Genomic DNA, 461373 nt, shown 5'->3' with positions numbered 1-461373 from the left:
GGGGTGGCGGGCGGCGCAACCACATCGATTCCACGGACGGGTCGATGCCGCTGGGTCGGTAAGGCGGTGGATCTCCCGGGTCTTGCGCCGGGAGGTCGAAGGACAGCGACCCATCGTCGGTGGGGCCGTCACGGTGAGACATAACCAGCACGGTAGCGCTCGATCGGACGCCGTGGCGGGAATTACGGCACGCCGCAACGTAGTTGGAACTCAGTCGAGTCGTCGACGGAACGTTTCGCCCCATCGCCTCCGGCGAGATAGATGGGTGACGACGCTCAGGTCGACCGAGTCCGGGGTGAAATCCATGACCATGGGGCCGAGTTCGCGACAGCTCTCGAACACGCCATTGGCCAAGTCGAAAACCCAGCGCCACAGTCACTTTCGGTTGACCTGACGAGCAGATCCCGCCGCCCCGGTTGTTGCGGGGCGCACAGAATGTCACGCTCCGGCAAGCACCTCCAGCACCCCTTCGCCGTACTTGGCCAGCTTGTTCTCGCCGACCCCGGCGACCGTGCCGAGTTCGGACAGACTCGCCGGCTTACGTCCGGCGATCTCCCGCAGGGTGGCGTCGTGGAAGACGACGTAGGCGGGCACGCCCTGCTCCTTCGCGGTGGCCGCACGCCATTCGCGCAGCTTCTCGAACAAGCCGACATCCGCCGGCACCAGATCGACCGCCGCCTTCGACGATTTGGCGGAACGGGCCGCCCGCGCCGGGGTGGCACGCTCCGGCTCCCGCCGCATCATGACCTTGCGGCCCTCGAACAGCACCCCGTCGCTGGCCTCGGTGAGGGTGAGCACACCGTAGTCGCCGTGCACCGCCAACAACCCCTGGGCCAGCAATTGCCGCACCACCCCGCGCCATTCGGTGTCACGCAGATCGGTGCCCACCCCGAAGACCTTCAGTTCGTGGTGGTCGTGCTGGAGCACCTTGGGGTTCTTCTTGCCGATCAGGATGTCGACGATATGACCCGCGCCGAAGCTCTGGCCACGTTCACGTTTCAACCGCAGCACCGTCGAGAGCACCTTCTGCGCGGCGACGGTACCGTCCCAGGACTCTGGTGGCGTCAGGCAGCTATCGCAGTTGCCGCAGGCCTGACCGGGCTGCCCGAAGTAGGCCAGCAGTTGCGTCCGGCGGCACTCTACGGTCTCGCACAGCGCCAGCATCGCGTCGAGATGCAACTGCAGCTGTCTGCGATGGGCCGCGTCTCCCTCGGAAGAGTCGATCATTTTGCGTTGCTGCACAACATCGTTGAGCCCGTACACCATCCACGCGGTAGACGGCAGACCGTCGCGGCCCGCGCGACCGGTCTCCTGGTAGTAGCCCTCTACGGACTTCGGCAGATCGAGGTGCGCGACGAATCGCACATCCGGCTTGTCGATACCCATGCCGAACGCGATGGTGGCGACCACGACGAGACCGTCCTCGCGCAGGAATCGCGACTGGTTCGTGGCACGGGTGCGTGCGTCCAGTCCCGCGTGATAGGGCACCGCGGTGACGCCGTTCTCGGTGAGGAAGGCCGCGGTCTTCTCCACCGAGTTGCGCGACAGGCAGTAGACGATGCCCGCGTCCCCTGCGTGCTCGCTGGTGATGAACTCCAGCAGCTGACGATCGGGCCGGTTCTTCGGCTCGATCCGGTACTGGATATTGGGCCGGTCGAAGCTGGCCACGAAGCGCTTGGCGGCGCCGAGATCGAGGCGCTGGATGATCTCGTCGCGGGTCTTGTCGGTCGCGGTCGCGGTGAGCGCGATGCGCGGCACGTCCGGCCAGCGCTCGTGCAGCATCGACAGGCCCAGATAGTCGGGTCGGAAATCATGACCCCACTGCGAAACGCAATGCGCCTCATCGATGGCGAACAGCGCCACCTTGCCGCGGTCGAGCAGGCTCGCGGTCGATTCCAGCCGCAGGCGTTCCGGCGCGAGGTACAGCAGGTCCAGCTCACCGGCGACGAACTGCGCCTCCACCATGCGTCGCTCGTCCGGGAACTGGGTGGAGTTGAGGAACCCGGCCCGCACACCCAGCGCGCTGAGCCCGTCCACCTGGTCCTGCATCAACGCGATCAGCGGCGACACCACCACCCCGACGCCGGGACGGACCAATGCGGGCACCTGATAGCACAGTGACTTGCCGCCACCGGTCGGCATCAGCACCAGCGCGTCACCGCCGCCGACCACGTGCTCCACGATCTCGCGCTGATCACCGCGGAAGCTGTCGTAGCCGAACACCCGACGTAGGATCTGTTGCGCCGCACCGGATTCGGTGTCGGTGTCGCCGTCGGTCAGCAGCCCGTAGCGACTGCTTGCAGGTCGCTCGAAAGAGCCAGCCGCGAGAGTATCGGGGGATTCCACCCGGCCATCCTACGAGCGCCGCTGTATATGCAAACCCTTACACCGTCGCGGACCGGAGGTACCGCGGCCGGCACTCCACATGTGGATAAGAAATCCGGTCACCACCGAAACCCGGCCCCGAACGCCGGGACCCAGCGGCAACGTGTGCGCTGGGTCCCGGACGTTCGCCAAAACAAAGGCTATTCGCGGACGTAGAAACGGAGTGTGGCGTAGGCGGTGATCGCCGCAGACACCACACCGATCGGCGCGATGGTCAGCGCGACCATCGCGATGTCGTCACTGGAGATGTGCGGAAAGACATTGCTGTCGAATAGCTGACCGAGGGCCTTGTCGACCACCATGGGCCGCGCGATGAGCAGACCGAGGAGCGCCAACGCCGAGCCGATGATCGCCGCGACGACCGCCTCGAGCAGGAACGGCAGCTGCGTGTACCAGCGGGTGGCACCGACCAGCCGCATGATCCCCACCTCCTCGCGGCGGGTGAACGCGGCGATCTGCACCATGTTCGCGATCAGCATCAGCGCCGCCAGCGCCATCACCAGCGCCAGACCGAATGCTGCGTTGCGCAGCCCGTCGAAGATACCGACCAGCCGGTCGACGATCTCCTTGTCGTTGAGCACGCTCTGCACGCCGGGCCGAGTGTGGAACGCCGCGAAGATCCGCTCGTACTGATTGGCGTCGGTCATCTTCACGCGCAGCGACGCGGGCAGCCTGGTGTCCTTGATCATGTCGATCATCTGGGGCTGATCCTTGAAGGTCACCTCGGTGGCTTCCTTCATCGCCTCGTTGCTGTTGACGAACTGCACCGACACCACGCCCGAGGTTTTCTTCAGGTCGGACATCAGCGACTGACACGGCTCCTTGGAGCAATCGAGGTCGGTCGCCGACACGTCGTCGTCGAGATACAGCCGGATCTCGACCCGATCCATGAAGTAGTTCTGGGTCTTGTCGGCGATCCGCACCGCGAGCAGCCCGCCACCGAGCATGGTGAGCGACACCGCGGTGGTCAGGATCATCGCGATGGTCATCGTGACGTTGCGGCGCAGACCGGTGAGGACCTCGCTGAGCAGGAAACCTATCCGCATTACCAGCCCACCCCGTACACACCCATCGCGTCGTCGCGCACCAGGCGGCCGCGATCGAGCTCGACCACTCGCCTGCGCATCGCGTCGACGATGTGGTTGTCGTGGGTGGCCATCACCACCGTCGTACCGGTGCGGTTGATCCGCTCCAGCAGCAGCATGATGTCGCCGCTGGTGTCGGGATCGAGGTTGCCGGTCGGTTCGTCGGCAAGCAGCACCAGCGGATGGTTCACGAACGCCCTGGCGATCGCCACACGCTGCTGTTCACCACCGGACAGCTCACTGGGTAGTCGATCGGCCTTGCCGCCGAGCCCGACCATGTCGAGCACCTCGGGCACCGTCCGGTCGATGAACTGGTGCCGCTTGCCGATCACCTCCAGCGCGAACGCGACATTCTCCTGAACGGTCTTCTGCTGCAGCAGCCGGAAGTCCTGGAACACGCACCCCATGCGCTGGCGCAACTTCGGCACCCGTCGCCCTGGCAGTCGGTCGACCCGAAAGCCGGCGACCTGGATCTCCCCCGAGGTGGGCGCCTCCTCTTTGAGCAGCAGACGCATGACGGTCGACTTCCCGGAACCGGACGGTCCGATGATGAAGACGAACTCGCCCTTGTCCACATCAACGGTGAAGTTGTCCAGCGCGGGTCGCGTCGAGGTCTTGTACGACTTGGTGACGTTCCGCATGGTGATCACGGGAAGCCAGTGTAACCAGCAACCGCCGTGCACCCTGGGCTACCGCACAGTCAACGACCGGGGATCGCCGTATTCACCGCTGCCGGAACGGTGTTCAGTGTCGGATCCCATCCAGAGTCCACAGGGTGATCCGGCTTGACGAACAAGTACAGGACAAACGTGGCGACCCAGGTTGCCATCAGGATCGCCGTGGATCTACTCGGTCTCACTGATTCCCTCCCGGCGCAACGCCGCGGCTACCCGCACTCGCAGTTCACGTCCGACTTCGAATTGTTTGCCTGGCAAAGTTCGGGCAACCATTCGGATGTTCATTTGATCGACTGTCAAGTCTTCGACACCCATCACACTCGGCTCGTCGAGCAGCAGCGGCTTCAATCGTGGGTCCTCGTACGCCTTTGTACCGACCTCGTGCAGGATCTCGTTGATCCGAGTGATGTCCGCGCTGGCTGCGACCGGCACATCGATGGCCGCGCGCGCCCAATCCTTCGACAGATTCGTGACCTTCACGATCTGGCCGTTGGGCACAGTGATCACCTCACCATCCGCATTGCGCAGCGTGGTGATCCGCAGCGTGACATCCTCGACCGTACCCTCGGCCATCTCCGCGGATCCAGTCACCGCGATGCGAACTACGTCACCAAATCCGTACTGCCGCTCTGTGATTAGGAAAAATCCGGCCAAAATATCCTGCACGATCCGCTGCGCGCCGAAGCCGAACGCGGCGCCCAGCACCGCGGCGGGCGCGACGAGTCCGGTCACCGCGAAGCCGAGACGGCGCAGCACCTCGATACCAACCAGGACGTAGACAATTGTCAGCACTACCCACGTGACCACCTGCGCCAGCGCATGCCGGTGCTTGGCCGCCTCGGTGCGCACCAGCGCATCGCTGCTCTGGAAACCGGCGTCGATCTTGCGGGTGATCCGATCCCTGATGAAGGTGGCGAGCCGGCTGAACAACACCGCACCCACGATCAGCAGCACGATCTCGAGACCGGCCGAGCGCAACCAGGTGGTCAAATCGGTGGACGAGGCCAATGCCTGGGGCACGTCCAATTAGCTCGCCTGCTCTCGCATCCGCCAACGAATTCCGGACTCGATGAAACCATCGATGTCACCGTCGAGCACGGCGGACGGGTTATTCACTTCATAGTTGGTCCGAAGATCCTTGACCATCTGGTACGGATGCAGCACGTACGAGCGCATCTGATTACCCCAGGAGGCGCCCTCGTTGGTCTTCAGCGCGTCCATCTGGGCGCGCTCCTCTTGGCGCTTGCGTTCCAGCAGCTTCGCCTGTAGCACGCGCATCGCCGAAATCTTGTTCTGCAGTTGGGATTTCTCGTTCTGGCAGGTGACGACAATGCCGGTGGGGATGTGCGTCAGGCGCACCGCGGAGTCGGTGGTGTTGACGCTCTGGCCGCCGGGGCCGGACGAGCGGTACACGTCCACCCGGATCTCGGTGTCGGGGATCTCGATGTGGTCGGTGGTCTCGACCACCGGCAGCACCTCGACCTCGGCGAAGGAGGTCTGGCGGCGGCCCTGATTGTCGAACGGGCTGATTCGCACCAGCCGGTGCGTGCCCATCTCGACCGAGAGGGTGCCGTAGGCGTAGGGCGACTTCACCGCGAAGGTGGAGCTCTTGATGCCCGCCTCTTCGGCGTAGGAGGTGTCGTAGACCTCGACGGAGTATTTGTGCCGGTCGGCCCAGCGGATGTACATGCGCATCAGCATCTCGGCCCAGTCCGCAGCGTCCACGCCGCCCGCGCCGGATCGGATGTTGACCAGTGCGTCACGCTTGTCGTACTCACCCGACAGCAGCGTGCGGACCTCCATGGCCTCCACGTCACCGTGCAGCGCGGCCCGCTCGGCATCGGCGTCGGCCAGCGCGGCCACCTGGGCCTCGCCTTCCTCGCCCTCGGCCAGTTCGTACAGCACCGGCAGGTCATCGAGCCGCTGCCGCAGTTCCTCGACCCGGCGCAGTTCGCTCTGCGCGTGCGACAGTTCGCTGGTCACCTGCTGCGCGTGGTCCTGGTCGTTCCACAGGTCCGGATCGGCCGCCTGGTGTTCCAACTCATCGATACGACGGCGCAACTCCTCGATGTCGAGGACCGACTCGACCGTTTTGAGGGTGGCGTCAAGTTCGGCGAGATCAGCGGAGACGTCAGGGTGCACGATGGTCAAGCCTACTGGTCGCGGCCGAGGCGGTGAAACTACACAAGCGCGTCGCGGCGCCGAAACGGCCGAACGAGCGTTGAGCAGCAGGAACGAACAGGAGATACGCCGCGACCGATTCAGCTGGACACGGCCCGCAAGCCGCCGGGACGACGACCCGCCAGCGCATCGAGGGCGTGCGCGGTCGACTCGTCGGCGGGCAGGTAGACGATCAGTTGCTGGTTGTCGTCGGCGGACAGGTCGAGGGTCTCGTAGGCCAAACGCAGATTGCCCGCGTCGGGGTGCGCCATCCGGGTGATACCGGTGGCTGCGGCGAGGCTCGGGACCGTCTCGATGCGTCGCGTGAACTCCTCGCCCGCGATCACGATCAGCTCGTCGACGAGGGCGGCGATATGCGGATCGACTCGGAAAGGGCCCTGTTTGAGAGCGGCGACCTGTTGGTCGGCGACGTGGTCCCAATCCGGATAGACCGTGCGGGCGCGGGGATCGGCGAAGACGTACAGCACGAAATTCGCCGTCTGCCCCGCCCTCGACCCCAACCCGGTGCGCCCGGCCGGGATGACCGACCTCACCCAGCGGTTGGCGGCGGCCGACGCGTTCGTCATCGTCACCCCGGATTACAACCGCAGCTTCCCCGCCTCGCTGAAAGCGGCCATCGACTGGCACTTCACCCAGTGGGACAGCAAGACGATCGGTTTCGTAGGCTACAGCGGCGCAAGCGGCGGCCTGCTCGCGATCGAAGGACTGCGCCAAGTCTTCAACGAACTCAACGCCCACACCGTCCGCAACTACGTCTCCTTCCCCCGCTACTACCTGCTCTTCGACGCCGAAGGAAAGCTCCTCGAGCCCGAAGAGCCTGCCGCCGCTGCGCAAGCCATGCTCGACCAATTGCACTGGTGGACAAGCGCCCTCACCACCGCCCGCAAAGTCTCGGCCGCAGCCTGACCAGCGGGACCGTCAGAACCCGCCCGACCGCCTACCACACGTACCACTCCCCGCGCTCACCGAAAGACGGCTCGGCGCGGCCACGAGTGGCACATCATGGTGAGGTCGTCTGGAAGTTTGCCGCAGCCATGTGCCATTCACAGGGCTCCTCGACCGTCTCCCTGGCTGCGAGTGGCACACCGTTGTGGGGCGGCTCGATGTCCGGCGTCGCCGTGTGCCACTCGGGGGGGCCGGTCGTGGGTAGCTGGCGGCGGGACAGTGGATAGGGTTTGGGTGTGGCTGCACACTCCTCCGATCTCGAACTTGCGCTGCGGTTGGCCGATGACGCCGACGCGATCACCAGGGCGCGCTTCGGTGCGCTGGACCTGAAGGTCGATTCGAAGCCGGATCTCACGCCGGTCTCAGATGCCGATCTGGCGGTGGAGAAGGCGATCAGGCAGGTGCTCGGGCATGAGCGGCCCGCCGACTCAGTGCTCGGTGAGGAGTTCGGCGGGGCCGCGGAGTTCACGGGGCGGCAGTGGGTGATCGATCCCATCGACGGCACCAAGAACTTCGTGCGCCGGGTACCGATCTGGGCCACGCTGATCGCGCTGCTCGAGGACGGCGTACCCGTCGTCGGTGTGGTGAGCGCCCCCGCGCTGGCCCGCCGGTGGTGGGCGGCGGCCGGTTCCGGCGCATGGTCCAGTTTCCATCCCGGTGCACCGAAACCGATTTCGGTATCCGCGGTAGACGAGCTGAGTTCGGCGAGTCTCGCGTTTTCCAGCCTGTCGGGTTGGCGTGAACGCGGCCTGCGCGACGACTTCCTCGCCCTGACCGACGACGTCTGGCGCGTCCGCGGCTACGGCGACTTCCTCACCTACTGCCTGCTGGCCGAAGGCGCGGTCGACATTGCCACCGAACCCGAAGTCTCCCTGTGGGATCTGGCTGCTCTCGACATCCTCGTCCGCGAAGCCGGCGGCCGCTTCACTGCTCTTTCCGGTAAGCCGGGCCCACACGGTGGCGATGCCATCGCCACCAATGGCCTGCTCCACGACGAGGTCCTCGCCCGCTTCACCGTCTGACGACCTGACACCCGTCGGGTCAGGAAGCCGCGGTCAGCGATTTCTCCATGAGGACGACATACGCCGTGGCGTGGAACTGCGGCGGCAGCCGCGTCTCCCGGACTTCGGTGAATCCCTGTGTGGCGTAATACTTCCGCCGCGGTCAAAACATCGGGGTTGTCACGCCACACGAACCATTCGGCGCCCGCCGCTTCCTCGGCCACCACGGCAGCGGGGTATTCACCGGGCAGCCACTGACCGATGTCGGTGTCGACCATCCACTGGGCGAGGCGGTCGCGTAGTCGGGCGATATCAGCGGCATCGTTGGTGGTGGCCGCGATCATGTTGACCGGCGCGACCGGCGTTGCCGACCCGGTCCTCGCCGATACGGTCGAGCAGGACTTCATGGCCAGGCGTCCGAAGCGATGGAAGAAATGGCCCGACATCCCGCTAGGAATCCACGTTGCGAGCAAACGAGAGCGTGGCAACTGATCCGTCGCCATGCCCGATCCCCATTCGACATCTGAAACAACGCCGCAACTGAATCGGCCACCACGAATGGCGAGCCCCGGCACAACGAACGAAGCGCTCCCAGGCCGAACGCACCTCGCCCGCGCGTGCACAGTCGCGCGGCACGGACTTCGCCACCTATCGCCGAACAACCGGAGCACGATGCGTCCAGATCTACCTGGCGAACCGCAGGTCGGTGGCGCGGGTCTTCGCCATGTTCACGCGAAACGAACAGCGGGGGTTTCGCAGCGCGCGGCAGCGCCTAACCGCCGTCACCCACAGCAGCAGGTTTCTTTGCGCATGACCGAGATCGCACCTGCGGATGTCGTTGTCCGAGAACAGGATTACGGCGACCGCCTGGCCGTCGCCGGATTCGGGCCTGCTACGTGCCACCCGAAACCAGCCGCCGCGCAGTCGGCTTGTGCGCGGGCCTCGCGGCCTTCCTGAGCTGCACCGTGCATCAGATCGTCGGCGCACTCGGCGCCAACGCCATCATTCACCCTCATTGCCGGTTTCGCCATCTCGGCGCTGGCCTACGCGATCCCGATGCGCCATCTCGGCGCCGGCTCGACTACTCGACGAACGCTTTGATGCGGTTCAGCGTCTCCCGCATGCCTTCGCGATTGGTCTTCCCGCGGGCCCGGTCGGCCACCAGCCAGTACAGCCGCAGCGGCAGGACGTCGGCCAGCCGGAACGACTCGGTGACATCGGTGCCGCCCTCGACGGTCTCGAACCGATAGCCCCAGGTATTGACCGACATCCCGCCGGGACCCAGTACCGTGAAGGCGAATTCGCGGCCACTCGCAGGGCGGGCAGGGCGCGATCTTCACCGCTGCGCACGGCCCCGATTGGGCGCCGGAACCGCAGTTGCTCGGTTCGGTCGCGCTGCAGGCGAGCCAGCTGGCCACCGCCGCCGGAACTCGCGCACCGGGCAGCCACCAGAGCTATTCGCTCGTGACGTAGGCCGCCGGAATAGATGGCGGACCACCCCTGTTCCATTGGTTGCCATATCCACCAAATGGATGTCAGACTTGGATCGAGGAGGTGTTGTGCAGTTCGGAATCTTCACGGTCGGTGATGTGACAACCGATCCGACAACCGGTGGGACGCCGACCGAGCATGAGCGCATCAAGGCGATGGTGACCATCGCACGGAAGGCCGAAGATGTCGGCCTCGACGTGTTCGCCACCGGCGAGCACCACAACCCGCCGTTCGTCCCATCATCTCCGACCACCATGCTCGGCTACATTGCCGCCCAGACCGAGCGTTTGCAGCTGTCCACCTCGACGACGCTGATCACCACCAACGATCCGGTGAAGATCGCCGAGGACTTCGCCATGCTGCAGCACCTGGCCGACGGCCGGGTCGATCTGATGCTCGGACGCGGCAACACCGGACCCGTGTACCCCTGGTTCGGCAAGGACATTCGCGACGGCATCCCGTTGGCCATCGAGAACTACCATCTGCTGCACCGGCTGTGGCGCGAGGACGTGGTCGACTGGGAGGGCAAGTTCCGTACGCCGCTGCAGTCGTTCACGTCCACACCCCGTCCACTCGACGGTGTGCCGCCATTCGTATGGCACGGGTCGATCCGCAGCCCCGAGATCGCCGAGCAGGCCGCCTATTACGGTGACGGCTTCTTCGCCAACAACATCTTCTGGCCGAAGGAGCACTTCCAGCGGCTGATCGAGCTGTACCGGCGGCGCTACGAGCACTACGGACACGGCACCGCGGATCAGGCGATCGTCGGTCTCGGCGGACAGGTGTTCATGCGGAAGAACTCGCAGGATGCGGTGCGCGAGTTCCGTCCGTACTTCGACAACGCCCCCGTCTACGGCCACGGCCCCTCGCTCGAGGATTTCACCGAGCAGACGCCGCTGACCGTCGGCAGCCCGCAGGAGGTCATCGACAAGACCCTGGCCTTCCGCGAATCCTTCGGCGACTATCAGCGACAGCTGTTCCTGATGGACCACGCGGGCCTACCGTTGCAGACGGTGCTGGAGCAACTGGATCTACTCGGCGAAGAAGTGGTCCCTGTGCTGCGCAGAGAATTCGATACGCTGCGCCCCGAACATGTGCCCTCGGCACCGACACATGACACTCTCGTCGCCGCCCGCGACACGGCATTGGAGGTCGCAGAGTGACCCGCATTGCCGTCATCTCCGCCGGGCTTTCACAACCGTCGTCGACTCGACTGCTGACCGACAGGCTCGCCGCGGCGACCGACCGGGCGCTGACCGCGTCCGGCCGGGTCGCGCGGTTCGATGTCATCGAACTGCGCGACCATGCTCACGATAATTGAAATATCAATCACATGAGGAGACGCACATGTCCACCAGCACCGCCAACGCCCTGACCGCAGGCACCTGGGTCATCGACCCCGCCCACTCCACGCTCGGTTTCACCGTTCGCCACCTGATGGTGAGCAAGATCCGCGGCCGGTTCGCCGACTTCTCCGGCAAGCTGGTCATCAACGAAGACGGCACCGCACAGGCCGACGCCGAGATCCGCGTCGACTCGGTGACCACCGACAACGAGCAGCGCGACGCCCACCTGCGCACCGCCGACTTCTTCCACGGCGAGGAATTCCCGGTGGCGACCTTCAAGTCGACCGGGTTCCGGGTCAACGGTGAGGACTTCGTCGTAGACGGCGATTTCACCGTCCGCGGTGTCACCAAGCCGGTCTCCATCGATGTCGAGTTCCTCGGCGTCAACCCCGGCATGGGCCAGGGCCCGGTCGCCGGCTTCGAGGCCAAGACCGTCATCAACCGTCGCGACTTCGGCATCACCATCGACATGCCGCTGCCTGACGGCGGTGCCGTGATCGGCGACAAGATCACCCTCAACCTGGAGATCGAGGTCAGCCTGCAGGGCTGACATCCCGCCCGGAAAACCGCACTGCCGTAACGGCTTTCGATCGGCGCCGAGCCCCACCTCCGTGGCGTTCGGCGCCGAATGCCATGCGGCTGACAACACTCGGCGCGGCACTGCTCGACAGCGATTTCGACAGCGGTGTACGCCCGACGGCAGCCGACGCAACCATTGCCCGAGTTGCTTGAACTCGCATCACACCCTCGACCCACACCGAGGGCAGCGGATAGGACTGACAAGTACCTCGCGTGCGGCGCGTCGAAGGCCAATCGCATCGCCGGTGACGACAACGCAGTGGCACTCATGCGGATCGCGTCAGGTCCGCTTGCCGATCCACGCATCGGACAGCGGGCCCAGCTCACGCTGTGACATTTGTCGGCGCCTATCAGCATTCGAGCGGTAGGCGCCGACAATGCGGCATGCTCGAAGGACACTGTCCGATTCTTGCCACCATCCGCCGGACCGGTAAAACTGAAACGACTGGACGTGGCAACCATCGGTAGGCGGGTATCACTCGCACGTGGGCCGGGCAGAACGACTCGAGGCGAGAGATAGGCGGCGTGAGACGATGCGGTACCGAAAGCCGCCACGATGATGGACGACGACACCGTCCCGTTCACCAAGATCGACGGCCGCGAAGCCGAGCAGACGCGGAGACCCCGGCACCGACGCGCGGAGGAACCTCCGAAACGCCAGCGCCACGCGGCCGAGCCCCCTCCGAGCGAACGGTCGTCGGCCGAACCCACTCGACGGGCGCGTTCGGCAGCCGCGCCCACTCCACCAGCGCCTTCGGAGGCCGGGCCCACCCGACGAGAACGGTCAGCGGCCGAACCCACTCGCCGACGACGTTCGGCCGCCGAACCCCCGCGACGAGGTCGTCGCGCGGCGAATATCGCGACCCGAGTGATCGCCTGCGCCGCCGCCATCGCGGTTCTCTCCGGTACCGGATTCGCCTGGTCGGCCAAGTCCACCTTCGACCAGGGTTTCACCCGCACCAACGCCATCAGCGCCGACGCGCCCCACTCGCTGGGCGGCGACGTGAACATCCTGCTGATCGGCCTGGACACCCGCAAGGACCAGAACGGCAACGACCTACCGAAGGCAATCCTCGACCAATTGCACGCGGGTGATAGCGAAAGTGGCGGTTACAACGCGAATTCGCTTATCCTGCTGCACATTCCGGCAGACATGCAGAAGATCGTCGCGTTCTCCATCCCGCGTGACGACTATGTGGCGGTCTCCGGCATCCCCGGCTACGACCACGCCAAGATCAAGGAGTCCTACGGCCTGAAGAAGGCCGCCACCGAGACCAAGCTGATCAGCAATGGCGAAAAAGACCCGGTCACCCTGGAACGTCAGGGCCGCGAAGCGGGCCGCGCGTCCATCGTGCAGACCGTCCGCAACCTGGTCGGGGTGCCGATCGACCTCTTCGCCGAAATTTCGCTGGCCGGTTTCTATGACCTGGCGACCGCGCTCGGCGGCGTCGATGTCTGCCTCAATCACGCCGTCGACGACAGCTACTACTCGGGCGCCGTCTTCCCCGCTGGACCGCAGCATCTCAACGGCTCCGACGCTCTGGCCTTCGTCCGCCAGCGGCACGGCCTAGACAACGGCGATCTCGATCGCACCCACCGCCAGCAGGCATTCCTCACCTCGGTCGCCAAGTCGTTGAAGGACGCCGGCACACTGACCAACCTCAGCAAACTGTCGGACTTGATGGACGTCGCGCATCGCGACGTAGTGCTGTCCGACAACTGGAATCTGCTCGACTTCGCCCGCAACCTCGGCTCCGTGGGCTCGATGTCGGTGGAGTTTCGCACGCTGCCGGTGCTGAGCTACGACACCGTCGACGGACAGGCCGTCAATATCGTCGATCCGGTGGCGATCAAGAAGGAGGTGCGCAACACCTTCGGCTTCCAGGCATCCCAGCCCACCACCGCTCGGACTCCGACCAGCACGGTCGACGTCCACAACGCCGGCGGTCAGAGCGGTGAGGCCGCCAAGCTTTCCGCCGCGCTCGCCACCCGCGGCTATACGCCGGGCACCGTCGGCAACGGCACCTACGCCGACGGCTCCGCCTCCACGGTCGCCTATGGGCCCGGCGCCGACGCCGACGCCAACCAACTGGCCGAAACCCTCGGCCTCACCGCCACCGCGTCCACCGCGACCCAACCCGGCCACATCACGGTCGTGATCGGCAGCGATTTCACCATGCCCGCGGAGCTGTCCCCGACCTCCGCATCGACCCCGACCACCACCGCCCCACCGGCCGACTCCCCCGACTCCGGTCAGCCGGTCGCGACCACGATCGGCAGCACGATCCCCTGTGTGAACTAAGTCATTCACAGAGGTCGGTCCTCATCGGTGAGGAGTAGTCTGCGCAGCCGGTAAACTACGACCCGGTCCAAATAGATGGTGCGCCGCAGGGGAACGCACGGCGAAGCATAGGAGATCCATGTCGAGTCGCCGCTTGCGATCGAGTGTTGCCACGTGTGTTGTGCTGGTGACGGTTTCGGTCGTCGCCGCCTGTTCTTCTTCTGCCTCTCCCGCTGCGCCGAAGCCAGCGGCAGGGCCTGCCGAACCGGCGCCCGCCGCGATTTCCATCAACCCCGGGGCGGGTGCGAACGACGTCGATCCGCTCGGTCTGGTCGAGGTGAGCGCTGGCGACGGCATGCTGACCTCGGTGACCATGACGAACGAGCAGGGCAAGTCGGTCGAGGGCATCCTGACCCCGGACAAGACGGCCTGGAAGCCCGCCGCGCCGCTCGGCTTCGGACACACCTACACGGTGACCGCCGAGGGCCTCACGATCACCGGTCGCACCGGCCCGTCGACCGCGACGTTCTCCACGCTGACCCCGCACAATCAGACCAAGGCGTATCTGACCACCACCGCGGGCAACCCGCTGACCGACGGCGGCACGTTCGGCGTCGGCACCGTCATCGTCGCCCACTTCGACGAAGACATCCCCGACCACGCCGCCGCCGAGAAGCGCCTCGTGGTGACCACCACCCCACCGGTCGAAGGCTCGTGGTACTGGGTCGACAGTCGCAATGCGCACTGGCGTCCGCAGCATTACTACGCGCCGGGCACCAAGGTGAGCGTCGCGGCCAATATTTTCGGCGCCGAGTTCGGCAAGGGCCTGTTCGGCCAGGAGGACAGCAAGACCACCTTCACCATCGGCGCCTCCCATGTGTCGATCGCCGATGACAACACCAAACAGGTGCAGGTCTTCGAGAACGGCAACCTGATCCGCACCATGCCCACCTCGATGGGCATGGATGGCAGCGAGGTTGTCGCGGGCAAGACGATCACCTTCTGGACCCAGCCCGGCATATACACGGTGATGGACAAGGCCAACCCGGTGATCATGGACTCTTCGACCTTCGGCCTGCCGGTCAACTCCCGGCTCGGCTACAAGGAGTCCATCAACTGGGCGACAAAGATCAGCACCGACGGCATCTATCTGCACGAGCTGGCCTCCACCGTGTGGGCCCAGGGCAACACCGACACCTCGCACGGTTGCCTCAACCTCAGCCCCGCGAACGCGCAATGGTTCTTCAACTTCGCCGTGCCCGGCGATGTCGTCGAGGTGCGCAACACCCGCGGCGCCCCACTCGCCGTCTGGCAGAACGGCGACTGGGGGCTGCCGTGGGACCAGTGGCAGGCAGGCAGCGCGCTGCGGTAGTGGATCTAGCGCGCTGCGCTAGTCGCTAGTTACCTCGTTGCGGGCGTGCACATCACCTTCGATGATGCGTTCGCCCGTCTGCGGGTGGAACAGGTGCACGATGCCACCGTCCTGCACGCGCATCGTGATGGTCTCCGCGAGCCGGGCCGGAGCTCGGTTCGCGGAGCGGGCCACGAAGGTGATCGGGTCGCCGTCGAGCGCGGTCACCGACGCCTCCGAAATGCGTCCGTACACGTAGGATTCGCTGCCGAGCTCCTCGACAAGCTCGACGGTGACCGCGAAACCCATTCCGTCGCGGTCGATCTGGAGCTGCTCAGGACGCAACCCGACGGTGACGGTGTCCAGGCCCGCCGCCGCGATCTGGTCGATCGAGTCCCGGGGCAGTTCGAGCGTCGTCCCGGCGAGGTCGATACCGCCGGACACGACGCGCGCGTTGAACAGGTTCATGGCGGGTGAACCGATGAAGCCCGCGACAAAAGCATTCGCCGGGCGATCGTAGAGCTCGGTCGGCGGGCTGAACTGCTGCAAGAGACCGTCGCGCAGCACCGCTACCCGATCCCCCATGGTCATGGCCTCGACCTGATCGTGCGTGACGTAGACCGTGGTTGTGCCCAATCTGCGTTGCAGCGCGGCGATCTGGGTTCGGGTCTGCACCCGCAGCTTCGCGTCGAGATTGGACAGCGGCTCGTCCATGCAGAACACCCGCGGCTCTCGAACGATGGCGCGCCCCATGGCAACTCGCTGTCGCTGCCCGCCCGACAGCTTGGCGGGCTTGCGATCCAGGTAGTCCGTCAGATCCAGCAGCTTGGCGGCCGCGGCCACCCGCCGCTTGCGCTCCTCGAGCGGGATCTTGCGCATTTTCAGTGCGAAGCCCATGTTTTCGGCGACGGTCTTGTTCGGGTACAGCGCATAGTTCTGGAAGACCATCGCGATGTCACGGTCCTTGGAGGCGACCCCGACCATGTCCTCGCCGTCGATCGTGATCGAACCGGCATCGATGTCTTCCAGCCCGGCGAGCATGCGCAGGGCCGTTGACTTTCCGGACCCCGACGGCCCGACCAGGACGACGAACTCGCCGTCCTGGATGTCGAGGTCGAGCGAGTCGACGGCGAGAGTGTTGGCGCCCGAGTAGATGCAGGACGCGGATCGGTAGCTGACGTCGGCCATTGTGATTGTTCCTTACTTGATAGCGCCGAAGGACAGGCCGCGCACGAGCTTGTTCTGCGCGAGCCAGCCGGCCAGGATGACGGGCAGCGCGGTGAGCACCGCGGCCGCGGAGAGCCGGGCCCAGTACAGGCCCTCACCGGTGATGAATCCGACCAGGAACACCGGAATCGTCTGTGCCTGAACGGCTGTCAGGTTCACCGCGAAGAAGAATTCGTTCCAGGAGAAGATGACGCAGATCAGTGCGGTTGCGGCGATACCGGGTGAGACCAGCGGCAGGATCACCTCCCGCATCGAGGTCCACAGGCTGGCGCCGTCCATGCTGGCGGCCTCCAGGAGTTCGCCGGGTACTTCGAGGAAGAACGAGCGCATCATCCATACCGCGATCGGCAGGTTCATCGCGGTGTACAGGATGACCAGCGCCCAGATGTTGTCGAGCAAACCGATATCGCCGACAATCACATACAGCGGCACGATCGCAGCGACCACCGGCAGCATCTTGGTGCTGATGAAGAAGAACAGCGCGTCCTGCGTCTTGCGCACCGGTCGCAACGACAGTGCGAACGCGGCTGGAACACCAAGGGCCAGCACGAGGATCGTCGACATGATGGTGGCGAAGGCCGAATTCAGCAGCGCCGTCCCGATGCCGCTGTCCAGCACCGCGCGGAACTGCTCCAGCGTCGGGGTGAACAGCAGCTTCGGCGGATCGGTGTAGGCGTCGCCCTCCTGCTTGAAGGCGGTCAGCAGCATCCACAGCACGGGGAAGAAGACGCCGATCGCGATCACCCACGCCAGCACACCCCAGGCGGTGTTGCCCCAATTCCGTTGTTTACGAAGGGTTGTCACCTCTCGCGTGCTCATCACGCGGCCTCCTGTTTCCCGGAAAAGCTCTTGAAGATCAGACGCAGCGCCAACGTCGCGACGACCATCGTCGCGATCACGGTGACCACGCCCATGGCCGCGGCCTGGCCGACGTCGAAACCGAGGAACGCGCGTTGGTAGATGTAGTAGGGCAGATTCGAGCTGGCGATGCCCGGTCCGCCGGAGGTCATCATGTACACCGCGTCGAAGGTGTTGACCAGGTAGATCGCGCCGAGTACCGCGCCGAGTTCGATGAACCGCCGCAGGTGCGGCAGCGTGATTTCGCGGAACAGCGCGAATGCGCCGGCGCCGTCGACGCGGGCGGCTTCCATCACGTCGCGCGGCATCGATTGCAGCCCGGCCAGAATCAGCAGCATCATGAACGGCGTCCACTGCCAAACGAGGTCCGCCATCACGGCGGGCAGCGGATATCTACTCACCCAGTCGATGCGGTGCACCCCGAACGGCTGGAGCACGAAGTTGATCAGGCCGAAGACCGGGTCGAGCAGCGTGGTCTTCCAAATCAACGCCGCGGCAACGGGAGTCACCAGGAACGGAGTGATCAGCAGGGTGCGCACAATGCCGCGGCCGAAGAAGGCCCGGTCGAGCAGTAGCGCGAGCAGTAGACCGAGGACCACCGAGATGATCACGGTGCCAACGATCATGATCACGGTATTGAGCGCGACCTGGCGGAACTGACTGTCACGGGCCACATCCACGTAATTCTGTAGCCCATTGAAGTGCCTGGAACCGGGACGGACCAGGTTCCAGGACTGGGTCGAGTAGTACAGCGTGAACAGGAACGGTATCTGGGTGACCACGATCATGAAGATCAGCGCGGGCAGCAGTGGCCCGCGTCGGCGCCAGCCCTCCGCACGTGAGATGTGGTCGCTCTTGGCAGTGATCGTCTCGGACCGCGGCGCCGTTGGTGCCGGAGATGTTGGGGCAGTGGTTGTTCCGGACACGGTCATCGTCCTTCTTGATAGGTCTTGCCGACCACCTGGGCGTACTGCTGCGCCTGCGCGAGCGCGTCGTGGACGCTGACCCGGCCCGCGATGGCGGCGCTGATCTGCTGACTCACCCGGGTTCCGAGATCCTGGAATTCGGGAATCGTCAGGAATTGAACACCGGTGTAGGGCACCGGCTTTACGGTCGGCTTCTCGGGATCGGCCGAGGCCATCGCGGAGAGCGTGGCGGGTCCGTAGGCGGCCGATGCACTGCGGTACTCCGGTATGTCATATGTCGAGAGCCGACTGCCCGGCGGCACATGCGACCAGCCGAGGCGTTCGCCGACCATCCGGATGTACTGCTTACTCGTCATCCAGGACACGAATTTCCATGCCGCGTCGGGCTTGGCGCTCGTCGTCGGGATGCCGAGTGACCAGGTGTAGAGCCAGCCGGAGTGTTCGGTCGCCTGCACTGGGGCGGGCGCATAGCCGACCTTGCCGACAACCTTGCTCGACGCGGGATCCTCGAGCACCGACACCGCCGAGGTCGCGTCGTACCACATCGCGGTATGGCCCTGCGAGAACTGCGTGGCGCATTCACCGAAACCGCTTGTCGCCGCGCCGGGTTCGCCGTGTTGCCGCACCAGATTCACGTAGAAGTCCACAGCGCGTTCGACTTCCGGGCTGTCGAGCTGCGCGTTCCAATGCTCGTCGTACCAGCGACCGCCGAAGGTATTGATCACGGTGTCCAGCGAGGCGAGCACCTCACCCCAGCCGGGCTTGCCGCGCAGGCAGATTCCCGATCGATCCCCGCCGTCGAGCTTCGCGGCGAAATCGGCGACCTGCTCCCAGGTCGGATGCTCAGGCATGGCCAGCCCAGCCTGCTCGAACAAGTCCTTGCGGTACATCAGGAACGACGACTCGCCGTAGAACGGGACCGAGTACATATCGCCCTTGTAGGACAACGACTTCTGTAGCGACGGAATGATGTCGGCCTGGTCGTAGCCCGCCGTCTCCCGCATGCGCGGGGAAAGGTCGACCAGCCAGCCGTTTTCGGCCCACTGCGGGGTCTCGTAGTTGCTGATCATCACGACATCGAACTCGCCGCCACCGGTCGCGACCGACGCGGTGATCTTCGCGCGGGCCTCGTTCTCCGACAGGGACGTGAATTTCAGTTTGATGCCGGGGTTTTCGCGTTCGAACTCCGAAGACAATCCGATCGCGTCCTGCATCTGTGAGTTCGACACGATCGCGATGGTCACCGTGTCGCCGCCGCCCGCGGTGAACGACCCGGCACCCGCGCAGCCTGCCGCGGCGATCATGGTCGCGGCGATCAGCGCCGCGATGGCCGCCCTTCGACGTCTCCTCATCGGGTTGCCTCCTCTTTCTGTTCCAATAGCCATTGCGCACAACCGATGTCGGTGACCAGCACCTTGGCCAGTCCGCCGTTGAGTGCACCGAAGACGGCTTCGTGTTTGGGTTCGCCGCCGGAGATCAGGATCGTCGACGGGCACGAGCGGACGGCGTCCAGCGAGACCCCGACGGTGCGTTCGGGCAGGGTGCCACCGACATCGGTACCGTCGAGCTTGAAGAATCGCCCGCCGATCTCACCGACCGCACCGAGGTCGTGCAGTTCGTCGAGGAGGGCGGAATCCAGATAGCTGCCCGCGAAAAGTGTCGTCGCGGTCGACACCGTGCCTACGCCGAAGACCATCACGTCGGCCGCCGCGCCGATGGCGAGGGCCTTGCCGAGCACCGAATCCTCGGTCAGCGCGGTAACCGTCGCGGGGTCGGCATACAGCGGTGCGTGTAGACGGATCGGTTCGGCCTGCAGTTGGGTGGCGCATCGGCCGAGGGTGTATTCGACGCCGGTCTGATAGTCGATCGAGGCCATCGAGCCGTCCAACTGGACCACCGCGGCACAGCGCATCATCTTCGCACGCAGTTCTCCGGCGATCGCGACAATCTCGGGGCCCCAGGTGAAACCGAGGGTGTCGGTGTCGCGCAGCCTGCGCCCCAGTACCGCAGCGGCGGCGCGGCCGAGCGCCTGGTAACCCGAGGCCGAACCGGCGGCCATCTCGCCGAGGACGACCGCCTCGGTGAGGCCGAAGCGTCGCTCGAGGTCTCGTTCCACGCTGGTGTGCAGGGTGTCGCGCAGGGCGTCGGGGACATTGATCTCAATGCGCACCAGGCCATGAGCGCGGGCGCGGGCGATCAAGCGCCCCGCGGTCGGCCGCGAAACCCCCAGTTTGACAGCGATTTCCGCTTGAGTGGCGCCCTCCAGGTGATACAGCTCCGCCGCTCGCAATGCGAGCCGGATGTCCTCGGAGGCAATTGGCCGGGCCGATTCGGGTGTCAACGCTGATCCTCGGGTGCTGAGCTGATCTCCAGTACTGAGCAGATGCTCACTACTTGAGCTGCTGCTCATTCACGGTAACATTGGAGTGTGACGTGCACAACACTGTCTTCGTGATCGGATCGGCATCGAGCGCGCCGCGGACTGGGCGACACCATCGGTGATGATCTTGTCCCGCCGTGGGGTAGCCGTTTTCACATGGCGCGTGCCGCCGGCGCGCAGCAGAGATGGGTACGTCGACGCTGGTTGTCGATGCAGAAAAGGAATGATGATCCACGCTATGACGAAGCTCAACGCGCGAACCGTGACCGATCTGGACGTGCCGGCTCCGGGCTACGACCGCACCGGCATACGCACCGGAATAGTCCACTTCGGCGTCGGCGGATTCCATCGGGCGCACCAGGCGATGTACCTGGACCGGCTGCTCGTGCTCGGCGCGGCACGGGAGTGGGGGATCTGCGGCGTCGGCGTCATGCCCGCGGACCGCCGGATGCGCGACGTGCTGACGAAACAGGACTGCCTGTACACGCTGTGCGTCACCGAACCCGACGGCGCCTGGACCGTCCGGGTGATCGGATCCATCGTCGAATACCTGTACGCCCCAGACGATCCCGAGGCCGTGATCGAGAAGCTCGCGGGCGCGGGCACCCGCATCGTCTCGCTCACCATCACCGAGGGCGGCTACAACATCTCCGCCACCACCCGCGAATTCGACGCGACCGAGCCCGCCGTCGTCGCCGACCTCGCCCCCGGCGTCGTCCCCACGACAACATTCGGTCTCGTCACCGAGGCACTCGCCCGACGCAAGGCACGCGGCCTCGCGCCGTTCACGATCATGTCCTGCGACAATATCGAGGGCAACGGGCACGTTGCCCGCACCGCCTTCACCGCCTTCGCCCGATTGCGCGATCCGGAACTGGCGGAATGGATCTCGCGAGAAGGCGCCTTCCCGAACTCGATGGTCGACCGGATCACGCCGGTGACCACCGCGGAGATGACGGCAGAGCTGGGACGCAGGTACGGCATCGAGGACGGCTGGCCGGTGGTGACCGAGCCGTTCACGCAGTGGGTGCTGGAGGATGCGTTCAGCCTCGGCCGACCCGATTTCGACCGGGTCGGCGTCCAACTCGTCGACGACGTCGCGCCCTACGAATTGATGAAACTGCGCCTGCTGAACGCCAGTCACCAGGCGCTGTGCTACCTGGGCTATCTGTCCGGCTACCGCATGGTGCACGAGGTCGCCCAAGATCCGGTGTTCGAACGATTCCTGTTGCGCTACATGAACAATGAGGCGATGCCGACGCTGCGCCCGGTCCCCGGCATCGACCTCGGCCAGTACCGACGCACGCTCATCGAGCGGTTCTCCAATGCCGCCGTCGGGGACACCGTCGCCCGGCTGTGCGCGGAATCCTCCGACCGGATTCCCAAGTGGCTGCTGCCGGTCGTCCGCAGCCAACTGGCCAGCGGTGGCGACATAGCCTGCGCCGCAACAGTAGTGGCCGCTTGGGCTCGCTACTGCGAGGGTGTCGATGAACAGGGCGAGCCGATCGAGGTGGTGGACCCGCTGCGCGATCGCCTGATGGCACTGGCCGGCCGCCAGCACGACGATCCCACTGCCTTCCTATCCGATCGGTCGGTGTTCGGGGACCTCATCGACGAACCACGCTTCGTCGCGGCCTACCGTAGGGCGTTAGATTCGTTGCACACACGCGGCGCGCGTGCGACGGTGGTCGATCTGGTCGACGGTCCGTAGCAAAGCCGCGCTCACTCACATCACCCTCGACTGTCCGAAGGGTTGTCCGTCGCCGCAACGAGAATGTCGGTGCCCCTTGCTAACTTTCGAAGCGTTCTGATCCCACGAAAAAAGCGGGGCTATGCGATGACCACTGGGGGCACTACCTATCTCGAACTGTCCGAGGACGGCGGTTCGGCGCACAAGTTCTATGAGGTTGCCGTCGCGGGCACCCAGGTGACCATTCGCTACGGACGCATCGGCGACCAGGGGCAGACCCAGGTGAGTTCCTTTGCCACCGAGGAGAAGGCGCGGGCGGCCGCCGCGAAGAAGGTCGGCGCGAAGGTGCGCCGGGGCTACGCGCTCGCGGTCATGGGTGCGCGAACCAAGCGTCCGGTGACGCGGCGGGCGATCGTCAGCCAGCGCTCTACCGCGAAATCCGCGCCGGTACTGTGGACATTCGCCTCCGGCGCAGCGGCTTTCGGTATCTTCGTCGACGAACACCGCTGCTGGGTCGGCAATGAGCACGGCGACGTGTTCACCCTCACCTTGTCGGGCGAGGTGACCGGCCGGTTCCGCTTGCCGGACGCGGTGAAATGCATTGTCGCCGACGACTTCTGGATCTATGCCGGATGCGATGACGGCCGAGTGTACGACCTTTCGGGTAAGGTGCCGCGCGCCGCCTACGACATCGCGGCCGATGTCGACATCTACTGGCTCGATATCCACGACGGCATCCTCGGCGTCTCCGACCGCGAAGGCGGTATCACGGTGATCGATCACGAGGAGGAATCGCTCTGGACCCGGCGCAGCACCGGTAACTCCGGGTGGATGGTGCGGATCGACCGGGACGGCGTCTACCACGGACATTCCGACGGCGTCACCAAATACGGCTTGACCAGCGGAAACCATCAGTGGCATGTCCGCACCGGCGGTCCCGTGCTCTTCGGCTGGCAGGAAACCGACGCCGTCTACGCGGGTACCAGCACCCGGCAGGTGCGCATGGTGGCCAAGAACGGCCAGTCCGAGCGCTCCTACCAATGTGATGCGGCCGTATTCTCCTGTGCCACTTCGCCGGACGGACGCTATGTCTTCGCGGGTGACAACTTTTCCTCGGTCTACTGCTTCGATTCGGCCGGGCTACGCCTGTGGAAGCTGGCCACCGGCTGCGGATCCGCGTACTCCATGCAGTACCACGACGAAAAGCTCTATCTCGTCACCACCAACGGCACGTTGGCCTGCTTGGACGTCAGCGAGTCGGCCATCCGCAATGCCGAGCAGGGCGTGCTACCCCAAACGCTGTCGGTGAAGGCGCCGGAGATGTCCGCCGTAATACCGAGCAGCACAGTGGAAGTCGCCGCAGACTCCAGCTCGGGAATCGTCGTGGAGTGTGCCGACGATGGCGGCAATCTGCGGGTGCATGTGGTGTCTCCGGGCTACCAACACGGGTGGAATGTGCAGTTCCCCCGGGATATCCGCGAGGCGGGCGTTCGGTACGTGGTCGACGCGGTGGCCGAGTCGGCACGTGGTGGGTTCTATCGAGTGCGAGGCGATATCCGGCGACTGCGTTGAGGCATAAGCACCCGGTGCTTACCACGGTAGACCGCCCAGAGCCGACGGGCTGATGCCGGAGTGCGACCGATGCGGTTGGACGGCATTACGACAACGACGATTGCTTCGTCTTCGAGCTGTCGAATGGTCTGATTCGGCGAGTACGCGAATACATGGATACGCGGCGGGCCGAGGAGATGTTCGACAACACCGAAACCACGGCGGCCACATAATGCTCAGCGCTGTCGCGGCTCAGAATATGCGCAGGGCGGTCAAACGCCAGCCTTTGCCGCGGCTGTGAGCGATACGCCCGGCGAGTGCGAAATGCCGTTGCCCACGGTCGTACGCCGCACACACCTCCGCGGCGGCGGCATCGACCATCACCACATCCACGCGCGTGAGCACCGCGGTTCCGACCGTCCTTCCCGGCGCCAGATCCGCCCTGACCAGCGTCCGCACCGCGGACACCACCGACGTGTCCGCGACTGCGGCCAGTTGAGCGACCGGTCGCCGATGGTCGAACACCTCGAGCACGAGACGCAACGCTCGTTCGACGAATGACTTTGTCTCCGAGTCGACTTCGAGAACCGTCGCCCGCTCGGTCGACGATTCGCTCCGCCCTCGGCCCATCCCCACCGAATTACTCGGGACCCGAGTGTGGCAAATCCGCACGTGCGGCGGCGGTTCAGCGAATTCCATCCTGCGTCGGGATGGCCGACACGGCCGCAACGGCGGTTCGGTCCTCGGCGCACGCGACAACGCCCTCGGATACCCATCCATAAAACGACCCCCCTTACCCCTTGATCGCGACCCCCGCGACCGAATTGCGATAGCTTGCCATGGATTTCGAAAAGAGTAAAGAGGAGGTCAATAACCCAAGCGACCGTTATGGTGCGGCGATAGTCGGCGGACCCAACCCGTCGACACCCGCGATTCGCCGACATAAACCTTCAGACGGTGCCGAGTACCCCTTGGAAGGCCGCTTCCGCCGCACCGAGCAGTTTCAGATCGGCTCCGAGTGAGGACTTTTCGACCCGCACTCCACCGATCGCCCGGCTTACCATGCTGCGCCGGTGCACCTCGTCGGCGGCTCGCGCTACCACGGCGTCGGGGAGCGCGGCAAGTAGGTCGCCGAGGACGACCAGCTCCGGTCCGAGAATGTTGACCACGTTCACCAGGCCGAGGGCCAGCCAGTCGACGTACTCGCCGAGCCGATTGGCGGCGTCGGAATGTCGTTCCAGCACACGCAGTTCGGCGACGATCGCACCGCGCGGACTGGCGGCCGGCAGGCCGAGGGCCCGAGTCAGTGCGGCTTCACCGACCTCACTCTCCCAGCATCCTTCGTTGCCACAGTGGCACTTTCGGCCGCCGGGCCGCACCGTCATGTGCCCGATCTCACCGAGGTAGCCCGCCGAGCCGCGCAGCAGCGCACCCTGCGCGATCAGTCCCCCACCGACCCCGATGTCGGCCGACACGAACACCGCATCCGAGACCCCGCGACCGACACCACGCAAATGCTCTGCCAGCGCACCGAACTCGGCATCATTACCTACCACCACTGGGATTCCGAGCAGCGTGCCCATCCGTTCACCGAGCGGGACATCCACCCAGTTCAGGTTGGCCGCATCATGCACGTGGCCGTCGGACCGCCGCACCACGCCGGGTACCGATATCCCCGCGGCGGCGGGCCGCAACCCGAGATCGCCGGCGAGCAGTACCGCGGATTCCGCGACGTGGGTGAGGAGCTCACCCGCTTCGCGTTGCCGCCCATGCAGATTCCAGCGGTCGCGGCCGAGGATCTGCCCACCGAGGCCGATGAGGGCGATCCCGACGTGCTCGACCTGCACGTCCACCGCCAGCACCACCACCGCCTGCGGCTGTGGCAGTACCAGTAGCGACGGTCGGCCCGCGCCGCGCGCCAGGCGCGGCACCCGCTCCTCCACCACTCCGGTCTCGGCCAGCCCGTCCACCAGCATTTTGATGGTGGAGCGGTTGAGGCCGAGCTCCGTCGCCAGTGCGGCTCTGGTGGCCGGACCGCCCGCGTGCAACCGGCGCAGCAGGCTCGCCCGGTTGAATCGTCGCAGCTCGTCCGGGCGGGCGACTGCTGGGCTGGTCATGCCCTCAGGGATACCATCACCCGCACTCAGCCTTCCGCGGTGGCCGCGCGACGACGGGTCAGCGCGTCCACCGTCGCCGCCAGCAACAACACCAAACCGGTGACGATGGCGACGACCGCGGCGGGTTGCTTGAGCAGCCCAAGGCCATTGGCGACGACGGCGAGTACCGTGCCACCGATCACCGCGTCCGAGACCCGTCCCTTGCCGCCGAACAGCGAGGTGCCGCCGATCACCGCGGCGCCGACCGCGAACAGCAGGGTGTTGAGTCCACCCGCCTGCGGATCGACCGAGCCGACCTTCGAGGAGTAGACGATCGCGCCGATAGCCGCGCACGACGAGGACACCACGAATACGCTTGCCCGGATCTGGGTGACGTTGATTCCGGCACGACGCGCGGCCTCACGATTGCCGCCGACCGCGTAGATATGCCTGCCGTATGTCGTCCGGTTGAGCACGTAGGTTCCGACGACGAGCAGCACCAAGACGATCGGCACAACATAGGGCACGCCGCGAATCTCGATCGCGTCGTTGCGTGACCTATCGATCGTGAGCAACGCGGTAGCCACCGCCGCCAGCACCGTGAGCACCGAAACCTTGGTCACCACAAGGGGTGTCGGCTGGGTAACCAAACCACGTCGCAGCCGCAAGATGTGCCTGCCGATCGTGACTGCCACGTATCCCCCTGCCCCGATGACGAACAGCGCCCAACTGCCCACCGTCGACAGGTTTCCGTTGGCCACCCGATCGAGCACGGTCGACGAACTGATGCCGAGCACTCCGCCCTCGCCGATCAGCTGCAGAATGACGCCCTGCCAGGCCAGGAACAGGGCGAGGGTCACCACGAACGACGGCATACCGATCTTGGCGATGAGGAACCCGGTGATGCACCCGATCGCGGTGCCCACACACACCGCGAGCAACATCTCGATCCAGGGATTCCCCTGCAGCCCGGACACTGCCAGCGCGAGACCGAGCAGCGACATCGCGACGCCCGGCCAGATCCGCAACATTCCGGCGAGAACAGCGGCCAGTATGAGCATCGCGATGAAGATGACGAACACCGTCGAACCCATGCCCGCCAGCAGGTTTCCGTTCTGGACGTAATGCATGGCAAGCACTGCGCCCGCGACTCCGGACGCCGTACCCGCCGACAGATCGATCTCCCCGATCAGCAGCACGAACACGATTCCGATCGCGATGATCGTCTGCCCCGCGCCCTGCGCGAGCAGGTTCGCAATGTTGTTGAGCGAGAAGAACACATCCGACAGCACCGAGAACATGATGACCAGCGCTACCAGCCCGAGCAGCGCGGGCAATGAGCCGATATCACCTCCGCGCAGCCGAGACAGGTACTCGCGCACCGCATCCGCGGTGGACTGCGTCGTGGTGTCGATCCCGAAATCGGCGACCGCCGTCTGCGCCGGGGCAGCTGAAACATTCGTCATCTCATCGTCTTTCTTACTCACAGCACAGCGGATTCCGGTCGGGCCAGCCCGAGATCACCGGATCGGCCCGCGGTGATCAATTCGACGACCTGACTGTGGGTGACGTCCTTGGTGTGTACCTCGGCCGCCATCCGGCCGAGGTACAACACCGAAATGCGGTCGGCGACCTCGAAAACATCGGCCATGTTGTGGCTGATCAGCACCACGCCGAGACCCTGTTCGGCGAGTCGCCGGACGAGGTCGAGGACCTGCCGCGTCTGGGCGACACCCAGCGCGGCAGTCGGCTCGTCCAACAGCACCAAATTGCTGTTCCACAGCACGGATTTCGCGATCGCCACCGTCTGCCGTTGACCGCCCGACAATGCCGACACCGGGGTGCGCACCGACTTCACGGTGCGCACCGACAGCGAGGCAAGTGTCTGCCGAGCCGCTTCCTCCATGCTCGCCTCGTCGAGCAGCCACGGACGTCCGCGCTCCCGTCCGAGGAACATGTTCTGCACGATGTCGAGATTGTCGGCCAGCGCGAGATCCTGGTAGACGACTTCGATCCCGAGCTCAGCCGCGTCCTTCGGACCACGGATGTGCGCCGGTTCACCCCGGTACTTCACCGTCCCGGAATCGAAACCGTAAATCCCTGCAATGCATTTCACCAACGTCGACTTGCCGGCACCGTTGTCCCCGACAAGGGCGGTGACCTCACCGGCCGGCGCGGTGAAATCCACATCGTGTAGGACATGGACCGGCCCGAAACTCTTGTTGAGGCCGGTGATCTGAAGAAGCGGCTCACTCATTCGTCTGTTTCCTCAGGAGATGCCGAGTTCGGTGCAGGCCGCCTGCAAGTCGCCACCGCAGATATCCCGCGCCGGGACATAGCCCTCGGTAACCACACGCTTCACGTCCGCGCGGGTGATCGAGAACGGATCCAGCAGAACGGATTTGACCTCCCGCTTGCCCTTCGAATCCTGGCTCACAGCGGTGGCCAACGCATCCGCCGAAGCCTTGTCATTGTTGGCCAGCGCGACAGCAAGCTTGGCCACCGCATCGGCCTCCTGCTGAATCGGCTTGAACACGGTCATGTACTGATCGCCACGCAGAACTGCCTTCAGCCCTTCGGCCGTCGCATCCTGGCCGGTGACCGGCACCTTGCCGTTGAGCCCATTCTTCTTGAGCACGGTGATCACCGCACCCGCCAACCCGTCATTCGCCGCGACTACGCCGTCGACCTTCCCACCGTTCGTGGTCAGGATCTGCTCGAAGGTGGTGCCACCCGTCTGGTTGTTCCACCCATCGATCGGCTGACTCTGCACCAGCTTCAACGCACCCGAGTCATACAGCGGCTGAAGAACTTTCCGCTGCCCGTCATGGAACAACGTCGCGTTGTTATCGGTCGGCGCCCCCTCGATCTCGACGACCTGCCCACCTGGCTTGTTCTTCAACGCATCAGCCATCCCCTGGCCCTGCAACTGCCCGACCCGCACGTTGTCGAACGACACGTAGTAGTCGGAAGACCCGCCCAGGTTCAGCCGGTCGTAGTCGATCGTCGGAATCCCAGCCTTCTTGGCCTTCGCCGCAACCGCCCCACCAACCTCACTGTTGATCGCCGCAATGATCAACACCTTCACGTTCTTGGCGATCATCCCGTCCGCCAACGTCGTAAACTTCTGCACCTCCCCCTGCGCATTCTGCACGTCGGCATCGAAGCCCGCAGCTGCCAGCGCCTTCTCGAGCATCGGCTTGTCGAACCCCTCCCACCGAGCCGAGGTAGCAGTCTCAGGCAGGATCACGCCAATCGTGCCGTTCTTCCCGCCGCTCGCCTTCGTGCCACTCCCCCCATCATTCTTCGAGGAGTTCGCCCCACAGGCCGTGAGCGCCAACACCCCCACCAACCCCACCGCGACAGCCCCGTGCCTCATCCCGATCCGCATCGACCCATGCCCGCGTTTTCCCGACAAGAACTGGCTTTTCGTCCACATCTGGAGGAACCTTCCTGGAACAACCGACGACCCTGTCGGAGGACTCCGGCACTGCGTCGAGCTAATATGTTGTGGGCAACAACATATGCCGCAGGACGGTTCTGGAGGAAGAGAAGACGTAACAATTCGGCAACATTGGTAGCTCCAGCGGCGCGGTCACTCGTCTGGGTCCGGCGTGCCCTCAGACGACCTGTACAACAACAACTTCGGCAGGCAGATCGCAGTCGAGCACCCGAACGCCTCACCCGAACCCTCGGCGCGCGAATTGTGCGGCATTGCCGTCGTCGAATCATCTCGCACGTATCACGCGACGGCGACCGCCCCGCTCCGCGCCGAAAGCGACTGCGCGCGAGCAACTTACCTACGGCAGTTGAAAACGCCGACTTCGCGCCCGAGTTCCCCCGGCAGCCTTGTTTCGATACATGGCGGTATCGACGGCATGCATCAGCTCATCGACTTCGGTGGGCCGGTCCGGGACGACCACGGTGCCGATGCTCGCTCCCACCACGACCAGCTGCCCGGCAACCTGCATCGGGGCGTCGAGCGCTTGGCGTAGTAGGCCGGAAATCACCGCCAATTGCTCTTCACCGGAACACTTTTCGACCAGCACGATGAATTCGTCGCCGCCGATCCGCGCGACCACGCCGCCGACCGGCCCGACGGATGACTGCAGCCGCTGGGCCACATCGCGCAGCACCCGATCGCCGACGGTGTGGCCCCACACGTCGTTGACTTCCTTGAATCCGTCGAGGTCGAGATAGCAAACGCCCACTGGGGGAATGGCATTGGCGAGCCGGTCGAAGAACAGCACCCGGTTCGGCAGGCCGGTGAGGCTGTCGTGGTTGGCGTCGTACCACAGGCGATCGGCGAGCTGCTTGCGTTCGGTCACGTCGACCGCGACGCCGATCAGGAATCGAACCCGATCGCTGCTGTCGCGCACCGCCGACATCGACAGGTCGATGCTGGTGATGCTCCCGTCCGGGTGCATCACGTCGGTTTCCAGCCGGAATCGGTCGGAGCCACCGCCGAGCAGTCGTTGCAACTCCGTGTAGGCGTCTCCGATGTTCGCCGGTCCGAGCAGCTCGGCCACCGATCGACCAGGCATGGACTCCGCGCGCAGCCCGAGCATTTCGGCCATGGCCGCATTCACATCCAGCACGCGGCCGGTGACATCGACCGTACCGATACCGACCGACGCGCCCGCGAAGACCGCCTCGAACCTCGCCTCCGACAGCTGCCGCTGCGCCTCGGCTTGCTGCGCGGCCGAGAGTACCGCCACCAGCGTGGTCTCCTGCTCACCGAGCGCCGCATTCCGCAATTCCGCGGTGAAGCCCGCGGCGAACTCGGCGGCAACGGTGATGGCTCGGTCGCGGATCTGCTGGTATTCGGGCGCGTCGGTCGAGCAGATGTGGTCGACCATGTCGTGGCAGATCACTCGAATCGAACGGCCGACGGCGACCGGGTCGCGATAGTTCACCGAGACCAGCACCGCGGCGGCGTTGTGGGCGACCGCGACATCCGTCGTCCCGAGCAGCGCCGCCACGAGGACCCCGGCCAGCTCGGTGAGCAAATCCTCGATCTGGGTTCTCGTGAGGGTCGGCGCGACGACGCCATCGAGGGCGTCGGCCCACCGCACCCCCAGCTCACGCAACGCCACAGCCACTAACCCCCTGCCACTTTTATTCGGCCTCTCAGACCGCGAGACCGACGCCAGCCAGGCCGAGGGATCGGCCCGGCGCCTCGTGTAGATCGCGCTCGGACTCCGGCCGCCACGCGGGCAGCTCGACCACGCCGGGCTCGACCAGCTCCCATCCTTCGAACATAGCCGCGATACCGTCCCGAGAGCGGAAATGGATGCCAACACGACTTACGTTCGCCGCGTTGGCGCCCAGCTTGCCCGCATCCTCAGGGCGCAGCTCCGAGGTCAGATGCGAAATCGCGACATAGCCGCCAGTAGGGACGGCCGCGCGCAGTTGGGCGACCATCTCGGCGGGGCGGTCCTCGTCGGAGAGTAGATGCAGCACCGCGAAGAGCAGCACGCCGACCGGCTGGTCGAAGTCGATCACCCCGGTTTCCCGGACCCGAGCCAGCAGTTCGTCCGGCTTGCGCAGGTCCGCCTCGATCGCGGTGGCGTTATCGTTGCCCTGCAGGATCACCCGCGAATGCGCGACCGCGACCGGGTCGATGTCGACGTAGAGCACCCGGCAGGCCGGGTCCAGCTTTTGCGCGATCTCGTGGACATTGCCCGCGGTCGGAATTCCCGAGCCGATATCGAGGAACTGCCGGATGCCCTGGTCGGCCAGGAATCGGACGGCACGGCGCAGGAAGGCGCGGTTGCTCAACGCCAGCCGCGGCAGATCGGGCACCAGTTGCTTGCCCGTCTCGGCGGCCCTGCGATCGATCTCGAAGTTGTGTGAGCCACCCAGCAGGGCGTCATACATCCGCGCCGGGCTCGCCTGCTGCATATCCACGCCCTCGGGCGCCCACTCCGGCCTATTCATCGAAAACCCCTCTGCGCTCGCGATCGGACCTTCCCTGCACCAGGCCGGCCCGCCCCGTCCGGATGTGGTGTTACTGACCACCCGAAAGGTGCAGTCCGCAATAGTAGTCGGGCCTGCCAATCCTGGTGCACCGCACATGATCACGAAATAGACCGCGGACACCTTCGGCATGCACGGGGTTCCGGGCCTCGACCGACTGCCGCGACACGCGCTAATATATTCATGCATGCGCATGTGTGCAATTTCGGTTACCCTATGCTGCGGCAGCCATACGACACGGAAGGGACGTTTGAACTATGGGAGAGCAGTGCGTGTCGTCGAAGCAGTCGGTGTCGGCGGTCCCCCACACCGACCACGACCATGACGCGGATGCCGACCACGGCCATTCGCACGGTCACGACCATGGCGTCTCGACGAATTCCGACCCGCGCTGGCTGTCCATCGCATTCGGGTTGATCGTCGCATTCATGGTGGTCGAGGTGATCGTCGGCGTGCTTGCCCAGTCATTGGCGCTGATCACCGATGCCGGGCACATGCTCACCGACGCCGCATCGATCGTGCTCGCCATGATCGCGATCCGGCTGGCCCGGCGCCCGGCCGCGGGACGGTTCACCTACGGATTCAAGCGCGTCGAGATTCTGTCCGCGCAGGCCAACGGTATTACCTTGGTCTTGCTCGCGGTGTGGTTCGTCTACGAAGGCATCAGCCGGTTGATCAATCCGCCGAATGTCTCGGGAGCGCTGGTGTTGATCACGGCACTGGTCGGGATCATCGTCAACATTGCCGCCGCCTGGAGCATCAGCCGCGCCAACCGCATCAGCCTGAACGTCGAGGGCGCCTTCCAACACATCCTCAATGACCTGTACGCGTTCATCGGCACCGCCATCGCGGGTGCGGTGGTGTGGCTGACCGGCTTCGCCCGCGCCGACGCGATCGCGGCACTGGTCGTCGCGGCGCTGATGGCCAAGGCCGGGTGGTCACTGATCCGCGAATCGGGCCGGATTTTCCTCGAGGCCGCTCCCGCTCACCTCAACCCGGACGCCATCGGTGCCCGCATCGTCGCCATCCCGCAAGTCGCCGAGGTGCACGATCTGCACGTCTGGCAGATCACCTCCGGCCAGCCCTCCCTCTCGGCCCACATCCTCGTCGACGACAACGCCGACTGCCACGCGATCCGCTCGACTATCGAAATGACCCTGCACGACGAATTCGCCCTCGAACACACCACACTGCAGGTCGACCACGCCTCAGACCTCGAGCGGAACCCGGCGGATCTGCACTGCGCCGAATCCCACGGGCCGATCCATCGGTCCTGAGCAGCCGATGAGCCCGGCACAACTGCGCCGGGCTCATCTGTTCGGGTCGAACGCACCGCGGTCACAGCTCGTTCGGGCCGTCGAACTGACGATGCTGCGGGACTTCGAGAGTCCGACCGGCCGTGGTCATAGCAGCGCACCGATGATCACCGCCCGTGTCCGAATCGGATCGCGGATCCGCGCGCGAGTCATATCACCTCCCATGATCTGGTGAGCAGAGGTTAGCGCGTCGCGCCAGCCTCCGATCGGAGCCGGTTGCCCGGGCCTACCTGGGCAAGGCCACCGGATCGCCTACGTGCCATGTTGTTCCCTCGGGGGCGAGGAAGTCCAGGAAGTCGGCCGCGTCGAATGCCTCGGCGGGTGCCAGCGCACCGGCCCGGGCACCGTCGGTCGCGAGCCGACGAGCGGCTTCGACGGCGATCACGGCGGTGAGGCGATATCCGTCGGAGCCCGTCACGTAGCCGCGGGACGTGGTGCCGTCCGGCCCGGTGGCTTCGGCCATCATCAGCAAACGCCCTGCGCGACGGGTGTCCGCGTCGATCGTGTCCGGGATCGTTTCCACGACGTCCGGTGTCAACGCCGAGAACCGCGCTGCCACTTCGGATCTGATCGCACTGCGGACGCGCCTGGTGCGGACGTGGCGTGGAATGGTGACCACGCCCGGCAACGCGAAAGCCGTCACCGGCACAGCCTGCGACTCGCCTGGCGGGATGATCGGCTCCAGCCCGGGGCCGGTAGCCGACCGCCAGGTGCCGTCGACGTATTCCAATGGGCCGTGGGCGAATACCGACGCCATCGACCGGGCTGTCCCGCGCGAGGCGCTCCCCGGCAACCTGAGATCGGCGATGAGCATTTCCTCGACGTCGCCGATACCAGCGGCCGTCAGATGCGCGATGAAATCCCCTGGCCCGCCATCGTCGGCCATGGCGGGCACGATGCTGACACCGGCCCGCTCCGCGTCGTTGCCGAACACCTCCCGGATCCGCTGGATGTAGCGCTGCTCGCCCGTGGTGTCGACATAGTGACGGCCCGCGGCGATCGCCGCGCGGACGACGGGCTCGCCCCATCGGGTGAACGGACCGGCGCAATTGACGACCGCATCGCAGTCGGCAAACGCGGCGGTCAAGGCGCGTGGTTGGTCCAAACCCGCCACCCGTATCTCGGCGTCGGGCACACCCGACTCAGCGGCCGCGGCCCGCAGCCGCGCGCCATCTCGGCCGACCAGCACCGGCTCGATGCCGCGGCGACACACCTCGGCGACAGCCAACCCTCCGGTGAATCCACTCGCGCCGTGAATGGCAATCCTCATGTCGAAACACTCCCTGACTGATTCTCCTGCGCCGACGAATGTCGGCTCGTGAATCACCCTAGGAACACATCTGTGGACGATCCATGCCCCAGAATCCTGATGAGATGCCTGATCGTCCTGTGCTTCACGAGACAACAGTACGGTGGGATGGTGGACGTACTCAGCGACGCGGTCGCCGCCATGCGCACCGGACAGCCGCACTCCTCGCGAACCGAAAAGCACGCCCCATGGGGCATCCGTTTTCAACCACAGCACGGCGCGGGCTTCCACGTGGTTCTGCAGGGATCGTGCTGGCTGATTCCGGTGCACGGTGAACCGATCCAGCTGAATGTCGGCGATGTCGCCTTCCTGCCCCGCGAGCTCGGCCATGCGATCGCCGACACGCTCACCACGCCGCTGGCGGAAGCGGGCTCATCCGCCGAGCCGCCGGCGCGGGTAGGCGGCCCGAAGACCGTATTGCTGTGCGGCGCATACCGTCTCGACCAATCCAGAATCCACCCGCTGCTCGCGGAACTCCCCGAGGTCGTCCACCTCCCGGCGCGGGTCGGCCGACACCCAACGCTGCGTGGCGCCATCGATCTACTCGGCCGCGAATTGGACGCCGAGCCGTTGCCCGGGTCGCCCGGCGTACTCCCGCCGCTGCTGGAAGTGTTGCTGCTCTACATCCTCCGGGCCTGGCACGCGGAACAGTCCGAGCACGCCGCGACCGGGTGGAGCGCCGCCCTGCGCGACCCCGCCGTCACAGCAGCGCTCCACGCCATACACCACGACCCGGCGATGCCATGGACGGTGCGGTCACTCGGCACGCGAGCAGGGTTGTCGAGATCAGCTTTCGCACAACGCTTCACGACGACCGTGGGCACGCCACCACAGACCTATTTGACGTGGTGGCGCATGACGCTGGCCGCGAGGATGCTCCGCGACAGCGACGTGCCGCTGCGTGTGGTCGCCGAACGCGCGGGCTATCTCTCGGAGTACGCCTTCGCCAAAGCGTTCAAACGGGAGTTCGGGGCGGCGCCCGGCCACTATCGAAACGCAGCACGCTGAGTGAGAACCGCAGTGGCAATAAGAAAGTGCCCCGCCTGGGCGAAGCTAGCCACCGTCGGCTCGATCATCAACAAGCAGCGCACCGACTTCGACCCGCGCACCTACGGCTACAGCAAGCTCGGTGAACTGTTCGCCGCCACAACACTATTCGACCTCGAGACGCGTAGCCCGGGCGAAGGTAAGCAGCAGATGGTCTACGTGCGCGACATCCGCAACCGCCCCGCCAAATAGGTTGGGACAGACAGGTGAGCACCGATTGCCGGTGCTCACCGGGATCGGGCGGGCAGTTGAACCCATCCGGCGGCAATGCGGGTGGGTTCAGCACACGCCTAACCCGCCCGGTACTAGTCGATGGTGAAGTTCCGCCAGCGCCCTTGCAGTCCCTGACCGCGCAGGGAGACGCTGCGTCCGTCCTCGATCGGGTGCAGAGTGATGATTCCGAACCCGATCTGAATCTTGGCCGGGATTTCCGATGAACGGACGGTGTAGACGGGGATGTCGTCCACTTGCCAGGTCACCGTGCCAGCGCCGCTGTCGATGGTGATGGCATAGCGATGGAACTCGGCCTGCTTGATTCGGACGTCCGCGAGCGGCGCGTGCACGATGTGCGTGAACGCCTGGTCTTTATCGACGACGCCGGGCACGTACAGGCGTTCGTGGATGGCGTAGGCGTGCTTGTTGGTTGCGATCAGGTCGAATACCTGCGCGCTCGACATGTCGAGGATATTGAAGGCCGCGAATCCGTCTCGGTAGTCTTGGCCGCTGACGCCGATGTTCTCGGCCGCCATATCCACCGCGAAGGTACGAGGTCCTGCGGTCAGATCGAATTCCTCGACAGACACCAGCAGATGCTTCGGATTGTCCAGAATCTGTACATCCGAGTGGAATCGGGTGAACTCGTCGATGGTGACCGACACGATGCCGTCACCGACCTCGGTGATCGCGTCGGGCTCAGCGTAGCTCCAGGTTTGGGAGTCCCCGAGTGGAACCTCCAAGAACCGCCACAGGTCGTCGCGGACCGCCGGGCCCGAGAAGTCGTCGTATGTCGTCATCGGGCAGCCCCCGTTGCCAGGTACGCGTGTGTCAGGGCCGGGCCAACAGTCACTGCTCAGCAGATTTCGTTCGACGGATCGGGGTCACCACATTGTTCTTCCGTTCGGGCTTGTGGCCGAGGCCGCCGAGGATGAGGCGTTCTTCGGTCATGCGCGCACGGACCGGCGGTCCCATTGGCCACCAGTCGTCCAGTTCGACTACCCCGGGTTCGGCCATCTCCAGATCTCCGAAGAATGACGCGATCTCGTCCCGCGTGCGGTACCAGCCAGAACCCAAACCCAGTGTGGTGAAACGGTGTTGGAGCTCGATGGCCATATCGTGCGCCTCGGAATCGTCGGACGGATCCCAGAAATGCGTGATCGCGACATACGAGCCGGGCGGCAGCATATCGATGTACTGCTGCATGATCCCAGCGGGATCGAGGGCATCGTCCACGTGATGCAGGATGCCGCACAGGATCAGCGCCAGCGGACGGGTGAGATCGAGGTGCTCGGTGACATCGGGATGGGACAACAAGGTCCTGGGCTCGGTCAGGTCACCGGGGACGAAATGCGTGTAGTTATTCGTCTCGAGCAGCACCCGGCCGTGGACATTGCAGACCGGATCGTTGTCGACGTAGACAACGTTGGCTTCGGGGTTCTGTTGCTGCACAATCTCATGGGTGTTCCCCACAGTCGGCAGCCCGGCGCCGACATCGAGGAACTGGTCGATGCCGACAGTTCCCGAAAGGTATCTGGCCACCCGGTGCAACCAGCGCCGGTTCATCCGGGCCACATCGCTCTGCCGCGGCGCGACCTCGGCTACCTTCTGCACGACGTAACGGTCGACGTCGTAATTGTCTTTGCCACCAAGAGTAGCGTCATAGACGCGGGCGATGCTGGCTCGCGTAATATCCACGCCAACCGGCACCCGGACGCCGGTTTGGGGAGTGGGTTCGGACATGGAGACCTCTCTGAGCGTCGAGCGTGGCTCACTCAGCCTAGATGTCGGGGTTTTTCAAAGCAACGAGAGTCGGATCTGTTCGGCCAGTGATGATTCCATGATCGATCATCAATCGGTCGATCACTGGTGAGCGCAGTAGACGAACGAGGCTGCGGCCGTGTGGTGCAGGCGTGTCAGGGCTGGTGGTTCCGATGCAAGACCCGCCCCGGCAACCAACCCTCCAGCACGTGAGTTACTCGCCACCAGTCGATGGTCACGATCAGTGCTTCGACAGGGGTGTCGCGGAACGGTATCCTGGTGTGGAACAACGTTTTTGAGGTGGTCGTACACATAACGGTCGATCTCGAACCAGTCTTTTCCACCAAGGGCGTAGTCGTACACGCGGGCGATACTCGGGAGCTGCGGGTCTACGCCGCTGAGGTGAGTACTGCCGTCCGCTGGCGCCATGCCTGGTCCTCCTGCTCGGCTGTCGCAGTCGGCAACTTTACCCACCCGGCTGGCGACTCGCTCGGGATTGCGAGCAAGTTAGGACGTTGTCGCTCTGTAGGATCCATGCCCCTGGTGCCGCATGCTCAGCCCGCTTCGCACGCCGTGTCGTCGCTTGCGCGGTCGTTGCTGCCAGCAGCCGGTCGACCCGACCGGGCAGCCGTTGCCGGACACGTTGCCGATCCAACGCTGGCGAAGATTTTCGCGGCATCGACGGCGCAACAGGTTTGGAGAATCCGATGAACGGGCGAGTAGGATTGTCCGCCGGGCGGTGTGGGCAGCATGGCAGACTACGGTCTTACCCTAGTGGAGGCGGTTCATGACCAACGGCGAGGACAACGACGATCCGATCGAATCGCTTGTGGCCGAACGTGGCCCGACAGTTCTGCGGATCGCGCTCGGCAACAGGTTGCGTCGACTCCGAGAGGGTTGCGGCGTCACCCGCGAAGCGGCAGGTGAAGCCATACGTGGGTCGCACGCCAAAATCAGTCGCCTCGAGCTGGGGCGTACGGGCTTCAAAGAACGTGACCTCCGCGATCTGCTCACGCTCTACAGTGTCTCCGATCCGGAGCAGCGCGAGGCGTACTTCGACATGGCCCGCCGCGCGAACGACCCTGGTTGGTGGCGCAGCTACAGCGACCTGCTGCCCTCGTGGTTCGAGACCTACGTCGGCCTCGAACAAGCCGCGACGACGATACGCACCTATGAGGCCCAGTTCGTTCCCGGCCTGCTGCAAACACACGACTACGCCCGCTCGGTCGTCGTGCTCGGCAACGGCGACGAGACCGAGCGCCGGGTTGCCGTCCGCATGCGCAGGCAACAGATCCTGACCCGCGCTTCGGCCCCCACGTTGTGGGCGGTGATCGACGAGAACGCGCTACGCCGACCGGTAGGCGGGGTGCGGGTCCTCCGAGATCAGATCGAACACCTCATCAAGGTTGCCGATCTGCCCAATGTGAGTGGCCCGTCCCCAATGAATGAGACCGCTCGGTATTAGAGTCCTGTTGGCCCTGGTAGGGGCCAGAAGGGACGATTGGGATCATGGCTGGAGGACGGAAGCGGCATTCCGCGGAGGAGATCGTGCGGAAGCTGCGCCGTGCCGATGAGCTGGCCGCGGCCGGTAAGTCGGGCGAGGAGATCGCCGCAGAGCTGGAAGTGTCGGCGGCGACGTTGTACAACTGGCGCCGCTCTTACGGCGGTATGGATACCGATGCGGCGAAGGAGCTCAAGGAGCTGCGGGAGCAGAATTCCCGGCTCAAGCGGCTGCTGGCCGAGGCGGAGCTGGAAAAGGACGCCCTGCGGGAGATCAGCCGGGGAAAATTCTGAGCCCAGCGTCCAAGCGCCGTGCCGTCGACATGCTCACAGCAGTGAAGGGCGTGTCGGAACGGTTCGCGTGCAAGGTCGTTGGGCTTGCTCGTTCGACGTATCGGCGGCTGCCCCTCGCGCAGACCCCGGATGATCCGGACGCCGGTTTGCGGGCCTGGCTGCGCTCGTATGCTACGAAGAACCCGTGTCACGGGTTCCGGCGGGCGTGGGCGCGGTTGCGGTTCGACGAGGGCAGCTCGGTGAACAAGAAGAAGGTGCATCGGCTCTGGCGGGAGGAAGGGCTGCAGGTGCGTGAGCACCAGCCGCGTAAACGGGCCGGCGTTTCGTCGATGCCGCCGGTCGATGCGGATGCACCGAAGGTGGTGTGGGCGTTGGATTTTCAGTTCGATTCCACCATCGACGGCAGAGCGGTGAAGATCGCGTCGATGGTCGATGAACACACCCGTGAATCACTATTGCATCTGGTTGAACGCTCGATCACCGCCGAGCGGCTCGTCACCGAGCTCGAGAAGGTCTTCACCACTCATGGTGGGTCGCCGACGGTGTTGCGGATGGACAACGGGCCGGAAATGATTTCCCATGCGCTGCAACAGTTTTGCGCAAACCGGGTCGGGATCATCTACATCCCACCGGGCACGCCGTGGAATAACGGATTCGTCGAATCGTTCAACCGTCGGCTGCGCAAAGAATGCCTCGACCGGAACCACTGGACAAGCCTGCTCGAAGCCCGCGTCGTCATCGGCGACTACAAGGTAGACCACAACCGACGACATCGACATTCGGCGCTGGGCTATCTGACCCCGGCCGAGTACGCTGCCCGCTGCAGCCACAGCCACCACCCGGTGGCCTGCGGCATCAACTGAATACGGATCGAAAACAACCTGGCTCTAAAACCGGGTGGTTCCGTCATCGGGGACCGGTCATGAGGATCCAGGTGCTGCCGTACTCGGCAGGCGGGCACTCGGCCGCGGGTGGTCCGTTCAGTATTCTCCGCTTCGCCGAACCCGAGTTGCCCGACATCGTCTACACCGAGCAGCTCACCAGCTCGCTCTACTTCGAGAAACGCCGTGACGTAGAGCTATACATGTCCGTCATGAACAGCCTTGCCGTTCAAGCCTTGTCGCCCGGAAGGAGCGCGGAGTTCCTTGCGGCTGTCCTCGCGGACACGCGACCCGGTACGACGAACCTCGACATTCACCACTACCGCTGAAGACCGCTCGGCGGCGGCTCGAGTTCCATCGGTGGTTGCGAATGTTCCGAGGAAGGAGTGTTCGCATGCCCAAGTACGCGCCGAACAAAGATGCCGACGGCGGTGAAGAAGCGGTACTTCGAGCTGATCCGTCAAGGACTGAAGGGGGCTGCGGCGGCGTGGATTGTCGGCGTGTCTCCTGCGTTCGTGTTCACAAGCCCCAACCCCATGGATGTGGATCCGGAATCCTGATCCTGGCTAAGGTTCCCAAATCCGCTCCCAACGGGCACAGAAAAAATGGCCCGGAACAATGTGTTCCGGGCCATTGTCCCTAGTAGCGGGGACAGGATTTGAACCTGCGACCTCTGGGTTATGAGCCCAGCGAGCTACCGAGCTGCTCCACCCCGCGTCGGTACTTACAGTCTACCCGACTTTTGGAGGGCCTTTTACCAACGGCCAGGCCAGGATTCACCGGGGTAGCCGGAACGCGGTGCCGTGGCGGGCTCCGTCGCAGGTGGGCGACGTCGCGGGCAGGTGGTGAGCGGGTGTTGACCTTCCGGTTACCTGAACGTTCATGATCGCTGGGTGACGGGATTCGGGTCGGATGAGTTGATCACCATCGGAGTGCTGGCGCGGGCCAGTGGGCTCACGCCGAGTGCGCTGCGGTTCTATGACGACTGCGGGCTGTTGGTTCCGGTACGGGTCGACGGTTCGACCGGATATCGGTACTACAGCGAATCTCAGTGCGAGCGGGCGGTGATGATTCGGCGGCTCAGGGGGATCGGGGTGCCGCTCGAGGTGGTCGCGGAGGTGCTGTCCGGGGATGTCGAGCGCGCGGAACGGCTGCTCGACGAGCATGTGCTGGATCTCGAGCAGCGAGCGCGGGAGGCCGCGTTGGTCGCCGCGGCGGTCAAGGAAGCGCTCGGCGATGGGGCCGATCAGGTCGCGCTCTCGAGCGCGGCCCTAGCCGACGCTATCGACCAGGTGCGGTCCGCGGCGGCTCATAGCGCTGAAATACCGGTGCTTGCCGGTGTTTTGGTGGAGGCGAGTCCGAGTTCGCTGACATTGACGGCGACGGATCGCTATCGGCTCTCGACCCGGACGCTGGCGCCTCGACGGGGCGGCACATGGTCGCTGGTTGTCGATGCGGGCGAGCTCGGGGCGGTGAGTTCCTGGCTGCGGGGCGTGGACGAGGTCGCGGCGGCTGCGACCGATGGTGCGCTCGTTCTCGCCGCCGGGGGCACCGAGCGCCGATGTCGGGCAATCAACGAGCCGTTCCCGGACTACTGGGCTCTGCTGTCGGAGTTGGCGCCGGTGCGGACGCGGGTGGTCGTGGGGCGCGAGTTGCTACTCGGGGCGTTCGACGGCAACGAAGCGGCGACCACCTTCTCCATCGATGCGACGGGAATGACTGTGTCACAACAAGACAGCCGTCCGGTCCGACAACTGCTCGCGATCGTCACCGGATCCGACATTGATCTCGCCTTCTCCCCCGCGACCCTGGCACCCGCGATCCGCAGCGCCGTGGGCCCGGAAATCATGCTCGACATCTCCGCACCCAACCAACCCGTCGTCGTCCGATCTGCGACCGATGGTGACCTCACCACACTCGTCATGCCCACCATCAATCCGAACACCACCGAACTGGAGGAGCACAGCTGATGACCACCGCCCCAACACAATCCGCCGACGAAACAATGGAGGCGATCACGCGAGCAGTAACCCTCGGCCGTACAGGTTCTCCTGAAGATGCCCGCACAACGCTCCTCGAAATCTGGGAAACCATTGGGCCACAGGGTGATCCGTTACACCGCTGCACCTTGGCGCACTATCTGGCCGATCTACAAGAAGATGCGGCACAAGCGCTTTCATGGGACATCCGAGCGCTGGATGCCGCCGACAGCCTGACCAGCGAACGCGTCCAACAACACCACGCCGGACTGGACGTCCGCGGCTTCTACCCGTCGCTGCACCTCAACCTGGCCGACAATTACCGACAGCTGGGCTCCTTCGAAGCAGCCCAACGCGAAATAGCCTCGGCCCGAGCCCGTCTGGACGCGCTCGGCGACGACGGATACGGACAAACCATCCGCCGCGCAGTCGACGAAGTCGCCGCCGCGATCGACGCCCGAATCACCGCCCGCCGACAATCCGCCCCCAACGGCCGATAATAACCGCCGACATGCGAGACGGCCATAACGCCATCACTGATCAATCCACGTCGGGCGGCGCACCTCCCGGCATCAAGACCGGCCACAGGGCCGAGTCGGGGAGTGGCACGTGACGGAGGTGTCTACTGCGTCCCGCCGGGCGTGTCGCCACAACCGTGTACCGCTCGCCGGTGAGAGGCCGCTCGGCGCCGGGTCTGGCCGGATGCTGGAGGATGTTGGGCTGCCGGCGCGGGTGTGGGTTGGGCGGATAGGGTCGGGGTATGGCGGAGGTAGACGAGTCTCGGGGGTCTGGCACGACTATCGTGTTCGGCGGTGGTGGTCCTGTTGGTATCGCGTGGATGGCTGGGCTGCTGGGTGGGTTGCGGCGGGTTGGGATCGATTCAGGGCGGGCGGACGTGGTCATCGGTACTTCCGCCGGATCCGTGGTCGGGTCGGTGCTGTTGACCACCGGGGATTTCGAGCGGCTGGCGGTGCCGCCGTCGGTGAATCCGCCTGCTACACAGGCGGTCACGGATCCGGCTCGGATGGCGGAGGTCTTCGCCACCTTTCGGGCGCCCGGCCTGGATCCGGTGCAGGCTCGGCGCCGGGTCGGTGAGTTCGCGCTGGCGGCGCAGGCCGGGGATCCCGACGACCACATCGCACGGATACGCACCCTGATCGGCGACATCGGTTGGCCGGAGCGCGATCTCGTTGTCACCGCGGTGGATGCGGCTACCGGTGAACTGCGGCTCTGGGATCGGTTCAGTGGTGTACCGCTCGTGGACGCGATCGCCTCGAGCACCGCGGTGCCCGGAGTCACCGCGCCCATCCCCATCAACGGACGCCGCTTCATCGACGGCGGCATGCGCTCGGCGACCAACGCCGACCTCGCCACCGGCGCCGACACGGTCGTCATCATCGAACCGCTGGCACACATATTCCCGAGCGGACCTTTCTACGGCGCACTCGAAACCGCCACGGTCATCGCGATCGCCCCAGACGCGGCGTCGATCGCGGCCATCGGGCAGGACCTCTCTGACCGCAACGCGCGCAAGCCCGCTTATGACGCAGGCGCCCGCCAAGCCGCCGACGCCGCGGTCACCCTCGGGGCAGCCCGGAAGCTGCACGATTCATAACGCGATGTGAATCCGGACAGAATCAGCCGGTGACCGACAGGTCACGTTGGCGCACAGCTGATTTCGGAGTCGGCTCCAGGGTCTTGTGCAGGCTGGTGCGCATTGTGGTCGCAGAGTCGAGCAGATAGTTCTGCCGCACCTTCCACGGGTGCCGGTCGCCCTGACGGGGGAAGTCCGCGATCGAGCGCTGCACGTATCCGGAGGCCAGATCCAGCAGCGGCCGCTCGTCGAGTTTCCCGTCCGGCTTCGGCACCACCGCGGCGTAGCCGTTGCGGTCCAGGTGGTTGAGCACCCGGCAGACCAGGCGTGAGGTCAGGTCGGCGCGCAGGGTCCAGGAGGCGTTGGTGTAGCCGATGCAGACCGCGAAATTCGGGACGCCGGTAAGCATGGCGCCCTGCCAGACGAATTGATCGGACAGGTTCACCGGCTGCCCGTCGACCTGGGGAGCGATGCCGCCGAAGGCAAGCAGCTGCAGGCCCGTCGCGGTAACGACGATGTCCGCCGCCAGGATTCGTCCGGACTTCAACCGGATCCCTTCGGGCACAAAGGTTTCGATGTGATCGGTGACCACCTCCGCCTTGCCCTTCTTCATCGCCTTGAAGAGATCGGCGTCGGGGACCGCGCACAGTCGCTGGTCCCACGGGTTGTAGGACGGCGTGAAATGCTCGGCGACGGCCTGCTGGTCTTTGAGGATTCGGGTCGTCAGGCCGGTGAGCAGCTTGCGGGCGGACTCTGGACGGCGACGGCAGTACTGATAGAAGCCGATGCCGAACAGGATGTTCTTGGTTCGAATCACCCGGTGCGCCAATTTCGGTGGCAGCAGCTCGCGGATCTTATCGGCCTGTTTGTCCCGGCCGGGGACGGCGCTGATCCAGGTAGGTGAGCGCTGCAGCATCGTCACCAGTTCGGCCTGATCGGCCATCGCGGGCACCAGGGTGACCGCCGTGGCACCGCTGCCGATGACGACGACACGCCTGCCCGTGTAATCGAGGTCTTCGGGCCAGAACTGCGGGTGCACGACCTGGCCGGAGAACGAATCGATGCCGGGGAATTCGGGGGCATGGCCGTGGTCGTAGTTGTAGTAGCCGGCGCAGGAATAAAGGAAATTGCAGGTCAGCGTGTGCAGCGCGGGCTCACCCGCCGCGTCGAGCCGCTCGAGGGTCAGCGTCCAGCGCGCCGACTCGGTGGACCAGTCCGCCGCGACTACTTTGGTCCCGTAGCGGATGTGCCGGTCGATGCCGAACTCTGTGGCGGTTTGCTGGACGTACCGCAGGATCGACGGCCCGTCGGCGATCGACTTGGCGTCGCGCCACGGCTTGAATGGATAGCCGAGGGTGAACATGTCCGAGTCCGAGCGAATGCCCGGGTAACGGAACAGGTCCCAGGTGCCGCCCAGCGCGTCGCGCGCTTCGAACACCGCGTAGGTCTTGCCGGAACACTCGGTCTGCAGCCGATAGGCGGCGCCGATGCCGGACAGGCCGGCACCCACGATCACGACGTCGAGGTGTTCCGGAGCTGCGACGGTCTCGGTCATGGTTCCAGTGTGGGAGGGTTTCGAGACGCCTTCTTGACTTTGCACGACAAGTATTTGATTCTGAGCGACATGTCGGTGATTCGGTCCGCGGGGTTGCGCGGGTTTCGCGCGACGGTGGCGGAGCTGGGCGGCAACGCCGAGGAGTTCGCCACCGAGTGTGGACTGCCGATCGCCGCGCTCGACACCGACGACCTGTTGGTCCCCGATCAGGCGCTCGCCGCGGTCCTGGAACTCGCCGCGCACCGGCTCGACTGCCCCGACCTGGGCCTACTCATCTCTCAGCGGCAAGACCTCGATATGCTCGGCCCACTCGCACTGGCCATCCGGAACTCACCGACGCTGGCCGATGTGCTCGAGTGCTCGTCGCGCTACCTGTTCCTGCATGCCCGCGCGCTGAGTCTGACGCTGGAGCCGGACCCGTACGGCGATCGTGGCGTGATCGCCCTTCGCTACGGCATGCAACCCGACTCGCCGATCCCCATCCAGGGCACGGACCTGGGCCTGGCCTTCGTGCACCGCACGATCCAACGCTTGGTCGATGACCGCTACGGCCTGCGCTCGGTCGAACTCCCCTACCGGCCGGTGGCGCCGATAGCGACCTATGAGGAACTGTTCGGAGCGCCGGTGCGCATCGATCGTCCCGCGCCCGCGGCGCTGCGGGTGCCGAGCAGTCTGGTGACGCGCCCACTGAGCTTGATTTTTAACCTCCGGGTCACTGCCCGCCGACCGTCCGGGTCGGTGTTGGAGCGGTTCGATCATCGAAACGTGTTGCTGCCGTGTTGATTTAGGGACGAATTTCGGCGTGTCGCCGTGACATGGAGCGGCCACCGCATCATCATCGTCGGGTTCCCGCTAAAGAGCCTGATGAGAAGTTGTGGTGGCCGTGCCTGTCAGTGTGCCCGAAGTATTTCGTCCGGTCGAGTCGGCGCGCCCGTCGGGACCGGAATCGCTTGCCGCGTTCCGCAATTCGTTCTATGAAAGCCTGACCGCGCGCGCCGACGCGCTGTTCGAACTCACCGACGCGGTGCTGTGCGACGACGGACCGGTCACCACGCTGGTCGGACTGTGTCTGACCGGGGAATATCGACGCGGCCACGGCGCCCTCTACGACGGTCTGAACGCCGGAAGTATCGACATCGCCCGGCTCCGGCGCGCGATCACCGCCACGACCACGGTCGGGCGAGACGACGAAGGTGCGATCATGCTGGCCGTCGATGCCAGTCCGTGGCTGCGTCCCGACGCGGCGACCAGCCCCGATCGATCGTTCTGCCATGTCTATGGCCGTGGCAGGGGGCAAGCGCAGATGATCCCGGGCTGGCTGTTCTCCTACGTCGCCGCGCTGGAGCCCGGCCGGACCTCTTGGACCACGATCCTCGACGCGATACGGCTGCACCCCGACGACGACGCGACCGAGGTCACCGCCGCCCAGATCCGGGAAGTCGTGCAACGCCTGCAAGCCGCCGACCTCCATGTTCCCGGCGACCCGCACATCAAGATCGTGTTCGATGCGGGCTACGACATCACATGCCTGGCATACGAGCTCGCGGATCTGCCCGTGGTCCTGATCGGGCGAATACGCTCCGACCGCGTCCTGGCCTTCCCCGCCGAACCCCGTGCGGGCAAGAGGGGCCGTCCCGCCAAGCACGGCCCCGACTTCGCGTTGTCCGACACCGGGACCCATCCCGAGCCCGCTGTCGTCACCACCACCGACACCGACCGCTACGGCGCCGTGCGTGCGACGGCATGGAACCGTCTGCACCCCAAACTCGCCCGCCGAGGATCCTGGGCCTACCACGACGGGGAACTGCCGATCATCGAGGGCGTCGTCATCGGGCTTCGGGTGGACCGGCTACCCGGCGACCGCAACCCGAAACCACTGTGGCTATGGTGTTCGCAACCCGACATCGCCGACCCCGCCATTATCGACCGAATCTGGCGAACCTTCCTGCGGCGCTTCGACATCGAGCACACCTTCCGGTTCCTGAAACAGACCCTCGGGTGGACCAAGCCGCGTATCCGCGACTCCGCCGCCGCCGACCGCTGGACCTGGCTCATCATCGCCGCACACACCCAACTCCGCCTCGCCCGAGGACTCACCGAAGACCTCCGCCACCCCTGGGAGAGAAAACCAACCAGCCCCAGCCGCCTCACCCCAGCCCGCGTCCGCAGGGGATTTCGCCACCTCCGCCCGACAACCGCTCTTCCGGCCCGCGCGCCGAAACCCTCACGGCCGGGTCCCGGACGCCCGCCCGGCGCAAAAAACATCCGACGCGCACCACACCAGGCGGTCGGTAAGACCACCACGGCTGCCAGTTAGAGGTTAAAAATCAAGCTGAGCGGCGGCGACGAAAACCTGCACCGCTTGGCCATGGCATTCCTGGCCGAACAGTCCGGTGGCGCAAACGCATCCATCGTCCCGAAGGTTCGAACTGCGGTCCAGCAGTTGCTTGGTACCACTCCCCCCGAGATCGGTGCTGTCGCACGACTTTTGACCGCCCACCCGCGCACCCTGCAACGCCGCCTCGCCGCGGAGGGCACCTCCTTCGCGGCAATCCTCGACGACGTGCGCCGGGACGTCGCCCGTCGCTACCTGGCCACCACCGACATGCCGATGAGCCAGGTGGCCTCCCTCATCGGCCTCTCCGAACAGTCGACCTTCACCCGATGCTGCCGACGATGGTGGGGCACAACACCAACCGCGATCCGCCGCGACGGAACCCATGGCCGCCCGTAACCCCGTGCCGACCTGGCAGCTGTGTCGACCGGATCAGCAATGAACCGGCGGGTATCGGACGGGGGTGCGAGCATGGATCGCATGCCGATTCCGACCAGTTCGATTGCCCATGTCCGACTGACTGTTTGCGATATCGACCGATCTCGGGCCTTCTACGAGACGGTCTTCGGATGGCCGGTGGCGCTCGAGGTGCCCGCGGAGGCCGATGCGGAAACGCAGGCGAAGTTCGGGTTTCTGTTCGGCGGCGTGATCTACCGAATGGGGCAGGGACTCATCGGGTTGCGGCCGGTAGGTACCGACAGGTTCGACGAAGATCGGGTCGGGCTGGACCATCTCGCGTTCCCGGTCGTTTCCCTGGCCCAACTCGAAGCCGCGGCAGCGCATCTCGACGCGTGCGGCGTCGAGCATGGAGAGATCAAGGACATCGGGTACAGCTACATCCTCGAGTTCCGGGATCCCGACAACATCGCGCTGGAGTTGATCGCGCGGAAGTAGGTGGTTACTTCTCGACGGTCAGCACGGCCTTACCTCGTAGCTGCCGATCGGCCAGCGCTTCGAATGCCTCGGCGGTGTCGTCCAGTCGAGAGTCAGGCCGATGCGGGGTGTGAGCGGCTGTCGGCAGGCCTCATCTTAAAGGCCCGCACGAAAGAGGGTGCCCTAGTGACCGTGAAACTCGGCGACACCATCCGTGAACTGATCGACGGGCCGCATGCCGCGGTCCTGGCCACACCGAATGCCGATGGTCGCCCGCAATCGTCGGTGATCTTCGTGAAATACGAGGACGACGACGTGGTTTTCAGCACCATCAAGGGACGGCTGAAGACCCGCAATATGTTCCGCGATCCGCGGGTCAGCCTGCTAGTGCTGAGCCGGACGAACGGCCGCTACGCGGAGGTCCGTGGGCGGGTGGAGATTGACGCCGCAGCCCGAGGCCGAGCGGCTCATCGTGCGGATCACGCCGGAGAAGGTGTACGTCTTCCCGCCTGCCTGAACCCCGTCGCACCGGACCGGTCCTCGAGCATCGATCCACGGCGCCCTGGCACGTCCGGTGCCTTGCCTTGTGCCGCACCGAATTACGCGGACGATCGGACCGATCGTCCGCGAACGTCGGCCCGGTGCGGGTTTCGGTATCGTCGGGGTGTGCCCGGCCTTCGACGAGCTGGTTTGGTGTTCGGCGCGCTGCTCGCCCTGATCGTCGTCCTCGGCGTGGCGGGTCTGCCGGTGTACGTCCATCCACAAACGGATCCGCTGCGGAAGGCGGATGCGATCGTCGTGCTGGGCGGAACCGCCTACGAGCGCTTCGACCTCGGGCTGGATCTGGCCGAGCGCAGCTACGCGCCGCAACTGCTGATCTCGCGGTCGACGGGTGCCGACGACAGCGCGATGGACAAATACTGCGCGGGCCGATTCGACTTCGAGGTCAGCTGTTTCGTGCCGGACCCGTGGACGACTGACGGTGAAGCACGCGAAATACGCCGCCGGGCACAGCTGTTCGGCTGGCATCACATCATCGTGGTGACCTACACCCCGCACGTGTCGCGGGCCAGGTACATCGTGAGCAAATGCTTCGACGGTGAGTTGACCATGGTGGCCAGCCCCAGCGATTCCGGCCTGAAGTTCTGGACGTGGATGTATATCCGTCAGTCCGCGGGTTACGTACGCGCATTCTTCAGCCGAGGCTGCTGAACCGCGCGGACCCACACGACGGCGTCGACATCGACTGCCGGGTGCACGGCGTCGACAACCTCTTCATCGCGGGCAGCTCGGTGTTCCCGACTAACGGCCACGCCAATCCCACCCTGACGATCGTCGCGCTGGCGGTCCGGCTTGCTGATACTTTGCGGACATTGACATAGTCTGCGCCTCATGGACGAGACGACCAGCGAGCCAGGCATCGGTCCGCACCCGCATGAGCCGCACAGCGACGGCCTGTGGTCGCGGCTGAACTGGCTACGTGCGGGCGTGCTCGGCGCCAACGACGGCATCGTGTCGACCGCGGGTCTGGTAGTCGGCGTCGCCGCGGCGACCACCAATACGTCGGCTATTTTCACGGCGGGCATCGCGGGGTTGAGCGCGGGCGCGATCTCGATGGCGGTCGGTGAATACGTGTCGGTCAGCACCCAGCGGGATTCCGAGCGGGCGCTGCTGGCCAAGGAACGCGGGGAACTCCGGGAGGAACCGGAATTCGAGCTCGCGGAATTGGCCGACATCTACCAGGCCAAGGGGCTGTCGGCGGCCACCGCGCGCCAGGTCGCAAAGGAATTGACCGCGCATGACGCCTTCACCGCGCACGCCGAGGCCGAGTTGGGACTCAACCCGCACGAGTTGACCAATCCGTGGCAGGCCGCCATCTCCTCGGCGGTGTCCTTCACCCTCGGCGCACTGCTGCCGCTGCTGGCCATCATGTTGCCGCCGACAACGGCTCGCATCCCGGTGACCTTCGCCGCGGTGTTGGTGGCGTTGGCGCTGACCGGCTCGGTCAGCGCGAGGCTCGGCGGCAGCCATCGTGGCCGAGCGGTGCTTCGGGTCGTTATCGGCGGCGCACTCGCCATGGCGGTCACCTATGGCATCGGCCAGCTCGCCGGGGTAGCCGGGGGCTGATCGGACGCCGAGCCGGCCGGAAACGCGGTGGTGGCCGAGGGGCGCGATTTGGCGGTTATTTCGTTGTCGCCGTTGTGCGGCGCGATGTTTCGACCGGGGTGTCATCGGACGGTTTGCCCATGAAACGCTTCCAGCTCCAGACCGGCTTCCCGCTCGGCTGCGGGGTAGCGGGGCGCGAGGCGGGCGGTGGAGCGACGGGTGGTGACCCGGCGGGTGGGGTGTTACGACGCGCCGCCGCTATCTCCTTGCGTGAATGCCGCAGCTCGCGCCGTGCGGCGCGGCCCCGACGAGATACGCGCCAGATGCCGGTCAACAGCAGACCGAGTCCGAGCATCGCGATGGCGCCGATGGCCGCTCCGTATAGGAATAGCTGCCCGGCACTGGCGGTGAAGTGGTATTCGAAAACGGCGTAATCACTTGTAGACGTATGTATTTCGCCCGTATTGGCCGCTACCCCGGCAACGCCGATGATTACTGCGGCGATCAGGACGACGAGTCCGATAAGTACGATCATGACAATCCCGTTGCGCTGGTTGGTGTTACAACCCCGTTATGCCCGGTAGTTCATGAATCAAACATCGATCGAAACCGTTTGAACCCGGTCGATCCGGATATCGCCACCTCATGACCTACACCTTCAACATGACCGACTGCTCCGACGAGTCCGCCGTCGTCGCCGAGCAAGCGCTGCGCGGCCTCGGTGGCGTGGATTCGAATGCCGCGACCACCGCCCAGTCTGCGTCGGCGCACCGCCGAAGACCGCCAGCCGCGCCGTAAAGCACCCGGGACGAAAAGGCGGTCGTGGCCGCGCGTGTACCTTGATGCGCGTCGCGCGGGTGGCGAGACATACTGGCGGACAATGCGGATGGGGACCGGATGCTGGAAATCTTCGATGCCGAGTTCGCGGCGGATCCGTGGCCGGTGCTGGACCGGTTGCGCCGTGACGGCGGTGTGCATCGGGTGCGCACTCCGGACGGTCCGCCCGCGTGGTTGGTGTCCAAATACGACGATGTGCGCGCCGGACTGCTGGATGACCGGTTGGAGACCGATATTCGCAAGGCCGGGCCGCACGACTACCGCGGCTTCGCCGTCCCGCCGCCATTGGATGCGCTGCTGGTCGCCGAGCCCGCCGATCATGCGCGCCTTCGCAGGATGGTCACCAGTGGTCTGTCGCCGCGGCGGCTGGCCGAATGGGCCGACCTCGCCCCCGAACTCGTCCAATCTCTGTTGAAGGGGCTGGATTCCGAGGCACAGGTCGATCTGGTCGAGCGGCTCGCGGTTCCGCTGCCCGCCGCGGTGCTCGGCGAATTGCTCGGCCTGGGCGAAGCCGAACGCGAAGCCCTGCTGGCGTGGGCGAATTCGACCCTCCTCGCGACCGCCGCTCCCCCTCGGGCCCGGGACACACTGGCCACGATGCGCGCCATCATCACCGCGGCGACCGAGCAGGCGCGGGGCGACACGCTGCTCGGCAGGCTGGTCGACGAACACAAGACCGGATCGCTTGCCGCGGACGAACTCGCCGGACTGCTGTTCTACCTGCTGTTCGTCTGGTATGAGGTGCTGACCGATCTGGTCGCCGGATCGATCCTGACCCTGCTGACGCGGCCCGACCAACTACATATCCTGCGATCCGCGCCGGACAAGCAGCGTTGCGTGGATGAGCTGCTGCGCTACCTGTCCCCGCAGGTGCTGGCCGGACCGCGCTTCGCGACCGCCGACATACAGTTCGGCGACTACATCATCCGATCCGGGCAGACGGTACTGCTGTGTCTGGCCTCGGCCAACCGTGATCCGCAAATCTTCACGAGGCCAAGCGAATTGGACCTCGCCAGGAAGCGCAATCCGCACCTCGGACTCGGCTATGGCACCCATTCCTGTCTGGGCACCGCATTGGTGCGCACCATTGCCGCCGCCGCGCTCGATGAGGTGTTCACCCGTTACCCCGACACGACGCTCGCGGTGTCGCAGCGAGATATCTTGTGGCGCTCAGGGTTTCGACACCGTGGCCCGCTCACGCTGCCGGTCGAACTCAGCTGAAGCCTCCGAGCTCAACGCAGCCGGGGCATTCCGGCCATGATCGCTCGTCCCCGACGTTCCTCCCGAGACCAGCGGTTGGGCACCAGCCGCCACCAGGTCACGCACCGCCAGACCCATTCGAGCGGGCCGTAGCGGAACCAATGCAGCCAGTGATAACAGAATATCGCCTGTATCACGATGATTGCGGCGGCCAGGCCGAGCAGCGCCCCGTAGCGATTGGATTCGGACAGGCCGAGCCACGGATCGGCGGCCAGGATAAGCGCGGTGGCCGAGACGTAGTTGGTCAGCGCCATCCGGCCCATCGGTTCCAAAACCTCCGCGAACAGCTCCCCGGTGGCGGTGCGCAGGAACAGCAAGAAGCCGGTCAGATAGGCCAGTGCGCCGAGTAATCCGGCGACCGGCGCCGCGACGCTGGTCCACAGTTCCTGATACGGCGTGCGGTTCTGCCACACCGCCGTCACCACCGCGGCAGGCAGGGCGATCGCGAGCACCACCGCGATCTGCCAGCCGCGATCGCGCAGTGTGTGGGCGATGCCGAAGCGATCGGCGGCCAGGCCGAGCAGGAACAATCCCGGCACCAGGCCGAGCCCGCCGCCGAGGGTGAGCGCCACACCGACCGTGCCTGCCAGGCCGGCGATCAGCAGCACCCAGCGGGGCAGACCCGCGGCGGGCAGCAGGATCACCAGCCCGACGATGGCGTACGGCAGCAGCGCCTCCCCCGGCCGGAATTGATGGTGGATCAGACCGAAAACGCCGAGGGCGACCAGTCTGCGGGCCAACACCAGCCGCGGCCGATCGGTGCGCTGCGCCGCGCTGTCCAGGAATAACGCGAAGCTCAGCCCGAACAGCAGCGAGAAGATCGGGAAGAAACGTCCCTCGAACACCACCGACAACAACCGCAGCGTCGGATCCATCACGCCCGGCGCCACCGTCGCCGACATGCCGGTGATCTGCCGGATATTGACGACCAGAATCCCGCACAGTGCCATCCCGCGCACGGCGTCGAGTTCGTGGATGCGCGGGCGCGCATCGACGGTGTCGCGATTCATGCGCCAACGCTATCGAGCGCGGACGCAACGGCGGCGTTCCTCGGCTGAGGTGTCGCACACATATACTTAACGCACTAACTATTAATACGCTAACCTGTACGAGACGGCAGGAGGAGCGATGACAGCCCAGATCGACGATCCACTGAGGTTGGACCGCCAGGTGTGCTTTGCGCTGGCTGTCGCCAATCGCGCGGTACTCGGCGTCTACCGCCCGCTGCTCGAACCGCTCGGCCTCACCCACCCGCAATATCTGGTGATGCTAGCGCTGTGGGGTGAGGCGCCGATGTCGGTGAAGGCAATCGCCGAGGCGATCCAGCTGGATTCCCCGACCCTGTCGCCCCTGCTCAAGCGGCTCGAGACGGCCGGACTGATCACCAGGGACCGTGATCGCCGCGACGAACGAAATCTGCTGGTGAACCTGACCGCCGCGGGCGTCGACCTGCGCGAGCAGGCCGAAAAGATCCCACCCGCCGTGGTGGAACGCCTCGGCGTGCCGCTCTCGGATCTGGAAGAACTGCGCGACGTCCTCAACCGAGTCAACGCGGCCGCCCGCCGAGCCGTGCTCGCCGACGACGAAATACCCTCCGGCACAAAAGGAGCCCGCCGATGAGCCACAACCGCCCCAATCCCGTCCAATGGATCGGCTACGCCTTCGGCCGCCGCCTGCCCGATTCCATGCGCGAATGGGTCCGCAACGATCTCACCGGTAAATACGCCGCCCCACGTCACCTGATCCGCGGCATGGTTCCCTTCACACCCCTCTTCGTGGTCTTCCTGCTCTTCCCCGGCGAACTCTGGCTCCGCGGCTGCATGGTCCTGCTCGCGGTGCTGCTGGCGCTCTTCTACACAACGGCTTTCATGCCGATGAACCGCGCCCACCGCCTGGCCAAACACGGCTTACCCGCCGATCTGGAAAACCCGGAACGCACGAGGCGGCGCGCCATCGAACGCGCGAGGTATGCGGCGCAACACCCACACTGAGCAGGGATCACGGGTCTCGGCATCCAGCCGAGACGCGACGGTCGGCTCTATGCGGTCCGCGTGAATCCGGCAGTCGAGCAGATTATGGCGCTGTCCGACGCGCTCCAGGTTGCCGCGCTTACGGCAGCGTCGCGGTCACCTTGGATCCGGCTGGGCTACCCGCAGGCCGAGCACGGCGAGGCGAACTCGGTTGGTGGCACCGGTTTTCGACATCAGGTTGGCAATGTGGGTTTTGACCGCAGCAGGCTGCCGATCAGCAGCGGTGCACCCGCCATGACGAGCGCGCGGTAGCTTCAGAAGAAGCTGCACGAATACAGCGCCGACGAGTTCGATCGGGTGCTGCACACCAATCTCCGCGGCACCTTCCTCGCGATCAAATACCAAGTGCCGCACCTTCTTCGAGTCGGCGGCGGGACCATCGTGGTGACTTCGTCGAACAACGCCCTCGCCACCGACGCCAGCCGTGGCGCCTACACCGCAAGCAAGCGCGGCTTGGCCGGTCTGGTCCAAGCCGCGGCCCTCGACTACGCCGCCGACGGTATCCGCTCGCACGCGGTTTCGCGACGGGGCGGGGGCCGGGCGGGTGATGTGGCGGACTATTTTTCGCTTCAAGTGTCTATCGAATTTCGGGTCCGTCACCGCGCGCCAGGAGCGACCGGCTCCGGCAGCGTCTCCTGGCCACCCTGGTCCCGCGGGATGCACGACCATTGGCCGTCGGGCATCAGGCCCCACTGCGCGACGATGCCGCCGTGCGAGCAGTCGTCACCGACCTGATGCGAGTCGCGCCCCTGCTCCTGCAGAATACATACCCAGCGGCCGTCGGAGGCCAGGCCCCACTGCGCGACGATGCCGCGGGGCGAGCAGTCGTCACCGACCTGATGCGAGTCGCGCCCATGTTCCTGCGGCACGCACGCCCATTGGCCGTTGCGGAGATCCCATCGGGCGACGATGCCGCCGGCCGAGCAGTCGTCACCGATCTTGCGTGCCGGTCGCAGTGGCGGCGGCACCGGACTGGGTGGGCGGTTGGGCCGCGAGGCCGACGGTGGCGCGGGACGGTTGACCGACATAGCGGTCGGTGGCGCGGTGGCCGACGTGGATCGGGCGGCGGAGGTCGCGGACGGCGTCGACTTGCTGGTGTCCGAATCCTGATTCGAGCCGAGGATCAGCCCGGTCGCGACGACCAGTGCGAGCACGGCGGCTATCACGGCCGCAATGGCTAAGAGACGCGTGTTGTCGGGTTCACTCCCACCGGTCGGCCCTGGATCGCCTTGGGCTGTCATCGAAACCGCCTTCGCTGCTCGACACCGAACACCGTCGCGAATGAATAGCTCGCCTCTACGGCACAGTACCTCGAGGTTGCTCGTCGAAAGATCAACTCGATGCCATTGCATTTCACCAGGTCATGCGCACTAGATAGAGGTAGCTATAAATAAACTATACGCCCGGATCGCCGCCGGTCTCCCAGCCTGCCGTTATCGTCGGCGGCCGAACCACACGGATTCGACGCCGCATGGCCCCGCTTCTGGGGCGGCACCTCACTTGAGGAGTGACTCGCACCTTCATGAGGCCAGGGCGGCCATGGCGTCCTGGAGCTGCACCGGCAGCTTGGTCCGATCGACCGAAATGGTGCCGTCGGGCTCGAGCAGCGAACCGAAGCCGTCCGACAGGTGGTCAGTGCGATGTGGATGCACGGATCATGACATCCATCGTCCCAGCAAACTGTCCGCATTCGGCTACAGCGCATCACAGGACGGCGCATCAGGCCGGACAAAACGGGCGTGAGCTGGGCACTCTCACACCGGGACAAAGCTATTGGCCGCGGCCGTTCAGTCGTCCAGGTCTATGCGAACGGTCATGAGGTCGGTGCCGACCAGTCGGACGGCCGCGCTGTTAGCCTTGGGCAAGCTCAGCAGACGGGCACGGGCATCATCGTCGGGCAGCGGATGCGCGGTACCGGTGTGCCAGTGGCCGTGCAGGCGCAGTCGAACCCGGTTGTTCGCCTTGATGTTTCGGATGTACTGCGAGCGGTCGCCGAATTCGGAGACGAGCCAGAACGCGTTGCCCTCCCGGCGTCCACCGATCGGCGTGATGCGTGGCTGTCCACTGACACGTCCGATGGTCTCGAGCAGTTGCTGGCTCGGCAGTCTGCGCAGGATCGGGTTGCCGACCCGCCGCTGAAATATCGTCACGACTCGGTGCTGGATATCGCGCTTGTTCGGCACCCGCCGACGGTAACACCGATCACTCGAAATGCGCGGGTACGAAACGCATTGGCAGAGTGCGACGGCCGCTTCACCACCGGCACGTCTTGCTCAGCAGAGCGAGACCTGGTCGACGCCGTTGTCGCGGGGTAGGAAGCCGTCGACGGTGGCGCGCACCCACATGTTGTCGACGTAGATCTCGCCGCCATGGTTGTCGAGGAACGCGGCGTCGGAAGCGTCTCTGCCGGTGGCGATTCTGAGCAGCGACGAGCGTGGGGCCAGCCCGGTGGCATCGAATGCCCGCCACGTGCCGTCGATGTATGCCTCGGCAACCGCGTGGAAATCCATCGGGAACAGGCCCGGCGCGTACACCGAAACCAGTCGCGCGGGCACTTTGAGCGCCCGCAACAGCGCCACCAGCAAATGGGTGAAATCGCGACACACACCGGCGCCGGACAGCATCGTCTCCACCGCGCCATCGATCGGGTCACTGCTACCCGCGACGTAGCGGATGCGGCGGCCGACCCAGGACGACACCGTGGCCGCCAGCTCCGCATGCGTTGCGCCCCTGCCGAATTCGGTCCCGGCGAAGCCGAGCAGTTTGTCGGACTCGGCGAACCGGCTCGGCCGCAGGTATATTGCGAGGTCGGAATCCGAGGCCGGTTCCGGTTCCGCGGTGCCGAACACCGTTGCGCTGTAGTCCATCCGCAGCGCGCCGGTGCCGACGGCGAACTTGTGGATGCGGTTGCCGTGCGGGCCGATGATCTCCTGCGGCACGATCGTGCTGCCGTCGAGCTCGAAGACCAGCGATTCGGTCAGCTCGAGCCCCGGCCTGCGGGCTACCGCGATCTGGAACTCGAGGGTGGTCGGCTCCGCGACCGCGATATCGAGGTGGGCGGAGACGTCGCGCTTCATTTCACAGTCTCTCGCACGCCACAATCCTGCCATGCGTGGCGCCGCGGCCTGCGAGTTCCGGCCAAGGCGGCGGCGGGACACGACATTCGGGTACTCGATGTCGCGGCAATAGGCGACAATTTGCCGGTGCGGACCCAGTTCACTCGCGAGCTCGTCGCGTTGACCAATGACTTGACGCTGATGTGTCGGCTCGCCCACGATGCGGCCGAGCGCGTCACCGATGCGCTCGTCGATGCCGACCTCACCGCCACCTACGAGGTTTTCGCGCTCGACGAACGACTACAGAAGATGTACGGCGCGTGCGAGGCGCGGACCGTGGTGCTGCTCGCGCTGCAGGCTCCGGTCGCGCGGGACCTGCGCCACGTGGTCACCGCCATCCAGATCGCCAGCGAGCTGTCCAGGATCGGCACGCTGATCAGCCGCGCCGCCGACCAGGTGTACAAATCCCATCCGGAACCCGTTGCGCCGCAACCCATCATGGACCTGTTGGTCGCCATGGGCCGACTCGCCGCGCACCGCACCGCCATCGCGGGCGAGTCCGTTGCCACCGGCCACCAACCGACCCCGCAGCCGGAATCCGACACCAGCTCGATGGATCAACTGCACCAGCAACTGCATGCGGCACTCGCCGCCCCGACCTGGACCCATCCCACCGACGAGTCGATCGATATCGCACTCGTCGGCAATGATCTGGAACGCTGCGTCGACCACACCGGGCGTATCGATCGCCTGATCCGCTTCCTCGACACCGGAATTCCACCGATGGCACAGCCCGACGACACGGAATAGCATTATCGGTGGCCGCGCAACATCCGGGCCACGGTGCGGAATGGGGTAGCCGGGGCAGGTCGTGTCCGCAGCGAACGTCAGCCATTGGCGCGCAGGTCGCTGTGCTGGACCACCAGCCGGTGACGTCCGCATCCCGGCGCGATCTCGGCGACGTCGGCCAGTGTGGCGCATGCCTCGAACATCCGGCGCACCTGTTGGGCGTCGCGCGCGTTATCGCCATACAGGCCGCCGTATCCCACCTGGGCGAATAGAGCCAGCGGGCCCGAGACGAGCTGATAGGTGATGGCGTAGGAGTTCTGGTGCGACGTCTGGACGCCCTGTCGAGATGCGGTGCTAGCGCGGGGGTTCGGTACGCCGGGCGATGGCATAGAGGTCGCGGGCGGGACCCGTCGGGCGCTGCGCGGTGGGCCAGATGGCGCACAGGGTCCGGTCGAGGTCGAGGCCGGTGACGGTGGGTGCGGCGAGGGTGCCCGCGGCGACCTCGGCGGCTACGGCCAGGGAACTGAGGACCGCGGGGCCGACGCCGGAGGCGACCGCGGTCTTGATGGCGGTGGTGGAGGAGAGTTCCAGCGCGACAGTGGGCTGCCAGTTGGGGATGGCGCGCGATACGGCGTGCTCGAACCACGTTCGGGTGCCGGAGCCGATTTCGCGTTGGATCAGCGGGGTTTCGGCGAGCTCGTGGACGGCGACCTCACCGTGGCGAGCCCAACGGTGCTGCGGCGCGACCACGACGACCAACCGATCGCGCGCCACGACATGGCTTTCGATGCCACGAAAGCGCTCCGGGCTCTCGATGAATCCGATGGCGGCCTTGCCGTCCAGCACGGCATGGGCGACCTCGACGGAGTTGCCGGATTCGAGCGCGATGGTGGTGTCGGGAGCGGCGGTGCGCAAGGTTATCAACCAGCCGGGGAACAGGTACTCGGCGATAGTTTGGCTGGCGGCGACGCGTAGCCGCGAATCCCGCTCGGCGCGCAACGTGTCGATGCCCGCGTCCAGTTGCCCGGCCGCGTCGACCACTGCCCGCCCCCATTCGGCGATCAGCGCACCGGCCGGAGTGGGCCGCGAACCGAGCGTGGTCCGTTCCAGCACCGGCAGGCCGACGAGCTTTTCCAGGTACCGGATCCGCGAGGACGCCGAGGGCTGACTGATGCCGTGCGCCTCCGCCGCCCGACCGAGGCTGCCCAGCTCGATAACCGAAAGCAGCAGGTCGAGCGCGGCCAGATCCGGGACACGCGGCGACAACGGCATAGAACGAGTCTATGTACCCATAGGAACGCAGTGGCTACTCGACACGTCTATCCGCAGCGACGCTGGAGATATGACCGCCACAGTGACTCCTCAGCCCGCCGGTTCGCGGCGTCTCTTCGGCGAGCTCGACCACGACGCCCCGCGCCCGGACCGCCTCGCCGTTCCCCGCGACCGTCGGCCGAACCAGCTCGCTGAACGCGCGAGCCTGCGCCAGCTGGGGCCCGACTGGTTCGCGGCCGTGATGGGGACCGGGATCGTCGCCGATGCCGCCGCCACGCTGCCGTTGCAGTTCCCTGGGCTGCACGGCGCCGCGACCGTGGTGTGGGCGTTGGCCGCACTGCTGCTTGCGGTGTTGAGCGTGGCTTGGGCGGTGCATCGGGTGCGTTTTCCCGACACCGCGCGCGACCATTGGAATCATCTGGTGATGTCGCAGTTCTTCGGTGCTCCCGCGATGGCACTGCTGACCGTCGGCGCGGGCACCCTGCTGCTCGGCCGCGACGTGATCGGGCTATCGGCCGCGGTGACCGTGGGCTGGGTGCTGTGGTCGGCGGGCACCGCGCTCGGTCTGCTGACCGCGTTCGCCATCCCCTACCGCATGTTCACCCACTACCACGCCGAGCCCGACGCCGCCTTCGGTGGCTGGCTGATGCCGGTGGTGCCCCCGATGGTGTCCGCCGCCATGGGCGCGCTGCTGGTCCCCTACGCTCCAGAAGGCCAGCTGCGGCTGACCCTGATCCTGCTCTGCCTGGCCATGTTCGGCCTGAGCCTGATCGCCGCGCTGGTCATCATCACCATGATCTGGTCGCGGCTGGTGCACCACGGCGCCCCCGAGGCAGGCATGGTACCGACCCTGTGGATCGTCCTCGGCCCGCTGGGCCAATCCGTCACTGCCGCAGGCCTTTTGGCCAATGCGGCTCCTTCGGCCCTGCCCGACCTCTACGCCGAGGGCCTGACCGTCTTCTCCGTCATCTTCGGCGTCGCCACCTGGGGTTTCGCCATGCTGTGGCTGGCGCTGGCCCTCGCCGTCACCGTCAAGACCGCCCGCGCGGGCAACCTGAAATTCAACCTCACCTGGTGGGGCTTCATCTTCCCCCTCGGCACCTGCATCACCGGTAGCAACGTCCTCTACGGCCATACCGGCGCATACCTGTTCGCGATTTCCGCTGTGGCGCTGTACACCCTGCTGGTCACCGCATGGGCGGTAGTCGCAGCCCGAACCGCCCGCGGTGTGTTCACCGGCACCCTGCTCCGCCCCGCAGCCGCCTAGCGCGGCTAGGTCACACTCGCTATGACCTACGCATCGAGCAACGGGAAGCGCCCGGATCGCAGCAGCCCGGCGATCGCCTCCGCTTTCGCCTGTGGCAGGGCGTAATCGGGGTGCACCCGCAGCACCGCGGCCGCGTCGTGCAGGCGGACCATTTGTTTTTCGGCCTCGGCCGCGGTGCGGCCGCAGGTGGTGATCGGGTGGGTCGCGAATGCGGGCTTGCGTGGATCGACGCGGCCGACTGCGATATCCGACACCAGCTCGATGGATCAACTGCACCAGCAACTGCATGCGGCACTCGCCGCCCCGACCTGGACCCATCCCACCGACGAGTCGATCGATATCGCACTCGTCGGCAATGATCTGGAACGCTGCGTCGACCACACCGGGCGTATCGATCGCCTGATCCGCTTCCTCGACACCGGAATTCCACCGATGGCACAGCCCGACGACACGGAATAGCATTATCGGTGGCCGCGCAACATCCGCCGCAGAGATCGGGCGCAACACCGGGCCGACCTCGGTCGAGGTCTACGTCTCGCTCGACCGAGCGGCCCGGGAACTGCCTCGGCGCGGCCCGGTGGTCCGGCTCAGTGGTGCGAATTCGCGGCCGCAACCAGCGCGGCGCGATCGGTGACGATGATCCGGCCGCGCCCCAGCTCGACGATGCGACGCTGTTCCAGCTCGTGCAGAACCTTGTTGGCCGTTACCCGCGTGGTCCCGGCCATGGAGGCCAGGTCGTCCTGGGTGAGCCGGATCTCGGCGATGGGCGCGGATCCGCCGTAGATCCGGGCAAGATCGGCCAGCCGCCGCACCACCCGCGCCTCGACCGGCAGGTACAGCGCCTCGAGCACCATCGCGGACAGCCGGCGAACCTGCGTGACCAGGGTCCGGGTGAGCATCCGCTCGATATCGTGGCACGAAGGGCGGTCAGCTGCTCGCGGCTCAAGGTGAGGGTTTCGGCGCTCTCGGCCGCTTCCACGGTGGCGGTGCGCTTGGCGTCGCTACTCAGCAGCGCCAGCTCGCCGAACGAATCGCCGGGTCCGATCATGGTCAGGGTTGCGGTACAGCCGAGCGGCGTCGCCATCCGGATCAGCAACAGCCCGGATTTGACCAGGTGCAGGCAGTCGCCGGGATCGCCATCGTGACAAAGGATTTCCCGTCGTTTGAACCGGCGCAGCGTGCAGGAGGCGAGCAGTTGCCGACGCTCACCGTCATCCAGGCCGCGCAGCAACGCGAATTCGGTAGTCATGGCAGCCCCTGGAGGACGTAGCAGGTGACCGACTCGCGCCGGCCCTTGACTGCGACACCGTTCAGCATGTGCACAAGAGCCCGGGGACCGAGCTGCGCACGCGTCAACGGGCCGATCACCACGGTGCCGGGCTGAGCCACGCCCTGCAACCTTGCCGCCAGATTGGTGGTGTCGCCGATGGCGGTGTAGTTGCGCATCTGCGCCGCACCGACATTGCCGACCAGGGCGGGCCCGGTGTTGACGCCGACCCGGAACCGTGGCCATTCCGGGCGGTCCGCGGCGATGCGTCCGACGGCCTGTTGCAGCATCAGCCCGGCGCGGGCCGCCCGCAGGGCATGATCTGGCTGATCGGTCGGCGCGTTGAAGACCGCCATGACCGCGTCGCCGACGAACTGCACCACTGTCCCGCCTTCCCCGAGGATGACCGGCACGATCGCACCGTAATAGGTGTTGAGCATCTGCACGACCGCCGCGGGATCGGTGTTCTCCGCGAACGGCGTGAACCCGCACAGGTCAGCCATGAGCACACTGACCTCGGCGATTCGGCCCCCGAGGTCCGCCTCGGCGGGGTTGGCGAGTAACGCGGTCGCGACCGATGGGGACATATAGGACCGGAACAGCTCGTCGAGCTGCCGGTACAGCCGCGCGTTGTGCTCGAGCACCGCGAACTGCCGCTCGGTCAGCCCGAACCGTCGCGACAGCTGCACGCCCAGCGATCCGAGCGGTTCGTGTGCCGGAACCCCGCCCGCGTCCCGCTGGCGCAGGATATCCACCATTTCGGTGAGGGCCCGGGTGTATTCACGCTCCAGCGCTGCCATGGTCTGACGCAGCGTGACGCTGTCGAACAGGCCCAGCTCCGACCCTTCCCGGCGAAACTGCAGGTGACTACTCAAGGCGATCAGTGCGAATGCCACCACCATCAGTACATGCCACTCCCACCAGGACGTCCGCCAGCTACGCCCGAATCCGATGGCGAGCAGCGCCTCGATCAGCAGCACGAAGGCGGTACACACGCTGAGCAGCAGCAGACCCCGCCGACGGTAGAACTGCCGCCCGTACGCGATGACCGCCCCCAGATAACACAGCGAACCCACGATCGCGATGCCGACCAGCGGGCCCGAGGATTCGGTGGGACTGGGCGTCCCGTTCAGCGGCGGTAGCCGGGTCAGCGAAATCGCCGCCCAGGCAACGAGACTCAGCGGCGGCAGTGCGGATAGCAACCACACCAGCCGATTCAGTCGCGCGGCGGCCGTAGCCCCGTATTCGACGGCGGAGGCGAGCGCGGCGAAGCCGCCGAGGGTCAGACCGATCGGAACTGCGTACACGAACCCCGCATTGGGCGAGCTCAGGATCACGCCGGGGGTGGCCACCGCGTGCAGTGCGAGGAATCCGGCGGCGAATTGGAACATCAACGACACCAGGATGAGCCGGACATCGCGCCGACTGCGGGCGGCCCGAAACAGGATGATGCCCAACGACATTGCCAGCATCGCCGCCGAAAGCACCAGCCAGAAGTGCTCCGGATGATGTTCGTAGTGAGCGTCGAGCATTGGGCGCGAGACCAGTAACCACAGTCCGGCTGCGGGCAGCGAAACCGCCCCTACCCAGGTGAGCGCACTCACTTTCAACACTTGTCGAACCTACCTACCCACCGACATCCGCGGCTACCACCTGCATACACGACAATGCCCCGGCAGCTGAGCTGCCGGGGCATTCACACTGTGTCAGCGGTCGCGGAACCAGTCGTAGTTGTAGTCCCAATTGTGGTTGTGGTGGTCGTCCCAGTCACTGTGGTGGCTGCCGTGCCAGTAGTGACGGTCGCAATAGTTGTAGTAGTGCCAGTCGAAGTTCTGGCCGAACAGGCAGGACAGCTCCCACCCGGTGTGCAGGGGCACCGTGGCCGACGGTGTGGCCGAGGCGATTCCGGCCCCGGTACCGGCGACGACCGCGACGGCCGCGGCGACGGTGGCGATCCGGCGAATACTGCTGATCATGCTGTGCTCCAAAGTGTTTCGTTCTGGTGTGCAACCTGACACCAATCTTGCTTTCCGACCGGCGAAAGCTCTGCCATCCCAGCGACACTCACTGTGTAACCGCCACGACACAACGGGCAGACGACAACGCGCCCCCGGTGGGCTTGGGTTCACGCGGTCGTCGCAACGCTCGCGGCGACCCGGGGGCGGCAATCGCAGCCCGAACCGCGCGCGGTGTGTGCACCGGCACCCTGCTCCGCCCCGCAGCCGCCTAGCGCGGCTAGGTCACACTCGCTATGACCTACGCATCGAGCAACGGGAAGCGCCCGGATCGCAGCAGCCCGGCGATCGCCTCCGCTTTCGCCTGTGGCAGGGCGTAATCGGGGTGCACCCGCAGCACCGCGGCCGCGTCGTGCAGGCGGACCATTTGTTTTTCGGCCTCGGCCGCGGTGCGGCCGCAGGTGGTGATCGGGTGGGTCGCGAATGCGGGCTTGCGTGGATCGACGCGGCCGACTGCGATCGCCTTGTTCACGCGGCGCGAGCAGCGGCAGAAGGCTTCCGGGTTGGCGACGCCGCAGGTCGAATCGAGGAAGGTGCCGATGCGTTTCTTGGCTCGCTCCAAACGCTTCCGGTAGGCGGTCGGCGTGATGCCGAGAATCCAGGCGGCGTCGGTGGAACCGAGTTCGAAGACATCACCGAGCACGAAGGCGATGCGCTCGTCGCGGACCAGGCACTGCAGCATGGCCTGGCTGCAGTTGAGGCGAACCTCGGCCGACAGCAGTTCTGCCTCCGGGCCGCGATAGTCCTCGGCGGCGAGTCCGTCGGCCAGACCCGCCCGGTGGTCGTCGAGGCTCACCTGCGCCGCCTCCTGCGGGGTCTGCCTGCGCAGGTTCAGCAGGTAGTTGACGCCGATGCGGTAGGCCCACGTGAGCAGCTTCGCCTCGCCGCGCCAGGTCGCGAGGTTGCCGACCACGCGCAGCAGGATCTCCTGTGTCGCGTCCTCCGCCTCGGGCGGTCGCCACACCATGCGCAATGCCAGCCGATACAGCGGGTCCTGCAACTGGCGGACCACGGCCGAAATGGCGGCACTATCACCCGCCACGGCACGCGCGACGAGTTCCTGCTCCTGCTCGCGGGTAGGCCCGACCGCCGCGGGTGACTCGGTATTCACCTCATAATTCTTCGGCCGCATCCGAGTCGGCGCAAGTATTCGGCGGCGCGGTGATCGGGACCCGTTCATGCCCGTGCAGCAACCTCCGTCAGCGCGTGCGTGCGCAACCACGACGCGACCGCGGCGCCGATGGCGTCGGGCTGGTCCTCCGGTGCGTGGTGCCCGGCCGAGCCCACCGATACGACCTCGGCGGCCGCGAACGTCGCCGCGGCCCAAGCGATCACCTCCGGCGAGCCGAGGCCGACACCGTTGTCCAGTGCCATCAGCAGCTTCGGCACCTCCGGCGGCCGCGCCATCCACCGGTCGTAGTTCTCCACGATCGCCACCACGTCGGCCGGTTCGCCGTCGAGCGGGAACTCGCGCGGCCACACCAGCATCGGCTTGCGCGACTCCGGGGTCGGATAGGGCGCGCGGTAGACATCGTGGTCCTCGGGCGACAGGTCGGCAGTGCCCCTCGGCAGGTTGAACTCGATGAAGGTGTTCTCCTCCAGCACCATTCGCTCCCCTTCCGCGCTGCGGAACTTGCGGAACAATTCGGCGCCGAGCGGCGGCAGTTCGTCCCAGCGCATCGGCCGCAGAAAGGTCTCGATCAGCGCGACGCCCCGGACCCTACCGGGATGCCGTGCGGCCCAATCCATGCCGAGCGCGCCGCCCCAGTCGTGTCCGACGAGGACGACCTCGTCCAGACCGAGCGCATCGAACCAGGCATCCAGGTAGCGGGCGTGATCGACGAAGCGGTAATCGCTGTCGGGCTTCCCCGATGCGCCCATCCCGATCAAATCCGGTGCCAGGATACGGCTCTGGTCGGCCACGTGCGGGATCACATTGCGCCACAGGTGCGATGAGGTGGGGTTGCCGTGCAGCAACACCACCGGCACCACGCCGGTGCCGAGGTCGATGTAGTTGAGGAACGAGTCGAGAACGTCGACGGTAGCCATGATGTATGCCCTTCCTTGATCCGGCTTTTGTGCCTTCACCCGGTTTGGACACAGCACCGCTGCTGTTGTGACCGTTTCTCCGCCCGGCATCGTGTGACGCTCGCCACGAGTTACCCGCGCGACACGACGTTCGACGCCTCCCTCATCGGCTTCGAGCACTCGGCGCGCCCCCTGGACAACCGGCCCGCACCACGTCGCACGAACGGATCTCGATCGTGATCCACCACCCCTGAACCGGCGCCGGCACGGCGACTCGGGGGTGGTTCGCGTTTCCGGCCCCGCGCTCGTCCAGTCCCCTTGCCGCGCACAAGGATTCCATCGACTGTACCTAATGCCATAATCGACAATGACATCCGAGGACACCGGGACCCGGTAGCTTGACGCCCGTTGGAGTTCGGTGTTGGCGTTAGGAAGTTCGATGAAGTTCTCGGCACGATGGCTAAGTCTGTTGGGCCTCGTGATCGCGTGAAGTGGTTTTCGTTCCGCACATCTCGCATCGTGCGTCGAGTGTTATCCGTTTGTGCGGCAATCTGTCTCATCGCGATCGTAACCATCGCCTGCGCACGGATCGACAAGGCGACCGGTACCGACGGTCAGAAACCCGGTTCGGCAGGCACGGCAACGATTTCCGGCAAGGACGTCACCGAGCTGCTCGGGCAACTGGCTGTCACACCGGAGGCGTCGATGACCGGTTACAGCCGCGAGAAATTCCCGCACTGGGATCTCAACAAGCCTGAACACGGGTTCGGCGCCGAATTCGCGCAGTACAGCCGCTGCACCAGCCGTGACGTGATGCTGCTGCGTGATGCCACCGGCTCGGTCAAGCTCGACCCGAAAACGTGCGAATTCTCGATCGGCCCGGACGGCGGCTGGCGAGACCAGTACGGATTTCTCGACCAGAAGACCGGAGAGCTCAAGCCGTACAAGTGGATGACCGACCCGGCTACCGTCGATGCCGAGCACATCGTCGCCCTGGCGGAGGCCTGGCGGTCGGGCGCCGGCACCCGCGACGAAGATACTCGCCGCCGCATCGCCAACGACGCGGTCAACCTTGCCGCCTCCGATCCGTCGGCCAACAGATCAAAGGGCGACCAGGACGTTGCGAACTATCTGCCTCCCGGGAATTTCCGGTGTGGCTATCTCGGTCGATACATCCAGGTCAAGGTAAAATACGCGCTGAGCGTTGATCACGACGAACAGGCCGCACTGCGCACCGCAGTCGATGACTGCGTCCGTCGAGGAGGGTTCAGATAAGCGACATCATCGAGATCCCCGCCGAAGCAGCCGTCATGACCGAGGAGGAAGGGACGGTATCCGGCGACCTCGATGTCACCGTCGACGACACGGGCAAGGGCCTGGTCCGATACCGCGGCACCGATACCTGGTACACGATCGGCAACCTCGACGCGCAACCGCCACGTACCTGGGCCGCTGTCGCCGACCTCGCAGCAGCGATCGATGCCGGTGCCGGAACACGTGATGCGACCGGCAATACCGTGCCCTTCGAGGCATGAGACCCAACGGCGGTTACTGGTTCCTGATCACGGCATGGTGATAACGACCTTGCCGAACGGGTTGTCGTCGCGGAAGTAGCGGTATGCCTCGACCGCCTGCTCGAGCGGGAAGGTCCGGTCGATGACCGGGTGCATGCGATGTTCGGTGATCGCCCGGTTCATCGCCTCGAAGTCGGTGCGGCTGCCGACGGCGATCCGGCGGATACCGAGATACGGCCCGACGAACGGATTTTCGAGCGGTTGCCCCTCCGGCAACTGCAACGCGCCGATCATGGTGATCATGGCGTTATATCCCGCGGACTTCACCGATTTCGACAGCGTCGGCAGGCCAACGGCTTCCACCACGTGTTCGACACCGTGTCCGCCGGTGAGCTCGAGCACGGCCTCGTCCCATTCCGGTGTTTCGCTCCGGTCGACGACCTCGTCCACACCGAGCTTGCGCAGCCGCTCCGCCTTGCCCGGACCGGAGGTGATCGAAATGACCTGGGCGCCCAGCATTTTGGCGTGCTGCACCCCGAACAGCGCGACCGTGCCGCTGCCCACGGTCAACACCGTCTCCCCTGGCGCCACCCGCGGTTTGGTCAGTGCCGCCCAAGCGACCACCCCCGCGCAGGTCAGCGTGGCCGCCTCGACATCAGTGAGGTGCTCGGGCACATGGACCACCGAATCCTCTTCGATCAGTGCGTAAGTGGCGAGCATGCCGTCGTGATTGGCGCCGTACTGCTGGGCGGCCTGGGCCAGGCGCTGCGGCCCATCGATCCACCGCACGAAGTACGACGCGGTCACCCGATCGCCGAGCACCGCCCGAGTCACCTTCTCGCCCACGGCGATCACCTCGCCGACCCCGTCGGACAGCGGGACGATGCCGGGGGTGGCGGGCAGCGGATAGACGCCGTCCATCAGCATCAGGTCGCGCCGGTTGAGCGAGGCCGCCCGCACCCGGATGACCACCTGATTCGGTCCCGGCTCCGGCACCTCCTGCGCCCGGGCGGTGAGCCCTTCCAGGCCGCGCAGCGGATCGAGGTGATAGGCAATGGCATTCATAGTGTGCTCCCTGAAAGTTCTGTTACGGGTATGAACAACGCCTCGAACGGCGCCGCCCCCACTCCGACGGTGACGTGCCCGCGCCCCTGGGTATCGGCGGCGAGCACGAGGTCGCCGGGGCCGAATTGCCGCCGATCACCGTCGGCCGTCGTCACTTCGATCACGCCGCGCAGCATCACCACCCACTGCTCGGCTGGCGCCGGATGCGGTGCGCTGTCGAAGGCCGCGCTGCGTAGATAGGTCACCCCGGCCACCGACGGCACGCCGGTCACCGACATCGGCGGCACGCCTTCGGCGGGAATCCGGTCAACCAGGTCGAATTCGGCGTCCACGAACCGTGATCCGCCGTCCTCGGTACTGACGATCCGGGTGTACTGCAATGTTTCGACCATCAGGCGACACCGATGAACTGGTGGTCCACCCGGATGCGTCCGTCCTCGTCGAGAGCGAGCACGTCGTAGCCGCCGCCCGCCAGCGCACCATCGCCACGCGCGACCATCAGCCAGGTGATGCCGACGAGGTTCACCGACAACTGGGTGGCCTGTCCGCGGGCCGCGAAGATGTGCTCGCCCGGTGCGACGAACATTTCGTAGGCGCGGGTGACCCGGCGATCCAGCGCGTCGTGGCCGCGTACCTCCATCGAGGGAATCGGGAAGGCCAGCGCGGTGGCGGCCTCGCGGATTTCCTGCGGCGGGTCAGCCAGTACCTGGGCGCCGTCGACCGCCCACAGTTCGCGGATCAGCTTGCCGCGGTTCTCGGCATCGGGTTCGTTCCACATGGCGACGTAGCGCTCGGTCAGCTGGGCCAGTTCGTTCTCATCGAATTGCTTGCTCATGGCACAGAGTGTTGCGAGCGCGACGGCACACCGCGATTCCCTCCAGGGAATGACGCCGATGAGCCACCGGTGCGATGTGCTGATTCCCTCGAGGGAATGGCGTGCACCGGCGCGGTCCGATATCACTGGAATCATGACGACGGTGTTAGAACCCAGCCAGTTCGCCCAGCAGCTGCGGCACTGGCGAACCCAGCGCCGGGTGAGCCAGCTCGACCTGGCGATTCGCACCGACACCAGCCAGCGGTACCTGAGCTTCCTGGAACAGGGCCGGTCCAGGCCAGGCCGCACCATGGTGGTTCGACTGTCCGAATCGCTCGGACTGTCGCTGCGCGAACGCAATGGGCTGCTGCTGGCCGCCGGTTTCGCCCCGGTCTTCCCCGAATCGGATCTGGACACCCCCGAATTGGGTCCGGTGCGGGCGGCGCTGGAGCGCATCCTGGACGGGCACCTGCCCTACCCCGCGGTCGTCGTGCGGCCCTACGGCAAGCTGCTCGCCGCGAATGCCGCGTTCGACGTGCTCACCGAGGGCTCCGCGCCGGAACTGCTCGAGTCGCCGATCAACGTGCTGCGCCTCGCGCTGCATCCGGACGGGCTGGCCCGGCGCGTGGTGAATCTGCCCGAATGGGGCAGGCACGTCGCCGAGAGCCTGCGCGGCCGGGCGATGCGCAGCCCCGACGCTCGCCTCGACGAGTTCATCGCCGAGCTGGAAAGCTATCTCCCGGAAGTGAATCCGGGCCCCGACCATCTCGGCTTCGCGGTGCCGCTGCGGTTGCGTAGCGCGGACGGTGAGCTCCAGCTGATCACGACCATCACCTCGTTCGCCACCGCCGTCGACATCACCCTCGCTGAGCTCCATCTGGAAGCGTTCCTGCCCGCCGATGAACAGACCGCCGAGATCCTGCGCCGCCGCGCCGAGCGACGCGACCGTTCCTGACCGGTCAGCGGGCCTTCACCGCGGCGAGCAACTCCGGCCCGCGCGTGGTCAACCGGTCTGCTGCCAGGCGCGCGCCGAGCAGGGCCGCGCCGACGCCGATCGCGATCCCGATAGGCAGCGCGAGCCATTCGACCGCGGTCAGGTCGAAATACCAGCCGACACCGAGCACGATCAGCACCGGAATCACCGCAATCAGCTGACCCAGACCGATCATCAGCTGGAGCAGGCCCTTCGCGCAACCCGGATTCCCTGATCCCGCAAAGGGATTGCCGGTGCGCGGCGGCATCGGGTCCGGCGCGGTGACCGAAATGCGCCGGGAACGCATGGCCGCGCCGATCCACGCGAGCACCACCCGCGAAAGCACCACCACGAAAACCAGCTGCAGCGCCACCCCGACCACCGCCACCGCGGTTGCCGCCCAACCCAATTGGGCCGCGAGCACGATCAGCCCGGCGAACGCGATCACATTGATCACCGGGCAGTTCTCGTCCGGTCAGGCGTTCCGGCAGCGCCAGCCCGTCCGGCAGCACCCCGGCGAGGGTTTTCGCGCGCACTCGCACGAAATTCCGGCCGATCGCGAGCGATGCCGCGATCGGCCGGAATGATGTCACGCGTCGAGCGGTTTTATGCGGCGAGCGCCGCCAGTTCCTGCTGGACCGGCGCGTCCCAGTCGATCCGATAGCCCTGCTCGGCGCCCATGGTCTTCTCCATGTTCATGAACCTGACCATCAGCCGCATGACCAGCGGCATCATCTTGCGCGCCACTGGGCCGGGCGTCTTGCTGTGGTTGATCTTCGCGGCACGCGCCGCGATACCCTCCACACGCGACCGCCGCAGCAGCTCGTAGGCGGCGAAGGCCGAGGTGGGATCGGGCAGGTCACGCAGGCAACGCGCCAGCTGGACGGCGCTCTCGATGGCCATCGACGCACCCTGGCCGGAGCTGTTGGACGGCGCGTGCACCGAGTCGCCCACCAGCACCATGCGGCCCCGATACCAATGCGGCACCGGCGGCATGATGTGCAGCGCGCCGGTTGTCTCGAGAGTCGCGGCGGTCGTGTCGCGAGCGAACTCGCCGCCGGGGGTGTCTTCAGCATAGGTCTCGCGCAGGATCCGCAGCCAGTGCTCGGCCGGGATCGCCCGCGCCTCGGTCAGCGACAGGTATTTCTTGTGCGGCAGGTTGGCGCCCCACATGATCCGGCCTCTCTCGACGGCCCCGTACAGGTAGTACGCCTGCTTGCCGAAGGCGAAAGTCATTGTCCCCGGCTCGATGTCGAGGTCGCTGTCGACTATCGCACCGAAGCCGAGCATGCCGGTGTAATCCGGTCCCGGCGCCTTCGGGTCGATGAGACCGCGGACCGTCGACCGGATGCCGTCGGCCCCGATCAGCACATCCGCGGTGGCCGTGCTGCCATCGGCGAAATGTACGGTGACGCCCGATGCCTGTTCGTCGATGCCGACCAGGCGCTTGTTGTATTCGACGGAAACGCCCGCGGCGACCGCATGATCGTGCAGCGCCTGATGCAGCTCGTTGCGATCGACGAGCTGCAGCAGTGTGCCGGGCAATGCGGGCATGCGCAACTGCTTGCCGCCGACCGACATTTCCATGTTCGTGATCCCGACGGCTATATCGCGAATGAGATCGCCCGCGCCGACGACGTCAAGGGCGGCAACGCCATTCGGCGCGAGCGCGAGCCCGCTGCCGATGCCGTAGGTCGGGCCGGGGTACGCCTCGTAGACGCGGGCTTCGATGCCCGCCTTGTGCAGCGCGGTGGCGGTGACGGGTCCGGCGATGCCGCCGCCGATGACAAGTGCGGTTCTTGTGGTGGACATGGGTGTCTCCAGGTTTGTGCGGTACGGATTTGTGTTCGATCCCCGAACCGACCCGCCTACCGCTCACCCAGTTATCCTGTGGTTGCCAACCTCGTGGCCGGGTGCGCGTATGCGGGCACGGTTCGAGACGGTTACATCGGGCTCGGCGGCGGTGTTGCCGCACCCCGCCGGGCCTGGTCTCGAGTTGCGGCCCTTTCGGGCCCGTACATCTGGGCCCCGCCGGGCCATGCGTCTATATCGGCGCGGTCCCCCCTTCTATCTGCTTCACGACTTCCGCGACCTCCATGCCGTCGGCATGCACCTGCGCCCACCAGCCCTGGCCGGGGAAGGTGCCCGCGACGAGTTCGTCGCGCAGCGAACGCGCCCATGCCGACTCGGCCTCCAGCATCGCTAGGCCGTACTCGCCCTCGACGACGAAAAGCCGCGGGGTGGTGATTTGGCCGAGTTCTCGGCGCACATCGTCGATGATGTGACTCAGCGCCTCGATGCGCTGGCCGAGCAACTCGATGACCTCGCCGGGAGGCAGGGCCGAGACGATGGACAGCCCCGCGACGAACCGGTGGTGTTCCGGCTCGGGCACGGCGATCAATTCCCTTGTCCAGTCGATCATTTCGGCGCGCCCGGCGACGGTGATCCGATAGATCGTCCGTTCCGGTCGGGCGCCGTCACGCTCGTTGCCGGCAACCTCGAGGAAGCCCGCCTTTTCCAGGTTCTGCACAACGGTGTACAGCGAGCCCCACTTGATGTCCATGTCGCGGTCTTTGCCGCGGTCGCGCAGCATCGAGGCAATCTCATACCGGTGCATCGGCCGTTCGACTATCACCGAGAGCACGGCTAGCGCCAGCAGGTTGTTCACCTTGCGCTTCGTGGCCATGACTACCTCCCGATTACTCGTCTACGAATATACGTCTACGAGTAATTGATCGCAAGAGTCGACCGCAATGACTCAGTGCCAGTTACCAACCACACCGACACCGAGATCATGGACGCGCTCGCCAAGGGCATCGCGGCTGGCGAATGGGAGTACTTCGACGCCGACGAGACCGCGCGAGTACAGACCGAGGCCGTTGACGTGCGCGAATACACGATGTTCGACGGTCGCGCCGCCTACTCGGTCACCGACGGCGCACAGACCATCCTCGTTACCCCGCCGCCGCGTATTGGCAGCTCAAACCGGTGGGAAGTCTGGCGCTCGGACAGCACCCGCACTCTCGCCCGCGCCGCCTGCGCCGCCAAGGGCATCGAGCGCGCCCGCGCCATCCTCGCTCACCAGGCCCACTGACAATCCCAGCCCACCACCCCCCGAGAAACCCGAGAGGACAACCACTATGACCACCAGCCCCGCGACCGCCGTCAAGGGCCTCACGCTGGACGTGTTCCGCAACGCCGCCAGCGAAATGGGACTGCACGAATAACGTAATCACCGCCACCGCCACCCGCGTGACCCTGGTCGGAATCAGCGTCGATGACCTGGGCGGCGAGGTCACCCGCCTGCCCGAATGGCAGGTATCGACCCCCACCGAGGACGCCCCGCCGGTGGTGGCCGTAGCGCGCAAATCCTCACCGCCGAAAGGACATCACCCCATGTACACCAACCACATCGCCACCGTTCCCGCCCTGGTCGCCGCGCTGCCCGACCTGTGGCGCAAGACCACAACCCTGGGCATTCCTGATCAGGCTCTCGTTCTGCTGCTGATCAAGGACAGCCGCGACGGGTGGGGCGAGATCGAACGAATCTGGGTCGCCGACGAAATCGACTACTTCGACCCGTTCCACGCCAAGGCCCTGACCTACGGCACCACCGGATCCCGCTCCGTCGCCCTGGTGGTGGACATCGAGGCCGACGGCCCGGCCCAGCAGAACCGCCACGAACACCAGCTACTTGGCGACGCCGTAGCGTGCGCCCTGCCCGAGCACGGTGTGAGCCTTCAGGCCGCCTACGCCACACGCTGATTCGGCCCCAAGGAGCCGGTTTGGTCGCTGGACACTGACCAGTTCATCGGCAAAGCGCCGCTGTTCCCGGCCGCGACCCCGCACCCGGTCTATGCGCTGCCGGAATCGCTCATCGCCCGGCCCGCCAACCCGCTGCCCCACGCCGCCTAAGAGCCCCTGATAGAGCAAGAGCCCGGACGGTCGGAACCCGTCCGGGATCTTGCCTTTTCACTGTAGGGCAACCGCCGGCCAACCCGATTTTTGCAGCGGGGCGCGGCCCAGCGGCGCGAACGACCCAGACCTACCGCCGTCGCCAGGCCAGGCCGCCGCGGATTCCGCCCGCATCAGGGCCCCGACTTCCCAACCCCGAAAGGTTCACCCGTCATGACCTCATCACCCCTGGTAATCGCATCGTGCGGCGCGAAGAAGGCCCCCGCCGCGTGCGCGGCCGCCGCGCTATACACCGGTTCATATGCGCAGATGTGTCTACGCGCCGCGTGGAAGATCGCCGCCGACGCCGCCGGACTGCTCACCCGCCCCGTGATCGTTCTCGCCGGAGCCGACTACACCCGACTCGTACGGGAAGTGTGGCCGCACGCCGAGGCCCCGCTACTCGGCTCGCGCGGCATCGGCGAGCACCGCAAGCGGCTCGCTCGCATCATCTATGCCGGGCGGCCGCAGTGACGCGAACTTGCATGAGCCGCAGCGATATTGACGACTACACGGCCGATGTCGTACTCACCGGACCCGAACGCGCCTTGCTGCGCAAGGTTCACGACCACATCGGACCGTGCATCGCCAGCACCGAATACGGGATTGAACATCTGCGGCGCGGTACCGCATCCGGGGGAGACGGGGGATTCTCCTACGAGTGCACGAAAACTCGGCTGACCGGCCGGTGGCATGAGTGGACAGTGGCGCGGATATGCCTCAGGGAGGCATAGGAGAGATATGCACGCCGAGTATACTCGACTGTATGACACGAACGATGATAGATCTCGATGATGCCCTCTTGGACCGGGCCGCCAAGGAGCTAGGCACCAAGACAAAGAAGGACACCGTGCACGCCGCCCTGCGGGCCGCGCTCCGGCAGAGCGCCGCGCGGCGATTGATGGATCGCATGGCCGCCAACACCAATGGCGTCGAAGACGAAGCAGTGGTTAACGCCATGTGGGCGGGTGGGGAGCAGCCGCACCCGTGACCGCCCGCTACGTGCTGGACAAATCCGCCGCGTACCGCACCCACGTTCCCGCCGTGCGAGAGCGGCTGTCACCGTTGATGGAGCGCGGGTTGCTGGCCACCTGCGGCATTGCCGACCTCGAGGCCGGGGTTTCGGCACGGCCGGAATCCGATCACCGCGAACTCGGTATCGACCGCCGCGACGGCTTGCAGTACCTCACCACCCCCGATGAGGTATGGGACCGCGCCTGGCAGGTACAGGAACAACTGTGCGGCCGCAGCCTGCACCGCAGCGTCAAGATTCCCGATCTCATCATTGCCGCTGTCGCCGAGCATCACGGCCTCACCGTGCTGCACTATGACCACGATTTCGACCGAATCGCCGAGATCACCGGCCAACCTGTCGAATGGGTAGTGCCGCCGGGCACCGCGGATTGACAGGAAGAGGAGAACCTATGGGTGACAACGTGTTCGAGCCTGCCGCCGCGCCGCCGCCCGAGCGAATCAAGCTGGGTACGCTGCTGGCCGCGTTCTGGCGTGAGGACCCGTTGACCGACGACGAACACGCCGCACTCGACAACCGCGACCGCACCCCGCACGAGCCTATGTCATTCGATTAGTCACGCCTGCAATGGGATTCGTTCATTCCAGCGTTTCTGACCGCCTCTTTGCCGTCCTCGCGAACGAGGTTGCGACCGGCGCAGGCCGCCGCAGTGCAACCCGCCCGCAGGGCCAGCGCGAAGGGGTTGTGCGGAGGCGGACGCCGGTCACAATTGCCGCCCCAGGAGGGGAAAGCCCAGCCCGGCAGCATCCGGCCGAAGGCAGGATTCCGCTTCGCGGCACCGGGTTTTCGCGGTGCCGGTGCGGCGACACCTATGTGCGGGTCACCGACGGGATCCGCACCGAGGCGTTCAAGGCGGCCCGGCTGCCGATGGGATCCGGTCTGGGGGGGTTGGTCGCGCAGACCCGCGAGCCGTACGCCACTCCGGACTATCCACGTGACAAGCGGTTTCGGCACACCCTTGATGCGATCGTCGACGCTGAGGGGCTGATCGCCGTGCTGGGTGTACCGCTGCTGCTGCGAGACAGGGTGATTGGGGTGCTGTTCGCCGCCAATCGGCAGGAGCGTCCGTTCGGGCACCCCGAGGTCGCTCTGCTGATCTCGCTGGCCACGCACGCGGCGATCGCGATCGAGGCCGCTTCGCTTTTCGCCGACATCCGCGCACACAGCGACATGGTGGAGCAGGCTGCCGACGTCCACGAGCGGCTCACCTCGGTCGCGGCGCAGGGCGGCCAACTGCCCGAGGTGGCGGCCGTGGTCGCGGAGGTGATCGGCGCTGGGGTGGTCGTGGCCGATCCGGCGCTGCGGGTCCTCGCGTCGGCGGGCACACCTGCGCACGTGCTGGGCGAAGCAGTTGCCGGCGAGATGGCACAGGTGTGCCGGACGGCGATCGACCAACCGGCCACGGCCGCGACGCCCACCGCCTGCGCGACGCCGGTCATCGCCGGGTTTTGGCCGTCCTGATGGCCTGCCGGGGCGACCTCGGCGACGCCGATCAGCGCACTTTGGAACGGGCCGCCCTGATCGTGGCCATCCTGTTGCTGACCCAGCGGCAGCTGGCCGAGGCCGAGCAGCGTGTGCGCGGGGACCTGCTGGCCGATCTGCTCGCCGACGCGCAGCTGGACCCGGATGGCTTGCGGCGGCGGGCCGGGCTGCTGGGCACGGCCCTGGACCGGCCGCATGCGGTGATCGTGGCCTGCCCCGTTCGGGTCGAGGACCGCGGGGCCGTCGTCAACGCACTGAGCGGATGGGCGGCCGAACACGGCGGGCTCTGCGGCGAACACGGCCGAACCGTGGTGGTGCTGCTGCCCGACGGCGATCCGGCGCGGGTCGCTCGTCAGGCCGCCGACTGGATCCGCAGCGCCGTCGGGGCGCCGGTCACCATTGGTGCGGCCGGCCCGAGCGTGGGCCCGTCGGGTGTCCGCGACGCGTATCGTGACGCCCGGCATTGCGTGGACGTGCTCTGTGCACTGGACCAGGTGGGCACGGCGGCCACTCCCGCCGATCTGGGAGCGTTCGGGCTTCTGTTCGGGCCGGCCGGCACCGAGCGTGTCGCCGCTTTCGTGCACCACACGCTCGGCCCGGTTCTCGACCACGACAGCCGGCGCGGATCCGAACTGCTGCGCACCGTCGAGGCGTATTTCGGCGCTGACGCCAATCACGCCCAAGCCGCGAAGGCCCTCATCGTCCACATCAATACGCTCTACCAGCGCATCGAACGCATCAACGCGCTGCTCGGTGAGGGATGGCGGTCGGGCGAGGCCGCGCTGCAGATACACCTGGCGGTCAAGCTCCACCGGATCATCACCTTCATCGAGCAGCCGCCCAGCAGACACTAGTAGATGATTCCTCCACCTGCATGCTCCAGCAGTGTAGGCACCATCCATAGTGCGCGGGATGAACGGTCCATAGGATTTCGCGCATGGAACCTCGCACCCTCGACCCACGCGCCTCAGTCGACGACTTCCAGCCCAGATGGCCAGGGTTCGCCGCGTTCTTCCGCCACCGCGTCGATCTTCACGCGGCGTATCTGACGGAGTTGCACCACGCCCGGTCGACCCGTCGCACCTGGACGGTCGGCCAGTGGCGGTCGCGGGTCGAGGCGACGGCCGACTGGCTGCGCGGACAGGGCGTCGGCCCGGGGGACGCGGTTTCGACGCTCGCGGGCAACTCCGCCGAGGCGCTCGCGGTGGCATACGGGTGCTGGCTGATCGGCGCGTGCTGCGTACCGCTCAACGCCCAGGAGTCCGCCGATCGGCAGGCGTTCGTACTGCGCGATGCCCAGGCAAGACTGTTGGTGTACACACCGGAGCATGCCGATCGAGGCACCACTCTGGCCGAGGCGACCGGCTTGGCGTCGCACCACACCGACACCCTACCCGCCGACGGCGACGGCGCCATGGCGGTCGAGCCGACGGCAACCGGCTTGGATATCGCGGCGCTGAGGCTCTACACCAGCGGCACCACCGGCGAGCCGAAGGCCATCGTCACCACGATCGGCAATCTGCTGACCGACCTCGACGCCTTGGCGACCACCTTCGGCTGGGGGGCAGGCACGCGGGTCTACACGGTGTTGCCGGTGCACCACGCCAACGCCCTGGTCATTTCCAGCCTGCTGCCTTGGCAGACCGGTGCCTCCACCGTTCTCGCGGATCGGTTCCGAACCGAGGGGTTCTGGGCGGACGTCGCCGCCGAGCAAGCCACCACCGCCAGCCTCGTCCCGACCCTGCTGGAGTTCCTCCTCTCCGGCGATGGAGAAGCCCCTCCTGGTTTCTCCGAGGTGCTGTGCGGAGCCGGGCCGCTGCTGGTGGAGACAGCGCTCGGCTTCGAGAAACGCTTCGCGGTATCGGTCCGTCACATCTACGGGCTGTCGGAGACGACCTGCATCGCCTGCGCCATGTCCACCCTGCCCGAGGCGCAGCGCCACCACTGGCACGCCGAGTTCGGCTTCCCCAGCATCGGCAGCCCGGTCCCACACGCGGAGATGGCGGTCCTGCATCCGGCCACCGGCGCGGAACTGCCTGCCGAGGCTCGCGGCGAGCTGGCCGTCCGCGGCGCGATCGTGATGCGCGAGTACGCTGGTCTGCCGGACGCCACCGCCGGGGCGTTTCGCAACGGCTGGTTCCACACCGGCGATGAAGGCTTCTGGCGCCCCGGACCCGACGGTCGGCCCGCCTTCTTCGTCACCGGCCGGATCAAGGAACTCATCATCCGCGGGGGGCACAACATCTCCCCGTTCGAGATCGACGAGGTGCTGCGTACTCATCCGCAGGTGCGGTTCGCCCTGGCGGTGCCGTTCGAACACCGCGTCTACGGCGACGAGATCGCCGCCTACGTCGTCACCGATGGGCCGCTGACCGAGCAGGAAGTCCTCGACCACTGCGCCGACCGCCTCGACTTCGCCCACCAACCCAAGGTCGTCATTTTCGGCGACGACGTGCCCTACACCGCCACCGGCAAGGCCAAGCGCCTGGAACTGAAGGGCCGATTGGCCCCGCAATTGGCCGCGTATCGCGACATCAGTTTCCGCCGATCCAGGACCCCTGCCGAGGAGTCGTGAGGTCCCACTCCCAAGTCGTCACACGGTCCGCGCAAGCAAACCGCCATGCGGAATGGGGGCGTCCCGAGGCACCCATGGGCCGCCGGGACGTCCGCACGCCAGTCGGCCGCGCCATGCGGCCGCCGACGTTCCACCTCCGCTTGACCGACGCTGGCGGCCCCCTCGTTCCTGCGGCCGTGCATAGGGTCCCCGCCGACGGGGCAACCCCGCCCGTAGTAGCCATAAAATGATCGGAGCAACCGTGATCACCGATGAACTCGACATCCCCGTGGCCGGCGGTACCCTTCGGGTGTGCCGTTGGCCCGGTGAGATCGGCCCCACCGTCGTGGCCGCGCACGGCATCACCGCCAACGCCCTGTCCTGGGCACCGGTGGCCGAGGCATTGGCCGGGCAGGCCACGCTCGTCGCTGCGGACCTGCGCGGCAGGGCACGCAGCGCCACGCTGCCTGGTCCCTTCGGCCTGGCACAGCATGCCGACGACCTCATCGCCGTTCTCGACAGACTCGGCCTTGACCGGGCACCGATCGTCGGGCATTCGATGGGCGCGTTCGTGGCCGCCGTCGCCGCGGTACGCCACCCTAACCGGGTCTCCTCCGTGCTGCTCGTCGACGGCGGGGTCACGCTGCAGGTTCCCGAAGGCGCCGACATCGACGCCGTCCTGCAGGCAGTCATCGGCCCAGCGATGCGACGCCTGGAGATGACCTTCGAAAGCTGGGAGGCATACCTGGACTTCTGGCGGGCTCACCCAGCGCTGACCGCAGACTGGTCGCCCGCGGCGCAGGCGTACGCCCTGCGTGACCTCGTCGGCCAGCCGCCCTCCCTGCGATCGTCCTGCTCTCTGGAGGCGGTACGCCAGGATGCCACCGACACGCTCCTCGACCAGCAGACCACCACCGCGATCCATCGCATCGGCTGCCCCGCCACCCTGCTCTGGTGCGAACGCGGCATCCTCAACGAGCCACAGGGCCTCTACGACGACGCCCGTCTCGACTCCGCCGGCGTCGACCGAACCCGCATCAACGTGGCGAAGATCAACGATGTCAACCACTACACGGTGCTGCTGTCCGCGAAGGGCGCCACCGTGGTGGCCGACCACATCGGGAGGCTCACGTGAGGCCCGTCCAGATCGCCGGGGTTGGCATGATCCCGTTTGCCAGGCCCGGGCATAGTCCGGCGTACGACGAGATGGGCCAGACCGCCGCGCAGGCCGCGATCACCGACGCCGGCATCGACTACCACCTCGTGCAGCAGGCCTATGCCGGCTACGTCTACGGCGACTCCACCTGCGGGCAGGCCGCCCTGTACGGCTTGGGCACCAGCGGAATCCCCGTGATCAACGTCAACAACAATTGCGCCACCGGAGCCAGCGCGCTGTGGCTGGCCCGCCAGGCCATCGCCACCGGTGCCGCCGAATGCGTACTGGCCCTCGGCTTCGAACAGATGACCCGCGGTGCCCTGGCCATGGCCTTCCCCGACCGCGACAGCCCGCTCACGCGAGGCGACGCCACCCGAGCCCGGCTGCAAACCGACAACGGCGTGCCGTTCGCCGTGGCCTACTTCGGTGGCGCGGGCGCCGAGCACGCCCGCCGGCACGGCACCAAGCCCGAGACCTTCGCAGCGATAGCCGTCAAAGCCCGTCGGCATGCCGCCGCGAACCCCAATGCCGTGTTCCGAGACCCGCTCACCGTCGACGAGGTCCTCGCCTCACCGCCGATGTACGGGCCGCTGACCCGGCTGCAATGCTGTCCGCCCACGTGCGGTGCGGCAGCCGCCGTGCTGTGCAGCCCCGACTTCGCCCGCCGGCATGGCATCGACACCGCCGTGACCATACGCGCCCAGTCGCTGGTCAGTGACGTGCCAGGGACGTTCGACGACACCGACATGATGCGCCTGGTCGGCTATGACATGACCCGCACTGCTGCCGACCAGGTGTATGCAGACAGCGGCGTTGACCCGGTGGACATCCCGGTCGTCGAACTGCACGACTGCTTCACCACCAACGAACTCATCAGCTACGAAGCCCTCGGACTGACCCCCGAAGGCACCGCCGAGAAGTTCATCTCCGATGCCGACAACACCTACGGCGGCCGCGTCGTCGTCAACCCTTCGGGTGGTCTGCTGGCCAAGGGCCACCCGCTCGGCGCTACCGGATTGGCCCAGTGTGCCGAATTGACCTGGCAGCTACGCGGACAGGCGGGCCCGCGCCAGGTCGGCGGCGCCCGCCTCGCCCTTGCCCACAACATCGGACTCGGCGGCGCTTGCGTCGTGACCCTCCTGGAAGGAACGCGATGAACGACCCTGCCGGCCACCACCTTTCCGACACGAGTGTTCCGGGCCGCATCCTGTCCGGTCGGGTAGCCCTGGTCACCGGCGCGGGCCGCGGCATCGGCCAGGCCATCGCAGTCAAGCTTGCCTCCCACGGCGCCCGAGTCGTCGTCAACGACCTCGATCCCGACCCGGCCGCGGAGACCGTCAACCTCATTGAGAAGGCCGGTGGACAGGCCCTCGCAGTGACAGGCAGCGTCATCGCCCCGGATTTCGCAGCCCGGTTCATCGATACCGCCGTATCGGCCTTCGACGGCCTGGACATCATCGTCAACAATGCCGGCTACACCTGGGACGCGGTCATCCAGAAGACCACCGACGAACAGTGGGCCGCAATCCTCGACGTGCACCTGACCGCCCCGTTCCGGATCCTGCGTGCCGCCCAACCGGTGATCAGGCAATACGCCGCCCGCGACCGCGCCGCCGGGCTCACGCGTCACCGCAAGGTCGTCAACATCTCCTCGATCTCGGGGTTGGCGGGAAACCCCGGCCAGTCCAACTACGCTGCGGCCAAAGCTGGGATCGTCGGCCTGACCAAAACACTTGCCAAGGAGTGGGGACGCTACGCGGTCAACGTCAACGCCGTCGCGTACGGCGTCATCGCCACGAGGCTGACGGCCGACGACGGCCCGGGCGCCATCAGCGTCGACGGGCGACAGCTCGCGGTCGGCCTCAACCCGCAGATCGCAGCTGACCTCAACCAGGCGATCCCACTCGGGCGTGTGGGCACCGTCGAGGAAGCCGCCGGTGCCGCCTACCTGCTGTGCACACCGGATTCGGACTACATCACCGGAGAGACGCTGGTCTGTGCGGGCGGGTACAGCTTCTGACCCCGCCGTCGGGCGCCACCCGGCTCGACGGCCTGGATACCCTGCTGCATTGCGGTGAAGCTCTGTGCGGTGGCCTGTGCCTCTGCTGCCTCCGGTGTGCGTCGTGTGTGGTCCTGATGGAACTCGCCAGCCCCGGGTGTCCAACATGGACTGATGGACACCCGCGCCACCACCGCTGTGAAAGCTGCGAAACGCCTTGTTCTCCCCCTTGCCAGCAGATGCTGGAAAGTCGAGGCTGGCCTCACCCTGCTCGCCGCCGGGATAATCGCTGCCGCTGCACCCGGCGACTCCGTGCGCTGCTCGCCCTCGCTTTGGCCCTGCTCGGACTGGGCTGGAACTTCGGACCGCCGTACTGCCTGCCCTCGGTGGTTGTCACGCCTTCACCGTAGCGAAGCCGGTCCGGCCGTACCGTGATCGCTCGAGACGACGGATTGTCCCGACGGCAACTGCTGCATGCCGTCCTACCAGCTGCAGATGGGCTCCATCCCGGCGACCATCACCAGTTCGACACTGGTCGCCACGCAGTTCCTCGAGGTGCAGGCCGCACTCGCGCAGGGCTGGGCCGTGGTGGTGCCGGACTATCAGGGACCCGACTCGGCCTATGCGGCAGGACCTTTGGCCGGTCGTATCACCTTGGACGGCATCCGCGCCGCCGCGGCGTTCCAGCAGGCCATCGGCAGCGGAGGCTGAGGCGCGCCCCGAGTGACCGAGGCGTTTCGGTGACACGGGGCTTCCCGTCTGGAACGCTTAGTCGTCAAACCGCCGAACGCTCTTCCCTGAGAAAGAACTACTCCGGAGTAAGGTCGGCCCATGGCGTGGAAACCGACAGAAATACCCGACCAGAGCGGGCGCACTTTCATCGTCACCGGGGCCAACGGCGGCCTCGGCGTCGAGACCACCACGGTGCTGGCGAGCAAGGGCGCCGCGGTGATCATGGCCTGCCGCAATGCGGAGAAGGCCAAGGCGATCGCCGACCGCATCGACGGCGATGTCCGCGTCGCGTCACTGGATCTCGCGGATCTGGCGTCGGTGCGCGAATTCGCCGACAGCACCGGAGAATTCGATGTGCTGATCAATAACGCCGGACTGATGAACGTTCCGTTCTCGCGCACCAAGGACGGGTTCGAAACCCAGTTCGGCGTCAACCATCTCGGCCACTTCGCGCTGACCGGGCTGCTGCTCGACCGCATCCGTGACCGGGTGATCTCCCTGTCGAGTATCGCCCACAAGCAGACGCCCAAGCTTTGGATCGATGATCTGAACTACGAGAACCGCCGCTATCGGCGCAATCTGGCCTACGCCCAGTCCAAGCTGGCGAACCTGATGTTCGCACGGGAGTTGCAGCATCGACTGGCCGAATCCGGTTCCAGCAAGCGGTCTTACGCGGTGCACCCCGGCGTCTCGGCGACCGATCTGTTCGCCAGGACCGAGACCCCGATCGACCGGATCAGCAAGCCGTTCATCCGGCTGGTCGGCCATCCCCCTGCCAAGGCGGCTCACTCCACCCTGTTCGCGGCCACCATGCCGGATGCCGACCCCGACACGTACTGGGGCCCGACCCGCTTGTTCCAAAGTCAGGGTCCGGTAGAGGCCGCACCGTCGAGCCGACTGTCGAACGACCGGGAGCTGCAGCGTCGACTCTGGGAAGAGTCCGAGCGGATGACCGGGATCGCCTACAAGTTCTGACGGCGGCACATCCGACGGCCCGTCGGCTCGGTTGCCGACTGGCCGGGCCGATCTTGGTCAGTCACACCGAGAGCACGATTTTGCCGGTGGCGCGGCCACTTTCGGTGATGTCGCGCGCCTTGGCCGCGAGCTCCGCGTGCCCTGGCGATCTGCACCGCGAGACGACCGACGCCGCCCGCCGCGGCGTGGATCAACACCCGCTGCCCGGCCCGCACATCGGCGGTGTCGACCAGCGCCTGCCAGGCGGTCAGCGCCGCCAGCGGCAGCGCCGCGGCCTCAACATGCGAGGTCCGGCGGGCTTGCGCGCCAGATGCCGCGCGGGCGAGGTCGCGTACTGCGCGCAGGCGCCCGCGGGAAGCGGCTGGCGCGGTTGCGTCATCCCAGCGAGCACACGAGATGCGCCGCGCCCCTGCGTCTATCTCCGGCTGGCGCGGCGGTACCCCACTGCCGCGGGGATGGCGAACAGGACGATCGCGCCGAGTGACCAGATGATCGTCATGGTGAGCGGTCGTGCGAGCGGGCCACCCTGGGCCAGCGCGCGCATCGCGTCGACGGCGACCGATAATGGCTGGTTGCGCACGACCGGCTGGATCCACTGCGGGTAGGCCGCCAGTGGTACGAAGCCGGTACTGAAGAACATCAGCAGCGAGGTGAGGATCGTGACGCCCTCGACGAGGGTCGCCTTCGCGGTAAAGACGGCGATGGCGGTGACGATCGTTGCGAAGGCGAGTCCGAGAAGTATTGGCAGCAAAAAGAACACCACCGCCGCGAGCACACCCCGCTCGAAGCGGAAACCGAGCAGGTAGCCGACCAGGACGACGGCGATGGTTCCGCCGATAATGCGACACCCCTCGGCGAGGATCCTGGCCGCCAACCCGGAGGCGCGATGCACGGGCAGCACCCAGAATCGGGCGAGCAGACCGGCGTCGCGTTCGCGTCCGAGCATCACGCCGCTGGCCACTGCGCCGGACAGCGCGCCGATGACGGCCACCATCGGCACCGAGCCGTAGAGCGCGTTGCCGCCGGTGAACTTCTGGATCTGACCGCCGACCACGGTGTCCAGCATGACCAGCAGCAGACACGGAATGATCAGCGTCTCCAACAGGGCGACCGGGTTGCGCGCCGAACGCAGCAGCAGGCGTTGTGTCTGCAATATGGTGTGCCGCACCAGTGCGGCGGGCGATGCCTCGGAACCGGTCACGGCGGACGAAGCAAACAGCGTCATCATGCCCTCCTCGAGCTCAGCCGGATGGCCAGCGGAACGCATACGACCAAGGTCCCGACCGCCCACAGCAGCGGCGGACCCATCACCGACCAGGTCACCTCGCCCGCATGACCTTTGGTGTCTCCGGCAAGCGCCCGCAGCGCGATCGCGTACTGCGAGATCGGCTGGTTGCGCACGAAAGGCTGTACCCAGTGCGGAAACTGGGAGGCCGGAGCCAGACCGGTCGACAGCAGGCCCAAGATCAACGGCGGCAACACCAACGCCTGGGTCACCGTTTCGGGACTCTTCGACACCATCCCGATGACATCGGCACCGAGGGTCAGGGCGATGCCGATGAGCATCGAAAAAGCTAGGAAACCGAGCGTGTGCATCGCGTCGAGCCGAAAGCGGAAGCCGATCACATAGCCGGACGCGACCGCCGCGGCCAGTGCGATGAGCAATCGAAAGATATTGCCGGACATGCGCGCCGCGACGGGCACCAGCGGGCCGATGGGCATCGCGCCGAACCGTCGGTCGAGTCCTGCGACGGAATCGGAGGCGGATCGGAATGCGGCCGAGATGGCGGTGAACGCCGTGGCCTGCAGGATCACCAGCGGCATCATGTACTGCGCGTAGCTGCTGAAGCCGTTGCCCGAGAACATCATCACGGTCTTCAACGGAATGTAGAAGCTGGCCGTGAAGGCCGCGGGCCCGTAGATCGAGGACACCACCTCGCCGGTCTTGACCGAAGGCACGATCAATCGCGAGGTGAGCACCCACCACTGCTGCACGGTGGCGGGAGTGGCGCGCGCGGGCGTCAGCCAGGTGCCCGCGGTCACGAGTCCGCCTCCCTGTCCGTCGAGGCCAGATGTCCGGTCAGCTGCAGGAATACATCGTCGAGCGAGGGCCTGCGCAGTGCGATGTCGACCAGTTCGATGCCGCCGCCGTCCAGCCGCCGCAGCACCTCCGCGAGGGTCTTGGCGCCATCGGGCGCGGGAATCGCGATGCGGTCGGATTCCAGGGTCAGCGCGCTGCGGCCGCCGTCGGGCAGCAGCGATCCGAGGGCCGACGCGATGGCGGGCAGATCCTTCAGATCCAGCGGCACCACCTCGCAATAGCTGCCACCGGTCCGGGACTTCAGTTCGTCGGCGGTGCCCTGTGCGATCACCACACCGCGGTCGATCACGAGGACGCGGTCGCAGAGTGCGTCCGCCTCCTCCAGATACTGCGTGGTGAGCAGGGTGGTGATGCCGTTCTTCTGGAAGCTCGACACCAGATCCCACACCCCCTGCCTGCTGCGCGGATCCAGGCCTGTGGTGGGCTCGTCCAGGAACACTACGTCCGGCCGGACCACGAGCCCGCAGGCGATGTCGATACGCCTGCGCATACCACACGAATAGGTGCCGACCCGGCGGCCCGCCGCGCCGACCAGATCGAATTCGGCGAGCAGTTCGTCCGCCCGCGCCTTGGCGGCGCGTTTGCGCAGCCCCATCAGCCTGCCGAACAGCACGAGATTCTCGTAGCCGCTGAGCATGTCGTCGAGCGCGGCGAACTGTCCGGTCAGCATGATGGCGCGGCGTACCGCCGCCGGATCGGCGACGACATCGTGTCCGGCGACCCGTGCCCGCCCCGTATCGGGGGCGATCAGGGTCGAGAGGATGTTCACCGTCGTCGTCTTGCCCGCGCCGTTCGGGCCGAGGATGCCGAGCACCTCGCCCTCCGCCGCCTCGAAATCAATGCCGCGCAACGCCTTTACGGCGCCGAACGATTTCTCGATGCCCTCGACGAGGACCCCACTCTCGGAACTCATCGCCTGCCTCCCAGCTGCTCGTCGAGCACGCGGGCGATGGTCGCCAGCGCGTGTGGTGCGGTCAGTTCGTCATGGGTGACGTCGACGTCGACCGTGGTGATATCGCCGGTGATGTACTGCCGCCAGCCATCCGGACCGAAGATCTCCGAGGTGTCCACCGTCGCTTGGAAATACAGCATGTCGCCGTGGTAGATCGGACGGCTGGTGAACCAGCCCACCGTACGGTCGACCGTGGCACCGGGCAGCACCTCCTCCTCCTCGCGCCCGTGGCCCTCTAGCGTGAACAGCGCGGCCGATCGCTCGCGCCAGCGGCAGACCGCCATCGCGAGCGCCGCGAGCAGCGCATCGTCCGCGCCGCAATGGAATCGTTCCGGCACCAGATCGAGCACGGCGCTTGCCACCTCGGCCGGCACGGTGGTGCGTACGTCCGCCATGGTGGCGACCACATCGACGGCCGGATCCAGGGCGCGCGCACCGATTTCGGGGTCGGGGGTAGCGAGTATCCGCTGCCACACCGGAAGTTCGTCGGCCCGGCCAGCGGCCGCCTCGATCTGACCGTGCGCCCACCGCCGCATCGATGTGCCGACCGGATCGAGCGGTCCGCCCAGCCCGGCAGTGGCCAAGTCCGGCAGCAGAATTCGCCAGGACACGCCGTCCACGACGAGGTGGTGCAGCACCAGCCACAACCTCGGATCGGCGTCCGGCGACTCGATCAGAACGACACGCACCACCACACCCGCATCGGGATCGAGCAGATCGGCGGCACGCTGCAGTGCGCGCCCGCAGGTCTCGTCCACATCCGGACCGGCCGACACGACGTCGATGAGCTGGTCGGCGTCGACCGAACCCGGTTCGCCGACCATCCATTCCCAGCCGGCATCCGATCGCCGCAAAGCACTGCGCAGCACGTCGTGGTGATCGATCAGCGCCTGCACCGCCGCGGTCAGCTGTTCCCGCTCGACTCCTGCCGGCAGCCCGATCAATACGGCCTGGCTGAACCGCTGCCACGGGTCGCCGTGCTCGAGCATGGCGTGCACGATCGGCGTGAGCTCGACCGCACCGATGCCGCCGCCGGGCAATTCCCGGACCTGATGCGCGGCCGCATCGGTGGCGACGGCAGCCAGTCCGGCAACGGTCTTGCGCTCGAACACATCTCGCGCACTGAAGGACAGTCCGGCCGCGCGGGCCCGCGACACCAGCCGGATCGACACAATGCTGTCGCCGCCGAGCGCGAAGAAGTTCTCGTCGACACCCACCGCGTCGAGCCCGAGAACCTCCGCGAACAGCGGTGCCAGCAGCTCTTCCCGAGGTGTCGACGGTGCCCGCCGCACGGAGATGCGGGTTCCGAAATCCGGTGCGGGCAGCGCCCGGCGATCCACCTTGCCGACCGGGGTGAGCGGCACGTCCTCGAGCACCATGATCACCGACGGCACCATGTGCGCCGGAAGCGACGCGCCAACAAAAGCTTTCAACTCTTCCGGATGCACCTGCACACCCGGCTTGCCGAGCACATAGGACACGAGCGCGGTGGTACTCGAGGGGGTCGTCGCGCCGATGCTGATCGAGAAATAGATATCCGGATGCCGCTGCAAGGCGGCATCCACCTCGCCGAGCTCGATCCGGAAGCCGCGCACCTTCACCTGAAAGTCGCTGCGCCCCACGTAATCCAGCTCGAGCCTGCCGTCGCGCCGCTGCCACCACACCAGATCCCCGGTGCGGTACATGCGTTCGCCCGGCGCATACGGGTTGGCGAGGAACCGGCTCGCGGTGAGGCCGTTGCGCTGGTGGTAGCCGCGCGCCACCCCCACGCCACCGAGATACAGCTCGCCGATCGTGCCGGATGCCACCGGCCGCAGCCACGGATCGAGCACCACGGCCGACGCGCCGCGCGCCAGGCTGCCGATCGATACCGGCGCGCCCGGCACCATCGGTGCGCTCAATGTGGCGGTCACGGTGGTTTCGGTGGGACCGTACCCGTTCAGCAGTGTGCGATCCGACCACTTCGCCACCAGTTCGAGCGGGCAGGCGTCACCGCCGACGATCACCGTGCGCAGGCCGGGCAGCGTCGACGGTTCGAGCGAACCCACCACGGCAGGGGTCACATTGAGATGGGTGACACCGTGGCCGCGCAGCACCTGCGCCATCTCCTCGCCCGCGTATGCCGACGGCGGGATTACCGCGACCGTGGCGCCCACCGCGAATGCCACCAACAGTTCTTCCACCGAGATGTCGAAGCTCGGCGAAACGGCATGGGCGACAACCGAATCCTGCCGAACACCGAACGCTGCACCTGATCCCGAAGCGAGGTTCGCCAGACCCCGATGCGACACCACGACGCCCTTGGGCAGACCGGTCGACCCGGAGGTATAGATGACGTACGCCGCCTGGTCCAGGAGCACCGGTGCGCCCCGCTCAGCATCGGTGATCGGGCGGCCTCGTTCGGTCCGACGGTGAACCTGATGATGATGGACTCCCGGATCCGGCTCGGTTCGGTCACCGGCCGACTGCATGTGCTCACCGACCGGGTCTTCCCTGCCCTCGATGCCCGCGTTGTAGAGGTCCATCGTGCGCTGCAGCATGGTGATCGCACCTACGCCATCGAGCACGATGTGGTGGATCCGCGAATACCAATACCAGTGGTCATCGGCGAGGCGCAGCATCTTGACCTCGCACAGCCGATCACGCAGCACATCCAACGGCGCGGTGTATTCCGCACGCATCCAGGCTTGTGCCGCCGCCTCCGGATCAGGTTCCCCGCGCAGATCGACGGTGCTGATGCAGTCGTCCAGGGCGGTGTCGATGATCTGGTACGGGGCGTCGTCGACCTCGATCATGCGCAGATAGCCGGTGCCGAACTCGCGTCCGGCCCGACGCGCCGAGGAGGCCAGTAGGTCGACGTCGACAGATCCGACGAATTCGACGTACTGGGCAATGGAGATCTGGTTGTCACCGGCAAAGTGCTGGGCGAACCAGATCCCACGTTGGGCCGCGGATAGCGCGAACGCCTCCGCGGGCAAACCGTTGCCCGCCGTGATCGGCGGGCGGGATACCTGCTGCATAGGAATTCCTGCGTGATCGTGGACCTGAGCCCGCTGGTCGAGCCGCATCCGAGCCTGCTTTGGGACGAGTGCTACTTCGGATGATTCGACCGGCCTGCACATGGCTATTTTCCCCTCGAAGGTCTCGGCGGGTGGCGTCTTCGGTATGTCTCGTGGTCTCGTCACCGGTCCGCAACGCGTTGTTGGCTTCCTCCCGAAACCGACAACTACGGCCCCACATACCCCCTCGGCCAGCGCTCCGGCGAAACTCGGCATTCCCCCAGTTCACAGCTCTGAATAACGGAACATCGACGGGAAGTGTGCCGGGCCGGATCCGGGCGCTGAACCGGATCCGGCCCGTAAGTGTCGGAGTGGATCAGGCGATTTTGATCGCGGCGCGGCGGTCCGAGTCGGTGATCGGCGCGTCGGAACCGGTCATGTAGTGCACCAGCGTCGAGCGATCGTCGAGCATGAGCCAGCCGAGCGCATCGGTGAGCTCGCGACGCACCGCCTTGGTGGTCACGCCGAGCCCGGCGCCGTGCGTGGGCGTCCCCGGAGCCACCGGCACCGCGATCGCACCGGTCTTGGCAATGGCCAAGCGGGTGACAGCGGCCTCGACCGGAGGGGTGACCGCCAGCGCGACCCGAATGCCGGGACCCGCGCCGCGGGCCAGCAGCAGCCGCGCCAAGCGGTTGGACCAGAGATCGAGCTCACCGTAGGTGAGGTCACAGTCGGCGGCGGACACGGCCACGGCCGTCGGATGGTTCCCGGCGGGCGCGGACAGTGCGCTCGGCCGCAGCTGGACAACAGTTTCGGCGGGCGATTCGATCAGCGTGGACATTGGGGCTTTCCCTCGAAAGTTTTGATCCATGGCGTCTTTGGTATGCGTTCCAATCTCGTCGCAACGGGTTGTTTCGACAGGAACCCCAGTACTGACCTCAGCCCTCCGAGGGTGGCCTTTTCTCACACCTGGGGGTGAGCGGCGCCGCCGCGCCCACCGTGGGTACCTGGTGCGGACCTGCTCCTACGTGATGCGTAGTAGACGGGTACCGTGGTAGCCGTGTCCGCTCCACCTCGCCGCTCGGCACACAATCGCCCGGCCCTCATCGCGCTGGTGATCGTTGCTGCCCTCGGCTGCCTGGCTCTTGGCTGGTGGCAGTGGCAGCGGTTCGAGTCCGCAAGCGGCACCGGCCAGAATCTGGGCTACGCGCTGCAGTGGCCGCTGTTCGCGGGGTTCGCGGTCTTCGCCTACTTCCGTTTCGTACGGCTGGAAACCGAGTCCGAAACGGACGGCGACGCGCAGCAGGCTCCGGCAACGCCGACGCGTTCGGCGAAACCCGTTGCGCCGCGCGAGATTCCGGCGGGTTTGCTGCCCGAGCGCCCGAGGGCCGTCCGAGACGACGACCCGGTACTTGCCGAGTACAACAGCTACCTCGCCGAACTGCACGCCAAAGACATCGACGAGCAAGTCCGCGCAGCGGGCCTGCACACCCGCGACACCGAACGGAGCGCCGGTTGACCACCAGCGAGAACTCGACCGAATCCACCACCGCGGCGCAGCCGCAGAGGGCAACACAGCCGAGCACGACAACTCCGGCGAAACTGAGCAAGATCAATGGAGCGCTGCAGCGCTACCGAGTACTGGCCTGGCTCACCGGCCTCTGGCTGCTGCTGCTGACTGCCGAGATCATCGCCAAGTACGGCTTCGGTGTGCACACCCCGAGCTGGATCGCGGTCGTGCACGGCTGGGTGTACTTCGTCTACCTGCTGGTCACCGCCGACCTCGCGGTCAAGGTCCGCTGGCCCGTGCTGCGCACCGTCGGCACCCTGATCGCGGGCACCATCCCGCTGCTGTCGTTCTTCGTCGAGCACGTCAACGCCAAGAAGGTCAAGGCAGACTTCAACCTCTGAGCTATCGCTACTCCGTCATCCAGGTTTTCGCCAGGGTGACGAGAGTGGCGTCATGCAAGCGACGAGATCGCTCCGTCGGCTGACCCGGATGCCGGAACGCGGGTGTCGCTCAGTCCACGAGGGCGGCCAGTGCGGGCAGCAATTGGGTCAGCGCGCGCCCGCGATGCGAAACAGCGTCCTTCTGCGCGGGCGTCAGCTGTGCGGCGGTGACATCGTCGCCGACCGGAATGAACAGCGGGTCGTACCCGAAACCGCCGTCGCCCGCGGGTTTCCGCCCGATCGTGCCGGGCCATTCGCCGCGGACCACGGTCTCGGCGCCGCTCGGCACCACCAGCGCGCACGCGGAAACGAACTGCGCACCGCGCCGTTCGTCCGGCACATCGCCGAGTTGTGCCAACAACAGTTCGTTGTTGGCGCCGTCGTCGCCATGCCGACCCGACCAGCGCGCCGACAGCACCCCGGGCATCCCGTTCAGCGCATCCACGGCAACGCCGGAATCATCTGCGACACAAGCCAATCCGGTCGCGGCGGCACCATCGCGAGCCTTGGCCAGAGCGTTCTCCTCGAACGTCGCCCCGGTCTCGGGCGCCTCGTCGTAGGCGGGCACATCGTCCAAACCGACGATCGCGATGCCCGCGATGCCGGCGTCGGCGAGGATTCGCCGCAGCTCGTTCAGCTTCTTGGAATTGCGGCTGGCAACCAGAACCCGACGCGCCATTACTTGCGCTTCGACGATTCGGTCGGCTCCGGCAGCACGCCGGGATACGGCAGTGCCAGCGCCTCTTTCTGCACCGCGAACAGCTGCTCGCAGCCTGCCAGCGCCGAGTCGAGCATCTTGTCCAGAGTGGAGCGCGGGAAGGTGGCGCCCTCGCCGGTGCCCTGGATCTCCACCAGGGTGCCGGTGTCGGTGGCAACGACGTTCATGTCGACCTCGGCGCGCGAATCCTCTTCGTAGGGCAGGTCCAAGCGGACCCGGCCGTCCACCACGCCGACGCTCACCGCGGCGATGGCGCACGAAATCGGCTGCGGGTCGGTCAGCCTGCCCGCGGCGGCGAGATAGGTGACCGCGTCCGCAAGCGCGACATACGCGCCGGTGATGGCGGCGGTCCTGGTGCCGCCGTCGGCCTGCAACACATCGCAGTCGATCGCGATCGTGTTCTCGCCGATGGCCGCTAGGTCGATGCAGGCGCGCAGCGACCGGCCGACCAGCCTGCTGATCTCCTGGGTCCGGCCACCGACCTTGCCCTTCACCGACTCTCGCCCGCTGCGGGTGTGGGTGGCCGCGGGCAACATCGCGTATTCGGCGGTCAGCCAACCGAGTCCGGAATCGCGTCGCCACGGCGGCACGCCGTCATTGACGCTCGCGGTGCACATCACCCGGGTCTGGCCGAACTCCACCAGCACTGAACCGGCTGGATGCGTGGTGAATCCACGGGTGATCCGTACCTCGCGGAGTTCATCGTCCGCCCTGCCATCGGCTCGTCTCGACACGGCCACAGCCTAGCGGGGCCGACCTGTGCGTCCGGCAACCGGTCAGATATCGAAGGTCTCCCCCGGTGCGACGGCGTGTACCGGACCGGAGAACTGCGCCTTGGCCTCCGCGATGACATCCTCGCGGGAAGTCCACGGCGGGATGTGGGTGAGCAGCAGCTCTTCGACCCCGGCTTCGGCCGCCATCATGCCCGCCTCGGTGCCCGAAAGATGAATCCCCAGAGGACGATTCGCCGGATCGTGGGTCCACGACGCCTCGGCCATCAGAATGTCGGCGCCCTGCGCGAGCTCGCGCACCGCATCGCACATCGCCGTGTCACCGGTGTAGACGAAGGTCCGCCCGGCCGCGGTGACGATGCGCAGCCCGTAGGACTCCGGCGGGTGGTACATCCGGCGCGCCGTCACGGTATGGCCTTGACCGAATTCGACCGGCTCGCCCTCGCCCCAGGAGCGGTGGTCGATCACATCGGACCAGTCGTCGCATTCGCCACCGACTTCCGCGGAGGCGTTGCCGATACGTAGCGCGCTGTCGGACGGACCGCGCACGATCGCCTTTCCCGCCGGGGGCGTCGGATGATAGCGCCGCCACACCAACAGCCCGGGCAGGTCCAGGCAGTGATCGGCGTGCAGGTGGGTCAGGAAGATATCGACCTCACCGGGATCGGCGTAGCGCTGCAGTGCGCCGAGCACACCCGGTCCGAAATCGATAACCACCGGCGTCATATCCGGCCCGGTCAGCAGGTACCCCGACGCAGGAGAATCCGGTCCGGACACACTGCCCGAGCACCCGAGGACGGTAAGGCGAATTCTCCCATGCTGCCACGACGAATTCTCGCTCAAGAAAGGATCACCCACATTTCTCGGCGGGCCGCACGATCACCGTGGCGACGCACTGACTCCGGCTCGATCCTCGCGGCGGTGTCGACGTTCATCACCAGAGAATACCCAGCCGGCAAGCACTCCACCCATCGCCCCGAAAAGATGCCCCTGCCAAGAGATTCCAGGTTGTCCAGGCAATACTCCCCACAGCGCCGACCCGTAGATCGCCAAAACGACCAGCCCGACGATGATCTGGGTGATGTTGCGGGCGAACCAGCCGCGCGAGATCAGGAACGTCAGCCAGCCGAAAACCAGTACGGACGCACCGAGATGCACCGATCCGGACGCTCCGGTGAGCCAGGTGCCGATACCGGCGACGACCCAGATGATCGCGGTCGCGGCCAGCCCACGCCCGATGCCCGCGAGCAGGGCCAGGAAGCCGAGCACCAGCACCGGCAGCGTGTTGCCGATCAGGTGCGGCCAGCCCGCGTGCAGGACCGGAGCCCACAGGATGCCCCACAGCCCGTCCGCGGTGCGCGGCTCGATGCCCGCCCGATCGAGCTGGTTGTTGTCCAGAGTGTCGACGCCTTCGATGCCGTACAGCAGCCCGACGAACCCGGCGATCATGATCCCGGCACGCACCCAGAGCTGCTTGATGGCGGCGAAGGTGTCGGACTTCTCGGGCGGGCTCGGCGCGGGTACTCGGGGCAGCGTCGCGCTCGGTGGTGTCGTACCGACCGGATTTCCCAGCTGCGCTCGCAACGCGGCAATTCGATCCGGGTCGAATGACGACCCGATTCCCGCACCACCGGTCATCGCAACCTCCTGATCGAGCAGGGAGCGGCGGGTCGCGAATAGCTACTCGCGAGCCGGTGCCCCGCTACTTCGAGGGTACCGGTGGTGCGGAAACGTCAGGCCCAGAGTTGGCCGTCCAGGCGTTCTTCGGCTTCCTCGAGGGTGCCGTCGTAGGCGCCGGTGGACAGGTATTTCCAACCGCCGTCGGCAACGACGAACGCGATATCCGCGCGACGGCCCGCCTCGACGGCCTTGCGGGCGACCCCGAGCGCCGCGTGCAGGATCGCGCCGGTCGAGATGCCCGCGAAAATGCCCTCTTCCAAGACCAATTCGCGGGTGCGCTTCACCGCGTCGAACGGGCCGACCGAGAATCGGGTGGTCAGCACCGACTCGTCGTACAGCTCCGGGATAAAGCCCTCATCGATATTGCGCAGCCCGTACACGAGTTCGCCGTAGCGCGGTTCCGCGGCGACGATCTCGATGCCTGGCACCTTCTCGCGCAGGAAACGACCGGTGCCCATCAGGGTTCCGGTGGTGCCGAGTCCGGCCACGAAATGCGTGATCTCCGGCAGGTCGGCCAGGATCTCCGGGCCGGTCGCCTCGTAATGCGCCAGCGCATTGGCCGGGTTGCCGTACTGGTAGAGCATCACCCAGTCCGGATGCTCGGCGGCGATCTGCTTGGCCTTGGCCACCGCCTGATTCGAACCACCGGCGGCCGGGGAATCGATGATCTCGGCGCCAAACATGGTCAGCAGCTGCCGCCGCTCCACCGAGGTGTTTTCCGGCATCACGCAGATCAGCCGGTAGCCCTTGAGCTTGGCCGCCATGGCCAGGGAGATCCCGGTATTACCGCTGGTCGGTTCCAGAATCGTGCAGCCAGGTGTCAGCAGGCCGTCGGCCTCGGCCTGCTCGATCATCCGCAGCGCCGGGCGGTCCTTGATGGAGCCGGTCGGATTGCGATCCTCCAGCTTGGCCCACAGCCGCACCGAGTTCTCCCCGTCCCACTGCGGGGACAGGTTTCGCAGCCCGACCAGCGGGGTATTGCCGAGCGTTGCGATCAGCGATTCATAGCGCGCCATGGTCGCTCACCCGCCCGCGACGGCAGGCAGGATGGTGACGCTCGCGCCCTCGGGCACCTCGGCCGCGAGGCCGCCGGAGAAGCGCACGTCCTCGTCGTCGACATAGATGTTGACGTAGCGGTTCAGCTTGCCGTCCTTGAGCAGCCGCTCGGCGAGACCGGGGTGGTTGGCCTCCAGGTCATCGATCAGCGAGGACAGGGTGGTGCCATTGCCCTCGACGCGCTTCTCGCCGCCGGTAAGGCCACGCATGATCGTCGGGATGGACACGGTTACCGACATGAGGACTCCTCGATTTCGACAGATATGGGGGCGGATCTAGGCGGGCTCGTAGGCATCGACGACCTGCACGGGCTCCTCGGTGACCTCGCCATCGACGATCCGGTAGCTGCGCAACTCGTGCTGCTCGGGATCGCGAGTGGAGATCAGCACGTAATGCGCGTAAGGCTCGGACGCGTAGGACACATCGGTGCGACTGGGATACGCCTCGGTCGCGGTGTGCGAGTGGTAGATCACCACCGGCTCCTCATCGGCCTTGTCCATCTCCCGCCACACCTTCAGCTGCTCGCCGGAATCGAACCGGTAGAAGGTAGGCGAGCGCTCGGCATTGACCATGGCGACGAACCGCTCGGGGCGATCGGATCCCTCCGGCCCGGCGATCACCCCGCATGCCTCGTCTGGGTGATCGGCGCGGGCGTGCGCCACCATCGCCTCGACCAGGTCGGCCCTAATCACCAGCACGAGTCAAACCCTTCCGCAATTCGGCACAGCTGTTGTGCGACCTAACGCACTCGACAACGAGCCAGGATATTCGGCTATTCCCTCGCCGCCGCGAACAGGTCCGAGTAGGCGGGGATACCCGCGACCGTACGCGCAGCCAGGATCGCGTCCACGATCGCGCGTTCCACACACACCGCGGCGGCGGTACATACCTCGTCCAGCGCCCGCAGATCCTGAGGAAACGCGGGTGGCATCGGGAAGCCCGTGGACAGCGGCGCGGTGCCGGTCGCAAGTGCGAACAGGGTGTCGCCGTCCAGCGGGGAATGGGCGGGACGAATCGCCCGGGCGATGCCGTCGTGGGCGGTGGTCGCCATGCGGCGGCAGCCCGCCGGGTCCAGCGGCGCGTCGGTGGCGACCACGCCGATGGTCGTATTGAGGACGGTGCCCTTGACCGGGAGTGTGTTCGCGTGGGCCAACTGTTCCGCGTCGGCGGGGTGTAATCCGAAGTGTTCGGGACCGTCGGTGCCGACACCCCACGGCAGTCCGGTGCGGGGATCGAACACCGACCCGACGGGATTGGCCACGATGAGCGCTGCCACCGTCACCCCGGCCGCAGCGCCCGCGCCGAGCACCACGCTCGCCGTGCCGACGCCGCCCTTGATGGAACCGGCTCGCGCACCGACCCCCGCGCCGACCGAGCCGCGCGCGAACTCGACCGACGCGGCCTCGGCGGCTCGATACCCGAACTCAGCGGTGGGCCGAATGCCCCACTCCCCCAACGGAAGATCGAAGATCACCGCGCCGGGGACGATGGGCACCACCCGGCTCGGGTCCGTCGGATCCATCGGGATGCCCTCGCCGTGTTCCTCCAGCCAGCACATCACGCCGTCGGCGGCCGCGAGTCCGTAGGCGCTGCCGCCGGTGAGCAGGATCGAATGCACTTGGCGCACAGTGTTTGCCGGGTCGAGCAGATCGGTTTCCCTGGTGCCCGGCCCGCCGCCGCGCACATCGACGGCGGCGATCGCGCCGCCGGGCGCGCGTATCACGGTGCACCCCGTTGCCGCGCCCGTACCGAACACGGCGTCCGGATCGATCGCGTGGTGATGCCCGACCAGCAGCCCTGCTACATCGGTCAGCGAATTGCGTCGTCCGGCTTGGGCATTCACACCTGCTCCTGACTGCTGATCATGGGACGACCGATGTCATACCGCCGCGGGGGTTACCGTACGTTGGGTGCCGGTGTTCGTCGAGCCGCCCGCCATTCCAGAGCGCGTCGGAATCCGAAGACGTTCGCGTGGAACGACGGGACTCAGGGCGCCAACGCTTGCAGTAGCGAATCCTGCATCCAGGTCAGCCAGTGATACACGTCGAGATGCGGGCCGCGCGGGTCATCCGGTTCCAGGTGGTCGGGCGTCTCGGCGTCGATCCCGAGCACCGTGCCGAGTGCCAGCCGCACATCGGTGAGCGCGGTCAACCAGGCGTCGGCCTGTTCGGGTGTCAGCAGGATCCGGCCGCCGTCCTCGGGCAACGTTTTCAGGACCACCGAGCCCGCGGCCAGCTTGGCGTCGATGATCTCCGGCTCGTGCAGGCCGCGCAGCGCGCTGTTGAGGTCGGCGCGGTCGGCGTCGGGGGAACCGGGTTCGCTGCGATGGAAATCCGGCAGCAGCCGGTGCAGTCGCGGGTCGTCGGGCGGGGCGGTGTTGCCCGTGCGCAACCCGGTCAGCGCGGAAAGATCGTCTTCGGGGGCGGAGTTGGCTCGTTCGGTCAGCAGCCCCGAGACCGAGCCGACCAGCGAACGCAACACGCTCGCCTCACGCGCATCCATTTCGGAGCGCAATTTGAGGCCGCTCAGTGAGTTCTTTCGGCTCCACTTTCGCACTGACGTCAGCGTAGTCGAACCGGTCAGTCGTCCCGCTGCATGGTTGCCCACAGGCCGGCCGCGTGCAGCCGGCGCACATCCTGTTCCATTTTGTCCCGCGAGCCCGAAGAGACCACCGCTTTGCCCTCGTTGTGCACCTTGAGCATCAGTTCGGTCGCCTTCGCTTTGCTGTAGCCGAAGAGCTTCTGGAAAATGTAGGCGACGTAATGCATGAGGTTGACGGGGTCGTCCCAGACCACCGTGACCCACGGACGATCCTCGGCCTCCAGGATTTCGGTGTATTCGACCGCCTCCGGAGTCGCCTGTGCCGCCGACAGTGCCGCGTTCGCTTCGCACAAGCCCATAACACTCAGGGTACGACTCGACTCCGGATACACAACACCCGCGCACCATCATTCCGGCATTCTGGGAGACGTCCCAAGAGCACCCGCCTATCATGCCCGCCAGCGCTGTCTAGAGTGGCTGCGTGGACATTCGGGACAGCGTGACGAGCACCGCGCTGCTGACAGATCAGTACGAGCTGACCATGCTCGCGGCGGCGCTCGCCGACGGCTCGGCGCACCGTCGCTGCACCTTCGAGGTGTTCGCCCGAAGGTTGCCACACGGCCGCCGCTACGGTGTCGTGGCAGGCACGGGCAGGCTGCTGGAGGCGCTGGCACACTTTCGATTCGGCGAACCGGAACTGGAGGTCGCTGCCGGTTTCCTGAACGCCGAGACCGTCGATTGGCTGCGCGACTACCGGTTCGCCGGCGATATCGACGGATACTCCGAGGGCGAGCTGTATTTCCCCGGCTCCCCGATCCTTTCGGTGCGCGGCAGCTTCGCCGAATGCGTCGTCCTGGAGACCATCGCCCTGTCGATCCTCAACCACGACAGCGCGATTGCCTCGGCCGCCGCGCGCATGGTGAGTGTCGCCGCCGGACGCCGGATGATCGAGATGGGCTCGCGGCGCGCCCATGAGCTCGCCGCGCCGTCCAGCTCCCGCGCCGCGTATCTGGCGGGCTTCGACGCCACCTCGAATCTGGAGGCTGTGCGCACCTTCGGCGTGCCCGGCGCGGGCACCAGCGCGCACGCGTTCACCCTGCTGCACAGCGCCGCCGACGGCGCGCACGAGGCGGCCGCGTTCCGCAGCCAGATCGAGGCGCTCGGCGTCGGGACGACGCTGCTGGTGGACACCTTCGACATCACCCAGGGCGTCGCGACGGCGATCGAGGTCGCCGGTCCAGAGCTGGGCGGCGTGCGTCTCGACTCCGGCGATCTCGGTGTGCTGGCCAAGCAGGTGCGCGACCAGCTCGACGGCCTCGGCGCCACCAAGACCCGCATCGTGGTGTCCGGCGATCTCGACGAGTACGCCATCGCCGCGCTGCGCGCCGAACCGGTCGATGCCTACGGCGTAGGCACGTCGCTGGTCACCGGATCCGGCGCACCCACCGCGGGCATGGTCTACAAGCTGGTCGAGGTGGACGGCCTGCCGGTGGCCAAGCGCAGCAGCCACAAGGAGTCGCGCGGCGGCACCAAGAAGGCGGTCCGGCTGGCGCGGCGAACCGGCACCGTCGTCGAGGAAATTGTGTACCCGGCCGCCGGAACCGCGCCTGCCGCAGACGGATTCGAGGTCCGTGAACTGCTGGTCCCGCTGGTGCGCGGCGGCGAGGTGGTCGACGGGCTGCCGACGCTCGCCGACAGTCGCAAGCTGGTGTCGCTCGGGCTGGTCAGCCTTCCGTGGGAGGGTCTGAAACTGTCGGACGGGGATCCGGCGATCCCGACGACATTCCTGAGTTGACCGCGGCCCGGCGCCTGCCGTTCATCCACTCGACCGTCGCGACGACGATGAGCATGATCAGCACCCCACCGACCAGCAACCTGATCCAGCCGCCCGCGTCGTCGGGCCGGTCGCCCAACAGCATGGAGACCCCGATATACGTCGCATAGCCGACGACTACGGCCACGCACATTGTGACGGTGTTGTTCACGTTTTCCTCCAGGTGACATCCGCCGCCCGTGCGATCAGGCGGCACAATGTAATCCGCAGGCGGGGTCGCTGTCGTTTACATCGTGGGAAAGGGATGTCGCCATGAGCCGAGGATTGATCATCGTCGACGTGCAGAACGATTTCTGCGAGGGTGGATCACTGGCCGTCACCGGCGGCGCCGCGGTCGCCGAACGCATCAGCGGCCACCTCGCCGCCACCGACTACGACGCGATCGTCGCCACCCGCGACTATCACATCGATCCGGGCGCCCACTTCTCCGACAACCCCGACTACGTGGCCACCTGGCCGCCGCACTGCCGAGTCGGCACACCGGGCGCCGATTTCCACCCGAACCTGGACACCCAACCCATCCAGGAGATCTTCTCCAAGGGCGAATACTCAGCCGCCTATTCGGGTTTCGAGGGCGCCGCATCCGACGGCACCGCCCTCGCCGACTGGCTGCATGCCCACGACATCGACGAGGTCGACGTGGTCGGCATCGCCACCGATCACTGCGTCCGCGCCACCGCCCTCGACGCCGAATCCGCAGGCTTCGACACCCGCGTCCTACTGGACCTGACCGCAGGCGTCGCCCCCGAAACCACCGCCACCGCCCTGAACCGAATGCGCGCGGCCGGTATCGAACTCGAGGGCACGGTCACCGGCTAGCGGCCCTGCCGCATCGCCTTGCCTTTCGTACAGCGGCGGGAAAGCGACAGGCCGACGGCGTTGTCGGTGGGGACCAGTAGGCTCTTCGCGTGCCCGAACTGCCGCCGACCTCCGACCTTTTGGCTACCGCCGTGCAGGCGCTCGGCGGGAAGGAGCGGGTCGGGCAGATGACGATGGCGGCGGCGGTGGACCATGCCATCGACACCAAGGAGCATCTCGCAGTGCAGGCGGGGACCGGGACAGGTAAGTCGCTGGCGTATCTGGTGCCGAGCCTGCGGCATGCGGTGCGCACGGGGCGGACCGTGGTGGTGTCGACCGCGACGATCGCGCTGCAGCGGCAGCTGGTGGATCGGGATCTACCGCGGCTGTCCGAGGCGCTGAGCAAGCCGCTCGGGCGGGCGGCGAAGTTCGCGATCCTCAAGGGGCGCAACAACTATCTGTGCCTGAACAAGATCAATAGCGTGATCCCGGACGAGCCGGCCGAAGCGGAGCTGTTCGACGCGTTCGCGATCTCCCGGCTCGGCCGGGAGGTGCAGCGGCTCAACGAGTGGGCCTCCGACACCGAGACCGGCGATCGCGACGAACTCGCGCCCGGCGTGACCGATCGGGCCTGGCGACAGGTCAGCGTGTCGTCGCGCGAATGCCTCGGCAAGTCGCGCTGCCAGTTCGGCCAGGACTGTTACGCGGAACGCGCCCGCGCGGAATCCGCACGGGCCGATGTTGTCGTGACCAATCACGCCCTGCTCGCCATCGACGCGATCAGCGGCATCCAGATACTTCCCGAACACGATGTGGTCGTTATCGACGAGGCGCACGAGCTGGTCGACCGGGTCACCGGCGTAGCCACCGCCGAACTGGCCCCCACGGCGATCAGCGCCGCCGCCCGACGCTGCGCCAAGCTCGTCGACGAACAGGAAGTCGACCGATTGGAGGGCGCGGCCGACGCCTGGCACAACGTGCTGGACGAGCTGCCCGCCGCGCGCTGGGACGCCTTGCCCGACGGCGCCGCACCGGTGCTCGCCCTCGTCCGCGACGCCGCGTGGAATGTGCGCACCGCACTGGCGCCGCAAGGCGGCACCACCGCGCAGGGCGACCCGGAGAGCGCCGCCGCCCGCACCCAGGCGCTGGCCGCGATCGACGAAGTACACGACAGCGCAGTCCGTGCCCTGACAGCCTTCGATGAACCCGATCCGGCGTCCCGACGCGATGTCATCTGGCTGGCCGCCGACGAGATGCGTGGCGTCACCCGGCGCACGCTGCGGATGGCGCCGCTTTCGGTGGGTGGCCTGCTGCGCAGCAGGCTCTTCGGCACCGCCACCGTCGTGCTTACCTCGGCCACACTGCAGATCGGCGGTTCCTTCGACGGGCTCGCGATCACCTGGGGCCTGCCCGCGCAGTCGGGCAACCGCATCGACGCGACCACCGCCAACGGCGCCGAGGCACCGTCGGACGCCACCACCGTGCGCTGGAACTCGCTCGATGTCGGCTCGCCGTTCGACCACGCCAAGTCCGGCATCCTGTACGTCGCCAAGCATCTGCCCGCCCCCGGCCGCGACGGGCTTGCGCCCGCGTATCTCGACGAAATCGAGCGACTGATCCGCGCCGCAGGCGGCCGCACGCTTGGCCTGTTCTCGTCGATGCGTGCCGCCAAGGCGGCCACCGAGGCGCTGCGCGGCCGCCTCGACACCCCGGTGCTGTGCCAAGGAGACGACTCGACCGGCGCACTTGTCCGCAAATTCGCGGACGACCCGGAGACCTCGCTGTTCGGCACGCTGTCGCTGTGGCAGGGCGTCGATGTGCCCGGCCCGTCGCTGAGCCTGGTGATCCTCGATCGGATTCCCTTCCCTCGGCCCGATGATCCGCTGCTGACGGCGCGGCAGCGAGCGGTGGAATCGCGCGGCGGCAATGGCTTCATGACCGTGGCGGCCAACCATGCGGCGTTGCTGCTGGCCCAGGGCACCGGCAGGCTCCTGCGCAGCGTCGATGACCGCGGCGTGGTGGCAATCCTCGATTCCCGCCTGGCCACCGCCCGCTACGGCGGCTACCTGCGCGCCTCGCTGCCACCGTACTGGGAGACCTCCGACCCGGACGTGGTGACGAAGGCACTGGAGCGACTGAGCTCTGCCAATCCATAAAACCAGGCCAATCCCGAACGCCTACGCGCCCGCAATGCCCGGGCAATCCACTCACAAAGCGCGCGGTTACTTCCAGATAGAAGTAAATTTGATCTTGATACTTCGGCGGAACCTCAATTCCCACTCCGAACGTATCGGCGGCCCCCGCGCCAAGCCCTGCACGCGGCGCGGGGAAACCACCCACTCCCCTGCGCATCCAAATCCCCTGTCGCACAACGTCTGCGCATGAGACCGTTTTCAGAGGGCCGAGCAGCAACAGGATGCCGCCGGTGACTTCGTTGAGTCCGGCGAGGGTGGCGTCGCTGTTGACCACGATCCCCGCGTTCTTCAAACCGAGGAACGCCACGAACAGCCCGATACCCGCGCCGACGGCCAGCTTCATCTGCATCGGAATGGCATTGAGGATCCGTTCGCGCATCTTGGTGACCGCGAGGACGAAGAAGATCAGGCCGGACAGGAACGTCCCCGACAGCGCCACCTGCCACGGAATCCCCATGCCGAGCACCACCGAGTAGGCGAAGAACGCGTTGAGGCCCATACCCGGCGCAAGTGGATACTTCGCCCACAGCCCCATGACGAGCATGCCGGACCCGGCAGCCGCCATCAGCCGTACTCACCCCGGCAGGCCCTTTTGGGGGCCTCCGCTTGTTCAAGCCCTCGGTGCTGCCACCAAACCTAGTTCGGCGTCGCTGGCCAGCAGGTCGCTGTGCGGCAGTACCCGGACCGTGTAGCCGACCGCGCCGGAGAGTTGGACCGGAATGTCGGCGGCGAAAAGGTCCACGCCTGAATCGGATCCGGTGTGGGTCATCGGGATCGTGGTGACGTCGGAGAGGTCGTCGGTCGGGGATACTCGGCCGAGGACGGCTTGGACGGTGACGTCGGATAGGGTCAGTCCGCCGAGGTCGATGCGGGCCGACAGGGCCAGGTGCGCGCCGATCACCGGGGTGTCGGGCAGGCCCGCGCTGTCCACCTGGATCACCTTCACCGACGGCCATGCCGCCTCGATCCGGCGGCGGTAGTCCACGACAGCGCGGGCCGCGGCGAACTCGCCGGCGGTCGCGCGCTGGCAGGCCGCGGCGGCCGGTGCGTAGTAGTCGACGGCATAGTCGCGGACCATGCGCGAGGCCAGCACCTTCGGGCCGAGGGTTTGCAGGGTGTGGCGGACCATTTCGACCCAGCGCACCGGCATATCGGACAGATCGCGGTCGTAGAAGCGGGGGGCAACGGTGCGCTCGAACAGGTCGTAGAGTGCGGCGGCCTCCAGATCGTCGCGGCGGTGTTCGTCGGTGACGCCGTCGGCGGTCGGGATGGCCCAACCGTTCTCGCCGTCGTACATCTCGTCCCACCAGCCGTCGCGGATGGACAGGTTGAGGCCGCCGTTGAGGGCGGACTTCATGCCCGAGGTGCCGCACGCTTCCAGCGGACGCAACGGATTGTTCAGCCACACATCGCAACCCCAGTACAGGTAGCGGGCCATCGACATGTCGTAGTCGGGCAGGAAGATGATGCGGTGGCGCACGTCGGGATCGTCGGCGAAGCGGACCACCTCCTGGATGAGCGCCTTGCCACCGTCGTCGGCGGGGTGACTCTTGCCCGCCACCACCAGCTGCATCGGCCGGTCGGGATCCAGCAGCAGTGCACGCAGCCTTTGCGGGTCGCGCAGCATCAGGGTCAGTCGCTTGTAGGTCGGCACCCGGCGGGCGAACCCGACGGTCAGCACGGACGGATCGAAAACCTCATCGGCCCAACCCAATTCGGCCTCGGCCGCGCCGCGCTCCAGCCAGGACGCCCGCACCCGACGGCGCACCTCGGCGACGAGCGTGGCGCGCAACGTATTCCGGGTCGACCACAGCTCGCCGAGGTCGACGTCGCGCAGCTTCTCCCAGCCGCGCGCCTCCTCCACCAGCTCGGCGCCGATGTACTCGCGCGCCTTCTCGATCCATTCCCGCGCCGCCCAGGTCGGCGCGTGCACACCGTTGGTCACCGAACCGATCGGCACCTCGGCGGCGTCGAATCCCGGCCACAGCGGCGCGAACATCGCACGGCTCACCTCGCCGTGCAGCTTCGAAACACCGTTGGCGCGCTGGGCAAGTCGCAGACCCATATGCGCCATGTTGAAAACGGACGGATCGGCTTCACGCCCCAACGCCGCGATCCGGTCAACGGAAAGTCCTGGCAGCAGCGCGGATTCGGATTCACCATGCGCGGCGCCGAAGTACCTGCGCACCAAGGGCATCGGGAACCGGTCGATACCGGCGGGCACCGGGGTGTGCGTGGTGAACACCGTCCCGGCCCGCACCGCGGCCAGCGCGGTCTCGAAATCCAATCCGGCCGAGACATATTCGCGTATCCGCTCGACACCGAGGAAACCCGCGTGGCCTTCGTTCATATGGAACACATCGGGATCGGGCAGCCCGGCCGCGCGGGTGTAGGCGCGGACCGCCCGCACTCCGCCGACGCCCGCCAGGATCTCCTGCTTGATCCGGTGGTCCTGATCGCCGCCATAGAGCCGGTCGGTGACCGCGCGCAGCTCCTGATCGTTCTCCGCGATATCGGAATCCAGCAGCAGCAGCGACACTCGCCCGACCTGCGCGATCCACACCCGCGCCCGCAGCACCCGCTGATCGGGCATCGCCACGTGGATGAGCACCGGCGACTCGTCGGCGGTCAGCAGTCGCAGCGGAAGGCCCTGGGGGTCCAACGCCGGATAGTGCTCGGTCTGCCAGCCGTCCGCGGACAGCGACTGCCGGAAATACCCGGACCGATACAGCAATCCGACACCGATCAGCGGCAGACCGAGATCCGATGCGGCCTTCAGATGATCGCCCGCCAGGATGCCGAGACCACCGGAATAGTTCGGCAGCACCTCGGTGACGCCGAACTCCATCGAGAAGTAGGCAATGCCTTGCACACCCGGCTCACCGGTCTGACGCTGGAACCAGCCCGGCCGCGCCAGATAGTCCCGCAGATCCGCGGCCGCGGCGTCCACCCGGCCGACATAATCGGCGTCGGCGGCAAGCTCGTCCAGCCGCACCGCGGGCACCTCCCCCAGCATCCGCACCGGATCGTGCCCGACCTCGACCCACAACTGCGGGTCCAACGCCGCGAACAGATCCTGCGTCGGCCAATGCCACGACCAGCGCAGATTCGTGGAGAGTTCGCCCAGGGCCGCCAGACGCTCGGGTAGATGGGCACGAACGGTGAATCGACGAAGTGCCTTCACCAGCCGAACCCTACCAACGCCGTCGCCACCGGCCGACCCCGGCGGCGCAGCTCACTTGCCCGGGCACAGCCCACCTGAGACCGCAATTCGATTCGCAATCGGCGTCCACAGCACCGACCTCGAGGTTCAGCAGTGGTCACCTGTCCGGCACACCACAGCATCGCACCCCCTCGAGCACCGCGAACAGGGCCGAAATCACCTGTCGCGGCGCGGCCGACCGGATGGCAGCATCGGCTGATGCCGCACTGGGTCGATGTACTCCCCCAATTCCTGCTGGCCTGCCTGATTCTGGCCGTACTACCCGGACCTGCCACCGCACTGTTTCTCCAGCGCGCGGTCCGGGATGGCCGCGCGGGCGGACTGGCCGCGGTGGCCGGGAATAAGATCGGCGTGCTCGGCTGGACGCTCGCGGGTGGCGCGGGGCTGTCGGTGCTGCTGGTCGCCAACAAGTTCATGAATACCGCGGTGCACGTCGTCGGTGCGCTGGTGCTGATCTGGCTCGGTGTGCAGGCCTGGCGCGGGACGCGCGGCGACGTCGGCAGCACCATGACGAAGATGCTGCCATCCGGACGCACGGCCGCCGCGGCGTTCCGTGCGTCGCTGATCTCCATCGCCGTCAACCCGAAGGCAGCGGTCTTCGGGTTGACGATCCTGCCGCAGTTCCTGCCCTCCACCGGCCCGGTGCTGCCCACCGTCGTGATCCTCGCGGTCATTCAGTTCGTCATCGATATCGCCTTTTGCGTCGCGATCGTGCTGGCCGCCGACCGAGCCGGGGCCTGGCTGCGGCGGACCGGAATCCGGCAGCGGGTCGAGCGGGCGCTCGGCGCAGTGCTGGTCGCGCTCGCGCTCGGGCTCGGTCTCGCCGCCGACGCGCGCTGATTGCGTGGTCTGGGCCGCATTGCCGGTAGGTTGGTCGAGGTGACCGGCCGCATCGCCATCGATGACACCGCCCCAGCTATCCCCGGGGGCCGCCCAGCCAAGGCCGTGGTCGGCGAGGTGTTCCCGGTGCGCGCGGTGGTGTGGCGCGAGGGCCACGACGCCGTGGCCGCGACGCTGGTGGTGCGCTCGCCGGGATCGGCGCGGGCCACCAGGATCCGGATGTCCCCGGACTTCGAGCCCGACGTCTTCAACGCCACCTTCACCCCGAACCTGCCCGGTGCCTGGACTTTCCGCATCGAGGGGTGGAGCGATCCGATCGCCACCTGGCGGGCGGCGGTGGAGGCGAAACTGTCCGTCGGACAGAGCGCCGCCGACCTCGCCAACGATCTCGAGATCGGCGCCCGGCTGTTCGAACGGGCCGCGCAGGCGGTACCGAAACGACAGTTCGAGCGGTTGCGCGCAGCCGCCGCGGCCTTGCGCAGCGACGAGCAGCTGCCCGCCCGGGTCGCGCCCGCCTTCACCGAGGAGGTCGCCGAGATCCTGCGCGCGACCCCGCTGCGCGACATGATCACCCGCGGCCCTCAGCACACCGTGCACGTCGAGAGGCAGCGCGCGCTCTACGGCTCCTGGTACGAATTCTTCCCCCGCTCGACCGGCGGCCGCGACGGCGCGGGCAAGCCGATCCACGGCACCTTCGCCACCGCGGCAAAGGAACTGCCACGCATCGCAGGCATGGGTTTCGACGTCGTCTACCTGCCGCCCATCCATCCGATCGGCGAGATCAACCGCAAGGGCCGCAATAACGCTCTCGCGGCCGGACCCGGCGATGTCGGCTCACCGTGGGCGATCGGCTCGAAGGACGGCGGGCACGACGCCATCCACCGCGCCCTCGGCACCGAGGCGGACTTCCGCGAATTCGTCTCTACCGCTGCCGAACTCGGCCTCGAGGTGGCCCTCGACCTGGCCCTACAATGCGCGCCCGATCATCCCTGGGTGCAGGCGCATCCGGAATGGTTCACCACCCTGCCGGACGGCACCATCGCCTATGCTGAGAACCCGCCGAAGAAGTACCAGGACATCTATCCGGTCAACTTCGACAACGACCCCGACGGCCTGTACGCCGAGGTGCTGCGCGTGGTCCGGCACTGGATCGGCTTGGGCGTCAAGATCTTCCGGGTCGACAACCCGCACACCAAACCTGCCGATTTCTGGGAGTGGCTGATCACGCACGTGCGGCGCACCGATCCCGACGTAATCTTCCTTTCCGAGGCGTTCACTCGCCCGGCCCGGCTGTACGGCTTGGCCCGGCGCGGATTTAGTCAGTCCTACACGTATTTCACCTGGCGCGTCGCCAAATGGGAGCTGACCGAGTTCGGCAACGAGTTGGCCGCCAAGGCCGACGAGGCCAGGCCGAACCTGTTCACCAACACCCCCGACATCCTGCACGAGAGCCTGCAGCACGGCGGACCCGGCATGTTCGCCATCCGCGCGACAATGGCCGCCACCCTCGCCCCCACCTGGGGGATCTATTCAGGATTCGAGCTGTTCGAGCACCAGGCGGTGCGGCCGGGCAGCGAGGAATACCTCGATTCGGAAAAGTACGAACTACGCCCGCGACCGTTCGCCGAGGCGCTGGCGTGCGGAGAATCGTTGGAGCCGTGGATCACTCGGCTCAACGAGATCCGCCGCGCCCACCCGGCCCTGCAGCAGCTGCGCGGCATCCATTTCCATCATGTCGACAACGACGCGCTGATCGCCTACTCGAAGATCGATCCGATCAGCGGTGATGCGGTGCTGATCGTGTTGAACCTCAACCCATTCGGCGCCGAGCAGGGCATGATCTCGCTGGACCTGCCCGCGATCGGGCATGAATGGCACGGCCACCCCGTCGTCTACGACGAGGTCAGCGGAGAGGAATACCATTGGGCGCAAACGAATTACGTGCGCCTGGATCCCGCCCGCGCCGTCGCCCATATTCTGGCGCTGCCACCGGTGCCGCAGCAGGTGCGCGCCGAACTGTCCTTTCGGAGGACCTTCGGATGAGCGACGGCGCCCTGCTGAATCGCCGCGACCTGATGCTGCTTGCCGCCGGAACGCACGCCGACCCGCACACCGTGCTCGGCGCGCATCCACACCCGGACGGCACCGTGGTCCGGGCGCTGCGCCCGCACGCGGAGACGGTGTCCGCCCGCGTCGGCGATGTCGAACACCTACTGAAATCCTTGGGGCACGGCGTTTTCGGTGCGGTGCTGCCCTACCCGGACCTCATGGACTATCGCCTGGTGACCACCTACCCGGGAGGCCAGACCATCATCAGCGCCGACGGCTATCGCTTCCTGCCCACCGTCGGCGAGCTCGACCTGCACCTGATCGGCGAGGGCCGCCACGAACGGCTGTGGGACGTGCTCGGCGCGCACCCCCGCCACTACACCACCCTCGACGGCGACGTGGATGGCACCTCGTTCGCGGTATGGGCGCCGAATGCCCGAGGCGTCACCGTGATCGGGGATTTCGACGGCTGGAGCGGGAACACCGCGCCGATGCGCGGGCTCAGGTCATCCGGGGTGTGGGAGGTGTTCGTGCCTGGTGTCGGCGTCGGCACCAAATACAAGTTCCGGATTCACGGCGCGGACGGACGGACCGTCGATCATGCCGACCCGCTGGCGTTCGCGACCGAGGCCCCGCCCGCCACCGCCTCGGTGGTGACCGAAAGCCATTACGTGTGGGGCGATCTCGCCTGGGTGCGGCAGCGCGAGCGCACCGATCCCACGCGCGCGCCGATGAGCGTCTACGAGGTGCATCTCGGATCGTGGCGTCCGGGGCTGGGCTACCGCGAATTGGCCCTCCAGCTAGCCGATTACGTGCGTGACGCCGGGTATACCCACATCGAACTGCTGCCCATCGCCGAGCATCCCTTCGGCGGCTCCTGGGGGTATCAGGTCACCTCGTACTATGCGCCCACCTCCCGCTTCGGTTCCCCCGACGACTTCCGCGCCTTCGTCGACCACCTGCACGCCGCGGGCATCGGCGTGCTCCTGGACTGGGTGCCCGCGCACTTCCCGCGCGACGAATGGGCGCTGGCCCGCTTCGACGGCACCCCGCTCTACGAACACGCCGACCCCCGGCGCGGCGAGCAACTCGACTGGGGCACCTACGTTTTCGACTTCGGCCGCAACGAGGTCCGCAACTTTCTCGTCGCCAACGCGCGGTACTGGATCGAGGAATTCCACATCGACGGCCTACGCGTCGATGCCGTCGCCTCCATGCTGTACCTGGATTACTCACGCCCCGAAGGGGGTTGGGAACCGAACGTGCACGGCGGCCGGGAAAACCTGGAGGCCGTCGACTTCCTGCAGGATCTCAACAACACCCTGCACCGCCACCACCCCGGCATCGTCACCGTCGCCGAGGAGTCCACGAGTTGGCCCGGCGTCACCCGCGGCACCGACGTCGGCGGCCTCGGATTCACCATGAAGTGGAACATGGGCTGGATGCACGACACCCTCGGCTTCCTGGCCCGCGACCCCATCCACCGCTCCTGGCACCACAACGAGATCACCTTCTCGCTGGTCTACGCGTGGAGCGAGAACTACGTGCTGCCGATCAGCCACGACGAGGTCGTGCACGGCAAGGGCACACTGTGGACCAGGATGCCCGGCGACGACTTCGGCAAGGCCGCGGGGGTACGCGCGCTGTTGGCCTATATGTGGGCCCACCCTGGCAAGCAATTGCTGTTCATGGGGCAGGATTTCGGCCAGTTCCGCGAGTGGTCGCACGACCGCGGTCTGGACTGGCAGGAACTGGACAACCCACTGCACCAAGGCATTACGGCCGCCGTCCGCGCCCTCAACACGGTCTACCGCGCGCACCCCGCGTTCTGGACACAGGACACCGCGCCCGGCGGCTACTCCTGGATCGAGGCCGACGACCGGACCAACAACGTCCTCGCCTTCCTGCGCTACGGCTCGGACGGCTCGATGGTCGCCTGCGTCTACAACTTCTCCGGCTCGGTACACGGCGAATACCGCGTCGGCCTGCCCGCCACCGGCCGCTGGCGCGAAATCCTCAACACCGACGCGATCGAGTACGGCGGTTCCGGCATCGGCAATCTCGGCGGCGTCACCGCGACCGAGAAGCCGTGGCACGGCAGACCCGCTTCGGCGACCGTGGCACTCGCCCCGAACAGCGCCGTCTGGCTCGCACCCGAATCCTGAGCGCGAGCTCGACCGCCGCGCCCGGCCTCAGCCGATCGATCTCAGTCTCGGCAGCGGTCGATCAGTGTAGCGGCCGACCTCAGTACAGGGCGGCGGCGAGCTTCCTGCGTGCCCCGACGACGATCGGCTCGGCCGGGTCGAAGAGCTCGAACAGCTCGAGCAGGCGCGTGCGGGCCTTGGTGCGGTCATCGCCCGCGGTGCGCTTGATCAGCGCGATCAGCCGGTCGAAGGCGGCCTCGGGCTGCTGGTTGAGCAGTTCCAGGTCGGCGGCGTCGAGGGCGGCGTCGACATCGGCGGGATCGACATCGGCGGTCGCGATCGCGGACTCCGGGATTGCCTGGGCGCGGTTCAGGAAGCGCAGCTGCCGAAGCGCGCTCTTGGCCTCGTCGTTGTTCGGCTCGGCGGCGATGATGGCCTCGTACGCAGCCTCGGCGCCGGCCAGGTCACCCTGCTCCAGCGCCGCCTCCGCGGCGGCGAAGCGGGGATCCTCGGCGGGTTGCGGCTCGCCGCCTTCCTCGCCTTCGAGCTTGCCCACCACCGCGTCGATGACCGCCCGCAGCCACTGCCGGACCTGCGGCTCCGGCTGGGCGCCTTGGAAGTCCGCGAGCGGCTGGCCGCCCGCGACCGCGATCACCGTCGGGATGCCCTGCACACCGAACGCCTGCGCGATCCGCATGTTGGTCTCGGCCTCGACGGTTGCCAGGGCCCAGCTGCCGCCGTCTTCGGCGACGAGCCGCTCCAGCAGCTTGACCAGCTCGATGCTCCCGGGGCTGCGCTGCGAGTACAGCACGACGACCACCGGCACCGTGATCGAACGGCGCAGGACCTTCGTCTCGAAATCCGTCTCGTTCACCGCGTAGTCGCCACCTGGCGCACCGGCCGCGCCGGCGGGAGGTTGCTTCAGGCTGGACAGATCCACCGCACCGGACATAGCGGCTACGGCGGCGGGCGAAGGACGGCGTGCAGCAGGTCGAGTCACAGCTTCCAGTTTGTCACGTCGTGACGGATGCGGGAGCCCCGGAGTCGGCGTTGCTCAGCTCACCCAAGTGACCCGCGCGCACCGCCCACACCTCGAACAGCGCCGTGAAGAACGGCGGAATGCTCGACAGCAGTGCGAGCACCGTCGTCTTCACATTCCAGCCCAGCTCACGGGCCGCGAGGATCGCGGTGATCACGAACAGCACGAAGATGATGCCGTGCGTCATCCCGAACACCTTGACCGGCCAGGTGACCGGCTCGGGGAGTCGCTTGAACACCATGCCGACGATCAGAAAGACCCACGAAATGGCCTCCAGCACCGCGATGAAGCGGAACCGCTTGGCGACGGTGCTCAGGTCGAAGAAATTGCCCATGGCCACCATTGTGCCGGACGCCTACGACGAGCCGTAGTTGAACCCGTCACACCTTGATGATCAGCGCATCGCCCTGGCCGCCGCCACCGCACAGCGCGGCCGCGCCGACGCCGCCACCGCGACGCTTCAGCTCCAGCGCCAGATGCAGCAGGATCCGCGCACCCGACATGCCCAGCGGATGGCCGATGGCGATCGCGCCGCCGTTAACGTTGACCTTCTCCGGATCGATGCCCAGCTTGCGAGTGGAGGCGATGCCCACCGCCGCGAACGCCTCGTTGATCTCGACCAGGTCGAGGTCCGTGGGCGAAATGCCTTCGCGCGCGCATGCCTTGGCGATCGCATTGGCGGGCTGGTCCTGCAGCGAGGAGTCCGGACCGGCAACCACACCCGCGGCGCCGATCTCGGCGATCCAGCCAAGGCCGAGTTCCTCGGCCTTGGCCTTGCTCATCACCACGACCGCGGCCGCGCCGTCGGAGATCTGCGAGGCGGTACCCGGGGTGATGGTGCCGTCCTTACGGAAAGCCGGGCGCAGCTTGGCAAGCGATTCGGCGGTGGTGTCCGCACGGATGCCCTCGTCGGCGGAAACCAGCACCGGGTCGCCCTTGCGCTGCGGCACCGCGACCGGCACGACCTCGTCGTCGAAGAGCCCGTTTTTCCACGCCGCCGCCGCACGCTGGTGCGAGGCCGCCGCGAACGCATCCTGATCCGCGCGGCTCACCGGCTCGGTGTCGTTGCGTTGTTCGGTCAGCACGCCCATCGGCTGGTCGGTGAAGATGTCGTACAGCCCGTCGTAGGCCATGTGGTCGCGCAGCGTCGCATCGCCGTATTTGAAGCCCTCCCTGCTCTTTTCGAGCAGATGCGGGGCCTGGCTCATCGACTCCTGGCCGCCCGCGACGACGATCTCGTACTCGCCGGCGCGAATCAGCTGATCGGCCAGGGCGATCGCATTGATGCCCGACAGGCACACCTTGTTCAGGGTCAGCGCGGGCACGTCCATCGGGATGCCGGCGGCCACGGCCGCCTGCCGCGCCGGGATCTGGCCCGCGCCTGCGGTGAGCACCTGGCCCATGATCACGTAGTCGACCTTCTCGGGCGCGACGCCGCCCTTCTCCAGGGCCGCCTTTATCGCGAAGCCGCCCAGGTCGGACCCGCTGAAGTCCTTCAGCCCTCCGAGCAGCCGACCGACCGGGGTACGCGCACCGGAGACGATCACGGAAGTGGTCACGACGATCCCTCTTTTTCTCTAACAGCATTCGCAGATCCAAACGGCCGCGCCGTACCCGAGGGCAGCGCGGCATCAAGCCTTGTACCCACGGTAGCTTGTCCGGCTCGAGCGACCCGTGCCAGGTACGCGCTACGTTCGAGTAGTGAGCAACGTTATGGATCCTTCGAGCTTCATCCCCGGCGACTACGTCATCGCCGTCGACCACGTCGGCATCGCGGTGCCCGACCTGGATGCCGCAATTGCCTGGTACGCCGAGAATCTCGGCATGATCGAGACGCATAGGGAAGTCAATGAGAGCCAGGGCGTGCACGAGGCCATGCTGTCGCTGCCCGGCGCACCCGACAGCGCGACCGCCTTGCAGTTGCTGGCGCCCTTGAACGCCGACTCGACCATCGCCAAGTTCATCGACCGCAGCGGACCGGGCCTACAGCAACTGGCCTACCGGGTCACCGACATCGATGCGGTCTCGACATACCTGCGTGATCGAGGTCTGCGTTTGCTGTACGAGGCCCCGCGGCACGGAACGGCCGATTCCCGCATCAATTTCATCCACCCGAAGGATGCTGGTGGTGTGCTGATCGAGTTGGTCGAACCGAACGCGAACGTTACGCACTAGTACCAAGATCTGGTCGGAAAATCTCGTCTGAATCACATTCGCAGTCGAGTCACCATGATGCCCCGGTAGGCTGTAGTTTGTTGGCCATGTCGTCACCTGAGTCCGATCGCAATCGCTTCGTTGCACTGCCCTTCACCGTTGTGCGCAAGGGTTATGCGCAAGACGAGGTACGCAACTACTTCGACCGCTTCGATGCAGAGCTGAGGGTCACCGCCACCGACCGCGATGCTGCTGCGGCACAAGCCCGTAACCTTGCGAGCCAGTTGGAGGACGCGCGGGACGAGATCGACGAACTCCGCAAGGAGGTCGACCGACTCTCAGTTCCGCCGACTACTGCGGAAGGCATGTCCGACCGCATCTCCCGCATGCTCCGGCTGGCCTCCGACGAGGCCTCCGAGGTCCGCGCCCTGGCGCAAGCCGAGGCCGCGGAAATGGTGTCGATCGCGGAGCAGCAAGCCACCGAAATGCGTGGCAAGTACGAGTCGTTGCTGGCCGAGACCAAAGAAAAGCGCGAGGCGCTCGAGATCGAGTTTGAGCAGACCCTGGCGAACGCGCGTACCGAATCCGCCAAGATCATCGAGGCCGCACAGGCCGAGGCCGATCGTCTTGGCAAAGAAGCCGATGCCAAGCGCAAGGCGACCCAGCAGGACTTCGAGGTCACCATGTCGGAGCGGCGCACCAAGCTCACCCGCGCCATGGAGGAACTCGAGGCCACCAGCCGCGCCGAGGCCGCACAGCGGATCAAGGACGCGACCGACGAGTCGAACCGCCTCATCACCTCCGCCACCCAGACCTCCGAGCGCAAGATCGCGCACGCGAAGGAACTGGCCGAGGAGATGCGCGTGCTGCGCGGTCGGGTGCTTGCCCAGCTGCTCGGCATCCGCGGCCAGCTCGACTCGGTGCCCGCCATGCTCGCGGCGGTCAACCGGGAAAGCGAACTGCTGGACGGGGTTCCGGATCAGCGCAGGTCGATCGGCGGCAACACCAAGTCCGTGACCGGCTCGCGCACCAAGGCCATCCCCGAGTTCTCCGCTCAAGACGACGACATCGCCGACGAAGAGCGCGAGAACGCCGACATCACACACTGACGTCGGGCCACGCGGCGACACGCGGTACCCAACCGAATGCACACCGAAGGCCGCCCCACACCGGGGCGGCCTTCCTAATTCCCGGACCAAGCTGATATTCACGGCCAAAGGCGCCATCTGCCAACGGTATTCACGGCGAGCGGCGCTCACGACCAGCGGCGGGTGATCCTGCGCGTCTGGCGGCCGTTCCAGCAGCCGCGGTGCCAATGCCTGCGGTCGTCCTCACCGCCATAGGCGGGCCAGGCGACGATATGCGCTACACCGGGCTGGATTTCGTGATCGCAGCCCGGGCAGCGGTAGATCTTGATCGCACGGCTGCCGGGGATGGTTCGAACCACAAAGACTTCGTCGCGGTCGGGCCCAGGCTCGGTCCGGCCGAACACGTCACCGAGCCCACCGCCGGCGGGCGGACCCGCCCGACGATCGGTGCGCGGCTTCCGACGAGGCATGCCAACCAGCCTAAAGCCTCGCCCGAAAGCGCCTCTGAGGCCCTCGGGACCCGTCGCGGGTTTTTCCGGGCTAGAAGAGTCGGAATTCGTTGCTCTCCGTGCCACGTAGGGCATTGTAATTGAGGGTCAAGCACCGGATTCCACGGTCCTCGGCGAGCGTGCGGGCCTGCGGCTTGATCTGCTGGGCGGCAAACACACCGGCAACCGGGGCGAGCAGCGGGTCCCGGTTGAGCAGTTCGAGGTAGCGGGTGAGCTGTTCGACGCCGTCGATTTCGCCGCGGCGCTTGATCTCGACGGCGACGGTGGCGCCATCCGCGTCACGGCAGAGCAGATCGACCGGGCCGATGGCAGTCATGTATTCGCGGCGAATCAGCGTGTAGCCCGGGCCGAGGGTCTGCACGTGTTCGGCGAGCAGTTCCTGAAGATGGGCTTCCACACCGTCTTTCACCAAGCCGGGGTCGACACCGAGTTCGTGGGAGGTGTCGTGCTCGATGTCCTCGATGGTGACGCGGAGTTCCTCGCCTGCCTTGTTGGTGACGATCCACAGGGCCTTCGCGCCCTCGGGCAGTGCCTCGGCACCGTCACCGTCGTGTTCGTCCAGCCAGCACGGCGGGCTCATCCAGTTCAACGGCTTGTAGGAACCGCCGTCGGAATGCACGAGGACCGAACCGTCGGCCTTGATCAGTAGCAACCGACGAGCCATTGGCAGATGGGCGGTGAGTCGCCCAACGTAGTCGACCTGACAGCGAGCAATCACTAGGCGCACCCAAGCACTCTAGGCGAGCGCCGGGCCGCGCTCGTCATCAGCCCAGCAGCACCGCACCCGCGAGGACAACGCTGGTGGCGAGCAGACCCCATTCCACCCGAGTGAGTCGCCGCGGCTTCATCATCCGGGCCCGGATCATGACGTATCCGGCGACCAACCCGATGCACAACGACACCAGGTGTCCGACGTTGGTGAAGGTCTGTCCGGCCACGATTCCCCCGACCGCGACGACCAACCACACTGCGGCCCAGGCGATCCGCCACCGCTGCGGCATTGCCACGATCAGTGCGCCGACCAGCGCCATGGCACCGTAGCTGACGCCGACATCCTCGACCCGCGTGATACTCGACGGCAGCCAATTGGCCTCGACGGCCACCCAGAGTCCCAGTGCGACAAGCAGGGTGGCTCCGATGTGGCCCGCCAGGAACACGCGCACCAGGTGCACAGCGCCGAACCGCAGCTCCGCCAGCGCGAGCAGACAGCCGAGCAAGGGAATGACCGTCCAGGCGGTACCCACATCGCCGATCACCAGAGCGCTCGAAAACAGGGTGCTCAGATGGCCGTTCAGCAGATTGTGCAGGTTCGTGCTGGCATGGTGAATCATCCTCGTCCGGGTGGATTGGCCCATTGCCGTGAAGACCGCCGTGACAACGACGAGAACGATCAGGTATCCGGATGTCGCGGGCAGACGCGGCCGCCACCCTCGGGACCGGGTCGGCTTGCCGGGATCGACCGATACCCGGTCGGCCGCCATCGTTGCTACGACCACGAACACCTCCACTGTCTCGGCTCCAACGGCCTGTGCTGTCCTTCTCAATGATTGCCGTCGGAGCTCTGCTTAAACTGGCTGTTCCCTGCGAGCTTGCTATGAAACCACGAAAGCCCCCAGCTTCAGCTGGGGGCTTTCGTGAATGATGTTCCGGCGGTGTCCTACTCTCCCACACCCTGTCGAGTGCAGTACCATCGGCGCTGGCAGGCTTAGCTTCCGGGTTCGGAATGGGACCGGGCGTTTCCCTGCCGCTATGGCCGCCGTAACTCTATGAAACTGTACACAGAGAGCACACACTCGAACTCCGGAGAGTGTCGCTGTGGTGCATCTGTATCTGTGTGTTGTTTCAGATACCGCACAGTGGACGCGTAGCTTCTTTGTTGGTAAGTCCTCGGCCGATTAGTACCAGTCACCTACACCCGTTACCGGGCTTCCAATTCTGGCCTATCAACCCCATGGTCTGTGGGGGGCCTTAACCACTCGAAGGTGGTGAGAAACCTCATCTTGGAACAGGCTTCCCGCTTAGATGCTTTCAGCGGTTATCCCTTCCGAACGTAGCTAACCAGCAGTGCTCCTGGCGGAACAACTGGCACACCAGAGGTTCGTCCGTCCCGGTCCTCTCGTACTAGGGACAGCCTTCCTCAAGTTTCTGACGCGCGCGGCGGATAGAGACCGAACTGTCTCACGACGTTCTAAACCCAGCTCGCGTGCCGCTTTAATGGGCGAACAGCCCAACCCTTGGGACCTACTCCAGCCCCAGGATGCGACGAGCCGACATCGAGGTGCCAAACCATCCCGTCGATATGGACTCTTGGGGAAGATCAGCCTGTTATCCCCGGGGTACCTTTTATCCGTTGAGCGACACCGCTTCCACTTGCCGGTGCCGGATCACTAGTCCCGACTTTCGTCCCTGCTCGACCTGTCAGTCTCACAGTCAAGCTCCCTTGTGCACTTGCACTCGACACCTGATTGCCAACCAGGCTGAGGGAACCTTTGGGCGCCTCCGTTACATTTTAGGAGGCAACCGCCCCAGTTAAACTACCCACCAGGCACTGTCCCTGAACCAGATCATGGTCCGAGGTTAGAGGTCCAATACGATCAGAGTGGTATTTCAACGATGACTCCACAAACACTGGCGTGTCCGCTTCACAGTCTCCCACCTATCCTACACAAACCGTACCGAACACCAATACCAAGCTATAGTGAAGGTCCCGGGGTCTTTTCGTCCTGCCGCGCGTAACGAGCATCTTTACTCGTAATGCAATTTCGCCGAGTCTGTGGTTGAGACAGCTGAGAAGTCGTTACGCCATTCGTGCAGGTCGGAACTTACCCGACAAGGAATTTCGCTACCTTAGGATGGTTATAGTTACCACCGCCGTTTACCGGGGCTTAAATTCTCAGCTTCGCGCCGAAGCGCTAACCGGTCCTCTTAACCTTCCGGCACCGGGCAGGCGTCAGTCCGTATACATCGTCTTACGACTTCGCACGGACCTGTGTTTTTAGTAAACAGTCGCTTCTCACTGGTCTCTGCGACCACCACCAGCTCACGGAGTAAATCCGGTCACCAGCGTTGGTCCCCCTTCTCCCGAAGTTACGGGGGCATTTTGCCGAGTTCCTTAACCACAGTTCTCTCGATCGCCTTAGTATTCTCTACCTGACCACCTGTGTCGGTTTGGGGTACGGGCCGTGTACCAACTCACTAGAGGCTTTTCTCGGCAGCATAGGATCACTGAATTCGCCTCAATCGGCTACGCATCACCTCTCAGGCTCATGCAACACGGATTTACCTATGTCACGCCCTACAGGCTTACACCAGTACAACCACTGACTGGCCCAGCTACCTTCCTGCGTCACCCCATCGCTTGACTACTACCAGCCGGGGTCTCGTGCAGCCCCTCACCCGAGACCCGAAGGTCTTCTCGGAGGTTTTGGACAATTAGCACAACTGATTCATCATGGGCGCGGATACACGGGTACGGGAATATCAACCCGTTGTCCATCGACTACGCCTGTCGGCCTCGCCTTAGGTCCCGACTCACCCTGGGCGGATTAACCTGGCCCAGGAACCCTTGGTCATTCGGCGGACGAGTTTCTCACTCGTCTTTCGCTACTCATGCCTGCATTCTCACTCCCACAGCCTCCACCACTGGATCACTCCGTGGCTTCCCTGGCTGCAGGACGCTCCCCTACCCATCCACACCACTGCACCACCCCCCGCAGGGAATGGCGGATGTATTGTGTGAATGCCGCGGCTTCGGCGGTGTACTTGAGCCCCGCTACATTGTCGGCGCAGGATCACTTGACCAGTGAGCTATTACGCACTCTTTCAAGGGTGGCTGCTTCTAAGCCAACCTCCTGGTTGTCTTCGCGACCCCACATCCTTTTCCACTTAGTACACGCTTAGGGGCCTTAGCCGGCGATCTGGGCTGTTTCCCTCTCGACTACGAAGCTTATCCCCCGCAGTCTCACTGCCGCGCTCTCACACACCGGCATTCGGAGTTTGGCTGATTTCGGTAAGCTTGTAGGCCCCCTAGACCATCCAGTAGCTCTACCTCCGGTGTGAAACACGCGACGCTGCACCTAAATGCATTTCGGGGAGAACCAGCTATCACGGAGTTTGATTGGCCTTTCACCCCTACCCACAGCTCATCCCCTCAGTTTTCAACCTAAGTGGGTTCGGGCCTCCACGACGTCTTACCGTCGCTTCACCCTGGCCATGGGTAGATCACTCCGCTTCGGGTCTAGAACACGCGACTGGAAACGCCCTATTCGGACTCGCTTTCGCTACGGCTACCCCACACGGGTTAACCTCGCCACATGCCACTAACTCGCAGGCTCATTCTTCAAAAGGCACGCCATCACCCACAACACACCAAAGTGCTCGCAGGCCCTGACGGATTGTAAGCGCACGGTTTCAGGTACTATTTCACTCCCCTCCCGGGGTACTTTTCACCTTTCCCTCACGGTACTAGTCCGCTATCGGTCACCAGGGAGTATTCAGGCTTACCGGGTGGTCCCGGCAGATTCACAGCAGATTTCACGGGCCCGCTGCTACTCGGGCATCATCCACGAGAGCCGTTGAGTTTTCGCCTACGGGATTCTCACCCTCTACGACAGGCCGTTCCAGACCCTTCGACTAACACAACGGTTTATGACTCCCGCCCAGACCGGCAGATCTGAGAAGAATGACCCCACTACCCCGTATAGACAACCCCTGCCGGGTATCACATCTACACGGTTTAGCCTCATCCGCTTTCGCTCGCCACTACTCACGGAATCACTATTGTTTTCTCTTCCTGTGGGTACTGAGATGTTTCACTTCCCCACGTTCCCTCCACACACCCTATATATTCAGATGCGGGTAACACGACATCACTCGTGCTGGGTTTCCCCATTCGGAAATCCTCGGATCTCAGCTCGGTTGACAGCTCCCCGAGGCTTATCGCAGCCTCCTACGTCCTTCATCGGCTCCTGGTGCCAAGGCATCCACCGTACGCTCTTAAACACTTACAAACAAAGATGCTCGCGTCCACTGTGCAGTTCTCAAACAACACACAAAACTGAACCTGACGCAACACCAGCCAGAACAACTGCCCTGCGGTATGACTGCGAATCCAGCCTTGTCGTTATCTTGCCTAAGAGGAAACACTCGCGTGTTCTCTCAGGACCCAACAGTGTGTCGATATATCCACCGCGATCGAAGACTCAGCTCCGACCACCCGCGATGAAACCTGCCAGCGTTCCACCCATGAGCATCCGCCGGACAACGTATGCGCCCGAAACGGTCTCTGCCACAGACGTTTACCCTCCCACCACCGTGGGTGTCCGTGGAGAAGTACTCCTTAGAAAGGAGGTGATCCAGCCGCACCTTCCGGTACGGCTACCTTGTTACGACTTCGTCCCAATCGCCAATCCCACCTTCGACGGCTCCCTCCCACAAGGGGTTAGGCCACCGGCTTCGGGTGTTACCGACTTTCATGACGTGACGGGCGGTGTGTACAAGGCCCGGGAACGTATTCACCGCAGCGTTGCTGATCTGCGATTACTAGCGACTCCAACTTCACGGGGTCGAGTTGCAGACCCCGATCCGAACTGAGACCAGCTTTAAGGGATTCGCTCCACCTCACGGTATCGCAGCCCTCTGTACCGGCCATTGTAGCATGTGTGAAGCCCTGGACATAAGGGGCATGATGACTTGACGTCGTCCCCACCTTCCTCCGAGTTGACCCCGGCAGTCTCTCACGAGTCCCCGCCATAACGCGCTGGCAACATAAGATAAGGGTTGCGCTCGTTGCGGGACTTAACCCAACATCTCACGACACGAGCTGACGACAGCCATGCACCACCTGTACACCGACCACAAGGGGGCCTACATCTCTGCAGGTTTCCGGTGTATGTCAAACCCAGGTAAGGTTCTTCGCGTTGCATCGAATTAATCCACATGCTCCGCCGCTTGTGCGGGCCCCCGTCAATTCCTTTGAGTTTTAGCCTTGCGGCCGTACTCCCCAGGCGGGGTACTTAATGCGTTAGCTACGGCACGGATCCCGTGGAAGGAAACCCACACCTAGTACCCACCGTTTACGGCGTGGACTACCAGGGTATCTAATCCTGTTCGCTACCCACGCTTTCGCTTCTCAGCGTCAGTTACTTCCCAGAGACCCGCCTTCGCCACCGGTGTTCCTCCTGATATCTGCGCATTTCACCGCTACACCAGGAATTCCAGTCTCCCCTGAAGTACTCAAGTCTGCCCGTATCGCCTGCAAGCTCACAGTTGAGCTGTGAGTTTTCACAGACGACGCGACAAACCGCCTACAAGCTCTTTACGCCCAGTAATTCCGGACAACGCTCGCACCCTACGTATTACCGCGGCTGCTGGCACGTAGTTGGCCGGTGCTTCTTCTACTCCTACCGTCACTCACGCTTCGTCGGAGTCGAAAGAGGTTTACAACCCGAAGGCCGTCATCCCTCACGCGGCGTCGCTGCATCAGGCTTTCGCCCATTGTGCAATATTCCCCACTGCTGCCTCCCGTAGGAGTCTGGGCCGTGTCTCAGTCCCAGTGTGGCCGGTCACCCTCTCAGGTCGGCTACCCGTCGTCGCCTTGGTAGGCCATTACCCCACCAACAAGCTGATAGGCCGCGGGCCCATCTCACACCGATAAATCTTTCCACCACCAGACATGCATCCAATGGTCATATCCGGTATTAGACCCAGTTTCCCAGGCTTATCCCGAAGTGCAAGGCAGATCACCCACGTGTTACTCACCCGTTCGCCGCTCGTGTACCCCGAAAGGCCTTACCGCTCGACTTGCATGTGTTAAGCACGCCGCCAGCGTTCGTCCTGAGCCAGGATCAAACTCTCCGTTGAAGACTCTCAACCACACCCCAAAAAGGATGCAATCAGAAATACCTAAACAAGAGTCCGAAAACCCAGCAAAACAAAACGCCAACAAAAAAAATTGCTGACAAAAATCCAACCTCACCAACCGGGGGGTATGAGAGGCCGGAACCAAAAAATATTTGGCACTGACATTCATCGACACACTATTGAGTTCTCAAAGAACACACGCACACACCACCAAACAAGTTTCACCCTGATTGATTCAGTGAGGCAACTTAACAAGCTTAGCCCAGCCCCGAACCCCGACGCAAACCAGGACCCCGACCGAACCAGTGTGACCGCCAGGCGCTCCTCGTACGACCTCGTTTCCCTCGCCTCTCGCTCAGCGTTTCCGCTTCGCTACTCAGCTCCAGGTCGGTGTCCGTGTCGCTCTGACTCGAATAAAGTTACGTGGCTGCGTGCACGATGTCAAATCGCCTGGTCAGGAATGATTTTCGACGACACATGATCATCGCGTCCACACGCCGCGGGGCGGACAAGATCAATCAGGCGCCCCGACCCGCTGCACCTGACCACCCAACGCCTGCAACTGCTCGACGAAATTCGGGTAACCGCGGTCTATGTGGAAAACGTCGTGCACCTCGGTGGCGCCATCGGCGACGAGTCCTGCGAGCACCAGTCCGGCGCCGGCCCGAATATCCGACGACCACACCGGCGCACTCGACAACCGCGGAATTCCGCGCACCACCGCGTGATGCCCATCGGTCCTGGCGTCGGCGCCGAGTCGGATCATTTCCTCGACAAAGCGGAACCGCGCCTCGAAGACGTTCTCGGTGATCATCGAAGTGCCGTCGGCGATCGCCGCCAGACCGATGGCCATCGGCTGCAGATCGGTCGGGAATCCCGGGAAGGGCAGCGTCGAGAAGTTGACCGCGCGCGGCCGGTCGGCCTGGATTACCCGGAAACCGTCCGGCTCGAACGAGATTCGCGCACCGGCCGAACGCAGCTTGTCCAACACCAGTGACAGATGCTTCGGGTTCACTCCCGTCACCCGGACATCGCCCATAGTCATCGCGGCGGCAATTCCCCACGTGGCCGCCACGATCCGGTCACCGATCACCCGATGCGTCGTCGGCGACAGCCGCTCCACACCCTGGATGGTCAGCACCGACGTGCCCGCACCACTGATCCGGGCGCCCATCCGCACCAGCATGTTGCACAGGTCGACGATGTCCGGCTCACGCGCGGCGTTATCGATGACCGTCTCCCCCACGGCCAGCACGGCCGCCATGAGGATGTTCTCGGTCGCCCCTACCGAAGGAAAGTCCAGCCTGATCCGTGCGCCCTGCAGTTCGTCCGCCCGCGCGACCACGCAACCATGCTCGATTTCGCTGGTCGCACCGAGCAGGCGCAGGCCGGCCTGATGCATATCCAGTGGACGCGAGCCGATCGCATCGCCGCCGGGCAGTGCGACGACGGCGCGCTTGCACCGTGCCATCAGCGGGCCGAGCACACAGACCGAGGCGCGGAACTGCGTCACCGCGGGAAAATCCGCGTGGTACTTCGGTTCCGCGGGGGTGTTGATGGTGACGACAGAGCCCTCGATCGTTACATCGCAGCCGAGGCCGCGCAGCACGTCTCCCATCAGCGGCACATCGAGGATGTCCGGGCAGTTCGTAATGGTGGTCGTGCCCTCGGCCAGCAGGGCGGCCGCCATCAGCTTGAGGACGCTGTTTTTGGCACCCCCGACCGCGACCTCACCGACGAGTCGATTCCCGCCGGCTACCAAAAACCTCTCCATGCCGCCTCTCCGCGTATTCGGCGCACCGTTCGTTCAAAGGATAGTTGCGGTCCCGCCGCTTTCACGCCTCTCCGAGGATTTAGCGCACAAGTAAGTGCCACGGTAGTTGCGTTGCGGGCCGGCAGTAGGGTGCCGGGCCCAGGTCTGGGCGTACCCGGTGCATTACCCATGTACGCACGACATCAGCCGTCGTGTTTCGAACCCATCATGGTGTATCCCCGTCGGATCCGCCCGGCCGCCAGAGCACGTCACCGCCAGGGTTGGCCGCTCGGCTCAGGATAAACAGCAGGTCGGACAGGCGGTTGAGGTACTTGGCCGGAAGGACGTTCGTGTCCTCCGGATGCGCATCGACGGCGGCCCATGCCGAGCGTTCAGCGCGGCGCGCCACGGTGCGCGCGGTATGCAGCAGCGCGGCCAACGGGGTACCGCCGGGCAGGATGAACGAATTCAGCGGCGCCAGTTCGGCATTGAACTCATCGCACCAGGATTCGAGGCGATCGATGTAGGGCTGGGTGATCCGTAGCGGCGGGTACTTCGGTTCCGTGACAACGGGGGTCGAAAGATCGGCGCCCGCGTCGAACAGATCGTTCTGTACCTGCCGCAGCACCGCAAGCAGTTCCGGCGCCGGGTTCCCCAGCGCGACCGACACCCCGATCGCGGCATTGGTCTCATCGCAGTCCGCGTAGGCGACCAGACGGGGGTCGGTCTTCGCCACGCGCGAGAAATCGCTGAGACCCGTGGTCCCGTCGTCGCCGGTCCGCGTATAAATCCGCGTCAAGTGCACGCTCACACCACCACCTTAGAGGTCCGGTCTGAACAACTGGTTGTTCAGAGGCCTGGAAGTCGGCGGGTGCGGTCGGAGGGACGGGATTCGACCCAGGACAGGAAGGCGGCCAGCGAGCCGCGGTCGAGGGCGAGTTCGTAGTCACCACCAGTATCCGAGATCGCGGTCACCGCGATTTCTTCGGTCATGATGTCGAACTCGTCACCACGCGGGCCACGGCGGTCACCGATCTCGATGCCTTGACGCCGAATTGTCGAGTCCGGACCGAGTTTGAGACTGGAAAGCTTATAAAAGACCAAACGGTCTTCGTCATATCGAATCAGACCGTGCCGCCAGCCCTGACCGCCACGCGCGGGTAATACCCGCAGAATCGCGGCGGTACCGCCGCGGCGCAACATGATCAGGCGGTAGGTAGAGGCCAATGCCAGGGAAACGAGCACAAGAACCAGAATGATCAGGAGAACCATCCCGGTCTGCAATGCTGTTCGTCCCTTCGCTCCGCCGCCGTGTCAGCGACGCCTCGCGGTCATTCAACCACGGACCCGAGTTTACAAAAGGCCCGGCCTTGTCTTTACCGCAAACAACACTGTCGGCGGCGAATAGTTTCGCCGCCGACAGGTGTCGTGCTCAATCGTGGTGCGCGGACTAGGTGTTCGAGTCCTGCTCGACCGCCCGCACCCGGGCCTGCGCCGCCCGCTGCTGTTCTTCGGTGGCGTCGGAGTCGGCAAGCACGCGCCGCGCCGCCTCGACATCGACCTCCGCTGCGAACTCCGCGGACTCGGCCAGGACCCGGACCGTAGTCGCAGTCACCGAGAAGAACCCGCCGTGCACCGCCGCGACGATGCGCTGCCCGTCTGTGTCGACGATGCTCACCGTGCCGCCCTCGACCAACTGGCCGAGCAATGGCTCGTGACCAGGCATGATGCCGATCTGGCCCTCGGTGGTCTGCGCGCTGACGAACGACGCCTGGCCGGACCAGAGCAGTCGCTCGACGGCGACGAGATCAACTGACATTTCCGCCATCGGTAACTACTTTCCGGCGATCTTCTTCGCGGCCGCCTCGACATCGTCGAGACCACCGCAGCTGTTGAACGCCTGCTCCGGGAAGTGGTCGAACTCGCCCTTGCAGACGCGGTCGAACGCCTCGATGGTGTCGGTCAGCGGCACCACCGAACCCGGCTGACCAGTGAACTTCTCGGCCACGATGAAGTTCTGGCCGAGGAACTTCTCCAGGCGACGGGCGCGGCCGACGAGGACCTTGTCCTCTTCGGAGAGCTCGTCCATGCCGAGGATGGCGATGATGTCCTGCAGTTCCTTGTACTTCTGCAGGATCCGCTTGACCTCGTTGGCGACCCGGAAGTGCTCCGCACCGACGATCGAGGCCTCCAGGATCCGGGAGGTCGAGGTCAGCGGGTCGACGGCCGGGTAGATGCCCTTCTGCGAGATCGGGCGGGAAAGCTCGGTCGTCGCATCGAGGTGGGCGAAGGTGGTCGCAGGCGCGGGGTCGGTGTAGTCGTCGGCGGGCACGTAGATGGCCTGCAGCGAGGTGATGGACCGACCACGGGTCGAGGTGATGCGCTCCTGCAGCTCACCCATCTCGTCGGCCAGCGTGGGCTGGTAACCGACGGCCGAGGGCATGCGGCCGAGCAGGGTCGACACCTCGGAACCGGCTTGGGTGAACCGGAAGATGTTGTCGATGAACAGCAGCACGTCCTGGTGCTGCACGTCGCGGAAGTACTCGGCCATGGTCAGAGCCGAGAGCGCGACGCGCATACGGGTGCCCGGCGGCTCGTCCATCTGGCCGAAGACGAGGGCGGTGTCCTGGAGGACGCCCATCTCTTCCATTTCCAGGTGCAGGTCGGTGCCCTCACGGGTGCGCTCACCGACACCGGCGAACACCGACGTGCCGGAGAACTCACGCGCGATACGGGTGATCATCTCCTGGATCAGCACGGTCTTGCCGACACCGGCACCACCGAACAGACCGATCTTGCCGCCCTTGACGTACGGAGTCAGCAGGTCGATGACCTTGACGCCGGTCTCGAGGATTTCGGTCTTGCCCTCGAGCTGGTCGAATGACGGAGGCTTGCGGTGGATGCCCCACTGCTCACCGTCACGGCCGAGGCCGGGGGTGTCGAGGCACTCGCCGAGGGCATTGAAGACGTGGCCCTTGACGACGTCACCGACGGGCACGGAGATCGGCTTGCCGGTGTCGGTCACCGAGGCGCCACGGACCAGGCCGTCGGTCGGCTGCATCGAGATAGTGCGCACGATGTTGTCGCCGAGGTGCTGGGCAACCTCGAGGGTCAGCATCTTGGCCACCGAGGCCAGCGCGATATCGACGTGCAGAGCGTTGAACAGCTCTGGGATGGCGCCCCGCGGGAACTCGACGTCCACGACGGGGCCGATGACACGGACGACGCGACCTGCGGATGCGCCGGTCCGGCTCGTGTTGTCTTGTGTGACAGCTGCGGTCATTGGTTGGTTCTCTTCCGTGTTTGATTGCGGCCTTCGCGGGGCCCTTCGTGGTTACGCAAGCTTCCGCCTCCGGGCCCGTCGCTCATGCCGCGGCGCTTAGTCGCGGTCCGAGCTCGAAGCCAGCGCGTTCACGCCGCCCACGATTTCACTGATTTCCTGCGTGATCTGGGCCTGCCGCGCCGAGTTCGCCTGCCTGGTAAGGACATTGGACAGCTCGTTGGCGTTGTCGGTGGCGGCCTTCATTGCGGTGCGCCGAGCCGCGGACTCGGATGCCGCTGCCTCGAGCAACGACGAGTAGATACGCGTGTTGATGTACTTCGGCAGCAGCGCGGCCAGTAGCACATCGGCAGCGGGCTCGAACTCGTACTGCGCGTGCACGTCGGCGGTGGCCGAGTCGGACAGACTGTCCTCGCCCAGGTCGAAGTTCTCATCGACGTAGCTGACCTGGATCGGCGCCAACCGGCGCACCTCCGGGGTCTGCGTCAGCATCGAGACGAAACGGGTGTACACGATGTGCAACTCGTCGACGCCCTCGATGTTGCCGGTGCCGTCCGGCGAGGGAACCTCACCCTCGGAGCCGACCATGAAGCTGTCCACCAGGTGTCGGCACGCGGCCGAGGCGTCGGTGTACTTCGGCTGCTGCGAGAACCCGGTCCAGGAACTGACCGGCGGCCGGCTGCGGAAGGTGTAGTAGATGAGGCCCTTGTTGCCCATCACGTACACCACCGGCTCCTTGCCCTCGTCGCGCAGCGTGGTCATGAGCTCCTCGGCGCGCTTGAGCACGTTCGAGTTGTAGCCACCACACATACCGCTGTCACTGGTGATGACCAGCACGGCCGCCCGGCGCGGATTCTCCCGCTCGGTCAGCAGCGGGTGCGAGAGGTTCGTCGACGCGCTCGCGAGCTCGCTGAGAACCTTGGTGATCTCCTCCGCGTACGGCTTGGCCGCGGCAACACGGGCCTGAGCCTTGGTGATCCGCGAGGTCGCGATCAGCTCCTGTGCCTTGGTGATCTTCTTGATCGAATTCACACCACGAATGCGGGAGCGCAATTCACGCAGGCTTGCCATCAGCGGTTCACTCTCCCTTCATTCGCCAGATTCGAATAACGCATGCTCACCCACGCTACTTCTCGACGTGCTTGCGGGTCACGGTGAGCGACTCGACCTCTTCGGAGTCGAGCTCGCCTGCGGCGGCCTCGTTCACCACGCGACTGCCGTCGGAGGCGAGGAAGCTCTGCTTGAACTTCTCGGTGGCCACCTTGATCGCGTCGGCGGCCTCGCCCTGGAGCACCTTGCCGCCGGCGATCGACTCGAACGCCTCGGGCACCGTGCGGTGCAGATCCTCGATCAGCTCGACGTTGAAGCGACGGATGTCGGCAACCGGAACCGACTCGTAGTAACCGGCGTCGACCAGGAAGATCGAGACGATCTGGTCCTCGACCGGAACCGGCGAGTACTGATCCTGCTTGAGCAGCTCGACCCAGCGGGCGCCACGCTCCAGCTGCGCCAGCGACGCGGCATCCAGGTCGGAGGCAAAGGCGGAGAACGCCTCCAACTCGCGGTACTGCGCCATTTCCAGACGCAGCGAACCGGCGACCTTCTTCATACCCTTGGTCTGGGCGGCGCCACCGACACGGGAGACCGAGGTACCGACGTTGATCGCCGGGCGGACACCCTTGTTGAACAGGTCGGACTCGAGGAAGACCTGGCCGTCGGTGATGGAGATGACGTTGGTCGGGATGAAGGCCGAGATGTCGTTGGCCTTGGTCTCGATGATCGGCAGGCCGGTCATCGAGCCGGCGCCCATCGCGTCGGACAGCTTTGCGCAGCGCTCCAGCAGACGGGAGTGCAGGTAGAAGACGTCACCCGGGTACGCCTCGCGGCCCGGCGGGCGGCGCAGCAGCAGCGAGATCGAGCGGTAGGCCTCGGCCTGCTTGGTCAGGTCGTCGAACACGATGAGAACATGCTTGCCTTGGTACATCCAGTGCTGGCCGAGGGCCGAACCGGTGTAGGGCGCAAGCCATTTGAAGCCGGCGGAGTCCGACGCGGGGGCAGCGACGATGGTGGTGTACTCCATCGCACCGTGCGCCTCCAGCGCGGTCTTGACGCCCGCGATGGTGGAACCCTTCTGGCCGATCGCTACGTAGATGCAGCGCATCTGCTTGGCCGGATCGCCCGAGTCCCAGTTGGCCTTCTGGTTCAGGATCGCGTCGATGCAGACCGCGGTCTTGCCGGTCTTGCGGTCGCCGATGATCAGCTGACGCTGGCCACGGCCGATCGCGGTGAGGGCGTCGATGGCGGTGATACCGGTGGCCATCGGCTCCTCGACCGGCTGGCGCTCCAGCACCGTCGCGGCCTGCAACTCGAGCACGCGCTGCTCTTCGGCCTCGATCTCGCCGAGGCCGTCGATCGGCTGACCGAGCGGGTTGACCACGCGGCCGAGGAACTTGTCACCCACCGGAACCGAGAGCACGTCGCCGGTACGCCGGACTTCCTGGCCCTCTTCGAGGCTGGCGAACTCGCCGAGGATAACGGCGCCGATGGCGCGGTCCTCGAGGTTCAGCGCGACGCCGAGCACACCACCGGGGAACTCGAGCAGTTCGTTGGCCATCGCCGAGGGCAGGCCACTGACGTGTGCGATGCCGTCGCTGGTGTCGATGACGACACCGACTTCTTCGATGGAGGTTTCCGGGGTGTAGCTCTGGGTGTAGCTCTCGATCGCGCTACGGATCTCATCGGTGGAGATCGTCAGCTCCGCCATAGTCTTCCTGCTCTCGCTGTCTGGTCTCGAATATCGGGGGTTTGGAGGCGCCAGGGCTGTGACATCAAGCCAGAGCCCGGCGCAGCCGTTCCAGTCGGCCGGTCGCACTGCCGTCGATTAGATCGTCGCCTAGATGCACGACGACACCGGTCAGCAGACTCGGATCGACTTGCACGTGCACGGTGACCGGCTTGCCGTAGATGCGCTGCAACGCCGACGCCAAGTGGTCACGCTGCTGCTGGGACAGGGCGATCGCCGCGCGGACGTGCGCGACGATCTGTCGGCGGCGGGCAGCCGCGAGATCGGACAATTCGTCGAACGCCTCGCCGATGCGCGTCTTCGACCGCGTCACCACCTGGTCCGCCAGGGACTGGGTGATGGCTTCGGCCTTGCCCGCGAGCAGCCGGTCGATCAACTCGCGCTTGGCCTCGGCGGGCTTCGCGCGGTCCGAAAGTGCCTGCTCCAACTCGGGGTTGTCGGCGATGATCCGGCCAATCCGGAACAGTTCGTCCTCGACTGCCTCGATCCGTCCGCTGTCGGCGGCCGACTCCAGCAGCGCCTCCTGCCCGAGCAACACCAGGGTGTCGACCAGATCGGATGTGCGCGACCAGTTCTGGGCCACCGCGGTGGTCAGCACCGCCAGCGTGGCAGCGCTGACCTTGCCGCCGAAGACCTGCTCACTGAGCTCGGCGCGCGCCGAGCCTGGCACCGATACGTCCGCGAGCGCCACACGCAGCGAACGCTGGTCGTCCAGCACGGCGACAACTGCGAACAGTTCCGACCCCGTTGTGGCCGCAACATTGTCGCTTCCGGTCAGAGCGGCCCGAAGCGCCTCCCGGGACCGGGAGCTTGCCTCGCGGCTCGCTGCGTACATGCTTCTCACTTTCGCGTCGCTACCTTCCGACCCCGATGCCGGCATTCGACTGGTCGAGTTCGGTCAGGAACCGCTCGATCGAAGCCGCTTGCTTAGCTTCGTCCGAAACCGATTGTCCGATAATCTTTTCCGCCAAATCTACGGCCGTCTGGCCGACCTCAGCACGCAGTTCGGTGAGAATCTGCTGCCGCTGGGCCTCCAGTTGGCTGTGGCCCGCTGCGACGATACGGTCGCTTTCGGCCTGAGCTTCCACGCGCATCTGCGCGAGGATCTGCTGGCCCTGGTTGCGTGCGTCCTCACGGATGCGCGCGGCCTCGAGCCGGGCATCGGCCAGCTGCTGCTGGTACTGCTGCAGGGTCAGCTGGGCCTCTTCCTGCGCGGCCTCGGCCCGCTGGAGTCCACCCTCGATCTTGTCGGTACGCTCATCCAGCACCTTCATCAGGCGCGGAGTGACGTACTTGTAGAAGATGACGCCGATGATCGCAATGCAGACCACCGACCACACGATGTCGTACGTCGCGGGAATAAGGGGGTTGATATCTCCCTCTGTATTCGCGGCGAGCAAAGAATGCGTGGTCATCGCAATCTCAGAAGATGAAGCCGGCGACGAGGCCGATCAGCGCGAGCGCCTCGGTGAACGCGATACCGAGGAACATGTTGGTGCGGATCGTGCCCTGCAGCTCAGGCTGACGAGCGATGCCCTCGATCGCCTTACCGACGACGATGCCGACGCCGATGCCAGGGCCGATGGCTGCCAGACCGTAGCCGATGGCGCCGAAGCCCTTGAACGTTTGCGTGGTGTTGGCGGCATCCTGGGCCAGGTACGCGAGGCTCATGAGTTCCATTTCCCTTTCTGTTGCTCACCCGCCGGTCGGCGTGATGTAGCAGGTTTCCGGTAGTTGTTGCAGGTCAGTGCGAGTCTGCGTGTTGTGCGAGTCCGATGTAGACGGCGGTCAGCAGCGCAAACACGTAGGCCTGCAGGAAGATGACCAAGATCTCGAAGAGGGTGAATCCGAGGCCCGCCAGCAGCGAGAACGGCGAGAACACCTTCATCCACGCGGCCGCGTCGAACAGGAAGAACCAGGTGGCGCTGAAGAACAGCACCAACATGATGTGACCTGCGAGCATGTTCGCCATGAGTCGGACCGTCAGTGTGAACGGGCGGAGCACGAACGTCGAAATGAATTCGATCGGAATCAGCAACACGTGCAGTGCGAGCGGAACATCCGGGACCACGGTACTGCTGCGCATGTACTTGACGAATCCATATTTCTTGATACCCACGTAGTTGAACGCGATGTACGCAAGCACGGCGAGTACCAGCGGCATGCCGACTCGGGCATTCGACGAGATGTTCAACCCCGGAATGATGCCGGAGAAGTTCAGAAAGAGGACCGTGAAGAAGATCGTCGCGATCAGCGGGAAGTACTTGCGGCCGGTTTCCTTACCGAGTACCTCTTCGCAGATCTGTTCCTTGACGAAGACCAAACCGGTCTCGGCAACGTTCTGCAGACCGCGCGGTATCAGACGGGGACTCCGGAATGCCAGCACCATGACAATGACCAGAACCGCCGTCATGATCAGACGGATCAGCATCAGGCGATCGAGTTCGAACGGCGTACCCTCGAACAGCAGGGCTGGAGGGAAGAAGTCGGACAGCGATGGCGCGTGGAACTCGCCAGCCAAAGTGGTGACGCTCAGCGTTCTCTCCCGTGTTCGGGCCGTGGGTTCGGTCGTACCCACGGTTCGATCGGACATTGACGATCAATTTGGTCGACTCAGGTCGGCGCGAATTTCGTCAGCAGCTGTGCGGCGGAGTTGGATTCCACCTGGCGTCTGTACGTATGTCGGCGACATCGTCGACATGCAGAACCGGAACCCCTCGGAGCCGGCACGGCAGTAAGCATAGCGGCGCTCAGCGGGACCGGGGCGATCCCCCCTTGCTCGATTCTTGCTCGATTGCTTGCTTACCAACACTTTACCAAGTTATCTACGACAGTGTGTAGGTGGGTGGGATTATTCCTGCGTAGTGGTCGGCTGTGACCCGATTTCGCGCTCCGCGGGCACCGCGTCGGAAGGTCGGGCGTCGGGCACCGTCACGTACGGAACCTTCTGCCGCAGAACGCCGTACGTCTCGGCGCCGAGCACGATGAGCAGGGCGCCCACCACCGTGAGGAACAGCATCATCCGATCGTAGAAATCGAAACGCTGCAGCACCGCGATCACCACCATGGCGACAAGCAACTTGCCGACCCAGCTGAGCAGCATGACCAGGCCCGCGGTGGTCGGCGGCAGTTTCGCGCCGAACAGCACCACGGCGGCCGTGGTCAGGATGAAACCGCCGCCGATGGCCGCGCCGAGCAGCGCGCCCCACAGCCCGGGCAGGCCCGCGACGGCGGAGGCAATGGCAACCGACAGCACAACCAGCACGATCAACCCGATCAGGCCATAGCGCAGCGCCGACTTGAGCGGCGCGTCGGGACCGGGGACAAGTGCTGGAGTAAAGCTCACGCTGCGAACTTTACCCGGACGGTGGTCGGTCGCCCGCCGCCTCCCCGCGTCGCAGACCCGGGATGGCGGTCACCACCAGCGCAAATACCAGCCCGCCCGCCATCAGCAGCACCACGAGTCGCCGATCCATCAGCGCGGTACCGACGGCGCCGAAGGCGAGTACGCCGACCCACAAATAGATGAGCAACACCACACGCCGATGCGAATGGCCGATCTGCAGCAGCCGGTGATGGAGGTGCATTTTGTCCGGAGTCGAGAAACTCACACCGGCGCGCACCCGTCGCACAATCGCCAGCAACAGATCGAGCACCGGAATGAACATCACCGCACCTACCAGCAGCAGCGGCGACAACAGACCGACGATGTCGCGAGGTCCGTAACCGTTCAACGGAATTCGGCCGGACGCACCGGTCGACACCGCGGCCAGCATCAGCCCGATCAGCATCGAGCCGGAATCGCCCATGAATATTCGGGCGGGCTGAAAATTGTGTGGCAGAAATCCCAGACAGGCGCCGGCCAGCGCGGCGGCGAGCAACGCGGGCGGATAGGTATCCACCGAACCGCCCTGGTCGTAGAGCAGGCCGACGGCGAAAACGAAGACGGCGCCGGCGCAGATCAGCCCAAGCCCGGCCGCGAGTCCGTCCAATCCGTCGACGAAATTCATCGCATTGATCAGGGTGACGGTGATCGCGACGGTGACCAGACCGCCCTGCAGCGCGTCCAGCACCACTGTCGTGTCGTTGAACGGGTCGTAGATGACGTACCAACTCAGGCCCATCACCGCCATCACACCGGCGGCGGTGACCTGACCGGCGAATTTGGTCAGCGCGTCCAGGCCCCAGCGGTCGTCGACGATGCCGACGAGCACGATCAGCGTGGCCGCAACCAGCACCGCCGGAATATCCGGCGCATAGTCGAAGCCGCGGCGCAGCGCGGGCAGTTGATGGGCGAACAGCACCGCCGCGACCACGCCGACATACATGCCGACGCCACCCATCCGTGGAATCGGCTTGACGTGCACATCCCGCTCGCGCGGCACGGCGACAGCGCCGAAGGCAATGGCAAGCACTCGAATCCCGCCGGTGGCCAGGAAGGTCACCGTTGCCGAGATCAGCAACACGAGCAACAGCTCGCGCAAGGGAACTACGGAACTCATCCGATTATCTGATCCGCCATGCGATCACACCGTCCGATCACCGCGACACGGCACTGGTCAGGGCATCCGGCGACATGCCGAGCACATCGGCGATATCGGCGACCGACACCGCGCCCTCGCGCAGAATCCGCGGCTGGTCGGCGGTGAGGTCGACGATGGTGGAGGCCACGGCGTGCTCGGACGGTCCGCCATCGAGGTAGACCCCGACCAGATCGCCGAGCTGATCGCGGGCCTCGGCCGCCGTCTTGGCCGGCGGCTGCCCCGAGACGTTGGCACTAGACACCGCGAGCGGGCCCACCTCGCGCAGCAGCTCCAGCGCGACCGGATGCAGCGGCATCCGCAGCATCACCGTTCCGCGCGTATCGCCCAGGTCCCACGCGAGCGAAGGCGCCTGCTGCACAACAAGACTCAGCCCACCCGGCCAGAACGCGCGGATCAGCTCACGGGCCTGCGGACGCACCGAGAAGACCAGGCCATCGATGGTGTGCCAGGACCCGACCAACACCGGCACCGGCATGTCCCGGCCACGACGTTTGGCCGCGAGCAGCGAGCTGACCGCCGACGAATCGAACGCGTCGGCGGCAAGGCCGTAGAGCGTGTCGGTCGGCAGCACGACGAGCCGCCCGGATTTCAGGGCGCTTGTGGCTGCGGAAAGTCCGGCGGCGCGCGAGTCGGGATCCGCGCAGTCGTAGACGGTACTCACAGGCCCCATCCTGTCACGCGGGCGCGGCAAGACCACCATCCCCCGGCCCAAACCCGCGGTGCACCGAAGGTCACGTCGGGTAGCTCGAATTCGCCGCGGGCCATCTCCGGGCGGGTCAGGAGCGGGTTGCAGCGACGAAGCGGGGTTTGCCCGCGAGGTCGGGGTGCTCGACGATGTCGGTGAAGTCACCCTGCTTCGAAAGCAGCGCGGCGAGCTCGGAACCGTTGGTGTCGTCGTGTTCGATGGCGGTGCCGCCGGCAGGGCGCAGCAGCCGGGCGATGGTGGGGATCATGGCGCGGATGACATCGAGTCCGTCGGGACCGCCGAACAGGGCCAGGTGTGGGTCGTGGTCGGCGACTTCGGGATCGAGCTGAGCATCTTCGGGGATGTAAGGCGGGTTGGAGATCACGATGTCGACCTTGCCGTCGAGTTCCGACAGCAGCTTCGGGTCGGTGACATCGTCGGCGTACAGGGTGATCGGGGTGTCGCCCTCGGCAATGCGCAGGTCGGCATTGCGGCGGGCCCATTGCAGCGCGGCCGGGTCTATTTCGATCGCATGCACGTCGGCGTCCGGTCGGGCCTGTGCGATGGCGAGGGCCAGCGCACCGGACCCGGTGCACAGGTCGACCACGACGGGCCTGTGATCGTGCGGCAGCGCTTCCAGTTGGCCGAGTGCCCAGGCGAAGAGCAGCTCGGTCTCCGGGCGAGGGATGAACACGCCTGGCCCGACCTCGAGGTCGATCTCGCCCATCGCGGCAAGACCCGTCAAGTGCTGCAAGGGAATTCGTTCCGCGCGCCGCGCGACCAGCGCGCGATATAGGGCGAGCTGTTCGGGCTCGACCAGCGGTGTCAGCGCCAATCTGTTCCGCTCGACACCGAGCAGGTGGGCGGCCAGATGCTCGGCATCGGCCTGCGGACTTTGCACTCCCGCTGCCTGCAATGTCTCGACGGCCTGATTGATTGCTGGACGCAAGGGCTCTCGGCTCATGCTGCTGACTTTGCCCGATGTGCTATTCTGCGGCCATTCGGGCTTCACGATCCGCCTTGCCGAGGGCATCGAGCAGCGCGTCCATGTCACCATCCAGCACTGCGTCCAGGTTGTGCGCCTTGAAGCCGATGCGGTGGTCGGCGATCCGGTTCTCCGGGAAGTTGTAGGTGCGGATGCGTTCGGAGCGGTCGACGGTGCGAATCTGGCTGGCCCGGCCTGCCGCGGCTTCCTGGTCGGCCTGTTCCTCGGCCAGCGCCTGCAGGCGCGCGGCGAGCACCTGCATGGCGCGCGCCTTGTTCTGTAGCTGGGAGCGTTCGTTCTGGCAGGTCACCACGATGCCCGACGGCAGGTGGGTGATGCGAACGGCCGAGTCGGTGGTGTTGACGCCCTGGCCGCCCTTGCCGGAGGAGCGGTATACGTCGATACGCAGATCGGATTCATCGATCTGCACCTCTTCCACCTCGTCGGGCTCCGGGTAGATGAGCACGCCCGCCGCCGAGGTGTGGATGCGGCCCTGCGATTCGGTCACCGGGACGCGCTGCACCCGGTGCACGCCACCCTCGAATTTGAGGCGAGACCAGACACCATCGCGGGCGGCGTCCTTGCTCTTGATCGACAGCGTGGCGTCCTTGTAGCCGCCGAGATCGGAGATGGTGACGCCGAGAATCTCGACCTTCCACCCGTGCCGTTCGGCATAACGCACGTACATGCGGGCCAGGTCCGAGGCGAACAGTGCCGACTCCTCGCCGCCCTCGCCGGACTTGACCTCGAGCACCACGTCGTCGCCGTCGTGCGGGTCGCGCGGGGCGAGCAGGTCGGCCAGCGTCTGCTCCAGCTCGACGACCTGGCTTTCCAGGTCGGGAATCTCGGCAGCGAAGGCGGCATCGTCGACCGCGAGTTCCTGCGCGGCGGCGAGATCGTCGCGCGCGGACTTCAGCTTGGTGTAGGTGGCCATGATCGGGGCCAGCTCGGCGAACCGCTTGCCGACGCGGCGCCCGGCGCCCGGATCATTGTGCAGCGCCGGATCGGCAAGCTGCGTCTCCAGGCCCTGATGCTCGGCCAGAATGTCATCGATCGCGGACGGTTGCGTCACAGTCTTGCTTCCTCTCGTATTTCCACGTCGTCCCGGCGATAGCAGGGACCACACAAAAGCACCGACGCCCGGCCTGCTGAGCAGGACCGGGCGTCGGCGAGGAAGCTACTTGGCGTCGGCCTCGGCCGTCTTCTTGCCGGCACGCTTGCCGTAGCGAGCCTCGAAGCGGGCCACACGGCCGCCGGTGTCGAGGATCTTCTGCTTGCCGGTGTAGAACGGGTGGCACTGCGAGCAAACCTCGACGGTGATGTGTCCCGACTCCTTGGTGCTGCGAGTCTGGAAGGTGTTGCCGCAACCACAGACGACCGTGGTGTCGACATACGTCGGGTGAATTCCTGCCTTCATGGTGTCCTCTCGATATTGGCCGCCGGGTCGCTCTCGCAGATCGCGAGAACGTGAACCGGAGCCGACTTAGGCGGGAGATCTGCTCAGCTGAGCAGACACAACGACCGTTCATTATGCCAGAACTGCCGCTACGCTGCCAAAACGAATCCAGCTATAGGTTTGTTCCCGCCGCACCACTCAGGAGCAAAGACGGCAGTCCGCAGCACTCAGGGTCCCGCTTGCATGGAGCCCCTGAGATTGCCATCCCAACAACCGATCTCGTGAGTACTTGGGTAACTCCCGGGGTACTCCAAGAGTCCTTTCGCACTCGACCCTCGGCCCGCCTCCCCGCGACTTCAACGGCACCCACTTGTGCGCTGAAGTCGCGGGGAGGCGGGCTAGCGCCCCTGTTTACTCACTCGTCGAGTGCGCCTGGCGCGGTCTTGCTTACCTGCATCAGGAACTCGAGGTTGGTCTTGCTCTTCTTCAGTCGGTCGATCAGCAGATCGATCGCCTGATGCGAATCCAAGCCCGTCAGTACGCGGCGCAGCTTGTGCAGCACCGCGGCCTCGTCGGGGCTCAGCAGTAGCTCGTCCTTACGGGTACCGGACGGGTTGACGTCCACCGCGGGGAACACGCGCCGTTCGGCGATCTTGCGGTCCAGCTTGAGTTCCGCATTGCCGGTGCCCTTGAACTCCTCGAAGATCACCGTGTCACCGGTCGAGCCGGTTTCCACCATTGCGGTGGCGATGATCGTCAGCGAGCCGCCGTTTTCTATATTGCGTGCCGCGCCGAGGAACCGCTTGGGCGGGTACAGCGCGGTCGAATCAACACCACCGGACAGGATTCGGCCCGAGGCAGGCGAGGAGTTGTTATACGCACGGCCCAATCGGGTGATCGAGTCGAGCAGCACCACAACATCTTTGCCCATTTCGACCAGGCGCTTGGCCCGCTCGATGGCCAACTCGGCGACCGATGTGTGATCCGACGGCGGACGGTCGAAGGTCGAGGCGATGACCTCACCCTTCACCGAACGCTGCATGTCTGTGACCTCTTCCGGACGCTCGTCGACCAGCACAACCATGAGGTAGACCTCGGGGTTGTTGATGGCAATGGCGTTGGCGATGTCCTGCATGATCGTCGTCTTGCCGGCCTTCGGCGGGGAAACAATCAGCGCACGCTGGCCCTTACCGATCGGCATGATCAGATCGATCACACGCGTGGTCAACTTATTCTGCGTGGTCTCGAGCCGCAGTCGCTGGTTCGGGTAGAGCGGGGTCAGCTTGCTGAACTCGGGCCGCCGCTTGGCCGCCTCGACATCACCGCCATTGACGGTGTCCAGGCGCACCAGCGGATCGAACTTCTGCCGCTGATTGCTCTGCTCGCCGTCGCGCGGCGCGCGCACCGCACCGGTGATCGCGTCGCCGCGGCGCAGGCCGTTCTTGCGGACCAGGTTCATCGAGACGTAGACGTCGTTCGGTCCTGCCAGGTAGCCCGAGGTCCGCACGAAGGCGTAGTTGTCCAGCACGTCGAGGATGCCCGCGACCGGCTGCAACACGTCGTCTTCGCGGATCTCCAGCTCACGAGCCTCGCCGGTGCCCGCGCCGCCCTCGCGGTCACGACCACGACGCCGTTCCCGGAAGCGACGTCCCCGCCGTCCGCGACCGCCCTCGTCCTCGTCACCGCCACGGTTGCTGTCGCCGCCCCGGCCGCCGTCACTGCCGCGGCCACTATTGCCGTTGCCGTTCTGGCTGCTGCGCTCGGACTGATTGCGCTCACCCGACTGGTTGCGCTCGCCCTGATTACGCTCAGCGGACTGGTTACGCTCGCTCTGACTGCGCTCGCGACGGCGTTCGCCCTGTTCCTGTTCCTGCTTCGGCTCGTCACCACGTGGCTCGGCCGACGCGGTCTCGCCGCCGGAGCGGGCCTGGTCACGACCGCGACGCTGCCTGCCGCGACCACGCTGACCGGCCTCCCGGCCGGAATCCTCAGTGGTCTCGGACGGCGCGCCATCGGCCTGCACCGAGTCGGCCTGCGATTGGTCCGACCGAGCGGACTTCGAGGGAGCGGCCTGCGTCTCGGTCGACGCAGCGGCTGGCACCACGGCGGGAGCCTGATTAGATGCGGCGCCAGCCTGATTCGAGGGAGCGGAAGCCTCTATCGCCGCGACAGGAGCCGCGGGCGTGACGTCCAGGGTCGCCTGCTCGGCACGTGCCGGCGCCGCCTCGGCGGTGTCCGCGTCAGACTTCACCTCGCCACGCGCAGGCTTTTCAGCCTTCGCCGACTTTCCGGTCTGGTTTTCCTTGATGGCGGCGATCAAATCGCCTTTGCGCATTCCGGAGGTGCCTCGGATACCGAGTTCCCCCGCGAGCGCGCGCAACTGCGGCAACAACATTCCAGTCAGCCCCGATCGTGCGACGTCGGTTTTTTCGCTCATCTTCGAAATCTGTCCGGAGTCACTTTCGCGGTCGCCCGGGGTCGTTGGGTTGGATTCCACCCCGGGTGTCGCGAGCAGGTCCGTATCTGTCACGGAAATCCTTTCCTTCCCTCGATTGCCGTGTGCTATTTCGAGGGTTCGTTCCGCAGTCCGGGCATTCTGCCGGACTCGGATGGTGCCGTATCACCTGCCCCGCCGGACCGGCGGCTTCGCCACCGGTAGCGAAAGGTGGGAGAGATCATTCCAGTTGCGCAGCTACGCAGCACCCCCATGGCCTGGAGGCTCGAGCCTGGAGCCTGCTGGAGCGATTGCCCTGGATGAAGCACCGGCGTCTGATGCGCACGATGTACGGACTTGCCCAGGATAGCTGGCAACTGCAAGCCTCGGCAAGGCGGACTCGCCGTTAGTCGACCTGGACGCCTTCCGCGAGTCCCGGCTCGACCACTCGCAGGCCCTCCGCGGCCGCCAGTTCGCGGAGTTCCTGGGGGAATTCGCTGGTACCCAAGGCCAACACGGTAGGGCCCGCGCCGGAAACAGTTGCCGCGATACCGGCCGCACGCAGCCGGTGGATCCAGGCGGTCGTCAGCGGTAGCGCGGGGGCACGCTGGGTCTGGTGCAGCCGATCCGCGGTCGCGGGCAGCAGCAAATCGGGACGCTGGGTCAACGCGACGACCGCGAGCGCGGCCCGGCTGACGTTGAATGCGGCGTCGCCGTGCGGCACGACCTCGGGCAGCAGGCCACGGGTGTGCGCGGTGGACGAGCGCTCTTCGGGAATGAGCACCACCGCACGCAGGGCCGGATGCGGATCCAGGCGCACCGCGCGATAAACGCGGGTCGGCGCGGGTGGCGAGGTGCCGTCCGCGCCGGCGTCGGCCGGGCGATCGGTCTCGGTCCAGGACACCACAACGCCACCGAACACGCTGGCGGCGGCGTTGTCCGGGTGACCTTCGAATTCCGAAGCCAGCTGCACCAATTGGTCGGCGCCTGTGGCCAGCGCCGGGTCCAACTCGGCGGCAAGCGCGCAGCCCGCGGCCAGTCCGCCGACCACCGCGGAGGCCGACGACCCCAGACCGCGCGAATGCGGAATTACGTTGCGGCACACCACATCCAGGCCGTCTGCCCAAACACCCGCGGATTCCAGGCCGCGCTCGATCGCGCGGACCACGAGATGCGAAGGACCCCATGGCACATCGTCGGCGCTTTCACCCTCCACTCGGATCGTAAGGCCGGAATCGGTAGTGCGCACCTCGATCTCGTCGTAGATGCCCAATGCCATACCGAGCGAATCGAATCCGGGACCGAGGTTGGCGCTGGACGCGGGTACCCGCGCGGTCACGGACATGCCTGCGGGCAGTGTCCGTGTCATCAACTGGCTTTCGCGCGAACTCAACTCAGGCCAGCTCGAGTTCGTGGGCGACCGCGACCGGGTCGACCCGAATCGCCTGTACCTGCGGCATTCCCAACAGCGCGGTGTCGGGATCCTTGAGCCCATTACCGGTGACGGTGCAGACCACGGTCAGCCCGGAATCCAGCCAGCCCTCCTTGCGAGCGGCGAGCAGACCGGCGACGCCGGCGGCCGAAGCCGGCTCCACGAAGACACCCTCGGTGGCGGCGACCAGGCGGTACGCCTCCAGGATTTCCTCGTCGGTGGCGGCGCGGAACGCGCCACCGGATTGTTCCTTGGCCTCCATCGCGCCGTTCCAGGACGCGGGCGCACCGATCCGGATCGCGGTCGCGATGGTCTCCGGATCCTTCACCGGGGCACCGTTGACCAGCGGCGCGGCGCCAGCGGCCTGCACGCCGAGCATGCGCGGCAGCCGGGTGGTGATGCCGTCAGCGTAGTACTCGCGGTAACCGCGCCAGTAGGCGGTGATGTTGCCCGCGTTGCCCACCGGCAGCGCGTGCACATCGGGGGCCTTGCCGAGCACGTCGCAGATCTCGAACGCTGCGGTCTTCTGGCCCTCGATGCGGGCCGGGTTCACCGAGTTCACCAGTCCGATGCTGGGGAAATCCGCGGTCACCTTGCGCGCCAGCTCCAGACAGTCGTCGAAGTTGCCCTCGACCTGAATGATCTTCGCGCCCAGCATTACCGCCTGGGCCAGCTTGCCCATGGCGATCTTGCCCTGCGGGATCAGTACGGCGCAGGTCATGCCGGCGCGGGTCGCGTAGGCGGCGGCCGATGCCGATGTGTTGCCGGTGGAGGCGCACAGCACGGCGGTCTGGCCGCGGTACTTGGCGTCGGTGATCGCCATGGTCATGCCGCGGTCCTTGAACGAACCCGTCGGGTTCAGACCCTCGACCTTGAGATAGACATCACACCCGGTCAGCGAGGACAGGTGCGGTGCGGGCACCAGCGGGGTGCCGCCCTCGAACAGCGTGACCGGCTCCCAGTCGGCTGCGCCCGCGAGTCGATCGCGATAGGCCGTGATCAGACCGGGCCAGCGGGAGTGCACTCCTGCCTGCGGCGCGACGCCAATCGTACTCATTCTTCGGTGCCTTCCAATCTCAGAACACTGGTGACGGATGTGACGGACTCCATCTCCGCCAGGGCGGCCACGGTGTCCGCGAGCGCCGACTCCACCGCGTGGTGGGTGACTACGACCAGGCGCGCACCGTCGCCGTGTCCCTCTTGGCGGACGGTCGAGATGCTCACCCCGTGGTTGGCGAACTCGCCTGCCACCTTGGCCAGAACCCCAGGACGGTCTTCGACCTGCAGGTTCACGTGGTAACGGGTGGGCGTATCGCCGATCGGCGCAATCGGTAGCTCAGCATAAACCGATTCACCCGGTGCGCGGCCACCGTAGAACTTGTTGCGCGCGGCCATCACCAGATCGCCGAGCACCGCGGACGCCGTCGGGGCACCACCGGCGCCCTGACCGTAGAACATCAGCCGCCCGGAATTCTCCGCCTCGACGACCACGGCATTGAAGGCACCGCTGACGGCTGCCAGCGGGTGCTTGCGCGGGATCAGGGCCGGGTAGACGCGCACCGAAACGCGCTCCTTGCCGCCCTCTTCCAGAGTCGGCTCGCCGGGACCTGCGCCGACCCGCTCGCAGATGGCGAGCAGTTTGACGGTGCAGTTCACCGCGGACGCGGTCTCCAGATCCTCCGCGGAGATCTTCGAGATGCCCTCGCGGTACACATCGGCGGCGGTGACCCGGGTGTGGAACGCCAGCGAGGCCAGGATCGCGGCCTTGGCGGCGGCATCGTAGCCCTCCACGTCGGCGGTCGGGTCGGCCTCGGCATAACCGAGGCGGGTGGCCTCCGCCAGGGTGTCGGAGTAGTCCGCGCCGGTCTCGTCCATCGCGGAGAGGATGAAGTTGGTGGTGCCGTTGACGATGCCGACGACCTTGTTCACCCGATCGCCGGCCAGCGACTGGATCAGCGGGCGCACCACCGGGATGGCGCCGGCGACGGCGGCCTCGAAGTACAGGTCGGCGCGGCTGCGCTCGGCGGCCGCGGCAAGTTCGCCGGTGTAATCGGCCAGCAGCGCCTTGTTGGCGGTCACCACGGACTTGCCCGCGTTCAATGCGGCCAGGATCAATCTCCGCGGCGGATCGATACCGCCGATGACCTCGACCACCAGGTCGACGTCGGCGCGGGCGACCAGTGCGTCCGCGTCGGTGGTCAGTAGTTCGGCCGGGATACCGCGGTCGGTGTCCAGGTTGCGCACCGCGACGCCGCGCAGCACCACCGGCGCGCCGACACGGGAGCGCAGGTCATCGGCGTGGTCGCGCAGAATGCGCACCACCTCGGTGCCGACATTGCCCATGCCGAGGACGGCGACTCCGATCGGATGATCGGCTCCCCACGAGCCGTTCTTCGCAGGATCGGTCATGATTCCACCTCTGTGTTATTGCGGGAGTTCCCGCACCCCATCGGTCTGATAAGCGCTTCGCGATCGTGTCTCATCACACCTCCAGGTTATTGCGGGAGTTCCCGCACCCCATCGGTCTGATAAGCGCTTCGCGATCGTGTCTCATCACACCTCCAGGCTGAGCAGGTCCGCCACCGTTTCCCGGCGCAGAATGAGTCGCGGCACTCCGTCACGAACCGCGACGACCGCCGGACGAGTGAGCTGGTTGTATCGGCTCGACATCGAGTAGCAATACGCGCCGGTGGCCGCGACCGCCACCAGATCGCCGGGGCCCACATCGGCCGGCATCCACGTGTCGCGGATGACGATATCGCCACTCTCGCAATGTTTTCCGACCACGCGCGCGACCACCGGATCGGCCTCCGAGGAACGCGAGACCAGGCGGCAGTCGTAGTCCGCCTGATACAGGGCCGGGCGAATGTTATCGCTCATGCCGCCGTCGACGCTGACGTAACGCCGACTCAGGCCGCCGTCCAGCGAGACGTCCTTGATGGTGCCGACCTCGTATAGGGTCACGGTGCCGGGTCCGGCGATGGCGCGACCCGGCTCCACCGCGATGGTCGGCGCGGGCAGCCCGGCGCGGTCGGCTTCCTCGCCGACCAGCTTGCGCAGGCTCGTCGCGAACTCGTCCAGCGGCGGCGGGTCGTCGTTCGGCAGGTACGAAATACCGAGGCCGCCGCCGAGATCCAGCGTGGCGATCTGCACGGTGCGCTCGACGCCGAACTTGTCGACGCCGGCGCGCAGCAGCCCGAGCATCCGTCGCGCGGCAATCTCGAAACCGTCCAGCTCGAAGATCTGCGAGCCGATGTGACTGTGTAGCCCGACGAGTCGCAGATTGTCCGCCTCGAAGACACGGGCGAGCGCCTCCATCGCATCGCCGCCGGCGATGGAGAAACCGAACTTCTGGTCCTCGTGCGCGGTGGAGATATATTCGTGCGTATGGGCTTCCACGCCGACGGTGACGCGGACCAGCACGTCCTGGACCACTCCGGCACGACCGGCGACGGCCTCGAGACGATCGATCTCGATCAGCGAGTCGACCACCACGTGCCCGACACCGGCGGCGACCGCCGCCCCGAGTTCGGCGACGGATTTATTGTTGCCGTGCAACGCAATTCGTTCGGCCGGGAAACCGGCGTGCAATGCGACGGCCAGCTCACCGCCGGAGCACACGTCCAGCGAGAGGCCCTCGTCACGAATCCAGCGCGCGATCTCACCGCACAGAAATGCCTTGGACGCGTAGTGAACTCGGGCATTCGACCCGAACGCGTGCACCATATCGCGACAGCGGGAACGGAAGTCGTCCTCGTCCACCACGAACAGCGGGGTGCCGAACTGGGCCGCGAGCTCGTGTACCGGCACGCCGGCCAGGTGCACCACGCCGTCGGCGTCACGAGAGGCGTTGCGCGGCCAGACATTCACCGGCAAATCAATCATCTGCTTCGGATCACGTGGCCGCTCGGCCAGATTAGGCGCGTGCGGGATCTCGGCGTGCCGGGGACCGGCCGGATGCGCGCTCACGCCTCCACCTCGCTGCCGCTCGGCTCCGCCGCAACCGCGCAGGCGGCAGTGCCCAAGGTTCGCTCGCTCCGCTCCCTCACGCCTCCACCTCGCTGCCGCTCGGCTCCGCCGCAACCGCGCAGGCGGCAGTGCCCAAGGTTCGCTCGCTCCGCTCCCTCACGCCTCCACCTCGCTGCCGCTCGGCTCCGCCGCAACCGCGCAGGCGGCAGTGCCCAAGGTTCGCTCGCTCCGCTCCCTCACTCGACGTCCTTCCTCACACTGCTCGTCTCGAACACCGATAGCCCGTTCACATGCGCTCCGGTGCGCTGACGCCGAGCAGGCCGAGGCCGTTGCCGAGAACCTGACGGGTGGCGTTCACCAAGACCAGGCGGGCGGCGTTGGTCGGCGAGACCGGCTCGTCGCCCAGCGGCAGCACCCTGAGGTTCCTGTTGGTCTGGAACCGGTGGTAGGCGCCCGCTAGCTCCTCCAGATAGCGAGCGACCCGGTGCGGCTCACGCAGGCTCGCCGCACTGGCCACCGCGCGCGGGTATTCGCCGAGAGTGCGAATGAGTTCGCCCTCTTCGTCGGCGGTGAGCAGGCCGAGATCCACTGGCACCGAGTCGTATTCGAATTCGGCGGCATTGCGCGCGATGGAGGCGGTCCGCGCGTGCGCGTATTGCACATAGTAGACGGGGTTTTCGCTGCTCTGACTGGTCCACAGGTTCAGGTCGATGTCGATGCTCGAGTTCACCGAGCTGCGCACCAGCGAGTAGCGCGAGGCGTCCACGCCGATCGCCTCGACCAGATCGTCGAGGGTCACCACGGTGCCCGCCCGCTTGCTCATCTTCACTGCCCCACCATCTTTGAGCAGATTCACCATCTGCCCGATGAGCACCTCGACAGTCGCCGGATCGTCGCCGAACGCGGCGGCGGCGGCCTTCAACCGGCCGATATAACCGTGGTGGTCGGCGCCGAGCATGTAGATGCACAGGTCGAAGCCGCGCGAGCGCTTGTTCTGGAAGTAGGCGATATCGCCGGCGATGTAGGCGGCATTGCCATCGCTCTTGATGACCACCCGGTCCTGGTCGTCACCGTATTCCGAGCTGGCGATCCACCAGGCGCCGTCCTTCTCGTACAGGTCACCGGAGTCCTCGAGCTTGGCGACGGCCTGCTCGACCGCACCGGACTCGAACAGCGAGCTCTCGTTGAAGTAGACGTCGAAGTCGGTGCCGAATTCGTGCAGCGACTCCCGGATCTGGGCGAACATCAACTCGACGCCCTGGGCACGGAACAGCTCCAGCCGCTCGTCCTCCGGCAGCGTTGGCGCCTCCGGATACGCGGCAATGATCTTGTCGGCGATCTCGCCGATGTAGACGCCCGCGTAGCCGTTCTCCGGGGTCGGCGCGCCGGTGGCCGCCGCGACCAGCGACTTGGCGAACCGGTCGATCTGCGCGCCGTGATCGTTGAAGTAGTACTCGCGGGTGACATCGGCACCCTGTGCGGCCAGGATTCGGCCGAGTGCGTCACCGACCGAGGCCCAGCGGGTACCGCCGAGATGCACCGGGCCGGTCGGGTTGGCCGATACGAACTCCAGGTTGATCCGCGTCCCCTGCAAGGTGTTCGAGGTGCCATAACCGGCGCCGGCCGCGAGCACCTGCTCGACGATCACGCCTTGCGCGGACGCGGCGAGCCGGATGTTCAGGAAGCCGGGACCAGCCACATCGGCGGAGTCGACACCATCCGCCGCGGCGAGGGCCGCGGCGAGCCAGGTCGCCAACTCGCGCGGGTTCGCTCCCGCCTTTTTGGCCACCTGCATCGCCACATTCGTGGCATAGTCACCGTGTTCCGGATTACGGGGGCGCTCCACGTTGACCTCGTCGGGCAGGACCGCAGGGTCCAGTCCACGTTCGACAAGCACCTTCGCCGCGGTTGCGCGAAGGAGATCTGCAAGGTCAGCTGGAGTCACGAGTCTCTATCCTATGGTCTGGGCGGGTGTACACCTCGAGTGGGCACCGCACAGCCAGAGATCCATCACGTCGAAAGAGCACAGCGAGCAATGCCTAGCAGGACCAGCGCCAAGGCCGTCCAGGCCGCGGGCAAGTCGTCGTCTTCCCGCAAAGGCGGCGGTAAGGGCCCACTGAAGAAGAAGCGTCAGGTGCCTTGGCTGGCCGTCGGGGCGGCCGCGGTCGTCATCGCACTGGTGGGTGTACTCGCCTACAGCCTGGTGCCCAAGTACCTGGACAAGGCCGACCTCGAGAAGTACACGCCGAGCGCGCAGAGCAAGGATCCGTCGGATCAGATCGAGGGTGTGATCAAGAAGGACTACCCGGCCGGTCTGCACGTCGCGGGGACCCAGCGGGTGGCCTACGACCAGAGTCCGCCGTTCGGCGGCCCGCACGATGCGGCCTGGGCGAACTGCACCGGCGTGGTGTACAGCAAGCCGATCCGGGTGGAGAACGCGGTGCACTCGCTCGAGCACGGCGCGGTCTGGATCACCTACAACCCGGACAAGGTCGACGCGGCCGGGATCGACACGTTGAAGCAGAAGGTCGAGGGCAAGCAGCAGACGCTGATGTCGCCTTACCCTGGCCTGACATCGGCGATATCGCTGGAGTCCTGGGGCCACCGGCTGAACCTGGACAGCGCCGACGACAAGCGGGTCAACCAGTTCCTCACCGCGCTGCGCGCCAACCCCTACACCTACCCCGAGGTGGGCGCCAGCTGCTCCAACCCGTCCTTCGACGCGAACAACCCGCTGCCGTTCGATCCGACGCCGCCGGGACCGAACGCGGTGCCGATGGACGGTAAGGGCCTGTCGCAGGACCAGACCGAACTCGGCGGCGGCGGCATGCCCGGTCTGCCCGGCGGAATCCCCGGCATCCCCGGCGTGCCGGGACAGCCCGGCGCTCCCGGCCAGGCCGGTGTTCCGGCTCTGCCCGGTGTTCCGGCTCTGCCCGGCGTTCCGGGTCTGCCCGGTGCCGAGCTCCCGACGCAGCCCGCGCCGGGTCAGCCGCAACCGCCTGCAGGTCAGTGATGCCCGTGGACACCCTGCCGGAAGCGACCGACACCGATTCCGGACTGGGCGGCCAGTTCCGCCGCCAGCGCACCCCGCTGCTTGTCCTCGGCGCGATCGGGATCCTGCTGATCGGTTTCGCCGTCGGCGTGCTGGCCCGAATTCCCTTAAACAACAACAACGTCGAACCCGATCCGAGCGCGGTCGACATCGGTTTCAGCCAGGACATGGCGGCTCACCACGCCCAGGCGGTCGACATGGCGGGCGTCGTGCTCGTCGGCTCCACCGACAACGACGTGCGCCGACTCGCCTACGACATCCTGACCACCCAGCAGAACCAGGTCGGCCGGATGCAGGGCTGGTTGCAGCTGTGGGGCAAGCCGGTAGAGAACGTCGACGGCTACATGGGCTGGATGACCGAACCCGCGAGCAGCGGCCATGACCACTCCGGCGCGGGCGCCCCCGCGAGCCACGCCATGTCCGGCCCGATGCCGACCATGCCGGGTATGGCGACCAACGCGGAGATGACGGCGCTGCGCCAGGCTACCGGCCCGGCACTGGACACGCTGTTCCTGCAACTCATGCTGCGCCACCACCAGGGCGGCCTTTCGATGATCCAGTACGCCGCTCAGCACGCCGAAACCACTGCCGTGCGCACCCTGGCCAGCACCATGGAGACCACCCAGACGAGCGAAGCCCAACTGATGACCACCATGCTCGCCGCCCGTGGCGCCACCCCGCTACCGCTGAACTGAGACCCGAACACGCCGCGCCGGACCCGCGAAAGCACCCGGCCCGGCGCGCTTTTTGGCGGAGCGCACCCAATGCGATACGCTTTCCCCGCCCGATCGGCTGCCACCCAGGCACCGAGCGGGACCATCCCCGCCCTCGTAGCTCAGGGGATAGAGCGTCTGCCTCCGGAGCAGAAGGCCGCAGGTTCGAATCCTGCCGAGGGCACCACAGGCCCTGAACCTGCACACCACTGGTTCAGGGCCTTTTTCGATTTATCGCTGGTGACGACAGCGCACCGTGCGTTCGGAGTGGTGCTGACGGTGCAAGGTAAGACGCCGCTCGCCTCCGATGACAAGAAGATCGAGGTCGCGATCCACGACTTCTACGACACGCTCGGCAAGGATTGGTTCCGAGCCGCGGCGTGTGCGGCCGATCGCACCGAGTTCGGCTCGCTGAGCGAGGATCAGAAGAAGGCAATCGATTCGGCCAAGGTTTCGGTGTCGATCGATAAGATCGAGAACATCGTGGTCACCGGCGACCGGGCGACCGCGCACATCGTCGGCCAACTCACGCTGTCGCTTCCAGGCGAGACGCCCAACACCGACAACAGCACCGATGAGAGCCTGAAGAAGGAAGACGGCAAGTGGAAGGTTTGCTCGGCTGAATCGGGCAAGAACTGATTCCGCAGCGCAGTCGCGCATGAGTTGCTGCGAACCGTCGCGCAGAACGGTGCTCGGCGCTATCGCCCTTGCTGCGCTGCTGCCCGTCACGGGCATGGCGGGCTCGGGTTCGGCTCGGGCACAACCGAATCCGCTGTTCGCCACCGATCTGGAAGTGGTCACGATCACCGATCGGTCGGTGATCCTGACCTGGACGACGGTGTCGCCTGATCCAACCGGACGGCTGCTGCCGGTGGACGCCGACGCCGAGGTCCGCCTCGGCCCCGTCGGCTCACCGCTGGCTCCGGCACCGGTCTACGCGGACTCCGACCCCACCCCGTTCCATTACGCGGAAATCAGTGGCCTCGAACCGGGCCGCCGCTATCGATTCGAGGCGTGGTCACACGGCGTGCGCGCGAGCCCGGCTCTCTCGCTGACCACGCTCAGCCCCGGAAGTCCGGAATCCACCGGCGAATTCACCACGCTGGTGCCGCCGCCGGGTCGCTCACTGCACACCCTGGCGCTGGCCAACGACGTGCACTATGGCGAGCAGGTCAGCGGGCTCGTCATCGGCGAACTGCCGCCCGGATTCCGGCAGGACCCGAGTCTGCCGCCGTATCCGGAAGTGATGCTCGCCGCATTGCTCGACGATCTGCGCCGCCCCGACCGTGGCGCCGAGCGGCTGATCATCGCGGGCGATCTCACCAGTGAGGCAACGGCGGCGGAGTCCCGCGCGGTACGCGCCCACTTGGACGGATGGGGCACGTTGGGCCGCGACTACCTCGTCGCGCGCGGCAATCACGACCGGCCGCAGGTCGGGTCGGCACATCTGGGCTGCGCATCCGCCGCCGCCGAGCACTTCGACTGCTGGGCCGACGAATTCACGCCACGTCAGCAGTTGGTCGAGCACGAGGTCGGCGGGCTACGGCTTATCGGCCTGGACACCAGTGAACTCGACGGCTTCGGCGGCAGCATCGAGCGCCCACAATTCGACCACTTGGCCGAACTGCTGCGCGCCGACCCGGACCGTCCGACGCTGCTGTTCGGCCACCATCCGGTGACCGTCGAGTCCGGGCTCACCAACACCGCCGGACCCGGATTCGTGCTCAACCGCCCCGACAGCATCGAATTGCAGGCGCTCCATGAACGCGCTCCCCGGCGTGTTTCTGCAGCACAGCGGCCACACGCACCGCAACAGGCGGACCCGGCCGGACGCCGACTGCGCGGTCGAATTCCTCGAAGTCGCGGCGGTGAAGGAGTATCCCGGCGGCTACAGCCTGCTGCGACTGTACGAGGGCGGGTACATGGTGAACTTCTACAAAACCCGTACCCAGGCCGCCCAGCGCTGGAGCGCTATGACCAGGGGCGAATACTTCGGGCTGGTGCCCGATTACACGCTCGGCACGGTGGCGGATCGCAATCACGTTGTGCTGCGCGATTTCTCGGGACTCGCGTAAGCGGTCGGCAATCACGGCCGTGCCGGCCGGGAGCCGCAGCTGGCCAGATATCGTCCGTGCGCTTCGAACGGGTATCTTGCTTAGGTAAGCCTCATCATATGCGGCGGTCGGTTTCCGCCCGCCCGAGCGCTCTCAGCGGTCGTCGAGCAGGTGCGGTTGAACCTACGTACGCGTTGGAAGGACAGATAATGGTGTCGGTCAGATGGAAATCGGTGTCCGCAGGTCTAGCGGTCACGGTGGCAGCGCTCGGCATCACGGCCTGCTCGAGTTCCTCGAACGACACGAACGAGATCACGGTCTACAACGCGCAGCACGAATCCCTCACCAAGGAGTGGGTGGACGCGTTCACCAAACAGACCGGCATCAAGGTCACCCTGCGTCAGGGTGGTGACACTGACCTGGGCAACCAGCTGGTCGCCGAGGGCGCCGCCTCCCGCGCCGATGTCTTCCTCACCGAGAACTCCCCCGCCATGGCGTTGGTGGAGAACGCGGGCCTGTTCGCCGACCTCGACAAGCAGACCCTCGACCAGGTGCCGGCGCAGTTCCGGCCGTCCACCGGCAAGTGGACCGGAATCGCCGCCCGCTCAACGGTTTTCGTCTACAACAAGGACAAGGTCGCGCCCAACCAGCTGCCCGCCTCGCTGCTGGATCTGGCGCAGCCGCAGTGGAAAGGTCGCTGGGGCGCCGGCGTCTCCGGCGCCGACTTCCAGGCCATCGTGGCCGGACTGCTCGCGCTCAAGGGTGAGGACGCCACGCGCGCCTGGCTCGAGGGCATCAAGGAGAACGCGATCGCGTTCCCAAACAATGTCGCCGCTATGAAGGCCGCCGATTCCGGCCAGGCCGACGGCGGCGTGATCTACCACTACTACTGGTACCGCGACCAGGCCAACACCAAGGAGAGCAGCGGCAACACCGCGCTGCACTACTTCAAGAACCAGGACCCCGGCGCCTTCGTCAGCGTGTCCGGTGGCGGCGTGCTGAAGTCGAGCAAGAAGCAGGAATCGGCGCAGAAGTTCCTGGCGTTCATCACCGCCAAGGCGGGCCAGGAGATCCTGCGCGACGGTGACTCGATGGAGTACCCGGTGGCCAGTGATGTCGCGGCCAACCCGGCGCTGCCGCCGCTGGCCGACCTGCAGGCACCGGCCATCGATCCGAGCAAGCTCGACGCCAAGAAGGTGACCGCGCTGATGACCGAGACAGGTCTGCTCTAACCGTGGCTGCTCTAACCGTGGCTGTTCGGACCGCTGTCGCTTCGTCCCGGGTCGGCCGACCCGGGCTACTCGTCACGAGCGTCGCCCTGCTGTTGGTGGCTGCGACGTTCGTGCCGTTGGGCTACATCGTGTCCACGATCTTCTCCACCGGCATCCATCAGGCGGCGGATCTGGTATTCCGGCCCAGAGTCGGTGAGCTGCTGCGCAATACGGCCGGGCTGGTAGTGGTCACCGTGCCGATCTGCGTGGCGCTCGGCGTCGGGCTGGCCTGGGTGGTCGAGCGCACCGCGGTGCCGGGCGCGGCCTGGTGGGGGCCGGTGTTCGCGGCGCCGCTGGCCGTGCCCGCGTTCGTGAACAGCTACGGCTGGGTCAGCGCTTTCCCGACGATGCACGGACTGCCTGCCGGTGTCGTGATCTCGACGATGTCGTACTTTCCGCTGGTGTACCTGCCCGCGGCGGCAACACTGCGCCGGTTGGACCCGTCGGTGGAGGAATCCGCTAGGGCGCTCGGCTCCGGGCCCGTCGCGGTGTTCGTGCGAATTGTGTTGCCGCAGTTGCGGTTAGCCATTCTCGGTGGCGGACTGCTGATCTCGCTGCATCTGCTCGCCGAGTACGGTGCGTTCGTGATGATTCGGTTCGACACCTTCACCACCGCGATCTTCGAGCAGTACCAATCCAGCTTCGCGGGGCCTGCGGGCAGCATGCTGGCGGGTGTGCTGGTGCTGTGCTGCCTGGTGCTGCTGGCGGGCGAGGCGGCGGCGCGCGGCACTGCGCGCTACGCCAGGATCGGCAGCGGCGCACCGCGCGAATCGAAGCGGGTTCGGCTGAGGCTCGGCACAATTCCGGTGCTCGCCGCGCTGATCGCGGTCACCGTGGGCGCACTGGGCGTACCGCTGTGGACGATCGTGCGCTGGCTGCGCCTGGGCGGCACGAAGGTGTGGGACCTCGGCGAGATCGGCCGGGCACTCGACCAGACCGTCGGGCTCGCCGCGATCGCCGCGCTGATCACCACACTGTGCGCGTTTCCGGTGGCCTGGATCGCGGTCCGCTCGACCTCAGCGTTCGCACGAATTGTGGAGGGCGCCAACTATATCACCAGCTCGCTGCCCGGCATCGTGATCGCACTGGCCATGGTGACGGTCACCATTCGCTGGGCGCCGCCGCTCTACCAGACTATGACCATGGTGGTGGCCGCGTACGTGCTGATGTTCCTGCCGCGCGCGCTGGTCAGCGTGCGGGCCGGGCTGGCGCAGGTGCCCGTCGGACTGGAGGAGGTATCCCGCTCGCTCGGACAATCCGGTCCGGTCACGTTCCTGCGAGTGACGTTGCGGCTCACCGCACCCGCCGCGGCATCGGCGGGCGCGCTGGTCTTCGTGGCCGTCGCGACCGAACTCACCGCGACATTGTTGTTGGCGCCCAGCGGAACTCGCACGCTGGCCATGCGGTTCTGGTCGCTGTCGGGCGAATTGGACTACGCGGCGGCAGCCCCCTATGCATTGATCATGATCGTCGCCGCGGTACCGGTGACGTATCTGCTGTTCACCCAATCCAGGAAGGTGGCGGGGACATGAGTCGGCTCGTCGTGGATGACGTTTCGAAGACGTTCGGCCACACCCAGGTACTCGGCGGAATCACGCTGGAGGTGCCCAACGGAAGTTCCACGGCAGTGGTCGGCTCCTCCGGATGCGGCAAGACCACATTGCTGCGGGTGATCGCCGGATTCGAGTCACCGGATTCGGGTTCGGTGTCCATCGGCACGGAAACCGTTACCCGAGATCGGTTCTCGGTACCGCCGCAGCGACGCAATGTCGGTTACGTCGCGCAGGACGGTGCGCTGTTCCCGCACCTGACCGTCGGCCAGAACATCGCCTACGGCCTGCGCAGCGGATTCTGCGGTGTACGCAGCGGTAAGCACCGGGTCGGCGAACTGCTGGAGATGGTGTCACTGGACTCGTCCTACGCCGACCGCCGACCGCACCAACTCTCCGGCGGCCAGCAGCAGCGAGTCGCCCTGGCCCGAGCCCTGGCCCGCAAGCCCGACGTGATGCTGCTCGACGAGCCGTTCAGCGCGTTGGACGCCGGACTGCGCACCACCACCAGGCAGGCCGTGGCCGAGACGCTGCGCGCGGCGGGCATGACGAGCATCCTGGTCACCCACGATCAAGAAGAGGCGCTGTGCTTCGCCGAGCAGGTCGCGGTGATGCGGCAGGGCCGGTTCACCCAGGTCGGCGCGCCGGAGCAGGTCTACGCGGCGCCCACCGATCTGTTCACCGCGCGCTTCCTCGGTGACTGCGTGCTGCTCGGCGCGGTGATCGACGGGGACATGGCCAAGTGTGTGCTTGGACGAATCCCGGTGCAGAAGTCCGCGCCGTCGGGCCAGGCGACCATTATGATGCGCCCGGAACAACTGGTGGCCAACGTGGTCGCGGACAGCGAACAAAGCAGCGGCGTGGTGCGTAACGTGGAATTCCGCGGCGCCGACGTGATGCTGACCATCGCTCTCGACGGAGACACCGAACCGGTGCGCGTGCGGCGCGCCAGCGCCGCGGCACCGACCGCGGGTCAGCGCGTTCGCCTGGATGTCCTCGGCGCCGCAGTGGCCTTCGACGTGGAATCCGGCAGCCCGGCCTGAAACCGGGAAACGCTCGACTCGGCGATGGCATACACCGAGTCGAGCGTCCCAAGGCAGCACACTCCTGACCGCTCAGAGCGAGCGGCGGGAATTGAACCCGCGTAAACGGCTTTGCAGACCGTTGCCTCAACCACTCAGCCACGCCCGCCTCGCATTGAATAGTGCCGTTTGCGGTCGGGCCCGCCCACCCTTGCGCTCAGAGTGATTCTTAAGCACACCGAACGACTGTGACCCGAAAGCCCGGCCGGGTGTGGGCGGATTACCCGCGGCCGCATGGAATGATCGGAGTCATGTCTCGGCCACGCCCGCTCCCGCTGGATCCGATCGAGGAGGCCCATCGTCAGTGGGTCGGCCACGGCTGGGGTGATGTCGCCGACGGAATGGCCGCGGTGACCTCGCTGGTGCGGGCCCAGCAAATCGTGATGGCCCGGGTCGACGAGGCTCTCAAACCGACCGGTTTGACTTTCTCGCGTTACGAACTTCTGATGCTGCTGAACTTCAGCAAAACGGGCGCGCTGCCGATGACGAAGGCGAGCGCACGCTTACAGGTGCACCCGACCAGCGTGACCAATACCGTCGACCGACTGGAAGCGGCGAAGCTCGTTGAGCGAGTCCCTCATCCGAGCGATCGCCGCGCGACGCTGATCGAAATCACTGATGCGGGAAGAGAATTGGTTGCCAAAGCAACCGACGAACTCAATGCGAAGGTGTTCGCCGTTCTCGGTCTCGAACCGGATCGACTGCATACCCTGTTGCAACTGCTCGCCGAGTTCCGGCATGCCGCAGGCGACTTCGATACCGACGGTGCACCGGCCCGGTGGTCGGCCAACGATCACTGACTTTCGCGCGGCGAACTGGTCGGTCTTTACCCCAACTGAACGACTGCCCCGTAACGGTCCGGCATCCAACTAGCGAATTTCCCGCCCCGCCGTCTTGGCAGCGGCGCGGAAAAGGTCCACCATGGAATCCATGGTGCTGGTCTTGGGGGTATCGGCGGGCGCTGGTGGCGCCCGCGCGATGCTGACGCATTCCGATCAGCCACATCTCCCACCGATAGACCGCTGCCAGGTACCGCGCCGCGCCGGTGGCGGCGTCGACGAACCCGTTTTCGAAGCGATCCGCCAGATGAGCGGTTCCGCCGAGCGACGCGACGAACTGATCACCGGGACCGCCGTGACCTGCCGCTGTCCGCTGCACGCCGAATCCATTCGAGCCACCGCCGGCCGCTCCCGGCTCACCATCGTCGACGAACCGCTGGCCCAGCTGCGGTATCTGCGCTTTACCGGCCAACTCCCCGACAGTGGCTCGGTGATCCTCTATGACCTGGGCACCTCCGGCCTGACCATCACCCATGCCGACTGCCGGACAGACACCATCCTGTCCAGCAAACGCAGCACGGTGCTCGGCGGCGACGGCTACGATGCGCTGCTGCGCTGGCAGTTGGCCCGCGGCGGCGTGCTCGCCGACAAACTGACCAGCCGCAGGTACCGGGAGTCGCTGAGCAGTGCCCGGGTGGTGACCGCCACGGACCCCGGCACCGGCGGCCGCGCCGTGGTCACCCGCAGCGACCTCGCGGAACTCTGCGCGGCGGGCATCCACCATTCGGCGTCGTTCGTCCGTCAACTCATCGACGAAACCGGCGTCCAACCGGAAGCGCTGGTGCTGCTCGGCGGCTGCACCCGCAATCCGAACATCCGCGACGCACTCGGCGAGATGACCGGCCTGCCGATCATCTACGACTCTGAACCCGAATATGTCTCCGCGCGCGGCGCCGTCCTGCTGGCCGCGGAACGCCCCGCGGGCGACCTCCGCATGGCCCGAATCCGTTCCGGCGCATCATTACCCGCCGCGCTGACCGCTGGCACCATCGGTCGCAGGAAACTCATTGCCGCGGTAGCTGTTACCGTGGCACTCGGCGCGACGATCGCCGGACTGCTCGCCATGGACAAGAATCCGGCGCAGTCTCCCGAAACGGGGACCGCGCCGACTCCTGTTGAGGTGGCCGGAATTCCGGCGACACCCTTCCGATAACCTCAGCGGTTGGTGAACTTCGCCGGTCGCTTCTCGACGAAGGCGGACATGCCTTCCTTCTGGTCCTCTATGGCGAAGAGAGAGTGGAAGACTCGGCGTTCGAAGCGAAGACCCTCGGCGAGAGTGGTTTCGAAGGAACGGTTCACGGCTTCCTTGGCGATCATGGTGACCGGCAGTGACATCGAGGCGATGGTTTCGGCCACCTCGAGCGCGGTATCGAGCAGTTCGGCGGCCGGGACGATGCGCGAGACCAACCCGGCGCGCTCGGCTTCCTCGGCGTCCATATTGCGGCCGGTGAGGACCAGGTCCATGGCCTTGGCCTTGCCGACCGCACGGGTCAGGCGCTGCGAGCCGCCGATGCCGGGGATGACACCCAGCTTGATCTCGGGCTGACCGAATTTGGCATTGTCCGCGGCGAGCAGTATGTCGCAGATCATGGCCAGCTCGCAGCCGCCACCGAGCGCATAACCCGCGACCGCGGCGATGGTGGGCTTACGGAACGCGGCGAGCCGATCCCAGCGGGCGAAGTAGTCGTTCATGAACATGTCCATGTACGACTTGGGCTGCATCTCCTTGATGTCGGCGCCCGCCGCGAAGGCCCGCTCCGAGCCGGTGATGACAATGGCGCCGATCTCGTCGTCGTGCTCCAGTTCGTCGAGCGCGGCGATGACATCGTCGAGGACCTGCGCGTTCAGCGCGTTGAGCGCCTTCGGGCGGTTCAGGGTGATCCAGCCGACCCGGCCCTTACGCTCCAGCAGAATCGTCTCGAAGTCGGGCCCTCTCGTCACCCGACCACCACCCCCCACGGAATCGCTTCGCGATGCGTCCATTTTAGGCACCTTCTTGGTCGGAACGGTCTCGGATATCGGTGACGATACAACAGCGGGGTTTACAAGACTTCCCTCTACATCCCCTGATCGCCATAACATCCTGCAACACAACATGATTCGAAGCTTGCCCGCCCCCGTCCCATCCCTGGTATTCCCTTGGAATCCCGTGAAAATTACGGTCAATCCTCCGCCCTGATCCCCCCCCAGGTCCCGGCGGCTGGCGTCCGTTTCTAGCGGTCGATCCAGTGGCAGGTAGCCATCGCGGAGCCCGCAGCTTGGCAATCGGGAGACTGACCACATAGCCGGTACTTGTCCGGTCGGCGGGTTGCGCGTTGCGTTCATTCGTGCTGCATGATGTTCAACCGTCGTGTCGGTGGAGTACGCTCGACACGTTGGGGTCCTATACCGTACAGCTGCAGACTCTTGAACCGTGTGATTCACCGAGCATAGGAGTGCGCAGTGTTCTTCTTCCATTTCGGTCCGACGTGGAACAACGTGTTAGTCCTTTGGTCGCAGATCTTCCAGTTCGGCCCCCGTCCCTCGAATTGACACCATCGGCCGAGACCATTCGACAAGTATTCGATGGCGCCGGGCCCGCCACGCAGACAGCCGAACGGTGGAACGGTGTAGCAAAGTCGGCTCGCTGAGCTACCTGCTGTAGCACAGTTCGCAGTGAACGGGGTGGCGGGCAATCGATGGGATACCCGTTCACTTTGCCCGCGAGACCCGGAGATTCTGCGGGGTCTCCCTGACCCCCGCATCGCCGACCAGAGGAGCCACTTCGTAAGGGCCCCTTGTCGAGTAGCTTCCTGGAACGGACCTGTCGGCGCGTCTATCCAGATCGTGCGAGATGGGCATGCTACCGTCCGAGAACGGGCGGCTCCTGAACGTAGCTGGCCCGCCCTTCTTCTCGTGATGGCGACGAAGGCAAAGACTTTCGTAGATCTGCAAAGTCCTGATTCGCCATGCCCGCCTGCCGACATGAACTCAGCTTCACGACTCTAGGAGTATGTGCGCGATGTTCGTCTTCGTTTTCGAATTGGGTCCCACTCTGAACTTCACGTTCAACCTGTTATCCGCAATCCTGCAGGCCATCTGACTGCTCGCCGGGGCGATGGTCGGAAGACATAGACGCCCGGCACTGACGGGGCACTGATGACTCCCTCACCCAGAGGTGAACCACCCCTCCTTTGTGGTCCCTTCCGCGGATAGATCGCCTATCCACCGCTCCCGCATGTGTGGGGGACTCTCCTTCGCCCCGCTTCCTCATACTGGCCTCCCCTTCAGTCGGGCGGGCCTGTCAACTGAGGTTCCCCCCGGAAAGTGGACACCTGATTCGCAGGACTAACGGTCCTGCTGGAAGGATGTCCATATGCCTCCTCGCAAGCGTCGGTCGTTTACGGCCGAGTACAAGGTCGAGGCTGCGCATCGGGTGATCGATTCCGGTCGCACGATCGCTGAGGTCGCCCGCGAGTTGGGACTCAACGACGGCCTGCTGAGCAATTGGGTTAAAGCCGAACGCCGCCGGATGGGTGCGGCGACAGCACGCGGTGATACCGCGCTGGATCCGGCTGAGCGAGCCGAGCTGCTGGCCTTGCGAAAGCGAGTTGCCGAGCAGGACAAGGACATTCAATTCCTTAAAAAAGCTTCGGCGTACTTTGCCGCGATGCAGCACCCGCGCAGCGGTTCGAGCTGATGGGAAAGTACGCCGCCCCCGACAACGCCGAGGTCGCCGAGACTGCCGGCACCCCCGCCGCGCTGACGCCGCGGTTCGACCTCACCCGCATGGCGCGCCTGCTGGAGGTCTCCACTTCCGGCTATCACCAGTGGCGAAAACGGCGCACGGCAACAGAACTCACTCCACAGGCGCAGCGGCGGGCGGATCTGACGGTGAAGATCCTCGACGTGCACGCCGACTCCGACGGCACCTACGGGTCGCCACGAATCACCACCGAGCTGCGCGAACGCGGTGAGCGGGTGACCGAGAAGACCGTCGCCAAGATCATGGCCGGGATCGGGATCGAGGGCATCAGCCCGCGCACCTTCAAGGTAAGAACGACCGTGGTCGACCCGACCGCGTCGTTCCCGCCGGATCTGGTGCAACGCGACTTCGATCGGGGTCGGCTCGATGCCGTCTGGCTGACCGACATCACCTACCTGAACTGCGGTGAAGGCGACATGTACCTATAAGTTACGTGGAATCTGACCGTGTGTCGGTCAGCGGGGTCCGGGCCTGGGCTCAGTAACGTCGCGGCGAACTTTCGAACTCGACGGACAGACGGGGCTGGTGCATGCCGGAGACGGTGGAGGCGAAGTGGCCGGTTCTCGGTCGGCACGTGCGGGCGGCGGAGTGGTTGCGGATCTGGACCGATCTGGGGCGTGCGCCGCGAACGATCGATGCGTATGCGCGGGGTTTGGGTGAGTATCTGCTGGTCTGTGAGCGGGAGGGTTTCGATCCGCTGACCGCGACTCGCGCTCAGGTGGCGGTGTTCGTGCGGGAGTTGACGTCGCGGCCGAGTCGGCGAGGGGCGAATGTGGTGGCGTTGGATTCGGGGTCGGGGCTGGCGAACGCGACCATGCAGCAGCGTCTGGTGCCGGTGCGGCTGTTCTATGATTTCTTGGTTGAGGAGGGGGTGCGGGACTCGAATCCTGTTGGCCGGGGCCGGTATACGCCTGGCCGGGTGGTCAGCGGTCGGGCGCGGTCGCTGGTGCCTCGCATGGTGAAGCTGCCGTGGATTCCCAGCGAGGAGGAGTGGCTGCGGCTGCTGGGGGTGTTCGCCGAGGAGCCGATCCGTAATCGGCTGATGCTGGCGCTGGCCTACGACGCGGCGTTGCGGCGGGAGGAGTTGTGCTCGTTGCGCAGCGACGATATCGATCCGGCGCACCGCACGGTGCGGGTGCGGGCGGAGACGACCAAGACCCGCCGGGAACGTGTGGTGCCGTATTCGGCGCCGACCGGGGTGCTGCTGTCGGAGTATTTGCAGCACCGGGCCACCCTGAGCAGGGCTCGCGGCGCGCTGTTTCTGTCGGAGTCACGCCGTAATCGCGCGGAGCCGCTGACGTTGTGGACGTGGTCGAAGGTGGTGCGGCGCATTGCGTTGGCGGCTGATGTTTCTCGGTTCTCCACCCATACCACCCGGCATCTGTGTTTGACGGATCTGGCCCGGATGGGGTGGGAGCTGCACGCGATCGCCAGTTTCGCTGGGCATCGCAGCACCGATTCCACACTGCAGTACATCCACCTGTCCGGGCGGGAGTTGTCGGCAAAACTGAATTCCTCGATGACGCACGTCCACGCATGGCGGATCGGAATGCTCACCGGAACCGGTGACGGCCGACAGGACGGGCCGGCGTGACGGCGGCCGAGGCGGTGTCGTCGGCGGCAAGCGGTGTCGCCGCGCTGCCGCGCCGCCGCCGCGGCTGGGACCGCCGTGGTGTGTTGCTCGACGGTGAGGCTGCGGCGGTGCTGGCGTTGGGGCCCGCGGGGCTGCGGCGCAAACGGTCCACCGGTGTCCCGCGGCGGACGGCGCGGCACTGGAATGCGGTGACCCGCTTGGTCGTTCCGCTCGATGAGACTCTGGCCGGGCTGCATCATGGTGAGGATGTCCGGTTCCGGCGGGCTGGCTTGCACGCCGCGGCGATCGTGCTGGCGCACTGCGCGGACACTGGCCGGTCGTATTGGGGGTGGACACCGTGGGAGTGGGCCAGGGTGTGTGGCGGCAGCGCGCGGGAGTTCGAAACCGCCCAGCCGCTGCCGACCGAGTCGACGGTCAGGCCGTTCGTCGTGGCGCTGGCTTACTTGCTCGGCGGGTTCACCGACTTCCACCGGTTGGGCACGTTCAACCGTTTTCGGTTGGCCTGCTTGATTTTCGGTGAATCCGACGTAGAGCAGTCCCTGCGAACTACCGGCGAGACGCTGCAACGGTGGGGCTACTGCGACGTCATGGACGCCAAGCATCGGATGCGGGGCGGGGTCAGTCAAGCCCTGCTGCTCAACGGCAGTCCCCGCCTCGACGAGTTGAGCACCACGGCGTTCGCGGCCCTGCGAGCGCATCCGGCAACTGAGGGGCATCAGGGGTCGATGCTGTTCGCGCTGCAACGCGTCGTGGCGGAACTGGGGCACTGTGAGGCGCCGGTGCGCAGCGGATACAACCCTGTCCTCGGCATCGAAGAAACCGATCCTGAGTGGGCGCCGTGGGTCGAACGATGGTATGCCACATCAACTTTGACCCCGAAAGTCCGCGCCTCAGTCCGCAATATCATGGCCAAAGCCGGCCGCTGGCTGGCCGCCGAGCACCCCGAGATCACCGAACCGGGCCACTGGACCAGGGCGACCTGCGCAGCCTGGGTCGCCGTGGTCGACCGGATGAGTGTCGGTGACTGGGTTCAGCGCCACGACGCCCTCGGCGACCGCGCTGGCACTCCGATCTCACCACGCACCAAGGCCCAGAACCTCAATGCCACCCGCACGTTCTTCCGGGACTGCCAGGAATGGGAGTGGATCGATCGCCGGTTCGACCCGAACCGGGCGCTGGCCGTCCCCCGCAGCGTCGCCGCGCTGATCGGCCCCAACCCCCGCGTGATCGCCGACGAGGTCTGGGCCAAACTGCTGTGGGCCGGGCTCAACCTGGAACCCCCCGACCTGCCCGGCACTTCCGGCGATACCGCCTATCCGATGGAGCTGGTCCGCGCCATCACGGTGACGTGGCTGTTCTCCGGGCTGCGCAGCGACGAGCTCTCCCGCCTGCGGGTGGGCTGCATCCGCTGGCAACACGCCGGACTGCCCATCCCCGGTGACTCCGACGACGTCCTCGCCGAGGACGCGGTCTGCCTGCTCGACGTTCCCGTCCACAAGACCGGCACCGCGTTCACCAAACCGGTCGACCCGATCGTCGGACAAGCCATCGAAGCCTGGCAGAAAATACGGCCGCACCAGCCGAAACGGCTCGACCGCAAGACCAATGAACATGTCGACATGCTGTTCTCGGTCCGCGCCCAGCCCGTCGCCAAGTACTACATCAACCGCACCGTCATCCCGGCGCTCTGCGCCAAAGCCGGTGTCCCCACCACCGACGTCCGCGGCAACATCACCAGCCACCGCGCCCGGTCCACGATCGCGAGCCAGCTCTACAACGCCAAGGAACCGATGACCCTGTTCGAGCTGCAGGCATGGCTCGGACATCGCACCCCCAACACCACCCAGCACTACGCCAAAATCACCCCGAACACCCTGTCCAAGGCGTATTCCGAGGCCGGGTACTTCGCCCGCAACATCCGCACCATCGAGGTCCTCGTCGACCGAGACGCTGTCACCTCCGGCGCAGCCGCCGCCGGAGAACCCTGGCAGCACTACGACCTCGGTCACGGCTTCTGCACCTACACCTTCTTCGAACAATGCCCGCACCGAATGGCCTGCGCTCGTTGCGATTTCTACACCCCCAAGAACTCCAGCAAGGGGCAACTCCTGGAGGCCAAAGAGAACCTGCAGCGGATGCTGGCCAACATCCCGCTCACCGACGAGGAACGGGTCGCCGTCGACGAGGGACAAAGCGCCCTCGATCAGCTCCTCGAACGACTGATCGATGTCCCCGCCCCAACTGGCGCCACGCCCCGCGAGATCGGCGTCCCGCCCACCGCCACCCTGTTGCCCATAACCCCTGCAGACCCAAGCAAATCCATATAAACCGGACAATTCAGATTCCACAGAATGTGTGCGATCCGGGACGGGCACTCCCGCCGCGTGCTCGGGCATGTCGTGGCCGACCACATCGGCGCCGACATGGTCTGTGAGGCCATCGATGCGGCCGTGGCCACCCGCGGCGGCCGATGCGAGGACACCGTGCTGCATTCCGATCGTGGTGGCGAGTTCACCGCTGGTCTGACGGCGAAATCCTGTGCCAGACACCGGCTTCGGCGGTCGATGGGCGAAACCGGAATATGCTGGGACAACAGTCCCGCCGAATCGTTCTGGTCCACGTTCAAGCACGAGTGTTACTACCGTCACGCCTACGCGACGAAGGCTGAACTTGTTGCCGCCGTTGATGATTGGATAGGATGGTTCAACACCGGTCGCCGTCACTCTGCGATCGGGATGATCAGTCCGCTACGCTACGAGCAGTCCCTGGCGACAGCCGCAGCGGAAGCCGCATAGCCCCCTGTCCACCGTTCGGGGTGAACCTCAAACCCCGAAGAGCGGAGCGTGGGTTGACAGGTTCGAACGGCTGCTCGGGACAATTGGGCCTATGAGGAGGCAGGGACATGACCGGACATCCGCATGTTTCGATGCAACCGTGGTGCGGTTCGGTGGGTCCAAGTAGTCATGACGATCGATGATAAGTCCGTACACCTGTCGGCCGCGCCTCAGCTGGAACCGCCCTTTGAGCCGTATCCGGGTCCGTCCGGTGAGTCGGTGGAGGCGTTGGCAGCAGTTCGTGGAATCCCGTGTCGGCGACGACGATCCGGGCCTGGAGCCGTAGCCGCGCGGCGTGTTCGGCAGTGAAACCGATTGTGTTGCGGTCGGTTCGGATGCCGCGCTACCCAGTGCGGATGGAAAGGACAGTCTCCGTACCGGGTAGCGGGCTTTCCCCGGGTAGCCAGGGGCCGGGGGCCTGTGCCTGGAGTCGACGCCGTTGTCGACTCGCTACCGGCGTCGTTGCCGGCGGCCAGGAAGGAGAGGGGGCCGAAGCCCCCAGCTGGTCAGGGCATCCGGTCGAGCGCCTCGAAGAACCGGTCGGAGCCGAACTCGTAGTCGAGGGTGCAACGGAGGCAGAAGTCGCCGTCGTCGGTGTCGAGAACGGTGGCTTCGTCGTAGCAGAGATCTTCTCCGGGGTTCCCTGACCTGTTGCGGGACGTTGCTCAATTCGAGCAGTTGGGCCAGTCCTTCGGCGGTTCTCCACGGGTGTGGTGCTCGTGGCTGGTAGTCGTATCGGGTTGTCGACCAGAAAGCTCCCCCGCGCCGGTGACGACGACCGTGCGGACCTCGTCGTCGTCGGCCCACTCGTGCAAGGCGCGCGACATGCCGAGCGCCATCACATGATTCAGCGCGTTGATGGCCTGGGGCCAGTTCAGCGTGATCAGGCCGAGGCCGTCGCGCTTCTCGATCAGGATGTCGGGTTCGGTCATGCCGCTCCTAGCACCGAGCGGGCGACAACCACCCGCATGGTTTCGTTCGTGCCCTCAAGGATTTGATGCACCCGCAGATCGCGGACGATCTTCTCGACGCCGTATTCGGCCAGGTAGCCGTAGCCGCCGTGCAGCTGCAGCGCCTTGTTCGCCACCTCGAAGCCGCGTCGGTGGCGAATCGCTTTGCCATGGATCAGCACCCTGGCCCGCTTCTGCGGGTTGAACGCGGCCCACACCTGCTTTGCCTCGGCGGCGGTCGCGATGACCGCCTCGACCTCGGACTTGCCGGCCAACGGAACCCACGCCTGCACCTCACCGGCGTTCGGATCGAAGACATCGCCGAACTTGCCGGAGGTGCCGGCGACGTGCTGAAGTGCGTGAGTTCGCGAACCATGCCAGTCCTCAGGTGTCGACGGCGGCGGCGCGGAAGTCCACGCCCGATTCACGGTCATCCTATAGTTGGATGTCCCAGTAAGACGGGGCGCAGCAAAGATGCTTTATACACCACTTTCCGAACCTGGATCAGGGTTCGGGGCGAGCTCGACCAGCGTTTCCGGGTGCGCGAGCGAAGCCACCTTGTGAGCGACCGCAAGGCTGGCGGGCTGACCGGGCTCACCGTAGGATTAGTTTGATGTCCTAGTATTGGGCGACAGAAGAACTCCCGGAGGAATCCCGTGGCCGATAGCATCGCGCTTCATACGCCCGTCCATCCTGTTCGATTCGTCACCTCCGCCGCCCTGTTCGACGGGCACGATGCGGCGATCAACATCATGCGGCGCATCCTTCAATCGCAGGGGGCGGAGGTGATTCATCTCGGTCACAACCGTGCGGTGCACGAAGTGGTCGCGGCCGTGGTCGAGGAAGATGTGCAAGGCGTGGCGGTCAGCTCTTATCAGGGCGGGCATATCGAGTACTTCGAATATCTCGCCAGTGCGCTGCGCGACGCCGGGGCGGGGCATGTTCAGATCTTCGGTGGCGGTGGCGGGGTGATCGTCGCCGACGAGATCGCGCGGCTCGCCGAATCGGGGGTCACGATCTTCTCCCCCGAGGACGGACAGCGACTCGGTCTGCCCGGCATGATCAATGAGCTGGTTCGCGCGTGCGATGTGGACTTGTCGACCGAGCGTCCGTCGATCGACGCGGTGCTGGCGGGCGAGCGGACGGCGCTAGCCAGGGCCATCACCTGCCTGCAACAGGACAGTCTGCCCGCCGCAGAGCGCGACGCCCTCATCGCCGCGGGCACCGCGCGGTCGGTGCCGGTGCTCGGCATCACCGGCACCGGTGGCTCCGGAAAGTCTTCGCTCACTGATGAATTGGTGCGGCGCCTGCGCTCCGATCAGCAGGACAAGGTGCGCGTGGCGATCCTCGCGGTCGATCCGACCCGACGACGCGGTGGCGGCGCACTGCTCGGTGACCGCATCCGAATGAACGCCCTCGATGGCGATCACATCTACTTCCGTTCGCTGGCTACCCGAGGCAATCACGAACTGCCGCAGAACATCGACGTCATCATCGCGGCATGTCAGGCCGCCGGATATGACCTGGTGGTGCTGGAAACGCCGGGTATCGGCCAGGGCGATGCGGCGATCGTCGACCACGTGGACGTCTCGATGTATGTGATGACACCGGAATTCGGCGCCGCCTCTCAGCTGGAGAAGATCGACATGCTGGACTACGCGGACGTGGTGGCAATCAATAAGTTCGAACGCCGCGGCGGCGCCGACGCGCTGCGCGATGTCTCGCGTCAGCTGGTGCGCAATCGCGAGGCGTTCGGTGCCAGTCCGGACGAGATGCCGGTATTCGGCACCAGCGCAGCGACATTCAACGACGACGGTGTGACCGCGCTCTATCAGCATCTGACCGGACTGCTCGGCCGGCACGGTCTCCAGCTGGAACCCGGTGCGCTACCGCGCGTCGAGGTTCGGGCCTCCACCCGATTCGCCCAGGTTATTCCGCCCGCGCGGGTGCGTTATCTGGCCGAGATCGCCGAGGCCGTACGGACGTATCACGCCGACACCGAACAGCAAGTCGTTGCTGCGCAACGTGTTCAGCGGCTGGAGCAGGTACTGGCGGAGCTGCCGGACGACGCGGCGGTGGCCGACCTACTCGACCGTGCGCGCACGGATCTGACCGCCCAGAACGCGGCACTGCTTGCCGACTGGCCCGCGGTCGCCGAAAGCTATCGCGGCGACGAGCAGGTGGTGCGGGTGCGCGATCGCGAGATCCACACCGCCTTGCGCCGGGAATCATTGTCGGGCAGCAGCATTCCGCGCGTCGCGCTGCCGCGTTACACCGATCACGGCGAACTGCTGCGCTTCCTGCGCGCCGAGAACCTGCCCGGCCGCTTCCCGTTCACCGCGGGCGTGTTCCCGTTCAAGCGCGACAACGAGGATCCCGCACGCATGTTCGCAGGCGAGGGCGACCCGTTCCGCACCAACCGGCGCTTCAAGGTGCTCTCCGAACATGCCGATGCGAAACGCCTTTCGACGGCCTTCGACTCCGTCACCCTCTACGGTTGCGATCCCGACGAACGTCCGGACGTCTACGGCAAGGTCGGCACCTCCGGGGTGTCGATCGCCTCGGTCGACGATATGAAGGCCCTCTACGACGGATTCGATCTCACCGCGCCGACCACGTCGGTTTCGATGACCATCAACGGACCCGCACCGACCATCCTCGCGTACTTCCTCAATACCGCGATCGACCAAGCGCTGGAACGCTTCTCGACCGCCGCAGGCCGAGAACCCACTGCGGACGAGGCCGCCGACATTCGGGGGAAGACCCTCGCCACGGTGCGCGGCACTGTGCAGGCCGACATCCTCAAGGAGGATCAGGGGCAGAACACCTGCATCTTCTCCACCGAATTCAGCCTGCGCATGATGGCCGATATCCAGGAATGGTTCGTGCGCAACGGGGTTCGCAACTTCTACTCCGTCTCGATCTCCGGCTATCACATCGCCGAAGCCGGCGCGAACCCGATCAGTCAGCTGGCCTTCACCCTCGCCAACGGGTTCACCTATGTGGAGGCGTATCTCGCGCGCGGTATGGCCATCGACGAGTTCGCGCCGAACCTGTCCTTCTTCTTCTCCAACGGCATGGACCCCGAGTACTCGGTGATCGGCCGTGTCGCACGGCGCATTTGGGCCGTCGCTATGCGCGACAAGTACGGTGCCGACGACCGGTCGCAGAAGCTGAAGTACCACATTCAGACCTCTGGCCGGTCGCTGCACGCACAGGAGATGAACTTCAACGACATTCGCACCACCTTGCAGGCGCTGATCGCCATCTACGACAACTGCAACAGCCTGCACACCAATGCCTACGACGAGGCGGTCACCACCCCCACCGAGGAATCGGTGCGGCGAGCACTAGCGATCCAGCTGATCATCAATCGCGAGTGGGGCCTGGCGATGAACGAAAACCCGCTCCAGGGCAGCTTTATCATCGACGAACTCACCGACCTGGTGGAGGAGGCGGTGCTGACCGAGTTCGAGCGGATCAGCGAACGCGGCGGCGTGCTCGGCGCCATGGAAACCGGCTACCAGCGCGGCCGCATCCAGGACGAGTCCATGCTCTATGAGCACCGCAAGCACGACGGCTCGCTGCCGATCGTCGGCGTCAACACCTTCCGCAACCCGCACGGTGAACCACACCGCGAACTCGAACTCGCCCGCGGCACCGAGGCAGAGAAGAAGTCACAGCTCACCCGGGTACACGACTTCCAAACCCGTCACCGCGACGACGCGCACGCCGCCCTGGCTCGCCTGGACGCCGTATCCCGTACCGACGCAAACATTTTCGATGTCCTGATGGACGCCGCTCGCGTCTGTACCCTCCAGCAGATCACCGACACCTTCTTCACCGTCGGCGGCCAATACCGCCGCAACGTCTGAGATCAGGCGTCGAGCACGGCAAGCAGCTGTGTCGCCCCGCCCTTTTCGAGCCACGTGCGGAAGTCGAGCAGGGCGGGAAACTCGGCACGCAGGGCGTCGATATCGGCCTTGGTGCCGAGGTCGGCGTTCATCACCTCGTAGCCGCGCGCGGCCTCTGCGCTGATGGCGCGCAGGGTCTCCATCGGAATCTGCCGGTACGGGACGGCCCGGCCGACCGCGCGGCTGATCTCCTCGGCGATCCGCGGCGGGGTGAGCGAATCCCCGGCCAGCTCGAAGATGCGTCCGGCGAACCGATCCGGCGCCGCGAACGCGGCCGCGGCCACCTCCGCGATGTCGTCGAGCGCGATGAGTTGTTGCCAGACAGTGGGAATGGCGGCGGTGGACAGCTCGCCGTTGGCGAGGCCGAATATCGGGAGCAGGTAGTTCTCCATGAACGAGGCCGGGCGCAGGATCGTGGCCGACAGCCCAGAGGCGAGCAGGTGCTGCTCGATGCGGCGCTTGTAGCCCATGTGAGGGATGCCGTTATCCCGTTCGACGCTATTGGCCGAGGAGTACACGAAGTGGCGCACACCTGCGCCTTTCGCGGCATTGACCAGCGCGACACCGATGGCGACCTCGTCGAAGTCGGCGGGCGCGCTGTACCCGGCGACGGCCTGCACGCTGAACACGCCGTAGGTGCCTGACACCGCGGCGTCGATCGCGGCCCGGTCGCTCAGGTCGCCGGTGAAGAGTTCCGCGCCAAGGGCAGCGAGTTTCGTCGCGGCGGCCGAGGTTTCGTCGCGGGTGAACGCGCGCACCGCGTAGCCGTCGGCCAACAGCCGCCTGGCCACCGCGCCACCCTGCTGCCCGGTCGCGCCGGTGACTAGAACTGTTTCGGTCATGATGGTCCTCCATGGGATAGAATCGGGTTTAGCGACCCACTTATTGATACGGAATCACCAACCCGCTTATCCGTCAAGGAGGAACCGGAATTGTGACCGCCGACATAGTGGACCCGGCCGGTGGCCCGGACGACCAGGGACAGTTACGTTCCGATGCGCGACGAAACCGGGCGCGCGTGCTCGACATCGCGCTGGAGACCTTCGCGACCGAGGGCATGTCGGTGACTCTCGGCGATATCGCCCGCCGCGCGGGCGTCGGGGCGGGCACCGTGTACCGACATTTCCCGACCAAGGAGAAACTGTTCGAGGAGGTGCTGGCCCGTCGCACCGACGAACTCGTCGAATGGGGACGCGAACTCACCCGCGGCGACAGCGACCCCGCCCAGCGGTTTTTCGCGTTCTTCGCGCACACCGTGTCGCGAGCGACGGTCAACCGCGCACTGTGCGCCGGCTTCCACGCCATCACCGGCCGCCGCACCGAACTATCGGCCGATCTGTTCGACGGCTACCTGACGATCCTCGGCGAACTCCTCGCCGCCGCCCAGGCCGCGGGCGCGGTACGTTCCGATGTGAACACCGCCGACGTGCACGCCCTCATCGCGGGCGCCGCGGCCATCGAGTCGACCCGCGCCGCGGTGGACAACGACTGGCATCTCACCCGGATCGTCCTCGACGGGCTGCGCACCGACGAGACGAAACAGATTGGTTTCGTAGCGTTCGGCGACGATCTCGCCGACGCCCGTCACGAAACAACCCACGCGTGCGCCGAATGCGGCAAACCGATCCACGCGGCCCACACCGGACGCCCCGCACGCTTCTGCGGCACCGCGTGCCGACAGAAGGCACACCGCCGCAAACGGCCCGGCGCCTGATCCCCGCGGGTTCGACCACGCCGGGATCTGGAAACGCGCTCGCGCGTGGGCACCCGCGAGGTATCCGCGGCCGAGCGCCGCGAGATCGCCGACGCGGCCGTGCGCACGTTCCTGTGCGCGTTCGCCGCACGCTCGGACGCCGACCGGTGATTTCCGAACCGAACGCCGCGCCGCCGTGTGACAATCACCGAGGGCCATCAGCGCGGTTGGGACAATAGACATGGATCTCACGGATATCCGGATCATCGACGCACATATCCACCAGTGGGATCCGTTCACCACGCCCCGTGGATTCAGCGGGACGGCCAAGCTGTTGCGGTATCTCCCGCTGCAGATCGAGGTCGCGGCCCGGCTGGCGCCGCGCCGGGATCGTGAATTCGTCGGGGATCCGACCTACTACGCGCACCCGTACCTGCCCGCGAATTATCGCGCCGACGCGGGCGAGTTGCCCGTCGACACAATCGTGCACATCGAAGTCGAATGGTCCGGTGCGGGCCCGCTCGGCAAGGCCGACGAAACAGCCTGGGTAGCAGCGCTGCCGTTCGGCGGGGACGGCCCCACGCTCGGCGCCATCCTCGGCAGCGCGAATCCCGCGACGCCCGGTTTCGTCGAGCTGCTCGACGCGCATCGTGCGGCCTCGCCCCGCTTTCGCGGCATCCGCACCATGGTCGCGCACCATCCGGATCCGAATGTGCGCTCGTTCACCAAGGTCGAAAGCGCGCTCACCACACCGGAATTCCTCGACGGCTTCGCCCACCTCGCCGAACGCGGGCTCTCCTTCGAAGCATGGGTCTACTCGCATGCCCTGCCCGATGTCGCCGCGCTGGCCGCACGCTATCCCGAGGTTCCCATCGTGCTCAACCATCTCGGCACGCCCGTAGGCATTTTCGGCCCGGTCGGCAAGCACACCGGTTCGAATCCGAGTCTGCGCCGCGAGTTGTTCGTCCGGTGGCGTGACGACCTCACCGCCGTGGCCGCACATCCCAATGTGGTCGCGAAGGTCAGTGGTCTGATGATGCCCATCCTCGGCCATCCGGTACCACGACGCGGCACACCGACTCCGGTTCCCGTACTGCTGGAGCGCATCAGCCCGCTCGTCGATCACGCGCTCGATGTGTTCGGCGCCGATCGCCTGCTGTGGGGCTCCAATTTCCCGGTGGACAAACCGATTACGAGTATCGGCAACAGCGCGGAGGCCATCGCCACGGCGATCGCCGGACACGGCGGCGGCCGACTCGAGCTCGAGCAGATCTTCCGGAGCACAGCCCGGCGGATATATCGAATAGATACCGCGGCATAGTTTCTCTTGGCTCGGGGCTACCGACTAGGGGCTTATCCCGATGGGCCCGACTGCGACAAGTACCTATCCTCAGCGGGCACGTTCCAGTTGGTCGGCGAGCGCAGCACGGGCGGTGGTGAGCGACGGGCCGTACCAGGTGAGGGCGCGGCCCTCGACCACGGCAACGGGGATGCCGGCGAAGGCGTCGGGGCCATCGGTTTCGGTGAAGACGTACGGCTCGTCGGGCAGGACGGCCAGCTCGACACCGGCCACCAGCTCGGCCTCGGTGACCCTGGGATAGCGGTCGGGGCGGTCCGCGTGCACCAGGCGCAGGCCGAGGCGGCAGGCCAGGTCACCGGTAAAAGTGTCGCGGCCGACCACCATCCACGGGTTGCGCCAGATGGGGATCACGGCATTGCGGATTCGGGTGGGCGGCGGTGGCGCCCAGGCTGATTCGGCCTCGGTGAGCCACTGCGGCACCTCGGTCCCGAGCGCCTCGGTAAACATGCGACTCAGGGAAGCGAGGGCTTCGGGCACAGTCTCGATCCTGGTGACCCACACCGGAATTCCGGCATTGCGCAGGCGTTGGACATCGATACGCCGGTTCTCTTCCTGATTGCACAGCACCAGATCGGGGACAAGCTCGATGATTCGGCGGACGTTCGGGTTCTTGGTTCCGCGGACCCGCTCGGCATCGAGATCGGCAGGGTGGGTGCACCAATCCGTCACCGCCACAAGAGTTTCGGGGCAAGTGGCGGCCACCGCCTCGGTCAGGGAAGGCACGAGCGACACCACCCGCCGAGGCCGGCTACCGATCGCAACAGGTGCCCCGAGATCGTCTACGGTCGACATGGCCGAACCCTTTCGCGCCTCATGCCCATTGTGATGTCACGTAACTCGGCGTGCAAAGGGCTCATGGGACGGCCCATTGGCAGAGGACGGGCAATTGCATGGGCGCGGCAATAGGAAACACGTTGCCAGCACCGATTACCGGCAGGCCGAGGTCTGCGCTGGGTTTCCGTCGACCGCCCCTATCGCAACCGGAGGCCGACATCAGCGACCCAACGCGTCATAGAGAGCCCGGAGCTCACGCAGGCCGGCGGCGGCTACGGTTTCGTCCTCGGCGATCATGCGCAGCGCTCGACGCAGCAGTGTGGGATCTAAATCGTCCATGGCCGAATGGAATTCGACCTTCGGAAGCTTCGGCAGCTCCGTTCGGTCGCCGTATGGGTCATCGGATTCGGTGGGATTCGGGTCGCGTTCGATGCCTGCGATGAGCGTGTCCAGGTCGAGTCCGCGCAGTGTCAGGATTTCGCGCGGGCGCTCGTCGAGTCGTTCGGCCAGCAGGTAGCAGACCGCGGCGACGTGCTTGCACGGCCAGCCGGGATCCGGGCAGGTGCAGGTGAAATCCAGATCCGCCGCCGTGGTGGGCAGCAGGTGCGATCCCAGACCTGTCGGCAAGGCGCCGGAGACGATCTCGGCGAGCATGCCCGGCGCGGTGCGGATCGTCTCGATGAGCAAGGCCAGTTCCTTGTCCCGCAGTGGTCGAACGGTGAAGACTGCCGTGAACGGACGGGGCTGGCTGCCTTGCACTTCCGCGGTCACCGCACCCGGCTCGATCCGGTAGTTCACCACCTGTCCGGACCTGGCGTAGGTGCGACCGCGGGCCAACCGGCCCGGTTCCGACATCGCCTCCACCGCCTCGATCAGCGCCTTGCCCCACCAGGTGTGCCCGAACGCGCCACGGCGGCTGCGTGCTTCGACCCCGCCCGAAACCGGGCGGCGTTTGCCGTACTTGCTGTAATCGGTGTAGGGACTCAATCGCCGACCGCCTCTGCGCCGAGGGTGAACAGCTCACGCAGGTCGTCGGTGCTCAACTCGGTAATCCAGTTCTCGCCTGCTTCTACCGCCAGATCGGCGAGTTGCCGCTTGCCACTGATCATTTCGTCGATCCGCTCCTCGATGGTGTCGACACAGACCAGTTTGCGCACCTGCACATTGCGCTGCTGACCGATACGGAACGCCCGATCGGTGGCCTGGTTCTCCACCGCCGGATTCCACCAACGATCCAGGTGCACCACGTGATTGGCCGCAGTGAGATTCAGACCGGTGCCACCGGCCTTGAGCGACAACAACATCAGCGGCGGGCCATCCGACTCCTGGAATCCGGTGACCATGGCGTCGCGTCGCTTCTTCGGCACACCGCCATGCAGGAACGGAATCGGTGCGCCGAAGCGCTCGACGAGATAAGGCGCGATGAGGTCGCCGAATTCCCGAAATTGGCTGAACAGCAATGCCTTCTCGCCGTCGGCGATGACCGAGTCCAGCACATCCTCCACCAGCGCGAGCTTGCCGGAGCGATGGGCTCCGCGATGCAGCACGCCGGAGCCGTCGCCGAGGAAATGCGCCGGATGGTTGCACACCTGCTTGAGCCTGGTCAGCGCGCCCAGCACGGCGCCCTTGCGCGCCATGCCTTTCGCGTCCTTGATCTTGTTGATCATGTCGTCGACCACCGCCTGATACAGCGCCGCCTGTTCCACGGTCAGGTTGGCGCGCACCGTCATTTCCAGCTTGTCCGGCAGATCGCTGATCACGGTGGGATCGGTCTTCACCCGGCGCAGTACGAACGGCTGCGTGATCATGCGCAGGCGGCTGATCGCGTTCTCGTCACGCTCACGTTCGATGGGCACGGCGAAACGCGCACGGAAAGTCTGCGGCGTACCGAGCAATTTGGGATTCGCGTAATCCATGATGGAGCGCAATTCCTCCAGCCGATTCTCGACCGGAGTTCCGGTGAGCGCCAACCGATGTCGCGCCTTCAACGATCGCGCCGCCCGCGCCTGCCTGGTGCTCGAGTTCTTGATGTGCTGCGCCTCGTCCAGCACGACCCGATCCCACTGCTGCCGCCCCAACTCCGCGGCATCCCGAGCCAACAGTGCGTACGTCGTGATCACCAGATCCGCCGCCGCCACCGTCTCGTCGAGCTCCTCCCCGATGCGTCGCCCCACGCCGTGATGCACCCACACCCGCAGATCAGGAGCGAAACGCTCCGTCTCCCGCTGCCAGTTGCCCACCACCGACATCGGGCACACCAGCAGCGTCGGCCCGAGCGGTCCCGCTGCGGGCTGCCCGAACTCGGCGCGCTCCGCATTGTCGGAACGCGCGGAGATCTTCCCGTTCCCCCCATCAACCGGTTCGCCATCGCCCACGTTTGCAGCTTCGCGCTCGTGCACCAACAGGGCGAGCACCTGCACGGTCTTGCCGAGGCCCATGTCGTCGGCAAGGATTGCGCCGCAACCCAACCGGCTCATAGTGGCCAGCCAGGACAGACCGCGTTCCTGATACGGCCGCAGCTGCGCCTTCAGACCGATCGGCGTGGCCACCGGCTCGGGTTCACGCGCCTGATCCAAGAGCTCGGCGGCCCAGCCGGTCGCGGTGACCTCCGTGATCGGCACCTTCGCGACATGGCCCGCGCCGAGTTCGCCGATCAAGTCCGCGAAGGTGAGTTCGGTGTCGTCCAGATGGGCGGCGACGTAGCGGGCGGCGGCGGCGAGCGCCTTGTGGTCGGCCTGTACCCACTCGCCGCGCAACTGCACCAGGTCGGACTTGGCGCCGATCAGCCGATTCATCTCGGCCTTGGTCAGCACGGTGTCGCCGAGCGCGAGTTCCCAACGGTAGGAGACGAGTCCGCGCATGCCGACGGTGCTTTCGGCGGCGGGGACGGCACTGTCCACCCGCATGCGCATGGTCGGGGCGGAGATGTTCCAGGCCCGTGGCAGCAGCAGTCGAATGCCCTCCGCCTGTAGCGCGTGCGCCCCGTGGGCAACCAGGTCGGCGACCACCTCGGTCGGCAGCAGCAGGTCCAGGGCGCGCGGATCGCTCGGCAGATCACGCAGCCGCGGATATGCTCGCTGCGCCACCCCGAGCTTCTCCACCGCGGTGCGAACCAGGCTCGGATCACCGTGCAACAGCACGGGATTCGGCGCCTCGCCCTCGGTTTGCAGGCACACCTCCAAGCGCCACAACGCCACCGACTCGTCCTCGGCGCCGAGTTCACCGTCCGGCTCGAGCAGCCGCAGCACCAATTCCGGCTCGTCGCCCGTCAGGCTTCCCCGCCAGCGCTCCAGCATCTCGGCCAGCTGGTAACTCGCACCGTCGAGCGCCATATCACCGACGAGCGCCGCGATCAGCGGATGCGACGACGCCGGGGCATCCAATAGCTCCCTCGCGATCGGATCGGTGAGTTCGCCGACCAGATCGTCGAGTACTGCGCCGGGCCGACCGGCGACGCGCAGCGCGGCAGGCATGGCGACGGCCAGTTCCGCGAGCCAGGCCCGCTGTCGCTCCCCGCCGACCAGCCGCCAGCGCACCCACCACTGCCCGTCGTCCCTGCGCAGCTCCGGCACGATCCGACCGGCCCGCACCCAACGTTCGATGCCGTGCGCGACATGAGCGAGAAACCTCAGATCCCCGGCGACCGACTCGACCGGCAACCGCTGCCGCAGCGCGACCGCGGCCGACGCGGGCGCCATCACGTGCGCACGCACCCGCTCGGTCGCCATCTCGGCCGACCCGCCGACGAGCACCTCGGCCCGATGCCGAAATCGCGAGGCCTGAAGTATCCCGCCCAGCGGCTCGGGCACCGCGAGGACCTCCGGGTCCTGCCAAAGGAGCAACCCGGAGTCCGGCGACCACAGCCCGTGCAGCATCAACCCATCCAACCAGGTGGCTCCGACACGTCCCCAGCGGCAGCGGTCGACCGCGTGCTGAAGATCAGCGAAAGCTCGCCGCGGCACGGCGCGAATCATTCGTAGCGACGCAGGTCGTAACTGACACGATGGGGTGATGAACGATCAGGGGAACCCTGTCCTGTATGCCATTGTCACCGGCTCGTCCGCTGCTCGCGATGTCGGCAAGCTCGTCGATCTTGCGCAGGCCGACGGCTGGGATGTGTGCGTGATCGCTTCGCCGGAAGGTTGTCGGTTCATCGATGTCGCTGCGCTGGAAGCCCAGACTGGGCACCCGATACGTAGCCAGTACAAGGATCCCGGTACCCCGGACGTCTTGCCACCGGCCGATGCCATGATCGCGGCGCCGATCACCTGCAACTCGGTGGCGAAGTGGGCGGTCGGGATCTCCGACACGTTGCCGTTGGGGCTGCTGGTCGAAGGTGTCGGCAAGGGGTTACCGGTAGTAGCCGTACCGTCCTCGAACCAGGCGCACCTCAGCTTTCCCGCTATCCAGGACGCGATACGCAAGCTATCCGGTTGGGGCGTGGCGATCGTAGAAGTCGACGAACACGAGCCGGGCGAGAATTTCATCGACCTGTACCCATGGCACGCAGCATGGCAAGCGCTGCTCGAACACCCACGCCACCGCGCCACGCAGTAACGGTCGCCCACCTCGGGGTGCGCGACTACGGCAGTGGGCGCACCTGCTCTGCCGCGAAGGGGCGAAAACCTTCTCCACCCGGCTCGTCGGCGGTGGGCACCGGTACGACCGTGTCCGCTCCCGCAGCGGCCGGGCGGGCAACAGCTCGGCCGCGCACCTTTCTGGATTTCCTGGCGCAGCCGGAACATACTTGAATGTTCCCTGGTCATCGCAGAGGAATCACAGCTAAACGTCAATGGGAACCTGAGAAAAGCGGAGGGCAGTAGCATGACGATTCTGCTCCAGGTACTCGAGTAGAGCTTCACGCCGACAACACCGTGGGAACGGCGCAAATTCACCTTCATTCATGCCGACAAGATCGTCGGCATGAGACTCGACGGACAGTGCGGCGTGTGGCTGGACCTGTCACGTCCCGGTGAATCACAGCGGCTGGCCCGCACTCTGGATCCGGGTGAGGCGATCACGTTTCTGCTCACCACCTTCGCCAAGATCGCCGAGTGCGAGGAGCGCGGCGGTGCTTGGCTGATCGGGCACGATGGCATACGTGCCCGGACCATCGCGGCCACCAGATTCCCACCGCGAGCGAGCGAGCTCGCCGAGGACGAATTGCTGGCTCGCGCCTGGTTGTGAACCGCGGATCGGTCCAGCTGCTCAGCTACCGGTCGCGACCAGCCGCTTGGGGTCGTTGGACCATTGTGACCACGAACCCGGATAGAGGGCTGCGGTCACTCCGACGACCGCGAGCGCGGCAACCTGATGAGCGGCGGTGACGCCGGATCCGCAGTACACGGCGATCGGTCCGGAGCCGAATTCGGCGAAGCGATCACGCAATTCGTCCGCACCGCGGAACCGGCCGTCCGCGTCGAGGTTCTCGGTGGTGGGCGCACTGCGTGCACCGGGAATGTGACCTGCCCGGGGATCGATCGGTTCCGTCTCGCCGCGATAGCGCTCGCCCGCGCGCGCGTCGAGCAGCACGCCGTCCCACTTGGCGGCGGCGTCGGCGTCGATGGTCGGGAGGTGGTCGGGACTGAGTTCGACGTCGCCCGGTTCGGGATCCGGCTCGGCGCCCGAGGCGATCTCGCCGCCCGCACGCGTCCACGCGGGCAGCCCGCCATCCAGGATCCGTACATCCGCGATCCCGGCCCAGCGCAGCAACCACCACGCCCGCGCCGCCGCCATCCCGCCGGTCGCGTCGTAGACGACGACCGCCTCGCCATTCCGAATACCCCAGCTGCGGGCACACTTCTCCAACTGCGCGAGCTCGGGCATCGGATGCCGTCCGCGCGCCGGAGACGGCGGCGCGGACAGCTCGGTCTCCAGATCGACGAACACCGCACCCGGGACGTGACCGTCCAGATAGTGTTGCGGGCCGTCCGGGTCACCCAGCGCCCAGCGCACATCGAGCAGACGAACCCGCTTGTCCGCCAAAGCTTCCCGTAACTCTCCCGTCGAGATCAGTACCGCGCTCAACGCTATTCCGCCTCTCCGAATATTAAGTCCATACTAGTAAGAGCCACGAGGCCTGCGTGCAGGTCCTGCGTCATGTTCCAGGTGGGTTTTGGGCGTACCCGGTGAGTTACCCATGTACACGCGAAATCACGGGTCCCCATCCGAGCTAGACACACATCGGCAGTCCACCATAATCGGACGTCGCCGAATTCAGACCAGTTTTCGGCCACTGGCCGGTGACACCATGCCGTGTCGGAGGCAATATCCCGATGATGTCCCAGGTTCCGCCAGCTCCCGCCGCATCGTCCGAGCCGACTGTCGAGCCCGAAGACGCGACGGTCACCCCCAAGGTCGGACTCGCGCAGCCGCTCGGCGCCGGGACGATTACCGCGTTGGTCGGGTTCACCAGTGCGTTCGCGGTGGTGCTGAGTGGTTTGACCGCGGTCGGGGCGAGTTCGGCACAGGCGGCGTCGGGGCTGCTCGCGCTGTGCGTCACCCCGGCCATCGGGATGATGCTGCTGAGCTATCGGTATCGGATGCCGATCACGCTGGCTTGGTCGACGCCGGGAGCGGCGCTGCTCGCGAGCACCGGCGCGGTGTCCGGTGGGTGGGCGGCAGCGGTGGGTGCGTTCGCTATTACCGGCGTGCTGATCGTGGTGACGGGGCTGTGGCAGCGGCTCGGCAAGCTGGTCGCCTCGATTCCGGTGGAGATCGCGCAGGCCATGCTTGCCGGCGTGCTGTTGCCGCTGTGTCTGGCGCCGGTGAAGGCGGTGCAGACCAGTCCGGCGGTGGTGGTGCCGGTAATCGTCGTTTGGCTCGTGTTGCAGCGAGTGGCCAAGCGCTGGGCGGTGATCGCGGCGTTCGCCACCGCGGCGATCGGTGCCGGCATCAGCATTGCCGTCCAGCACAAGCACCTCGATCTCGCCGCGATGGCGCCTTCGATCGAACTGACACTGCCGCACTGGAATTGGCAGGCGATGATCGGCGTCGCGATCCCCCTCTACATCGTCACCATGGCCTCGCAGAATATTCCGGGCACCGCGGTCATGAGTTCATTCGGGTACCAGGTGCCCTGGCGCGCATCGATGGTCGTCACCGGGATCGGCACCATCTTCGCCGCGCCCGCGGGTGGTCACGCGATCAACCTGGCCGCCATCAGCGCCGCCCTCTCCGCCGCACCATCCGCCCACCCGGACCCGAAGCGCCGCTGGATCGCCACCTTCACCGCGGGCGCCATCTACCTGATCCTCGCCCTCGGCTCGGCCGCACTGGTCACCTTGATCGCCACCGCACCAAAGGGAACCCTGGAAACCGTTGCGGGCCTTGCGCTTCTGGCCACCATCGGCGGCGCGCTTGCGGGTGCCCTCAAATCCGAACAGCACCGCGAAGCAGGCATCGTCACGTTCCTTATCGCCGCATCCGGCGTCGGCTTCCTCGGTATCGGCGCCGCATTCTGGGCCTTGCTCGCCGGACTGATGGTCCGTCAGGTGCTCGCTCACCGCAAGGGCTGAGGCGTTGTACGATGTTGCGCTCCGCACACCCACGCACCGCAATGCGCCCACGACTGGGTTGAGCGGTCAGATGCGGCTCAGCAGGGTGAGCGGGTCCTCGAGCAGCCCGGCGACCGTGGCGAGGAAACGGGAGGACAGTTCGCCGTCGATCATCCGGTGGTCGAAGCTGATGCCGAGCGTGGTGACCCAGCGGATGGCCAATTCGTCGCGGAACACCCAGGGCCGCTTGCTGATCGAGCCGAGGCACAGGATCATCGCCTCGCCGGGATTGACCAGCGGAACCCCGACATCGACGCCGAACACGCCCACATTGGTGATGGTGAAGGTGCCGCCACGCAGGTCGGTGGGGGTGGCGCTGCCCGAGCGTGCCGTGTCGGCCAACCAGCCGATCTCCCGGCACAGATCATGCAGGCTCAACGTCTGGGCTTCCTTGAGATTGGGCACCATCAGGCCCCGATCGGTGGCCACCGCGATGCCGAGGTTCACGTAGTGCTTGGTGACGATCTCCTGCTTCGCCTCGTCCCAGTACGCATTGATATCAGGGAATTCGGCGAGCGCGGCGAGGACGGCCTTGGCGACCAGCGCCAGCGGCGTGAGCGTCAGACCCGCGAACGACTTGGTGGTGCGCAGATGGTCGAGCAGTTCCATCGACGCGGTGAAATCGAGGGTGACGAAGGTGCTGGCCTGCGGGATGGTGCGGGCGCTCGCGACCATGGCCGCCGCGGTGCGCTTGCGAATGCCGCTGACCGGAGTGCGCTCCTCGCGTTCAGCGGACCGGATGAGACCGCCGTGCTGATCGGTCACTGAGCGCGGGGCGGGCGTGGCCTGCGCCGTGTCGCCGTCGGCGCGAGTGGCCACCGCGCGCGACTGCGATACCGGGACGGCGCCGCGCACATCCTCGACGGTCACCGCGCCGTCGGGCCCGGAGCCCGCGACGTACCAGAGATCGATACCGAGTTCGCGGGCGAGTTTGCGCGCCGCAGGAGTCGCGGCGGCCCGGCTGGTCTGCGCTTCGAAATGCCCCTGCGGGACAGGCGGTTCCGAGGCGGCGGGCCTGCGCCTGCGGGAGACCGCTTCTTCACCTTCGGGACCGTATCCCACCAGCACGGAGGTGCGCCCGGAACCGTTCGCCGGGCTGCCCTGCTCCGAGGCCGCCGCAGGGACTTCCAGATCGTTGCGCACCCGAATCAGCGGCGCGCCCACCGGCACGGTGTCACCGGGCTCGGCCAGCAGTTCCACCACTGTCCCGGAGAACGGCGACGGCAACGCCACCACGGCCTTGGCCGTCTCCACCTCCGCGATAGCCTGATTCAACTCCACCGTGTCGCCGACGCCGACCGACCACGACACCAGCGCGGCGTCGGTGAGCCCTTCGCCGAGATCGGGCAGCCGGAATTCCAGGACATGACCCTGATCTTCCTGGGGGGCACGATCTTCCACGGAGAGCACCTCTCACTGGGCGGTCAGGCGGCGAGCGAGCGATCTACCGCCGCCAGAATGCGGTCGGGGTCGGGCACGTGGTGCTTTTCGAGCTTAGCCGGGGGGTAGGGGATGTCGAACCCGCCGACGCGCAGCACCGGCGCCTCCAGATGATAGAAGCAGCGCTCGGTAATGCGGGCGGCGATTTCGGCGCCGAGCCCGGCGAAGACCGGCGCCTCGTGCACCACGACCAGCCTGCCGGTCTTGGCCACCGACTCCTCGATGGTGTCGAAGTCGATCGGCGAGAGGCTGCGCAGATCGATCACCTCGAGCGAATGCCCTTCCTCGGCAGCGATTTTCGCGGAGGTCAGTGCGGTCGCCACGGTGCCGCCATAAGCGACGACCGTCGCATCGGCGCCGGTGGCGCACACCCTGGCCTTGTCCAACGGCAGTTCGTCGGGCGCGTCGAAATCGACATCGGCCTTGTCCCAGTAGCGCCGCTTGGGTTCGAAGAAGATCACCGGATCGTCGAGCGCGATCGCCTGGCGAATCATGAGATACGCGGCGGCCGGATTGCTCGGTGTCACCACCCGCAACCCGGCGGTGTGCGCGAAATATGCCTCCGGCGACTCCGAATGGTGCTCCACCGACCCGATCCCGCCGCCGAACGGAATGCGAATCGTGATAGGCGCGATCACCTTTCCCTCGGTCCGATAGTGCACCTTGGCGACGTGGGAGACGATCTGGTCGAATGCCGGATACACGAAGCCGTCGAACTGGATCTCACACACCGGCCGGTAGCCGCGCAGCGCCATGCCGAAAGCCGTTCCGATAATGCCGGACTCGGCCAGCGGAGTGTCGACGACGCGGTTGTCGCCGAAGTCCTTCTGCAGCGTGTCGGTCACCCGGAACACCCCGCCGAGGCGGCCGATGTCCTCGCCCATCAGCACGACCTTCGGATCGTCCTCCATTGCCCGCCGCAGCCCGGCATTGAGCGCGGCGGCGAAGGTTGTGATCATGAGGGGACTCCTTCCGGTCGCGCGGCGGCCTCGCCGGGGTCGCCGGCCAGGTACTGCGCGTACTCCCTCCGCTCTTGGGTGATGAGCGGATGCGGGGTGGCGTAGACATGATCGAACAGCTGCGACGGCGCCGGATCGGGCATGTCGATGGTCGCGCGGCGCACCTGCCGTGCGACCTCGTCGGCGTGCGCGGCGACCTGTCGTTCGAATGCCTCGTCCCACAGTCCCTCGCGCTCCAGCAGCTTGCGCATCCGGTCGATCGGGTCGCGGCGCTTCCACTCCTCGGTCTCGGCGGCCGAGCGGTAGCGGGTGGGATCGTCCGCGGTGGTGTGTGGCCCGATCCGATAGGTGATGGCCTCGATGAAGGACGGGCCACCACCGGAACGCGCCCGCACGACGGCCTGCCGTGTCACCGCGAGCACCGCGAGCACGTCGTTGCCGTCCACCTGAACGCCGGGGATGCCATAGCCGTACGCGCGGCGCGCGATCGGCGTCGCGCTCTGCACCCGGACCGGCGAGCTGATCGCCCAGTGATTGTTCTGGCACAGGAACACCACCGGCGCACTCCAACTCGCCGCGAACCCCAGCGCCTCGGCGATATCGCCCTGGCTGGTCGCGCCATCGCCGAAGTAGGCGATGGTCGCGATCTCCGCGCCGTCGAGGTGGGCGGCATAGGCGTAGCCGGTGGCATGCAGGCCCTGCGAGCCGACGATGATGTTCGGGTTTGTCATATTCACCGCGTCGGAATCCCAGCAGGAGTGCGCGATCCCGCGCCACATCCGGGTGAGTTCGGTCGGCGGTACGCCGCGGCAGTAGGCGACGGCGTGCTCGCGATAGCTGCAGAAAACGTAGTCGTCGGGACGCAGCGCCCGCGCCGAGCCGACCTGGGTGGCCTCCTGCCCGAGCATCGGCGCCCACAGCCCGAGCTGCCCCTGACGTTGCAGAGCGGTCGCCTCGACGTCGATCCTGCGGGTCACCACCAGGTCTTCGTACAGCGCACACAGTTGCTCGGGGCCGATATCGGCGACTACGGCGGCGTGTTCCCGATCGAACACACGGCGACCGTCGGGCTGGATCAGTTGAACCGGATAGTCGGACTTGTCTGGCATCGGTGATCGCCTCCTCACCATTGGCGCCGGGCGCGTGTGTCCTCTATCACCTAGCATCCACCCGTTAGCGAACTGCGCAAGTGAACGGCAAGCGAATGAGCAGAATGCCCAATTGTCGGCCGTCGACTGATGTCATACTGCGTTGTATGTCCAGTGGAGAACCCGTCGACGCCAGCTTGGACGCCACCGACGCGCGATTGTTGCTGGAACTCGCCGCCAACCCGCGCGCGACCGGTGTGGAGCTGGCCGCCCGGCTCGGCCTGTCCCGCAATACCGTGCAGGCGCGGCTGTCGCGCTGGGAGGCGGGCGGGGTGCTCGGCGGTTTCGAGCGGAGAGTCGAACCGAGGGCGCTCGGCTACCCGCTGTCGGCCTTCGTCGCCGTGGTCGTCGACCAGCACCAACTGGATTCGGTGGTCGACGAACTCGCCGAGGTGCCGGAGGTCACCGAGGTCTGCGGTATGACCGGGCCGACCGATCTGACCGTCCGGGTGGTCGCGCAGGACGCCGACGACCTCTACCGGATCGCCGGACAGATCCTGAAAATCCCCGGCGTAGAACGCACCAACATGGCGCTGGTGATGCGACAGCTCGTCGGTCCGCGCACCGCGCCGCTGCTGAACCGGCTGGCCGGAGCGAACGCCTACGGCCGGTCCGCAGTGGATTCCGGCATTCGTCCGCAATGACGATGCAATCCCGACCGGCGCGAATACCCTCGACCTCGAGTGCAATCGAGGTTCGAGGATGGCGTCATGACCGACAATAGGCGGTGCGCTCGCCCAGGCGTTGGGCTACCGACGGACCCCGTCCAGCTGCGCCCACTAGGGTGCGGACATGGAGATTTCGGGCAAGGTCGCGATCGTCACGGGGGCTGGGGCGGGCATCGGGGCGGCGCTGGCACGACGGCTCGTCGCCGAAGGGGCTCGGGTGGTGCTCGCCGACCTCGATGCGGAAGCCGTTGCGGGCGTGGCCGGTTCGATCGGTGCGGGTGCGATTGCGGTCGGCGGTGATGTCGCCGACGAGCAGGTCATCCAGAGTCTGATCGATGGCGCCGCGGCCGAATTCGGCCCAGTCGAGCTGTATTTCGCGAATGCGGGCATCGGTGGCGGGCCGGGTCTGAACAGCACCGACGCGCAGTGGTCGGCCGCGCTGGAGGTCAATGTCCTCGCCCACGTGCGCGCTGCCCGGCTGCTGATGCCCGACTGGCTGGAGCGCGGCAGCGGCTACTTCATCAGCACCGCGTCAGCGGCCGGACTGCTCACCCAGATCGGTTCGGCGCCCTATTCGGTGACCAAGCACGCGGCCGTGGGTTTCGCGGAGTGGTTGTCGGTAACGTACGGGGACAAGGGAATCCGAGTCAGCTGCGTGTGCCCGATGGGCGTCGACACCCAGTTGCTGCGCGGCGGATTGGTACCCGAGGATGCCGCGGCGGGCGAACTGGCCATCAAGGCGGTAACCACCGCGGGCGCGGTAATGTCACCAGAGCAGGTCGCCGAGGTGGTGCTCGCGGGCGTGGAAGCCGAACACTTCCTGATCCTGCCCCATCCCGAGGTCCTGAAGATGTACCGCTACAAGGGTTCCGACTACGACCGCTGGCTCGACGGCATGCGCCGCTTCCAGGCCGCCCTCCAGGCGTAGGCCCGCGCCTACTCGGTGACGAGGGTGGCGGCGGCGGTGCGGATGATCTCGGGAATCTCGATGGGTTCGCGCGTCTGCGCATCGACGTAGACGTGCACGAAGGTGCCGGTGGCCGCGAGTTCCAGGGCGTCGCCGTCCTCGCGGAAGATGGCCAGGTCATAGGTGATGCTGGAGCGGCCGAGACGGGAGACGCGCACGCCGACCTGGAGTTGGTCGGGGAAGCTCAGCGAGCCGAGGTACTGGCAGGAGGTCTGCGCGACCACGCCGAGCGCGGGCAGTTCCCGGATGTCGGTGCCGGTGGCGCCCATCAGCCACGCGTTGACCGCGGTGTCGAAGTACGAGTAGTACGTCACGTTGTTCACGTGGCCGTAGTGGTCGTTATCGGCCCACCGGGTCGGCACCGGCCAAAGCACTGGATACTGCTGCGTCACCCGGCCGACGATAGCTCAGCGGGGGTGGCGCCCTGCCGGTGGTCGCGCGGGCTGACGCCGAAGTGCCGTTTGAAGGCCGTGCTCAGCGCGAAGGCGCTGCCGTAACCCACCTGACGGGCAATGGATTCGATGGTGGCGTCGGACTCCTGCAGCAGGTCGGCGGCCAGCGCAAGCCGCCATTCGGTGAGGAATGCCATCGGCGGCTCTCCCACCAGGTCGGTGAACCGGCGGGCCAGCGCGGCCCGCGACACCCCGACCGTCTCGGCCAGGCTCGCGACCGTCCAGCCATGTGCCGGATTGTGTTGCAGCAGCCGCAGCGCCTTGCCGACCAGCGGATCGCTGTAGGCGTGGTACCAGGCGGGCGCGTCATTGCGGGCGAACCAGGCACGCAGTGCCGCGATGAGCACCAGGTCGAGCAGCCGGTCCAGCACCACGCTCTGCGCGGGCTCGTCCCTGGTGGCCTCGTCGACGAGAATATCGAGCAGCCGGGTGTCGAAGTCGCCGCGCGCCAGCACCACGACCGGCGGCAGCGCGCGCAGCAACCGCTGACTGGCCGCGCCGGCGGACTCGTAGGTCCCGGTCACCATCAGGGTAGCGCCGTCCGGATCGGTGCCCCACTGCCGCACCCCGAGACTCAGTGTCTCGCACAGGATTTCACCGTCCGGAGTCTTGGTGACATTGCCGGGATCGATGATGATCTGCGGTGCGGTGGCCGGGTCGTCGGCGAGCGTGTAGTGGTCGGGCCCGCGGAGGATCGCGACGTCGCCCGCGTTCAACTGCCGTGGTGCGGCCGGTTTTCCGTCCGAGCCGATCATGATCCAGGCGGTGCCGCTGATCATCGACACCACCGTCAGCGGCGCCTCGTCCTGGATGCGCAGCGACCACGGCGGGTCCAACAGTGAACACATCACGAACGCACCCCGGGCGCGTGGACCTTCGAGCAGACTGGCGAGCGCATCCACACCACAACAGTAGACGAATGCGCATGGTTATGAGCCTCTGAACTATGTCTCGTCTCGGCGCCGGCCGATGTACTCGAGACATGACACATATCACCACTCACCAGCACCTCACCCTCGTCACCGGCGGCACAGGCAAGACCGGCAGCCGCGTCGCGGCCCGGCTCCAGCAGGCCGGTCACGCGGTCCGGATCGGCTCCCGCACCGCGGACATCCCGTTCGACTGGGAAGACAGCGACACCTGGACCCCTGCGCTCACCGGGGTCGACGCGGTGTACGTCGCGTTCCAACCGGACCTCGCCGCGGCGGGCGCTCCCGAAACCATCCGCGCCTTCGCGGCGGCGGCCGAGGCCACCGGCGTCCGCAAGCTCGTGCTGCTCTCCGGCCGCGGCGAGCCGGAGGCGGAGGAATGCGAGCAGATCATTCAGGACTCCGGCCTCGACTGGACCATCGTGCGCTGCAGCTTCTTCGCGCAGAACTTCAGCGAGGGCGCGTTCATCGACTACGTGCTGGCGGGCGAGGTCGCGCTGCCCAACGGTGATGTGCCGGAGCCGTTCGTGCACGCCGACGATATCGCCGATGTCGCGGTGGTCGCGCTGACCGAGGACGGGCACAACGGCGAGGTCTACGAACTGACCGGGCCACGGGCACTCACCTTCGCCGAGGCGGTCGCCGAGATCGCGCGGGCAACCGAGCGCGACATCGCGTTCATTCCGATCTCCCGAACGGATTTCGTTGCGGCACTGACCGATTACCAGCTGCCCGCCGATGTGGTCAGCCTGCTCGACTACCTCTTCGGCGCGGTGCTGGACGGGCGGAACTCGAAGGCCACCGACGGTGTGCGGCGAGCGCTCGGCCGGGACGCGAAGGACTTCACCGTCTACGCCGCGGAGACCGCGGCAACCGGACTCTGGAACAGCCAGGGCCAGTAGGACTTCGAACGCATGCGACCCTGCGGACGCGGATCTCGACGGCGAGATCCGCGGACCGGGACCACCAGCCGATGAAGTCCCGGTGCGCGGTGCTACCGAGCAGCCGCACGAGGGATCGGCACGAGGGCTGTCGAGGTGCTGCCAGGCGCGGTAGCCCCAGGACTGGTGGTCGCTCGAGTGGGCGATCATTCAGTACCGTCGGATCGGTGGCTATCCCGACGATCGAGCGCCCGGTTCGTGTCGCACGCGCGGCGGTGTTCGTGGTCTTCGCGCTGAACGGCTTCCTACTGTCCATGTGGGTGGTGCACATTCCGGCCATCACCGATCGCACCGGCGTCTCGAAATCGACGCTCGGCATGCTCATCCTGCTGATGTCGGGTGCGGGCATCCTCGGAATGCGGATCGCGGGCCCGCTCGCGGACCGTTTCGGCAGCCGCACGCTGGTCGGCGCGGCCTCGATCACCGCATCGCTCGCGGTACTCGGACCGGGACTGGCCACCGGCCCGGTCACCCTGGCTATCGCGTTGGCCTGCTTCGGTTTCGGCAACGGCGCGCTGGACGTGTCGATGAATACCCAAGCGGTCCATGTGGAACGGGCCTATGGACGCCCGATCATGGCGGCATTCCACGCGCTGTTCTCCGGCGGCGGTTTTGCCGGCTCCCTCATCGGCGCGGCGACCTTGCGAGCGGGCTGGGACATGCGACCGACCTTGGCGCTGGCCACGACCGCGAGCCTGGCCGTCATCGCGACGATGGTGCCGAGACTGTTGCGCGATACCAGATCCGAGTCCCAGGTGCCGGAATCATCAGCCACCACAACACCACATCCTGCGGCGCGCACCGATCGGAGCCGAAAAGTGCTGGTGCTGGCCGCCATCGCGTTCGCCATGCTGCTGGCCGAGGGCGTCGCCAATGACTGGAGCACGCTCCAGATGCGCGAGCACCTCGGCGCCGCGGAGGCTACCGCCGCCCTGGCATTCAGCGCCTTCTCGATCATGATGACCGCGGGTCGGTTCGCCGCCGACCGGCTCAGCGGCGCATTCGACCGCGTCGCGGTGGTCCGCTACGGCAACGCGCTCGCCGCACTCGGCATCGGCCTGATCATGGTGTCCGGCTGGATCCCGCTCACCCTGCTCGGCTGGGCCATGGCCGGTCTCGGCCTCGCGGGGGGTATCCCCCAGATCTTCACCGCCGCAGGCAATCTCGGCTCCGAAAAGGCCGCGACCGACATGTCCCGGGTGTTCAGCCTCGGCTACTTCGGCCTGCTCGCGGGCCCGGCCGTGATCGGTTGGCTCACCGCCCTGGTCCCGCTCACCACAGCGATGGCGGTGCCCCTGATCGCCGTACTGCTGTGCTGCCGCTACGCCAGTGTCGTCGCCCCACCGCGTAAGTAGTCCGCCGGTCCCGCCGCGACCGACCGTTCGACCCTCGTGTCCCGCGCGATGGCCGACGCCCACGCCACTGCGATAGCGGCAATGCCGTCGGACAGGCCGTCAGCATTTGCAGACAGACATGATCGGCGCCCGCGTCGAGGTGTTGACGCACGCGCGCGATCGGCTACGGCCCTCGACAAGCCGATAGCGTTGCAGCGCAGCGCGATCTACGTGCGGACGAATTCGGCGGACACCCGGCTAGTGGGCGGCACCCCGACGACCTCGGTATATTCGGAAGATGTTCGCCGCCAGCAGACTCGAGCGCAAGATCGATCGCCTCGAACGCAAACTCGACCTGATCATCAAGCATCTCGGCATCGCAGCCCCGAAGTTGGCCTTCGGGTTCACCGAGATCGATGAACTCATCCAGCAGGGTAAGAAGATCCAGGCGATCAAGGTCTATCGGGAATTCGATCGGGCCGCGAGCCTGAAGGAGGCCAAGGACGCGATCGAGGAGCGCGAACGTCAGGTGCGCGGTACCACTGACAGGTAGCGACTGCCAGCCCTGGTGCTCATACATCCCGACCATGATCGACTTGTCCCGCGCCGCCCGCCACCGAATTACGTGAGAAAGCCCGCCTCCGCGAACGGAAGCGGGCTTTCCTCACCCGGCGCGGGCCTGAGAGAGCTGGTGCGCCGGGGTTTGTTGCGGTTCGAATGCTACCGCGCCCCTGGTGTTCTCGCGTCTTACAACGCTTTCAGTTCTTCGGTGACCGCGCTGACGGATTTCTTGGCGTCGCCGAAGAGCATCGAGGTGTGGTCGGCGTAGAACAGTGGGTTGTCGATTCCGGCGAAGCCGCTGTTCATCGAGCGTTTGAGGACGATGACGCTTTTGGCTTGGTCGACGTTGAGGATGGGCATACCGTAGATAGGGCTGCTGGCGTCTTCGCGGGCGGCGGGGTTGGTGACGTCGTTGGCGCCGATGACGAGAGCGACGTCGGTGCGAGCGAATTCGCCGTTGATGTCGTCCATTTCCTTGAGCGCGTCGTAGGAGACTTCGGCCTCGGCCAAAAGGACGTTCATGTGGCCGGGCATACGACCTGCGACGGGGTGGATGGCGTATTTGACCTCGACGCCCTTGGCTTCCAACAAAGCCGCCATTTCCTTGACCGCGTGCTGGGCTTGGGCGACGGCCATGCCGTAGCCGGGGACCACGATGACCTGGTTGGCGTAGGCCATTTGGATCGCAGCGTCCCCAGCGGAGGTGGCCTTGGCTTGTTTTTGTTCGCCGCCCGCGGCGCTGGGAGCGGTGCCGCCGCCACCGAATCCGCCGGCGACGATGGCGGGGATAGACCGGTTCATGGCCTTGGCCATGAGGTTGGTGAGGATGGTGCCGGACGCGCCGACGATCATGCCCGCCACGATCATCGCGGTGTTGTTCAACGCGAGACCGGCTGCGGCAGCGGACAAACCGGTGAGCGCGTTGAGTAGCGAGATGACGACGGGCATGTCGGCGCCGCCGATCGGCAGCACCACCGCGAGGCCGAGCACACCGGCCAACACGAGCACCGCGATCATCCACAGTTGCGAGACACCGTCATTGGTCGCGCCGATGCCGACCACCACCGCGGCCGCGATCGCGCCGATGAGCAGTAGCAGGTTCAGTGGTTGCTGTAGTTTGCCCAGACCGAGGGGGCGGCCGGGCAGGATTTCCTGCAGCTTGCCGAACGCGATCAGCGAACCCCAGAACGAGATCGAGCCGATGATCGCCGCGAACAGCGAGCCGACCACGATGTGCACGGTGGGTTGTTCGTCGAAGTGTGAAAAGCCTTGGCTGTTGATGAATTCCGACCAGGCGATCAGCGCGACGGTGCCGCCGCCGACGCCGTTGAACGCGGCGACCAACTGCGGCATAGCGGTCATCTTGGTGAAGCGCGCGGGCGGAACACCGAGGGCGATACCGACCACGAGACCGGCGATGATCAGGATCCAGTTGCTGGTGTGGCGCACCGAGATCAGTGTCGCGACAACGGCGATGAACATCCCGACCGCGGCGATCAGGTTGCCGCGCACCGCGGTCTTCGGCCCGGTCAAACCCATCAGACCGTAGATGAACATGCCGAAGGCCACGATGTAGAGGCCGTTGACCAGATAGGACACATTGTCGAACGTGTGCATTACTTGGCCGCCTTCTTACCTTTGAACATGCCGAGCATGCGATCGGTCACCACGAAACCACCGATGACGTTCAGGGTTCCGAACACCACGGCGACGAACAGGATGATCTGCGTCAGGACCGAGGGATCCTTCACGTTGCCGAGAGTGACCAGCGCGCCGAGCACCACGATGCCATGAATCGCGTTGGTACCCGACATGAGTGGGGTGTGCAGGGTGTTGGGAACCTTGGAGATGACGGCGAACCCGACGAACCCGGACAGCACCAGGATCGCGATGTTCGCAAGGAGTTCGGTGTACATCAGGCCTCCACGCTTGTGCTTGTCGGTTCGCTCGGCAAGCCTCGCTCACGAGTCACGCAGGAATCGGCGAGCACCTGATCACTGAAGTCGGGCGTGAGCTTGCCGTCGACCAGCATCAGTTCCAGTAGTGCCGAAATATTCTTCGAGTACAGCTCGCTGGCGTGCTCGGGCATGGTCGCGGGCAGATTCAGCGGCGAGGCGATGGTGACCTCATGCTTGACCACCGTCTCACCCGGCTCGGTGAGCTCGCAGTTACCGCCGGTCTCACCCGCCAAATCCACGATCACACTGCCGGGCTTCATACCCTCGACCGCCGCTGCGGTCACCAGACGCGGCGCGGGACGACCCGGCACCAGCGCGGTGGTGATCACCACGTCGAAACCCTTGATCGCATCCTCCAACGCCTGCTGCTGGGTGGCCTTCTCCTCGTCGGTGAGCTCGCGCGCGTACCCGCCCTCACCGGCGGCGTCGATACCGAGATCGAGCCACTGCGCACCGACCGAACGCACCTGATCAGCCACCTCCGGGCGCACGTCGTAACCGGTGGTGCGACCACCCAGGCGCTTGGCCGTGGCCAGCGCCTGCAGGCCGGCGACACCGACACCGAGCACCAGCACGGTCGCGGGCTTCACCGTGCCCGCCGCGGTGGTGAGCATCGGAAAGAACCGCGTCGAGTCCGACGCCGCCAGCAACACCGCCTTATAACCCGCGACGTTTGCCTGCGAGGACAGCGCGTCCATCACCTGCGCACGTGAAATACGCGGGATCGCCTCGACCGCGAAGGCCTGCACCCCCGCGGCTTTCAGCGCACCGATCTGGTTCTCGGCGTTACGCGGGGCGAGGAAGCCGATCAGCGTTTGTCCGCTCGACAGCTTCGCCACCTCGTCGTCACTCGGTGGCGCCACCTTCACGACCACCTCGGCCGACCACGGGTCGCCGATCCTCGCGCCTGCCTCGATATAGGCCGCGTCGGGAATGAGCGCACCGAGTCCGGCGCCCGCTTCGACCACTACTTCCACGCCCTGTTTGACCAGGCTCGGGATGATCTTGGGCACCAATGCGACACGCCGCTCGTCCGCGTTAGACTCGCGAACGACTCCGACACGCGCTCCACGCGGCGTCTGATCGCCTACGCTCTGCGTTGTCTCCACTTGTCAGACTCTTCCTTCTCATGCTGAGCTTCAAGCAACCGATCGGCGGCCGGCCGATGTTACTTTGGAGTAAGTTTGTCCAAATCTTCGTAACTGTACCGGCTCGCGGTGAGCGTAGCTGAGATGGGCATCACAGGTGCGCGCCGGATTCCGGCGGTATGCCGGTTTTGTGGTTTTTGGGCGGACATGGTCGGTACCTCCGGCGCTGTCGATTGATCGGGACCATGTGAGTACCGATGGTTGTCGCCGCAGGTGAGGACGACAAGACCGAACGTAGAGGTCCATTACTTACCCCGAGGTTCGACAACTGGTCAGGGACGTGTGGTGCACATGAACAGTGATGTGCATCATGCCGAATGCCCGATCGGGGTATGCGGCACTCCTCGTACGCCGTATGGTCGGCGATGTGAACGACTGCGTCTTCTGCCGCATCGCGGCGGGCGAGGCCCCTGCGACGAAGGTCTACGAGGACGACACCCTGTGCGTGTTCCTCGATATCCGGCCCATTGCCCGCGGCCACACGCTGGTGATTCCGAAGCGACACGCCACCGAACTGGAAGACTTGGACGCTGACCTCGGAGCCCATCTTTTCCGAGCGGGACACCGACTGGCGCTGGCGATCCGGCGCAGCGACCTCGCCGCCGACGGCGCCAACCTCGTCCTCAACGACGGCACTGCCGCTTTCCAAACCGTTCCACATGTGCACCTGCACGTGATCCCGCGCAAACACGGCGACAAACTGAGCTTCGCGGCCGGCCTGCTATTGCGACGCTCGCACGATCCGGCGTCCACCGCGGCCGCCATCAAAGCCGGAATCGCGGCACTGGACACCGAAGAACAGACCAGCACCAGCGACTCCGAGGAAGGAATACAGGGATGACTGATCCGACCCTGGACCGTAGCGAGCTGATCGCCAAGCTGTCGGAGCAATGGGACGCGATCGGGGCGCTGGTCTCGGATATCGACGAAGATCGTTGGCGCACACCGTCTCCGCTGCCGGGCTGGACCGTGTTCGACGTGGTCGCCCACGTCGTAGGCACCGAATCGTGGCTGCTGGGCGAGCGCCCACCCGCACACGATCCGATCCGGGAGAAGACCGATGTGCGCGCCCTCCCGCACGTGCGCAACGAGACCTCCGTGCTCAACGAGGTCTGGGTCGATCGGTTGCGGCCGCTGTCGGGCGCCCGGCTGTTCGTGCTGTGTCGCGACGTCACCGACCGCAGGCGCAAAGCCCTTGCGGCCATGGGCGATACCGAGTGGCAGGCCGAAACCCCTTCGCCGATAGGCCAGGTCAGCTACGGCCGGTTCATGCGGGTACGGCTGTTCGACTGTTGGATGCACGAGTTCGATATCGCGGACGCGCTCGGCGTCTCCGCCGATGAGGGCGGCAGGCGCGGCGAGTTGGCGTTCACCGAGTTCGCCGGATCGATTCCACGAGTCGTGGTCAAGCGTGGCAAGGCGCCGGACGGATCGCGGATCACCTTCGAGCTGACCGGCCCGCTGGCGCGGACCCTGCACATCCAGGTGGACGGCCGCGCGGCCTATGTGGACGCGTTCGACGAGCCTGCGACTGTCGAAATCCGCTTGGACTCCGGGCTTTTCGTTCGCCTCGGTGGCGGCCGCGCCAGCGCCGACGAACACCTCGACGAGATCGCCATCCGCGGCGACGAGCAGCTCGGCCTGCGATTGGTTCGCAATCTGGCCTTCACGCTCTGAGTCGTGGTGCGACTGTTCCTGTCCAGCTACCGATTCGGGGCACATTACGATCGGCTCGCCGCGCTCGTCGGCGAGCCCGGTCGAGTCGCCGTGATTCCCAATGCCTGTGACGCGTGGCCCGCGGCGTGGGCGGGCGCGGTGACCAGCGACAAGGCGCCACTGCGCAAGCTGGGTTACACACCCGAGACGCTGGACCTGCGCGACTTCGTCGGTCGCGCAACGGAATTGGAACGCGCTCTGGCTGAATTCCCACTGATCTGGGTGCGCGGCGGCAACACCTTCGTGCTGCGGGCCCAATTCGCCCGCAGCGGGGCCGATCTCGCGCTGCGGAAGCTACTGGCCGCCGACGCACTGGTGTACGCCGGTTACAGCGCGGGCGCCTGCATCATGGGCCCCGATCTACACGGCCTCGACGACATGGACGATCCCGCCGAAGTCGCACCCACCTGCGGCATCGAACCACAATGGGACGGGCTAGGTTTGGTCGACCGCCGTATCGTGCCGCACATCGACTCAGCGACCGACCCCGACGGCTACGGCCACCGCCTGGCCGCCCGCTTCCGGGCCCAGGGCACCCCGCATTGGGCGCTCACCGACGACGACGTGGTGGTTGTCGACGGTGACGAGGTTCAGGTCCTCCGGTAGCGACGCCCGGTCTCGATTCGCCGAAACCGACTCAGCGCAAACACGCTGCGCTTGAACGGGGCGCTGCGGAGACCGTCCAGGCGATCAGCCAGGGATGGCCATCACCGTAACCAGCCGGAACCGGTGCTCATTCGGACGGCGATGGACCGGTGTCCCTGCGGCCGAACACCACCCACCGCATCGCGCTGTACATGTAGACCGCCTCGCAGGCACCGGCCAGCAGCCTCGACAGATGGTATTCGAGGCCGAGAGCTGTCAGCCCGCTGCCGACGCCGAGGATGAATGCGACGTAATTGATCGCGACCACCGCCACGTACACCACCGCCTGCTTGCCGACCGGGGCGTGCGAGTGGAAGTTGACTGTGCGGTTGAGCACGAAGCTCAGGCCGAACGCGCAGACGTAGGCCACCGTGACCGACAGCCAGACCGGAAGTCCCCACCAGCCGTGGAACACCGTGAGCAGCGCGAGGTCGACGCTGAAGGTGAAGCCGTTGATCAGCGCGAAGCCGAGAAAGGTCGGGGCGACAAGACGATTCAGCCCCCACGGCAGGCGCGCGACAACGGCGACGCACCAGCGGGTGAATCGGTCCGCCACGGTGTCGGTGGTGGTCACGGGGCCTGGCACGCCGCCAGCATGGCAGCGGCAGGTGTCCACCAAGTGATCACCGGGCAAACCGGCTGGTCAGCCTGGCCACGGTCAGCCGATTTGAGTCAGCGGCGGCTTGCGGTCGAGTGCGGACCAGGCGGTCAGGCAGCGCCTGCGGGTCACATCGTCGGCCTCGGTCAGCAGCGCCTCCAGCAAGTAGGCGCGGATCGCGGCGCCACTGCTCGGCCACTTCTGCGAGCGCCTGCTTTTGCCCCGAACAGCAAGCCACCTGCCGTCGAATTCTTCCCCCGAACAGACACCAGCACCACCGGGAGGGCAACATCACATTCGGGCGGCTTGCGGCGGTGACCGCCGCGCAAGCTAGCGTGAGTTCTGTGGATGTGCATGACCTGATCGATCTGCTACCCGACGGCGCGGTCATTACCGACCCCGATCTGCTTGACGGCTACCGGCGCGACTGGGCCCGCGACCCCGATGCGGGCACGCCGCTGGCCGTCGTCCGTGCCACCGGCACCGCCGATGTCGCCGCGACGCTGCGCTGGGCACACGAACACCGGATCGCGGTGGTGCCACGCGGCGCCGGGTCCGGGCTGTCCGGTGGCGCGACGGCTGTCGACGGCGGCATCGTGCTGAGCACCGAGCGCATGCGCGCCATCGCCGTCGACCCGGTCACCCGCACCGCGGTGGTGCAGCCGGGACTGCTCAACGCCGAGGTCAAACGCGCCGTCGCCGAACACGGTCTGTGGTACCCACCCGACCCCTCCTCCTTCGAGATCTGCTCGATCGGCGGCAATGCCGCGACCAACGCGGGCGGCCTGTGCTGCGTGAAGTACGGCGTGACAACCGATTATGTGCTCGGCATGGAGGTGGTGCTTGCCGACGGCACCGTGGTGCGGCTCGGCGGTCCCCGGCTCAAGGACTCGGCCGGTCTGTCGCTGACCAAACTGTTCGTCGGCAGCGAGGGCACCCTCGGGGTGATCACCGAACTGACTCTGCGGCTGCTGCCCGCACAACCGCTGCAGAGCACCGTCGTCGCCTCGTTCGCGACGCTGACCGCCGCCACCGAGGCCATCCTCGGCATCACCGGGACACTGCGGCCGTCCATGCTGGAATTCATGGACGCGGTGGCCATCAATGCGGTCGAGGACGATCTGCGGATGGGCTTGGACCGCAAGGCGGCGGGCCTGCTGGTCGCCCGATCGGACGCGCCGGGCGAATTCGCCAGGCACGAAGCCGAAATCATGGTGGCCGCCTGCGAGAAGGCAGGCGCCACCGAGGTCTTCCACACCGAAGACCCAGAGGAAGGTGAGGCATTCACCGCGGCACGGCGTTTCGCCATCCCCGCGGTGGAGAAGCTCGGCCTGCTGTTGCTCGAGGATGTCGGTGTCCCGCTGCCGCGCCTCGGCGACCTGATCACCGGCGTCGCCGGGATCGCGGAACGAAACGACGTGGTCGTTTCCGTCATCGCGCACGCGGGCGACGGCAACACCCACCCGCTCATCGTGCACGATCCGACCGACGCCGCGATGACCGAACGCGCGCACCATGCCTTCGACGAGATCATGGAACTGGCCATCGCACTCGGCGGCACCATTACTGGCGAACACGGCGTCGGCCGATTGAAGAAGGCCTGGCTGCCCGACCAGCTCGGCCCCGACGTGATGGCGCTGACCCAGCGCATCAAGGACGCGCTCGACCCGTATGGCATCCTCAACCCGGGCGCGATCCTCTAGAGCACCGCCGTCCACCATCCCGCGGCCGCCGCTGGAACATTCCCGGCCGAGAAGGAGTTTCACCAGATCATGACCACCAGGCTCGAGCACAACGTCGCCGACACGCGTTTCGAGATCTACCTCGACGACACCCTCGCCGGGTACGCGGACTACGCCGAGGGCGAGGACACCAAGGTGCGCGACTTCCACCACACCATGACCTTCCCCGAGTTCCGTGGCCGTCGCGTGGCCGCCCAGGTAGTCGAGTACGCGTTGAACGAATCGCGCGCCGCAGGCTTCACGGTCATCCCCACTTGCTGGTACGTCGAGAAGTACATCGCCGAGCACCGCGAGTACGCCGACCTGGTCGCCTGAGTCCAGCCAACCGGGGCCAGCGCATCCGGTGACCTCGCAGCGCGTCCCCGGCTCAGTCGCCCAGCCGCAGACCGGCGGACACCGGTTTCCCGTTCGCCCTGCTGTGCGCACGGCGGTGAATTCGGCCGTTCGACGCGGTGACAAGCTCGTCCTTGACGTAGACCGACATCCACTCCTGTCGTTCCAGCAAGAACGGGAAGTCGGTGGTCATCATGTTGCGCACCACCAGCATCGGGACCGGCGAGTGCGAAGGGTTCCCTCTCGCATGTCTGGGACTTCTTTCCCCTGCTTCCTCCCGCGCCCCGGAATCCATCTCGGGAAGTGCCGATGGTGCCGGTAGCCCCCCGCCGCCGGGTCGACTTCGTTGGCGACCCTGCCGACGCCGTTGTCGGGGGCGGGGGGTGAGTGAGGTCGTTGTCACCATTGTCACCCGTGCGGTCAGAGGGTGCCACGGCTGCGGGATCTCCGTAGGTGACCTACTGGCGGGTGACCACAGCCAGGCAACCCGGCAGGGCCAGGCGGATGTGTGATCGGGCCGCGGGAGAGTTAGCCGGCGACGGCTCGCGTCGTGCCGAGCACTGGCTTCGGTCGTTGCGAGAACTGGCCGGATAGGAACAGTGAGCGTCAGATACGCGCCGCGCGTCGCCGACGCGCCGACGCGCCGCGGCCGGAGCGTGCCGTAGGTCATGCCCGAACATCCCGCCGATCGGCGGAATCAGCCCCTGAGCAGCGCGCGCGACATCACGACGCGCTGAATCTGGTTGGTGCCCTCGTAGATCTGGGTGATCTTCGCGTCGCGCATCATCCGCTCCACCGGGAAGTCGGTGGTGTAGCCGGCGCCGCCGAAGAGCTGGACGGCGTTGGTGGTGACCTCCATGGCCACATCGGAGGCGAAGCACTTGGCGGCGGCGGAGATGAAGCCGAGGTTCTTCTCGCCGCGCTCGGCGCGGGCGGCCGAGGTGTAGACCATGAGGCGGGCGGCCTCGATCTTCATTGCCATGTCGGCGAGCATGAACTGGGTGTTCTGGAAGTCGGCGATCGCGGTGCCGAACTGCTTGCGGTCCTTGGTGTAGGCGATCGCGGCATCCAGCGCGCCCTGCGCGATGCCGACGGCCTGCGCGCCGATGGTCGGGCGGGTGTGGTCGAGGGTCTGCAGTGCGGTCTTGAAGCCGGTGCCCGGCTCGCCGACGATGCGGTCACCCGGCACCCGGCAGTTCTCGAAGTACAGCTCCGCGGTGGGCGAGCCCTTGATGCCGAGCTTGTGCTCCAACGGGCCGACGACGAAGCCCTCGTCGTCCTTGTGCACCAGGAACGCGGAGATGCCGTTGGCGCCCTTGTCGGCGTCGGTCACCGCCATGACGGTGTACCAGGAAGACTTGCCGCCGTTGGTGATCCAACACTTGGAGCCGTTGATGACCCAGTCGTCGCCGTCCTTCTTGGCACGGGTGCGCATGCTGGCGGCGTCGGAACCGGCCTCACGCTCGGACAGCGCGTAGGAGGCCATTTCGCCGTTGACGATGTCCGGCAGCACCTTCTGCTTCAGGTCCTCGGAGCCGTTGAGGATCAGGCCCATGGTGCCGAGCTTGTTGACGGCGGGGATCAGCGAGGAGGAACCGCAGACGCGGGCGACCTCTTCGATCACGATGCAGGTGGCCACCGAGTCCGCGTCCTGGCCGCCGTATGCCTCGGGCACGTGCACCGCGTTGAAGCCCGCGGCGTTCAGCGCGGTGAGCGCCTCTTCGGGAAAGCGGGCGTTGCCGTCGACGTCCTTGGCGTACGGAGCGATTTCCTTCTCCGCCAGCCCGCGGATGGCCGCACGCAGTTCGTCGTGGAAGTCCTCGAGCTGGAACAGGTTGAAATCGGGATTTCCCGCCATGGGGGCACACTCCTGGTCGTCGGTCGTGATCGCTGCGTCCCTCGGGACCGTCAACGCGTCGGCACTCAGTGCCAGCTTCAGGCCGAGTATATGCCCAAAAACCAGATGTCAAGGGCGGTTACTTTCTTGGCACTGAGTGTCAGCATTTGCATACTACGACTCCGCTCACAGGCTGCCGAGCCGACGGGTCACCAGCTCGGCGACCTGTCGCGGTGGCATGTCCCTGGGAAACACCGCGACCACCAATTCGTCGGCGACCGCACCGCGCCCCACACCCCGCGGAATCGCCGCGAGTTCGACGCGTAGATCCGCGGCACCCGCGTCGGATTCGCCGCGCACCATCCGCCGCAGCAGATAGTTGTGCGTCGCCGTCACCGCCGCGGTGAACTGCACCCGCGCCAGATCCGGCACGTCCGGCAGTCGATCTCGCAGATAGTCGGTGAACAGCCGCTCGTACCGGAACACGGTCACGATCTCCCGCTCCCGCAGCGCGGGCACCCGCCGCACCACCCGGTAGCGCCGCTCCGCGATCCCCCGCCACTGCGTGAACCGCTCGAACACCTGCACCACCGCAGCACACACCGCCTCCCACGGATCCCCCTGCGTCGCGGCAAGGAACTCCCCTGCCTGCACCAACTGGAACTCGTGATCGGCGAAGATCACATCCTCCTTCGACCGGAACTGCCGAAAGAACGTCCGCCGGGAAATCCCCGCGGCCTCCGCGATCTCATCGACCGTCGTCGCCTCGTACCCCTGTTCAGCGAACAGCCGCAACGCCTGATCCACCACGGTCAGGCGAAATCGCGCTGTGTCATCAGCATCGTGGGCCACTGGACTAGCCCAGCAGCTTGGCGCGCAGTGCGTTGTCCTTTTCGAGCACCATCCGTTCCAGACCGGCTTGGAACTGTTCCATCCGAGCACGCAGGGCCGGGTCGTGCGCCGCGAGGATGCGGATGGCGAGCAGGCCCGCGTTGCGGGCACCGCCGATGGAGACGGTGGCCACCGGGACGCCCGCAGGCATCTGGACGATGGAGAGCAGGGAGTCCATGCCGTCGAGGTACTTCAAGGGAACGGGAACACCGATGACCGGCAGGGGCGTAGCCGAGGCGACCATGCCGGGCAGGTGGGCCGCGCCGCCCGCGCCGGCGATGATGACCTGGATGCCGCGGCCCGCAGCGTCACGGGCGTAGTCGAGCATGCGCTGCGGGGTGCGATGCGCGGAGACCACGCCGACCTCGAAGCGAATCCCGAACTCCGCCAGCGCTTCCGCGGCGGCCTCCATGGTGGGCCAGTCGGAGTCGCTGCCCATGATCAGGCCAACCTGCGGTTCACTCATGCCTACGCCTCGCTCCGCTCGGCTCCGGCATTCGCGAAGCACGCTGTATCGGTGATTCGCTCGCTGCGCTCACTCATGGGGATCCCATCCGTCGGTCCATACCGCGTGCGACATCCAATGTGCCGCGCGCTCAGCCTTTTCCCGCACCACGGCGACATCGTCGCCGAGCACGTTGATGTGCCCGATCTTGCGGTCCGGGCGTTCGCTCTTGCCGTACATGTGCACCTTCGCGTCGGGCATCCTGGCGAAGAGATGGTGCAGCCGCTCGTCCATCGACATCGCGGGCGCCTCGGGCGCGCCGAGGATGTTCGCCATCACGGTGACCGGGACCAGTGGACTGGTGTCGCCGAGCGGATAGTCCAGCACGGCGCGCAGATGCTGCTCGAATTGACCGGTGCGCGCGCCGTCCATGCCCCAGTGCCCGGAGTTGTGCGGGCGCATGGCCAGTTCGTTCACCAGCAGGGCGCCGTCGTGGGTCTCGAAGAGTTCGACGGCCATGGCGCCGACGACGCCGAGACGGTTCGCCAGGTTCAGCGCCAACCTCTCGGCACGCGCGGCCAACTCTTCGCTGAGATCCGGCGCGGGCGCGATCACCACCGCGCACTGGCCGTTGCGCTGCACTGTCTCCACCACCGGCCAGGTCGCGGCCTGACCGAACGGCGAGCGGGCCACCATCGCAGACAGCTCCCGCTTCAGGTCTACCTTGGCCTCGGCAAGCAGTTGGACGCCGTGCGCGAGCTGGTCGGTCGCGATCGCCTCGGCCTCGGTCGCGGACGCGGGCATCCAGACGCCGCGTCCGTCGTAGCCGCCGCGCACCGCCTTGAGCACGATCGGCCAGCCATGCTCGGCACCGAACGCCACCGCGTCGTCCGCCGCGAGCACCGGCGTGAACGCGGGCACCGGCAGCTCGAGCTCGGAAAGCTTGGTGCGCATGGCGAGCTTGTCCTGCGCGTAGATCAACGCCCGCGGCGGCGGCTGCACGTTCACGCCCTCGGCGACGAGTGCCTCCAGGTGCTCGGTCGGCACGTGTTCGTGGTCGAAGGTCAGCGCGTGCGAGCCGACGGCGGCCATGCGTAGCGCGGTCAGATCGGTGTGGTTGCCGAAAACGACCTCCGGGCTCACCTGCGCGGCCGGATCGTCCGGGCTCTCGGCGAGTACCCGCAACCGCTGGCCCAGCGCGATAGCCGCCTGGTGTGTCATCCGCGCAAGCTGGCCGCCACCGACCATGGTGACGGTCGGCATCGCGGATGCATCGAAGGAACGTGGGCTCACGACTCCGCCTCGCTGTCGCTCGCCTCCGTCATGAGCCGGGGCCGCTGTGTCTATGGTTCGCTCGCTACGCTCCCTCACGTCGTGCAATCTTGTCATGTCGAGACGCAATGACCCCTACCGGTACACTCGGGCCTTGTGTCATTCGTCGACGACGTGGTCAACGTCCTCCCTCAACCGCTGCGGGAGATCGCGTACCGCCACCATGAGCTGATCAAATTCGCCATCGTCGGCGCCACCACTTTCATCGTCGACAGCGGCATTTTCTATGGCCTGAAGTGGTCGGTCCTCGACACCAAGCCGGTCACCGCGAAGATCATCTCCGGGGTCGTCGCCGTGATCGCCTCCTACATCCTCAACCGCGAATGGTCGTTCAAGAATCGCGGCGGCCGCGAGCGCCACCACGAGGCGCTGTTGTTCTTCGGGGTCAGCGGTGTCGGAGTGGTGCTCGCCTTCCTGCCGCTGTGGGTGTCGAGTTATGTCTTCGATCTGCGCCAGCCCAATGTGAGCTTCACTGTCGAGAACATCGCGGACTTCATCAGCGCCTTCATCATCGGCAACTTGCTGCAGATGGCGTTCCGGTTCTGGGCCATGCGCCGCTGGGTGTTCCCCGACGAAATGACCGAGATCGTCGAGGAATTCGAGGATCTGCTCGGCGAAGGGCAGCTCGGCCACAGCTAGTTCGGCGCGGTTCACGTCAGCGCGGTTGGTAGGTCAGCGCGGCTCGGTCGCACCGTTCGACGACCGCGGCGACGCCGACGCCCCGAGGAACACCGCGAACAGCGCGGGCCTGCGCCGCTGCAGTTCCAGGCGCCCACCATCCGCCTCGATCAACGCCCGGGCCAGCGCCAATCCGACGCCGGTCGATCCGCCCGCGGAGAATCCGCGATCGAAGATGTGCGGCGCGAGTTCGTCGCGCACCCCCTCACCCTCGTCGGCGACCTCCACGCAGACCAGCGGCTCGCGGTCGCGTCCGGGGCGCACCGTGCGCACCGACACCGTGCAGGTGCCGTCGCCGTGCATGAGAGCATTGTCGACCAGCACCGCGACCGCCTCGCGCAGCCGCGAGCCGGTGATCGGCGCGCGCAGCGACTCGTCACCGAGCAGCGTCAATGTCCGGCCTGCTTCGGTGAACGGATGCGTCCATTCGGCGACGACACCGCGCAGCTCTTCCATCACCGGCACCGGATCGCGGTCGGCCGCGTCCTCGTCGCGGGACGCCCGCACCAGGTCATCGATCGCCTCCGTCAGCCGGTCGACCTGAGCCATCGCCTCCTCGGCCTCGTGCACGACATCTGGGTCGGTGTGCGCGGACAACTCGTCCAATCGCAGCCGCACCGCGGTCAATCGACTGCGCAGCTGATGCGACACGTCCGCAACCAGCGCGTGCTCGCGTTGCAGGCGCCCGGAGATCTCGACGGTGGCCGAGTCGAGCACATCGGAGACCCGGTCCAGTTCGGAGATGCCGTGCCGGCGCGGGTCAGGCCGGAAATCGCCCATCGCGAATCGCGCGGCGCGAGCCGCCACATCGCGCAACGGATCGGCAACCCGGCGGGCAGTAACCATCGCGACCGCCACCGCCGCACCGAGCGAGGCGAGCACCGCGAACGCCACCACCGCGACGGCCTGGCGCTGCATGGCGTGCATCGGCCCCGACGGCACCTCGAGTCGCAACGAGCCGTCGGTGCCCATCGACAGCGACTCCACGAGCGGGTCGGATACCGTGGCCACGCCGATGTCCAGGCGTGACGCGTTGTCCTGCGGCGCCGGATAGACGATGGTCAGCTTGCCGTCATCGGGGACAAGCGGCCGCACCGAGCGGGTGTCGAGCGCGCCGAGCACCATTCCGTCACCGTGTTCTTGGGCGACGATCTCGACCGCGATCCGATCCAGCCTGCCGCGCAGGTCGTTGCGGGTGATGTCCTCGATCCACAGCCACGCGGTGTAAACGAGCGGGACGCCGAGCGCCACCGTGGTGATGGTCAGCACGGTGAGCATGGACCGCAGAATTCTGCGCCGCATGTCAGTCGGTGTTCAGTCGGAAGCCGACCCCGCGGACGGTGACGATGCGCCGTTCGGCCATCGGGCCCTCGTCCCCGATCTTGCGGCGCAGCCACGACATATGCATGTCCAGGGTCTTGGAGCCACGCAGTTCGGCGTCGCCCCACACCTCGCGCAGGATGGTCTCGCGCGGCACCACCTGACCCGCGCGATCGATCAACACCTTGAGCAGTTCGTATTCCTTGTTGGCCAAACCGATCTCTACGCCGTTCACCAGCACCCGACGCGCGGCGGGCTCCAATCGGATGCCGCCGACCTCGACGGTGTCGTCACCGATTCCGCTGCGCCGCAACAGGGCTCGCACCCGGGCCAGCAGTTCGGCCAGCCGGAACGGCTTGCCGACATAGTCGTCTGCGCCCGCGTCCAGCCCGACCACGAAATCCACCTCGTCGGTGCGCGCGGTGAGCATCAGCACGGCCAGATCGGCGCCGCGGGCGCGCACCTGCCGACACACCTCCAGCCCGTCCATGCCGGGCAGGCCCAGATCGAGGATGAGCAGATCGTGGTTGCCCTCGAGCGCACGTTTCAGCACCGCGGGCCCGAACCGCTCGACCGTGACCGAATAGCCCTCGCGCCCAAGGGCGCGGGACAGCGGTGCGGCGATGGCCTCGTCGTCTTCGGCCAGGAGTACGGCGGTCATGACCCCAGATTACGGATCGGCACGGCCATTGCCGGGCACCTCATCGGTGGTCGCCGCCGGGTGTCCTGTAGCGACCGCGATCGTCCCAGCGTTGCTCCCCGTTGCCGTGGGACTCCTCGAAGACCTGGCGATACAACAGCGCATGGACCTGCTGCACCTGCGGGATGTCGTCATATTCGAGCGGTTCCTCCGAGGACGAACCGATGATCAGGGTGCCGGTGCCGAGCAGCCGGTCGAACAGGCCGTGCCGGAACTGCACGCTCGAGATGCGGCTCATCGGGATGTCGATGCCGGTGTGTGTAATGACGCCTTGACGGATGAGCACCCGCCGGTCGGTCACAATGAAATGCGTAGATTTCCAACTGATAACCGGTGCGACACAACGCCATCCGAGGATGCCGAGCCAGACGACGAGGATGACGCCCAGCAGCATCGACCGAGTATTCCCCTCGGCGTTCCGCCAGGCAAGCCCCCCGAGGAAACCAGCGAGTGCGGTAGCGACGATGAGCGTCACGACCGGCCAGAACAGCATTTTCCAATGCGGATGTCGATGGAGTATCAACTGCTCGTCCGGCGCGAGCACCTCCTCCGGATAACCCATGCCGGAACCCTACCGCGTTAAGATGGCAGAATCCTGGACACCGGGGCGCGGCTTGCTGCACAATCGTCACTTCGCGCGTCACCTCGCGTAGCCGCTTTCGCGCACGAGATTCTCCCGCTCGCTGTAGTTCTGTCCGCTCGACCTAGCTCTGAACGCTCTACCTGCGGAAAAGCCAAGTCCTGCTAGACAAAACGACGATTATGACTGTGGAGGCGTGAGTGACGAAGAATCTGACCCAGCTCGAAATCCTCACCGAACTCGAGCCGGTGGCCGAACAGAACCTGAACCGCCACCTGACGATGGCGAAGGACTGGCGCCCGCACGACTTCGTCCCGTGGGACGAGGGCCGCAACTTCGCGGCGATGGGCGGGGTGGATTGGGCCCCGGAGCAGTCGGCGCTGAACGAGGTCGCCAAGGCCGCGATGATCACCAACCTGCTCACCGAGGACAACCTGCCCTCCTACCACCGGGAGATCTCCGAGAACTTCTCCTCCGACGGCGCCTGGGGCACCTGGGTGGGTCGCTGGACGGCCGAGGAGAACCGGCACGGCATCGTGATGCGCGACTATCTGATGGTCACCCGCGGTGTGGACCCGGTCGCCCTCGAAGAGGCGCGCATGATCCACATGACCAGGGGCGCGCACTCGCCCGACTACTGGGGTGGCGTCCTGGTTAATGTCGCATATGTGACCTTCCAGGAACTGGCCACCCGGGTCAGCCACCGCAACACCGGCCGGGTCTGCAACGACCCGATCGCCGATCGCATGCTGCAGCGGATCGCGGCCGACGAGAACCTGCACATGATCTTCTACCGCAACCTGTGTAGTGCGGGCCTGGACCTGGTCCCCGATCAGGCCATGGAGATGATCACCATGATCGTGACCAATTTCGTCATGCCCGGCTACGGCATGCCGAATTTTCGCCGCAACGGCGCCATGATGGCCAAGCATGGCATCTACGACCTGCGCCAGCATCTCGAGGAAGTGGTGCAGCCGGTGCTTACGCAGTGGAACATCTTCGAGCGCAACGACTTCGGCCCCCGCGGCGAGGCCGCGAGGGAACGGCTCGGGCTGTTCCTGGAGAAGCTGGCCGGCGACGTGCTCAAGTTCGAGGAGCAGCGCGATCGCATGTTCGCGCGGGAAGCCGCACGGGGCATCGTGCAGCCGGTCTGAGTCATCGCGTCGGCGAAAGCCGGGGTTCCAGCAATGGGTCCCGGCTTTTCACCGCTCGGAGGGTTCAGTATTCGGCGCGCAGGTGGGTGACGTCGGCCGCGGAGATCGCCTGGTCACCGATCAGCAAGCGTCCGGCGGCATCGATGTCGATGGCTGTGCCGGTCAGCGTCCGGCCACCCGGCAGCTCGGCCCGCACCGGCGCACCGATCGTCGAGCACCGCTTGCGGTAGGCGACGATCAGATCGGTCGTCACCCAGTGCGCGTCGCGCCAGGCGGTGAAGCGGCGGGCGAATTCGGTCAGCAGCGACAGCACCAGCTCAGTTCGGTCGGTAACCGCGGCGCCTGCCAGTGTCAGCGAAGTGGCATGCGGCACCGGCAGTTCCGCTTCGCCGAGGCTCACGTTCAGGCCGACCCCGATCACGATGGTGGGCCCGCCGCCCGCGGCGACCTCGGCCAGGATGCCCGCGACTTTGCGGCCATCGATCAGCACGTCGTTGGGCCACTTGAGATTCGCATCCACACCCGCGCCGGCGCGCAGTGCGTCCACCACCGCGACGCCGGTGAGTAGTGGCAGCCACCCGAGCGTCGCCGGATCGATGCCGGGCAATCGGACCAGCAACGACATCGAGAGCTGCGCCCGCGGCGGGCTCACCCAGGTTCGGGAATGCCTGCCGCGTCCGTGCTCCTGTGCTTCCGCCAGCAACACGCTGCGATCGGCGTCCGGTGCACCGGCCCGCGCGATCAGATCCGCGTTGGTGGACCCGGTCGATTCCACCACATCGATGCGGGAGAAGAACGACAGGTGGGGTGACTCGATGAGACTGCGCCGCAACTGCTCTGCATCCAACGGTGGCCTCTGCACACCGGGCAGGTTACTCGGTGCCCGTCGACCTACCGTGGTAGGTCGACGCGCGCCGTAGCTCGAACCGAGCGATCGCTAGCCGACGAGGTCGAACTCGCGTACCGGTGCCCATATGACGCCGTTGTCCGCGCCATCGGAATCACCCTCGCCTACCTCGGCCCAGAATTCCGGATCGACGACGACAGTCTGCTCGGTGTGCCGCCTGGTCGACGCCGCGGTGGCATATTCGGCGACGGTTCTACCCCATTCCCACATTGCCTTGCTCCTCCCCTGAGCTGAAAAGCGGCCGCCTTCACGTTATCTGGGGGCTATCCGAGGCACCAATGATTTTCTCGCGCAGAGCCCGTGCGGACCGTTGCGATCATTGCGGTAATCGACCAGGAACTTTCTGTGCGATGTCACAGCACAACGTGATCTAGCTGCGGTTTTCTACTCGTCGGTAGCGGGTCTCGGTTCGTATAAGGCACTGGCACTCGTTACACTCCGGAGCCATGACGAGTGTCCAGCAGCAGCCCGTGCCGGATTCGGCGGGCGCCCCCGATATCCACACCACCGCCGGGAAGCTGGCTGACCTGCGGAATCGGCTGGAAGAAGCACAGCACCCGATGGGTGAGGCCGCGGTCGACAAGGTGCACGCGAAGGGCAAGATGACCGCCCGCGAGCGCATCCTCGCACTGCTGGACGAGGGCTCTTTCGTGGAGCTCGACGCACTGGCCCGCCATCGCAGCGTCAACTTCGGTCTGGAGAACAACCGCCCGCTCGGTGACGGCGTCGTCACCGGCTACGGCACCATCGACGGCCGCGACATCTGCATCTTCAGCCAGGACGTCACCGTGTTCGGCGGCAGCCTCGGCGAGGTCTACGGCGAAAAGATCGTTAAGGTCATGGACCTGGCGCTCAAGACCGGCCGCCCGCTGGTCGGCATCAACGAGGGCGCGGGCGCGCGCATCCAGGAGGGCGTCGTCTCCCTCGGCCTCTACGGCGAGATCTTCCACCGCAACATCCAGGCCTCCGGCGTGATCCCGCAGATCTCGCTGATCATGGGCCCGGCCGCCGGTGGCCACGTGTACTCCCCCGCGCTCACCGACTTCGTGGTGATGGTCGACGGCACCAGCCAGATGTTCGTCACCGGTCCGGACGTCATCAAGACGGTCACCGGCGAGGACGTCACCATGGAGGACCTCGGCGGCGCGCATACGCACATGACGAAATCCGGTGTGGCGCACTACGTTGCCTCCGGCGAGCAGGACGCCCTCGACTATGTCAAGGAACTGCTCTCCTACCTGCCGAGCAACAACCGCGCCGAGGCGCCGCGCCTGGCGCCCACCGACCCGATCGACGGCGCCATCGAGGACTCGCTCACCGACGAGGACCTCGAGCTGGACACCATCATCCCGGACTCGCCGAACCAGCCCTACGACATGCACGAGGTGATCCGTCGGCTGCTCGATGACGACGAGTTCCTCGAGGTGCAGGCCGAGCGCGCGATGAACATCATCTGCGGCTTCGGCCGCGTCGACGGCCGCAGCGTCGGCATCGTCGCCAACCAGCCCACGCAGTTCGCGGGCTGCCTGGACATCGACGCCTCGGAGAAGGCCGCGCGCTTCGTGCGCACCTGCGACGCCTTCAACATCCCGATCATCACCCTGGTGGACGTGCCCGGCTTCCTGCCAGGCACCGGCCAGGAATACAACGGCATCATCCGGCGCGGTGCGAAGCTGCTCTACGCCTACGGTGAGGCCACTGTGGGCAAGATCACCATCATCACTCGCAAGGCCTACGGCGGCGCCTACGACGTCATGGGTTCCAAGCATATGGGCGCCGATGTGAACCTGGCCTGGCCGACCGCCCAGATCGCCGTGATGGGCGCCTCCGGCGCCGTCGGCTTCGTCTACCGCAAGCAGCTGCAAGAGGCCGCGAAGAGCGGCAATGACGTCGACGCACTGCGGCTCGAGCTGCAGAACGAATACGAGGACACCTTGGTGAACCCCTACATCGCCGCCGAGCGCGGCTACGTGGACGCGGTCATCCCACCCTCGCACACGCGCGGTCAGATCGTTTCGGCGCTGCGGCTGTTGGAGCGCAAGATGGTGACCCTGCCGCCGAAGAAACACGGCAACATCCCGCTGTGATGGAGCGATAAACCTTGGTGATCCGAGCACACTGGTTGTCATGACGCAACGAGTGGAGCATGAGAATCCAGCGGGATCATCGCTTCATCCGTTAGACATCGAGTTTGGGACACGCCCGATCGAGATAGAGAAAGGATCTGGCACTGTGACGACCGTGGCAGAAGACGATGTGTTGACCGCCGTCGAAATGGATCTGGCAGTCGACCCGATCACGGACGAGGTCGAGGTGGCCGTAGATATGGTCGTCGCGGCTGCTGCCAAGGCGGGCGAACAGCCGTTCATCCGAGTCATCAAGGGCTCGCCGAGCGACGAGGATGTCGCGGCGCTGGTGTGTGTGCTGACGGCAGCCGCGAACAGCGGCGCCGCCTCCGGTCCGACCGGTCCGGTCGACACCTGGGGCCGTCCGACCCTGATGCACCGCGGCACCTCGCCGTTCTCGCCATACGCCTTTCCCCAGCTGTCGCACCTGCGCGACTGACAACCGCTGGTGACTCGTCTGGTTCTCGCGTCGGCGTCGCCCGCCCGCCGCGAGGTGCTCCGTTCGGCGGGTATCGACCCCGTCGTGCGGGTGTCGGATGTGGACGAGGACGCCGTCGCCGCGGCGCTGCCGGACGGCACGCTGCCGCAGGTTGTGGTGGTCGAACTGGCCAGGGCCAAGGCCCGGTCGGTGGCCGCCGAGCTACCTGAGCTAGCCGCCGATTGTGTTGTGGTGGGCTGTGATTCGATGCTATTGGTCGACGGCGAGCTACAGGGCAAGCCGCATACGCCCGACGTCGCGAGGGCCCGCTGGGCCGCGATGGGCGGGCGCAGTGCGGATCTGATCACCGGACATTGCGTGCTGCGGATGCGGGACGGGGCGGTCACCGCCGAGGCGGTCGACTGCAGTTCCACCACAGTGCATTTCGCCAAACCCGAGCCCGAAGAACTGGACGCCTACATCGCCACCGGCGAGCCACTGCAGGTCGCGGGCGCGTTCACGCTCGACGGTATGGGTGGCTGGTTCGTCGATCGCATCGAGGGCGATCCGTCCAGCGTGATCGGGATCGGCCTACCACTGCTGCGCCGACTGCTTGGCGACGTTGGGATCGGCGTTGCGCAGTTGTGGGGCCACTCGACCGGCTGACGGCGCGATCCTCGGCTCTTCGGCGCCCACCGGCACCACCGCCGCATCCCGGCTGCTGTCGGGTTCCCGTCGCATCTCCTGCTCGCGCCGCGCCGCCATGAGCTCCAGGCGGACCACACAGAGTTCCGGCTCGACGAAAGGGTGCAGTCGGACACGCACCTGGCCGCGCGAACCGGCACGGTCGAGCACCTCTTTGATCAGCCCGAGATGAACGCCGCATACCACTTCGGAGTGGGTGCGCGCGAGTTCGCGCAGCGGGCAGGCCGTCAAGCGAATCAGTGCCTGCTCATCGGTTTCGGCCGGATCACGCTCGGGCGCGAAGCCGAGCTCCGAGAGCAGCGTCATCGCGATGTCCTCGGCGTCCTCCAGCGTTTCGATCTCCTGGTCGCCTACGTCGAGCCTGGCGCCCCAGGAGCGACCCGCGGCGATGGCCGCCTCCGAGCGTCGTCTCGGATCGGGGCCGAGCTGCTCGGCGAGCACCTGCGCGAGCTCCTGGTAGCCGACCGATCGCTGCACCGCGCTGTATCCGATGCGTGGGCGTCCACGACCGCGCGGCGGCTGCTGGAATTGGCGCACCAGAGATTCCTTGGTGAGTACATCCAGATGGAACCGCACCGTGGTGACGTGCTGTCCGGTGATTCTGGCCAGTTCCTGGGCGTCGAGAGGCTCGCTGGCGCCACGTAGGATCGCGAGCAGTCGCCGCCGCGGCCAAGAATCGGACATAGCTCACCCCTCCTCCTGGGAGACTTTATCGGATGTGGGTGCGATTTATTCGCCCATTCAGCCGATTCGTGATCTGAAACGAGAGTCACTATTGCCGCACACATACCATCGCTGTGAGACCCGAACCGCTGTAACCACCGTCTACCACGCGTGAAGGAACCCACACCGTGCCCGTCGCTCCGGACCCTCATCCCTCGTTCGGTTCCTTCGCACATCCTCACCGACTAGTAACCACAGAGTGGCTGTCGGCAAACATAGGCACGCCGGGACTCAAGGTCGTCGAGTCCAACGAGGACATACTGCTCTATGACATCGGACACGTTCCCGGCGCCACCAAGATCGACTGGCGCGGCGACCTGAACGATCCGTTCACGCGTGACTATATCGACGGCGCCCGTTTTACCGAGCTTATGCGCGCCAAGGGAATCGAGCGCGACGACACGGTGGTGATCTATGGAGACCGGGGCAATGCGCAGGCCGCGCACACGCTGTGGCTGTTCACGCTCTTCGGGCACGAGGACGTGCGGCTGTTGGACGGCGGCCGCGACACGTGGATCTCCGAGAAGCGCGACACGACCTTCAACCTGCCGTATCTCACCGGAAGCCAGTACCCGACCGTGCGCCGCGACGACAGCACCGCACGCGCGTTCCGAGAGGACGTACTCGGTCGCCTCGGCAGGCCGCTGATCGACGTGCGCTCGCCCGAGGAGTACTCCGGCGAGCTGATCCAGCCGCCGATCAATCCCGAGGACGCCGCGCTGCGCGGCGGGCACATCCCCACCGCTGTGAACATCCCGTGGACCGATGCCTTCAATACCGACGGCCGATTCCGGTCCCGTGCCGAACTCGACGAGGTCTACGGCGCCCAGGGCACGGAGGACGACCTGGTGGTTTACAGCAGGGTCGGGGAACGCTCCAGCCACACCTGGTTCGCGCTGACCTTCCTGCTCGGCTTCGGCACGGTGCGCAACTACGACGGTTCCTGGACCGAATGGGGCAACTCGGTGCGCATGCCGATTGCCAAGGGCACTGAACCCGGCGAGGCGGCTGCGGGTTCCGCGCGCCGGACCCGTAGCAGGTAGAAGTCATAGCCATACATCACACGCCGTGTTCTGGTGTGATCCGCGACCTACTGTTCAGTAGGGCTATCCGAGTTCGGCGCCTGTTGGCAGACTGCCTACACTCGCCCGAGACGTAAGCTTGTCGACCACGGGGCGACCAAAAAGATTGCACACAGGAGGCTCAGTGCCCAGTCATGCCAGCGCGCGGATAACGAAGGTACTCGTAGCTAACCGCGGCGAGATCGCCGTGCGCGTGATCCGGGCGGCCAAGGATGCCGGAATCGGCAGCGTCGCGGTGTACGCGGAGCCGGACGCCGATGCCCCATTCGTGAAGCTCGCCGACGAGGCGTTCGCCCTCGGCGGCCAGACCTCCGCCGAGTCGTACCTCGTGTTCGACAAAATTCTCGACGCCGCCGCCAAATCCGGTGCGGACGCCATCCACCCCGGCTACGGATTCCTCTCCGAGAACGCCAATTTCGCCCAGGCCGTCATCGACGCCGGGCTGATCTGGATCGGCCCGTCGCCGCAATCCATCCGCGACCTCGGCGACAAGGTCACCGCCCGGCACATCGCCGAGCGCGCGAAGGCGCCGATGGCCGCGGGCACCAAGGACCCGGTCAAAAACGCCGAAGAGATCGTCGAGTTCGCCAAGACGTACGGCGTGCCGGTCGCCATCAAGGCCGCCTTCGGTGGCGGTGGCCGCGGGATGAAGGTCGCGTACTCCATCGAAGAGATCCCCGAGCTGTTCGCGTCGGCCACCCGCGAGGCGGTCGCCGCGTTCGGTCGCGGCGAGTGCTTCGTCGAGCAGTACCTGGACAAGGCCCGCCACGTCGAGGCTCAGGTCATCGCCGACCAGCACGGCAACGTCGTCGTCGCCGGTACCCGTGACTGCTCGCTGCAGCGTCGCTTCCAGAAGCTGGTCGAGGAGGCCCCTGCGCCGTTCCTCACCGACGATCAGCGCGCGCGCATCCACGCGTCCGCCAAGGCCATCTGCAAGGAAGCCGGCTACTACGGCGCGGGCACGGTGGAGTACCTGATACAGGGCGACACCGTGTCGTTCCTCGAGGTGAACACCCGCCTGCAGGTCGAGCACCCGGTCACCGAGGAGACCGCGGGCATCGACCTGGTGCGTCAGCAGTTCCGCATCGCCAATGGCGAGGAGCTCGAGATCAAGGAGGATCCCACCCCGCGTGGCCACTCCTTCGAGTTCCGCATCAACGGTGAGGATGCGGGTCGTGGCTTCCTGCCCGCGCCCGGTCCGGTCTCGGTGTACAAGGAGCCGAGCGGCCCCGGTGTGCGTGTGGATTCCGGCGTGGTCGAAGGCACCGTGATCGGCGGACAGTTCGACTCGATGCTGGCCAAGCTGATCGTCACCGGCGAGAACCGCACCCAGGCGCTGGAGCGCGCCCGTCGCGCACTGGCCGAGTTCCACGTCGACGGTCTGGCCACTGTCATCCCGTTCCACCGCGCAATCGTCGAGGATCCGGCGTTCATCGGTGACGGCGAGAAGTTCGACGTCTACACCAAGTGGATCGAAACCGAGTGGGTCAACACGGTCGAGCCGTTCACCCCGGGTGGCGCGGCCGCCGACGAGGACGAGGAACTGCCCCGGCAGAAGGTCGTCGTCGAGGTCGGTGGGCGTCGCGTCGAGGTGTCGCTGCCCGGTCAGTTCAGCCTCGGTGGCGGTGCGGCGGGCGCCGCGAGCAATGGCGCCGGTGTGATCCGCAAGAAGCCCAAGCCGCGCAAGCGAGCCGGCGCCGGCGCCGGTACGGCCTCCGGTGACGCGGTTACCGCGCCTATGCAGGGCACCGTCGTCAAGGTCGCCGTCGAAGAGGGCCAGTCCGTCGAGGCGGGCGACCTGATCGTGGTGCTCGAGGCCATGAAGATGGAGAACCCAGTCAACGCGCACAAGGCGGGCGTGGTCACCGGTCTTTCGGTCGAGGCGGGCGCCGCGATCACCCAGGGCACGGTTCTCGCCGAGATCAAGTAAACGGCTGCGCACAGGTAATGCTGTGCCCCGTTAACTGCGCATGAGCACCCCGCCGGAGCGGGCGTTGGACACGTACGTCCGCGCCCGCTCTGTCGTATCGTGGATCGGGTGACCAGTTCGCCCGTTGCACCCACCGTCGCGGAGGTCATCCGCGGCCGCCGTGAGTCGTCGAGCCGCACCGATGGATATAGCCTCGCCCTGGTCATCGAGGGCGGCGGCAGTCGCGGCGTCTACTCCAGCGGCATGGTGCAGGCCCTCGAGGAACTCGGCCTCGCCTCGATCTTCGACGCCGTCTACGGCACCTCGGCGGGCGCGATCAACGGCGCCTGGCTGCTGTGCGGCCGCGCGGGCTCCGGCATGCGCTCCTGGACCGATCCGACCATCATGCGTCGGGCTGTCGATCCGGCTCGGCTGCTGCGCGGACGTCCCGCCTTCGACCTGAACTACCTCGTGTACCACGTGTACGACGGCATCGAGCCGATGGACTTCCCGGCAATCCTGGCCAACCCCACCACTTTTCACCCCATCGGCACCGATATCCGCACCGGCCGCTCCGTCGACCTGAACCGCCACATCGTCGACAAACCCACCCTGATGACGGCACTGCGCGCCTCCGCGGGCCTGCCCATCCTGGCCGGACCTCCCGTCCCGCTCGGTGACTCCCACTACCTCGACGGCGGCCTCTCCGAAACCGTCCCCATTCGCACCGCGGTACGCGCGGGCGCCACACACGCCCTCGTCCTGCGCACCCGCCGCACCGACGAACAGCGCCCACCCGCCTCCCGCCTGCACCAGGTCGTCGGCGGCGGCTACCTACGCGTCCGCGCCCCCGGCGCCTACCGCGCCTGGCTGGAACGCCCGCACCAACAATCCAAAGAAGACCGCTTCCTCGCCGACCTAGGCACCACAGTCCTCCAAATCCACCCCCCAATCGGCTCCCCCGACATCGACAGCGCCGCCCGCGACACCGCCCTCTTGGCCCAAGCCCTCGACATCGGCCGCCGAGCGGTCCACACCAACCTGTCAGCCGCCCTCACCGTCGGCAGCGAAACCGCCTGACACGGCGCTGCTTTGCCACATGTCCGCCCGGGTGCGTCGCTAGCCGACGCCTGGCGCGGTCTCAGTATGAACGGGACATCGGTCCTGCCCTGCGACGTGCCGGAGAGGTCAAACGTGCTGACGAATCAGCCTTGACGCGGCCGGAAGCACGGGTCGGCGTCGGAGAGCGGGCGACACGAGGTCACCCCGCAGATCACGACGGCCCGGCAACGAGACATCGCGGCGGCAAGCCATAGGCATCATGCAGCTCACGTCGTCAGCGCAGTGGTCGGCCGGTGGCGCCGTGATGCGAAATCTCGCAGGCTCAGGCTAATTCAATCGCATTGTTACGCCCTGGGAGAGCGGGAAGTCGTGTAGTTCGAGGTGGCTCGGGGTGGCGTCGGCGGGGACGTCGAAGACCAGTTGGGTTGTTGCGGACTGGCCGGGGCGCAGGTCGAAGGAGTAGTCGTGGCGCTGCTGGGTGGTCTGCCACATGGTCGCGGCGGGGTCGTGGTTGATCTGGCGGCCCTGGGTGTCGACGAGGCGCTGGCCGAACGGGAGAAAGCGCTTCGGCTGGTCGGAGATGTTGTGTATCTCGACGGTGACGATCACGAACGAGCCGCGGGCAGACTGGAATCCGACGCGGGAAACCCCGAAATCGGTATTGGTCACTACGAATTCGAACTTTCCGTCACGCGCCGGGGTCTGCGCAGGCGCAGGCGCATCGGGTTCCGGCGGCGGCGCGGGGTGCTCCTGGGCCATCGCGCTCGGCCGTGGCGCAGCTGATCCACCGCCCGAGTCGCCCACTCGACTGCCCGAGGCCAGCAGGGCGACGCAACCCGCGGCAAGCACGAACGGCGTCAGGAACATCACGACGAGGGCACCGATCACCTTGGTGAGCACGCCAACCGAACGTCGGCGGCCGCGATGAAGGGGCCTCGCGGGCGCCGGTGGAGCGATCCATGGACGTCCCCGCGATACCGACCAGCGCAGCGGCGCCACCGACGCACTACGCGGCCGCTTCGGATTCGATTGGTAAGCAAGCCGTTTCGCCGGAGCCAACGGCGAACCGGGCCGCTGGCCCACCAAACCCGGCGTAAACCGCGAATTCGGCTGCGGGCCGGCACCTCTGACCGCCGCCTGCGGCAACAACGGCGGAGCGAGTCGCGTCACAACCAGAGTCGGCGTCGGCCCCGGCTCGGACATCACCTTCGTCGGGACATAGGGTTTCGGCGCCTGCGCTGACGCTGAACCGGCGGAGATCGACCTCGGCGACGGATCCGATTCAGACATCATCTTGGTCGGTGAAGTAGCTTGCCGCGGCGGGGACCCCAGCGGAGTCGATGAGGGTTCGTCCGGCGCGCCCGACGTTGGTCGTGCCCCAGTGCCCGCCTTGGCCGGAACACTGGATTGCGGCGATTGGGACGCCAGCGGCGTCGATGACTCTTGCCCGGTCACAACCAAAGTGGGCGTCGGACCTGGCTCCGGCATGACCTTCGTCGGAGGTTTCGGAGTCCCTTGCAGCGGCGGCGCGGGCGGGCGCGGTGGATGCCCCAAGCCCACGGCTGCCCGTGCTGCGGCGGCGAATTCGTAGGCGCTCGGGTAGCGCCGGGACTGGTCCTTCGCCATGCCGCAGGCGATGACAGCGTCCAATTCCGCTGGTACCGCCGGGTTCACCGAGGCCGCGCATGGCGGCGAGGCAATCAAGTGGTCATGCATCTGGCGGGGTGGGTCGGTGTCGCCGTAGGGGCGGCGGCCGGTGAGGCATTCGTAGAGGACGCAGGCCAGCGAGTAGATGTCGGAGCGGGCGTCGACCGTGCCGTTGAACCGTTCCGGCGCCATATACGGCCAGCTACCGATCGCCATGCCGGTTGCGGTGACGGCGGTCTGGCCGATGCCCTTGGCGATCCCGAAGTCGATCAAATACGCATGCCCGCCACTGCCGACCAGGATGTTGGACGGCTTGACGTCGCGATGAATCAGCCCGGCCCGATGCGCGGCATCCAGTCCCGAGGCCACCTGCCCGACGAAATCGACGGCCGCCGCCGGCGTCAATCTGCCGCCCCGACTCAGCATTTCGGCCAAGTCGATGCCGTCGATGTAGTCCATGGCGATGAACAGTTTCCCCCGCTGCTCACCGAAGCCGTGGATGCGCACGATATGCGGATTCCGCAGGGCCGATCCCAGCCTGGCCTCCCGCTCGAACCGCCGCCGATACTCCCCATCCGCGGCGAGGTTCTCCGACAACACCTTCAGCGCGACCGTGCGCCCACTACCGGTGTCGCGCGCGAGCCACACCTCACCCATCCCGCCCCGACCGAGCAACCGGTCGAGCCGGTACTTCCCGTACTGTTCCCCCATCACTGACCTCCCGGTGGCCGCGCCGTTGCGGGTGGGGCGACAACCCGGTGACCCCGAATTGCCCGAACCTGCTCCGACCCTAACCCCGCCGACCACACCCGAACAGTGTGACGTCCCCTACGTAGTACTACCTCCCCGTCTCCGAAAATCCGGCCGCCCCCGAGCCAGTTTCATCCAATGCTGGCCAACTGACGTATCGGAGACAACCCGCCAATCCTCTTGCCCCGACCGAGCATCGCCGTCGCCCGGTCCACGCACCCACTCGACGAGCGATACCTGTCGACGGCCCGTGGTGGATCGACCATCAGATGCGCGCGCAACTGCTGTGCGGAATCGATGTCCCCGAAAGGTCGATGCCCGGTGAGGCATTCGTACAGCACGCAGGCCAGCGAATACTGGTCGGCGCGGCCGTCGGCCGTGCCGCTGAATCGCTCCGGCGCCATGTAGGCGAGGGTGCCGACAACATTGGTCCGGAATTCGATGTCCACGCCGCCACCAGCTGACCGAAATCGTCGCCCGCGCCGTACCGCGAGACGACCGAATAGTGATCGACAACTGCCGCTAGCCTTGCTGGTATGAGTGACGTGCCTGAGATCCGCATCGGCACTGCGGAGCGCGAGCAAGCGATGCAACGGTTGTCCGATCATTTTGCTGCCGGGCGGCTCAGCGTCGCCGAGTTCGACGAGCGCAGCGCTGTCGTCGCGGCCGCAATGACCCGCGGCGATCTGGACAAGGTGTTCATCGATCTGCCCGAGCCGGTCGTGGTTGCCGCCGCCGTGCCCGCCAAACGCGAGAGCGGGTTCCTGGCCGAGTGGCCGGAGCGGGTGATGGCGGTGATCCCGATCGTCGCTGTCATCCTGTTCTTCACCACCGGCAGTTGGCTGTGGTTCCTGGCCATTCCGCTGATGGGCGCGCTGCTGTTCGGTAATCGTCACGAGCGACACCGGGACCGCCACCGGGACCATCGCAGGGAGACCAAGGACTGATGGAACCGGTCGAAATCAACGCGGGCACCTGGTACCTGCGCGCCCTACGCGCCGACGACCGCCCCGCCCTGGCCGAAGGCGGCATCACCGACCCGCCTACGTCACCCAACGCACCACCCAGTGGGACAACGAAACCCACTACTCCTGGGCAGTCTGCGAACCGACCACCGCCGAACTGGTCGCCGAAATCGGCGTAACCCCCACCCCCAACGACACCGCCGACGTAACCGGCTGGGCCCGATCGGTTCACGCGCTGTACCAGACCATTTGGGTGGTGAAGACGAGATGACATGGGTGCGAAGCCGAGGGCGGGCCGCGCGAATTCCCGGCAGTCCGCGCCGGATCAGCCCAAGCCGATCCAGCGATCCGGACATTCGTAACGACGTCACTCCAGGCTGGTCAGCACCCGATCCAAAGCGTCGACCGCCGAATCCAACTCGGCATCGGTGACGGTGAGCGGCGGCCGGAAGCGGATGCCCTGCTCGCCGGTGCCGAGGATGAGCATGTGCTCGCGTTCGCGTAGCGCGGTCAGCACCTCGTCCCGTAATCGCGTCGAGGACACCGTGACCGCGCACATGAGGCCGCGTCCACGTGGTTCGGTGATGCTCGGATGCGCCGCCGCGAGTCCTTCGAGACCCCGAAGCAGATGCTCGCCGAGCGGCCGGGACCGCGCGATCAACTCGTCATCCTCGAGCACCTCGAGGATGCGCCGGGAGCGCACCATGTCGGTGAGGTTGCCGCCCCAGGTGGAATTGAGCCGGGAGCTGACGATGAACACATTGTCGGGCACTTCGTCGATGCGCCCGCCCGCCATCACGCCGCACACCTGGGTCTTCTTCCCGAACGCGACCACATCCGGCTCGAGGCCGAGTTGCTGGTAGGCCCAAGTGGTTCCGGTCATGCCGACACCGGTCTGCACCTCGTCGAGCACGAACAGTGCGTCGTTTTCGTGACACAGCGCCTGCATGGCCTGGAGGAATTCCGGGCGCAGATGCCGGTCGCCGCCCTCGCCCTGAATCGGCTCGGCGATGAAACATGCGATGTCGTGCGGGTTTTCGGCAAAGGCCCGACGTGCCTGTGCCAGCGCGTGCGCTTCGGCCGCGGCGATGTCGACGCCGTCGGCAAGGAAGGGCGCGTCGATGCGCGGCCAGTCGAACTTCGGGAACCGGGCGACCTTCACCGGATCGGTATTGGTGAGCGACATGGTGTAGCCGGTGCGACCGTGGAACGCTCCGGTCAGGTGCAGCACCTTGGTGCCGAGTTCCGGTGCGCGCCCGTGGGATTCGTTGTGCCTGCTCTTCCAGTCGAACGCGGCCTTGAGCGCGTTCTCCACCGCGAGCCCGCCACCGTCGATGAAGAACAGGTGCGGTAGCCGCGGGTCGCCGAGCACGCGCGCGAAAGTCGCTACGAACCGGGCCATTTCGACGGTGTAGATGTCGGAGTTGCTCGGTTTGTTGAGTGCGGCGGCGGCGAGTTCGGCGCGGAAGACCTCGTCGTCGGCTAGCACGGGATGGTTCATGCCCAGCGCGTTCGACGCGAAGAAGCCGAACATATCCAGGTAGGAGCTGCCGTCTCGTTCGTCGACGATCCGGCAGCCACGCGAATTACGGAGGTCGAGCACCAAGTCGAAGCCGTCGGCCAGGATGTGCGCCGACAGGATCTCGTGCACCCGGGTTGCGGGAGTGACCGGTGCCATGTCAACGTCCGTGCGGGTGTAGTCCAGTTCGAGGGTCACACCGGTCAGCGTACGGAAATATTTACGGAATCTCTACAACTTGTCGGATTAATTACGGCCAAATCGTTATCTGTCGTAGAATGTCTGCAGGATGATGGTGCTTCGAGTCCTGACGTTGGCGGTCGCCCTGATCTCCTGCAGCAGCTGCTCGAGGTGCCGCGGCGAAGCCACCCGCACCAGCAACACGTAGCTCTCGTCGCCCGCTACCGAGTGGCATGCCTCGATTCCCGGGATATGTTGCAGCACGGCGGGCGCGTCATCGGGTTGCGACGGGTCGAGAGGAGTGATCGCGACGAATGCCGACAACAGTTGGCCGAGTGCCTCGGGGTCGACGTGTGCCGTGTAGCCCCGGATCACCCCGCGCGCCTCTAATCGGCGCACCCGCGATTGCACTGCGGAGACCGATAGGCTCGCCTTCTCCGCCAGGTTCGACAGGGTCGCACGACCGTCGGCCATCAGTTCACGAATCAGCAGGCGATCGATGTCGTCGAGTGCGGGTCTTGCCGGTGTATCCGCCATCAGCGAAGGCTAACCCAGCTAGCGCGACTCGTGGCGGAAACCTGGACTCGTTCACTCCCCGTAACAGCACAGCGTTGTGCGACGGCCCAAAGCTATAGCGGAGCAACCGATGACACACACCCTTGACCAGCACCTCACCAACGACCTGTCCACGCGTGCGGCGCAACTGCTGCGCGGGCTCGGCACCGAGCCGCCCGCGGCAGGCGCGTTGCCCGCGCGCACACCTATTACCGGTGGTCAGCTCGTGACATTGCGCGCCGACTCCCTCGACGCGGTTGATGCCGCGATAGGCAGGGCCGCCGAGGCATTCCGTAGCTGGCGCACCATGCCCGCACCCGTCCGGGCCGCGGTGGTGCGACGATTGGCCGAATTGCTCACTGTGCACAAGTCCGAACTCGGCGAACTGGTCACTCTGGAGGCGGGGAAGATCGGCGCCGAGGCCGTGGGCGAGGTGCAGGAGATGATCGACATCTGCGAGTTCGCGATCGGGTTGTCTCGGCAGCTGTATGGCATGACCATGCCGTCGGAGCGGCCCGGGCATCGCCTGATGGAGACCTGGCATCCGCTGGGCGTGGTCGGCGTGATCTCGGCGTTCAACTTCCCGGTCGCGGTGTGGGCGTGGAATACCGCTGTCGCGCTGGTCTGCGGGGACACGGTGGTGTGGAAGCCGTCGGAGACGACGCCGCTGACCGCATTGGCCTGCCACACCCTCCTGCGTCGCGCGGCCGCCGATGTGGGCGCGGATCCCGAAGTGCACCAACTGATTCAGGGCGACGCCGAGGTCGGTTCCCGGCTGGTGGACGACGAGCGGGTAGCGCTGGTGAGCGCCACCGGCTCGGTGCGGATGGGCCGGACCGTCGCGCCGCGCGTGGCCGCCAGGTTCGGCCGCTGCCTGCTGGAGCTCGGCGGCAACAACGGTGCGATCGTCACCCCGTCGGCCGATCTGGAGTTGGCCGCTCGCGGCATCGTGTTCGCGGCGGCGGGCACGGCCGGGCAGCGCTGCACGACGCTACGGCGACTGATCGCGCACACCGATATCGTCGACCCACTGCTCGAACGGATCGCTGGCGCGTATGAGCAACTGCGCGTTGGCAATCCGCTCGATGAGGGCGTCCTCGTCGGCCCACTGATCGACGGCCGCGCCTACCAGGGCATGCGCGCCGCACTGGAGCAAGCGCTCGCCGATGGCGGCGAGTTGATCTGCGGCGGTGAACGAGTCGACGGCTTCGGCGACGACGCGTACTACGTGCGCCCCGCGATCGTCCGAATGCCCGCACAGACCGAGGTGGTACGGGAGGAGACCTTCGCGCCGATCCTCTACGTGCTCACCTACGACGACTTCGATACCGCAATCGCCCTGCACAATGCGGTGCCACAAGGACTTTCGTCGGCAGTGTTCACCTCCGATCAACGCGAAGCCGAACGCTTCCTCGCCGCCGACGGCTCCGACTGCGGCATCGCCAATGTCAATATCGGCACCTCGGGCGCCGAAATCGGCGGCGCGTTCGGCGGTGAGAAGCAAACCGGCGGCGGCCGCGAATCCGGCTCGGACTCCTGGAAGGCCTACATGCGACGAGCCACCAACACCATCAACTACTCCGACCAACTCCCCCTCGCCCAAGGCATCCAATTCGGCTGAGCCACTTACCGATTCAGCCTTTCGCTAGCCCGTCCGCCGAGCTCCGCAGACCGACGTGTACCATTAGTTGTACCGACGCGGGGTGGAGCAGCTCGGTAGCTCGCTGGGCTCATAACCCAGAGGTCGCAGGTTCAAATCCTGTCCCCGCTACTACGGGAGACGGCCCGGAACCATAGTTCCGGGCCGCGTTGACGACGTGGCCGCGACCGATCATGCCGGGGACTACGGTGCGCATGCCGTTGATGAGGCCCCAGACATTGATGTCCATGGTGGCAGGGCCGACGGCGTCGGTTCGTCGAGGAGAGCACTGTCACGCCGTGAAGTGCAACGTCCATTCGCCGCGGTAGTGCAGCCGGGTGACGCTGCCCGGCGGAATGTCGATCCGCCAGAACGATTTCGGCGGCGCGTCCAGCGCGACGAGCAGCGCCGCTCGGATCACCGCGGGATGGGTGATCGCGATGGTGGACATGCCCTCGGAGGCGATCTCGGCCATCCAGTACCTGGTCCGTTCGACCACGTCCACCACGGACTCGCCACCGTGACCGCGGAATTGCGGGTCGGTCAGCCAGGCGTATAGCTCGTCCTGCGGCACCGACATCAGTTCGCCGCCGCGCCACGCCCCTGCGTCGAGGTCGCGTAGGCGGGTGTCCTCGTCGCCGGGCAGCCCCATCAGGGCGGCGGTTTCCACAGCCCGGCGTTCGGGGCCGGTGAGGACTCGGGCGGCGGTCAGCAGCCCACACGCGGCGATAGCCCTGCGGCCCGCCTCGGTCAGCGACTCGTCGACTGGAAAACGTGCCTTTCGCATCGCCTCGGTCATGCCATGGCTGACCAGGTCGAGTCTGAGCACCTTTTGCACGGATGGAAGCGTACGGCGCGGCGATAGTAGCCGTTATTCGATTGCTCTGCCTTCGCTCGGACAGTTCGCCGGACGCGAACGCCGCCGCCGGTTTGTCTTCGCGGCCCGATGAATTGTCGGTGCCCGGGTGCAGACTGATCCCATGGCCCAGTTCTCCACCGCGACCCAGGAGTGGTTCGACGGCGCGTTTCCCGCGCCGACCGCAGCTCAGCTGGGTGCCTGGCAGGCCATCGCGGCGGGTGAGCACACGCTGGTGGTGGCGCCTACCGGTTCGGGAAAGACGCTGTCGGCGTTCCTGTGGGCCATCGATCAGCTCGCGAACCGGCCGAAACCCGCTGGCAAGCCCCCTAGACGCGGCACCTCGGTGCTCTACGTCTCGCCGCTGAAGGCGCTGGCGGTCGATGTGGAACGCAATCTTCGCGCGCCGCTGGTCGGCGTGACGCAGACCGCCAAGCGGTTGGGGCTCGATCCGCCCGAGATCACGGTCGGTGTCCGGTCGGGCGATACCAGTGCCGCGGATCGGCGGTCGATGCAGCGCACGCCGCCGGACATCCTGATCACCACGCCGGAATCACTGTTCCTCATACTCACCTCGGCGGCCAGGGAGACGCTGAGTGAGGTACGCACGGTGATCGTGGACGAGGTGCACGCCATCGCGGGCGGGAAACGCGGCGCGCATCTGGCGCTGTCACTGGCCCGGTTGGATTTGCTGACCGAACGGCCCGCCCAGCGGATCGGATTGTCGGCGACGGTGCGGCCGCCCGAGGAGGTGGGGCGATTCCTGGTCGGGAACGCACCGATCACCATTGTGTCGCCGCCCGCACCGAAGACCTTCGACCTGTCGGTGCGGGTGCCGGTGGCGGATATGACCGAACCCGGCGACTCGGATCAACCAGGCTCGATCTGGCCGCATGTGGACGAGGCAATCGTGGATCTGGTGCTCGAGCACCACTCGTCGATCGTGTTCGCGAACTCGCGACGACTGGCCGAACGGCTCACCGCGCGACTCAACGAGGCGTACGCGGCGCGGATCGGTCCGCCCGTCGACACCGAACACAAACCCCCCGCTCAGCTGGGGCCGTCAACCGAAGTGATCCACGGTGCCGGTCCGCTGCTGGCGCGGGCGCACCACGGTTCGGTGAGCAAGGAGCAACGCGCGCTCATCGAGGATGATCTCAAGAGTGGACGGCTGCGCTGCGTGGTAGCCACCAGCAGCCTCGAACTCGGAATCGATATGGGCGCGGTCGATTTGGTGGTGCAGGTGGAGGCGCCACCGTCGGTGGCGAGCGGGTTGCAGCGCATCGGGCGGTCCGGGCACCAGGTGGGAGAGATCTCGCGGGGCGTGCTGTTCCCGAAGCACCGCACCGACGTGATCCACTGCGCGGTCGCCTCGCAGCGCATGACGGCGGGGCAGATCGAGACGATCCAGATTCCGGCGCATCCCCTCGACATTCTGGCGCAGCAGATCGTGGCCGCATGCGCGCTGGAACCGATCGATGTCGATGCGTGGTTCGAAATCGTGCGCGGCACAGGAAGTTACGCGTCGCTGCCCCGCTCGGCTTATGAGTCGGTACTCGATCTGCTCGCGGGCCGTTATCCATCCGACGAGTTCGCCGAGCTGCGTCCGCGATTGGTGTGGGACCGCGATGCTGGCACGCTCACCGGACGCCCCGGCGCGCAACGTCTGGCGGTGACCTCCGGTGGCGCGATCCCGGACCGCGGCATGTTCGCGGTGTATATGGTCGGCGAAAAATCCTCGCGGGTAGGCGAACTCGACGAGGAGATGGTGTACGAGTCACGGGTCGGCGATGTGTTCGCCCTCGGCGCGACCAGCTGGCGGATCGAAGAGATCACCTTCGACCGAGTGCTGGTGACCCCGGCATTCGGTCAGCCGGGCCGACTGCCCTTCTGGCACGGCGACGGGCTCGGCCGTCCCGCCGAACTCGGTGCGGCCCTCGGCGAATTCATCCGCAAGGCCGGACAGGAATCCACCGCCGCCCTGGCGCAGCGAACGGAGACCAACGCCGATTCCACACGCAATGGGTCGCGCGGACAGTCCCGGACGCCTACGCCGACGACGATGGATTCGAGTCCAGCCCTCGACGGCGACACTGCGACCGACCTCGAACATGACGTGGAGTCCACGCCCAGGAAGCGACCGTCGCGCGGGAAGACCGGTGCTCGAGCGACTTCGGCGGCGAAGTCCGGCGTGGCCGACTCGACGAACAACGGCGCAGGTGGCTTCGCGCACATCGTGCGGGGCGCGGGTCTCGACGACAACGCCGCATCGAACCTGCTCATGCTGCTGGAGGAACAACGCACCGCCACCGGTCGATTGCCCACCGATCGCACCCTGATCGTGGAACGGTTCCGGGACGAACTCGGTGACTGGCGGCTGGTACTGCATTCGCCATACGGGCAGCCGGTGCATGCGCCGTGGGCGCTGGCGATCGGGGCGCGGCTGCGCGAGCGGTTCGGAGTCGATGCCGCACCGACATCGTCCGATGACGGCATCGTGGTGCGACTGCCCGACACCACCGACGATCCGCCCGGCGCAGAGCTTTTCGTGTTCGAGCCGGATGAGATCGACGAGATCGTCACCGAACAGGTCGGCGGGTCCGCGCTATTCGCTTCGCGCTTCCGGGAGTGCGCGGCGCGGGCGCTGCTATTGCCCCGACGTGATCCAGGCAAGCGCGCACCGCTGTGGCAGCAGCGGCAGCGCTCGGCTCAGCTGTTGGATGTGGCCCGGAAGTACCCCGACTTCCCGATCCTATTGGAGACGGTGCGCGAATGTCTGTGCGATGTCTACGATCTGCCGTCGCTGCGGGACCTGCTCAGTCGAGTTGCGCGACGCGAGTTTCGCCTCGTAGAGGTGGAGACCGCGACGCCTTCGCCATTCGCGAATGCCCTGCTGTTCGATTACATCGGGCAGTTCATGTACGACGGGGACAGCCCACTGGCCGAACGCCGGGCCGCTGCGCTGTCGCTGGATTCCAGCCTGCTCGCCGAACTACTCGGCCGGGTGGAACTGCGAGAACTGCTGGACACGGCGGTGATCGAGCAGACTGAACTGGAGCTGCAACGACTGACTCCGCAACGACGCGCCCGCGACGCCGAAGGTCTGGCCGATCTGCTGCGGCTGCTCGGTCCACTGACCGCCGACGAGGCGGCCGAACGGTGCGTCGGTGGAGCGGATCGGGAACTGTCTAACCTCGATCAAGCGAAGCGAGCGGGCGACGATGCGATAGACGACGCCTTGACCCACAACCGCACCGGTGGAGCGGAAGGCGACGCCGCCGCCGACAGCCCCGCCCGATGGTTCGCCGTGTTGGTGAAATCGCGACGCGCGCTGGAGGTTTCGTTCGCGGGCCACACCTGGTGGGTCGCCGTCGAGGACGCTTCGCGGCTGCGTGACGCACTGGGCGTACCGCTGCCGATCGGCACCCCGGCGGCCTTCATCGAACCCGTCGCAGACCCACTCGGCGATCTGGTCGGCCGCTACGCCCGCACCCACGCACCGTTCAGCACCGAGGCCGTCGCCGCCCGATTCGGCCTCGGCACCGCCGTAGCGGCCACCGCACTGCACCGCCTGGTTGCCGAAAAGCGAGTAGTAGAAGGCGAATTCACCCCGGCCGCCAGCGGCTCCGAATGGTGCGACACCGAGGTCCTGCGCCGCCTGCGACGCCGCTCCCTCGCCGCCGCCCGACATGAGGTCGAGCCGGTCGCTACCGCCGCCTTCGGCCGCTTCCTCCCGTCCTGGCAGCACGTTGGCACCGGCGATCTGCGCGGCGTCGACGGTGTCGCCACCGTCGTGGAACAGCTTGCGGGCGTACCGATCCCCGCCTCCGCCTGGGAATCGCTCATCCTGCCCGCCCGAGTCCGCGACTACTCCCCCGCCATGCTGGACGAACTCATGGCCACCGGCGAGGTCGTCTGGTCCGGCCACGGCTCCATCACCGCCAAGGACGGCTGGATCGCCCTGCACCTGACCGACCAGGCCCCCTTCACACTGGCGCCGCCCGACGACATCGAGTTGTCCGAAGTGCACATACTCTTGCTCACCGCTCTCGGCGCGTCCAATGCGCCGTGGACCTCGACCGAGTCCGCAAGTCCCCTCAGGACTCCCCATCCTCGGTCATCCGCCGGCGTCGTGCTGCTGGATGACGATGCGACGCTGGACGATTCAGCCATACAGGGCGGCTCTGCAACCGGGTCGACGATCACCCCCGACCACTCAACCGGCAGCGGCAGCTCGAAATCACGCGGAACCGTCGGCTCACCCCCCGGCGGCAACTCGACGACGAACGACGGTCCAGCGACTGGAAGCGGCGCGAGCACCACCAATGGCTCGACAGGGGGGAGTCGTTCAGCGGATACAAGCAACCAACCGCCGCTGCGACTGCCATCGGTACTGCAAGGTGGCGGCGCCTACTTCTTCCGACAGCTCTCCGATGCCACCGGGCTACTCGATGACACCCAGGTGTCCACCGCGCTGTGGGAATTGGTCTGGGCCGGTGTGGTCTCCGGCGACACATTCGCTCCAGTGCGGGCGCTGCTGTCGGGTACGGCGCGGACCACGACCGCGCACCGCACCCCGCGACGCACACCTCGTGGCCGCGCCTACCTGCCTCGCCCGAGCATGCCGACTCGTTCCGGACCACCTGCCGTGGCCGGACGGTGGTCGCTGCTTCCTGATCGGGTGTCGGACAACACCGTTCGAGCACACGCCACCGCGGACATGCTGCTGGAACGCTATGGCGTGCTCACCCGAGGCTCCGTCCAGAACGAAGGTGTGCCTGGCGGATTCGCACTGATGTATCGGGTGCTCACCGAGTTCGAGGACCGGGGGCGTTGCCGCCGAGGCTATTTCGTGGATTCGCTGGGCGGCGCGCAGTTCTCCACCACCGATGTCGTGGATCGGCTGCGCTCGTTCGATACCGACCGTTCGCGCTCCGGCGAGAGTCGACAGCGCTGGACCACCGCGCTCGCCCTGGCCGCCAGCGATCCGGCGAATCCGTACGGCGCGGCCTTACCCTGGCCTAAGGGGTCGTCCGAGAGCGCGGGTCATCGTCCCGGACGCAAGGCGGGCGCCATCGTCGTGCTGATCGACGGCGAACTGGCCCTGTACCTGGAGCGCGGCGGCAAGACGCTGCTCACCTTCACCGAGGACCCGGACGCGCGCCAGGCCGCGGCCAGCGCACTGGCCAACCTGGTACGCAACCGCCACGTCGACTCGTTGGTGATCGACAAGGTCGATGGAGAGTCCGTGCACGGCAACACCTTCGCCGGTTTTCTCACCGAAGCGGGATTCTCCGCCACCCCGCGCGGACTGCGGCTGCGGAGACAGCTGTGACCCCCCGCGCCCCGATGGACCTGCAGTCGGATCATGCCTGAAGGCGACACGGTTTTCCTGACCGCGAGCAGGCTGCGGCTGGCGCTGGCTGGAAAGACGCTGACCCGCAACGATTTCCGGGTGCCCGGCTACGCCACGGTGGACCTGCGCGGACAACGGGTCGAGAGCGTCGGCAGCTACGGCAAACACCTGTTCATCCGGACACCCGACGTCAGCGTCCACACGCACCTGAAAATGGAGGGCGAGTGGCGAACTTACTGCACCGGTGAGCGGTGGACCCGGCCGCGGGTGACCGCGCGATTGATGCTCGGCACCGACGACACCGAGGCCGTCGGCTTTTCGCTCGGCACCGTGGAAGTGCTGCGGCGCGCGGACGAACACACCGCCACCGACCACCTCGGCCCGGATCTCCTCGGCGACAACTGGGACGTCACCGAGGCGATGCGACAGCTGACCCAGCACGCCACACAACCCATCGGACTGGCCCTGCTCGACCAGCGGAACCTGGCAGGCATCGGCAATATCTACCGCAGCGAGATCTGTTTCCTGCGCCGCGTCCACCCGGCCACCCCGGTCGCCGACGTCCCAGACCTGCTCGCGCTGGTGCACGAGGCGCATCGAGTGCTCACCAAGGCCGCCACCCAACCGCCCTGGCGCCCGCTGGCCTACGGCCGCACCCGCCGACCGTGCCAACGCTGCGGCACGCCCATCGTGGTCCACCTGCTCGGCGAAACCGACCCCGCCGACCGAATCACTCAGCGCGAACGCGGCATCTACTTCTGCCCGCGCTGCCAGCCCTCGCCCAGCTGAGCTGCACACATACGAGCGCCGACACGCACGTCACCCTGCTGTCGGTGTGATTTGCGGTCACTTTGCTAATACCTCAGCACTGCCGCGCGACAAACACTTCGGATGCGTTAGCGAGCACTACGAAAGCAAGGCGAATGATGATTGGGCCAACAAGCAGGCCACGACATTTCGCGATTGCCGTTCGTCTGCTCGTAACCGCCTTGGCGACCATCGCCACCGTGGTGTTCACCTACTGTCTGCTGCATTCGACGGCCCCCGTGGGCGATTCGCCCACGCCGGTCCCGAGACCGCCGTCGATCTCCACCGAGAGACAGAGCGATCACCTGCACAGAATCACTAGACCGGTCGTCATAGTTCGTGTACCGTCGGAGGCATGGCATCACGCACCGACTCGCGGCAGCGCTTCCTCGATGCCGCCGCCGACCTCTTCCACACCCAGGGCTATCACGCCACCGGCTTGAACCAGCTCGTCAGCGCGGGTGGCGCTCCGAAGGGCTCTTTCTACTTCCACTTCCCTGGCGGCAAGGAACAACTCGCGGCCGAGGCCCTCGCCCAGTCCGGCGACCAGCTGCGCGCAACACTCGACGCCACCCTCACCAACGGCGGCGACTTCGACGCCGCCTTCGACGCACTGACCGCGATCCTCGTCGACTCCGGCTTCGAGCGCGGCTGCCCCATCGCGACCATCGCGCTCGACGCGTCCGCCGAGAGCGAGCCGATCCGGCAGGCCTGCGCCGCCGGATTCGAATCCTGGCGTGCGACAATCGAAAAGTTCCTGCGAGACAACGGAATCAACGAAGACCGGGCCGCGCAGTTGTCCACCGCGGCCCTCGCCATGATCGAGGGCGCCCTCCTGCTCGCCAAGACCCAGCGCGATGTCGCCCCACTGCGGGCAGTCGCCGATCACCTCCGTACCACCCTCGAACGAGAGCTCTCCTGATGCGAATTCATCACCTCAACGGCGGCACCATGCGCCCCTTCGGCGGCCGACTCATTGATGGCACCGGCAGCCCGCTGCGCCGCGCCGAAATGGTCTGCCACTGCCTGCTGATCGAACGCGACTCTGGACTCGTGCTGGTGGAGACGGGAATCGGCGAACAGTCCGTACTACGCCCCAAGGAATGGCTCGGCCGCAAGTTCCTGCGACTCACCAATCCGGTGCTCGAGCTCGAGGAGACAACGGCATACCAGGTGGAGGCACTCGGGTTCCGCCGCGAGGACGTCCGCGACATCGTGCTCACCCACCTCGACCTGGATCACGCGGGCGGCCTCGCCGACTTCCCGCACGCCCGCGTGCACGTCTACGCGGAGGAACTGCGCGCACTGGAAGGCGCGCATACCGCTCCGGAACGCTTCCGCTACAAGGCGCCACAGTTCCAGCACGGCCCGCGGTGGGAGACCTACGCGGACTTCGGTGAAAGCTGGTTCGGGTTCGACGCGGTGCGAGAGTTGACCGGGCTGCCACCGGAGATTCTTCTTGTCCCCTTGGCCGGACACACCCGTGGACACGCGGGCGTGGCCATCGACACCGGCGACGGCTGGCTGCTGTCGGCGGGCGATTCCTACTACCATCCCGGCAAGCTCGACCCGGTCCGGCCGCATCAGCCGCTCGGCATCTCGATCTTCGAAGGTTTCGTACAGACCCTGCCGGGTCCGCGAGTAGAGAACCAGCAGCGGCTGCGCGAGCTGGTGCGCGACCACGGCGACGAGGTGACCGCGTTCTCCGCGCACAACACGGCCGAACTGCGGGCACTGCAAGGTGTGGTCGTCTGACGCGAAACCCTTGACGGCCCAACCGCGCGGCCAGGGCACCCATTCGCCGCCGCCGTCATTGAGCCACAGCTGAATTCAGCTGTCCAGCGGTACCGGCTCCAGGATTTCCGGGCGGGGTTCGGGTGCGGCGACGCGCAGTGCGTCGGCGGAGGCGTCGTCCGGCTGGGTCTGCGAACGGATCTCGGCCTCGACCCTGGCCTGGTAAGTCAGTACCTCACGGTCGATTTCGTCGTCATCCCAGCCGAGCACCGGCGCGACCAGGCGGGCCACCTGTTCGGCGCAGTTGGCGCCGCGGTGCGGGTATTCGATGGAGATCCTGGTGCGCCGGGCCAGGATGTCGTCGAGGTGCAGCGCGCCCTCCGCGGCGGCGGCGTAGACGGCCTCGACTTGCAGATACGACGGGGCGTCCATAATCGGTTGCAGCAGTTCGGGTTTGCCGTCGGCCATGGCCATCACCTCGTCGATGAGCGAGCCGTAGCGGTCCAGCAGGTGCTCGATCCGATACGGGTGCACGCTGTATGCCTCGGCCAGCTGCACCGTCTGGTTGATCAGCGCGAAGTAACCGTCGGCGCCGAGCAGCGGCACCTTCTCGGTGATCGACGGCGCCACCCGGGCCGGAATGTCTTGCGCCGCTTCGTCGACCGCGTCGTAGGCCATCACCCGGTAGGTGGTGTACTTGCCGCCCGCGATGCCGACCAGCCCCGGCGCGACCCGCGCGACGGCATGCTCGCGCGAGAGCTTCGAGGTCGAATCGCTCTCCCCCGCGAGCAACGGCCGCAGGCCCGCGTAGACGCCGTCGATGTCGTCGTGGGTGAGCGGGGTGACCAGCACCTGGTTCACCCGCTCTAGCAGATAGCCGATATCGGCCTTGGTCGCCGCGGGATGGGCGAGGTCCAGATTCCAGTCGGTATCGGTGGTGCCGATGATCCAGTGGGCGCCCCACGGGATGACGAACAGCACCGAGGTGGCGGTGCGCAGGATGAGCGCGGTGTCACTGACGATGCGGTCGCGCGGAACCACGATGTGCACGCCCTTGGAGGCACGCACGTGGAACCGGCCGCGGTTGTTCGAGAGCGCCTGCACCTCGTCGGTCCACACGCCGGTCGCATTGATCACCACATGGGCGCGAATCTCGCCGGTGCGCCCGTCCTCGCTGTCACGGATCTTTACCCCGACTACCCGATCTGCCTCCCGCAGGAAGCCGACCACCTGGGTGGAGGTGCGGATCACCGCGCCGTAGTGCGCGGCGGTGCGGGCCACGGTCATGGTGTGCCTGGCATCGTCGACGACCGTGTCGTAGTAACTGACGCCACCGATCAGCGAGTCGCGGCGCAGCCCGGGCGCCAGTCGCAGTGCGCCCGCGCGCGATAGATGATGTTGGCCGGGAACAGATTTGGCGCCACCCATGGTGTCGTAGAGCAACAGCCCGGCCGCCACGTACGGGCGCTCCCAGGCGCGCCGGGTCAGCGGATAGAGGAAGCGCAGCGGCTTCACCAGGTGCGGCGCCAGCGTGGACAGCGCGAGTTCACGCTCCCGCAATGCCTCGCGCACCAGCCCGAACTCCAGCTGCTCCAGATACCGCAACCCGCCGTGGAACATCTTCGACGACCGGCTGGAGGTACCCGAGGCCAGATCGCGCGCCTCGACCAGCGCGACATTCAGACCGCGGGTAGCCCCGTCGAGCGCGATCCCGGCGCCGACCACACCGCCGCCGATAACGACCACATCGAAATGTTCCTTGCCGAAACGCTCCCACGCGGCCGTGCGCTGCTCGGGGCCGAGGAACTGCGATTCCGGTCTCTTGGTCATGCTCGACTCCTCAAGCCGACGCCGGCGTCGGGGTGTAGACGACGTGGTTGTCTTCACGGACACACGATCGAGGTGCTCTGGTACAGGCTATGCGAATCGCGGACGAATCCCTGGCCGGGGCGCGTTCCGTGTCGCCCAGAGCTACCCATCGGTAACCAACGCCCACCCTAGTCCGGCGACACGCGCACTGCGATGTAATGCGCGGCGCCCTCAGCCGTTCGACGGACATCGCGCGGCACCGTTGGCCGCTCAGCCGTCGCCCGGTGCGGCTTGCCGTTCGACGCCTACCAAGTTCTGCCGTCCGTTCTGAATTTTGATCCGCACCGCGCAGCGCCGTTCACCACGAATCGCGCGGTGCGTTTATTGACATCCTCCCCGGCATAAAGGCCGGGGATTCCTACCAGCGCCGAACGGCGCTCTCGGCGGGTTCCTGCTTCAACGCGCGGTGCCGGAACAGGTTCCGGTCTTACCTGCGCTCCACAAGCGTTTCGTCTCTCCGCCTGCCCGGCGGCGAGAATGTTTCGTGCCGCGTTCACATCCCGATCGTGGACGGCGCCACACCGGCACGTCCACGACCGCACCGACAGCGGTTTCTTCCCGTCGATCACCCCGCAGTCCGAGCACAATTGCGACGACGGGAAGAACCGGTCGACCTTGGCGAAATACCGCCCGTACCGGGCAGCTTTCTCCTCCAGCATGCGGGTGAACATCCCCCATCCGGCGTCGTGCACAGATTTTGCCAGGCGGGTCCGCGCAAGCCCCTTCACACACAGATCCTCGACGTACACCGCTTGGTTTTCACGGATGATCGCCGTAGACAGTTTGTGCGCGAAGTCGCGGCGCATATCGGCCACCGTGGCGTGAGCCCTGGCGACCCTGAGCCGGGCCTCCATCCGGTTGTTGGAGCCTTTCTCCTTGCGGGACAACGCTTGTTGCGATTTCCGCAACCTTCGCTGCGCCCGGCGCAAGAACCTCGGCGAGGCGACGATTTGTCCGTCGCTGAGTACCGCGAACGTCGTCAATCCAAGGTCGATACCGACCTCCGAAACACGTTCGGGCAGCACCTGCCCGGTGACCTCGACCACGAACGACGCAAAATACCTGCCCCCACTGTCGGTGATCACCGTCACGCTCGACGGCTCGCACGGCAACTCCCGCGACCACGCCACCCGCATATCCCCGATCTTCGGCAACCGCAGCTTGCCACCTTCGGTGACAGTGAAGCGGGCGTTGCGGGTGAACCGGATCGACTGACGATTGTCGCGGCGGGACCGGAACCTCGGCGGCCCGATCCTGGCGCCCTTGCGTTTCCCGGTGACGGACTGAAAGAAGTTGCGGTAGGCGGTGTTCAGGTCCGCCAACGCTTGCTGCAACACAACGGAGGAGACCTCACACAGCGATGCCCGCTCGGGTGTCTTCTTCGCCTCGGTCAGCGTTTCGACAACTCCGCGTCCGAAATACGCCGCGCCCCGTCACGCCGCGCTTGCTCGCGCGCCGCCAACGCATCGTTGTACACCACCCGCGCACACCCGAACGCGCGTGCCAGCGACTCCTGCTGGCCGGGCGTCGGGTAGACACGGAACTGGTACCGCAGCTGCACACGATGATCGTAACATTGGTGTATGGCTGACTACAGCGAGATTCGCACTGGCAGGCACTGCGTTTTCGTCCTGCACGCGCATTTGGTTTTCGTGACGAAGTATCGGCACCGGGTGTTCTCTGCCCGGCACTTGGAGCGGATGGAGGAGGTCATGCGGGTGGTGTGCACGGACTTCGAGTGCGAACTAGTCGAGTTCAACGGAGAGGCGAACCACGTGCACCTCCTGGTGAACTTCCCGCCGAAGGTCGCGTTGTCGCGGCTGGTGAACTCCCTAATGAGATGTAGCGGGTCGGTCGATCGGGCAGACTCGCTACTGGTAGCGGCTGGTAGGTGAGCACTGATTGGCCCCGGACTTCGAGTCCTGCTTTGAGATCGTGCCCCTGCCGGTCGGCCGGGAGAAATGGATCGCTGATGGGATGTCGTGCCTGCCGCATGACGGCGTGAGCACCGATTCATTAGGTCGCCGACGTTCTCCCGCACGCTGCCGGATTTGGTGTCCGACAACGATGAAGAGGGAACAGCTGTGCTGCTGGTCGGTGATGACTGGGCCGAGGACCACCACGATGTCGAGCTGATGGATGAGGCCGGGAAACGGCTGGCCAAGGCTCGATTACCGGAAGGGATCGCCGGGATCACCCGGCTGCACGCCATGATCGGTGAACACCTCGGCGACGACGCCGATGCCGCGCGGGTACGGATCGGGATCGAAACCGATCGTGGCCCGTGGGTCGCGGCGTTGATCGCGGCCGGCTACACGGTGTACGCGGTGAACCCGTTGCAGGCGGCCCGGTTCCGGGAACGCCGCAGCGTTTCGGGTGCGAAGAGCGATGCCGCCGACGCGCATACCCTTGCCGACATGGTCCGTACCGACGCGCACCAGTTGCGTCCGGTCGCCGGGGACAGTCCCGCCGCAGAAGCGGTGAAAGTTGTTGCGCGAGCACATAAAACGTTGATCTGGGAACGCACCCGCCACACGCAGCGGTTACGGTACGCGTTGCGGGAGTACTTCCCCGCCGCTTTGGAAGCGTTCGACGACCTCGACGCTCCCGACGCCCTGGAGCTGCTCGGCAAGGCACCCGACCCGGCCGCCGCGGCGCGGTTGTCGCTCAACCAGATCCGGGCCGCGCTGAAGCGGGCCGGCCGCCGCGGCGACCTCGACGCTAGAGCCGCCCGTATCCAGGCAATCCTGCGCAGCGAGCAGCTGGGCCGCAACCAGGTCATCGCGGCGGCCTACGCGGCAGGGACCCGCGCCGCGGTCGCGGTCCTGGCCACCCTCGACGAGCAGGTGAAAGTCCTGCAAGGGGAGGTCGAGGCCCATTTTGGCCGGCACCCGGCCGCTGAGATCATCTTGTCCCAGCCAGGACTGGGCAAGATCCTCGGCGCCCGGGTGCTCGCCGAGTTCGGGGACGACCCCACCCGCTACGCCAGCGCCAAGGCCCGCAAGAACTATGCCGCGACCAGCCCCATCACCCGCGCCTCGGGGAAAATGAAGGTCGTCGCGGCCCGGTTCGTGCACCAGGACCGGCTCGTCGACGCGCTGATGGCCCAAGCATTCAGTGCGCTCAACGTATCGCCGGGAGCCCGCGCCTACTACGACAAGCAACGCGCCCGCGGCCTAGCCCACCGTGCCGCCCTGCGTCAGGTCGCCAACCGGCTCGTGGGCATCCTCCACGGCTGCCTCAAATCCGGAACCCTCTACAACGAGACCACCGCCTGGACACACCACACCCAAGATCAACAAGCCGCAGCTTGACAAGCTAAGCCCTGGGATGTCTCAAAGGCGTGTCCTCACGCAGACTGCGCCAAGAATTCCCCGACCTGGTCCAGCACTACTGGCGCACCCAAAAGCTGTGGTCGGGATCGTACTTCGCCGGGTCGGTCGCCGGCGCACCGATCTCGGTGCTGCGGCAGTACATCAAGCAACAGGACCACCCGGTCTAGAACACGCTCGGCCCTGACGGGCCTCCCCCGTGGGCCTTCACCACCGCCCTGAAGGGCGGCCCACTGGCCCACACCCGGTAGCCTGCACAAATGCGTCGCTATGTGGCCGCCATTGATCAGGGCACGACCTCGAGTCGGTGCATCGTCTTCGACCGGCAGGGCCGTGTCGTCGGCATCGCCCAACGCGAGCACGAGCAGATCTTCCCGCGCCCCGGCTGGGTCGAGCACGATCCGGAAACCATCTGGCGCAATACCGAATTCGTGCTCGGCGAGGTGCTGAAGACCACCGGCCTCGATGCGGGCGGTATCACTGCGGTCGGCGTCACCAATCAGCGCGAAACGACCGTGGTGTGGGAACGCGCCACGGGCAAGCCGATTTACAACGCCATCGTCTGGCAGGACACCCGCACCGACCGACTCTGCACCGAACTGGGCGGCGAATCCGGCGCGACGCGGTATCAGAATCGCACCGGGCTTCCGCTGTCCACCTACTTCGCGGGGCCGAAGCTGCGCTGGATCCTCGATCATGTCGAGGGCGCGCACGATCGAGCCGAGGCGGGCGAGCTGTGTTTCGGCACCATCGACAGCTGGCTGCTGTCGAACCTGACCGGCGAGCACATCACCGACGTCACCAACGCATCGCGCACCATGCTGATGGATCTTCGCACGCTGCAATGGGATCCAGAGATCTGCGCGGAATTCGGTGTGCCACAGGCGATGCTGCCGGAAATCCGCAGTTCATCGGAGGTGTACGCGGACATCACTGCGGGACCGCTAGCCGGTATCCCGGTCGCGGGCATTCTCGGCGACCAGCAGGCCGCCACCTTCGGACAGGCGTGCCTGAAGCCCGGCGAGGCCAAGAACACCTACGGCACCGGCAATTTCATGCTGCTCAACACCGGGAACACGCCTGTCGTCAGCAAGCACGGACTGCTCACCACCGTGTGCTATCGGCTCGGCGACGAGGATGCGGTGTACGCGCTGGAGGGCTCCATCGCGGTCACCGGCTCACTGGTGCAATGGTTCCGCGACAACCTCGGCATCATCTCCGCCGCCGAGGAGATCGAACCGCTGGCCCGCAGCGTCGACGACAATGGCGGCGCCTACATCGTGCCCGCCTTCTCCGGCTTGTTCGCGCCCCGGTGGCGCCCGGACGCCCGCGGCGTGATCGCCGGACTCACCCGCTTCGTGAACAAGGGTCACCTGGCGCGAGCGGTATTGGAGTCCACCGCATTTCAGACCCGCGAGGTAGTCGACGCCATGCGCGCCGATGCCGAATCCGAGAAACTCGGCCTGGAGCTGACCACCCTCAAGGTGGACGGCGGCATGGTTGGCAACGACCTGCTCATGCAGTTCCAATCCGACATCCTCGACGTTCCCGTGGTCCGCCCGGTGGTCAACGAAACCACCGCTCTCGGTGCGGCTTACGCAGCCGGACTCGCTGTCGGCGTCTGGGAGAGCACCGAGGAGATCCGCGCCAACTGGTCTGCCGACAAGACCTGGCAACCCAGCATGTCCGCCGAGGACCGCGACGAGCAGTTGGCCGCCTGGAACAAGGCGGTCGAACGCACCTACAACTGGGTGGATTGACGCAGTAATTCATTCCGATGACCGCCACAATCCATTCGCACCGCCTACCGCGACCGGCGCGGGATCGAGCCCAGCGGACGGGATGCCGACGATTTAACGATCAGTGGCGCGACCTAGGCGGTCGATCGCTTCTTCCAGTGTCGCCGCGTCGGACGTCGTGAAGCACATACGCATCGAGCTCTGGTAGCCGCCGTCGACCGCGAAGGCGGAACCGGGGACGAAGGCGACGCCCGCCTCGAGGGCTCGTGGCAGCAGTTGTTCGGTGTCGGTGCCATCGGTGAAGTCGGCCCAAACGAACATGCCGCCGGCCGCGTCGGTGCACACCACGCGGTCACCGAAGCGGTTGCGCACGGCGTGCACCAGCGCCTTCGCGCGGTCGCCGTAGGCGGTGCGCACGCTATCGATGTGGGCGGTCAGCCAGGCGTCGTCGGCGAGTAGGTCGGCGGCGATCTGGTGGGTCAGCGCCGAACCACACAGGTCCGCACCCTGTTTCAGCAATTCCACCGCGCGGCAGACCTGGTCCGGCGCAACCATCCAGCCGACCCGGAGCGCGGGCGAGAGGATCTTCGAAGCGCTGGACAGTCGAATCACGTTGCGCGAGTATGTCGCAATCGGATTCGGTGCGGGCTGATCGAACCACAGTTCGCCGTAGGGGTCGTCCTCGATCACCCAGAAACCGTGCGCCTCGGCGAGTTCCGCGAGTTCCTGGCGACACCGCGGGCTCATGGTCACCCCGCCCGGATTGTGGAAGTTGCTCACGGTGTGCACCATCGCAGGACGCTCGCCGCGGGCAATCAGCTCCCTGAGCACGTCCATCCGCATGCCCTCAGCATCCAGCGGCACCGCGACGATCCGCGCGCCCGCGGCCCGGAACACCTGCAGCGCACCGACATACGCGGGGTCCTCGACGATCACCACGGCGCCGGGATCGAGCAACACCTCGGCCAGCAGCGAAAGCGCTTGCTGCGAGCCGTGTGTCACGAACACCTCGTCGATGTCCACCGTGCGCCCCAGCTTGACCGACTCACGCTGCGTGAGCACCTCGCGCAGCGGCGCCCACCCGGGCGACGCGGTGTACTGCAGGCAACCGGTGCCGCCGAGTGCGGCCTCGGCAGCGGCCGCCAGCCGCTCCCTCGGCATCAATTCCGCATCCGGCAGCCCGCCGGCCAGGCTGATCACATCGCCGCGCGTGGTCAGCTCGAGCAGATCACGAATCGCCGAACTCTTCAGCCCGCCGAGCTTGCCTGCTAGCGGTGGAATGGTCGACGACATGGGAAACCTCCGGGGGCGCCACGGTACGGATATCCCACTGTCTCACAGCGCTACCAGCATATGAAATGGGATTCCCAAATAATGGGAATCCCAGCGGGCTTGAACGCACGGAGCGGCGGTCAAGCCCGATCCCTGATGGCGTAGATCAGGGTCTTACCGTCGCGGTTTGTCGTGGTGACGGTCTGCCGGTAGACGGTCGTCACACCGTCGGTGTGGTGCTCGGTGAGGTCGACGTCGAAGGTGTCGGTGGCCAACTCGGTGATCCGCAGGCAATGAGTGGTGCCAATCGGGATCTGGTCGTTGATGGCCTGCTGGATGATGTCGGCCGTCGACACGTTCAATGCCTCCGGATCGACGAACCTCCTGGCGCGTTCGCCACTTCGCTCGACATAGAACGAGTATTGAAAGCCGAGGATCGCGCCCGGCGCACTGGCGGTATCACCCGCACCGTTGCCCACGGTGACCTTACCTTCCCGGCTGGTCGGGCAGCTCAGCGCGGCCGTGGTCGTGGCGGGCGGCGACGCGGCCACCCCACCGCCACCACCGCTGTCCCGCTTCACCGCGACGATGGTCACCGCGAGCGCGACGACGACCGCGATCGCGACGACAGCGCCGAGAACGATCCCACGGCCTCGCGATCTGTGCTTCCGGTTCGGGGTGAAGACCGGGGTAGGGATGGCCGGGCTCGGTGTGAGGCGCTTGGCGATCGGGTCGTCCGACCACGACAGGCCTACCGACTCGGACCTGCGCGACGGCTCCGGCGGCGATGTCGGCACACCGCCGGAATCCGTGGGCCGATTCCACCAGGTATCACGATCGACGCCCGCGGGCGGCATGGTGTGACGAACGGTGAGGTCCTCGTCGGAATCGGCCGGAGGCTGCGGCTGCCGAGCGGGCGGTGCGGCGGGCGGCGGCCCATCGGGAAAAACCGTCGTGTCGGGCGCCCGATACTGCGCGGGAGGCGGCGTCGTCGGTGGTTCGTCCGCGGGCCGCCAAATCAGCTCGGGATGATCGGTGGCAGGCTCGGGCACCTGCCACTGCGGAGTTTTTCCGCGCGTCGACGGACCGAATTCACCGACCGGGGGACCGAATTCGCCCACCGGCGGGCCGAATTCCGAGACCGGCGGGCCGAATTCCGATACCGGCGGACCGAAGTCATCCAACGGCGGACCGAACCCCGACCCGGACTGATCGGATTCGTTGTCCTTCGCATCATCCTCGGAGCCCACACCAAATCCTTTCCCCAGGACACACGTGTGGGGTGGTCGCGAACGACCACCCCACCCGTCGAATCAGCTCGTGTCAGTACTGGAGCGAGCCACCCCATTGGGTGGTAACACCAGCCACGTTGACCGTCTGCGGAGCCAGTTCGCCCGCCGGCACCGGAAGTTTAACTTGCGCGGCGGCTTCCAAGGCAGCTGCTCCACCAGGTTGCGCCGCGATCCAATGCTCGACGGCGGCTTTGGCCATATTCAGCTGGGTGGTGTCCACGACCGTGGAGGTCTTGTTGTCCGCCAGCCCCTCGCCACCGGTGTAGCTGGTGACCTTGATGGTGTTGGCACCGACGTACTCGAGCGACACACCGGCTTCACCGGCGCCCGTCGGAGTGCGATACCCGACGGTGCCGACGTAACCCGCCGCGTTATTGAAGTGGTGGGTGTTGGCAACGTAGCCGGGCAGCACTGTGCCGCCGTCGATGTTCGCGCCGACTTCCTGGTGCGGGCCGTCCATTTCGACGACCGGAGCGGCAGGCGCGGCCTGCAGCCGTGGCGCCACCCAGCGTGGCGTCTGGACCAGGGTCTCCGTGTCCGGCTGCGCGGGTTGCGCGTTCGAATCGCTACCCGGTGTGGTCGGGGTACCCGGCGTCGCGGGCTGAGCCGGCTTCGGCTGCTGCGCACCGGGAACCGTGGGATCCGGTGCCACGGCGGGCTGTGCCGTACCGGGCTGCTGACCCGGAACCGGAAGCGGCGCCACGCGCGGCGTGGTCACGCCCGGCTGGGTCGGCGCAGCCAGCTTCGGATCTTTCGGCGGATTCGGCATGATCTGGTTCGGATCCGGAGTGGTGACGCCCGGCTGGCTCGGCGTCGGCTTCGCCTCGGGCTTGCCGGGATCCGGCTTGGTGGTTTCCGGCTGGCCCTGATCCGTGGGCGGCGCGTCGGTAGCGCCCGGCTGAGCCGGAGCCGGAGCCGGTGGTGTAGTCGGCTGGTCGTTCGGAACTGCCCCCGCCGGCGCCGCGAAGAGAGTGGCCACAGCGGCCGCGGTCGCCAGTGGCAACGACGTGCTCGCCATCGCTCGCTGCGCCCGACTCGGCTTACGATGTTTCACTTTCGCAATCCCTTTCCCGAGTGTGACCGGACCGGCCGCACTCAGTTGTCCCTGTTGAGACGGTCGGCCGCCCAACGGCCTCAGGGCCGTTCGGCGTTCCCGTTTGGAAAGGATCGATCCCCCCACAACAGAACCACGCGACCGGCCCGCCGATCGCATCTCTGCGGGAAGTGAACCACAAGTAAGCCGGACAGGCAACGCGATGAAAGATGCCCAACCACAGGAACACTGGTGTCCGATCGCGGCGCCGCGGCGTCACATGTTCGTGGCCGCCGGCGCGCGGCTCTCAGTCCAGGTCGTCGTGGCGCATCAGTAGCCGCGCGGCTTCGGTGACCGAGCCGGTGAGCGACGGATACACCGAGAAGGTCTGTGCGAGATCGTTCACCGTCAGATTGTTCTGTACCGCAAGGGCAATCGGCAGAATGAGCTCCGAGGCGATCGGCGCCACCACCACGCCGCCGATCACCACGCCGGTCGCGGGTCGACAGAAGATCTTGACGAAACCTCGTCGCAGGCCCGACATCTTGGCCCGTGGGTTGGTGTTCAGCGGCAGCATCACTGTGCGGGCGGGCGTATCGCCGTTGTCGATGGCGGTCTGGCTCACGCCGACGGTGGCGATCTCCGGGCGGGTGAACACCGCCGAGGCGACCGTCTTCAACCGGATCGGGCTCACGCCCTCGCCGAGCGCGTGATACATCGCGATGCGGCCCTGCATCGCGGCCACCGAGGCCAGCGGCAGCAGGCCGGTGCAGTCACCCGCGGCGTAGATGCCGGGCACCGAAGTCCGCGAGACCCGGTCCACCCGCAGATAGCCACCGCGGTCGAGTTCGATGCTGACCTTGTCCAGCCCAAGACCGTCGGTGTTGGGGGTCGAGCCGACGGTCATCAGAGAGTGCGTGCCGGTGACAGTCCGGCCGTCGGACAGCTTGACCACAATGCCCTCGGCCGTGCGCTCCACCGCGTCGGCGCGCGCGTGCTTGACCAACTCGACGCCGCGTTCGGCGAGCGCGTCCTCGAGCACCAGCGCCGCGTCCGCGTCCTCGCCGGGCAGCACCCGGTCGCGGCTGGACACCAGCTTCACCTGCACACCCATCTCGGTGTAGGCGGACACGAATTCGGCGCCGGTGACACCGGATCCGACCACCACAAGGGTCTCCGGCAGCTCCTGCAGATCGTAGAGCTGACGCCAGTTCAGGATCCGTTCGCCGTCCGGCTCCGCGCCGGGCAACACGCGCGGGCTCGCACCGGTGGCGATCAACACAACCTCGGCCTCGAGAATCTGCTCCGTGCCATCGACCAGCTCCGCATGCACCCGGTGCGCGGCCAGTCCTGTTGCCGGATCGGCCAGCTGCGCGCGCCCCTGCAGCACCGTCACGCCGACGGTCTGCAACTTGGATCGGATGTCGGAGGACTGCGCCAGCGCGAGCGCCTTGACGCGCGCGTTCACCTCAGGCAGCTGAATCGTCGCCTGGCTCGGATCAAGGGTTATGCCCAGGTCACGGGCGCGACGCAGGTCGGTGCGCACGCCCGTCGACTCGATAAAAGTCTTCGACGGCACACAGTCCCACAGGACACACGCCCCGCCGATGCCGTCGCTGTCGATCAGGGTGACCGAGGCACCGTGCTGGGCCGCCACCAATGCCGCTTCGTAGCCGGCCGGACCGCCGCCGATGATCGCAATGCGGGTCACGGATACCTCCGCTCGAGCTGTTCGACCGGGATCTCCGGTACCGGTAAACAACGTTAGCTGGCGAACACACGGTGATCTCTCGTTGGGATAGAGACGATGCGCGCAGGTTATTGGATACCCTTTGCTGGTGCCGATCTACGCCGCTTACGGGTCGAACATGGACTCGTCCCAGATGCTCGAGCGCTGTCCGCACTCCCCCATGTCCGGTACGGGCTGGTTGGAGGGCTGGCGTCTCACCTTCAGTGGCGACGATATCGGCTGGGAGGGACCACTGGCCACCGTCGTCGAAGAGCCTGGCTCACGGGTTTTCGTCGTGCTCTACGACGTCTCCCCCGAGGACGAGCAGCGACTGGATCGCTGGGAGGGTTCCGACTTCGGCATCCACCGCAAGGTCCGGCTGCGCGTCACGCCGAGCCCGGGTAGCGGCGTGGAGCCGATCCTGGCCTGGCTATACGTGCTGGACGCCTACGAGGGCGGCCTACCCTCGGCGCGCTATATCGGTGTGATCGCGGATGCTGCCGAGAAGGCAGGCGCGCCCGAGGACTACGTCCATGCGCTGCGCACCCGCAACAGCCGCAACGTCGGCCCCGGCAACTTCGGCTGACCCGAGACGATTTCGGTCGAACGACCACGGACAAAGCGATGCGGCCGGACCATTCGGGTTCCGGCCGCATCGCTTTCGTGAGATCTGTACTCAGCCCGCTTGCAGCACGATGTTGCTGAGCACGCGGACACCGACCGCCAGCGCACGCTCGTCGATATCGAACGTCGGCTGGTGCAGATCTAGCTGCTCGCCATGACCCGACCAGACACCGAGGCGTGCCATCGCACCCGGCACCTCCTCCAGGTACCAGGAGAAGTCCTCGCCGCCGCCGGACTGCATGGTGTCGGCCAACGCGTCGGGACCGATGCGGCGGATGGCGTCCTCGAAAATTCGGGTCGACTGCTCGTCGTTGACCACCGGCGGCACGCCGCGCTTGTAGTTCAACTGATAGCGCACCCCGGTCGGCGCGAGCAGCCCGTCCACAATCTCCCGCACCATCGGTTCCAGCAGCGACCAGGTCGCGTGATCGCCGGTGCGGACGGTGCCGGTGAGCATGCCGGTCTGCGGAATCGCGTTGGGCGCCTTGCCCGCACTGACCGCACCCCACACCATCACGGTGCTGGTGCGCGGATCGATGCGGCGGCTGAGCAACCCGGGCAACCCGGTGATCACGGTGCCGATGGCGTAGACCAGGTCACTGGTCAGATGCGGTCGCGAGGTGTGCCCGCCCGGTGAATCCAGCACTAGCTCGATGGTGTCGGCGGCCGAGGTGATCGCCCCGACCCGGACTCCGACGCGGCCGACTTCCAGCCGGGGATCGCAATGCAGGGCGAAGATCCGCTCCACACCCTCCATGGCGCCGGTGGCGACCACGTCGATCGCGCCACCCGGCATCACCTCTTCGGCGGGCTGGAACACCAGTCGCACACCCTGTGGCAGATCGGCGTCGGCCAGCGCGAGCGCGGTGCCCAGCAGAATCGCGGTGTGCGCGTCGTGCCCACAGGCGTGCGATACGCCAGGCACGGTGGAAGCGAAGCTGAGTCCGGTGAACTCCTGCAGCGGGAGTGCGTCCATATCGGCGCGCAATCCGATCCGCGGTCCGTCCGGCCCGATGTCACAGATCAGTCCGGTGCCGCCGGGCAGCGGCTGCGGCGACAGCCCGGCCTTGATCAGCCAGGACGAGACGAACTCGGTGGTGGCGAACTCGGTGCGGGAGAGCTCCGGGTTGGCGTGGATGTGTCTGCGCCAATGGACGAGGTCGACGGTGTGCTCGGCCAGCCAGCCCTCGACCGCTTCCTGTCCGGCTGCCACTGGGTTCGACAATGCGGCGCTCCCGAGGCCCGCCGTGGTTACCCACGCTGCCGCCTCCGGGCTTCTCGCTCGCTCCGCCGAACGGCCGGTAGTGCTCACCGAATGTCCTCCTGTCGTTGAACGCACCGTTGCAACAACCTGTCTCTACGAACATAATCGCGGGCGATGGCAATAGCGGTACGCGCAAGCGCGAGCGCACCATCGGTGACCGCACGATCGGCCGAGGCGTTGATACTCGCCGCGGCGAAGCCTGGCTGATGCGTCACCGCCCCACCGGCGTCGATGCCGATGACCGGATGGATGCCCGGTATGACGTTGGTGACGTTGCCCATGTCCGTGCTCCCGAGCGGTCGCTGCGCCTCGAACTCCGGTGCGATCGGCACCCGGCCCAAGTCGACAATCTGCTCGCGATAGGCAAACAGTAAACCCGGATCGGGGGTTAGCTCGGTATATGTCGGCGCAACCGTCCGGATTTCGTGAGTGCAGCCGGTCGCCAGCGCGCCCGCCTCGAAACAAGCCGACGCCCGTTGCATCAGATTATCGAGGGATGCGGAGTCGACTGCGCGTAGGTAATACAGCAGTTCCGCACGTCCGGGCACAATGTTGGGGGCTACGCCACCGTCGCTGACTATACCGTGCAGTTGCTGCCCGGGCCGGAGATGCTGCCTCAGCAACCCCAGAGCTACCTGCGCGACGGTCACCGCGTCACCCGCATTGAGGCCCAGTTCCGGCGCGGCGCTCGCATGCGCCTCGCGGCCGTGGAACAGCACCGACAGGTCCGCCAGCGCCAGCGAGCGCGCGTCGACGATGTCCAACGGACCGGGGTGCACCATCATCGCCATCGCGACGTCGTCGAAGACGCCCCGCTCGAGCATCAGCACCTTGCCGCCGCCGCTCTCCTCGGCGGGCGTGCCGAACACCACGACGGTGATGCCGAGCGCGTCGGCGACCTCTGCGAGGCCGAGCCCGGCGCCGACGGCGGCCGCGGCGATGATGTTATGCCCGCAGGCATGTCCGATCCCCGGCAGCGCGTCGTACTCCGCACAGAGGCCGACCGTGAGTTCGCCGCTACCGTAGCTGGCGCGGAATGCGGTCGGCAGATCGGCGACGCCGGTCTCGATCTCGAAGCCGCGCGCGGCCAACGGCGCGATGGTCTTGGCGACGCTGCGGGTCTCCTCGAAGGCCAGTTCCGGCTCGGCGTGGATGGCGTGCGAGAGGCCGATCAACTCGTCGGCCGCGGCCATGATCGCGGCGTCGGCCAGCGCTCCAGCGTCGAAGGGCGCCGCAGTTCCAGCGTCAAGGGGCACCGCAGCGTGTTCTTCGCTGTATGAATCCTGGTGCCCGCTGCGCGGTGGTGGCATGGCACACAGTGTTACACGCGTCGCGTGTGTGGGTTATCCGGCCGCGAACGCCAGGTTCTCCGGGGTGGTCTCGACCGCGGGGCCGGCCAGCGCCTTGGCGTGCATGCGTGCCGCGTAATGGGGACCCGCGCGCAGACCTACTCACGGGTAGCAAGTTATTCCGGCGCGAATCGGCAGGCGACCGTGAACCCGTCGAGCCACGGGCGCGCCAATCCAATACAGTGAGGTCATGCTTGCCGAACAGGCCGCCGAGGCGATCGCCGAACGTACGGGGGTGCAGCGCCACCGGGTAGCGGTGGTGCTGGGATCGGGCTGGCAGGAGGCGGCCGCGGAGATCGGCACGCCGACCGCGTCGGTGCCGATGCCGGAACTGCCCGGATTCGGGACGCCCAGCGCGCAGGGACACGTCGGCATGGTCCATTCGGTCACAGTCAACGAAACCCCGGTGCTGCTGCTAATGGGCCGCCAGCATCTGTACGAGGGCTACCAGCCCGCCGAGGTCGTGCATCCGGTGACCGCGGCCGTCGCGGCCGGAGCCGAGATCATGGTGCTGACCAATGCGGCGGGCGGGATCCGCGAGGGACTGGACGTCGGCGAGCCGGTGCTGATCGGCGACCATCTCAATCTCACCAGCCGCACGCCGCTGACCGGCGCCACGTTCGTCGATCTCGTCGATGCCTGGGATCCCGAATTGCGCGCGCTGGCAAGGGAAATCGACCCGAGCCTGACCGAGGGCATATACGCGGGCCTGACCGGACCGCAGTACGAGACGCCCGCCGAGATCCGGATGCTGTCCACGATCGGCGCCGACCTGGTCGGCATGTCGACGGTGCTGGAGGCCATCGCCTGCCGTGCGCTCGGCGCCCGGGTGTTGGGGATTTCGCTGGTCACCAACCTGGCCGCGGGCGTCACCGGCGCGCATCTCTCGCACGCCGAGGTACTCGCCGAGGGACACGCGGCGGCACCGCGCCTCGGCAAACTGCTGCGTGGCGTGCTGGAACGGGTCTAGATGCTGCGCTTCGGCACCGCCGGGCTGCGCGGGCCACTACAGGACGGCCCCGACGGCATGAACCCGACCACCGTGGGCAGGGTGACGGCCGGACTTACCGACTGGTTGCGCGGGCGCTGCCTCGGCGGCGGCGCGGTGGTGGTCGGCCGCGACGCTCGGCACGGCTCCGCCGAATTCGCCATTGCCACCGCGGAAATCTTTGCCGCCGCGGGCTTTCCGGTGACGCTGCTGCCACGTCCGCTGCCGACACCGGTCGTCGCGTTCGCGGTGCGGGAACTGGGCGCCGTTGCCGGAGTGCAGATCACCGCGTCACACAACCCCGCGACCGACAACGGCTACAAGGTGTACCTTGACGGCGGCTCGCAGCTGATCGCCCCGGCCGATGCCGAGATCGAACGCTGCATCGAGGCGGTCACCGAACCGATCGCCCGCACTCCGGTCACCCCGGCCGACGACGACCTGGTGCGGCGCTATATCGACCGGGTGGCCCGGCTGCCCGAGCTGATCGGCGGCCCCGGCGAACGCGATGACATCCGGATCGCACTGACCGCGCTGCACGGCGTCGGCGGCGACACCGCGGTGGCAGCCTTCGCCGCTGCGGGATTGCGCCACGTGCACGTGGTCGGCGAACAATTCGCGCCCGACGCCGACTTCCCCACCGTCGCCTTCCCGAATCCCGAAGAACCCGGCGCCACCGACCTTTTGCTCGCCACCGCACAACGGGTCAGCGCGGACATCGCAATCGCCTTGGACCCGGACGCCGATCGCTGTGCCGTCGGCGTCCCGAAGGCCGACGGCGGCTGGCGCATGCTGCGCGGCGACGAAACCGGTGTGCTGCTCGGCGATTACGTACTGCGGACCGCGCCACAGGACGCACTGGTGGCCACCACCATCGTGTCGTCGCGGCTGCTGTCGAAGCTCGCCGCCGCCCGCGGCGCCCGCTACGCCGAAACCCTCACCGGCTTCAAATGGCTGGCCCGAGCAGGCGACGGCCTGGTCTACGCCTACGAGGAAGCCATCGGCCACTGCGTGGACCCGGCCACGGTGCGGGACAAGGACGGCATCTCCGCCGCCATGCTCGCCGCCGACCTGGTCGCCCGGCTGAAGGCCGCGGGCCGCACCCTGTTCGACGAACTCGACGACTACGCAGTCGAATTCGGTCTGCACGCAGGAGATCAGGTATCCCTGCGGCTACCGGACGCGACTGCGGCCGCCGCGGTGGTCGACCGACTGCGCACGGCCCCGCCGGACGAACTCGCCGCCGAGCCGATGAAATACACCGACCTGCTGCAGGTCCGCGGCCGGATGCGCACCGACGCGCTGATTTTCGAGGGCGCCACCTCGCGCGTCGTGATCCGCCCCTCGGGCACCGAGCCGAAACTCAAGTGCTACCTGGAAGTGATCGAACCGGTCGCAGACCGTTCCGCGATCGGTGATGCGACAGCAGCGGCCGAGCAACGCCTCGCGGCGCTACGCGAGTTCTGCCAAGAGCTCTGAAGCAGCCGGGTCCCGCCACCGAAACGTCCTGACATCCGGGTCGTCGAAACTCCCCGGTGCCCGCAATCCCTTCAGCGGGGACCGAATTGGCGATCGCCCGCGTCGCCCAGCCCAGGGACGATGTAGGCGTCCGCATTCAGACCGGTGTCGACCGCAGCCGTGACCAGCCGCACCGGGAACCCCGAATCTGCCAGCGCAGCAACGCCTTCCGGCGCCACGACCACACACACCGCGGTGATGTCGGTGGCGCCGCGGGCGACCAGCAACTCCAGGGTGTGACGCATCGAGCCACCGGTGGCCAGCATCGGGTCGAGCACGTACACCGGCAGGTCGGAGAGATCCTCCGGCAGCGACTCCATATACGGCACCGGCTGATGGGTCTGCTCGTCGCGCGCGATGCCGACGAAGCCGACCCTGGCATCCGGGATCAGTTCGGCGGCAGCGTCGATCATGCCGAGACCGGCCCGCAGCACCGGCACCAACAGCGGCGGCTGCGCCAGCCGCACACCCTCGACGGAGGCGACCGGCGTCGCAACCTCGAACCGTGTCACCGGGGCCGCACGCAGCGCCTCGTAGATCAGGATTCCGGTCAGATCGCGCAACGCCGTTCGGAAGGCCGGGTTCGGCGTGCGGGCATCACGCATGGTAGTCAGCAATGCGGCGGCAAGAGGGTGGTCCACGGTGTGCGTGTGCATGAGGAAACGATAAGGTCGACCCAGAGTTCGATGTCGTTCCTCCGTCCGGAATCTTTTTTGGCAGGGGCTGGAACCGATTCGGAAGGCAGCGCGTCGAACTAGGTGGATGACGTACTCTGCCTGGGAACAAACAGATGGGGGAAGCACTATGCGAAAGATGTCGGCAGACACCGAGGGCATCGCCGCCTATGGCGCGACCGCCCATGTCATGGCCGGTGAAATGGCGGCAGCCGGGGCGGGCGCGGCGGGCGCCGATCCCGCGCTACTCGGTCCGATCATGGGGTTGATCGGTGGTGACTTCATGGCCGCCTACGCCGCGGCCCACGCCGGGCACGTCGCGGCCATCGGCCAGCTCTCGGCGGTGTTGACCAGCATGGGTGGTGCGGCCACCGGCGCCGCCGTCGTCCTCGACGAGACCGACCACACCAACGCCGCCGCGATCAACACCGCGAACCCCGGACTGGGTGGGTGACCAGGTGATCGATATCAACGCGCTGGCCAAGCCGCTGTTCGACCTGCTCGGCAGCTTCGGCTCGGGAGTCTTGCCGAGCGACGGCCCCTCCAACCAACTGCAGGCCACGTCGAACATCATCGATCAGATCCACGCGCTCGGCCGCAACAGCATCAACGACATGAACACCGCGTGGGACGGCCGGGCCGCCGATTCCGCGACCGCGAAGGCGCTGCGGGTGCAGACCTCTGCGGCCACAATCTCCGACCGCGGCAACGATATGGCTACCGTGGTCGACCAGGCCGCCGCCCAGATCGAGACCGGTCAGAAGGAATTGACCGGGATCGTCCAGTCGTTCGTGAACACCGCGGTCGGCATGGGTCCGACGCTGGTGACGCCGGAGGGCCTCGCGGTCATCGTCGGCTCCGCGATCGACCATCTCGGCCAGGCCATGAACGTCGTCGGCCGGGTGCAGAACGAGCTCGGCACGCAGACCGCGTCGATGACCGAACTGACCCCGCCACCGCCGACGTCGCTCGCAACCGTGCCCGCGGGCCTGACCAGCGGCGCAGGCGCGCAGCAGGTGATGTCGGCGTTGACCGGTGTCGGCGGCGCCGCGGGCCAGATGCTCACCAGCATGGTCGGCACCCCCTCGTCGTCCGGCGCGTCACCGTCCAAGCCGAGTTCGCCGAGTACCCCCGGCACGCCGCAGCCCAACAGCGGCTCGGCCGGAGCCAACGACGGCAAGGGTGTGAAAGTCACGCTGCCCGACGGCAGCATCGTCGAGGCGCCGAACGAGCAGGCGGCGACCGCGGTCCGCGCGGCGATCAGCGCCGTCGGCACGCCCTACGTGTGGGGTGGCAATATCCCCGGCGCGGGACTCGATTGCAGTGGGCTCACACAGTACGCATACGGCGAGGCAGGCGTCGATCTGCCCCGGCTGGCCAACCAACAGGGCATGGGGCACACAGGGGTGTCCCCCGGTGATCTGATGCCCGGCGACCTCGCCATCTGGGATGGCCATGTCGCGATGGTGGTCGGCAACGGGCAGTTTGTCGAGGCCGGTGACCCGGTCCAGATCAGCTCGATTCGAACGGAGAACTCAGGCATGGACTTCTACGGCTTCTACAGGCCGACGTCATGACCGAGCCGAAGCCACCAGCCGTCCCCAACGTCACCGTGGCGGCGAGCTCCAACCGCTCCGGCACCATCTCGGTCCGCGCCACCGATCAGGGCATGCCGGTCGAGATCAAATTCGAGCGCAGTGAATACCGTTACGGCGCACAGACTCTGGCCGACGAGATCCTCCGGCTGACCAAGCGCTCCACCGTCGCCGCACGGGCCCGCAGGCGCGAACTGCTTGCCGAGGCCGGCATGCCCGCCGACATCCTGGACCGCCTCAACCTGCCGACCCGCCAGGCCGCGGTCGACGAGCTGGACCGGATCGACGACGCGGACACGGGACCCACGAGCTGGATGAGGCCGGTATGAGTGAGCGAAGCATGGGCACAGCGCGCCCCGCGCTCATGACGGAGCCGAGCGCCAGCGAGGCGCAGTCATGAGCGCGGAGATGGACGCTCTCGTCGCCAACGCGACGCAGAAGCTGGAGGCGCTCGAGGCCGCGCTGTACGGCCTCGGGCAGGTGCGCGGCCGGTTCCGCACCGAAGACGGCGCGGTCAGCACCGAGGTCGACAGTGACGGCGCACTGGTCTCGCTGACCCTCTCGGAGTCGGTTACTTCGCTGCCGCCAGCCGAGGTCGGACAGCTCATCGTGTGGGCCTGTAGGCAGGCCGCCGAGGACGCTGGCACCCAGCGTTCGAAGGTCGTTGCGACACTGAACGAGTCGTTCGTCCCGGCGCCGGAGGGCGCTCCGGGAACCATTGGGGGCAGGCCGGATAGTGCCTGACGCGGAAGGTCGTTAGGCTTCCGCTCATGGCTTCTGGAGACATCGTCCCGATCGAGCTCGGCCTGACCGACGGCGATCTCGTCACCCTGTGGGCACCGCGCTGGCGCGACGGTGACGACGAGTGGGAGGCATTCCTCGGTCATGAGGATTCCCTCTACGGTTTCGAGTCCGTCGCGGAACTGGCCGCGTTCATCCGGACCAACTCCGACAACGACCTCATCGACCATCCGGCGTGGAAGGTCGTCGCCGGGCTGTCCGCGGTGGAGCTGGAGCCGGAGGAGAACTTCTCCTTCGATCTGGTCGCGGTGCCGGAGCTGGCCGCGGGCGATGCCGACGTGGACACCATCGCGGAGCTCGAGGACACCCTCGCCATGGTTCGCAATATCGGCGAGGTGTGTGAGCTGGAGGTGGTGACCAAGTTCTTCGGCTCGCATCCCGTGCTCGGCGCGCTGCCGGGCGGGGTCAGCGCCTTCCTCGGGCGCGACGGCGAAGAACTGTGGGACCAGATCGGCGCCGCCATCGCCAAGGGCTGGGACGACGTACTCGATGCCATCGACTCGGTGGTGCAGACCCCGGATGTCGACACCGAGGCGGTGGCCGTCGCGGAGGCGGAGCTGCTCGCCGCCGAGGAGAACGTCGTCGACGCCGACGATGTGGCCGACGGCGAGGAAGAGGAAGAGTTCGAGACCGTCGATCTCGACGCGGACGACGAAGAGGAAGACGAAGACGAGGAGGAGGAGGAGGAGGACGAGTCGTTCTGGCATGAGGTCGGCATCGACCCGGTCAAGATCGTCACGTCCGATGGCAGCTACTTCACGCTGCGCTGCTACCTCGACGACGAGCCGATCTTCCTCGGCAAGGACGGCTCGATCACCGTATTCGGCTCCGAGCGGGCCCTGGCCCGCTACCTGGCCGACGACCACGAGCACGATCTGGCGCGGGTGAGCACCTACACCGACGTGCAGACCGCCGCCGTTGACGGATCGCTCGAGGTCGAGGTCACCGACGAGAACGTCTACGTGCTGCCCGGCCTGGCCGACGATCTGGCCGAGGGCCCGGAGGCGGTCGACATCGAGCAGCTCGATCTGGCGGTCGAACTGTTCACCGACGCCGCCGACTACGCCGACGACGACACGGTGGAGCAGGCGTTGGCCCAGTCCAACCCGCTCGGCTGGTACGTCTCCTACCTGCTGAACCCGGACCCGAACCGGATGGCCCCCAACCCGCCGTTCGCCGCCGAAGCGCAGAATTGGCGCGACCTGGAGCGCAACTTCGAGAGTCGGCTTGCCCAGCAGTGAGCGAGCGAGCCTCCGGATTCGGACGCGGTTCGACGGGCCGCCCGAATCCGGCAACGTCGCGGGGCCATGGGTTCCCGACGATTCGCTGCCGCTGGACACCGCCGTGTGTGGGCCGCGATGGACTGCCCCGGCGGCTGGTCGCTGCCCGGGATGTTCGAGCGGCCCGCGGTGCTCGGTTCGATGACGGCCACCGTGCACGCGCGGCCCGAAGTCGGCGAGTGCGTGTGTGGCCGTCGGCGAGAACCACGGCGCACAAGGCCGCAAGTCTTTCGCCTCGACGACCCTCTATGGTGCGGACACTCGTCTGCTCGGCCGGGCCGAACAGATCTGGATCCGTCTCAACTAGATCCAGCCCGAGCGTTCGCGGAAGCTGTTGGCGCCCTTGGCTATCCGAGCAGAACCGCGTAGCCCGGCTTGATGATGTCGTCGATGATGCGAAGCCGCTCCGGGAACGGGATGAACGCCGACTTCATGGCGTTGATGGTGAAGCGCTCCAGGTCGCTCCAGCCGTAGCCGAAGGTGTCCACCAGCTTCGCCATCTCCTTGCTCATGGCGGTGTCGCTCATCAGGCGGTTGTCGGTGTTGACGGTGACGCGGAAGCGCAGCCGGGCGAGAAGATCAAAGGGGTGCTTGTCCAGCGAGGGAACTGCGCCGGTCTGCACGTTCGACGACGGACACAGCTCGAGCGGAATCCGCATGTCGCGCACATAGTTCGCGACCAGCCCGAGGCGGGCGTCCTCGATCGCGCCGGGGACGGTGATGTCGTCGGTGATCCGCACACCGTGGCCGAGCCGGTCGCAGCCGCAGAAGGCGAGTGCCTCGTGGATCGAGGGCAGCCCGAACGCCTCACCCGCGTGAATGGTGAAGTGCGCGCTGTTGGCCCGCATGTATTCGAAGGCATCCAGATGCCGGCTGGGTGGGTAACCCGCCTCCGCGCCCGCGATATCGAAGCCGCCGACGCCGCGGTCGCGGAATCGGACCGTGAGCTCGGCGATCTCGCGTGAGCGCGCCGCGTGCCGCATGGCGGTGAGCAGGCAGGTCACCACGATGGGGCGACCTTCCGCCGCGGCGGCCGCCTCCCCTTCGCGGAAGCCGGCCAGGGTGTGCTCGACCACCTCGTCCAGCGTCAGCCCGCGTTCCAAATGCTGTTCGGGCGCGAAACGCACCTCGGCGTACACCACGCCGTCGGCGGCCAGGTCTTCCGCGCATTCGCGAGCGACCCGTCGCAGGCCCTCCGGTGTCTGCATCACCGCGACGGTGTGGGCGAAGGTTTCCAGATAGAGCTCCAACGAGCCGCTGTCGGCCGCGTCGCGGAACCATGCGGCGAGCGCCGCCTCGTCGGAGGCGGGTAGTTCGTCGTAACCGCAATCGGCGGCGAGCTCCAAAACCGTCGCGGGCCGCAAGCCACCATCGAGGTGATCGTGTAGCAACGCCTTGGGAGCTCGGCGGATCGAGGCAAGGGTCAAAGGCATCGGTCCTGTCATGAACACACGTTAGCCGCATGACCGGGGTCAAGCTGCCCACTTGGTGCGCGTCATCACTTGTGATCGCCCTCTCGGGCGCGTCGCCCCGAGACATCGACCTCATCTCGTCCGCTCGGGTCGCCGTCCCCGGCGTAATGGCGTAAAGGCCCGCTGAAGAATCGCTTGGCCAACTGAGTCTTTCGATACGATGCTCGGCTCAGGTCCCGATCCTGTCGAGGATCAGCTCGGTGTTCGGCTTCGAGTCGCCGCCGTCGTTGATGGTGATGACATCGCTGAGGGCGGCAAGAGCGCCGGAGAATGCTTCGGGGGTATCGGTGTGCAGCATGAGCAGCGGTTGGCCCGCGGTGACCGAATCGCCGGGCTTAGCACGCATTTCGATGCCCGCACCGGCCTGCACCGGATCACCCTGTCTGGCGCGGCCCGCGCCGAGCCGCCAGGCGGCGATGCCGACGCCCATCGCGTCGATGCCGGTGAGCATGCCGTCCCGCTCGGCGCGCACGATCTCGGTGTGTTTCGCGCGCGGCAGCGGCGCGTCCGGGTCACCGCCCTGCGCCTGGATCATCGCGCGCCAGTGGTCCATCGCGCGACCGTCGGCAAGGACGTCGGCGGGGTCGATGTCGAGTCCGGCCTGCGCGACCATCTCGCGAGCCAGGGTGAGGGTCAGCTCGACGACATCGGCGGGGCCGCCACCGGCGAGCACCTCCACCGACTCAGCGACCTCGAGTGCATTGCCCGCGGTGCGACCGAGCGGAGTGTCCATCGCGGTCAGCAGCGCGACGGTCCGCACCCCGGCGTCGGTGCCGAGTTCGACCATCGCCGTTGCCAATTCGCGGGCGCCCTCGATGGTCTTCAGGAACGCGCCGGAGCCGACCTTTACGTCCAGCACCAGCGCGGCGGTCCCCTCCGCGATCTTCTTGCTCATGATCGAGCTCGCGATCAGTGGGATGGATTCGACGGTCCCCGTGACATCGCGCAGCGCGTAGAGCCGCTTGTCCGCCGGGGCCAGGTCGGCGCCCGCCGCGCACACCACGGCGCCGATGCTCGGGTCGGCCAATATCTCCCGCATCCGCGCCACCGGCACGTCGGCCTGCCAGCCGGGAATCGCCTCGAGCTTGTCCAAGGTGCCGCCGGTGTGCCCGAGCCCGCGGCCGGACAGCTGCGGCACCACCGCGCCGCAGGCCGCGACCAACGGCGCCAACGGCAGCGTGATCTTGTCGCCCACCCCACCGGTCGAATGCTTGTCCACCGTCGGCCGCGGCAGATCGGTGAAGTCCATCCGCTGTCCCGACGCGATCATTGCCGCCGTCCACCGCGCGGTCTCGCGTCGCGTCATCCCCCGCCACACCACCGCCATCGCCAACGCCGCCATCTGCTCGTCGGCGACCGCTCCCTTGGTGAATCCATCGACCACCCGGTCGATCTGCGCGTCCGACAGCTCCCCGCCGTCCCGCTTGGTGGTGATGATCGAAACCGCGTCCAATGCCGTCACTCGGCCAGTCTGGCACGACATCCCGCCGAACCCTGGTTCATGTCGGTGGCCTCCGATAGCCTCTGCGCATCATCCGATCGAGGCTGGGGGCAGCGATGACATATGCGCACATGGATCGACGCGTGACGAAGCTCGAGACACGCGTCCGTGACGTCGAGGAAGGCTTCGGCGAGTCTCAGCTGAAGTTGACGCGACGAGTGACCGGACTCGAGATCTGGGCCGGCCGAGTCACCGACCACTCGAACGGCGTTGGACGAAGCTTGACCCTCATCATGGAGCGGCTCGGGATTCCGCCGACCGATATTCCGGAGGTCACGATGGCCACCGACGAGGAGATCGACGCCGCGCTCGACGCAGACTGCTGACGACCTTTACCCGCCGCAGCCTTACCGCTGCCCGGCGTCTAGGTCGTCCGGGCCGAAAGCGTCGGGGAGCAGGGTTCGTAGCGGGACGGGTCCGGGCTTGTGGTCGATCATGAGGTCGGGCCCGCCGTGTTCATAGAGCAGCTGCCGGCAACGGCCGCAGGGCATCAGGATTTCGCCGCGGGAATCGGTCACGGAGACGGCTATCAAGCGGCCTCCACCACCCGAATGCAAGTTACCGACGAGTACGCATTCGGCACAAAGACCCAACCCGTATGAGACATTTTCCACATTGCACCCGCATACAATTCGGCCGTCGGCGCGCAGCGCCGCCGCGCCGACCGGGAACCGCGAGTACGGCGCATAGGCGTTACGCATAACTCGAATAGCATTGTCGCGCAATATATTCCAGTCGATTTCCGGCATCGACTACCTCCCGTGAACCAGGCCGAACAAGGCCGTGCGAGGGCCGCCGCGCAACCCTCTACATGACAAGAAAGGTAAACCTAACTCGCCCGATTATCGCGCAACGCACGGCACGCCGAATTAGTTCCGGCATTGCGAGGGGATTAGAGTCCACAACAGATCGGTTCAGGTTCCCGGCGGCGGGCCGGAGCGCAGCCACCTGGGCAAACGCACCCAGCGCATGCCGGCGTCGGATCTGTGACCGGGTCCATCAACGACGTTGGAGGCGACCGCACTCTATGACCACGATAGAAGCTCCGGCACAGCCGAAGCGGAAGACGCTGTACCGAGGCGACCCCGGAATGTGGTCCTGGGCGCTGCACCGGATCACCGGTGTCACCATCTTCTTTTTCCTCTTCGTGCACGTCTTGGACACCGCGCTGGTTCGGGTCAGCCCCGACACGTACAACTCGGCGATCGAGATCTACAAGAACCCGATCGTCGCGCTGATGGAGATGGGTCTTGTTGTGTGCGTGCTGTTCCACGCGCTCAACGGCGTCCGGGTGATGCTGGTCGACTTCTGGGCCAAGGGCCCGAAGTACCAGCGCCTGATGCTCTGGATCATCCTCGCGGTCTGGTTCCTGTTGGTGGTGCCCGCGATCGGCCGCCAGTTCTTCTACCTGTTCACGGAGCACTGATATGAGTGAGTGCAGCGAGCGAACAATGAACGCAGCCGCCAGTGCGCTCATGCCGGAACCCAGCGTCAGCGAGGTGGAGGCATGAGCGCACCCATTATCGGTAAGTCCTACGACCGGCCGGCCAGCTTGGACCTGCCCCGCTCGCCGCGGGCCCGCTCCAACACAAACTTCGAGAAGTACGCGTGGCTGTTCATGCGCTTCTCCGGCCTGCTGCTGATTGTGCTCGTGCTCGGGCACATGACGATCATGCTGCTGCTCGACGGCGGCGTGAAGCGGCTGAACTTCGCCTTCGTGGCGGGTCGCTGGTCCAGCCCGTTCTGGCAGCTCTGGGATCTGGCCATGCTGTGGCTGGCCCAGCTGCACGGTGGCAACGGGCTGCGCACCGTGATCGCGGATTACGCCCGCAAGGACTCGACCCGGTTCTGGCTGAACACCGCGCTGGTCGTCTCGATGATCCTGATCATGACCGTCGGCACCTACGTCATCTTCACCTTCGACCCCAACATCAGTTAGGAACAGGCCACCTCGATGAGTGAATCCCGGATTCAGGAGCATCGCTACGACGTCGTGATTGTCGGTGCCGGTGGCGCCGGCATGCGCGCGGCGATCGAGGCCGGCCCCCGGGCGCGCACCGCCGTACTGACCAAGCTCTACCCGACCCGCAGCCACACCGGTGCGGCGCAGGGTGGCATGTGCGCCGCGCTGGCCAATGTCGAAGAAGACAACTGGGAATGGCACACCTTCGACACCGTCAAGGGTGGCGACTATCTGGTCGACCAGGACGCCGCGGAGATCATGGCCAAAGAGGCCATCGACGCGGTGATGGACCTGGAAAAGATGGGTCTGCCGTTCAACCGCACCCCCGAGGGCAAGATCGACCAGCGCCGCTTCGGCGGACACACCCGCGATCACGGCAAGGCCCCGGTCCGCCGCGCTTGCTACGCAGCCGACCGCACCGGTCATATGATCCTGCAGACGCTCTACCAGAACTGCGTCAAGCACGACGTGGAGTTCTACAACGAGTTCTACGTGCTCGACCTGGTGATCAGCGAGACCGACCGCGGCAAGGTCGCGACCGGCGTCGTCGCATACGAGCTGGCCACCGGTGAAATCCACGTCTTCCACGCGAAGTCGATCATCTTCGCCACCGGCGGCTCGGGCCGAATGTACAAGACCACCTCGAACGCGCACACGCTGACCGGCGACGGCATGGCGATCGTGTTCCGCAAGGGTCTGCCGCTGGAGGACATGGAGTTCCACCAGTTCCATCCGACAGGTCTCGCAGGCCTCGGCATCCTCATCTCCGAGGCCGTCCGCGGCGAGGGTGGCATCCTGCGCAATGCCAGCGGCGAGCGCTTCATGGAGCGCTACGCCCCCACCATCAAGGACCTCGCGCCGCGTGACATCGTCGCCCGCTCGATGGTGCTCGAAGTGCTGGAAGGCCGCGGCGCCGGACCAGACAAGGACTACGTCTACATCGACGTGACCCACCTCGGCGAGGACGTGCTCGAGGAGAAGCTGCCCGACATCACCGAATTCGCCCGCACCTACCTGGGTGTGGACCCGGTGAAGGAACTGGTGCCGGTTATGCCGACCTGTCACTACGTGATGGGTGGCATCCCGACCCGGATCCGCGGCGAGGTGCTGCGCAACAACACCGATGTGGTGCCCGGCCTGTACGCGGCGGGCGAGTGCGCGTGTGTTTCGGTGCACGGCTCCAACCGCCTCGGCACCAACTCGCTGCTGGACATCAACGTGTTCGGCCGCCGCGCCGGCATCGCCGCCGCGGAGTACGCGCACCGCACGGAGTTCGTGGAGATGCCGGAGAACCCGGCGCAGATGGTGCAGGACTGGCTGGCGTTGATCCTGTCCGACCACGGCAACGAGCGGGTCGCCGACATCCGCACTGAGCTGCAGTACACGATGGACATGAATGCCGCCGTGTTCCGCACCGAGGACACCCTCAAGCAGGCCCTCACCGACATTCACTCGCTCAAGGAGCGGTACTCGCGGATCACGGTGCAGGACAAGGGCAAGCGCTACAACAGCGACCTGCTCGAGGCCGTCGAGCTCGGCTTCCTGCTCGAGCTTGCCGAGGTCACCGTGGCCGGCGCGCTCAACCGCAAGGAATCGCGCGGCGGCCACGCGCGCGAGGACTACCCGGACCGCGACGACGTGAACTTCATGCGGCACACGATGGCCTACAAGGAGAGCCCGGATCTCATTTCGGATATCCGCCTCGACTTCAAGCCGGTGGTGCAGACCCGTTACGAGCCGATGGAGCGTAAGTACTGATGACTGCTGTAGCCGAAGCACCCACATCGCAGAAGCCGGCGCCGGTCCCCGACGGGTCGGTCATGGTCACCGTCAAGGTCGCCCGGTTCAACCCGGAGGACGACAAGGGCGCGCACTGGGAGTCGTTCCGGGTGCCGGTCCTGACGACCGACCGCTTCCTGAACGTGCTCATCTACATCAAGTCCTACCTGGACGGCACGCTCACCTTCCGGCGCTCCTGTGCGCACGGTGTGTGTGGTTCCGACGCCATGCGGATCAACGGTGTGAACCGACTGGCCTGCAAGGTTCTGATGAAGGACATGGTGCCCAAGGACGGCAAGTCCGTCACCGTCACCGTCGAGCCGATCCGCGGCCTGCCCGTGGAAAAGGACCTCGTGGTGAACATGGAGCCGTTCTTCGACGCGTTCCGCGCCGTGAAGCCCTACCTGATCACCACCGGTAACGAGCCCACCCGCGAACGCATCCAGAGCCAAGCCGACCGCGCCAGGTTCGACGACACCACCAAGTGCATCCTCTGCGCCTGCTGCACCACCTCCTGCCCCGTCTACTGGAGCGACGGCAGCTACTTCGGCCCGGCCGCGATCGTGAACGCCCACCGCTTCATCTTCGACAGCCGCGACGAAGCCGCCCGCGAACGCCTCGACATCCTCAACGACGTCGAAGGCGTCTGGCGCTGCCGCACCACCTTCAACTGCACCGACGCCTGCCCCCGCGGCATCGAAGTCACCAAGGCCATCCAAGAAGTCAAGCGCGCGTTGCTCTTCGCCCGCTGACCTCCACCGTGGTCTGACACGGTCAGCCGACGAAGGCCGCCCTCATCGAAAGATAAAGGCGGCCTTCGTCGTTCCGCTCACGGTGTTGTCGGTAGCCCGTGCTCCAGCAGGTCGAAAACCGTGTCAAGGGCGGCGCGTGGGTCGGTTCCGCGCCGACGAATTGTGGGATTTCCAGGATATAGCGGGCGGTGAGATCGTCTGGGGCGCGGCCAATTTCGGCCGATCGATGTCACAAAGGTCGGTGTCGGCCAGCCCTGTTGTCCGCGCCACAAACCGGTTGGGGTACAAGGAATCTGCTATCGCTAGTCCCACAGATCGCCGCACGGCAGCAACGGCTGATCCGGACGCACGTCGTCGTCGACGGTGACCACCAACCCCAGCTCCGAAAGGCCGCTTGCCAACTCGTCGGCCACGTTGTGGGCTTGTTCGGCCGATGCCTGGTAATCCAGCTTCAACGCGCCGGACTCGATATGCACATGCAGGATGCGCTTCGGCGGGTCAGGTGCCATCGCGGAATCACAGCCCCCAGCCCCCGCTGGGATTCGCCGGGTCGCTTCGACCTCGGTCGCCGGCTGGTGGTAGGCGTTGCTGGGATGAAGGAGCTCGTCGAGGATCACCCCGATGCGGCGTCTGCTCATCGTAGGGTTCGCGGCTGGTGTTGATGGCGAGGTTTGTCGCGCACATCCTGCGGCCACTGGTGTGGTGGCTTCCAGTTGCGCCCACGCCTGCCGCGCGGCGGCGGGGGCGTGTTCCCACTCGGCGCGGATGGTGTCGATGTGGTCCAGCGTCGCGTGCAGCTCACCGGGGGTGAGGTCGTGCTCAGAGGCGGCTGCGGCGAGCTGGGTGGCGATCTGCTGGACGCGGGCGAAATCTGCGTGCAGGCGCTGTTCCCACGCCTGGGTGGTGATCATCGGACACCTCCTGGCGTCGGGTCGTGGTTCGGCAGCGGCATCATCACTTATGCGGCAGGACAAGTGGAGCCGATGTTCAGCTCGGACTCGATGGCGGTAGCAGCGAAATGTAGCCCGGCCTCCCGCAACTCGGTGATCCGGGCGCGGACTGTGTCCTCGCCGTACTCGCGGACGACGTCGGCAATTCCAAGGCGGCGCGGCGGGGAGCCGATCCCGGTGTCGGTCGCCGACCACAACCCCATGAGTGCGCTTTCCCTTCGATTGGCGTATCGCCCGCCGGTCAGCGAGTTGTTCCCGCCACCATTTCCTGTGCAAGTCTCGGCCGATAGGTATGTCCTGGTCATCGGGGGCATCTAGGGATTTGATCCGGTCCAGCCTCCTGCAATGGGCTTGTGGACCTCAAAGTCAGACCCGGAAGCCGAGTAGCCATCCTGTCGAGAAACGAGCGTTATCTAGAGCCGCTGATTGCCCCGGTGGTGCTGACCTGCGTCTGTTTGTCGGCGACAACGTCGCCGACAAACAGACGATCCTGATGGGATGGTTGATCAGCACGGGCCGATCGTTATGGACCTGGAACGCGGTGGAGGGCTGGGAGATTCGATTTCAGGTGCGGGGCGAATGCCCGCGTGCCGAAGATGGCCGAGTGCTTCTGCGAGTTGGCGTCGCAGCCGCTGGTTTTCCTCGGCCAGTTCCCGGTTTCTGGTATTCGCGAGTTCCAGTCGGCGGACCAGCGATGGGTCGCTGGTGCGATGACGTGCTGGTAGCGACGTTTCCGGGGCGCGGCGTTTGAGATCGCGTAGCCTCTGGATCTCGGCTCGGATGTCGAGCTGGGAGTAGAGCCAGGATCGCGAGACCTCTGCGGCGGCGGCAACGGTCTGGAAGGTCACGGGTGCGCCAGCGGCATCCAGTTCGCGGATTGCTCGTATGGCCTTGCTGCGGGTTAGTTCGTGCCGGTGATGTGCTGCGGCAACGAGGTGCCGGCTGTTGTCAGCTCGCATCCGCCGCTCCTTGCTCGGTGGAATTAGGGCCGTTTTCGAGGGCGGTGATGATGTTGTTCAGGTTGCCGAGAATCTGCTCATTCATCTCCGCAAGGCGCTGCTGGCCGCGGGCATCGGCGGCGGAGATCAGTTCGATGACCTGCTGGCGGTGCTGTCGATGCTGTGGGAGGAACTCGGCGGTAGTCACGAACATCGGGCAGGTCAAACACGCGTTGGCATGCGGACAGGTTCTCACCAGCGGAAGCCCGCAGTATCCGTTCGGCAGGGCCTGGGTCGCCCGGCTGACACGCTGTTTGGCCCAGGACACCTCGGCGAGTGGTCCATCCGGATCGAGGACGACGGTATCGCCAGCGGCGCCGACTTTGTGGGCGGCTTCCCAGTGGCGACGGATAGTCGTATCAGACAGCCGGGCATATCGCGCGGTCATCAGGTGTGAATCGTGATCGAGAATCCGGCGGACCACTTCCTGCGGAACGTCGCGGTTGATCAGCCGGGTCCCGAGAGTATGCCGCCACTGGTGCGGCGTGACCCGGACCCGCTGCCCGTTCTCGTCTCGGATATCGCACCGCGCCAACCACCTGCGCAGAGCGCGGCGATAGACGTCACCGTAAATGGGCCTTTGACCGTCTGGATTGTTCCTCTCTTGCGAGAACAGGCGCGGAACCCCTTGCGGCCATTGACCTTCCAGATCGTGCAGGTGCTGTTTGATGGCTTGTTCCAGTTCCTCGTCGATGGGCACCAACGCTTCCCGGCGCATCTTGTGGTTGAAGTACCTCAGATAAGGCGCGCCTTCGCCGTCACGAACGATGCAGTCGACGCCGAGACCGAGCGCGTCGGTAACGCGTAGCCCGGATCGCATGAGGATGAGTGTCACCAGCCGATATGCGGGAATGCGCCACTTGTCGAGATTCTGAGGGCTCTCCAGTTGCGCCATGACGTGGTCGCTCAACGCCCGCGGCAGCCACTCACCATCCTTGGGGATGTCCTCCGGGAAGAACATGGCGCTGACCGGCAGCGCAGTGTCCCAGCCATGCTGGCGGATCGCGATCAAGAACTGATTGAGCTGCCCGATCATGTGACGGTGCATCACCCGCCCACCACATTCGGAGTGCAGATGAGCCAGATACCGCTCCAGCAGTAATCGATCGATTTCTCCAAGGTGGCGGACCGGAATCGGCTGTGCAGCAAGGAATTCAGCGAACCTGGTGATCGCGCGAACGCCCAAGCCGACGGTCTCGCTGGTCCTTCCGACCGAGATCCGCCACCTTGACCACCGCTTGGCCAACTCCTTCAGCCAGCCTTGAGGGATGCCGCCGAACCGCAGATACGCCAGATGCCCGTGTTCGCGGCGCGCACCGACCCGACGGAGATTCCAGGTGTCGCGACTGTATTCCTCGGCCCAGGGGTCGTCGTCGCGGCTGGCCGCACGGATTTGAGGCCGCCGGTTTCCACTGGCCTCACTGATGTCGCTGATCGAGGCACTCGAGTTCACAACGTCACCTCGTTCCCGCTGAACCATCCGGCTTTCTCAAGGATTTTCCGGGCGTCTTCGACGGTGAGGTGACCGTAGACGGTCGAGGTGACGGTCAGACTGGCGTGGCCGAGCAGCTTCGACACGACCTCGATCGGCACACCGTCCCGCAGCATCCGGGTGGCTGCGGTGTGCCGGCACCAGTGCGGATCGAAGTCGATTCCGGTCCGTTGCCGTAGGCGGCAGACCAGGTCGTAGACCGCCGGATACGACCAGGGACGCCCGTATGGACCGGCCCAGAGGTTGACGAAGACATAGTCCGAATCCAGGTCCCCGTACTCTCCATGCAGATAGTCGGCATAGAGGCGAACCAGCTCGCCGCTGACGGGGATCGCCCGTGGCCGTTGGGATTTCGTGCGAGCACCGTTGTCGTTGTCCCGCGGCACGATGCTGATTTCCCGCTCAGCGGCAGCGATGTCCTCATGTCGCAGGCCCAACGCTTCGCCGATCCGCATGCCGGTCTCGTGCAGCAGGGCGAACAGGAACCTGTCGCGTAGCCGGTCGCAACCGTTCAGAATGGCCTGCATCTCGGCGACGGTCAGCACCCGCGGAAGTTTCCGAGGCGCTTTCAAAGCGATCGCGCGCCAAGCCTGCGGCTCTCGCTTGGTGACATGATGCAGGAACGGCTTCCAGCCCGTTCCCCGACGATGACCGGCCGGCTGCCACGTCACCAGCAGTTCGCCCAAGTCCACGCCATTACGGGTGGCGTGCTGGTAAAAGGCGCTGACCGCCGACAGCTTCCTGTTCACGGTCGATTCCGTGCAGTGATACTCCACCGATGGCAGTACGGCCACCGACCCGTCCCGAGTGTTCGGCGGCCGCCGCAGCCACGACACGAACTCCGCGACATCCTCCAGCCGGACCGCCCGCCAGTCGATCTCCTTCTGGCTGAGGAAGACGAACCAGTCCTTTAGATCGTGGGCATACGCCTTGATCGTGTTCGGCGACCGCTCGATGTCGGTCAGATACGCCAGATACCGCTCCACCGGTCCCACCGGCCCGTCGTCGCCGAGGACCGTCCACGACTCACGTCGCGAGACCGGGGACAACACCCGCACCACATGCATCGCTCCTCCAAGACAATTCGCGAGATGGACGGGCTGTAGGTAACCACGTCCACCACGCGAACCCGGGAAGCCGAAACCCTCGTGCTCGACATCAACAACACAGCTCCGAAGGCTCTAGATAACGATCGTTTCTTGAACACCAGCCCGGCCGAGTCGAATTGTCAATGTTCGAACTCCTCTGCACTGTTGTCCTGGGGTTCGGTTCTGTTTGCAGTGGACTTCGGACATCGGCGTGTCGCGAACTCGTCTGCACTACCGTGCTTTTCGTTCGAACTCGTGTGCACGAGAGAGCTGCGGTATGTCCGAGAATACGGCCACGGCTGTGGATCGCGGTGTGGTCACCGCGGATGAGTCGCGTTGGCAGTCTGCAGTGCGCCGGGCGGAGGTGATCGGTCGTCTCGCGCGCCACGATCGGGTGAGCGCAGCGGCTGCCGGTGAAGCCGGTGCGGAGCTGGGGTTGAAACGCCGGCAGGTGTATGCGCTGGTGAAGCGGTGGCGGGCGGGGGACGGTCTAGCCTCGGATCTGCTGCCCGGTAGGTCGAGTGGTGGTCGTGGTGGTGAGCGGCTGGGCGATGAGGTGGAAGCGATAGTGCGGAAGGTGCTGCGGGCGAGGTATCTGACGCGGCAGCGTCGTTCGGTGGCGGTTATCTGCCGCGAGATCACCCATGAATGCCGGGCCAAGGGCCTGCGGCCGCCGTCGCGGTCGGCGGTGGTGCGGCGGATCGGCCGGTTGGACCAGGTGAAGGCGATCACCGTGCGGGAGGGCTCCGACGCGGCCCGCTCACGCCGCGCGGCGGGTGGTTCCACGCCGCCGGTGGAGGGTCTGTTGGAGCGTGTGCAGATCGATCACACTCCGGCGGATGTGATCGTGGTCGATGAGCTGCACCGGTTGCCGATCGGCCGGCCGTATGTGACCGCGGCGATCGACGAGGCGTCGAAATGCGTTCCTGGGCTGGTGATCACCCTCGAAGCGCCGTCAGCGGCGTCGGTCGGGCTGTGCCTGGCGCATATGGCGATCGACAAACGGGCCTGGCTCGAACGCCTGGGGCTGGATGCGGTGTGGCCGATGAGCGGCAAACCGGCCAAGTTGTATGTCGACAACGCCAGCGAGTTCAAGAGCGAAGCCCTGCGCCGCGGCTGTGAGCAGCACGGCATCGACATCGACTACCGGCCGCCGGGCGCACCGCACTACGGCGGCATCATCGAACGCCTGGTCGGCACCATGATGCGGCTGACCCATGAGCTGCCGGGCACCACGTTCTCCAACCCAGGGGAGCGCGGCGGCTACGACAGTGACGCGAAAGCCGTGCTCACCCTGACCGAACTGCAGCGGTGGATGGCCCTGGCGGTGGCCTGCTATCACGGTGAACCGCACGACGGGCTGGGCGGTCGGCCCCCGGGCGGGGTGTGGACGGACAAGGCAGCTGAGCAGGGAACCCCGAAGACCGTGACCAACGCGACCGCGTTCTTGGTCGATTTCCTACCGGTGATCCGGAGATCTCTGACCCGCAGCGGATTTCGGCTCGACCACGTCCAATACTATTGCGACGCGCTGAAACCGCTGATCGCGCGCCGGGAACCACTGGGCAAGTTCGTCTTACGCCGCGATCCGCGCGACATCTCCCGCATCTGGGCCCTGCATCCCGACACCGGCGAATATCTGGAGGTGCCGTATCGGACGTGGTCACGGCCTGCGATCAGTGTGTGGGAGCAGACCGCGGCGGTGGCGCGGCTGCGGGAGCAGGGCCGCGGCGAGATCGACGAGAACGCGCTGTTCGCGATGGTCGAGCAGATGCGGCACATCACCGACGCCGCGACCTCGGCCAGCCGCAAGGCCCGCCGCGACGGGCAGCGCCGCCGCAACAACACCCCGCCGCGCCAGGGACCGTCTCTGGTTGCGCCGCAACCACCCGCCGACACAGCGCCCGGACCCGTGAAGCCGTTCGAGGTGATCGAGCAATGGTGAACGGTGAACCGGACCTGTCGCATCTGCACCCGTCGGCGCAGCCGATCGCTATGCTGCCGGGCGAGGAGCGGTTGCGGTATGTGCGTGGGGACCGGTGGATCGGCTACACCCGCGCCACCGAAGCCCTGACCAGGTTAGAAACGCTGCTGGACACGCCCAGTAAGCAGCGGATGCCGAATCTGCTGATCGTCGGCCTGACGAACAACGGCAAGTCGATGATCATCGAGAAGTTTTGCCGGACTCATCCGCCGGTGTCACATTCGGATCGTGAACAGATCCCGGTGCTGACGGTGCAGATGCCCTCCGAGCCGTCGGTGACCCGGTTCTACACCGCGCTACTGGCCGCCCTGGGCGCGCCGATGCGGGCCCGCGCGCCACGGTTGGCCGACCTCGAGCAGCTGGTGCTGAGCCTGCTGCGGGCTACCGGTGTCCGTGTGCTGGTGATCGATGAGCTGCACAACATCCTCGGCGGCCGCAACAGCGCGGTCCGGCGGGAGTTTCTGAACCTGTTGCGGTTCCTCGGCAACGAGCTGCGGATTCCGCTGGTCGGGGTCGGCACCAACGACGCCTATCTGGCGATCCGGTCGGACCCGCAACTGGAGAACCGGTTCGCCCCGTTCCTGCTTCCTCGGTGGCAGCCCGACGCTCAGGGGTGTGCGTTGCTGGCCAGCTTCGCCGCCGCGTTCCCGCTGCGCCGGCCCTCGGCGATCGGGACCGCGGAAATGGCCACCTATCTGCTGACTCGCAGCGAGGGCACCATCGGCGAGCTGACCGCGCTGCTGACCGATGCCGCGATCGCGGCCATCGAGTCCGGCCAGGAGGCGATCAACCAGAGCACGCTGGTGATGGCGTCCTATGCAGGGCCGACCGAACGCCGTCGGATGTTCGAACGCGAACTGGCGTGACCGCGCCATCCACGCGATGGCCGCTGCATCCGCAACCGGACCCCCTGGAGTCGCTGTCATCCTGGCTGGGGCGACTGGCCGGGATCTACCGAATGCCGGTCAAACGACTGCTCGCCGCCCTCGTGCCCGAACTATCCCCGCACCTCATCGAGGACGACCGGTGGGAGGTCCCCGAACCGTTGGCGAAAGCGCTGGTCGAGCGGACCGGAGTCGATCCCGGACACCTGAAGACAATGACGTTGGGCGGGTGGACGCCGTGGTTGCTCGACAAAGCCGGCGTGCGCGATTTCGAAGCGCAGGAAGTGTTCGACACCTACGTGCGGCAGAACTCGGTGCTGCTGCGCCCCGGCGAGGCCGGCCGCAACCATGTGACCGAGCGGCGCTGGCGCGGGCCCTGGATGCCGGGTCCCGCATACCGGCAGCGGCACTGCCCAGTCTGCGCCACCGACCCCGCGCGGCCCCAGGCGCTGGCGTGGAAACTGCCGCTGGTGACCGGGTGTGCCGAGCACGGATGCCGCCTCATCGACAACCGCGATAGGTGGAAGCTTCTTCTTCCCGAACACGAACGCCTACAACCGATCCCGGTTCCCGAACCGCTGGCAAGGCTGGACCGTCTCACCTACGAGGGCCTGGCCACCGGCCAGGTTCGCCTGCCCGGCCGCCCGATCCACGTGGCCGTGTGGCTGCGGTTGTTGCGGAGCTTGCTGGACGAGGTCAGCCTGCTCGGTCGCCGCCAGCGTACGAAGGCGCGCCTCGAACTGATCTGGCAGAGCACCGGCCGCGGGCCGCGCGGCGGGCTGAGCGCCTGGAAACCCTACGAACTGATGGACCCGCCGACGCAGGAAGCGATGCGCCACGCGGCGGCGGTCGCGCTCGACCTCGTCGCGGCGCGGCGGATCACCGCCGACGGCGAGTTCGCCTCGGCGCTGGTGACCCCGCCGCACACCCCGGTGTACGAGGGCGACAGACCGACACCGCTGGTGACCGCCTGGAGGACCGCGATCACCGAGGTGACCGCGGCGATCGACCGCGCCCGCGTAGATCCGGCGACCGCGCAGCAGTTGCTCGCGCTGGCGACCCTGTCGGTCCGGACACTGGAGCACTTCGAGCGCGAACGCGACTTTCTCGTCATCCTCGGCATCTCCACCGACTTCCTGCCCACGACGACCGAGTACGCCACACGGCTGTGCCCGATGTGCGACGACGACGTCTTCGCGGTGATCCGCAAGATGGGCATGCGCCTGGACGACCTCCCCCAGTGGATCGGCGACCGACATGGCCTGTCGGTCCAGGCTCGCGAGCGCGCACCCGACCGCCGAAACGGATCCGTTGATGTCGTCAAATGACCCTTTGAAGACATGTAGTCAGTGCGGCTTCCGCGCCGTCCGGATCATGCGGAAACGGCGCAATCGATCCAATGCGGTCCGTTCCCGATTGACGACAGGGTTTGACGACAGATAGAACGGTGAATGGAAGCTAATCGGGTCGAGGTGAAAGGGCGCTGCGATGGCCGAACTCGTCTACACACGGGTGTCCACCGACGAGCAAAGCACCGCACGCCAGACCCACCTGATCGGCGAGGCCGGTCTCGTCGACGGCGCAGACGGTGTGCAATTGTTCGCCGACCCGGCCACCTCATCGAAGATCCCCGCACTCGAACGCGACGGGTTCCGTCGGCTGGCCGGATATGCGCGCCCCGGTGACCAGCTCACCGTGTCCGAGCTGTACCGGCTGTGCCGCGACCTCGCCGACATCCTCACCGTGCGCGACTGGTGCCGGCTGCACGGGGTGAAGCTGCGGGTCCTGTCCGGGGCGCTATCGGGCATCACCGATCTTGCCGCGGCCGACGCGACCACCACCATGCTGGTCAACGTGCTGATCTCGGTCGGCCAATTCCAGCGCGACCTGCAAAACGAACTCACCCGCGAGGGCCTGGCCGCCGCCTGGGCACAAGGCGCCCGATCCGGACGCCGCCCACAGGTCGCCACGAACGGGGCGTTGGACCAGGTACGCCAGGAATTCCGCGAAGGGGCGACAATCGCTGCTCTGGCCCGCCGGCACCAGGTGAGCCGAGTTGCGATCCGCACCGCCCTCGCCGACCTTCTGCCCGGCCGCCCCGAACAACCCGCACCCGCCCGCATGGACGAACCGGGCCCGATCCGGATCGAGATCCCGGGCAAGATCGCCCGCCACCTGACCATACCGCCGACCTCGGCGAAACCGAGCGCCGCGCTCTGCAACAGAGCCGGGAGATACGACGCGGACAGGGCTACAGCCTGCACGTCACCGCGCCGCCGCACGTCCACCGGACGCTACTGGCTGCTGCCGAAACAGTCGGTGAGAGCGCGTCGGCCGCCGACCGCAAGGCATACCGGATCTACCGGGATCGACTGCACAACGCGACTACATGATGATCATGAGCGGGTGTTCGGATGTGCCCCAACATCACACGCCCGCCTGCGCCGGGACGGGCTCATGGATGCGCCTCGCCCCTGTCGGGGTGCCACAACCAACCACCACTGGGGAGGCGATCGACGCGATCGGTTGAATGTGACTCGTACGATATCTATCTCATATTTTCTAGCTTTTGTCCGCACCAGCGGGCACAGAACGAATGTGGAGTAGATGCGCACACTCACCCAGGCAGTCAGGCTGGCCTTCGCCGCGTCGGCGGTCGTCGCTGGCTCAATAGCTGTGGCCGGCCCGGCGAATGCGGTAGCGACCCCGGCCGAGGCATGCGGCAGCAACTACCACGAAATCGATCACCACGACATCCCCGGCGCACGTATCCACCTGCTCTACAACGGCACCACCGACTGCGTAGTCACGACGAAGAACAACCCCGGAACCAAAACCATGATGTTGGCTTCCATCGCGAAAGACGTAGACGGAATTTACAGCAACATCAATGACGAGGGCGAATACACTAACTACGCTGGCCCGGTGAAGGTGACCGCTCCGGGTGTCTGCATCATCTGGGGAGGCGCCTCTGATCCGGGGTGGAACGTCTGGTATTCGGAGCCTTCGCACTGCCGCTGATCGCCGCCAAGCACATTTACGGCAGGATGCCCGCAATCCCAGGGACTGGTCGCGGGCATCCCTGGCTTCCTGCAGCTACTGCAGTCTGCCCTCTTTGTAACGCATCTCTGAACTTCGCCTTGCATCCCCGAACAGGCAAGTCGGAACTGACATCCGGTGACGAATTCTACTGACATCTCACTCTGGACTGCCTGCACCAGATCCCGGCCACACCGAACCAGCCGGTTTTCACCGGTGGAACATGATGATCCGCTCTATCTCATCGACCGAGCAGGCGACGGTCGTCGCGATCTCGGCTGGGGTCTGCCTCTGCTGGTACAACGTCAGAACGCGCACGTGCAGGGCCCGGGTCGCAGCCACGGGCCGGGACTGGCAGAGCCTTCCACACCCGTGCGGATCGAACATCTGCCGGCCGCGCGCAGACCTCGCCGCGGTGTTGTGGACGGTGTGGAATCAGCCGGGCCACGCGATCCAGGCGACATCGGTTTTGTCCCGGGACGCCGCTCATATCGAACGCCATCACCGACGGCCGCCAGTCATACGTCGGATCATCGTCATCGGGTTCGGACAGATAGTCCGCAATCGGGTAGTCGTCGGCGACGTCGAGATCGACATCGAGCGCGGCGGCCAGCGCCCACCGGACGTCGCTGCACTCCATCGACAGGGCCATACCCGCAGCGTATCCACATCGACCGACATCACGAACGACCACAAACCAAGCCGAGAAAAACGTCCGGCGCTGCCGACTCGATGGCCCGCCGGGCTGCACGCACCGCAACTGCCCGAATTGACTAGTTTAACCCGCGTTTAACCCTTCTGATGGCGTGCCCGCGTTCTCGAATCACCTCGCCCACTCGGTTCTGCCGCCCACTGTCGCTGTTCGGCAGGCCCCTGAATGCGCAGTGCAGAGCACTCCGAACATCAGTGCAGACAACTTCGAACATCGACAGATTCGCCAGGACGACCGCGCTGGACCTGTGTTCAACAAACGTGTCGAAAACGGTTGGTGTTCAACAAGTCCTGTCAGACCTTTCTCGTACAGTCCGGGACATGCCCGGCCAAACCCGCACTCTCGACGTCACCGAACCGCTTGCCCTCGATGGTGATGCGCTCGATCCGATCGGCGGCGGGGGCGCTCTCGTCGGATATGGACGGGTGTCGACCAAGGGGCAGCTGCTCGACCGTCAGGTCGCCGCGCTCACCGCGGCCGGATGCCAGCGGATCTTCTCCGACAAGAAATCCGGCAAGAACGCCGAACGCGAGGAGTTGTGGGCGTGCCTGGATTACCTGCGCCCAGGCGACACTCTGGTGGTGCCGTCGCTGGATCGGCTCGGCCGCAGTCTGCAGGACCTGATCTCGATCGTGGCCGGACTTCGCAAGCGCGGCATCGGATTCCGATCACTGCACGAAGCCCTCGACACCACCACACCCGGCGGACGTCTGGTGTTCCACGTCTTCGCCGCGCTGGCGGAGTTCATCCGCGAGCTGATCGTCGACGGCACGAACGAGGGCCTGGCCGCCGCCCGCGCACGCGGGCAACGCCTCGGCCGGCCACCAGCCATGACCGTCGAGCAGATCCGCCAAGCCCTCGCCATCCTCACCCGGCCGGAGGAAACGGTGTCCTCGGTGGCGCGATTGCTTGGGGTCTCGCGCGGCACCCTCTACAAGTACGTCCCCGAGTTCCGCAGTGGTGGCCGGGTGGCCATCGAGAGCTGACCGCCGAGAACGGCTGCTAGCCAAGGACATCCATTAGGCGGCCACAGAGGGGCGACAGATGCAACTCCTAGGGGGTTGAGGGACAGTCGCCCGAGATCCGGCGCTACGGAGTCCCGGCACCCTCGGGCGAGAACATTCGCGCGGACCACATGGCGCTTCACGTGCCGCCAGGTCGCGCTACGCACTGGCGACTACGGAACTTATCTGCGATAACTCCCGCCGCATCGCTCGGATTGATAGCCAAACCGCTTAACGTGACTTTTCGCGGATCTGTTCCTCAACCCCCGACACGATGCAATACCCTTGCGCGGCATGAGCGGAGAGACCTGGGCAACGCTGGAGGCGACTTCTCTCGGGCAGCTGCGGCGTCGCGCCGCGGTCATCGGCGAATTATTCGAGAGCGAGCCGACGACGGTCGACGGCGCCGAGCGGTGCGGATGGGAGGACGGAAGCGGCCAGTCGACGGTCTGGTACTTCAGTCCGGACCACCGCGTGATGTTGCTGACGTTCCATCACGAGGAGGCCCTCAACCTCTTCTACGACGAGGGTAATTACGAACTGCAAGAACGGTTCTACAACGGCGTGCCCGAGGACCTCGTCCGGCTGGTGCGCAACCGTCCGGAGAACGGCGAATCCTTTAATCTCACGAACCCGGAGACGAAAGACACGATCCATGTCGCGAGCGGCGTCTTCTGGTACGACGGCCATCGGTGGCGCATCGCCGACGGAGTGGTCGACCATTGCCACAACGAGGGCTTGGTCCTCTTCAATGAGTGCGGGTTCGACACCTGCCTTCAGGTGTACCAGTTCGGCCAGGACTTCACTCCCGAACACGTCATCAGGGACCGGGCCTGGTTCGGCTGGTACGCGGACGATACAGAGCATCAAGCCGCGCTGGCCAACCTTCGGGAGATCGTCGCACGACACTACCGAGTGTGAGCGCTGGTCTTCTGCGGCGTTCTTGGAGCCATCGGAGCTCTTAGCGCCACTTTTCTCGCGGATGTTCCCGGACCCCCCACGACGCCACCCTCGACGCCGATATCGATGACCTCGAACGAGCCCGCCGCGTCTGGGTCAAGCTCACCCAAGGACGCAGCGGCTCACTGCGTCCCACCGGTTGGCGCCATGCCCGCACCGCCGCCGCGGGTCTGCTCGGCTGACCGGTTACAGCGACCGCATCGGCCCGGCCGCGCACCGCCTGCGCAACGTGTCCCTGGAATGCAGGCCAGCCCTCGATGTGCTGCGCGACTACGAGCAGGGACCGCGGTCGCATCGGACGCTGATCTATCTCGATCCGCCTTACCCCGGCAATACCCGCGTCCGGAACTACCGTCTCGAGGCGACTACGGCGGCCGCGCACACCGCTCTGGCCGAACAAGCCCGGGCCTGCGCATCGACCGTCGTGGTTTCCGGGTACGCCTGCGAGCTCTACGACCGCCAGCTGTACCCGGACTGGTACCGCTACGAACTCACCGCGTTCACTACCCAGGGCAACGGCAGCCACGAACGCACCGAAGTGCTGTGGTCCAACCGGCCTCTGCACCAACAACTCTCGATGGGATCCCGGTAGTAATCGCCGAAAAAACAACGGATATAGGCGTTGTCGCCGGTCAGCGACGGTGTATCGCTAACCCCCGAAGGGTCGACTTTGCCGCGTACACGGCATGCGTTACAGGCTCGAACTGCGGAAACACGTTGGGGCTGACAGTGTCTCGCGAACGAAGGTCTGCGGACACACCTGTTGCGGACTCGCATCGGATGCTGGCTTCTCGCGACCCATTGGACTGAGCCTGGAGCATCAACAAGTCGCCATCGCTGCTGGTCCAGCCAACTTCGTTGTTTTTCGCGCGATTACTACCGGAACCCCAGGTTGCGCCGCCCGGCGGTGAGTAGCTCCGATACCGGTCCGTTTATTACCCACGGCCCCCTAATCGAAGTGGAATGTGGACAACCGGGGATGGGTTCTACGCTCGCTTCGGCTTCTGTGCTGGAGCTTCCTCCGGCCGAGAGTTGAACTGTTGCAGGGAGTCTCACAAATGAACAGCTACGCGGGCCGCCACAGCGGCGTTACCGGAATGCGCAGACCGCCGGCCCGTCGAGTCGCACTTGCGACCTGGTTGTTCGCCGCCGGCGTGGGTCTGGCTTCGGCCCTGGCCCCGCAAGCCACCGCTGCCCCGGCCCTGATCGCCTGCGGCGCAGGCGAATATGAAAACGTTGACCACGACTGCGTCCCGCGCCCGGAGCAGGCTCCCGCCGCCCCCGACGGGGCAACAGCCCAGTGCAAGGACGGTACCTACAGCTTCAGCCGACACCGCACAGGCACCTGCTCGAATCACGGCGGTGTCGCCCGCTGGTTGGTCGCCCTGCCGTAACCGTCGGTGAGAAACGACTGAATTCCGTTGGTGGACTTGGCGGGTTCCACCAAGTCCACCAACCGTCTAGCTTTTGCCGCTAGGACTCCCACAGGCGTAGGCCCGTCGATCCATCAGCCTGATCGACGAAGACCCAGGCCTCAGCCATGATGCTCTGTGTCGGCACGATCTCGACCGTGCGATGCACAGGAGGCGGCGTGAATTGCATCCCGCCTTTCATCACTCCGTGTGTCGTGTCGTAGAAGAGGCGGATGAACCGGCCGTCGCGCGCGGTATTGAAGGAAAAACTCTGATCCGCCTGGCCGCTATACGGCCTGACACTCACCCCACCGGCGACGGTAGCGCTCAGCGCGACACCGTAGTACTTGTGGCGGATGCCCTTGGATCCGTCTGCCTGCGCGACGATGTCGAAGCTCTGATCCTGGGTGCCGTCGTACTGCCTGATATGAACGAAACCACCGGAACTCACCGACAAGACCCAATCTGACGCTGGCACTTCCCCACCTCCAAGCGCTCGGTCGAACGACAGCAGAGCTGATCTCCCGCAATCGAGTAAACCATGATCACCAGGGGCTGTACGACGGATCGCTTTACGACGAAGCTCAACAAACGGCGTGGTCTACGAATCCGATGGCCATCTCACGCGCCGCGCGGGGCAGTTCCCACCTTCTGCGCCTGGACGACACCACCGACACCGAGATGCCAGGCGATACCAACAGATCGAACCATCCTGCGCTGCATGAGAACTGACCGCCGCTGGTGAGATGTGAACCTTACTGGCGGTCAGACGCCAGCTCGACCCGCTCCGGACGGTGTCCGTAGTCGGGCCGGACCACCAGCTGGTAGCCGCCCAGTACGCCCCTGCTCTCGACGATGAGCGCCACCACAGGGCCCTCGCCGCTCCTGGACAGTCTCAACGCCCGCGGCGGCCAGACGCTGCGGGAACTGTGCAACCGGCCTGGACATGGCCTGGCAGTCCGTCAGCAAGCACCTGGCGGTCCTGGAGCAGGCCACCCTGGTCACCGCGGAGGGGGCGGGGCCGGGTGTGGTGGCCCGGCAACCGGTGGACCTGGGAGTACCGCGCCGCGCTCGTAGTCGTCGCGCTGCCCTCGGATCCGGACGTCAGGTAGCGCTCACTCGCTCCGCGCATTGTGTCAGGCCACGCCGAGGACATCGCGCTCGACCGTGCCGAAGCGGGGACTCAGCCCACGTCGGCGAGGAACTGGGCGAGGAGATCTGCGAAGTTCTCCGGGGCTTCGACGTGGGGAGCATGCCCGACGCCGGGAAGCACCTGGACGGCTCCGCGCCACAGCGTCGGTATGATCAGGCTCCGCAGGTATCCGAGGTTGATCAGCTGATCGTGCTCGCCGTGCAGCACGGCGAGCGGCCGCTGCAGCTGGGCGAGGATCTCTACCTCGTCGGCCAGCCGGCCCGCCTGGATGCTGGTGAACAGGTGGGCGCGCGCCGCGCCGTCGGTGCGGAGGATGTCCTCGACGAACTCGTCGGTCGACAGCTTCGATCCCGGGGCCAGGAAGCTTCCGGCGTAGGTCCGCGCCTCTTCGGCGTCGACTTCGGCCTTGAACCCCACGGCCATGGCCGGATTCGGTAGGAAGCCCTGCGCCAGATCCGCCGGGCCGGCGACCGGTGGTGTGCCGAACAGGACGAAACCGGCCGCCTCGGGCAGTGCAGGCGCCGCCTCGAGAACGATGTGCCCGCCCAGGCTCCAGCCGACCACCACCGCGTCCTCGGCGGCTATCGCCTTGGCGAAGTCCGCGAGCACAGCGACGTACTCGGGTGCGGAGTAGAGCTCGGGATCCTCGGCGGCAGTCGAGTCGCCATGACCCGGCAGATCTAAGCTTGATTTTTAACCTCCGGGTCACTGCCCGCCGACCGTCCGGGTCGGTGTTGGAGCGGTTCGATCATCGAAACGTGTTGCTGCCGTGTTGATTTAGGGACGAATTTCGGCGTGTCGCCGTGACATGGAGCGGCCACCGCATCATCATCGTCGGGTTCCCGCTAAAGAGCCTGATGAGAAGTTGTGGTGGCCGTGCCTGTCAGTGTGCCCGAAGTATTTCGTCCGGTCGAGTCGGCGCGCCCGTCGGGACCGGAATCGCTTGCCGCGTTCCGCAATTCGTTCTATGAAAGCCTGACCGCGCGCGCCGACGCGCTGTTCGAACTCACCGACGCGGTGCTGTGCGACGACGGACCGGTCACCACGCTGGTCGGACTGTGTCTGACCGGGGAATATCGACGCGGCCACGGCGCCCTCTACGACGGTCTGAACGCCGGAAGTATCGACATCGCCCGGCTCCGGCGCGCGATCACCGCCACGACCACGGTCGGGCGAGACGACGAAGGTGCGATCATGCTGGCCGTCGATGCCAGTCCGTGGCTGCGTCCCGACGCGGCGACCAGCCCCGATCGATCGTTCTGCCATGTCTATGGCCGTGGCAGGGGGCAAGCGCAGATGATCCCGGGCTGGCTGTTCTCCTACGTCGCCGCGCTGGAGCCCGGCCGGACCTCTTGGACCACGATCCTCGACGCGATACGGCTGCACCCCGACGACGACGCGACCGAGGTCACCGCCGCCCAGATCCGGGAAGTCGTGCAACGCCTGCAAGCCGCCGACCTCCATGTTCCCGGCGACCCGCACATCAAGATCGTGTTCGATGCGGGCTACGACATCACATGCCTGGCATACGAGCTCGCGGATCTGCCCGTGGTCCTGATCGGGCGAATACGCTCCGACCGCGTCCTGGCCTTCCCCGCCGAACCCCGTGCGGGCAAGAGGGGCCGTCCCGCCAAGCACGGCCCCGACTTCGCGTTGTCCGACACCGGGACCCATCCCGAGCCCGCTGTCGTCACCACCACCGACACCGACCGCTACGGCGCCGTGCGTGCGACGGCATGGAACCGTCTGCACCCCAAACTCGCCCGCCGAGGATCCTGGGCCTACCACGACGGGGAACTGCCGATCATCGAGGGCGTCGTCATCGGGCTTCGGGTGGACCGGCTACCCGGCGACCGCAACCCGAAACCACTGTGGCTATGGTGTTCGCAACCCGACATCGCCGACCCCGCCATTATCGACCGAATCTGGCGAACCTTCCTGCGGCGCTTCGACATCGAGCACACCTTCCGGTTCCTGAAACAGACCCTCGGGTGGACCAAGCCGCGTATCCGCGACTCCGCCGCCGCCGACCGCTGGACCTGGCTCATCATCGCCGCACACACCCAACTCCGCCTCGCCCGAGGACTCACCGAAGACCTCCGCCACCCCTGGGAGAGAAAACCAACCAGCCCCAGCCGCCTCACCCCAGCCCGCGTCCGCAGGGGATTTCGCCACCTCCGCCCGACAACCGCTCTTCCGGCCCGCGCGCCGAAACCCTCACGGCCGGGTCCCGGACGCCCGCCCGGCGCAAAAAACATCCGACGCGCACCACACCAGGCGGTCGGTAAGACCACCACGGCTGCCAGTTAGAGGTTAAAAATCAAGCTAAGGCCAGGCAACGGAAGCGTTCCCCGAAGCTGCTGGTCAGCAGCGGGCGCCAGACGCGGCTCGAGGACGAGTTCCCATGGACGAGGATCACGGGGTGCCCGGTTCCCTCTGATGCCCGGAAGGCAATTTCCCGGCCTGCGAGGACGATTCGGTGTTCGTTCATGGGTTTCCTCTGTACTCGGAGCAGCAGTTTTCCGGTTGCCGTGGCGGACGTCCGAGACGGCGCACACATTCGCATCGCCCGCCCGGCGAGCGGACCAATGCTGCCATGCGCACGGCACGACCGCCAACGCTGCCGGGGCGCTCGACTCGGGTGGGCGATGTCGTGTGACGGTCGCTCGAGGCACATCTAGAATTCCACCAGAGCATGCACGCAGGAACATTTCTGCACTCGCCGGTGTCGGCACGTGGGGTCCAGATTCGAGAAAAGTCACGGTAACGAGTAACCGCAGGTAAGAGCCCATTATCTGCGGTAGCAACGCTGCTGCACTGGTTGAACGGCACTCTGCTGGGCAGGTGACTCCGCGAATTATCTGCGGTAGAGCACGCCCCGGCCGCCCTGCTCAGTCATAGCGAAACCGCTTAACGTGACTTTTCTCGAATCTGGACCCCACACCCCGTCTTTCCCAGCTATCGGTTCCTGGCTCGATATTCGCGAGCCAGCCACACCCTCTACAGCAACGTCCGAGCGGTGCTGCGGCCCGACCTGTTCGCGGTCGTCGAGTCGCGCGCCACCGAGATCGAGGGCACCCGGCGGCGCGATACCGCCGTCGCAGCCGTCACCAAGCTGGTTCTGCACACGGGCCGGGATCTGGACCAGCTCACCGCGGTGGATCTGCTCACCTACCGATCCTGGCACCTGCGCCACACCGACAGCGGCCGGGGAATCGTGCTGGGATGGATGCTGCTGCGCGGGGTCGCGGACCTCGAGGGACACATCGGCCTGACTGACCCGCTGCGCCATGGTCAGCGACCGACTCACGAGTTGGTCGACTACTACGGCATCAAGAACACCGAAGTGCGGCGGGTGCTGATCCGATATCTCGACGAACGGCGACCAGCCCTGGACTACCAGACCTTCACCAATCTCGTTCCCCGGCTTGCCAACCTGTTCTGGGCCGACATCGAGAAGCACCATCCCGAGGTCGAAACCCTGCACCTGCCCGATGAGGTCGCCGCGGCATGGAAGCAACGGCTGCGCACCTGTGTCCAGCCGGGCCGTCGTCGTTCCGACATCGATTACGTCGGCACGTTGATGACCGTTCGCGCCTTCTATCGGGATCTGCAGGAGTGGGCGATCCAGGACCCGTCATGGGCGCAATGGAGTTACCCAAGCCCGATCCGCAAAAGCGAATTGGCTGGTCAGGCGACGAAAGCGCAGAAGAACATCATTGCGGCTACGCATCAGCGCATCCGTGAGCGATTGCCACACCTGCCCGTTCTGGTCGACTCCGCTGAACGGCACCGAGCCGAGCAGGCAGCCCTGCTCGCGGCGGTCAGGGCCACTCCGATCGGAGAGACATTCGAGCACGCCGGACGCGGTTACCGCCACCGGATCCCCAAGAGCTACACCCAGCCCGGCCGCCGCGGCGATACTCCGCCCGACCAGGTCGAAGACCTCGTCACCGGTGAAGTCATCGATGTCGGCAGGATCGAGCACGAGGCGTTCTGGGCATGGGCGGTCATCGAGACCTTGCGGCACACCGGCATCCGGGTCGAGGAACTTCTCGAGCTCACCCACCTCGGCCTGGTCTCCTACAAGCTGCCGAAGACCGGTGAAGTCGTCCCGATGCTTCAGATCGTGCCGTCGAAATGTGATGAGGAGCGGTTGCTGCTGGTCGCTCCCGAACTCGCCAGCGTTCTCGCCACGATCATCACGCGCCTCCGCAGCGAGAACGGCGGCGCTGTTCCCCTGACTGCTCGATACGACCCATACGAACGCGAATCCCTGCCGCCGCTGCCGCACCTGTTTCAGCACCGCCATGGCGGGATCTGGAAAGTCCCCAGCGCAGCCACGATTCGCAACCTGCTCGATAAGGCACTGGCCCACACTGGTCTCACCGACGCCGGCGGCCAGCCGCTGCGCTACACACCCCACGACTTCCGCAGGCTCTGGGCCACCGACTCCGTCACCAACGGCCTGCCGATCCACATCGCAGCAAAGCTGATGGGCCACCAGGATCTGAACACCACCCAGACCTACGTCGCAGTCTTCAACGAGGAACTCGTCTGATCCTACCGGGCCTTCCTCTCAACACGCCGCGCACAGCGACCCGAAGCGGAATACCGAGAACCCACCGACCAGGAATGGAACGACTTCCAACAACACTTCGAACACCGAAAGCTGGAGCTGGGCACCTGCGGACGCCCATACGGAAGTCCCTGCCAGCATGAACACGCCTGCCTCAGATGCCCGAGCCTCCGCGTTGACCTGCGTGCTCGCGATCGGCTCGCCGAGATAGCGGCCAACCTACGTGACCGCATCGCCGAAGCCCGCGCGAACGGCTGGACCAGCGAGGTCGAGGGTCTGCAAGTCAGCCTCAACGCTGCCGCGGCGAAGATCGCGGCCCTCGACCGGATGCGCGCACGCGAAATGGGAACAAGCACGATAACCAACCTCGGGATCCCCGTCATCAGCCACACGTGACCATGAGGAGAGGACGCGATAGAGCCGACCCCGTTGGGTCTAGCTAGCCCTCCGGGTAGAAGAGGAACAGCGTGCAGCCCGTCGTGGATGCGGGCACGTGCCACGATCCGACCGGGGCGTGCAGGAACGTCCCAGCCGGGTAGTCCCGCGCTCCGTCGTTGAATATCCCGTCGACCACGTAGACCTCCTCCGGGCCGGGCTCGTGGACGTCGCGGTGCGGCCACGACGTGCCCGGGTCCATCTCCAGTACGTTGGCGTGCGCGCCGCTTGGTCCCTTCCAGAGCGGACGTAGCCGGATACCGGGGAAGATCTCGCGGACGGGGGATTCGGTGACGGAGACGGAGGTGTAGCCCTCTTGGGCGAGGATCTCGGGGTGCATGTCTCCCACGGTGCCGTGCGCGATCGCGTCGAGACAGTGTCGAGAAAGACGTCATAGGGTACTTTTCTGCCATGCATCGCGTGGTGGCCTTGGTGCGGCCGGTGCAGTCGACGTTCGAACTCGGCTGCGCCGCCGAGGTCTTCGGTACGGTGCGTGCCGGGGTCCCGCAGCACTACGAGTTCGAGGTGTGCACGGAGACACCCGGCCCGGTGCCGACATCGGCCGGGTACTCGATGGCCGTGACGCGGGGCCTTTCGGCGCTCGCGGCTGCGGACACTGTGCTCATCCCGGGCTGGGCGCCAGTGGAGGCGCCGCTGTCGGCCCGCGTGCGCCGTGCGCTGCTGCGGGCACACGACCGTGGGGCGCGGCTTGTCACGATCTGCTCCGGGGTGTTCGCCCTGGCCCGCACGGGATTGTTGGACGGCCGCTCGGCCACGACACACTGGGCGCGCGCCGAGCAGCTGCGGCAGGAGTTCCCCTGGATACGTGTGGAGCCGGACGTTCTCTATGTGGACCACGGCGACGTCGCCACGAGCGCCGGGGCGGGAGCGGGTATCGACCTGTGCCTGCACCTCGTCCGACAGGACCACGGGGCCGCGCATGCTGCACTCGTCGCGCGCCACATGGTGATGCCACCGCACCGCGACAGCGGCCAGGCACAGTACGTGCCACCCCCGCCGCCTGCGGATGCGCTGGACGGCCTCCTCGAATGGGCTGGCGCACACCTTGCGACACCGCTGTCGGTGGGCGACATGGCCGCGCACCTCACCGTCTCGCCCCGCACACTGGCACGGCGCTTCACCTACCAACTCAACACGAGCCCGGGAGCGTGGCTGCTGTCCCGCCGGATCGCTGCGGCACGCATCCTTCTGGAGGAGACAGACCTGCCGGTGGAAGCGATCGCGGCCCGCGTTGGACTCACCTCGGCGGTCAACCTGCGCCGCCGCTTCCGCGCTCAGGTGGGCACGACCCCGGGCGCCTACCGGCGAGCGTTCAGGGTCTCGTGACCGACGCAGATCCATGCGTTCCGGGTCTCCGCCCGTCATCAGCGGCCTGCCCACAACAGCTAGTCCGGAGAACATTTGTGTGTCGAAAACCGGACTTTGGCGAGGTCAGAGCAGCATGAGAAGGAAGAAGGCTATCAACACGGGCGGCACCAGCCACAGCCATCGCAAATCCAGCAGCTGCGGGATCTCGAGCCGCCCCTGTTTCTCCAGCTCGCGTAAGTGCCGCATCGTGCGCATCTGCCCAGGGGTGATCGGGCGAGGTTCCGGAGGCCGGCGGGGGCACGTCGAGGTGTAGTGCCATGTGTCCAGGCACCACGGATTCGTGCACATGTACCGAAGCATCGACTCCCCCGATCGTGTGGTCTGCTCGGCCCAGGGTACGGACACGGCGGTCAGCTGGCGTGGCACAGCGGGATCTGCCTTGCGGATTCGACGCAGCGTGACGCCGGATAGCGGGTACCCGCGACAGTCCGAAGCTCCACAGCCGCAGGTCAATCACTCACCACCGCAACATAAATCCGAACACACCAACACCTCGCACCCACAAACAACATCAACACTCCACCACCACAACAACTGTCCGTTCCGCCTGAATCTTTCGGACCGCATCCGGCTGACCTGCGACCCGAAAGATTGGTCGAACAGTCCAGCCGGGCAGGTGTTCGGATCTACCTTGCGGATTCGGTGCGGCGGCAGCGGCTCGCTTGGGTTGATCGGCCCCGGCGAGCTTGAGCCGTCGCCTGTCACCCACCTGTCTCTCCCCGCAATCTGGGGGCGAGGAACGGGACTGCCGAATCCGGTGCTAGCAAGTTACTGCAGATAAGGCGCGTTCTCCGTGCAGGTGATCATTGCATCTGATCGAGCATGTCGGAGAACGCTGCCTTGAGCCGCAGCGCTTTTTTGATCTCGTCACCGGTGACGTAGGGGTACTCGCCGTACTCGAGGAAACTCGGAACGTGGTGCTCTCGGACGAATCGGACGAACGCCTCCGGGTTTTCCTTCCAGTCCTCGGGGAGGTCACGTTTTGGTAACGCCTACGTGTTCCTTTCCTTGCGCTGTAGGCGAGGTTCCCTCGCCACGCCACGCCCACCAAACTGTCGATAGCTGATCGATAGCTGATCGTGGTTTTTGCTGCTTGTGGTGCTTTTCCGGGCTGTCCACTCCCCGCTGCATCGCGACACGAATTTGCTCGCCAACGACGACGTTTGGAGGACGTCATGGCCGCCAGAGATTCTGTCAATCCACTAGCCACCGATAGCCCAACCGTCACTGCCCGGAACTCGAATGCCAGCTCTCCATCACCGCACCTGGCCCGCAACGATGAGGACCTCGCGCCGCTGGGTGTGCCCGCGCTGGTGGTGGGCGTCATGCTGATCTGCGCCGGGCTGGCCGCGCTGCTGCCGTTGAGGAACTGGGCCCGCGACTATGGCCTGGTCCTGGTCATCCCCGCCTACATCCTGCACATGAGCCTCGCGGGAGCGCTGGGCATGTGGGGTATGCGCACGATCCGCAAGCTGCACGCCACCAAGCAGCGACCGGACGAGTCCAAGAATCTCTAAAACGATCAATCCTTGACACCACCGAGAGCGCCCACCTGCTCGGCGACCTCAGCAGTTCGGTTGGAAGGGGTAGCGCTGAATGGGCACACCGAGTTCATCATCGCTGGGAGCCTGCCCGAGATGACTTCTGATGCCGGGCAGGTTCCCATTCCGGCCTGCTGGTCGACACGGCTGGCGAAGCGGGCGGCGTGTTGGAGCGCGAGCTCAGCTCAGGGAGCACCGGGGTCCACTGGTACAGGCCCTGCCGGACAGGTCTCGCCCCGCACATCCGGGCGTTCGGATGCGAACCCCAGACCTCCCGAGTCGTGAGCTTGATCCGGATGAGTTGATCGATGGACTCGCGTCGGTGACGAGCCGGACCAGATGGCAGATAAGCGGGGCCTACGAAGCTTGGGTTCGCGTTGATGCTGCGGTTCTATACCGAGCGTGGCCGGAGTGCTGAATCGGACGCGCCGTGACATGCGCGGTCGGCGCGCCAGTCCGGGGAAAGGGCAATTTATCGGCGGCGCAGGAGGACTCCACGGATGAAGGCGGCTTGGCCTGAGTGCTGAATATCGTCATCGATGACGCTGATCAGCCTGACCGCCAGCGTGACCGGGGGATCCCAGCGGATGTCGACGATCCGGGGCAGGTCGGCGTCGGTGAGCGCGGAGACGTAACCGATGGTCTGCGCATGTACCGCGTCGTGGTAACCGAGCAGCAGATCCGCCGGAACCTCGCCGAGCGCAGCCACGTCCGCAGAGCCGTGAGCGTACCCGGTTGCCGCGTCGTCGAACGGCAAGTCGAAGCGTTTCACCCAGCCCGCCGCTGTCCATACCTGCTCAACCCCTGCCACGTCCGCGACGTGATCGTCCTGCACCCTGGTCAGGTGCCAGATCAGCCAGGCGATGGAGTTGGCTCCCGGATCGATGCGAGCCGCCAGCTCATCCTGGGTTAGGCCCGCTACGGCACGGTGCACGTTTTCCCGAATCCGGCCGAAGGCGTCGACCAACAATTCAGCGCTCGTCATGACCTCATGAAATCACGCGACGGGCGGTCGTTATTCCCATATCTGTCACCGGCTAGTTGTCGTAGGACGCGACGCCGACCGGACCGGACCCGACGCACACGTCGAGTCCTGGTGTGCGAGAAACGATCCGAAGTGCGGATCCGCTGCCGACAAGCCGAACGAACGCCGTGTTCAGGCCTTGCCGCACCGGAGCTTCCACGGTTTCACCATGTTCGAAGGCAATCGCGATCCGACCGTCCCGATTCGCGAGGTAGTTGAGCTGCGCCGTCCATTCGTGCTCGAGCATGGGGCCGTCCAGGATGAGTCGAACCGGCTCGCCACCGTGGAATCGGTAGCCGCAGTCGGGCTCCGGTCCGGGGTTGATGCGTCGGTTCCACCAGACCTTCGCCTCGACGATTTCACCGGTATCAGTGATCATCCGCAGGTGCGGCGTCGAGTCGGCGAACGTGCCGGGCGGGGCGACGGGTGACAGCACCCGGCTGGTCGAATTCTGCGGGTATGCCAGCGGATTCAGGACATCCCACGGCACCTCCTGCTCGAGTAGCGGCGCGCCGTCCCACTCCTCGAGCGCCGACTTCGCGTTCGTGACATAGGTTCTGGTCGGGCTTGCGCTCCAGGATCGCACGAAGGTGTAGGTGGACCACAGGCTGCTCACGACAAAAATAGCCATCAGCGCGACCGCGGCCCGCGGGCCAGGAAGCCGCGCGGTTCGCCGGTCGCGCGGGCGGGCACGCAGCAGCAGCGTGCCCGCCGCAGTCAGCATCACTCCCACATCGGCGAGATAACGCAGCGACTGCATGAGTTCCACCGCGGTATTCGGCCCGCCTCGGACCAGTGCCACAGGCAGCTGAGCGGCCACCACGTACGTGGCGGCCAACAGCCAGACCAACCAGACCCGGCGCCGGGCGCGGATCGACAGCACCGCGAGCGCAGCCGCCGCGATCCATGCCGCCCCCACCGCCCAACTGGGCGGCACCGCCCACGGTGTCGACGGCATCCACCGCTCCCAGTTCCACGGCCCGCCGAGCAGTGTGGGCACGACGCCGAGCGATGTCGCGCTGGGCAGCAATTCGCGCACGTCCTCCGGGCCGTTGTACACGGCCGAAACACCCACCACCGCGAGATACCCGACCAGCCAACTCAGCAACACAACGCCCGATCCGATCCACAGTCGCGAACCACGCCGCACCACCACTCGAACCGCGGCCTCGCGCCCGTCGATGTAATGGGTGAGTGCCGCAATGGCAAACGCGACAAAGGGAATGATCACCGACTTCTCGAAGAAGAGCAGCGCCACCGCCAGCACGGCGATGCCGGAGAGTGCGTATCGACGCCGACCGCTGCGCACCAGTAACACCGCATCGCCGATCACCCAGGCGAGACCGAATTGCAGCGGCAGCGCATTCAGCGCGGCCGACCACCATGAGAACGCCGGTAGCGTCACCGGAGAGAACAGAAAGAAGATCAGCGGGACAAGAATCGTCCACCGGGCGCCCAGCAGCACGATCAACATACGCAGCACCGCCACCGACACCCCGAGCTGCATCACCAGCAGCGAAATCACCGGGCCCGCCCACACCAGTGGCGCCACCGCGGTCACGACCCACGCTGTGACGAATGCGAGCGGCATGAAATGGCCGTCATGGTTGTACAGCAGCAGATCCGTGGAGAACAGCGGATACCTACCTGCGCGACCAACCAGGATGAGGTCGTCCCAGTAGAAGTAACCGCTGCCGGCAACCCAGCCACGAATCGCCAGCTGCAGCACGATGAAGCACCCCGCCACGACGACGACCGGCCGCACATTCTCTATCCGCTGCGGCGACCGCGCCTGCCGCTGGATGGACACGACCTGCAGTGGGGCGGCCGCAGCGGTGTCCATGGCACCTCACCCTAGCGGCGGCCAGGCAGCCGCCGCTTCGAAGATCCGGCAACCGAGTCTGTGCTGCTGATGCGAGCGGTCGGCAACGGACTGGTAAACACTCGGTTCAGCCCGGACGGTGCCCTCGAGCAACCCGCTACCACCAGGCGTGGGAGGTCCTGACGACGAGCGCGAACCCGAATTATCTTCTCGTCAATCGCAGTTCCGGGTGAGCGCCGGAACACTCGCCCACAACTCTCCCGCGATCACCACGTGATCCAGGAATCGCAAGCCGACGGTCGTGGCGGCTTCGGTGAGCAACGTCGTGGCACGCCGGTCGTCGAAGCTGGGGGTCGGGTCGCCGGAGGGGTGGTTGTGGATCAGCGCGAAGGAACGGCCGTCGTGGCGTAGGACGGTATTGAGGATTTCGCGGACCGGCACAGCGACATAGTCGATGGCCCCCTCGGCGACGAATACCTTCTGCCGCAAGCGATTCTGAGCATCGCAGACGAGGACGAGGAGGCGCTCGACACGGGCGCCCGCGAACAGCGGGTGGGCGACGCGGACGACATCGGCGGCGCCGTCCAACCGGAGGGCGGTCTCGGGACTGGTACGCGCCCGCGAGCCGAGATGGAAGGCGGCGATGATTGCCGCGGCTTTCGCCACGCCCACTCCGGTGCGGCGGGACAGTTCCTCCGGACGCGCTCTCGCCAGCCCGGCCAGTCCGCCGTGTGCGGCAAGTAGGTCGGCGGCCATTTCCAGGGCGCTCTCGCCCCGTCGTCCTTGGCGCAGCAGCAATGCCAGCAATTCGCCGTCGCTGAGCGCGTGCGGGCCGAGTGCGAGTAGTCGCTCTCGCGGCCGTTGGCCAATGGGCAGGTTGGCGATCGGTACCGACATCGTTCCCCCTCGAATGCGGTGAAGACTTCGGATCATGCCACCGCCCACCGACACGTCGCACGGCCGTCGGTTACCTGGCCACGGCGACCGATCCGGCCGACCGGCGATCACTCGAGCGCACTGTGACTAACCGTCTGCCATGGTGATGACTTCCGGACCGGGGAGGGCGCACAGCACACCTGCGGCCAGTTTCTCCAGGTGGTGAAGCTGGCGCTCGTGCACCACAATTCGACGCAGCGCCTCGTTGACGGTGGCGTTATTGGATGAGGTGCCCATGATGGACGCGGCCGCTGCCAACAACTTCTGGTCGAGATCGATCCGCACGGTTCTCATGCGTCCTCCTTCATACATTCGCCATCTTGCGTCATGAACGTGGCCCATGTCCGGCAAATCGCCCAGAGTCACTCCCTGCCGTCCTGGCCGAGCCCAGTCCCGCACAGCGCCGATCCAGCGACCCCACTGCTGATCAGATCGACCCGCCGGAATCGCCCGCAGCGCCGGGAAGTGCGCGGAAATACCCGCCTAGCTTGGCATTTTGCACAGTTGGAGAAGCATTTGTTGTCGGCGGGCCCTGGCAGTGCTTGCCTGGACGTATGTTCACCGAAGCTCAGCTGTACTCGCCCGTCACCCGTAGCGGCGATGGCGACGTGACCGTGCACCTGAGCGACGAGCACCCCGGCGTGCACGACCCGGACTACCAGGCCCGCCGCAACGGCATCGCCGCGCGGGCGCTGGACTACCGACCGGGTAAACCGGTGCCGCGCGTCGATTACACCGACGAAGAACAGCAGGTGTGGCGCATCGTATCCGCCGAGCTCGCACGCAAACATCAGAAGTATGCGTGCGCGGAAGTACTCACGGCCTCGGCCCGGCTCGCGCTGCCGAACGATCACATCCCACAACTCGACGAGGTCTCCGCGGCGCTGACTCCGCTGACCGGATTCCGCTATGCCCCCGCCGCCGGCCTGGTGCCGCTGCGCGAGTTCTTCGGCTCGTTCACCAACCGAATCTTCCACTCCACCCAGTACATTCGGCACCACTCCGCACCCCTCTACACGCCGGAGCCGGACGTCATCCATGAGGTCATCGGCCACGCCAACCAGATCGCCAGCCCGCGCTTCGCCGCGATCTACGAGACGGTCGGCGCGGCCGTCGCTCGGCTCAGCACCGAGGCCGCGCTGAAGTTCCTCGCCGACGTGTTCTGGTTCTCGCTGGAGTTCGGCGTGGTCCGCGAACACGGCGAAGTCCATTGCTACGGTGCGGGATTGCTGTCGTCCTACGGCGAGATCGAGGAGTTCCGCCATGTCGAGCTGCGCCCGCTCGATGTGGTCGCGATGGGCACCGCCACCTATGACATCACCCACTACCAGCCCGTGTTGTATTGCGCCGAATCGGTTTCCGAGATCGAGGACGTGATCGGCACCTTCTTCGCGACTATGGACGACGACACCCCGCTGCGCGCGGCGGCACATACGCGCTGAAAAACCACGGTAGCTTCGCCAGGATCGGCAGCTACAACATCCTGATCGGCGACAACCCGTATACGACGTCGGTTCCGAAACGTTCGAATCCTCGCACGAGACAACAAGCTGCTCGGTCCGCTCGCCCACGGCTGCCCGGTGACGAAGACCGCGTAGTTCCGAACGCGGATGTCAGGATCGCTCGGTCGGCTTATCCTTGCCGAGCGGCAACCCGGCCTCCAGGAAATCCATTGCGCGAGTGATGTTCTCGACGTTGATCGGGGAGATGGTCGCGATGGCCAGCGCGCCGCCTGCAATGGCGCCCGCGGTCACCCGCACCTCGAAATCGTCCGGGTCCCTGCCGAGATGCTCGGCCAACAGCTCCGCCATCAGCACGATGGCTCGCTCCATCTCCAAACCGATGGCCGAACGCAGCTCGGGCACGTGATAGAGCAGGGCCTGACGCTCCTGCTCGAACGCCAGCTCGGCCGCTGGAAGATTCGCGAAGACGTCGGCCGTGGCATTGCGGAATGCGGTCAGCGGCGGGATGTCTCGCGGCTGCGCCCGCAGCGCCTCGATCATTATCGGATCGAGATCGTCGGCGATTACCAACTGTTCCTTGGTCGGGAAATAGCGGAAGAAGGTGCTCGGCGATACCTCGGCCGCCATCGCGATCTGTTCGATGGTGGTCTCGCTGTATCCCTGCTCACGGAACAACCGGAACGCTTCTAAGCGAATCGTCCGGCGGGTCCGTTCCTTCTTCCGCTCGCGCAGGCCCTGCATCGCAGTCCTGTCACCGGGTAATTCAACCGACATGTGTCGATTCTGGCGCATCGACGGCGGTAGGCGCGGCAGGTGTGGCCCCAGCGGCCTGAGCAACTGTCGCCCTGCGGCGCGGCAGCACCCAGAGCGCCAGCGGGACCGCGAGCGCGCAGATGGCCGCGCACACCCACAGCATCGCGCACATGCCACTGACGAACGCCGACTGCACGTGTTCCAACAGCTCCGTATTGCCGGTCGACCTTGCCACTGCGACACCGGAATTCACGCTGTCGCCGATCGGATCCACATTGAGGTCGCCGAGTTCGCCGCGATACACGGTAGCCGAAACGGTGCCGAGCAGCGCCACCGCGATCGTGCCCGCCGCCTGTCGCAGCGCCTGCAGCAATGCCGATCCCATGCCCGCGCGGGCTACCTCGAGGTCATCCATCGCTACCGCCATGCTGACCGGCAAGCCGAGCCCCATGCCCGCACCGACCAGGCCGATCCAGACGGCGGTGCACCAGTACGCGGTACCCACCGAGGTCAGCGCGCCGAGACTTAGCCCGACAGCCAGCACCACCAGGCCCGCCGTCACCATCAGCCGGGTGCCGAGCTTCGGCAGCAGTCGGTCACTGAGCCGGGAACCGACCAACAGGCCGGCGATCATGGGCAGCAACCGCAGCCCGCTGCCGAGCGCATCGGTGCCGAGCACCGCCTGGTAGTACTGCGGCACGGTGAAGAACAGGCCAAACATCCCGAAGGTGATGAGCACGGCGAATGCCGCGCCCCAGCGGAAGCCGCGGCAGCTGAACAGGCCGAGATCGATCAGCGGGAAGGCCGTGCGCCGCTGCCATCCGATGAACAGCGCGAGCACCACGGCACCGGCGGCGAGTATGCCCCAGCCGAGTGCGTCGCCCCAGCCTTTGTCGCCGAGGCGGATGAATCCGTATGTCACACCGAGCATTCCGACCACCGACAGCGCAGCGCCCGGGAGATCCAGCGGGCGCTGGTCCGGGTTGCGCGATTCGGGAACCAGCCCTGCGACGGCGGCCGCGCCGAGCACCACCATCGGCACATTGATCAGGAAGACCGAACCCCACCAGAAGTTGTCGATCAGCCAGCCGCCGAGGATCGGGCCGAGCGGCAAGCCAAGGGCGGTCGAGGTGATCCAGATATTCATGGCCCTGGCCCGCTCCGCGGGATTCGGGAACAGTACCGGCAGCACCGCCATCGAGAGCGGCATCATGACCGATGCCGCGATGCCGAGCACCACCCGCGCTGCGATGAGCTGACCTGCTGAGGTGGCGAACGCGCAGGCCAGCGAGGCCGCTCCAAACACAAGCAGGGCGCCGAGCAGGAGCTTCTTACGTCCGTACCGGTCGCCCAGCGCGCCGCCGGGCAGCATCACCGCGGCCAGCGCGAGGGTGTAGGCGGTGCTGAACCATTGCAGCGCACCGTTATTCGCGTTCAGGTCGACGGCGAGAGTGGGCAGCGCGACCGTCAGCACGGTCATGTCCAGGCCGATCGTCAACATCGCCAGCGCCAGGGCGCCGAGCGCCAGCCAGCGGCGGGTCGAGTCCGTCTTCATTAGCTCTCCAACTAATGGTAGTTACATCTTTTTGATAGTAGCTTCCATTTACTAGTTACTGTCAATAGTCGAGTTGCTCCGGATTCTGGACCGATCCGTTTCGCCGCCACGCCCGGCTCCTGTCCGGACGACGGCCGGACAGCTCGCTAGGCTCTCAGCCGATGAGCATCCGGGACTTCCGCCGCCACGCCACGCTGTGCCTCGGTGCCGTGCTGGCCGTTGCCGCCGTGACCGGCGGCGCCGCCGCGGCGCCGCCGCTCGCGGCGCCGCCGAGCACCACGACGACGCCGTTCACGACGCCGAATACCGACAGCTGCCCGCAAAAGACGAAACCACCCGCACCGATCGACGAGTCCGAGGTCCCCTCGCCGGGCGAGCCGACGCCGACCGCACTGCCGATTCCGTCGCCGCCGGTGGGTGGCGCCCGGATGGCCGAATGCGGCGTGGTGATCCCCGAGGGCGCATCGCCGGTGCCGCAAGACATTTCGGCCACGGCCTGGCTGGTCTCGGATATGGACACCGGCGAGGTACTCGCGGCCAAGGATCCGCACGGTCGCTACCGCCCAGCCAGCACCATCAAGGTGCTGCTCGCCACGGTCGCGCTGCGCACACTGGATCTGAACAAGGTGGTCACCGGCACCCAGGAAGACGCCAATGTCGACGGCACCCGAGTCGGCATCGGCCCCGGCGGCCGCTACACCAACAAGGAGCTGATGCAGGCGCTGATCATGGCGTCCGGCAACGACGCGGCGCACGCGATCGCCGCTCAACTCGGCGGTGACGCGGGCACCGTCGCGAAGATGAACGAACTCGCGAAGTCATTGCACGCCTCGGACACTCGCACCGCCAGCCCGTCCGGGCTGGACGGTCCCGGCATGAGCACCTCGGCCTACGACCTGTCGCTGCTGTTCCGCGAGGCCATGTCGATCCCGCTGTTCGCCGAACTCATCCACACCGAACAGGTCGACTTCCCCGGCTTCCCCAAGGACCCGAAGAACCCCGACGACAAGGACCACCCGGGCTTCCCCATCGGCAACGACAACCACCTGCTCTACGAATACGACGGCGCGATCGGCGGCAAGACCGGCTTCACCGACGACGCCAGGCAGACCTTCGTCGCCGCGGCCCAGCGCGACGGCCGCAGGCTCGCGGTCACACTGCTGAAAGCCGATGTGCGGCCGCTACGTCCATTCGAGCAGGCCGCCCGCCTGCTCGACTACGGCTTCGCCCTCCCGAAGGGCAGCAACGTCGGACGACTCCCCGACTCCAACTCGAATCCGTCGAAAACCGGTGCGGCACTGGCCTCCCCATCCCCCAAGGGCGCCGACCAGGCCCAGCCGTCCGCCGAGGAAAGCACAAGCGCGGGCACGCGAACCCCGCTGGTTGTCGGCGGAATCGTCCTCATCCTTGCCCTGCTCCTGGGCGCTCGACGGATGAACCTGCGGCGATAGCACACGGATCGGCTTCCAGCCCACCGGAATCCGACACGGCAATGCTCATTGCGGCCTGCACCCGCAGCCTCGCCGTACTCGTCGACCTTGTCCAGTACACCGGCAGCCTTCTCCCAACGGTCGGCCATCCGAAACAGTGCGGTCTCGTCGGCCTCCGGCCACTTGCAGGCAACAATGCACGCTACCGGCTTCAATGCGTCCGGAATTTCCAATCCCATTCCGGTCATGCCTTCCCGTCAATGTTTCCCCGCGGCCATCCGGCTCCGGCGTCCCCAGCTGTCGCACCGGTGTGTGGGCCGAAGGCGGCGGCGGCAGAATGGTCGAATGAGTCCACGATGAAATCCTCGGATCGGAAGTTTCTTGTCTGCTGCTTGGACGCGCGAACTTCGACCTTGGTTCCATCGGTTTCTTCGCCGCCGAAAGGCCGACGGGCGCCGGCGGATCGAGCTGGTCAGCGGCGGCGCCCCGGCAGCCTGCGCAGTTCCGAAAGAGCAAGGGCGGCAAGGGCTCCCGCACCGAAGTAGGCGGCGCTCGCGGTCAATGACCGACCGGGCACGTGCATGCGTGGCGCGATCACGGCGGCGCCGGGCGGGACGATCTCCGCCTCACGAAGGTTGTCGGATGCCGTTGCGGCCCAAGCCGTGGCGAACAGGATGATGCGATAGGTGATGTAGCTGAACACCATCAGACCGATGATCGAGCCGAAGGCGGCGCCCGCCGGACTGCTCAGCACGATTTGCAGGTAGATGGACGCGACGTACTTGAATGCCTCGAAGACCACGGCGGCCAGTGCCGCCGCCTTGGCCGCGCTTTTCAACGTGACCGGTTCCCGTGGCAGCCGGGCGATTATCCAGACGAACACCGCCCAAGACGCCAGGAACCCGAGCAGGATCGACGTCAGCGTCAGCAACAGACGTGCGCCGGGCAGGTGGGACAGCCCCAGACTGATCAGCAGCCGGGCGCCGAGGGTGCTCGACGCCAGCGCGGACACGCCGATCGAGACCACGAAGGCCAGGCCCAACCCGATGAGCGCGCCGAGGTCGGACAGCTCGGCCAGGAACCAATTGCGTTCCGGGCTCTTCTGATCCCACTGTTCGGTCAGTGCCGCCCGCAGGTTCGCCATCCAGCCGAGACCGGTGTAGATACCGGTGAGTAGACCGAGCGTGCCGACGGTGCCACGGGATTGGACCGCCTGATCGATGATTTTGTTGAGGTCACCGCCCAGGTCCCCCGGGATGTTCGCGACGATCTTGTCCTGGAGTTGGGTGAGCAGGTCCGGGTGGCTGGACAGCATGAACCCGGCGACCGCGAAAGCGACCATCAGCAACGGAAACAGCGACAGCACCGTGAAATACGTGATGCCTGCCGCGTAGTAGTCGCCCCGCTGTCGCTGGTAGCGCCCGCCGGCCCGGACCAGATGGTCCAGCCACGGGCGCCGTTGGATCTGCCGCTCGAGCCACGCCTTGATGTCGTCGATCACCTGCACCTGTTCGCCCCTTCGCAGAGACCTCGCAGGCGCCGCCGCGGGCTAGCGAACCAAGAAGCCCACTCGGTCGTATACCTGTGCGAGGGTGTTGCCGGCGATCTCTCGCGCGTGCTCGGCACCGGCGGCGAGGATACGGTCGAGTTCGCCCTGATCCGACAAATACTCTTCCACCTTCGTCCGCAGCGGCGTGACAAATTCGACCAGCGCGTCGGCGACGTCGGATTTCAGGTCGCCATAGCCTTTGCCCTGGTAATCCCGTTCGAGCGTGACGATCGGCGTGCCACTGAGTGAGCTCGAGATCACCAGGAGATTGCTGACGCCGGGCTTGCGCTCGGGGTCGTAGCGGATTTCGCGTTCGGTATCGGTGACCGCGGAACGAATCTTCTTTGCGGTGACCTTCGGGTCGTCGAGCAGGTTGATCAGCCCGGCGTCGGTGGAGGCCGACTTGCTCATCTTCGAGGTCGGATCCTGCAGGTCGTAGATCTTCGCGGTGCCCTTGACGATGTGTGCCTCCGGCACCACGAACGTCTTCTTGAACCGAGTGTTGAAGCGCTGGGCCAGGTTTCGGGTCAGCTCCAGATGCTGGCGCTGGTCCTCGCCGACCGGCACCTGATGCGGGCGGTAGAGCAGGATGTCCGAGGCCATCAGCATCGGATAGGTGAACAGGCCGACGGACGCGTTCTCCGTGCCCTGCTTGACCGACTTGTCCTTGAACTGGGTCATCCGGCTGGCTTCGCCGAAGCCGGTGATGCAGCTGAGCACCCAGGCCAGCTCAGCGTGCTCGGGCACCTGGCTCTGCACGAAGAGGGTGGAGCGCTTCGGGTCGATGCCGATCGCGAGCAGTTGGGCCGCAGCCGCCTTGGTGCGCGCACGCAGTTCCTTCGGATCCTGCGGCACGGTGATCGCGTGCATGTCCGGGATGAAGTACAGCGCGTCGTAATCGTCCTGCATGGTTACCCAGTACTGCAGTGCCCCAAGGTAGTTGCCGAGGTGGAATGATGCGCTGGTCGGCTGGATCCCGGACAGCACCCGCTGTTTGGGTTCAGCGGCCGGGGTCGTCTGAGCAGGACTGGACATACTCCGATCTTCGCACGGTGCTCAAGTGGAATTTCGCGCCGCCCAGTTGCGCGGGTCGACACCCGGCATGCTCGGGCGACCGGTGCCGACAAGTTCGCGTTCGCGCCGGGAGACGAGTTTGTAGACGGGCGCGCTCGGCCCGGCCAAGGTGCCGCGCAGCACCGGCGGCAGCAGCGGCGGTGCGATGTGCGCGGTACGGACGGCCTGCGCTAGCGTGCGGTAGGCGAGCTGTTCGGGAATCCCCCAGCGCATGCCGTACATGTCGCGGATCCGCGGCGGCAGGCTGCCCTGCACCAGCAGGAAGAACGCGGAGGTGGCCTGCCGCAACGGCATTCGCTGCGGATACGGCACCCGCTGGCCCGCCAGATACGAGCCGACCAGCCTGGCTTCGTCGGTGAGGAACAGCTCGTCGGAGGCGAGGTAGGCGTCGAAAGACTTGCGGAACAGCGGGTAGCTGCCGGGCGCGGCCTTGCGCGGCATGCCGAACAGCTCGGCCCAGCGCACGTAGTCCTGGTACAGCGCCTCGCGCTCGCCGTCGGTCAGTCGACGGACCAGCAGGTCGTACATCACCTCGGCGGAGTCGAAGGTGAAGGCCATGGTCATGTACATCAGGTGCGGGTCGAGTGCGCAATAGCCGGTGCCCGCGGGATGGCGCTTGCCCGCATCCTCCGGTAGCGCGCCGCGCACCGTCTCGTGCTTCTTGGTGGTGAAGGCCAGCGCTCGATCCGCCTCGTGCTTGCTACCGAGGAACACCGCCTCGAACAGCTTGCCAGTCAGCGCGAGCCGGGCGTAGGGGGTCATCCGATGCTCGGTGTTCTCGGCGGTCCCGACGTAGAGCAGCGGGTGAACGGCGCCGACGACCAGGGCGCGCTGGCCATAGGTGAGCCCCACCGCGCGCTTGCTCATCACCCGACGTGCCATCGAATTATCGGCGAAGTAACCGGGTTCGGACATTGTTGCCTCCTCATCGAGCGCATCTGGCAACAGCATCCATCAGAATTTCAATTCTGGCAATGCCCCATACCAGAACTCTGACCCGCGGGGTCTGTCAGAATCGACCCGTGGCGCAGCGGACCTACGGCGGGATCTCCGCGGACGAGCGCCGGGCGCAACGGCGCACGGCGCTGCTGACCGCTGCACTGGAGATCATCGGCACCGATGGCCTGGCCAAGCTCACCGTCTCCGGGCTGTGTGCGCAGGCCGGACTCAACGAACGCTATTACTACGAGAGTTTCGACAGCCGCGATGCCGTGCTGACCGCGCTCATCGATGGAATCGCCGACGAGTTGGCGGGCGCGATCGTCGAGGCCTTGCGCGCCGCGCCGCAGGACACCCGCGCCAAAGCGCATGCCGCGATCACCGCGGGCATCCACCTGCTCACCGACGACCCCCGCAAAGCCAAGGTCGCACTGGTCGCGGGCATGGCGACGCCGGAGCTGCGGGCTCGCACGAATCAGACGGTGCGCGTGTTCGCCCGCATGGTCGCCGCGGAAGGCATCGACTTCTACGGTGTCACAGACCCGCCGGATCCGGCCATCGACTTCCGCGCCACCTATCTGGTCGGCGGGCTGGTGCAGACGCTGACCACCTGGATGCAGGACGATCTGCCGCTGACCCGCGACGAACTCATCGAGCACACCGTCGATGTGTTCGTCCTGCTCGGCGAGGATCTCGCCGCACGGTTGCGGTAACCCGTGATCAGAGGGTCAACGGAACGGCCTGTGGGATAGGCGGTTCACCCTGGAGGATGACGCGGAAGGCGAGGCCCTTCCGCCACCAATACTCGGCGCTGTCGCTGATCGCCTCGGCGAACCACTCGCGCTCCTTCGGCTGGTCGGCCAGCAGGTGGGCCGAATCCCGAATCACCGCAACGTATCCGGTGGCCGAGCCGACGAAATCATCGAGATCGCGCAGGCATTCGTCGAAGGCGTCCTTGTTCTCGCCGAAGTAGTACGGGAATTGGAACGCGGCCGCGAACTCGTCGAAAATGCCCTGGATGGTGCGCATTTTCGGGCCGCGCAGTTCGCGCACCACGTAGTCCGACGGTGCGCGGTAGCGCAGCGCGCTGAGTTCGGCGGGGTCGACGGGCAGGGCGCCGAGCGCGGGCTGGGCCGACGGTGCCGAAGCCGGGCCCGCTGAGAGGCTGGGATCTGCGTCCCCCGGGCGGGCGAGGAATTGCGACAACGGCATAGGCTCGGTCATCAGCGCATCCTCGTGAAGGTTTTGTAGTGATCACCGGTGTAGTAGGCGGAGCCGTCGCTGCCGGTGATGATCCGTTCGGCGTCCCGGGACTGGTCACGCTGTTTGGGATTGACATCCCATTCCCGGTAGGTGATCGGCTTGCCCGCGGTGTCCTTCCCCGGCAGGTCGCCGCCGCGATTCATCCACTGATCGCCGCCCTTGGTGCCCGGCGCGTTCGCCGAATCCGGCCAGCGGCCCGCGTCGATCTCCGCCACGGTCGCGTAGGCGCGGTCCGGTACGCCCGGGTCGCGGCTGGTTGCCGGTGCGGTGGTCGCGCCCGCGTCCGGTGGAAGGGCGGGGCTCGCGACCGCGCTGATGCTGCGGGCAGTCGTGTTCGCCGAGCCGGTCGCGGGCTTGCTGTCACCACCCCTCAGCGCGATGAACCCGACTACGGCCAAGAGCATGACAAGCGCGCCCACCAGCGCGTACGTCCGCCGTCCGCCGGTCACCGGGACCACCGCGTTCCGCACCCGTTCTGGGTATCCGCACTGGTCCCAGGCGCCCGCGAAGGGTGGGGATCCATGAAAAGGGTGCGCGGGCACTCGGTTCGGGCGCTCATCGGTACTGCACCGTGACGGGCGCGTGATCCGACCAACGCTGGTCGTAGGCGGCGGCGCGTTCGGCGACCGCCTGTTTGGCCCGCGCGGCCAGATCACCGCGGGCCAGCTGGTAGTCGATGCGCCAGCCCGAATCGTTGTCGAAGGCACGGCCGCGGTAGGACCACCAGCTGTAGGGGCCGTCGACACCCGGATGCAGCTTGCGCACCACATCGACGTATCCGGCGGCGAGCAGTCCGGCAATCCAGGCGCGTTCCTCGGGCAGGAACCCGGCCGACTTCAGATTGCCCTTCCAGTTCTTGATGTCGAGTTCGGACGGCGCGATATTCCAGTCGCCGCTGACCACGAATTCGCCGGTGCGGGCGGTGAGATAGGCGCCGAGTTCGGCCATGAATCGGTACTTCTCGTCCTGGCGCGGCGTGCCCGCGTCACCGGAGTGCACGTACACGCTGGCCACGGTCTCCTCCTCGAAATCGGCCTCCACGTAGCGGCCCGATGCACCGAACTCGCTGCTGCCGAAGCCGATTCGCACCGCACGCGGTTCGCGTCGGGACAGGATGCCGACACCTGCGCGACCCTTCGACTCCGGTTCGGCATGCGTCAGCCACCAGCCCTCGGCCAGGGCGGGCGCGAGCGCCGCTCGGGTTTGTTCGTCGGTAGCGCGGGTCTCCTGCACGCAGACGATGTCGGCCTCGGTGGCCGCGAGCCAGGCGAGCATGCCCTTGCCCGTGGCAGCGCGAACGCCGTTGACGTTGACTGTTGAGACGACGGTCGGCACCTGACGACCGTACAATGCTGGTCAGATGAACTCCCCGGACACTGCCGTCCAGGAAGGGGTGTCGACGATGACATCTCCCACCACCAGGTCCGCTGTCGCCAAGTCCGCGACAACTCCCCAGCCCATCAAGGCCCTGCACCTGGGATCCGGCGATCCGGTGCTGCTGTTGCACGGGTTCATGCTCTCGCCACATTGCTGGGAACAGGTGGCGGTCCGGCTGTCGTCGAACTGCGAGGTGTTCGCGCCCGCCTTCGCCGGGCACTGGGGCGGCGACGGTGTGGACGGCTGGTCCATCGATGTGCACGCTCTCGCCGATCGGATCGAAGATCAACTCGACGAACTCGGTTGGCGTACCTGCCATATCGCGGGCAATTCGCTCGGCGCCTGGGTCGGCTTCGAATTGGCCCGCCGCGGCCGGGCGCGCACGCTCACCGCAATCGCCCCCGCAGGCGGTTGGAATTCGCCGTCGCTCACCCAGGTTCGGATCGGATTGAAGTTCCTCTCGCTGATCCCGATCATCGAAATCGGTAAGCGCCTCGGTGGATTCGCGGTGCACAACATCTTGGCGCAACGCTTCGCACTGCTGGCGCTCAGCAAGAACGTGTCAGCGGTCCCGCGCCGCGATGTCGCGGCCATCATCAGCGCGGCGCTGCACTGCGACGCCATGCTGCCGATGATCCTCGGCGGCCTGCGCGCCTGCGCACTCGAGGATCTCTCCACCCTCAGCGCCCCCGTGCGCCTTCTGATGGCCGAATACGACCGCATCATCCCGAATCGCGTCTACGCCCGCCGCTTCCTGAAGGAACTCCCCGAATCCGCCGACCGCATCCTGGTCAACGGCGTCGGCCACGTCCCGATGCTCGAAGCCCCCGACCGCATCGCCACCCTCATCGCCGAACACATCTACGCCAGCCGCACCCATCTGCGCGCGGTCTGAATCGGCGGATATCCTTGTCGGGCACAGTCGACGCACTGTCGGGCGGGGTCGATGCGCTGGCCGAGAAACTCGACACCGTCCTGAGCACTCTGAAGAAGCAGCAGGATGTTTCAGGAGGCGGCGTTGGTGCAGCGGCCGGTGGCTCCGGCGAGGAAGTCCAGGACTAGTCGGTTGCCGCAGATCGGCGAGGCCGAAGCCGGGTAGGTCCACGGCGAATGCCGCGTGACCCGCGGCTTCGAGTGCGGTGAGTACGCCAGGTGTCGGCGGTGTCAGCGCTGCCGTGCAGCAAGAGAATGAGCGTCTCCGTTCCGGAAAGTTGTCGCACCCGGTTCTCTGCTCACTGAGCCAGCAGGCCCTTGGCGATGTGGGTCACCTGGATCTCGTTGCTGCCCGCGTAGATCATCAGCGACTTCGCGTCGCGGGCAAGCTGTTCCACGCGGTATTCGGTCATGTAGCCGTTGCCGCCGAACAGCTGCACGGCCTCCATGGCCACCTCGGTGGCGGCCTCGGAGGCGTACAGCTTCATTGCGGAGGCCTCGGCGAGGGTAAGCGGCTTACCGGCGCGGCCCCGCTCCAGCGTGTTGAACACCATATTCTGCACATTGATTCGGGCGATCTCCATCTTGGCCAGCTTGAGCTGAACCAGCTGGAAGCGCCCGATCTCCTGGCCCCACAGCTTGCGGTTCTTCGCGTAATCCAGGCAGAGGCGGTGACATTCGTTGATGATGCCCAGCGCCATGAAGCCGACGCCGATCCGCTCGGCGGTGAAACTGGAGCGCGCGCTCTCGCGGCCGTCGCCGCCCTTGTGCTCCTCGGTCTCGCCGAGCAGTCGATCCTTGCCCAACCGGACATTGTCGAAGAAAAGCTCGCCGGTCGGCGAGGCGTGCAGCCCCATCTTCTTGAACGGTTTGCCCTGGGTGAGACCTTCCATGCCCCTGTCGAGGACGAACGTCAGCACCTTGCGCTCGCGCTTGTCGCCGCCGTCGCCCTCGTCGAGCTTCGCGTAGACGATCATCACGTCGGCAAAGGGACCGTTGGTGATGAAGGTCTTCTGCCCGTTGAGAATGTAGTCCTCGCCGTCGCGCCGAACGTAGGTCTTCATCCCACCGAACGCATCCGAGCCCGAATCCGGTTCGGTAATCGCCCATGCCGCAACCTTTTTCAAGGTGACGATGTCGGCTAGCCAGCGCTCCTTCTGCGCCAGCGTGCCGCGCGACATGATGGTCGTGGCCCCAAGACCGATGCTGACACCCATGGCGGTGACCATGCCCATGCAAACGCCGGACAGTTCCCCGATAAGCACCGCCATCAGCGATTCCTGACCGCTGAACGGGCCACCGCCGGAAGGCTTTTCCTTCTTCTCCGGCAGCGGTTCGCCCGCGGCGATCGCGGCTTCCTTCTTGCGCTGCTTGGCAAGAAGCTTTTCGATCGCATCGACACCCATGGCATCGATCCCGAAGTCGCTGAACAGCTTTCGGATAATCGGGTACGGCGAAAGCTCGCCGCTGTCGAGCGCATCGAGATTCGGGCGGACATGTTTGTCGATGAAGGTGCGCACCGCCTCGCGGATCATCTCGTCGGTCTCGGACCATTCGAACATCGTCGTTCTCCTAACGTTCCCGCGAGATCAAGGCAGCCGAGCGACGATGTCGTCGATGAGCCAGGGACCCTCGGTCTCGATCTTCTTCACGTCGTGCCAGCCTGCCAGCTCGGAGATGGCTCCGCCCTGAACTGCGAAAACCTTGCCGGTGATCGAGCATTTGTCCATCGCCAGGTCGGCGACCAGCGGGGATGTTGGCGGGGCTGAAGGCGTCGAACTCGCCCTCCTCGACCGCGTCCGCCTCGGCGGCCATCATGGCGCCCATGCCAGGGGTGGCCAGGGTGAGGCGGGTGCGTGCGATCGGGGCGATGGCGTTGACCCGGACGCCGTAGCGCGCCAGTTCGTCCGCCGCGACCAGGGTCAGCGCGGCGATCCCCGCCTTGGCCGCGCGCCATAGTTGGCCTGGCCCGCGTTCGGCACGGTCGTTCCGGACGCCGAGGCGGTGTTGATCACCGCGGCGTTCGGCTTGGTTGCCCGCCTTGCTCTGGTCCTTCCAGTACGCGGCGGCATGGTGCAGCACAGCCGCATGGCCCTTCAGGCGCACGGCGATGACCAAGTCCCACTGTGCCTCGTCGAGCCCGGCAATCCTGGAGCCAAGCGCCTAACGGGAGCGGCCCCCACCAGTGGCACACCATCGAGGCCCCTACCGGCGTGTCGCCGCAACCATGTACCACTCAGCGGGTGATGCGGCGGGCGGTCCAGATGGTGAAGGCGAAGAGGAGGACGCCGAGGACGGCGAGGCCCGCGCCGACGGCGGCGGGGGCGGTGTAGCCGAGGCCCGCGGCGATGACCAGGCCGCCGAGCCAGGCGCCCGCGGCGTTGGCGATGTTGAGGGCGGCGTGGTTGAGGGTCGCGGCCAACGTTTGGGCGTCGGCGGCGACGTCCATCAGGCGGGTTTGCAGGCCTGGAGCCAGGGCTGCGCCGGAGGCGCCGATGAGGAAGGCGCCGATGGCGGCGGTGTACGGATTGTGCGCGGCGGCAACGAAACCCGCGAGGATGACGACCATGGCGGAGAGGGCGGCGAAGATCGAGCGATCAACGCCGCGGTCGGCGAGCACGCCGCCGATGATGTTGCCCGCCACCATGCCGAGGCCGAAGAGCATCAGCACCAGCGGAACGAAACCGGTGTGCATTCCGGCGACGTCCGTGAGGGTGGTGGTGATGTAGGTGTAGACGGCGAACATGCCGCCGAAGCCGATCGCACCGACCAAGAGGGTCAGCAGAACTTGGGAACGACGCAGCGCGCCGAGCTCGGTCATCGGGTTGGTGGTGCGGATGCCGGTGAGTTCGGGCACGTAGCGCAGGAGGGCGGCCACGGTCGCGAGGCCGATCACCGCGACCACCACAAAGGCATCCCGCCACCCGAGGTGTTGGCCCAGCCAGGTGGCGCTAGGAACGCCGACAACATTGGCGACGCTCAACCCGAGCATAACCGCAGCTACGGCCTTGGCCCGCTGCCCGGCCGGTGCAAGGGTCGCCGCGGCCAGCGAGGCCACGCCGAAATAGGCGCCGTGCGGCAGACCTGCGAGGAACCGGGCGAAGGCAAGAGTGGCGAAGGTCGGCGCGATGACGGTCGCGGCATTTCCGATGGTGAAGGCCACCATCAGCACCACGAGCAGACGCTTGCGTGGCACCCGTGCGCACAGCGCGGCAATCAGCGGCGCACCGACTACGACGCCGAGCGCGTACGCCGACACCGCGTGCCCGGCGGTCGGCTCCGACACATCCATGGCGCTCGCGATGTCAGGCAGCAAACCCATGGTGACGAACTCGGTGGTCCCGATCCCGAACCCGCCGAGCGCGAGCGCGAGCATGGCCGGGATATGCCAATCCGTCCGCTCGGCCTCGACGCGTGCGGGGGGCTTGGAGGCTACGGGAGTTGTCACGTGTTCATGTAACCGTCCGGCAGCCGCTTCCGCTTCCCGGGTAAACGTGAGTTCGCCCACGTCAGCGCAAGGAAATCGCGTAGGTCATCCCGCAACACCGAATTCGGGCAGCCGTCGAGCGATTCACCCGGAGCGTCACCCGGATCGGAGCGATTCGCGACGGTTCGAAGTCACCCTCCGATGTGGCGGGCAATCAGGCCGGGCTATCCGCGCCGTCAGCGGGATTCTCGGCACCGCCGTCCCCCGGCAAGCAAGGGTTAGGCCCCGTCTTCCGGAAACAGTCCGGGCACCCGTACCACCGTGTGGCGCGGGTGCCCGTGTTGTTCGGATTCAAGCCATCAGGTCAGCGCAGTGCGCGGGCCAGGTTGGCGTCGAGCGTGCCGAGGAATTCCTCGGTGGTGAGGTAGCCCTGGTCGCCGCCGACGAGCGCGGCCAGGTCCTTGGTCATCTGCCCGCCTTCGACGGTCTTGATGACGACATCCTCGAGGGTCTGCGCGAAGCCGATCACCTCGGGAGTGTTGTCGAGTTTGCCGCGGTGCTCGAGCCCGCGCGTCCACGCGAAGATCGACGCGATCGGGTTGGTCGAGGTCGGCTTGCCCTGCTGGTGCTGACGGTAGTGCCGGGTGACGGTGCCGTGTGCGGCCTCGGCCTCACAGGTACGGCCGTCCGGGGTGAGCAGCACCGAGGTCATCAGGCCGAGCGAGCCGAAGCCCTGGGCCACGGTGTCGGACTGCACATCGCCGTCGTAGTTCTTGCAGGCCCAGACGTAGCCGCCCTCCCACTTCATGGAGGAGGCGACCATGTCGTCGATCAGCCGGTGCTCGTAGGTGAGGCCGGCCGCGTCGAACTGGGTCTTGAACTCGGCGTCGAAGATCTCCTGGAAGGTGTCCTTGAACATGCCGTCGTAGGCCTTCAGGATGGTGTTCTTCGTAGAGAGATACACCGGGTAGTTCTGCTGCAGGCCGTAATTGAACGACGCCCGCGCGAAATCGATGATCGAATCCTTGAAGTTGTACATCCCCATGACGACGCCGCCGGCCTCGGGCATCTTCACGACCTCGTGCTGGATCGGCTCGCTGCCGTCCTCGGGCGTGAAGGTCACCGTGACGGTGCCCGCCTGGTACACCTTGAAGTCGGTGGCGCGATACTGATCGCCGAAGGCGTGACGGCCGATGATAATCGGCTTGGTCCAGCCCGGCACCAGCCGTGGCACGTTCGAGATGATGATCGGGGCACGGAAAATGGTGCCGCCCAGGATGTTGCGGATGGTGCCGTTGGGCGACCGCCACATCTTCTTCAGCCCGAATTCCTCGACGCGCGCCTCATCCGGGGTGATGGTGGCGCACTTGACGCCGACGCCGTGCTCCTTGATGGCGTTGGCCGCATCAATGGTCACCTGGTCGTCTGTCTTGTCCCGGTACTCGATGCCCAGGTCGTAATACTCGAGGTTCACATCGAGATACGGATGGATCAGCTTGTCCTTGATGAACTGCCAGATGATCCGGGTCATCTCGTCGCCGTCGAGTTCGACGACGGTGCCTTCAACCTTGATCTTGGACATGGATCTTCGTGTCCTCCTAGGATGGTGCCCTCATTGCACGGCCAGGCGAACACACTTGTGAGTGGACCCCGACTGTTTCAACAGACAACGTATGTGCCCCGCGTTGTCCGCGAAGCGTGTGGTGCAAACAAGACAAGCGTACTGCTGCCAACGATCCCCCCGCGCGGGCAGCCCCCGAGTCGACGCGCCCGAAATGGTTACCGGCAAGTAGGTCAGGAGCGGTCTGCGCCACTGTCATAGCCGCGTTTCGGCGCAGGTCCGCTGGTCCGCAGCTACCCGCTCCGCGCGTCCTTCCCTCCGTGGTCACGTCGAGTGTGATCCACGACACGGCCCGCAAAACGACGTTGTCCGGGCACCGCACCCGATCAGATGCGATGCCCGGACACCACTCCACTGTCGAGACTCAGACCGCGACCGGAATCCTCGCGTCCGCTTCGGAACCTTCTATCAGATTCTCCGGCCGGTCCCGGATCATGAACGCGATCACCGGGATGGCGGCGAGGAAGAATCCGGCGCCGACGTAGAACGCCACGTCGTAGCTGTGGATCGAGGCACGGGCCATCAGGTTGTCGACCGTCGGGTTGTTCTGCGCGAAGGTCTTGGCGACCTGCACCGAGATGGTGGTCAGCAGGGCCGTGCCGACCGCGCCACCGACCTGCTGCGCCGCGTTCAGCAACGCACTGGCCACACCCGAATCCTCTTCCTGGACCTGGTGCAGCGCGACGGTCTGCATACCGACGAACAGCGGGCCCATACCGAGCGCGATCAGCACCTGCGAGGGCAGCACGCTGGCCACGTAGCTGTCGCCGTAGCCCAATTGCGCCAGCCACAGCAGGCCGAGGACACCGAGCACGGCGCCGCCGAGCATGAGCGGACGCGGGCCGACCTTCGGCAGCAGCGCACTGGTGACGCCGGCACCCACCGCGATGCCCGCCGGGAACGGCAAGAACGCGAATCCGGCCTTCAGCGACGAGTAGCCGAGCGTGATCTGGAAGTAGTAGCTCAGGAACAGGAACATCGCGAACATCGCGATCGGGATGAGCAGCGCGGCGAGGAACGCGCCACCGCGGTTGATCTCACCCGGAATATGCAGCGGCAGCAGCGGATTCGCCGAACGACGTTCGATCGCCATGAATACCGCCAACAGCACGACACCGCCGATCAGCAGCCCGAGGGTGCTGCCCGCCAGCCAGCCGTCCTCGGCGGCGCGGCTGAATCCGTACACGATGGCGATCAGCCCGAGGGTCACCGTGACCGCACCGGGCACGTCGTAGCCGCCGGTGCGCGGTGTCGGCACGTCCTTCAACACGAACGCCAGCGCGCCGAGCAACGCGATGAGCGCGATCGGGGTGTTCACCAGCAGGCACCAGCGCCAGGACGCGTACTCGGTGAGCGCGCCGCCCACAATCAGACCGAGCGCGGCGCCGCCCGCGGAAATGCCCGCGAACAGACCGAACGCCTTCGCCCGCTCGCCCGGTTCGGTGAAGGTCACCGACAGCAGCGAAAGCGCCGCGGGCGCCAGCAGCGCCGCGAACGCGCCCTGCAGGGCGCGACCGGCGAAGAGTTCCGCACCGTTCTGCGCCAGACCCGCGAGGGCGGAGGCACCCGCGAAGCCGACCAGGCCGATGATGAAGATCCGACGCCGACCGAGGTAGTCAGCGAGCCGACCGCCGAGCAGCAACAGGCCGCCGAAGATCAGCGTGTAGGCGGTGAGCATCCACTGCTTGTTGCCATCACTGATATCGAGATCACGTTGTGCGAACGGCAGCGAGATGGTCACGATGGTGGCATCTAGAACCACCATGAGCTGGGCCAATGCGATCACCCCCAGGGCCAGCCAGCGCGCCGAACTGCCCTGTCTTTCGGGAACGTCTACCGCTGTCGCAGTCTCGGTCACCTTGATCTCCTCGTAACTCGAAGTAGTGCGATTATCCTGTCATCATCGGACATTTGTCGTCAATAGAAAAATGTCGCACTCAGACATTTGGCTGTTCTGGACATGAAAACAGCAGGTTAAGATAGAGTGGGAAGATGCTCGAGTCATCGACGCCGACCGGCGCGAGCGCCGCGGCGGACAACCCTGCCAGCGCCCCGGCACACCCGGCGCCGACCGGCCTGCGTGAGCGCAAGAAGCAGCAGACTCGGTTGCGCATCATCGAGATCGCGCTCGACCTCTGCGACGCCCAGGGATTCGACGCCACGACTGTCGAGCAGATCGCCAATGCCGCGGACGTATCACCGCGCACGGTCAACAGGTACTTCGACAGCAAAGAGGACATCGTCCTGGGGCCGGTACAGGACTTCGGCGTCGCGGTGGCCGAGACGCTGCGTGGGCTCCCGCTCGGCGGCAACGAGCTGGAGGCGCTGCGCGAGGCGCTGCTGCAAGTCGTCGACCAGGCCGCCGAAGGCAACGGACCGGTCTCGTTCCGGCAGTTCCAGCAGATGCAGCGAATTCTGCGCAGCAGCCCGGCGGTCAGCGCACGTAGCCTCGAGCAAGCCGACAACAAGAGCATCGCGATCGCCGCGGTGGTCGCCGAACGACTCGGCACCCAGCCCGATGCGCTGCCGGTGCGGCTGATCGTCGGCGCTTGGCAGCTGATCGGCCACCTCGGGATGGAATGTTCGGACGGCATGTTCGAACAGGACAACCCCTTGGCGGCGGCCGCGGCCGGCCGCAACGCGCTCACCTCGACATTCGACGAGTTCGTTCGCACCTGCTGCGGCGCGCGGGTCACCGGAACCCGGTGATTTCACCAATAGATTTCGGTCGTCGACCGACCGCCAGCTATGATGCCGATCAGGTCATGAGTGCCAGCGCCAAGCCCCGGCTCGCTGGACGGCAACCCTCCAGTAGCGGTGGGGTGCTCCGGGTGATGACCGGGCTCCCGAAAGTCGAGAGCAAGCGCGCAATTCAGGAGGTATCCCCAATGTGTTGTTGTCTGTCGCCCACATCCCGATAACCCAGTAATTCCGGCGAACAACCCTTTTGGAGCACGACATGAGTGACCCCATCGCGTCCGAAATCGATTCGACCCCGTCGTCCGATCCGGCACAGTGGTCCTTCGAGACCAAGCAGGTGCACGCGGGGCAGGCCCCCGACAGCACCACCGGCGCTCGCGCCCTCCCGATCTACCAGACCACCTCCTACGCCTTCCGTGACACCGATCACGCGGCCGCACTGTTCGGCCTTGCCGAGCCGGGCAACATCTACACCCGGATCATGAACCCGACCCAGGACGTGGTGGAGCAGCGCGTCGCCGCCCTGGAGGGTGGTGTGGCGGCACTGCTGCTTGCCTCCGGACAGGCCGCGGAGACCTACGCGATCCTCAACCTCGCCGCCGCGGGCGACCACATCGTGTCCAGCCCACATCTCTACGGCGGCACCTACAATCTCTTCCACTACTCGCTGCCCAAGCTCGGCATCGAGGTCTCCTTCGTCGAGGATCCCGACGACCTGGAGCAGTGGCGCGCGGCGATCCGGCCGAACACCAAGGCGTTCTACGGCGAGACCATCGCCAACCCGAGCAGCGCCATCTTCGACATCCCCGGCATCTCCGCCATCGCGCACGCCAACGGACTGCCGCTGATCGTGGACAACACGGTCGCGACCCCGTACCTGATCCAGCCGCTGGCGCACGGCGCCGACATCGTCGTGCACTCGGCGACCAAGTACCTGGGCGGTCACGGCACGGCGGTCGCCGGCGTGATCGTCGACGGCGGCTCGTTCGACTGGACCGTTCGTGACGAGCAGGGCCAGGCACGCTTCCCCGGTTTCACCACCCCGGACCCGAGCTACCACGGCGCCGTGTTCGCCGATCTGGGCGCGCCCGCCTACGCGCTCAAGGCTCGCGTGCAGCTGCTGCGCGATCTGGGCGCGGCGGTATCGCCGTTCAATGCGTTCCTGATCAGCCAGGGCATCGAGACGCTGAGCCTGCGCCTGGAACGGCACGTCGCCAACGCACAGGCGGTGGCCGAGTTCCTGACGACCCAGCCGGGCGTCGAATCGGTGGCCTACGCGGGCCTGCCGTCCTCACCGTGGCACGAGCGCGCCAAGCAGCTCGCGCCGAAGGGCCCCGGCGCGATCGTCTCGTTCGAGCTGAGCGGCGGCGTCGATGCGGGCAAGAAGTTCGTCGACGCATTAGCCCTGCACAGCCATGTAGCCAACATCGGGGATGTGCGTTCTCTCGTGATCCACCCCGCGTCGACCACGCACTCGCAGCTGACACCCGAGGAGCAGTTGGCTTCCGGAGTCAGGCCGGGGCTGGTCCGGCTGGCGGTGGGCATCGAGGGAATCGACGACATTTTGGCCGATCTGCGAGCCGGTTTCGCGGCGGCGACGACGTGACCGTGAGCGCCGAACCGACTACAGCTCGTCCCGCTCCGGCGGTGGCCCTGCCACCGCCGGACGGGCGGCTCGGCATGATCGCCATCGGGGACGTGCGACTGGAGAACGGCGCCGTCGTCCCGGACGTCCATTTGGCCGTGCAGCGCTGGGGTGAGCTCTCCCCCGCGCTGGACAATGTCGTGCTCGTCGAACACGCGCTGACCGGCGACTCACATGTCGTCGGTAGGCCGGACGACATCCATCCGATGTCCGGTTGGTGGGACGGCATGGTCGGTCCCGACGCGCCATTGGATACCGACGAGTGGTGTGTCATCGCGACGAACGTGTTCGGCGGCTGCAAGGGCAGCACCGGACCGACTTCGCTCGCACCCGATGGAAAGCCTTGGGGCGCACGGTTTCCGGAGATCTCCATCCGGGACCAGGTGACGGCGGAAGCGGCGCTGCTCGACTTGCTCGGCATCGACCGGCTGGCCTCGGTGGTCGGCGGGTCGATGGGCGGCATGCGGGTGCTGGAGTGGATGGTCGGCGCACCGGAGCGGGTGGCCTCGGCGCTGGTGCTCGCGGTCGGCGCGCGCGCCACCGCCGACCAGATCGGCACGCAGACAACGCAAATCGCCGCCATCAAGGCCGATCCCGACTGGCAGGGCGGCGACTATCACGACACCGATCGCGCCCCGATGACCGGCATGGGCATCGCCAGGCGCATCGCGCACCTGACCTACCGGACCGAAGCCGAACTCGACCACCGCTTCGAGAACAACGCGCAGGGTGACGAGGATCCGTGGCGCGGCGGCCGCTACGCGGTGCAGAGCTACCTGGATCATCAGGCCGAAAAGCTCTGTAGCCGTTTCGATCCGGCCACCTACGTGTTGCTCACCGAGGCGATGAACCGGCACGATGTCGGACGCGGACGCGGCGGTATCGAGGCCGCGCTGGCCGCTACCCCGGCGCCGTGTGTGGTCGGCGGTGTGGACTCCGATCGGCTGTACCCGTTGCGCACGCAGCAGGAACTGGCCGACGGCCTACCCGGTTGTGAGGGTTTGGAAGTCGTGCACTCCCGCGATGGACACGACGGCTTCCTGACCGAAGCCGCCGCAGTGTCGAAGCTGCTGACCGAGACCATGCGGCTGGCCCGTCTCCACCGGAACGCCGACTGAATTTCCGCTGCCGCCTAAGCCTTTCGATCGCCATGCAGCCAGCGGGCGGATTCGAGAGCGTGAACGGTCTGGGAACCACGGCACTGAAGGCCGTGCGCCCCAGGACTATTCGGTAGCCGGTGCGGTGAGGATAAGCCGCCAATCCTCATCGCAGCACAGTGTCACGCAGCGGCATCGAGTGATACCCCGCGCGGTGCAGCCAAGCCCCATTGCCAGGCGGGAGGTTCAGCCGACCCCGAGGGTGTTGATCGTCGCGGCGATGAGGACGATCGCGGTGCCGAGCAGACTCATGGTGGCGACATCGAACGGCTTGCTGCGCACCGCGAGCAGGCCGACACGCGCGGTGGGCAGACACAGTCGGAAAGCGGCCGCGAGTAGGGTCGCGCCGCCGAAGAACAGCGCGCCACGCCGCCAGCGATCAGAGGCGACGAGGACGACCGCCAGCACAATGACCACGGTTACGATCACCATCGGCAGATGACAGCGCAGGAACTGCTCCCCCAGGCTGTTCCTGCCGGACTGCCGTGCAGCCGGAGACGGATCGACGTCGGTCACCCCCCGATTCTTGCAGACAAACCCGTCGGCTCGCGATCTACCGCTATCCGTCCGCACAAACCGGCGTCGCGGTCCGCGCCTCCGTGGTGGTCCTACGCGGGTGCGCTGCCGTGTCGGTCCGCGCCATGACATGCTGGTGCGTTGTGTTCCGTTTGATGTTCCACGAGCCTGCCATCCCCGGGAATACCGGCAATGCGATTCGTCTGGTCGCCGGAACCGGGTGTGAGCTGCACCTGGTCGAACCGTTGGGGTTCAACCTATCGGAGTCGAAGCTGCGCAGGGCCGGACTGGACTACCACGATCTGGCGTCGGTGACCGTGCACGAGAATCTCACGGCGGCGTGGGAGGCTTTGCGGCCCGAGCGGGTTTTCGCGTTCACCACGCAGGCCGAAACTCACTACACCGATGTGGCCTACCGTGAAGGTGATGTGCTGCTGTTCGGCACCGAACCCACCGGCCTGCCCGGGGACGTTCTCGACGATCCACACATCGACGCCCACCTGCGCATCCCCATGCTGCCGGGTCGCCGCTCGATGAACCTGTCCAATGCCGCCGCCGTCACCGTCTACGAGGCCTGGCGCCAACTTGGTTTCCCCGGCGGGATCTAGCGGATCAGAGGTCGACTTCGAAGCGTTTGAAGCGGGAGGTGGCGCCCGCTGCGAGGCGGACCGCACTCTTGGGGACGCCGTAGTGCTCGGCCAGGAGTTCGATGGCGGCCTTGTTCGCCTTGCCTTCGACGGCGGGGGGGCGCACGTACAGCTGCAGGGTGCCGTCGTCGAGGGTTTCGACGAGCGGGCCCTTACGGCTGTTCGGTTTTATCGTTGCCCACACCACTGTCGGCACCTGATTCTCCTGTCCAGGCGCTGGTCTCGGCGCCCTTCGAGGTACCGGCGGCGGCCGGCTCTGGCGCTGATTCTTTCGGAGCTGTCGGTTGTTTCGGAGCTGTCGGTTCTTTCGGGGCGGCCGATTCCTCCGGAGCCGAGGAACCGGCGTTCTTCCGGCCGCGCCACCGCACCGCGCGCACGATGCCCCACACCACGGCGCCGATCACCACGATAAAGCCGAGCCACGGAATTACCTTGCCGCTGAAGACGATTGCGTCCTTCAGCCAGTCCACCAGCGAGTGCCAGCCCGAGACGATGCCATCCCAGAAGTTGGTCGGCCCGGCCTCGGATTTCTTGTTCTCAGTGGTGATGTCGATGGTCAGCGCGGACAGCGCGACCTGATCGTCGAGGCGGCGCTTCTGCGCGGTCAGGCTGTCGAGTTCGCCCTGACGGCTCGACAACGCCCCTTCCGCGGCAATGAGATCCGCGGTGTTGGTCGCGCCCGCGATGAGCGCGCGCAACCGGTCGACCGAGGACTGCAGCGCCTTGATTTTGGCGTCCAGGTCTTCCCACTGCATGGTCACGTCGTCACGGTTGGTGCTCACCCGGGTGACGCGGCCGATCCCGCCGAGATCGTCGATGAATTTGTCCGTCTTTTCCGCGGGCACCCGCACGGTGAGCGTGGCGCTCGGATCGGTGTCGCCGGTTCCCGGCTGCTCGGTGCGGCTGTCGACCCGGCCGCCGACGTCGCGCACCTGATCGGTGATGCGCCCGGCCGCGCCCACCGGATCGCCCGCGGTGATGTCGACGCTGCCGGTGATGACCTCCTTGCGCGCCGCGGCCAAGTTACCACCGGAGTCATTGCCCTTAGGCGCGGGACGCTGCTCGCGCATCCCCAGCTGCGGCACGATCCCGGGCGCGGCGGTGGCCACGGTCGACCGATCCGGCTGGGACTCGGCGTTGTTGCCGTCACCGCACCCGACGAGCAACGTCAAACCGAGCAAGCCGGTCAACAACACCGCAAGCTTCCGCATGCTCGCAGGGTAGCCGGTGCGGTGACATCGGTCACTGAGCCCGCCGTGCCAGTTATCGCACCGGCGCGACGCCGACCGGTTTGACGAGGAACCGGTCGATCTAGTCCGCGTGCGGCGGCCACGCTGGTCCGGTTGGTTGAGTCGCATCGATACGGCGCCGTGCCCGGCAGCGCGCAGATCGAGCGTGACCGAGAGCGCGTCATCGGCAGGCACGAGGCCCGCATCCATGCATCGTTGGATCGCGGCAGCGATGCGTTCGGTGAACTCCTGCTTGAAAACATTGGGATGTCATCCAGCCGATCCCCGAAGACGCCGTCAACCAGAACGGGATGTTCTGAGTATCAACGGAAGTCGCGGGATTTGGCTTCGACACGCAGGTCCATGCGCTGCAGATGTTCGGCGACGACGCTGACCGCGCCTTCGGCGTTTTGGACGCGGCCGCGAATGAGGAGGGCCGGGGCGCTCTGGGCCAAGCGGCGGTAGCGGGTCCAGAGGCCGACCGAGCATACGACGTTCACCATGCCGGTTTCGTCCTCCAGGTTGAGGAAGGTGACGCCCGCGGCGGTGGCGGGGCGTTGGCGGTGGGTGACGGCCCCGCCGACCAGGACTCGGGAGCCGTCGGGGACATCGAGCAGACCGCGGGCGGGGATGACGCCGAGCGCATCGAGTTGGGGGCGTAGGAATTCGGTGGGATAGCTGCTCGGGGAGACGCCGGTGGCCCAGATGTCGGCGGCGGCCAGTTCGAGCTCGCTCATGCCTGGCAACGCGGGGGCGGTGGTGGCGGCCCCGGTGCCCGGGAGACGGTCCGGCCGCTCCCCCGCCGCGGCACCCGCCGCCCACAGGGCTTCACGGCGGGTGATGCCGAGGCTGCCGAGCGCGCCCGAGGTGGCGAGCGATTCCGCTTGGGCGACAGTGAGTGCCACGCGACCGGTCAGGTCGAGGAACGAGGTATAGGGGGCCGGTTCGCGCGCCTCGACAATGCGTTCGGCGAGTTCGGCGCCGATGTGGCGGATCGCCGCGAGGCCGAGGCGGACCTGGGTGCCGTTGCGTTCGAGGGTGGGTTCGGCGCGGCTGGCGTTGATATCGGGGCCGTGCACCAGCACTCCGTGCCTGCGCGCGTCGGCGACCAACGACTGCGGGGAATAGAAGCCCATCGGCTGGGCACGCAGCAGACCGGCGCAGAAGGCGGCGGGGTGGTGCAATTTGAACCACGCCGAGTAGAACACGATCGAGGCGAAGCTCTGCGAATGGCTTTCCGGGAAGCCGAAATTCGCGAAGGCGTAGAGCTTTTCATAGATGCGGTCAGCGATCTCGCCGGTGATGCCGTGCAGGTCGCGCATCCCCTGATACAGCCGGTCCTTGAGTCGTTCCATGCGTTCGGGAGAGCGTTTGGAGCCCATGGCGCAGCGCAGTTGGTCGGCCTCGGTGGCGGTGAATCCCGCGACATCGACGGCCATCTGCATGAGCTGCTCCTGGAACAGCGGCACTCCCAGGGTGCGTGACAGCGAATTCTCCAGCGCCGGATGGTCGTAGGTCGCGTCTTCGCGGCCATTGCGGCGGCGGATGTAGGGGTGCACCGAGCCACCCTGGATCGGGCCGGGGCGGATCAGCGCCACCTCAACGACCAGGTCGTAGAAGTTCCGCGGCTTCAATCGGGGCAGGGTGGCCATCTGCGCCCGCGACTCCACCTGGAAAACACCCACCGAGTCGGCGCGCGAAAGCATCTCGTAGACAGCCGCTTCCGCGAGATCCAGCGCATGCAGCTCGACCGTGACGCCCTCGTGCTCGCGCACCATGTCGATCATGTAGTGCAGCGCCGAGAGCATGCCGAGACCGAGCAGGTCGAATTTCACCAGATTGATGGCGGCGCAATCGTCCTTGTCCCACTGCAGCACGCTGCGGCCGGGCATGCGCGCCCACTCGACCGGGCAGACATCGGCGATGGGCCGGTCGCAGATCACCATGCCACCGGAGTGGATACCGAGATGCCGTGGCAGACCCTCGATTTCGGTGGCCAGCTCCAGAACTTCGGCCGGAATGTCGGTGCCGGTCTCGCCACCGACACCGGTCCACCGGCTCACCTGCTTGCTCCACGCGTCCTGCTGACCCGGTGAAAAGCCAAGTGCGCGTGCGGCATCACGCACCGCTGATTTGCCGCGGTAGGTGATCACGTTGGCCACCTGGGCGGCATATTCGCGCCCGTACTTGGTGTAGACGTGTCCGATCGCCTCCTCGCGGCGATCGGATTCGATATCGACGTCGATATCGGGCGGACCGTCGCGCTCGGCGGAGAGGAACCTTTCGAACAGCAGCTGGTTGCGGACCGGGTCGACATTGGTGATGCCGATGGCGTAGCAGACCGCCGAATTGGCCGCCGAACCTCGGCCCTGGCAGAGGATGTCATTGTCCTTGCAGAAGCTGACGATGTCGTGCACCACCAGGAAGTAGCCGGGGAATTCCAGTTTGTTGATCACCGCCAGTTCATGCTCGATCTGCTGGTACGCCTGTGGATTTCCGGCTCGCGGGCCGTACCTGCGGACGGCGCCCGCCAGCGTCAGCTCGCGCAGCCAGGACTCCTCGTCGTGTCCGGCGGGCACATCGAACGGCGGCAGCTTCGGCGCCATCAATCGCAGGTCGAAGGCGCACTCGCGGGCGAGCGCCGCAGCATTCGACACCGCCTGCGGACAGGTGGCGAACAGCTGCGCCATCTCCGCACCGGAACGCAGGTGCGCACCCCCCGCGGGGGCCAGCCAGCCCGCGATCTCGTCCAAGCTCTGCCTGGCCCTGATCGCCGCGAGCGCCATGGCACGGCGACGCTGGCCGGGATCGGCGAAATGCGCTCCGGTGGTGGCGAGTACGGGCAGGCCGAGACGGTCGGCCAGGGCAATGAGATGGGCGTTGCGTTCGTCGTCCTCCGGGATGCCGTGGTGGGTGAGTTCCACACTCACCCGGTCGCCGCCGAACCGCTCCATCAGGTCGCGCAACGCCGCTTCCGCCTGCACGAGACGGTTATCGCCCGCGCTCAAATCCTGTTCGAGGGCTTGGCGGACATGACCTTTCCGACAGCCGGTCAGGATGTGCCAGTGCCCGTCCGCCGCGGCGGTGAGCGCGTCGAGGTCGTAGCGAAGAATGCCCTTCTCCCCCGCGGCCATATGCGCGGCCGCGATCTCGCGCGACAGTCGCCGGTATCCCTCCTGCCCCCGAGCCAGTACCAGCAAGTGCGGACCCGCGGGGTCCGGCGACCCGGTCCTCGGCGCGGAATCCGGGGCACTCACGTGTCCCTGCGCAGACACCTTCACCGCTGAGCCACCAAGCCGATCGGCAAGCTCCGCCGACGACTTCCGGCTTCGTGCCCCCGGCTCCGACCTCGCGCCCCTGGATTTCTTCGCGGGCGGTGACCCCAGCGAGAGCTCCGCGCCGAATACCGTAGGCATCCCCCATTCCTTGGCCGCCTCCGCGAAGCGCACGGTGCCGTAGAAGCCGTCGTGGTCGGTGAGGGCAATCGCCTCCAACCCCAGCCGCACCGCCTCCTCGACCAACTCCTCCGGCTGGCTCGCCCCGTCCAGGAAGCTATACGCCGAATGCGCGTGTAGCTCCGCATACGGCACCACCGGCCCACCGGCGGGTTCGACCGGCTCGGCCCGATACTCCCCGCGCTTGCGCGACCACGCCGGGCTGTCGCCGCCGTCGCCGGAGTACATCGCATTCGGGTTCGTCCGCCTCGGACGCCCGGACAGCACACGCTCCATCTCCGCCCAGGACGGCGGGCCGTTACCCCACCCCATGAACATCACCTCCTCGTATATTCGAACATACATTCGAAATATATAGGGTAGGTAACCGACCCACAGTGGACGGCGAACCCGGAAGGCCGCCCCCATCGAGAGGGCGACCTTCCGGCTTTCGCGGGGTTGGAGGCGTGCGGATACCCCGGCGGTAGCGCAGGTCAGCCGGTCGGTAGCGGCTTGGTCGATTCGGCGGCCAGCGCGGTCTCGACCCTGTCGAGCTTGGCGTGGATCACGGCGCCATAAGCGTCGTTGGCGAGGACGTCGAGGTGGCCGCGGGCGATGGCCAATTGCATACGGGCCGCGTCGAAATCGCCGACGCGGCGGTGACTGTCGGCCAGGCTGAGGTACAGCGACGGGAGGAAACCGCGAAGCCCTTCGCCGAGCGGAACGCCGGGCCCGAACACCGCAGCCAGCGCGCGCTGATCCCACAGCAGCGCACCCTCGGCCGTGTCCTGTAGATCGGCAAGGTGATGCGCAATGAGGCAGCGGTGCAACGGATCTCCGCCCGCACCGATCTCGTCCCACAGTTCCTCCAGCAGCCGCCGAGCCGCCTCCGGATCCCCGCCGCCGAGCCGCACCGCGGCAAATACTTCCGCCATCCGATCGTCCGCCATGCGCAGAGTATCGCACATATGTTCGAAGGATTCGAGAATAGTTCGAACGGCTCGCCACGACTCGATTCGGGGGAACAATCGGCCGACACGGACCGCCGGACACCCCCGGGATGCGAAACCCGCACGGGCGGGCAACGAGCTCCAGACGCAGCGTCTGCAACGGCAGAGCTAATGAACATCGGTCCACCGACCGCCCCCGAGCCGATCGCGACAATCGTCGGCCCCGACGTGACGAGGCCCACTTGGCAGGTAAACTTACTTCAGAGTAAGTTCGTGCCTGATCGACCTGCAAAGGAGCAGCGATGACTCGAGCAACCGCTGACGACGCCAGCCTGCGCCGGCAGCCCCGACGCAACCGTCGCGACCTCACCGGCCGTCATGTCCTCATCACCGGCGCTTCCTCCGGCATCGGCCGGGCAGCGGCGCTGACCGTAGCGGACAAGGGCGCCGTCGTGTTCCTGCTCGCGCGGCGCGGCGACGAACTCACGGCCGTGGTCGAGGAGATCCGAGCCGAGGGCGGCACCGCCTACGGATACCAGTGCGACGTCACCGATTCCGACTCCGTCGACCACGCCGTCAAGACCATTCTGGACGAGCACGATCATGTCGACATGCTGGTGAACAACGCGGGCCGCTCCATCCGCCGCGCCATCCACCGCTCCACCGACCGGCTGCACGACTTCGAACGCACCATGGCGGTCAACTACTTCGGCGCCCTGCGACTGACACTGGCCCTACTGCCGCAGATGCGGGAACGCAAGTTCGGCCACATCGTCAACATCAGCAGCGCGGGCGTGCAGGTGGCCACCCCACGGTTCTCGGCCTACCTCGCGAGCAAGGCGGCGCTGGACAAGTTCACCGAGGTGGCCGCGGTCGAAACCATGGCCGACAGCGTTACTTTCACCACCATTCACATGCCGCTGGTGCGCACCCCGATGATCACGCCGAGCGGTGATCAGGGTCCGTCCGAATCCCCGGAATGGGCGGCCGCCACCATCGTGCGCGCCCTCACAGAACGCCCCAAGCGCATCGACGTGCCGCTGGGCACCATCGCCGAATACGGCGCACTGATCACACCAAAGATCCGCGACCGCATCCTGCACCGCTACTACCGCGCCTTCCCAGACTCCCCCGCCGCCAAGGGCGAAGAAGTAGAACCCGACGAGACCGAAACAGCGGAACCCCTTACCCCCCAACGTGAGCCACGCCCCCAGTCGACGGCCCGCCGCGTCACCGGCACCGCACTGCGCCGCGCCGCCCGCTGGGTCCCCGGCACCCACTGGTGATCGCTTGTCCGCCATCGCGCAGGGGGCGAAGGCGACAAGCGGCGATGCTCAGCCCAGTACCAGGCGCGGTTCCGGGAGGTAGTTCCGTGCCTGCGCGCGGACGCTGCCCCACATCGCGAGGCCAGCTTGGCGCGGGGCGAAGGCGCGCGAGTGGGCGGTTACTTGCCAGCGACGGCCGTCGCGGTGGGTTACTACCGCGGTGCCTGCCAGGGTGGCGTCTGTGGGGGTCGTGGCGTCCGGTTCGAGGTGCACGGTGAGATCGTCGATGCCTGCGGAAAGCTGTTCGCGCACTGCGAGTTCGGCGACCTGTTCGACGGGCATGTAGCAGCTGCGGCCGCGTAGGCCGGTCATCGAGACGGCGCCGTTGCGGGCGGCCTCGACCGCCGCCGCCGCGCCTGCGGCATCGCCTTTCGACGGCTCCAGCCAGATTTGCGCCGAAATACTTCGATCAAACCGGCGACCTCAGTCGTAAAGTCCCTCAGCGCGCCAGGTTTCGGAGTAATAGATGAGGAGCAGGACGCGGACGTCGGCCGGTTCGCCTGCGAGTTGCACCTGGGCCCGGGCCGCGACTCCGGCGGCGAAGGTGGGCGATTCCGGGATCCACCACTGCTCGTCCACCGGCCATGGACCTGCCCAGCCCGCCAGGCGCCACTGCTTACTCCCCCAGCTCAGCCGGACCGGGTCCGCGGTGAACAGGCCACGGGCGGAGACCAGCACCGGGTTGCTGTCACCCGCTTCCAGGCGCACCGGGGGTCGGGTCACCAGGATTACCGCGGGCGCGGGTTGGGGCAGTCTGCCGGGCCAGGGCAGGGCCGGGTCGGCGGCGGGCACCGGCTCGTCGCCGAGCGCGACCATGGTGATGCGTTCCTCGGGGCCGCGGCCGCCGCTGAGCACGCCGACCTGCACCGCCTCGCCGCCGAGCAGGCCCTGCACCCGGATCAGGGCGCGGCGGGCCCGCTCGTGTTCTTCGCCGACTCCGCCCCACAGGCCGAGCTGCAGCGCGCCTGCCGCTACCACTTCGACAGGTTCCAGACGCAGCAGCGTGATCGGCGCGGTGGGCCGGGCGCCGTCGCGGCGGGTGAGCCAGCCGTCCAACTGCCAGCGCACCCGATCCGCGGTGCCTTCCGGAGTCAGCGGCTGCGCGCACCGCCAGATACGCGAGAGTTGTTCGCCCGATTCGGTTTCCGCGAACACCGACAGCCGGGTGCAGGACACCCCGGCGGCGGACAGCATGTGGTGCAGTCGGATGGCGAGCTTGCGGCCGGCGAAGGCGGCGGCATCGACCCGATCGATCGGCGGATCGCAGCGATACTCCACCGTCAGCTCGCGCGGCGGGCGGCGGACCGACGGCGGGCGCTCCGGCACGGCGCGGGCGCTGCGGTGCGCCAGCATCGCGTCGGCGCCGAAGCGCGAGGCGACCTCGGTCGAGGTCAGCGCGGCGAAGTCACCGATCCGTCGTAATCCCAAGCGGTGCAATAGATCCGCCAGATCGGCACGCTCCGGCGCGGCCAGGCTGGGTTCGACGGCAAGCTCCGCTATCGGCAGCGGCGCGAGGAACCGCGCACCGTCACCGGGCGGCACGATCGCACCGCGCCGGGCCGCGATCACCGCCGTGGAAAGCTCGTCGGCAATCCCGATCTGGGCTTCCACCCCGATGGCGGCCACCGCGTCGACGAGCCGCTGCGCCGCGATCTCCTCGGAGCCGAAGAACCGGGCCGCGCCACGCGCGCCGAGCACCAGCAGCCCGGGCCGCAGCACCTCCACCCCGGGCACCGTCGCATCGACGGCCGCGACCACCGGCTCGAACAGTCGCGCATCCCGGTCCGGATCCGCCTGTGCGAGAAATAGATTCGGACACCGTGCCTGCGCCTCCCGCCGCCGCAGCCCACGCCGCACCCCCTCGGCCCGCGCGAGCGCCGAACACGCGGTCACCTTGCCGCCCACGATCACCGCCACCGGCACGGTCGCAGGCACCCCCGCGACCGCAGCCGCGGCAACCGCGGGCCAATCCAGACACCACAGCGCCAAAACCCGCGAACCGCTTCTCGCCCGTCCCGGCAGCATCACCGCGCCGCACCCCATAAAACGGCCGAGTCATCCGACCCACCCGCCCAGCTGCGCCGAGTGTGCACCACGACCCGGTCCCCACCTCGTGGAAGGTGACGTCGACGGCGGCCGCGATCGGGCCATACAGGTTGTGCAGTCGCGCGCCGGTGAGTTCCATTGCAAGCCCGCGCATCCCCGGTCCGCATGCCACCGGCCCGACCGGTCGAGTCTGCAACTGCCCAGTCGGCGACAAAGCCCCAGCCGCCGCAACGACGATCCGGCTCACGCGCTACCGAACCCGCGTCGACGGGCGGGGCCGGACGCCTGCTCGAATCACGGTGCCGCACCACGCACATCGGGCGTCACCTCGCTCGCCGGATCTACCGCCCCGAACAACACCAAGTCGGCCGTCCTCATCAACCCGAGCCGACTCACGACGCCGCACCGCGGGCATCGGTCACTTCGCTTGCCGAGGTGGCTGTTTCCAGCGACACCCATTCCACGCGACCCGCGCTGGGGCGCAGCTCTATTCGGCCACGGCGGGGTGGGCCCGCTTTGCCGCGGACATCGACCTCGAGGCAGACCGAGCGGAGCCGGCCGCGGCCCGCGTCGAGCCCGGCGTATCCGGCGATGCGGGTGTCCAGGCGCAGGGACGGGTTGCTCCAGCCGCCGTTGGTGACTACCAGGGTGGCGCCCTTGTTGCGGGTGCGGGCGGCGATCACGCGGGCCCGGGCGGGTGGGACGGCGGCGCCGTCGAGGCCGAGCACCACCAGATCGAGGCCGTCTAGCAATACCGCGGCTACTTCCACCGGATCCGGGCCGGGATCGGCGACGACGGCGAGGCGTTGCAATTGAGCGCCCATCTCGACCGCGGCGAGCAGCCCGAGCCGGGGCACCCCGACCACAGCGGCGTGCCCGCCGCTCTCGGTCACCGCGGCGAGCAGTCCGGCCAGCAGCGAACTCGCACCGTTGTAGGCCACGACCGAGCCCTTGACCAGGCCGCCATCGGGCAACAGTGCTGCTAGAGCGGGCGGCACCGCCAACGACTCGCGGCGCAGCTCGGTGGCGAGCGGGACCCGTTCGGCCGCCACCTCCCCGCGACCGGGTATCGCCGCCATCCGTCGTCGCAGTTCCTCCACCGTCGGCACGGCTTCCGGTGGGGTCCTACCCCACCGCACCTTTTGATCCCGGCCTACTCCCGGCAGTGTTCGTTCCCGCCCCACTCCCTCTCGGGATTCCGTATCCGAACCCATCTCTACCACCTACTTCCCACGATGGACCCGACGGTGAAGCATGCGGAGCGGCCCGTCTTCAGGTCACCGAAGCGAGGGGCCAGCACCGATCCAGCTATCGATCTGTATCGAATATACGTTCGATACTTTCTTAGTAGAAACCCACCCCCCGGAATCCGTCAAGAGCGCCCCGCGAGTACTGTCACGCGCACTGCGAACCCGGCGTCGACGAGCGCGGAAGTCACCGTCGGATGTCACCGTCCGGGGCTGGCGGACTCTCGGCTCGAATCAGGCCAGCTATCACCGAATTCGGATACCCTGCACCCATGATCGATCGCCCCCGTCCCATCGTCGGCCCGGACTATCTGGTCGCCGGCCGTTACCGTCTGCAATCGAAGCTGGGTGGCGGCGGCATGGGCGCGGTATGGCTCGCGACCGACCGCTTGCTGAACCGAGATGTCGCCATCAAACAGGTCCTCTCCACCGCCGGACTCGACGAAGAAGAGGCGAACGCGATACGCAACCAGATCATGCACGAGGGCCGGGTCGCGGCGAAGCTCTCGCACAAGCACGCCATCGCCGTGTACGACGTGGTGCTCGAGGCGGGCGAACCCTGGCTGGTGATGGAGCATCTGCCCTCACGCAGCGTCGCGAAGGCATTGGCGCTGGTAGAGGCACTTCCGCCGATCGAGGTCGCGCAGATCGGCGCGCAGGTCGCCGACGCGCTTGCCGCCGCGCACGCCGCAGGCATCGTGCACCGCGACATCAAGCCGGGCAATATCCTCGTCGCCGACCGGGGACCGATAGTCGGCATGGCCAAGCTCAGCGACTTCGGCATCTCGCGCGGCGCGGGTGACCTCTCCGACGAGGCGGACGGCGTGATCACCGGCACCCCCGCCTACCTGCCCCCTGAGGTGGCCCGCGGCGCGCGGCCGACCGAGGCCAGCGATGTGTTCTCCCTCGGCGCCACCCTGTACACCGCGATCGAGGGGCAGCCGCCGTTCGGTTTCGACGACGACAGCAATGTGGTGGTCGAGCGGGCGGCCATGGCGCAGATCATTCCGCCGAGCCGCAGCGGCATGCTCACCAACGCCCTGCTGCACATGATGGAACCGGCCCCGCAGCGCCGCCCGACGATGGTACAGGCCAGGGACGAAATCCTCACCGCCGCCTTCGGTCCCGGCACCGGGCCCTACATTCTCGGAGCCCCGGTACGCACTGAGGACGGCACCATTCCCGCATGGGCGGCCCGGAATTCGGCGTCGGGCCTGCGCAATCCGCACTCGACCCCACTGCCGCGGCCGCACCGCACCCCAGCGGGGTCGTCGGCGGTGGCACCGCAGCGGGCCAAGCTCCCCCAGCCGAGCACCGCCCCGCTGGCGATCGCCTTCGGCCTGCTGATCGGCCTGATCATCATCATCGCCATCATCGTCGCGGCGATGTGAGCGGTCCCGCGCACGATAATTCGGATTTCGCAGCCCTGCTTCGCCCTTCACCCGGGTGACAGGCTGCTGTGCACGGAATCACCGCCGCTGGTCGAGGCTTCGCACAGCTGACAGACGGCCGCGGGAAGTGCCGCGGATCGAGCAGATCCGGGGAGACCTCAGTCGATGCGGCGGCGGTGTGCCCAACGAGTGAGGGCGTTGCGGTTGGACTGCTGGGTTTTGCGGAGCACGTTGGAGGCGTGCGTCTCAACGGTTTTCACCGAGATGAACAGGGTTTCGGCGATTTCACGGTAGGTGTAGCCGCGCGCGAGCAGGCGAAGCACCTCCAGTTCGCGCGGGGTCAGCGAGTCCAGTTCGGGGTCCAGCGGCGGCTCCGGCACCTGCGATCTGCCGGTGAACGAGTCCAGCACGAACCCGGCCAGCCGCGGACTGAACACCGCGTCACCACCGGCGACGCGCCGAATGCCGTCGGCCAGTTCGGATCCCGAGATCGTCTTGGTCACATAGCCACGGGCGCCGGCCCGGATCACCGCGATCACGTCCTCGGCGGCGTCGGACACGCTCAACGCCAAACACACCGGGCCATCCTCGATTCCCGACAGCACGGCGACTCCGCCACCGTCGGGCATGTGCACGTCGAGCAGCACGACATCAGGGCGGGCCGCCTTGATCCCCGCGATCGCCTCGGCCACCCCACCGGCCTCCCCGACCACCTCCATATCGGGCTCCCGGCTCAACTCCGCCCGTACACCCGAACGGAACACGGCGTGATCATCGACGAGAAAGACCCGCACGGTCACCTACTTCTCCTCCACTGTCGGTGGATCGACCCACCCTGACTCCGCCGACCACCCGAGGGCCGCCCGCACTCAATCGGTACCACAGGACTCACCGAACCCGCCGCTTTCCCGCCCCGCATCCGACCGATGGACAAGTTCGGCGCCGACGCACCGCTACCTCATCCGCGAAGACACACCGGTCGCAGGTCTTCGTCACTTCCCGTGGCGAACGGGTTGCCGCACAACCTGTTCGGCAACGGCCGCTGCCGGAGCATTCACCGGCACCTCGGCGGCCACCTCCTGGTCGGAGTCTTCTTGACCACCGGAATCGGTGCGCGGCATGATGATCCGCACCTCGGTGCCGCGGCCCGGGTTGGACAGGATCTCCACTTGGCCGCCACGGCGTTCGATCCGGCCGCGGATGGATTTCGCCAGGCCCTGCCGGTCCTGCGGGATGGCCACGACATCGAAGCCGGCGCCGCGGTCACGCACGAACACGCTCACCTGATGCGGTTCGGTCTCGGCGAACAGGTCGATGTCCGGGACTCCGGCGTGCTTGGCGGCGTTCACCAGCGCCTCCCGGCTAGCGCCGAGCAGCGCGGTGAAATGCTCCTTCGGCAGGCCCGATCCGGTATCGCCTGGATCCATCGATACGTCCCCGACGGTCACCGGAGTGACCTTCACGCCATGCTGGTCCTCCACTTCACCCGCGATGGTGCGAAGCGCCGCGGCTAAACTCGACTGCGCCGGACCGGAATCCTCGAACAGCCACTTCCGCAGTTCCCGTTCCTGGCCACGGGCCAGCCGGGTCACTTCCTGCGGGTCGCCGGCCTGCCGCTGGATGAGTGCCAGGGTCTGCAGCACCGAATCGTGCAGATGGGAGGCGATCTCCTCGCGCTCCTCGTTCCGAATGCGGGCCGCGCGTTCGGCATTCAGCGCCCGCATCATGCGCAGCCACAGCGGCACCGTCAACAGACCGGCGCCGACCAGCGTGACCGCCACCGCGATCAGCGCGGAACCGAGCGAACTCAGATCGATCCTGGCCAGCACCACCACGCCGAGCCCGAGCACGATCAGCGTGGCCCCGGCGACAATGCGCGACCACGTCACCACCGAAGGGCGCGCGGGCAGCCCGAGCAACGACCGCGGGCCGTCGGTGTCGTATTCGCGCCACACCAGCGCCGCACCGACCGCCACCACGACGATCGGCAGGATCACCTTCGCCGCGGTTCCGCTGAGCAGCCACGACACCGCGACCGCCAGCCCGATCCCGAGCAGCGCAAACCCGATGCCCTGACGGCGCTCCGCACCGGAGGGCCGGGCCGCGTCGGCGCCACCCGGGGTGAAGATCCACAACAGCCCATAGGCGACGATGCCCGCCCCGGCAAGCGCGGACAGCAGCACGAACGCCATCCGCACTTTGAACACATCGACGTCGAAGTGATCGGCGATACCACCCGCCACGCCACCGACGATCCGCCCACCCGACCGCCGCACCATCCGCGGATACGGCGGACGCGCGGGGACGAACACAGGCACGGGACCCATTCCGCGTGCAGGGTCGAACCCGCGCGCAGAATCGAACCCACGGGCAGCATCGAACGCGGGCATGGACGGGTACATGCCTCGATAGTGACACGACCCACCGACACCCGACCATCAGGAATCACCCTGATCTTCACCGGTGATCGCGCCGGCGACCCGACCTCGCACCCTCGAAAACGCACCTCACGCACGGGCGGCCCGCCCGAATTATTGTCCGGTCCGGACAGGAAAGCGACCCTGACCTGGGTTTCTTAAGGGACTCGGCCGAGTCATCCGAGGTCGACGACAGCGGGGCGGTGCTCGGGATTCGATCGAACCCTAGTAGATACAGACCGAGTGGTCCAAAAGGATCAGGATATTTTCAGGGTTACCCCCGATGTGCCGAAGTGCTGGTCAGGCCCACCATGGGAACATGACGAAAACGAGCTTCGGCGATCAGCTCCAGCAGATGTGGCACACGCGCCCCGTCCGGTTGCCGCGGCAGGGTCCGATCGCGGGCGTCGCGGCGGGGTTCGGGCAGCGCTACAACGTCGACCCGGTGCTGGTGCGGGTGGCGTTGGTGGTGTCGACGATTTTCGGCGGCGCCGGGGTCGTGCTCTACCTGCTGGCCTGGTTGCTGCTCAGCGAGCAGGGTGACGAGGCGTCGGCGGCCGAGTCGCTGGTCGGCAAGGGCCGCAGTTCACAGTCGCAGACCAAGACCATCGTGTTGATCGTCGCGCTCGCCATCGCGGTCAGCACGATGGGCCCGGCCGGGGTGGGGCTGGCAGGGTCCGGCCTGATCAGCATGGCGCTGATGCTGGCGGGCTGGTGGATGCTGCACATGCGGAATCCGCAGCCACCGCCCGGCACCAGCGCGCTCGGCGGCCTCGTCGCCGACGGCGGCATCACCGCGACCGGCTATCCCGGCACCGTGTTCCCGCAGGGCTCTCCGCTGCGGACCACCGGCGAGTTCTACTCCCCCGATGCCGCGCCGACCAACATGTACACCCCGTACACCAAGCTGCCGGACACCTACACCCCCGACCCATCGGTCAAGGATGCCGGAACGTCGCTCATGCAGGACGAGGCGACCACCACTCCGATCCAGCACAGCGCGCCACAGCACGTCGATGCCGACACTGTCCTGCTCGACAAGGGCGCGCCGGTCGACGGCAAGACCGCACCGCTCGACGTGAGCGCCGCATCGCCGCACGCCGGCACCGGATCATCCGCCGGCGCCACCGCGGCCGAGGCCTCGATGTCCGATACCGGCACCGCGGCGTCCGAGGCCACGCCGACCGATGCGGACACCGAACCGCCCAGCGAAGGCATCGCGCCATCGCTCGACAAGAACGTCTCGCCGACCGACGACGATTCCGGTTCCACTCGCCACGAATCCTCGTCCAGCACAAGGACTCCGAAGCCCGTGACGCCACAGACCCCGACCCGGACAATGAGTTCACCAGCACACCCGCCCCTCGGCAGCCGGACCCCACCCTCCTGGGACCCGCTCGGCGTAGCACCCCTCGCCTGGGATCTGCCCGAGCCGACCCCCACCCGCACCATCGTCCAACCAGCCCCGAAGTGCTCCCCTTCGCGGCTCACCCCGATGGTGATCGGCCTGGCCATCCTGGCCGCGGCAGGCGCGGGCGCACTGGCCGCCTCGGGCGTGGACTGGATGACCCCCGGTCGGATCGCCGCGGTGGCACTGGCGGTGATCGGTCTCGGCCTGGTGATCGGCGCATTCCTGCGGCGCGGGTACGGCCTGCTGGTGCTGGCCGCTCCGCTCGCCGGTTTCGTCGTGCTGGCCTCGTTGATCGGGCCGATCGAGTTCGACAACGCCACCGTGGGCGAGCGCACCTGGACGCCGACCTCGGTGACCGACCTGCAGTCGAACTACCAGGTGACCATGGGGACGGGCACGCTGGACCTGCGGTCGCTGAATCTCACCGAGAACCGCTCCGTGGATCTCTCGGTCCAGATGGGCGACGCCAAGGTCCTACTGCCCGCGGGCATGACGGTCCGCACCGACTGCACGGTCAATATGGGTGATGTCACATGCCCCACCGGCATTACCGGCCCGAATACGCCCGGCGCACCGGTGCTCGATCTGAAGGTCAATGTCCGGGCCGGAAATGCGGAGGTGCAACATGGCTGAGAAATCTGACGCCAATGACTCGTCGACCAAGAGCCGGGGATCGTCCGCTTCGCTGTTGATCGTCGGCATGCTCGCACTCGGAGTGAGCATCTGGGCCTTCATCGGCCCGGCCGCGATGCCCGGTACCGGATCGGTCCCACTCGGCTGGATCGTGGTGATCGCCGCCATCGTCATCGGCATCCTGCTGGTGATCTCCCCACGCAGACCCCGCTGATCGACAACCGAATGACCAACGTGAATTGCCCGTCCATACGACGGGCCATTCACGTTGGACGGCAAGGAGACTCCGATGGCCGCCGAACAGTTCGACACCCACGACGCCGATCATGAGCTGACCGACCGCACGAAAACCCCGGTGGGACAGGTTGTTCCGATCACCCCGACCCGGGCTCACCTCAGCGGCAGCACCCTGCTCGGGCAACTAGTCCCAACTAGTCCCCGGCCGCGCATGGGCGTCCACCGAGGTCGAGTGAAGCCCAACCGAAGCCAGGCCAACTCGATCGCAACGAGCAGCGTGCAGATCACGACCGTCGACGAACCCTGTGCACCGATTGTGTAAGCCGATGTGGCGTCTCAGCACGAAAACCTCAGGCAGACAGCGCCGTCCCGACACCTCGCGGCGTCACTCCCACTCGATGGTGCCCGGCGGCTTGCTCGTCACATCGAGGACCACTCGGTTGACCTCCGCCACCTCGTTGGTGATGCGGGTGGAGATCCGCTCGAGCACCTCGTAGGGCAGGCGGGTCCAGTCGGCGGTCATCGCGTCCTCGCTGGAGACCGGGCGCAGCACGATCGGGTGACCGTAGGTGCGGCCGTCGCCCTGCACACCGACGCTGCGCACGTCGGCGAGCAGCACCACGGGGCACTGCCAGATCTGACGGTCCAGGCCGGCGGCGGTGAGTTCCTCGCGGGCGATGGCGTCGGCTTGGCGCAGCGTGTCCAGACGGTCCGCGGTGACCTCGCCGACAATGCGGATGGCCAGACCCGGACCCGGGAACGGCTGGCGCGCAACGATTTCCTCGGGCAGCCCGAGCTCGCGGCCGACCGCGCGCACCTCGTCCTTGAACAGCAGCCGCAGCGGCTCGACGAGTTCGAATTCCAGATCCTCGGGCAGGCCGCCGACGTTGTGGTGACTCTTGATGTTCGCGGTGCCACTTCCGCCGCCGGATTCGACGACGTCCGGGTAGAGCGTGCCCTGCACCAGGAACTCGACCGTCGCAGCGGCGTCTGCGGAGCGACCATCCGACACAGCCTCGTCCATCGTCCCCTGCTCGCCGACGACGTCGGCGACCGCGTCCTCGAACGACCGGATGAACTCCCGGCCGATGATCTTGCGCTTCTCCTCCGGGTCGGTGACGCCCTTCAGCTCGCCGAGGAACTTGTCCATCGCGTCGACGGTCACCAGCTTGGCGCCGGTCGCGGCGGTGAAGTCCTGCTGCACCTGCTCGCGTTCACCGGCCCTCAGCAGCCCGTGATCGACGAACACGCAGGTCAACCGGTCGCCGATAGCCCGCTGCACCAGCGCCGCGGCAACTGCACTGTCCACCCCGCCCGACAGCGCGCATATCGCGTACCCAGCGCCGACCTGCTCGCGCACTCCCGCGATCAACACCTCGGCGATGTTGGCCGGAGTCCAGGTCGCCGGGATGCCGGCGATCTCGTGCAGGAAGCGGCTGAGCACCTGCTGGCCGTGCGGCGAGTGCAGCACCTCCGGGTGGTACTGCACGCCTGCCAGCTTGCGGGCCCGATCCTCGAACGCGGCGACCGGAGCGCCGGCGGTGGTGCCGGTGACCTCGAAACCCTCGGGCGCGTCGGTGACCGCGTCGCCGTGGCTCATCCAGACCGGCTGGATGGTGGACAGGCCGCCGTGCAGCAGGCCCCCGTCGATATTGAGTTCGGTGCGGCCGTACTCGCGGGTACCCGTGTGCGCGACCGTGCCGCCGAGCGCCTGCGCCATAGCCTGGAAGCCATAGCAGATGCCGAAAACCGGAATACCGAGATCGAACAGCCTCGCGTCCAACTGCGGCGCGCCATCGGCATACACGCTGGACGGACCGCCGGACAGAATCACCGCGAGTGGCTGCTTCTCGGCGATCTCTTCGACCGTGGTGGTATGCGGAATCACCTCGGAGAACACACTCGATTCGCGGACCCGACGAGCGATCAGCTGGGCGTACTGTGCGCCGAAGTCGACGACGAGGACCGGTCTCTGAGTTTCTGCCACCGGCACAGTTTAGTGAGCGAGCGTAGCGAGCGACCCATCGGCTTAGTGAGCGAGCGTAGCGAGCGAACCATCGGCACAGCGGCCCACACTCGCGGCGCGGTAGGTACCGGCGCGGCGTGGACCTGAGCAGCAAATCCTCCCGCGCACCCCCGTACTGCTGGTTATCCTCATAATCGTGCCATTCGCCCGCGCGATCGATGCCGACATCCACTATGAGGACAGCGGCGGCAACGACCCGGTGGTGCTGCTCGCACACGAATTCTTCATGGACCGAACGATGTTCGCGTCGCAAATGGCCGCGCTCGCACCGGAATTCCGGATGGTGTCCTGGGATGCTCGCGGGCACGGACGCACCAGGGACGAGGGGCTACCGTTCACCTACTGGACCGCCGCGCGCGACGCACTGACGGTGCTGGATCATCTCGGCACCGAACGCGCCGTGGTCGGCGGGACCGCGCAAGGCGGCTTCACCGCGTTGCGCACCGCGCTCATCGCGCCCGAACGGGTGTCGGCGCTGATTCTGATCAGCACCGAGGCGCACGGCCCGACGCCCCAACAATCGACAGCGACCCAGAAGTTTCTGGACGAGTGGTACGACGACAGCTCCCGGCAGGAAGCCGTGGACCAACTGGCGCATTGGCTGATCGGCGAGGACGAGTGGTATCGGTCGATCTGGACCAAACGCTGGCTGGTGCGCGATCGCCGCAGCATCGAGGTTGCGGCGGGCTGCCTGCTCGGCCGGGACTCAGTGCTGGACCGCCTGTCCGAAATCACTTGTCCCGCCTTGGTGATTCACGCGACCGACAGCGGCATCGCCCGCGACCGCGCCCAGCAGCTGGCACACGGGCTGATCGGCTCGACCTACGTCGAGATCGCGGGCGCCCGACTGGCCGTCACCATGACCCACCCCGAACCGGTGAACGACGCCATCCAACAGTTCCTGCGCGAACGCACGGTGCCAACGCGCATCCACTGAGCGCTGGTCGGGCGCGAACGCCGAGTCCGATCAAGCGCGAACGCTGAGCCCGACCTTCTGGAATTCCTTGAGGTCGGAGTAACCCGCCTTCGCCATCGAACGGCGCAGCCCGCCAACCAGATTCAGCGAACCGAACGGATCGTCCGAAGGACCGAAAAGCACCCGCTCCAAGCTCGGCCGCACCACATCGCCGTCCTCGCTGTCGACCCAGCTCTCGTCGACCGGCAGCAGCGCGCCGCGCGGCACCGACGGATGCGCGGCCGCCGACGGCCAGTACCAGCCACGGCCCGGCGCTTCAGCGGCCACCGACAGCGGCACACCCAGCATGGCGGCGTCCGCGCCACACGCGATCGCCTTGGCCAGCTGGCCGGAAGTGGCGATTTCACCGTCTGCGATGACATGCACGTAGCGACCGCCGGTCTCGTCCAGATAGTCGCGGCGCGCGGCGGCGGCATCCGCGATCGCGGTCGCCATCGGCACCCCGATGCCGAGCACCTCGCCCGTGGTCGTCGCGCCGGGGAACGAACCGTAGCCGACGATCACACCGGCGGCGCCGGTGCGCATCAGATGCAGCGCGGTGCGGTGATCGCTCACGCCACCCGCCACCACTGGCACGTCTAGTTCGGCGATGAAAGTCTTGAGGTTCAGCGGCTCACCATCGCCGACATGTTCGGCGGAGATGATGGTGCCGTGCACGACCAGCAGGTCGATGCCCGCCTGCACCAGCGCGGGTGTCAACGCGCGAGCATTCTGCGGGCTCACCCGCACCGCCACCGTCACACCGGCGGCCCGCACCTGCGCGACCGTCGCCGCCAGCAGATCCGGCTGCATCGGCGCCGCGTGCAATTCCTGCAGCAGCGAGACAGCGTGCTCATAGCCGCCCTTGCCCACGAGCTCGACCAGCTGATCGATCTTCGCGACGACATCGGCATGCCGAGCCCACAGGCCCTCACCGTTGATCACGCCGAGCCCGCCGAGACGGCCGAGCTCGATGGCGAACTCCGGCGACACCAGCGCGTCGGTCGGGTGCGCGAGGAACGGGATCTCGAACCGGTAGGCATCCAGCTGCCACGACAGCGATACCTGCTTCGACGAACGGGTCCGCCGCGACGGCACGATATCGACATCGTCCAGCTCGTAGGTACGCCGGGCGGTCCGGCCCATGCCGATCTCGACCATGTCGCGCACGCTTGTTCTCCTTGTCTAATTTGCAGCGCCTGCGGCGCTGCGTGTTCGCGGCCCCGAAGGTTCGCGTCCGAGCCGCCGAGACTCGCGCCTGCGGCGCATGCGCTTCGGCCGCTCGGACGCGAACCGGCCGCGAACGTCGCTCGTAAGACTCGCTCCGTGGTGGTCACCTACGCGGCAACCAGGACTCTGACCTCGCTCAGCCTCGCACTTCGCTCGACCAGTGTGTTCCGTGTCGTGCGGGGATGCGCGTCGGCTCAATCATGCACCGACCGACCGGTCCAGTACACCACCGTCGAGCCGACTAGCCGCGACCAGTGTAGTTGGGGGCTTCGACGGTCATGGTGATGTCGTGCGGGTGGCTCTCCTTGAGGCCCGCCGCGGTGATCTGCACGAACTGGGCTTCCTGCAGGTGCGCGATCGACTGTGATCCGGTGTAACCCATCGCGGCACGCAGGCCGCCGACGAGCTGGTGGATCACCTGGTTGACCGGGCCGCGGAACGGCACCCGACCCTCGATGCCCTCCGGCACCAGCTTGTCCTCGGCGAGCACATCGTCCTGGAAGTAGCGGTCCTTCGAGAAAGACCTCGCCTGCCCACGGCCCCGCATGGCGCCGAGCGAACCCATGCCGCGGTAGCTCTTGAACTGCTTGCCGCCCACCAGGATCAGCTCGCCGGGCGATTCGGTGGTGCCCGCCAGCACCGAGCCGAGCATCACGGTGGACGCGCCCGCCGCGATCGCCTTGGCGATGTCACCGGAGAACTGGATGCCACCGTCGGCGATCACCGGCACACCGCGCGGCTTGCAGACGGCGACGGCCTCGAGGATGGCGGTGATCTGCGGTGCGCCGACGCCGGCGACCACTCGCGTTGTACAGATGGAGCCGGGACCGACACCCACCTTCACCGCGTCCGCGCCCGCCTCGACCAGCGCGGCCGCACCGGCCCTGGTGGCGATGTTGCCGCCGACGATCTGGATGCGGTCGCCGACCTCGGTCTTGACCTTGGTGACCATCTGCAGCACCTGCGCCTGGTGACCGTGCGCGGTGTCGACGATCAGCACGTCCACTCCGGCATCGGCCAGCGTCATGGCACGCGACCAGGCGTCGTCGCCGACACCGATCGCGGCGCCGACCAGCAGCCGGCCGTCGCGGTCCTTCGTGGCGTTCGGGTACTGATCGGTCTTGACGAAGTCCTTGACGGTGATGAGCCCGCGCAGCCGACCCCCGCCATCGACGATCGGCAGCTTCTCGATCTTGTGCCTGCGCAGCAGACCGAGCGCGGCCTCCGCGGTGACGCCCTCCTGCGCGGTGATCAGTGGCGCCCTGGTCATCACATCGGCGACCCGGCGATTCTGGTCCACCTCGAAACGCATATCACGATTGGTGATGATGCCCACAAGTTCGCCGGTCTCGTCCACCACCGGCAGGCCGGAGATGCGGAACCGGGCACACATCGCGTCGACCTCGGCGAGAGTGTCGGTCGGACGGCAGGTCACCGGATCGGTCACCATGCCCGCCTCGGATCGCTTCACGGTCTCGACCTGCGCTGCCTGATCGGCGGCGGCCAGATTACGGTGCAGGACGCCCATGCCGCCCGCCCTGGCCATCGAGATCGCCATCCTGGCTTCGGTGACGGTATCCATCGCGGAACTGACCAGCGGGGTGCGCAGCCGGATCTCCCTGGCTAGTTGGCTGGAGGTCTCCACCGAGCTGGGGATGAGGTCCGAAGCGGCCGGCAGCAACAGCACATCATCGAACGTGAGGCCGAGCATGGCGATCTTGTTCGGATCGTCACCACCCGTATGAGGGCGGACTGCGTCTCGTTCGCCCGGTACGGGATTACTCATTCGGATCGACCCCTCCTGGACATCGAAAACAATCGACGCCGATCGATCGGCGTCGCGCGGAACTGGTGGATTGGACGGTGGCGGCTCGGCCAATGATCTCGGGTACTGACTGGCGCCTGTCACCATGGTATCTGTCCCGCAAACTCGTGGATGAACTGAGCCCACCGGCGAAACTGGCGCGCCGCATAGCTGGCGAAGACCACCCTGTTCTGCGTACCGTGGGGGTGTGCGTGACCATCTACCACCTGGCTTGCCGCCGGATCCGTTCGCCGGAGACCCCTCCGACCCGTCCGCCGCGCTCGACGCCATCGAGCCCGGTGAGCCGCTGGATCCCCACGAGCGCCTTGCGGTCGAGGAGGATCTCGCCGACCTCGCAGTGTATGAGGCACTACTAGCGCACCGCGGTATTCGAGGGCTCGTGGTCAGCTGCGAAGACTGCAGACAAGACCACTACCACGACTGGGACATGCTGCGCGCCAACCTGCTTCAGCTGTTGGTCGACGGCACTGTGCGCCCGCACGAGCCTGCCTACGACCCGACGCCGGAAGCGTATGTCACCTGGGACTATTGCCGTGGCTACGCGGACGCCTCGATGAACGAGGCATTCCACGGCGATGGCTTCGACGGCTTCGACAACTGATACCGGAGCAGCACAAAAGCCGACCGCCGGTCGGCGATCGGTTTGTGCACGCTGATTGGATTTCGCTACACCCCAGCACTTCTCGCGATGGGCGGATAGGTATCCGTCCGCGCTGGCGGCGTTCGGGTGGCGCTGCCGCGCCTAGGTCGCGGGTCTGGATCCGGGCAGTCCCGGCAGTCCCGGCAGTCCAGGCAATCCGCTGGGAACCACGAAGGGACCGGTGTCGCCGCTCGACTGCTGCGAATGTGACGGCGGCGGGCCCGGCACACCGGGCGACTGGACCACCGTTGGCATTGGCACGGTGGTCGGCGTAGCCGTTGTCGGAGGTTGACTCGCGTCGGTCGTGCCCTGCGGTGGAGTCGTCGGCGGCGTCTTGCCCGCTGTAGTGGACTCAGCTGTCGGCGACTTCGTCGACGGTTCCTCCGATGGCACACCAAAGATGGTGGGCACCGGCACACCAAAGATGGTGGGCACCGAGCTATCGCTGGACGGTCTCGGCGTCACCGTGGTGTTTCCGTCTGTCGAACCGGTAGTCGGCGGCTTCGAATCGGAAGGCCGCGGGGTCTGCGTGATCGAATTCGCGATATCGGGTGCGACCTTGCGTAGTTCCGTGAGGACTACATTCCAGCGGTCCGCCAGATCATCCTGCTTCTTGCTGTCGTCGATCTGGGAGACGTTCTGCCGCGCGCCCTCGAGCTTGGCCTTGGCCAGCTCGGGATTGCCTGCGGCCATCAGCTGCTCGGCCGAGGTCAGATCGTCGCTGGCACGTTGCACCACCGTCGTCTGGGCCTGCTCGCTGAACACGACCTCTTTGACCCGCCACAGCGGATCACCCGGCTGGGCGTTGTAAGAGAACGCCGTCATGCCGCCGATCACCAGTGCCAGTGCGGCCGCGGCCCCCATGATGGGTCGAAGCAGCCGTAGTCGCCCACCGGTCTGTGCGCCAATGCGGACCTGCCGGGCACCGATCTCCTGGTTTACCGCGGCGACGATCTCATCGAGGCTCGGTTCCCCCGGCATCGGCTCCGCGACGAGCTCTGACCGCCAGTCGGCCAACAGTGTCACGAGCTGATATTCCTCCGCGCTGTCAGTCCGTACCGGACCGTCGCTGGCGATGGCATCAATCAGCGCATCATCGCGGCGTACCGCGGCAATGTCCACCGGTCCGGTGTCGCCGACGCCATTGGCGTAGGGACCGCTGTTTCGCGATCCAAGCCGCGCCTTCCAGTCGCCCCGACCGCGCTCGCCATCCCTAGCCATACATTTCACCTGCCCTCGCCACTTGTGATTTCAGTTTTGCGAGTGCCCTGTGCTGGGCAACCCGTATCGCGCCCGCCGTACTGCCCACGGCGACCGCGGTTTCTTCCGCTGACAAACCCATGACCAAGCGCAGGATCAAGATCTCTCGATGCTTCTCAGGAAGCGTCGCGAGCAGAGTGTTCATCTGCCTGCTCGTTTCGGATTCGAGAGCTCGTTGTTCCGGACCATGGTCGGTGGATATGACATCTGGTACTTCGGCCATTGCCTCCGCCTTGTTACGGGCGGCATTGCGATGAGCGTCGGCGACCTTGTGCGAAGCGATTCCGTATACGAAGGCCATGAAGGGCCTGCCCTGGTCTTGATACCTGGGCAAGGCGGTCATCACAGCCAGACATACCTCCTGCGCAACGTCGTCCGCAGAGAGTTGTCCTCGCTCCGCGGCGCCGATCCGCGCGCGGCAATAGCGCACCACCAACGGGCGGACCAGTTCGAGTACCTGGGCTAAAGCGGATCTGTCGCCCTGCGCAGCGGCAGTGACGGCGAGGTCCAACTCTTCGCCCATGTTCGTCATCGTCAGAGAAATTCCTGGCGTTACAAGTGGCACGGTCGGTGATGACCAGTGCTTCCGCCGGTGAGGCGGAACGGGTCTAACAATAGCGATACAACACACAGAACCGGGCAACACGGTCACCTCCGGTCCGCATGAGCCGACACCGACCTACCGGAAGCACCCGCCACGTCGAACGATGGTCGCGGCGCACTCGGCGGCTTCCGCCCTGGCACCTGCCGCGAGGGCGGCGCCGGACACGCCCGCGCGCAGCATCGCGCTAGCCCACCGCAACGGCAGCAGCCCGTGCTCGCGGCACTCGGCGGCGACCGTCTCGGCGAGGACTCGCGACCGCTCGGCGTCGCCCGCGGCCGCGGCCGCCGCCGCGACCAACAACCGGGACTTGACCCGATGCCGGATCGACGGCGCCTGTTCGGCCAGCCGCAGCGCGGTCTCGGCATGCGTGCGCGCGGGTTCTGATTGCCCAGCGGCAAGGGCGGTCTCGGCGGAGACCCAGTGCCAGCGGACCAAGGCGCGCCACCGGGACGGTTCGGGGTCGAGCGCGTCGTGCCCGCGCCGCAGCAGCCGGGCGGCCAGCGCGAGCCTGCCGGTGCCGAGCGCGTCGGCGGCGAGACCGGTCAGTGCGTCGCAGACGGCATCGGTGCGGTCCGGGCCGACGCGGCTCGTATCGGGGCGAGTCGGGATGATCAATGCGGCGGCCCGTCCGTCGGCGACCGCGGCGCCGGCATGCCAGCCGAGTTGCCGCAGCAGCGAGCCTTCAGTGCTGGCGGCCAGCGACAACAACACCGGATCGGTCGTGCCAATGCGCAGCGATCGCAGTTCGGCGCGGGCCGCAGCGTAGTGCCCCGCGCCGCCCAGAATCACTGCCCGCTGCCAGGAATCCAGGGCGCTTCGAGGGGCCGGCAACTCGGCAGCGGCCAGGCCGGGGCGGTCGCCGAAGGCCGCGGCGCTGAGCACGTCGGACTCGACATATATAGGGAGAACTGGCACGAACACGGCCGAACTCTATCCTGCGCTCCGCGCGGGGCCGCGCGGCGAGAAACATCCATGACACGCACCGGCAACCACACAGCATTTCTAATGCCGGCGCCATGTTTCCATCAGGTAAATCTCATACCGGCAATCCGCGAGCATGTGCGATGGGAATTCACATGCGTTTCGCGCAATTAACCTCAGCGCCCCGTTTCCGCCATCTGCGATCCGCCCGCCGCCACACACCCGATCGACCCTGTGACGCCCCCCACTTCGGCACAGACCCCCGGACATGGGAAGCCATCCGCCGAAAACGCGTCCACCTGCGGCTACACTCCCAAATTCGACCAGACAGGTCGATACGCCCTACTGATCAACCAAACAGTATCACCGGAAGCAATGCAAAATGTAAACACCGTAGAGGTTAAATTTCGCAGCCTAAGATTTGGAAAGCTGCCGCGTCGAACTATTGACGGAATTTCGCGGCTGGACCTAACGTAACTCATCGCCACGGTCGGCGCCGCGCGAAATTGCAGCGACCACGAAGGGCGAGCCCCCGGGCACGCCGCCGACCCAGCGCCGTGGCCACAACTGTTGCAGAACGACTGCTCGACAACGCTGACGAGCTCGCACCACGAGGAGTTCACCATGCCCATGCCGACCCACCTTCCTGGACCGAACGCCGATGTCTGGGACTGGCAGATGCGAGGGTCCTGCCGCGGGCAGGACTCCGCGGTGTTCTTCCATCCCGACGGTGAACGCGGCCGTGCCCGCACCGCGCGGGAGATGCGCGCCAAGGAGATCTGCCGGAGCTGCCCGGTGCTTATGCAGTGCCGTAGCCATGCGCTGAAAGTCAGCGAGCCCTATGGCATCTGGGGCGGGATGTCGGAAACCGAACGCGAGATGCACGCCAGACGCAACCGCCGCCGAATGGCCGTCTGAACGAATCTCCTCCCATCCGCGCGGCGCGGCGCGCCGAATCCCTAGCAAACAACCGGCCATTCCAACCAACCGGCCAGCGGCGGTGCCGCCGGTCGGGTTCGGAACCCATACCGGCGTGCGGGCTACATGCGGTCACCACCGATATGCCCGCCGCTGCGACGGTCATAAGCCGCGCAGCTGCCGGTCCGGCGTTTCGCGATAGCTATCGGCGTGTCACGGCGTGTCCGCACAGGAAAGCCCGGCGTGTTGAGAGTTTCCGCAAAGTCGCTGGACGGCAGACGGTTTGCCGGATACCCCACCGGAAGGGAGGTTATAGCGCCGCGCTACGGTAGTGACTGATGACACATTATGGAGCGTTGTGACAACGCGGCCGCCAGCCGCAGAGGGCGACTCGTTCCGAAGAGAAGCCATCCCACCTCGTGTGGATTCTGCGGTGTCGGCACGCGCAGCCGAAAGTATGGAGCTCGCCGCCCTTTTGTCTCGATGCGGCCAGTCCGACCAGAAAGCCTTCGCCGAGCTGTACGACCGAACGTGTGCGCGCGTCTTCGGTCTGGTGCTGCGGGTGCTGCACGACCCCGGTTACGCGGAGGAAACCACCCAGGAGGTCTTCCTGCAGATCTGGCGAACCGCAGCGAGTTTCGACCCGACGAAGGGGTCGGCGGTGACGTGGTTGATGACGCTGGCTCACCGGCGGGCGGTCGACCGGGTCCGCGCCGAGCAAGCCCATACCCAGCGAGAAGTCGCTTACGGGATAAGGGTTCTCGGCAACGAGTTCGATGAGGTCACCGAAGAGGTAGAGCGAAGGCTCGAACAACAGGCCGTCCTGGCGGGTCTCGCGACATTGACGCAGACCCAGCGGGAGGCCATCTCGCTCGCCTATTACGGCGGGCGAACCTACGCTGAAGTAGCAAGCTATCTTGGCGTAGGGTTACCGACCGTTAAGTCCCGGATTCGGGATGGACTGACACGACTGAAGAAAAGTTTGGGGGTGACGTGAGATGAACGATGCCCAGATCGATCTCGCGCACACCGTCGCGCTCGGATCGATCGACGACGAAGACCATCACGCGGTACAAGAGCTGTTCGACAGTGAAGACCCAGCCCTATGCGTGGAATTCATTGCCGAAGTGCACGAGACGAAAGAAGCCCTCGCGGCCTTGGCGGAGGCGACGGCGGTCCAGCCGCCCGCCTCGCTGCGAGGTCGATTGCTCACGGCGATCGCCGCCGAGCAACCGCCTGTCGCCTCTTGAATGTTCCCTGTACTTAACTTACAAAATTCATAGTTGTGTTCATAACGTTCATAAGAGAAGGCCCCCGGAATATTCCGGGGGCCTTCTCTTATGGAGCTGAACTCAGTGCGCGTGACCGTGACCGTGACCGTGGTCGTGGGCCTCCCCAGAAGGCTTGTCCACCACGGCGCTCTCGGTGGTGAGGATCATCCGTGCCACCGACGCCGCGTTCACGACGGCGGAGCGGGTCACCTTCACCGGATCCACGACACCGTCGGTGAGCAGGTCACCGTAGGTGAGGGTGGCGGCGTTGAAGCCCTCCTTGCCGTCGGCGACCTTGCCGACCACCACGGCGCCGTCCAGGCCCGCGTTGGTGGCGATCCAGAACAGCGGCGCCGACAGCGCGGTCCGCACCACCTCGACACCGACGGCCTCGTCGCCGGACAGCGAGTCGCGCAGTTCGACGAGCTTGGCGGCCGCATGCACCAGTGCGGAGCCACCGCCGGGCACGATGCCCTCTTCGACCGCGGCCTTGGCCGCGCTGACCGCGTCCTCGACCCGGTACTTGCGCTCCTTGAGCGCGGTCTCGGTGGCCGCGCCGACCTTGATCACCGCGACGCCACCGGAGAGCTTCGCCAGCCGCTCCTCGAGCTTCTCGCGGTCCCAGTCGGAGTCGGTGGCCTCGATCTCGCGACGCAGCTGAGCGCTGCGGGCCGCGATGTCCTCGGCGGTGCCCCCACCGTCGATGATCGTGGTGTCGTCCTTGGTGACGACCACGCGGCGCGCCTTGCCGAGCACCTCGAGGCCCGCCTCACGCAGCGCGATGCCGAGGTCCGGGTTCACCACCGTGCCCGCGGTGACCACGGCCAGGTCGTCGAGGAACGCCTTGCGGCGGTCGCCGAAGAACGGAGCCTTCACCGCGACGGCCTTGATGGTCTTGCGGATGGAGTTGACGACCAGCGTGGACAGCGCCTCACCGTCGACGTCCTCGGCAATGATCAGCACCGGCTTGCCGGACTCGGCGATCTTCTCCAGCAGCGGAAGCAGATCCGGCAGCGAGCTGATCTTCTCCCGGTTCAACAGGATGAAGGCATCCTCGAGCACGGCCTGCTGGCTGTCGGTGTCGGTGACGAAGTACGGCGAGAGGTAGCCCTTGTCGAACTGAACGCCCTCGGTGACAACGAGTTCGGTCTGCAGTGTCGAGGACTCCTCGACGGTGACGACGCCGTCCTTGCCGACGGTGGTCAGCGCCTTGCCGACCATTTCGCCGATCTCCTCGTCGCGCGAGGACACGGTGGCGACCTGGGCGATGGCCTGCTCGCCGGAGACCGGGGTGGCCAGCGCGAGCAGCGCCTCGGACACCGCGTCGGCGGCCTTGGCGATACCGGAGCCGACCGCGATCGGGTTGGCGCCGGCGGCAACGTTTTTCAGGCCGGCGCGAACCAGCGCCTGGGCCAGCACGGTCGCGGTGGTGGTGCCGTCGCCAGCAACATCATTGGTCTTGGTGGCGACGCTCTTGACCAATTGCGCGCCGAGGTTCTCGAAGGGGTCCTCGAGGTCGATCTCGCGCGCGATGGTGACACCGTCGTTGGTCACGGTGGGGCCACCGAAGGCCTTCGCGAGCACGACGTGGCGGCCACGCGGCCCGAGGGTGACCTTCACGGTATCGGCGAGCTTGTCGACGCCGCGTTCCAGAGCCCGGCGAGCCTTCTCGTCGAACTCGATCTGCTTTGCCATATGTCCTTTTCCTTAGGAGTGCAGTTGCTTGGATCGGCTACTGAAACGACACTGCCCCGGCCCCGCTCAGGGGAACCGGGGCAGTGTCGTGACGACTCGATCCCGGCGATGGCCGGGCAGCACGATCAGCAGACCGTGCGGAGCTCGGTCACTTGGTGACGACGGCCAGCACGTCGCGCGCCGACAGGATGAGGTATTCCTCGCCCTGGTACTTGATCTCGGTGCCGCCGTACTTGCTGTAGATGACGGTGTCGCCCTCCTTGACGTCGACAGGGATCCGGTCACCCTTATCGGTGACGCGGCCCTCGCCGACGGCGATGACGGTGCCCTCCTGCGGCTTCTCCTTCGCCGTGTCGGGGATGACCAGGCCGGAGGCCGTCGTCGTCTCGGCCTCGTTGGCCTGGACGAGGATCTTGTCCTCGAGCGGCTTGATGTTCACGCTCGCCACGTTGAGCCCTCCACTTTCAGGGGATATACGGTCGTCCGGAACTGTTGTCCCGGACCATCGGTGTCGTGTTGTTTCGCGCGACCTGCAAGCAGCCGCTAGCGGTCACGATGCTGACCCTGCGCATAGCCCCGTCGTCGCGGGTGCCGGGACACCTGCTCAGTGGTCAAACTGGCACAAGCACTACATACAGTGCCGACTAGCACTCTATACGTGAGAGTGCCAGCGCTCAAGGTTGGGTTGTGCCAATTCTGTCGCCGTGTCGGACCGGTGGCTCGCATCACGCCATGCCGGTGCACCTGAGGGCTTCCCAAGAGATCAGCAAATCTGTAACGTTCGGATAACGGATTGTGACACTATGGACGATGGTCGCTTTCCGCTCGCTGTGTTCATCACGAACCGGCGTCGCCGGGGGCGTACGGAGCGTTACGAAATATCCAGCGGCACAGGGCACACCAAGGCTACGCGGTTGTCCGAGCAGTCACACTACAAGCGTTTCAGGGAACAAGCTTCACCTAGAGGGCAAGACCACACGTGATCCATGGCCGTCCCAGCGACCCATCCGGACAAAACGGGTCGGCCGGATCCGAGGCCGAATCGCTCGCCATCCAAGCGAGAAGTTCGGCAGTCCATTCGAGATGGTCGGCGACACCATGACCATCCGCTCGAAGGGAGGTGACATGCGAACATCACTCGGCATCTCGGCCGGGAACGAGGTCGTTTGCTCGGCGCTGGTCGCGACTGCGTCGAACGGCGCGCAAAACTTCGACTACCGCGTCGTCTCTGCCGACGCGGCCCACTCCGATCTCGGCGATCTGGTGGCGTCCTCGATCGAGCTCATGACGAAACAGCTACCGACCACGCAGCCGCCCCTCGACGTCGTGCATCCCGTCGGCGCGCGGTTGTCGGGCGCGCACTCCATCGGGATCGAATCGGCGTCCAGCCAGCCGCCGACCAGTGTCGCTGTCGCCTACCGCAGCAAGGAACAGGCTCAGCTGATCCGCGCGGCCACCGACAAGCAGCGCGACCTGCGGCTGATCCTGGAGAGCACTGCGGCGCTGACCTACCTGCGCCACACCGGCCTGCTCGACCGCTACGACACTGTCGCCATCATCGATCTCGGCGCGTCCGGACTCACCGTCACCGTCGCCGACCAGGCCGACGGCACCGTCCTTCGGACCGAGCGCACGACCTCGATCAGCGGCAACGCGATCGACGAACTCATCTACGTCCACCTGGTTGACCTGCACTACGCCCGGCGGGGCACCCGACCGAACCGAGGGATGCTGACCAATCGCGGCCGCGCCGCCAAGGAACATCTGTCCATCGCGCCAGCCGTCACCATCGACCACGTCGCCGGTCAGCCGCTGAAGCTGACCAGGGCCGACTTCGATGAGCTGATCACCGACCTGCTGCGGGAGACCGCGGTCTTCGCCGCGTCGGTGTTCGAACGGGCGCACAAATTCCCGCAGGCGGTCGCGGTGATCGGCGGTGGGGCCAATATCCCCGCAGTGGTGTCCACGCTGACCGCCGAGCTCGACGTGCCGGTGCACACCGTCCCCGATCCGGAAGCGGTGATCGCCAAGGGCGCCGCGCTCGTCGCCGACGCGGCGCAGCCCGCGGTGTTCCCGATGGCGGCGCTCGGAGCCGACGCACCGGTCGGCACCTTCACCAAGGTGGTGGGCACGCTGGCCGGCGCGATCGTAGTGGTCGGGCTGATCATCGGCTACGGCGTGAAGACCTTCGCGCCGACCTCCACGGACCAGATCTCCCCCGCGGGCACCACGAACAGCACCCAGCTGCCGAGCTCGCCGGTGGTGCCGACCGGAGCGAGCAGCACCAGCGGCCAGAATCGGGAAAACACCAATCGGCCCAGCGGCGGCGGCATTCCGTCGATCACCCAGGACCGGAGCCAGCCGACCACCCGCACGAGCACCACGCCGGCGCACACCCCGACAACCACGCCCACGCAGCCCACGCTGCGCCCGGATCCGAACCTGCCGCCGATCCCGTTCCCCGAGTTGCTCGGTCCGTTGTTCGGCAATTCGTTCTCACCGCCCGCCGGCTCGTCGACGCCGCCGGATCATGGTCGGACCGGGGCGCAAACCCCGGTGCCGAGCACCACCCCATCGCAGACTCCCTCGGCACCGACCCAGGCGCCCGCGAAATCGCGAGTTCCGCTGTTGCCGAGAGCGAATTCCGGTTCCGCGGACACAAACTCGCCGCAGCAGTTGGGTCACGAGTAGAAGTGGCGCCACGCAGCCTTCGAGCTCGACACAGTAGGCAGCACGACGACGTGGTCGGCTCAGCGCAGTTGTCGGCCCAACACAGCGCAGCGGTCTAGACACGGCGCGGTCCACATACGGCGCAGCGGTCCACACACAGCGCAGCGGTCGGTCCACACACAGCGCAGCGGTCTAGACACGCACGGCAATCAGCTCGAGTACAGCCGACAGACCCAGCGCAGCGACTCAGCCGACCTGGCTGACCGACACTGGCAGGCCGGGATCCGTTGCCACCGTCAGCGGCGAAGGCTGTGCGCCGCCCGCGATTACGTGAGCGCCCAGCGCCGCGATCATCACACCGTTGTCGGTGCACAACCGGGGCTTCGGCACGCGAAGTGTCAATCCCGCAGCCGCACAGCGCTCTTCTGCGAGTGAACGGATGCGCGAGTTGGCCGTGGCGCCGCCGCCGAGGACCAGCGTGTCGACGCCGACATCCTGGGCCGCGCGCACCGCTTTCATGGTGAGCACGTCGGCGACCGACTCCTGAAAGGACGCCGCGATATCGGGGATCGGCAGCTCCGCCGCGGTGAAGCCGTTGCGCTGGGCAGCCTCCACGTAGCGGGCGACGGCCGTCTTCACGCCGGAGAAGGAGAAGTCGTAGCGCGGATCGCGGGGCCCGGTCATGCCACGGGGGAACGCTATCGCCTTCGGATCACCGTTGGCCGCGGCCGCGTCGAGCGCGGGTCCGCCGGGGAAGCCGAGGCCGAGCAGGCGGGCGACCTTGTCGAACGCCTCCCCCGCCGCGTCGTCGACGGTGCTGCCCAGTTCGACGATCGGCGCGGCCAGATCGGTGACGTGCAGCAGGTGCGTATGCCCGCCGGAGACCAGCAGCGCGACGCACGGCGGCATCGGTCCGTGTTCGAGGGTGTCCACCGCGACATGTCCGCCGAGATGGTTCAGCGCGTAGAACGGCACATCCCACGCTGCCGCATAGGCTTTCGCGGCGGCGACACCGACCAGCAGTGCACCGGCCAGTCCCGGCCCGATGGTCACGGCCAGCGCGTCGGGCTTGGCGATACCCGCGGCCGCGAGCGCGCGACGCATCGCGGGCACGATGGCCTCCAGGTGCGCGCGTGAGGCGATCTCCGGGACCACGCCGCCGAAGCGGGCATGCTGCTCGACACTCGAGGCCACCTCGTCGGCGAGCAGTTCGCAGGTGTCATCGACGTGCCAGCGCACGATGCCGACTCCCGTTTCGTCACAAGAGCTTTCGATGCCCATGACGATCACGACAGCACCTCCCGAGCCACATCCCACGCCGCGACTGCCCCGGTCAGCGCGGGCCTGCGCATGGTGTACGCGTCGGCGCCACTCGGGTGGTAGTAGTTCTTGCGCAGCCCGATGATGTGGAAGCCGTGCTTGGCGTACATCGCGATCGCCGGAGCGTTGTCGGTGCGCACCTCCAGAAACACCGGCCCGCCGCGCTTGCCCGCCTCGGCCAGCAGGGCCTCCAGCAGCAGGGTGCCGATGCCCGCGCGATGGCAGTGCGGATCAACGCCGATGGTATGCACCTCGGCCTCGGGGTGTTCGTCATCACCGAGCAGCGCGACACCCGCGTAGCCGACCATTCGCCCGTCGTCGTCGCGAGCGACGATGTACCGGTTGTGCGGCGCGGCCAGCTCCGACCGGAACGACACAGCCTGCCACGGATCGTCCTCGGGGAACAGCAGTTGCTCGAGTTCGACGCAGCGCTCGATGTCCGGGCCGTCCATCGGCTCGATTCGGATCGACACCAGCGTCACGCTCCCGTCCGGTCGAGGGTGCGGTAGCTGCGTTCCACCGCGTCCGGCCTGCGCAGGTACATCGGGACCAGGGGTTCCGGCACGGTGCGCGCGAGCAACTCGACCGACGCGACCCGCACCAGCCCGGCCGGCGACGGTGTCTCCACCGGCAGCACCGGCAGGTCGAAGAAATCCACGTGCGAAGCGGATCCCGCTATCACGGTGGCGTGCGGCGCATCCAGGTCCCCGGGCTTGCTCACATCCGGTCCGGCAATGCGCACGCCATCGCGGTAGCGCCCCCAGTACACCTCGCGTCTGCGGGCGTCCGTGACCACGAGCAACTCGCTGTCGGGAGCGAGGTCCGCGGCGGCATCGGCGGCGATCGCGTCGAGGCTGCACACCCCATACACCGGGATACCCAGCGCGTCACCGAACGCGGCGGCCGTGGCCATCCCGACCCGTAGTCCGGTGAACGGACCAGGACCGATGCCGACCACGATCGAGGCGATATCAGCCCTGGAACGGCCTGCCTCGGTGAGACATTCGAGGATCTGCGGAGTAAGCACCTCGGCGTGGGCGCGGGGGTCGACCCGCACGCGAGCGGCGAGGGTGCGCACGCCGACCGCGGTGGCCACACCGGCTGCGGCCTGCTCCAGTTCCACCAATCCCGCTGTAACGGCAGGTGTCGCGGTGTCGACGGCTAGTACAAGCATGATTGACCTAACGATACCGGTTGGTAAGTGCGCCCGGTGCGAAGCTACTTGATGGCAACTTTGATCGGGTGGCTAGTGCACCCATTCCCAGATCGCCGTGCGCACCTCGGAATCCGGCTCGCGCGACAGCAGTACATAGAGGTGGTGCTCGGCCAAGTGTTCCACGACGCCACTGCCCCACTCCACCACGACGACCGCCTGATGCAAATCCGTGTCGAGATCAAGGGCGTCGAGTTCGTCCAGGTTGCCACCCAGCCGATATGCGTCGACGTGCACCAGCGGCACCGGCGCGGAGCCTTCGCGCTGCCCCGCCCGGTGCTGACGGGCGATGATGAACGTCGGTGAACTGACCCGCCCCTGCACGCCGAGGCCCGCGGCGATGCCACGGGTCAGCGCCGTCTTGCCCGCACCGAGCGGACCGTCCAGCACCACCAGGTCGCCGGCGTTGAGTTCGGCGGCGAGTTCGCGACCGAACGCCTCGGTGTCCTCGACGGTGGGCAGGATGCGCTGTTGCCGTTCAGCCACCGAAGACCTCCGATACGGTCGCGCTCGGTTCGATCGCACCGGCGCGCACCAGTAGCCGATCGAGTGCGGTGTTGACGATCTCCGGGAACTGCAGGTGTGCCATGTGCGCGGCGCCGTCGAGGCGGATGAGTTCACTATTGGGCAGTGCGTCGGCCAGCGCACGGGAATTGCGGAACGGGATCACCAGATCGTGTGCGCCGCCGAGTACCAGCACGGGAAGGTGCGCGAGGGTGGGCAGCGCCGCCGATTCGTCGTGCAGCTCGATCGCTTTCAGGAATTTCACGATCGTCTCGACCGGGGTGCGATCGATCATCAGCGTGGTGAAGCGGGACAGGGTCGGGCTCACCGGGCCGTGATACGAGCTGACGTGCAGGATCGGATTGATCACGTGTCGCACCGTTGCCCGGCTCGCCTGAACCAGCGCGGGCGCGGCGTGCACGGCCAGTCGAAATCCGTCGACCGCCGGGTTGCGTAGTAGTTGCGCGATCCCCGCGGAGGTGACCTCTGCCGCGGCGGTCGACAGCAGGCCGATACCGATCACGCGCGCGGCGAACAGTTCGGCGAACTGCGCGGCCGCGGCGAGCACCGCCATCCCGCCGAGCGAATGACCGACCAGCACAACAGGTCCGGTCGGCGCGCGCGACTCGATGACCGCGGCCAGGTCACGGCCCAGTTGGGCGACGGTGCAGCTCTCGGTGGTCGGGGCGCCGGAGCTGCCGTGCCCGCGCAGGTCGAAGAACACCAGCCGAGCCCTTGCACCCCAATGCTTTTCCAGATCGCGACGCTGGAAGTGGAAGGATTCCATGCTGTTACAGAGGCCGTGCACGAAGATCACGGTGACCGGCGCGTCCGCGGGGCCGCATTCGCGGGTGGCCAGCCGCACGCCGTCCTCGGTGAGCACGGTGCCGGCCCGGTCCGCCTCGAGCAGCGCGAAATTCTCGTCGCGATATTCGTCATGGCGGGCGGGCCAGAGCACCTTCGCGCCCGCGCGGCGCAGCGCGTGCGCACCGGCCAAGGCGCCCACGACGCTCGCTGTCGCCATCCCGCCGCACAGCACGGTCGTGCGTTTCGATCTGCTCATCCGGTGCCACCCACGTGTCGTCGAACCACTCGGCCGTGCGGGGAACACACGACCTCGTAATGGATTGTCCCGATCGCGTCCGCCCAATCCTGCGCGCGCGGTTCACCTTCGCCCGCACCGAACAGGACCGCGGTGTCGCCCTCCGCGACGCCCGCCGCATTGTCGCCCAGGTCGACGACTACCTGGTCCATGCAGACCCGGCCGACACTGGGGCGGGCGGCGCCGCCGAGCCACACCGAGAAATGACCGCCAAGGTTGCGGAACACACCGTCGGCATATCCGGCGGGGACAAGTGCGACGGTGGTGTCGTGCGGCGCGATCCACTCGTGCCCGTAGGACACGCCCTCGCCCGCGGAGACGGGCTTCACCAGGGCGACCCTGGCCTGGAAGGTCATCGCCGGACGTAACCCGAAGTCGGAGATGTCCGGCACCGGTGACAGGCCGTACACCGCGATACCAGAGCGCACCATGTCGAAGGCCAGATCGGGCCGGGTCAGTGCGGCGGCCGAGTTCGCCAGGTGCACCACCTCGGGCTCGAGACCCTGCTCCTTGGCGGCGGCGATGGCCTCGAGGAAACGATCGCGTTGCACGTCGATCATCGGATGCTGCGGTTCATCGGCATGCGCGAGATGAGTGAAGATCGCCCGGAACCGCACCACCTGCTCGTCCACCAGGGCGCGCAACGCCGCGAGCACCAGCGGGTATTCGACGCTCGATACGCCGTTGCGGTTGAGGCCGGTGTCGATCTTCAGTGTGACGGTCGCGGTCCGTCCGATGCGGAGCGCCGCAGCCTCGACCTCCCGCAGATGCGCGAGCGAGGACACACCGATCTCGACATCGGCGGCCACCGCAGCGCCGAAATCAGCGTCGGAATTGTTGAGCCAGCACAGAATCGGCGCGCTGATCCCCGCCGCACGCAGCGCAACCGCCTCACCGATCGTGGTGACACCGAGCTCAGCCGCCCCCGTCGCCAGCGCTGTCCGCCCCACCTCAACGGCACCATGGTTATAGCCATCAGCCTTAACCACCGCCATCACCGCGGCATCCCCCGCATGCTCCCGCAGGACCCGCACGTTGTGGGCAATGGCATCCAGATCGACAACCGTCTCCACTTGCGCATTCACGCCTATTGATCCTGCCATCCGCCCATCCGGGCCCGCGAGGGCGTTCCCTTCGGGCCCGAGTGCGTCCCAGCCGAGTCCGCCGACATTCGGTGGTCCCGGAGGTCAGGACTCCGGAGCGGCGAGCTGGGATTGCGGGACGGGCGTGCTCGAAGAGTGAACTCGCAGACACCGACGACGTGATCCCGCGGTTGCTTATGCAATGGGGTGGCGGAAGCCAGGTCAGGCACGGCCTGTGCGCGGGTGCGAACGACAGACCTGGCGGGACCAGAAGTCGGGTCACAGAGGTGAAAGACCGACAGGTTGAGACTCCGCGGCGCTGGAGCCAGCACAGTTGCGGCCGGACACCAACGACGGCTAGACCTCGTGGACAGATGCCGGTTTGCTCCATCAGGCATCGTCGTCCGGGGTGAGAGGCGGCCATTGCCCACAGATGCGAATCGCGAGGTGGACGTGCTGCAGAAGCGGATTCGCCTGCGGCGCGCAGTTGCCCGATGTCACTGGACGTCGCCGGTCAGGATGCGGTCAAGGCGCGCAAGGTGCGGATGGCGGGGCGGACGTGCTGCAGAAGTGGGGTCGCCGAGGTGGGGGCACCCGCTGGGTGGTTCTCGTGGGCGGCGAGGTTGGCGGCCAAGGAGTGGGCTCGGGCGGCTGCGGCGGCGGCCCAGGCGGGGTCACGGCCTGCGGCGAGGAGGGCGCCGATGATGCCGGAGAGGATGTCGCCCGCGCCTGCGGTGGCGGCCCAGGAACCGCCCGCCTCGTTGACGAGCACCGGTGCGCCCGGCGTGGCGACGAGGGTGGCGCGGCCCTTCAGTAGGACGGTGGTCTGCCAGGAATCGGCGAGGTCGCGGACGGCGACGACTCGGTCCTGGCCTACTTCGTGTCCGGTCAGTCGGGCGAATTCGCCTGCGTGCGGGGTCAATACGGTCGGTGCGGATCGGCCGCGGACGAGATCGGGGTCAGCGGCGAGCAGGGTGAGGCCATCCGCGTCGACGACGACGGGGAGGTCGGTGGCGAGGATTTCCGCGAGCCGTTTGTGGGCGTCGGCGCCGGTGCCCGCACCGGGGCCGAATATCCAGGACTGGACGCGGCCGGTATCCGAGACACTCTGGGCGGCAATGACTTCCGGGAAATGTGCGAGCACGTCGGCGGAGCCGGTTCCGGCGTAGCGGACCATGCCCGAGGTGGCCGCGACCGCGGCGCCGGTGCACAGCACGGCCGCGCCCGGATACGTTGCGCTGCCTGCGCATACGCCCGTGACACCCTGGGTGTACTTGTCGTCGGTGGGTCCCGGGATCGGCCAGAGCGCACCGATCGACGCAGGTTCCAGCGCAGCCAGATTCGGTTCCGGTAGGCGTAAACCGATGGGCACCAGCTCGATTCGGCCACAGTAGGGCGCAGCCAGGACGTGAACGGGTTTGTATGCGCCGAATGTGACGGTGACATCGGCACGGACAGCGGGTCCTGCGACGGCGCCGGTGTCGGGATCGACACCGCTGGGCAGGTCCACGGCGATGATCGGAACGCCGACCGCCGCAACAAGTTCCGCGGCATTCTGGCGGAGCGGCCCACGGCCGGAGATGCCGACGATGCCGTCGATCACCAGGTCGGGATCACCGATTACGGACCGCACTCGTCCACCGGTCTTTCGCAGCGCGGCGAGACCTTGCGCATGTGCGCGTTCGGGATTCAGCAGTACGGCGTCGACCGCGACGCCGCGGCGGCGCAGCATCGATCCCGCCCACAGTGCGTCGCCGCCGTTGTCACCCGAACCGACGAGCAGCGTCACCGACCGTCCGGCAACGCCACCGGTCCGCGCTCGCAGTTCGCCCGCAACGACCGTCGCCAGACCGCGCGCCGCGCGTTGCATCGGCACGCCATCCGGAACTCGAGTGAACAGCTCGGCCTCGGCCGCCCGCACTTCATCGGCGGTGAAGAATCCCCGCTGGCTGGACATGAGCTCGCCTCCACTGCGTTGATCGGGCACCGCCATCCAACGGCGGCGCTGGTGATCTGGTGCTGTCGTCGTGCCTGCGACCGGGCTACGCCGAGCCAGACAAGCTCCGCGCCGAACATGCCCGGCCGCATTGAACCAACACTGCCCGGCCGAACAAGCTGCTCGGTCGAGCAGGTGCCCGCTCGGCCGACGCTCACCCCAGTCAAACAGTCACCCGCCCGGCTGAACACGCTCAGCCGGGTCGAACAGCCACCCGCCCGGCCGAACACACTCACTCAGCCGAACAGCCACCCGTCCAGCCGAACACACTCAGCCGGGTCGAACAGCCAACGCGCAGCCGAATACACTCAGTTCAGCCGAACCGGGAGCTCGCTCGGGCCGAACAAATACTGCGCAGAGCAGGCGCTGCATTGGCCCGCGTCGTCAGCAGACTACGCTTGGCGGTCATGTCGATGGTCAGCCGCGCGAAGTTCACCCAGGTCGCAGCCGGATTCATCGTGGCCGCGACGATGTTGCTGTCCGGCTGCGGCTCCGACAAGCCGAATTCAGCCGCCGCGACGACAACGAAAACGTCCCACCCGGCGGCCTCCAGCACGCCAGCACCCGGAGATAAGAAGTCCGCAGCGGTAACCGTCGATGTCAACAACATGAAGTTCTCTCCCGCCGACGTCACCGTCAAGATCGGTGACACCGTGACCTGGAAGTTCAGCGACAAGTTCCCACACGCGGTGCAGGGCATCGGCGACCGCGCGATGGGCATCAACAGCCCCATCTTCGACAAGGGCGAATGGAGCTACACCTTCACCGCCCCGGGCACCTACCGCTACCTCTGCTCGCTACACCCCGAGATGCGCGGCACCGTCACCGTCGAATAGCGGCCCGCCCTCGCGGCAACTCGGCTAAAAGCGCCGATACTCCCTGCTTCTGGCGCAGGCCCCGCACCCGGGCATCGCGCTCGCTGCCGAGACACGGCCTGCACGGACAATTTCACATTGCGATGACAGAGCCCTGCGCGCATCAGCATTTAGTGACAGCTCAGGCCTGATCTGAACGTAACAAGCCCAGCAGACTCCGTGCCGACGCGCGATCCAAGCGGCAGCTGCCCACTGCGCCAGTTCCGAGGTCCGCCGCAGTCGGGCCTGGCACACCCAAAGCTCGAGCATCGCGAGTAAGCGTGCCAACTTCATGCTCGCGACCGAGACAAGGGCATCGTTGCTGTGGCCACACCGGCCGAGCCTGTACGGACAATTTCGCGTCGCTACGACAGAACCCTGTGCGCATCAGCGATTAGTGACTGCTCAGGCCAGGTCTGCTGCGGGATCGTCTGGGCACGCTCAGAGCGCCGCATCTTGGGTGAGGCGCACCGTGGTCTTCATGCCGGTCGCGACGCCCCGACTCGAGCACCGCGGGGCGACGCATATTCATTGCCTCGACGGCGGCTACCAGCGGCGCTAGTTCCGGGTCGGCGGCGGCTTGGCCTAGGGCGCTCGAGAGGGCGGTGTCGTGGGTGGGGCGGGCTTGGCCAAGAGGGCGAGGCCAGCGGGGGTGACGTCGGTGTAGATGCCGCGGCGGTCGTCGGGGCACAGGTAGCGCTGGAGTAGGCCGCGATCCTCTAAGCAGGAGACGAGGCGGGTGGTCGCGCTTTGGCTGAGCACAACGGCGTCGGCGACCTGGTTCATCCGCAGGTGACCGCCCGGTCCGTCGTGCTGGCGACTAAGGACGACCAGCAGCGAGTACTCGCGCACGCTGAGGTCGTGACCGGATCACCCTCACCGCGCACAGCAAGCCCGCCGCCGCCGTCACCGTGGTGCTGATCGGCGCCCTGGGCTTCGCGACCGTCCCGCCGCTGCATAAGCGGGTCCTCGACCAGGCCGCGGGCGCTCGTCGGACTATTCAGTATTTGTCAGAAGGTGTGCGGCTGAAAGCTATTCGACGGTGACGGACTTGGCCAGGTTGCGGGGCTTGTCGACGTCGTAGCCGCGGGCCTGCGCTACCTCGGCGGCAAAGATCTGCAGCGGTACCGTCGACAGCAGTGGCTGGAACAGCGTTGGCGCGGACGGGATTTCGATGAGGTCGTCGGCGAACGGGCGGACCGTGTCGTCGCCCTCCTCGGCGATCACGATGGTGCGGGCGCCGCGGGCTTGGATCTCGCGAATATTGCTGAGCAGCTTGGAATGCAGGACCGCGCGCCCCTTCGGCGAGGGCATCACCACGATCACCGGCAGGCCCTCCTCGATCAGCGCGATCGGGCCGTGCTTGAGCTCGCCCGCCGCGAAGCCCTCGGCGTGCATGTACGCCAATTCCTTGAGCTTGAGCGCGCCTTCAAGCGCCACCGGGTAGCCGACGTGGCGGCCGAGGAAAAGCACCGTCGGCACGTGCGCCAACTCTCGGGCGAGCGCCCGCACCTGCGGGCCCGTCTCCAGCACCCGCTCGACCAGCTTCGGCATCGCCTCGAGCTCGGCGAACTCGCGGGCCACCTCGTCCGGGTACTTGGTACCGCGGGCCTGCGCCAGGGCCAGCCCGACCAGGTAGTTCGCGGCCACCTGGGCAAGGAATGCCTTGGTCGAAGCGACACCGATCTCCGGGCCGGTGCGGGTGTAGAGCACCGCATCGGATTCGCGGGGAATCTGCGCGCCGTTGGTATTGCAGATCGCGAGGACCCGCGCCTTCTGCTCCTTGGCGTGCCGCACGGCCTCCAGGGTGTCGGCGGTCTCCCCCGATTGCGAGATCGCCACCACCAGCGTCGAACGATCCAAAACCGGGTCGCGGTAACGGAATTCGCTGGCCAGCTCGACCTCGACGGGCAGCCGGGTCCAGTGCTCGATCGCGTACTTGGCCAGCAGACCGGCATGGTAGGAGCTGCCGCAGGCGACGACGAAGACCTTGTCGAAATCGCGTAGTTCCTGGTCGGCGAGACGCTGCTCGTCCAGCACGATCCGACCGGAACCGGTCTCGTCCTGCGTGAAATGCCCGATCAGGGTGTCCGCGACAGCGGCGGGCTGCTCCTCGATCTCCTTGAGCATGAAGTAGTCGTGGCCGCCCTTTTCGGCGGCGGCGAGATCCCAGTCGATGGTGAACGGCTGGGTGCGGTCGTTCGCGTCGTTGCCGTCGAAGTCGGTGACCTGGTAGCTGTCGGCGGTGATCACCACGGCCTGGTCCTGGCCGAGCTCGACGGCCTCGCGGGTGTGCTCGATGAACGCGGTGACATCGGAGGCGACGAACATCTCGCCCTTCCCGACACCCACCACCAGCGGGGTGGAGCGGCGCGCGGCGACAATCATGTCCGGATGGTCGGCGTGCGTGAAGACCAGCGTGAACGCACCCTCGAGTCGACGCAGCACGGCAATTGCGCTCGCCACGAAATCACCGGCGGTCGCCCCCACGGCGTAGGTGCGGGCCACCAGATGCACGGCGACCTCGGTGTCGGTGTCGCTGCGCAGCTCGACGCCGGCTTCCTCCAGCTCACGGCGCAGCGGCGCGAAGTTCTCGATGATGCCGTTGTGGACGACCGCGACCTTGCCGGTGTCGTCCCGATGCGGGTGCGCGTTGCGGTCGGTCGGCGCGCCGTGCGTGGCCCAGCGGGTATGACCCATGCCAGCGGTTCCGGCGAAGCGGGCAACGCCGGTTTCGGCCAGCTCGGCCTCGAGATTCGCCAGACGTCCGGCCTTGCGTTCCACCGCGATCGCGCCTGCCCCACTGAGGATCGCGACGCCCGCCGAGTCGTACCCGCGATATTCCATGCGGCGCAACGCGTCAACCACAACGCCGAGGGCCTCCCGGTACCCGACGTACCCCACGATTGCGCACATGGCTCATCAGAGTACTTATCGGATAACGTTCTCGTCGTGTCGGCGTCTGTGAAATCACTTCTGAGCACCCTGACCAGCAAAGGCCCGCATCGGGTACTGCGCGGCAATCTGGCCATCGCCGGGCAGCCCGGGGTGGTGTACACGCCTGAATCGGGACTGAGCCTGCCCGCCGTCGCGTTCGGCCACGGCTGGCTGACCGGCGCCGCAAACTATCGGGGGCTACTCGAGCACCTAGCGTCCTGGGGTTTTGTGGCCGCGGCCCCCGACACCGAGCGCGGACCGATTCCGTCACACCTTGGCCTGGCCACCGACCTGCTCACCACCCTCGACATCTGCACCGGCGTCCGGCTCGGTGACGGCGAGATCAGCGTGCACCCCGACCGCCTGGCCCTGGCCGGACACGGCATGGGGGCGGGCGCCGCGGTCATCGCCGCCACACAGCGCCGAATCGCCGCCGTCGCCGCCCTCTTCCCGGCCCCGACCGCCCCCTCCGCCGAAACACTGGCTCCCGACATCGACACGCCCGCCCTGGTCCTCGCCGGCGCCACCGACATCCACTCCGTCAGCTCCAACGCCATCCCCCTCGCAGCAGCCTGGGGCGGCCCCGCGATCCTGCGCGAACTCGACGGCGCCTCCCACAACGGCATCGCCGAAGGTCGCCGCGCCCTCGTCGCCTTCGGAGCAGCCAAGCACGAGTCCAAGACTGCCCGCACCACCCGCGCCGTCCTCACCGGCTATCTGCTCCACACACTCCTCGGCGACAAGACCTACGCCCCGTTCGCCGACCCCGAAGCGGTCATTCCCCACACCACCGTCGTCGACCCCGACGCCCTCCGCGAAGAGGAGAAGACGAAGCTCTCGGTGGGTCAGATCAGCCAGCTCTTGCGGCGGTAGTACTCGCCTTCGGGGTCGTCATCCTCGTCCACCGGGGTGACGACACCTCGGGCCCTGCGAGCGGCGATGGAACGCGCGATCGCTTCACGCTGCTCGCGGGCTTCGGCCTCGAGACGTTCCTTCTCCTCGGCCTCGAGACGAGCTTGCTCGGCCTCGGCTTGGGCCTTCGCTATCTCCTCGGCGTGTTCCTCCCAGAACTCCCCCATCTCGATGGCGGACCGCTCGGCGAGTTCGCGCTCGACGACGGCGCTATGTTGCCTGGTCTCTTCCAGCTCTTGCAGCAGGATGGCCGAGCGACGGCGGGATTCCTCGCCGATGCGTTCAATCTCGTCGGCGTAATTCACCATGTTCGTTCCCCTCGATGATCACCGATAGTGCGGACGTCCCCACTCACAATGGACCCGCCTCGGCCAGTTCGGCACCGCTGTCGGGCTGCTGCGGTGCTTCTTGCGCACCCGGAACCGGCATGGGCTTCGGCCTATGCTCCCCGTCGTCTTCCGGTCGCCGGGTCGGCACGCCGGGAACAGAGCCGGACTGGCCCGGGTTCTCGTTGCCTGGTGCCGGTGTCCCTTCCGAAGTCGACGGCTTATCTCCCGGTTTTCCTGCTTCGCCCTTGGGATCATCGTTCTTGGGCTCGTCTGTGGAGATGACCGGTTTACCGCTCTCGTCGAGCTTCACGCGGTACTCATGGGTTTTCCCGTCCGCGTCGGTCACCACCGCTTTCAGCTGGCCGTCCGAGCCCATCTCGAACTTCACATGCTTGCCAGCCAGGTCGAACTCGGCTGCTGGCTTGCCGTTCTTCTTCTCATCGGGCTTGCCGTCACCGTTCTTGTCCTCGGCCTGCTTTGGATCGAGGGTTTTCTGGATCTCCTCCAGCGCCTTGTCGACCCCGTCCTTGATACCGCTACCCAGCGCTGTGAGTCCTTGGCCTACGGACTGAGCGAGGCTGGTTGCCAGCGGAGACAGCTGACTGGCGACCTGGCTCAGCGAAGCAAGCCCCTGCAGCGGATTGGTCGGCGTCGGGGTCGGGGTCGTCGACGTCGGTATGGTCGGCGTGGGTGTGGTCGGCGCGGTCGGCGTGGTCGACGTCGGTGTCGTCGGCGCGGTCGACGTCGGGGTCGTCTGAGTACCCGGGGTGCTCGGGGTGCCTGGCGTGCTCGGCTTCTCGCTAGTCGGGCGAGGGTATTTGCTGTAAACAGGTTCCAATGAACCTGTCAGATTCTTGTAATATCCCTCGATATCAGTATTGGCAAGATGACAGGCGTCGACATACGTCTTCAGATTGCGTTCGTACTCCGGCTTGAAAACCTTGTCGAGCCACTGTTGACATCTCTCCTTCGCCTTTTTCCCAAAAGGCGAATCCGGGCTATCATAGAAGAAACTCCCCGGAGCTGAAAATCCTTGAAGGAAAAAGGAAGATACACTGTTTCCGGCATCGAGATCGGGAAATATATTCTTCAGCTTGTCGAGAATGGTATCTTCCTGGAAACCATCGAACCACACCGATCCCATGTTCGCGCCAGAGATGATGGTCCCGACATCATCCGGCGATTTGCGATCCCCACCCACCCCGACCCCAGCGCCGGGGTCGTCTCCCAGCAATCGCAGCGTCATTTCAGCCTTGCGCTCGACTGAACCTCGAATATCGCCCACCGCCTTTTTGATGGCGGTCATCGCCTTGCGCGCCTGCTCGCGGTCGGCATCCGACAGCGTGAGCTGCTGATTGAACATGTACCGCGCCCCCTCCGCGGCAGTACCCTTCCACAAGGATTCCATCCGCAGCTCTTGGCTACGCTGTGTACTTCCCTGCTCGTCAGCCACCTTCAACATCTTCTCCAGGCCCTCCCCGGCGGCCTCGAGCTTCTTTACATCCAGTCCGCGCTGCTGGTCGTAAAGCGCCAGGAGTTGGTCCTTGGAGTAGCCCCCGTTCGTACCGGCAGCCTTTTCGTAATGCCCAGCAAGTTGTATCCAGTACTGCAACCCCGGCGTACCATTATCAAGAATTTCATCGACATTCTTGCCGGTTGTGTCGATATCAGCTCCTTTGGCCGTCATGGTCTAGGTGACCTTGTTCTGATTGTCCGCATTTTGCGCGTCGACAATCTCGTATGTCACAGCCGACTTACCGAATGCGTCGGCTAGTGCACTCCCCGCCGTGGTCCACTCCTGCAGCCGCTTGCCGAGCTGCTCGAGTCCGTCGTGAACCTTCCTACCTTGCGCCATGTAATTTCGGCCGGCTTCCGGTTCTTTGCCGTTCGAGCCCACGCCGAATAGATTGTCGGTGACGTTCTCGAGACTGCCCTGAACCTCTCCGGCTGACTGGCGGAGCTCGTTGGCCAACCGCGCAAGCTCATCCGTGTTCACAACGACGTTGTCGCCCGAACCCATCCTGTGCACCCCTCCGTCTCTGCTTCCGCGCCGGGTGACGCCTTATCTCCTTCGACGCACCCGGTCCGCGTTCGGTTCCATCGGATCCAGCTGCGCTGCCCCACGTCGTATACCGGAGAAATTTACCGGCAGGCCGGGTGACCCGGGTCGACCCGCGGCTAGTGGCCGAGCTTGCCCTGGTCGGTGCGAACCCAGCCGGACGTGCCGTCGGGGTGGTGGTGGAACTCCCAGGCGGCGTAGTCGCCGTCTTTCTCGACGACGGTGACCTGGTCGGCGATGCCGTCGTGGTCCCAGTCCGTCCAGACCTGCATGGCTTCGGGGCCGGAGGTGGTTGTGGTGTCGAGGGTGCCATCGCCATCGATGTCCTGGGTGGGGTGGTGCAGTTCCACCGGGCCCAAGCCCTCCAACGATGAGTGCGCGTCGACGCCGGGTAGATCCAGGCCAGGGAAATCGCCCGAGCTGACCATGACTCCTCCTCATCGGGACTCGCGTGATGGTGCGGCTTTTCACCCGAAAGCGGGTATCGCTCCATCCTGTCATCCGCGAGTCCCGGATGCAGCCCCCTTGTCTTACTTGCTGAGGATTGTCATTTCTTGGGGATGATCAGCCACAGCGCCAGGTAGACGATGAACTGGGGGCCGGGGAGCAGGCACGACAGCACGAACAGGAGTCGGACGACGTTGGCGTTCCAGCCGAAGTATTCGGCGATACCACCGCAGACGCCGGCGATCCAGCTGTCGGAGGAGGAGCGGGTGAGGCGGCGAGTCGATGTAGTCATGACATCTACTCTCCGCCGAAACGCGCTCGGGCACATCGGTCCCATGACCTATCCCGACCCTGATTTCTCCCTGGCCCGGTCTCAGGGTCGAACCCCTACTCCGGTCGAGAAACCGAGCACGGCAGACTATGCAGGTGAGCACCACTCTTCATGCGCGCGGACTGTCCGCAGGCCACGGCGAACGCACCCTGTTCGAGGATCTGGATCTCACGCTGGCACCCGGCGACGTGATCGGCCTCGTGGGAGTAAACGGCGCCGGCAAGTCGACGCTGCTGCGCATGCTCGCCGACCGCAGCAGCGCCACCGGCAGCATCACGCTGAGCCCGCCCGACGCCACCATCGGATATCTGACGCAGGAACCGGAACGCGTCGCCGGGGAGACCGTGCTCGAATTCCTCGGCCGCCGTACCGGTGTCACCGCGGCACAGCAGGCGATGGACGACGCCGCCGAACGTCTGGCCGACGGCGGGGACGACGACTACACGCCCGCGTTGGAGCGATGGCTGGCCCTCGGTGGCGCGGATCTGGATCAACGCGCGGCGGAAGTGACGGCCGATCTCGGCCTCGTCGACAGCCTCGCGAACGGACTGGACACCCCGATGACCGGACTCTCCGGCGGCCAGGCGGCACGGGCCGGGCTGGCCTCGGTGTTGTTGTCCCGCTTCGACATTCTGCTGCTCGACGAGCCGACCAACGATCTGGATCTGGACGGCCTTGCCCGGCTGGAGCAGTTCGTAACCGGGGTGCGCGAGCCATTGATGGTGATCAGCCACGACCGAGAGTTCTTGGCGCGCACCGTGAATCGGATTGTGGAGCTCGACCTCGCACAGCAGCAGGTCGGGGTCTACGACGGAAGTTACGACTCATACCTGATGGAGCGGGAGATCGCCCGTCAGCACGCGCGCGAGGCCTACGACGAGTTCGCCGACACCAAGTCCGGTCTCGAAGCCCGCGCCCAGATGCAGCGGAACTGGCTCGAGCACGGAGTGCGCAATGCCCGCCGCAAGGCCCGTGATCCGAAGAAAGTCGACTCCGACAAGGCGGGCCGCAAGATGCGCGCCGAGTCCACCGAGAAACAGGCCGCCAAGGCCCGTCAAACCCAGCGGCGTATCGAGCGACTGGATGTGGTGGAGGAACCGCGCAAGGAGTGGGAGCTCCGAATGGAGATCGCCGCCGCACCGCGCAGCGGGTCGGTGGTCGCCACGCTGTCGAACGCGACCGTCACGCGCGGCGATTTCACCCTGGGTCCGATTACCACACAGGTGGATTGGGCCGACCGGATCGTGCTGACCGGCGCGAACGGATCCGGTAAGTCGACATTACTCGCACTGCTGCTGGGAAAGCTCGAGCCAGACAATGGAACTGCCGAACTCGGGTCCGGCGTCGAAATCGGCGAGGTCGACCAGGCTCGTGGCCTGTTCCGTGGAAATACCCCGCTGGCAGACACTTTCGGCGCCGAAATGCCGGACTGGCCGGACGCGGACGTCCGCACCCTGCTCGCCAAGTTCGGCTTGCGCGGCCAGCACGTGACGCGCGCCTGTGAAACCCTCTCCCCCGGAGAGCGCACCCGCGCCGCCCTTGCCTTGCTTCAAGCCCGCGGCGTCAACCTGCTCGTCCTCGACGAGCCCACCAATCACCTCGACCTACCCGCCATCGAACAGCTGGAGCAGGCCATCGAATCCTTTACCGGCACACTGTTATTGGTCACCCATGACCGCCGCATGCTCGACTCCGTCCGCTCTACCCGCCGCTGGCGCATGGACAGGCGACAGCTCATCGAGGACTAGACCGAAGCAACACGCTTCGCGAGGTCGTCGGCCAGTTGTTGAGCTTGGACCGGGTCGGTGGCTTCGACCATGACGCGGACCAGTTCTTCGGTTCCGCTGGGGCGCAAGAGAACTCGGCCAGCGTCGCCAAGTACTCGTTCGGCCTCCAGGACGGCCTCACGGATCTCGGGGGCGGTGGCGACCAGCGACTTGTCCGAGACCGGGACGTTGATCAGCACCTGCGGCACCGTCTGGATCACCGACGCCAGATCGGCGAGGGTGCGACGGGTGCGAGCCATGCGGGCCATCAGTTTGAGGCCGGTGAGGATTCCGTCGCCGGTGGTGCCGAAGTCGGGGAAGACGACGTGGCCGGACTGTTCGCCACCCAGGTTGTAGCCGCCGCGGCGCAGTTCCTCCAGCACGTAGCGGTCACCGACTGCGGTGGTGCGCAGGGTGATTCCGGCCTCGCGCATGGCGATATGCAAGCCGAGATTGCTCATGACGGTGGCGACCAAAGTGTCCTTAGCCAGTCCGCCTGCCTTGTGCATGGCCAGGGCGAGAATCGCCAGAATGGCGTCGCCGTCCACGATCGCACCGGCGGCGTCGACAGCAAGAGTGCGGTCGGCGTCCCCGTCGTGTGCGATGCCGAGATCGGCGCCGTGCTCACGCACCGCGCGGCTCACCTGATCGAGATGCGTTGAGCCGCAATCATCATTGATGTTCAGACCGTCGGGTTCGGCGTTGATGGCGATCACCGTCGCCCCGGCCTCGCGGTACGCGGCCGGGCCGACCTCGGAGGCGGCGCCGTGCGCGCAGTCGACGACAACGGTCAGCCTGGACAGATCCTGCCCGGTCGCCTCGACCAGATGCTCGACATACCGCTCATGCGTCGCCGCCACGCTGTATTGATCGGGAATGACCAGCCCGTGATCGCGTGCACCGGACGCATTGAGCACCCGCCCGATAGCGGCGCCGATCGGACGCAATGGCGCGCCCTCGGCGATCAGCGCTTCGATCCGGTCCTCGATCGCGTCGTCGAGTTTGTGCCCGCCCGCGGCGAAGATCTTGATTCCATTGTCCGGCATGGGATTGTGCGAGGCTGAGATCATCACGCCGAGGCACGCGTCGTAGAGGCCGGTGAGATAGGCGACAGCGGGCGTCGGCAGCACCCCCACCGACAGGACATTCACGCCCGCGGCGGTCAGGCCCGCGGTAACCGCGGCCTCCAACATCTCGCCGCTGGCGCGCGGATCGCGCCCGACCACCGCGAGCGCACGCTTTTTGCCGCGACTCAGGATCTGCGCGGCCGCACCCGAAACCTGTAGCGCCAGTTCCGGACTCAGCGACTCATTGGCAAGCCCACGGACTCCGTCAGTGCCGAACAAACGTCCCATACCTCGCCCCTCATCGGTAGATCTGCGGCGTGAGCGTCAGGCCCGGAGGAGGCAGCCTGTGTAACCACGAAGGGCCTGCGAACGCCGCATGTCGGATCGGCGGCGTGAGCGTCAGGCCCGGAGGAGGCAGCCTGTGTAACCACGAAGGGCCTGCGAACGCCGCATGTCGGATATAGCACGAAAGCAGGCACCCAGCCGTGCTGGAAGCCTGCTCTCGTACAGGTGCCTCGTCGACCGTACCGTCCCCGACATGACCAGGATGACCGAAGACAGCGGCCGACGTCGCCAAGATCAGCGCTTCGAGTACTGGGGCGCCTTGCGGGCCTTCTTCAGACCATACTTCTTACGCTCGACGGCACGCGGGTCACGCGTGAGGAAGCCGGCCCGCTTGAGGGCAGGACGATCATCCGGGGTGACCTCGATCAGCGCGCGGGCGATCGCCAGGCGCAGCGCGCCGGCCTGTCCCGACGGACCGCCACCGACCAGGCGGGCGTAGATGTCGAAGGACTCGGCTCGCTCGACGGTCACCAGCGGCGACTTGACCAGCTGCTGGTGCACCTTGTTCGGGAAGTAGTCCTCGATGGTGCGGCCGTTCAGCGTGAACTGACCGGTGCCCGGCACCAGACGCACGCGAACAACGGCCTCCTTGCGGCGGCCGACGGTCTGCACCGGACGGTCGATCACGATCGGGGCGAAGGTGGCGGGCTCGGCGTCGTAGCCGTATTCCTCTTCCACGACCTCGACGTTGCCGTCTTCGGCGACGGCTTCCTCGACGACCTCTTCGTTGAATTCCTCGGGTGCGGTCACTGGGTCACCTGCTTGATCTCGAACGGAATGGGCTGCTGGGCGGCATGCGGATGCGTCGGGCCCGCGTAGACCTTCAGCTTGCTTGCGATCGCGTTGCCGAGCTTGTTCTTCGGGATCATGCCCTTGATTGCTTTCTCCACGAGACGGTCGGGGCGCGACTCCAACACCTGACCGACAGTGCGCGACTTGAGGCCGCCCGGGTGCCCGGAGTGGTGGTGGATCAGCTTGTCCGCCTTCTTGTTGCCGCTGATGGCAACCTTGTCGGCGTTGATGATGATGACGAAGTCGCCACCATCGAAGTTCGGTGCGTAGGTCGGCTTGGTCTTGCCACGCAGCAGATTCGCTGCCTGGACCGAAAGACGGCCGAGCACTACGTCAGTGGCGTCGATGACGTACCACTTACGGGTCACGTCACCCGCCTTGGGGCTGTACGTAGGCACAGTGCTTCCCTGTCTGTAGTCGGTGTTGCCGGCCAGGCGTGCGGTCGAGGCGATTCCGGCGGCCGGTGGAGACCCGGACCTCGAAGAACGTTCCACACGCCAACGGGCCACGATACCAGCCGCGCTACCACGAACTGAAACCGGTCAGATCTCGATCGGCGGACCCGGGTCGATGGCGCCCGGTGGGGCCGGGACCACATAGCGCAGGGTGTCGATGCTCGGCCGCACGCAGTCCGGGTCGGCGATCGGGAAGCCACGGACGTGGGAAATGCCTGGCCGGTGCTCGTTGGTCACCTGCGGAGTCAACGCACAGGAGACCGCCGCAGCAACCTCGGGCTGGGACCGCGACGGCATGACGACCAGGGCCAGCGCCACCGCGCCGATCACCGTGGGCGCACCGAACAGGTTGTCCTTGATCTTGTTCCACCGCTTGCCTTTGCGCGGCTTGTCGTCGTCTTCCGATTCGGGCGGCTGCTCGCCCCACTGCCGCGCCTGCTCCGGACCCGGTGGGGGCGTCCCGTACGGGGTGCGCGGGCCCATCGGCGGCGGCATCGGGGCGCCCGGCGCCAGGGGGGGCGGTTGGGCGGACGGACGGCCCATGGCGGTGGTCGGCTGCTCGTCGGGCTGCTGGCCCGGCGGCCTGGTGAAACGGCTGCCGAGCTCAGCGAGACCGGGCGGGAGCCCGCGGGAAACCTCTTCGCGAGGGACCCGGGTGGTCGGTTCTTCGCTCGGCATCGGCTCTGGCGCTGGTCCGACGGTCGGATATCCGGGCCCGTACTGGACGGGCAATTGCGGTTGCGACTGGTCCGGACGGCCCTGCACCGGCTTCGCTTGGCGTTGCGGCGAATCGACCTGTCGCTGCGCCTGCGCCTGTCGCTGCGGCGAAATGGCTTGCTGCTGGACGGCTTCGGCCTGGTGCTGCGCGGATTCCACGGAGCGTGGGGCCGGTTCCACCGGACGCGGCGCAGACAGGTCCTGTCGTGACGGCACCTGTTCGGCCTGCCGCGGCGGCGCGGGCGCCGGTCGCGGCGGCGTCGGCTCCGCGTGCCTGCCCGCCGATTCCGGTTCGCCGTTTTCGTTGTCGGTGGCCAGCAGGTGCGCGGCTCCGAGCACCAGTGCGTGCATCGGATGGTCGGCCACCTGCAGCCGGTGCCCGAGATGATTCTGGAAGGCCAACCGCAGCGGGTCGTTGAAGCAGACATTGCCCGAAAGCAGCACCGTCGAAGTGTCCGCGCCGATCGAGCGGGCCGCGGCCATTACCTCGATCACCACGTTGTCGGCGGATCGGGCATCGCGCATGGACTCGGCGGTGACCATGATGTCGACCGACTCGGTGGGCTGCTCATCGTCCCCGTGCACCGCGACCACCAGCATGGTCCGGCCGTCGGAGTACACGCCGGTGGCGCCGATGCCGCGAGAATTGCGCTCATCCGGTGCGCGAACCAGCCCGAGCGCACGGACATAGCCCGAGAGCGCAACGCTCTCAGGCAGCGGCTCGACGGTGACATCGAGCTGTTCGACCAGCTCGGCGTACACCTCGACCTTCTCCTCCGGCCAGCCGTCCGGGAAGGGCAGGGCCACCACATCCGGCTTGCCTCGCAGGTACTTACCGATGGCGGCGAGTGGGTTGTACATGCGGGCCCGCATCACCAGTTCCGCGGGCCACGTCGCACCCGCCACCACGATCTGCGGATGCCCGAGGATGTCGCGCACGTCCGCGATGGCCATCCCGAGATCCGGCCGCTGCCGCTCCACACCCGCCGTATGCAACCGCCCCGACGCATCCGCCAGCAGATACGCCGGCGGCGTATATGTACCTTCCACCTGAACCGGGCGGATCGGCGTGCCTGCGCCGCCCGCGGCCACGGACACCACATCCCAGCCGAGATGCACTGCCCCTACTCGCACCGTCACAGGCATAAGTGTGCCTGGTGCGCGCCGGACATGCGCGGCGCATCGGGTTGGTCGCCCTCCCCGGATCGGGTCCGGCGCTGCTGCCCACCGTGATTCACGCCGCCGACTTCTTCAGCCGCAACCGGCTCCAGGTGATGATGGCCAAGATCGTCGTGATCACCACGAGCATTGCGACATCCAACGCCCAGATGCCGGATGTGTGCTGCCAGAGCCGGTCCGGTTGCGCGTTGAGGAACACCTCGCGAATATTCACCGTCGACGCTCCCGACGCGTACCCCCAGCGCGCCGGGAACAGCCAGGACAGCTGCTCGAGCACCACACGGCCGGTGACCGGGATCAGGCCCCCCGCCATCACCAGCTGCGCCATGATCATCACCACGAGCATCGGCATCACCTGCTCGTTCGACCTGGCCAGGCTCGAAAGCAGCAGGCCGAAGACCACGCAGCAGACCGCGGTCAACGAGATATCGATGTACAACTCGATGCTGCCGTTGGAAATCACCGACCCGTCGGCCGGCGCCTTCTTACCCGCCAGCGTGATCGCGACGAGCACCGCCGATTGCAGGAACGCCGTGGCGCTGAAGACGGCGATCTTCGCGATCAGATAGGCCGAGGGTTTCAATCCGACCGCTCGCTCGCGGAAGAAGATCGTGCGCTCGCCGACCAGGTCACGCACGGTCAGCGTGGAACCCATGAAGCAGGCGCCGAGGATGAGCACCACCAGTAGCTGCTGGGTCTCGCCGCCGCCGGTCGGGGCGAAGGTGCCGTCCGGTAGCGCCTGCAGCGCACCGCGTTGGAAACCGTTCTTGCCGGGCACCACCAGCGACAGCACGCCGAGAATGAAGGGCAGGATCACCAGGAACGCGAGATAGCCGCGGTCAGCGAAGATCAGCCGCACCTGCCGTCTGGCCAGGGTGGAGAACTGCTTGCCGCCGCCGGATTGTGGCGGGCTGCCCGCGGGCCCGGTCCGCGACGGCGGGGGTGGCGGTGGCACGAAGGCCTGTCTGGACCGGTAGGCGGCGAACGCCTGATCCGGATTCGCGGCCACCTTGGCGAAGATCTCCGCCCAGTCGCTGGTGCCGAGCGCGCCGCCGACCCCGGCCGGATGACCGCAGAAGGCCGTCTTACCGCCGGGCGCGAGCAGCAGCACCTGGTCGCACATGTCCAGGCAGGCCACCGAGTGGGTGACCACGATGACCACGCGGCCCGCGTCGGCCAGCTCACGCAGCATCACCATCACCTGGCGGTCCAGCGCCGGGTCGAGACCGGAGGTGGGTTCGTCCAGGATCAGCAGCGACGGACCGGTGAGCAGTTCCAGCGCCACCGAGGCGCGCTTGCGCTGACCGCCCGACAGCCGATCCACCCTGGTGTCGGCGTGCTCGGTGAGCGAAAGTTCTTTCAGCACACCGTCGATCACCTGTTGGCGATCGGCCTTGCTGTTATCCGGCGGCAGCCGCAGCTCGGCCGCATAGCCGAGGGCCTGACGCACGGTGAGCTGGCGGTGCAGCACGTCATCCTGCGGCACCATGCCGATGCGGGAGCGCAGCGCCTCGTATTCGGCATGCAGGTTGCGGCCTTCGAAGGTGACCACGCCGCCGGAGGGGTGGGTGGTGCCCGCGATCAGTTTGGACAGCGTCGACTTGCCCGCGCCCGACGGACCGATCAGCGCGGTCAGCGTGCCGCGCCCTGCCTGCATATTGACATCGACGAGCAGCTGCTTGTTGCCCTCGACGGTGAATCCGACCCCGTGCACGTGCAGACCCTGCTCGGCGACCGGCTTCTGCCGGTGCACCAAAGTTCCTTGCTGGACGACGAAGTCGATATTGCCGATGGTGATGATGTCGCGCTCGCGCAGCACGGTGCGCTGCTCGCGACGTCCGTTGACGAAGGTGCCGTTCGCCGAACCCAGGTCCTCGATGGTGAGGCCCTCGGAAGTCGCGATGAGGCGGGCGTGCTTGCGCGAGGCCAGCGGATCGTTGACGACGATCTGGTTGTCGGTGGTGCGGCCGATGCCGAGCCCGCCGGGCGGCAGCCGGTCGCCCCTCGCGATCGGCGAGGTGGCCGGACGCGCCCGCAGCGGCGGCAGCGACGAACTGTCGGCCTTGGTGGTCGTGTTGATGTTGGGCTGCTGCGGCACGTCCTGCTGCGGCAACGGCTGCGACGGTGGACGTCCCGGCTGTCGGTGCGTCGGCTGTTCGACCGGCGGCGGCGCCAGGTGGGTCCGCGCCTGCCGCGCCGACGGCACCGCGGGCAGCAGATGCAGCAGCGGTCCGCTGATCGCGTCGCCGAGTCGCACCTGCGTCGGCCGATCGATGGACACCGGCTGGCCGAGCCTGCGCGCGTCCACGAAAACACCATTGGTGCTGCCGTTATCGGTCAGGACCCAAGCACTCCCCTGCCAGGTCAGTGTCGCGTGCACCCTCGAGACGAGCGGACTGTCGACGAATAACGCCACTTCCGGCGCGCGACCCATTGTGATCGGCTTGCTCGAATCGAAGACCCGTTCGGTTCCATCATGGCGCACGGTGATGGTCTGCGCCCCCGGTGAAGACATGCAGCGGATACTATTCCATCACCCGGACATCGGCGGTGCCCCCGACGCGCCTTTGCCTCGATCCGGCGACCGATGTGAACCTACTGCCGGCCGACTAGGGGGAGCCTTGCCGAAACTCCAAGCGACCGCGGTCATTACGGCCGTGCTGTGCGCAGTGACCCTGATGGCGGGCTGTACCCGCGCGGTGCACGGTCGAGCGGTTTCGTTATACGACGACCCGTTCAAGGTGGCCGGGCTGCCCACCACCAACGGCCCGAGTGGGCCACGGCCCGGCGTCCCGGACACCCTGCTCGCCGCGACCAACGGTGACGGCAGCCCGACCGACATCCTCGCGCTCAACGCCGTCGACGACATCCAAACCTATTGGCACGCCGAGTTCGACAAGGAATTCCAGGGCGCGTTCAAGCCGGTCGACAAGCTGCTGTCCTGGAGTGCCAAGGCGCCCAATAGCGATGCGCTCGACTTCTGCAAGGAGAGCACCTATCACCTGGTGAACGCCGCCTACTGCAGGCTGGACAACTCCATCGGCTGGGACCGCTCCGTGCTGCTGCCGAAGATGGAGGACACCTTCGGCAAGATGTCGGTGGTCATGGTGCTGGCCCATGAATACGGGCACGCCATCCAGAGCATGGCCAAGATCGTGGGCCCCAAAGACCCGGTGATCGTCAAGGAACAGCAGGCCGATTGCTTCGCGGGCGCGTTCATTCGGCATGTGGCCGAGGGCAACGCCAAACACTTCACCATCAATACCTCCGACGGCCTCAACTCGGTGCTCGCCGCGACCGTCGCGATTCGCGATTCCAACCCCGACGATCCGGAAAGCGTGCACGGCTCGGCCTTCGAGCGGGTCACCGCCGTGCAGATCGGCTTCACCGACGGCCCAAAGGGCTGCAAGGCCATCGATATCAATGAGATCGCGCGGCGGCGCGGCAATCTGCCGAAGAGCTTCACTGGCGACCCTGGCCGCGGCGAATATGCGATCACCAAGGAAAACCTGATCGAGCTCAGCAAGGCCCTCGCCGCGATACTGCCCATCCCGGCGGAGCCGACCTACGGCTACTCCGGCGCAAAGATCGACTGCAGCAACGGCGTAACCACCGAACCCGTCTCCTATTGCCCGGCCGAGAACACCATCGCGACGGACATCCCGGAGCTGGCCCAGCGTGGCACCTCCAACGCCGATATCGACGATCCGCTGCCGTTGAAGGTGACCGGCGACTACAACGGCTACGTCGTCTTCATCTCCCGCTACACCCTCGCGGTGCAGCAGAGTCACGGTCTCGAGCTCGCCGGCGCGAAGACCGGATTGCGCGCCGCCTGCCTGTCCGGCGTGGCCACCGGCAAGCTCGCGGAACCGAATCGCCCTGTCTCGCAAGGCGATATCACGCTCTCTCCCGGAGATCTCGACGAGGCGGTGTCCGGCCTGCTCACCGACGGACTGGCAGCAAGCGATGTGCAGGGCAGGACGGTGCCGAGCGGATTCTCCCGGGTGGACGCGTTCCGCGCCGGGGTTCTCAACGGCGAAACCACCTGCACGTCAAGGTATTCCTGATCTACAGCGGCACTCAGCCGAACGGCGCGGGTGCTCAGCCGAACGGAGGCGGCGCCGCCGGCTCGAATCGCAGTACCCGATTGCCGATCATCACCTCGGCGCCGGGCACCAGCATCATCGGGTGGTTCGGTGTCAACCGGACCCAGTCGCGGTAGCCGGGCATACGGGTGCGGGTGCCGTTGGTCGAGCCCCGATCCACCACGGACACATCCCAATTCACCAACATGATCTCGGCGTGCGCGCGCGACATGCCGCCGGAGGTATCGTCGACCTTCAACGGGATCAGCCCGCTCTTGGCCTGCTCGGAATGTTCCGGATCGCGCCCGATCACCGCGTCCGCGGCCAGCATGTAGGTCATGCCGTCGTCGAGGATCAACATGCCGAGCGGCGGACGGACCACCTCGATCAGCGCCTGCGTCTGGTCCACCGGCATCCCGCACACCGTGCAGAACGCCGAGCGCGGATCGCTGGGATGCGCACGCGCACACTTGAATCCCATCACCTTTACAGTGAGGGAGGTGGCCTTCGCGGTCGCCTCCAGCCTGCGCTGCAGATCCGGATCCGGCTGCGGTGCCGGGTTGGTGCCGCCCAGTTGGGTGGGGGCGTAATGCGGGTCGGACGCCTGCGGATCCTGGGCGGCATCGAGCATCGCGGTCGATGCCTGCGTCCCGGTCGGGTACGGGTCCGGCTCAGGGGTGGGCACGGGCTCCGAATCGACACGCGCGGCCGGCGGTGTGACCGGTCGATGCGATCCCGGGCGACCGGCAGCGCCTGCGCCGGACCGGCCGCGCACCTCGTCGGACCAGACGATCGCCCCGCCCGCCTGTGCGACGCCCTCCACCAGCCAGCCGATGCCCCGCTGCGCCGGTAACTCCGGGATGCGTCCCTTGGCGTCGTCGATGAACAGCGCGACCGCGCGAGCGGGCGCACCCGCGACGCGGTCGACGGTGAACGCGGCGTCGCTGCCCCGATAGTGCTCAAAGGTGTTGTCACCGGCCAGCACCGCGGTGACCGAACCGTGCAGGAAGATCGCCACCCCACCCGTCTCGGCCGCCGACAGGATTCCGAAATCGATCGGCTCTCCCGGACTGATCTGTTCGGCGTGCTTCATCAACCACCGTGTGGCTTGTCGCGCCACCAGCGCGCCCGGGCCGTTGGGCTGCTGCTCGGATGCCTCGCGGACCAGCTCGGCCAGCGATTCCAGCGCGACGACGGCAGGCGCCTGCGGGGTCGGCCGGCCGCGCCCACGATGCGCGACCACCACCACCGCACCCGCGACCCGGGCGACGGCGTGGCCTCCGACGACAACCTCAACCTGCCGTTCCTTCAACGGTATCGGCCCCCGGCGGGTGCTGAGTGCGGGTTCGTCGTCACGCACACCAGGGTATTGCACTACGAGAACAATGGGTCCGTTGTCATCGAGTGCGTTCCGCAACAGAAACGACTGAACCTTCCCTGCGTCGGTCCGGTAACTTCAGATACACAACGGGAGGAACGAGGGGCCTTGTCATGGTTCGGATTTCGCGCATCGCGCTTACCGCAGCCTGCATAGCGCTGGCGGGGTTGTTGGCAGGTTGCAGCGTGCAGGGGACGCCGATCGCCGGGGAACCGGACGTCCGCAAGCTGGAGGTCGGGACGTATCCGGTCGATCGCCACAAGTACACCCAGGAGGCGGGTAGCCACGGGCCGATCCTCGAGGGCATGCGCATGTCCGACGCGGTAGTCCCGACCGTCAAGGTTGATCCGGTCCTCAACTTCGGCCGCGGCAACACCCTGATCGCCACTCCCGACGATGCCGTCGACTTCCTCGCCAACGTGTCAAAGCCCGTCCTGGAAAACCGCAAGTTGGTCGCCGGCTACGCCGCCATCGGCGCGGACCGGCCCGACCCGCCCGGCGAGACCCGGCCCGCGCCGGCGGCCACCTCCCTCACCAACGTCGTACTCCGCTTTCCCGACGAAGCCGCCGCGAAACTCGCCGCCAGGGAACTCGAGGACACCGACCTCGGCGTCTCGCCCGACAACCGCAAGGTCCCGTCGACCAAATACCCCGACTCTCACAACCATTGGCGCCCAGGCATTCCCACCATCGGCACCTTCATGGCCTACAAGGAGTTCGTCATCTCCCTGTTCATCCAGCGCCCCCGCGCCGACAGCGCCGACCTGCTGAGCTGGGTCGACAAGACGCTCGCCGTCCAGGTCCCCGCGCTGGACAAGTTCCAGGCCACCCCGCAGAACAAACTCGCCACCCTGAAGGTCGACCCCGACGGCATGCTGGGCCGCGTCGCGGTCAACGACCGCACCGGCCACACCCCCGACGGCACCAGATTCGCCATCTACGGCCCGAACTTCATGATCAGCGCCGCCGACGACGAGACCGTCCGGCAACGCCTGGTCGACGATACCGGCGTCGACCGAGTCGCCATCGTCGACGGCAGCTCGGTCACCCGCGTCCGCGATGCCGCTGCGGCCGAACGACTCATCGCCGGCCTGATCAGCAGCGTCAGCACCACATTCGACCCGATCGGCGCCCCCAACGACATCCCCGGCGCAAAGTGCGTGCAGCTCAACAGCAAAGGCGACCCCCAACGGGACTACAAGTACCGCTGCTATGTGCCGTACAAGCGGTACGTCGGTGTTGTCACCAGTGATAAGGAACCGGACGTGCGACAGAAGGTCGCGGCGGAGTACGCGCTGTTGGCGAATAGCCTTTGACGGTAAGGTCTTTGGCGACTGGTCCGGGGGATCAGTGCCAGCTCAGTCCTGCGCCGATACCCAGGTCGATCATCTGTACCAACGTGCCGCGGCCCAGTATCGCAGGCGGTGAAACACGTCTACCTGGACTCCGGCTGCACAAGATGCCCGGTCCGCCGGCCCCGGTGCTGGCCGCGCGGGTGAAGTAGGATCCCGCCGAGAACTACGGGAACGCAAGGGTAGTGGGCGTGATGCTTGCTACTACCCGTGCCACCTACTGACGTACGGACGATGGCGAAAGCCCTGCCGGGACGGGGGAAGAATGAGGTTCAGCGGCGGGCTTGTCGCGGTGCTAACCGTGATAGCCGTTGCCAGCGTGGGGTGTTCGACGAGCGTGACGGGGAATCCGCAGCCCGGGTTGACGCCGGTGGATCTGACGTCGTTGAAGCCGGGGGCATACTCCCCGGAGCCGAGCGCATACGACCCCGAAATCGACACCGTCCCCGATGTGCGACTGATCGAAGCGCGCCGGATGCTCAACTACCTGGTGCATCCGTTCGAGATCGATAGCGAGATCAACACAAGCAGCAATCTGCGGTTCATGTCCGACGCCGACTCGATGATCGGCCAGAAACAGTTTCCGGAGAAGTACCGTCCGGCCGCAGCGGACAACAATCTGCTCGCCGGAGTTTACGTCACGGGGCTCAATCACGATCTCCGTAACCGCAAGAAACTGATCATCTCCGTGCTGCGGTTTCCGACCGACGCGGCAGGCAAGCAGGCCGCCGACCAGTTCGATCAGATTACGAACAGCGACCCAGGCCGTCATCCGGTTCCGATCGAGGGGCATCCGGACGCCAGAGCCTCGACCGCCGATGACATCACCGCTATCTCGTTCGTCTCGCACGGACCGTACGTCATCGTTACGAATACCGGTGTGCCCCAACCGAATCAAGCAGCCCTGGCCAGCAATATCGGAAAGACCATCGACCAACAGATCGCGCGGCTGGACCAGCAGAAGCCGATACCGACAGATGATCTGCTCGACCTGCCGATAGACCCGGACAGCATCATGCGGCGGGCGCTGCCCAAGGCGCCTGACTACAGCGACCCGTTCATCGCCAAGGACGACTTCGGCGTCTTCGAACCGTCCGGGGAGCTTCACTTCGAGCGAAATCCGAGCGAAATCAAGCAGGCGTTCGATGAGACCGGGGTGGATCTGGTCGGCCGTCGCGGCGGGATCGTCTATCGCACACGCGATTTGCCCGCAGCGTTCCGCCTACAGTCCGCGCTGACCAAGACCGGAAAGAACGACGAGCTACTGGAATCGCCCCCCGGCCTCCCCGATGTCCGGTGCGTCAAGCTCGATGTCGTCGATGACACCAGGGACTTCGACGAGCTGTGCGCTGTCGTCTACGGACGGTATGTCGCCGTCGTAGTCGCGAGAACACCGATGGGCGCGCGGTTGGACCCGGTGCTGTACCAGCGCGCGGCCGCTCAGTACTCGATCTTGGCGAAGAGTGAGTGAGTCCAACTATGCGATTCCGACACAGTCTGTGCATCATCATCGCTGCAGCGGTCGCGGCGACCACCAGTTGCGGTGACTCCGGCCAAAGCACAACCACGCCCGCAATCGATATTTCCAAGCTGGACTCCGGCAACTATCCGACGACTCCTCGCGATATGGACTCGACTCGAACGGCCGACTCCGGCCCGGAGCTCGAGGCAGTCCGGATCGGAAACGCGACACCCTTACCTGTCGACATCGATCCGAAGTACGAATTCCAGCGCTACGTATCGTACGACGGACGCACTACGCCGAAATCCCCCGCCAACATCTACTCTTTGGAACAAAATGAGATAGGCGATCTTTCCCAGGGCTTTATCGCCGGGTGGGAGACAAATGGGGACCGTCGCAAGGTACCTGGTCTCGGGCGCGAGGTAGTTATGGATATTCTGCGTTTCTCGAATTCCGACCAAGCCGAGACCGCAGCTCATCGCATTGCGGACCGGCAGGCAGAGGCGCTACCCGGCGAAACCGTGACGATTCCGGGTTACCCGAAGGCTCACGCGAAATGGTCGCTCAGCAAGAAGTATCTGGACTCACTGCTCGTGCACGACACCATGCTCCTCTACGTGCACATCGATGATCCGGTAAGCGAACCCCCTGATACGACACCGCTGACCGCGTTTACCCGTGCTGCCTTCGACAAGCAACTCGAGATGTTGAAGGACTACTCGCCCACGCCGGTCGACCAGCTCGGATCCCTGCCGCTCGACGTGGACGGCCTGCTCGGCCGCACCCTACCCATCGAGGAACGACAGAAGCGCAGCGACGGGTCTGACCCATCGATGGTGTTGTCGAAACAGGGGGCGCTACATGCCGAACATTACCCAACGCTCGCCAAGGCCGCCTTCGAAGACGCGGGCGTCGATCTGGTCGCGACTGCCAGCGAACGGGTATATCGGGCCCGGGACGCAAACAGCGCTGCCCGCCTGATTGCCGCCCTGGTCGACCAGTATGCCGATGGCTACAAGTCGATCGATAGTCCACCCAATATGCCCGGCGTGAAGTGCTTCGATACCAAGGACAAGAAAATCAATTCGGACCACTATCCGCCAGCGTGCTACCTCACGTACGACAGGTACGTCGCACGGGTGCGGGGAACAAATGTGCAGGAGACGTATCAGAAGGCCGCTGCGCAGTACAAGTTACTTGCCTACGGGCATTAGGGGAGGGCATGAAGTTCGCAATGAGGTCGACAGCGATTCGATCGGTGGCGGCTCTGCTCACGGCTACCGCGCTGGCGACAGCATCCGTTGGCTGTAGCTCGCAGGTGTCCGGGCAAGCCATACGGGTCGAGCCCGACGTGTCGAAGCTCGACGTCGGCAACTATCAAACCAAGCCTCGCGAGATGGGTAATGCCAAGAGCGACAAACAGGCTCGGGCGCGTGAGGCACAGCGACTGGCCGACTTCGTAGCCTTGCCGTACGAAGCCGATCCTTCGTATGTCGAGGACGCGTGGAGTATCCGTCCGCACATCGTGCTCAACCGAAAGCCCCTGGGCAACCTCGTCATCAACGACACCTTCGATGATGTCGCGAAAGACTTGGTGGCCGGCTGGGTCAACGCATGGCAGACCGGTGGCGAAGCCGAGGCCAACCGGCGCACCTTGAACATCGCTGTACTGATGTTTCCCGATGCGAAGACTGCGTCGACGGTCGGCCCGGCTCTCGAACACGACGACTTCACGTATAACGGCGACAACCAGCCGGTGGCGATCACCAAATATCCGGACACGACCGCGCATTGGCGACCGGACATCTCCTCCGTCGGCTCGTGGACCGTGCACGACCGGTATGTCATCTTCATCAAGGTCGTGGACGACACGTCGGCGCCCGACCTGCCCGCGTTGACCACACAGGTCGAGAAGATGCTCGATGTGCAGCTTCCCCTGATCGACAAGTTCCAGCCGACGCCCGCCGGCGAACTCTCGCACATCCGGCTCGACCCCGATGGCCTGCTGGGCCGCACCATCCCCAGCAGCCCGGAAAAACCGATCCGCGCGGAGCCCGATGGCGTCTTCACCGGCCGTGGCACGATGGCCTTGATGAATGGCGACCCGGATACCCTGAAGGAGCTCGAGAAGCACGCGGTCGATCTGGTTTCTTTCGGCGATGCCGTCGTGTTCCGAAGCAAGACGCAGAAGGATGCGGAAGGACTCTGGGCGAACTGGCAGCCGTCGAAGAAGATGAAGCCGAACCAGAAGATGCTCGACGCTGCCGCCGGGCTCGGCGACCATGTCGAATGCTTCGCGGACGGAATCACCGACACCAATCAGGCCGGGTTTATGAATCGGTGCATCTTCCAGGTCGACCGCTACACCGTGCAGGCGTTCGGCAAGCAGCTGCAGGATCTGCACCAGAAGATCTCCGCCCAGTACGCCCTGCTCCAGAGTCGCTGACGACGGTCGGTGAGGAAGAAGCTGTGGCCGATCCTCAAAACCGGGCCCCGGACACCACAACCATCCGCCTTCAGGCTTCGGCTCGTCAACAGCGCACAGAACGTGCGGTTCATCGAGGCCCGCCGAATGCTGAACTACCTCGTAAGAAACTGTTGGTGAGCAGCCGTTGACGCGTGCACGGGAGCAGAGGCAGGACGGATGCAAGTCGAATACGCGCTAGCGACTTGCTAGATTTCTCCGGAAGGCTCGCATGTCCGGGCGTTCGACATCGTTGAGGAGGACCGAATGGCGTTGCGGCCCGGCGCAATAGTAGGGGGATACCGGATACTACAGGTCCTCGGCAGCGGCGGAATGGGCACGGTGTACCTGGCCCAGAATCCGATCCTTCCCCGACGCGATGCGTTGAAGGTCCTCAGCGCCGATCTGTCCACCGACGACGAGTTCCGGGCCCGGTTCGAGCGTGAGGCGAATCTGGCTGCCGGACTCGACCATCCGAACATCGTCGCGGTCTACAACCGTGGTGAAGAGGCCGGACAGCTGTGGATCGCCATGCAGTATGTCGAGGGCACCGATGCCGCGGAAGAGGCCAAGAAGGGCCCCGCGGTAATGACCCCGCAGCGGGCACTGCGCATCGTGTCGGAGGTGGGCAAGGGCCTCGATTACGCCCATCGGCGCGGACTGCTGCATCGCGATGTGAAACCGGCCAACTTCCTGCTCTCCGCCGTCGAGGACGACGATGACGACGACGAGCGCGTGCTACTGACCGACTTCGGCGTCGCCAAGTCGTCCGACGACGGCCAAGACCTCACGGCGACAGGCAATTTCATGGCCACCGTCGCCTACGCCCCGCCGGAGCAACTGGTCGGCACCAGCCTGAACCACCGTGCCGACATCTACAGCCTCGGCTGCTCGTTCTTCAAGCTGCTGACAGGACAGAACCCTTACCCGTCGACGCTGCCTGCCGTGGTGATGATGGGACATCTCCACGAGCCGCCGCCGAAATTGAGTGCGGTCCGTCCGGGGCTGCCCCCCGCACTCGACGGCGTGATCGAGAAGGTCATGGCCAAGGACCCGGCCGACCGGTACGCCACCTGCCGCGAGTTCGTCCAGGCCGCGGAAGCTGCGCTGTATGGAAATCAATTCCGGGCACCCGAGGCGGGATATTCGACCGACCCGCGCACATCCATCGCCGGGTACAGCACCAATCCACACACCCCCGGCGCCGGATACAGCACCGACCCGCGTACCCATATTGCCGGATACCCACAGCAGGTAATGCAACCGCCGCAGCCGCGGGAGAACACCGACCAGTCACTGATCGCAACGCAACGCAACGGCAATAAGCGATCGCGCGCCCGCCGATTTCTGGTGCCCGCCATCGTGACAGCGGTAGTAGCCATCGCTGTCGCGGCGGGCACTTTCTTCTTCACCAGCGGCGGGTCGGATGCCGGTACCGGCGGCGATAAACTCGCTCGAGCCCGTAGCGCCAACCCACAATTCGCGGGAAAATCGGTCACGGCATTCAATTTCGGTAACTCGACGATGTCGGTAGTGCTCAACCCCAGTGATCAGGCCAAGTTCCTGCAGAACATCGGCTTCGTATACAGCCCCAAATACAAGGCCGTCGGCGACGAGAAGTCGCCCCGAGCGTTGTCGGCCAGCAGTTATTTGACGGATATCGATTCCGAGGTTGTGATCGTGCTGCGGACCGACAGCCAGGCCGGGAACGGCGGGCTGCGTGGATTGCCCAGTGGCATTCTGTCCAGCTCCGCGAAGATCGTTGTGATCGACGATCCGTCCACCGTTCAGGCGTTCCAGGTGTGGACGGGACAATCCACAGACACCCTGGTCGACAAGATGGTTCCGACCGTCGCCAAGGTCGTCAAGTAACGTTCACGAGCTTCCGCGACGAGGCCGAGGATGTCGCGGCTGCTGCCCTCGGCGAATTGTGATCGGCTGGTAGACGCGATGCCGCGCCGTTCGGTAGGGTGTTCGCAGCCAGCCCACTCGCCAGTTCAGGTGGTAGCGAGCAGGGGGAAGGAGGGGAGCAGTGCGCTGGTAGCGACCGACGCGACGACACCGCGGTCCGAGATATCCGGGGGATCACATCAAAGGCCCTCCGACCGAGGTAGAGCCAGTCGACAACGCACAGGACCCGTGAGACGTGATGAATCCATCAGATTCTTTCGAACAGGATGGAACCGATCGGGCCGAGGACGCGTCCAACATCATGAACGAGGTCAACTCGCACTTGGGATGTTGACCAGAGACAGAACCAGGAGCAGGAGCGATGACTTCACCACAGAACTTCGTTGCGGATACCGAGGGTATCAACCAGAAGGCGAAGGAGTTTCAGGAGCAGCACAACAGCCTGATGCTCGCTATCAGGACGTTGAAGGCTGACGAGGATCACGTCACCAACGGTGCAAACTGGCAGGGTGCGGCGCGCGACGCGTTCAACGCGTTCATGGAGCGCTACTACTACCAGGCCGACAAGATGAACGACAAGCTGATGGAGACCGCTGACAATTTGCTCAAGATGAGCGGTCAGTTCTCGGATCACGACCAGGACCACGCTCGGAAGGTTCAGGCCCAGGTTTCCAGCCTCGACCTGCCGCCCGTCTAAATCTTCCAGAATCACGCAGCAAAGGAGTCTGAACAATGACCGGTAAGCCGATCTCCGCCCATTTCGACGGCGTTGCAGAAGGTGCCAAGCAGATCATCAAGCGTGCCGAGGATATTCGGACCGAGCTCGAGCAGTTCAATAAGAAGGTCGAAGAGTTCGCACACACCCAGGGTGGTGCGGCGAACGAGGCTTTCCTGCAGTACCAGGGCGTCTGGAACCAGCAGGTCGTCCAGCTGAACGCGACGCTTGCAGGCGCCGGTCAGCTCGTCAACACCGGAAATGCTGAGCTGCAGGGCACGGATAGCGCCCTGGCGAACCTCTTCTGAGATAAGACTCGGACTATTCGTGCCCCCGGCAATCTGCCGGGGGCACGAATTATTTTGCAGGAGCCCCGAAACGGGGACCGGGATATCGGGATAGGTCCGATACACCACTGGCACAACGAATTACGGACTCACCTGAAGCGAAGCCGCGAATTGCTCACAGGTCGTTGCTATCGGCTCCCAGGCACCCAGGTACTGACACCCCGTGCTGACCTGAAGCCCGTGCTCCACCAGCACATGCCAGCGCACCGTCGAGCCATCACTGGGGTGTTCCACATAGGACAGGCCTGATTTTCCGCCGAACACTTGATCGCGTTTCAGGTCGGTCAGCGTGCCGTTCGGCTTCTGCCGCATCTGTGTCTCCAGGTTCGCGGCGACCTGTTCGTAGCCGGTTCCCGCGGCGACCGGTGTCTGCGTCACGGTGATCCGCATCTTGCTGCCATCCTCCGGGACGAGGTCGACGCGCGCCTTGCCCGGGTCGGATGCCTGGGCCATTCGCCAGCTTGCGGGCATCTGGAAGCGCAGGCGCCCAACGGTTTCCGATGATGAATTCGGTTCGGTGGTCGGCGAGGGTTTGGCAACGGTCGTCGCGTGCGGCGTCGTACCTGCCGGTGTGGAGGTCCCTGCAGACACCGCAGAGGTATCGCCGGAACCGCCCAGGATAACCCCCGCGCCGATTGCCGCTGCGGCTACCACGACTGCCGCGGCCGCCGCGGCAATGTAGGCGGTCCTGCGCCGGGCGGGGGCCTGCGCGGCGGCCGCGCGCTGACGCAGCGGCTGCATCCACTCCGCGGTCGGCAGGGTCGGGGCGACATTCGGCCGGTAGCCGGGTTCCTGCCGCGGTGCACGCACCAGGTCGGCACCGGCGATCGGCCGGAGTTCGACCGCGGGCCCGCCGACCGGCTGCACCGCGGCGTGGATCAGATCGAGTTTCGCCGGATCCGAAACACCCACGGCCTGAACGACATCGGCGGGTTGGCCCGCGAGCAGCCTGCCGACCAGCGCGGCCAGATCATCGACGCCACCGGAATCGGGGCCGATGTCTGCCAACGCGAGATTCGGCTCGTACTCACAGGATTCGAGATGGGCGCCCTGATGGCTGCGCACCACCGCGGTGGCGGTTGTCGACAGGGGACCGAATTCCAGGACGACGGTGCGCCTGCTGCGGCCGGTGCCCTCATCGGCCGACACCGCGCGAATTGCCATGTCCTCGAACACGACATCGGTGGCGAAACGGCGAACGGCGGCGTCGAGGACCGCACGGCTGCGCGAACCCCATTCGGTCGGGCAGACGACGGTGACCTGATCACACGGCGTGGCAACGCCCAGGTTCTGCAGCACCGCGCCGATGACCGCGGTCATCGCTTCGGAGACCGCGGGAACGCGCGGCAGGAGCGCGATTCGCTCCCCCGCGATGAACTGCACCGCGGAGCTGACCTGAGTCGGCGGCGTCAACGGCTCACCGACGACCAGGTCTCCGTGGCTGCCCAATACCACCGACGGCGGCACGTCCCAATGCGTGGCCGGTCCGCGCGCCCACATGCGCTTGTCCGTAACCACAAGGTCGACGACGGACATCACTCCGCCGCCGGCATCCATGCCAGCTGAATCAGATCCTCGCTGTTGCGCGTGACATAGGTGCCACGCCCCGGCGGCTTGAGGCCAGGACGCGTGGTACCTATCAGCACGCCTTCGTCCTTGTTGCAGCTCATGATCAGGCCCGCGGAACCGAGGTCCTTCATCCTGGCCAGCGTGGCCTCGTACATGGCACGGCTCGCACCGCCGGAGCGACGCGCGATGATCAGGTGGAAACCGAGATCGCGTGCGTGCGGCAGATGTTCGACCAGCACCGACACCGGGTTACCCATGGACGTGGCGACCAGGTCGTAGTCATCGACGATGACAAACAGCTCAGGCCCGCTCCACCACGAACGATCCCGCAACTGCTGCGGCGTCACGTCCTGTCCCGGCGTCCGCTGACTGACGTAAGCGGCGAGATCGGCCATGTTCTGGGTGAATTGGGGTGAGGTGGATCCATAGCCCGCGAGGTAACCGTCGGGCACCAGGCCGAGCATCGTGCGACGGTAGTCACCCAGAATGAAGCGCGCCTGATTCGGGGTATTCGTCGCCGCGATGCCGTCGATGATCGAGCGCAGCATGGAGGTCTTACCGGACTCGGTGTCGCCGAAGATGATGAAGTGCGGGCTCTCGTTGAAGTCGATATAGACCGGGGCGAGCTCGGATTCGTTGATACCGAGCGGAATCCGCATGTTCTTGGCGTCCGGGTCGACCTGCGACGGCCAGTTACCCGCGAGCTGCAGCAGCTGTTCGCGCGGCAGCATCTCCGGCAGCATGCGGGCCGCGGGCGCGTGCCTGCCCGGCGTGAGGTGAGCGATCGTCGCCACCGCATCGCCGACCGCCGAACCAAGATTGGTGAGATCGGAACTGCCGTCGATGCGCGGTAGCGCGGTCAGCATGTGCAGGCACTCGGGTGTCATACCGCGACCGGGTCGACCCTGCGGAACCAGCGCGGCGAACTTGCGCCCGAGGTCGGAGTCCATCGGGTCGCCGAGTCGGAGCTCGATCCTGGTGCCGATCTGGTCCTTCAGCGCCGGACGCGCCTCGGCCCACCGGGCCAGCGCGATGACGACGTGCACACCGTAGGAAAGTCCCTGCACCGCAAGGTTCATGATCGGCTGCTCGAGCGGATCGAAGTCCTGGCGGATAGAGCCGAAACCGTCGATCACCAGGAACACGTCGCCGAACGGGTCCTCGTGCGCGCCAGCCGCGGCCGGGCTGCTCGAGGGATCCATAGCCCGCAAGCGGCGGAACTCGGTCATGGATTCGATGCCGAGCTGACGGAACCGGGCCTCACGCGACCGGACGATGGTGTTCATCTCGGCGATGGTGCGCCGGACCTTGTCCTCGTCCAATCGGCTTGCCACCGAACCCACGTGCGGCAGGCCCTGCAGGCTGCCCAGGGTGCCACCACCGAAGTCGAGGCAGTAGAACTGCACCTGTTCGGCGGTGTGGGTGAGCGACAGCGCCATGATCATGGCGCGCAGCGCCGTCGACTTGCCGGACTGCGGACCGCCGACGACCGCGACATTGCCGCGGGAGCCGGACAGGTCGACGACCATCGGGTCGCGACGCTGGTCATAGGGGCGGTCGACAATGCCCATCGGGGCGCGCAGCGTCGCGGTGGCCGAGTACTCGCCGGTGAGGATGGAGCGCGGGATGAGCTGATCCAGGGTGGGCGCCTCGTCCAGCGGCGGCAGCCAGATCTCGTGCGCCGGGCGGCCGTGGCCATGGATGCGGGAGACCAGCATGTTCAGGTTGGAGATCTGCTCGCCGTCGTCGGACCGCTGCTCGGGCTCGTGATTGGGCTCCGAGGGCAGCGGAATGCGGTCGGCGGGACGGAAATCCACGTGGGTGGCGGCGAACGAGCGAGCCTTCACATCGATTTCGCCACCGGCGATCCCCGCGCTGGTGACCTCGCGCTGCGAACCGCCGCCGACGTAGGGGCCGGAGACATACGACGCCTGGAAACGCTGGATCTCACCGGAATCGGACTTGAGGTAACCGCCGCCGGGGATGCCGGGCAGGTTGTACGCGTCCGGAACACCGAGCACCTGGCGAGATTCGTTGGCGGAGAAGGTTTTCAGACCGATCCGGTAGGAAAGGTGGCTCTCCAGGCCCTTCAGCTTGCCCTCTTCGAGCCGCTGCGAGGCCAGCAGCAGGTGGACGTGCAGCGAGCGGCCGAGGCGGCCGATCATCACAAACAGTTCGGCGAAATCCGGGTGCTGGGTGAGCAATTCGGAGAACTCGTCGAGTACGACGAACAGCGCGGGCAGCGGATCCAGGTCTGCGCCCGCGGCACGGGCCTTCTCGTATTCGGAGACGTTGGCAAAGTTGCCCGCCTGGCGCAGCACTTCCTGGCGGCGGTTCATCTCGCCCGCCAGCGCATCCTTCATACGGTCTACGAGGTCGGCCTCGTCTTCGAGGTTGGTGATGACGGCCGCGACGTGCGGTACGCCGTCGAGGCCGAGAAAGGTTGCGCCACCCTTGAAGTCGACGAGCACCAGGTTCAGCTGGTCGGGCGAATGGGTGGACAGCAGGCTGAGCACGAGGGTCCGCAGGAACTCGGACTTACCGGAACCGGTGGCGCCGATGCACAGACCGTGCGGGCCCATGCCGCTCTCGGCGGCTTCCTTGATATCCAGTTCGACCGGCAGGCCGTCGGCGCCGACACCGAACGGGACCCGCAATCGCTCGCGGCCGTAGCGCGGTCGCCAGGCATGCTCGGGGTTGAACGTGCCGATGTCGCCGAGGCTCATCAGCTGCGACCATGACGAGATCACCTCGGAGCCGTCGACCTCGACATCGCTGCTGCGCTGGGTTGCCGCGCGATACGGCGCGAGCCGACGAGCGACCTGCTGGGCCTGCTGCGGGGTGATCCGGTCGATCAGCGCGAAGCGCTCCTGGTTGCCGGTGGCGCCGCGGCCCACGCACTCGCCGTTCTCCACCACCATCTTGATGCCGCGGGAGACCGCCAAACGTGGTGCGTACCCACACAAGTCGATGAGGGTGACGCCCTCGTAGCCGGATTCGCGCAGCTGATCATCCTCGGCCTCGAGCAGACCGCCGTCGACCACGATGACGATGTGCACCAGGTTGACGTTCGCGGGCTGGTTACGCGAGTAACGAACGCGGTTGGCCAGCAACGGATGTAGGCCCGTCATGGCTTCGCGGATCGAGCCGTAGAACATGCGCTGGGTGCCGATGCCGTCCTGCGCGTCGGGGTGCTGGGTGTGCGGCAGCCACTTGGTCCACTCCCATTCCCGCGCGGTGTCCGGCCCGCACACGACAGCGACCAGCACTTGATCGGGCGCCTGGAACATGCACAGCTGCACCAACATTGCGCGGGTCATTTCCCTGGCCTCGGCGCGATCGCCGTCCAGGGCGATGGTCGCGAAGCCCTTTACCGCGATCGCGGTGGGCAGGTCGGGGACCGTCGAGTGCGCGCGCACGAAACGGCGCAGCGACACCGCGGCAATCGGTTCCAGTTCCTCGACCGGGCCGGTCTCCGGCGCGACCAGCCGGGTGGCCAGCCGCTGTCCGCCGATGCCGATGCGGGCATGGCAGAAGTCCTTGTCACCGGCGCGCCGCTCCCACATGCGGCTGGTGCCGGCCAGCATCCAGATCAGACCCGGTTCCGGATGGCTCCACTCGACGGAAGCGCGCTGCTGCCGGGCGGTCTCGTCGACATCCTTGCGGACCTGATCGAGGTAGCGCAGGTAGTCCTTGCGGTCCTCGTTCGCCTCGGCGGCCTTCGCCCCCTTGCCACCGCCCTGACCAGCGAACATTCCGACCATGGAGAAGACCATCATCATCGGGAACATCATCGTCATCGGGTTCGATGAGATGCCGCCACCCTGGGTGAACATCAGGGCCATCATCCCGACCATGCCCACCACCATGACGACGGGCATCAACTTGCCGAGCAAACTTCCGGGTGTCACCCGGGGGATCTCGGGCGGCGGCTGCAGGGTGACTTCACCGCCGGGAGAACGCGGCATCTCTCGACGCGCACGGCGCTGGAACCGGACTGTGCTCATCGGACGAGAAATCCCCCTTTTCACAGCTGTACTTCGGGCTCAGTGTAGAGCCGGCAGCTGACATGTCGTACAGTTCGACCAGCATTCTGCTGCCCGAACCGTGGGTTCGCAAGCTCGCCCCCTGGGTATGCCAGTTGCGGAAACACGAGGTAGAAGACGAGTTGGGGGAAGCTTGACACACGCGCGACTTGACCACATCGACGAGGAATCCTCGCGGGGGATCGTCCGGGCGCCGGATCTTGCCCGGGTGACGATTCTGGCCAAGCACACCCAAGTGGATATGGCGATTCCGGTCGATGTGCCGGTCGCGCTGGTGATCCCGAGTGTCGTCGACATGGTCGCTCAGCACAGCCGCACCAATGACTTCGACAACGAGGGCGAGCGCTTCGAGCCCGCCGAGTGGGTGCTTGCCCGCATCGGCCATCCGCCGTTCTCCAACTCGCTGAGCCTCGGCGAACACGGTGTGCGCGACGGCGAACTGCTCATGCTGGAGAGCGCCTCGCACACCGCACCGACGCCGCTGTTCGACGACATCATGTACAACGTCGCGATCGCGGACACCGATCACTACCGCAGCTGGACCCCGCAGATCGCGCGGATCACCGGTTCGATCCTGGCGGCGATCGCCATGATCGTCGGGTGCGCGGGACTGCTGCTGTCCCAGGATGCGCTGCCGGGCTGGGTGAGCGGCGCGATCGCGCTCGGCGTGGCGATCCTGCTCGTGGTCGCGGGCATGGTGCTCAGCCGTATGTATGACGATACCGGGACGGCTCTGGTGCTCGGCGGCTGCGCGCTGCCCGCCGCGTTCACCGCGGGCATGCTGCTCGTACCCGATCACTACGGGTGGGCGCACGTGCTGCTCGGCGCGGTGCTGCTCGGTGCGACGGCGGTACTCGCCTGGCGCGTCACCGGTGTCGGCCTGGCGCTGTTCATCGGCGCGAGCACCCTTGCGGTGTACGCGGTTCCGGCCGCGCTGGTCGGTTTGCTCACCGACCAGCCGGTGCGCGCCATCGGCGCGGTCGCGGCCGCGCTCGGACTCGGCGGGCTCTCGCTGGCGCCCCGGGTTTCCATGCTGATCGCGAAACTGCCACTGCCGCCGGTGCCTTCGCCCGGCACCCCGATTGACCCGACCGAGGATGATCCCGACGATCACCGCGCGCTGCCGACCATGGACGCGCTGCGCGTGAAGTCGGAACGGGCCCGGATGTACCTCGGTGGACTCGTCGCGGCGACCACGTTTGTCACCGTGGCGGGCGCGCTGGCGGCCACCGATCCCGCCGGCGACGGGCCCTACTGGCAGGGCATCGCGCTGGCCCTGGTCTGTGCCGTGGTGCTGATGTTCCGCAGCCGCACCTACGCGGGCGCCGAACAGGCGGTGGTGCTGATCGCGGGCGGCGCCGGGATCGTGCTGATCATGTTGGTGGGAGCCGGCATCCGCATGGAGCAGCCGCTGGTCATTTTCGCGGCGGCGATGATCATGGTGATCGCCGCGCTGATCCTCGGCATCATCATCCCGAACCAGTCGGCGACGCCGCCGATGCGCCGTGGCGTCGAGCTGCTGGAGTACGCGTTCGTCGCCGCCGTGCTGCCGCTGGTGTTCTGGGTGGCCTCGCTCTACTCCCTCGTCCGCGGGCTATGAGCGAGCGTAGCGAGCGAACGATGAGCACCGCCGCCAACGCAGTCATGAACGCGGCCCTGCGCGTCGCGGCCGTGGCCGTAACGCTTGGCCTGAGTGCGTCTTTCGGTCTCGGCGCTGGTCAGGGCGTCGCGTACGCCGACCGTCCACCACCGGTCAACCCCAGCCTGCTGCCCGCGGGCGACCCGGCGGTGCCGCCCGAAAAGACCGAGGTCCCACCGAATTCCGTCTGCTCGAGCACCACTCCCGGCGGTGACGGCCCCAGCATCCCCGCCGCGCAACGCTCGCTCGACCTGGACAGCGCCTGGCGGTTCTCCAAGGGCGAGGGCCAACTGGTCGCGGTTGTCGACACCGGTGTGGCGCGGCATCCGCGGTTGCCGGGGCTGATTGCCGGCGGCGACTTCGTGGCCAACGTCGGCGACGGCACCGAGGACTGCGACGGTCATGGCACATTCGTCGCGGGTCTCATTGCCGCATCGCAAGTGGATGGCCAAGGCTTCTCTGGAGTAGCACCCGAGGCGCGCATTATGACCATTCGGCAGACCAGCAAGATGTATCAGAAAGAAGGCCGAGCCAGGGAACGCAACCCTGAAGACCTGCCCGAAGGGTACGGAAACCTCCCCACGATGGCGTCAGCGGTCAGGCGAGCCGCCGACGCGGGTGCCAGCGTGATCAATATTTCCGAAGTCTGGTGCGGTCCGGAGAATGACCGTGATGGACAGATCGGCGCCGCAGTGCAGTACGCCACCCTCGTGAAGAACGCGGTCGTGGTGGTTGCTGCGGGCAACCAGGATGGCCCCTGCAAGACCGACAATCCGGTGATCGATCCGTTTGACCCCACCGGTGACCCATGGAGCAAGGTCAAAGTGAATGTCGCCCCGGCCCGTTGGGACGATTACGTGCTCGCGGTTGGCTCGATCGATGCCAGCGGCGCGCCGTCCAAGTTCACTGTGCCCGGCCCGTGGCTGAGCGTGGCCGCGCCGGGCGAGAACATGGTCTCGCTCGATCCGCGCGGTAGCGGCACCGCCACCGGCACCGTCGACCAGCGGGGACAACAGCAGACGATCAACGGCACCAGCTTTGCCACGCCGATCGTGTCCGGCGTGGTCGCGCTGGTGCGCGCCCGCTTCCCGGAACTGAGTGCGCAGGAAGTGATCAAACGCATCGAGGCCACCGCGCACGCGCCCGCCGAAGGCTGGAATCAGTACATCGGGTACGGCGCGGTCGACCCGATCGCGGCACTGACCAACGAGGTCACCGGCCCGCTGCCGCCCAAGCGCCCGAGCCCGGCCAAGCACACCCAGCTCTCGGTACCCGCAGCCGCGCCGATACCGGATCATCGGGCCCGCAATGTGGCGCTCATCGGCACCGCGATCATCGCGGCCGCACTGATTCTCGGCTATCTCGCGTCGTTCCCGATCCGCCGCCGGTTCGGAGTCACTTCCGACGACATGTGACGTCGGCGTGCGGGTGCCGACGCAGTACAGCCGCACCGCCACATGTCACCGCACCACCAAGCATCCGTCGTACCCGAACTAATCCGTCGCTCTGGCGAAAGCTATTACCCCAGAGTAGTTTTCGACCGAGCCAAGCTCACTTGGCCGATGCGACAGGCTGTTTCGACGGCGATGGATCGGGTGCGACACCGTCGTGCGCGATCATCGCTTCTTCCCGGCCCAGGGCGGGGCCGGGCGCGAGCAGGCCGACGATCGGCCACGGTGCGGGTTCCGGACGTACGTTCTGATCCGGATCCATCCCCAGTGCCTTTGCCGCTTCAGCATTCTTGATGCCGTACCGGACTCCCGTGTCGGCGATGTAGAACATGCTGTCCTTGCGGCGGCTGTCCGGCTCGATGCCGGTGCTCTGGATGAACGCGCCGGTGCCCGGCATGATGTACACCGAGTCGGCGTTGACCCCGGAACCGTCCGCCTGCGCGAGCGGCACCAGTTTGGCCTTGTCCGGAATCGGCAGGGCCACACCGGTGATCACCGACAGCTCGGCCCGATTGCCGCCGTCCTTGTTGTCGGCCGCCGCGGCGATCGGCTTCCAGGACAGGCAGCTGACCGGCTGATCCTTGGACTGGATAATCGACAGCGCGCTCTGCGGGTAGGACTCGACGCGCAACGCGTGCGAGACGTTCGCATAGGTCTTGTCGGTCTGGTCGATGGTGGTGGTCGACGCCGTGGTGCGGTACCGATTGCGAATGATGTTGGCGGTCAACGGAGAGATCTGCTGCAGGCCGTCCTGCAACACCACGTAGTGCGTGTCGGGCTCGGTGGGCACCTCCACCACGTCACCGATCCGATGGTTGGCGACCGAGTAGTTCACCGAACCACCCGGGTTGTCGATCGGGGGCGGAATGATCGGCAGCACTTCGGGAATCGTGTTGAGCAGGCCCTCCCCGATCGGCCTTGGGCTCGCGCCGGTGATGCCGAGCGCGTCGGTGACAGCCCGGTCGGTCATGTCGACCTGAGCCCGCTTGTTGTCGAACACCAAATACGTCGATTCTTTGCCCTGCACGAGCAGCGCCTTGTCCTTGCCCATGACCGAGGCCTTCTCGCCGAGCTCGGGTGCACCGGCAATCACCGAGGTGGTGAAGTCCTTGCTGCCGTCGTTCTTCAACTGGTCGCAGACGCTCCAGGCCCGGCCCTTGCCGTCTTTTTCGAAGCGCAGCGACTCCGGTGCACCGGGAATGCCGATCAGCTGCCCGCGCGGCTTCTTGCCGAGTTCGGAGTCCTTGACAACTGCGGGCTTCTCCGGCCCGCCCGCGGCCAGTCGGGCCGAGGCGAGGTTCAGCGTGGGATGCACGACGTCGTCGATGACCACGTAGACGCCGCCGGATTCCTTGCCGATCAGGATCTTGTTATTGCCGATCTTGTCCTGCGGGCGCAGCAGCGCGAGCACACCGCAACCGGCGAGAACGACGATGGCGAGCACCAGCCCCGCCGTGTACGCGCGCGACTGGGATCGCATCGGGTCGTGCAGCATTCGCACGTCCCGACGGACCAGGGCGTGTTCCATCCTGCGGACCAGGAAGCGGTAGCCGCTCACCTGCCAGCGGGTAGTGGGTTTTGAAGGCATGTTTCCTCCCCCGAACAGTGCTCACGTTCGCGGAACACAGTACAGTTCCCGGGGACTCTTGTTCAGCTCGGCCGGTAGAAAACGGCCGATATCGGGTACTTGGGGGACGATGATGGCCGATTCAGCCGGCGCGGGACCACGCCCGCTCCTCGGACGCATCTCGCTGCAGAACCTGCTGGTCGCGCAGGTAATCGGACTCGCCGCCGGAGTGATCGCGCTGATCGCCGGGCTCCCCGCCTGGTCCGCAGTGGCGGTGGCCGTGGTTGCCGCGCTGCTGCCGCTGATCCCGATCGCCAAACGGACCCTGCTCGACTGGATCGCCACCTGGTGGCGCTACGTCACCCGCAGCGACTACGAGATCGGCGACACCGTCGATTTCCGTGGCGCCGATGGTCGCTCGCTCGGGTTGTACTGGGACGGCACCCGGGTCGTCACGGTCGTCGAGGTGCTCGCGCCCAAGGGCGGGCTGACCCGTATCGCCCGCACCACGGTGCACGCCTCGCACCTGCTGCCGCTGCCGGAACTGGCCAAATGCCTCAACCAGCACGACATTCTGCTCAGCGGCATCGACATCATCAGCCACGGACACCGCAGCCGTTCCGGCACGCCCGCCGGCCAGATCTACGAGTCGCTGCTCGGCCCGCTGCCCGCCACCGCCCATCGCACGGTGTGGCTGGCCATCAGCTTCGACGCGATCGCCTGCCCGGAGGCCGCGGCCAGGCGCGGCGGCGGCAGTGACGGCGCCTCGCGCGCGGTAACCATTGCGACACAACGCATTATGCGCGCGCTGGAAGACGCCGACTGCAACGCACGCATCCTCACCGCGCCGGAAATCCGCAAAGCCGTCCTGCAGATCACCGCGGGCTTCGACCTGCGCACGCTGACCCACCGCTGGCGCTACGCCGAGATCGGCAACAGCGTGAATATCGGCAGCGCGGTCGACCCGAAACGGCTCGATTCGGACCTGCTGGCCCAGCTGTGGGTGGCGCCATCGCGCGGCACCACGGTCGCGGTGCGGCTGCGTCCCGGCAGTTCGGCCGAGTCGGTGAGCATCGGCGCGGCCTGGCGACTGACCGCGCGCGAGCTGACCGAGCGGACCAAGCTCAATGGCCTGATCTCGATGAACGGACGGCACCGCGACGGGCTGCTTGCCCATCTGCCGCTTGCCATTCCGGCCCTGGACGACACCGTCCCGGTGGCCGAGTATCCGATCGATGTGATCGGCGCGCTGCATCTGCCGTCCTCGGGTTGCGGTCAGCTGATCGGCTCGGACGATGAAGGGCAGGGTGTCGCGGTTCGTATCGTCGGCACCGGTATCTCGACGGTGTATGTGGCCGGTGAGCTGTATCTGGCCCAGCAGTTGGTCTTCCGCGCGCTGGCGGTCGGCGAACGCATCCTGGTGCGCACCGACCGCGCGCACGCGTGGGAGAACCTGGTGAACACCATCGCGAACCCGGAGCGACTGACCATCGCGGTCGAAACACACCAGTCCGACGCGGGTTTCACCGCGACGGTGGTGGACGGCGTGCTGGCGCCGGCGCCGCACGCGGGTGTCACGACGATCTATGTAACCGGTGATCCGATGGGTTGGCCCGCCACGCGGCCGGACCTGTCGATCCACCAGCCGGGCGCCATCGGCAACCACGTGATCCTGCGGACCGGCACCGCACAGGTGGATCTGACCCTGGTCTCCATCCCCCGCGAAGCCACCTACATCGGCAACCCCCGTGTCCGTCGCGCGATGGCGAATCAGTAGCGTCAGCGCGCTCAGCCGGGATAGGGGTCGGCAGCGCGGGCGGCGCGCAAAGTCCTTGCCCACCAGGCGAGCTGGCGGAGTAGGCGGTCGGCGGCGTCGATGGCGGCGCCATCCTGGGTCTCCCCCTCCGCGTCGAATCGCTTCTTCGCCTGATGGAAGCTGACGGTCTCACGGATCGAGACCATATGGATCTCCGCCACCACTTGGCGCAGCTGCTCGACCGCGCGCAAACCACCGGAAAGTCCGCCGTAGGAGACGAATCCGATCGGCTTGGCCCGCCATTCGCGCTTCGCGGTGTCGAACGCGGTTTTCAGTGACGCCGGGTAACCGTGGTTGTACTCGGAGGTGATCGCCACGAACGCATCGGCGGCGGCCAGCCGCGCACGATACCGCTCGACCACCGGTGTGTCGGTCAGGTCGACCGGCAACGGAGTTTCGCTGAGATCGATGACGCCGATATCGAATTCGGGACTCGCACGCACCGTCCGCAGGAACCAGTCGGCGACGACCGGAGCGAATCGCTCGGGACGCACGCTGGCCACGATGACTTCGAGCCGCAGCGGAATATCCACAGCGCGAGCCTAGCCGCGTGGCCCGCACACCGAAGCGACCGCACCCGGATCGGCGACTGCCAGTCGCGAGCACTCGGCAATCGGGCCGATCCAGATGTCGCGGACCGCGCCGCTTCAGCCGGTGACGACCTCGTGCCGGGTGACGCGGTGTGAGCGGCGGTATTCGCTGGGTGAGATGCCGACCTCGCGGCCGAAGTGGGCGCGCAGGTTGAGGGGGCGCTGCCGATGCCGTAGCGCGCGGCGACGACGTCGACCGGCAGATCGGTGGTCTCGAGCAGTTCCCTGGCCCGAACAACGGGGCCGGCGCAACCGCACGCCCAACCCGCCCGCACCGAACCCGCAGTGTCTCAGGGTAATTCGAACGGCAGCGAAACTCCCACGTGCACCCGGCACCGTTCGCAGGTGTCGGTACCGGTGACCGCCGATACCGAGCGCCGGATCAGCTCCTTGAACGGGCCGAGGTTCTTCTTGAATTCGGCGAAAACGTCAGTGGCGTGCACACCGTCGCCCTCTTCCACACCGGCATCCAGGTCGGTCACCAAAGCAACTGCGGCATAGCACATTTCCAGTTCACGAGCGAGCACCGCCTCGGGGTGACCGGTCATATTCACTAGCTCCCAGCCCTGGGCGGCGAACCAGTGGCTCTCGGCCCTGGTGGAGAACCGCGGCCCCTGCACAACGACCATCGTGCCGCCGGACTTCATCGGCAGCGCATCGGTCGCGGATTTCGTTGCGGCGGAGCGTAGTTCGTCGCAGTACGGATCGGCGAAGGAGACGTGCACGCCGCCGCCGTCGAAGTAGGTCTGCGGGCGGCCGGTGGTACGGTCCACCAGCTGATCCGGCACCGCGACGGTGCCCGGTCCCCAGTCCGCCCGCAGGCTACCCACCGCACACGGCGCGAAGATCCGCCGCACGCCCAGCGAACGCAACGCCCACATATTGGCCTGGTACGGCAGCGTATGCGGAGCGAACTCGTGCTGCATGCCGTGGCGCGGCAGGAAGGCCACCGCCCGCCCCTCCACCGCGCCGATCGCGATCGGCGCACTCGGCTTGCCGTAGGGGGTGTCGACCTCGACAGTGGTCGCCTCGTCGTCGAAGAAATCGTAGAAGCCACTACCGCCGATGACGGCGAGTGCGGGCCGGACATGCGAACTCATGCACATGATTCTCCCGCCTGGTCTCGATCCCCGGCCAGACGGGTCCAGATCCGTCGAACTCCGACCTTCGGCCATCATGGCCGGATCGGGTATCGGCGAAGCAGGAGGTCGAGGTGGGGTCGTCGGGTGCTCGCACCGGAGTGTGGCTGACAGTGGGTAGCGGGCTGGCCTTCGCCAGTTCCGGGCCGCTGGCGAAATCGGTGCTGGCGGAGGGCTGGTCGCCGGGTGCCGTCCTGGCGATACGGCTGAGCGGGGCGGCGGTGGTCATGCTGGCGCTTGCGATGATCGGCGACCCGGGCGGGTTGCGCGAGTGTCTGCGTCATCTGCGCACCGTCGGCGCGTTCGGCGTGGTCGCCGTGGCCGGGGTACAGGCCACGTTCTTCCTGTCGCTGCAGTACCTGCAGGTGGGCGTGACGCTGATGATCCAGTTCCTGGCGCCGATCGCGGTGATCGGCTGGAACTGGGCGATCCAGAGGCGCAAGCCGTCCGGTGCGACCCTGCTCGGCGCTGGGCTCGCGCTCGGCGGTGCGGCGTTGGTGATCAATGTCTTCGATGCGGGCGGGCTGAGCCTGCCCGGTCTCGGCTGGGCGGCGCTGTCGATGCTGTGCAACGCGACCTTCTTCCTGCTGTCCGAGCGCACCTCGGACTCACTCAGCCCGGTCGCGCTGCTCGGCGCCGGACTGACCGTGGCGGCGGCGACCTCTTGGATACTCGCGGCGGTCGGCCTGCTGCCATTGCTGTTCGGCGGCAACACCGCGACACTGGCCCAACACCACCTTCCCGCGGCGGTATCGCTGGCATTGTTGATCGTGATCAGCACGGTGGTCGCGTACCTGTCCGGGGTGGCGGGCGCGGCGCGGATCGGCTCAACGCTCATGTCGCTCGTTCTGTTGAGCGAGGTGCTGTTCGCGGTGGTGCTGTCCTGGCTGCTGCTCGGCGAATCGGTGACGCCGGTGCAGATGGTCGGCGGCGTGCTTGTGGTCGGTGGCATCGCGCTGGCCCGCAGCGGCGCGGAACATCGGGCACGCGCGCCTGAGGTGGCGGGCCGGGCGCTGACCTGACAACACTGCATATCCTGTGTACCCTAGGGGGGTATTGATTCGGTCAGGCCGGAGACCCGGCAGGCAGCGAGGAGACAGCCGGTGACACCCACATCGTCGCACGACGACACCGCGGCAGCCACGACCGCACACGATCACGCCGGCCACGGCTATATCACCGCCAAGGACGATTACCTCAAGCGGCTGCGCCGGATCGAGGGCCAGGCCCGCGGTCTGCAGCGCATGGTCGAGGAAGAGAAGTACTGCATCGATATCCTCACCCAGGTCTCCGCGATGACCAAGGCGCTGCAGGCGGTCGCGATGGGCCTGCTAGAGGACCACATCAGTCACTGCGTGGTGGACGCCGCGGTCGCCGGTGGCCCCGAGGCCGACGCCAAGATCAAAGAGGCCACCGACGCCATCGCCCGCCTGGTCCGTTCCTGACGGCCGGTCAGCGCGCAAGATCCGCGAGTATTGAGTACGGGCTAGCCGTGCCTGCGCCGGTAGACCGCCGCCGCACCGGGATGCAGTGGCACGGAGCCGGTTCCGATCAGGGATCGGGTGTCCAGGAACTGGGTGCCCGCCGCTTCGGCGGGCACCAATGCGTCGGCGCGGGATACCAGTAGCTCGACGATCGCTTCGGCGGCGGCGTTCGGCAGTGAGGGGGCGGCGAGCAGGAGATTCGCGACGCCGATGGTGCCTACCGCGGGACCACCGGGATACGCGTCGGCGGGAATCTCCACCCGGTCATAGAGGTAGCCGAACCGTTCGCGCATCGGCGTGGCCAACTCGCTGAGGTCGACCAGACGCATCCGCTGCGGCACCTCGAGCACACCGGTGGGCACCCCGCCCGCCCACAGCAACGCGTCGATCTGGCCGCCGTGCAAGGCCGCCACCGCATCCAGCAGGGGCCGGTGCGCGGTCACCACGTCCACCGCGGGATCCAGCCCCGCGGCCCACAGCATCCGCACACCGGTCAGCGCCGCACCCGAGCCCGCGGCGCCGAGGTTCACCCGGTTCCCGCGCAGATCGGCGACGCGATGGATCGGGCCATCCGAGCGCACGGCCAACTGCAGATAGTTCTCGTACACCCGCCCGAGCGCCAGTACCCGATCCCGCTCCCCCACCGAATCCGACAGCGCCAGAGCCGCATCCACCTCACCGGCAGCCAACCGCGTCAGATTCTCCTGCGACCCCGAGGTGGTCACCGGTTCGATCCGCACCCCACCCGACTCCGCCGCGACGGCCGCGAGCAGCCGGGCGAACGCATGATAGAAACCACCGACCTCCCCGGAAGCCAGCCGAACAACCGCCGCCCCTTCCGAGGAACAACCCGCGACCTCCGCCACGGCACCGAAAGCCGCCAGTGCCACGAACTTCCGCCGCCCAATCACCGCCGCAGGTTACCCGGAAATCGACTGCGCCCCAGTCAAACACGGGATTCACGGCGAGACCAGTTCGATTGCGCCGCCCAATCATCGCCGTACCGCCGTAGGCAGCTCGAAATCGCCTGCGCCCCAGTCAAATACACGAAGCACGGCGAGACCCGTGGGGATTGTCCCGCCCGATCATTGCCGCACCGCTGGTAGTCGGACGTGGATAGCGAGACCCTGGGGGTCGACGGATTCGACGGTCAGTGTGCCGCCGCGCGCTTGGGCCAGGGCGGTGGCGATCGGTAGGCCGAGGCCGGAACCGCCTGTGGCGGCGGTGGAGCCGCGGTAGAAGCGGGTGGCGAGTTTGTCGATCTCATCGGGCGCGACGCCGGTGCCGTTGTCACGGACGGTCACGGTGACCCAGCCCGGCTCGGTGCCTACAGAAAGGACCGTGTGCGCGCCCGGTCCGGCATAGCGGCACGAATTACTCACGGGCACATCTAGTATTTGCGCGAGGACGTTGGCGGAGACCGCGGTGTCGGCCTGCTCGACGGTGGGTTCGGCGCGCAACTCGATCCCGGCGTTATCGAAGGCGGAGTGCCAGGCGTCGACGCGGTCGGCGACCACCTGTACCGCGTCGCAGTGGTTTTCGGTGTCGGACGGGGTGCGGGCCGACTCGAAGGCGGCGGGGGTTTCGGCGACGGCGAGGTTGAGCAGGCCGTCGAGCAGTGCGGTCAGTCGATCGACCTCGGCGGCCGCGCGACGGAAGGTCGCCGCCGCGCTCTCGGGAATAGCCGGTTCCAGCGAATCGAGCCGAATTGTTAGTGCAGCCAATGGATTTCGCATGGCGTGCGCGGTATCAGCGACCAGTTGACGTTGCGCGTCCGCCGAATCGGCGACGGCCAGCGCCATCGCGTCGAACGATTCGGCGACGGCCCGCATTTCGGGTGGGCCACCGTGGCGACGCGCGATGGCGGCCGCGGCACGCGGTTTCGGCAGTGTCGCGGTCAAATCGGCGACCGCGTTCGACAGCGCCGCCAGCGGGCGCAGCACCCAGCGGCTCAGCGTCAGCGCCAGCAGCGTGAATACCACCATGGCGACGATGGCGCCCGCCGCTATCACCGCCCATGCCCTGGCGATATCGACGCGCGCCCGCGCGGTGGACGCCTCGATCACCACCGCGCCGTTCACCTGCACCCCGGTGCCCACCGGTCGCGCGACCAGCATCGTCGGCGCACTCCAAGGGGTGAGCCGATACACCGTTTCCGGCCGCTGGTTGCGACGCGCGTCGGCGACCGCGTCGACGACGGTGGAATCGATGGTGTCCACCCCGGCATTGACGGTCCTGGCGCCTCGTGCATCGACCACCAGCACGTTCTCCGCGTAGAGCTCGTGGTAGCGGCCGACCTCGTCTGCCAGGGGCCTGCTGTCGCCCTCCGCCGCCGCGGCATCGGCGAGGGCGGCGAACCGGTCGGCGTCACCGGAGCGGCCGGCCACGAATTCCTGGGTCCGGCTAGTCGCGAAGGTCAGCGACAGCGGGATGGCGAACGCGAACACCGCGATCGCCGCAAACACCGTCAGCGCGACGAGCAGCCGTCTGCGCACGCTGGCACCGCTCCTCTGCTCACCGAGGTCCTTCGCTCACCTGGCTCCCATGGTCACCGGCTCCCGCGACTATCCGGGCTCCCGTGATCACGGGGTTCTATGGTCACAGGGCCGGCCTGCTTTACTGGCCCCAGCGGTAACCGTAGCCGCGAATCGTAGTGATAAGCCCGGGCCGGCCCAATTTCGCGCGCAGTCCGGTCATGTGCACGTCCAGCGAACGCGATACCGCGACGAACGCGTCGCCCCAGATCCGATCCATCAGTTGCTGGCGGCTCACCGCGGCGCCTGGCCGCTCCACCAGCGCCTCGACCAACTCGAATTCCTTCTGCGTCAACGAGATCGGCACACCGGCCACCTCGACCACGCGCGCCGCGAGGTCGACCCGCACATCCCTGGTGACCACCTCGGCCCGCTCCGGTTGCGACCCGGCGGCCGCGCGGCGCACGACGTTCTCCAGCCGTGCCATCAATTCCGCGATCCGAGGCGGCTTCACCAAGTAGTCGTCGGCGCCGCCACGCAGCCCGCGCACGATGGAGCGTTCGTCGCTGCGCGCGGTCAGGATCAGTACCGGCACGGAACTCACCTCGCGCAGCTGGCGCAGCACATGCAGGCCGTCGCCGTCGGGTAGTCCGAGATCGAGGATGACCGCGTCGTAACCGCGGTGCGCGGTGAGCAGATCGGCGCCGCGGCGCTTGCGCTCGGCCTGATAACCGCGGGCGTTGAGCGCCTCGACCAGCGCGTCACCTACGCCGTCATCGTCTTCGACCACCGCCAGCCGCACGCGCCGATCCTCCCACAACGGGTGGATCCGCGCGTGTGCCGGGCTGTCAGTCACGCACAGTGGCGGACAGGCGAGCCGGCTCGGCCACCCCGGGGTCGACCCCAGTATCGGCGACGATGGTGGTGGACAGCTCGGTGTCGATGGTCGACGTGGACGAGGTCTCCCGCATGAAGGCATAGGTGCCCAGTGAAATCGCGATACATCCGGCGACGTACCAGTAGAACAGCGACTCATGGCCGAGGTCCTTCAGCTTGAGCGCGATCAGTGGCGCGGTGCCGCCGAAGATGGCGACAGTCAGCGCGTAGGGCAGGCCGACGCCGAGCGCACGAATCTTGGTGGGGAACAGTTCAGCCTTCACGATCGCGTTGATCGAGGTGTAGCCGGTGACGATCACGAGGGCGGTCATCATCAAGGCGAAGGCGCCGAACGGGTTCTTCGTGTGGGCGAGCACCGTCAGGATCGGCACGGTCAGCAGGGTGCCCGCGATGCCGAAGAAGAGAAGCAGCTTGCGGCGGCCGATCCGGTCGGAGCACGTGCCGGACAGCGGCTGCAACACCACGAACACCAGCAGCGCGATGAAGTTGATCCACGCCGCGGTCGGTTTGGGGATGCCGCTGGTGTTGGTCATGAACGTCTGCATGTAGGTGGTGTAGGTGTAGAAGGCGACCGTGCCACCAAGGGTCAGTCCGACCACTAGCAGGCATTCCCGCGGGTATTGGATCAGCATCCGCAGCGAACCACGCGCCTGACCACTGGTCGGTGTGCTGCTGGCTTCGACCTTGTACTGCTCCGACTCGTCCATGCTCCGCCGCAGCCACATGACGGTCACGGCAGCCACCGCGCCGATCACGAAGGGGATACGCCAACCCCAGGCGTCCATGTCCTTGGCGCTGATGAGCTGCAGCAGCACGATCTGCACGCCGAGTCCGATGAGCTGACCGGCAACCAGAGTCACGTACTGAAAACTGGAATAGAAGCCGCGCTTGCCCGGCGACGCGACCTCGGACAGGTAGGTCGCGCTGGTGGCGTATTCGCCGCCGACCGAAAGTCCTTGCAGCAGTCGGGCAATCAGCAAGAGCAGCGGCGCGATGATGCCGATCTTGTCGTAGCTCGGCGTCACTGCGATAAGTAGCGAGCCCGCCGCCATCACGGTAACCGACAGGGTGAGCGCGGAGCGCCGGCCGAACCGGTCCGCATACCACCCGAGTGCCCAGCCACCGATGGGGCGCATGAGGAAGCCCACCGCGAATACCGCTGCGGTAGAGAGCAATTGCGCGGTGGAATCACCCTTGGGGAAGAACGACTTCGAGAAGTAGATGCCGAACGTTATGTAGACATACCAGTCGTACCATTCCACGAGATTGCCGATGGAACCGCGCAATACGTTTGCGATCACTCGGCGCTCGCCCACGGGCTGTGTCGTAGTCACTAGATCTCCTTCTTCGACGCGGCCTTGCGTCGGTCGGAAATCAGTGTGTGCGCAGTCACAGTGCGGGCGGAACCGCTCGGGCCTGTTTCTAACAATCCCTTAGGACGGTTGGCGCCGCATCCGTGTGGCTATACCTGTTGCGCGCGAAGCGCGGGCGCCAAAGCGCGCAGGGTGGGCGCGGCGTCCGGCTCCAGGGGCTGGATCACGACGTGATCGGCACCGGCGCGCAGGTGTGCGGACAGCTGCTGCGCGATCGACTCCGCGCTGCCGTGTGCCACGAGGGCGTCGTAGAGGCGGTCGCTGCCGGGCTTGGTCACGTCCTCATCGGTGAAGCCGAGCCTGCGCAGGTTCGCGACGTAGTTCTGCAGGTCCAGGTAGAACGCGACGCGCGGACGTGCGGTGGCGCGGGCGCGCACCGGATCCTCGTCCAGCACCACCTTGTGCTCGGGCGCCAGCAGCGGGCCCGCGCCGAGGACCTGCCTGGCGGTCTTGGTGTGGTCCGGGGTCACGAGGTAGGGCAGCGCTCCCGCCGAACGGTCCGCCGCCAGCTTCAACACGCGCGGGCCCAATGCGGCAAGGGCGCGGCGCTCCTTGGGCACCCCCGCCTCGTCGAGTACGTCGAAGTATTCGACCAGCGCGGCGTAGGGCTTGCGGTACTCGCCGGTGTGTTCAGAATGGCCCGCGCCGATACCGAGCAGGAAGCGCCCGGGGAAGCGCGCCTCGATCCGATGGAACGAGTCCGCGACGTGCTTCGCGGGTGCGGACCAGATGTTCACGATGCTGGTGGCCACCGTGATCGTCTCGGTCGCCGCGAGCAAAGACTCGACCCCCGGCAGCTCGGCAGGCGGCGAAGATCCGAGCCACAGCGTGCCGTAGCCCAGCTCCTCCAACTCCCGTGCGTCCTCCGGGGTGAACCCCGTGTAGCCACGCCATACGCCGAACCGTCCGAGTCGCTCGATAGCCATATCTCAACGAACGGCCATCGGACGACTCATATTCCCCCGCCGAACTCGAATTCGGGTCTGGCACTCTCCCATTGAGAGTGCTAAATTTGTCGGTGCACAGCTTCCGGCGCTTGCCGCCGTGGTGAGCGTCGCCCCTATCGAGATGGAGGTGATTGCTGTGCTGAGGTTCGATCCGTTTCATGACATCGATACCGTCGCCCGCCAACTGCTTGGCGAAGCTGCGGGGACCGCACGTGCACCGCGATTCATGCCGATGGACCTATTCAAGGCCGGCGACCATTATGTGCTGAACGCCGACCTGCCCGGGGTCGACCCCGGTTCGATCGATGTGAGTGTCGACAACGGCACGCTCACGCTGCGCGCTCAGCGCAGCACGCCCAGCGACGAAGGCGTCCAATGGATTGCCTCGGAGCGCTTCGCGGGCACGTTCATGCGCCAGTTGTCCCTCGGCGACAATGTCGACGCCGACCAGATCAGCGCGACCTACAACAACGGGGTGCTCTCGCTGACGATCCCGATCGCGGAGAAGGCCAAGCCGCGCCGCGTCGAGATCTCCGGGTCATCGCAGCAGCCCAAGACAATCGAAGCAGGTTCTTCGAACTGAGCCTTCCTCCCGCTCCCGCATCGTGTGATGAATCGCGGTGCGGGAGAGCGCAACAGGCGACAGCATTCATCAAATCGAATCGGGGTCAGCTACCGCAGCAGCCCTCGTCTGCCACTGGGACAGAACGCATTTCGCGGGTCTGGGCGTTGCGGGCGGCCAGGTCGATGTCGGCGGGGTAGTCGATGGCGGTCAGGCTCAGGCCGTGCGCGGGGGCGACGGTGACCGAGCTGGAGCGTTCGATTTCGTTCAACAGACCGGCGACCCAGTCGGGGGTACGGCGGCCCTCCCCGACAGCGAGCAGCGCCCCGACCAGGCTGCGGACCATGGACCAGCAGAACGCGTCGGCGCTGACATTGGCGATCAGCGAATCACCGTCGTGCTCCCAGTCGAAGCGCTGGAGTTCGCGGACCGTGGTCGCACCGTCGCGGCGGCGGCAGAAAGCGGCAAAGTTGTGCAGGCCCAGCAGTTTTCGCGAAGCCTCGCGCATGGCCTCGACGTCGACGTCGGATCGCCACGCGACCACGCTGCGCGCCTGTAGCGGTTCGGCGCCGTACTGGGCGGTGGTCAGTCGGTACGCGTAGTGGCGACGGATCGCCGAGAAGCGGGCGTCGAACTCGGGCGGTGCGACGCGAGCGGCCTTGATACGCAGGTCTTTCGGCAGAAAACGCGCCATCCGGTGCACCAGCTTGCCCGCATCGAATTCGGCGGTCGTATCGAAGTGCGCGACCTGTCCTTCGGCATGCACGCCGGCATCGGTGCGACCCGCGACGGTCAGCAGGATCGGCTCGCGGTATACCTTGCTGAGCGACTCCTCGAGCACCCCCTGCACCGTGCGCAACCCGGGCTGGCGCGCCCAGCCGGTGAAATCGGTGCCGTCGTAGCCGATATCGAGCCGGACGCGCACCGACTCGGCGGAAGCATTCGCTGCCGGTAACGAATCGCGCACCGGCACAACCGGATCGGACGCCGCAGCCGAACCCACCGGATCCTGCACAGTCACAACGATCTCCTGATCAACGCGAACGAGCCCGCCGACCCGGAACCGGGTAGCGGGCTCGTTCGAGAACTCCGACGCGGGGTCAGGCGTCCTTCTTGTCCTCAGCGACCTCATCGGCAGCCGGGGCCTCGGCCTCGGTGTCGACGGTCTCGGCGACAGCCTCGTCGGCGGTCTCCTCGACGACCTCGGCGACCGGCGCCTCGGCCCTCTGCGACGCGGCAACACGGCGAGCGCGATCGGCCTCGTTGGTCACGGTCTTCTCCCGGACCAGCGCGATGATCGCCATCGGCGCGTTGTCACCCTTGCGGGGCAGCGTCTTGGTGATGCGCGTATAGCCACCTTCGCGACCCTCGAACGAGGGGCCGATCGTGGCGAAAAGCTCGTGCACGACGTCTTTGTTGCGGATCACCTTGAGCACCTCGCGACGGTCGGCGAGGGTGCCGGCCTTCGCCTTGGTGACAAGCTTCTCGGCGTAGGGGCGCAGCGCCTTGGCCTTGGCCTCGGTGGTCGAAATACGACCGTGCTCGAAGAGCGCCGTCGCCAGATTGGCGAAGATCGCCTTCTGGTGCGACGCCGACCCGCCGAAGCGAGCACCCTTCTTGGGCTTGGGCATTGTTTGTTCTCCTTGTGTGAGGCCGGCCGGGGTGCCTACCCCAGCGGCCAATTGGCACAGTCGGACGGAGTCCGTCTATAGCCTCGCGCTTGGACGAGCGTAGCCGAGGCCACCGCCTAGAGCTGTTCGGTCTCGGCGTAGTCCTGCTCGCCGCCGTCGGTGTCACTGAACGTGCCGCTGTCGCTCCACGTTCCAGTGCTCGCGTCGTAACCCACCACGGAAGAAGGATCGAACGACGCCGGGCTGTCCTTGAGCGAGAGGCCGAGCGCGTGCAGCTTGACCTTGACCTCGTCGATGGACTTCTGGCCGAAGTTGCGGATGTCCAGCAGGTCCGACTCGGTGCGGGCAACGAGTTCGCCCACGGTGTGCACACCCTCGCGCTTGAGGCAGTTGTAGGACCGGACGGTGAGGTCCAGATCCTCGATCGGCAGACCGAACGAAGCGATGTGATCTGCCTCGGCCGGCGACGGGCCGATCTCGATGCCCTCGGCCTCGACGTTCAGCTCGCGGGCCAGGCCGAAGAGCTCGACCAGGGTCTTGCCCGCCGAGGCGAGCGCGTCCCGCGCGCTGATGGAGTTCTTGGTCTCCACGTCCAGGATCAGACGGTCGAAGTCGGTGCGCTGCTCGACACGGGTGGCCTCGACCTTGTAGGTCACCTTGAGCACCGGCGAGTAGATCGAATCCACCGGGATCCGGCCGATTTCCGCGCCGGATGCCTTGTTCTGCACGGCAGGGACGTAACCGCGACCGCGCTCGACAACGAGCTCGATCTCCAGCTTGCCCTTGTCGTTCAGGGTCGCGATGTGCATGTCCGGGTTGTGCACGACAACACCGGCAGGCGGCACGATGTCACCGGCGGTGACGGTGCCGGGGCCCTGCTTGCGAACGTACATCGTGACCGGCTCGTCCTCTTCCGAGGACACGACCAGACCCTTGAGGTTCAGGATGATGTCGGTGACATCTTCCTTCACACCGGGGACGGTGGTGAACTCGTGCAGGACGCCGTCGATGCGGATGCTCGTAACCGCGGCCCCCGGGATCGAGGACAGCAGGGTACGGCGCAGCGAGTTGCCGAGGGTGTAACCGAAGCCCGGCTCGAGGGGTTCGATGGTGAACTTCGAACGGTTCTCGGCGACGACCTCTTCGGTCAGCGTCGGACGCTGGGAAATCAGCATTAGGAATCATCCTCCTGTACGGGCGCCCACTATTTGACGCCCACGTTCTGGGGGTTGTGTGTGATCGTCCGACCGTTTCGAGCGACCTGCAAGCAGTCGCAAGCGATCCGTTTCGAGCGACCTGCAAGCAGTCGCAAGCGATCCGTTTCGAGCGACCTGCAAGCAGTCCGCAAGCGATCCGTTTCGAGCGACCTGCAAGCAGTCCGCAGGCGATGGATCGAACGACCACGCACCAGCAGCGGTGAAGCTGATTACTTCGAGTAGTACTCGACGATCAGCTGTTCTTGCAGCGGCACATCGATCTGAGCGCGCTCCGGCACCTGGTGAACCAGGATGCGCAGACGGCCCGGGATGACCTGCAGCCAGCCGGGAGCGGTACGGTCGCCGACAGTCTCGCGAGCAACCTGGAACGGCAGCGTGCCGAGCGACTTCTCCTTGACATCGATGATGTCGTACTGAGTCACCTGGAAGCTGGGCACGTTCACGCTCTTGTTGTTGACCGTGAAGTGACCGTGGCTGACAAGCTGACGAGCCTGGCGACGGGTACGGGCCAGACCGGCGCGGTACACGACGTTGTCCAGACGGCACTCGAGCAGACGCAACAGGTTGTCGCCGGTCTTGCCCTTGAGGCGGTTGGCCTCCTTGTAGTAGCGGCTGAACTGCTTCTCCATGACGCCGTAGGCGAAGCGAGCCTTCTGCTTCTCCTGCAGCTGGAGCAGGTACTCGCTCTCCTTGATCCGCGCGCGGCCGTGCTGGCCGGGCGGGTAGGGGCGACGCTCGAAAGCCTGGTCTCCGCCGACGAGGTCGACGCGCAGACGACGCGACTTGCGGGTGATGGGTCCGGTATAACGGGCCATTTTCTAAACCTTCCTTTCCCGCTTAGACGCGACGCCGCTTGGGCGGACGGCAGCCATTGTGCGGCTGCGGAGTGACATCGGAAATCGTGCCGACCTCGAGGCCTGCGGCCTGCAGCGAACGGATCGCGGTCTCGCGACCCGAACCCGGGCCCTTCACGAAAACGTCGACCTTCTTGACGCCGTTCTCCTGCGCCTTGCGGGCAGCGTTCTCGGCGGCGAGCTGCGCGGCGAACGGGGTCGACTTGCGCGAACCCTTGAAGCCGACGTGGCCCGAGGACGCCCATGAGATGACGTTGCCGGCCGGGTCGGTGATCGACACGATGGTGTTGTTGAACGTGCTCTTGATGTGGGCGTGGCCGTGCGGGACGTTCTTCTTTTCCCGGCGACGCGACTTCTGGGTCTTCTTCGGGCCGGAGGCCCGTGACTTCGGAGGCATCGGTTATCCCTACTTCTTCTTGCCGGCGACGGTGCGCTTCGGGCCCTTGCGGGTACGCGCATTGGTCTTGGTGCGCTGGCCACGCACGGGCAGGCCACGACGGTGGCGCAGACCCTGGTAGCAGCCGATCTCGATCTTGCGACGGATGTCGGCCTGCACCTCGCGGCGCAAGTCACCTTCGACCTTGAGCTCGGGGGAGCTCTCGATGTAGTCACGCAGCTGCGTGACCTGATCGTCGCTGAGGTCCTTGCTGCGCAGGTCCGGGCTGACGCCGGTCGCCGCGAGGATCTCCTTGGAGCGGGTACGGCCGATGCCGTAGATATAGGTCAGCGCGATCTCCATGCGCTTTTCGCGCGGGAGATCAACGCCCATGAGACGTGCCATGTGGCAGGTTCCTTACTGTTGCGGAGGTCTGCTCCCTGTCCGTCCCCTCGTCTTGGTGGGGCCCCGGCCTCCGAACCGGGGGTTGGCACGCACACATCCGGGCGAACCCGGAAACCGCTGTGTGCGGCTGGAGCTGGGAGGTCTTCTTTATTTGGCCAAGCCGATCGGTGATCGGTGCCCGGCTGGTGAGGCTGAATCAGCCCTGACGCTGCTTGTGGCGCAGGTTGTCGCAGATCACCATGACCCGCCCGTGACGGCGGATCACCTTGCACTTCTCGCAGATCTTCTTGACGCTCGGCTGAACCTTCACGTCCGTCCAATCTTGTTGTGGTTCACACGGGTGTGAACACAGTTTTTCCCCAGCCGACGGCTAGGGAAGTCTCTGTGATGAGCCTGACGGCTCGGCGTTCGCGCTGCGCGCCCTCGATGGGGCAGGCGATCACTTGTAGCGGTAAACGATGCGGCCGCGAGACAGGTCGTAGGGCGAAAGCTCGACGACCACACGGTCCTCGGGGAGGATGCGAATGTAGTGCTGCCGCATCTTCCCGCTGATGTGCGCGAGAACCTTGTGCCCGTTCTCGAGCTCGATCCGGAACATCGCATTGGGCAGCGGCTCGACTACTCGACCCTCGACCTCGATGGCCCCGTCTTTCTTCGCCATGTCCTCCGCGATCCTGGTTTAGGCTCAAACCTGGTTTGATTGCTTCGTGTCTGCTTGTATGTAACCCGTCAGCTGAACCAACCGGCGGCATGCGAACAGTCGGCGCATAGGTGCACCGCCGCTCAAGCTTACCGGGAGGTGCTGGATCCGGCAAAAATGGCCCCTGCGAACCCCGCCCGTTGCGGCCGATCCCTGGCGGCGGGTGGTTGTCGCGTAAACTGGCCGCTGTCCAAGAATCGGTCCAGCAGATCCAAGGGGGATGTGGTGAGCGAGCGTAGCGAGCGAACCATGGGCACAGCGCCCCCGGGCACAGAGGAGCCGTGCGTCAGCGAGGCGGAACTGTGAGCCGTAATAACGACGGCCTCCCCATGCTGCCACCGTGGCTATCCGAGAGCGAAGTCACGCAGGTCGGCTACGAAGCGCCGGTGCAGAATCTTCCGTCTGACGATGTAATCGAAGAGGGACCGAGCCGCAGACGCGGGCGTCCGGGGAAGGGCCGCAAAGGCTGGCGTCGCGACAAGAGCGACGAGCCGCCGACCGGAGAACAGCAGCCGACCGCGAACGGCCCGCACGGACGTGCGCCCGAATCCGCTCCCCGCGGGCCCGTAGCGCCGCAGCCCGATTCCCCGCGCGACGACCCGTGGCGCCAGTCGGGTCTGGACGCATACGTCCAGCCGCGTCCGGACGACGCGTGGCAGGCCGGACCGCCGCAACGCACCGAAGCACCGCCGCAACGCACCGAAGCACCAGCGCTGCCCACCCGGAACCCCGGCCCACCACCTCCGGCCTTCCAACCGCTGGGCAGGCGCGCCGGTGCCGAGCCGCCCGCGTCGAACGACCTGACCACACGCCACCAGCCCGCCCGGCCCGATCTACCACCGCCACCGGCCCTTCCGGATCCACCGCCGCAGGCGTCGATGGCCATCCCGGACGCGCCGCCGCATGCGTCGACCGGCGTGCCGCAAGCTCCCGCCGAGCGTTCCGCACCTCCCGAGTCCAATGGCCCGCCGCCGTGGCTGGCCGGACCGAGACCCGAGCAGTCGACGACCGGCCCGGCAGACCCGCCCCGTCGTCCACCACTGCCCGATCCCCCACCGCCGCAGGGCAATCCGCCCGTCGGCCGGTTGGCAGCGCCACCCGCCGAGCAGGCACCCCCGCGGGGCGTCGATGGTCCGCCGCAGCGCGGACAAGAACCACCCGCTCCGAGCCGGGAACCGCAGACGCCGCGCGACAGCGTCGCATCCACCCAACCGGGCCCCACGACGCCTTCGGTAGCCCAGGACCGACCCGGACCGCAGGATCAGAGCCGCACACCCGGCGACAGCGTTGCTCCCGCCGAGCGGCCGAGTGCGGCAATAACTCCGGAGCCCGTGACCGGGCCGCAGGACCGCGCGCCGTATGCGCCGGATCGTGCGCATCCCGGCACCGAGCATGGTTCCGGTGCGACGACACCCCCCGGCACACCACCGAATCAGGAACGCTCGAGCCCAGGACCGGCCGCGAGCTCGACATCGTCGAGCCCGATCAGTCCGGCAGCGGAGTACGGATCGTCGGCACCCGGCGACACCGGCCCACTCGGTGTGCCGCAGCCTGATCGCCCAGACCGTCCGGCCGCCGAGCAAGGCCCGAACGGCACGGCCGGTCCGCAACTGCCCGGCTGGCCGACGGGACAATCGACACCTGGCATCACCGAGCGCCCGGAATCCGGCCAGCCGCGACGCGACTCCGCTCGGCAGGCGCCCGGCTGGGTGCCCTCGTCCAACGCCGGAACGACTCGGCCGACGAGCAGTGGGCGACACGGGCTGCCCTCCGGCTACGCACCACCCACGACCGGAGGCCAGGCGCCGGGCAGCGAGCAGGCCGGTCCACCGGCACCGGGCGAGCCGTGGCGCAACGCCGCGGCACCCGTATGGGCAGACGAAAACGCCACTCGGACACCACCCTCCGTGCGCGGACAAGCACCGGGCAGCGAGCAACCAGGGCCCCAGGCACCCGGCGCGCCCTGGCATAACCAAGCAGCACCGGCATCAACAGACGAAAACGCCGCTCGGACACCACCTTCCGTAGGTGGACAGGCGCCGGGCAGCGAACAGCGCGGGCCGCAGCAGCCGACCGATGTGCCGTCGCGTGCGCCCGGCGGGTTCGCCGGACCGCAGGTAGGCGGGCAGGCGCCGGGCGGGGTATCGCCGACACCGCCTGCGCCGCCCGGACAGTGGGGCCGCCCGCCGGGGCCTGTACCGCCTGGTGGACAGTACCAGCCCGGTGTGCAGTATCAGTTGGGGCCGTCGCTGGACGATGTGCCGATGCGGCGGGCCAAGAAGTCGCCGGGCAGTGGCTGGCGCAAGGCCGTGCATCACGTGTCGGGCGGCGCGATCAATCCTGGGTTGTCCGCGGAGGAACTGCGACTACAGGAGCTGGTTGCGCGGATCAGGCAACCGGTACGCGGCGACTACCGGATCGCGACGCTGTCCCTGAAGGGTGGCGTCGGAAAGACCACCACGACAATGGGTATCGGGTCGATCTTCGCGTCCATCCGGGGCGACCGGGTGATCGCGGTAGACGCCAACCCCGACTTCGGCACGCTGTCGCAGCGGGTGCCGCTGCAGACCAGGTCCACCGTGCGCGACCTACTGCTCGATCCGTCGATCCAGCGCTACTCGGATGTGCGCAGGCACACTTCGCAGGCCACGAGTCGGCTGGAAGTGCTTGCCAGCGAACGAGATCCGGCTGCCTCGGAGGCGTTCAGCGAGGAAGAGTACCGTGCGGTCGCGCGAATCCTGCAGCGCTTCTACAACATCATCCTGACCGACTGCGGCACCGGGCTCATGCACTCGGCGATGTCGGGCGTGCTCGATCTGGCGCATTCTCTGGTGCTCATCTCCTCCCCCGCGATCGATGGGGCCCGCAGTGCCGCAGCGACTTTGGACTGGCTGTCGCTGCACGGACACGACCATCTGGTCCGCAATGCGGTGGTGGTGATCAACTCGCCGCGCGCCGGGTCGCCGAATGTCGGCATCCAACAGCTGCGGGAGTACTTCTTGTCCCGCTGCCGCGCCGTGCACATCATCCCGTTCGATGCGCATATGTCCGAGGGTGCCGAGATCGACCTGCACCGCCTGCACAACCACACCAAGCGCGCCTACGTCGAACTCGCCGCGACCATCGCCGACGATTTCGCCACCGACCACCGCCGCTACCAACCCTGAGGACACCCCCGTGTCACACCGTCACGTGACGCGTGGTGTTCTGCCCGCAGTCGCCGAAGGTCCGCGCCCCTTCTCGGAACCCGCGCCCGCTACGGGCACCCAGAAGTGGTGCGGATCCCGAGAACTGGTGCTGATCCTGCTGGCAACGCCGCAACTTGGTTGCGGGCGTGGCAGTTCCAGCGTGCTCGACTGGCTGTGGTCGCGGCTCGAGCCCGAAAGCAACCGGAGCCAGGCGGTTTCGGCGGATACTCACAGAGCGTCCATATCTTTCACAGGGCTTGTAGCCCATGTGAAAGGTATGGACGGTCTGTGAGACTTCGTGATCCAGCGACGTCGTACACACTGCACACGCTGGTTTGACAGCGCCGGGGGGACGAAAGTGGTTCGCGGGCTAGTGAGCTGGAGCTACCACTCCGGGAGACGACGTCTGCCCGCGAGAATGTCGCGGACGAGATCGTCGTAGGCATCGGCGAGTTCGGCAAGATGATGCCAAGCGCCGTGCAGTCTTTCATCGTGCGCGTCGAGGGTCATCAGCGCGTGGTGCGCGCGCACCGAGGATTCAGCGAGGCGGTCGATGACCGCGCCGACGGTTTCGGTGTGCAGTGTCGCACCGAGCCGGTGCTGGGGCACGCTGCGCGCAACCCAGTCATCGATAGCCATGACCAATTCGACTCTGCGGCGGTCAATTTCGAGGACCACCAGCGGGTCGGTGTCCACCGAACCACCGCGGCCGACCAGTCGCCGCTCGTGCAGCACCGCGAGATCGCGGGCGAACCAGAGCAGCGGACCACCGACCACGCGGTGTCCACGACACGCCCGAACAAGTAGATCCGAAGTGGGAAGCAGCCCAGGAGCATGGGACTGCACCACCGAATCGGCACACCGCAGTGTGCCGGGACGAGCCATTACGACTGTTGTATCCGAACCTGCCACGCTGCCTCGCCGTCATCGCCGCACAACACCGGATCAGGACGTTCATTACAATAAACCTCTGAAGGCACCTGTCAAGCGTTACCGGGCCGAGGAAGTCACGAAGAGTATACTTCGTTACCTGCACGACCAACCGAGGAGCAAGATGGCGGACGGTCCGACGTACCACCGGATCGCAGACCTCCTCCGCGAGGAGATCCGCGCAGGCAAGTGGAAACCAGGTGATCGGTTGCCCAGCCACACGGAGCTGGCCGAGCACATGCAGGTCTCGCTTACGACCGCTCGCAATGCGATTCAGGTTCTGGTTACCGAAAATTTCGTCTACACAGCGACTTCCCGCGGCACCATCGTGCGAAACCAGGAAGTCCTGGAATCAGTTGTCACCGACCACATTCGACACGACCGGCCGAAATCGCCGCACGACATCTTCGAGGAGATTGCGCGCGGCGCGCACCGGGTGCCGTCCAAGGAGTTCAGCGCGAAGATGGAGCCGGCCGGCCCAGCGATCGCGTTATGGCTCGGCGTGCCGGAGGACTCCTGGGTGCTGGCCCGGACGGTCGTCCAGTATCTCGACAACGAGCCGTGGTCCTGGGAGGTCAGCTTCTATCCGCGAGACTTGGCCGAGGCCACCGAAATCGACTCACCGCACGACATTCCGGAGGGCACCACCCGCCGACTGGCCGATTGTGGCCAGGCGGAGACTGCCCACCGCGACACGCTGACGGCGCGGCCCGCCTCCGCCGAGGAGGCCACCGTACTCGGCGTGGCCGCGGGCACGATCCTGCTGGACCACCTGCGGATCGGCGCCAATCACGAGCGGGTCACCAGGGCGACCCGCCACCGCTCCATCGCCGCGCGCAACCGGCTCGCCTACCAACTCGGCGATGCCGAAGGCCTCGGCGTCATCGGACGCACCCTCGGCATGCCGTATGAGCCAAATATCCCGTCGGCATGAGCGTTATCATGCTCCGCCAGGCGATAATTGGCGATCTGGGCGTGGTCTGTCGGCTGCGTCTGCACCGCGTGGCTGACCGCGCGCGGCTCCGATCAGTGGACGGTCGCGGGCCGTGGACTACCCATCGAGATCTTCGCGAGGGCAATCAGCCGCTCGCTGGACGCGGGTGAGACCTGGATCGCGGAGGTAGCTGGCGAACCCGCAGGGACGATCACCGTCAATCGGCACGCCGACCCGGGGCTCTGGTCACCGTGGGAACTAACCGACGCGGTCGTCGTCCATCGCATGATCGTCGACCTGCGTTTCGCCGGACACCGCATCGGCCACCGCCTCCTCGCCCACGCGGGAATGCTTGCGCGCCAACAGGAACGTGACTGGGTTCGCCTCGACGCTTGGACCACCAACACCGAGCCGCACGACTACTACCGCAGGGAGGGCTTCGAACTCGCCCGTATCGCGGGGCCAGTGGCGACCGGCCCCTCCCGCGCCTTGTTCGAACGCCGCGCCGGCAGTTGGGATCTCGACGCGGCACCACGAGATCTCGTGGGCACATGGGTAACTCACCGGGGTACAGGCTGACCCGGCCGACTCCCCACCGACGGCCGCCAACGCCACTGCCGCGGCACCTCAGTACGTCGGTGGCATGTGGGCGATCTGCACCATTTCCTGGCCGTTGCTGCGGGAGGCCAGGGTGCCGCGGCCGGGTGGGAGCTTGCTCGGGCGGATCTCGCCGATGATCTTGCCCTCGTCGCGGGAACCGCTCATGATCAGCGTGTCCACCGACAGGTTCTTCAAGCCACCGATGATCGGGTCGTAGAGCGCGCGCGAGACGCCACCCATGCGCCGGGTGACCACGAAGTGCATGCCGATATCGCGTGCCTGCGGCAGGTATTCGATCAGCGGGGCAAAGGGATTGATACCGCCGGTCGCCACCATGTCGTAGTCGTCGACCACGATGTAGATCTCCGGCCCCACCCACCAACTGCGGTCGCGCAGCTGCTGCGGGGTGATATCAGAACCTGGGATCCGCTTGGACAGGAATTCCGCGACCTCTTGGATCATCGGCCCGCAGGTCTGTGACGAGGTGGAGTATCCGGCGAGATGTTCGCCCTCGACCACGCCGAGCATGCTCCGGCGGTAGTCGATCATGATGATCTTCGCCTGGTCGGGGTTCGAATTCTCCACCACGCCGGTCACGATGTTACGCAGCAGCGTGGTCTTGCCGGATTCGACGTCAGCGAAGGCCATGAAATGCGGCTCCGTCCCGAAATCCAGGACCAGCGGCTGCAATTCGGATTCGCCGAGACCGACGACCACCCTGGTTGGGCTGAGCTCGATGCCCTGTTCCCGCGTGGTGGCCAGCAGCCCCTCGCGGCCGAATTGCAGTGGCAGCATGCGCACCTCCGGCGCCTGCCTGCCCGCGTGCAACTCCGCGAGTTCCTGCCGAGCCAGGGTGACACCGTCCGCCAGCGAGTCCGGGTCGGAGTCGGAATCCAACCGAGGCAAGGCGACCAGCATGTGCAGCTGTTCCGGGGTGAGGCCGCGACCCGGACGGCCCACCGGAACCTGAAAGGCAGTGCGCCGCCCCATCTCCGAGTCCGTCGGGTCACCGAGGCGCAGTTCCAGCCTGGTGCCGATCTGGTCCTTGACCACCGGCCGGATCTCCGCCCACCGGGATGCACCGATGATGAGGTGGATGCCGTACGACAAGCCTTGTGCCGCAATGGCGGTGATCTGCGGCTCCAGCACGTCGAACTCTTCGCGAATCGCGGCCCAGCCGTCGATCACCAGGAACACGTCACCGAATCGGTCGTCGGCCAACGGATTACCCACCGACGCCGCGCCGTCGGGCACATGTGCCGCCGCAGCGAACTTGCGCCGCCGGAATTCGGCCATCGACTCGATGCCCAGTTCGGCGAACCGTTCCTCTCGCTGGCGCATCAGCGAGGTGAGCTCGGCGATGGTGCGGCGCACCCGGTCGCTGTCGAGACGGCCGGCCACCGAGCCGACGTGCGGCAGCCCGACCAGGCCCGCCATGCTGCCGCCACCGAAGTCCAGGCAGTAGAACTGCACATGCTGCGGGGTATGGGTAGCGGCGGCGGCCATGATGATGGTGCGCAAGGTGGTCGACTTGCCCGACTGCGGGCCGCCGACGACCGCCACATTGCCTTGCGCGCCGGCCAGACTGATGGTCAGCACGTCACGACGCTGCTCGTACGGCTTGTCGATCACGCCGATCGGCATCCACAGCTGGCCGTGCCGGTTGACCGGCGAGCGCCAATCCGGGTCGGGCAGCAGCATGTCGACCGTCGGGGATTCGTCGAGCGGCGGCAGCCACACCTCGTGCGCGGGGCGGCCGTGCCCGGTCAGTCGCTTGACGACGGTGTCGAGCAGCGAGTCCGGAATCCCCTCGTCCGAGCCGGGCAAGCCGAGCGCCGACGGCGGCGGCGGCGGGAGTTCGAACAGCGGGTTCGTCGGTGACGGCGGCAGATCCAACGCGGAGTCGTCTTCGGCCGGCTCCGGCGCCTCCACCGGCGCGGCGGTGAACACCGCGGGACGCTGTCCGCCGACCGGACTGCCATCCACGCCGGTCACCGTGCCGAGCGGCGCGACATAGGGGCCGGATACGTAGCTTGCGTTGAACCGCAACGGATCCGAGGCGTCGCTCTTCAGATATCCGGCGCCGGGCACGCTCGGCAGGTGGTAGGCGTCGGTGATGCCGAGGACCGCGCGCGATTCGTTGGCCGAGAAGGTGCGCAGACCGATGCGGTAGGACAGGTGCGATTCGAGGCCGCGAAGTTTGTTCTCCTCCAGCCGCTGCGAGGCGAGCAGCAGGTGCACGTGCAGCGAGCGGCCGAGTCGGCCGATCATCACGAACAACTCGGCGAAATCCGGCTTCTGCGACAGCAGTTCGGAGAACTCGTCGACCACGACGAACAGCGCGGGCAGCGGATCGAGCGGCACGCCGGCGGCCCGGGCCTTCTCGTAATCGGTGACGTTGGCGTAGTTACCCGCCGACCGCAGCAGTTCCTGCCGCCGGTTCATCTCACCGGCGAGGGCGTCCTTCATGCGGTCTACCAGGGACAGTTCCTCTTCCAGGTTGGTGATCACCGCGGCGACGTGCGGCAGCGAATCCAGTCCGAGGAAGGTCGCGCCACCCTTGAAGTCGACGAGCACCAGGTTCAGCGCGTCGGGCGAGTGCGTGGTGACCAGCGAAAGCACCAGGGTGCGTAGGAATTCCGATTTACCCGAGCCGGTCGCGCCGATGCACAGGCCGTGCGGGCCCATGCCGTTCTCGGCCGACTCCTTGATGTCGATCTCCACCGGCGTGCCGTCGGGGGTGATGCCGATCGGCACGCGCAGCCGTTCCCGCGCGGTGCGCGGCCGCCAGACCCGCGCCGGGTCGATCTGCGCCGCGTCCGGGATCTTCAGCAAAGCCATCAGCCCGGGATCGGCCGTCGAGCCCTCGCCGAGGCTGACGATCTGGGCCGCGGTGGCGAGCCGGTAGCGCGACAGCGCCCGCGAAAACGCCTCGGCCTCAGCCGAACTCACTTCGTCGGCGGTGGCGAACTTCTCCACGCCCGCGGCACTGCGTGCGGACACATCGCCAGCAGCGGCGACCAGTTGCAGCCCGCGCCGCGCCGCGAGCCCGCCCTCCGGTGCGGTGAGGTCGAGCACGGTCACCGAATCCAGTCCGGATTCGCTGATCAGCCGTTCGTTGCCGTTGACATACCCATCGTCGATGATCACCACCAGGTGCAGCCGCCCCTGGGTGGGTTGCGGGTTGCGCATGAAGCGGCCCCGCTCCATCAGCTCGGCCGACAGCGCGGTCTCCAGCTCGCCCAGCGAAGTGTACATCATGCGGGCCGAGCCCATGCCGTCGCGAAGGGTCGGATGTTGCAGGTGCGGAAGCCATTTCGCCCACGCCCACGGCCCGTCCGGGTCCGCGCAGACGATGGCGACTGCGAGATGGTCGGGGCCGTGGAAGGTGACCAGCTCCATCAGCATGGAACGCGTCAGCATGCGCGCGTCCTGGGGCGGGCCGCTAATATTGATCGCCGGGAAGGCGCGCAGCGACACCGCGGTCGGCAAGCTGTGCACCACCGAATGGGTACGCACGAACCGGCGCAGCGCGACGGTGGAGACCGGCTCCAGATCCTCCAGCGGACCGGTTTCCGGTCGGGCCAGCTTGGTGGCCAACCGGTGGCTGCCCATGCCGACCCGGACGTGCCCGAAGTCGGGATCGTTGGGCCTGCGCTCCCACATCCGCCGCGTCCCGATCAGCGAAGGCAGGTCGGCCGGGTCTGGGTGGCTCCAGGCCAGGGTCTCCAGCTGCTTACCGCCGGTGCGCCGCACATCCTTGCGGATCTGATCCAGGTAGCGGAAGTAGTCCTTGCGTTCCTCGTTGAGCTCGACCGCCCGCTTCCCCGTTCCGCCGCGGAAGCCGGCCATCATGCCGACCATCGACATGAGCATCATCATCGGGAACATCATGGACATCGGATTGGCCAGCAGGTTGCGGCCCATCATCGCCATCATCGCCATCATGCCGACCACCGCGACCAACATGACGACCGGCATCAGCTTCATCAATAGCGGGGCGGGCAGCTGGCGCGGAATCTCCGGTGGCGCGGTCAGCGCCACCTCACCACCGGGTGCCCGTGGCGGCGCTATCCGGGGGCGTCGTACGAAACCTTCGGTAGCCATGGAGTCCTTCGATCGGTCGAGCTGTCTGTATTCGGCACGGAGCCGACGCTAGGGGTCGAATTCGGCGTCGATCTCCCGGCGTCTGCGGCGGAACGGAATCGCTACCGCGACACCGATTGCCAGGGCGGTCAGGCAGGTCAGCGAGCCGATCACCGCGATCCGGCGCGGCCGTGGATCGGGTCCCGGCGGGATGACGGGTGCGGCGAGCGCTCGTTCGACATCGGCTCCGTCGCTCACGGGCTTGTCGGGAAGCTGCGCGGTCAGCGCGGCGAGCGGGTCGATCAGGCCCGCGCCGATCGCGTCGTCGTGGCCGGTGCCCGGTGCCTGCGCGGTGCGGACGATGCGGTTGATCACCCCTCGGGCATCGAGATTCGGGAATCGAGACCGCACCAGGGCCGCCAGCCCGGCGACGTACGGCGCCGCGAAACTGGTGCCGTCCACCGGACGGATTCCCTCGTCGGTCTGCACACCGTTGACCAGCCCGACGCCATCACGCTTGCTGTCCAGGGAAACGATATTGCGGCCGATCGCGGCGACGCCGATCCACGGGCCGTGCAACGACAGGTCCGATGGCTTGCCGTCCGCGTCCACCGAGCCTACTGCCAGTACATACGGCGAGAACCACGCTGGGCTGGCCACGGTGTTGACCGCGCCCCAGCCGGAACCCTCGTTCTGTTTCTGGCAGGGACCATTGGACTCGACGTTCCCTGCGGCGGCCACCACGACGACATTGCGCTCGTAGGCGTACTTCACCGCGGCACCGAGCGAGGAGTCGGCGGTGTCGGATCCGGCTGGGCTGCACGCCACTTCGGAGATGTTGATGACGGTGGCGCCGAGATCGACCGCACGCACCACGGCCGCGGCCAGGGTGAGCACGCTGCCGTATCCGTCGGCACGGATGGTGCCTGGCGGCCGGTCACCGCCGCGATCCTTTTTCTCGTAGGCCAGGCTGAGCTGCCGGATGGTGAGGATCTCCGCATCGGGCGCCACCCCGGTGAACGCGTCGCCCGGACTCGGCTGGGCCGCGATGATTCCGGCCACCAGGGTGCCGTGCCCGTCGCAGTCGACGGTGCCGTCGCTATCGGAGACATAGTCGCCGCCGGCTTGCAGGGCGCGTAATCGCGGGTGCCGCTGAACCCCGGTGTCGATCACGGCGACCTTCTGCCCCGCACCCCTGCTGAACTGCCAGGCTGCGGGCAACTCGAGCACCCGCTGCGAGATCGGTGGCTCGTTCGGCGGCGCCCCGGTGAGCGCTGGTTCGGCGCACTGGTCGGCCTGTTGGGTCGGTTCCAAGGGCGCGGGGTGACCACTCAACGCCTGTGCGATACCGAGCGCACCCGGATCGATACTGGGCGGCGAAATCGCGGCGGCGGGCGGCGCGGGCGCGCCCACCACGCCCACCACCGCAGCGGCGCAGGCCATCCGCAGCAGGCTGCGACGGAAGGGGCTAGGTCCCATCGGTCCCCGCACTCATATGTTTCTGGCCATCGAGTAGACGTCCATGATCCACAGCACCAGTGGGATCAGCGAGATGATCAGCAGGTATTCGAAGATTTCGATCATCCGCCTGGTTACCGGGGTGACCTCGATATGCGGTCCGATCACGCCGAAGCCGACCGTGCCCGCCGCGAAGGCGATCAGCAGGCCGACTGCGAGCATTTCGAAATCCGTGTCCCCCATCGCCGCGCCGACGACCAGCGCGACGAAGGTCAGGCAGCCGCCCGCGATCAGCGTCGCGGCCTGGGTGAGATCGGCGAAGGATCGGCCACGCAGGCACAGGATGATCCCGGTGACGACGGCCAGGGTGATGCCCTGCCAGCGGGCCGTGCCCAGCGGGTCGGCCGCGCCGAACGCGCCGATCACCGCGCTCAGCGTGCACGCGATGATCAAGCCGGATTGGTACTGGTTGGCCGCGCGGGCCCGCTCACCGAGGCCGGCCGCCGAGGGCAGCGCGGTGGCGCCGATCGCGCCGATGCCCTCGATAGTCGGGCGCTGTTCGTGATCGGCCGGGTCGATGGCGCCACCCGCGGTCGGCACCGGCGGGATCGGCAGCCGGGCCAGCCCAGCGGCCAGTCGCGGCACCATCGACAGCATCGCGATGCCGACTACCACCAGCCCACCGGACAGCTTCGGCAGGCCGGGATGCCAGACCAGATACACCGCGGCGGCGATACCCGCGATCACGCTGAGCGCGCCCGCGGCGGAGAACAAGGTCGCTCCCGTACCGATGATCCGATAGCCGAGCACGGCGGCCACGATCGTCACCGAACAGCCGAGCAGCAGATGCGCACTGCCAAGCGCGCCGGGCACGAAAAGCGCGGCGCCGCCGAACAGGAGCAGCAGACCATCCAGTGACAGCCAGGTGGCGGTGACCGGGTCGAGGTATTTGCGAGCGGCGAAGCCAGCGGCGACGAAGGCCCCGATACCCGCAGCCGACAGCACGAACGCGGGGGCGAGCGGATCGCCGTGCCCGCGCGAGATCACCAGCAACGCCAATGCGGTGAGCACCGTCAGCACGGAGGCGACCAAGCCCATCCAGCGCGCGGCGTTGCCGGTCCAGCTGCGGAACTGCTCCGCGGTGAGCCGGGATACCGCGTCGATCACGTCGTCGAAGAGCGCGGGCGCTTCCTTCGCGGTGACCGAACGCAGCACGAGCAGCTCACCGTCGTGCACGTCGGCGTCGGTGAGCGTGCGGCTCAGTGCGAACGCCTCTTGACCGACCCGCGCCAACGTCCAATGCTGGGCTCGCAGCGGCACCGAGTCGTCCTCGGTGTCGATCTGGTCGGGATTGCGCGATTCGATCAGGGCAACCAGGTCGCCGATGAAGCTGGCGATCGGGACGGTAGCGGGCAGCCCGACATCGAGCTGAGTGTTACCGCCGATGATGGAAACCCGACTCAGCTCCGGCACAGCGGCGCGTGTGCCACTGGTTGGTGACTCGATCAACGACCCCGGACCCCCCGCCTCTCCACTGACGATTGTTCACGCCCCGACTGCACTGGGTGGAACGTCTTCTTAGTGAACGACTTCGACACCGGTAAGACTCTCATGCGTTGCAACCTCCCCGCAGCTCAACCTAATGTAACGGACAAACCAGGCACTGCGCGATCGGTAGTCTGGGGGGCATAAAGAACTCATCCGCTACTACGAACGAAAACTTCGGGGTCCGACAGCCATGACCGGCAATCGCCAAGCACAACGCGCCTTCGACGCCGGAATTCTGTCGCTCGGATTGTCCATCGAAGGACAGGAGTCCGCGCGCGACCTCGAGTACGCGAAGCTCGCCTTCCAACGCGCCACCGAATGGGACCCCACCATGTGCGACGCCTGGCTCGGCCGCGCCGCCGCGGGTGAGGTCACCAAGGATGTCTTGTTCAACATGCACAAGACCAGCGCCAGCACGCTGTACCGGGAGCAGCGCAGGCTCGGCCTGCAGTCGCGCGACCTCGCCGGCCGCTTCCTGCCCGGCCTTTATATCGATTACCCCCTGGCCAGCTACACCGAGATCTGGCTCGCCTGGGCCGCGCAACTCATCGCGGACAAGGAATACGACGAGGCCGAGCGGGTGCTCAACGAACTCGACGCGCACCGCAGGTCCCAGCTGAGCGACCCGGATCGCGAGATCGACAACCGCATCTGCGCCTACGTCCGCGGCGTGCTGCATTACAACACCCAGCGCTGGCCCGATGTCATGACCGTGCTGGCCAATTCGGCCGAGTGGGACGACCCGTATCTCGCGGCGGGTGCGAACGTCATGGTCGGCACCGCCTGCGCGCAGCTTGGTTTGTTCGGTGAGGCGATCCGCCGGATGGAACAGGCCGAGGCGGGCCCGATCCCGGCGGCTCGGTCGACCGCCATGTTCTGCCGCGGCCTGTGCTTGCGCGAATCCGGCAACGAGGAAGTGGCGCAGGGCCTGTTCGAGAAGGTGTATTCGCAGGCGCCGGATTTCGAGGCGAACACCTCCGCGATGCGCGACCGCACCTATAGGATCAGCATCACCTCGCGCGAAACGATCGATGCCCGCACCGACAAGTGGAATCCGGCCTCCGCGCCTTCGATGAAGGCGATCGAGCAGGCCGAGACCGAGGATCGGGCCAAGAAGATCCTTGCCGAAGCCCGCGCCGAGCTGGACTCCCAGATCGGCTTGGCCTCGGTGAAGACGCAGGTGGCCAAGCTGCAGTCGAGCGCGCAGATGGCGAAGATCCGCACCGAGAAGGGCCTGGCCGCCGGGGCGCGCGGCCAGCACCTGGCGTTCACCGGCCCGCCTGGCACCGGCAAGACCACCATCGCCCGCGTGGTCGCCAAGATCTATTGCGGCGTCGGCATCTTGAAGACCGACAAGGTGGTCGAGGCTAAGCGGGTCGACTTCGTCAGCCAGAATCTCGGCGGCACCGCGCTCAAGTCGGAGGCGCTGATCGACAGCGCGATGGACGGCGTGCTGTTCATCGACGAGGCGTACACGCTGATCCAGACCGGTCTGCAAGGCGGCGACTCGTTCGGCCGTGAGGCCATCGATACGCTGCTGGCCCGGATGGAGAACGACCGCGATCGGCTCGTGGTGATCATCGCCGGGTACGACGGCGAGATCGATCGCCTGCTCGCCGCCAACGACGGTCTGGCCTCACGGTTTTCCAAGCGCGTGCAGTTCCCGTCCTACACGCCCGAGGAACTCGGCGAGATCGGCAAGGTCATCGCGCACAAGCGGGACTCGGAACTGTCCGACGACGCGCTCGAGCTGCTCGTCACGGCCTGCACCCAGCTCTACTCGATGCAGAGCACCGACCAGAGCGGTCAGCCGCGCCGCGGCGTCGACCTGGCGGGCAACGGCCGGTTCATCCGCAACGTCATCGAGTCCGCCGAGGAAGAGCGCGAGTTCCGGCTGGCCAACGACGAAACGCTGGACCTGGCCAACATCGACGAATCGATGCTGATGCGCATCGAGGCGCCCGATATGCACACGGCGCTCTCCGGCATCCTCGCCTCGCTGAACGTCGGCTTCACCGGCTGACCCGAACGGCTACCGCGGCGGCTCCAGCGGCAGCTGATCGCGTGCGGTGAGCGCTTCTTTCGCGGACAGGGTCGCGCCGGGAACCATCTGGCCGACGATCGCCCACGGCGCAAGCCGCGGGGTATCCCCGATGCCGAGCACACCCGCGGTCGCCATGTCGGGAATGCCGTAGCGGACGCCGTTGTCGGCGACGTAGAACAGGCTGCCGCGCCGCGGGCTCCCCGGCCCCATGCCGGTCACCTGGACGAACTCGCCGGTGCCCGGCGGGACGTACACGGCGTCCACCCGGTCGCCGGTGCCGTCGGCGGTGGCCAGCGAGACGGTCTTCGCCGATTCCGCGATCGGGACGCGCACACCGGCCAACAGGCTGACCGAGGCGCGTTCGGCGGGGCCGTCGCCCGCGTCGGCCTTGCGGTTGGCCGGGGCCGTGCCCGGTGTCTTGGACCAGGCCACGCAGGTGACCGGGGCGTCTTCGGCATTCAGAATCTTCGGGGTCTCGACCGGAAAGTCGTTGACCGGCAACGCGTCATGCATGACGCGCACCCGATCCAGCACGTCCGGCGGCATGGTCGGGATGTCACTCATTCCGTGCGAGTCGGCGAACCGGATCACCTGCGCGGTGAACGGGCTCACCGGCTGCAGCGCGTCGGCGAGCACGGCATACAGTTCGGGTTTGCCGTCGCCGACATCGCGAATAGATATGACGCCGCCGACCGGAATCTTCGACAGCGGGCCCGGACCGGGCTGACCGGCCTGCGGGATCTGCGGCGCCGCGAGCGCGGGCACTTCCGTTGTCGCGCCGAGCATTCCGGTGCCGATCGGGCGCGGCCGGTGCGTCGTCAGGTTCAGCGCGCGCACCAGTACCGAGTTGCCGGGGTCGATCTCGGCTCGCTTGCCGTCGTAGACCAGGTAGGTCTTGTCACTGCGCTTCACCAGCAACGCCTCGTCCCGGCCGACCGTGCGGGTCCGATCGCCGAGGGCGGGACGGCCCGCGATGACCGTCGTGATGCCGCCGGTGGCCGACGCCGCGCTGCCGCCCTGCGACAGCGCGATCGTCTCGCACAGCGCCCATTCCGAACGGGATCCCTGCGACGACCCGGGCAGCGCGCTCGGTGCGCCGGGGATGCCGACCATCGGTCCGCGTGGCATGTCGTTGAGCTTGCTGTCCTTCACCCCGTGCGGCTCGGCATTGCTGCCCGTGATCAACCGGGCGGAGGCCAGATTCAGGACCGGGTGCAGCGTCTTGCTGCCATCCTCGGACTGCACCACGACGTACAGCGCGCCGCTCTGCTTGCCCGACACGATCAACGCGTCGCCGATCGCGCCCTGCGGCCGCAGGAAGCTCAGGATCGCGGCACCCGCTATCACGAGCACGCCGAGCACCGCACCGACCATCAGAGAACGCACCTGAGACCGCATGGGATCGTGCAGCATTCGCACGTCGCGCCGCACCAGCGCGTGATCGAGTCGGCGCAACAGGAATCGGTACCCGTTGACCTGGGCTCGGGTGGTCAGCTGTGCCGGCACAAGGTCTCCATTGAACTGTCGAGAACCATCCTCATCAACACGGTACCGTAATTCCAGGACGGCCCTGAACCGATGATTTCATGGCCCATGGGCGGTGGCCGTACAGGTGGCAGACAGGGACAACGCGGTGACGACAACTGTGAACGAGACCAGGCCCGACGGGGCGACCGAACCGGAAGGCACCGGCACGCCGACGCCACCCGCCGACCGTGCTTCGGCCTACGACACCCTGCGTGACCCCGAGTTCTGGCTCTTCCGCATCTATCCGCTGCGGGTGATCGTGCCGGTGGTGGTACTGGCCGCCACGCTGGCCTGGATCGTGCTCGCCACAACGCATTCCCTGTGGGGCGCGATCGACGCGGGCGCCGGTTTCGTGCTGATCGGCCTGCTCCCGATTCGGGGCCGCACCCCGGCAGGGCGGATCGGCCGCGCGCTGGCCCGGCGGCGCAGCGGGCTGCGTCCCGCCGAGCATCTGACCCAGGCACCCGCGTTCGATGTGCCGTTCAGCGAGGGCGGCGGTTACGGGGTGCGCTGGGACGGCGAGCTGTTGCTAACCATGCTGCGCATCGACCCGCCGCCGGACGCGTTGACGCTGCTTCGCCGCGGTTCGCTGAGCACCGACCAACTGCTTCCGCTCACCGAAATCGCGCGCTGTCTCGATCAATTCGACCTGACCCTGGCCGGCGTCGACATCGTGAGCACGGGCGCGCGCACGGCGGGCACCGGCATCATCTCGCACCTGTACGACCGCATTCTGGGTCCGTTGCCCGCCATCGCGCACCGCACCCTCTGGCTGGTGCTGCGGCTGGATCCGCTGGCCAATGCCGAGGCGGTGGACAAACGCGGTGGCGGCGGCACCGGAGCCCTGCGCACCGCGATGATCGCCACCCGCCGGGTGGCGAACCGGCTCGCCGCGCACGACATCGCCACCTCCGTGTTGACCGCCGCCGAAATGAACACCGCGGTCCGCGAACTCACCCATGGCTTCGAGATCGATCAGCTCGCCGAATCGCCACAGTCACTGGAGTATCAGGGTCGCTACCTCACCCACTATCAGATCGGCGCGGACATGATCGGCCCGCGCGGGCTGGCCGATATCTGGACCGTGCAGAGCCTGTCCACCACGGTGACGCTGCGGCTGCGTCCCGGCGCGCACCGGCACGACACGCGCGCCGACCATGTCGGCACCGTCATGCTCAACGCCGTGGTCCGGTTCGACACCACCTTCGAACCGGAGGAGCCGCCGCTGCCCGGTCTGCGCGAGCTGCCGGGCAATCAGCTGCGAATCCTGTTGGACACCTTGCCGATCGGGGCCGCCGGTCGCTGGGGCTCGGACACCGGATACCGCGGCACCATCGCCGCGCTCACCGATATCGCGGTGCCGACCGCGGGCTGCGGGCAGTTGATCGGCGCCGACGAAATAGGCCAGGGCATCGCGGTGCCGCTGGTCGGCGAGGGCACCAGGCACCTGGCGGTCATCGGCAACCTGGACCTGGCCCAGCAGGTGATCCTGCGGGCGACCGCGCTCGGCGCGCACGCCATCGTGCACACCGCAAGGCCCGACGCCTGGCACACCATGGTGACCAATCTCGATGCGCCGCACGTGCTTTCGATCGCACCGCGGTCCGCCGGAGCCAGCTACCACGCGCCTGCGGCGCCACCATTGCCCGCCGCGCCCTACCCGAGCACCACGGTCGTCGTCTTCGACGGGATCGCACCGACCGCGCACGCGGGCGGCGCCACCATCGTGCATGTGCGCACGCCGGATCAGCCCCCGGGGTCGATCGATGCCGACGTCACGCTGATCCAGGATCCGTACGCGCCGAACCGGATCACCGTGCGCACCGCGACCGCGAGCGCGACCGTGTTCATGGTGACCACGCCGGACGAGATGCATTACATCGGCGAATCGCTCGCCGCACGCTGACCCGAAAACCGCAGCGCTGATCTCAAAACCGAAACGGCCGACCGGAACTGGATGTTCCGGTCGGCCGTCAGGTGACGGACATGTCAGAAAGCGGCGAAACCATCGCCGACCTTGCCATCGGCTTCGAGCGCACGATTCAGCGCGTTCTCCACCTGGGCACCGAGGGCGTCCAGCTTCTGCAGGGTGTCCTCGAGGCCCTGAGTGAGATTCTTGTGCGAGGCGTCGAAGCCCTGCGTGGCGTTCTCACCAGTCAGGTTGTCATGGAACGCCTTGGCAGCGTCGTTGAGCGAGTCGATCTCGCCCTTCATCTTTCCGCCGTGCGTCTGCAAGTCGCTGTGCAGCTCGTTCATGGCTGCGGGATCGTAAAGGATGGTCATTCTTCAATTCCTTCGAACGATGGGTTCCGAAACGGAGCGGAGCAGACCGATCAGGCCTGGTCCATGGTCTGCAGGGTCTTCTTGCCCGAGTCGACGGCCTGCGAGAACTGGTCGAGGCGCTTGTTCAGATCCTCGGCCTCGTCGTGCCAGTCGCCGGCGACCTGAACGAACTTGTCGGACGCGTCGCCCTTCCAGCCCTTCAGCACATCCTGCGCGGCCTGATCGATTTCCTTGACCGAGGTCCGGAGGTTGTTGATCGCGGTCTCCAGATCGCCGACGACCTTATCGACGCCGCCGGCCTCGACACCAACAGCCTTGCCCGAGCCACCGAGTGAGGTGAGTGACATTTCTTTGACCTTTCGTCATATGTGATGATCGTTCTCATACAAACGATCTCGTTGAAATACGAGACAACCGAAGTTGCCACCCGAGAACTACTGAGGCAGCCACCTCCCCCCGGGCAGCCCCTCGATCAACGTGGCGACTGCTTGCGCAATCCGGTGGTCTGTTCCTGGCGTGACCGTGGACCAGACCTGCTGATCCGGGGAAACCATCGGCGCGGCGACGATCCGCCCTCGGGCGGTGTCGTACACGGCGACGGCACCGGGCGCCCTCCTGGTCACGCCATCCTCATGGGCGCACGCCACGATCTCGGCGTAGGCGTGCGTCGCACCGAAGGCGAGCCCCAATTTGGTGGCGTCGCGATCGGTGGCACCCAAGGCATAGAGAGCGTCGGTGAGCTCACTGGGCGTCGCGGCCGCATCGAGCCGCTCGGCCAGCTCCGCGGCGGGGACGCTGAGATTGGGGATTTCGGCGGGCGGGCACGGATCCATGGCGGCGAGCAGCGGCCGCACCAAATCGGCGGCCGACCCATCCGTCCACACCTGCCGCACCTCGAAGTTGTCGCCGGTGCGGACGGCGAGCGCTTGGGTGTGCCCGCGGCGCACCACACAGACTCGGCGCGAACCGTGCTCGGTGTAGATGCGGGCAACCAGCTCCTGCTCCGGCTGCGCCAGGGTGAACAGTGTGTCGGCCAGCTCCGAATCCACTTCGCCGTGCGCGTCGATCAGGCCGTCGCCGATCAGCGTGGCCACGGCGTGCTCCTGTGCCCGCTGCCATTCCTCGAACGAATCCTGCTGCGGCCCTACCGAAAGCGCCAGCGGCAGGGTCTGCACCCCGATCCGGTCGGCGACGGCGAGCAACGCGTCGTTGGTCAGCGTGGTCACGGCGCACCGCCGGATTCGGTCCGAGTCTCGGTGGGCGCCTTGGCCACCGACTCGGTTCCGCCGAGCACGGCCGGGGCGGCCTGGATTTCGCCTTCGAGCCCGATCTGGTCGGCGTCGCCAGCCAAGCTGGCGCGCGGGAACCGGGCCGAATCCTGGGCCCCGCCCGCACCACCCATCGCGCCTGGGGCCACCGACGCGGACTGGCCGGTCGCGCTCGTCGTGCCGACCTGGGTCGTCCGGTTCGCGGGCTCGGTGGTCGTGGTGGATTGCGAGTACACCGGCGCGCGATAGGCGGACAGCGCCCTGGGCGGCAAAGTGGGCATCGCGATCGAACCGACCGGCACACCGCCGAAGCTCGGCATCGATTTCGGCGCCGCTGCCGCCGCGGCGGTGGCGGCCTGCTCTGCGGTCAACGCCTGCTCCGGCGCGATCTTCGGCGGGGCCTGATGCTGCCACGGCGTCGCCAATGGCTCGGCGGCCGTTTCGTAGCTGCGCATCACCCGCGACGCAACGGCTTTCGCCATATCCGCGTCCGCGTCGTTGTCCGCGGCGACCGCACGGATCGGTGCGCCGAGCATGGCGCCCATGCTTTCCAGCATGTGCTGCACCTGCTGGATTTTCTCGATGTCCGCGGTGTTCGGCATGGTCAGCTTGGCCACCTCGTACGCGGCGACCTGGGCCTGCAGGCGCGCGGCGTTCGCGGTCGCGGTGGTGGCCGCGTCCACCAGCCAATCCCGCAGGGTGGACACCTTTTCCATGACCTCGCCGCTGCGTCCGGACTGCCATGCGCTGCGCAGCGCGGCAAGGACCTGCTCGTATTCGAGCACCGCCGCACCGAAAACCGTTGCCAGCCGCGCCCATTCGGCGGCTGCCTCGGCCATCGGCACAGAGCCCGGCCCCGTGGTGAGTTCCTGCGCGAGCCGCTCCGGCGGCCGAGCCTCCCACACCACGCCGGTGAACCCTGGCTTCGGTGGTTCGATCATTGCTGCGCTGTGCCTTTCCATGGACTGCGCCTCAGACGGACCTGCCGCCCGCGGCGTCGAAGTCCACGACGCTGTCACTTTCCATCTGGCTGAACTCGTTCGTGTGCATCCGCAACGTGGCCGCCAGCTTGCGCATTTCGGTCACGCTGGCTTGCGCGCTCGCCAAGTACGACGAAGCGACCTCGTTCCCGGTCTGCGCGGCCCGGCCGGAGACTTCGTCGGCTCCAGCGGGCTGGATCGTCAATGCCTCCTCTGCTGCTCGCAGATCCGAGGCCAGCCGATCGGCAAGCACATCGAGCCCGTTCGATGCTTTCCCTGCCGCGGCAGGGTCGAACTGGACACTCGCGAACGCGTCGCCTACCCCGTCACTACTCATGAGACCCTCCTAATAAGTCAGAGCGTGAGTTCCTTGTCCGGCGGTGGTTCCGAAGCGCTGTCGGCCGCGCCGACCACCGGCAACGAAACCCCTTCGATGTGGCCGACCACTTCGTCGCCGTGCTGGCTGGTCACCATCTGGCCGCGCAGAGCGTCGCTGCTCGACTCGCCGTCTCTGCCGAGTCCGGCCGCGCCCGCGGCGCCGGCCATCGGCATCATTCCGCCGCTGCCACCGGTCGTACCGCCGGTCGACATCGCCGCTGTCGTAGCGGGACTCGACCCGGCGCCACTCAACCCGCTGAGCGAGCCCAACGAGCCGCTCGCGACGCGAGTGCCCTGCCAGGGGTTCAACGGAGCAGCGGGCGCGGCGCCGGGTCCGGGGCCGCCGAAGGCACCAGCGCCCGCACCGGCCCCGCCAGCTGCCGCTGCTGCCTTCGCCTTCTCCTCGTCTGACAGTGCGCCGCCATCATGGGTTTTCGGGTCGACAACCGGCTTCGGCGCGCTGAGGGCCGAACTCGCCTGGGCGAGCTGACCTAGCGACTGCGCCGCCGTGGTCGCGGTGCTGATCAGCGGAGTCACCATGCTCATCAGCTGACTCAGCTGGTCGGCGCCGCCCGCGCCCGCGACGCCCTTGGGGGCGTTGGTGATCGGGACCTTCGTCCCCGTCGTGGTCATGGAGGCGCTGTGGCCGAGTAGTTCGCCCTTGGTCTTGACTGTGATGCCGAGCGCCTCGGTCATCGCCTCAACCGCCGAGGCCGCCAGAAACACCTGTCCCGCAGGGGTTGCGGCGTACAGCGGCGACGCGGCCAGGATGGTGGAGAACTTCGCCACCACCGCGGACATCAGCCCGGCACCGGTGAAGACACTGCCCGCCGCGTTGGTGAGGACAGCCTTCTCCTGGGTGCTCTGCGCCTCCAGCTTGCCTGCGTCCTGCTGCGCCTCGCCCGCCTTCTTCGCCGCCTCCATCGCCGCCATGCCCTGCCAGACCGACATCGCCGTCTGAATCGCGGAGGTGCCGAGCTGCATCACGGTCTGCATCACGGTCGAGATGCCGGACAGCAACTGGGTCGGGTCGGCGGGTGGCGCGGGCGCCGACGCGTTCTGCGTACCGTCGGCGTTCGCCGAGGTGGGTGCCGGTGCCGGCGCGCCCAACTGTCCGCTGCCGAACGCGGCCGCCAGATCGGTCAGCGGCCGCATCAGCGCGGTGAGATCCAGCGGCGGCAGCGGCGGCATCTCGGGCATGTGAATGAACGAGGGCATCTCGGGCAGGTTTGGCAGACCCATGTCTTGCAGGATGTGGTTCACCGGCTGGTCGAGCATCGGGGCTAGGGCACTGCCCCGCAACAGATCCAGCACGGTCGGATCCAGCGGCTCCGCCCCCGGCGGTGGGATGGCCCCGGGGATGGTCATGACTTCGAACTGACCGATCCGATGGCCGCACGGGACGCGCCATCGGTGGCCTCGTACGTGCCCGCGGCCTCATGTGCGGTCAGCGCGGTACCCGCGTGCACCGCGGCCAATTCGGCCACCGAGCTCAGATGGTTCGCCTGCGCGAACGCGAACGAGGCGAGGAATTCCTGGCCGATCAGGCCGAACACCGGCACGACCGTGGCGATGGTCGCCGCCTGGTCCACCGCGCCCGCCGAAGCGACGCCCGCGGCCATCGCGGCCGAGGCGGAACCATAGGCCCGAACCGCATCCGGAACAACTTCAATGTGATTCATGACTAACGTCCAATCCCGAAACACCCCTCGATGTTTCGTCAAACCTTGCCTATCGGAGCATGTCTTCGCTGATCACTGCGGGCTCATCATCCGGTCACAGACCCCGTGCTTTCCTCGTTGAAAGCAGTGACCAGCTCGGCCCGCTCGGCGAAGGCCCGATAAGCCGCCGCCTGTGCCGTGTCGACCAGTGCCTTCTCGAAGTCGGCAGGCGAAAGTTTGGCCACCGCACCGGTAAGGCTCAGCCCGACCAGCGCGCCGTTACCGTCCACCGACGCGGTGACCGCCCCGTCCTGCGACGTCTCGGTCACCAAGATCCCGGTGGTCGCGTCGTTGAGGTCGCGCAGCCGGTACATCTGCCTCTGCACCCGCGCGATCAACTCGTCCATCGTGTCGACCATGACTACCTCCCGAATCCTCGTCCTAGTCAGACTGATCGGAGCCAGCTCTGTGGCTCGGTCTCGTACTCCTGCTCTTCGATGATCTCTTGCCGCGCGACTTCCTGCTCGGCGGGCAGGCCCGTCATCGACAACATCTCGGAGGTGAAGCCCGCGTCCCGCAGCTGTGTCCGGCGGGCCAGCCCGGCCCGGTTCGCCGACTGCTTGCACAGCCGTAAGATCTCCGCCGCCAACGCTTCCGGATCGCGCCGCAATTGATCTTGGTCCAGCTTGATGCCCAACGGCAGACCCTGCTCGGTGGTGCGCACCGCGATCGAGCCGGTCAGCGAGGTCACGACGAATTCCGTCGGAAACTCCTGTGGCGTATCGCCTTTAGGTTCCGTCATAGCCGCCCCCTTCCAGACATGCGATCAATAACAGCGTCTCATGCACGTCAACCCCTTATACCCGCTCGTCTTTGATGGCACGGACCACCTCAGCGATCTGATTGTTGATCAGTCCCGTCAACCGCCTGGTGTCCGCAGCGACAACGGTCGATGGATGACCTGGCACAATGACGTAGCGCCCATCATCGACGAGGTCGCGCCAGGCGAGATGGAAACGACTGATACCGCGCGGGCCGAATCGCGACTGAGCCTGCTCGACCTCGATAGTTCCGACAGTTGTTGCGGGAGCGCGGTTGAACGAATCAGTACGTGTCGCCATCTCGTCACCGAAGTCTTGAACTACCGAGCGTCCGTACGCGTAATCCATGCCCGCACCGTTATTTTTCCCGACAAGCTCGAAGTCCGCCCGTTTGCCCGCATCGACTTTCGGCAACGCGGCCGAGACCGTGTCGGCCAGGGACAGCACCTCGTGCTCGACGAGCGTGAAACCTTCCGCGTGCCACGTGGTTTTCCCCGGCTTCTGAATGATCATGTATGCGTTGTCACCCTTACGTGTGGCAAGCATTCTGATCGAGCCTTTCGGATTTCGATGGTCACGACCGTCGATACCACGGATGATCACCCGAATGTCAGGACGAACAACCGAGGCGAGCACTTCTTCCAACTGACGGCCCCAGCGAGACCGTATCCGCTGCCAGGCATCAGCCTTCTCCTGGCGATGTTCGTAGTAAAGCTCGGTGCTGCCGGTGTAGACGAACGGCTCGGGCAGGTATTCCTCCTTCATCGCCTCCCACGCGGCGGCGAACTCGACATCGGTGAATTCCCAGGTACGGTTCATTGCTCTACAACAGGTTTGACGACGACCGGCGCGTCACCGATCGCTTCTTCCAAATGCTCGGTGGAATCGAGGTAGTCGGCGCGCTTGTGCTCCTTCTGCTGACCTGCGGCACCGGGACCGGGGCCCGGACCCATGCCCATCCCGGCACTCGACGCGAGACCCGCTCGCGCGCCGGCCGCGGTAGCGGTTGTCGTTGCCTCGGCGCGCGGGAACAATTTGGAGGCCTTGTCCAGGTTCTGGCCGATACCGGTTGGTTTCGCGGCGCTGCCGGGACCAGGACCGGCGCCTTTCGACGAGGCGGTGCCCATGGCTTTCTTCGCCTGCTCCTCCAGATCCTTCAGGCTCGGGATGCCGGGCAGTCCGGCCAAGCCTGCTTGCTGCGCGGCTTGCTGTGCGGCACTGGCCAGTTGCTGCCCCATCTGCTGCGCTGCTTGCGAGAGCTGCTGCCCGATCTGCTGAGCCATCTGTCCGGCTTGCTGGCTCGCCTGCTGAGCGGCTTGCTGCGCGGCCCGCTGCTGGTCTTGTTGTTGCTGCTCTTGTTGTTGTTGCTGCTGCTGGGCGCGCTGCTGATCGGCCTGCGCTTGGAGCTTGCGCTGCTGGTCGGCATTCGCTTGAACCTGCTGCTGGTTCAGTCCGGGCGGACCGGGAGGTCCCGGCGGACCCGGTGTCGACGTCTTGCCTGGGTCCGACCCCGGCGGTTGACCGGTTGTCGGCGAAATGGCAGGGGGAAGTATCGCGATTTTGCTGTCGGTGTACGACAGCCCCGGTAGATATGCGTCATTCATTGCCATAATGGCGCGTTTACGAATGACTTCCTTCTTGCGCTCTTCGAACGCTTGCGGTGTCTCACCATCTTTTTGGATGGGTGCGTCCCAGTCCCCCATATCGTGCGCGGTCGCCCATACCCACTGTGACGTGTACTCCAGCATGTCGCCGACCACGCCCATATTCTCTATGAGATCGTCTGTGTGCTTGCCGTAGGCGACCACGGCGGCCCGCGCTTTCTCTGCGCCGCCGTTCTCCCCCGGGCTCTTCCAATCATTGTCAACGCTGATCATCTTGTTGACGAGATCGTCGAACTTCTCGTTCAGCTCACTGCCCAGCCAACGCCAGTCGGCGGCACCCTGTGCCGCTTGAACGAACGATGCACTCGGACTGTCCGCGGACGTCTCCGTCTTCCACATCGAATCTTGGATCTCCACGTACCGCTCGTAGGAGATGGGATTCGGATCCTCGGGGTGCACCTTGGGCCCGTCGAATTTCACCCCAGGCTTCGGCTCGAGCACACTTTTCGGCATCCCGCCGTTTTCCATGCTGCCGTAGCGGTATTCGGGTGAATGCAGCTCGGGATTTAGCTTCGGCCCTGGTCGGTCCTTGTTCGTCAGCGCACCCGGCTTGTCGACAATCGACTTCTGCAACTTGTCGAAGTCGACTTTGCTGTCGGTATCGGTGTTCTTGTAGTGCTTTCCCGCCGCGATGAACGTGTCCATCATGTCGTTGAGAATCTTGACATGATCGTCGAGTATCTTCCCCAGTTCTCGGCCCCTGTCCGAGAACCGGGACGCCAAAGCCGCACTCGACCCGAGCTTCGAGAACGGTTTCACATTGTCGACGAGGTTGACCTGTCCCCGCACAGCGAGCACTCTGCCGAGAGTGTCGTTGACCGTCGCTGCGAGCCCTTCGAGCACGCCGGGATTCAGCTGGAGCACGCCGTCCTTCGCCTGGCCGGACAGGCCTTCCCACGGACTGGTCACAGTCGCACTCCTGACTGGCTCGACGTCCCGAATGCGGCGACGGCAGGCTTCCCGCCCGCCCTCGGCACCGAACTACGCTCTTGCGCCTGACCACTCATCCGCTACTGGCCCCTCCTCGTAGCTGCGAGACCGCTGACGTTGTGTACGCACGTCGGCATCGCAGCCAGTTCCTACAGCGTGCCAATTCTATGGGTACTACCTTCAATCCCGCATGTACAGACCCGAATCTTGGTGGCACGCTTGCACCGAACGCACTATGCCCAGCGTCTGTGCCGATGACCACGGCGCCTCGATGCTGTAGCGGCTCGGCCGGAAGACCTAGAAGTAGCGCAGGTATGCCGCGCGAAATGATTCGTCGAGCAGGTCGTAGTTCGGGGGGATGTAGTGGTTGGCTCGAACGTGCTGGACGAATGCATCCGGGATGGCAAAGGGGCGCGCGGTCAGGTACTCGATGGAGTCGGTGCGCCAGATCCACTCGCCGTCGGAGTGCAATGAGGAGCCGCCCGGGATCCAGCCTTCACCGGTGACCATGTTGGGGACGGCTTCCATGACGTCGAAGACCTCGGGGGCTTTGCGCAAGTATTCGAGGATCCGGTCGCGGTTGGCGAGTTGCTGATCGGTGCGCGCGTCGCGGATCGAGGGGAGATCGTCGTGCCCCCGTTTGTACATCTCTCGGTATATGCCAACGGGTTTCAAGTCCGGCATGTCAACCTCTCCCGGTCACGATCGGCGAACGACAATTCCCTCATCACCCTAATCACCTGGGAAATCGCTCGACCTCGGTCACTCGTTCTGCTCGAACGCACGATCAATCGCGGCCTGCCGCGCGGCTGCGTTTGAGCCGTCCAGTTGGCCCGCGAAGGCGGCGTTGGCGGCCGCGATCAGGTCATCGGGGATGCTCGGATAAGCATCAGCTATCTGCCACAGCGCGTTCGCGGTGCGCAGGTCGAGACCGTTGTCCGAGGAGACGCCGCCCCCACTGCGGACCGAGGCGAGCGCCTCATCGAAGCTTTGCCGCAGTTCGTCCTCGGTCGGATAGTCCAAGAGCATGATTCCTCCTCAACTGTCTCAATGGAAGACTCCGGCGCATTGTCGAGGGTCGGCCAAGACGTCGCGGATCAGCAGACCCAAGTCGGTCCCGGCGCCCTGGAGCGGATAGGGGAAATCGACGATGAGCTCGTCGTCGACGCGCACCTGGAACCGAGCGTGCTGCGGACCGAGGTGCTCCCAGCCGACGCCGACGGCGGGGGCATCGAGGTCGAACTCGTTGGCGCCCAGGCGCAACGTCAGTCGGCCCGCCTTTCGGTAGAACACGGCGAGGACGTCGCCGAAGTAGCCGAGTACACCACCCACCGGGCCGACGGCCATCGTGACCGCACGCAATGATCCGGTTTCCGGATCGAACGTCGCCAGACGACTTCCGTCGAGCGGCTGGACGACGATTTCGCTACTGCGCGAATCGTTCTCGCCGTTCCAGCGTCGACGCTCGCTGGCGCGCGAGCCCGCGCCACCGGGCGCTGATCGGGCCATCGGCGGCATCATCGGTGGCGGCATCATCGGCTGCTGCGGGTCGCCGACCGTCGAGCCGTTGGCCTGCCACTGGTTCGGCGGCTGCCCGTTCTGCCCGGGGTATGCGGGCTGGCCGGGTTGTCCCGGATGCGACGGCTGCCCTGGGAATGGTGACGCCCCAGGCTGTCCCGGGTATGGGGGAAGCGCCTGGAATGGGTATGGCGACGGCGGTGGTCCGGACTGGCCGGGAGGCAGCGTAGGCGACGGTGACGGATCCGGCGATGTGGGTGGGGTGGTCGGCGGCGTGGTCGGGGGTGTCGACGGTGGGGTCGTCGGCGGCGTCGACGGCGGGGTCGTCGGGGGTGTCGACGGCGGGGTGGTCGGCGGCGTCGACGGCGGGGTGGTCGGCGGCGTCGACGGCGGAGTCGGCCGTGGCGGAGGCGGCGTGTGTGGCCGTGTCGGAGGTATCGGATTCCGTGGCGGAACCGGTGTCGTCGGCGGAACGTGCGGGGGCACGGGGGGCTGCGGGGGTTGCGGCGGCTCCTCCCTGTCCGGAAGATCCGGCATCGGTACATGAATCTCGAGTGGGGGCCCCACCTCTGGCGGGAACTCGAACTCGTAGTCGTGCGGCGGATGCGGTATGTGCGAACGGAACATCGGTGGTTTCGGCTCGGCACCGCGGAAACGATCGCCGTCCCCACCGTCTCCGTCCCCGTTATCGGAGCCGCGATCGCGATTCGAACCGCCATCCGTGGTCCCGCGATCCCGGCCCGACTCTGCATCACCCGACGGCTCGTCGCCATCGGTCCCATCACGATCCGAGTCCCCTTCGGACTCATGACCCCGATCCCGCGCAGACCCCGAATCACCCGACGGCTCAGCGTGATCGGAATCAGCACTGTCACGATCACGATTCACCGTCGAGCCTGAATCAACCGACTGCTCATGATCGGAAACATCGCGATCACGATCCGTCGCCGAACCCGAATCGACCGGCTGCTCAGCGCGATCGGAGCCATCGCTGTCGCCGTCACGATCCGAGCCGGGACGTGCGGGCTTCGAATCACCCAGCGGTTCTTGCCGGTTCGCGTTCTCCGCGTCCGAACGGGTCAGGTTCCCGGCAGTCGAATCGGGCGGTGTCAGAGCTTCGGCACGAGTTTCGGCGCGCCCCAGCTCCTCTTCGATGCGCCCCACCTCAGCTTCGGCGACCAAGTAGTCCTTGGCCGCCCGCTCGAGTTCGGCGACCTTGGCCAGCCGTGCCTGCTGCTCGGTGACGTCCAACGTCCGCGCCCGCAAATCTTCTGCGCGCGCTTCGATTTCACTCTCGGATCGCAGCTCGTGCGGCTCGATCGTCATGGACAAACTCTCGGCGGCCTCGGCGCGCGCCGCTTCGGCACGGTCGAGCCGATCCTGGGCCTGCACCAACTCCGATTCGAAACGCTCCCGGAGTTCCTCCACCTCCTGCCGCGCATCAGCATCACGTTGCGCGTCAGCATCGCGTTGCGCGTCAGCGTTATGTTGCGTATCCGCGTCACGCTGCATTGCAGCATCAGGTTGCGACGCAGCATCGGGTTGCGCATCCGCGTCGCGTTGCGCATCTGCATCGGGCCGATCACCCTGCGGCGTCTCCGCAACTGGGCTGGGAAGTTCGGGCTGCCCACCCCGCGCCAGCGCACGTGCTTGCTCGAGTTCGACGTCGTGGCGTTCGATGTTCTGCTCGTGGCGCCGCACGTCCTCAGCCGCATCCTCGAAGTCACGGAATGCCTGCGCCAGGTCGTCCACTCGCTGCCGACCGTCCGCATCCGGCTGCTGCGCCCGCAGTTCCGCCAATCGGGTGTCGATGGGCTCGTCGGATCCGAACAGCCAGGCAGGGTCGATACCGAGTCCCTGTTCCAGCGCGAAAAGCGCGTCGGTGCGCACGTCCAAAGTGGCGCGCGCCTCGGACAATCCGAGCTGGTAGCGGTCGCGCGGCAGGAACGGTGTCGATTCCGGCAACGGTGCGGCCGCGTACGGAATGTCTTTGCGCCAGCCGGTCAGTGGCGGCCGGTCCGCGTCCCAGTGGAAGCCGAGACCGACCGCGTGCGTGTTCGCGTCGTGCCAGGTCTTGTTCCGATTCTCAGGATCACGCAGGAACTCCGATTCGGCCAGCGCGTCGTACAGCAGCACGATGTCCTGCTTCAGCGGCTCGCCTGCCACGAGGCGGTTGATCGCCTCGGCGACATCGGCCAGCTGATCCATTCGCCGCTTGACCACTCTGCCGGTGGGATCGGCGTAGTCGGTGACCAGATGCTCGTCGTTCATCAGGTGATCGAGGACCTGCTGGATCTGCTCCCTGGTGAAGCGCGGCGGCGGCAGGGCGCCTTTGGCGGCGGCATCGTGCCACATGTTCGGCGCCAGCTCCTGCGCCATCCGATTGAGCTGATCCTCCGTGATGCGGCCGCTGTTCTGGGCATCGAGCAGCAGGTTTCGAATGTCGGCGATGGTGTCGCGCACCGCGATTCGATCGTTGCCGTCGAATATGCCGAGCGTGCGCCAGGCCAGGTCATCGATCTGCCGGTCGACCCGATTCAGTTGCTCGGCGACGTCGGGCCGGGTCTGGTCGATGCCGCGGTGGGCGTCCACCAGTTCCTTGCGCACCAACTCGATGAGCTTGCGCGCGGCGGCCGACTGCTGATCTTCGCCGTAGTGCGCCAATTGCTCGGCGATCTTGTCGGCCAGCCGATCGTCGGCGCCGAACCTGTCGTATTCACCGTCGGCCCAGTCCTGGACCCGCTGCCATTCGGCGACCTCATGATCGAAGACCCGCTGCAACCACTCGGGGACCTCGACGTGCTCGTCGAGGCGCGAGTGTTCGCTCGCCTCCCAGTCGCGGAACATCGGCTGGATATTGGTCTCCGGCGGCTTGTGCCAGTCGAAACCGGCCCACACCGTCCCGAACGGCGGCAGCTTCTGCAACCACGGCCGCGCCTTGACCCAGTCCCCGATCGCCGGGTGCCGCTGGATCCAGTTCTTCACCATCGGGACATCGATTGCCGCGAGCAGGGTACGGATATCCCGTTGGATGGCATAGAAATCGCCACCGATGTGGATGGTGACAATGTCGTCGGCCGGGACACCACCCTCGAAGTACTCGACCGGCGCGCTCATCGGGTTCATCGGCAGCATGTTCTTCGCGATATGCCCCGGCGGGATATTCATGAACGGCGTCGCCACATCGTTGATGTAGTCGGCGAGACCGGCCCACCAATCCGGGTCACCCGGGTCGTAGCCCTCCGGCTCACCGCGCGGGCGCAGCGTGCCGTCCTCGCGCACATTGACCGACCAGTCGGGCCTGCTCGGGTTGACCGAATGCCAGTTCCCGTCGCTGTCGCGCCAACGGACCACCAGCATGCCGGGATGGCCGTTGACCCAACCCGTCGCCGTGCGCTCCATCGGCGGACCCAGGTGGACCACCGTATCTCGCCCGGGGGCGGTCTGCCGGTATTCGATCTGCGGGTGCCGCAACATCGCCTGCGCGACCGCGGAATTCGTGCGAATCGCATGTTCGAGCGCGGCATCGTGGCCGGCGCGCGGCCGCGCCGACTCCGGCTGCTGACCGAAAACGACGATCCGGGGCCGCTCGCCGTCGATGATGCCGACCCGGTCGGTCGCCATCCGTCCACCCTCGGCGCCGATGGCGTCGCGCCACCCGGCGACCTCGTGCCACCGCTCGGTGAGCTGCGTCATCTGGTCCTGCACGCGGCTCATCGCGTTGTCGGCCTTGATCACGTCGGCGGCGGCATTCCCAAGCTCCTCGAGCATGCCCGGTCGGTGGGGATCGGCGCCATCGTCGATCCGCAGCTGGTGCTGCATCGTCTCGACCAGCCGTTGTGGTTCCGGGCCGAGATCGGACAGCGGAACATCCAGTCGCTCCGCCAAGTCTTCCATTACCGTGCGCCGTCGCCTGCTCTCTTGGAAGATGGCTGCCTGCTGGCGTGCCAGCCGATCCAGAGCGGCGACAACGTCATCGGCGAGCGGGCGGTCCCGGTTCACATTCTCGCGGTGCAGTTCGTTGAGCCTGGTGTCGATCCGGCGAACCGCCTCATCGAGCCGGTTGAACTCCTCGACGGCCTGGACCAGTCTGCGAATGGCTCGGTTGCGCATCTCCCGCTCCGGCCCGGCCACCGGTTCGTGCACGACCCTGGCGGGGCTGTCGAGGTTGCCGGGCACTCGCACCGTCTTGGTGCGGGCCTCGTTGTACAGCTCGAGCACCCGCTGGTCGAACGCATCACCGGTCAGGTTGGTCACATCGAGTAGCCCGGCGAGTCCATTCCTTGTCGCGCGCGCGGATTCGCGCTTGCGCGCACGCTCGCCCCGCTCCTCGAGCAGGCAGTCGTATTCGGCCTCCCGGGTTTCCAGCGGCGCGTGCTCGGCATCCAGCCGGGCCAGTTCGGCATTCAACCGCTCGATCGTTGCCTCGGCCTCGGGCACCCGATTGGACAACCGCTCCAGTTCTTTGATCCGGAGCCGGTCGTGCGGCAGCCGCTCCTGCCCGTCGACGCGGCGGTGATTCAACTCCCGCACCGTCTCGGTGAGGTTGTCACCCGGCCGCAGTGCCGCCCAATCATCGGCCGGGTCGACGCCGAGGAACTCGGCCAGCTCGTTGCGCCTGCGGATCGCGACGTCGCGGTCTTCGATGGCGAGGTCGCGCGCTTCGGTCAGTTCGGCGCGGCGTTCGGCGTCGTCCACCTCGTGCACCGGTGCGGCTTCGGGTTGCGGCGTGCCGTCCACTCGCGGCGTGCCCTCTGGTTGCGGTGTGCCGTCCGGTCGCGGTGTGCCCTCAGGTTCTGCGGAACCCTCGGATCTTGGTGCGCTAAGACCATTTTCGGAGCCACCGGGTCGTTCGGGACCACCGGGGCCTTGCGGTCCACCCGGTCGTTGCGGCCCAGCGGCACCTGGTTTGCCGGGCCCGCCGGACGGACCGCCCGGCGGGGGCGGATCACTATCCGGCCGCACGTTCTGCTCGATCTTCGTCAACCGGTCGAGGACGGACTGATGCCAGTCGGGATGATCCGCGAACGCCGGTTCCAGCGCCTCGACCCGGCGGCGGATCCCGGCCAGCTCGGCCGCGCTCAGGTCGTGCTGACGCCAGTGCAGCCCGCCGTCAGGACCACGCTCGAAGAAGTGATAGGCGAACCCACTGCTGGTCTCGGCGTCCGGACGCTTTCCGCCGCCGAACGCGAGGCTGTGATCGATACCACTGATCAGTCCTTCCGGAGTGACCAGCCAGTTCGTCATGCCACGGTCCGGCATGCGGATCAGCACGTCCAGCAATCCGAGGCGAACGCCGCCCGGCGTGTCGGTCAACCCGGTCTGCTGCGGGCTCCACGCGCCAGGATGCAGCGCGCTAGCCCAATCGCCCGGCATGACCTGCATATAGATCACATTGTCGCTGACCCGCACAATATGCGGCACATTGGCGCCGACAGCGCGACCAACCGACGCCGCAAGCACCTCCGCGTCGGCGTGCCGAACATTACTGAGCGTCTTGCGGATCACCTGCGTGTCCTCGAGGGTAATCAGCTCGACCCGCTCGGCCATCAGCAGCGCACCCTCGCTGAGCACCTCGAACCTGATTGTTTCCCCCGGCATCGGCGCAGCCTCGACCCGAGCCACCGCGCGCGCGAGAGCCGAGGCGTCCGAACCTGATTCACTCGGCTCATCGGTCGATCCACCCTCCGGCGGACGGTGACCGCCGTCGGAACCGCCGTCGTCACCAAGATCGCCAACCATCGGCGCCGTCAGCGGTTGCGGGGGCCTCTTCCCGCCACCGGCACCATCCGCCTCCGGCTGCGCGGGCGAATCCTCACGCGGCCACACCCGCACATCACCCGGATGCGGGACTTCGCCACCGGGTCCCGTAGCCCGGTGCTTGCCGCCGTCCGGCCCCGCACCCTCCGGCGGCACCTCCGCCGCGGGCCGTGGCAGCACGCCGTCAGCGATATCGCGAGAGAACTCGGCACGCAGCGCCAACATCCGAGCTCGCCATTCGGCATGGTCGGCCTGCATCTGAGTCGCCCAGTCCACGGGTTCGATATCCGCGAGCCGCCGCATGGCCGCCGCGTGCTCGGCGGCCATCCGCGCCGTCCACTCGGCATTCTCGGCCCGCATGCGCGCGGCCCAATCCTCGGTGCTCTCGTGCCGACCGCCGCTGTCGTCCCCTGAGGAGTTGGGATCGTGCGGCGGATCAGCCGCCATCCTGGCTGGCTTGTCCGCGGCCGGATGCGGCACGGCCTCGGGGCTCTGCTGCCGTGTGGCCAGGACATCGGGACCCAATTCGGCCAGGTCGGTCAGCAGCTTGTGCATGACCCGCGCGGGCTCACTCGCCCGTGGGCCATTGAGTTCTACGTCGCGGAAGGCGTCGGCGACGGCTTCTCTCGGGTTGAAGACTCCGTGCTCGTCGAAGCTGTACCGACTGAGCTGGTTCAGCCAGGCGCGGTACCCCTCGCTGGTGGCCGGGATTGTCGGATCCAGCGAGGCTTTGTGCTTGTAGTAGTCCTGCAGGACCTTGTCGACATAGGTCAGCGAGTGCGGATCAGTCGGATCCATCGGTCGAAGCGTGGTTCGCTGTCCGTGGAAGTCCACCACGTGGCCGTATTCGTGCAGAATCATTTTGAAGACCGGACGAGTCGTGGCGGGCTGGTCGAACCGTCCCTTGTCCACACCCAGCTGGACTTCATTCCGGAAGCTGTCCAAGCTTCCGACGAACTGCCTACTGATCTTGATCGATTGCGCGTACCGCACCCCGGTCTCGGGATGCATGCCCGGCATCACCTGCGCCAAGCACCGGGTCTTGAACTCGCCGATGCCGACGCTGACCAGGGCAACGTGTGGGTATTTGGTCCGCATTTCGACGACGCCCCTGGCGATTTCACGCGCCACCTCGGGATCGACACGCAGATCGAACCCGTACACCTTCAGACCGGTCTGCTTGGCCAACTCCTCTCCGACCTGCACCGCGTCCATCGGCGTCCACTTGTCGACGATGTGCGGCTCCGGCTGACCGCCATCGGGGCGATGACCGCTATCCATCCCGTCTATCGGAGATGCCGGATTACGCGGCATCAGCTGCGAGGCGGATTCTCGGTCGCGCGACAGGTGGTCGGCCGATGTCTTGCCCGGCTCGTCCGCCGCCGGACGCGGCCGGGGCTCGGACGCTGGATCTCCTTGCGGCCGAGACGCATCTGCCGGACGCACATCCCGCGAGCGGCCGTCGTTGGCGTCAGCAGGCGCCGGGGATTCCGGCGTCTTGTTCGGCCCTGCACCGTCCGTCGGTTGTTCCCGCGGGGCGCGCTCGGCCTCGGGATGCGTCGGCGACTCCGGTGTCTTATTCGGCCCTGCACCGTCGGACGGCTGTTCCCGGGGGGCACGTTCGGACTCGGGATGCGTCAGGGGGCGGTCACCGGGCCGGCCAGCCGGATCGTCCGTGCTCGGCGATTCCGGCGGCTTTCGGACGCCCGAGTCATCGGCCTCGGGGATTAGCCCGTTCTCCGCGAGTTCACGAACCCGCTCGGCCGCCCTGTCGGCCTCCGCCCGCAGGCCCTCGTCCTGGGGATACTGGTCGGAGAGCCGGCGCAGGGACTCGGCATTTTCGGCCTGCATACGGGCCACCCACTCCGCACGGTCGGCTTCCGACCTGGGGGGCTGCTCGTCCACCCTGGGGGCCTGCTCGTCGATGGTGTCGCGGCGCGGGTTGCCCGCGTCGTCGGGCCTTCCGTCGAATACCTGACCGATCCGCCGGTCCAGGGCAGGCGCCTCGGCCTCCGCGATCAGGCGGGCCCGCTCCACCGGACTGAGCCGGTGTTCCGGTCGGCCCTGCGCATCGAACACGATGGCGCGAGTGCTGCTCAGTTCCCGCGGCACCCTCGGCGGATAACCGTGGTCCGCCAGCCCGGCGCCGAGGTCGCGGACCACGATCTCGCCACCCTGGTGCACCAGCAGGTACGCGTGCGCGCCGACACCGTAATTGTCCCGATAACCCGAGTAGGCGTCGACTACCAGCGCAGACGATCCCTCTCCCAGGTCGATCAGCCGTTGGTGGAGGTTCTCGTGCGAAGCGGTTTCCAGCCTGCCACCCGCCGCGGCCATCAGTTCTCCGGCGGTCATCCCGTCGAGGCCGATTGTGCGCTGCGGCATCTGAATATGGTCGCCATACATTGCCCGGAGCTCTTCGAGCGACAATTCGCCACAGCGACCGCGGCGGTCGTCCTGATGGTTGAACGCATCGTCGGACGAGTGGTGCTCGGACGGGAAACCGCCCAGATCGTCCATCGGGACCGGGACACCGTCACGGTCGAGGTCGAATCTGGTGATTTTCACCTCGCCCTTGATATTGGTGTGCGCCTTGTAGTACTCGACCTCGAGGGTGCCGTCGCGATGTGCTTTCAGCAACTCCTCCCTGGCTTTGAGGAATGCCTTTCCTTGGTCGCTTTCGGGGTCGAGACCGCGCTCGCGCATTTGCTCAGGGGTCTCGTTGAGAATCTGCTTGAGATTCTGATCGACGCCGAGAGTCTTTCGCAGATACTCCGGGGAGCCTTGCTCGGCGGGACCCCAGGGAGTCTGGGCGCCCTCCAGGTCCGAGCCGACACCCTTGGCCTCGATCACCAACAGCTTAGGCGGTGGGCCCGGTACAAACGTGGCGAAGTCGACCGAGTGGTTGCCGTCCCACGCGCCCTCGAACGGGGTGATCTGCACTGCACCATCAGGCTCGAGCCCGAATGATTCTGCACCCAATTCGCCCAACAATTTCGACGTCTTGTTCATGTCGACGCCGAGAGCGTTGTATACCTTTGCCTCGCCCGCCATTTCATAAAGACGCTCGAGCTTGGCCTTCTTCTCCGGCTCAGACAGGTCTGAAGCCAGGATTTTGTTCCGCAGCTTACCGATCGTCTCGCGCCGGTTGCTTTCAGCCACCTTGTGGACATCGGTCTTGCCGCGATCGTTCCTTAGGTCGAACTCGTCCAGGTAAGGCTCGAGCTTCTTGCGAGACTCGGCACGGTCATCACCCTGCTGTTGTCGCTCGAGAGCCGCCTTCGCCAGATCCTTGACAATTCCGGGGTCAGTGGGTGTGTGCGGCTTCGGTTCGCCGGGTTGGGCCCGATGCTCCCATTCCCCACTGCTATTGCTGTTGGGATCGTGGACGAAGCCTCGTTGATCGCGCAGCTGGTGCGGATAAGCATCGCCGCGCCAGGTATTGGGCGGATCGGCCCAGGTTTTGGGCGGATCGCCGAACTTACCGAACTTATGCAATTTGCCGTCGGGACTGCGGAAGTGGTCAGCAAGATCGCCAGGCCGGCGTAGTAAGCCGTCCTCACCGCGAGTCATGCCCGGCGGCACCGGCTGGTCGATCGGATGCGGTTCCGGCAGATTACCGATCCGGCCCGCATCGGCGAGATCGCCCGGATTGGCCAGCAATTCGTCCCGAACGCGGTTGGGTACCTTGTCGACCGGCGCACCGTCCGGTTTGAACATGATCGCGCTGGTGCTGTGCAGTTCCTTCGGCGTCCGCGGCGGGAACCCGTGCTCCGCACCCATGCCTGGGTCGTGCACCTTGATCTGGCCGCCCTCGTTCACCAGCAGGTACGCGTGCGCGCCGACGCCGTGCTCGTCCCGCGGACCCTTGTAGGTGTCCACGACGAGCGCCGCGGCGCCGTCGCCCAGCCGGTGCAGCTCCTGCGAGATCGCATCGTGGCCGTCCGCGAAGTCGCGCAACTGCCCGCCCGCGGCGCCGACCAGCTCCCCCGATGTCATACCGTCGACACCAATTGTTCGCTCCGGCAATCGGATTCGATCGCCGAACAGGTCGCGGAGTCGACGCAGCGATAGCTCGCCACACCGGCCGCGATTCGGATCGTCGGGCTGCAGCGGCCGCTTGCTTTCGCTGTCACCGTCCTGCCGCGGCGTAGTACCGTCGCCGTCGGCTCCGTGCTGCCGTGGTGTGCCGTCGGCTGCTGACTGCCGCGGGTGTGTGGTCGCGCTGGCGTCCGCGACCTGGACGATCTGCACGTCGTCATGACGCGGGCGGCTGTCGGAGTCGTCACCGCCCGCACGCCGCGCGGAATCCCCGTCGCCGGGCCGATTCGGGGCGTCACCTAGCGGCTGAGAGTCGTTCGCGCGGGGGCGCGCGGCATCGTCCCCAGCGTGTGGCTCAGCACCGGCCCGCGACCGGTCATGTTGCGGCGCACCGTCTTCCGGATTGTTCCTGATTTCCGGACCATCCGCCTCCGGGTGCGCCCGAACGTTTTCGTCCGAATCCGGATGTGCCTGCACATGCTCGTCCGCCGCACCGGCCGCCCGCACCGGCGCCCGGAACACCTCGGAGCCGCTCGACTCCGCGCGGATACCGGGAGTCGAATCATTGTCTGTTCGAACAGGATTAGAGTCGGGAACACCTGCGCGTGAATCGCCTCGCGGGCGATCGGTGCTGGACTTGGCGTCCGGCGATCCGGCCCGCGACTCGCCTGCCCGCGACTCGCCTGCCCGCGATTCGGCGCCCGACTGCGGCCGGGCTTCGCTACCGCGCACCGGCTCCGAACCGGCGGGTCGAGCTGCCGCGCCGTCACTGGCATGCTGAGGTGCCGCACCGTCACCGCTGTGTCGGGGTGCCGCCCCGTCACCGCCGGGCCGTGCCGCCGCACCGTCACCGACACGCCCTGCATCGCCCGAATTATGCGTTACCGCAGCACTTCCCGGCTCCATACCGGCATGCTGTGGCGTTACCGACCGATCGGCGCCGCTACCCGTCTCGCTGGTGCTGCTGTCGTGCGTGCTGCCAGTGTCGGCAAGGCCCGCCCGACCGCGATCCGCACCGGCACCGTCGGCCCCGCTCGGTTCGGCTCCGGCGTGCTGCTCCGGAGAACCGCCGCGGCTCTCGGGGGCGCTGCTGTGCTGCTGTCCGCCATCGGTGCCACGGCTTTCCGAGCCGCCGCTCTGCTGCTGTACACCGTCGGTGCCACGGCTTTCCGAGCCGTTCCCGCCGGTCTGTTGCGACCCGTTGTCGGTGCTGTGCGCCGGGCTCGAGTCGCCTGCGCGGGAAGAGCCGGTATCGCCGCCGCGCGATGAGGTGTCGTCGGTCCGCGCGGATGACCCGTCACCCGAACTGTTGGTGCGATTGTTGGCCCCACCGCCGCCGACGCCGTCTGCGCCGGTCCGGTTGGCGCCGGTGCCGTGCTCGCCCTGGCCGACCCCACCATTCTGGGTCGTACCGGCACCATTGAGACCGGCGGGATGTACGCCCGCACCGTCGGCTCCCGTGCCGTGCGTACCGAGGCCTTCGGGCGCGAGGCCCGCGTACCCTATCCGTGGCCCGTGGATCGGCCCGATGCCGGTCGGCGCGCCCATGCGGTCGAAGTGGAAGTCCGTCGCTCGTGCCTTGTTTGCGCCCGACATCGCGCCGTTCGACAGACCGGCGGTGATCATTCGCGGGTCGAAGTTGTTGCGCGCGCCACTCCAGCCGTTGTTCATGACGTCGATCGCGAATTGCGGTGCGTACCCGGCGATCGACCCGGCGAAGCCCGCGCCGAGCCCGGTGATCATGCCCTTCATACCGGGGCCCAAATCGACATGCTTCTTCAAACGGTTAACGATGAAGTGCTCGCTGAAGTGCCCGCCCGCGGCACCACCGAGCGCACCTGCCGCCGAGGACAGTGCGGTCATCCCGACCTGGTCCCAGTTGATCTCCTTGCGATTGCCCATCTCCTTCTGGATCCACTGGATCCCCAAGTCCTGGATCGTTCCCAGTGCGAGGTCGAGGGCGATGTGCTTGAAGATGAACTTGGCGGCGTTGGTGATGGCCAGCTTGATGGCGTGCTTGATGGCCGCCATGATCGACTCCCGCGCGATCATCCGGATCGTCACCCGGGTCGCGGCGATGGCGGCCAGCTCCACGGCGGGCGCGGTGGGCGGAAACAGCCACGCCGCAGCGAGTTCGATCGCCAGCAGTCCCAGTGAGGACCACATCATCCACTTGGCGTATTCGATCTCGGTGCCGATGCCGTCGGCGGATTCGCCGATCTTGTCGAAGAACTCCGCCAGCTTCTTGAGGTTGTTGTTTTCCTCTTCCTTGCTCGCGCCGCTGCCATCGCGCATCTTGTCGAACGCGCCGGCGATCTCATCGCGCGCCTCACCGGAGGGATAGGCGCCGAGCGCGGCATACTTTGCCGTGTCAATGTCGGCCATGATGCCGCGCAGTTCTTCGGCGGCTTTCCGCCAGTCGTCGGCCAGCGCGCGCATGCCGGTTTCCGAGCCCTCAGGCCAATCGCTACCGGCGACCCACCCGAGGGTTTCGAGGAGCCCGTCCCAAAAGTCCATCTAGATCACCAACCGGAATCGGTGACCCCACGCTCCCGGGACTTCACATTGTCGAGCGGCTCGACGTTGTCGAATGTCATGGCGGCGCTGTCGGTTTCGGCAGCGGTAGCCCGCTCCAACGAGTCGGGTTTACTCAGTGGAGCGTGCGTCTGCGCGGGAATCTGGCTGCTCAGGTCCGGCATTCCCTCGACCAGATCCGACAGTTTCGGCAATCGCGCCCGCTCCTGCTGGAACGGCGCAAGCAACTCCTGCGATTGGCGTCGCACGTCCGCGGTGGCCTCTTGCGCCGCCTGCGTGACGGCGCGCGCCAATTCCGCGTATTCCAGATCCTCGACGCCTCGACCGAACTTGGTCTCGATGACGGCACCATCCGCGTTCACCACGACGGTCACCCGGCCACCGCGCACCGTTGCCTTACCCATCAGCGCAATGCGCTGTTGTTGCAGTCGCGCGATCGACTTGAGTTGCGACTGCACCCCTTCCATCAGGTCGGCGACGTCTCCCCGAGAAAAATCGTGTGCCACGGCTACCGGCCCTTACTCACTTTTCGAAGCTTTCGCGATTGCGCTGTTCCAGGTCGTGCGCCAACTGGTCAGCCACCGTGCGCTGACCTTTGGCCACGTCGTGGAACGTGCCCGCCATACCGGTGGTGCCCTCGGTGAGGTTCTTCTTCGAGGACAGGTACCCGTCGTTGCCGCCCGGGCCGTTCGCGAACTGGCTGCCCATCTTGTCGTCACCCCATGGGGCACCGCGACCGGCGATCGCCGACGTCAAGTTGGTCACCACGTCGCTGATCCGGTCGCCGACGTGGGACGTCTTACCCGCAGCCTTACGAAAATCGTCTGGATCGACCTCGAATTTCTCCGCCACAATGCACCCTTTCCTGCAGTGCGAGGGAAGCCAACCCCCCGGCTCGATCCTGAATTCATTGGCGGAGTTCATGATCAGTTCACCCAGGCTCCGCTGTCAGTCAATAAACCGTAACACCAACAGTGCTGGCGGACCACTCCAACAGAACACCCCACGACTGGGGGCATCCGGGTTCCAGGGCTCCGGCGTTCTCGTCTAAATGCTCACTGATCTGGGGGTTTTCGGGTTGATGAGGTAGCTGCCGCGGGTGGGGCTGAGGACGGTTTCGCGGCAGGCTTCGGCGATGTTGATCGAGCCGTCGAGGCGGTAGAGGTTGAGGGCAGTGTTACCTGATCGACGCCATGACTTGGGACCGGTGCCGGCGGCTACTGTTGAGCGATCCTCGTCGTAGGTGACATCCCTGACGTAGTGGACGGAATTTTCGATGCCCCAATGCGATCGCAGCCATGTCGCAATGTCGGCAGGGCAGGCCTGTTCGAACGGAAGGCTGACGACCGCGTAGACGGTTTCGGTGCTGGACTTGCCGCTGGAGATAATGTGTCGTTCGCGGGTGACGCGGACAACTTGCTTGGCGTAGGGGAACCCGATTCCCTTCGGGGCGGCCACGATCTGGAAGCTGCGTCGTTCGATGCGGCCGTGGCCGCGGTCGTCGTCGGTGGCCGCAACCGGGACCTGTGTCCAGGGCAGAGCCTTGATTCGGGCCAGGACACCAGGCTGGTTGGACTTCGCGACCATCACATAATGCGATTTCAGGGTGCGCCAGATCAGTTTCGCGGTGGCGACCTGGGTGTGCATCGCATCGACGACGGCCATCAGCCGGATCCTCAGGAGCTTCCTGAGAAGCATTCGCACACAAGGTATTTCGTTGGACTTCTCGGTGACGTCGAGTTGCCCTAGGCCCAGGCGGGTGCGGTGGGCGAATATCGACACCAGATGCGAGACCACCGACCCAGCTTTGCGTGCGCCTTTGAGTGTTTTCCTGTCCAGCGACACCGCCACCAGCCCCGAATCCGGTTCTGCGGCGGTGATCGCCAGACCGGTGAAATACGCCCCCACCGGCGATCCAGATCGGCGGCGTCCAGGCCCGAGGAGCACCCGCCGGAACGTCTTCTCACTCGGACACCCCACCCGCTCGATTCCCAACCGGGCCATCAGTTCCGGTGGTGCGGTCCGTACCCACGTCGCGAATCCGGCGTAGCCGCGCATCCGGCCGCGACCGCCAAGATCACGATCGCCATCAGTGCCGCCAGCGGATACCGCCTACCGCGACGATCCCGCGGATCAGGCACCGAGGCAAGCACTTCCATCAGCCCGGAACCCACCATGCCGACATCACCGGCTACCTTCCAGTGATCCAGGGTTTCGGAAAGCGGCGGAACCGGAGATACTGCAACAGCGGGCACGGACGACTCCCGATGACGGACTGGTGTGGAAACTTGATCGTCACACAGTCATCCGTGCCCGCCCACGAAACCCCAAGAAGCACCAACGAATTCACGTCACATCGACGCAGGTCACAACCTCACCGACCGACAACGCCGGAGCCCTGATCCGGGTCCACCGATCAGTCTCCATCCGCCGCGATCAGACGTCTACCTGTCCGTGTCGCCGCTGGAACCGCTGCTCGAACTCGGCGATGTACAGCGATGGTGCCACCGAGGACGACGACTGTTCCAGCACACCATCGTCAGCGATATAAAACAGCGCCCTGCCGATCGCTATCTCGCCCGGCGCGGTCGGCACGTACACCATCCACCCAATGCTGATCCGATCCGCACGCAGGCCATCCAACGGATACCGGGATGTGTCGATGTCGCTGTCCAGGATGAACTGACGCACCCGGGCGATCGCGTCCTCCTGCGGCATCGGCTCCGGCACCGTCATCGTCACACCGGCCATGGTGAGCTGGTAGAGGGCACTATCGATATCGAAGGTGCCGTCGTCGCCGAAGACGTCGACAAGGGTGGAGCGGGTGACGACACTGATCTCCGCGGCGGACACCAGATTGGCGACGGCTTGTCGCTGGCGCTCGCTCGGTGACTCCGCGATCAGGCCGGCCACGATGCCGATCACGGACTCGGGTGACCACATGCCGGGCACCGCGGCGCTGAGCTCGTCGGAGTCCGGCGACATACCGCGATACCAGTTGCCGCCTTCCCACCAATAGCAGAACGACAGCAGGCCACTGGCCGCACGCGAGTTCAGCACCGGATTGGCCACCCACTCCGGTGCGCCCGCGTACAAGGCGGGCATCGGCACGCCGCGGTTGTAGACCGCGTTCAATTCCGGTGCGTTCCACACCCCACCCGACAGCACGGCCCGGCCGCCCGGCAACGAGTACAGCGTGGAGCCGCTGCGCTTGGCACCTTCGAACCAGCTCAGCGCGGGCAGGACTCGCGGCCCAAGCGGCGATCCGGCCGCGACGAAGGCCGCGGCGATCACCGCCCAGCGGGCCGACAGCAGCGGGAACGCCGGAAAGTCCGACACCGACAAGACCCCGCGCCGGCCCGCGTCCCGATCCGCCCGCGCCTGGGCCGCGGCCTGCTGCGGCGTCCGCGACTGCCGATCGCCGTGCCCGATGTAGGCCGCCAGCCACACGGGCAGCACGTCTCGCGGATATACCTCCAGGTCCGCGCGATAGATCTCGGGCGCGAACAGTTGTTCCTCCGGGAACGGTTCATCGCCGTAGTCGTAATCGACTTCGACCTGACCCGTGCTGGTGAGCGTGATGAGGTAACGCCACCACGGTCCGTCACTGAGCTGCGCCGACACCTGCCGATGCTGACGGACCAGCGCCAGCACCTCCTCCGTCGGATAGGCCCGCGCCATCCGGTCCTCGTCGTCGGTGAAAACGGCCAGCGCCACCTCGGCGTCGACGGTTATCGCGAAGACCGCCTCCAACCGCTGCCAGCCTTCCGGACGTCACCCGCCAACTCCCTGGCGATCTGATGGCTGATCGCCGTCGCACGCTTGGCCGGATCCTCGACCGGCGGCGGGCCGGCAACGGCTCCAGCGAGGGTGAAGCCGACATCGGGCTCCTGGTCGTCAGCGCCGCCGTCGGCGGGTTCGCGGTCAACCGGCTCGCCGGGTTCGGCCATGCCCTCTTGTTCATCGAGCGATGACAGGAACTGCTTCATGAAAGCCGTTTGGGCAGCGGTCGTCTCGTCACCATGTCGCTCGCCGGGATGATCGTGATCCGGAGCCTGGTCGTCGCGGGGCCTGCTGTCCGGAGCCTGGTCGTCTGGACTGGTCACGTCGCGGAAATCTCCTCATGTGCACACCCGAACGGCGACTCTACACACCGAACGACGGCCGACCCGAACGGGGAAGACCGCACGCGTCCATCCTGGCACAGCGGGCAGCTCGACGAGTGGGGCCCGTCAGTCCAATGATGGCAGGCCGAGTAGCGGCAAATCGAGCTTGCGGTTACCCGCATTGCCATTCCATGCCTCGTAGTGGAACGCCGAGGGGTCGGAGATCCTGAACGCGTCGCGCAGTCCGGTCACCACCATCGATGCGAGTTGGCGGTAGCCCGCCGAGTCGATCGGCCAGGCCGAATCGTGCCACCAGTTGCCACTGTGGTCTTCATCGGGCTGGTGCCAGCCCGCGTCGGCAAGCAGTCGACCCCCCGCTGTACCAGCGCCCAGATCCTCGTCGAGCCATTCATCACCGACGACTTCGGCGAACAGCTTGTCATCGGACTGGAGGAACTGCGCATACCTTGGCACCTCGGCCGACTCATCGGACTCGACGATCTTCACCACCGCGCCCGAGGGCAGCTCCGCCAGATGCCGGGCCAACCCTTCGGCGAACTGCTCCCACCCGGTCAAATCAGCCCCTTTTCCTGCAAATCGACGGCCTCGTCGTGGACGGCAAGCGACGCGTTGCCGATGAGCGCCAACTGCACCGAGACTGCCAGGTCGCGGAGCACGAGGGTCGCTTCCGCACCTGCCCAACGGATCTCGGCGGACGCACCCGGAATCCGGGCGGTCGGCGCACCGAGCCCGTCGGTCAGCGCAGTGGTCATCCGGACAAACGTGTCGAGCACCTTGGCTCGCCCCGCCGCATCCTCGGCCACGAAATCAGTGACCTGGACCATGAGCTCCGTGGTCAGGCCGTCCTCGACCTCAATCGTTCCGCTGCCCATACCGAATCCGGTATCGAGCATGACCCACTCCGACCGCGTCGTGACAATCTCCCAGCCGAAGTTCGCCGCCAACTGCGGTACGCCATCCAGCCGCACGGGCCACTTCAGTGATCGCAGCTGATTGGCCAGCTCGACAATCTCATCATCGGTCAGCGCGCGCCATTCCGTCATGCGATCACCCTAGTCGTGCCGTCGGATGGGACCAGGAACTGCTTCATGAAAGCCGCTTGGGCAGCGGTCGTCTCGTCACCAGGTCGCTCGCCGGGATGGCGTTCCCCCGCCTCGCCCGCGCCCTAGGCCGGATCGAGCCACTCGTCCCCGACCACTTCGGCGAACAGCTTGGTATCGGACTGGAGGAACTGCGCATACCTCGGGACTTCGGCCGTCTCATCGGACTCGATGATTTTCACTACCGCGCCCGTGGGCAGTGTGGCCAGATGCTGCGCCAGGCCCTCGGCGAACTGCTCCCACCCGGTCAAATCAGCCCCTTTTCCTGCAAATCGACGGCCTCGTCGTGGACGGCGAGCCACGAGTTGGCGACGAGCGCCAACTGCACCGAGACTTCCAGGTCTCTGAGTACGAGGGACGCTTGCGCACCTGCCCAACGGATCTCGGGAGACTCACCCGGAATGCGGGCGGTCGGTGCACCGATCCCACCGGTCAGCGCGGTGGTCATCCTGACGAACTGGTCGAGCACCCGAGCTCGGCCCGCCGCGTCCTCGGCCACGAAATCGGTGACGCGGACCATTAGCTCCATGGCCATGCCGTCCCTGGCCTGTACCTTTCCGCTGCTCAAACCGAATCCGGTATCGAGGATGACCCACTCCGACCGCGTCGTGATGACCTTCCAGCCGAGCCCGCCGCCAACTGCGGTACGTCATCCAGCGGCGAGGGCCACGCCAATGACCGCAGCCGGGTAGCCAACTCGACAATCTCGTCGTCGGTCAGCGCGCGCCATTCCGTTATGCGATCACCCTAGTCGTGCCGTCGGACCTCGTCTTTTCTGCGCGATCGACTGTGCCACAACACGTAACCACGCACAACAAGCCAGAACTGCGGGCCAGCCCAGTCATGATCCCGGGAGACCACCCCAAGTACCCGTCGGCTCGGGTGATGACGGCCGCGGGCAGACGGCCCTCCGTGACGGGGTCGCCAACGCGCCACATCTGTCCGGGATCTTGCCGACCTGGCCGAGAAGTTTTTCGCCACCCGTCGTGGGGTTGGTCGATGCCGGATGCACGGGAGAAGAGCCCGGGTTGGTGGCAGGCGATGCATGGGTGGGCGCGTTGGTGGCCAGCCCGCTATCGCCGTTGTGCACCGAAACCGGGTCGCTGCCAGTGGATGTCGCGTCTATTCGACCGTCGGAACCAGCCCCGTGCACGGCATCCGCCTGCGGTGCCACGCCTGCTCGCTGGGACGCGGCATCTCCCGAATCGGTCTGCGCCGCAACGCGGTCGGTACTCGACGGCCCTCGTCGACTGGCCGCGTGCTGCCGTCGCTGGTCCGGGTTTGACCTTCGCCATCAGAACGGGTGGCCGGTGTCGAATCCCCAGCCGCCCGGTCCGTATCACTGGTCGCCGCGTCACTCGATCGACTTCCGGCATCGCCCGATCCCCTGCCGTCTCCGTCACCCGATCCCCGACTATCGCCTGATCCGGTGGCCTCGCCCGCATCCCGGCCGTTGGCTGTGTCCGCGCCGGTCTGCCGAGCACCGGTATCTTCCCCGGCACCGGCGGGCAGTCCGGCGCCATCTGGCCGAAGGCCGACGCGGATACCGTCACTCGAATTCGAACCCCCGCTGCCCGAGGTGTTGAAGGCGTCGTCGAAGTGGGCCCCGAAACCGGGTCGGCTGAACAGATCCGGTCGCATGCTTCCCCAAGCATGCTGCGCCCCAACGTTGTTCAAGCCGGACATTGCGCCGTTCCAGGCGCCAGCGGTGAACATCGGCCAATCGACCTGGGTGTTCTTCAGGTTGTTCCACGCATCGCCCCAGCCGTTCTTGGCGGCGTCGATCCCGAACTGCGTGCCGGTCGCGGCGACGAAGCCGAGGCGTTCGTACAAGCGCTGCGCGAACTCGGCGCCACCGTCGCGACCGGCCGGTTCGGCGCGCATATGCACGTCGAACTGGTCAACGACGGACCGGTCACGCTGCTGTTGGAAGCTTGACAGCGCACTGAGTACGAGACCGTGATCACACCGACGATGTCGGGCGGCCATGTTGAGAAATCCTTGACGCCAACACTTTCGAAGTCGCCGGTGAGCGCATGTCAAGCAGCCTGACCAACCTGCGGACCACCGCGAACCATCGCGGCACAACAACACCCGCAAGTTCCAGCGCTGAAGCTGCCGGTTCGGAGCACACCTGAGATCACGCCCGAACGGTGTCGTAGGTCACCCTCAGTGACCGTGACGCACCAGTTCGGGCGGCTTCACCAGACACACGATGCTAGGACGCGCCCACCGAACCGTGCCGGTCCTGGAACCGCCGCTCGAACTCGGCAATGTAGACCGACGGCGCCACCGAGGACGAAGACCGTTCCAGCACACCGTCATCGGCGATGTAGAAAATCGCCCGGCCGATCGCGATCTCGCCGGGTTCGACCGGAACGTACACCATCCAGCCCACGCTGATCCGATCGGCGTGCAAATCCTCCAATGGATAGTTCGAGGTGTCCGCGCCACTGTCGATGATGAACCGCCCGACCCGGGCGATCGCGTCCTCCCGCAACATCGGCTCCGGCGCCGCCGTGGTCACCCCGGCCATAGTGAGCTGGAAGAATGCACCGTCGACATCGAATATGTCGTCGTCGAAGACACCCGTGAGGGTGTCCCGCGTGACGACGCCCACCTCGGCCGCGGACACCAGGGCGCCGACGGCGGCGCGTCGCTGCGCGGTCGAGTCGTCACCGAGCAGGCCGCTCACGATGTCCACGACGGTGTCCGATGTCCAAACGCCCGGCACCGCTTCGACGAAACGGTCCGGCCCCGGTGACTCACCGCAGTACCACCGTCCGTTCTCCCACCAATAACAGAACGACAGCAGCCCGCTGGCGGCGCGGTGGTTCAACACCTGACTCGCCACCCACTCCGGCGCGCCCGCATACAGGTCGGGCAACCGGATGCCGTCGTTGTAGGCCGCCGCCAGTTCCGGCGCATTCCACACCCCGCCCGAGAGCACAGCCCGCCCGCCGGGCAGCGCGTACAGCGAGCAGCCGCTGCGTTTGGCGCCCTCGAACCAGCTCAGGGAGGGCAGCAGGCGTGGGCCCCACTGTGATTCGGCCGCGACGAACGCTGCGGCGAGCACCGCCCAACGGGCGGCCATCAGCGGGAACGAGGGCAGATCGTCCCCGGACGGCAGGGCGCGCACACCCGCCTCCCGATCCGCCCGCGCCTGCGCCGCGGCTACCTGCGGCGGCCGCAACTGACGGTCGCCGTGACCGACGTAGGCGCCGAGCCACACGGGCAGCGAATCCCGGGGAAACGCCGCCAGATCCGCGAGGTAGACCTCGGGCGGAAACAGCTGATCGTCCGGGAACGGCTCGTCGCCGTAGTCGTAGTCGACCTCGATCTGGCCGGCACTGGTCAGCGTGAAAAGTAAACGCCACCAAGGCCCGTCGCCGAGCCCGGCCGCAAGCTGCCGATGCTCCCGGACCAGCGCCATGATCTCGGGATCGGGGTTCACCCGCACGACGCGCTCCTGATCGTCGGAGTAGACGGCCAGCGCCACCTCCGCGGCCACCGTCAGCGCGAATACCGCGTCCACCCGCTGCCAGCCCGGCGGACCGCCGGCACCCAGCTCGCGGGCGACCTGGTGCATGAGTGCCTTGGCTTGTTCGGCGACATCCTCCACCGGCGCCGCTGGGGACAGGGTGAAGCCCACATCGGGCTCCTCCTCCCCGGACCCGGCGTCTTCCGCCGGGCGGTCGGCCGGACCGGCGGCGACCGCCTCGGCCGACCGCGCCTCGCCGGCGGGCGGCGTCACGCGAGTCTCGGTGGAATCGTCGTGATCCGGAGCCGACGCGTCACGGGGCTTGTCGTCGGATGTCTCGCCGCCTGGTCTGGTCACGTCGCGGAAATCCCCTCATCTACCGCATCGGAGCCGGTGCACACGCCACGATGCCTGAGCTCTGTTCGTCGTCCATCCTGGCACAGCGCCGGTTCGTGCGCGGCGCGCGTCAGGGCTCCTGCCGTAGGCCGAGCAGCGGCAGGTCCAGCTTGCGATTTTCCAAACGTTCATTCCACGCGGCATAGGCCAGCGCGGTGGGGTCATCGATGCCGAACCCGTCGCGTAACCCGGTGACGACCATGTCGGCCAGCCGCCGGTAACCCGCCGAGGGACTCGGCCAGGGCAGCTCGGTCCACCAGTTGTGGTGGCTCGCATCGCGTTCCCGCCAACCCGAATCGGCGATCAGCGCGCGGCCCGCGGCGCCGGCACGCAAGGCGGGGTCGAGCCATTCGTCGTCGACCAACTCGGCCGAGAGGGCGTCATCGAGCTGGAGGAATTGGGCATATCGCCGCCGCGGTCCCGTCTCGGACTCGACCAGCTTGACGATGGAACCAGACCGCAGCGCGGCGAGTTCCGCGGCCAGACCCCCGGCGAAGTCTCCCCACCCGGTCAACTCTGTTCCTGTTCCTCTAGCTCGATGGCCTGATCGTGCAGCTCGAGCCAGTAATTGGCCACCAGGGACAGCTGCACCGAGCGACCCAGATCCTGCAGCACCAGGGTTCGTTCCGGACCCGCCCAACGGATTTCAGCGGTGGCGCCGGGAATCCGGGCGGTCGGTTCACCGAGGGCGCCGGACAACGCCGCGGCCATCGTGGCGAATGTGTCCCTCGACCGTGCCCGCCCCTCCGCGTCATCCGAGGCGAAGTCGGTGACGCGCAGCTGGATGTCGACGATCAGGCCCTCGCGACCGTGAATCGTACCGCTGGCCAGCCCGAACCCGGCGTCCAGCATCGCCGAGTCCGGATCGGCGGTCAGCACTGTCCAGCCGAACACCTCCGCCAGCCGCGGTAGCGCGTCCATCGGTTGGGAGCCGTCGAGAGACCGCAGGCTGGTGGCCAGGTCGACGATGTCACTATCGGTCAACGCGCGCCATTCGCTCATGAGCTCACCCTAGGTCCTGTCCATGGCGCCCGCCGTGGGATAACCGGGCATCCGTTTGCGTCAGGCCGGCGGATCGATACCGAGCAACGGTAGTTCCAGCCGGCGGTTGTCCGCGTTCGCGTTCCACGCTCGGTAGTGCAGGTCCGCCGGTGCGAACCGGAAGCCATCGCGCAATCCAGTGACGACCATCGACGCCAGCTCCCGATACCGCGCCGTGGAGATCGGCCATGGCCATTCGACCCACCAGTTGTCGCCGTGGTCGAGGTCGGGCTGCTGCCGGCCCGCGTGCCCGTCGCAGGGGTCACCGGGCCGACCGACGACGGTTGATTTCCTCGATCTTGCGGGCCAGCGCCTCCTTGCGCTCCCGGGCGTTGGAGCCGTCGAGCTGGCCGGCGAAGGCCGCGCGGGCAGCGTCGACCTGCGCGTCCGACACGTCGGGATACGCGCGGGCGATCGCCCACAGCGCGTCTTCGGTCTTCATGTCGAGGCCGGTCTCCGTGCGGATGCCACCGCCGGTCAGCACGGAGCGGAGCATCTCGTCGAAGTTCTCCCGCAGTTCGTCATCGGTCGGATAGTCGACACGCATCATTTCCTCCTCGCGTTGATTCTTACCTTTTCACTTCGTCGGTTTCCGGTCATCCGGCGAAGATCTCGCTGCGGCGGACGGGGTCGGCGACCACGGCTCGGACCAGCGAACCGATGTCCATCTCCTCCGGCACCGATCGATAGGTCAGCTCGCAGAAGACGACACCGCCGATGACCACCGTGAACCGGGTGGTCCGCCACCCGACGGTGCCCCATTCGACGCTGATGGGCCCGTCGAGATCGACCGTGCGATCACCGACACGCAGGGCGAGCCTGCCGCCGTGTCGGTAGAACACCACCGAGACCCCACCGAGTTCACCGTAGACGCCGCTGTGCGTGCCCGCTTCGGACGGATTGGCACGCAGCGCGCCGGTCATCGGGTCGAACTCGGCGGGCACACCGAAGCCGGCGAACGGGCGGACGAAGAGACTCTGTCCGGAATCCTGGCCGCGATGCCCGTTTCCGTGCGGGCCGCGACGGTCCGTCCGTCGGCCGCCGCCCGCCGGTGGCGGCATCGGCATGCCGGGCGGGATCGGGGGCATGGGCATACCCGGCGGCATCGGCGGGACCGTGCCGTCCGGATAGTTCGGGCCGTACGGGCGACCCGGCCATCCCGGTGGCGTCGGCGGGTACGGCGGTACGGGCGATCCCGGAGGCGGCGTCGACGGGTACGGGGGCAGTGGTCCTGGAGGCACCGGCGGGTATGGCGTCGTCGGCTGGCCAGGTGTGGGCGGGCCCGGAGGCGTCGGCGGCTGCGGAGGCGTCGGCGGTTCCGGAGGTGTGGGTGGGCCCGGAGGCGTCGGCGGCTGCGGCGGGTACGGGGGCAGCGGAGGCCGCGGCGGCACCGGAGGCTGCGGCGGCTTCGGAGGCAGCGGAGGCACCGGAGGCTGCGGCGGGTACGGAGGCAGCGGAGGCTTCGGAGGCACCGGAGGCTGCGGCGGGTACGGAGGCAGCGGAGGCCGCGGCGGCACCGGAGGCTGCGGCGGCTTCGGAGGCAGCGGAGGCTTCGGCGGCACCGGAGGCTGCGGCGGCTTCGGAGGCTGCGGCATCGGGA

419 protein-coding genes, 4 tRNA genes, 3 rRNA genes, 17 pseudogenes and 1 riboswitch (2 of these 444 cut by a window edge) are annotated in these 461373 nt (G+C 66.5%); of the genes and pseudogenes, 184 read left to right on the top strand and 259 right to left on the bottom strand.

The window, feature by feature from the left end:
- The 7 genes from ACV7NQ_RS24780 to ACV7NQ_RS24750 all read right to left on the bottom strand — a co-directional run.
- A protein-coding gene (locus tag ACV7NQ_RS24780) for a hypothetical protein (protein WP_463361829.1) crosses the window boundary here: on the bottom strand, positions 1-142 show its 5' portion. Its footprint begins 104 nt before the window's first position; only the first 142 of its 246 coding nucleotides appear in the window; its start codon is at positions 140-142; its stop codon lies off the left edge, out of view.
- Positions 143-438: 296 nt separating this feature from the next.
- A complete protein-coding gene (recQ, locus tag ACV7NQ_RS24775) occupies positions 439-2283 on the bottom strand; it encodes a DNA helicase RecQ (protein ID WP_463365806.1) in 1845 nt (614 codons plus the stop codon).
- Between the two features lie 242 nt (positions 2284-2525).
- Positions 2526-3431 (bottom strand): permease-like cell division protein FtsX, encoded by a 906-nt coding sequence (ftsX, locus tag ACV7NQ_RS24770; RefSeq protein ID WP_463361828.1) that lies wholly within the window; start codon positions 3429-3431, stop codon positions 2526-2528.
- Positions 3431-4120 carry a cell division ATP-binding protein FtsE gene (gene ftsE / locus ACV7NQ_RS24765; RefSeq protein WP_463361827.1) on the bottom strand — a complete coding sequence of 230 codons (690 nt, stop codon included), beginning with the start codon at positions 4118-4120 and terminating at the stop codon, positions 3431-3433. The genes ftsX and ftsE overlap by 1 nt, the downstream gene beginning before the upstream one ends.
- A gap of 195 nt (positions 4121-4315) precedes the next feature.
- Entirely contained in the window at positions 4316-5167 is an 852-nt protein-coding gene (locus ACV7NQ_RS24760) for a mechanosensitive ion channel family protein (protein ID WP_463365805.1), read from the bottom strand.
- A 6-nt stretch (positions 5168-5173) separates the two neighbouring features.
- On the bottom strand, positions 5174-6289 hold the full coding sequence (gene prfB / locus ACV7NQ_RS24755; RefSeq protein WP_463365804.1) for a peptide chain release factor 2: 1116 nt from the start codon (positions 6287-6289) through the stop codon (positions 5174-5176).
- 119 nt (positions 6290-6408) lie between these two features.
- Positions 6409-6861: an MmyB family transcriptional regulator gene (locus ACV7NQ_RS24750; protein WP_463361826.1), complete on the bottom strand. Its 453-nt coding sequence runs from the start codon at positions 6859-6861 to the stop codon at positions 6409-6411.
- Between ACV7NQ_RS24750 and ACV7NQ_RS24745 the strand changes: the two genes are divergently transcribed.
- The 3 genes from ACV7NQ_RS24745 (at position 6848) to ACV7NQ_RS24735 (ending at position 8766) form a co-directional block, all read left to right on the top strand.
- Positions 6848-7234 (top strand): NADPH-dependent FMN reductase, encoded by a 387-nt coding sequence (locus ACV7NQ_RS24745; protein WP_463361825.1) that lies wholly within the window; start codon positions 6848-6850, stop codon positions 7232-7234. The genes ACV7NQ_RS24750 and ACV7NQ_RS24745 overlap by 14 nt on opposite strands.
- A 275-nt stretch (positions 7235-7509) precedes the next feature.
- Positions 7510-8295 carry a histidinol-phosphatase gene (gene hisN / locus ACV7NQ_RS24740; protein WP_463361824.1) on the top strand — a complete coding sequence of 262 codons (786 nt, stop codon included), beginning with the start codon at positions 7510-7512 and terminating at the stop codon, positions 8293-8295.
- 240 nt (positions 8296-8535) lie between these two features.
- On the top strand, positions 8536-8766 hold the full coding sequence (locus ACV7NQ_RS24735) for a hypothetical protein (protein WP_463361823.1): 231 nt from the start codon (positions 8536-8538) through the stop codon (positions 8764-8766).
- A gap of 589 nt (positions 8767-9355) precedes the next feature.
- Here the strand turns inward: ACV7NQ_RS24735 and ACV7NQ_RS24730 are convergent.
- Positions 9356-9544, bottom strand: coding sequence for a hypothetical protein (locus ACV7NQ_RS24730; RefSeq protein ID WP_463361822.1), 189 nt, complete (start codon positions 9542-9544; stop codon positions 9356-9358).
- A gap of 289 nt (positions 9545-9833) precedes the next feature.
- On the opposite strand from ACV7NQ_RS24730, the gene ACV7NQ_RS24725 reads away from it, so the two are divergent.
- The 5 genes from ACV7NQ_RS24725 (at position 9834) to ACV7NQ_RS24705 (ending at position 15343) form a co-directional block, all read left to right on the top strand.
- Positions 9834-10928, top strand: a complete 1095-nt coding sequence (locus ACV7NQ_RS24725; RefSeq protein WP_463361821.1) for an LLM class flavin-dependent oxidoreductase — start codon at positions 9834-9836, stop codon at positions 10926-10928.
- Positions 10925-11086: a hypothetical protein gene (locus ACV7NQ_RS24720; RefSeq protein ID WP_463361820.1), complete on the top strand. Its 162-nt coding sequence runs from the start codon at positions 10925-10927 to the stop codon at positions 11084-11086. The genes ACV7NQ_RS24725 and ACV7NQ_RS24720 overlap by 4 nt, the downstream gene beginning before the upstream one ends.
- A 26-nt stretch (positions 11087-11112) precedes the next feature.
- Positions 11113-11661: a YceI family protein gene (locus tag ACV7NQ_RS24715; protein WP_463361819.1), complete on the top strand. Its 549-nt coding sequence runs from the start codon at positions 11113-11115 to the stop codon at positions 11659-11661.
- 585 nt (positions 11662-12246) lie between these two features.
- Positions 12247-13992, top strand: coding sequence for an LCP family protein (locus ACV7NQ_RS24710; RefSeq protein WP_463361818.1), 1746 nt, complete (start codon positions 12247-12249; stop codon positions 13990-13992).
- A gap of 118 nt (positions 13993-14110) precedes the next feature.
- A complete protein-coding gene (locus ACV7NQ_RS24705) occupies positions 14111-15343 on the top strand; it encodes a L,D-transpeptidase (RefSeq protein ID WP_463361817.1) in 1233 nt (410 codons plus the stop codon).
- An 18-nt stretch (positions 15344-15361) separates the two neighbouring features.
- On the opposite strand, the gene ACV7NQ_RS24700 is transcribed toward ACV7NQ_RS24705, so the two are convergent.
- Genes ACV7NQ_RS24700 through ACV7NQ_RS24680 form a run of 5 tightly spaced genes read right to left on the bottom strand, consistent with a single transcriptional unit; the run spans position 15362 to position 20674 of the window.
- Positions 15362-16510 (bottom strand): ABC transporter ATP-binding protein, encoded by a 1149-nt coding sequence (locus tag ACV7NQ_RS24700; RefSeq protein WP_463361816.1) that lies wholly within the window; start codon positions 16508-16510, stop codon positions 15362-15364.
- A gap of 12 nt (positions 16511-16522) precedes the next feature.
- Complete coding sequence (locus ACV7NQ_RS24695; RefSeq protein WP_463361815.1) at positions 16523-17368, bottom strand: carbohydrate ABC transporter permease; 846 nt, start codon at positions 17366-17368, stop codon at positions 16523-16525.
- A complete protein-coding gene (locus ACV7NQ_RS24690; protein WP_463361814.1) occupies positions 17368-18339 on the bottom strand; it encodes a carbohydrate ABC transporter permease in 972 nt (323 codons plus the stop codon). Before ACV7NQ_RS24690 ends, ACV7NQ_RS24695 begins: the two co-directional genes overlap by 1 nt.
- Positions 18336-19685 carry an ABC transporter substrate-binding protein gene (locus tag ACV7NQ_RS24685; protein ID WP_463361813.1) on the bottom strand — a complete coding sequence of 450 codons (1350 nt, stop codon included), beginning with the start codon at positions 19683-19685 and terminating at the stop codon, positions 18336-18338. The genes ACV7NQ_RS24690 and ACV7NQ_RS24685 overlap by 4 nt, the downstream gene beginning before the upstream one ends.
- A complete protein-coding gene (locus ACV7NQ_RS24680) occupies positions 19682-20674 on the bottom strand; it encodes a sugar-binding transcriptional regulator (protein ID WP_463361812.1) in 993 nt (330 codons plus the stop codon). Before ACV7NQ_RS24680 ends, ACV7NQ_RS24685 begins: the two co-directional genes overlap by 4 nt.
- A 277-nt stretch (positions 20675-20951) precedes the next feature.
- Here ACV7NQ_RS24680 and ACV7NQ_RS24675 point away from each other — a divergent pair, with 277 nt between their 5' ends.
- Positions 20952-22424, top strand: a complete 1473-nt coding sequence (locus tag ACV7NQ_RS24675; RefSeq protein ID WP_463361811.1) for a mannitol dehydrogenase family protein — start codon at positions 20952-20954, stop codon at positions 22422-22424.
- 126 nt (positions 22425-22550) lie between these two features.
- Positions 22551-23975, top strand: a complete 1425-nt coding sequence (locus ACV7NQ_RS24670; RefSeq protein WP_463361810.1) for a WGR domain-containing protein — start codon at positions 22551-22553, stop codon at positions 23973-23975.
- A gap of 231 nt (positions 23976-24206) precedes the next feature.
- Here the strand turns inward: ACV7NQ_RS24670 and ACV7NQ_RS24665 are convergent, their stop codons facing one another.
- From ACV7NQ_RS24665 to ACV7NQ_RS24635, 7 genes are all read right to left on the bottom strand, one after another.
- Entirely contained in the window at positions 24207-24584 is a 378-nt protein-coding gene (locus ACV7NQ_RS24665) for an Rv3235 family protein (protein ID WP_463361809.1), read from the bottom strand.
- 320 nt (positions 24585-24904) lie between these two features.
- Positions 24905-26071 (bottom strand): ROK family protein, encoded by a 1167-nt coding sequence (locus ACV7NQ_RS24660; RefSeq protein ID WP_463361808.1) that lies wholly within the window; start codon positions 26069-26071, stop codon positions 24905-24907.
- 26 nt (positions 26072-26097) lie between these two features.
- Positions 26098-27516, bottom strand: coding sequence for a sugar ABC transporter permease (locus tag ACV7NQ_RS24655; protein WP_463361807.1), 1419 nt, complete (start codon positions 27514-27516; stop codon positions 26098-26100).
- 17 nt (positions 27517-27533) lie between these two features.
- A complete protein-coding gene (locus ACV7NQ_RS24650) occupies positions 27534-28307 on the bottom strand; it encodes an ATP-binding cassette domain-containing protein (RefSeq protein ID WP_463361806.1) in 774 nt (257 codons plus the stop codon).
- A gap of 12 nt (positions 28308-28319) precedes the next feature.
- On the bottom strand, positions 28320-29393 hold the full coding sequence (locus ACV7NQ_RS24645) for a sugar ABC transporter substrate-binding protein (RefSeq protein ID WP_463365803.1): 1074 nt from the start codon (positions 29391-29393) through the stop codon (positions 28320-28322).
- 457 nt (positions 29394-29850) lie between these two features.
- Positions 29851-31146 (bottom strand): diguanylate cyclase domain-containing protein, encoded by a 1296-nt coding sequence (locus ACV7NQ_RS24640; protein WP_463361805.1) that lies wholly within the window; start codon positions 31144-31146, stop codon positions 29851-29853.
- A 34-nt stretch (positions 31147-31180) separates the two neighbouring features.
- On the bottom strand, positions 31181-31990 hold the full coding sequence (locus ACV7NQ_RS24635; protein ID WP_463361804.1) for an SAM-dependent methyltransferase: 810 nt from the start codon (positions 31988-31990) through the stop codon (positions 31181-31183).
- A 311-nt stretch (positions 31991-32301) separates the two neighbouring features.
- Between ACV7NQ_RS24635 and ACV7NQ_RS24630 the strand changes: the two genes are divergently transcribed.
- Complete coding sequence (locus ACV7NQ_RS24630) at positions 32302-33306, top strand: cation diffusion facilitator family transporter (RefSeq protein ID WP_463361803.1); 1005 nt, start codon at positions 32302-32304, stop codon at positions 33304-33306.
- A 265-nt stretch (positions 33307-33571) separates the two neighbouring features.
- Here the strand turns inward: ACV7NQ_RS24630 and ACV7NQ_RS24625 are convergent, their stop codons facing one another.
- Positions 33572-34615: a saccharopine dehydrogenase family protein gene (locus ACV7NQ_RS24625; protein WP_463361802.1), complete on the bottom strand. Its 1044-nt coding sequence runs from the start codon at positions 34613-34615 to the stop codon at positions 33572-33574.
- Between the two features lie 150 nt (positions 34616-34765).
- Between ACV7NQ_RS24625 and ACV7NQ_RS24620 the strand changes: the two genes are divergently transcribed.
- Positions 34766-35662, top strand: coding sequence for an AraC family transcriptional regulator (locus ACV7NQ_RS24620; protein ID WP_463361801.1), 897 nt, complete (start codon positions 34766-34768; stop codon positions 35660-35662).
- A gap of 12 nt (positions 35663-35674) precedes the next feature.
- A complete protein-coding gene (locus tag ACV7NQ_RS24615; protein WP_463361800.1) occupies positions 35675-35893 on the top strand; it encodes an OST-HTH/LOTUS domain-containing protein in 219 nt (72 codons plus the stop codon).
- Between the two features lie 113 nt (positions 35894-36006).
- On the opposite strand, the gene ACV7NQ_RS24610 is transcribed toward ACV7NQ_RS24615, so the two are convergent.
- From ACV7NQ_RS24610 to ACV7NQ_RS24600, 3 genes are all read right to left on the bottom strand, one after another.
- Positions 36007-36714: a DUF6081 family protein gene (locus ACV7NQ_RS24610; RefSeq protein ID WP_463361799.1), complete on the bottom strand. Its 708-nt coding sequence runs from the start codon at positions 36712-36714 to the stop codon at positions 36007-36009.
- Between the two features lie 49 nt (positions 36715-36763).
- On the bottom strand, positions 36764-37657 hold the full coding sequence (locus ACV7NQ_RS24605; RefSeq protein ID WP_463361798.1) for an SAM-dependent methyltransferase: 894 nt from the start codon (positions 37655-37657) through the stop codon (positions 36764-36766).
- Positions 37658-37777: 120 nt separating this feature from the next.
- The gene (locus ACV7NQ_RS24600; RefSeq protein WP_463361797.1) at positions 37778-38104 is read right to left on the bottom strand and encodes an SAM-dependent methyltransferase; all 327 of its coding nucleotides are present in this window, start codon (positions 38102-38104) and stop codon (positions 37778-37780) included.
- A gap of 358 nt (positions 38105-38462) precedes the next feature.
- Between ACV7NQ_RS24600 and ACV7NQ_RS24595 the strand changes: the two are divergent.
- The 3 genes and pseudogenes from ACV7NQ_RS24595 to ACV7NQ_RS24585 all read left to right on the top strand — a co-directional run.
- Positions 38463-39104 (top strand): annotated as a pseudogene (locus ACV7NQ_RS24595) (helix-turn-helix domain-containing protein); the annotation flags it as partial.
- An 80-nt stretch (positions 39105-39184) separates the two neighbouring features.
- A protein-coding gene (locus ACV7NQ_RS24590; protein ID WP_463358517.1) for an IS3 family transposase occupies positions 39185-40332 on the top strand; the annotation gives its coding sequence in 2 pieces (ribosomal slippage) (positions 39185-39455 and positions 39455-40332; 1149 coding nt in all).
- Positions 40333-40391: 59 nt separating this feature from the next.
- Positions 40392-40679 (top strand): Scr1 family TA system antitoxin-like transcriptional regulator, encoded by a 288-nt coding sequence (locus tag ACV7NQ_RS24585; protein ID WP_463361796.1) that lies wholly within the window; start codon positions 40392-40394, stop codon positions 40677-40679.
- A gap of 314 nt (positions 40680-40993) precedes the next feature.
- On the opposite strand, the gene ACV7NQ_RS24580 is transcribed toward ACV7NQ_RS24585, so the two are convergent.
- Positions 40994-41067: transfer RNA gene (locus ACV7NQ_RS24580), tRNA-Met, on the bottom strand.
- Positions 41068-41243: 176 nt separating this feature from the next.
- On the opposite strand from ACV7NQ_RS24580, the gene ACV7NQ_RS24575 reads away from it, so the two are divergent.
- The 3 genes from ACV7NQ_RS24575 to ACV7NQ_RS24565 all read left to right on the top strand — a co-directional run bounded on the left by ACV7NQ_RS24575 (position 41244) and on the right by ACV7NQ_RS24565 (position 43944).
- Positions 41244-42320: a DNA polymerase III subunit beta family protein gene (locus tag ACV7NQ_RS24575; RefSeq protein ID WP_463361795.1), complete on the top strand. Its 1077-nt coding sequence runs from the start codon at positions 41244-41246 to the stop codon at positions 42318-42320.
- Positions 42320-42829 (top strand): hypothetical protein, encoded by a 510-nt coding sequence (locus ACV7NQ_RS24570; RefSeq protein ID WP_463361794.1) that lies wholly within the window; start codon positions 42320-42322, stop codon positions 42827-42829. The genes ACV7NQ_RS24575 and ACV7NQ_RS24570 overlap by 1 nt, the downstream gene beginning before the upstream one ends.
- A 260-nt stretch (positions 42830-43089) precedes the next feature.
- The gene (locus tag ACV7NQ_RS24565) at positions 43090-43944 is read left to right on the top strand and encodes a patatin-like phospholipase family protein (protein WP_463361793.1); all 855 of its coding nucleotides are present in this window, start codon (positions 43090-43092) and stop codon (positions 43942-43944) included.
- A gap of 22 nt (positions 43945-43966) precedes the next feature.
- Here ACV7NQ_RS24565 and ACV7NQ_RS24560 read toward each other — a convergent pair whose 3' ends face one another.
- On the bottom strand, positions 43967-45478 hold the full coding sequence (locus ACV7NQ_RS24560) for a flavin-containing monooxygenase (RefSeq protein ID WP_463361792.1): 1512 nt from the start codon (positions 45476-45478) through the stop codon (positions 43967-43969).
- A 9-nt stretch (positions 45479-45487) separates the two neighbouring features.
- On the opposite strand from ACV7NQ_RS24560, the gene ACV7NQ_RS24555 reads away from it, so the two are divergent.
- From ACV7NQ_RS24555 to ACV7NQ_RS24520, 8 genes and pseudogenes are all read left to right on the top strand, one after another.
- Positions 45488-46261 (top strand): AraC family transcriptional regulator, encoded by a 774-nt coding sequence (locus ACV7NQ_RS24555; protein WP_463361791.1) that lies wholly within the window; start codon positions 45488-45490, stop codon positions 46259-46261.
- A 94-nt stretch (positions 46262-46355) separates the two neighbouring features.
- Positions 46356-47795, top strand: a complete 1440-nt coding sequence (locus ACV7NQ_RS24550) for an NF041680 family putative transposase (protein WP_463358523.1) — start codon at positions 46356-46358, stop codon at positions 47793-47795.
- Between the two features lie 51 nt (positions 47796-47846).
- Complete coding sequence (locus ACV7NQ_RS24545; RefSeq protein ID WP_463365802.1) at positions 47847-48212, top strand: helix-turn-helix transcriptional regulator; 366 nt, start codon at positions 47847-47849, stop codon at positions 48210-48212.
- An 81-nt stretch (positions 48213-48293) separates the two neighbouring features.
- The gene (locus ACV7NQ_RS24540) at positions 48294-48707 is read left to right on the top strand and encodes a VOC family protein (protein WP_463361790.1); all 414 of its coding nucleotides are present in this window, start codon (positions 48294-48296) and stop codon (positions 48705-48707) included.
- 63 nt (positions 48708-48770) lie between these two features.
- A pseudogene (locus ACV7NQ_RS24535) lies at positions 48771-49082 on the top strand (pyridoxamine 5'-phosphate oxidase family protein); the annotation flags it as partial.
- 270 nt (positions 49083-49352) lie between these two features.
- Positions 49353-49898 (top strand): YdcF family protein, encoded by a 546-nt coding sequence (locus ACV7NQ_RS24530; RefSeq protein ID WP_463365801.1) that lies wholly within the window; start codon positions 49353-49355, stop codon positions 49896-49898.
- Positions 49838-50068 carry a GMC oxidoreductase gene (locus ACV7NQ_RS24525; RefSeq protein WP_463361789.1) on the top strand — a complete coding sequence of 77 codons (231 nt, stop codon included), beginning with the start codon at positions 49838-49840 and terminating at the stop codon, positions 50066-50068. The genes ACV7NQ_RS24530 and ACV7NQ_RS24525 overlap by 61 nt, the downstream gene beginning before the upstream one ends.
- Before the next feature lie 10 nt (positions 50069-50078).
- The gene (locus ACV7NQ_RS24520; RefSeq protein ID WP_463361788.1) at positions 50079-50813 is read left to right on the top strand and encodes a VIT1/CCC1 transporter family protein; all 735 of its coding nucleotides are present in this window, start codon (positions 50079-50081) and stop codon (positions 50811-50813) included.
- 55 nt (positions 50814-50868) lie between these two features.
- Here the strand turns inward: ACV7NQ_RS24520 and ACV7NQ_RS24515 are convergent, their stop codons facing one another.
- Positions 50869-51327: a hypothetical protein gene (locus tag ACV7NQ_RS24515; RefSeq protein ID WP_463361787.1), complete on the bottom strand. Its 459-nt coding sequence runs from the start codon at positions 51325-51327 to the stop codon at positions 50869-50871.
- Between the two features lie 110 nt (positions 51328-51437).
- Here ACV7NQ_RS24515 and ACV7NQ_RS24510 point away from each other — a divergent pair, with 110 nt between their 5' ends.
- Together ACV7NQ_RS24510 and ACV7NQ_RS24505 are read left to right on the top strand one after the other, a co-directional pair.
- Entirely contained in the window at positions 51438-51590 is a 153-nt protein-coding gene (locus tag ACV7NQ_RS24510) for a hypothetical protein (RefSeq protein ID WP_463361786.1), read from the top strand.
- Positions 51591-51689: 99 nt separating this feature from the next.
- On the top strand, positions 51690-52850 hold the full coding sequence (locus tag ACV7NQ_RS24505; RefSeq protein WP_463361785.1) for a cytochrome P450: 1161 nt from the start codon (positions 51690-51692) through the stop codon (positions 52848-52850).
- A gap of 11 nt (positions 52851-52861) precedes the next feature.
- Here the strand turns inward: ACV7NQ_RS24505 and ACV7NQ_RS24500 are convergent, their stop codons facing one another.
- On the bottom strand, positions 52862-53899 hold the full coding sequence (locus tag ACV7NQ_RS24500; protein ID WP_463361784.1) for a DUF418 domain-containing protein: 1038 nt from the start codon (positions 53897-53899) through the stop codon (positions 52862-52864).
- 118 nt (positions 53900-54017) lie between these two features.
- Here ACV7NQ_RS24500 and ACV7NQ_RS24495 point away from each other — a divergent pair, with 118 nt between their 5' ends.
- From ACV7NQ_RS24495 to ACV7NQ_RS24480, 4 genes and pseudogenes are all read left to right on the top strand, one after another.
- The gene (locus tag ACV7NQ_RS24495) at positions 54018-54509 is read left to right on the top strand and encodes a MarR family winged helix-turn-helix transcriptional regulator (RefSeq protein WP_463361783.1); all 492 of its coding nucleotides are present in this window, start codon (positions 54018-54020) and stop codon (positions 54507-54509) included.
- The gene (locus ACV7NQ_RS24490) at positions 54506-54880 is read left to right on the top strand and encodes a DUF5313 family protein (RefSeq protein ID WP_463361782.1); all 375 of its coding nucleotides are present in this window, start codon (positions 54506-54508) and stop codon (positions 54878-54880) included. The genes ACV7NQ_RS24495 and ACV7NQ_RS24490 overlap by 4 nt, the downstream gene beginning before the upstream one ends.
- An 84-nt stretch (positions 54881-54964) precedes the next feature.
- A complete protein-coding gene (locus ACV7NQ_RS24485) occupies positions 54965-55171 on the top strand; it encodes a hypothetical protein (RefSeq protein WP_463361781.1) in 207 nt (68 codons plus the stop codon).
- A 45-nt stretch (positions 55172-55216) separates the two neighbouring features.
- A pseudogene (locus ACV7NQ_RS24480) lies at positions 55217-55381 on the top strand (SDR family NAD(P)-dependent oxidoreductase); the annotation flags it as partial.
- Between the two features lie 134 nt (positions 55382-55515).
- Here the strand turns inward: ACV7NQ_RS24480 and ACV7NQ_RS24475 are convergent.
- The 4 genes from ACV7NQ_RS24475 to ACV7NQ_RS24460 all read right to left on the bottom strand — a co-directional run bounded on the left by ACV7NQ_RS24475 (position 55516) and on the right by ACV7NQ_RS24460 (position 57996).
- On the bottom strand, positions 55516-56160 hold the full coding sequence (locus tag ACV7NQ_RS24475) for a hypothetical protein (RefSeq protein WP_463366117.1): 645 nt from the start codon (positions 56158-56160) through the stop codon (positions 55516-55518).
- Between the two features lie 279 nt (positions 56161-56439).
- Positions 56440-56571, bottom strand: coding sequence for a hypothetical protein (locus ACV7NQ_RS24470; protein ID WP_463361780.1), 132 nt, complete (start codon positions 56569-56571; stop codon positions 56440-56442).
- Between the two features lie 135 nt (positions 56572-56706).
- Complete coding sequence (locus ACV7NQ_RS24465; protein WP_463361779.1) at positions 56707-57102, bottom strand: nitroreductase/quinone reductase family protein; 396 nt, start codon at positions 57100-57102, stop codon at positions 56707-56709.
- A 90-nt stretch (positions 57103-57192) separates the two neighbouring features.
- Positions 57193-57996, bottom strand: coding sequence for a transglutaminase-like domain-containing protein (locus ACV7NQ_RS24460; protein ID WP_463361778.1), 804 nt, complete (start codon positions 57994-57996; stop codon positions 57193-57195).
- Between the two features lie 126 nt (positions 57997-58122).
- Between ACV7NQ_RS24460 and ACV7NQ_RS24455 the strand changes: the two genes are divergently transcribed.
- On the top strand, positions 58123-58785 hold the full coding sequence (locus tag ACV7NQ_RS24455; protein ID WP_463361777.1) for a phosphate signaling complex PhoU family protein: 663 nt from the start codon (positions 58123-58125) through the stop codon (positions 58783-58785).
- Positions 58786-58862: 77 nt separating this feature from the next.
- On the opposite strand, the gene ACV7NQ_RS24450 is transcribed toward ACV7NQ_RS24455, so the two are convergent.
- Together ACV7NQ_RS24450 and ACV7NQ_RS24445 are read right to left on the bottom strand one after the other, a co-directional pair.
- Positions 58863-59153 carry a hypothetical protein gene (locus ACV7NQ_RS24450; RefSeq protein WP_463361776.1) on the bottom strand — a complete coding sequence of 97 codons (291 nt, stop codon included), beginning with the start codon at positions 59151-59153 and terminating at the stop codon, positions 58863-58865.
- Positions 59119-60036: a LysR family transcriptional regulator gene (locus ACV7NQ_RS24445; protein ID WP_463361775.1), complete on the bottom strand. Its 918-nt coding sequence runs from the start codon at positions 60034-60036 to the stop codon at positions 59119-59121. Before ACV7NQ_RS24445 ends, ACV7NQ_RS24450 begins: the two co-directional genes overlap by 35 nt.
- 70 nt (positions 60037-60106) lie before the next feature.
- Here ACV7NQ_RS24445 and ACV7NQ_RS24440 point away from each other — a divergent pair, with 70 nt between their 5' ends.
- On the top strand, positions 60107-61303 hold the full coding sequence (locus tag ACV7NQ_RS24440; protein WP_463361774.1) for a TDT family transporter: 1197 nt from the start codon (positions 60107-60109) through the stop codon (positions 61301-61303).
- Between the two features lie 26 nt (positions 61304-61329).
- On the opposite strand, the gene ACV7NQ_RS24435 is transcribed toward ACV7NQ_RS24440, so the two are convergent.
- The gene (locus tag ACV7NQ_RS24435; protein WP_463361773.1) at positions 61330-61557 is read right to left on the bottom strand and encodes a hypothetical protein; all 228 of its coding nucleotides are present in this window, start codon (positions 61555-61557) and stop codon (positions 61330-61332) included.
- A gap of 7 nt (positions 61558-61564) precedes the next feature.
- Between ACV7NQ_RS24435 and ACV7NQ_RS24430 the strand changes: the two genes are divergently transcribed.
- The gene (locus ACV7NQ_RS24430; RefSeq protein WP_463361772.1) at positions 61565-61762 is read left to right on the top strand and encodes a hypothetical protein; all 198 of its coding nucleotides are present in this window, start codon (positions 61565-61567) and stop codon (positions 61760-61762) included.
- 128 nt (positions 61763-61890) lie between these two features.
- Here the strand turns inward: ACV7NQ_RS24430 and ACV7NQ_RS24425 are convergent, their stop codons facing one another.
- The 6 genes and pseudogenes from ACV7NQ_RS24425 to ACV7NQ_RS24400 form a co-directional block, all read right to left on the bottom strand.
- On the bottom strand, positions 61891-62202 hold the full coding sequence (locus tag ACV7NQ_RS24425; protein WP_463361771.1) for a Crp/Fnr family transcriptional regulator: 312 nt from the start codon (positions 62200-62202) through the stop codon (positions 61891-61893).
- Between the two features lie 77 nt (positions 62203-62279).
- Positions 62280-62552: pseudogene (locus ACV7NQ_RS24420) on the bottom strand (cyclic nucleotide-binding domain-containing protein); the annotation flags it as partial.
- Positions 62549-64174 (bottom strand): adenylate/guanylate cyclase domain-containing protein, encoded by a 1626-nt coding sequence (locus ACV7NQ_RS24415; protein WP_463361770.1) that lies wholly within the window; start codon positions 64172-64174, stop codon positions 62549-62551. The pseudogene ACV7NQ_RS24420 and the gene ACV7NQ_RS24415, both read right to left, overlap by 4 nt.
- Positions 64175-64276: 102 nt before the next feature.
- A complete protein-coding gene (locus ACV7NQ_RS24410; RefSeq protein WP_463361769.1) occupies positions 64277-64546 on the bottom strand; it encodes a hypothetical protein in 270 nt (89 codons plus the stop codon).
- 280 nt (positions 64547-64826) lie between these two features.
- On the bottom strand, positions 64827-65696 hold the full coding sequence (locus ACV7NQ_RS24405) for an RNA polymerase sigma factor (protein WP_463361768.1): 870 nt from the start codon (positions 65694-65696) through the stop codon (positions 64827-64829).
- A 65-nt stretch (positions 65697-65761) separates the two neighbouring features.
- A complete protein-coding gene (locus ACV7NQ_RS24400; protein WP_463361767.1) occupies positions 65762-66634 on the bottom strand; it encodes a haloalkane dehalogenase in 873 nt (290 codons plus the stop codon).
- A 507-nt stretch (positions 66635-67141) separates the two neighbouring features.
- On the opposite strand from ACV7NQ_RS24400, the gene ACV7NQ_RS24395 reads away from it, so the two are divergent.
- Both ACV7NQ_RS24395 and ACV7NQ_RS24390 read left to right on the top strand, forming a co-directional pair.
- Positions 67142-67888: an HNH endonuclease family protein gene (locus tag ACV7NQ_RS24395; RefSeq protein WP_463361766.1), complete on the top strand. Its 747-nt coding sequence runs from the start codon at positions 67142-67144 to the stop codon at positions 67886-67888.
- A gap of 35 nt (positions 67889-67923) precedes the next feature.
- Positions 67924-68148 carry a hypothetical protein gene (locus ACV7NQ_RS24390; protein WP_463361765.1) on the top strand — a complete coding sequence of 75 codons (225 nt, stop codon included), beginning with the start codon at positions 67924-67926 and terminating at the stop codon, positions 68146-68148.
- Positions 68149-68175: 27 nt separating this feature from the next.
- Here the strand turns inward: ACV7NQ_RS24390 and ACV7NQ_RS24385 are convergent, their stop codons facing one another.
- From ACV7NQ_RS24385 to ACV7NQ_RS24375, 3 genes are read right to left on the bottom strand one after another with little or no spacing between them, the layout of a single operon-like run.
- Positions 68176-69192, bottom strand: coding sequence for a zinc-dependent alcohol dehydrogenase family protein (locus ACV7NQ_RS24385; RefSeq protein ID WP_463361764.1), 1017 nt, complete (start codon positions 69190-69192; stop codon positions 68176-68178).
- Positions 69189-69584 carry a cupin domain-containing protein gene (locus ACV7NQ_RS24380; protein ID WP_463361763.1) on the bottom strand — a complete coding sequence of 132 codons (396 nt, stop codon included), beginning with the start codon at positions 69582-69584 and terminating at the stop codon, positions 69189-69191. Before ACV7NQ_RS24380 ends, ACV7NQ_RS24385 begins: the two co-directional genes overlap by 4 nt.
- A complete protein-coding gene (locus ACV7NQ_RS24375; protein ID WP_463361762.1) occupies positions 69584-70027 on the bottom strand; it encodes a hypothetical protein in 444 nt (147 codons plus the stop codon). The genes ACV7NQ_RS24380 and ACV7NQ_RS24375 overlap by 1 nt, the downstream gene beginning before the upstream one ends.
- A 133-nt stretch (positions 70028-70160) precedes the next feature.
- Between ACV7NQ_RS24375 and ACV7NQ_RS24370 the strand changes: the two genes are divergently transcribed.
- Entirely contained in the window at positions 70161-70961 is an 801-nt protein-coding gene (locus ACV7NQ_RS24370; RefSeq protein ID WP_463361761.1) for a helix-turn-helix domain-containing protein, read from the top strand.
- A 4-nt stretch (positions 70962-70965) separates the two neighbouring features.
- On the opposite strand, the gene ACV7NQ_RS24365 is transcribed toward ACV7NQ_RS24370, so the two are convergent.
- The 3 genes from ACV7NQ_RS24365 to ACV7NQ_RS24355 all read right to left on the bottom strand — a co-directional run bounded on the left by ACV7NQ_RS24365 (position 70966) and on the right by ACV7NQ_RS24355 (position 73665).
- The gene (locus ACV7NQ_RS24365) at positions 70966-71436 is read right to left on the bottom strand and encodes a hypothetical protein (RefSeq protein WP_463361760.1); all 471 of its coding nucleotides are present in this window, start codon (positions 71434-71436) and stop codon (positions 70966-70968) included.
- A gap of 149 nt (positions 71437-71585) precedes the next feature.
- Complete coding sequence (locus ACV7NQ_RS24360) at positions 71586-72791, bottom strand: FAD-dependent oxidoreductase (RefSeq protein ID WP_463361759.1); 1206 nt, start codon at positions 72789-72791, stop codon at positions 71586-71588.
- A gap of 232 nt (positions 72792-73023) precedes the next feature.
- The gene (locus ACV7NQ_RS24355; RefSeq protein ID WP_463361758.1) at positions 73024-73665 is read right to left on the bottom strand and encodes a PadR family transcriptional regulator; all 642 of its coding nucleotides are present in this window, start codon (positions 73663-73665) and stop codon (positions 73024-73026) included.
- 75 nt (positions 73666-73740) lie between these two features.
- Here ACV7NQ_RS24355 and ACV7NQ_RS24350 point away from each other — a divergent pair, with 75 nt between their 5' ends.
- The 15 genes and pseudogenes from ACV7NQ_RS24350 to ACV7NQ_RS24280 all read left to right on the top strand — a co-directional run bounded on the left by ACV7NQ_RS24350 (position 73741) and on the right by ACV7NQ_RS24280 (position 84864).
- Positions 73741-74073: a hypothetical protein gene (locus ACV7NQ_RS24350; protein WP_463361757.1), complete on the top strand. Its 333-nt coding sequence runs from the start codon at positions 73741-73743 to the stop codon at positions 74071-74073.
- Between the two features lie 158 nt (positions 74074-74231).
- Positions 74232-74744, top strand: a complete 513-nt coding sequence (locus ACV7NQ_RS24345; protein ID WP_463361756.1) for a hypothetical protein — start codon at positions 74232-74234, stop codon at positions 74742-74744.
- 363 nt (positions 74745-75107) lie between these two features.
- Complete coding sequence (locus tag ACV7NQ_RS24340; protein WP_463361755.1) at positions 75108-75407, top strand: hypothetical protein; 300 nt, start codon at positions 75108-75110, stop codon at positions 75405-75407.
- A gap of 11 nt (positions 75408-75418) precedes the next feature.
- Complete coding sequence (locus ACV7NQ_RS24335) at positions 75419-75667, top strand: hypothetical protein (protein ID WP_463361754.1); 249 nt, start codon at positions 75419-75421, stop codon at positions 75665-75667.
- 32 nt (positions 75668-75699) lie between these two features.
- Complete coding sequence (locus tag ACV7NQ_RS24330) at positions 75700-75924, top strand: type II toxin-antitoxin system VapB family antitoxin (RefSeq protein ID WP_463361753.1); 225 nt, start codon at positions 75700-75702, stop codon at positions 75922-75924.
- Positions 75921-76340, top strand: a complete 420-nt coding sequence (locus ACV7NQ_RS24325; RefSeq protein ID WP_463361752.1) for a PIN domain-containing protein — start codon at positions 75921-75923, stop codon at positions 76338-76340. Before ACV7NQ_RS24330 ends, ACV7NQ_RS24325 begins: the two co-directional genes overlap by 4 nt.
- A gap of 17 nt (positions 76341-76357) precedes the next feature.
- A complete protein-coding gene (locus ACV7NQ_RS24320; RefSeq protein WP_463361751.1) occupies positions 76358-76522 on the top strand; it encodes a hypothetical protein in 165 nt (54 codons plus the stop codon).
- Between the two features lie 128 nt (positions 76523-76650).
- Positions 76651-77427, top strand: coding sequence for a GAF domain-containing protein (locus ACV7NQ_RS24315; protein ID WP_463361750.1), 777 nt, complete (start codon positions 76651-76653; stop codon positions 77425-77427).
- A complete protein-coding gene (locus tag ACV7NQ_RS24310; protein ID WP_463361749.1) occupies positions 77340-78302 on the top strand; it encodes a PucR family transcriptional regulator in 963 nt (320 codons plus the stop codon). Before ACV7NQ_RS24315 ends, ACV7NQ_RS24310 begins: the two co-directional genes overlap by 88 nt.
- A gap of 83 nt (positions 78303-78385) precedes the next feature.
- A complete protein-coding gene (locus ACV7NQ_RS24305) occupies positions 78386-80023 on the top strand; it encodes a class I adenylate-forming enzyme family protein (protein ID WP_463361748.1) in 1638 nt (545 codons plus the stop codon).
- A gap of 226 nt (positions 80024-80249) precedes the next feature.
- Positions 80250-81137 (top strand): alpha/beta hydrolase, encoded by an 888-nt coding sequence (locus tag ACV7NQ_RS24300; protein ID WP_463361747.1) that lies wholly within the window; start codon positions 80250-80252, stop codon positions 81135-81137.
- A gap of 26 nt (positions 81138-81163) precedes the next feature.
- The gene (locus tag ACV7NQ_RS24295) at positions 81164-82315 is read left to right on the top strand and encodes a lipid-transfer protein (protein ID WP_463365800.1); all 1152 of its coding nucleotides are present in this window, start codon (positions 81164-81166) and stop codon (positions 82313-82315) included.
- Positions 82312-83178, top strand: coding sequence for an SDR family NAD(P)-dependent oxidoreductase (locus ACV7NQ_RS24290; RefSeq protein ID WP_463361746.1), 867 nt, complete (start codon positions 82312-82314; stop codon positions 83176-83178). The genes ACV7NQ_RS24295 and ACV7NQ_RS24290 overlap by 4 nt, the downstream gene beginning before the upstream one ends.
- A 414-nt stretch (positions 83179-83592) precedes the next feature.
- Positions 83593-83841, top strand: a pseudogene (locus ACV7NQ_RS24285) (lipase family protein); the annotation flags it as partial.
- Positions 83842-83988: 147 nt separating this feature from the next.
- Positions 83989-84864 carry an oxidoreductase gene (locus ACV7NQ_RS24280; RefSeq protein WP_463361745.1) on the top strand — a complete coding sequence of 292 codons (876 nt, stop codon included), beginning with the start codon at positions 83989-83991 and terminating at the stop codon, positions 84862-84864.
- Positions 84865-85279: 415 nt separating this feature from the next.
- Here the strand turns inward: ACV7NQ_RS24280 and ACV7NQ_RS24275 are convergent, their stop codons facing one another.
- The 5 genes from ACV7NQ_RS24275 to ACV7NQ_RS24255 all read right to left on the bottom strand — a co-directional run bounded on the left by ACV7NQ_RS24275 (position 85280) and on the right by ACV7NQ_RS24255 (position 91757).
- The gene (locus tag ACV7NQ_RS24275) at positions 85280-86092 is read right to left on the bottom strand and encodes an ABC transporter permease (RefSeq protein ID WP_463365799.1); all 813 of its coding nucleotides are present in this window, start codon (positions 86090-86092) and stop codon (positions 85280-85282) included.
- A complete protein-coding gene (locus tag ACV7NQ_RS24270) occupies positions 86089-86907 on the bottom strand; it encodes an ABC transporter permease (protein WP_463361744.1) in 819 nt (272 codons plus the stop codon). Before ACV7NQ_RS24270 ends, ACV7NQ_RS24275 begins: the two co-directional genes overlap by 4 nt.
- Entirely contained in the window at positions 86904-87878 is a 975-nt protein-coding gene (locus ACV7NQ_RS24265) for an ATP-binding cassette domain-containing protein (RefSeq protein ID WP_463361743.1), read from the bottom strand. Before ACV7NQ_RS24265 ends, ACV7NQ_RS24270 begins: the two co-directional genes overlap by 4 nt.
- Positions 87875-90985, bottom strand: a complete 3111-nt coding sequence (locus ACV7NQ_RS24260) for an AMP-binding protein (RefSeq protein WP_463361742.1) — start codon at positions 90983-90985, stop codon at positions 87875-87877. The genes ACV7NQ_RS24265 and ACV7NQ_RS24260 overlap by 4 nt, the downstream gene beginning before the upstream one ends.
- 307 nt (positions 90986-91292) lie before the next feature.
- Positions 91293-91757 carry an AMP-binding protein gene (locus ACV7NQ_RS24255; protein WP_463361741.1) on the bottom strand — a complete coding sequence of 155 codons (465 nt, stop codon included), beginning with the start codon at positions 91755-91757 and terminating at the stop codon, positions 91293-91295.
- 219 nt (positions 91758-91976) lie between these two features.
- Between ACV7NQ_RS24255 and ACV7NQ_RS24250 the strand changes: the two genes are divergently transcribed.
- Together ACV7NQ_RS24250 and ACV7NQ_RS24245 are read left to right on the top strand one after the other, a co-directional pair.
- Positions 91977-92435 carry a transcriptional regulator gene (locus ACV7NQ_RS24250; protein WP_463361740.1) on the top strand — a complete coding sequence of 153 codons (459 nt, stop codon included), beginning with the start codon at positions 91977-91979 and terminating at the stop codon, positions 92433-92435.
- Complete coding sequence (locus ACV7NQ_RS24245) at positions 92432-92827, top strand: DUF3817 domain-containing protein (RefSeq protein ID WP_463361739.1); 396 nt, start codon at positions 92432-92434, stop codon at positions 92825-92827. The genes ACV7NQ_RS24250 and ACV7NQ_RS24245 overlap by 4 nt, the downstream gene beginning before the upstream one ends.
- A gap of 109 nt (positions 92828-92936) precedes the next feature.
- Here the strand turns inward: ACV7NQ_RS24245 and rdgB are convergent, their stop codons facing one another.
- The 10 genes from rdgB to clpS form a co-directional block, all read right to left on the bottom strand.
- Positions 92937-93545, bottom strand: coding sequence for an RdgB/HAM1 family non-canonical purine NTP pyrophosphatase (gene rdgB / locus ACV7NQ_RS24240; RefSeq protein ID WP_463361738.1), 609 nt, complete (start codon positions 93543-93545; stop codon positions 92937-92939).
- Positions 93545-94318, bottom strand: coding sequence for a ribonuclease PH (rph, locus tag ACV7NQ_RS24235; protein ID WP_463361737.1), 774 nt, complete (start codon positions 94316-94318; stop codon positions 93545-93547). Before rph ends, rdgB begins: the two co-directional genes overlap by 1 nt.
- Before the next feature lie 42 nt (positions 94319-94360).
- Positions 94361-95125 (bottom strand): cyclic nucleotide-degrading phosphodiesterase, encoded by a 765-nt coding sequence (locus ACV7NQ_RS24230; protein WP_463365798.1) that lies wholly within the window; start codon positions 95123-95125, stop codon positions 94361-94363.
- A gap of 69 nt (positions 95126-95194) precedes the next feature.
- Positions 95195-95764 (bottom strand): rhomboid family intramembrane serine protease, encoded by a 570-nt coding sequence (locus ACV7NQ_RS24225; RefSeq protein ID WP_463365797.1) that lies wholly within the window; start codon positions 95762-95764, stop codon positions 95195-95197.
- Positions 95765-96048: 284 nt separating this feature from the next.
- The gene (locus ACV7NQ_RS24220) at positions 96049-97011 is read right to left on the bottom strand and encodes a PLP-dependent cysteine synthase family protein (RefSeq protein ID WP_463361736.1); all 963 of its coding nucleotides are present in this window, start codon (positions 97009-97011) and stop codon (positions 96049-96051) included.
- A gap of 6 nt (positions 97012-97017) precedes the next feature.
- Entirely contained in the window at positions 97018-97290 is a 273-nt protein-coding gene (locus tag ACV7NQ_RS24215) for a MoaD/ThiS family protein (RefSeq protein ID WP_463361735.1), read from the bottom strand.
- A 36-nt stretch (positions 97291-97326) separates the two neighbouring features.
- Positions 97327-97749 carry a M67 family metallopeptidase gene (locus tag ACV7NQ_RS24210; RefSeq protein ID WP_463361734.1) on the bottom strand — a complete coding sequence of 141 codons (423 nt, stop codon included), beginning with the start codon at positions 97747-97749 and terminating at the stop codon, positions 97327-97329.
- 74 nt (positions 97750-97823) lie between these two features.
- A complete protein-coding gene (locus tag ACV7NQ_RS24205) occupies positions 97824-98894 on the bottom strand; it encodes a P1 family peptidase (RefSeq protein ID WP_463361733.1) in 1071 nt (356 codons plus the stop codon).
- Positions 98895-99037: 143 nt separating this feature from the next.
- On the bottom strand, positions 99038-99607 hold the full coding sequence (gene aosR, locus ACV7NQ_RS24200; protein ID WP_463361732.1) for an oxidative stress transcriptional regulator AosR: 570 nt from the start codon (positions 99605-99607) through the stop codon (positions 99038-99040).
- 23 nt (positions 99608-99630) lie between these two features.
- Positions 99631-99951: an ATP-dependent Clp protease adapter ClpS gene (gene clpS, locus ACV7NQ_RS24195; RefSeq protein WP_463361731.1), complete on the bottom strand. Its 321-nt coding sequence runs from the start codon at positions 99949-99951 to the stop codon at positions 99631-99633.
- Between the two features lie 122 nt (positions 99952-100073).
- Between clpS and ACV7NQ_RS24190 the strand changes: the two genes are divergently transcribed.
- The 3 genes from ACV7NQ_RS24190 (at position 100074) to ACV7NQ_RS24180 (ending at position 104380) form a co-directional block, all read left to right on the top strand.
- Positions 100074-101387, top strand: a complete 1314-nt coding sequence (locus ACV7NQ_RS24190) for a nicotinate phosphoribosyltransferase (protein WP_463361730.1) — start codon at positions 100074-100076, stop codon at positions 101385-101387.
- Between the two features lie 291 nt (positions 101388-101678).
- On the top strand, positions 101679-102245 hold the full coding sequence (locus tag ACV7NQ_RS24185; protein WP_463361729.1) for a nicotinamidase: 567 nt from the start codon (positions 101679-101681) through the stop codon (positions 102243-102245).
- Between the two features lie 89 nt (positions 102246-102334).
- Positions 102335-104380 (top strand): ATP-dependent DNA helicase, encoded by a 2046-nt coding sequence (locus ACV7NQ_RS24180; RefSeq protein ID WP_463361728.1) that lies wholly within the window; start codon positions 102335-102337, stop codon positions 104378-104380.
- Between the two features lie 265 nt (positions 104381-104645).
- Here the strand turns inward: ACV7NQ_RS24180 and ACV7NQ_RS24175 are convergent.
- Positions 104646-104918, bottom strand: a pseudogene (locus ACV7NQ_RS24175) (solute carrier family 23 protein); the annotation flags it as partial.
- Positions 104919-105029: 111 nt separating this feature from the next.
- Positions 105030-107603, bottom strand: a complete 2574-nt coding sequence (gene glgP / locus ACV7NQ_RS24170) for an alpha-glucan family phosphorylase (protein ID WP_463361727.1) — start codon at positions 107601-107603, stop codon at positions 105030-105032.
- A gap of 237 nt (positions 107604-107840) precedes the next feature.
- Between glgP and ACV7NQ_RS24165 the strand changes: the two genes are divergently transcribed.
- From ACV7NQ_RS24165 to glgB, 3 genes are read left to right on the top strand one after another with little or no spacing between them, the layout of a single operon-like run.
- Positions 107841-108482: a LysE family translocator gene (locus ACV7NQ_RS24165; RefSeq protein ID WP_463361726.1), complete on the top strand. Its 642-nt coding sequence runs from the start codon at positions 107841-107843 to the stop codon at positions 108480-108482.
- A gap of 39 nt (positions 108483-108521) precedes the next feature.
- Complete coding sequence (locus ACV7NQ_RS24160; protein WP_463361725.1) at positions 108522-110525, top strand: alpha-1,4-glucan--maltose-1-phosphate maltosyltransferase; 2004 nt, start codon at positions 108522-108524, stop codon at positions 110523-110525.
- Positions 110522-112696, top strand: coding sequence for a 1,4-alpha-glucan branching protein GlgB (gene glgB, locus ACV7NQ_RS24155; RefSeq protein ID WP_463361724.1), 2175 nt, complete (start codon positions 110522-110524; stop codon positions 112694-112696). The genes ACV7NQ_RS24160 and glgB overlap by 4 nt, the downstream gene beginning before the upstream one ends.
- A 79-nt stretch (positions 112697-112775) precedes the next feature.
- Here glgB and ACV7NQ_RS24150 read toward each other — a convergent pair whose 3' ends face one another.
- The 3 genes from ACV7NQ_RS24150 to ACV7NQ_RS24140 form a co-directional block, all read right to left on the bottom strand.
- Entirely contained in the window at positions 112776-113627 is an 852-nt protein-coding gene (locus ACV7NQ_RS24150) for a co-chaperone YbbN (protein ID WP_463365796.1), read from the bottom strand.
- Between the two features lie 61 nt (positions 113628-113688).
- Entirely contained in the window at positions 113689-114048 is a 360-nt protein-coding gene (locus tag ACV7NQ_RS24145; RefSeq protein ID WP_463361723.1) for a DUF3817 domain-containing protein, read from the bottom strand.
- Positions 114049-114094: 46 nt separating this feature from the next.
- Complete coding sequence (locus ACV7NQ_RS24140) at positions 114095-115273, bottom strand: acetyl-CoA C-acetyltransferase (RefSeq protein WP_463361722.1); 1179 nt, start codon at positions 115271-115273, stop codon at positions 114095-114097.
- Positions 115274-115427: 154 nt separating this feature from the next.
- Between ACV7NQ_RS24140 and mce the strand changes: the two genes are divergently transcribed.
- Positions 115428-115889, top strand: coding sequence for a methylmalonyl-CoA epimerase (gene mce, locus ACV7NQ_RS24135; RefSeq protein WP_328412773.1), 462 nt, complete (start codon positions 115428-115430; stop codon positions 115887-115889).
- Positions 115890-115975: 86 nt separating this feature from the next.
- Positions 115976-116977, top strand: a complete 1002-nt coding sequence (locus ACV7NQ_RS24130) for a hypothetical protein (protein ID WP_463361721.1) — start codon at positions 115976-115978, stop codon at positions 116975-116977.
- Between the two features lie 146 nt (positions 116978-117123).
- Here ACV7NQ_RS24130 and ACV7NQ_RS24125 read toward each other — a convergent pair whose 3' ends face one another.
- The 29 genes from ACV7NQ_RS24125 to argS form a co-directional block, all read right to left on the bottom strand.
- Positions 117124-117426, bottom strand: a complete 303-nt coding sequence (locus ACV7NQ_RS24125; protein WP_463361720.1) for an ATP/GTP-binding protein — start codon at positions 117424-117426, stop codon at positions 117124-117126.
- 70 nt (positions 117427-117496) lie between these two features.
- Positions 117497-118192: an endonuclease NucS gene (nucS, locus tag ACV7NQ_RS24120; RefSeq protein WP_463361719.1), complete on the bottom strand. Its 696-nt coding sequence runs from the start codon at positions 118190-118192 to the stop codon at positions 117497-117499.
- A 37-nt stretch (positions 118193-118229) separates the two neighbouring features.
- Positions 118230-118961: a rhomboid-like protein gene (locus ACV7NQ_RS24115; RefSeq protein WP_463361718.1), complete on the bottom strand. Its 732-nt coding sequence runs from the start codon at positions 118959-118961 to the stop codon at positions 118230-118232.
- A 148-nt stretch (positions 118962-119109) separates the two neighbouring features.
- A 5S ribosomal RNA gene (gene rrf, locus ACV7NQ_RS24110) occupies positions 119110-119226 on the bottom strand.
- Positions 119227-119340: 114 nt separating this feature from the next.
- Positions 119341-122474 (bottom strand): 23S ribosomal RNA (locus tag ACV7NQ_RS24105).
- Between the two features lie 333 nt (positions 122475-122807).
- Positions 122808-124326 (bottom strand): 16S ribosomal RNA (locus tag ACV7NQ_RS24100).
- Together the 16S, 23S and 5S rRNA genes form the textbook arrangement of a ribosomal RNA operon.
- Before the next feature lie 514 nt (positions 124327-124840).
- A complete protein-coding gene (gene murA / locus ACV7NQ_RS24095) occupies positions 124841-126100 on the bottom strand; it encodes a UDP-N-acetylglucosamine 1-carboxyvinyltransferase (RefSeq protein WP_463361717.1) in 1260 nt (419 codons plus the stop codon).
- A 205-nt stretch (positions 126101-126305) separates the two neighbouring features.
- Positions 126306-126890, bottom strand: a complete 585-nt coding sequence (locus ACV7NQ_RS24090; protein ID WP_463361716.1) for a cob(I)yrinic acid a,c-diamide adenosyltransferase — start codon at positions 126888-126890, stop codon at positions 126306-126308.
- A 38-nt stretch (positions 126891-126928) separates the two neighbouring features.
- Positions 126929-127351, bottom strand: coding sequence for a DUF2550 domain-containing protein (locus tag ACV7NQ_RS24085; protein ID WP_463361715.1), 423 nt, complete (start codon positions 127349-127351; stop codon positions 126929-126931).
- 178 nt (positions 127352-127529) lie between these two features.
- A complete protein-coding gene (locus tag ACV7NQ_RS24080) occupies positions 127530-127907 on the bottom strand; it encodes a F0F1 ATP synthase subunit epsilon (protein WP_463361714.1) in 378 nt (125 codons plus the stop codon).
- A 6-nt stretch (positions 127908-127913) separates the two neighbouring features.
- Positions 127914-129362: a F0F1 ATP synthase subunit beta gene (atpD, locus tag ACV7NQ_RS24075; protein ID WP_463361713.1), complete on the bottom strand. Its 1449-nt coding sequence runs from the start codon at positions 129360-129362 to the stop codon at positions 127914-127916.
- Between the two features lie 96 nt (positions 129363-129458).
- Positions 129459-130430 carry a F0F1 ATP synthase subunit gamma gene (locus ACV7NQ_RS24070; protein WP_463361712.1) on the bottom strand — a complete coding sequence of 324 codons (972 nt, stop codon included), beginning with the start codon at positions 130428-130430 and terminating at the stop codon, positions 129459-129461.
- Positions 130431-130485: 55 nt separating this feature from the next.
- The gene (gene atpA, locus ACV7NQ_RS24065) at positions 130486-132123 is read right to left on the bottom strand and encodes a F0F1 ATP synthase subunit alpha (protein ID WP_463361711.1); all 1638 of its coding nucleotides are present in this window, start codon (positions 132121-132123) and stop codon (positions 130486-130488) included.
- Between the two features lie 64 nt (positions 132124-132187).
- Positions 132188-132997: a F0F1 ATP synthase subunit delta gene (locus ACV7NQ_RS24060; protein WP_463361710.1), complete on the bottom strand. Its 810-nt coding sequence runs from the start codon at positions 132995-132997 to the stop codon at positions 132188-132190.
- A 19-nt stretch (positions 132998-133016) separates the two neighbouring features.
- Positions 133017-133577: a F0F1 ATP synthase subunit B gene (locus ACV7NQ_RS24055; RefSeq protein ID WP_463361709.1), complete on the bottom strand. Its 561-nt coding sequence runs from the start codon at positions 133575-133577 to the stop codon at positions 133017-133019.
- Positions 133578-133584: 7 nt separating this feature from the next.
- Positions 133585-133833 carry an ATP synthase F0 subunit C gene (locus ACV7NQ_RS24050; RefSeq protein ID WP_463361708.1) on the bottom strand — a complete coding sequence of 83 codons (249 nt, stop codon included), beginning with the start codon at positions 133831-133833 and terminating at the stop codon, positions 133585-133587.
- Between the two features lie 73 nt (positions 133834-133906).
- Positions 133907-134755: a F0F1 ATP synthase subunit A gene (gene atpB, locus ACV7NQ_RS24045; protein WP_463361707.1), complete on the bottom strand. Its 849-nt coding sequence runs from the start codon at positions 134753-134755 to the stop codon at positions 133907-133909.
- Between the two features lie 258 nt (positions 134756-135013).
- Positions 135014-135508: a hypothetical protein gene (locus ACV7NQ_RS24040; RefSeq protein WP_463361706.1), complete on the bottom strand. Its 495-nt coding sequence runs from the start codon at positions 135506-135508 to the stop codon at positions 135014-135016.
- A gap of 10 nt (positions 135509-135518) precedes the next feature.
- Positions 135519-136664 (bottom strand): glycosyltransferase family 4 protein, encoded by a 1146-nt coding sequence (locus ACV7NQ_RS24035; RefSeq protein ID WP_463361705.1) that lies wholly within the window; start codon positions 136662-136664, stop codon positions 135519-135521.
- 37 nt (positions 136665-136701) lie between these two features.
- Entirely contained in the window at positions 136702-137367 is a 666-nt protein-coding gene (locus ACV7NQ_RS24030) for an L-threonylcarbamoyladenylate synthase (RefSeq protein ID WP_463361704.1), read from the bottom strand.
- A gap of 115 nt (positions 137368-137482) precedes the next feature.
- The gene (gene prmC / locus ACV7NQ_RS24025) at positions 137483-138355 is read right to left on the bottom strand and encodes a peptide chain release factor N(5)-glutamine methyltransferase (protein ID WP_463361703.1); all 873 of its coding nucleotides are present in this window, start codon (positions 138353-138355) and stop codon (positions 137483-137485) included.
- 22 nt (positions 138356-138377) lie between these two features.
- Positions 138378-139448, bottom strand: a complete 1071-nt coding sequence (prfA, locus tag ACV7NQ_RS24020; protein ID WP_463361702.1) for a peptide chain release factor 1 — start codon at positions 139446-139448, stop codon at positions 138378-138380.
- 105 nt (positions 139449-139553) lie between these two features.
- Entirely contained in the window at positions 139554-139793 is a 240-nt protein-coding gene (rpmE, locus tag ACV7NQ_RS24015) for a 50S ribosomal protein L31 (protein WP_463361701.1), read from the bottom strand.
- A gap of 394 nt (positions 139794-140187) precedes the next feature.
- Positions 140188-142302 (bottom strand): transcription termination factor Rho, encoded by a 2115-nt coding sequence (rho, locus tag ACV7NQ_RS24010; protein ID WP_463361700.1) that lies wholly within the window; start codon positions 142300-142302, stop codon positions 140188-140190.
- 310 nt (positions 142303-142612) lie between these two features.
- Positions 142613-143575: a homoserine kinase gene (thrB, locus tag ACV7NQ_RS24005; protein WP_463361699.1), complete on the bottom strand. Its 963-nt coding sequence runs from the start codon at positions 143573-143575 to the stop codon at positions 142613-142615.
- A 25-nt stretch (positions 143576-143600) separates the two neighbouring features.
- Positions 143601-144695, bottom strand: coding sequence for a threonine synthase (gene thrC, locus ACV7NQ_RS24000; RefSeq protein ID WP_463361698.1), 1095 nt, complete (start codon positions 144693-144695; stop codon positions 143601-143603).
- Positions 144692-146047 (bottom strand): homoserine dehydrogenase, encoded by a 1356-nt coding sequence (locus ACV7NQ_RS23995; protein WP_463361697.1) that lies wholly within the window; start codon positions 146045-146047, stop codon positions 144692-144694. Before ACV7NQ_RS23995 ends, thrC begins: the two co-directional genes overlap by 4 nt.
- A gap of 144 nt (positions 146048-146191) precedes the next feature.
- Positions 146192-147607 carry a diaminopimelate decarboxylase gene (gene lysA, locus ACV7NQ_RS23990; protein WP_463361696.1) on the bottom strand — a complete coding sequence of 472 codons (1416 nt, stop codon included), beginning with the start codon at positions 147605-147607 and terminating at the stop codon, positions 146192-146194.
- A gap of 286 nt (positions 147608-147893) precedes the next feature.
- Entirely contained in the window at positions 147894-149552 is a 1659-nt protein-coding gene (gene argS, locus ACV7NQ_RS23985) for an arginine--tRNA ligase (RefSeq protein WP_463361695.1), read from the bottom strand.
- Between the two features lie 90 nt (positions 149553-149642).
- On the opposite strand from argS, the gene ACV7NQ_RS23980 reads away from it, so the two are divergent.
- The 7 genes from ACV7NQ_RS23980 to ACV7NQ_RS23950 all read left to right on the top strand — a co-directional run bounded on the left by ACV7NQ_RS23980 (position 149643) and on the right by ACV7NQ_RS23950 (position 157290).
- A complete protein-coding gene (locus tag ACV7NQ_RS23980; protein ID WP_463361694.1) occupies positions 149643-150620 on the top strand; it encodes a DUF3105 domain-containing protein in 978 nt (325 codons plus the stop codon).
- On the top strand, positions 150620-151354 hold the full coding sequence (locus tag ACV7NQ_RS23975) for a DUF305 domain-containing protein (protein WP_463361693.1): 735 nt from the start codon (positions 150620-150622) through the stop codon (positions 151352-151354). The genes ACV7NQ_RS23980 and ACV7NQ_RS23975 overlap by 1 nt, the downstream gene beginning before the upstream one ends.
- A gap of 129 nt (positions 151355-151483) precedes the next feature.
- Positions 151484-151559 (top strand) — tRNA-Arg (locus ACV7NQ_RS23970).
- Between the two features lie 53 nt (positions 151560-151612).
- Entirely contained in the window at positions 151613-152011 is a 399-nt protein-coding gene (locus tag ACV7NQ_RS23965) for an Rv0361 family membrane protein (RefSeq protein ID WP_463361692.1), read from the top strand.
- Between the two features lie 1624 nt (positions 152012-153635).
- Positions 153636-154658, top strand: coding sequence for an iron ABC transporter substrate-binding protein (locus ACV7NQ_RS23960; RefSeq protein ID WP_463365795.1), 1023 nt, complete (start codon positions 153636-153638; stop codon positions 154656-154658).
- A 17-nt stretch (positions 154659-154675) separates the two neighbouring features.
- Positions 154676-156229, top strand: coding sequence for an ABC transporter permease (locus tag ACV7NQ_RS23955; protein WP_463361691.1), 1554 nt, complete (start codon positions 154676-154678; stop codon positions 156227-156229).
- Positions 156226-157290, top strand: a complete 1065-nt coding sequence (locus ACV7NQ_RS23950) for an ABC transporter ATP-binding protein (RefSeq protein ID WP_463361690.1) — start codon at positions 156226-156228, stop codon at positions 157288-157290. Before ACV7NQ_RS23955 ends, ACV7NQ_RS23950 begins: the two co-directional genes overlap by 4 nt.
- A 76-nt stretch (positions 157291-157366) precedes the next feature.
- Here the strand turns inward: ACV7NQ_RS23950 and ACV7NQ_RS23945 are convergent.
- A tRNA-Cys gene (locus tag ACV7NQ_RS23945) sits at positions 157367-157438 on the bottom strand.
- 142 nt (positions 157439-157580) lie between these two features.
- Between ACV7NQ_RS23945 and ACV7NQ_RS23940 the strand changes: the two genes are divergently transcribed.
- Positions 157581-158129 carry a MarR family winged helix-turn-helix transcriptional regulator gene (locus ACV7NQ_RS23940; RefSeq protein ID WP_463361689.1) on the top strand — a complete coding sequence of 183 codons (549 nt, stop codon included), beginning with the start codon at positions 157581-157583 and terminating at the stop codon, positions 158127-158129.
- Between the two features lie 121 nt (positions 158130-158250).
- Positions 158251-159321, top strand: a complete 1071-nt coding sequence (locus ACV7NQ_RS23935) for an Hsp70 family protein (protein WP_463361688.1) — start codon at positions 158251-158253, stop codon at positions 159319-159321.
- Between the two features lie 2 nt (positions 159322-159323).
- On the opposite strand, the gene ACV7NQ_RS23930 is transcribed toward ACV7NQ_RS23935, so the two are convergent.
- Positions 159324-160109 carry an enoyl-CoA hydratase gene (locus tag ACV7NQ_RS23930; RefSeq protein ID WP_463361687.1) on the bottom strand — a complete coding sequence of 262 codons (786 nt, stop codon included), beginning with the start codon at positions 160107-160109 and terminating at the stop codon, positions 159324-159326.
- A 1414-nt stretch (positions 160110-161523) separates the two neighbouring features.
- On the opposite strand from ACV7NQ_RS23930, the gene ACV7NQ_RS23925 reads away from it, so the two are divergent.
- The 5 genes and pseudogenes from ACV7NQ_RS23925 to ACV7NQ_RS23905 form a co-directional block, all read left to right on the top strand.
- Positions 161524-161847: a transposase gene (locus tag ACV7NQ_RS23925; RefSeq protein ID WP_463361686.1), complete on the top strand. Its 324-nt coding sequence runs from the start codon at positions 161524-161526 to the stop codon at positions 161845-161847.
- On the top strand, positions 161847-162341 hold the full coding sequence (locus ACV7NQ_RS23920; RefSeq protein ID WP_463359981.1) for an IS3 family transposase: 495 nt from the start codon (positions 161847-161849) through the stop codon (positions 162339-162341). Before ACV7NQ_RS23925 ends, ACV7NQ_RS23920 begins: the two co-directional genes overlap by 1 nt.
- Before the next feature lie 101 nt (positions 162342-162442).
- The gene (locus ACV7NQ_RS23915) at positions 162443-163507 is read left to right on the top strand and encodes a tyrosine-type recombinase/integrase (RefSeq protein ID WP_463361685.1); all 1065 of its coding nucleotides are present in this window, start codon (positions 162443-162445) and stop codon (positions 163505-163507) included.
- Positions 163504-165834 (top strand): tyrosine-type recombinase/integrase, encoded by a 2331-nt coding sequence (locus ACV7NQ_RS23910; protein ID WP_463359983.1) that lies wholly within the window; start codon positions 163504-163506, stop codon positions 165832-165834. Before ACV7NQ_RS23915 ends, ACV7NQ_RS23910 begins: the two co-directional genes overlap by 4 nt.
- Positions 165835-165855: 21 nt before the next feature.
- Positions 165856-166302: pseudogene (locus tag ACV7NQ_RS23905) on the top strand (transposase); the annotation flags it as partial.
- Positions 166303-167096: 794 nt separating this feature from the next.
- Here the strand turns inward: ACV7NQ_RS23905 and ACV7NQ_RS23900 are convergent.
- Positions 167097-167273: pseudogene (locus ACV7NQ_RS23900) on the bottom strand (enoyl-CoA hydratase/isomerase family protein); the annotation flags it as partial.
- Complete coding sequence (locus ACV7NQ_RS23895; RefSeq protein WP_463361684.1) at positions 167270-167725, bottom strand: aldehyde dehydrogenase family protein; 456 nt, start codon at positions 167723-167725, stop codon at positions 167270-167272. The pseudogene ACV7NQ_RS23900 and the gene ACV7NQ_RS23895, both read right to left, overlap by 4 nt.
- A 222-nt stretch (positions 167726-167947) precedes the next feature.
- Here ACV7NQ_RS23895 and icmF point away from each other — a divergent pair, with 222 nt between their 5' ends.
- Positions 167948-171166 carry a fused isobutyryl-CoA mutase/GTPase IcmF gene (gene icmF, locus ACV7NQ_RS23890; RefSeq protein ID WP_463361683.1) on the top strand — a complete coding sequence of 1073 codons (3219 nt, stop codon included), beginning with the start codon at positions 167948-167950 and terminating at the stop codon, positions 171164-171166.
- A gap of 2 nt (positions 171167-171168) precedes the next feature.
- On the opposite strand, the gene ACV7NQ_RS23885 is transcribed toward icmF, so the two are convergent.
- Entirely contained in the window at positions 171169-172047 is an 879-nt protein-coding gene (locus ACV7NQ_RS23885; RefSeq protein ID WP_463361682.1) for an NmrA/HSCARG family protein, read from the bottom strand.
- 92 nt (positions 172048-172139) lie between these two features.
- On the opposite strand from ACV7NQ_RS23885, the gene ACV7NQ_RS23880 reads away from it, so the two are divergent.
- On the top strand, positions 172140-172919 hold the full coding sequence (locus tag ACV7NQ_RS23880; protein ID WP_463361681.1) for a TetR/AcrR family transcriptional regulator: 780 nt from the start codon (positions 172140-172142) through the stop codon (positions 172917-172919).
- 220 nt (positions 172920-173139) lie between these two features.
- Positions 173140-174219, top strand: coding sequence for an amidohydrolase family protein (locus ACV7NQ_RS23875; RefSeq protein WP_463361680.1), 1080 nt, complete (start codon positions 173140-173142; stop codon positions 174217-174219).
- Between the two features lie 69 nt (positions 174220-174288).
- Here ACV7NQ_RS23875 and ACV7NQ_RS23870 read toward each other — a convergent pair whose 3' ends face one another.
- The 3 genes from ACV7NQ_RS23870 to ACV7NQ_RS23860 form a co-directional block, all read right to left on the bottom strand.
- Complete coding sequence (locus ACV7NQ_RS23870; RefSeq protein ID WP_463361679.1) at positions 174289-175050, bottom strand: helical backbone metal receptor; 762 nt, start codon at positions 175048-175050, stop codon at positions 174289-174291.
- A 201-nt stretch (positions 175051-175251) separates the two neighbouring features.
- A complete protein-coding gene (locus ACV7NQ_RS23865) occupies positions 175252-176019 on the bottom strand; it encodes an SWIM zinc finger family protein (protein ID WP_463361678.1) in 768 nt (255 codons plus the stop codon).
- A complete protein-coding gene (locus ACV7NQ_RS23860; protein WP_463361677.1) occupies positions 176016-178907 on the bottom strand; it encodes a DEAD/DEAH box helicase in 2892 nt (963 codons plus the stop codon). Before ACV7NQ_RS23860 ends, ACV7NQ_RS23865 begins: the two co-directional genes overlap by 4 nt.
- A 136-nt stretch (positions 178908-179043) precedes the next feature.
- Between ACV7NQ_RS23860 and ACV7NQ_RS23855 the strand changes: the two genes are divergently transcribed.
- The gene (locus tag ACV7NQ_RS23855) at positions 179044-179589 is read left to right on the top strand and encodes a flavoprotein (RefSeq protein ID WP_463361676.1); all 546 of its coding nucleotides are present in this window, start codon (positions 179044-179046) and stop codon (positions 179587-179589) included.
- Between the two features lie 267 nt (positions 179590-179856).
- A pseudogene (locus ACV7NQ_RS23850) lies at positions 179857-180219 on the top strand (hypothetical protein).
- 21 nt (positions 180220-180240) lie between these two features.
- Here ACV7NQ_RS23850 and ACV7NQ_RS23845 read toward each other — a convergent pair.
- Complete coding sequence (locus ACV7NQ_RS23845) at positions 180241-181047, bottom strand: sulfurtransferase (RefSeq protein WP_463365794.1); 807 nt, start codon at positions 181045-181047, stop codon at positions 180241-180243.
- A 263-nt stretch (positions 181048-181310) separates the two neighbouring features.
- On the opposite strand from ACV7NQ_RS23845, the gene ACV7NQ_RS23840 reads away from it, so the two are divergent.
- Positions 181311-182549, top strand: a complete 1239-nt coding sequence (locus ACV7NQ_RS23840) for a benzoate/H(+) symporter BenE family transporter (protein WP_463365793.1) — start codon at positions 181311-181313, stop codon at positions 182547-182549.
- A 66-nt stretch (positions 182550-182615) separates the two neighbouring features.
- Here the strand turns inward: ACV7NQ_RS23840 and ACV7NQ_RS23835 are convergent, their stop codons facing one another.
- From ACV7NQ_RS23835 to pdhA, 3 genes are read right to left on the bottom strand one after another with little or no spacing between them, the layout of a single operon-like run.
- Complete coding sequence (locus ACV7NQ_RS23835) at positions 182616-183989, bottom strand: dihydrolipoamide acetyltransferase family protein (RefSeq protein WP_463361675.1); 1374 nt, start codon at positions 183987-183989, stop codon at positions 182616-182618.
- A 23-nt stretch (positions 183990-184012) separates the two neighbouring features.
- Positions 184013-184987 (bottom strand): alpha-ketoacid dehydrogenase subunit beta, encoded by a 975-nt coding sequence (locus tag ACV7NQ_RS23830; RefSeq protein ID WP_463361674.1) that lies wholly within the window; start codon positions 184985-184987, stop codon positions 184013-184015.
- Positions 184984-186096, bottom strand: coding sequence for a pyruvate dehydrogenase (acetyl-transferring) E1 component subunit alpha (pdhA, locus tag ACV7NQ_RS23825; RefSeq protein ID WP_463361673.1), 1113 nt, complete (start codon positions 186094-186096; stop codon positions 184984-184986). Before pdhA ends, ACV7NQ_RS23830 begins: the two co-directional genes overlap by 4 nt.
- Positions 186097-186242: 146 nt before the next feature.
- On the opposite strand from pdhA, the gene ACV7NQ_RS23820 reads away from it, so the two are divergent.
- Both ACV7NQ_RS23820 and ACV7NQ_RS23815 read left to right on the top strand, forming a co-directional pair.
- The gene (locus ACV7NQ_RS23820) at positions 186243-186779 is read left to right on the top strand and encodes an Lrp/AsnC family transcriptional regulator (protein WP_463361672.1); all 537 of its coding nucleotides are present in this window, start codon (positions 186243-186245) and stop codon (positions 186777-186779) included.
- Positions 186780-186927: 148 nt separating this feature from the next.
- A complete protein-coding gene (locus ACV7NQ_RS23815) occupies positions 186928-187731 on the top strand; it encodes an SDR family oxidoreductase (RefSeq protein ID WP_463361671.1) in 804 nt (267 codons plus the stop codon).
- 8 nt (positions 187732-187739) lie between these two features.
- Here ACV7NQ_RS23815 and ACV7NQ_RS23810 read toward each other — a convergent pair whose 3' ends face one another.
- Together ACV7NQ_RS23810 and ACV7NQ_RS23805 are read right to left on the bottom strand one after the other, a co-directional pair.
- Positions 187740-188162: an acyl-CoA thioesterase gene (locus ACV7NQ_RS23810; protein WP_463361670.1), complete on the bottom strand. Its 423-nt coding sequence runs from the start codon at positions 188160-188162 to the stop codon at positions 187740-187742.
- Positions 188159-189124, bottom strand: a complete 966-nt coding sequence (locus ACV7NQ_RS23805; RefSeq protein ID WP_463361669.1) for an AraC family transcriptional regulator — start codon at positions 189122-189124, stop codon at positions 188159-188161. The genes ACV7NQ_RS23810 and ACV7NQ_RS23805 overlap by 4 nt, the downstream gene beginning before the upstream one ends.
- Positions 189125-189204: 80 nt before the next feature.
- Between ACV7NQ_RS23805 and ACV7NQ_RS23800 the strand changes: the two genes are divergently transcribed.
- From ACV7NQ_RS23800 to ACV7NQ_RS23790, 3 genes are all read left to right on the top strand, one after another.
- Positions 189205-190053: an SDR family oxidoreductase gene (locus ACV7NQ_RS23800; RefSeq protein WP_463361668.1), complete on the top strand. Its 849-nt coding sequence runs from the start codon at positions 189205-189207 to the stop codon at positions 190051-190053.
- A gap of 206 nt (positions 190054-190259) precedes the next feature.
- Positions 190260-191447: an MFS transporter gene (locus ACV7NQ_RS23795; RefSeq protein ID WP_463361667.1), complete on the top strand. Its 1188-nt coding sequence runs from the start codon at positions 190260-190262 to the stop codon at positions 191445-191447.
- Positions 191448-191724: 277 nt separating this feature from the next.
- The gene (locus tag ACV7NQ_RS23790; protein ID WP_463361666.1) at positions 191725-191979 is read left to right on the top strand and encodes a hypothetical protein; all 255 of its coding nucleotides are present in this window, start codon (positions 191725-191727) and stop codon (positions 191977-191979) included.
- Between the two features lie 194 nt (positions 191980-192173).
- Here the strand turns inward: ACV7NQ_RS23790 and ACV7NQ_RS23785 are convergent, their stop codons facing one another.
- From ACV7NQ_RS23785 to ACV7NQ_RS23775, 3 genes are read right to left on the bottom strand one after another with little or no spacing between them, the layout of a single operon-like run.
- Positions 192174-193604, bottom strand: a complete 1431-nt coding sequence (locus tag ACV7NQ_RS23785; RefSeq protein ID WP_463361665.1) for an NAD(P)(+) transhydrogenase (Re/Si-specific) subunit beta — start codon at positions 193602-193604, stop codon at positions 192174-192176.
- On the bottom strand, positions 193604-193903 hold the full coding sequence (locus tag ACV7NQ_RS23780) for an NAD(P) transhydrogenase subunit alpha part 2 (RefSeq protein WP_463361664.1): 300 nt from the start codon (positions 193901-193903) through the stop codon (positions 193604-193606). Before ACV7NQ_RS23780 ends, ACV7NQ_RS23785 begins: the two co-directional genes overlap by 1 nt.
- Positions 193903-195054 (bottom strand): Re/Si-specific NAD(P)(+) transhydrogenase subunit alpha, encoded by a 1152-nt coding sequence (locus ACV7NQ_RS23775; RefSeq protein ID WP_463361663.1) that lies wholly within the window; start codon positions 195052-195054, stop codon positions 193903-193905. Before ACV7NQ_RS23775 ends, ACV7NQ_RS23780 begins: the two co-directional genes overlap by 1 nt.
- A gap of 406 nt (positions 195055-195460) precedes the next feature.
- On the opposite strand from ACV7NQ_RS23775, the gene ACV7NQ_RS23770 reads away from it, so the two are divergent.
- From ACV7NQ_RS23770 to ACV7NQ_RS23760, 3 genes are read left to right on the top strand one after another with little or no spacing between them, the layout of a single operon-like run.
- The gene (locus ACV7NQ_RS23770) at positions 195461-195934 is read left to right on the top strand and encodes an HIT family protein (RefSeq protein ID WP_463365792.1); all 474 of its coding nucleotides are present in this window, start codon (positions 195461-195463) and stop codon (positions 195932-195934) included.
- Entirely contained in the window at positions 195931-196770 is an 840-nt protein-coding gene (locus ACV7NQ_RS23765) for a maleylpyruvate isomerase family mycothiol-dependent enzyme (RefSeq protein ID WP_463361662.1), read from the top strand. Before ACV7NQ_RS23770 ends, ACV7NQ_RS23765 begins: the two co-directional genes overlap by 4 nt.
- Before the next feature lie 6 nt (positions 196771-196776).
- On the top strand, positions 196777-197415 hold the full coding sequence (locus ACV7NQ_RS23760) for a Type 1 glutamine amidotransferase-like domain-containing protein (RefSeq protein WP_463365791.1): 639 nt from the start codon (positions 196777-196779) through the stop codon (positions 197413-197415).
- A 127-nt stretch (positions 197416-197542) separates the two neighbouring features.
- Here the strand turns inward: ACV7NQ_RS23760 and ACV7NQ_RS23755 are convergent, their stop codons facing one another.
- Positions 197543-198040 (bottom strand): GtrA family protein, encoded by a 498-nt coding sequence (locus ACV7NQ_RS23755; RefSeq protein ID WP_463361661.1) that lies wholly within the window; start codon positions 198038-198040, stop codon positions 197543-197545.
- 356 nt (positions 198041-198396) lie between these two features.
- On the opposite strand from ACV7NQ_RS23755, the gene ACV7NQ_RS23750 reads away from it, so the two are divergent.
- Positions 198397-199755: an FAD-binding oxidoreductase gene (locus tag ACV7NQ_RS23750; protein ID WP_463361660.1), complete on the top strand. Its 1359-nt coding sequence runs from the start codon at positions 198397-198399 to the stop codon at positions 199753-199755.
- 69 nt (positions 199756-199824) lie between these two features.
- The gene (locus ACV7NQ_RS23745) at positions 199825-200109 is read left to right on the top strand and encodes a GNAT family N-acetyltransferase (RefSeq protein ID WP_463361659.1); all 285 of its coding nucleotides are present in this window, start codon (positions 199825-199827) and stop codon (positions 200107-200109) included.
- A gap of 52 nt (positions 200110-200161) precedes the next feature.
- On the opposite strand, the gene ACV7NQ_RS23740 is transcribed toward ACV7NQ_RS23745, so the two are convergent.
- The 5 genes from ACV7NQ_RS23740 to ACV7NQ_RS23720 all read right to left on the bottom strand — a co-directional run bounded on the left by ACV7NQ_RS23740 (position 200162) and on the right by ACV7NQ_RS23720 (position 204563).
- Entirely contained in the window at positions 200162-200422 is a 261-nt protein-coding gene (locus ACV7NQ_RS23740) for a DUF6875 domain-containing protein (protein ID WP_463361658.1), read from the bottom strand.
- A 402-nt stretch (positions 200423-200824) separates the two neighbouring features.
- Positions 200825-201985 (bottom strand): acyl-CoA dehydrogenase, encoded by a 1161-nt coding sequence (locus ACV7NQ_RS23735; RefSeq protein ID WP_463361657.1) that lies wholly within the window; start codon positions 201983-201985, stop codon positions 200825-200827.
- A 165-nt stretch (positions 201986-202150) separates the two neighbouring features.
- The gene (locus ACV7NQ_RS23730; RefSeq protein ID WP_463361656.1) at positions 202151-202816 is read right to left on the bottom strand and encodes a TetR/AcrR family transcriptional regulator; all 666 of its coding nucleotides are present in this window, start codon (positions 202814-202816) and stop codon (positions 202151-202153) included.
- Positions 202817-202820: 4 nt separating this feature from the next.
- Complete coding sequence (purE, locus tag ACV7NQ_RS23725; RefSeq protein ID WP_463361655.1) at positions 202821-203321, bottom strand: 5-(carboxyamino)imidazole ribonucleotide mutase; 501 nt, start codon at positions 203319-203321, stop codon at positions 202821-202823.
- A 69-nt stretch (positions 203322-203390) separates the two neighbouring features.
- Entirely contained in the window at positions 203391-204563 is a 1173-nt protein-coding gene (locus ACV7NQ_RS23720; RefSeq protein WP_463365790.1) for a 5-(carboxyamino)imidazole ribonucleotide synthase, read from the bottom strand.
- Between the two features lie 165 nt (positions 204564-204728).
- Between ACV7NQ_RS23720 and ACV7NQ_RS23715 the strand changes: the two genes are divergently transcribed.
- Entirely contained in the window at positions 204729-205271 is a 543-nt protein-coding gene (locus tag ACV7NQ_RS23715; protein ID WP_463361654.1) for a GtrA family protein, read from the top strand.
- A gap of 33 nt (positions 205272-205304) precedes the next feature.
- Here the strand turns inward: ACV7NQ_RS23715 and ACV7NQ_RS23710 are convergent, their stop codons facing one another.
- Genes ACV7NQ_RS23710 through ACV7NQ_RS23700 form a run of 3 tightly spaced genes read right to left on the bottom strand, consistent with a single transcriptional unit; the run spans position 205305 to position 207892 of the window.
- On the bottom strand, positions 205305-206612 hold the full coding sequence (locus tag ACV7NQ_RS23710; protein ID WP_463361653.1) for a sensor histidine kinase: 1308 nt from the start codon (positions 206610-206612) through the stop codon (positions 205305-205307).
- A 1-nt stretch (position 206613) separates the two neighbouring features.
- A complete protein-coding gene (locus ACV7NQ_RS23705; protein ID WP_357080155.1) occupies positions 206614-207291 on the bottom strand; it encodes a response regulator transcription factor in 678 nt (225 codons plus the stop codon).
- Between the two features lie 40 nt (positions 207292-207331).
- Positions 207332-207892: a PH domain-containing protein gene (locus tag ACV7NQ_RS23700; protein WP_463361652.1), complete on the bottom strand. Its 561-nt coding sequence runs from the start codon at positions 207890-207892 to the stop codon at positions 207332-207334.
- Between the two features lie 218 nt (positions 207893-208110).
- Between ACV7NQ_RS23700 and ACV7NQ_RS23695 the strand changes: the two genes are divergently transcribed.
- Positions 208111-209064: an acyl-ACP desaturase gene (locus ACV7NQ_RS23695; protein ID WP_463361651.1), complete on the top strand. Its 954-nt coding sequence runs from the start codon at positions 208111-208113 to the stop codon at positions 209062-209064.
- Positions 209065-209128: 64 nt separating this feature from the next.
- Here ACV7NQ_RS23695 and ACV7NQ_RS23690 read toward each other — a convergent pair whose 3' ends face one another.
- Both ACV7NQ_RS23690 and ACV7NQ_RS23685 read right to left on the bottom strand, forming a co-directional pair.
- Complete coding sequence (locus ACV7NQ_RS23690) at positions 209129-209926, bottom strand: biotin--[acetyl-CoA-carboxylase] ligase (RefSeq protein ID WP_463361650.1); 798 nt, start codon at positions 209924-209926, stop codon at positions 209129-209131.
- Between the two features lie 75 nt (positions 209927-210001).
- Entirely contained in the window at positions 210002-210181 is a 180-nt protein-coding gene (locus ACV7NQ_RS23685) for a hypothetical protein (RefSeq protein ID WP_463361649.1), read from the bottom strand.
- Positions 210182-210417: 236 nt separating this feature from the next.
- Here ACV7NQ_RS23685 and ACV7NQ_RS23680 point away from each other — a divergent pair, with 236 nt between their 5' ends.
- From ACV7NQ_RS23680 to ACV7NQ_RS23670, 3 genes are all read left to right on the top strand, one after another.
- Positions 210418-212058, top strand: coding sequence for an acyl-CoA carboxylase subunit beta (locus ACV7NQ_RS23680; RefSeq protein ID WP_463361648.1), 1641 nt, complete (start codon positions 210418-210420; stop codon positions 212056-212058).
- 145 nt (positions 212059-212203) lie between these two features.
- Positions 212204-212536 (top strand): acyl-CoA carboxylase subunit epsilon, encoded by a 333-nt coding sequence (locus tag ACV7NQ_RS23675; RefSeq protein ID WP_463361647.1) that lies wholly within the window; start codon positions 212204-212206, stop codon positions 212534-212536.
- A 9-nt stretch (positions 212537-212545) separates the two neighbouring features.
- A complete protein-coding gene (locus ACV7NQ_RS23670; protein WP_463361646.1) occupies positions 212546-213181 on the top strand; it encodes a Maf family protein in 636 nt (211 codons plus the stop codon).
- Here ACV7NQ_RS23670 and ACV7NQ_RS23665 read toward each other — a convergent pair.
- Positions 213107-213904 carry a helix-turn-helix transcriptional regulator gene (locus ACV7NQ_RS23665; protein ID WP_463361645.1) on the bottom strand — a complete coding sequence of 266 codons (798 nt, stop codon included), beginning with the start codon at positions 213902-213904 and terminating at the stop codon, positions 213107-213109. The two genes, ACV7NQ_RS23670 and ACV7NQ_RS23665, sit on opposite strands and share 75 nt — an antisense overlap.
- A gap of 167 nt (positions 213905-214071) precedes the next feature.
- Here ACV7NQ_RS23665 and ACV7NQ_RS23660 point away from each other — a divergent pair, with 167 nt between their 5' ends.
- From ACV7NQ_RS23660 to ACV7NQ_RS23650, 3 genes are all read left to right on the top strand, one after another.
- Positions 214072-214986, top strand: coding sequence for a sulfurtransferase (locus ACV7NQ_RS23660; protein WP_463361644.1), 915 nt, complete (start codon positions 214072-214074; stop codon positions 214984-214986).
- A gap of 163 nt (positions 214987-215149) precedes the next feature.
- Positions 215150-216955: an acetyl/propionyl/methylcrotonyl-CoA carboxylase subunit alpha gene (locus tag ACV7NQ_RS23655; protein WP_463361643.1), complete on the top strand. Its 1806-nt coding sequence runs from the start codon at positions 215150-215152 to the stop codon at positions 216953-216955.
- Between the two features lie 108 nt (positions 216956-217063).
- Entirely contained in the window at positions 217064-218014 is a 951-nt protein-coding gene (locus ACV7NQ_RS23650; protein ID WP_463361642.1) for a patatin-like phospholipase family protein, read from the top strand.
- A gap of 309 nt (positions 218015-218323) precedes the next feature.
- Here the strand turns inward: ACV7NQ_RS23650 and ACV7NQ_RS23645 are convergent, their stop codons facing one another.
- Together ACV7NQ_RS23645 and ACV7NQ_RS23640 are read right to left on the bottom strand one after the other, a co-directional pair.
- Positions 218324-220354 carry a serine/threonine-protein kinase gene (locus ACV7NQ_RS23645; RefSeq protein WP_463361641.1) on the bottom strand — a complete coding sequence of 677 codons (2031 nt, stop codon included), beginning with the start codon at positions 220352-220354 and terminating at the stop codon, positions 218324-218326.
- 170 nt (positions 220355-220524) lie between these two features.
- Positions 220525-220842 carry a protein kinase domain-containing protein gene (locus ACV7NQ_RS23640; protein ID WP_463361640.1) on the bottom strand — a complete coding sequence of 106 codons (318 nt, stop codon included), beginning with the start codon at positions 220840-220842 and terminating at the stop codon, positions 220525-220527.
- An 87-nt stretch (positions 220843-220929) separates the two neighbouring features.
- On the opposite strand from ACV7NQ_RS23640, the gene ACV7NQ_RS23635 reads away from it, so the two are divergent.
- Both ACV7NQ_RS23635 and ACV7NQ_RS23630 read left to right on the top strand, forming a co-directional pair.
- Positions 220930-221340, top strand: a complete 411-nt coding sequence (locus ACV7NQ_RS23635) for a DUF1707 SHOCT-like domain-containing protein (RefSeq protein WP_463361639.1) — start codon at positions 220930-220932, stop codon at positions 221338-221340.
- A pseudogene (locus ACV7NQ_RS23630) lies at positions 221340-221629 on the top strand (hypothetical protein). Before ACV7NQ_RS23635 ends, ACV7NQ_RS23630 begins: the two are co-directional and overlap by 1 nt.
- A 96-nt stretch (positions 221630-221725) precedes the next feature.
- Here ACV7NQ_RS23630 and lat read toward each other — a convergent pair.
- Both lat and ACV7NQ_RS23620 read right to left on the bottom strand, forming a co-directional pair.
- Positions 221726-223036, bottom strand: coding sequence for an L-lysine 6-transaminase (gene lat, locus ACV7NQ_RS23625; protein ID WP_463365789.1), 1311 nt, complete (start codon positions 223034-223036; stop codon positions 221726-221728).
- A 105-nt stretch (positions 223037-223141) separates the two neighbouring features.
- On the bottom strand, positions 223142-223594 hold the full coding sequence (locus tag ACV7NQ_RS23620) for an Lrp/AsnC family transcriptional regulator (RefSeq protein ID WP_040732134.1): 453 nt from the start codon (positions 223592-223594) through the stop codon (positions 223142-223144).
- Positions 223595-223703: 109 nt separating this feature from the next.
- Here ACV7NQ_RS23620 and amaB point away from each other — a divergent pair, with 109 nt between their 5' ends.
- Both amaB and ACV7NQ_RS23610 read left to right on the top strand, forming a co-directional pair.
- Positions 223704-225233 carry an L-piperidine-6-carboxylate dehydrogenase gene (amaB, locus tag ACV7NQ_RS23615; protein ID WP_463361638.1) on the top strand — a complete coding sequence of 510 codons (1530 nt, stop codon included), beginning with the start codon at positions 223704-223706 and terminating at the stop codon, positions 225231-225233.
- A 76-nt stretch (positions 225234-225309) separates the two neighbouring features.
- Positions 225310-225383: transfer RNA gene (locus tag ACV7NQ_RS23610), tRNA-Met, on the top strand.
- Between the two features lie 160 nt (positions 225384-225543).
- Here the strand turns inward: ACV7NQ_RS23610 and ACV7NQ_RS23605 are convergent.
- Positions 225544-226089 (bottom strand): histidine phosphatase family protein, encoded by a 546-nt coding sequence (locus ACV7NQ_RS23605; protein WP_463361637.1) that lies wholly within the window; start codon positions 226087-226089, stop codon positions 225544-225546.
- A gap of 142 nt (positions 226090-226231) precedes the next feature.
- Here ACV7NQ_RS23605 and ACV7NQ_RS23600 point away from each other — a divergent pair.
- From ACV7NQ_RS23600 to ACV7NQ_RS23580, 5 genes and pseudogenes are all read left to right on the top strand, one after another.
- Positions 226232-228070: pseudogene (locus tag ACV7NQ_RS23600) on the top strand (DEAD/DEAH box helicase); the annotation flags it as partial.
- A gap of 276 nt (positions 228071-228346) precedes the next feature.
- A pseudogene (locus tag ACV7NQ_RS23595) lies at positions 228347-231442 on the top strand (Lhr family ATP-dependent helicase); the annotation flags it as partial.
- Between the two features lie 33 nt (positions 231443-231475).
- Positions 231476-232252: a DNA-formamidopyrimidine glycosylase family protein gene (locus tag ACV7NQ_RS23590; RefSeq protein WP_463361636.1), complete on the top strand. Its 777-nt coding sequence runs from the start codon at positions 231476-231478 to the stop codon at positions 232250-232252.
- Positions 232253-232625: 373 nt separating this feature from the next.
- A complete protein-coding gene (locus ACV7NQ_RS23585; RefSeq protein WP_463361635.1) occupies positions 232626-233192 on the top strand; it encodes a TetR/AcrR family transcriptional regulator in 567 nt (188 codons plus the stop codon).
- Positions 233192-234025, top strand: coding sequence for an MBL fold metallo-hydrolase (locus ACV7NQ_RS23580; RefSeq protein WP_463361634.1), 834 nt, complete (start codon positions 233192-233194; stop codon positions 234023-234025). The genes ACV7NQ_RS23585 and ACV7NQ_RS23580 overlap by 1 nt, the downstream gene beginning before the upstream one ends.
- 75 nt (positions 234026-234100) lie before the next feature.
- Here ACV7NQ_RS23580 and ACV7NQ_RS23575 read toward each other — a convergent pair whose 3' ends face one another.
- The 3 genes from ACV7NQ_RS23575 to ACV7NQ_RS23565 form a co-directional block, all read right to left on the bottom strand.
- A complete protein-coding gene (locus ACV7NQ_RS23575; protein ID WP_463361633.1) occupies positions 234101-235834 on the bottom strand; it encodes a glycerol-3-phosphate dehydrogenase/oxidase in 1734 nt (577 codons plus the stop codon).
- 284 nt (positions 235835-236118) lie between these two features.
- Entirely contained in the window at positions 236119-237210 is a 1092-nt protein-coding gene (locus tag ACV7NQ_RS23570; RefSeq protein ID WP_463361632.1) for an RNA-guided endonuclease InsQ/TnpB family protein, read from the bottom strand.
- Positions 237211-237263: 53 nt separating this feature from the next.
- Complete coding sequence (locus ACV7NQ_RS23565; RefSeq protein WP_463361631.1) at positions 237264-237434, bottom strand: helix-turn-helix domain-containing protein; 171 nt, start codon at positions 237432-237434, stop codon at positions 237264-237266.
- Between the two features lie 22 nt (positions 237435-237456).
- Here ACV7NQ_RS23565 and tnpA point away from each other — a divergent pair.
- From tnpA to glpK, 4 genes and pseudogenes are all read left to right on the top strand, one after another.
- Positions 237457-237708 (top strand): annotated as a pseudogene (gene tnpA, locus ACV7NQ_RS23560) (IS200/IS605 family transposase); the annotation flags it as partial.
- Between the two features lie 249 nt (positions 237709-237957).
- Positions 237958-239187, top strand: a complete 1230-nt coding sequence (locus tag ACV7NQ_RS23555; protein ID WP_463365766.1) for an IS110 family RNA-guided transposase — start codon at positions 237958-237960, stop codon at positions 239185-239187.
- Between the two features lie 20 nt (positions 239188-239207).
- Positions 239208-239375: pseudogene (locus ACV7NQ_RS23550) on the top strand (IS200/IS605 family transposase); the annotation flags it as partial.
- A gap of 90 nt (positions 239376-239465) precedes the next feature.
- On the top strand, positions 239466-240965 hold the full coding sequence (glpK, locus tag ACV7NQ_RS23545; protein ID WP_463361630.1) for a glycerol kinase GlpK: 1500 nt from the start codon (positions 239466-239468) through the stop codon (positions 240963-240965).
- 93 nt (positions 240966-241058) lie between these two features.
- Here glpK and ACV7NQ_RS23540 read toward each other — a convergent pair whose 3' ends face one another.
- The 4 genes from ACV7NQ_RS23540 to ACV7NQ_RS23525 all read right to left on the bottom strand — a co-directional run bounded on the left by ACV7NQ_RS23540 (position 241059) and on the right by ACV7NQ_RS23525 (position 246252).
- On the bottom strand, positions 241059-242237 hold the full coding sequence (locus ACV7NQ_RS23540) for an aminotransferase-like domain-containing protein (RefSeq protein ID WP_463361629.1): 1179 nt from the start codon (positions 242235-242237) through the stop codon (positions 241059-241061).
- Positions 242238-242356: 119 nt separating this feature from the next.
- Positions 242357-243466, bottom strand: a complete 1110-nt coding sequence (locus ACV7NQ_RS23535; protein ID WP_463361628.1) for a hypothetical protein — start codon at positions 243464-243466, stop codon at positions 242357-242359.
- A gap of 73 nt (positions 243467-243539) precedes the next feature.
- Positions 243540-244526 (bottom strand): hypothetical protein, encoded by a 987-nt coding sequence (locus ACV7NQ_RS23530; protein ID WP_463361627.1) that lies wholly within the window; start codon positions 244524-244526, stop codon positions 243540-243542.
- A 322-nt stretch (positions 244527-244848) separates the two neighbouring features.
- Positions 244849-246252: an NAD(P)H-quinone dehydrogenase gene (locus ACV7NQ_RS23525; RefSeq protein ID WP_463361626.1), complete on the bottom strand. Its 1404-nt coding sequence runs from the start codon at positions 246250-246252 to the stop codon at positions 244849-244851.
- 127 nt (positions 246253-246379) lie between these two features.
- Here ACV7NQ_RS23525 and ACV7NQ_RS23520 point away from each other — a divergent pair, with 127 nt between their 5' ends.
- Positions 246380-246856 carry a gamma-glutamylcyclotransferase gene (locus ACV7NQ_RS23520; RefSeq protein WP_463365788.1) on the top strand — a complete coding sequence of 159 codons (477 nt, stop codon included), beginning with the start codon at positions 246380-246382 and terminating at the stop codon, positions 246854-246856.
- A 90-nt stretch (positions 246857-246946) separates the two neighbouring features.
- On the opposite strand, the gene ACV7NQ_RS23515 is transcribed toward ACV7NQ_RS23520, so the two are convergent.
- A complete protein-coding gene (locus ACV7NQ_RS23515; protein ID WP_463361625.1) occupies positions 246947-248119 on the bottom strand; it encodes a M20 family metallopeptidase in 1173 nt (390 codons plus the stop codon).
- A gap of 83 nt (positions 248120-248202) precedes the next feature.
- On the bottom strand, positions 248203-249351 hold the full coding sequence (locus ACV7NQ_RS23510) for a M20 family metallopeptidase (RefSeq protein ID WP_463365787.1): 1149 nt from the start codon (positions 249349-249351) through the stop codon (positions 248203-248205).
- A 346-nt stretch (positions 249352-249697) separates the two neighbouring features.
- Between ACV7NQ_RS23510 and ACV7NQ_RS23505 the strand changes: the two genes are divergently transcribed.
- Both ACV7NQ_RS23505 and ACV7NQ_RS23500 read left to right on the top strand, forming a co-directional pair.
- Positions 249698-250477, top strand: a complete 780-nt coding sequence (locus tag ACV7NQ_RS23505; protein ID WP_463361624.1) for a purine-nucleoside phosphorylase — start codon at positions 249698-249700, stop codon at positions 250475-250477.
- Positions 250478-251974, top strand: a complete 1497-nt coding sequence (locus ACV7NQ_RS23500) for a phospho-sugar mutase (RefSeq protein ID WP_463361623.1) — start codon at positions 250478-250480, stop codon at positions 251972-251974.
- Between the two features lie 71 nt (positions 251975-252045).
- Here ACV7NQ_RS23500 and upp read toward each other — a convergent pair whose 3' ends face one another.
- Positions 252046-252669: a uracil phosphoribosyltransferase gene (gene upp, locus ACV7NQ_RS23495; protein ID WP_463361622.1), complete on the bottom strand. Its 624-nt coding sequence runs from the start codon at positions 252667-252669 to the stop codon at positions 252046-252048.
- Positions 252670-252826: 157 nt separating this feature from the next.
- Between upp and ACV7NQ_RS23490 the strand changes: the two genes are divergently transcribed.
- From ACV7NQ_RS23490 to ACV7NQ_RS23470, 5 genes are all read left to right on the top strand, one after another.
- Positions 252827-253141: a hypothetical protein gene (locus ACV7NQ_RS23490; protein ID WP_463361621.1), complete on the top strand. Its 315-nt coding sequence runs from the start codon at positions 252827-252829 to the stop codon at positions 253139-253141.
- A gap of 4 nt (positions 253142-253145) precedes the next feature.
- Positions 253146-254264 (top strand): bifunctional WXG100 family type VII secretion target/C40 family peptidase, encoded by a 1119-nt coding sequence (locus ACV7NQ_RS23485; protein WP_463361620.1) that lies wholly within the window; start codon positions 253146-253148, stop codon positions 254262-254264.
- Positions 254261-254611: a hypothetical protein gene (locus ACV7NQ_RS23480; RefSeq protein ID WP_463361619.1), complete on the top strand. Its 351-nt coding sequence runs from the start codon at positions 254261-254263 to the stop codon at positions 254609-254611. Before ACV7NQ_RS23485 ends, ACV7NQ_RS23480 begins: the two co-directional genes overlap by 4 nt.
- 67 nt (positions 254612-254678) lie before the next feature.
- Positions 254679-255026: a YbaB/EbfC family nucleoid-associated protein gene (locus ACV7NQ_RS23475; RefSeq protein WP_463361618.1), complete on the top strand. Its 348-nt coding sequence runs from the start codon at positions 254679-254681 to the stop codon at positions 255024-255026.
- Between the two features lie 26 nt (positions 255027-255052).
- Positions 255053-256324 carry a primosomal protein gene (locus tag ACV7NQ_RS23470; protein WP_463361617.1) on the top strand — a complete coding sequence of 424 codons (1272 nt, stop codon included), beginning with the start codon at positions 255053-255055 and terminating at the stop codon, positions 256322-256324.
- A gap of 386 nt (positions 256325-256710) precedes the next feature.
- On the opposite strand, the gene ACV7NQ_RS23465 is transcribed toward ACV7NQ_RS23470, so the two are convergent.
- Positions 256711-257808: an adenosine deaminase gene (locus ACV7NQ_RS23465; protein ID WP_463361616.1), complete on the bottom strand. Its 1098-nt coding sequence runs from the start codon at positions 257806-257808 to the stop codon at positions 256711-256713.
- 196 nt (positions 257809-258004) lie between these two features.
- Positions 258005-259297 (bottom strand): thymidine phosphorylase, encoded by a 1293-nt coding sequence (locus ACV7NQ_RS23460; RefSeq protein ID WP_463361615.1) that lies wholly within the window; start codon positions 259295-259297, stop codon positions 258005-258007.
- A 122-nt stretch (positions 259298-259419) separates the two neighbouring features.
- Here ACV7NQ_RS23460 and ACV7NQ_RS23455 point away from each other — a divergent pair, with 122 nt between their 5' ends.
- Positions 259420-259662 (top strand): hypothetical protein, encoded by a 243-nt coding sequence (locus ACV7NQ_RS23455; protein ID WP_463361614.1) that lies wholly within the window; start codon positions 259420-259422, stop codon positions 259660-259662.
- A gap of 21 nt (positions 259663-259683) precedes the next feature.
- On the opposite strand, the gene ACV7NQ_RS23450 is transcribed toward ACV7NQ_RS23455, so the two are convergent.
- A complete protein-coding gene (locus ACV7NQ_RS23450) occupies positions 259684-260085 on the bottom strand; it encodes a cytidine deaminase (protein ID WP_463361613.1) in 402 nt (133 codons plus the stop codon).
- Positions 260086-260363: 278 nt separating this feature from the next.
- On the opposite strand from ACV7NQ_RS23450, the gene sdhC reads away from it, so the two are divergent.
- The 4 genes from sdhC to ACV7NQ_RS23430 all read left to right on the top strand — a co-directional run bounded on the left by sdhC (position 260364) and on the right by ACV7NQ_RS23430 (position 263830).
- Complete coding sequence (gene sdhC / locus ACV7NQ_RS23445) at positions 260364-260762, top strand: succinate dehydrogenase, cytochrome b556 subunit (RefSeq protein WP_463361612.1); 399 nt, start codon at positions 260364-260366, stop codon at positions 260760-260762.
- Positions 260763-260843: 81 nt separating this feature from the next.
- Positions 260844-261275: a succinate dehydrogenase hydrophobic membrane anchor subunit gene (locus ACV7NQ_RS23440; RefSeq protein ID WP_463361611.1), complete on the top strand. Its 432-nt coding sequence runs from the start codon at positions 260844-260846 to the stop codon at positions 261273-261275.
- 15 nt (positions 261276-261290) lie between these two features.
- Positions 261291-263057 carry a succinate dehydrogenase flavoprotein subunit gene (gene sdhA, locus ACV7NQ_RS23435; RefSeq protein ID WP_463361610.1) on the top strand — a complete coding sequence of 589 codons (1767 nt, stop codon included), beginning with the start codon at positions 261291-261293 and terminating at the stop codon, positions 263055-263057.
- Positions 263057-263830 (top strand): succinate dehydrogenase iron-sulfur subunit, encoded by a 774-nt coding sequence (locus tag ACV7NQ_RS23430; RefSeq protein ID WP_463361609.1) that lies wholly within the window; start codon positions 263057-263059, stop codon positions 263828-263830. Before sdhA ends, ACV7NQ_RS23430 begins: the two co-directional genes overlap by 1 nt.
- Before the next feature lie 302 nt (positions 263831-264132).
- On the opposite strand, the gene ACV7NQ_RS23425 is transcribed toward ACV7NQ_RS23430, so the two are convergent.
- The 5 genes from ACV7NQ_RS23425 to ACV7NQ_RS23405 form a co-directional block, all read right to left on the bottom strand.
- Positions 264133-264741: a hypothetical protein gene (locus ACV7NQ_RS23425; RefSeq protein WP_463361608.1), complete on the bottom strand. Its 609-nt coding sequence runs from the start codon at positions 264739-264741 to the stop codon at positions 264133-264135.
- Positions 264742-264788: 47 nt separating this feature from the next.
- Positions 264789-265085: a hypothetical protein gene (locus ACV7NQ_RS23420; protein ID WP_463361607.1), complete on the bottom strand. Its 297-nt coding sequence runs from the start codon at positions 265083-265085 to the stop codon at positions 264789-264791.
- Positions 265086-265286: 201 nt separating this feature from the next.
- Positions 265287-265739: a DUF6262 family protein gene (locus ACV7NQ_RS23415; RefSeq protein ID WP_463360930.1), complete on the bottom strand. Its 453-nt coding sequence runs from the start codon at positions 265737-265739 to the stop codon at positions 265287-265289.
- The gene (locus ACV7NQ_RS23410; RefSeq protein WP_463360931.1) at positions 265729-267231 is read right to left on the bottom strand and encodes a tyrosine-type recombinase/integrase; all 1503 of its coding nucleotides are present in this window, start codon (positions 267229-267231) and stop codon (positions 265729-265731) included. Before ACV7NQ_RS23410 ends, ACV7NQ_RS23415 begins: the two co-directional genes overlap by 11 nt.
- Positions 267228-268337 carry a site-specific integrase gene (locus ACV7NQ_RS23405; RefSeq protein ID WP_463360932.1) on the bottom strand — a complete coding sequence of 370 codons (1110 nt, stop codon included), beginning with the start codon at positions 268335-268337 and terminating at the stop codon, positions 267228-267230. Before ACV7NQ_RS23405 ends, ACV7NQ_RS23410 begins: the two co-directional genes overlap by 4 nt.
- A gap of 298 nt (positions 268338-268635) precedes the next feature.
- Here ACV7NQ_RS23405 and ACV7NQ_RS23400 point away from each other — a divergent pair, with 298 nt between their 5' ends.
- The 9 genes from ACV7NQ_RS23400 (at position 268636) to ACV7NQ_RS23360 (ending at position 278335) form a co-directional block, all read left to right on the top strand.
- Entirely contained in the window at positions 268636-270303 is a 1668-nt protein-coding gene (locus ACV7NQ_RS23400) for a transposase (protein WP_463357683.1), read from the top strand.
- The gene (locus ACV7NQ_RS23395) at positions 270297-271208 is read left to right on the top strand and encodes a TniB family NTP-binding protein (protein ID WP_463357684.1); all 912 of its coding nucleotides are present in this window, start codon (positions 270297-270299) and stop codon (positions 271206-271208) included. Before ACV7NQ_RS23400 ends, ACV7NQ_RS23395 begins: the two co-directional genes overlap by 7 nt.
- Entirely contained in the window at positions 271205-272554 is a 1350-nt protein-coding gene (locus tag ACV7NQ_RS23390; protein ID WP_463357685.1) for a TniQ family protein, read from the top strand. Before ACV7NQ_RS23395 ends, ACV7NQ_RS23390 begins: the two co-directional genes overlap by 4 nt.
- Before the next feature lie 160 nt (positions 272555-272714).
- A complete protein-coding gene (locus tag ACV7NQ_RS23385; RefSeq protein WP_463361606.1) occupies positions 272715-273833 on the top strand; it encodes a recombinase family protein in 1119 nt (372 codons plus the stop codon).
- Positions 273834-274247 carry a hypothetical protein gene (locus tag ACV7NQ_RS23380; RefSeq protein ID WP_463357687.1) on the top strand — a complete coding sequence of 138 codons (414 nt, stop codon included), beginning with the start codon at positions 273834-273836 and terminating at the stop codon, positions 274245-274247.
- A 1050-nt stretch (positions 274248-275297) separates the two neighbouring features.
- Positions 275298-275963: a recombinase family protein gene (locus ACV7NQ_RS23375; RefSeq protein WP_463361605.1), complete on the top strand. Its 666-nt coding sequence runs from the start codon at positions 275298-275300 to the stop codon at positions 275961-275963.
- Between the two features lie 312 nt (positions 275964-276275).
- Complete coding sequence (locus ACV7NQ_RS23370; protein ID WP_463361604.1) at positions 276276-276902, top strand: hypothetical protein; 627 nt, start codon at positions 276276-276278, stop codon at positions 276900-276902.
- 178 nt (positions 276903-277080) lie between these two features.
- A complete protein-coding gene (locus ACV7NQ_RS23365; RefSeq protein WP_463361603.1) occupies positions 277081-277533 on the top strand; it encodes a DNA adenine methylase in 453 nt (150 codons plus the stop codon).
- 466 nt (positions 277534-277999) lie between these two features.
- Positions 278000-278335 carry a DUF3761 domain-containing protein gene (locus tag ACV7NQ_RS23360; protein ID WP_463361602.1) on the top strand — a complete coding sequence of 112 codons (336 nt, stop codon included), beginning with the start codon at positions 278000-278002 and terminating at the stop codon, positions 278333-278335.
- A gap of 79 nt (positions 278336-278414) precedes the next feature.
- On the opposite strand, the gene ACV7NQ_RS23355 is transcribed toward ACV7NQ_RS23360, so the two are convergent.
- On the bottom strand, positions 278415-278810 hold the full coding sequence (locus tag ACV7NQ_RS23355) for an RICIN domain-containing protein (RefSeq protein ID WP_463361601.1): 396 nt from the start codon (positions 278808-278810) through the stop codon (positions 278415-278417).
- 726 nt (positions 278811-279536) lie between these two features.
- Complete coding sequence (locus tag ACV7NQ_RS23350; protein WP_463365786.1) at positions 279537-280184, bottom strand: alpha/beta fold hydrolase; 648 nt, start codon at positions 280182-280184, stop codon at positions 279537-279539.
- Positions 280185-280376: 192 nt separating this feature from the next.
- On the opposite strand from ACV7NQ_RS23350, the gene ACV7NQ_RS23345 reads away from it, so the two are divergent.
- Both ACV7NQ_RS23345 and ACV7NQ_RS23340 read left to right on the top strand, forming a co-directional pair.
- Positions 280377-281816 carry an NF041680 family putative transposase gene (locus tag ACV7NQ_RS23345; protein WP_463358523.1) on the top strand — a complete coding sequence of 480 codons (1440 nt, stop codon included), beginning with the start codon at positions 280377-280379 and terminating at the stop codon, positions 281814-281816.
- 709 nt (positions 281817-282525) lie between these two features.
- Positions 282526-284067: a tyrosine-type recombinase/integrase gene (locus ACV7NQ_RS23340; protein WP_463361600.1), complete on the top strand. Its 1542-nt coding sequence runs from the start codon at positions 282526-282528 to the stop codon at positions 284065-284067.
- Between the two features lie 457 nt (positions 284068-284524).
- Here the strand turns inward: ACV7NQ_RS23340 and ACV7NQ_RS23335 are convergent, their stop codons facing one another.
- On the bottom strand, positions 284525-284860 hold the full coding sequence (locus tag ACV7NQ_RS23335; protein ID WP_463361599.1) for a cupin domain-containing protein: 336 nt from the start codon (positions 284858-284860) through the stop codon (positions 284525-284527).
- A gap of 101 nt (positions 284861-284961) precedes the next feature.
- On the opposite strand from ACV7NQ_RS23335, the gene ACV7NQ_RS23330 reads away from it, so the two are divergent.
- On the top strand, positions 284962-285867 hold the full coding sequence (locus ACV7NQ_RS23330) for a GlxA family transcriptional regulator (protein ID WP_463361598.1): 906 nt from the start codon (positions 284962-284964) through the stop codon (positions 285865-285867).
- 105 nt (positions 285868-285972) lie between these two features.
- Here the strand turns inward: ACV7NQ_RS23330 and ACV7NQ_RS23325 are convergent, their stop codons facing one another.
- A complete protein-coding gene (locus ACV7NQ_RS23325) occupies positions 285973-286095 on the bottom strand; it encodes a hypothetical protein (RefSeq protein WP_463361597.1) in 123 nt (40 codons plus the stop codon).
- Positions 286096-287084: 989 nt separating this feature from the next.
- Here ACV7NQ_RS23325 and ACV7NQ_RS23320 point away from each other — a divergent pair.
- A complete protein-coding gene (locus ACV7NQ_RS23320) occupies positions 287085-287426 on the top strand; it encodes an SND2/TMEM208 family protein (protein ID WP_463361596.1) in 342 nt (113 codons plus the stop codon).
- Between the two features lie 496 nt (positions 287427-287922).
- Here the strand turns inward: ACV7NQ_RS23320 and ACV7NQ_RS23315 are convergent, their stop codons facing one another.
- From ACV7NQ_RS23315 to ACV7NQ_RS23300, 4 genes are all read right to left on the bottom strand, one after another.
- Positions 287923-288435 carry a mycothiol transferase gene (locus ACV7NQ_RS23315; protein WP_463361595.1) on the bottom strand — a complete coding sequence of 171 codons (513 nt, stop codon included), beginning with the start codon at positions 288433-288435 and terminating at the stop codon, positions 287923-287925.
- A 52-nt stretch (positions 288436-288487) separates the two neighbouring features.
- Positions 288488-290317, bottom strand: a complete 1830-nt coding sequence (locus ACV7NQ_RS23310) for a hypothetical protein (RefSeq protein WP_463361594.1) — start codon at positions 290315-290317, stop codon at positions 288488-288490.
- Between the two features lie 192 nt (positions 290318-290509).
- Complete coding sequence (locus tag ACV7NQ_RS23305; protein ID WP_463361593.1) at positions 290510-291193, bottom strand: JAB domain-containing protein; 684 nt, start codon at positions 291191-291193, stop codon at positions 290510-290512.
- A gap of 126 nt (positions 291194-291319) precedes the next feature.
- Complete coding sequence (locus ACV7NQ_RS23300) at positions 291320-291526, bottom strand: type II toxin-antitoxin system VapB family antitoxin (protein ID WP_463361592.1); 207 nt, start codon at positions 291524-291526, stop codon at positions 291320-291322.
- Between the two features lie 260 nt (positions 291527-291786).
- Here ACV7NQ_RS23300 and ACV7NQ_RS23295 point away from each other — a divergent pair, with 260 nt between their 5' ends.
- Positions 291787-292674: a phenylalanine 4-monooxygenase gene (locus ACV7NQ_RS23295; protein WP_463361591.1), complete on the top strand. Its 888-nt coding sequence runs from the start codon at positions 291787-291789 to the stop codon at positions 292672-292674.
- A 171-nt stretch (positions 292675-292845) separates the two neighbouring features.
- Here ACV7NQ_RS23295 and ACV7NQ_RS23290 read toward each other — a convergent pair whose 3' ends face one another.
- Positions 292846-293469, bottom strand: a complete 624-nt coding sequence (locus tag ACV7NQ_RS23290) for an acyl-CoA-like ligand-binding transcription factor (RefSeq protein WP_463361590.1) — start codon at positions 293467-293469, stop codon at positions 292846-292848.
- A complete protein-coding gene (locus tag ACV7NQ_RS23285; protein ID WP_463361589.1) occupies positions 293459-295003 on the bottom strand; it encodes an MFS transporter in 1545 nt (514 codons plus the stop codon). Before ACV7NQ_RS23285 ends, ACV7NQ_RS23290 begins: the two co-directional genes overlap by 11 nt.
- A gap of 161 nt (positions 295004-295164) precedes the next feature.
- Here ACV7NQ_RS23285 and ACV7NQ_RS23280 point away from each other — a divergent pair, with 161 nt between their 5' ends.
- Positions 295165-296454, top strand: a complete 1290-nt coding sequence (locus ACV7NQ_RS23280) for a D-alanyl-D-alanine carboxypeptidase family protein (protein ID WP_463361588.1) — start codon at positions 295165-295167, stop codon at positions 296452-296454.
- 451 nt (positions 296455-296905) lie between these two features.
- Here the strand turns inward: ACV7NQ_RS23280 and yhjD are convergent, their stop codons facing one another.
- Genes yhjD through ACV7NQ_RS23265 form a run of 3 tightly spaced genes read right to left on the bottom strand, consistent with a single transcriptional unit; the run spans position 296906 to position 299971 of the window.
- Positions 296906-297940: an inner membrane protein YhjD gene (gene yhjD, locus ACV7NQ_RS23275; RefSeq protein ID WP_463361587.1), complete on the bottom strand. Its 1035-nt coding sequence runs from the start codon at positions 297938-297940 to the stop codon at positions 296906-296908.
- Positions 297941-297982: 42 nt separating this feature from the next.
- Positions 297983-299017: a tryptophan--tRNA ligase gene (gene trpS, locus ACV7NQ_RS23270; protein ID WP_463361586.1), complete on the bottom strand. Its 1035-nt coding sequence runs from the start codon at positions 299015-299017 to the stop codon at positions 297983-297985.
- 21 nt (positions 299018-299038) lie between these two features.
- The gene (locus ACV7NQ_RS23265; RefSeq protein ID WP_463361585.1) at positions 299039-299971 is read right to left on the bottom strand and encodes an oxygenase MpaB family protein; all 933 of its coding nucleotides are present in this window, start codon (positions 299969-299971) and stop codon (positions 299039-299041) included.
- A gap of 107 nt (positions 299972-300078) precedes the next feature.
- Between ACV7NQ_RS23265 and ACV7NQ_RS23260 the strand changes: the two genes are divergently transcribed.
- A complete protein-coding gene (locus tag ACV7NQ_RS23260) occupies positions 300079-300708 on the top strand; it encodes a TetR/AcrR family transcriptional regulator (RefSeq protein ID WP_463361584.1) in 630 nt (209 codons plus the stop codon).
- Positions 300709-300715: 7 nt separating this feature from the next.
- On the opposite strand, the gene ACV7NQ_RS23255 is transcribed toward ACV7NQ_RS23260, so the two are convergent.
- From ACV7NQ_RS23255 to ACV7NQ_RS23245, 3 genes are all read right to left on the bottom strand, one after another.
- Positions 300716-301219 (bottom strand): barstar family protein, encoded by a 504-nt coding sequence (locus tag ACV7NQ_RS23255; protein WP_463361583.1) that lies wholly within the window; start codon positions 301217-301219, stop codon positions 300716-300718.
- Positions 301219-301728: a guanyl-specific ribonuclease gene (locus tag ACV7NQ_RS23250; RefSeq protein WP_463361582.1), complete on the bottom strand. Its 510-nt coding sequence runs from the start codon at positions 301726-301728 to the stop codon at positions 301219-301221. The genes ACV7NQ_RS23255 and ACV7NQ_RS23250 overlap by 1 nt, the downstream gene beginning before the upstream one ends.
- 85 nt (positions 301729-301813) lie before the next feature.
- Entirely contained in the window at positions 301814-302593 is a 780-nt protein-coding gene (locus ACV7NQ_RS23245; RefSeq protein ID WP_463361581.1) for an exodeoxyribonuclease III, read from the bottom strand.
- Positions 302594-302618: 25 nt separating this feature from the next.
- Between ACV7NQ_RS23245 and ACV7NQ_RS23240 the strand changes: the two genes are divergently transcribed.
- Both ACV7NQ_RS23240 and ACV7NQ_RS23235 read left to right on the top strand, forming a co-directional pair.
- Positions 302619-303530 carry an alpha/beta fold hydrolase gene (locus ACV7NQ_RS23240; protein WP_463361580.1) on the top strand — a complete coding sequence of 304 codons (912 nt, stop codon included), beginning with the start codon at positions 302619-302621 and terminating at the stop codon, positions 303528-303530.
- A 14-nt stretch (positions 303531-303544) separates the two neighbouring features.
- Positions 303545-303697 carry a hypothetical protein gene (locus ACV7NQ_RS23235; RefSeq protein ID WP_463361579.1) on the top strand — a complete coding sequence of 51 codons (153 nt, stop codon included), beginning with the start codon at positions 303545-303547 and terminating at the stop codon, positions 303695-303697.
- Positions 303698-303867: 170 nt separating this feature from the next.
- On the opposite strand, the gene ACV7NQ_RS23230 is transcribed toward ACV7NQ_RS23235, so the two are convergent.
- The 5 genes from ACV7NQ_RS23230 to ACV7NQ_RS23210 form a co-directional block, all read right to left on the bottom strand.
- Complete coding sequence (locus ACV7NQ_RS23230) at positions 303868-305130, bottom strand: acyl-CoA dehydrogenase family protein (RefSeq protein ID WP_463361578.1); 1263 nt, start codon at positions 305128-305130, stop codon at positions 303868-303870.
- A 10-nt stretch (positions 305131-305140) separates the two neighbouring features.
- Positions 305141-305686, bottom strand: coding sequence for a hypothetical protein (locus ACV7NQ_RS23225; RefSeq protein ID WP_463361577.1), 546 nt, complete (start codon positions 305684-305686; stop codon positions 305141-305143).
- A gap of 118 nt (positions 305687-305804) precedes the next feature.
- On the bottom strand, positions 305805-307016 hold the full coding sequence (locus tag ACV7NQ_RS23220) for an MFS transporter (protein ID WP_463361576.1): 1212 nt from the start codon (positions 307014-307016) through the stop codon (positions 305805-305807).
- Positions 307017-307359: 343 nt separating this feature from the next.
- A complete protein-coding gene (locus ACV7NQ_RS23215) occupies positions 307360-308577 on the bottom strand; it encodes an NADP-dependent isocitrate dehydrogenase (protein ID WP_463361575.1) in 1218 nt (405 codons plus the stop codon).
- Positions 308578-308980: 403 nt separating this feature from the next.
- On the bottom strand, positions 308981-310474 hold the full coding sequence (locus tag ACV7NQ_RS23210) for an MFS transporter (protein WP_463361574.1): 1494 nt from the start codon (positions 310472-310474) through the stop codon (positions 308981-308983).
- Positions 310475-310608: 134 nt separating this feature from the next.
- Between ACV7NQ_RS23210 and ACV7NQ_RS23205 the strand changes: the two genes are divergently transcribed.
- The 3 genes from ACV7NQ_RS23205 to metX all read left to right on the top strand — a co-directional run bounded on the left by ACV7NQ_RS23205 (position 310609) and on the right by metX (position 314079).
- A complete protein-coding gene (locus ACV7NQ_RS23205) occupies positions 310609-311325 on the top strand; it encodes a TetR family transcriptional regulator (protein ID WP_463361573.1) in 717 nt (238 codons plus the stop codon).
- A 52-nt stretch (positions 311326-311377) separates the two neighbouring features.
- Positions 311378-311488, top strand: a riboswitch (SAM riboswitch).
- Between the two features lie 87 nt (positions 311489-311575).
- Positions 311576-312922, top strand: a complete 1347-nt coding sequence (locus tag ACV7NQ_RS23200) for a bifunctional o-acetylhomoserine/o-acetylserine sulfhydrylase (protein ID WP_463361572.1) — start codon at positions 311576-311578, stop codon at positions 312920-312922.
- The gene (gene metX, locus ACV7NQ_RS23195; protein ID WP_463361571.1) at positions 312919-314079 is read left to right on the top strand and encodes a homoserine O-acetyltransferase MetX; all 1161 of its coding nucleotides are present in this window, start codon (positions 312919-312921) and stop codon (positions 314077-314079) included. Before ACV7NQ_RS23200 ends, metX begins: the two co-directional genes overlap by 4 nt.
- 225 nt (positions 314080-314304) lie before the next feature.
- On the opposite strand, the gene ACV7NQ_RS23190 is transcribed toward metX, so the two are convergent.
- A complete protein-coding gene (locus ACV7NQ_RS23190; protein ID WP_463365785.1) occupies positions 314305-314550 on the bottom strand; it encodes a DUF3017 domain-containing protein in 246 nt (81 codons plus the stop codon).
- Between the two features lie 227 nt (positions 314551-314777).
- On the opposite strand from ACV7NQ_RS23190, the gene ACV7NQ_RS23185 reads away from it, so the two are divergent.
- Positions 314778-315242 (top strand): tRNA (cytidine(34)-2'-O)-methyltransferase, encoded by a 465-nt coding sequence (locus tag ACV7NQ_RS23185; protein WP_463361570.1) that lies wholly within the window; start codon positions 314778-314780, stop codon positions 315240-315242.
- A gap of 4 nt (positions 315243-315246) precedes the next feature.
- Here the strand turns inward: ACV7NQ_RS23185 and ACV7NQ_RS23180 are convergent, their stop codons facing one another.
- The 4 genes from ACV7NQ_RS23180 to ACV7NQ_RS23165 all read right to left on the bottom strand — a co-directional run bounded on the left by ACV7NQ_RS23180 (position 315247) and on the right by ACV7NQ_RS23165 (position 320894).
- A complete protein-coding gene (locus ACV7NQ_RS23180; protein ID WP_463361569.1) occupies positions 315247-315477 on the bottom strand; it encodes a DUF167 domain-containing protein in 231 nt (76 codons plus the stop codon).
- Complete coding sequence (locus tag ACV7NQ_RS23175) at positions 315434-316492, bottom strand: DUF4349 domain-containing protein (protein WP_463361568.1); 1059 nt, start codon at positions 316490-316492, stop codon at positions 315434-315436. The genes ACV7NQ_RS23180 and ACV7NQ_RS23175 overlap by 44 nt, the downstream gene beginning before the upstream one ends.
- A 341-nt stretch (positions 316493-316833) precedes the next feature.
- Positions 316834-320277 (bottom strand): error-prone DNA polymerase, encoded by a 3444-nt coding sequence (locus ACV7NQ_RS23170; RefSeq protein ID WP_463365784.1) that lies wholly within the window; start codon positions 320275-320277, stop codon positions 316834-316836.
- Between the two features lie 161 nt (positions 320278-320438).
- The gene (locus tag ACV7NQ_RS23165; protein ID WP_463361567.1) at positions 320439-320894 is read right to left on the bottom strand and encodes a hypothetical protein; all 456 of its coding nucleotides are present in this window, start codon (positions 320892-320894) and stop codon (positions 320439-320441) included.
- A 302-nt stretch (positions 320895-321196) separates the two neighbouring features.
- Between ACV7NQ_RS23165 and ACV7NQ_RS23160 the strand changes: the two genes are divergently transcribed.
- Positions 321197-322180, top strand: a complete 984-nt coding sequence (locus ACV7NQ_RS23160; protein ID WP_463361566.1) for an SDR family NAD(P)-dependent oxidoreductase — start codon at positions 321197-321199, stop codon at positions 322178-322180.
- 48 nt (positions 322181-322228) lie between these two features.
- On the opposite strand, the gene ACV7NQ_RS23155 is transcribed toward ACV7NQ_RS23160, so the two are convergent.
- The 3 genes from ACV7NQ_RS23155 to ACV7NQ_RS23145 form a co-directional block, all read right to left on the bottom strand.
- The gene (locus ACV7NQ_RS23155) at positions 322229-322531 is read right to left on the bottom strand and encodes a hypothetical protein (protein ID WP_463361565.1); all 303 of its coding nucleotides are present in this window, start codon (positions 322529-322531) and stop codon (positions 322229-322231) included.
- Between the two features lie 111 nt (positions 322532-322642).
- Entirely contained in the window at positions 322643-324244 is a 1602-nt protein-coding gene (locus ACV7NQ_RS23150; RefSeq protein ID WP_463365783.1) for a DNA polymerase Y family protein, read from the bottom strand.
- Between the two features lie 413 nt (positions 324245-324657).
- A complete protein-coding gene (locus ACV7NQ_RS23145; RefSeq protein WP_463361564.1) occupies positions 324658-325479 on the bottom strand; it encodes a hypothetical protein in 822 nt (273 codons plus the stop codon).
- Positions 325480-325784: 305 nt separating this feature from the next.
- Between ACV7NQ_RS23145 and ACV7NQ_RS23140 the strand changes: the two genes are divergently transcribed.
- On the top strand, positions 325785-326903 hold the full coding sequence (locus tag ACV7NQ_RS23140) for a serine/threonine-protein kinase (RefSeq protein ID WP_463361563.1): 1119 nt from the start codon (positions 325785-325787) through the stop codon (positions 326901-326903).
- Between the two features lie 158 nt (positions 326904-327061).
- On the opposite strand, the gene ACV7NQ_RS23135 is transcribed toward ACV7NQ_RS23140, so the two are convergent.
- Both ACV7NQ_RS23135 and ACV7NQ_RS23130 read right to left on the bottom strand, forming a co-directional pair.
- On the bottom strand, positions 327062-327697 hold the full coding sequence (locus tag ACV7NQ_RS23135; RefSeq protein WP_463365782.1) for a response regulator: 636 nt from the start codon (positions 327695-327697) through the stop codon (positions 327062-327064).
- A 198-nt stretch (positions 327698-327895) separates the two neighbouring features.
- Positions 327896-329230 (bottom strand): ATP-binding protein, encoded by a 1335-nt coding sequence (locus ACV7NQ_RS23130; protein WP_463361562.1) that lies wholly within the window; start codon positions 329228-329230, stop codon positions 327896-327898.
- A 409-nt stretch (positions 329231-329639) separates the two neighbouring features.
- On the opposite strand from ACV7NQ_RS23130, the gene ACV7NQ_RS23125 reads away from it, so the two are divergent.
- The 3 genes from ACV7NQ_RS23125 to ACV7NQ_RS23115 all read left to right on the top strand — a co-directional run bounded on the left by ACV7NQ_RS23125 (position 329640) and on the right by ACV7NQ_RS23115 (position 331923).
- Entirely contained in the window at positions 329640-331364 is a 1725-nt protein-coding gene (locus ACV7NQ_RS23125) for a PspC domain-containing protein (protein ID WP_463361561.1), read from the top strand.
- Entirely contained in the window at positions 331357-331578 is a 222-nt protein-coding gene (locus tag ACV7NQ_RS23120; protein ID WP_463361560.1) for a hypothetical protein, read from the top strand. Before ACV7NQ_RS23125 ends, ACV7NQ_RS23120 begins: the two co-directional genes overlap by 8 nt.
- 75 nt (positions 331579-331653) lie before the next feature.
- Positions 331654-331923 (top strand): hypothetical protein, encoded by a 270-nt coding sequence (locus ACV7NQ_RS23115; protein ID WP_463361559.1) that lies wholly within the window; start codon positions 331654-331656, stop codon positions 331921-331923.
- A gap of 63 nt (positions 331924-331986) precedes the next feature.
- Here ACV7NQ_RS23115 and guaA read toward each other — a convergent pair whose 3' ends face one another.
- A complete protein-coding gene (gene guaA / locus ACV7NQ_RS23110; protein ID WP_463361558.1) occupies positions 331987-333594 on the bottom strand; it encodes a glutamine-hydrolyzing GMP synthase in 1608 nt (535 codons plus the stop codon).
- A gap of 169 nt (positions 333595-333763) precedes the next feature.
- On the opposite strand from guaA, the gene ACV7NQ_RS23105 reads away from it, so the two are divergent.
- A complete protein-coding gene (locus ACV7NQ_RS23105; RefSeq protein WP_463361557.1) occupies positions 333764-334564 on the top strand; it encodes an alpha/beta fold hydrolase in 801 nt (266 codons plus the stop codon).
- A gap of 30 nt (positions 334565-334594) precedes the next feature.
- Here ACV7NQ_RS23105 and ACV7NQ_RS23100 read toward each other — a convergent pair whose 3' ends face one another.
- Together ACV7NQ_RS23100 and guaB are read right to left on the bottom strand one after the other, a co-directional pair.
- The gene (locus ACV7NQ_RS23100) at positions 334595-335752 is read right to left on the bottom strand and encodes a GuaB3 family IMP dehydrogenase-related protein (RefSeq protein ID WP_463361556.1); all 1158 of its coding nucleotides are present in this window, start codon (positions 335750-335752) and stop codon (positions 334595-334597) included.
- A gap of 301 nt (positions 335753-336053) precedes the next feature.
- Positions 336054-337598: an IMP dehydrogenase gene (gene guaB, locus ACV7NQ_RS23095; RefSeq protein WP_463361555.1), complete on the bottom strand. Its 1545-nt coding sequence runs from the start codon at positions 337596-337598 to the stop codon at positions 336054-336056.
- A 226-nt stretch (positions 337599-337824) separates the two neighbouring features.
- On the opposite strand from guaB, the gene ACV7NQ_RS23090 reads away from it, so the two are divergent.
- Positions 337825-338238 (top strand): DUF5319 domain-containing protein, encoded by a 414-nt coding sequence (locus tag ACV7NQ_RS23090; RefSeq protein WP_022567296.1) that lies wholly within the window; start codon positions 337825-337827, stop codon positions 338236-338238.
- Between the two features lie 141 nt (positions 338239-338379).
- Here the strand turns inward: ACV7NQ_RS23090 and ACV7NQ_RS23085 are convergent, their stop codons facing one another.
- The 3 genes from ACV7NQ_RS23085 to ACV7NQ_RS23075 all read right to left on the bottom strand — a co-directional run bounded on the left by ACV7NQ_RS23085 (position 338380) and on the right by ACV7NQ_RS23075 (position 341062).
- Positions 338380-339498 carry an anti-sigma-D factor RsdA gene (locus ACV7NQ_RS23085; protein WP_463361554.1) on the bottom strand — a complete coding sequence of 373 codons (1119 nt, stop codon included), beginning with the start codon at positions 339496-339498 and terminating at the stop codon, positions 338380-338382.
- The gene (locus ACV7NQ_RS23080; RefSeq protein ID WP_463361553.1) at positions 339491-340069 is read right to left on the bottom strand and encodes a sigma-70 family RNA polymerase sigma factor; all 579 of its coding nucleotides are present in this window, start codon (positions 340067-340069) and stop codon (positions 339491-339493) included. Before ACV7NQ_RS23080 ends, ACV7NQ_RS23085 begins: the two co-directional genes overlap by 8 nt.
- A gap of 147 nt (positions 340070-340216) precedes the next feature.
- On the bottom strand, positions 340217-341062 hold the full coding sequence (locus tag ACV7NQ_RS23075; RefSeq protein ID WP_463361552.1) for a hypothetical protein: 846 nt from the start codon (positions 341060-341062) through the stop codon (positions 340217-340219).
- Positions 341063-341686: 624 nt separating this feature from the next.
- On the opposite strand from ACV7NQ_RS23075, the gene ACV7NQ_RS23070 reads away from it, so the two are divergent.
- The 3 genes from ACV7NQ_RS23070 to ACV7NQ_RS23060 all read left to right on the top strand — a co-directional run bounded on the left by ACV7NQ_RS23070 (position 341687) and on the right by ACV7NQ_RS23060 (position 343230).
- Positions 341687-341980: a WhiB family transcriptional regulator gene (locus ACV7NQ_RS23070; RefSeq protein ID WP_040704593.1), complete on the top strand. Its 294-nt coding sequence runs from the start codon at positions 341687-341689 to the stop codon at positions 341978-341980.
- 421 nt (positions 341981-342401) lie between these two features.
- Positions 342402-342977 carry a sigma-70 family RNA polymerase sigma factor gene (locus ACV7NQ_RS23065; protein ID WP_463361551.1) on the top strand — a complete coding sequence of 192 codons (576 nt, stop codon included), beginning with the start codon at positions 342402-342404 and terminating at the stop codon, positions 342975-342977.
- Between the two features lies 1 nt (position 342978).
- Entirely contained in the window at positions 342979-343230 is a 252-nt protein-coding gene (locus ACV7NQ_RS23060; RefSeq protein WP_463361550.1) for an RskA family anti-sigma factor, read from the top strand.
- Positions 343231-343332: 102 nt separating this feature from the next.
- Here ACV7NQ_RS23060 and groL read toward each other — a convergent pair whose 3' ends face one another.
- Together groL and groES are read right to left on the bottom strand one after the other, a co-directional pair.
- A complete protein-coding gene (groL, locus tag ACV7NQ_RS23055; RefSeq protein WP_463361549.1) occupies positions 343333-344946 on the bottom strand; it encodes a chaperonin GroEL in 1614 nt (537 codons plus the stop codon).
- Positions 344947-345094: 148 nt separating this feature from the next.
- Positions 345095-345394, bottom strand: coding sequence for a co-chaperone GroES (gene groES, locus ACV7NQ_RS23050; protein ID WP_014981824.1), 300 nt, complete (start codon positions 345392-345394; stop codon positions 345095-345097).
- A gap of 677 nt (positions 345395-346071) precedes the next feature.
- On the opposite strand from groES, the gene ACV7NQ_RS23045 reads away from it, so the two are divergent.
- Positions 346072-347637, top strand: a complete 1566-nt coding sequence (locus ACV7NQ_RS23045; RefSeq protein WP_463361548.1) for an Hsp70 family protein — start codon at positions 346072-346074, stop codon at positions 347635-347637.
- Between the two features lie 225 nt (positions 347638-347862).
- On the opposite strand, the gene tsaD is transcribed toward ACV7NQ_RS23045, so the two are convergent.
- The 7 genes from tsaD to ACV7NQ_RS23010 form a co-directional block, all read right to left on the bottom strand.
- Positions 347863-348906 (bottom strand): tRNA (adenosine(37)-N6)-threonylcarbamoyltransferase complex transferase subunit TsaD, encoded by a 1044-nt coding sequence (tsaD, locus tag ACV7NQ_RS23040; RefSeq protein WP_463361547.1) that lies wholly within the window; start codon positions 348904-348906, stop codon positions 347863-347865.
- Positions 348903-349409 (bottom strand): ribosomal protein S18-alanine N-acetyltransferase, encoded by a 507-nt coding sequence (gene rimI, locus ACV7NQ_RS23035; RefSeq protein WP_463361546.1) that lies wholly within the window; start codon positions 349407-349409, stop codon positions 348903-348905. Before rimI ends, tsaD begins: the two co-directional genes overlap by 4 nt.
- Positions 349410-349414: 5 nt before the next feature.
- Positions 349415-350110, bottom strand: a complete 696-nt coding sequence (tsaB, locus tag ACV7NQ_RS23030; protein WP_463361545.1) for a tRNA (adenosine(37)-N6)-threonylcarbamoyltransferase complex dimerization subunit type 1 TsaB — start codon at positions 350108-350110, stop codon at positions 349415-349417.
- A gap of 72 nt (positions 350111-350182) precedes the next feature.
- Positions 350183-350635: a tRNA (adenosine(37)-N6)-threonylcarbamoyltransferase complex ATPase subunit type 1 TsaE gene (gene tsaE, locus ACV7NQ_RS23025; protein ID WP_463361544.1), complete on the bottom strand. Its 453-nt coding sequence runs from the start codon at positions 350633-350635 to the stop codon at positions 350183-350185.
- Complete coding sequence (locus tag ACV7NQ_RS23020) at positions 350628-351716, bottom strand: alpha/beta fold hydrolase (protein WP_463361543.1); 1089 nt, start codon at positions 351714-351716, stop codon at positions 350628-350630. Before ACV7NQ_RS23020 ends, tsaE begins: the two co-directional genes overlap by 8 nt.
- Complete coding sequence (gene alr, locus ACV7NQ_RS23015; protein ID WP_463361542.1) at positions 351713-352858, bottom strand: alanine racemase; 1146 nt, start codon at positions 352856-352858, stop codon at positions 351713-351715. The genes ACV7NQ_RS23020 and alr overlap by 4 nt, the downstream gene beginning before the upstream one ends.
- 493 nt (positions 352859-353351) lie before the next feature.
- Entirely contained in the window at positions 353352-354794 is a 1443-nt protein-coding gene (locus ACV7NQ_RS23010) for an NAD(P)H-hydrate dehydratase (RefSeq protein WP_463361541.1), read from the bottom strand.
- Positions 354795-355240: 446 nt separating this feature from the next.
- Here ACV7NQ_RS23010 and ACV7NQ_RS23005 point away from each other — a divergent pair, with 446 nt between their 5' ends.
- The gene (locus ACV7NQ_RS23005; RefSeq protein WP_463361540.1) at positions 355241-355669 is read left to right on the top strand and encodes a plastocyanin/azurin family copper-binding protein; all 429 of its coding nucleotides are present in this window, start codon (positions 355241-355243) and stop codon (positions 355667-355669) included.
- Positions 355670-356222: 553 nt separating this feature from the next.
- Here the strand turns inward: ACV7NQ_RS23005 and ACV7NQ_RS23000 are convergent.
- Positions 356223-356554, bottom strand: a pseudogene (locus tag ACV7NQ_RS23000) (MarR family winged helix-turn-helix transcriptional regulator); the annotation flags it as partial.
- 165 nt (positions 356555-356719) lie between these two features.
- Positions 356720-358603 (bottom strand): glutamine--fructose-6-phosphate transaminase (isomerizing), encoded by a 1884-nt coding sequence (gene glmS / locus ACV7NQ_RS22995; protein WP_463361539.1) that lies wholly within the window; start codon positions 358601-358603, stop codon positions 356720-356722.
- Positions 358604-358639: 36 nt separating this feature from the next.
- On the opposite strand from glmS, the gene ACV7NQ_RS22990 reads away from it, so the two are divergent.
- Positions 358640-359497 carry a dienelactone hydrolase family protein gene (locus ACV7NQ_RS22990; protein ID WP_463361538.1) on the top strand — a complete coding sequence of 286 codons (858 nt, stop codon included), beginning with the start codon at positions 358640-358642 and terminating at the stop codon, positions 359495-359497.
- Here ACV7NQ_RS22990 and ACV7NQ_RS22985 read toward each other — a convergent pair.
- The 5 genes from ACV7NQ_RS22985 to ACV7NQ_RS22965 all read right to left on the bottom strand — a co-directional run bounded on the left by ACV7NQ_RS22985 (position 359470) and on the right by ACV7NQ_RS22965 (position 362663).
- Positions 359470-359844 carry a hypothetical protein gene (locus tag ACV7NQ_RS22985; RefSeq protein WP_463361537.1) on the bottom strand — a complete coding sequence of 125 codons (375 nt, stop codon included), beginning with the start codon at positions 359842-359844 and terminating at the stop codon, positions 359470-359472. The two genes, ACV7NQ_RS22990 and ACV7NQ_RS22985, sit on opposite strands and share 28 nt — an antisense overlap.
- 43 nt (positions 359845-359887) lie before the next feature.
- Entirely contained in the window at positions 359888-361552 is a 1665-nt protein-coding gene (locus ACV7NQ_RS22980; protein WP_463361536.1) for a hypothetical protein, read from the bottom strand.
- A gap of 3 nt (positions 361553-361555) precedes the next feature.
- Positions 361556-361885, bottom strand: a complete 330-nt coding sequence (locus ACV7NQ_RS22975; protein ID WP_463361535.1) for a type VII secretion target — start codon at positions 361883-361885, stop codon at positions 361556-361558.
- 158 nt (positions 361886-362043) lie between these two features.
- Entirely contained in the window at positions 362044-362352 is a 309-nt protein-coding gene (locus ACV7NQ_RS22970; RefSeq protein WP_463361534.1) for a DUF6802 family protein, read from the bottom strand.
- Between the two features lie 119 nt (positions 362353-362471).
- Positions 362472-362663, bottom strand: a complete 192-nt coding sequence (locus ACV7NQ_RS22965; protein ID WP_463361533.1) for a PspC domain-containing protein — start codon at positions 362661-362663, stop codon at positions 362472-362474.
- 128 nt (positions 362664-362791) lie between these two features.
- On the opposite strand from ACV7NQ_RS22965, the gene ACV7NQ_RS22960 reads away from it, so the two are divergent.
- A complete protein-coding gene (locus ACV7NQ_RS22960; protein WP_463361532.1) occupies positions 362792-364450 on the top strand; it encodes an ABC-F family ATP-binding cassette domain-containing protein in 1659 nt (552 codons plus the stop codon).
- On the opposite strand, the gene glmM is transcribed toward ACV7NQ_RS22960, so the two are convergent.
- The 5 genes from glmM to ACV7NQ_RS22935 all read right to left on the bottom strand — a co-directional run bounded on the left by glmM (position 364447) and on the right by ACV7NQ_RS22935 (position 371538).
- Entirely contained in the window at positions 364447-365823 is a 1377-nt protein-coding gene (gene glmM / locus ACV7NQ_RS22955; protein WP_463361531.1) for a phosphoglucosamine mutase, read from the bottom strand. The genes ACV7NQ_RS22960 and glmM overlap by 4 nt on opposite strands.
- 291 nt (positions 365824-366114) lie before the next feature.
- Positions 366115-366630: a 30S ribosomal protein S9 gene (gene rpsI, locus ACV7NQ_RS22950; protein WP_463361530.1), complete on the bottom strand. Its 516-nt coding sequence runs from the start codon at positions 366628-366630 to the stop codon at positions 366115-366117.
- A complete protein-coding gene (gene rplM / locus ACV7NQ_RS22945) occupies positions 366627-367070 on the bottom strand; it encodes a 50S ribosomal protein L13 (protein WP_463361529.1) in 444 nt (147 codons plus the stop codon). Before rplM ends, rpsI begins: the two co-directional genes overlap by 4 nt.
- Before the next feature lie 144 nt (positions 367071-367214).
- Positions 367215-368984: a hypothetical protein gene (locus tag ACV7NQ_RS22940; protein WP_463361528.1), complete on the bottom strand. Its 1770-nt coding sequence runs from the start codon at positions 368982-368984 to the stop codon at positions 367215-367217.
- A gap of 94 nt (positions 368985-369078) precedes the next feature.
- Entirely contained in the window at positions 369079-371538 is a 2460-nt protein-coding gene (locus ACV7NQ_RS22935; protein ID WP_463361527.1) for an FHA domain-containing protein, read from the bottom strand.
- A 163-nt stretch (positions 371539-371701) separates the two neighbouring features.
- On the opposite strand from ACV7NQ_RS22935, the gene ACV7NQ_RS22930 reads away from it, so the two are divergent.
- Positions 371702-373090, top strand: a complete 1389-nt coding sequence (locus ACV7NQ_RS22930) for a neutral zinc metallopeptidase (RefSeq protein WP_463365781.1) — start codon at positions 371702-371704, stop codon at positions 373088-373090.
- 34 nt (positions 373091-373124) lie between these two features.
- Here the strand turns inward: ACV7NQ_RS22930 and ACV7NQ_RS22925 are convergent, their stop codons facing one another.
- Entirely contained in the window at positions 373125-374483 is a 1359-nt protein-coding gene (locus ACV7NQ_RS22925; RefSeq protein WP_463361526.1) for an FHA domain-containing protein, read from the bottom strand.
- 116 nt (positions 374484-374599) lie between these two features.
- Here ACV7NQ_RS22925 and ACV7NQ_RS22920 point away from each other — a divergent pair, with 116 nt between their 5' ends.
- From ACV7NQ_RS22920 to ACV7NQ_RS22890, 7 genes are all read left to right on the top strand, one after another.
- Complete coding sequence (locus ACV7NQ_RS22920) at positions 374600-375802, top strand: DUF7373 family lipoprotein (protein ID WP_463361525.1); 1203 nt, start codon at positions 374600-374602, stop codon at positions 375800-375802.
- Positions 375803-376175: 373 nt separating this feature from the next.
- Positions 376176-377309: a DUF7373 family lipoprotein gene (locus ACV7NQ_RS22915; protein WP_463361524.1), complete on the top strand. Its 1134-nt coding sequence runs from the start codon at positions 376176-376178 to the stop codon at positions 377307-377309.
- Positions 377310-377464: 155 nt separating this feature from the next.
- The gene (locus ACV7NQ_RS22910; RefSeq protein WP_463361523.1) at positions 377465-378514 is read left to right on the top strand and encodes a DUF7373 family lipoprotein; all 1050 of its coding nucleotides are present in this window, start codon (positions 377465-377467) and stop codon (positions 378512-378514) included.
- Positions 378515-378534: 20 nt separating this feature from the next.
- A complete protein-coding gene (locus ACV7NQ_RS22905) occupies positions 378535-379746 on the top strand; it encodes a DUF7373 family lipoprotein (protein WP_463361522.1) in 1212 nt (403 codons plus the stop codon).
- A 285-nt stretch (positions 379747-380031) separates the two neighbouring features.
- On the top strand, positions 380032-381636 hold the full coding sequence (locus ACV7NQ_RS22900; protein WP_463361521.1) for a serine/threonine-protein kinase: 1605 nt from the start codon (positions 380032-380034) through the stop codon (positions 381634-381636).
- A 400-nt stretch (positions 381637-382036) separates the two neighbouring features.
- The gene (locus ACV7NQ_RS22895; protein ID WP_463361520.1) at positions 382037-382372 is read left to right on the top strand and encodes a WXG100 family type VII secretion target; all 336 of its coding nucleotides are present in this window, start codon (positions 382037-382039) and stop codon (positions 382370-382372) included.
- A 35-nt stretch (positions 382373-382407) separates the two neighbouring features.
- Positions 382408-382698, top strand: a complete 291-nt coding sequence (locus tag ACV7NQ_RS22890; RefSeq protein WP_463361519.1) for a WXG100 family type VII secretion target — start codon at positions 382408-382410, stop codon at positions 382696-382698.
- A 120-nt stretch (positions 382699-382818) separates the two neighbouring features.
- On the opposite strand, the gene ACV7NQ_RS22885 is transcribed toward ACV7NQ_RS22890, so the two are convergent.
- Complete coding sequence (locus ACV7NQ_RS22885; protein ID WP_463361518.1) at positions 382819-384294, bottom strand: type VII secretion-associated protein; 1476 nt, start codon at positions 384292-384294, stop codon at positions 382819-382821.
- Positions 384273-388313 carry a type VII secretion protein EccCa gene (gene eccCa / locus ACV7NQ_RS22880; protein WP_463361517.1) on the bottom strand — a complete coding sequence of 1347 codons (4041 nt, stop codon included), beginning with the start codon at positions 388311-388313 and terminating at the stop codon, positions 384273-384275. The genes ACV7NQ_RS22885 and eccCa (ACV7NQ_RS22880) overlap by 22 nt, the downstream gene beginning before the upstream one ends.
- 172 nt (positions 388314-388485) lie before the next feature.
- Here eccCa (ACV7NQ_RS22880) and eccD (ACV7NQ_RS22875) point away from each other — a divergent pair, with 172 nt between their 5' ends.
- Together eccD (ACV7NQ_RS22875) and mycP (ACV7NQ_RS22870) are read left to right on the top strand one after the other, a co-directional pair.
- Positions 388486-389952, top strand: coding sequence for a type VII secretion integral membrane protein EccD (eccD, locus tag ACV7NQ_RS22875; protein WP_463361516.1), 1467 nt, complete (start codon positions 388486-388488; stop codon positions 389950-389952).
- A 20-nt stretch (positions 389953-389972) separates the two neighbouring features.
- A complete protein-coding gene (mycP, locus tag ACV7NQ_RS22870) occupies positions 389973-391406 on the top strand; it encodes a type VII secretion-associated serine protease mycosin (RefSeq protein ID WP_463361515.1) in 1434 nt (477 codons plus the stop codon).
- Positions 391407-391542: 136 nt separating this feature from the next.
- Here the strand turns inward: mycP (ACV7NQ_RS22870) and eccB (ACV7NQ_RS22865) are convergent, their stop codons facing one another.
- Positions 391543-393030, bottom strand: a complete 1488-nt coding sequence (gene eccB / locus ACV7NQ_RS22865; protein WP_463361514.1) for a type VII secretion protein EccB — start codon at positions 393028-393030, stop codon at positions 391543-391545.
- A gap of 112 nt (positions 393031-393142) precedes the next feature.
- On the opposite strand from eccB (ACV7NQ_RS22865), the gene eccE (ACV7NQ_RS22860) reads away from it, so the two are divergent.
- On the top strand, positions 393143-394786 hold the full coding sequence (eccE, locus tag ACV7NQ_RS22860; RefSeq protein WP_463361513.1) for a type VII secretion protein EccE: 1644 nt from the start codon (positions 393143-393145) through the stop codon (positions 394784-394786).
- Positions 394787-394797: 11 nt separating this feature from the next.
- Here the strand turns inward: eccE (ACV7NQ_RS22860) and ACV7NQ_RS22855 are convergent, their stop codons facing one another.
- Both ACV7NQ_RS22855 and ACV7NQ_RS22850 read right to left on the bottom strand, forming a co-directional pair.
- Positions 394798-395358 carry an NADPH-dependent FMN reductase gene (locus tag ACV7NQ_RS22855; protein WP_463361512.1) on the bottom strand — a complete coding sequence of 187 codons (561 nt, stop codon included), beginning with the start codon at positions 395356-395358 and terminating at the stop codon, positions 394798-394800.
- 347 nt (positions 395359-395705) lie between these two features.
- A complete protein-coding gene (locus ACV7NQ_RS22850; protein WP_463361511.1) occupies positions 395706-396515 on the bottom strand; it encodes an S-methyl-5'-thioadenosine phosphorylase in 810 nt (269 codons plus the stop codon).
- Positions 396516-396628: 113 nt separating this feature from the next.
- Here ACV7NQ_RS22850 and ACV7NQ_RS22845 point away from each other — a divergent pair, with 113 nt between their 5' ends.
- On the top strand, positions 396629-397576 hold the full coding sequence (locus ACV7NQ_RS22845) for an EamA family transporter (protein ID WP_463361510.1): 948 nt from the start codon (positions 396629-396631) through the stop codon (positions 397574-397576).
- An 81-nt stretch (positions 397577-397657) separates the two neighbouring features.
- Positions 397658-397999 carry a metal-sensitive transcriptional regulator gene (locus ACV7NQ_RS22840; RefSeq protein ID WP_463361509.1) on the top strand — a complete coding sequence of 114 codons (342 nt, stop codon included), beginning with the start codon at positions 397658-397660 and terminating at the stop codon, positions 397997-397999.
- 41 nt (positions 398000-398040) lie between these two features.
- Here the strand turns inward: ACV7NQ_RS22840 and ACV7NQ_RS22835 are convergent, their stop codons facing one another.
- From ACV7NQ_RS22835 to ACV7NQ_RS22815, 5 genes are all read right to left on the bottom strand, one after another.
- Positions 398041-398949: a TAXI family TRAP transporter solute-binding subunit gene (locus ACV7NQ_RS22835; RefSeq protein WP_463361508.1), complete on the bottom strand. Its 909-nt coding sequence runs from the start codon at positions 398947-398949 to the stop codon at positions 398041-398043.
- A 174-nt stretch (positions 398950-399123) separates the two neighbouring features.
- Positions 399124-400533: a sensor histidine kinase gene (locus ACV7NQ_RS22830; RefSeq protein WP_463361507.1), complete on the bottom strand. Its 1410-nt coding sequence runs from the start codon at positions 400531-400533 to the stop codon at positions 399124-399126.
- A 121-nt stretch (positions 400534-400654) separates the two neighbouring features.
- On the bottom strand, positions 400655-401314 hold the full coding sequence (locus ACV7NQ_RS22825; protein WP_463365780.1) for a response regulator transcription factor: 660 nt from the start codon (positions 401312-401314) through the stop codon (positions 400655-400657).
- Positions 401315-401360: 46 nt separating this feature from the next.
- Complete coding sequence (locus ACV7NQ_RS22820) at positions 401361-402743, bottom strand: MFS transporter (RefSeq protein WP_463361506.1); 1383 nt, start codon at positions 402741-402743, stop codon at positions 401361-401363.
- A 128-nt stretch (positions 402744-402871) separates the two neighbouring features.
- Complete coding sequence (locus ACV7NQ_RS22815; protein ID WP_463361505.1) at positions 402872-403708, bottom strand: LLM class F420-dependent oxidoreductase; 837 nt, start codon at positions 403706-403708, stop codon at positions 402872-402874.
- A gap of 157 nt (positions 403709-403865) precedes the next feature.
- Between ACV7NQ_RS22815 and ACV7NQ_RS22810 the strand changes: the two genes are divergently transcribed.
- Positions 403866-404312 carry an Hsp20/alpha crystallin family protein gene (locus tag ACV7NQ_RS22810; RefSeq protein ID WP_463365779.1) on the top strand — a complete coding sequence of 149 codons (447 nt, stop codon included), beginning with the start codon at positions 403866-403868 and terminating at the stop codon, positions 404310-404312.
- 85 nt (positions 404313-404397) lie between these two features.
- Here the strand turns inward: ACV7NQ_RS22810 and truA are convergent, their stop codons facing one another.
- The 8 genes from truA to infA form a co-directional block, all read right to left on the bottom strand.
- Positions 404398-405264 (bottom strand): tRNA pseudouridine(38-40) synthase TruA, encoded by an 867-nt coding sequence (truA, locus tag ACV7NQ_RS22805; protein ID WP_463365778.1) that lies wholly within the window; start codon positions 405262-405264, stop codon positions 404398-404400.
- 127 nt (positions 405265-405391) lie between these two features.
- Positions 405392-405922: a 50S ribosomal protein L17 gene (rplQ, locus tag ACV7NQ_RS22800; RefSeq protein ID WP_463361504.1), complete on the bottom strand. Its 531-nt coding sequence runs from the start codon at positions 405920-405922 to the stop codon at positions 405392-405394.
- A gap of 116 nt (positions 405923-406038) precedes the next feature.
- Positions 406039-407097, bottom strand: coding sequence for a DNA-directed RNA polymerase subunit alpha (locus tag ACV7NQ_RS22795; RefSeq protein WP_067785162.1), 1059 nt, complete (start codon positions 407095-407097; stop codon positions 406039-406041).
- A 251-nt stretch (positions 407098-407348) separates the two neighbouring features.
- Positions 407349-407954: a 30S ribosomal protein S4 gene (gene rpsD, locus ACV7NQ_RS22790; RefSeq protein WP_463361503.1), complete on the bottom strand. Its 606-nt coding sequence runs from the start codon at positions 407952-407954 to the stop codon at positions 407349-407351.
- 22 nt (positions 407955-407976) lie between these two features.
- Complete coding sequence (gene rpsK, locus ACV7NQ_RS22785) at positions 407977-408390, bottom strand: 30S ribosomal protein S11 (protein ID WP_040731638.1); 414 nt, start codon at positions 408388-408390, stop codon at positions 407977-407979.
- A gap of 9 nt (positions 408391-408399) precedes the next feature.
- Complete coding sequence (gene rpsM / locus ACV7NQ_RS22780; protein WP_014981767.1) at positions 408400-408774, bottom strand: 30S ribosomal protein S13; 375 nt, start codon at positions 408772-408774, stop codon at positions 408400-408402.
- A 196-nt stretch (positions 408775-408970) separates the two neighbouring features.
- Positions 408971-409084, bottom strand: coding sequence for a 50S ribosomal protein L36 (gene rpmJ / locus ACV7NQ_RS22775; RefSeq protein WP_011207363.1), 114 nt, complete (start codon positions 409082-409084; stop codon positions 408971-408973).
- Between the two features lie 129 nt (positions 409085-409213).
- Positions 409214-409435 (bottom strand): translation initiation factor IF-1, encoded by a 222-nt coding sequence (gene infA, locus ACV7NQ_RS22770; protein WP_003418601.1) that lies wholly within the window; start codon positions 409433-409435, stop codon positions 409214-409216.
- 341 nt (positions 409436-409776) lie between these two features.
- Between infA and ACV7NQ_RS22765 the strand changes: the two genes are divergently transcribed.
- Entirely contained in the window at positions 409777-412641 is a 2865-nt protein-coding gene (locus ACV7NQ_RS22765) for a MinD/ParA family ATP-binding protein (RefSeq protein WP_463361502.1), read from the top strand.
- 405 nt (positions 412642-413046) lie between these two features.
- Here ACV7NQ_RS22765 and ACV7NQ_RS22760 read toward each other — a convergent pair whose 3' ends face one another.
- Positions 413047-413439 carry a DUF4254 domain-containing protein gene (locus tag ACV7NQ_RS22760; protein WP_463361501.1) on the bottom strand — a complete coding sequence of 131 codons (393 nt, stop codon included), beginning with the start codon at positions 413437-413439 and terminating at the stop codon, positions 413047-413049.
- A gap of 277 nt (positions 413440-413716) precedes the next feature.
- Here ACV7NQ_RS22760 and ACV7NQ_RS22755 point away from each other — a divergent pair, with 277 nt between their 5' ends.
- Together ACV7NQ_RS22755 and ACV7NQ_RS22750 are read left to right on the top strand one after the other, a co-directional pair.
- Positions 413717-414526, top strand: a complete 810-nt coding sequence (locus ACV7NQ_RS22755) for a GntR family transcriptional regulator (protein WP_463361500.1) — start codon at positions 413717-413719, stop codon at positions 414524-414526.
- Positions 414527-414553: 27 nt separating this feature from the next.
- Complete coding sequence (locus tag ACV7NQ_RS22750; protein WP_463361499.1) at positions 414554-415105, top strand: GNAT family N-acetyltransferase; 552 nt, start codon at positions 414554-414556, stop codon at positions 415103-415105.
- Positions 415106-415153: 48 nt separating this feature from the next.
- On the opposite strand, the gene eccCa (ACV7NQ_RS22745) is transcribed toward ACV7NQ_RS22750, so the two are convergent.
- The 3 genes from eccCa (ACV7NQ_RS22745) to eccD (ACV7NQ_RS22735) are packed head-to-tail and all read right to left on the bottom strand — an operon-like array spanning position 415154 to position 422179.
- Entirely contained in the window at positions 415154-419233 is a 4080-nt protein-coding gene (gene eccCa / locus ACV7NQ_RS22745) for a type VII secretion protein EccCa (protein ID WP_463361498.1), read from the bottom strand.
- Positions 419234-419281: 48 nt separating this feature from the next.
- On the bottom strand, positions 419282-420691 hold the full coding sequence (mycP, locus tag ACV7NQ_RS22740; protein ID WP_463361497.1) for a type VII secretion-associated serine protease mycosin: 1410 nt from the start codon (positions 420689-420691) through the stop codon (positions 419282-419284).
- Between the two features lie 12 nt (positions 420692-420703).
- Entirely contained in the window at positions 420704-422179 is a 1476-nt protein-coding gene (eccD, locus tag ACV7NQ_RS22735; RefSeq protein WP_463361496.1) for a type VII secretion integral membrane protein EccD, read from the bottom strand.
- Positions 422180-422408: 229 nt separating this feature from the next.
- On the opposite strand from eccD (ACV7NQ_RS22735), the gene eccA reads away from it, so the two are divergent.
- Complete coding sequence (gene eccA / locus ACV7NQ_RS22730) at positions 422409-424241, top strand: type VII secretion AAA-ATPase EccA (RefSeq protein ID WP_463361495.1); 1833 nt, start codon at positions 422409-422411, stop codon at positions 424239-424241.
- A 9-nt stretch (positions 424242-424250) separates the two neighbouring features.
- Here eccA and eccB (ACV7NQ_RS22725) read toward each other — a convergent pair whose 3' ends face one another.
- On the bottom strand, positions 424251-425768 hold the full coding sequence (eccB, locus tag ACV7NQ_RS22725) for a type VII secretion protein EccB (protein ID WP_463361494.1): 1518 nt from the start codon (positions 425766-425768) through the stop codon (positions 424251-424253).
- A 127-nt stretch (positions 425769-425895) separates the two neighbouring features.
- Here eccB (ACV7NQ_RS22725) and eccE (ACV7NQ_RS22720) point away from each other — a divergent pair, with 127 nt between their 5' ends.
- The gene (gene eccE / locus ACV7NQ_RS22720) at positions 425896-427695 is read left to right on the top strand and encodes a type VII secretion protein EccE (protein ID WP_463361493.1); all 1800 of its coding nucleotides are present in this window, start codon (positions 425896-425898) and stop codon (positions 427693-427695) included.
- An 83-nt stretch (positions 427696-427778) separates the two neighbouring features.
- Here the strand turns inward: eccE (ACV7NQ_RS22720) and ACV7NQ_RS22715 are convergent, their stop codons facing one another.
- The 23 genes and pseudogenes from ACV7NQ_RS22715 to ACV7NQ_RS22605 all read right to left on the bottom strand — a co-directional run bounded on the left by ACV7NQ_RS22715 (position 427779) and on the right by ACV7NQ_RS22605 (position 455444).
- Positions 427779-428072, bottom strand: a complete 294-nt coding sequence (locus ACV7NQ_RS22715) for a WXG100 family type VII secretion target (RefSeq protein WP_463361492.1) — start codon at positions 428070-428072, stop codon at positions 427779-427781.
- A gap of 50 nt (positions 428073-428122) precedes the next feature.
- The gene (locus ACV7NQ_RS22710; protein WP_463361491.1) at positions 428123-428419 is read right to left on the bottom strand and encodes a WXG100 family type VII secretion target; all 297 of its coding nucleotides are present in this window, start codon (positions 428417-428419) and stop codon (positions 428123-428125) included.
- An 87-nt stretch (positions 428420-428506) separates the two neighbouring features.
- On the bottom strand, positions 428507-429298 hold the full coding sequence (locus tag ACV7NQ_RS22705; protein ID WP_463361490.1) for an ESX secretion-associated protein EspG: 792 nt from the start codon (positions 429296-429298) through the stop codon (positions 428507-428509).
- Positions 429295-430281: a PPE domain-containing protein gene (locus ACV7NQ_RS22700; RefSeq protein ID WP_463361489.1), complete on the bottom strand. Its 987-nt coding sequence runs from the start codon at positions 430279-430281 to the stop codon at positions 429295-429297. The genes ACV7NQ_RS22705 and ACV7NQ_RS22700 overlap by 4 nt, the downstream gene beginning before the upstream one ends.
- 31 nt (positions 430282-430312) lie before the next feature.
- Positions 430313-430657 (bottom strand): PE family protein, encoded by a 345-nt coding sequence (locus ACV7NQ_RS22695; protein ID WP_463361488.1) that lies wholly within the window; start codon positions 430655-430657, stop codon positions 430313-430315.
- Between the two features lie 17 nt (positions 430658-430674).
- Entirely contained in the window at positions 430675-432066 is a 1392-nt protein-coding gene (locus ACV7NQ_RS22690; RefSeq protein WP_463361487.1) for a hypothetical protein, read from the bottom strand.
- Positions 432063-432380 carry a type VII secretion target gene (locus tag ACV7NQ_RS22685; RefSeq protein WP_463361486.1) on the bottom strand — a complete coding sequence of 106 codons (318 nt, stop codon included), beginning with the start codon at positions 432378-432380 and terminating at the stop codon, positions 432063-432065. The genes ACV7NQ_RS22690 and ACV7NQ_RS22685 overlap by 4 nt, the downstream gene beginning before the upstream one ends.
- 86 nt (positions 432381-432466) lie before the next feature.
- A complete protein-coding gene (locus ACV7NQ_RS22680) occupies positions 432467-432778 on the bottom strand; it encodes a YbaB/EbfC family nucleoid-associated protein (RefSeq protein WP_463361485.1) in 312 nt (103 codons plus the stop codon).
- A 26-nt stretch (positions 432779-432804) separates the two neighbouring features.
- Positions 432805-433161: a hypothetical protein gene (locus ACV7NQ_RS22675; protein ID WP_463361484.1), complete on the bottom strand. Its 357-nt coding sequence runs from the start codon at positions 433159-433161 to the stop codon at positions 432805-432807.
- A gap of 55 nt (positions 433162-433216) precedes the next feature.
- On the bottom strand, positions 433217-433999 hold the full coding sequence (locus tag ACV7NQ_RS22670; RefSeq protein ID WP_463361483.1) for an ESX secretion-associated protein EspG: 783 nt from the start codon (positions 433997-433999) through the stop codon (positions 433217-433219).
- Positions 433996-435753 carry a hypothetical protein gene (locus ACV7NQ_RS22665; RefSeq protein WP_463361482.1) on the bottom strand — a complete coding sequence of 586 codons (1758 nt, stop codon included), beginning with the start codon at positions 435751-435753 and terminating at the stop codon, positions 433996-433998. The genes ACV7NQ_RS22670 and ACV7NQ_RS22665 overlap by 4 nt, the downstream gene beginning before the upstream one ends.
- 318 nt (positions 435754-436071) lie before the next feature.
- Positions 436072-436458, bottom strand: a complete 387-nt coding sequence (locus ACV7NQ_RS22660; protein WP_463361481.1) for a hypothetical protein — start codon at positions 436456-436458, stop codon at positions 436072-436074.
- 78 nt (positions 436459-436536) lie between these two features.
- Positions 436537-436803, bottom strand: coding sequence for a hypothetical protein (locus tag ACV7NQ_RS22655; protein ID WP_463361480.1), 267 nt, complete (start codon positions 436801-436803; stop codon positions 436537-436539).
- Positions 436804-436821: 18 nt separating this feature from the next.
- Complete coding sequence (locus tag ACV7NQ_RS22650) at positions 436822-449610, bottom strand: WXG100-like domain-containing protein (protein WP_463361479.1); 12789 nt, start codon at positions 449608-449610, stop codon at positions 436822-436824.
- 5 nt (positions 449611-449615) lie between these two features.
- Positions 449616-450095, bottom strand: a complete 480-nt coding sequence (locus ACV7NQ_RS22645) for a YbaB/EbfC family nucleoid-associated protein (protein WP_463365777.1) — start codon at positions 450093-450095, stop codon at positions 449616-449618.
- A 55-nt stretch (positions 450096-450150) separates the two neighbouring features.
- Positions 450151-450480 (bottom strand): hypothetical protein, encoded by a 330-nt coding sequence (locus ACV7NQ_RS22640; RefSeq protein WP_463361478.1) that lies wholly within the window; start codon positions 450478-450480, stop codon positions 450151-450153.
- A gap of 195 nt (positions 450481-450675) precedes the next feature.
- A pseudogene (locus ACV7NQ_RS22635) lies at positions 450676-451883 on the bottom strand (ISAs1 family transposase).
- 181 nt (positions 451884-452064) lie between these two features.
- The gene (locus ACV7NQ_RS22630) at positions 452065-453381 is read right to left on the bottom strand and encodes a hypothetical protein (protein WP_463361477.1); all 1317 of its coding nucleotides are present in this window, start codon (positions 453379-453381) and stop codon (positions 452065-452067) included.
- The gene (locus tag ACV7NQ_RS22625; protein ID WP_463361476.1) at positions 453360-453734 is read right to left on the bottom strand and encodes a hypothetical protein; all 375 of its coding nucleotides are present in this window, start codon (positions 453732-453734) and stop codon (positions 453360-453362) included. Before ACV7NQ_RS22625 ends, ACV7NQ_RS22630 begins: the two co-directional genes overlap by 22 nt.
- A 126-nt stretch (positions 453735-453860) precedes the next feature.
- Positions 453861-454310 (bottom strand): TY-Chap domain-containing protein, encoded by a 450-nt coding sequence (locus ACV7NQ_RS22620; protein WP_463361475.1) that lies wholly within the window; start codon positions 454308-454310, stop codon positions 453861-453863.
- Positions 454307-454798: a DUF6301 family protein gene (locus ACV7NQ_RS22615; protein WP_463361474.1), complete on the bottom strand. Its 492-nt coding sequence runs from the start codon at positions 454796-454798 to the stop codon at positions 454307-454309. The genes ACV7NQ_RS22620 and ACV7NQ_RS22615 overlap by 4 nt, the downstream gene beginning before the upstream one ends.
- Before the next feature lie 122 nt (positions 454799-454920).
- Positions 454921-455106, bottom strand: coding sequence for a TY-Chap domain-containing protein (locus ACV7NQ_RS22610; RefSeq protein ID WP_463361473.1), 186 nt, complete (start codon positions 455104-455106; stop codon positions 454921-454923).
- Positions 455103-455444: a DUF6301 family protein gene (locus ACV7NQ_RS22605; RefSeq protein ID WP_463365776.1), complete on the bottom strand. Its 342-nt coding sequence runs from the start codon at positions 455442-455444 to the stop codon at positions 455103-455105. The genes ACV7NQ_RS22610 and ACV7NQ_RS22605 overlap by 4 nt, the downstream gene beginning before the upstream one ends.
- A gap of 1229 nt (positions 455445-456673) precedes the next feature.
- Between ACV7NQ_RS22605 and ACV7NQ_RS22600 the strand changes: the two are divergent.
- Positions 456674-456793 (top strand): annotated as a pseudogene (locus ACV7NQ_RS22600) (D-aminoacyl-tRNA deacylase); the annotation flags it as partial.
- Between the two features lie 280 nt (positions 456794-457073).
- Here ACV7NQ_RS22600 and ACV7NQ_RS22595 read toward each other — a convergent pair.
- The 6 genes from ACV7NQ_RS22595 to ACV7NQ_RS22570 all read right to left on the bottom strand — a co-directional run.
- Entirely contained in the window at positions 457074-458693 is a 1620-nt protein-coding gene (locus ACV7NQ_RS22595) for a hypothetical protein (RefSeq protein WP_463361472.1), read from the bottom strand.
- Between the two features lie 109 nt (positions 458694-458802).
- Complete coding sequence (locus ACV7NQ_RS22590) at positions 458803-459246, bottom strand: TY-Chap domain-containing protein (RefSeq protein ID WP_463361471.1); 444 nt, start codon at positions 459244-459246, stop codon at positions 458803-458805.
- Complete coding sequence (locus ACV7NQ_RS22585; RefSeq protein ID WP_463361470.1) at positions 459243-459734, bottom strand: DUF6301 family protein; 492 nt, start codon at positions 459732-459734, stop codon at positions 459243-459245. Before ACV7NQ_RS22585 ends, ACV7NQ_RS22590 begins: the two co-directional genes overlap by 4 nt.
- Before the next feature lie 60 nt (positions 459735-459794).
- Positions 459795-460145 (bottom strand): TY-Chap domain-containing protein, encoded by a 351-nt coding sequence (locus ACV7NQ_RS22580; RefSeq protein WP_463365775.1) that lies wholly within the window; start codon positions 460143-460145, stop codon positions 459795-459797.
- A complete protein-coding gene (locus ACV7NQ_RS22575) occupies positions 460036-460320 on the bottom strand; it encodes a hypothetical protein (protein WP_463361469.1) in 285 nt (94 codons plus the stop codon). Before ACV7NQ_RS22575 ends, ACV7NQ_RS22580 begins: the two co-directional genes overlap by 110 nt.
- A gap of 49 nt (positions 460321-460369) precedes the next feature.
- A protein-coding gene (locus ACV7NQ_RS22570) for a WXG100-like domain-containing protein (RefSeq protein WP_463361468.1) crosses the window boundary here: on the bottom strand, positions 460370-461373 show its 3' portion. Its footprint extends 32896 nt past the window's final position; the window shows 1004 of its 33900 coding nt (coding positions 32897-33900); the start codon falls outside the window, past its right edge; it ends in the stop codon at positions 460370-460372.

The sequence above is a fragment of the Nocardia sp. Tas62D01 genome (assembly GCF_055232035.1).
Note: the sequence above shows the minus strand (reverse complement) of the source record. Positions and strands in the feature narration are given on the sequence as shown.

Excerpts from the sequence above, each read along its gene's own strand:
- ftsX (WP_463361828.1), bottom strand. The coding sequence starts at position 3,431 with ATGCGGATAGGTTTCCTGCTCAGCGAGGTCCTCACCGGTCTGCGCCGC.
- ACV7NQ_RS24745 (WP_463361825.1), top strand. The coding sequence starts at position 6,848 with ATGACCGACCTCACCCAGCGGTTGGCGGCGGCCGACGCGTTCGTCATC.
- ACV7NQ_RS24735 (WP_463361823.1), top strand. The coding sequence starts at position 8,536 with ATGTCGGTGTCGACCATCCACTGGGCGAGGCGGTCGCGTAGTCGGGCG.
- ACV7NQ_RS24730 (WP_463361822.1), bottom strand. The coding sequence starts at position 9,544 with ATGTCGGTCAATACCTGGGGCTATCGGTTCGAGACCGTCGAGGGCGGC.
- ACV7NQ_RS24715 (WP_463361819.1), top strand. The coding sequence starts at position 11,113 with ATGTCCACCAGCACCGCCAACGCCCTGACCGCAGGCACCTGGGTCATC.
- ACV7NQ_RS24710 (WP_463361818.1), top strand. The coding sequence starts at position 12,247 with ATGATGGACGACGACACCGTCCCGTTCACCAAGATCGACGGCCGCGAA.
- ACV7NQ_RS24705 (WP_463361817.1), top strand. The coding sequence starts at position 14,111 with ATGTCGAGTCGCCGCTTGCGATCGAGTGTTGCCACGTGTGTTGTGCTG.
- ACV7NQ_RS24700 (WP_463361816.1), bottom strand. The coding sequence starts at position 16,510 with ATGGCCGACGTCAGCTACCGATCCGCGTCCTGCATCTACTCGGGCGCC.
- ACV7NQ_RS24695 (WP_463361815.1), bottom strand. The coding sequence starts at position 17,368 with ATGAGCACGCGAGAGGTGACAACCCTTCGTAAACAACGGAATTGGGGC.
- ACV7NQ_RS24690 (WP_463361814.1), bottom strand. The coding sequence starts at position 18,339 with ATGACCGTGTCCGGAACAACCACTGCCCCAACATCTCCGGCACCAACG.
- ACV7NQ_RS24685 (WP_463361813.1), bottom strand. The coding sequence starts at position 19,685 with ATGAGGAGACGTCGAAGGGCGGCCATCGCGGCGCTGATCGCCGCGACC.
- ACV7NQ_RS24675 (WP_463361811.1), top strand. The coding sequence starts at position 20,952 with ATGACGAAGCTCAACGCGCGAACCGTGACCGATCTGGACGTGCCGGCT.
- ACV7NQ_RS24670 (WP_463361810.1), top strand. The coding sequence starts at position 22,551 with ATGACCACTGGGGGCACTACCTATCTCGAACTGTCCGAGGACGGCGGT.
- ACV7NQ_RS24665 (WP_463361809.1), bottom strand. The coding sequence starts at position 24,584 with ATGGGCCGAGGGCGGAGCGAATCGTCGACCGAGCGGGCGACGGTTCTC.
- ACV7NQ_RS24660 (WP_463361808.1), bottom strand. The coding sequence starts at position 26,071 with ATGACCAGCCCAGCAGTCGCCCGCCCGGACGAGCTGCGACGATTCAAC.
- ACV7NQ_RS24655 (WP_463361807.1), bottom strand. The coding sequence starts at position 27,516 with ATGACGAATGTTTCAGCTGCCCCGGCGCAGACGGCGGTCGCCGATTTC.
- ACV7NQ_RS24650 (WP_463361806.1), bottom strand. The coding sequence starts at position 28,307 with ATGAGTGAGCCGCTTCTTCAGATCACCGGCCTCAACAAGAGTTTCGGG.
- ACV7NQ_RS24635 (WP_463361804.1), bottom strand. The coding sequence starts at position 31,990 with ATGAATAGGCCGGAGTGGGCGCCCGAGGGCGTGGATATGCAGCAGGCG.
- ACV7NQ_RS24625 (WP_463361802.1), bottom strand. The coding sequence starts at position 34,615 with ATGAGGATTGCCATTCACGGCGCGAGTGGATTCACCGGAGGGTTGGCT.
- ACV7NQ_RS24610 (WP_463361799.1), bottom strand. The coding sequence starts at position 36,714 with ATGACGACATACGACGACTTCTCGGGCCCGGCGGTCCGCGACGACCTG.
- ACV7NQ_RS24605 (WP_463361798.1), bottom strand. The coding sequence starts at position 37,657 with ATGTCCGAACCCACTCCCCAAACCGGCGTCCGGGTGCCGGTTGGCGTG.
- ACV7NQ_RS24600 (WP_463361797.1), bottom strand. The coding sequence starts at position 38,104 with ATGGCGCCAGCGGACGGCAGTACTCACCTCAGCGGCGTAGACCCGCAG.
- ACV7NQ_RS24585 (WP_463361796.1), top strand. The coding sequence starts at position 40,392 with ATGAGGATCCAGGTGCTGCCGTACTCGGCAGGCGGGCACTCGGCCGCG.
- ACV7NQ_RS24570 (WP_463361794.1), top strand. The coding sequence starts at position 42,320 with ATGACCACCGCCCCAACACAATCCGCCGACGAAACAATGGAGGCGATC.
- ACV7NQ_RS24565 (WP_463361793.1), top strand. The coding sequence starts at position 43,090 with ATGGCGGAGGTAGACGAGTCTCGGGGGTCTGGCACGACTATCGTGTTC.
- ACV7NQ_RS24560 (WP_463361792.1), bottom strand. The coding sequence starts at position 45,478 with ATGACCGAGACCGTCGCAGCTCCGGAACACCTCGACGTCGTGATCGTG.
- ACV7NQ_RS24545 (WP_463365802.1), top strand. The coding sequence starts at position 47,847 with ATGGCATTCCTGGCCGAACAGTCCGGTGGCGCAAACGCATCCATCGTC.
- ACV7NQ_RS24540 (WP_463361790.1), top strand. The coding sequence starts at position 48,294 with ATGCCGATTCCGACCAGTTCGATTGCCCATGTCCGACTGACTGTTTGC.
- ACV7NQ_RS24520 (WP_463361788.1), top strand. The coding sequence starts at position 50,079 with ATGGACGAGACGACCAGCGAGCCAGGCATCGGTCCGCACCCGCATGAG.
- ACV7NQ_RS24515 (WP_463361787.1), bottom strand. The coding sequence starts at position 51,327 with ATGATCGTACTTATCGGACTCGTCGTCCTGATCGCCGCAGTAATCATC.
- ACV7NQ_RS24510 (WP_463361786.1), top strand. The coding sequence starts at position 51,438 with ATGACCTACACCTTCAACATGACCGACTGCTCCGACGAGTCCGCCGTC.
- ACV7NQ_RS24505 (WP_463361785.1), top strand. The coding sequence starts at position 51,690 with ATGCTGGAAATCTTCGATGCCGAGTTCGCGGCGGATCCGTGGCCGGTG.
- ACV7NQ_RS24500 (WP_463361784.1), bottom strand. The coding sequence starts at position 53,899 with ATGAATCGCGACACCGTCGATGCGCGCCCGCGCATCCACGAACTCGAC.
- ACV7NQ_RS24495 (WP_463361783.1), top strand. The coding sequence starts at position 54,018 with ATGACAGCCCAGATCGACGATCCACTGAGGTTGGACCGCCAGGTGTGC.
- ACV7NQ_RS24490 (WP_463361782.1), top strand. The coding sequence starts at position 54,506 with ATGAGCCACAACCGCCCCAATCCCGTCCAATGGATCGGCTACGCCTTC.
- ACV7NQ_RS24485 (WP_463361781.1), top strand. The coding sequence starts at position 54,965 with ATGGCGCTGTCCGACGCGCTCCAGGTTGCCGCGCTTACGGCAGCGTCG.
- ACV7NQ_RS24475 (WP_463366117.1), bottom strand. The coding sequence starts at position 56,160 with ATGACAGCCCAAGGCGATCCAGGGCCGACCGGTGGGAGTGAACCCGAC.
- ACV7NQ_RS24460 (WP_463361778.1), bottom strand. The coding sequence starts at position 57,996 with ATGAAGCGCGACGTCTCCGCCCACCTCGATATCGCGGTCGCGGAGCCG.
- ACV7NQ_RS24450 (WP_463361776.1), bottom strand. The coding sequence starts at position 59,153 with ATGCCATCGCCCGGCGTACCGAACCCCCGCGCTAGCACCGCATCTCGA.
- ACV7NQ_RS24445 (WP_463361775.1), bottom strand. The coding sequence starts at position 60,036 with ATGCCGTTGTCGCCGCGTGTCCCGGATCTGGCCGCGCTCGACCTGCTG.
- ACV7NQ_RS24440 (WP_463361774.1), top strand. The coding sequence starts at position 60,107 with ATGACCGCCACAGTGACTCCTCAGCCCGCCGGTTCGCGGCGTCTCTTC.
- ACV7NQ_RS24430 (WP_463361772.1), top strand. The coding sequence starts at position 61,565 with ATGGATCAACTGCACCAGCAACTGCATGCGGCACTCGCCGCCCCGACC.
- ACV7NQ_RS24425 (WP_463361771.1), bottom strand. The coding sequence starts at position 62,202 with ATGCTCACCCGGACCCTGGTCACGCAGGTTCGCCGGCTGTCCGCGATG.
- ACV7NQ_RS24410 (WP_463361769.1), bottom strand. The coding sequence starts at position 64,546 with ATGATCAGCAGTATTCGCCGGATCGCCACCGTCGCCGCGGCCGTCGCG.
- ACV7NQ_RS24400 (WP_463361767.1), bottom strand. The coding sequence starts at position 66,634 with ATGGCTACCGTCGACGTTCTCGACTCGTTCCTCAACTACATCGACCTC.
- ACV7NQ_RS24390 (WP_463361765.1), top strand. The coding sequence starts at position 67,924 with ATGACCGAGGAGGAAGGGACGGTATCCGGCGACCTCGATGTCACCGTC.
- ACV7NQ_RS24385 (WP_463361764.1), bottom strand. The coding sequence starts at position 69,192 with ATGAATGCCATTGCCTATCACCTCGATCCGCTGCGCGGCCTGGAAGGG.
- ACV7NQ_RS24380 (WP_463361763.1), bottom strand. The coding sequence starts at position 69,584 with ATGGTCGAAACATTGCAGTACACCCGGATCGTCAGTACCGAGGACGGC.
- ACV7NQ_RS24375 (WP_463361762.1), bottom strand. The coding sequence starts at position 70,027 with ATGAGCAAGCAATTCGATGAGAACGAACTGGCCCAGCTGACCGAGCGC.
- ACV7NQ_RS24370 (WP_463361761.1), top strand. The coding sequence starts at position 70,161 with ATGACGACGGTGTTAGAACCCAGCCAGTTCGCCCAGCAGCTGCGGCAC.
- ACV7NQ_RS24360 (WP_463361759.1), bottom strand. The coding sequence starts at position 72,791 with ATGTCCACCACAAGAACCGCACTTGTCATCGGCGGCGGCATCGCCGGA.
- ACV7NQ_RS24355 (WP_463361758.1), bottom strand. The coding sequence starts at position 73,665 with ATGGCCACGAAGCGCAAGGTGAACAACCTGCTGGCGCTAGCCGTGCTC.
- ACV7NQ_RS24340 (WP_463361755.1), top strand. The coding sequence starts at position 75,108 with ATGACCTCATCACCCCTGGTAATCGCATCGTGCGGCGCGAAGAAGGCC.
- ACV7NQ_RS24335 (WP_463361754.1), top strand. The coding sequence starts at position 75,419 with ATGAGCCGCAGCGATATTGACGACTACACGGCCGATGTCGTACTCACC.
- ACV7NQ_RS24330 (WP_463361753.1), top strand. The coding sequence starts at position 75,700 with ATGACACGAACGATGATAGATCTCGATGATGCCCTCTTGGACCGGGCC.
- ACV7NQ_RS24320 (WP_463361751.1), top strand. The coding sequence starts at position 76,358 with ATGGGTGACAACGTGTTCGAGCCTGCCGCCGCGCCGCCGCCCGAGCGA.
- ACV7NQ_RS24305 (WP_463361748.1), top strand. The coding sequence starts at position 78,386 with ATGGAACCTCGCACCCTCGACCCACGCGCCTCAGTCGACGACTTCCAG.
- ACV7NQ_RS24300 (WP_463361747.1), top strand. The coding sequence starts at position 80,250 with ATGATCGGAGCAACCGTGATCACCGATGAACTCGACATCCCCGTGGCC.
- ACV7NQ_RS24295 (WP_463365800.1), top strand. The coding sequence starts at position 81,164 with ATGATCCCGTTTGCCAGGCCCGGGCATAGTCCGGCGTACGACGAGATG.
- ACV7NQ_RS24290 (WP_463361746.1), top strand. The coding sequence starts at position 82,312 with ATGAACGACCCTGCCGGCCACCACCTTTCCGACACGAGTGTTCCGGGC.
- ACV7NQ_RS24280 (WP_463361745.1), top strand. The coding sequence starts at position 83,989 with ATGGCGTGGAAACCGACAGAAATACCCGACCAGAGCGGGCGCACTTTC.
- ACV7NQ_RS24275 (WP_463365799.1), bottom strand. The coding sequence starts at position 86,092 with ATGATGACGCTGTTTGCTTCGTCCGCCGTGACCGGTTCCGAGGCATCG.
- ACV7NQ_RS24265 (WP_463361743.1), bottom strand. The coding sequence starts at position 87,878 with ATGAGTTCCGAGAGTGGGGTCCTCGTCGAGGGCATCGAGAAATCGTTC.
- ACV7NQ_RS24260 (WP_463361742.1), bottom strand. The coding sequence starts at position 90,985 with ATGCGGCTCGACCAGCGGGCTCAGGTCCACGATCACGCAGGAATTCCT.
- ACV7NQ_RS24255 (WP_463361741.1), bottom strand. The coding sequence starts at position 91,757 with ATGTCCACGCTGATCGAATCGCCCGCCGAAACTGTTGTCCAGCTGCGG.
- rdgB (WP_463361738.1), bottom strand. The coding sequence starts at position 93,545 with ATGGCGCGTCGGGTTCTGGTTGCCAGCCGCAATTCCAAGAAGCTGAAC.
- ACV7NQ_RS24225 (WP_463365797.1), bottom strand. The coding sequence starts at position 95,764 with ATGATCGCCGGGTTCGTCGGGCTGCTGTACGGCATCGAAGGCGTCGAC.
- ACV7NQ_RS24220 (WP_463361736.1), bottom strand. The coding sequence starts at position 97,011 with ATGGCGCGCTATGAATCGCTGATCGCAACGCTCGGCAATACCCCGCTG.
- ACV7NQ_RS24215 (WP_463361735.1), bottom strand. The coding sequence starts at position 97,290 with ATGTCGGTAACCGTGTCCATCCCGACGATCATGCGTGGCCTTACCGGC.
- clpS (WP_463361731.1), bottom strand. The coding sequence starts at position 99,951 with ATGGGCTTGTGCGAAGCGAACGCGGCACTGTCGGCGGCACAGGCGACT.
- ACV7NQ_RS24185 (WP_463361729.1), top strand. The coding sequence starts at position 101,679 with ATGAGCCGAGGATTGATCATCGTCGACGTGCAGAACGATTTCTGCGAG.
- ACV7NQ_RS24165 (WP_463361726.1), top strand. The coding sequence starts at position 107,841 with ATGCCGCACTGGGTCGATGTACTCCCCCAATTCCTGCTGGCCTGCCTG.
- glgB (WP_463361724.1), top strand. The coding sequence starts at position 110,522 with ATGAGCGACGGCGCCCTGCTGAATCGCCGCGACCTGATGCTGCTTGCC.
- ACV7NQ_RS24150 (WP_463365796.1), bottom strand. The coding sequence starts at position 113,627 with ATGTCCGGTGCGGTGGATCTGTCCAGCCTGAAGCAACCTCCCGCCGGC.
- ACV7NQ_RS24145 (WP_463361723.1), bottom strand. The coding sequence starts at position 114,048 with ATGGGCAATTTCTTCGACCTGAGCACCGTCGCCAAGCGGTTCCGCTTC.
- mce (WP_328412773.1), top strand. The coding sequence starts at position 115,428 with ATGGATCCTTCGAGCTTCATCCCCGGCGACTACGTCATCGCCGTCGAC.
- ACV7NQ_RS24130 (WP_463361721.1), top strand. The coding sequence starts at position 115,976 with ATGTCGTCACCTGAGTCCGATCGCAATCGCTTCGTTGCACTGCCCTTC.
- ACV7NQ_RS24125 (WP_463361720.1), bottom strand. The coding sequence starts at position 117,426 with ATGCCTCGTCGGAAGCCGCGCACCGATCGTCGGGCGGGTCCGCCCGCC.
- murA (WP_463361717.1), bottom strand. The coding sequence starts at position 126,100 with ATGGAGAGGTTTTTGGTAGCCGGCGGGAATCGACTCGTCGGTGAGGTC.
- ACV7NQ_RS24085 (WP_463361715.1), bottom strand. The coding sequence starts at position 127,351 with ATGGTTCTCCTGATCATTCTGGTTCTTGTGCTCGTTTCCCTGGCATTG.
- ACV7NQ_RS24080 (WP_463361714.1), bottom strand. The coding sequence starts at position 127,907 with ATGGCGGAAATGTCAGTTGATCTCGTCGCCGTCGAGCGACTGCTCTGG.
- atpD (WP_463361713.1), bottom strand. The coding sequence starts at position 129,362 with ATGACCGCAGCTGTCACACAAGACAACACGAGCCGGACCGGCGCATCC.
- ACV7NQ_RS24070 (WP_463361712.1), bottom strand. The coding sequence starts at position 130,430 with ATGGCAAGCCTGCGTGAATTGCGCTCCCGCATTCGTGGTGTGAATTCG.
- atpA (WP_463361711.1), bottom strand. The coding sequence starts at position 132,123 with ATGGCGGAGCTGACGATCTCCACCGATGAGATCCGTAGCGCGATCGAG.
- ACV7NQ_RS24060 (WP_463361710.1), bottom strand. The coding sequence starts at position 132,997 with ATGTACGCAGCGAGCCGCGAGGCAAGCTCCCGGTCCCGGGAGGCGCTT.
- ACV7NQ_RS24055 (WP_463361709.1), bottom strand. The coding sequence starts at position 133,577 with ATGACCACGCATTCTTTGCTCGCCGCGAATACAGAGGGAGATATCAAC.
- ACV7NQ_RS24050 (WP_463361708.1), bottom strand. The coding sequence starts at position 133,833 with ATGAGCCTCGCGTACCTGGCCCAGGATGCCGCCAACACCACGCAAACG.
- atpB (WP_463361707.1), bottom strand. The coding sequence starts at position 134,755 with ATGTCCGATCGAACCGTGGGTACGACCGAACCCACGGCCCGAACACGG.
- ACV7NQ_RS24035 (WP_463361705.1), bottom strand. The coding sequence starts at position 136,664 with ATGAGTTCCGTAGTTCCCTTGCGCGAGCTGTTGCTCGTGTTGCTGATC.
- prmC (WP_463361703.1), bottom strand. The coding sequence starts at position 138,355 with ATGAGCCGAGAGCCCTTGCGTCCAGCAATCAATCAGGCCGTCGAGACA.
- rpmE (WP_463361701.1), bottom strand. The coding sequence starts at position 139,793 with ATGAAGGCAGGAATTCACCCGACGTATGTCGACACCACGGTCGTCTGT.
- thrB (WP_463361699.1), bottom strand. The coding sequence starts at position 143,575 with ATGACACGGACACTGCCCGCAGGCATGTCCGTGACCGCGCGGGTACCC.
- thrC (WP_463361698.1), bottom strand. The coding sequence starts at position 144,695 with ATGAGTACGATTGGCGTCGCGCCGCAGGCAGGAGTGCACTCCCGCTGG.
- ACV7NQ_RS23995 (WP_463361697.1), bottom strand. The coding sequence starts at position 146,047 with ATGACCGATCCTGCGAAGAACGGCTCGTGGGGAGCCGATCATCCGATC.
- ACV7NQ_RS23980 (WP_463361694.1), top strand. The coding sequence starts at position 149,643 with ATGCCTAGCAGGACCAGCGCCAAGGCCGTCCAGGCCGCGGGCAAGTCG.
- ACV7NQ_RS23975 (WP_463361693.1), top strand. The coding sequence starts at position 150,620 with ATGCCCGTGGACACCCTGCCGGAAGCGACCGACACCGATTCCGGACTG.
- ACV7NQ_RS23960 (WP_463365795.1), top strand. The coding sequence starts at position 153,636 with ATGGTGTCGGTCAGATGGAAATCGGTGTCCGCAGGTCTAGCGGTCACG.
- ACV7NQ_RS23950 (WP_463361690.1), top strand. The coding sequence starts at position 156,226 with ATGAGTCGGCTCGTCGTGGATGACGTTTCGAAGACGTTCGGCCACACC.
- ACV7NQ_RS23940 (WP_463361689.1), top strand. The coding sequence starts at position 157,581 with ATGTCTCGGCCACGCCCGCTCCCGCTGGATCCGATCGAGGAGGCCCAT.
- ACV7NQ_RS23935 (WP_463361688.1), top strand. The coding sequence starts at position 158,251 with ATGGAATCCATGGTGCTGGTCTTGGGGGTATCGGCGGGCGCTGGTGGC.
- ACV7NQ_RS23925 (WP_463361686.1), top strand. The coding sequence starts at position 161,524 with ATGCCTCCTCGCAAGCGTCGGTCGTTTACGGCCGAGTACAAGGTCGAG.
- ACV7NQ_RS23920 (WP_463359981.1), top strand. The coding sequence starts at position 161,847 with ATGGGAAAGTACGCCGCCCCCGACAACGCCGAGGTCGCCGAGACTGCC.
- ACV7NQ_RS23915 (WP_463361685.1), top strand. The coding sequence starts at position 162,443 with ATGCCGGAGACGGTGGAGGCGAAGTGGCCGGTTCTCGGTCGGCACGTG.
- ACV7NQ_RS23895 (WP_463361684.1), bottom strand. The coding sequence starts at position 167,725 with ATGACCGTGAATCGGGCGTGGACTTCCGCGCCGCCGCCGTCGACACCT.
- ACV7NQ_RS23885 (WP_463361682.1), bottom strand. The coding sequence starts at position 172,047 with ATGACCGAAACAGTTCTAGTCACCGGCGCGACCGGGCAGCAGGGTGGC.
- ACV7NQ_RS23875 (WP_463361680.1), top strand. The coding sequence starts at position 173,140 with ATGGATCTCACGGATATCCGGATCATCGACGCACATATCCACCAGTGG.
- ACV7NQ_RS23870 (WP_463361679.1), bottom strand. The coding sequence starts at position 175,050 with ATGTCGACCGTAGACGATCTCGGGGCACCTGTTGCGATCGGTAGCCGG.
- ACV7NQ_RS23860 (WP_463361677.1), bottom strand. The coding sequence starts at position 178,907 with ATGCTGCACGGGCTGTGGTCGCCGGACTCCGGGTTGCTCCTTTGGCAG.
- ACV7NQ_RS23855 (WP_463361676.1), top strand. The coding sequence starts at position 179,044 with ATGAACGATCAGGGGAACCCTGTCCTGTATGCCATTGTCACCGGCTCG.
- ACV7NQ_RS23840 (WP_463365793.1), top strand. The coding sequence starts at position 181,311 with ATGTCCCAGGTTCCGCCAGCTCCCGCCGCATCGTCCGAGCCGACTGTC.
- ACV7NQ_RS23830 (WP_463361674.1), bottom strand. The coding sequence starts at position 184,987 with ATGATCACAACCTTCGCCGCCGCGCTCAATGCCGGGCTGCGGCGGGCA.
- pdhA (WP_463361673.1), bottom strand. The coding sequence starts at position 186,096 with ATGCCAGACAAGTCCGACTATCCGGTTCAACTGATCCAGCCCGACGGT.
- ACV7NQ_RS23820 (WP_463361672.1), top strand. The coding sequence starts at position 186,243 with ATGTCCAGTGGAGAACCCGTCGACGCCAGCTTGGACGCCACCGACGCG.
- ACV7NQ_RS23815 (WP_463361671.1), top strand. The coding sequence starts at position 186,928 with ATGGAGATTTCGGGCAAGGTCGCGATCGTCACGGGGGCTGGGGCGGGC.
- ACV7NQ_RS23800 (WP_463361668.1), top strand. The coding sequence starts at position 189,205 with ATGACACATATCACCACTCACCAGCACCTCACCCTCGTCACCGGCGGC.
- ACV7NQ_RS23790 (WP_463361666.1), top strand. The coding sequence starts at position 191,725 with ATGTTCGCCGCCAGCAGACTCGAGCGCAAGATCGATCGCCTCGAACGC.
- ACV7NQ_RS23785 (WP_463361665.1), bottom strand. The coding sequence starts at position 193,604 with ATGCACACGTTCGACAATGTGTCCTATCTGGTCAACGGCCTCTACATC.
- ACV7NQ_RS23780 (WP_463361664.1), bottom strand. The coding sequence starts at position 193,903 with ATGTACACCGAACTCCTTGCGAACATCGCGATCCTGGTGCTGTCCGGG.
- ACV7NQ_RS23765 (WP_463361662.1), top strand. The coding sequence starts at position 195,931 with ATGACTGATCCGACCCTGGACCGTAGCGAGCTGATCGCCAAGCTGTCG.
- ACV7NQ_RS23745 (WP_463361659.1), top strand. The coding sequence starts at position 199,825 with ATGACCACCAGGCTCGAGCACAACGTCGCCGACACGCGTTTCGAGATC.
- ACV7NQ_RS23740 (WP_463361658.1), bottom strand. The coding sequence starts at position 200,422 with ATGGATTCCGGGGCGCGGGAGGAAGCAGGGGAAAGAAGTCCCAGACAT.
- ACV7NQ_RS23735 (WP_463361657.1), bottom strand. The coding sequence starts at position 201,985 with ATGGCGGGAAATCCCGATTTCAACCTGTTCCAGCTCGAGGACTTCCAC.
- purE (WP_463361655.1), bottom strand. The coding sequence starts at position 203,321 with ATGAGTGAACCGCAGGTTGGCCTGATCATGGGCAGCGACTCCGACTGG.
- ACV7NQ_RS23720 (WP_463365790.1), bottom strand. The coding sequence starts at position 204,563 with ATGCCGACCGTCACCATGGTCGGTGGCGGCCAGCTTGCGCGGATGACA.
- ACV7NQ_RS23710 (WP_463361653.1), bottom strand. The coding sequence starts at position 206,612 with ATGCGGCGCAGAATTCTGCGGTCCATGCTCACCGTGCTGACCATCACC.
- ACV7NQ_RS23705 (WP_357080155.1), bottom strand. The coding sequence starts at position 207,291 with ATGACCGCCGTACTCCTGGCCGAAGACGACGAGGCCATCGCCGCACCG.
- ACV7NQ_RS23700 (WP_463361652.1), bottom strand. The coding sequence starts at position 207,892 with ATGGGTTATCCGGAGGAGGTGCTCGCGCCGGACGAGCAGTTGATACTC.
- ACV7NQ_RS23685 (WP_463361649.1), bottom strand. The coding sequence starts at position 210,181 with ATGTGGGAATGGGGTAGAACCGTCGCCGAATATGCCACCGCGGCGTCG.
- ACV7NQ_RS23680 (WP_463361648.1), top strand. The coding sequence starts at position 210,418 with ATGACGAGTGTCCAGCAGCAGCCCGTGCCGGATTCGGCGGGCGCCCCC.
- ACV7NQ_RS23665 (WP_463361645.1), bottom strand. The coding sequence starts at position 213,904 with ATGTCCGATTCTTGGCCGCGGCGGCGACTGCTCGCGATCCTACGTGGC.
- ACV7NQ_RS23645 (WP_463361641.1), bottom strand. The coding sequence starts at position 220,354 with ATGGGGGAACAGTACGGGAAGTACCGGCTCGACCGGTTGCTCGGTCGG.
- ACV7NQ_RS23635 (WP_463361639.1), top strand. The coding sequence starts at position 220,930 with ATGAGTGACGTGCCTGAGATCCGCATCGGCACTGCGGAGCGCGAGCAA.
- lat (WP_463365789.1), bottom strand. The coding sequence starts at position 223,036 with ATGGCACCGGTCACTCCCGCAACCCGGGTGCACGAGATCCTGTCGGCG.
- ACV7NQ_RS23620 (WP_040732134.1), bottom strand. The coding sequence starts at position 223,594 with ATGGCGGATACACCGGCAAGACCCGCACTCGACGACATCGATCGCCTG.
- amaB (WP_463361638.1), top strand. The coding sequence starts at position 223,704 with ATGACACACACCCTTGACCAGCACCTCACCAACGACCTGTCCACGCGT.
- ACV7NQ_RS23590 (WP_463361636.1), top strand. The coding sequence starts at position 231,476 with ATGCCTGAAGGCGACACGGTTTTCCTGACCGCGAGCAGGCTGCGGCTG.
- ACV7NQ_RS23585 (WP_463361635.1), top strand. The coding sequence starts at position 232,626 with ATGGCATCACGCACCGACTCGCGGCAGCGCTTCCTCGATGCCGCCGCC.
- ACV7NQ_RS23580 (WP_463361634.1), top strand. The coding sequence starts at position 233,192 with ATGCGAATTCATCACCTCAACGGCGGCACCATGCGCCCCTTCGGCGGC.
- ACV7NQ_RS23575 (WP_463361633.1), bottom strand. The coding sequence starts at position 235,834 with ATGACCAAGAGACCGGAATCGCAGTTCCTCGGCCCCGAGCAGCGCACG.
- glpK (WP_463361630.1), top strand. The coding sequence starts at position 239,466 with ATGCGTCGCTATGTGGCCGCCATTGATCAGGGCACGACCTCGAGTCGG.
- ACV7NQ_RS23540 (WP_463361629.1), bottom strand. The coding sequence starts at position 242,237 with ATGTCGTCGACCATTCCACCGCTAGCAGGCAAGCTCGGCGGGCTGAAG.
- ACV7NQ_RS23530 (WP_463361627.1), bottom strand. The coding sequence starts at position 244,526 with ATGGCGAGCACGTCGTTGCCACTGGCGACCGCGGCCGCTGTGGCCACT.
- ACV7NQ_RS23510 (WP_463365787.1), bottom strand. The coding sequence starts at position 249,351 with ATGGCCGCGGCCGACGAGTTGATCGGCCTCTCGCACGCCATCCACGCC.
- ACV7NQ_RS23505 (WP_463361624.1), top strand. The coding sequence starts at position 249,698 with ATGCTTGCCGAACAGGCCGCCGAGGCGATCGCCGAACGTACGGGGGTG.
- ACV7NQ_RS23500 (WP_463361623.1), top strand. The coding sequence starts at position 250,478 with ATGCTGCGCTTCGGCACCGCCGGGCTGCGCGGGCCACTACAGGACGGC.
- upp (WP_463361622.1), bottom strand. The coding sequence starts at position 252,669 with ATGCACACGCACACCGTGGACCACCCTCTTGCCGCCGCATTGCTGACT.
- ACV7NQ_RS23490 (WP_463361621.1), top strand. The coding sequence starts at position 252,827 with ATGTCGGCAGACACCGAGGGCATCGCCGCCTATGGCGCGACCGCCCAT.
- ACV7NQ_RS23480 (WP_463361619.1), top strand. The coding sequence starts at position 254,261 with ATGACCGAGCCGAAGCCACCAGCCGTCCCCAACGTCACCGTGGCGGCG.
- ACV7NQ_RS23475 (WP_463361618.1), top strand. The coding sequence starts at position 254,679 with ATGAGCGCGGAGATGGACGCTCTCGTCGCCAACGCGACGCAGAAGCTG.
- ACV7NQ_RS23470 (WP_463361617.1), top strand. The coding sequence starts at position 255,053 with ATGGCTTCTGGAGACATCGTCCCGATCGAGCTCGGCCTGACCGACGGC.
- ACV7NQ_RS23465 (WP_463361616.1), bottom strand. The coding sequence starts at position 257,808 with ATGACAGGACCGATGCCTTTGACCCTTGCCTCGATCCGCCGAGCTCCC.
- ACV7NQ_RS23450 (WP_463361613.1), bottom strand. The coding sequence starts at position 260,085 with ATGCCGGAAATCGACTGGAATATATTGCGCGACAATGCTATTCGAGTT.
- sdhC (WP_463361612.1), top strand. The coding sequence starts at position 260,364 with ATGACCACGATAGAAGCTCCGGCACAGCCGAAGCGGAAGACGCTGTAC.
- ACV7NQ_RS23440 (WP_463361611.1), top strand. The coding sequence starts at position 260,844 with ATGAGCGCACCCATTATCGGTAAGTCCTACGACCGGCCGGCCAGCTTG.
- sdhA (WP_463361610.1), top strand. The coding sequence starts at position 261,291 with ATGAGTGAATCCCGGATTCAGGAGCATCGCTACGACGTCGTGATTGTC.
- ACV7NQ_RS23430 (WP_463361609.1), top strand. The coding sequence starts at position 263,057 with ATGACTGCTGTAGCCGAAGCACCCACATCGCAGAAGCCGGCGCCGGTC.
- ACV7NQ_RS23425 (WP_463361608.1), bottom strand. The coding sequence starts at position 264,741 with ATGATCACCACCCAGGCGTGGGAACAGCGCCTGCACGCAGATTTCGCC.
- ACV7NQ_RS23420 (WP_463361607.1), bottom strand. The coding sequence starts at position 265,085 with ATGACCAGGACATACCTATCGGCCGAGACTTGCACAGGAAATGGTGGC.
- ACV7NQ_RS23415 (WP_463360930.1), bottom strand. The coding sequence starts at position 265,739 with ATGCGAGCTGACAACAGCCGGCACCTCGTTGCCGCAGCACATCACCGG.
- ACV7NQ_RS23405 (WP_463360932.1), bottom strand. The coding sequence starts at position 268,337 with ATGCATGTGGTGCGGGTGTTGTCCCCGGTCTCGCGACGTGAGTCGTGG.
- ACV7NQ_RS23400 (WP_463357683.1), top strand. The coding sequence starts at position 268,636 with ATGTCCGAGAATACGGCCACGGCTGTGGATCGCGGTGTGGTCACCGCG.
- ACV7NQ_RS23395 (WP_463357684.1), top strand. The coding sequence starts at position 270,297 with ATGGTGAACGGTGAACCGGACCTGTCGCATCTGCACCCGTCGGCGCAG.
- ACV7NQ_RS23385 (WP_463361606.1), top strand. The coding sequence starts at position 272,715 with ATGGCCGAACTCGTCTACACACGGGTGTCCACCGACGAGCAAAGCACC.
- ACV7NQ_RS23380 (WP_463357687.1), top strand. The coding sequence starts at position 273,834 with ATGCGCACACTCACCCAGGCAGTCAGGCTGGCCTTCGCCGCGTCGGCG.
- ACV7NQ_RS23375 (WP_463361605.1), top strand. The coding sequence starts at position 275,298 with ATGCCCGGCCAAACCCGCACTCTCGACGTCACCGAACCGCTTGCCCTC.
- ACV7NQ_RS23370 (WP_463361604.1), top strand. The coding sequence starts at position 276,276 with ATGAGCGGAGAGACCTGGGCAACGCTGGAGGCGACTTCTCTCGGGCAG.
- ACV7NQ_RS23360 (WP_463361602.1), top strand. The coding sequence starts at position 278,000 with ATGAACAGCTACGCGGGCCGCCACAGCGGCGTTACCGGAATGCGCAGA.
- ACV7NQ_RS23335 (WP_463361599.1), bottom strand. The coding sequence starts at position 284,860 with ATGCACCCCGAGATCCTCGCCCAAGAGGGCTACACCTCCGTCTCCGTC.
- ACV7NQ_RS23325 (WP_463361597.1), bottom strand. The coding sequence starts at position 286,095 with ATGCGGCACTTACGCGAGCTGGAGAAACAGGGGCGGCTCGAGATCCCG.
- ACV7NQ_RS23320 (WP_463361596.1), top strand. The coding sequence starts at position 287,085 with ATGGCCGCCAGAGATTCTGTCAATCCACTAGCCACCGATAGCCCAACC.
- ACV7NQ_RS23315 (WP_463361595.1), bottom strand. The coding sequence starts at position 288,435 with ATGACGAGCGCTGAATTGTTGGTCGACGCCTTCGGCCGGATTCGGGAA.
- ACV7NQ_RS23310 (WP_463361594.1), bottom strand. The coding sequence starts at position 290,317 with ATGGACACCGCTGCGGCCGCCCCACTGCAGGTCGTGTCCATCCAGCGG.
- ACV7NQ_RS23305 (WP_463361593.1), bottom strand. The coding sequence starts at position 291,193 with ATGTCGGTACCGATCGCCAACCTGCCCATTGGCCAACGGCCGCGAGAG.
- ACV7NQ_RS23300 (WP_463361592.1), bottom strand. The coding sequence starts at position 291,526 with ATGAGAACCGTGCGGATCGATCTCGACCAGAAGTTGTTGGCAGCGGCC.
- ACV7NQ_RS23295 (WP_463361591.1), top strand. The coding sequence starts at position 291,787 with ATGTTCACCGAAGCTCAGCTGTACTCGCCCGTCACCCGTAGCGGCGAT.
- ACV7NQ_RS23290 (WP_463361590.1), bottom strand. The coding sequence starts at position 293,469 with ATGTCGGTTGAATTACCCGGTGACAGGACTGCGATGCAGGGCCTGCGC.
- ACV7NQ_RS23285 (WP_463361589.1), bottom strand. The coding sequence starts at position 295,003 with ATGAAGACGGACTCGACCCGCCGCTGGCTGGCGCTCGGCGCCCTGGCG.
- ACV7NQ_RS23280 (WP_463361588.1), top strand. The coding sequence starts at position 295,165 with ATGAGCATCCGGGACTTCCGCCGCCACGCCACGCTGTGCCTCGGTGCC.
- trpS (WP_463361586.1), bottom strand. The coding sequence starts at position 299,017 with ATGTCCAGTCCTGCTCAGACGACCCCGGCCGCTGAACCCAAACAGCGG.
- ACV7NQ_RS23265 (WP_463361585.1), bottom strand. The coding sequence starts at position 299,971 with ATGTCCGAACCCGGTTACTTCGCCGATAATTCGATGGCACGTCGGGTG.
- ACV7NQ_RS23255 (WP_463361583.1), bottom strand. The coding sequence starts at position 301,219 with ATGACCGAGCCTATGCCGTTGTCGCAATTCCTCGCCCGCCCGGGGGAC.
- ACV7NQ_RS23240 (WP_463361580.1), top strand. The coding sequence starts at position 302,619 with ATGAACTCCCCGGACACTGCCGTCCAGGAAGGGGTGTCGACGATGACA.
- ACV7NQ_RS23230 (WP_463361578.1), bottom strand. The coding sequence starts at position 305,130 with ATGTTCGAATGGTCCGAGACCGACGAGATGATCCGCGAGGCGGTGCGC.
- ACV7NQ_RS23215 (WP_463361575.1), bottom strand. The coding sequence starts at position 308,577 with ATGTCCAAGATCAAGGTTGAAGGCACCGTCGTCGAACTCGACGGCGAC.
- ACV7NQ_RS23205 (WP_463361573.1), top strand. The coding sequence starts at position 310,609 with ATGCTCGAGTCATCGACGCCGACCGGCGCGAGCGCCGCGGCGGACAAC.
- ACV7NQ_RS23200 (WP_463361572.1), top strand. The coding sequence starts at position 311,576 with ATGAGTGACCCCATCGCGTCCGAAATCGATTCGACCCCGTCGTCCGAT.
- ACV7NQ_RS23190 (WP_463365785.1), bottom strand. The coding sequence starts at position 314,550 with ATGGTGATCGTAACCGTGGTCATTGTGCTGGCGGTCGTCCTCGTCGCC.
- ACV7NQ_RS23175 (WP_463361568.1), bottom strand. The coding sequence starts at position 316,492 with ATGCGGAAGCTTGCGGTGTTGTTGACCGGCTTGCTCGGTTTGACGTTG.
- ACV7NQ_RS23170 (WP_463365784.1), bottom strand. The coding sequence starts at position 320,277 with ATGGGGTGGGGTAACGGCCCGCCGTCCTGGGCGGAGATGGAGCGTGTG.
- ACV7NQ_RS23165 (WP_463361567.1), bottom strand. The coding sequence starts at position 320,894 with ATGGCGGACGATCGGATGGCGGAAGTATTTGCCGCGGTGCGGCTCGGC.
- ACV7NQ_RS23160 (WP_463361566.1), top strand. The coding sequence starts at position 321,197 with ATGACTCGAGCAACCGCTGACGACGCCAGCCTGCGCCGGCAGCCCCGA.
- ACV7NQ_RS23155 (WP_463361565.1), bottom strand. The coding sequence starts at position 322,531 with ATGACCGGCCTACGCGGCCGCAGCTGCTACATGCCCGTCGAACAGGTC.
- ACV7NQ_RS23150 (WP_463365783.1), bottom strand. The coding sequence starts at position 324,244 with ATGCTGCCGGGACGGGCGAGAAGCGGTTCGCGGGTTTTGGCGCTGTGG.
- ACV7NQ_RS23145 (WP_463361564.1), bottom strand. The coding sequence starts at position 325,479 with ATGGGTTCGGATACGGAATCCCGAGAGGGAGTGGGGCGGGAACGAACA.
- ACV7NQ_RS23140 (WP_463361563.1), top strand. The coding sequence starts at position 325,785 with ATGATCGATCGCCCCCGTCCCATCGTCGGCCCGGACTATCTGGTCGCC.
- ACV7NQ_RS23130 (WP_463361562.1), bottom strand. The coding sequence starts at position 329,230 with ATGGGTCCCGTGCCTGTGTTCGTCCCCGCGCGTCCGCCGTATCCGCGG.
- ACV7NQ_RS23125 (WP_463361561.1), top strand. The coding sequence starts at position 329,640 with ATGACGAAAACGAGCTTCGGCGATCAGCTCCAGCAGATGTGGCACACG.
- ACV7NQ_RS23120 (WP_463361560.1), top strand. The coding sequence starts at position 331,357 with ATGGCTGAGAAATCTGACGCCAATGACTCGTCGACCAAGAGCCGGGGA.
- ACV7NQ_RS23115 (WP_463361559.1), top strand. The coding sequence starts at position 331,654 with ATGGCCGCCGAACAGTTCGACACCCACGACGCCGATCATGAGCTGACC.
- guaB (WP_463361555.1), bottom strand. The coding sequence starts at position 337,598 with ATGAGTAATCCCGTACCGGGCGAACGAGACGCAGTCCGCCCTCATACG.
- ACV7NQ_RS23085 (WP_463361554.1), bottom strand. The coding sequence starts at position 339,498 with ATGGCTAGGGATGGCGAGCGCGGTCGGGGCGACTGGAAGGCGCGGCTT.
- ACV7NQ_RS23080 (WP_463361553.1), bottom strand. The coding sequence starts at position 340,069 with ATGACGAACATGGGCGAAGAGTTGGACCTCGCCGTCACTGCCGCTGCG.
- ACV7NQ_RS23070 (WP_040704593.1), top strand. The coding sequence starts at position 341,687 with ATGCCCATGCCGACCCACCTTCCTGGACCGAACGCCGATGTCTGGGAC.
- ACV7NQ_RS23060 (WP_463361550.1), top strand. The coding sequence starts at position 342,979 with ATGAACGATGCCCAGATCGATCTCGCGCACACCGTCGCGCTCGGATCG.
- groL (WP_463361549.1), bottom strand. The coding sequence starts at position 344,946 with ATGGCAAAGCAGATCGAGTTCGACGAGAAGGCTCGCCGGGCTCTGGAA.
- ACV7NQ_RS23045 (WP_463361548.1), top strand. The coding sequence starts at position 346,072 with ATGCGAACATCACTCGGCATCTCGGCCGGGAACGAGGTCGTTTGCTCG.
- tsaB (WP_463361545.1), bottom strand. The coding sequence starts at position 350,110 with ATGCTTGTACTAGCCGTCGACACCGCGACACCTGCCGTTACAGCGGGA.
- ACV7NQ_RS23020 (WP_463361543.1), bottom strand. The coding sequence starts at position 351,716 with ATGAGCAGATCGAAACGCACGACCGTGCTGTGCGGCGGGATGGCGACA.
- alr (WP_463361542.1), bottom strand. The coding sequence starts at position 352,858 with ATGGCAGGATCAATAGGCGTGAATGCGCAAGTGGAGACGGTTGTCGAT.
- ACV7NQ_RS23010 (WP_463361541.1), bottom strand. The coding sequence starts at position 354,794 with ATGTCCAGCCAGCGGGGATTCTTCACCGCCGATGAAGTGCGGGCGGCC.
- ACV7NQ_RS23005 (WP_463361540.1), top strand. The coding sequence starts at position 355,241 with ATGTCGATGGTCAGCCGCGCGAAGTTCACCCAGGTCGCAGCCGGATTC.
- glmS (WP_463361539.1), bottom strand. The coding sequence starts at position 358,603 with ATGTGCGCAATCGTGGGGTACGTCGGGTACCGGGAGGCCCTCGGCGTT.
- ACV7NQ_RS22985 (WP_463361537.1), bottom strand. The coding sequence starts at position 359,844 with ATGGTGAATTACGCCGACGAGATTGAACGCATCGGCGAGGAATCCCGC.
- ACV7NQ_RS22980 (WP_463361536.1), bottom strand. The coding sequence starts at position 361,552 with ATGACGGCCAAAGGAGCTGATATCGACACAACCGGCAAGAATGTCGAT.
- ACV7NQ_RS22975 (WP_463361535.1), bottom strand. The coding sequence starts at position 361,885 with ATGGGTTCGGGCGACAACGTCGTTGTGAACACGGATGAGCTTGCGCGG.
- ACV7NQ_RS22970 (WP_463361534.1), bottom strand. The coding sequence starts at position 362,352 with ATGGTCAGCTCGGGCGATTTCCCTGGCCTGGATCTACCCGGCGTCGAC.
- ACV7NQ_RS22965 (WP_463361533.1), bottom strand. The coding sequence starts at position 362,663 with ATGACTACATCGACTCGCCGCCTCACCCGCTCCTCCTCCGACAGCTGG.
- ACV7NQ_RS22960 (WP_463361532.1), top strand. The coding sequence starts at position 362,792 with ATGCAGGTGAGCACCACTCTTCATGCGCGCGGACTGTCCGCAGGCCAC.
- glmM (WP_463361531.1), bottom strand. The coding sequence starts at position 365,823 with ATGGGACGTTTGTTCGGCACTGACGGAGTCCGTGGGCTTGCCAATGAG.
- ACV7NQ_RS22935 (WP_463361527.1), bottom strand. The coding sequence starts at position 371,538 with ATGTCTTCACCGGGGGCGCAGACCATCACCGTGCGCCATGATGGAACC.
- ACV7NQ_RS22930 (WP_463365781.1), top strand. The coding sequence starts at position 371,702 with ATGGCGGGCTGTACCCGCGCGGTGCACGGTCGAGCGGTTTCGTTATAC.
- ACV7NQ_RS22920 (WP_463361525.1), top strand. The coding sequence starts at position 374,600 with ATGGTTCGGATTTCGCGCATCGCGCTTACCGCAGCCTGCATAGCGCTG.
- ACV7NQ_RS22910 (WP_463361523.1), top strand. The coding sequence starts at position 377,465 with ATGGACTCGACTCGAACGGCCGACTCCGGCCCGGAGCTCGAGGCAGTC.
- ACV7NQ_RS22905 (WP_463361522.1), top strand. The coding sequence starts at position 378,535 with ATGAGGTCGACAGCGATTCGATCGGTGGCGGCTCTGCTCACGGCTACC.
- ACV7NQ_RS22900 (WP_463361521.1), top strand. The coding sequence starts at position 380,032 with ATGGCGTTGCGGCCCGGCGCAATAGTAGGGGGATACCGGATACTACAG.
- ACV7NQ_RS22895 (WP_463361520.1), top strand. The coding sequence starts at position 382,037 with ATGACTTCACCACAGAACTTCGTTGCGGATACCGAGGGTATCAACCAG.
- ACV7NQ_RS22890 (WP_463361519.1), top strand. The coding sequence starts at position 382,408 with ATGACCGGTAAGCCGATCTCCGCCCATTTCGACGGCGTTGCAGAAGGT.
- ACV7NQ_RS22885 (WP_463361518.1), bottom strand. The coding sequence starts at position 384,294 with ATGGATGCCGGCGGCGGAGTGATGTCCGTCGTCGACCTTGTGGTTACG.
- eccCa (WP_463361517.1), bottom strand. The coding sequence starts at position 388,313 with ATGAGCACAGTCCGGTTCCAGCGCCGTGCGCGTCGAGAGATGCCGCGT.
- mycP (WP_463361515.1), top strand. The coding sequence starts at position 389,973 with ATGAGCACCGCCGCCAACGCAGTCATGAACGCGGCCCTGCGCGTCGCG.
- eccB (WP_463361514.1), bottom strand. The coding sequence starts at position 393,030 with ATGCCTTCAAAACCCACTACCCGCTGGCAGGTGAGCGGCTACCGCTTC.
- eccE (WP_463361513.1), top strand. The coding sequence starts at position 393,143 with ATGGCCGATTCAGCCGGCGCGGGACCACGCCCGCTCCTCGGACGCATC.
- ACV7NQ_RS22850 (WP_463361511.1), bottom strand. The coding sequence starts at position 396,515 with ATGAGTTCGCATGTCCGGCCCGCACTCGCCGTCATCGGCGGTAGTGGC.
- ACV7NQ_RS22815 (WP_463361505.1), bottom strand. The coding sequence starts at position 403,708 with ATGGCTATCGAGCGACTCGGACGGTTCGGCGTATGGCGTGGCTACACG.
- rplQ (WP_463361504.1), bottom strand. The coding sequence starts at position 405,922 with ATGCCCAAGCCCAAGAAGGGTGCTCGCTTCGGCGGGTCGGCGTCGCAC.
- ACV7NQ_RS22795 (WP_067785162.1), bottom strand. The coding sequence starts at position 407,097 with ATGCTGATTTCCCAGCGTCCGACGCTGACCGAAGAGGTCGTCGCCGAG.
- rpsD (WP_463361503.1), bottom strand. The coding sequence starts at position 407,954 with ATGGCCCGTTATACCGGACCCATCACCCGCAAGTCGCGTCGTCTGCGC.
- rpsK (WP_040731638.1), bottom strand. The coding sequence starts at position 408,390 with ATGCCTCCGAAGTCACGGGCCTCCGGCCCGAAGAAGACCCAGAAGTCG.
- rpsM (WP_014981767.1), bottom strand. The coding sequence starts at position 408,774 with ATGGCACGTCTCATGGGCGTTGATCTCCCGCGCGAAAAGCGCATGGAG.
- infA (WP_003418601.1), bottom strand. The coding sequence starts at position 409,435 with ATGGCGAAGAAAGACGGGGCCATCGAGGTCGAGGGTCGAGTAGTCGAG.
- ACV7NQ_RS22755 (WP_463361500.1), top strand. The coding sequence starts at position 413,717 with ATGGCGGACGGTCCGACGTACCACCGGATCGCAGACCTCCTCCGCGAG.
- eccCa (WP_463361498.1), bottom strand. The coding sequence starts at position 419,233 with ATGGCTACCGAAGGTTTCGTACGACGCCCCCGGATAGCGCCGCCACGG.
- mycP (WP_463361497.1), bottom strand. The coding sequence starts at position 420,691 with ATGGGACCTAGCCCCTTCCGTCGCAGCCTGCTGCGGATGGCCTGCGCC.
- eccA (WP_463361495.1), top strand. The coding sequence starts at position 422,409 with ATGACCGGCAATCGCCAAGCACAACGCGCCTTCGACGCCGGAATTCTG.
- ACV7NQ_RS22715 (WP_463361492.1), bottom strand. The coding sequence starts at position 428,072 with ATGACCATCCTTTACGATCCCGCAGCCATGAACGAGCTGCACAGCGAC.
- ACV7NQ_RS22710 (WP_463361491.1), bottom strand. The coding sequence starts at position 428,419 with ATGTCACTCACCTCACTCGGTGGCTCGGGCAAGGCTGTTGGTGTCGAG.
- ACV7NQ_RS22700 (WP_463361489.1), bottom strand. The coding sequence starts at position 430,281 with ATGATCGAACCACCGAAGCCAGGGTTCACCGGCGTGGTGTGGGAGGCT.
- ACV7NQ_RS22695 (WP_463361488.1), bottom strand. The coding sequence starts at position 430,657 with ATGAGTAGTGACGGGGTAGGCGACGCGTTCGCGAGTGTCCAGTTCGAC.
- ACV7NQ_RS22690 (WP_463361487.1), bottom strand. The coding sequence starts at position 432,066 with ATGACCATCCCCGGGGCCATCCCACCGCCGGGGGCGGAGCCGCTGGAT.
- ACV7NQ_RS22685 (WP_463361486.1), bottom strand. The coding sequence starts at position 432,380 with ATGAATCACATTGAAGTTGTTCCGGATGCGGTTCGGGCCTATGGTTCC.
- ACV7NQ_RS22680 (WP_463361485.1), bottom strand. The coding sequence starts at position 432,778 with ATGGTCGACACGATGGACGAGTTGATCGCGCGGGTGCAGAGGCAGATG.
- ACV7NQ_RS22675 (WP_463361484.1), bottom strand. The coding sequence starts at position 433,161 with ATGACGGAACCTAAAGGCGATACGCCACAGGAGTTTCCGACGGAATTC.
- ACV7NQ_RS22670 (WP_463361483.1), bottom strand. The coding sequence starts at position 433,999 with ATGAACCGTACCTGGGAATTCACCGATGTCGAGTTCGCCGCCGCGTGG.
- ACV7NQ_RS22660 (WP_463361481.1), bottom strand. The coding sequence starts at position 436,458 with ATGCCGGACTTGAAACCCGTTGGCATATACCGAGAGATGTACAAACGG.
- ACV7NQ_RS22655 (WP_463361480.1), bottom strand. The coding sequence starts at position 436,803 with ATGCTCTTGGACTATCCGACCGAGGACGAACTGCGGCAAAGCTTCGAT.
- ACV7NQ_RS22650 (WP_463361479.1), bottom strand. The coding sequence starts at position 449,610 with ATGGACTTTTGGGACGGGCTCCTCGAAACCCTCGGGTGGGTCGCCGGT.
- ACV7NQ_RS22645 (WP_463365777.1), bottom strand. The coding sequence starts at position 450,095 with ATGGAAGGGGTGCAGTCGCAACTCAAGTCGATCGCGCGACTGCAACAA.
- ACV7NQ_RS22615 (WP_463361474.1), bottom strand. The coding sequence starts at position 454,798 with ATGACGGAATGGCGCGCGCTGACCGATGATGAGATTGTCGAGCTGGCC.
- ACV7NQ_RS22585 (WP_463361470.1), bottom strand. The coding sequence starts at position 459,734 with ATGAGCGAATGGCGCGCGTTGACCGATAGTGACATCGTCGACCTGGCC.
- ACV7NQ_RS22575 (WP_463361469.1), bottom strand. The coding sequence starts at position 460,320 with ATGCGTGTCGACTATCCGACCGATGACGAACTGCGGGAGAACTTCGAC.